The organism is Butyrivibrio sp. AE2032, assembly GCF_000702965.1.
The window spans coordinates 1-461373 of the sequence record NZ_JNLF01000005.1 but is presented as its reverse complement, the minus strand read 5'-3'; the positions used below and the strand labels follow the sequence as shown (position 1 = coordinate 461373).

380 protein-coding genes, 12 tRNA genes, 1 pseudogene and 1 riboswitch (1 of these 394 only partly in view) are annotated in these 461373 nt (G+C 47.0%); of the genes and pseudogenes, 334 read left to right on the top strand and 59 right to left on the bottom strand.

Annotation, left to right across the window (positions count from 1 at the left end; all coding sequences use genetic code 11):
* On the top strand, nt 1–1129 hold the final stretch of the coding sequence (locus BO18_RS19740; protein WP_034449080.1) for an ABC transporter permease. 2282 nt of this gene lie to the left of the window's left edge; only the last 1129 of its 3411 coding nucleotides appear in the window; its start codon lies off the left edge, out of view; it ends in the stop codon at nt 1127–1129.
* A gap of 57 nt (nt 1130–1186) precedes the next feature.
* Here the strand turns inward: BO18_RS19740 and BO18_RS19735 are convergent, their stop codons facing one another.
* The gene (locus BO18_RS19735; RefSeq protein ID WP_034449079.1) at nt 1187–1948 is read right to left on the bottom strand and encodes an AraC family transcriptional regulator; all 762 of its coding nucleotides are present in this window, start codon (nt 1946–1948) and stop codon (nt 1187–1189) included.
* Between the two features lie 234 nt (nt 1949–2182).
* On the opposite strand from BO18_RS19735, the gene BO18_RS33170 reads away from it, so the two are divergent.
* The 9 genes from BO18_RS33170 (at nt 2183) to BO18_RS19690 (ending at nt 13654) form a co-directional block, all read left to right on the top strand.
* The gene (locus tag BO18_RS33170; protein ID WP_051688983.1) at nt 2183–2839 is read left to right on the top strand and encodes a serine acetyltransferase; all 657 of its coding nucleotides are present in this window, start codon (nt 2183–2185) and stop codon (nt 2837–2839) included.
* 8 nt (nt 2840–2847) lie between these two features.
* Entirely contained in the window at nt 2848–4092 is a 1245-nt protein-coding gene (locus BO18_RS19725) for a M24 family metallopeptidase (RefSeq protein WP_081861158.1), read from the top strand.
* Nucleotides 4082–5095: an alpha/beta hydrolase gene (locus BO18_RS19720; protein ID WP_034449077.1), complete on the top strand. Its 1014-nt coding sequence runs from the start codon at nt 4082–4084 to the stop codon at nt 5093–5095. Before BO18_RS19725 ends, BO18_RS19720 begins: the two co-directional genes overlap by 11 nt.
* Before the next feature lie 125 nt (nt 5096–5220).
* Nucleotides 5221–6579: an MATE family efflux transporter gene (locus BO18_RS19715; RefSeq protein WP_051688982.1), complete on the top strand. Its 1359-nt coding sequence runs from the start codon at nt 5221–5223 to the stop codon at nt 6577–6579.
* 70 nt (nt 6580–6649) lie between these two features.
* Nucleotides 6650–8311, top strand: coding sequence for a hypothetical protein (locus BO18_RS19710; protein WP_034449076.1), 1662 nt, complete (start codon nt 6650–6652; stop codon nt 8309–8311).
* 79 nt (nt 8312–8390) lie between these two features.
* A riboswitch (TPP riboswitch) is annotated at nt 8391–8492 on the top strand.
* 71 nt (nt 8493–8563) lie between these two features.
* Nucleotides 8564–9940 carry an MIP family channel protein gene (locus tag BO18_RS36315; RefSeq protein WP_185752521.1) on the top strand — a complete coding sequence of 459 codons (1377 nt, stop codon included), beginning with the start codon at nt 8564–8566 and terminating at the stop codon, nt 9938–9940.
* A gap of 158 nt (nt 9941–10098) precedes the next feature.
* Nucleotides 10099–10974 carry a carbon-nitrogen hydrolase family protein gene (locus BO18_RS19700; protein WP_034449075.1) on the top strand — a complete coding sequence of 292 codons (876 nt, stop codon included), beginning with the start codon at nt 10099–10101 and terminating at the stop codon, nt 10972–10974.
* Nucleotides 10975–10993: 19 nt separating this feature from the next.
* Complete coding sequence (locus tag BO18_RS19695) at nt 10994–11740, top strand: class I SAM-dependent methyltransferase (protein ID WP_034449073.1); 747 nt, start codon at nt 10994–10996, stop codon at nt 11738–11740.
* 15 nt (nt 11741–11755) lie between these two features.
* The gene (locus BO18_RS19690; protein WP_034449072.1) at nt 11756–13654 is read left to right on the top strand and encodes a glycoside hydrolase family 127 protein; all 1899 of its coding nucleotides are present in this window, start codon (nt 11756–11758) and stop codon (nt 13652–13654) included.
* 27 nt (nt 13655–13681) lie between these two features.
* Here the strand turns inward: BO18_RS19690 and BO18_RS19685 are convergent, their stop codons facing one another.
* The 4 genes from BO18_RS19685 to metF all read right to left on the bottom strand — a co-directional run bounded on the left by BO18_RS19685 (nt 13682) and on the right by metF (nt 19127).
* Nucleotides 13682–15088 (bottom strand): GGDEF domain-containing protein, encoded by a 1407-nt coding sequence (locus BO18_RS19685; RefSeq protein WP_034449070.1) that lies wholly within the window; start codon nt 15086–15088, stop codon nt 13682–13684.
* Between the two features lie 92 nt (nt 15089–15180).
* A complete protein-coding gene (locus BO18_RS19680) occupies nt 15181–17583 on the bottom strand; it encodes a homocysteine S-methyltransferase family protein (protein WP_034449069.1) in 2403 nt (800 codons plus the stop codon).
* 3 nt (nt 17584–17586) lie between these two features.
* Nucleotides 17587–18264, bottom strand: a complete 678-nt coding sequence (locus tag BO18_RS19675) for a vitamin B12 dependent-methionine synthase activation domain-containing protein (protein ID WP_051688981.1) — start codon at nt 18262–18264, stop codon at nt 17587–17589.
* Nucleotides 18264–19127, bottom strand: coding sequence for a methylenetetrahydrofolate reductase [NAD(P)H] (metF, locus tag BO18_RS19670; RefSeq protein WP_034449068.1), 864 nt, complete (start codon nt 19125–19127; stop codon nt 18264–18266). The genes BO18_RS19675 and metF overlap by 1 nt, the downstream gene beginning before the upstream one ends.
* 169 nt (nt 19128–19296) lie before the next feature.
* Here metF and BO18_RS19665 point away from each other — a divergent pair, with 169 nt between their 5' ends.
* From BO18_RS19665 to BO18_RS19570, 20 genes are all read left to right on the top strand, one after another.
* Nucleotides 19297–20706: a sensor domain-containing diguanylate cyclase gene (locus BO18_RS19665; RefSeq protein ID WP_034449067.1), complete on the top strand. Its 1410-nt coding sequence runs from the start codon at nt 19297–19299 to the stop codon at nt 20704–20706.
* A 169-nt stretch (nt 20707–20875) separates the two neighbouring features.
* On the top strand, nt 20876–21154 hold the full coding sequence (locus BO18_RS19660) for an EAL domain-containing protein (RefSeq protein ID WP_034449066.1): 279 nt from the start codon (nt 20876–20878) through the stop codon (nt 21152–21154).
* 176 nt (nt 21155–21330) lie between these two features.
* Nucleotides 21331–22395, top strand: coding sequence for an ABC transporter substrate-binding protein (locus BO18_RS19655; RefSeq protein ID WP_185752520.1), 1065 nt, complete (start codon nt 21331–21333; stop codon nt 22393–22395).
* 22 nt (nt 22396–22417) lie between these two features.
* A complete protein-coding gene (locus tag BO18_RS19650) occupies nt 22418–23449 on the top strand; it encodes a FecCD family ABC transporter permease (protein ID WP_034449065.1) in 1032 nt (343 codons plus the stop codon).
* A complete protein-coding gene (locus BO18_RS19645) occupies nt 23449–24204 on the top strand; it encodes an ABC transporter ATP-binding protein (protein WP_034449064.1) in 756 nt (251 codons plus the stop codon). The genes BO18_RS19650 and BO18_RS19645 overlap by 1 nt, the downstream gene beginning before the upstream one ends.
* A gap of 47 nt (nt 24205–24251) precedes the next feature.
* Nucleotides 24252–25391, top strand: a complete 1140-nt coding sequence (locus BO18_RS19640; protein ID WP_034449063.1) for a PTS transporter subunit IIC — start codon at nt 24252–24254, stop codon at nt 25389–25391.
* A gap of 419 nt (nt 25392–25810) precedes the next feature.
* Nucleotides 25811–27718 carry an ABC transporter ATP-binding protein gene (locus BO18_RS19635; RefSeq protein ID WP_066738390.1) on the top strand — a complete coding sequence of 636 codons (1908 nt, stop codon included), beginning with the start codon at nt 25811–25813 and terminating at the stop codon, nt 27716–27718.
* A 201-nt stretch (nt 27719–27919) separates the two neighbouring features.
* Nucleotides 27920–30709, top strand: coding sequence for a cation-translocating P-type ATPase (locus tag BO18_RS19630; RefSeq protein ID WP_034449062.1), 2790 nt, complete (start codon nt 27920–27922; stop codon nt 30707–30709).
* Nucleotides 30710–30823: 114 nt separating this feature from the next.
* Nucleotides 30824–31075, top strand: a complete 252-nt coding sequence (secG, locus tag BO18_RS19625; protein ID WP_034449061.1) for a preprotein translocase subunit SecG — start codon at nt 30824–30826, stop codon at nt 31073–31075.
* Nucleotides 31076–31239: 164 nt separating this feature from the next.
* Nucleotides 31240–33480, top strand: coding sequence for an InlB B-repeat-containing protein (locus BO18_RS33165; RefSeq protein WP_051688979.1), 2241 nt, complete (start codon nt 31240–31242; stop codon nt 33478–33480).
* 166 nt (nt 33481–33646) lie between these two features.
* Nucleotides 33647–35746: a ribonuclease R gene (gene rnr / locus BO18_RS19615; protein ID WP_051688978.1), complete on the top strand. Its 2100-nt coding sequence runs from the start codon at nt 33647–33649 to the stop codon at nt 35744–35746.
* Nucleotides 35743–35976 (top strand): hypothetical protein, encoded by a 234-nt coding sequence (locus BO18_RS19610; protein ID WP_034449060.1) that lies wholly within the window; start codon nt 35743–35745, stop codon nt 35974–35976. Before rnr ends, BO18_RS19610 begins: the two co-directional genes overlap by 4 nt.
* 296 nt (nt 35977–36272) lie before the next feature.
* Nucleotides 36273–38021, top strand: a complete 1749-nt coding sequence (aspS, locus tag BO18_RS19605; RefSeq protein WP_034449059.1) for an aspartate--tRNA ligase — start codon at nt 36273–36275, stop codon at nt 38019–38021.
* The gene (gene mtaB / locus BO18_RS19600) at nt 38021–39349 is read left to right on the top strand and encodes a tRNA (N(6)-L-threonylcarbamoyladenosine(37)-C(2))-methylthiotransferase MtaB (RefSeq protein ID WP_034449058.1); all 1329 of its coding nucleotides are present in this window, start codon (nt 38021–38023) and stop codon (nt 39347–39349) included. Before aspS (BO18_RS19605) ends, mtaB begins: the two co-directional genes overlap by 1 nt.
* Nucleotides 39350–39508: 159 nt before the next feature.
* A complete protein-coding gene (locus BO18_RS19595) occupies nt 39509–39757 on the top strand; it encodes an IreB family regulatory phosphoprotein (RefSeq protein ID WP_034449057.1) in 249 nt (82 codons plus the stop codon).
* Between the two features lie 80 nt (nt 39758–39837).
* Complete coding sequence (gene ruvX / locus BO18_RS19590) at nt 39838–40266, top strand: Holliday junction resolvase RuvX (protein ID WP_034449056.1); 429 nt, start codon at nt 39838–39840, stop codon at nt 40264–40266.
* A 204-nt stretch (nt 40267–40470) separates the two neighbouring features.
* Nucleotides 40471–40833: a DUF1292 domain-containing protein gene (locus BO18_RS19585; protein WP_034449055.1), complete on the top strand. Its 363-nt coding sequence runs from the start codon at nt 40471–40473 to the stop codon at nt 40831–40833.
* Entirely contained in the window at nt 40811–41233 is a 423-nt protein-coding gene (locus BO18_RS19580; protein WP_034449054.1) for a DUF1292 domain-containing protein, read from the top strand. Before BO18_RS19585 ends, BO18_RS19580 begins: the two co-directional genes overlap by 23 nt.
* A gap of 2 nt (nt 41234–41235) precedes the next feature.
* The gene (locus tag BO18_RS19575) at nt 41236–42231 is read left to right on the top strand and encodes a CPBP family intramembrane glutamic endopeptidase (protein WP_034449053.1); all 996 of its coding nucleotides are present in this window, start codon (nt 41236–41238) and stop codon (nt 42229–42231) included.
* Entirely contained in the window at nt 42228–45341 is a 3114-nt protein-coding gene (locus BO18_RS19570; RefSeq protein ID WP_034449052.1) for a hypothetical protein, read from the top strand. Before BO18_RS19575 ends, BO18_RS19570 begins: the two co-directional genes overlap by 4 nt.
* A gap of 54 nt (nt 45342–45395) precedes the next feature.
* Here the strand turns inward: BO18_RS19570 and BO18_RS19565 are convergent, their stop codons facing one another.
* Complete coding sequence (locus BO18_RS19565) at nt 45396–45938, bottom strand: DUF4364 family protein (protein WP_034449051.1); 543 nt, start codon at nt 45936–45938, stop codon at nt 45396–45398.
* A 111-nt stretch (nt 45939–46049) separates the two neighbouring features.
* On the opposite strand from BO18_RS19565, the gene BO18_RS19560 reads away from it, so the two are divergent.
* The 4 genes from BO18_RS19560 to BO18_RS19550 all read left to right on the top strand — a co-directional run bounded on the left by BO18_RS19560 (nt 46050) and on the right by BO18_RS19550 (nt 49018).
* Entirely contained in the window at nt 46050–47399 is a 1350-nt protein-coding gene (locus BO18_RS19560) for a glucose-6-phosphate isomerase (protein ID WP_207643582.1), read from the top strand.
* A 186-nt stretch (nt 47400–47585) separates the two neighbouring features.
* The gene (locus tag BO18_RS34970) at nt 47586–47750 is read left to right on the top strand and encodes a hypothetical protein (protein WP_185752518.1); all 165 of its coding nucleotides are present in this window, start codon (nt 47586–47588) and stop codon (nt 47748–47750) included.
* Nucleotides 47751–47780: 30 nt separating this feature from the next.
* Nucleotides 47781–48224: a hypothetical protein gene (locus tag BO18_RS19555; RefSeq protein ID WP_034449049.1), complete on the top strand. Its 444-nt coding sequence runs from the start codon at nt 47781–47783 to the stop codon at nt 48222–48224.
* A 161-nt stretch (nt 48225–48385) separates the two neighbouring features.
* Nucleotides 48386–49018, top strand: a complete 633-nt coding sequence (locus BO18_RS19550; protein ID WP_034449048.1) for a hypothetical protein — start codon at nt 48386–48388, stop codon at nt 49016–49018.
* Between the two features lie 135 nt (nt 49019–49153).
* Here BO18_RS19550 and BO18_RS19545 read toward each other — a convergent pair whose 3' ends face one another.
* The 3 genes from BO18_RS19545 to BO18_RS34415 form a co-directional block, all read right to left on the bottom strand.
* A complete protein-coding gene (locus BO18_RS19545) occupies nt 49154–50482 on the bottom strand; it encodes an RNA-guided endonuclease InsQ/TnpB family protein (protein ID WP_051688977.1) in 1329 nt (442 codons plus the stop codon).
* 18 nt (nt 50483–50500) lie between these two features.
* On the bottom strand, nt 50501–50857 hold the full coding sequence (locus BO18_RS34420) for a hypothetical protein (RefSeq protein ID WP_051688976.1): 357 nt from the start codon (nt 50855–50857) through the stop codon (nt 50501–50503).
* A gap of 102 nt (nt 50858–50959) precedes the next feature.
* The gene (locus tag BO18_RS34415) at nt 50960–51376 is read right to left on the bottom strand and encodes an IS1/IS1595 family N-terminal zinc-binding domain-containing protein (protein ID WP_051688975.1); all 417 of its coding nucleotides are present in this window, start codon (nt 51374–51376) and stop codon (nt 50960–50962) included.
* A 439-nt stretch (nt 51377–51815) separates the two neighbouring features.
* Here BO18_RS34415 and BO18_RS19535 point away from each other — a divergent pair, with 439 nt between their 5' ends.
* The 5 genes from BO18_RS19535 (at nt 51816) to BO18_RS19515 (ending at nt 58903) form a co-directional block, all read left to right on the top strand.
* Entirely contained in the window at nt 51816–54113 is a 2298-nt protein-coding gene (locus BO18_RS19535; RefSeq protein WP_034449047.1) for a hydratase, read from the top strand.
* Between the two features lie 5 nt (nt 54114–54118).
* Nucleotides 54119–55048 carry a YitT family protein gene (locus BO18_RS19530; RefSeq protein WP_081778816.1) on the top strand — a complete coding sequence of 310 codons (930 nt, stop codon included), beginning with the start codon at nt 54119–54121 and terminating at the stop codon, nt 55046–55048.
* 161 nt (nt 55049–55209) lie between these two features.
* Nucleotides 55210–56865: a sensor histidine kinase gene (locus BO18_RS19525; RefSeq protein ID WP_185752517.1), complete on the top strand. Its 1656-nt coding sequence runs from the start codon at nt 55210–55212 to the stop codon at nt 56863–56865.
* Nucleotides 56866–56912: 47 nt separating this feature from the next.
* Nucleotides 56913–58202 (top strand): sensor histidine kinase, encoded by a 1290-nt coding sequence (locus tag BO18_RS19520; RefSeq protein ID WP_034449045.1) that lies wholly within the window; start codon nt 56913–56915, stop codon nt 58200–58202.
* A 23-nt stretch (nt 58203–58225) separates the two neighbouring features.
* Nucleotides 58226–58903: a response regulator transcription factor gene (locus tag BO18_RS19515; protein ID WP_034449044.1), complete on the top strand. Its 678-nt coding sequence runs from the start codon at nt 58226–58228 to the stop codon at nt 58901–58903.
* Between the two features lie 143 nt (nt 58904–59046).
* Here the strand turns inward: BO18_RS19515 and BO18_RS34965 are convergent, their stop codons facing one another.
* The gene (locus BO18_RS34965; protein ID WP_185752516.1) at nt 59047–59220 is read right to left on the bottom strand and encodes a hypothetical protein; all 174 of its coding nucleotides are present in this window, start codon (nt 59218–59220) and stop codon (nt 59047–59049) included.
* 220 nt (nt 59221–59440) lie between these two features.
* Here BO18_RS34965 and BO18_RS19510 point away from each other — a divergent pair, with 220 nt between their 5' ends.
* The 5 genes from BO18_RS19510 (at nt 59441) to BO18_RS19490 (ending at nt 63927) form a co-directional block, all read left to right on the top strand.
* Nucleotides 59441–60064, top strand: a complete 624-nt coding sequence (locus tag BO18_RS19510) for an NAD(P)H-hydrate epimerase (RefSeq protein WP_051688974.1) — start codon at nt 59441–59443, stop codon at nt 60062–60064.
* A 32-nt stretch (nt 60065–60096) separates the two neighbouring features.
* Nucleotides 60097–60834 carry a DUF6273 domain-containing protein gene (locus BO18_RS19505; protein ID WP_034449043.1) on the top strand — a complete coding sequence of 246 codons (738 nt, stop codon included), beginning with the start codon at nt 60097–60099 and terminating at the stop codon, nt 60832–60834.
* Between the two features lie 117 nt (nt 60835–60951).
* Complete coding sequence (locus tag BO18_RS33150) at nt 60952–62001, top strand: helix-turn-helix domain-containing protein (RefSeq protein ID WP_051688973.1); 1050 nt, start codon at nt 60952–60954, stop codon at nt 61999–62001.
* Between the two features lie 147 nt (nt 62002–62148).
* On the top strand, nt 62149–63660 hold the full coding sequence (locus BO18_RS19495; protein WP_034449042.1) for an alpha-N-arabinofuranosidase: 1512 nt from the start codon (nt 62149–62151) through the stop codon (nt 63658–63660).
* A gap of 18 nt (nt 63661–63678) precedes the next feature.
* Nucleotides 63679–63927 (top strand): DUF6171 family protein, encoded by a 249-nt coding sequence (locus tag BO18_RS19490; protein WP_034449041.1) that lies wholly within the window; start codon nt 63679–63681, stop codon nt 63925–63927.
* A 555-nt stretch (nt 63928–64482) separates the two neighbouring features.
* Here the strand turns inward: BO18_RS19490 and leuS are convergent.
* Entirely contained in the window at nt 64483–66966 is a 2484-nt protein-coding gene (gene leuS, locus BO18_RS19485; RefSeq protein ID WP_034449040.1) for a leucine--tRNA ligase, read from the bottom strand.
* A 286-nt stretch (nt 66967–67252) separates the two neighbouring features.
* Between leuS and BO18_RS19480 the strand changes: the two genes are divergently transcribed.
* The 8 genes from BO18_RS19480 to BO18_RS19445 all read left to right on the top strand — a co-directional run bounded on the left by BO18_RS19480 (nt 67253) and on the right by BO18_RS19445 (nt 75600).
* A complete protein-coding gene (locus BO18_RS19480; RefSeq protein WP_028506919.1) occupies nt 67253–68263 on the top strand; it encodes a rod shape-determining protein in 1011 nt (336 codons plus the stop codon).
* A gap of 222 nt (nt 68264–68485) precedes the next feature.
* The gene (rho, locus tag BO18_RS19475) at nt 68486–70546 is read left to right on the top strand and encodes a transcription termination factor Rho (RefSeq protein WP_034449039.1); all 2061 of its coding nucleotides are present in this window, start codon (nt 68486–68488) and stop codon (nt 70544–70546) included.
* A 110-nt stretch (nt 70547–70656) separates the two neighbouring features.
* A complete protein-coding gene (gene rpmE / locus BO18_RS19470; protein WP_034449038.1) occupies nt 70657–70857 on the top strand; it encodes a 50S ribosomal protein L31 in 201 nt (66 codons plus the stop codon).
* 161 nt (nt 70858–71018) lie between these two features.
* Nucleotides 71019–72134 carry a DUF1385 domain-containing protein gene (locus BO18_RS19465; protein ID WP_051688972.1) on the top strand — a complete coding sequence of 372 codons (1116 nt, stop codon included), beginning with the start codon at nt 71019–71021 and terminating at the stop codon, nt 72132–72134.
* Nucleotides 72121–72969, top strand: a complete 849-nt coding sequence (gene prmC, locus BO18_RS19460; RefSeq protein ID WP_051688971.1) for a peptide chain release factor N(5)-glutamine methyltransferase — start codon at nt 72121–72123, stop codon at nt 72967–72969. The genes BO18_RS19465 and prmC overlap by 14 nt, the downstream gene beginning before the upstream one ends.
* 132 nt (nt 72970–73101) lie before the next feature.
* Complete coding sequence (locus BO18_RS19455) at nt 73102–73596, top strand: RNA polymerase sigma factor (RefSeq protein ID WP_034449037.1); 495 nt, start codon at nt 73102–73104, stop codon at nt 73594–73596.
* Complete coding sequence (locus tag BO18_RS33145) at nt 73586–74536, top strand: zf-HC2 domain-containing protein (protein ID WP_242856596.1); 951 nt, start codon at nt 73586–73588, stop codon at nt 74534–74536. Before BO18_RS19455 ends, BO18_RS33145 begins: the two co-directional genes overlap by 11 nt.
* Nucleotides 74536–75600 carry a DUF4097 family beta strand repeat-containing protein gene (locus tag BO18_RS19445; RefSeq protein WP_034449036.1) on the top strand — a complete coding sequence of 355 codons (1065 nt, stop codon included), beginning with the start codon at nt 74536–74538 and terminating at the stop codon, nt 75598–75600. Before BO18_RS33145 ends, BO18_RS19445 begins: the two co-directional genes overlap by 1 nt.
* Nucleotides 75601–75898: 298 nt before the next feature.
* Here the strand turns inward: BO18_RS19445 and BO18_RS34410 are convergent, their stop codons facing one another.
* The gene (locus tag BO18_RS34410; protein WP_051688969.1) at nt 75899–76741 is read right to left on the bottom strand and encodes a hypothetical protein; all 843 of its coding nucleotides are present in this window, start codon (nt 76739–76741) and stop codon (nt 75899–75901) included.
* Between the two features lie 97 nt (nt 76742–76838).
* On the opposite strand from BO18_RS34410, the gene ybaK reads away from it, so the two are divergent.
* The 34 genes from ybaK to BO18_RS19270 all read left to right on the top strand — a co-directional run bounded on the left by ybaK (nt 76839) and on the right by BO18_RS19270 (nt 119834).
* A complete protein-coding gene (gene ybaK / locus BO18_RS19435) occupies nt 76839–77324 on the top strand; it encodes a Cys-tRNA(Pro) deacylase (protein WP_034449035.1) in 486 nt (161 codons plus the stop codon).
* A gap of 71 nt (nt 77325–77395) precedes the next feature.
* Nucleotides 77396–78826: a UDP-N-acetylmuramate--L-alanine ligase gene (gene murC, locus BO18_RS19430; RefSeq protein ID WP_034451413.1), complete on the top strand. Its 1431-nt coding sequence runs from the start codon at nt 77396–77398 to the stop codon at nt 78824–78826.
* Nucleotides 78826–80382 (top strand): hypothetical protein, encoded by a 1557-nt coding sequence (locus BO18_RS19425; protein ID WP_034449034.1) that lies wholly within the window; start codon nt 78826–78828, stop codon nt 80380–80382. The genes murC and BO18_RS19425 overlap by 1 nt, the downstream gene beginning before the upstream one ends.
* Before the next feature lie 147 nt (nt 80383–80529).
* Nucleotides 80530–80832: a 50S ribosomal protein L21 gene (gene rplU / locus BO18_RS19420; RefSeq protein WP_034449033.1), complete on the top strand. Its 303-nt coding sequence runs from the start codon at nt 80530–80532 to the stop codon at nt 80830–80832.
* A 6-nt stretch (nt 80833–80838) separates the two neighbouring features.
* Nucleotides 80839–81210, top strand: a complete 372-nt coding sequence (locus BO18_RS19415; RefSeq protein WP_034449032.1) for a ribosomal-processing cysteine protease Prp — start codon at nt 80839–80841, stop codon at nt 81208–81210.
* 1 nt (nt 81211) lies between these two features.
* On the top strand, nt 81212–81490 hold the full coding sequence (gene rpmA, locus BO18_RS19410) for a 50S ribosomal protein L27 (RefSeq protein ID WP_034449031.1): 279 nt from the start codon (nt 81212–81214) through the stop codon (nt 81488–81490).
* Between the two features lie 83 nt (nt 81491–81573).
* Nucleotides 81574–82851, top strand: coding sequence for a GTPase ObgE (gene obgE, locus BO18_RS19405; RefSeq protein WP_034449030.1), 1278 nt, complete (start codon nt 81574–81576; stop codon nt 82849–82851).
* An 85-nt stretch (nt 82852–82936) separates the two neighbouring features.
* A complete protein-coding gene (locus tag BO18_RS19400) occupies nt 82937–83611 on the top strand; it encodes a response regulator transcription factor (RefSeq protein ID WP_034449029.1) in 675 nt (224 codons plus the stop codon).
* The gene (locus BO18_RS19395) at nt 83592–84989 is read left to right on the top strand and encodes a HAMP domain-containing sensor histidine kinase (protein ID WP_051688967.1); all 1398 of its coding nucleotides are present in this window, start codon (nt 83592–83594) and stop codon (nt 84987–84989) included. Before BO18_RS19400 ends, BO18_RS19395 begins: the two co-directional genes overlap by 20 nt.
* A 76-nt stretch (nt 84990–85065) precedes the next feature.
* A complete protein-coding gene (locus BO18_RS19390; RefSeq protein ID WP_051688966.1) occupies nt 85066–86466 on the top strand; it encodes an alpha/beta hydrolase in 1401 nt (466 codons plus the stop codon).
* Between the two features lie 266 nt (nt 86467–86732).
* On the top strand, nt 86733–87194 hold the full coding sequence (locus BO18_RS19385) for a divergent PAP2 family protein (protein ID WP_034449028.1): 462 nt from the start codon (nt 86733–86735) through the stop codon (nt 87192–87194).
* A gap of 7 nt (nt 87195–87201) precedes the next feature.
* Complete coding sequence (locus tag BO18_RS19380; RefSeq protein ID WP_034449027.1) at nt 87202–87891, top strand: DNA alkylation repair protein; 690 nt, start codon at nt 87202–87204, stop codon at nt 87889–87891.
* A gap of 4 nt (nt 87892–87895) precedes the next feature.
* Complete coding sequence (locus BO18_RS19375) at nt 87896–88813, top strand: 1-phosphofructokinase family hexose kinase (RefSeq protein ID WP_034449026.1); 918 nt, start codon at nt 87896–87898, stop codon at nt 88811–88813.
* Between the two features lie 115 nt (nt 88814–88928).
* Nucleotides 88929–90944, top strand: coding sequence for an excinuclease ABC subunit UvrB (uvrB, locus tag BO18_RS19370; protein ID WP_034449025.1), 2016 nt, complete (start codon nt 88929–88931; stop codon nt 90942–90944).
* Nucleotides 90944–94585 carry a DNA polymerase III subunit alpha gene (locus BO18_RS19365; RefSeq protein ID WP_034449024.1) on the top strand — a complete coding sequence of 1214 codons (3642 nt, stop codon included), beginning with the start codon at nt 90944–90946 and terminating at the stop codon, nt 94583–94585. Before uvrB ends, BO18_RS19365 begins: the two co-directional genes overlap by 1 nt.
* 13 nt (nt 94586–94598) lie before the next feature.
* Nucleotides 94599–95348, top strand: a complete 750-nt coding sequence (locus BO18_RS19360; RefSeq protein WP_034449023.1) for an NAD-dependent protein deacylase — start codon at nt 94599–94601, stop codon at nt 95346–95348.
* A gap of 128 nt (nt 95349–95476) precedes the next feature.
* Complete coding sequence (locus BO18_RS33135; protein WP_051688965.1) at nt 95477–96940, top strand: GGDEF domain-containing protein; 1464 nt, start codon at nt 95477–95479, stop codon at nt 96938–96940.
* A 76-nt stretch (nt 96941–97016) separates the two neighbouring features.
* A complete protein-coding gene (locus BO18_RS19350; RefSeq protein ID WP_034449022.1) occupies nt 97017–98030 on the top strand; it encodes a hypothetical protein in 1014 nt (337 codons plus the stop codon).
* Between the two features lie 67 nt (nt 98031–98097).
* Nucleotides 98098–99153 (top strand): 6-phosphofructokinase, encoded by a 1056-nt coding sequence (gene pfkA / locus BO18_RS19345; RefSeq protein WP_081861153.1) that lies wholly within the window; start codon nt 98098–98100, stop codon nt 99151–99153.
* A gap of 41 nt (nt 99154–99194) precedes the next feature.
* The gene (locus BO18_RS19340) at nt 99195–101690 is read left to right on the top strand and encodes an endonuclease MutS2 (protein ID WP_051688964.1); all 2496 of its coding nucleotides are present in this window, start codon (nt 99195–99197) and stop codon (nt 101688–101690) included.
* A gap of 16 nt (nt 101691–101706) precedes the next feature.
* The gene (locus BO18_RS33130) at nt 101707–102666 is read left to right on the top strand and encodes a CPBP family intramembrane glutamic endopeptidase (RefSeq protein ID WP_051688963.1); all 960 of its coding nucleotides are present in this window, start codon (nt 101707–101709) and stop codon (nt 102664–102666) included.
* 74 nt (nt 102667–102740) lie between these two features.
* A complete protein-coding gene (locus tag BO18_RS19330) occupies nt 102741–103265 on the top strand; it encodes a MarR family winged helix-turn-helix transcriptional regulator (protein ID WP_051688962.1) in 525 nt (174 codons plus the stop codon).
* The gene (locus BO18_RS19325) at nt 103258–103518 is read left to right on the top strand and encodes an acyl carrier protein (protein ID WP_034449021.1); all 261 of its coding nucleotides are present in this window, start codon (nt 103258–103260) and stop codon (nt 103516–103518) included. The genes BO18_RS19330 and BO18_RS19325 overlap by 8 nt, the downstream gene beginning before the upstream one ends.
* A gap of 5 nt (nt 103519–103523) precedes the next feature.
* Complete coding sequence (locus tag BO18_RS19320) at nt 103524–104489, top strand: diacylglycerol/lipid kinase family protein (protein ID WP_034449020.1); 966 nt, start codon at nt 103524–103526, stop codon at nt 104487–104489.
* Nucleotides 104490–104627: 138 nt separating this feature from the next.
* The gene (locus tag BO18_RS19315) at nt 104628–105854 is read left to right on the top strand and encodes a methionine gamma-lyase family protein (protein ID WP_242856595.1); all 1227 of its coding nucleotides are present in this window, start codon (nt 104628–104630) and stop codon (nt 105852–105854) included.
* Nucleotides 105855–105863: 9 nt separating this feature from the next.
* Complete coding sequence (locus BO18_RS19310) at nt 105864–108245, top strand: HlyD family efflux transporter periplasmic adaptor subunit (RefSeq protein WP_034449018.1); 2382 nt, start codon at nt 105864–105866, stop codon at nt 108243–108245.
* A gap of 1 nt (nt 108246) precedes the next feature.
* Entirely contained in the window at nt 108247–108984 is a 738-nt protein-coding gene (locus BO18_RS19305; RefSeq protein WP_185752515.1) for a YggS family pyridoxal phosphate-dependent enzyme, read from the top strand.
* 175 nt (nt 108985–109159) lie between these two features.
* Nucleotides 109160–109654: a cell division protein SepF gene (gene sepF, locus BO18_RS19300; protein WP_034449017.1), complete on the top strand. Its 495-nt coding sequence runs from the start codon at nt 109160–109162 to the stop codon at nt 109652–109654.
* Between the two features lie 176 nt (nt 109655–109830).
* Nucleotides 109831–110484 (top strand): hypothetical protein, encoded by a 654-nt coding sequence (locus BO18_RS19295; protein ID WP_034449016.1) that lies wholly within the window; start codon nt 109831–109833, stop codon nt 110482–110484.
* Nucleotides 110485–110514: 30 nt separating this feature from the next.
* Complete coding sequence (locus BO18_RS19290) at nt 110515–113658, top strand: diguanylate cyclase (RefSeq protein WP_034449015.1); 3144 nt, start codon at nt 110515–110517, stop codon at nt 113656–113658.
* A gap of 74 nt (nt 113659–113732) precedes the next feature.
* Entirely contained in the window at nt 113733–116033 is a 2301-nt protein-coding gene (locus BO18_RS33125) for a GGDEF domain-containing protein (RefSeq protein ID WP_051688960.1), read from the top strand.
* Between the two features lie 37 nt (nt 116034–116070).
* On the top strand, nt 116071–117717 hold the full coding sequence (locus BO18_RS19280) for a hypothetical protein (RefSeq protein ID WP_034449014.1): 1647 nt from the start codon (nt 116071–116073) through the stop codon (nt 117715–117717).
* Nucleotides 117714–119018 (top strand): sensor histidine kinase, encoded by a 1305-nt coding sequence (locus BO18_RS19275; protein WP_034449013.1) that lies wholly within the window; start codon nt 117714–117716, stop codon nt 119016–119018. The genes BO18_RS19280 and BO18_RS19275 overlap by 4 nt, the downstream gene beginning before the upstream one ends.
* Before the next feature lie 150 nt (nt 119019–119168).
* A complete protein-coding gene (locus BO18_RS19270; protein WP_034449012.1) occupies nt 119169–119834 on the top strand; it encodes a response regulator transcription factor in 666 nt (221 codons plus the stop codon).
* A 56-nt stretch (nt 119835–119890) separates the two neighbouring features.
* Here BO18_RS19270 and BO18_RS19265 read toward each other — a convergent pair whose 3' ends face one another.
* A complete protein-coding gene (locus BO18_RS19265; RefSeq protein WP_051688959.1) occupies nt 119891–120511 on the bottom strand; it encodes a phosphatase PAP2 family protein in 621 nt (206 codons plus the stop codon).
* 76 nt (nt 120512–120587) lie between these two features.
* Nucleotides 120588–121841, bottom strand: a complete 1254-nt coding sequence (gene larA, locus BO18_RS19260; RefSeq protein WP_034449011.1) for a nickel-dependent lactate racemase — start codon at nt 121839–121841, stop codon at nt 120588–120590.
* Between the two features lie 441 nt (nt 121842–122282).
* On the opposite strand from larA, the gene glnA reads away from it, so the two are divergent.
* Together glnA and BO18_RS19250 are read left to right on the top strand one after the other, a co-directional pair.
* The gene (gene glnA, locus BO18_RS19255; protein ID WP_034449010.1) at nt 122283–123707 is read left to right on the top strand and encodes a type I glutamate--ammonia ligase; all 1425 of its coding nucleotides are present in this window, start codon (nt 122283–122285) and stop codon (nt 123705–123707) included.
* Between the two features lie 39 nt (nt 123708–123746).
* Nucleotides 123747–124154 carry a hypothetical protein gene (locus tag BO18_RS19250; RefSeq protein ID WP_034449009.1) on the top strand — a complete coding sequence of 136 codons (408 nt, stop codon included), beginning with the start codon at nt 123747–123749 and terminating at the stop codon, nt 124152–124154.
* A 68-nt stretch (nt 124155–124222) separates the two neighbouring features.
* Here the strand turns inward: BO18_RS19250 and BO18_RS33120 are convergent, their stop codons facing one another.
* Nucleotides 124223–124924 carry an HAD family hydrolase gene (locus BO18_RS33120; RefSeq protein WP_051688958.1) on the bottom strand — a complete coding sequence of 234 codons (702 nt, stop codon included), beginning with the start codon at nt 124922–124924 and terminating at the stop codon, nt 124223–124225.
* 268 nt (nt 124925–125192) lie between these two features.
* Between BO18_RS33120 and hrcA the strand changes: the two genes are divergently transcribed.
* From hrcA to prmA, 6 genes are all read left to right on the top strand, one after another.
* A complete protein-coding gene (gene hrcA, locus BO18_RS19240) occupies nt 125193–126239 on the top strand; it encodes a heat-inducible transcriptional repressor HrcA (protein ID WP_051688957.1) in 1047 nt (348 codons plus the stop codon).
* 41 nt (nt 126240–126280) lie between these two features.
* Nucleotides 126281–126910 carry a nucleotide exchange factor GrpE gene (locus tag BO18_RS19235; protein WP_034449008.1) on the top strand — a complete coding sequence of 210 codons (630 nt, stop codon included), beginning with the start codon at nt 126281–126283 and terminating at the stop codon, nt 126908–126910.
* Nucleotides 126911–126943: 33 nt separating this feature from the next.
* Complete coding sequence (locus tag BO18_RS19230; protein ID WP_034449007.1) at nt 126944–127546, top strand: ATP-dependent Clp protease proteolytic subunit; 603 nt, start codon at nt 126944–126946, stop codon at nt 127544–127546.
* Nucleotides 127547–127597: 51 nt separating this feature from the next.
* Nucleotides 127598–129466 (top strand): molecular chaperone DnaK, encoded by a 1869-nt coding sequence (gene dnaK, locus BO18_RS19225; RefSeq protein ID WP_051688956.1) that lies wholly within the window; start codon nt 127598–127600, stop codon nt 129464–129466.
* A gap of 142 nt (nt 129467–129608) precedes the next feature.
* Nucleotides 129609–130742: a molecular chaperone DnaJ gene (gene dnaJ / locus BO18_RS19220; RefSeq protein ID WP_034449006.1), complete on the top strand. Its 1134-nt coding sequence runs from the start codon at nt 129609–129611 to the stop codon at nt 130740–130742.
* Between the two features lie 64 nt (nt 130743–130806).
* Nucleotides 130807–131838, top strand: coding sequence for a 50S ribosomal protein L11 methyltransferase (prmA, locus tag BO18_RS19215; protein WP_034449005.1), 1032 nt, complete (start codon nt 130807–130809; stop codon nt 131836–131838).
* Between the two features lie 421 nt (nt 131839–132259).
* Here the strand turns inward: prmA and BO18_RS33115 are convergent, their stop codons facing one another.
* Complete coding sequence (locus BO18_RS33115) at nt 132260–133552, bottom strand: hypothetical protein (RefSeq protein ID WP_051688954.1); 1293 nt, start codon at nt 133550–133552, stop codon at nt 132260–132262.
* Between the two features lie 233 nt (nt 133553–133785).
* On the opposite strand from BO18_RS33115, the gene hisS reads away from it, so the two are divergent.
* From hisS to lepA, 4 genes are read left to right on the top strand one after another with little or no spacing between them, the layout of a single operon-like run.
* The gene (gene hisS, locus BO18_RS19205) at nt 133786–135042 is read left to right on the top strand and encodes a histidine--tRNA ligase (protein ID WP_034449004.1); all 1257 of its coding nucleotides are present in this window, start codon (nt 133786–133788) and stop codon (nt 135040–135042) included.
* Nucleotides 135043–135077: 35 nt separating this feature from the next.
* Entirely contained in the window at nt 135078–136868 is a 1791-nt protein-coding gene (aspS, locus tag BO18_RS19200) for an aspartate--tRNA ligase (RefSeq protein WP_081861152.1), read from the top strand.
* Entirely contained in the window at nt 136865–137539 is a 675-nt protein-coding gene (lepB, locus tag BO18_RS19195; RefSeq protein ID WP_051688953.1) for a signal peptidase I, read from the top strand. The genes aspS (BO18_RS19200) and lepB overlap by 4 nt, the downstream gene beginning before the upstream one ends.
* A 14-nt stretch (nt 137540–137553) precedes the next feature.
* On the top strand, nt 137554–139368 hold the full coding sequence (lepA, locus tag BO18_RS19190; RefSeq protein WP_034449002.1) for a translation elongation factor 4: 1815 nt from the start codon (nt 137554–137556) through the stop codon (nt 139366–139368).
* 9 nt (nt 139369–139377) lie between these two features.
* Here the strand turns inward: lepA and BO18_RS19185 are convergent, their stop codons facing one another.
* From BO18_RS19185 to BO18_RS19175, 3 genes are all read right to left on the bottom strand, one after another.
* A complete protein-coding gene (locus tag BO18_RS19185; protein ID WP_034449001.1) occupies nt 139378–140949 on the bottom strand; it encodes a Trm112 family protein in 1572 nt (523 codons plus the stop codon).
* Nucleotides 140950–141019: 70 nt separating this feature from the next.
* A complete protein-coding gene (locus tag BO18_RS19180) occupies nt 141020–141724 on the bottom strand; it encodes a prolipoprotein diacylglyceryl transferase family protein (protein WP_034449000.1) in 705 nt (234 codons plus the stop codon).
* Between the two features lie 6 nt (nt 141725–141730).
* Nucleotides 141731–142396, bottom strand: a complete 666-nt coding sequence (locus BO18_RS19175) for a hypothetical protein (RefSeq protein WP_034448999.1) — start codon at nt 142394–142396, stop codon at nt 141731–141733.
* 287 nt (nt 142397–142683) lie between these two features.
* Here BO18_RS19175 and BO18_RS19170 point away from each other — a divergent pair, with 287 nt between their 5' ends.
* Nucleotides 142684–144414, top strand: coding sequence for an ABC transporter ATP-binding protein (locus BO18_RS19170; RefSeq protein ID WP_034448998.1), 1731 nt, complete (start codon nt 142684–142686; stop codon nt 144412–144414).
* Between the two features lie 53 nt (nt 144415–144467).
* On the opposite strand, the gene BO18_RS19165 is transcribed toward BO18_RS19170, so the two are convergent.
* A complete protein-coding gene (locus BO18_RS19165) occupies nt 144468–145538 on the bottom strand; it encodes an acyltransferase (RefSeq protein WP_081861151.1) in 1071 nt (356 codons plus the stop codon).
* A 69-nt stretch (nt 145539–145607) separates the two neighbouring features.
* Nucleotides 145608–145690, bottom strand: a tRNA-Leu gene (locus BO18_RS19160).
* Between the two features lie 167 nt (nt 145691–145857).
* On the opposite strand from BO18_RS19160, the gene BO18_RS34960 reads away from it, so the two are divergent.
* The 26 genes from BO18_RS34960 to rsmI all read left to right on the top strand — a co-directional run bounded on the left by BO18_RS34960 (nt 145858) and on the right by rsmI (nt 169740).
* Nucleotides 145858–146868: a M15 family metallopeptidase gene (locus BO18_RS34960; protein ID WP_185752514.1), complete on the top strand. Its 1011-nt coding sequence runs from the start codon at nt 145858–145860 to the stop codon at nt 146866–146868.
* Between the two features lie 134 nt (nt 146869–147002).
* Entirely contained in the window at nt 147003–147779 is a 777-nt protein-coding gene (locus BO18_RS19150) for a DeoR/GlpR family DNA-binding transcription regulator (protein WP_034451383.1), read from the top strand.
* A 97-nt stretch (nt 147780–147876) separates the two neighbouring features.
* Complete coding sequence (locus tag BO18_RS19145) at nt 147877–150135, top strand: hypothetical protein (protein WP_034448995.1); 2259 nt, start codon at nt 147877–147879, stop codon at nt 150133–150135.
* A 15-nt stretch (nt 150136–150150) separates the two neighbouring features.
* Nucleotides 150151–151146, top strand: a complete 996-nt coding sequence (locus BO18_RS33110; RefSeq protein WP_051688951.1) for a helix-turn-helix domain-containing protein — start codon at nt 150151–150153, stop codon at nt 151144–151146.
* 17 nt (nt 151147–151163) lie between these two features.
* Entirely contained in the window at nt 151164–151787 is a 624-nt protein-coding gene (gene folE / locus BO18_RS19135) for a GTP cyclohydrolase I FolE (RefSeq protein WP_081861149.1), read from the top strand.
* Between the two features lie 18 nt (nt 151788–151805).
* Nucleotides 151806–152684 (top strand): dihydropteroate synthase, encoded by an 879-nt coding sequence (gene folP / locus BO18_RS19130; RefSeq protein WP_051688950.1) that lies wholly within the window; start codon nt 151806–151808, stop codon nt 152682–152684.
* Between the two features lie 25 nt (nt 152685–152709).
* Complete coding sequence (gene folK / locus BO18_RS19125) at nt 152710–153519, top strand: 2-amino-4-hydroxy-6-hydroxymethyldihydropteridine diphosphokinase (protein WP_051688949.1); 810 nt, start codon at nt 152710–152712, stop codon at nt 153517–153519.
* A 64-nt stretch (nt 153520–153583) separates the two neighbouring features.
* Entirely contained in the window at nt 153584–154123 is a 540-nt protein-coding gene (locus BO18_RS19120; RefSeq protein WP_034448994.1) for a hypothetical protein, read from the top strand.
* Nucleotides 154123–154746, top strand: a complete 624-nt coding sequence (gene tmk, locus BO18_RS19115; RefSeq protein WP_051688948.1) for a dTMP kinase — start codon at nt 154123–154125, stop codon at nt 154744–154746. The genes BO18_RS19120 and tmk overlap by 1 nt, the downstream gene beginning before the upstream one ends.
* Nucleotides 154746–155756: a DNA polymerase III subunit gene (locus BO18_RS33105; protein ID WP_051688947.1), complete on the top strand. Its 1011-nt coding sequence runs from the start codon at nt 154746–154748 to the stop codon at nt 155754–155756. The genes tmk and BO18_RS33105 overlap by 1 nt, the downstream gene beginning before the upstream one ends.
* Complete coding sequence (locus tag BO18_RS19105) at nt 155753–156646, top strand: PSP1 domain-containing protein (protein ID WP_051688946.1); 894 nt, start codon at nt 155753–155755, stop codon at nt 156644–156646. Before BO18_RS33105 ends, BO18_RS19105 begins: the two co-directional genes overlap by 4 nt.
* A gap of 139 nt (nt 156647–156785) precedes the next feature.
* Nucleotides 156786–156956, top strand: a complete 171-nt coding sequence (locus tag BO18_RS19100; RefSeq protein ID WP_028507277.1) for a DUF362 domain-containing protein — start codon at nt 156786–156788, stop codon at nt 156954–156956.
* Between the two features lie 126 nt (nt 156957–157082).
* Entirely contained in the window at nt 157083–157934 is an 852-nt protein-coding gene (locus tag BO18_RS19095) for a hypothetical protein (protein ID WP_034448993.1), read from the top strand.
* Between the two features lie 29 nt (nt 157935–157963).
* Complete coding sequence (locus BO18_RS34020; protein ID WP_066738388.1) at nt 157964–158941, top strand: GNAT family N-acetyltransferase; 978 nt, start codon at nt 157964–157966, stop codon at nt 158939–158941.
* A 64-nt stretch (nt 158942–159005) separates the two neighbouring features.
* Nucleotides 159006–160487, top strand: coding sequence for an alpha-L-fucosidase (locus BO18_RS19085; protein WP_034448992.1), 1482 nt, complete (start codon nt 159006–159008; stop codon nt 160485–160487).
* A gap of 42 nt (nt 160488–160529) precedes the next feature.
* Complete coding sequence (locus BO18_RS19080; RefSeq protein ID WP_185752513.1) at nt 160530–161156, top strand: hypothetical protein; 627 nt, start codon at nt 160530–160532, stop codon at nt 161154–161156.
* A 134-nt stretch (nt 161157–161290) separates the two neighbouring features.
* A complete protein-coding gene (locus BO18_RS19075; RefSeq protein ID WP_034448990.1) occupies nt 161291–161863 on the top strand; it encodes a TetR/AcrR family transcriptional regulator in 573 nt (190 codons plus the stop codon).
* A gap of 3 nt (nt 161864–161866) precedes the next feature.
* Nucleotides 161867–162613: an SDR family NAD(P)-dependent oxidoreductase gene (locus BO18_RS19070; protein WP_034448989.1), complete on the top strand. Its 747-nt coding sequence runs from the start codon at nt 161867–161869 to the stop codon at nt 162611–162613.
* The gene (locus BO18_RS19065) at nt 162610–163803 is read left to right on the top strand and encodes a hypothetical protein (protein WP_034448988.1); all 1194 of its coding nucleotides are present in this window, start codon (nt 162610–162612) and stop codon (nt 163801–163803) included. The genes BO18_RS19070 and BO18_RS19065 overlap by 4 nt, the downstream gene beginning before the upstream one ends.
* 160 nt (nt 163804–163963) lie before the next feature.
* On the top strand, nt 163964–164827 hold the full coding sequence (locus BO18_RS19060) for an ABC transporter ATP-binding protein (protein WP_034448987.1): 864 nt from the start codon (nt 163964–163966) through the stop codon (nt 164825–164827).
* Nucleotides 164820–165506 (top strand): ABC transporter permease, encoded by a 687-nt coding sequence (locus BO18_RS19055; protein ID WP_034448986.1) that lies wholly within the window; start codon nt 164820–164822, stop codon nt 165504–165506. Before BO18_RS19060 ends, BO18_RS19055 begins: the two co-directional genes overlap by 8 nt.
* Nucleotides 165506–165946, top strand: coding sequence for a LytTR family DNA-binding domain-containing protein (locus BO18_RS19050; protein ID WP_034448985.1), 441 nt, complete (start codon nt 165506–165508; stop codon nt 165944–165946). Before BO18_RS19055 ends, BO18_RS19050 begins: the two co-directional genes overlap by 1 nt.
* Nucleotides 165946–166410, top strand: coding sequence for a DUF3021 family protein (locus BO18_RS19045; RefSeq protein WP_034448984.1), 465 nt, complete (start codon nt 165946–165948; stop codon nt 166408–166410). Before BO18_RS19050 ends, BO18_RS19045 begins: the two co-directional genes overlap by 1 nt.
* Nucleotides 166411–166536: 126 nt before the next feature.
* Complete coding sequence (locus BO18_RS19040; RefSeq protein ID WP_034448983.1) at nt 166537–168072, top strand: hypothetical protein; 1536 nt, start codon at nt 166537–166539, stop codon at nt 168070–168072.
* 55 nt (nt 168073–168127) lie between these two features.
* Nucleotides 168128–168934, top strand: a complete 807-nt coding sequence (locus BO18_RS33100; RefSeq protein ID WP_051688945.1) for a tRNA1(Val) (adenine(37)-N6)-methyltransferase — start codon at nt 168128–168130, stop codon at nt 168932–168934.
* Entirely contained in the window at nt 168922–169740 is an 819-nt protein-coding gene (gene rsmI / locus BO18_RS19030; protein ID WP_034448982.1) for a 16S rRNA (cytidine(1402)-2'-O)-methyltransferase, read from the top strand. The genes BO18_RS33100 and rsmI overlap by 13 nt, the downstream gene beginning before the upstream one ends.
* A 3-nt stretch (nt 169741–169743) precedes the next feature.
* Here rsmI and BO18_RS19025 read toward each other — a convergent pair whose 3' ends face one another.
* Nucleotides 169744–170529: a hypothetical protein gene (locus tag BO18_RS19025; protein ID WP_034448981.1), complete on the bottom strand. Its 786-nt coding sequence runs from the start codon at nt 170527–170529 to the stop codon at nt 169744–169746.
* 681 nt (nt 170530–171210) lie between these two features.
* On the opposite strand from BO18_RS19025, the gene metG reads away from it, so the two are divergent.
* From metG to BO18_RS18950, 15 genes are all read left to right on the top strand, one after another.
* Complete coding sequence (metG, locus tag BO18_RS19020; RefSeq protein ID WP_034448980.1) at nt 171211–173154, top strand: methionine--tRNA ligase; 1944 nt, start codon at nt 171211–171213, stop codon at nt 173152–173154.
* 6 nt (nt 173155–173160) lie between these two features.
* A complete protein-coding gene (locus tag BO18_RS19015; protein WP_051688944.1) occupies nt 173161–174009 on the top strand; it encodes a TatD family hydrolase in 849 nt (282 codons plus the stop codon).
* A 2-nt stretch (nt 174010–174011) separates the two neighbouring features.
* Entirely contained in the window at nt 174012–174485 is a 474-nt protein-coding gene (locus BO18_RS19010; RefSeq protein ID WP_034448979.1) for a hypothetical protein, read from the top strand.
* 120 nt (nt 174486–174605) lie between these two features.
* Nucleotides 174606–174681 (top strand) — tRNA-Val (locus BO18_RS19005).
* Nucleotides 174682–174688: 7 nt separating this feature from the next.
* Nucleotides 174689–174766 (top strand) — tRNA-Asp (locus BO18_RS19000).
* Nucleotides 174767–174811: 45 nt separating this feature from the next.
* A tRNA-Phe gene (locus BO18_RS18995) sits at nt 174812–174887 on the top strand.
* A 72-nt stretch (nt 174888–174959) separates the two neighbouring features.
* On the top strand, nt 174960–175634 hold the full coding sequence (locus BO18_RS18990; protein ID WP_034448978.1) for a CPBP family intramembrane glutamic endopeptidase: 675 nt from the start codon (nt 174960–174962) through the stop codon (nt 175632–175634).
* A gap of 33 nt (nt 175635–175667) precedes the next feature.
* Nucleotides 175668–176258 carry a hypothetical protein gene (locus BO18_RS18985; RefSeq protein ID WP_034448977.1) on the top strand — a complete coding sequence of 197 codons (591 nt, stop codon included), beginning with the start codon at nt 175668–175670 and terminating at the stop codon, nt 176256–176258.
* Nucleotides 176259–176439: 181 nt separating this feature from the next.
* Entirely contained in the window at nt 176440–177993 is a 1554-nt protein-coding gene (locus BO18_RS33095; protein ID WP_051688943.1) for a phosphodiester glycosidase family protein, read from the top strand.
* The gene (locus BO18_RS18975; protein WP_034448976.1) at nt 177994–179142 is read left to right on the top strand and encodes a hypothetical protein; all 1149 of its coding nucleotides are present in this window, start codon (nt 177994–177996) and stop codon (nt 179140–179142) included.
* A 130-nt stretch (nt 179143–179272) separates the two neighbouring features.
* Nucleotides 179273–182659, top strand: a complete 3387-nt coding sequence (locus BO18_RS18970; protein ID WP_034448975.1) for a glycoside hydrolase family 2 TIM barrel-domain containing protein — start codon at nt 179273–179275, stop codon at nt 182657–182659.
* A gap of 76 nt (nt 182660–182735) precedes the next feature.
* Nucleotides 182736–183875, top strand: a complete 1140-nt coding sequence (locus BO18_RS18965; RefSeq protein ID WP_034448974.1) for an acyltransferase family protein — start codon at nt 182736–182738, stop codon at nt 183873–183875.
* A 24-nt stretch (nt 183876–183899) separates the two neighbouring features.
* A complete protein-coding gene (locus BO18_RS18960; RefSeq protein WP_034448973.1) occupies nt 183900–184514 on the top strand; it encodes a sugar O-acetyltransferase in 615 nt (204 codons plus the stop codon).
* Nucleotides 184515–184539: 25 nt separating this feature from the next.
* Entirely contained in the window at nt 184540–185232 is a 693-nt protein-coding gene (locus BO18_RS18955; RefSeq protein WP_034448972.1) for a DUF3267 domain-containing protein, read from the top strand.
* Nucleotides 185233–185236: 4 nt separating this feature from the next.
* A complete protein-coding gene (locus BO18_RS18950; protein WP_034448971.1) occupies nt 185237–186082 on the top strand; it encodes an HAD family hydrolase in 846 nt (281 codons plus the stop codon).
* A gap of 15 nt (nt 186083–186097) precedes the next feature.
* On the opposite strand, the gene BO18_RS18945 is transcribed toward BO18_RS18950, so the two are convergent.
* On the bottom strand, nt 186098–188434 hold the full coding sequence (locus tag BO18_RS18945) for a hypothetical protein (RefSeq protein WP_185752512.1): 2337 nt from the start codon (nt 188432–188434) through the stop codon (nt 186098–186100).
* A gap of 101 nt (nt 188435–188535) precedes the next feature.
* Between BO18_RS18945 and BO18_RS18940 the strand changes: the two genes are divergently transcribed.
* From BO18_RS18940 to BO18_RS18915, 6 genes are read left to right on the top strand one after another with little or no spacing between them, the layout of a single operon-like run.
* Nucleotides 188536–189204 carry a response regulator transcription factor gene (locus BO18_RS18940; protein WP_034448969.1) on the top strand — a complete coding sequence of 223 codons (669 nt, stop codon included), beginning with the start codon at nt 188536–188538 and terminating at the stop codon, nt 189202–189204.
* Nucleotides 189205–190122, top strand: coding sequence for an ABC transporter ATP-binding protein (locus tag BO18_RS18935; protein WP_034448968.1), 918 nt, complete (start codon nt 189205–189207; stop codon nt 190120–190122). It abuts the gene before it with no gap.
* The gene (locus BO18_RS18930; RefSeq protein ID WP_034448967.1) at nt 190119–190955 is read left to right on the top strand and encodes an ABC transporter permease; all 837 of its coding nucleotides are present in this window, start codon (nt 190119–190121) and stop codon (nt 190953–190955) included. The genes BO18_RS18935 and BO18_RS18930 overlap by 4 nt, the downstream gene beginning before the upstream one ends.
* Nucleotides 190956–190957: 2 nt before the next feature.
* Nucleotides 190958–192100 carry an ABC transporter permease subunit gene (locus tag BO18_RS18925; RefSeq protein ID WP_034448966.1) on the top strand — a complete coding sequence of 381 codons (1143 nt, stop codon included), beginning with the start codon at nt 190958–190960 and terminating at the stop codon, nt 192098–192100.
* 38 nt (nt 192101–192138) lie between these two features.
* Nucleotides 192139–193248, top strand: coding sequence for an ABC transporter permease (locus BO18_RS18920; protein WP_034448965.1), 1110 nt, complete (start codon nt 192139–192141; stop codon nt 193246–193248).
* Nucleotides 193249–193302: 54 nt separating this feature from the next.
* Nucleotides 193303–194220 carry a sensor histidine kinase gene (locus BO18_RS18915; protein WP_034448964.1) on the top strand — a complete coding sequence of 306 codons (918 nt, stop codon included), beginning with the start codon at nt 193303–193305 and terminating at the stop codon, nt 194218–194220.
* Nucleotides 194221–194228: 8 nt separating this feature from the next.
* On the opposite strand, the gene BO18_RS18910 is transcribed toward BO18_RS18915, so the two are convergent.
* The 3 genes from BO18_RS18910 to BO18_RS18900 all read right to left on the bottom strand — a co-directional run bounded on the left by BO18_RS18910 (nt 194229) and on the right by BO18_RS18900 (nt 196193).
* On the bottom strand, nt 194229–194807 hold the full coding sequence (locus BO18_RS18910) for an FCD domain-containing protein (RefSeq protein ID WP_034448963.1): 579 nt from the start codon (nt 194805–194807) through the stop codon (nt 194229–194231).
* On the bottom strand, nt 194800–195228 hold the full coding sequence (locus tag BO18_RS18905) for a hypothetical protein (protein WP_034448962.1): 429 nt from the start codon (nt 195226–195228) through the stop codon (nt 194800–194802). Before BO18_RS18905 ends, BO18_RS18910 begins: the two co-directional genes overlap by 8 nt.
* 122 nt (nt 195229–195350) lie before the next feature.
* On the bottom strand, nt 195351–196193 hold the full coding sequence (locus tag BO18_RS18900) for a hypothetical protein (protein WP_034448961.1): 843 nt from the start codon (nt 196191–196193) through the stop codon (nt 195351–195353).
* A 187-nt stretch (nt 196194–196380) separates the two neighbouring features.
* On the opposite strand from BO18_RS18900, the gene BO18_RS18895 reads away from it, so the two are divergent.
* The 5 genes from BO18_RS18895 (at nt 196381) to BO18_RS18875 (ending at nt 198782) form a co-directional block, all read left to right on the top strand.
* Nucleotides 196381–196824, top strand: a complete 444-nt coding sequence (locus BO18_RS18895) for a zinc ribbon domain-containing protein (protein ID WP_034448960.1) — start codon at nt 196381–196383, stop codon at nt 196822–196824.
* A gap of 346 nt (nt 196825–197170) precedes the next feature.
* A complete protein-coding gene (locus BO18_RS18890; RefSeq protein WP_034448959.1) occupies nt 197171–197359 on the top strand; it encodes a hypothetical protein in 189 nt (62 codons plus the stop codon).
* Between the two features lie 39 nt (nt 197360–197398).
* Nucleotides 197399–197836 carry a LytTR family DNA-binding domain-containing protein gene (locus BO18_RS18885; protein WP_034448958.1) on the top strand — a complete coding sequence of 146 codons (438 nt, stop codon included), beginning with the start codon at nt 197399–197401 and terminating at the stop codon, nt 197834–197836.
* Between the two features lie 13 nt (nt 197837–197849).
* Entirely contained in the window at nt 197850–198287 is a 438-nt protein-coding gene (locus tag BO18_RS18880; protein WP_034448957.1) for a DUF3021 domain-containing protein, read from the top strand.
* Between the two features lie 186 nt (nt 198288–198473).
* Entirely contained in the window at nt 198474–198782 is a 309-nt protein-coding gene (locus BO18_RS18875; protein ID WP_185752511.1) for a hypothetical protein, read from the top strand.
* A 17-nt stretch (nt 198783–198799) separates the two neighbouring features.
* Here the strand turns inward: BO18_RS18875 and BO18_RS33090 are convergent, their stop codons facing one another.
* Nucleotides 198800–199831 carry an HD domain-containing protein gene (locus BO18_RS33090; protein ID WP_051688942.1) on the bottom strand — a complete coding sequence of 344 codons (1032 nt, stop codon included), beginning with the start codon at nt 199829–199831 and terminating at the stop codon, nt 198800–198802.
* A 149-nt stretch (nt 199832–199980) separates the two neighbouring features.
* Between BO18_RS33090 and BO18_RS18865 the strand changes: the two genes are divergently transcribed.
* The 3 genes from BO18_RS18865 to BO18_RS18855 all read left to right on the top strand — a co-directional run bounded on the left by BO18_RS18865 (nt 199981) and on the right by BO18_RS18855 (nt 202600).
* The gene (locus BO18_RS18865) at nt 199981–200637 is read left to right on the top strand and encodes an HAD family hydrolase (RefSeq protein ID WP_034448955.1); all 657 of its coding nucleotides are present in this window, start codon (nt 199981–199983) and stop codon (nt 200635–200637) included.
* A gap of 5 nt (nt 200638–200642) precedes the next feature.
* Entirely contained in the window at nt 200643–201161 is a 519-nt protein-coding gene (locus tag BO18_RS18860; RefSeq protein WP_051688941.1) for an ECF transporter S component, read from the top strand.
* A 65-nt stretch (nt 201162–201226) separates the two neighbouring features.
* A complete protein-coding gene (locus BO18_RS18855; protein ID WP_034448954.1) occupies nt 201227–202600 on the top strand; it encodes an NAD(P)/FAD-dependent oxidoreductase in 1374 nt (457 codons plus the stop codon).
* 5 nt (nt 202601–202605) lie between these two features.
* Here the strand turns inward: BO18_RS18855 and BO18_RS33085 are convergent, their stop codons facing one another.
* The 3 genes from BO18_RS33085 to BO18_RS18840 are packed head-to-tail and all read right to left on the bottom strand — an operon-like array spanning nt 202606 to nt 206968.
* The gene (locus BO18_RS33085) at nt 202606–204963 is read right to left on the bottom strand and encodes an ABC transporter permease (RefSeq protein ID WP_051688940.1); all 2358 of its coding nucleotides are present in this window, start codon (nt 204961–204963) and stop codon (nt 202606–202608) included.
* 17 nt (nt 204964–204980) lie between these two features.
* The gene (locus BO18_RS18845; protein ID WP_034448953.1) at nt 204981–205712 is read right to left on the bottom strand and encodes an ABC transporter ATP-binding protein; all 732 of its coding nucleotides are present in this window, start codon (nt 205710–205712) and stop codon (nt 204981–204983) included.
* Nucleotides 205709–206968, bottom strand: a complete 1260-nt coding sequence (locus BO18_RS18840; RefSeq protein WP_034448952.1) for an ABC transporter permease subunit — start codon at nt 206966–206968, stop codon at nt 205709–205711. Before BO18_RS18840 ends, BO18_RS18845 begins: the two co-directional genes overlap by 4 nt.
* 238 nt (nt 206969–207206) lie before the next feature.
* On the opposite strand from BO18_RS18840, the gene BO18_RS18835 reads away from it, so the two are divergent.
* The 10 genes from BO18_RS18835 to BO18_RS18790 all read left to right on the top strand — a co-directional run bounded on the left by BO18_RS18835 (nt 207207) and on the right by BO18_RS18790 (nt 222111).
* Entirely contained in the window at nt 207207–207632 is a 426-nt protein-coding gene (locus BO18_RS18835) for a hypothetical protein (protein ID WP_185752510.1), read from the top strand.
* Between the two features lie 251 nt (nt 207633–207883).
* A complete protein-coding gene (locus BO18_RS18830) occupies nt 207884–209353 on the top strand; it encodes a hypothetical protein (RefSeq protein ID WP_034448951.1) in 1470 nt (489 codons plus the stop codon).
* A gap of 160 nt (nt 209354–209513) precedes the next feature.
* The gene (abc-f, locus tag BO18_RS18825; protein WP_034448950.1) at nt 209514–211421 is read left to right on the top strand and encodes a ribosomal protection-like ABC-F family protein; all 1908 of its coding nucleotides are present in this window, start codon (nt 209514–209516) and stop codon (nt 211419–211421) included.
* Between the two features lie 863 nt (nt 211422–212284).
* On the top strand, nt 212285–213565 hold the full coding sequence (gene leuC, locus BO18_RS18820) for a 3-isopropylmalate dehydratase large subunit (protein ID WP_034448949.1): 1281 nt from the start codon (nt 212285–212287) through the stop codon (nt 213563–213565).
* Nucleotides 213566–213581: 16 nt separating this feature from the next.
* On the top strand, nt 213582–214076 hold the full coding sequence (locus BO18_RS18815) for a 3-isopropylmalate dehydratase small subunit (RefSeq protein ID WP_034448948.1): 495 nt from the start codon (nt 213582–213584) through the stop codon (nt 214074–214076).
* 11 nt (nt 214077–214087) lie between these two features.
* Nucleotides 214088–215194: a 3-isopropylmalate dehydrogenase gene (gene leuB / locus BO18_RS18810; RefSeq protein ID WP_034448947.1), complete on the top strand. Its 1107-nt coding sequence runs from the start codon at nt 214088–214090 to the stop codon at nt 215192–215194.
* A 27-nt stretch (nt 215195–215221) separates the two neighbouring features.
* Nucleotides 215222–216760 carry a Ppx/GppA phosphatase family protein gene (locus BO18_RS18805; RefSeq protein WP_034448946.1) on the top strand — a complete coding sequence of 513 codons (1539 nt, stop codon included), beginning with the start codon at nt 215222–215224 and terminating at the stop codon, nt 216758–216760.
* A complete protein-coding gene (locus BO18_RS18800) occupies nt 216760–219288 on the top strand; it encodes an RNA degradosome polyphosphate kinase (RefSeq protein WP_207643581.1) in 2529 nt (842 codons plus the stop codon). Before BO18_RS18805 ends, BO18_RS18800 begins: the two co-directional genes overlap by 1 nt.
* A gap of 377 nt (nt 219289–219665) precedes the next feature.
* Nucleotides 219666–220379 carry an ABC transporter ATP-binding protein gene (locus BO18_RS18795; RefSeq protein ID WP_034448945.1) on the top strand — a complete coding sequence of 238 codons (714 nt, stop codon included), beginning with the start codon at nt 219666–219668 and terminating at the stop codon, nt 220377–220379.
* Entirely contained in the window at nt 220372–222111 is a 1740-nt protein-coding gene (locus BO18_RS18790; protein WP_034448944.1) for a hypothetical protein, read from the top strand. Before BO18_RS18795 ends, BO18_RS18790 begins: the two co-directional genes overlap by 8 nt.
* A 41-nt stretch (nt 222112–222152) precedes the next feature.
* On the opposite strand, the gene BO18_RS18785 is transcribed toward BO18_RS18790, so the two are convergent.
* The 3 genes from BO18_RS18785 to BO18_RS18775 all read right to left on the bottom strand — a co-directional run bounded on the left by BO18_RS18785 (nt 222153) and on the right by BO18_RS18775 (nt 226400).
* Nucleotides 222153–224504 (bottom strand): glycoside hydrolase family 2 protein, encoded by a 2352-nt coding sequence (locus BO18_RS18785; RefSeq protein ID WP_034448943.1) that lies wholly within the window; start codon nt 224502–224504, stop codon nt 222153–222155.
* 36 nt (nt 224505–224540) lie between these two features.
* On the bottom strand, nt 224541–225785 hold the full coding sequence (gene pepT / locus BO18_RS18780) for a peptidase T (protein WP_034448942.1): 1245 nt from the start codon (nt 225783–225785) through the stop codon (nt 224541–224543).
* A 105-nt stretch (nt 225786–225890) separates the two neighbouring features.
* Nucleotides 225891–226400, bottom strand: a complete 510-nt coding sequence (locus BO18_RS18775; protein WP_034448941.1) for a PH domain-containing protein — start codon at nt 226398–226400, stop codon at nt 225891–225893.
* A gap of 214 nt (nt 226401–226614) precedes the next feature.
* Between BO18_RS18775 and BO18_RS18770 the strand changes: the two genes are divergently transcribed.
* Entirely contained in the window at nt 226615–227016 is a 402-nt protein-coding gene (locus tag BO18_RS18770) for a hypothetical protein (protein ID WP_034448940.1), read from the top strand.
* Nucleotides 227017–227155: 139 nt separating this feature from the next.
* On the opposite strand, the gene BO18_RS18765 is transcribed toward BO18_RS18770, so the two are convergent.
* Nucleotides 227156–227230 (bottom strand) — tRNA-Ala (locus BO18_RS18765).
* 103 nt (nt 227231–227333) lie between these two features.
* On the opposite strand from BO18_RS18765, the gene BO18_RS33080 reads away from it, so the two are divergent.
* Nucleotides 227334–228446 (top strand): aldose epimerase family protein, encoded by a 1113-nt coding sequence (locus BO18_RS33080; protein WP_051688939.1) that lies wholly within the window; start codon nt 227334–227336, stop codon nt 228444–228446.
* Nucleotides 228447–228516: 70 nt separating this feature from the next.
* Nucleotides 228517–229560: pseudogene (locus BO18_RS18755) on the top strand (branched-chain amino acid aminotransferase); the annotation flags it as partial.
* 88 nt (nt 229561–229648) lie between these two features.
* On the opposite strand, the gene BO18_RS18750 reads toward BO18_RS18755, so the two are convergent.
* Both BO18_RS18750 and BO18_RS18745 read right to left on the bottom strand, forming a co-directional pair.
* Nucleotides 229649–230422 carry an SGNH/GDSL hydrolase family protein gene (locus tag BO18_RS18750; protein WP_081861145.1) on the bottom strand — a complete coding sequence of 258 codons (774 nt, stop codon included), beginning with the start codon at nt 230420–230422 and terminating at the stop codon, nt 229649–229651.
* A 135-nt stretch (nt 230423–230557) separates the two neighbouring features.
* Nucleotides 230558–231544 carry a diaminopimelate dehydrogenase gene (locus BO18_RS18745; protein WP_034448937.1) on the bottom strand — a complete coding sequence of 329 codons (987 nt, stop codon included), beginning with the start codon at nt 231542–231544 and terminating at the stop codon, nt 230558–230560.
* 134 nt (nt 231545–231678) lie between these two features.
* Between BO18_RS18745 and BO18_RS18740 the strand changes: the two genes are divergently transcribed.
* The 6 genes from BO18_RS18740 (at nt 231679) to BO18_RS18715 (ending at nt 238571) form a co-directional block, all read left to right on the top strand.
* Nucleotides 231679–232635, top strand: coding sequence for a sugar-transfer associated ATP-grasp domain-containing protein (locus tag BO18_RS18740; RefSeq protein ID WP_034448936.1), 957 nt, complete (start codon nt 231679–231681; stop codon nt 232633–232635).
* Between the two features lie 67 nt (nt 232636–232702).
* Nucleotides 232703–233329, top strand: a complete 627-nt coding sequence (locus tag BO18_RS18735; protein ID WP_081861143.1) for a biotin transporter BioY — start codon at nt 232703–232705, stop codon at nt 233327–233329.
* A gap of 96 nt (nt 233330–233425) precedes the next feature.
* Nucleotides 233426–234334, top strand: coding sequence for an ATP-binding cassette domain-containing protein (locus tag BO18_RS18730; protein ID WP_034448935.1), 909 nt, complete (start codon nt 233426–233428; stop codon nt 234332–234334).
* Nucleotides 234327–235391 (top strand): ABC transporter permease subunit, encoded by a 1065-nt coding sequence (locus tag BO18_RS18725; protein WP_034448934.1) that lies wholly within the window; start codon nt 234327–234329, stop codon nt 235389–235391. The genes BO18_RS18730 and BO18_RS18725 overlap by 8 nt, the downstream gene beginning before the upstream one ends.
* Nucleotides 235391–236068, top strand: coding sequence for a hypothetical protein (locus BO18_RS18720; RefSeq protein WP_051688938.1), 678 nt, complete (start codon nt 235391–235393; stop codon nt 236066–236068). The genes BO18_RS18725 and BO18_RS18720 overlap by 1 nt, the downstream gene beginning before the upstream one ends.
* 118 nt (nt 236069–236186) lie before the next feature.
* Nucleotides 236187–238571: a hypothetical protein gene (locus BO18_RS18715; protein ID WP_034448933.1), complete on the top strand. Its 2385-nt coding sequence runs from the start codon at nt 236187–236189 to the stop codon at nt 238569–238571.
* Nucleotides 238572–238764: 193 nt separating this feature from the next.
* Here BO18_RS18715 and BO18_RS18710 read toward each other — a convergent pair whose 3' ends face one another.
* Nucleotides 238765–239163, bottom strand: coding sequence for a hypothetical protein (locus BO18_RS18710; protein ID WP_034448932.1), 399 nt, complete (start codon nt 239161–239163; stop codon nt 238765–238767).
* A 118-nt stretch (nt 239164–239281) separates the two neighbouring features.
* Between BO18_RS18710 and BO18_RS18705 the strand changes: the two genes are divergently transcribed.
* The 30 genes from BO18_RS18705 to ltrA all read left to right on the top strand — a co-directional run bounded on the left by BO18_RS18705 (nt 239282) and on the right by ltrA (nt 277886).
* Nucleotides 239282–240352 carry a hypothetical protein gene (locus BO18_RS18705; RefSeq protein WP_034448931.1) on the top strand — a complete coding sequence of 357 codons (1071 nt, stop codon included), beginning with the start codon at nt 239282–239284 and terminating at the stop codon, nt 240350–240352.
* A gap of 438 nt (nt 240353–240790) precedes the next feature.
* Entirely contained in the window at nt 240791–242167 is a 1377-nt protein-coding gene (locus tag BO18_RS18700) for an SPFH domain-containing protein (RefSeq protein ID WP_034448930.1), read from the top strand.
* A gap of 161 nt (nt 242168–242328) precedes the next feature.
* Complete coding sequence (locus BO18_RS18695) at nt 242329–243279, top strand: hypothetical protein (protein WP_034448929.1); 951 nt, start codon at nt 242329–242331, stop codon at nt 243277–243279.
* Nucleotides 243280–243448: 169 nt separating this feature from the next.
* Entirely contained in the window at nt 243449–244804 is a 1356-nt protein-coding gene (gene glmM, locus BO18_RS18690; RefSeq protein WP_034448928.1) for a phosphoglucosamine mutase, read from the top strand.
* Between the two features lie 69 nt (nt 244805–244873).
* Nucleotides 244874–245623, top strand: coding sequence for a glucosamine-6-phosphate deaminase (gene nagB, locus BO18_RS18685; protein WP_034448927.1), 750 nt, complete (start codon nt 244874–244876; stop codon nt 245621–245623).
* Nucleotides 245624–245838: 215 nt separating this feature from the next.
* The gene (locus BO18_RS18680; RefSeq protein WP_034448926.1) at nt 245839–247320 is read left to right on the top strand and encodes a hypothetical protein; all 1482 of its coding nucleotides are present in this window, start codon (nt 245839–245841) and stop codon (nt 247318–247320) included.
* 272 nt (nt 247321–247592) lie between these two features.
* Entirely contained in the window at nt 247593–247808 is a 216-nt protein-coding gene (locus BO18_RS18675; protein ID WP_028507979.1) for a 4Fe-4S dicluster domain-containing protein, read from the top strand.
* A gap of 16 nt (nt 247809–247824) precedes the next feature.
* Nucleotides 247825–248919 carry a 3-methyl-2-oxobutanoate dehydrogenase subunit VorB gene (locus BO18_RS18670; protein ID WP_034448925.1) on the top strand — a complete coding sequence of 365 codons (1095 nt, stop codon included), beginning with the start codon at nt 247825–247827 and terminating at the stop codon, nt 248917–248919.
* Nucleotides 248919–249743: a thiamine pyrophosphate-dependent enzyme gene (locus BO18_RS18665; RefSeq protein ID WP_066738387.1), complete on the top strand. Its 825-nt coding sequence runs from the start codon at nt 248919–248921 to the stop codon at nt 249741–249743. The genes BO18_RS18670 and BO18_RS18665 overlap by 1 nt, the downstream gene beginning before the upstream one ends.
* Nucleotides 249740–250279: a 2-oxoacid:acceptor oxidoreductase family protein gene (locus BO18_RS18660; RefSeq protein WP_034448924.1), complete on the top strand. Its 540-nt coding sequence runs from the start codon at nt 249740–249742 to the stop codon at nt 250277–250279. Before BO18_RS18665 ends, BO18_RS18660 begins: the two co-directional genes overlap by 4 nt.
* 80 nt (nt 250280–250359) lie before the next feature.
* A complete protein-coding gene (locus tag BO18_RS18655; protein ID WP_034448923.1) occupies nt 250360–251310 on the top strand; it encodes an alpha/beta fold hydrolase in 951 nt (316 codons plus the stop codon).
* Nucleotides 251311–251438: 128 nt separating this feature from the next.
* A complete protein-coding gene (locus BO18_RS18650; RefSeq protein ID WP_051688937.1) occupies nt 251439–253379 on the top strand; it encodes a CotH kinase family protein in 1941 nt (646 codons plus the stop codon).
* A gap of 211 nt (nt 253380–253590) precedes the next feature.
* Nucleotides 253591–254652 carry an AAA family ATPase gene (locus tag BO18_RS18645; RefSeq protein ID WP_034448922.1) on the top strand — a complete coding sequence of 354 codons (1062 nt, stop codon included), beginning with the start codon at nt 253591–253593 and terminating at the stop codon, nt 254650–254652.
* 24 nt (nt 254653–254676) lie between these two features.
* Nucleotides 254677–255903: a CpaF family protein gene (locus tag BO18_RS18640; RefSeq protein WP_034451354.1), complete on the top strand. Its 1227-nt coding sequence runs from the start codon at nt 254677–254679 to the stop codon at nt 255901–255903.
* A gap of 1 nt (nt 255904) precedes the next feature.
* A complete protein-coding gene (locus BO18_RS18635) occupies nt 255905–256750 on the top strand; it encodes a type II secretion system F family protein (protein WP_034448921.1) in 846 nt (281 codons plus the stop codon).
* A 4-nt stretch (nt 256751–256754) separates the two neighbouring features.
* Nucleotides 256755–257621, top strand: a complete 867-nt coding sequence (locus BO18_RS18630; RefSeq protein ID WP_034448920.1) for a type II secretion system F family protein — start codon at nt 256755–256757, stop codon at nt 257619–257621.
* 22 nt (nt 257622–257643) lie between these two features.
* Nucleotides 257644–257829 carry a hypothetical protein gene (locus tag BO18_RS18625; RefSeq protein WP_034448919.1) on the top strand — a complete coding sequence of 62 codons (186 nt, stop codon included), beginning with the start codon at nt 257644–257646 and terminating at the stop codon, nt 257827–257829.
* Nucleotides 257830–258193: 364 nt separating this feature from the next.
* A complete protein-coding gene (locus BO18_RS34955; protein WP_185752509.1) occupies nt 258194–258370 on the top strand; it encodes a hypothetical protein in 177 nt (58 codons plus the stop codon).
* A 28-nt stretch (nt 258371–258398) separates the two neighbouring features.
* Nucleotides 258399–259109: a prepilin peptidase gene (locus BO18_RS18615; protein WP_034448917.1), complete on the top strand. Its 711-nt coding sequence runs from the start codon at nt 258399–258401 to the stop codon at nt 259107–259109.
* A gap of 31 nt (nt 259110–259140) precedes the next feature.
* Nucleotides 259141–260487 carry a WG repeat-containing protein gene (locus tag BO18_RS18610; RefSeq protein WP_185752508.1) on the top strand — a complete coding sequence of 449 codons (1347 nt, stop codon included), beginning with the start codon at nt 259141–259143 and terminating at the stop codon, nt 260485–260487.
* A gap of 23 nt (nt 260488–260510) precedes the next feature.
* Entirely contained in the window at nt 260511–261359 is an 849-nt protein-coding gene (locus BO18_RS18605; protein WP_034448915.1) for a leucine-rich repeat domain-containing protein, read from the top strand.
* 16 nt (nt 261360–261375) lie between these two features.
* Nucleotides 261376–262023: a TadE/TadG family type IV pilus assembly protein gene (locus BO18_RS18600; protein WP_034448914.1), complete on the top strand. Its 648-nt coding sequence runs from the start codon at nt 261376–261378 to the stop codon at nt 262021–262023.
* Nucleotides 262020–264533, top strand: a complete 2514-nt coding sequence (locus tag BO18_RS18595; RefSeq protein WP_034448913.1) for a YlbF family regulator — start codon at nt 262020–262022, stop codon at nt 264531–264533. Before BO18_RS18600 ends, BO18_RS18595 begins: the two co-directional genes overlap by 4 nt.
* A gap of 11 nt (nt 264534–264544) precedes the next feature.
* Nucleotides 264545–265375: a TadE/TadG family type IV pilus assembly protein gene (locus BO18_RS18590; protein WP_051688936.1), complete on the top strand. Its 831-nt coding sequence runs from the start codon at nt 264545–264547 to the stop codon at nt 265373–265375.
* Between the two features lie 42 nt (nt 265376–265417).
* Entirely contained in the window at nt 265418–266944 is a 1527-nt protein-coding gene (locus tag BO18_RS18585) for a DUF6382 domain-containing protein (protein ID WP_034448912.1), read from the top strand.
* An 11-nt stretch (nt 266945–266955) separates the two neighbouring features.
* Nucleotides 266956–267729 carry a PP2C family protein-serine/threonine phosphatase gene (locus BO18_RS18580; protein WP_034448911.1) on the top strand — a complete coding sequence of 258 codons (774 nt, stop codon included), beginning with the start codon at nt 266956–266958 and terminating at the stop codon, nt 267727–267729.
* Between the two features lie 9 nt (nt 267730–267738).
* Nucleotides 267739–269445 (top strand): serine/threonine protein kinase, encoded by a 1707-nt coding sequence (locus BO18_RS18575; protein ID WP_034448910.1) that lies wholly within the window; start codon nt 267739–267741, stop codon nt 269443–269445.
* A 2-nt stretch (nt 269446–269447) separates the two neighbouring features.
* Nucleotides 269448–269930 (top strand): hypothetical protein, encoded by a 483-nt coding sequence (locus BO18_RS18570; RefSeq protein ID WP_034448909.1) that lies wholly within the window; start codon nt 269448–269450, stop codon nt 269928–269930.
* A gap of 73 nt (nt 269931–270003) precedes the next feature.
* The gene (locus tag BO18_RS18565) at nt 270004–276066 is read left to right on the top strand and encodes an Ig-like domain-containing protein (protein ID WP_034448908.1); all 6063 of its coding nucleotides are present in this window, start codon (nt 270004–270006) and stop codon (nt 276064–276066) included.
* A gap of 536 nt (nt 276067–276602) precedes the next feature.
* Nucleotides 276603–277886 carry a group II intron reverse transcriptase/maturase gene (gene ltrA, locus BO18_RS18560; RefSeq protein WP_034448907.1) on the top strand — a complete coding sequence of 428 codons (1284 nt, stop codon included), beginning with the start codon at nt 276603–276605 and terminating at the stop codon, nt 277884–277886.
* 87 nt (nt 277887–277973) lie between these two features.
* Here ltrA and yfcE read toward each other — a convergent pair whose 3' ends face one another.
* The gene (yfcE, locus tag BO18_RS18555; protein WP_034448906.1) at nt 277974–278507 is read right to left on the bottom strand and encodes a phosphodiesterase; all 534 of its coding nucleotides are present in this window, start codon (nt 278505–278507) and stop codon (nt 277974–277976) included.
* Nucleotides 278508–278676: 169 nt separating this feature from the next.
* On the opposite strand from yfcE, the gene BO18_RS18550 reads away from it, so the two are divergent.
* The 7 genes from BO18_RS18550 to BO18_RS18520 all read left to right on the top strand — a co-directional run bounded on the left by BO18_RS18550 (nt 278677) and on the right by BO18_RS18520 (nt 290275).
* Nucleotides 278677–280596: a diguanylate cyclase gene (locus BO18_RS18550; protein ID WP_034448905.1), complete on the top strand. Its 1920-nt coding sequence runs from the start codon at nt 278677–278679 to the stop codon at nt 280594–280596.
* Nucleotides 280597–280804: 208 nt separating this feature from the next.
* Nucleotides 280805–282928, top strand: a complete 2124-nt coding sequence (gene glgB, locus BO18_RS18545) for a 1,4-alpha-glucan branching protein GlgB (RefSeq protein WP_066738384.1) — start codon at nt 280805–280807, stop codon at nt 282926–282928.
* Nucleotides 282929–282952: 24 nt separating this feature from the next.
* Nucleotides 282953–284212 (top strand): glucose-1-phosphate adenylyltransferase, encoded by a 1260-nt coding sequence (locus BO18_RS18540; protein ID WP_034448904.1) that lies wholly within the window; start codon nt 282953–282955, stop codon nt 284210–284212.
* Nucleotides 284213–284232: 20 nt separating this feature from the next.
* Nucleotides 284233–285342, top strand: a complete 1110-nt coding sequence (gene glgD / locus BO18_RS18535) for a glucose-1-phosphate adenylyltransferase subunit GlgD (protein WP_034448903.1) — start codon at nt 284233–284235, stop codon at nt 285340–285342.
* A gap of 2 nt (nt 285343–285344) precedes the next feature.
* Nucleotides 285345–287045: a glycogen synthase gene (locus BO18_RS18530; protein ID WP_051688935.1), complete on the top strand. Its 1701-nt coding sequence runs from the start codon at nt 285345–285347 to the stop codon at nt 287043–287045.
* Complete coding sequence (locus tag BO18_RS18525) at nt 287045–289168, top strand: glycoside hydrolase family 13 protein (protein ID WP_051688934.1); 2124 nt, start codon at nt 287045–287047, stop codon at nt 289166–289168. The genes BO18_RS18530 and BO18_RS18525 overlap by 1 nt, the downstream gene beginning before the upstream one ends.
* 63 nt (nt 289169–289231) lie before the next feature.
* A complete protein-coding gene (locus BO18_RS18520) occupies nt 289232–290275 on the top strand; it encodes a hypothetical protein (RefSeq protein WP_051688933.1) in 1044 nt (347 codons plus the stop codon).
* 28 nt (nt 290276–290303) lie between these two features.
* Here BO18_RS18520 and BO18_RS34950 read toward each other — a convergent pair whose 3' ends face one another.
* Nucleotides 290304–290567 (bottom strand): hypothetical protein, encoded by a 264-nt coding sequence (locus tag BO18_RS34950; RefSeq protein ID WP_185752507.1) that lies wholly within the window; start codon nt 290565–290567, stop codon nt 290304–290306.
* A 373-nt stretch (nt 290568–290940) separates the two neighbouring features.
* Here BO18_RS34950 and BO18_RS33075 point away from each other — a divergent pair, with 373 nt between their 5' ends.
* From BO18_RS33075 to BO18_RS18475, 8 genes are all read left to right on the top strand, one after another.
* Nucleotides 290941–292098, top strand: a complete 1158-nt coding sequence (locus BO18_RS33075; protein ID WP_051688932.1) for a CapA family protein — start codon at nt 290941–290943, stop codon at nt 292096–292098.
* A 31-nt stretch (nt 292099–292129) separates the two neighbouring features.
* On the top strand, nt 292130–292636 hold the full coding sequence (purE, locus tag BO18_RS18505) for a 5-(carboxyamino)imidazole ribonucleotide mutase (protein WP_034448901.1): 507 nt from the start codon (nt 292130–292132) through the stop codon (nt 292634–292636).
* A 62-nt stretch (nt 292637–292698) separates the two neighbouring features.
* Nucleotides 292699–294105, top strand: a complete 1407-nt coding sequence (gene purF / locus BO18_RS18500) for an amidophosphoribosyltransferase (RefSeq protein ID WP_051688931.1) — start codon at nt 292699–292701, stop codon at nt 294103–294105.
* 138 nt (nt 294106–294243) lie between these two features.
* On the top strand, nt 294244–294864 hold the full coding sequence (gene purN / locus BO18_RS18495; RefSeq protein WP_034448900.1) for a phosphoribosylglycinamide formyltransferase: 621 nt from the start codon (nt 294244–294246) through the stop codon (nt 294862–294864).
* A gap of 28 nt (nt 294865–294892) precedes the next feature.
* Nucleotides 294893–295609: an IMP cyclohydrolase gene (locus tag BO18_RS18490; RefSeq protein WP_034448899.1), complete on the top strand. Its 717-nt coding sequence runs from the start codon at nt 294893–294895 to the stop codon at nt 295607–295609.
* A gap of 31 nt (nt 295610–295640) precedes the next feature.
* The gene (locus BO18_RS18485) at nt 295641–296822 is read left to right on the top strand and encodes a phosphoribosylaminoimidazolecarboxamide formyltransferase (protein ID WP_034448898.1); all 1182 of its coding nucleotides are present in this window, start codon (nt 295641–295643) and stop codon (nt 296820–296822) included.
* A gap of 100 nt (nt 296823–296922) precedes the next feature.
* Complete coding sequence (locus tag BO18_RS18480; protein WP_034448897.1) at nt 296923–297486, top strand: DUF948 domain-containing protein; 564 nt, start codon at nt 296923–296925, stop codon at nt 297484–297486.
* Between the two features lie 5 nt (nt 297487–297491).
* Nucleotides 297492–299147: a hypothetical protein gene (locus tag BO18_RS18475; protein WP_034448896.1), complete on the top strand. Its 1656-nt coding sequence runs from the start codon at nt 297492–297494 to the stop codon at nt 299145–299147.
* Here BO18_RS18475 and BO18_RS18470 read toward each other — a convergent pair whose 3' ends face one another.
* Nucleotides 299148–300038: a decaprenyl-phosphate phosphoribosyltransferase gene (locus BO18_RS18470; protein WP_034448895.1), complete on the bottom strand. Its 891-nt coding sequence runs from the start codon at nt 300036–300038 to the stop codon at nt 299148–299150.
* A 152-nt stretch (nt 300039–300190) separates the two neighbouring features.
* Nucleotides 300191–300265: transfer RNA gene (locus BO18_RS18465), tRNA-Thr, on the bottom strand.
* 91 nt (nt 300266–300356) lie between these two features.
* On the opposite strand from BO18_RS18465, the gene BO18_RS18460 reads away from it, so the two are divergent.
* From BO18_RS18460 to BO18_RS18320, 29 genes are all read left to right on the top strand, one after another.
* Nucleotides 300357–301742 carry a hypothetical protein gene (locus BO18_RS18460; protein ID WP_034448894.1) on the top strand — a complete coding sequence of 462 codons (1386 nt, stop codon included), beginning with the start codon at nt 300357–300359 and terminating at the stop codon, nt 301740–301742.
* Nucleotides 301735–302817, top strand: coding sequence for a methylated-DNA--[protein]-cysteine S-methyltransferase (locus tag BO18_RS34015; RefSeq protein ID WP_051688930.1), 1083 nt, complete (start codon nt 301735–301737; stop codon nt 302815–302817). The genes BO18_RS18460 and BO18_RS34015 overlap by 8 nt, the downstream gene beginning before the upstream one ends.
* A 3-nt stretch (nt 302818–302820) precedes the next feature.
* Nucleotides 302821–303441 carry a flavin reductase family protein gene (locus BO18_RS18450; RefSeq protein ID WP_255350967.1) on the top strand — a complete coding sequence of 207 codons (621 nt, stop codon included), beginning with the start codon at nt 302821–302823 and terminating at the stop codon, nt 303439–303441.
* Nucleotides 303438–304001 carry an NUDIX hydrolase gene (locus BO18_RS18445; RefSeq protein WP_034448893.1) on the top strand — a complete coding sequence of 188 codons (564 nt, stop codon included), beginning with the start codon at nt 303438–303440 and terminating at the stop codon, nt 303999–304001. The genes BO18_RS18450 and BO18_RS18445 overlap by 4 nt, the downstream gene beginning before the upstream one ends.
* A gap of 128 nt (nt 304002–304129) precedes the next feature.
* On the top strand, nt 304130–304456 hold the full coding sequence (ylxM, locus tag BO18_RS18440; RefSeq protein ID WP_034448892.1) for a YlxM family DNA-binding protein: 327 nt from the start codon (nt 304130–304132) through the stop codon (nt 304454–304456).
* A gap of 4 nt (nt 304457–304460) precedes the next feature.
* Complete coding sequence (gene ffh, locus BO18_RS18435; RefSeq protein WP_066738381.1) at nt 304461–306002, top strand: signal recognition particle protein; 1542 nt, start codon at nt 304461–304463, stop codon at nt 306000–306002.
* Between the two features lie 70 nt (nt 306003–306072).
* Nucleotides 306073–306315, top strand: a complete 243-nt coding sequence (rpsP, locus tag BO18_RS18430; RefSeq protein WP_034448891.1) for a 30S ribosomal protein S16 — start codon at nt 306073–306075, stop codon at nt 306313–306315.
* Between the two features lie 45 nt (nt 306316–306360).
* Entirely contained in the window at nt 306361–306591 is a 231-nt protein-coding gene (locus BO18_RS18425) for a KH domain-containing protein (RefSeq protein ID WP_034448890.1), read from the top strand.
* A 5-nt stretch (nt 306592–306596) separates the two neighbouring features.
* Nucleotides 306597–307121, top strand: coding sequence for a ribosome maturation factor RimM (gene rimM / locus BO18_RS18420; RefSeq protein WP_051688929.1), 525 nt, complete (start codon nt 306597–306599; stop codon nt 307119–307121).
* A 23-nt stretch (nt 307122–307144) separates the two neighbouring features.
* Nucleotides 307145–308296, top strand: a complete 1152-nt coding sequence (locus BO18_RS18415; protein ID WP_034448888.1) for a nucleotide disphospho-sugar-binding domain-containing protein — start codon at nt 307145–307147, stop codon at nt 308294–308296.
* A complete protein-coding gene (locus tag BO18_RS18410) occupies nt 308296–309297 on the top strand; it encodes an NAD-dependent epimerase/dehydratase family protein (protein WP_034448887.1) in 1002 nt (333 codons plus the stop codon). The genes BO18_RS18415 and BO18_RS18410 overlap by 1 nt, the downstream gene beginning before the upstream one ends.
* On the top strand, nt 309269–310096 hold the full coding sequence (locus BO18_RS18405; protein WP_034448886.1) for an MBL fold metallo-hydrolase: 828 nt from the start codon (nt 309269–309271) through the stop codon (nt 310094–310096). The genes BO18_RS18410 and BO18_RS18405 overlap by 29 nt, the downstream gene beginning before the upstream one ends.
* A complete protein-coding gene (locus tag BO18_RS18400) occupies nt 310086–311351 on the top strand; it encodes a F390 synthetase-related protein (protein ID WP_051688928.1) in 1266 nt (421 codons plus the stop codon). Before BO18_RS18405 ends, BO18_RS18400 begins: the two co-directional genes overlap by 11 nt.
* Entirely contained in the window at nt 311351–312286 is a 936-nt protein-coding gene (locus BO18_RS18395) for a 3-oxoacyl-[acyl-carrier-protein] synthase III C-terminal domain-containing protein (RefSeq protein ID WP_034448885.1), read from the top strand. Before BO18_RS18400 ends, BO18_RS18395 begins: the two co-directional genes overlap by 1 nt.
* A gap of 25 nt (nt 312287–312311) precedes the next feature.
* The gene (locus BO18_RS34945) at nt 312312–313403 is read left to right on the top strand and encodes a hypothetical protein (protein WP_185752506.1); all 1092 of its coding nucleotides are present in this window, start codon (nt 312312–312314) and stop codon (nt 313401–313403) included.
* Between the two features lie 65 nt (nt 313404–313468).
* Nucleotides 313469–316480 carry a hypothetical protein gene (locus BO18_RS18385; protein WP_034448884.1) on the top strand — a complete coding sequence of 1004 codons (3012 nt, stop codon included), beginning with the start codon at nt 313469–313471 and terminating at the stop codon, nt 316478–316480.
* A 135-nt stretch (nt 316481–316615) separates the two neighbouring features.
* Complete coding sequence (locus tag BO18_RS18380; RefSeq protein WP_034448883.1) at nt 316616–317836, top strand: hypothetical protein; 1221 nt, start codon at nt 316616–316618, stop codon at nt 317834–317836.
* A complete protein-coding gene (gene trmD, locus BO18_RS18375) occupies nt 317833–318573 on the top strand; it encodes a tRNA (guanosine(37)-N1)-methyltransferase TrmD (protein ID WP_034448882.1) in 741 nt (246 codons plus the stop codon). Before BO18_RS18380 ends, trmD begins: the two co-directional genes overlap by 4 nt.
* Before the next feature lie 76 nt (nt 318574–318649).
* Nucleotides 318650–318991, top strand: coding sequence for a 50S ribosomal protein L19 (gene rplS / locus BO18_RS18370; RefSeq protein WP_028508333.1), 342 nt, complete (start codon nt 318650–318652; stop codon nt 318989–318991).
* Between the two features lie 89 nt (nt 318992–319080).
* Complete coding sequence (gene ylqF, locus BO18_RS18365) at nt 319081–319980, top strand: ribosome biogenesis GTPase YlqF (RefSeq protein WP_034448881.1); 900 nt, start codon at nt 319081–319083, stop codon at nt 319978–319980.
* A gap of 27 nt (nt 319981–320007) precedes the next feature.
* Entirely contained in the window at nt 320008–320652 is a 645-nt protein-coding gene (locus BO18_RS18360) for a ribonuclease HII (protein WP_034448880.1), read from the top strand.
* 311 nt (nt 320653–320963) lie between these two features.
* Nucleotides 320964–321527 (top strand): translation initiation factor IF-3, encoded by a 564-nt coding sequence (gene infC / locus BO18_RS18355; RefSeq protein ID WP_081861141.1) that lies wholly within the window; start codon nt 320964–320966, stop codon nt 321525–321527.
* A gap of 17 nt (nt 321528–321544) precedes the next feature.
* Nucleotides 321545–321742, top strand: coding sequence for a 50S ribosomal protein L35 (gene rpmI / locus BO18_RS18350; protein ID WP_028506770.1), 198 nt, complete (start codon nt 321545–321547; stop codon nt 321740–321742).
* Nucleotides 321743–321769: 27 nt separating this feature from the next.
* Nucleotides 321770–322123, top strand: a complete 354-nt coding sequence (rplT, locus tag BO18_RS18345) for a 50S ribosomal protein L20 (protein ID WP_028506771.1) — start codon at nt 321770–321772, stop codon at nt 322121–322123.
* 275 nt (nt 322124–322398) lie between these two features.
* On the top strand, nt 322399–323169 hold the full coding sequence (locus BO18_RS18340) for a TrmH family RNA methyltransferase (protein WP_034448877.1): 771 nt from the start codon (nt 322399–322401) through the stop codon (nt 323167–323169).
* A gap of 140 nt (nt 323170–323309) precedes the next feature.
* Complete coding sequence (locus BO18_RS18335; RefSeq protein ID WP_034448876.1) at nt 323310–324677, top strand: citrate/2-methylcitrate synthase; 1368 nt, start codon at nt 323310–323312, stop codon at nt 324675–324677.
* A 114-nt stretch (nt 324678–324791) separates the two neighbouring features.
* Nucleotides 324792–324866: transfer RNA gene (locus BO18_RS18330), tRNA-Glu, on the top strand.
* A 73-nt stretch (nt 324867–324939) separates the two neighbouring features.
* A complete protein-coding gene (gene uvrA / locus BO18_RS18325; RefSeq protein WP_081861292.1) occupies nt 324940–327954 on the top strand; it encodes an excinuclease ABC subunit UvrA in 3015 nt (1004 codons plus the stop codon).
* A 2-nt stretch (nt 327955–327956) separates the two neighbouring features.
* Nucleotides 327957–330404: an ATP-dependent Clp protease ATP-binding subunit gene (locus BO18_RS18320; protein ID WP_034448875.1), complete on the top strand. Its 2448-nt coding sequence runs from the start codon at nt 327957–327959 to the stop codon at nt 330402–330404.
* Nucleotides 330405–330793: 389 nt separating this feature from the next.
* Here BO18_RS18320 and BO18_RS34940 read toward each other — a convergent pair whose 3' ends face one another.
* Nucleotides 330794–333532, bottom strand: coding sequence for a hypothetical protein (locus BO18_RS34940; RefSeq protein ID WP_051688927.1), 2739 nt, complete (start codon nt 333530–333532; stop codon nt 330794–330796).
* Between the two features lie 168 nt (nt 333533–333700).
* On the opposite strand from BO18_RS34940, the gene BO18_RS18310 reads away from it, so the two are divergent.
* The 8 genes from BO18_RS18310 to BO18_RS18275 all read left to right on the top strand — a co-directional run bounded on the left by BO18_RS18310 (nt 333701) and on the right by BO18_RS18275 (nt 342137).
* Nucleotides 333701–333787 (top strand) — tRNA-Leu (locus tag BO18_RS18310).
* Nucleotides 333788–333816: 29 nt separating this feature from the next.
* Nucleotides 333817–333893, top strand: a tRNA-Met gene (locus BO18_RS18305).
* Between the two features lie 165 nt (nt 333894–334058).
* Nucleotides 334059–337106, top strand: coding sequence for an MFS transporter (locus BO18_RS18300; RefSeq protein WP_034448873.1), 3048 nt, complete (start codon nt 334059–334061; stop codon nt 337104–337106).
* Nucleotides 337099–337872 (top strand): hypothetical protein, encoded by a 774-nt coding sequence (locus BO18_RS18295; RefSeq protein WP_034448872.1) that lies wholly within the window; start codon nt 337099–337101, stop codon nt 337870–337872. The genes BO18_RS18300 and BO18_RS18295 overlap by 8 nt, the downstream gene beginning before the upstream one ends.
* Nucleotides 337873–338059: 187 nt before the next feature.
* The gene (locus BO18_RS18290) at nt 338060–339238 is read left to right on the top strand and encodes an iron-containing alcohol dehydrogenase (RefSeq protein ID WP_034448871.1); all 1179 of its coding nucleotides are present in this window, start codon (nt 338060–338062) and stop codon (nt 339236–339238) included.
* A 36-nt stretch (nt 339239–339274) separates the two neighbouring features.
* Nucleotides 339275–340246, top strand: a complete 972-nt coding sequence (locus tag BO18_RS18285) for a Gfo/Idh/MocA family protein (protein ID WP_034448869.1) — start codon at nt 339275–339277, stop codon at nt 340244–340246.
* A 204-nt stretch (nt 340247–340450) separates the two neighbouring features.
* Entirely contained in the window at nt 340451–341080 is a 630-nt protein-coding gene (locus tag BO18_RS18280) for a flavodoxin family protein (RefSeq protein WP_034448867.1), read from the top strand.
* Between the two features lie 133 nt (nt 341081–341213).
* On the top strand, nt 341214–342137 hold the full coding sequence (locus BO18_RS18275; protein ID WP_034448865.1) for a hypothetical protein: 924 nt from the start codon (nt 341214–341216) through the stop codon (nt 342135–342137).
* An 18-nt stretch (nt 342138–342155) separates the two neighbouring features.
* Here the strand turns inward: BO18_RS18275 and BO18_RS18270 are convergent, their stop codons facing one another.
* On the bottom strand, nt 342156–343148 hold the full coding sequence (locus BO18_RS18270; RefSeq protein WP_034448864.1) for a tyrosine recombinase XerC: 993 nt from the start codon (nt 343146–343148) through the stop codon (nt 342156–342158).
* 355 nt (nt 343149–343503) lie between these two features.
* Between BO18_RS18270 and asd the strand changes: the two genes are divergently transcribed.
* The 3 genes from asd (at nt 343504) to BO18_RS18255 (ending at nt 344891) form a co-directional block, all read left to right on the top strand.
* Nucleotides 343504–344589 (top strand): aspartate-semialdehyde dehydrogenase, encoded by a 1086-nt coding sequence (gene asd, locus BO18_RS18265; protein WP_034448862.1) that lies wholly within the window; start codon nt 343504–343506, stop codon nt 344587–344589.
* A 119-nt stretch (nt 344590–344708) separates the two neighbouring features.
* Nucleotides 344709–344785: transfer RNA gene (locus tag BO18_RS18260), tRNA-Ile, on the top strand.
* Between the two features lie 21 nt (nt 344786–344806).
* Nucleotides 344807–344891: transfer RNA gene (locus tag BO18_RS18255), tRNA-Tyr, on the top strand.
* Between the two features lie 175 nt (nt 344892–345066).
* On the opposite strand, the gene BO18_RS18250 is transcribed toward BO18_RS18255, so the two are convergent.
* Together BO18_RS18250 and BO18_RS18245 are read right to left on the bottom strand one after the other, a co-directional pair.
* A complete protein-coding gene (locus tag BO18_RS18250; RefSeq protein ID WP_034448861.1) occupies nt 345067–346299 on the bottom strand; it encodes a tyrosine-type recombinase/integrase in 1233 nt (410 codons plus the stop codon).
* Nucleotides 346300–346378: 79 nt separating this feature from the next.
* A complete protein-coding gene (locus tag BO18_RS18245) occupies nt 346379–346588 on the bottom strand; it encodes an excisionase (protein WP_034448860.1) in 210 nt (69 codons plus the stop codon).
* Nucleotides 346589–347342: 754 nt separating this feature from the next.
* On the opposite strand from BO18_RS18245, the gene BO18_RS18240 reads away from it, so the two are divergent.
* From BO18_RS18240 to BO18_RS18205, 7 genes are all read left to right on the top strand, one after another.
* Nucleotides 347343–347729 (top strand): VOC family protein, encoded by a 387-nt coding sequence (locus BO18_RS18240; RefSeq protein ID WP_034448859.1) that lies wholly within the window; start codon nt 347343–347345, stop codon nt 347727–347729.
* Between the two features lie 213 nt (nt 347730–347942).
* A complete protein-coding gene (locus tag BO18_RS18235; protein WP_034448857.1) occupies nt 347943–349655 on the top strand; it encodes a carcinine hydrolase/isopenicillin-N N-acyltransferase family protein in 1713 nt (570 codons plus the stop codon).
* A 417-nt stretch (nt 349656–350072) separates the two neighbouring features.
* Nucleotides 350073–350744 carry a TetR/AcrR family transcriptional regulator gene (locus tag BO18_RS33060; protein WP_051688926.1) on the top strand — a complete coding sequence of 224 codons (672 nt, stop codon included), beginning with the start codon at nt 350073–350075 and terminating at the stop codon, nt 350742–350744.
* Nucleotides 350734–351864, top strand: coding sequence for an alpha/beta hydrolase family protein (locus BO18_RS18220; RefSeq protein WP_034448855.1), 1131 nt, complete (start codon nt 350734–350736; stop codon nt 351862–351864). The genes BO18_RS33060 and BO18_RS18220 overlap by 11 nt, the downstream gene beginning before the upstream one ends.
* Nucleotides 351865–351977: 113 nt before the next feature.
* Nucleotides 351978–352751 carry a L,D-transpeptidase family protein gene (locus BO18_RS18215; protein ID WP_051688925.1) on the top strand — a complete coding sequence of 258 codons (774 nt, stop codon included), beginning with the start codon at nt 351978–351980 and terminating at the stop codon, nt 352749–352751.
* A 27-nt stretch (nt 352752–352778) separates the two neighbouring features.
* Nucleotides 352779–353321 carry a hypothetical protein gene (locus BO18_RS18210; RefSeq protein WP_034448854.1) on the top strand — a complete coding sequence of 181 codons (543 nt, stop codon included), beginning with the start codon at nt 352779–352781 and terminating at the stop codon, nt 353319–353321.
* A 78-nt stretch (nt 353322–353399) separates the two neighbouring features.
* Nucleotides 353400–354257: a hypothetical protein gene (locus tag BO18_RS18205; RefSeq protein ID WP_185752505.1), complete on the top strand. Its 858-nt coding sequence runs from the start codon at nt 353400–353402 to the stop codon at nt 354255–354257.
* Between the two features lie 61 nt (nt 354258–354318).
* Here BO18_RS18205 and BO18_RS18200 read toward each other — a convergent pair whose 3' ends face one another.
* Nucleotides 354319–356466, bottom strand: a complete 2148-nt coding sequence (locus tag BO18_RS18200) for a diguanylate cyclase domain-containing protein (RefSeq protein ID WP_034448850.1) — start codon at nt 356464–356466, stop codon at nt 354319–354321.
* Nucleotides 356467–356890: 424 nt separating this feature from the next.
* Between BO18_RS18200 and BO18_RS33055 the strand changes: the two genes are divergently transcribed.
* Nucleotides 356891–358438, top strand: a complete 1548-nt coding sequence (locus tag BO18_RS33055) for an HD-GYP domain-containing protein (protein ID WP_051688924.1) — start codon at nt 356891–356893, stop codon at nt 358436–358438.
* A gap of 194 nt (nt 358439–358632) precedes the next feature.
* On the opposite strand, the gene BO18_RS33050 is transcribed toward BO18_RS33055, so the two are convergent.
* Both BO18_RS33050 and BO18_RS33045 read right to left on the bottom strand, forming a co-directional pair.
* A complete protein-coding gene (locus BO18_RS33050) occupies nt 358633–360267 on the bottom strand; it encodes a leucine-rich repeat protein (protein ID WP_051688923.1) in 1635 nt (544 codons plus the stop codon).
* 217 nt (nt 360268–360484) lie between these two features.
* Complete coding sequence (locus BO18_RS33045) at nt 360485–362128, bottom strand: leucine-rich repeat protein (protein WP_051688922.1); 1644 nt, start codon at nt 362126–362128, stop codon at nt 360485–360487.
* Between the two features lie 250 nt (nt 362129–362378).
* On the opposite strand from BO18_RS33045, the gene BO18_RS18180 reads away from it, so the two are divergent.
* Together BO18_RS18180 and idi are read left to right on the top strand one after the other, a co-directional pair.
* Entirely contained in the window at nt 362379–363287 is a 909-nt protein-coding gene (locus BO18_RS18180; protein WP_034448848.1) for a hypothetical protein, read from the top strand.
* A gap of 17 nt (nt 363288–363304) precedes the next feature.
* Nucleotides 363305–363841 carry an isopentenyl-diphosphate Delta-isomerase gene (idi, locus tag BO18_RS18175; RefSeq protein WP_242856594.1) on the top strand — a complete coding sequence of 179 codons (537 nt, stop codon included), beginning with the start codon at nt 363305–363307 and terminating at the stop codon, nt 363839–363841.
* A 42-nt stretch (nt 363842–363883) separates the two neighbouring features.
* On the opposite strand, the gene BO18_RS18170 is transcribed toward idi, so the two are convergent.
* Both BO18_RS18170 and BO18_RS18165 read right to left on the bottom strand, forming a co-directional pair.
* Nucleotides 363884–364210 carry a hypothetical protein gene (locus BO18_RS18170; RefSeq protein ID WP_185752504.1) on the bottom strand — a complete coding sequence of 109 codons (327 nt, stop codon included), beginning with the start codon at nt 364208–364210 and terminating at the stop codon, nt 363884–363886.
* A 5-nt stretch (nt 364211–364215) separates the two neighbouring features.
* On the bottom strand, nt 364216–365370 hold the full coding sequence (locus BO18_RS18165; RefSeq protein WP_034448846.1) for a hypothetical protein: 1155 nt from the start codon (nt 365368–365370) through the stop codon (nt 364216–364218).
* A gap of 124 nt (nt 365371–365494) precedes the next feature.
* Between BO18_RS18165 and BO18_RS18160 the strand changes: the two genes are divergently transcribed.
* Together BO18_RS18160 and BO18_RS18155 are read left to right on the top strand one after the other, a co-directional pair.
* Complete coding sequence (locus BO18_RS18160) at nt 365495–365995, top strand: hypothetical protein (protein ID WP_034448845.1); 501 nt, start codon at nt 365495–365497, stop codon at nt 365993–365995.
* A 13-nt stretch (nt 365996–366008) separates the two neighbouring features.
* Complete coding sequence (locus BO18_RS18155) at nt 366009–366515, top strand: Fur family transcriptional regulator (RefSeq protein ID WP_066738376.1); 507 nt, start codon at nt 366009–366011, stop codon at nt 366513–366515.
* A 74-nt stretch (nt 366516–366589) separates the two neighbouring features.
* Here the strand turns inward: BO18_RS18155 and BO18_RS33040 are convergent, their stop codons facing one another.
* Nucleotides 366590–368047, bottom strand: coding sequence for a D-alanyl-D-alanine carboxypeptidase family protein (locus BO18_RS33040; RefSeq protein WP_051688921.1), 1458 nt, complete (start codon nt 368045–368047; stop codon nt 366590–366592).
* Nucleotides 368048–368187: 140 nt separating this feature from the next.
* Here BO18_RS33040 and miaB point away from each other — a divergent pair, with 140 nt between their 5' ends.
* From miaB to miaA, 4 genes are read left to right on the top strand one after another with little or no spacing between them, the layout of a single operon-like run.
* Nucleotides 368188–369651, top strand: coding sequence for a tRNA (N6-isopentenyl adenosine(37)-C2)-methylthiotransferase MiaB (miaB, locus tag BO18_RS18145; protein WP_034448844.1), 1464 nt, complete (start codon nt 368188–368190; stop codon nt 369649–369651).
* Between the two features lie 3 nt (nt 369652–369654).
* Entirely contained in the window at nt 369655–372384 is a 2730-nt protein-coding gene (gene mutS / locus BO18_RS18140) for a DNA mismatch repair protein MutS (protein ID WP_242856593.1), read from the top strand.
* On the top strand, nt 372371–374374 hold the full coding sequence (gene mutL / locus BO18_RS18135) for a DNA mismatch repair endonuclease MutL (protein WP_034448841.1): 2004 nt from the start codon (nt 372371–372373) through the stop codon (nt 374372–374374). Before mutS ends, mutL begins: the two co-directional genes overlap by 14 nt.
* Nucleotides 374371–375327 carry a tRNA (adenosine(37)-N6)-dimethylallyltransferase MiaA gene (miaA, locus tag BO18_RS18130; protein ID WP_081861137.1) on the top strand — a complete coding sequence of 319 codons (957 nt, stop codon included), beginning with the start codon at nt 374371–374373 and terminating at the stop codon, nt 375325–375327. Before mutL ends, miaA begins: the two co-directional genes overlap by 4 nt.
* Before the next feature lie 406 nt (nt 375328–375733).
* On the opposite strand, the gene lexA is transcribed toward miaA, so the two are convergent.
* Nucleotides 375734–376387, bottom strand: coding sequence for a transcriptional repressor LexA (lexA, locus tag BO18_RS18125; RefSeq protein ID WP_034448840.1), 654 nt, complete (start codon nt 376385–376387; stop codon nt 375734–375736).
* A 114-nt stretch (nt 376388–376501) separates the two neighbouring features.
* Between lexA and BO18_RS18120 the strand changes: the two genes are divergently transcribed.
* The 6 genes from BO18_RS18120 to BO18_RS18095 all read left to right on the top strand — a co-directional run bounded on the left by BO18_RS18120 (nt 376502) and on the right by BO18_RS18095 (nt 383526).
* Nucleotides 376502–377194 (top strand): hypothetical protein, encoded by a 693-nt coding sequence (locus BO18_RS18120; protein WP_034448839.1) that lies wholly within the window; start codon nt 376502–376504, stop codon nt 377192–377194.
* Between the two features lie 102 nt (nt 377195–377296).
* Nucleotides 377297–377776, top strand: a complete 480-nt coding sequence (locus BO18_RS18115) for a hypothetical protein (protein WP_034448838.1) — start codon at nt 377297–377299, stop codon at nt 377774–377776.
* Between the two features lie 229 nt (nt 377777–378005).
* Nucleotides 378006–379370, top strand: a complete 1365-nt coding sequence (gdhA, locus tag BO18_RS18110) for an NADP-specific glutamate dehydrogenase (RefSeq protein ID WP_034448837.1) — start codon at nt 378006–378008, stop codon at nt 379368–379370.
* A gap of 205 nt (nt 379371–379575) precedes the next feature.
* A complete protein-coding gene (locus tag BO18_RS18105; protein WP_034448836.1) occupies nt 379576–380676 on the top strand; it encodes an LCP family protein in 1101 nt (366 codons plus the stop codon).
* Nucleotides 380677–380678: 2 nt separating this feature from the next.
* Entirely contained in the window at nt 380679–382529 is a 1851-nt protein-coding gene (locus BO18_RS18100) for an SH3 domain-containing protein (protein WP_034448834.1), read from the top strand.
* 682 nt (nt 382530–383211) lie between these two features.
* Nucleotides 383212–383526: a hypothetical protein gene (locus BO18_RS18095; protein ID WP_034448832.1), complete on the top strand. Its 315-nt coding sequence runs from the start codon at nt 383212–383214 to the stop codon at nt 383524–383526.
* Nucleotides 383527–383624: 98 nt separating this feature from the next.
* On the opposite strand, the gene BO18_RS18090 is transcribed toward BO18_RS18095, so the two are convergent.
* Entirely contained in the window at nt 383625–384977 is a 1353-nt protein-coding gene (locus BO18_RS18090) for an aspartate kinase (RefSeq protein ID WP_034448830.1), read from the bottom strand.
* Between the two features lie 131 nt (nt 384978–385108).
* Here BO18_RS18090 and BO18_RS18085 point away from each other — a divergent pair, with 131 nt between their 5' ends.
* The 13 genes from BO18_RS18085 to recN all read left to right on the top strand — a co-directional run bounded on the left by BO18_RS18085 (nt 385109) and on the right by recN (nt 395308).
* Nucleotides 385109–385606 (top strand): YqeG family HAD IIIA-type phosphatase, encoded by a 498-nt coding sequence (locus tag BO18_RS18085; protein WP_034448828.1) that lies wholly within the window; start codon nt 385109–385111, stop codon nt 385604–385606.
* Between the two features lie 118 nt (nt 385607–385724).
* On the top strand, nt 385725–386282 hold the full coding sequence (gene efp, locus BO18_RS18080; RefSeq protein WP_034448826.1) for an elongation factor P: 558 nt from the start codon (nt 385725–385727) through the stop codon (nt 386280–386282).
* A 92-nt stretch (nt 386283–386374) separates the two neighbouring features.
* Nucleotides 386375–386743, top strand: a complete 369-nt coding sequence (locus BO18_RS18075; RefSeq protein WP_034448825.1) for an Asp23/Gls24 family envelope stress response protein — start codon at nt 386375–386377, stop codon at nt 386741–386743.
* Nucleotides 386740–387294: an alkaline shock response membrane anchor protein AmaP gene (amaP, locus tag BO18_RS18070; RefSeq protein ID WP_034448824.1), complete on the top strand. Its 555-nt coding sequence runs from the start codon at nt 386740–386742 to the stop codon at nt 387292–387294. The genes BO18_RS18075 and amaP overlap by 4 nt, the downstream gene beginning before the upstream one ends.
* A gap of 2 nt (nt 387295–387296) precedes the next feature.
* Entirely contained in the window at nt 387297–387533 is a 237-nt protein-coding gene (locus tag BO18_RS18065) for a DUF2273 domain-containing protein (protein ID WP_034448823.1), read from the top strand.
* On the top strand, nt 387530–387928 hold the full coding sequence (gene nusB, locus BO18_RS18060) for a transcription antitermination factor NusB (protein ID WP_034448822.1): 399 nt from the start codon (nt 387530–387532) through the stop codon (nt 387926–387928). The genes BO18_RS18065 and nusB overlap by 4 nt, the downstream gene beginning before the upstream one ends.
* A 4-nt stretch (nt 387929–387932) precedes the next feature.
* Complete coding sequence (xseA, locus tag BO18_RS18055; RefSeq protein WP_051688919.1) at nt 387933–389159, top strand: exodeoxyribonuclease VII large subunit; 1227 nt, start codon at nt 387933–387935, stop codon at nt 389157–389159.
* Nucleotides 389152–389394 (top strand): exodeoxyribonuclease VII small subunit, encoded by a 243-nt coding sequence (xseB, locus tag BO18_RS18050; protein ID WP_034448821.1) that lies wholly within the window; start codon nt 389152–389154, stop codon nt 389392–389394. Before xseA ends, xseB begins: the two co-directional genes overlap by 8 nt.
* 2 nt (nt 389395–389396) lie before the next feature.
* A complete protein-coding gene (locus tag BO18_RS18045) occupies nt 389397–390320 on the top strand; it encodes a polyprenyl synthetase family protein (protein WP_034448820.1) in 924 nt (307 codons plus the stop codon).
* A complete protein-coding gene (dxs, locus tag BO18_RS18040) occupies nt 390320–392206 on the top strand; it encodes a 1-deoxy-D-xylulose-5-phosphate synthase (protein WP_051688918.1) in 1887 nt (628 codons plus the stop codon). Before BO18_RS18045 ends, dxs begins: the two co-directional genes overlap by 1 nt.
* Before the next feature lie 73 nt (nt 392207–392279).
* Nucleotides 392280–393161 (top strand): NAD(+)/NADH kinase, encoded by an 882-nt coding sequence (locus tag BO18_RS18035; RefSeq protein WP_034448819.1) that lies wholly within the window; start codon nt 392280–392282, stop codon nt 393159–393161.
* Entirely contained in the window at nt 393148–393612 is a 465-nt protein-coding gene (locus tag BO18_RS18030) for an arginine repressor (RefSeq protein WP_034448817.1), read from the top strand. Before BO18_RS18035 ends, BO18_RS18030 begins: the two co-directional genes overlap by 14 nt.
* Before the next feature lie 4 nt (nt 393613–393616).
* Nucleotides 393617–395308 (top strand): DNA repair protein RecN, encoded by a 1692-nt coding sequence (gene recN, locus BO18_RS18025; RefSeq protein WP_034448815.1) that lies wholly within the window; start codon nt 393617–393619, stop codon nt 395306–395308.
* Between the two features lie 163 nt (nt 395309–395471).
* On the opposite strand, the gene BO18_RS18020 is transcribed toward recN, so the two are convergent.
* Nucleotides 395472–396371, bottom strand: coding sequence for an RluA family pseudouridine synthase (locus BO18_RS18020; RefSeq protein WP_034448814.1), 900 nt, complete (start codon nt 396369–396371; stop codon nt 395472–395474).
* Between the two features lie 120 nt (nt 396372–396491).
* Between BO18_RS18020 and rny the strand changes: the two genes are divergently transcribed.
* A complete protein-coding gene (gene rny, locus BO18_RS18015) occupies nt 396492–398063 on the top strand; it encodes a ribonuclease Y (protein ID WP_066738374.1) in 1572 nt (523 codons plus the stop codon).
* A 172-nt stretch (nt 398064–398235) separates the two neighbouring features.
* Here the strand turns inward: rny and BO18_RS18010 are convergent, their stop codons facing one another.
* The gene (locus BO18_RS18010) at nt 398236–399468 is read right to left on the bottom strand and encodes a hypothetical protein (RefSeq protein ID WP_034448813.1); all 1233 of its coding nucleotides are present in this window, start codon (nt 399466–399468) and stop codon (nt 398236–398238) included.
* A 165-nt stretch (nt 399469–399633) separates the two neighbouring features.
* On the opposite strand from BO18_RS18010, the gene BO18_RS18005 reads away from it, so the two are divergent.
* Genes BO18_RS18005 through BO18_RS17970 form a run of 8 tightly spaced genes read left to right on the top strand, consistent with a single transcriptional unit; the run spans nt 399634 to nt 408457 of the window.
* Nucleotides 399634–400416 carry a TIGR00282 family metallophosphoesterase gene (locus tag BO18_RS18005; protein ID WP_034448812.1) on the top strand — a complete coding sequence of 261 codons (783 nt, stop codon included), beginning with the start codon at nt 399634–399636 and terminating at the stop codon, nt 400414–400416.
* Nucleotides 400409–400972, top strand: coding sequence for a signal peptidase II (lspA, locus tag BO18_RS18000; RefSeq protein ID WP_051688917.1), 564 nt, complete (start codon nt 400409–400411; stop codon nt 400970–400972). The genes BO18_RS18005 and lspA overlap by 8 nt, the downstream gene beginning before the upstream one ends.
* Nucleotides 400962–401876 (top strand): RluA family pseudouridine synthase, encoded by a 915-nt coding sequence (locus BO18_RS17995; RefSeq protein ID WP_034448810.1) that lies wholly within the window; start codon nt 400962–400964, stop codon nt 401874–401876. The genes lspA and BO18_RS17995 overlap by 11 nt, the downstream gene beginning before the upstream one ends.
* 53 nt (nt 401877–401929) lie before the next feature.
* Nucleotides 401930–402862 (top strand): PhoH family protein, encoded by a 933-nt coding sequence (locus tag BO18_RS17990; protein ID WP_051688916.1) that lies wholly within the window; start codon nt 401930–401932, stop codon nt 402860–402862.
* Nucleotides 402863–402865: 3 nt separating this feature from the next.
* A complete protein-coding gene (locus BO18_RS17985; protein ID WP_034448809.1) occupies nt 402866–404938 on the top strand; it encodes an HD family phosphohydrolase in 2073 nt (690 codons plus the stop codon).
* On the top strand, nt 404935–406473 hold the full coding sequence (gene era / locus BO18_RS36310; RefSeq protein WP_185752503.1) for a GTPase Era: 1539 nt from the start codon (nt 404935–404937) through the stop codon (nt 406471–406473). The genes BO18_RS17985 and era overlap by 4 nt, the downstream gene beginning before the upstream one ends.
* Complete coding sequence (gene recO, locus BO18_RS17975) at nt 406473–407216, top strand: DNA repair protein RecO (protein ID WP_034448807.1); 744 nt, start codon at nt 406473–406475, stop codon at nt 407214–407216. Before era ends, recO begins: the two co-directional genes overlap by 1 nt.
* 35 nt (nt 407217–407251) lie before the next feature.
* A complete protein-coding gene (locus BO18_RS17970; RefSeq protein ID WP_051688915.1) occupies nt 407252–408457 on the top strand; it encodes an endo-1,4-beta-xylanase in 1206 nt (401 codons plus the stop codon).
* 2 nt (nt 408458–408459) lie between these two features.
* Here BO18_RS17970 and BO18_RS17965 read toward each other — a convergent pair whose 3' ends face one another.
* The gene (locus tag BO18_RS17965) at nt 408460–410829 is read right to left on the bottom strand and encodes an ATP-dependent DNA helicase (RefSeq protein WP_034448805.1); all 2370 of its coding nucleotides are present in this window, start codon (nt 410827–410829) and stop codon (nt 408460–408462) included.
* Between the two features lie 61 nt (nt 410830–410890).
* Between BO18_RS17965 and BO18_RS17960 the strand changes: the two genes are divergently transcribed.
* The 26 genes from BO18_RS17960 to BO18_RS17835 all read left to right on the top strand — a co-directional run bounded on the left by BO18_RS17960 (nt 410891) and on the right by BO18_RS17835 (nt 452186).
* Nucleotides 410891–410977, top strand: a tRNA-Leu gene (locus tag BO18_RS17960).
* A gap of 165 nt (nt 410978–411142) precedes the next feature.
* Nucleotides 411143–413023 (top strand): leucine-rich repeat protein, encoded by a 1881-nt coding sequence (locus BO18_RS33035; RefSeq protein ID WP_051688914.1) that lies wholly within the window; start codon nt 411143–411145, stop codon nt 413021–413023.
* A 43-nt stretch (nt 413024–413066) separates the two neighbouring features.
* Nucleotides 413067–414938: a leucine-rich repeat protein gene (locus BO18_RS33030; protein WP_051688913.1), complete on the top strand. Its 1872-nt coding sequence runs from the start codon at nt 413067–413069 to the stop codon at nt 414936–414938.
* A gap of 250 nt (nt 414939–415188) precedes the next feature.
* A complete protein-coding gene (locus BO18_RS33025) occupies nt 415189–416220 on the top strand; it encodes a leucine-rich repeat domain-containing protein (protein ID WP_051688912.1) in 1032 nt (343 codons plus the stop codon).
* Between the two features lie 163 nt (nt 416221–416383).
* Nucleotides 416384–422443, top strand: a complete 6060-nt coding sequence (locus tag BO18_RS35675) for an N-acetylmuramoyl-L-alanine amidase family protein (protein WP_034448804.1) — start codon at nt 416384–416386, stop codon at nt 422441–422443.
* A 200-nt stretch (nt 422444–422643) separates the two neighbouring features.
* The gene (locus tag BO18_RS17935; protein WP_034448802.1) at nt 422644–422982 is read left to right on the top strand and encodes a hypothetical protein; all 339 of its coding nucleotides are present in this window, start codon (nt 422644–422646) and stop codon (nt 422980–422982) included.
* 104 nt (nt 422983–423086) lie between these two features.
* Complete coding sequence (locus BO18_RS17930; protein WP_034448801.1) at nt 423087–424166, top strand: hypothetical protein; 1080 nt, start codon at nt 423087–423089, stop codon at nt 424164–424166.
* Nucleotides 424167–424260: 94 nt separating this feature from the next.
* Nucleotides 424261–425334, top strand: coding sequence for a hypothetical protein (locus BO18_RS17925; RefSeq protein ID WP_034448800.1), 1074 nt, complete (start codon nt 424261–424263; stop codon nt 425332–425334).
* A 125-nt stretch (nt 425335–425459) separates the two neighbouring features.
* Nucleotides 425460–426596 (top strand): hypothetical protein, encoded by a 1137-nt coding sequence (locus BO18_RS17920; RefSeq protein WP_034448799.1) that lies wholly within the window; start codon nt 425460–425462, stop codon nt 426594–426596.
* A 117-nt stretch (nt 426597–426713) separates the two neighbouring features.
* Nucleotides 426714–427565, top strand: coding sequence for a TIGR02452 family protein (locus BO18_RS17915; RefSeq protein WP_034448797.1), 852 nt, complete (start codon nt 426714–426716; stop codon nt 427563–427565).
* A gap of 14 nt (nt 427566–427579) precedes the next feature.
* A complete protein-coding gene (locus BO18_RS17910; RefSeq protein WP_242856592.1) occupies nt 427580–428014 on the top strand; it encodes a GNAT family N-acetyltransferase in 435 nt (144 codons plus the stop codon).
* 72 nt (nt 428015–428086) lie between these two features.
* The gene (locus tag BO18_RS17905; RefSeq protein WP_034448795.1) at nt 428087–429349 is read left to right on the top strand and encodes a hypothetical protein; all 1263 of its coding nucleotides are present in this window, start codon (nt 428087–428089) and stop codon (nt 429347–429349) included.
* A 299-nt stretch (nt 429350–429648) separates the two neighbouring features.
* Nucleotides 429649–436302 (top strand): N-acetylmuramoyl-L-alanine amidase family protein, encoded by a 6654-nt coding sequence (locus BO18_RS17900; protein ID WP_034448794.1) that lies wholly within the window; start codon nt 429649–429651, stop codon nt 436300–436302.
* Nucleotides 436303–436456: 154 nt separating this feature from the next.
* Nucleotides 436457–437878 carry a hypothetical protein gene (locus BO18_RS17895; RefSeq protein ID WP_034448792.1) on the top strand — a complete coding sequence of 474 codons (1422 nt, stop codon included), beginning with the start codon at nt 436457–436459 and terminating at the stop codon, nt 437876–437878.
* Between the two features lie 32 nt (nt 437879–437910).
* Nucleotides 437911–439005, top strand: a complete 1095-nt coding sequence (locus BO18_RS17890) for a GGDEF domain-containing protein (protein WP_034448791.1) — start codon at nt 437911–437913, stop codon at nt 439003–439005.
* 135 nt (nt 439006–439140) lie between these two features.
* Nucleotides 439141–440280, top strand: coding sequence for a cysteine desulfurase family protein (locus tag BO18_RS17885; RefSeq protein ID WP_051688911.1), 1140 nt, complete (start codon nt 439141–439143; stop codon nt 440278–440280).
* Nucleotides 440281–440291: 11 nt separating this feature from the next.
* Entirely contained in the window at nt 440292–441494 is a 1203-nt protein-coding gene (gene thiI, locus BO18_RS17880; protein WP_034448790.1) for a tRNA uracil 4-sulfurtransferase ThiI, read from the top strand.
* 30 nt (nt 441495–441524) lie between these two features.
* Nucleotides 441525–442553, top strand: a complete 1029-nt coding sequence (locus BO18_RS17875; protein WP_034448789.1) for an AIR synthase family protein — start codon at nt 441525–441527, stop codon at nt 442551–442553.
* Between the two features lie 136 nt (nt 442554–442689).
* Nucleotides 442690–443931 (top strand): serine hydroxymethyltransferase, encoded by a 1242-nt coding sequence (gene glyA, locus BO18_RS17870; RefSeq protein WP_034448787.1) that lies wholly within the window; start codon nt 442690–442692, stop codon nt 443929–443931.
* A gap of 34 nt (nt 443932–443965) precedes the next feature.
* Nucleotides 443966–445276: a replication-associated recombination protein A gene (locus BO18_RS17865; protein WP_034448785.1), complete on the top strand. Its 1311-nt coding sequence runs from the start codon at nt 443966–443968 to the stop codon at nt 445274–445276.
* Nucleotides 445269–445811, top strand: coding sequence for a hypothetical protein (locus tag BO18_RS17860; RefSeq protein ID WP_034448783.1), 543 nt, complete (start codon nt 445269–445271; stop codon nt 445809–445811). Before BO18_RS17865 ends, BO18_RS17860 begins: the two co-directional genes overlap by 8 nt.
* A gap of 2 nt (nt 445812–445813) precedes the next feature.
* Nucleotides 445814–446260, top strand: coding sequence for a D-aminoacyl-tRNA deacylase (gene dtd, locus BO18_RS17855; protein WP_034448781.1), 447 nt, complete (start codon nt 445814–445816; stop codon nt 446258–446260).
* 128 nt (nt 446261–446388) lie between these two features.
* Nucleotides 446389–447717 carry an ATP-dependent Clp protease ATP-binding subunit ClpX gene (gene clpX / locus BO18_RS17850; protein ID WP_034448779.1) on the top strand — a complete coding sequence of 443 codons (1329 nt, stop codon included), beginning with the start codon at nt 446389–446391 and terminating at the stop codon, nt 447715–447717.
* Nucleotides 447718–447745: 28 nt separating this feature from the next.
* Nucleotides 447746–448702, top strand: a complete 957-nt coding sequence (locus BO18_RS17845; RefSeq protein ID WP_034448778.1) for an ROK family protein — start codon at nt 447746–447748, stop codon at nt 448700–448702.
* A gap of 24 nt (nt 448703–448726) precedes the next feature.
* Nucleotides 448727–451381, top strand: coding sequence for a valine--tRNA ligase (locus tag BO18_RS17840; RefSeq protein ID WP_034448777.1), 2655 nt, complete (start codon nt 448727–448729; stop codon nt 451379–451381).
* A 16-nt stretch (nt 451382–451397) separates the two neighbouring features.
* A complete protein-coding gene (locus BO18_RS17835) occupies nt 451398–452186 on the top strand; it encodes a hypothetical protein (protein WP_034448776.1) in 789 nt (262 codons plus the stop codon).
* 134 nt (nt 452187–452320) lie between these two features.
* Here the strand turns inward: BO18_RS17835 and BO18_RS17830 are convergent, their stop codons facing one another.
* The 3 genes from BO18_RS17830 to BO18_RS17820 are packed head-to-tail and all read right to left on the bottom strand — an operon-like array spanning nt 452321 to nt 455573.
* The gene (locus BO18_RS17830) at nt 452321–453034 is read right to left on the bottom strand and encodes a pseudouridine synthase (RefSeq protein WP_034448774.1); all 714 of its coding nucleotides are present in this window, start codon (nt 453032–453034) and stop codon (nt 452321–452323) included.
* Nucleotides 453021–454886, bottom strand: a complete 1866-nt coding sequence (locus BO18_RS17825; protein WP_051688910.1) for a HAMP domain-containing sensor histidine kinase — start codon at nt 454884–454886, stop codon at nt 453021–453023. Before BO18_RS17825 ends, BO18_RS17830 begins: the two co-directional genes overlap by 14 nt.
* Nucleotides 454887–455573, bottom strand: a complete 687-nt coding sequence (locus BO18_RS17820) for a response regulator transcription factor (RefSeq protein ID WP_034448773.1) — start codon at nt 455571–455573, stop codon at nt 454887–454889. It lies immediately after the preceding gene.
* Between the two features lie 157 nt (nt 455574–455730).
* Here BO18_RS17820 and BO18_RS17815 point away from each other — a divergent pair, with 157 nt between their 5' ends.
* The 6 genes from BO18_RS17815 to BO18_RS17790 form a co-directional block, all read left to right on the top strand.
* Complete coding sequence (locus BO18_RS17815) at nt 455731–457104, top strand: hypothetical protein (protein ID WP_034448772.1); 1374 nt, start codon at nt 455731–455733, stop codon at nt 457102–457104.
* 103 nt (nt 457105–457207) lie between these two features.
* On the top strand, nt 457208–458569 hold the full coding sequence (locus BO18_RS17810) for a hypothetical protein (protein WP_034448770.1): 1362 nt from the start codon (nt 457208–457210) through the stop codon (nt 458567–458569).
* A 43-nt stretch (nt 458570–458612) separates the two neighbouring features.
* A complete protein-coding gene (locus BO18_RS17805) occupies nt 458613–459203 on the top strand; it encodes a hypothetical protein (protein ID WP_034448769.1) in 591 nt (196 codons plus the stop codon).
* A gap of 3 nt (nt 459204–459206) precedes the next feature.
* A complete protein-coding gene (locus tag BO18_RS17800) occupies nt 459207–460106 on the top strand; it encodes a class I SAM-dependent methyltransferase (protein WP_034448768.1) in 900 nt (299 codons plus the stop codon).
* Nucleotides 460091–460780 carry an RluA family pseudouridine synthase gene (locus BO18_RS17795; protein ID WP_034448766.1) on the top strand — a complete coding sequence of 230 codons (690 nt, stop codon included), beginning with the start codon at nt 460091–460093 and terminating at the stop codon, nt 460778–460780. Before BO18_RS17800 ends, BO18_RS17795 begins: the two co-directional genes overlap by 16 nt.
* A 64-nt stretch (nt 460781–460844) precedes the next feature.
* Nucleotides 460845–461373 (top strand): class I tRNA ligase family protein (locus BO18_RS17790; RefSeq protein ID WP_034448764.1); only part of this gene is annotated, 529 nt, incomplete at its 3' end.

Below are 461373 nucleotides of genomic sequence, written 5' to 3'. Positions count from 1 at the left end.
GCTGCGTAACGTCTTCCGCTTTAAGAAGAGAATGTGGATGATGATCGTCGGCATCGCGGGATGCACCGCGCTCCTGCTTACCGCATTCGGACTTTACGATTCTATATGCAATATCGTTGATACCCAGTTCGACAACATAATGAGATATGACATTGCCGCCACTTTCGACAGTAAGTACAGACAGTACGAGATAAGGGAAGCTGCCGATGCCGCGCGCGAAGCCACGTCCGTTAAGTGCGAATATGCCGTGGTAAAGAGCGATACAGCCAAGAACAACGGCTCCGGGTATGTGAGGGATCTCTCGGTATTCGTTACCGATGACGTTAATGCCTTAACTATTTTCGGACTTACAGACTACAAGACCGGTGAACAGTTGGCGTGGCCAGCTGACGGCGAGGTGGCCATCTCCCAAAAGCTCGCCGACAAGAATAATGTCAAGCCCGGCGGCAGTATAACATTGTTATACGGTGATGAAGAGCGTCCTGTAACGCTTAAGGTAAGTTCTGTCTTTACGAACTATACTTTCCATTATGTGATGATGACGCCATCCACTTACAGGGAGTATTTCGGCAAACCATATACTCCCGAAACGCTTCTGGTCGCCGTCGAGAGTAAGACGCACGATGATGCCTATGCAGTCGCTGAATATCTTTCAGACAATTATGAACTGGCGACCTGGTCATCTACTGCCGATTCCAGGGAAAGTTTTGCCAAGACGATGGAAAGGATGAATTACGTCATAATTCTCGTCATCGCATGTGCAGCTGCGCTTGCTTTCATCGTACTGTTCAACCTCAACAACATAAACATTACGGAACGCATAAGAGAGATCGCCACGCTGAAGGTCATGGGATTTAACCGCAGGGAGACAGGCGCTTATGTCACCCGCGAAAACATCATGCTGGTGCTTATGGGTTATATCGTGGGACTGCCTCTCGGCTTCCTGCTGCACAGGTACGTCATGGCGCAGATAGCCATGGACATGATCACTTATGACATCCGGATCGATCTGATAAGTTATCTCTATTCTCTTGCCTTTGTATTGGCATTCTCGACAGTCGTAAATCTGATAATGCGTGCGAAGATCGAAAAGATCAACATGGCTGAATCGCTGAAGAGTGCAGAATAATAATGCCGGCGCTGTGCGCAGGTACCTGAAAATGCCTTTTGTGAGAAAAACCTGATATCAGGTGCTCTGTTCGCCCTCGCCGTTCATCCAGCTCTGGTGATAGTTCTTGCGGCGGTACTCTTCGGGAGTCATGCCGGTCGACTTCTTGAAGACCTGGATAAAGTGAGACTGGGAAGAGAACCCAAGGTAGTTAGCGATCGTGAGTGAAGACTCGTCCAGATGCCTTAACATGTTGCAGGCGACGTTTATCTTCTGATCCCTTATGTAACGGCTTAATGTAATGCCCATTTCCTGCTTGAAGAGCTTGGAAAGATAGCTCGAGTTAAGTGAAAGTGAGTCAGCGATGGACTCGACCGTGAGGTTCTCCTGGATGTGGGACCTGATGTAGTCGATAGCGACCACGATGTGGCGCGATACGACGCGGTTCTTTGAAAGGTCGCTCATCTTGCGGCAGTATGTGCGGAGAAGGTCGTTCTGGATGCTGTAGACCTCTTCGACGGAACTTGCGGCATCGATCAGCTCGATGTAGATATCACTAAGGTTATATGCGACGGAGATCTCAAGACCTGCTTCGATGCAGAATCTGCTGACGAGGGCAGTGAGGATGACCGTGTGATATTTGAAGTTGCGGAGCTTGTCGGGACTCAAAACACCGAGAGTCTGGGTTTCTGCCATTGATTTAAGGCCTTCTTCCAATCTGTGGTAGTTGCCGCTGGCAACGATCTCATAGAAGCTGATCTCGGTATTGTATGCGACCTGGCGGTTGCCGGATTCGCCTTCATTCATAAGTCTTTTGGCTAATTCTTTCTCGATGTTCATAGACTATACCCCGGTTCCATTTAGGATTGATTATCAAAAAATGTTGAATCTATTGCTAAAATTGTATATTTCTTTCATTGTTATGTAAAGAATACCTGAAAACAGGAAAAACATTTTTCGCAAAGGTTGTCCAAAACTTAACCTGAACAGGCTTTTACGGCTTAAAATCTTATTGAGTTATTGACTGAAAAGTAATAGAATTTTAAGGTAGAAAAAATAGGGAGGCGTGCATTCATGACGGATGAACTTAAAGACATAATCTATGCCGATTTGTTCAGATATACAGGTAACGCGCGCCGCTATAAGAACATCTACGCCTGCTATCTCGAGGAGAGAAGGTCCAGCCCGGAGTTCAGCTATATAAGCGTTATGAGGCGTACCCGCTACTACTACGACCAGCTCAACAAGTACGACGGTATCAGGAAAAAACTCTATCAGATCAAGTTTGCGGTAAGCAACTTCAGACTCGACAGGCTGAGCCGTAAATATCATTTCCAGATCCCCTATGATACAGAGATCGGCAAGGGCTTCTATCTGGCGCATTTCGGACGCGTAATAATCCACCCGAAGAGCGTAATCGGCCATAACGTCAACGTTTCCACGGGCGTAGTCATCGGAACCCAGTTCAGAGGAAAGAGAAAGGGTTCACCCCATATCGGCAATTACGTTTGGATCGGCGCAAATGCCGTTATCGTAGGCAATATCAGGATCGGCAATAATGTTCTTATCGCCCCCGGTGCCTATGTTAACTTCGACGTTCCGGACGGTTCCATCGTAATCGGCAACCCCGGTCTCATCAGAAGGTCGCCGGGCGCTACGCTCAATTACATCAACAACACGATCCTCTTCGACGAATACAACGTCAGTTCGAGCGGAGTCAAGCAGTGGTAGGACGATAGATGACGGCAGATCCCTTGTTTTTCAGACATAACAGAGAGCGCTTAGCTGCCGCGTTGCCGGACCGCACCGCGGCGTTGTTTTTCTCGGGCGAAGAAAAGCACATGTCCCTTGATTCGGATTACCGCTTTTTCGTTGACCGCAATTTCTTTTATCTGACAGGACTTGGGTGTTCCGGCTTCGTGCTCGTCATCGAGAAGGAAGACGGCAGGGTAAAGACCGGTATCTATGCGCCTGCGAGAGACTCCATGAAGGAGCGCTGGCACGGCAAGAGGATGGACCTGTCCGATATTGCAGCCATTGCGGGACTTTCAGCTGAAGAGGTCTTTGATCTCGAGAAATATGAGGAAAAAGAGTTCGAACTCAAAAGAGACACGGATATCACCGTTTTTCTGGACAGTTCGTCTGTCATGACCAGGCCTGCCGAGCTTAAGGCTCAGATCGAAAAGGACGGCAGGAAGGTAAAGGATGTCTCGGAGATAACGACTTCTCTGCGTCTGATAAAGGAGCCTTTGGAATATGAATCCATCAGGGAAGCCGCAAGGATCACCGAGGAAGCGATAGAAGAGATGAAGACGCTTATAAGACCGGGTGTGTCCGAGTACGAACTTTATCTCAAACTCGAGTATGAGATGGCGAAAAGGAGTTCGATGGCATTTGCCTTCGAGACCATCGTCTCATGTGGGAAGAATGCTTTCTATCTTCACCATTCGGAGCCTGAAAAGGACGGCGACGGCATAGCAAAGGAAGGTTCGATCATACAGATCGACTGCGGTGCGAGAATTAACGGCTACTGCGCTGATATCTCGAGAGTCTTCTTTGTCGGGGAGCCTGAAGATGAGAGCGATAAGAGAATGAAGCTTTTGGGACTTATCCAAGACTTAAGAAAGGCTGCTTTCGGTTTTATCGCACCCGGGAAAACGTTCGCTTCCCTTAATTCACAAATGTATGACATCGCCGGCAAATGGCTTGCAGGACAGGGTCTGATACCTGATAATTTTACCGAAGAGGATGTTCGCCGCTACTACTGGCACAACACCTCTCATTTCATCGGACTGGACGTTCACGATGTCGGCCCGAGGGACAAGGAATTTGAAGCGGGTAATTGTCTTGCGGTTGAGCCCGGTGTATATATCCCCGAGTGGGACATCGGCTTCAGGATCGAGGACGACTGCCTGGTTACGGAAGACGGCTGCCTGCTCCTGAGCTCCGGGAAGGACAGCCCGGAGGGAATAATTGTCGGATAACAGTTCACCCATAACCGCCATTCTCGTTGCGGTACTGATAGTGCTTGTGCTCATCCTGGTCGCAGGAGGCCTTTTCGTGCTCTATAAATCCTATACCGACAACATCTTCAGACAGGTATTCAGCAGGCCGAAGCCCCTGCCTCAGGTCGACAGGTCACCCAAGCAGATCGACCGGAGCACTCTCATGGGGCGCGGAAAGAACTGGTTCTATACATTCCACAATGAATGGCTCGGTGTCAGGACGACATCCTTTGACGGATGCAAGCTGTCAGGATATTACAGGCCTTCATCGGATTCCACATGCAGGAGCATGGTTATCCTGGTTCACGGCTACGATGAAGCTCCTGCCGAGATGGCCGCATATGCAAGACTCATGATGCGCAAGGTCCAGTGCCACTGCATAATCACGCACATGAGGGCGCATGGCATGAGCGGCGGGAAGAACTTCACATGGGGTCTTATGGAGAGCGTCGATCTCGATGCCTGGTTTGCTTTTACAAAAAGACGTTTAGGACCTTATTGCAGAATATATCTGGTCGGAAGGGGAGCTGGCGCGACGGCATGCCTTCTTGCCGCACAGCAGAAAGAATTTGATCCTAATGTCTGCGGAATTATTGCCGATTCGCCGATGACTTCTCTTACGGGATATCTGAAGACCAGCCTGACACAGAGCACGAAGATGCCGGCCGACTGGATAATCGGCCATGTAAGAAAGGTTGCCCTGAAGAATTTCGGATTCGACATAAACAGATGCGATGCTGCTGCCCACGCAAGCTCGATCAAGGTGCCTGTCCTGATCTTCCAGGGAGGAGAGGATGAGATCACCACGCCCTCGCAGACAAGGGACATCTACGACAATCTCAGATGCCGAAAGAGGATGGCGATAGTCAATAATGCCAAGCATTTCGAAAGCTATGAGAAGTCACCTGCGATGTACGAGCGCGAGGTCCAGAAGTTTATCGAATCCTGCATTTCAAGACTCGTTAAGATGGGAAGACTGTAATTTACGGCATACCTGATCCCGCTGATTCAACAAATTGCCGATAGCAGCTTATATTGACTATTTTTCAATTGATGATATAACCTACTAGCCTGATACGGAATGGATATCAGGCTTTAAATTTTTATATGGATGCAGAAAAGACAGTAAGACGCTCGATGATAGAAGGCAGCCTGTGGAACAAGATTCTCGGGTTTGCTTTTCCTTTGGCTTTGACGGGCATCCTCCAGCAGCTCTTTAATGCTGCGGATATAGCGGTCGTCGGCAACTTCACGGGTGAGATGGGCCAAGCCTGCATGGCAGCCGTAGGTGCCAATACTCCGATGATCGCACTTATCGTTAACTCATTTCTCGGAATCTCACTCGGAACAAATGTCGTTATAGCCAATGCCATAGGAAGAAGGGATGAAGAGGCTGTTCATAAGGCAGTTCACACCTCTCTGATCGTAGCTGTCATTGGCGGCGTTATCGTATCGCTTTTATGCGAACTCCTTGCAGAGCCTATCTTAAGGACTCAGAACATATCAGAGGAAGCCGTCGATATGGCGATTCTTTATTTCCGTATCTATGTCGGCGGTCTGCCTGTGATCCTTCTTTATAATTTCGAGGCCGCCATATTCAGGGGAGTGGGCAACACGAAGACTCCTTTCCTTGCTCTCGTAATCTCGGGTGTGGTAAATGTCGGAATGAATCTTCTCTTTGTCGTCGTGCTTCACCGCACTGTTGACGGTGTAGCAACTGCAACTGTCATTTCCAACGCATTGAGCAGTCTGATCCTGCTGTTCTTCTTAAAGAGATCCAAGAGCGAAGTTAAGTTCGACTGGAAAAAACTCAAGCTTGATTGGCGCATACTGGGTAAGATATTGAAGATAGGACTTCCTGCAAGTGCGCAGGCTTGCGTTTTCTCAACCGCGAACATCATTATACAGGCAGCGATCAACAGTCTCGGAACTACGGTTGCGGCTGCGTCTTCTGCAGCGTTCAATATCGAGATATTCTCTTATTACGTGCTTAACAGCTTCGGTCAGGCCTGCACTACGATAACAGGCCAGAACTTCGGCGCACGCAAGATCGACAGATGCATGAAGACATTAAAACTCTGCCTTCTGGAAGGCATAATCATAGAAGGCCTGATGGTCTTCACGCTTATCTTCTGGGGCAAGAACCTCATTGCGATCTTTAATCCCGCGCCTGAACTCGTGGAGATCGGCTATACGCGCGTGGTCCTCATAACTACGGCGCATCTGTTCTCACTGTTCTACGATGTCATCAGCGGATATTTGAGAGGCTACGGAATATCCCTGTCTCCTGCGATCGTAACTATGGTATGCATCTGCGGAATAAGACTCGTGTGGATATACTCTGTGTTCACTCAGTTCCACACGTTTAAGTGCATCATGACTGTCTACCCGATAAGTCTCGGCACGACTGCTGTTGCGATGTTCATTCTGCTGCTGATCAAGCGCCCGTCGAAAAAGTACAGCTAGCGTTTCCTTCACATTTGATTTGCCCCTTGCCTGTGCTAATATCTAGACATAAAAGTCAGGACGGTGGAGCATGGAAGAATACTCGGTAAACCAATACAGATTGCGTTATGTTGTTCCTTTTGAATTCAAAGATGAAGACTTTGATTTTGAAAAAGAGATAAATGAAGCAAACAGTAAACTTGCCGGGATCGGTTGGGAGCCTGCGCCTGTCATTCCGAAATTTGATAAAAACGGTAAGAAGGTTGAGACCGATGTCTACTACCACATTATTCGTGAGTTTGATCCGGAGAAAGGATCTGCCTGGAATAAGGATATAGAAAAGCGGATGGGGCTATACTGGCAAAATACAAAACTGGCTTCTGACCCCAAAAGAATATTGATGATCGGTGCCAGTAAAGATACTGATATGCCGTATCCCAATATCCTGATTGATATAAACGATGCCGGTCTGTATATCTTCCGTACAGGAATAGGTCTTTTATGGTATGAGGTTTCTTTGCAAAAACTCGTTCATGAAGGTGAAGGCTATACGATAGATGATGATGAGAAATTCATGAGCAGGACGCTCTGCTATTTTCAGTATCTGTTCAAGGAATTCAACAGGTTCAAATTGCTGTATGAGATAGATGGTGAGCCTAAACGGACAGATGATGGAAAGCCTCTTTATATTGTGGGAGAAAAGGCACGTCTGCTCGGCAACTGGGTCTGTGATCTTTTGGATCCGCTTTATGATAAGATCAGTTTTATATCTCAGAGAAGAAATATATTTTGGGATGACGAACCGCGCCCGGAGGGATTGCGCAGAAATGTTCCCGACAAGGCGCATCTGTTCTCCTGCGTTGTATTTGATTATGATGAGGAGTATGAATACAGCGAGGATGCTCTGAGAACAGCATACTATCTTTCGAACGGCTACAAAGAATCGTATAAGATGAGTTCGCAGTATGAATCTTTGGCAAGACGTCCGTTTGATAATGTCATTTGGTCCGCCTCGCGTGAAGGCTGCGGTTATTATGCCTGGCCGACAGGAAAAGGGAATGAAACCGATGAACCGTTTTTCTGCGGGAAGAAACACAGTGATAAAGTGGTCAATGATTATTTCACCATGTATATCCGCGTTCTGTATATTTCCTGTTCTCTTTTCAGGTATGCCAGATTTGCATCTTCATATACGATTATTCCGTGCGATATAAAGCGTTATGCTGATGATGAAGAGACAGAGAAAATCAATGATAACATCAAAAAACTCAGTCTCAAGATCAATATTTTCCTGACAAAGAGCATCCTTACATCTGTCAGTCATATCCAGCATCAGAACGAGTTCTATTCATATCTGATGGAACGTCTCAATGTTGAGGAAGACATTAAGAGCGTAACCATGGGACTTGATGCCCTGAATGAAATGTCTGCACGTATGGTTGAAGATAAGAGAAGGAAAGTCCAGGAGGAAGATGACAGGGCCGAGCGAAAGAGCGAGAGCAGATTCCAGGCCGGATTGGGTCTTATGACATTCCTGGCATTCTTCTCTGCTGTGGCAGATTCATTGGGGATAATCGCATTCTTCACTCAGTCCGGAGAGTGGCCTGCTTATGCCTTAGGAGTCAAGATCATTGGAGCAGTGATGCTTGCACTGTGTGTTGTTACATGTTTTATCGCACTCCGGGTTTCAGTTCCGATGATCAGGGAAGTGCTTTCGTCACGTGATAAAGATAAGAAAGGCCAGACAAAATAAATTGATATTTTCAATATATCGAAATAGTGCGTTTTCAGACCTTGTAAATCTGAAAACGTTATAGTATATTTGTCGCGACAAACGGAAAACGGGGAGCCTTAAAACGGCTGAGAGGGATTTAAGATCCGACCCGCTGAACCTGACGGATAATGCCGGCGTAGGGAACCAAGTATAATTTTTCGATCCTCTTGTCATAGGCATGACCTGTCTGGTCAGCAGACTCCACCGAGTCACCGTGACGGAGGTGTTTTTATGTCAAAACAATCACTTAATTCCAACCGTGAGTATATCCTGAGGATATCCACGGGTGGCATCTGCCTGGCACTGGCTTTCGTGCTTTCGCAGCTGAAACTTTTCGAGATGCCGATGGGCGGAACAGTTACTCCCGCATCGACGCTGCCGATCATCGTATACGGCGTCGCTTTCGGACCGGTATGGGGCTTCATCATCTCGTTCATCTTCAGTCTCCTTCAGCTGATCGGAGGTTATCTCGTAACGCCTTTCCAGGTTATCCTCGACTATACAATCGGATACACTGCGCTTGGTATTGCGGGCTTTGCAGCTCTTAAGCCCGGATCCAGGATGAAGATGTCCAGTGCGCTCAACAGATTCAGGAACTCAGCGCTCATCAGGATCATCGCATTTACTGTTTTAGCTTATATTGTTAGATGGCTCGGATCGGTCGCTTCAGGCGTTATCTTCTTTTCCGAATATGCAGAAGGTTCAGGCTATGACAGCGCTCTTGTTTATTCAATGGTATATAACGGATCTTTCCTTCTTGCAGACCTTGCGATCCTCGCAGTCGTTCTCGTTATCTTCTACATGGTCATTCCTTCTTCGAACGTCGACAATACTGTCGTTACGGTCCAGAAGTATACAGCCGAGTTCATCGGTACTTTCGTGCTCGTATTCGTAGGATGCGGTACTGCGATGGCAGTTGGCTGTGATGCTGCAAACGGCGGCGGATATATCCTCACGGCACTTGCATTCGGTCTCGTTATCGTCGCGATGGCATACTCCATCGGCAACATCTCAGGCTGCCATATCAACCCTGCAGTCTCACTCGCTATGCTCATCACAGGTAAGCTCTCCATAAAGGACTTCTGGGGTTATGTCGTATTCCAGATCCTCGGTGCCGTTTCAGGTGCGGGACTTCTCCAGTATCTGTTCTCGCTCGCAGGCAAGATCGACATGACAGGTGTATACGATGAGGTCGAGGAAGAGATGGCTTCATGGGGATTGGGTGCCAATACTCTTGCAGGAGTAAATGACAGCATTCCTGCAGGCATCATCATTGAGCTCATCCTCACATTCATATTCGTTCTTGCAATCCTGGGCGTAACCGACAGCAGGTTCAAGCACGGTTCATTCGGAGGTCTTGTCATCGGCCTTGCACTTGTGCTCGTACATATCCTCGGTATCAGTTTCACGGGAACTTCGGTCAATCCCGCACGTTCCATCGGACCTGCGATCCTTGCAGGCGGTGCGGCTCTGACAGACCTCTGGGTATTCATCATCGGACCTCTTGCGGGCGGTGCTCTCGCAGCGCTCATCTACCTGGGTATCTCAAAGGTAAAAGAGGAAGCACAGGCTGTTTCTGAGGAGTCTTCGAAGAAGAGCAGCAAATAAGTTTTGTGTTCATTTCAGGTATCCCTTGATACCGCTTTCCACGTAAACCTTCCGGCCGGACATCATATGGTTCCGGCCGGTAAGTTTTTGAGGGGAAAATTGGTATAATTGAGAAGTGATTCCGGACAGTAATACTGTCCCGATATGGGGGGAATGAAATGGATATAAAGATAGCGTTTTTGCAGATCCTGCCGGGAAAAGACATCCGCGAAAATCTCGAAAACGGGAAGCGTGCATGTATCGAAGCAAAGGAAAAAGGTGCTGACGTAGCGCTGTTCCCGGAGATGTGGAGCGACGGTTATTACCTGCCTCAGGATGATGAAGAAATAAAGAGCCTTGCCGTCGAAAAAGACGGTGACTTCGTTAATGCTTTCCGCAGTCTTGCCGAAGAACTTCAGATGGCAATAGGCATAACGTTCCTTGAGGTGCACGATCCTAAGCCTTTGAATTCGGTTGTGTTCTTTGACAGAACGGGTAATGAGATAATGCATTATTCAAAGGTACATACCTGTGACTTCTCGTTCGAAAGGGTTTTGTCGGGCGGAGACGGGTTCCGTGTGGCAGAACTTGATTTCGGCAGGGGAAAAGTAAAGTTCGGCTCCATGATCTGCTTTGACAGGGAGTTTCCCGAAAGCGCGAGGATACTTATGCTGAAAGGCGCGGAACTGATCCTTGCTCCGAATGCTTGTCCGATGGAGATAAACCGACTGTCCGCGTTAAGGACGAGGGCGTACGAGAACATGGTCGCGGTGGCAACGTGCAACTATCCGGAAGGACAGCCTGACTGCAACGGACATTCTTCGCTCTTTGACGGTGTGCCGTGGAAGCACGACGAGCCGGGCGTCAGGGATATGTGCGTGTTTGAAGCGCCCGGCGAACCGGGAGTCTATGTTGCATCACTCGATCTGGATGCTTTAAGAAAGCACAGAGCTGAAGACATTATGGGTGACAAATACAGACATCCCGAAGCTTACGGCATCCTTTCCGATACTTCAGTGAAGGGCGTTATAGGCGGGGAATTCGTACCCTGGTGACGGGGCTAAGAGGTGATCTATGTCAAAGCAGAATATTTTCGACAACGAGACATTTTTCGAAGGATATAAGAAACTCAGGGAACGCGAGGTAAATGCGAACGTGCTGTTCGAGATCCCGGCGCTCTTCTCGCTCCTGCCTGATATGACGGGAAAGGAAGTGCTCGATCTCGGATGCGGATTCGGCGAGCACTGCATGGCATTTGTTGAAAAGGGTGCATCTAAAGTCGTCGGCATCGACATCTCTGAAAAGATGCTGGAGGTGGCCAGAGAAGAAAACAGCGACCCCGCGATCACTTATCTTAATATGCCGATGGAAGACCTGGGCGGCCTTGACGGAATGTTCGATGTCGTGATCAGTTCTCTGGCCTTCCATTATGTGGAGGATTTTAAGAGCCTCATCGAAAACATATATGCGAAGACAAAACCCGGCGGTGTTTTTGTTTTCTCGCAGGAGCATCCTATAAATACGACCTACGGTAGCTGTGATTTCGAGCGCTGGACGAGGGACGGGAACGGTGAAAAGATATATGTAAATCTCGCAAATTACTGCCGTGAAGGTCTCAGGGAATCAGGCTGGTTCGTTGAGGGAGTAAAGAAATATCACCGCACGTTCTCGACCATAGTAAACACATTGGCGGAAGCGGGATTCACGATAGAAAAGATGATAGAGCCCGTGCCTGATGAGGAGATCATGAGAAAGCATCCGGAACAGAATGACCTGTTCCACAAGCCTGATTTCCTTGTTGTGAGAGCATCCAAAAGATAAAGGACAGATACGTTTATGAAGATACAGCATCAGATCTCCGGAAAGTCTTATAAAGCATCCGGTTTTATCGGAAGATACCAGAAGCTCGTTACGGAAACGGTAATCCCGTGGCAGGAAAAGATCCTGATGGATGAGGCTCCGAATACCGAGAAAAGTCACGCAATAGCTAACTTCATCAACGCGGGGAAAGTCCTGCGCGGTGAGGATCCCGGAGACGGATTCTACGGGATGGTCTTCCAGGACAGTGATGTCGCGAAATGGATTGAATCGGCGTCATTCTCATTGATGAACACGCCTGATCCCGAACTCGAAAAAGAGCTGGATAAAGTAATAGGTTACATCGCCGCGGCACAGGATGAAGACGGGTATCTTAACACGTATTTCACGGTCAAGGACCGCGATAAGAGATGGACAAATCTTCACGAGGCTCATGAACTCTATGTTGCAGGCCACATGATAGAAGCCGCCTGCGCGCATTTCGAGGCAACGGGAAAAAGAACACTCCTTGATGTCATGATAAAAAATACGGAGCACATATACGACCACTTCATCGTTAAGGGCAATCCCGGCGTGCCCGGTCATCCCGAGATAGAACTTGCGCTCATGAAACTCTACAGGCTGACGGGGAATGCCCGCGCTTTGGAACTGTGCAGGCATTTTCTGAATGAACGGGGGACGGATCCGGAGCTTTTCATAAAAGAGGCTGATAATCGCAACTGGAGCGTCTGGGGTTCGAACCCCAGGGATGAGGGCGATCTCTTATACCGTCAGTGCGACAGACCGCTTCGCGAACTTGAGGCTGCGACAGGTCATGCCGTCAGAGCCGTTTATCTTTATGCAGGCATGGCGGACTATGCGTCGGAGGCAGGAGACGATGAACTGCTTTCCGCGTGCAGGCGTTTATGGGACAGCATCGTCAGACGAAGGATGTATGTTACCGGCGGCATCGGTTCGACGGTGCAGGGCGAAGCCTTTACGGTGGATTACGATCTTCCGCCGGATACCGCTTATGCCGAGACATGCGCTTCCGTTGGCCTCATTTTCTTTGCGTCGAGAATGCTCGAAAACGAGATAAAAGGCGTGTATGCCGACATCATGGAAAGGGCATTCTACAACACCGTTCTGGCAGGCATGGCGCTGGACGGAAAGAGATTCTTTTATGTAAATCCGCTCGAGGTCGACCCCGGGATATCCGGAGTTGCCGTCACTCATAAACACGACCTGCCCGTGAGACCAAAATGGTATCAGTGCGCATGCTGTCCTCCTAATGTCGCAAGACTCATAGAGTCGTTTGGCAGATATGCATACGGAGAGAATGAGGACACGGCTTACTGTCACCTGATCGCTCCGGGCGAGGTGCAGTTTGATAACGGACTTACGCTTACCTGTACCACTGATTATCCTCACGGAATGGACATCAGATATTCCGTAGAGGGAACGGGGAAGCTGGCTATACGCGTTCCGGGCTGGAGCAGTTCTTTCGGACTCGTAAAGGACGGCGTAAAGATCAGTCCCGAACTTGATAACGGTTATATCTGTATAGATGTGGAAGGTTCTTCAGAGATTGAACTGAAACTCGACGGAACGCCCCATTTCGTATATGCTTCGAGCCGCATTCCGAGAGCTGCGGGCATGGTATCGTTAAGGCGCGGACCGCTCGTTTACTGTTTTGAAGGTGTCGATAACGGAAGCGTTAAGGCGCTGTGCATAGACAGGAAATCCGGAATAGACATCACATCTGTTCCGGGGCTGCCTGATGTGGATGCACTGGCGGTAAAGGCGTGGCGTGAGGCTGAAAATGATGAACTCTATTCCGACGATGCGCCCGTAACTGAGCCTGTAGAGGCGGTCGCGATACCATACTATACGTGGGGCAACCGCGGTGAGACGGAGATGCGTGTCTGGATGAGGTGATAAGACCCGGTAGAGCTAAAGGTGAACTTATCTCTTGAGTTCGGGATGCTCTTTATAGAACTGATCCTTATCTTCGTACATCCTCTGATCCGCAAGCTTCAGCGCGGCGGTGATGTCGGTCGAATCGTTCTGATAGCAGTAGCCGAGTGAGAAGGATACATTGCCGTAGTGCCTTTGGAGTTTCTTTGTTTTCTCGCACTTCTCCTTGATCGTCTCTTCGGTGGTGAAGGACATGAAGATCATGAACTCGTCGCCGCCGGCTCTGTAGATCTCGTCACCGGTAAATACGTTCTGAAGGACTATCGCGGCATTCTTGAGCAGCAGGTCGCCTGCTTCATGACCTTCCTGATCGTTTACACGCTTCAGGCCGTTAAGGTCGGCAAAGACTATGCCGATGCCCTTGAGCTCATCGCTGTCGCTCTTTCTCAGGCTGTCGATCTTGTTGTTCATCTCGTTCCTGTTGAGGACGCCCGTGAGCAGATCCTTTGAGCTCAGGACTTTAAGCCTGTCTACGAGCCTCTGGTTTGCAATCTCAGAAGCTACGAAGTATGTAGTGAGTTCCAGTGTCTCTTTGATCTTTACGGAATTCTCGGTATCGAAATTACATGCCCAGATGTAGCCCAGGATCTCATCGTTGAACTTGAGAGGGAAGAGGACGATGCTGTTGACGTTTTTCTGTATGAGGGATTCATACCATTTCGGGTTCTTCTCCCTGATGTATTCCATGCCGTTCCTGTTCTTGGCGATGAGGCAGTTGCTTCCGCCGATCGTGTCCATCCATGAGGATGTGAGATCGTAGAACTGGTCGTTGAGGACTCCGCGCATGCTCGGGAGCATGGAGTATTCATTTCTGGATTCACAAAGGACGGAACACTTTCTGGTCTCGTGATCCGTGAGGAGGATTACGCAGGACTGTGCATCGCATATCTTTCTTATGTCGGAGATGACCTCGTCCATTGTATGAGCGAAATTGGTCGCACCGCTGAGTTTTATGCATGTCTTCAGGACATCGGTCGCGATGGAAGCGGAAGTGTTGCTCATCTCCTCGCTGTCCGCATTTTTAGTGACTATCTGTGAATATGTGCAGTAGTGGAGATTGCCTTCGCTTCCCAACGGCATCATGAAGAGGTTGAACCAGAAGTCGAATCTTTCCGGATGCACATAGGTGTGCATCGGCTGCTTCAGGACTGCGCATCTGTAGCAGAAGTCCTCGAAATTAAGATCCGTCGGGAAATATGTCTGATACTTGGAGTTCGGGATGAACTTGTTGGACATCATCTGGGGCGCATCTTCATTGAAGAATTCGATGGAGGCAATATAGGCGTCATTGCCTGTTACGATCCTGATATCGCCGTAGGAACCGTCTTCTTTTGTCTCGACCGAGATAATACATGTCATAACACCGATCATGTCGACAAAACTCTTATAGTCCATGGTACGCCTCCATTTATAAAGAATCCTTGACAGAATTGTACCACATCAGGGACGCGAATGGGATAACGGGGCAGTAAATTGAGATTTGATATTTATGCCTCGAAAACGGAGTCGCAGTATCTTACCGTCGCCATAGCATCCTTGGCATAGGCATCGGCGCCTATCTGCTCGGAATACTCAGGCGTCATGACGGCGCCTCCGACGACGACCTTTGTATCGGGCTTTCTTTCCCTGAGCTGCTTTATCGTTTCTTCCATGGATGCAACCGTGGTGGTCATGAGGGCTGAAAGCCCGACCACCTTAATGTTGTTCTCTATCGCGCAGTCAACGATGACTTCGGGCGGCACATCTTTGCCCAGATCTATTACGTCGTAGCCGTAGTTCTCGAGCATTACTTTTACGATGTTCTTTCCGATGTCGTGGATGTCGCCCTTGACGGTAGCGAGGATCACCTGTCCTTTTGTCGTTCTCGGCTTATCCGCCATGGCTTCCTTTACCACCGCGAATGCTGCCTTTGCGGCATCGGCACTCATGAGGAGCTGGGGAAGGAACACGGTTCCCGCTTCGAAGCCCTTGCCGACGCGGTCGAGTGCCGGGATCAGTTCGGCGTCGATTATCTCGAGCGATTCTTTTCCGGAAGCGAGTGCTTCTCTCATTGCTTCCGTGGCACGTCCGACGACGCCTCTCTCGATTGCTTCGCCGAGTGTCAGGGCTGCGCCTGAAGAAGCGGCGGATGAGCTTTTCGTGCCTGAGGAAGATGCGGAAGTGCCGGCGACATAATCTTTATAAGCATCGATGAATTCAGAAAGATTGGGATCCAGGTTCATCAGCGCATTATATGACCTGTATGAAGCCATCATGTGGCCGTTGCAGGGATTGATGATCGCGCATGAGAGGCCGTTCTGCATTGCCATCGTGAGGAAGTGTGAATTGACCAGCTCGCGGGCGGGGAGACCGAATGAGATATTGGATACGCCGAGTATGGAGTGTCCGGAGAATTCGTCTCTGACGCGCCTTACGGTATCAAGTGTCGCAATCGCGGAATTCGGGTCCGAGGAGACCGTCATGGCAAGACCGTCTATGACGATGTCTTTTCTCGGGATGCCGTAACGGTCTGCCGCTTCGTATATCTTCTTTGCGATGGCGATCCTGCCGTCTGATGTCTCGGGTATGCCGTCCTCATCCAAGGGAAGCGATACCAGGACGCCGCCGTATTTTGCGACAAGGGGCATTACCGCTTCGATGTTCTCTTCCTTGCCGTTGACGGAGTTGATCATGGGCTTGCCGTTATATATGCGCATGCCGCGCTCGAGAGCTTCGATATTCGTGGTATCTATCTGCAGAGGGAGATTCGTTACGGACTGGAGCTTTACGATGACGCTCTCCATCATGGACGGCTCGTCTATCTCGGGCAGTCCGACGTTTACGTCGAGAATGTGAGCTCCTGCTTCTTCCTGCTTCAAAGCTTCTGTGAGAATGTAGTCGATGTTGTTCTCACGGAGAGCCTGCTGGAGTTTTTTCTTGCCGGTGGGGTTGATCCTCTCGCCGATTATCACGGGCTTTTTGCCGATCTTTACGCAGTCTGCAAAACTCGTGACATATGTGTCGTTCTTTACGGTCGGCGGAGTGAAAGGCAGTACCTTTACTTTGTTTATCATCGTCCTGATATGGTCGGGAGTCGTGCCGCAGCAGCCGCCCATTACATGGACTCCGAGCTTGGCGATCTCCTCCATGACACAGGAGAATTCTTCGGGATCGACGTCGTAGACCGTTTCGCCGTTCTCAGTTCTCGGAAGTCCGGCATTGGGGTTAACGACGATGGGGAGTGAGCAGCATTTGACCAGACGCTCTGCGATCGGGAGCATCTGCTTCGGACCGAATCCGCAGTTGATGCCGATGGCATCGACCTTAAGTCCTTCGAGCATGGCTACGGTACCTTCGACGCTGCCGCCGGTGAGGAGCTTGCCTGATTCGTCGTAGACCATCGTGACGATGACGGGAAGGTCGCATACTTCGTGAGCTGCGACTACTGCAGCCTTAGCTTCATAGGAGTCGCTCATGGTCTCTATGAGCACCAGGTCGCCGCCTGCCTCATATCCCGCCTTTATTATCTCGGCGAAAACCCTGACTGCCTCATTGAAGGGGAGATCTCCCATGGGTTCCAGGAGCTTGCCTGTAGGACCGACGTCTATGGCAACGTAAGCATCGTCTTCACGTCCTGCCTCTTTTCTGGCTTCCTGGCAGAGCTTTACAGCCGCTGTCACTATCTCGGATACATTGCCGAACTTGAAGCCGTTGGCACCGAAAGTGTTGGTATTTACTATGTTCGAGCCTGCTTCGAAATAACTCCTGTTAAGAGCTCTTATGTCATCCGGTCTTGAGAGGTTCCATGTCTCGGGGAGCTCGCCGCCCTTAAGTCCGAGTTTTTGGAGGATCGAACCCGTGCCTCCGTCACAGAATAACCATTCAGAACCGAGTCTGTCTCTTAAGCTCATGTGTCAAGAACCTTCTTTCGAGTAATTGCAGGTGTCATGCCTGCTGCATCCGGCGCATCCGGAGCATTTTAATGCGCTCCTGTTTATCCCGATGCCGATAAGCGCAGTGACTGATTTGGTGGGGACCATAAGAAGGGAATCCGTAAGTTCGATCCCAATCTGCTTCGATATATCAAGGAGCCTGAACCAGTCCTTCTGATGTTCGAGGGCAAGGTCGCCGTATCCTGGCGAGAATCTCGGTCGGAGGAAGAGCCCCTGCGACTCGTAATCCTTTTCGAGATTTGCATTGAAGTCGTCAAGGAAAGCCTCTATTGCTGCAGCGCCTGCTGCCTGATAGATTGCAGCTTCAGCAGATGACGTGACGGATGCTCTTCTTACGAGCATGTCGCAAGCAGGACCGATCGTCGCCGCAAGGAGGACTGCTCCGCAGCAGCCTTCGAGATTTCTTGCAAGGGAGGATGACGTCAGAGTGACTTCCTCTGTCTGTGCATGAATGGTGATGTCATTCCCGTTTATGGTGACGGGGAATTCCTTTGTGACGCTCCTTGGGTGAGACTGAGCGCTTACCTGATCTATGGCCTTTGATATCTTAGCCTCCATGTCGGGTCCGATATCCGTAAGACCGCGGTATCCCATGTACCGCTGTACCTCTTTTACGGGTATGTCGACTCCGAGCGGCATCAGTTGATGATCCCCTTGAGGTTGTAGAGAATATCGGAAGCCACGTCAGGCTTGTTCATGGAGTAGACGTGGATATGTGTTATGCCGTTCGCGATAAGATCGATTATCTGTTCAGAAGCATATATAATGCCGGCCTGGCGCATGGATACGGGATCTTCTCCGAACCTGTCGACTATTGCCTTGAAGCGTTCCGGAACGCTGGTGCCTGAAAGCTGTACCGATCTTGAGAGCTGCTTTGCAGTGGTGATAGGCATGATGCCGGGGACGACGGGTACGTTTATGCCTGCGTCCTTGATCCTGTAGAGGAAGTTATAGAAGATGTTGTTGTCGAAAAACATCTGCGTCGTGAGGAAGTCGCATCCTGCGTCGACTTTCTCTTTGAGATAACGGATATCGTCAGCCTTGTGCGCACATTCGATGTGACCTTCGGGGTAGCACGCTCCGCCGATGCAGATATCGGCATCCTGTGACCTGATGTCCTTTATGAGGTCAGATGCGTGGATATAGTCGTTGCAGATGATGCCGTCCTTCGGCGGATCACCTCTTAATGCCATGACGTTGTCTATGTTGTTTTCCCTGATCTGGCGGATCATGTTTGCGACATGCTCTTTGGTCGATGCCACACATGTGAGGTGGGGCATTACCGGAACGCCGTGCAGATTCTTGATGCCTGAAGCGACTTCTATCGTGAGCTTGGAGGTTGATCCTGCCGCACCGTAAGTGACTGACATATAGGAAGGTCCTAAAGCCGCGATGGCTCCTGCCGCTGTTTTAACGTCTTCGAGACCCGTTTCAGCCTTCGGAGGGAATACCTCGAAAGATATCGTCGGAGTCTTGTCTTCAAGTATCTTGCTGATCTTCATTCTTTAGCCTCTTTATATATGGGATTTTGCTCAATTTTACCAAAAACTGACGCAAAATCACATTTATAGAAATATGAAAGGATATTTAAGATTCTTTTACATTTTTTAGTTAAAATTAATTGTATGGTTTTTCCGCACTGCTAATGACAGGTTTATGAGGAGGTAAGATATGGATTTTCAGGCTTTTGTTGACAACATAGAGACCATGACATGCGTGATCTCTGTTGAGATGAAAGAAGACGGCAATTATGGGGATATCCGCCTGGTTGCGGGAAACAAGGCTTATGTACAATCGATAGAGGCAGCTTGGGACGGCCCCCAGCTGATGTCGAACAAGTTCGTACCTAACAGCATATATCAGAATTATTTCCCTAAGGATCTGAATTTTGAGACGGTATGTTACCGTGCAGCGGTCGAAAAGCATCCGGTACATACTTACGTCCATCCGGAAAGATTCGATTTCTGGTTCGATCTTTATCTTATCCCCCTAAAGAGTGAAGGGAACATGCATTACTGCACATATACCCAGGTCGTAACGCAGAAGGCTGATACGAAGAAGATGGCAAATCTGTCACAGGATACTGCTTCAGCAGTCCTCAACACCTGCATCAAGCTTTCGAACACTTCTGATTTTGACCATACGATACAGGAAGTCGTAAAGGATATCCGCGAGATCTGCGGTGCGTTTATATGCTGTATACTGTCAGTCAACCCGATAGACCGGACCTGCCGCGTTCTTGCTGAAGCAAGTTCCGAAGAAGGTCAGGGTCTGACGATGCAGTCGATCCTCGACGAAGATCCGAACTTCTATGAAAATGTCGCTGAGCAGTGGGAAGATACGATCGGCGGCAGCAATTGCCTAATACTCAAGAACAGAAGTGACATGGAATATCTTAAGGAGAGGAATCCTGTCTGGTACGAGTCGATGACAACACACAGGGTCGAGAGCATCGTCCTTTTCCCGATGAAGTTCGGTGAGGAACTCCTGGGCTACATCTGGGCTACGAATTTCGACACGCAGAAAACGGATCAGATCAAAGAGACAATGGAACTTACAACTTTCTTCGTTGCTTCATCTGTGGCAAGCGTTCAGCTTATCAGAAGACTTAAGATCCTAAGCTCGGTCGATATGCTGACAGGCGTTCTGAACCGTAATGAGATGAACGAGAGGATCGAGCGCATTGTGTCCGGTGAGGATTACTTAAGGAATCTCGGAATAGTATTTGCCGATATCAACGGTCTCAAGCGCGTTAATGACGAGCAGGGCCATTTTGCAGGAGACAGGCTTCTCAAGCATGCAGCGGAATTGCTGAGAGACGTATTTAAGAGATGCGATGTCTACCGTGCCGGCGGTGATGAATTCATGATCATAATCCCGGATACGGGCGATAAGGAACTTGAACAGTTCTGCAGTGAGCTGAAGTCGAAAGAACTGGGATTCGGCCCTGTCGGGTTTGCGACGGGATACAGCTGCGTAAATGATTCCCAGGACATCCGTAAAGCAATGCATACCGCTGATGAGCGCATGTACCTGGATAAGGCGGCTTTCTATGAGAAGCATCCCGAACTAAAGAGATGACATGAGGATTTTAAGGCTACTGATCAACTGATGATAAGAAACTGTTAGACGTATGATAGACGGACAAAGTTTACAACTTGCTTTTCTGCTCTTTGAAGCGGTCCTTTGATTTATACTTACGCCTCTTTATGCCGTAAGCAGGGATCCTCTGCGGGTAAGAAAATCCGTGGTGCTTTCACTGAACATCATCTGCGGTTTCATGCTCTTGTGCGAATATCTTTTCTATGTTTACAAGGGTACCACCGGTGCAATGAACGTGCTCATCATGCTCGCAAAGGATATCGACATCGATACCGTAGCCGAGGGCGTTGAACAGAACAATCAGATCAATGTCCTGAAAGGACTCGGTGTTGACGTCATCCAGGGTTATTATTTCGATAAGCCGCTCCGTAAGGAAGACATGACGGAAAGACTCAGGTCTCCGTATTATAAGAACATGCAGAGCTGAAAGCCCGTTGATGTTTAGCAACTTCCATAATAATTTCCGTTAATGAGAATAGATTTTTGATATAGAACGGGTGCCGGAGACTATACCTCAAGCTTCAAATGATGGATTATAATTCAATCATTATAAGGAAACCGGTGTTTATATTACCGGTGTTCCCTGAGGAGGATGAAAAGAAAATGAAGAAGATAATTTCGGTTGTTTTGGCTGCAGTGACTGCACTGTCAATTGCAACAGGCTGCTCCAAGATCATGGAGATCAAAGAAGTCGCCGAGAATTCCGAAGTGGAATCTCTTGTCTCGGCCGGTTCGGAATTCATTGACGAGATCACCGTGGCAGTTCCCACAAAGGACCGTGCGGGAAATGATATCAAGGTTCCGGAGAATGTTGAAAAGATCGTTTCGATGGCTCCTTCAACCACTCAGGTGCTCGTTGAACTTGGTCTGGGTGATAAGATCGTCGGTATAGATACGAACTCTGCATCTTTTGCAGACAAGCTTCCTTCAGGTGTCGCCCAGTTCGACATGATGGCACCCGATAATGAGGCTATCGCGGCTCTCAGCCCCGACCTCGTTTTCACATCGGGCATGAGCTCTGTCGGCGGAACATCACCTTTCCAGTCACTCGTTGACAGCGGTGTGTGCGTAGCCGATATCCCTACGCCTTCTTCGATCGAAGGCATCTGCGATGACATCGAGTTCATCGGTGCTTGTGTCGGCAAGGGCTATGAGGCTCTGGCTTACTCCAAGGGACTTACGGTATTCATGCAGGGCATCGAAGAGCAGGGCAAAACTGTTCCCGAAGGTGAGCAGAAGACCGTTCTCGTAATGATGAACGTTCCTGATGCGGAGTATCCGACAATCTACACATTCGGTAAAGACACATACATGAACGAGATGATCGAAATGCTCGGTGCAAAGAATGCATTCGGTGAGAAGTCAGGCTGGCTCGCAGTATCCGTAGAGGAAGCGATAGCTGCAAATCCCGACGTTATCCTCATGGACTGCAATTGGCTGCCCGGTGCCGCAGATCAGGTAAAGGCTCTTGAGGGTTGGGAAGAAGTAAAGGCCATAAAGGACGGAGCCGTATACCAGATCGATGAGGATCTCTGCTCACGTCCCAATCACCATGTCGGAGAGGCAACTCTCGAATGGGGCAAGTACATTTATGCTGATAAGTTCGGCAATTATACCCAGTCATTCGATGAACTCAAGGATGAATTCATTGAGAAGGTCGTCGGCTGACATCCTTTGAACGGAAACGGATATGACTAAAAGGGGCACAGGACTAAAGATAGCGATATCGGCAGTCCTGTGCCTTTTTATACTTATCCTCGCCATCAGGTCGGGAAGTGTCTACATCTCGCTCAAAGACCTTTTCGGGATAATCGGAGGCCACATAACGGGGAAAGGTACTCCATCAGATATCGAACCAATGATGGATTCGATATTCTGGACCATCAGGATGCCGAGAGCGCTGATGGCTTTCATGGTCGGAGGCGCGCTCTCTGTCAGTGGTGCGTGCATGCAGGCTCTCTTGCAGAATCCGCTGGCGTCGTCTTACACATTGGGAGTCTCGTCCGGTGCTTCTCTGGGTGCCGCGATGGTGCTCATCCTTGAGATATCGATCCCCGCGCTTGCGGGATTCATGCTGCCTTTCGCAGGTTTTGTCTTCGGTCTTGCCACAGTCGTCGCAGCCATGCTGCTCGCATCAGCGATCGACAGGAGCATATCCAACACCACTGTAGTGCTGATAGGTATGGTCCTGTCGCTTTTCGTAAACGGCATGATGAACCTGCTGTCGACTTTATACTCGGATCACTCCAAACAGCTCATCCTCTGGATGATGGGGTCGTTTTCCGCCAGGGGATGGAAGCACTGCGCGATCATGTTCCCGGTCTGTGTTGCAGGATTCATTGTGCTCATGCTGATGTCACGGAAACTGGACATCATGAGTTTCGGTGACCTTCAGGCACGGGCCATGGGCGTTGATGCTAAAAAGACCAAGACAGCAGCCATACTTGTATGCTCTCTTCTGACAGGCGTGTCGGTTGCTTTTACGGGAGTCATCGGCTTTGTCGATCTTGCGGCTCCCCATATCGTAAGAAAGATATTCGGACCTTCACACAGGCTCGTTCTGCCATTGTCGTTCATCTACGGAGGCGCGTTCATGGCTGCCTGCGATCTTATATCGAGAACGCTCCTTTCTCCCCGCGAGATACCCGTCGGCGCCGTCACGGCACTCATCGGGGCGCCGTTCTTTGCTTATGTTTTCTTTGCATCAAGGAGGAAACGCTGATGGAGATCACGGCAAAGAATCTGAGAGTCTCATACGGAAAGACCGAGATCCTTCACGGGATCGATCTTAAGATCGGGTCCGGCGAAAAGGTGTTCATCGGAGGAAGCAACGGCTCGGGAAAGACGACACTCCTAAGGGCTCTTGCCGGCATCATCCCGCATGAAGGAGAAGTGCTGATAGACGGCATGGAAGTATCTTCGATGAAGCGGAAAGACGTAGCCCGTCTCATCGCGCTCATGCCTCAGACAACTGATATATATTTTCCATACACCGTAAATGAGACTGTGCTTCTCGGCACATATGCCTCTGCGGGAAATTCTCTTTTCGGCGTCAGTGCCGCTGATACCGCTTATGCCGGAAAGTGCATGGAAGAATGCGGCATCACAGATCTTAAGGACAGGCACCTGGATGAGCTGTCGGGCGGGCAGCTGCAAAGGGTCCTTCTGGCGAGGACTTTCGCGCAGAGATCCCCGTTCCTTTTCCTGGATGAACCGGGCAACAATCTCGACATCAAGTACAAGGCTGAACTTTGCGACAGACTTAACCTTTGGGCAGGTTCCGGCACGGACGGCATCGACAACACTCTGGTCGGAGTGTTCCACGATCTCGGGCAGGCGAGGAGGTGCTGCTCGAGGGCGGTGTTCCTCAAAGAGGGCCGGATCGTTTTCGATGGTGACATAATCGACGGAACGACGCCTGAAATGCTGCTAAAAGTCTATGATTTTGACGTAGCGTCTTACATTGATTACAAATAACCGCTGTGATAGTATCTTGGCGATTTATTTAATGGAGGGGTCGGACTATGGGTAAATCGAAGGCTAAAGCAAAGAAGAAGAGAACATTCAAGCAGTTCCTGAAGGACAAGGATATCAACGTATCCGCAAAGACATATTTCGTCGATGCAATGGGCGGAATGGCTCAGGGACTTTTCGCATCACTTCTCGTAGGAACCATACTTTCAACACTTGCCAAGTATCTCGGCATGATCAACGTTCCGTTCTTTGTCGGACTGGCTCACTATATCGGTAAGGCAGGTTCGCTTGCTTCCGCCATCACCGGTGCCGCAATAGGTGTCGGTATCGCCGCTGCTCTTAAAGCTCCTATGCTCGTTATGGCATGCGCTGCAGCAGTAGGTTACTTCGCAAACGGTTATCCGGGAGCCATCGGAAACGTCGGACTTTTCGTGCTCGACAAGCCTTATACGGCAGGCCCTCTGGGCGTATTCATCGCAGTTATCTTCGCAGTCGAGATCGGCAAGATGGTTTCCAAGGAGACAAAGGTAGATATCCTAGTTACGCCTCTCGTTACACTGGGTGTCGGATATTTCATCGCTTACATCACATGCCCTCCGATCGCGATCGCTATGAACTGGCTCGGTACTTTCATCAACTCCGCAACACAGCTCCATCCGTTCGCTATGGGTATCGTTATCTCTGTTGTCGTCGGAATAATCCTCACGCTCCCCATCTCTTCTGCTGCTATCTGCGCATCAATCGGAATCGCGGGCATCGCAGGCGGCGCTGCTCTTGCAGGGTGCTGTGCTCAGATGGTCGGCTTTGCTGTCGCATCCTACAGAGAGAACAAGTGGGGAGGCATCGTATCACAGGGCCTCGGCACATCGATGCTCCAGATGCCCAACATCATGACACATCCCCAGATCTGGATCCCTGCTACTCTTGCAGCAGCTATAACGGGACCCATATCAACACTGGTATTCAAGCTCGAGTGCAACGGCGTTGCCGCAGGTATGGGTACATGCGGTCTCGTAGGCCCTCTCGGATGCTTCTCGGCAATGACTGAGTCAGGCACACTGTCCCCAATGGCGTGGGTCGGAATGGCTGTCGTATGCATCATCGCACCGGCTCTTCTCTCACTCCTTTTCAGCGAGATAATGAGAAAGCTCGGATGGATCAAAGAAGGATATATGAAGCTCCAGGGCTGATAATGTCCTGATGTTAAGGCACTTTGTAAACTTTGCTTTGAGGCTCGAAGGAAAACGGCACTTCAAAAGGCTGTAACGTAATAAGACCAGTATTTACGGGGTTTTGACGGCTTGAATGCTTTGAGAATCGAATTGTTGTTTTTGCATATTTTCGCCCAAAGTTTACCGTAAAGATAAGGGCATTTTGACACAGTGGAATCGGGCTCAAATCTTATATAATCCAGATATGGGGTAGACGGCAGGTAGTCGAGATATCCTGCCCATCCTAATAAGTTTTTGTTTCTCACAGCGCGGCTTTCCTACGGGGGAGCCGCGTATGCATTTGTTTTGCAATTCTTTTCATCTATGATAAAAAAGTAGCATTAGAACGATTACTACCAACTGAATAGGTTTAAAGACAACGAACAGGAGAGAACAGTATGCCGCCCGGAGGAAGAGGTATGGGAGGCCCCATGGGAGGGCAGTTCCTGACAGAAGAAGAGAAGAAGAACCAGCCTAAGGTCACGCCCGAATTATTAAAGCGCGTATTCTCATATCTCAAACCGTATACCAAACAGCTGATACTCGTGATACTGTGCATAATCGTATCGTCTTTTTTCACACTCCTTCCGTCGATCCTGACAGGCAAGATCCTTGATGAGGGACTTCTCAAAAAAGATTTGAACGCGCTCATACTTTATATCTCGCTCTCACTCCTCGTAACGCTGTTTGCGAGCCTGATCGGAGTTGCCGAGACTTACATAAACACATGGATCGCCCAGCATATCACATTCGACATGCGCAACCAGATGTATTCGCATCTGCAGAAGATGAGCCAGCGTTTTTTCACGACCAATAACCAGGGCGACATAATAACGAGGATGACGAGCGACATCGACGGCGTTAAGTCCGTCATCACGAGCACGTTCAGCAGCATCCTTTCCAATTCCATCACCCTTGTAATAGCCCTCATCGCGATGTTCCAGAAGAATTGGATACTTGCGCTCGTGGGCATCATAATCGTTCCCGTCTTTACCATTCCGACGAGGAGCGCGGGCAAGAAGAGATGGTCACTGACCAATGAATCCCAGCAGGTAAATGATGAGGTGAACGGGATACTGAATGAGACGCTTTCCGTGAGCGGACAGCTCCTCGTGAAACTCTTCGGCAAAGAGAAATATGAGTATGCGAGGTATGAGAATGCCAACCGCAAGATGATCGCTCTCAACATAAAAGAGAGCATGGCCGGACGATGGTTCAGGGTGGTGCTCACGACGTTTACGACAGTCGGTCCTATGCTGATATATCTGGTCGGCGGAATACTTATGATGAAGTACGATCCGGATCTCACGATCGGCGACATTTCCGTGCTCGTATCCCTGCTCGGCAGGATGTACATGCCGGTCAACAGCCTGCTCAACATACAGGTCGAATGGATCAGGTCCATGGCGCTGTTCAAGCGTATATTCGACTATTTCGACATCCCGGTCGAGATAGAGAATGCGCCCGATGCGGTTACGCCTGATAATGTGACCGGAGACGTTGTTTTCGAGCACGTCGAATTCTCTTACGATGAATCGAAAAAGATACTCAAAGATATCAACTTCACTCTCAAGGCAGGCAAGAGCATAGCGATCGTCGGACCCTCGGGCTCCGGCAAGAGTACGATCGTAAACCTTATCCCGCGTCTTTATGACGTTGACTCCGGAAGCGTTACTTTCGACGGGATCGACGTAAGAAAACTCGACCTGAAATTCCTGAGAGACCAGGTCGGCGTAGTGTCCCAGGAGACTTATCTGTTCAACGGAACGATACGCGACAACCTGCTGTACGCGAAGCCTGATGCTACAGAAGATGACATGATCGAAGCATTGAAGAAGGCAAACATATGGGACTTCGTCGAGAAGCAGGAAAAGGGTATGGATACCGAAGTCGGCAACCGCGGCCTGAAACTCTCGGGCGGCGAGAAGCAGCGTATCTCAATAGCGAGGATAATCCTGAAGGATCCTACGATATTCATCTTTGATGAGGCTACGTCAGCATTGGATTCGATATCAGAAAAGAAGATCCAGGATGCTATCGATCCCATCATCAGGAGCAAGACGAGCATCCTTATAGCACACAGGCTTTCGACTATCCTTGCTGCTGACGAGATCCTCGTTGTAAAGGACGGAACGATAGCAGAGCGCGGCAGTCACAAAGAACTCCTCGGCAAGGAGGGAATCTACCGCGAACTCTACGAGACGCAGTTCTCCAAAGCGCTCATCGAAGAGGACGGAGTTTCCGAGCTCGAACAGTACATCTGGGGGACCCAGCCGGCGGATGAACCTGTTGATGAAAACGGTTAAGTGACCCTAAGTGAATAAAGCCGAAAATAAGGCGAAAGGGTGTTTGCGGACGTCTGCTTTCCGGAAAATATTGAAATTGCCATTACGGAGGGGCTTTTCGGCATTCCGATTCGTACATTCAACTAATCTATCCACTAATTATATTAACAAAAATATAGTATAATTAATTTTCAGGCCATAGTCCCAGGAGGATAGATAGAAATGACCAAACCATATTCAGCGACCGCTGAACAGATAGCTAAGGAAATAGATACAGACCTGGTCAAAGGTCTTACTTCGGATGAGGCATCTTTACGGTATGCCAAGAACGGTCCGAACTCATTAGGCGAAGAAAAGAAAGTCCCGCTCTGGAAGAGATTCTTACAGCAGTTTGCTGACGCAATGGTAATAATCCTCATCGCGGCAGCTGCACTTTCCGCATATATGGCGTTCAAGAGCGGCGGCGGATTCGAAGAGTGGATCGACGTCATAGTCATACTTGCGATCGTAATCCTCAATGCGTGCCTCGGCGTTTACCAGGAAGGTAAGGCTGACCAGGCGCTGGCAGCTCTCAAGAAGATGAGTTCTCCCCAGACAAAGGTCATCCGTGATGGCAAGCTCCATATGGTGGATTCAGAGAATGTCGTAGTAGGCGATGTCATCGCGATCGATGCAGGTGACTCTATCTCAGCCGACATGAGACTTATCGAATCAAGCTCGCTTAAAGCTGAAGAGGCATCCCTTACAGGTGAAGCCGTAGCAGTCGAGAAGGAAGCTTCTGTAGTCCTTCCTGAAGACTGCACGTTAGGTGACCGCAAGAACATGCTCTACATGGGTACGGCAGTCACTTACGGAAGAGCAAAGGGTGTTGTCGTTGCCACAGCAAGAGATACAGAGCTCGGTAAGATCGCAACGAAGCTTACGACAATGGAAGACGAGGAGACTCCTCTTCAGAGAAGCCTTAACAAGCTCGGCAAGATCCTTGCAGTCGTCTGCATCCTGGTCTGCATCATAGTTCTTCTCGTAGACATATTCGTTCAGAAGCAGCCTTGGGAAGATGCTCTCATGACTGCAGTATCTCTCGCAGTTGCAGCTATTCCTGAGGGTCTTGCGGCAGTCGTAACGATCGTTCTCTCGATCGGCATGACAAAGATGGCAGAGAGCAACGCCATCGTAAAGAGACTCCTTGCCGTAGAGACATTGGGCTGCGTAGACGTTATCTGCTCAGATAAGACAGGTACACTCACACAGAACCAGATGACTGTAAAAGTCATATATGACGGTGAGAAGAAATACAATGTCGAAGGCGGCGGATATGCCCCTGTCGGCAATGTTGTCGATGAGAGCGGCAAGCCCGTCAAGATCGAAGGCGACCTTAAGACACTTATCCTTTCAGCCGTTCTCTGTAATGATGCTTCTATCGTTAAGGAGAGCGAGAAGGATTATTCATGCATCGGCGATCCTACTGAGGGCGCTCTTACGACTCTCGGCATGAAGGTGAGAATGCTCCGCGAGGAGACGATGCACGCTTATCCCAGAGAGACGGAACTTCCTTTCGACTCTGACCGTAAGATGATGACCACTTACCACTCCGGCATCGAAGATGGCAAGTGGATAAGTTTCACGAAGGGTGCTCCGGATATCGTTATCTCACGCTGCTCTTCCATCCTTACACCTAACGGTGTTGAGAAGATGACAGACGAGAAGCGTGCTGAGATCCGCGAAGTAAATCACAACTACGCTATCCAGGCTATCCGTGTACTCGCATTCGCCATGAAGGAGCACGGTGACGGTTCCAAAGCAACTTTTGCTGACGAAGAGAACATGACATTCTTAGGCCTCATCGGTATGATCGATCCGGCTCGTGAGGAAGCAAAGGACGCTATCGCAGTCTGCAAGGAAGCAGGCATCCGTGCCGTCATGATCACGGGCGACTTCAAGGATTCCGCAGTTGCCATTTCAGATAATCTTGAGATGCGCGACGAGAAGCACATGGATGCATATTCAGGTGAAGAGCTCGACAAGATGAGTGACGACGACCTCCTCGAAGTAGTAGAGAAGACAAGCGTATATGCGCGTGTATCTCCTGAGCACAAGGTGCGTATCGTCTCAGCTCTCAAGAAAAATGATCACATCGCTTCAATGACGGGCGACGGCGTTAACGACGCCATGGCTCTGAAGTCTGCTGATATCGGTGTCGCAATGGGTATCACGGGAACGGACGTCTCCAAGAACTCCGCTGACATGATCCTCATGGACGATAATTTCGCAACCATCGTAAAGGCAGTTGAGCAGGGAAGGACGATCTACTCGAACATCAGAAAGTTCGTAGGATTCCTCCTCTCATGCAACGTAGGTGAGATCCTTGTAATCTTCCTGCTCTCGCTCGTACCGAAGACTCTGATCCCCGGCATCGCTGCTCCTTTGACTGCGATCCAGCTCCTCTGGCTCAATCTCATCACTGACTCGTTCCCGGCTCTCGCATTAGGCCGCGAAAAGGCTGAGCCCGGCATCATGAAAGTCCCTCCGAGATCAAAGAAGGAGCCTATCATCAACAAGAGCATGATGGGCCACATCGCAATGCAGTCAATCGGACTCTTCATCGCGGTAGCAACGGCATTCATCGCTGCTCTGATCAGCATGAACAGCGGAAATACATTCTTCTATTCAGGTGTTCTCGCAGATGCTGCAGCTAAGGGAGTTCACCCCATAGACATAGCACGTACGGTCGCTTTTGCAACGCTGATCTGCGCGGAGCTTTTCAGGGCATTTGCTGCAAGATCCGAGAGGATATCGGTCTTCAAGCTCGGTATCTTCTCCAATAAGATGATGAACATCGCAGTAGCACTCTCGCTCGTAATGCTCGTCGCAGTCATTTACATCCCGGGAGTAAACACTATCTTCAATAACGTAGCCATCAATCCGACGGCTTGGCTCGTCATCCTGCCTCTGGCAATCCTGCCTTTCGCAGTGAGCGAGATCAGCAAGCTCATAAAAGGCGCTAAGAAGTAAGTTCAGGGTATTTGCCGGTTCTTCGGCTGGAAACGGCACGAATTGCCGTTTGCATAAGTAAAAGCCATGTGTTATTATTCATAGGCTTAATTAGTAAAGGGAGGCACAGGACAGATGACAGTAATGAATATTGTGCTCAGTGTTATAGATATTATCTTGGCTCTTGCCATTATCGTTCTCTTCCTCGTTCAGGAAGGTAATGACAGAGGTATCGGTGTAGTTGCAGGCGGATCTTCTGATTCATACTACAGCAAGGCAAAGGGCAGGACATTGGAAGAGCAGCTCAAGACCTGGACGGTCATCTGCAGCGTTCTGTTCGCAATCGTATCAGTCGTTCTCTACCTTTCGATCGCAAGAGCCTGGTAATTGTAATATCAAAAAAGGTTTTCCGGGGGTTGTCACACTGACAACCCCTTTTTGTTGTTCAGGTTTTATGGCAGAGTTAAAATGGTACTATTGGGTGATAACCCCATTCTTTCTTTAGTGATAAAATTCATTTTATAGTTAAAAAGATTTAGGAGGAATGGGAAATGAAGAACAAGATCTGCAAGTTTTTATCTTTTCTTGTGACAATGGTCCTCTTGGCCGGACTGATTCCTGCGGGCAGGGCTGTCAATGCTGCGTCGACCTATAAGATGACGCTCCTGACCGACCAGCCGGAATGCAAGGTGGAGTTCCTTGGCACACAGTATTCCAGCGGTGCTGTGTTTTATGTTGAAGCCGGTACGACTGTCCGGCTCTATGCAAAGGCTGCAGGCGATTGCCAGTTCAAAAGTGCTGATTCTCCGGATGTGGAAGTTAACAGGAACGGATCTATCGGCTATGCCTTTGATATGCCGGAGAAGAATGTCACTGTCACATTCCATTTTGAGGGTCCCGGACCTTATGATATGGAGTTCTATTCCGTTGATCTGGGAACTGCGGAGATAGGGTATAACCCAAGTGATTTCAACAAATCAATGCAGGCTAAGAAAACGGGCAGTGCTACGGTTGTCGGGGATAATTTCTCCGTTAAGCTGACAAGCGGAAATACTGATGCTTTTAACGTGACAGATCCTTATGGCGGTTCAATGACTGAAAAAGGTGCAGAGTACCATATGGCATATGTTTACCCTGTTGCAGGACTTGCAGCAGGAACATATGATGCTGTTGTTACGCTGTATTATGACCCTGACGGAAACGGAACGGAGTATTCGCCTGAAGAGATCGACGCCGCACATGTACAGTTTACCGTAATCTCAAATGTTACTTATAAGTTGAACATAATCACGGATTATGCTGACGGCAAGGTGGAATATAACAAAACTAAATATACGAGCGGTCAGTCCGTTGATATCCATGAAGGAGAGTTAGTACAAATATATGGCCAAGCTCCTGAAGGATATACATTTGCTTATGCACAGTCTCCTGACATCGAGATCAACAGGAACGGAAGCATCGGTTATGTATTTAATATGCCCGCAAAGGACATAACCGTATATTTCTATTTTGATTCCAACACAAAACATACTGTTAAGTTTGATACCGGCGACGGGTCCGGAATAGCTGATCAGAGTGTCCCTGACGGCAAGACGGTAAAGATACCGGAAGACCCCACGCTTGAAGGATATGTTTTCTGGGGATGGTATACAAATCCCGAATGCACAAAGATGTATAATTTTGCAACTCCCGTAACGGAAGATCTGACTCTGTATGCTTACTGGACAAAGAACATCAGCGGCTTTGGATTTGATGCTATCGGAACGTTAAAGAGTTCTGACGGAAACACTGTATTGAATGTCAGATCAACGGATGTTGTTTTCGATCTTGAATCTGCGGATATCAATATGTTTGTAAGTCCCTTTTATGCAGATAAGTACTTCAATAATCTGGCAACAGGCGGAGTTGAAAAGGGCAAGGAATACTATTTCTATATTGAACTTGACGATGCCGATGGCATAGAAGGCAGACCTACTGTCTATTATTCCAACGATCTCTTATCCAACCTTGAGATCTATACCGACGGTTCGGACATCGTTGCCACCGAGATCTCGCGTTCCCCGGGCGGCAAGTTCTGCACCATTCTGTTCAAGTATGTCCTGGACGAGAGTTATAAGGGCGGCTGGATAATGATCAATGACGAGTGGTATTTCGTTGAAGACAGCGGTGAAACCGCAACAGGCTGGAAGAGTACAGGCGGCAAGTGGTATTACTTCGATGCGAACGGTATCATGCAGACCGGCTGGCTCGAGCTGGACGGAGCATGGTACTATCTCGAAGGCTCAGGCGCAATGGCAAAGAGCTGGAAGCAGATCGGCGGCGTCTGGTATTACTTCGGCAGTAACGGAAAGATGCTGACGAACTGGCAGCAGATCGGCGGAAAGTGGTATTACTTTAAGAATAACGGTGCGATGGTAACCGGCTGGCAGCAGATCGGCGGCAAGTGGTACTGCTTTGAGTCGTCTGGTGCGATGATAACAGGTTGGCTGTCCGTTGATGGCGTATGGTATTACTTCGATGCTTCCGGCGCGATGGTCACGGGCTGGAAAGAGATAGGCGGAGTTTACTATTTCTTTAAGACTAACGGCACGATGGCTGCAAACGAATACTGCGGCGGCTACCGCCTTGATGCAGACGGCAAATGGACATATACCTACAAGGCTTCCTGGAAGAAAGATTCCAAGGGCTGGTGGTATGGCGATTCGAACGGATGGTACGCAAAGAATGAGACCTGGAAGATCGATGGTAAGGATTACAATTTCGATAAGTCAGGTTACTGCACAAATCCTTGATCTGAATTAACTTAACCTGAGTATGAAGAGGCTGTTTCACGCATTGTGGGATGGCCTCTTTCAATGTGTGCACGAAAAGTGCCATCAAATATCAGATAATGGGGTAGAATGTGAGAAAAACATAAGCAAGTAGTAATATATAACAAAAACAATGAGGAATAACGAGATGGACGATAAAAAGAAAAGACCGGCATTTGCCGAGAATATGAGCGCAGCCCAGAGGCGCAGGAACCGTGTAATAAAGGCTAAGGAAGAGCAGTCTGCATTGCCGCCTACGCTGGCTGACATGGCACCGAGAGGACCTCTTCAGGTAAAGAATCAGGTCATCGGCATCCTGAGACAGACTCCGACAGGCGGAGTCGTAATTCCTGATCCCGCATTCAGGAGCACCGATTACGGCGCGATAGAGATCGATAAGAATCACCTGAACGGCGCACCGTTTAACATGGTCGTTGTATGTGAGGTGTTGAATCCCAACTGCGACAGGGGCGACTGCAGGGGAACCATTACCGAAGTGCTTGGTGACGCGGGAAACAACGATGTCAGGATGCTTACGGTGTTGAGGCAGTTCGGACTTTCGCAGGAGTTCCCGCAAAAGGTCATCAAGGAAGTCGAGCCGCTGCCCGTTAATCCCGATCCGTCGCAGATAGCAGATGAGATCGTTAAGGGAAGGAAAGACAAGAGAGAGCTTCTCACAATCACCATCGACGGCGAAGATGCCAAGGATCTGGACGATGCCATCTCGATAGAGAAAATGCGCAACGGCAATTTCAGATTGTATGTGCACATCGCGGATGTCTCAAACTATGTTAAGGAAGGGACGGCTCTTGATATGGAGGCGTTCTCCAGAGGCACTTCCGTCTATCTGGTTGACAGAGTAATCCCCATGCTCCCGCCGAAGCTTTCAAACGGATTGTGCAGCCTTAATCCCAACGTTGACAGGCTTGCCATGACCGCAGAGATGCTGGTAGACAGAGAGGGCGGCATCTATGGCGGTGAAGTGTATGAGAGCGTTATCAGATCCGACAGGAGAATGAGCTATAAAGAGTGCTACAGGATCCTTACCGATCCTCAGCCTGAGGACGATGAGGAATACGGTGAGATAATCCCGATGCTCATCCTCATGAAGGAGCTCGCGGAGATACTGAAGTCCATGAGGGACAGGCGCGGTGCTATCGGTTTTGAGATGCCCGAGACGAAGGTCATATTAAACGACGACGGCACCGTAAAGGACATCATGCCTTACCCGATCAACTTCACTAACGGGATAATCGAATCCTTCATGATCTGCGCGAACGAATTCATCGCAAAGAAGTTCTTTGACCTCAATTTCCCGTTCGTTTACCGTGTGCACGAAGATCCCGACCCGATCAAGATCGCGAGGTTCTCGAACATAGCAAGATTCTTCGGTGCTTCGGGAAGGCTTGTCGGCAGGATAAAGCCTATAGACGTTCAGAGGTTCATGGATACTATCGGCGACAAGACCGCTCTCCCTGCATTGGATGAACTCCTGCTCAGGTCTATGGCGAAGGCCAGATATTGCTCTGACTGTCTCGGACATTTCGGTCTGGCATCGAAATACTACTGCCACTTTACGTCGCCGATCAGACGTTATCCCGATCTTTATATTCACAGGATAATCAAGAGTTATCTGCACGGTGAGAATTCAAGGAGTCATTTCGCAGGACTGGTCGATAACGCTGCCGAGCATTCTTCCGACATGGAGCGAAATGCCGTTGATGCAGAGCGCGCATCCGACAACATCAAGATCTGCGAATATATGGCAGACAGGATCGGCGAACACTACGACGGCGTGATCTCGTCAATAATAGACGGCGGATGCTTTGTAAGGCTCGAAAACACGGTCGAAGGATTTGTGCCTTTCAGATCTTTGCATGACCACTATATCTTTGACGACAGGAGCTACAGGGCCATAGGTGCGCACGGCGGCAAGATCCTTTCGATCGGAATGCCAGTCACGATAGTCGTAGAGAAGGTCGACACTGAAGAAAACAAGATAGATTTCTCATTTGAGTACGGCTTTGAGGAAGAGCGCACATACCGCGAAACAAATGCCGGCAAGAAGGCAAAAGAGATCGTAAAGAAAGGCCGCAAGGGCGGAAAAGGATCTGCCGGGATAAGACCGGGCGGATACGGCAGAAAGTCCGGCGGAACAGGAGGCCGGAGCGGCTCTGGCGGATTTGCTGGCAGACCGAAATCCCATGGCGGAAGATCCGGCCGAGGCGGCGGAAGAGGAAGACGATGAAGAGTTTACTTATAAAAGACACTACAAGAGAAGAACGTGAAAAGATAGTTGCCGATTCCATAGGTTATATCGACGGTTCATGCGACGGATGCATGGCGGGACTTGCCGATATGTATCAGGATTACATCGAAGGCAGGCGCGAGATAAAGGACATCAACATGGAGTTCCGTGCACACTATGAATCGGGTGATGACGGTCCGACGAGAAATTCGTGCGGATACAAGAACTGACAGACGTTCATTTGTATTGACAATCGGCTTTTAAATGATGTAGTATTACGCATTATGCGATGACGGAGACCCCAGTAGTCGTGGTATGTCGCCTTCAGAGAGCTTTGCCCCCGGGCTGAAAGGCAGAGCGGAAAGAGGCCACTGACGAATAACAGCTCTAACAGCAATCCGGTTTAAAGAGATTCCGCTTTTGCGGAGTAAATCAGGTGGCACCGCGGACATGTTATGTTCGTCCTGAACTTAAAGGAATTTAAGTTCGGGGCGTTTTTTGTTTCCCCGAAAGAAAGGATTGGAATATGGCAAACCAATACAGAGACAGGATCATCAGCTCCCTGTCAGAGAAGGACGTAGGAACCGAACTCCGTGTATGCGGATGGATCGAAAACATCAGAGACCACGGCGGCGTATCTTTCATTGACTTGAGAGACATGTACGGCACACTTCAGGTCGTTATGCGCGACACTTCTCTCCTTGACGGACTCGTAAAGGAAGAGTGCATCTCGGTCCGGGGTAAGATCGAGCACAGGGATGAGGAAACATACAATCCCAAGATCGCCACAGGTACGATCGAGCTCGAGGCTCATTCTGTAGACGTTTTGGGTAAGGTCTACAGCCAGCTTCCTTTCGAGATCATGACATCTAAAGAGATCAGAGAGGATGTCAGACTTAAGTACAGATATCTTGACCTCAGAAACCAGAAGGTCAAGGACAACATCATCTTCAGATCAAATGTTATCGCATTCCTCAGACAGAAGATGACGGAGATGGGATTTTTGGAGATCCAGACTCCTATCCTTACTTCATCTTCACCTGAGGGTGCAAGAGACTACATCGTTCCTTCAAGAAAGTGGAAGGGCAAGTTCTATGCTCTGCCTCAGGCTCCTCAGCAGTTCAAGCAGCTCCTGATGGTATCGGGCTTCGATAAGTATTTCCAGATCGCACCCTGCTTCAGAGACGAGGATGCAAGAGCAGACAGATCACCGGGAGAGTTCTACCAGTTAGACTTCGAGATGTCTTTCGCTACACAGGAAGATGTATTCAGAGCAGGTGAGGAAGTCCTCACAGCAACATTCGAGAAGTTCGCACCCGAGGGTGCTCAGGTAACGGCTGCACCTTATCCCGTTATCTCATACAAGCAGGCTATGGAAGAGTTCGGTTCAGATAAGCCCGACCTCAGAAACCCCTTGAGAATAAAGGATGTTACCGAGTTCTTCTCCAGATGCACATTCAAAGCATTCCACGGCAAGACAGTACGTGCGATAAACGTTCACGCAAAGCTTTCAAAGGGCCAGCACGAGAAGATGCTCAAGTTCGCACAGGACGACCTCGGCATGGGCGGCTTAGGCTACCTCGAAGTTCTTGAGGACATGAGCTACAAGGGACCTATCGACAAGTTTATTCCTGATGACATGAAGGCTGAACTTAAAGATCTTGCAGGCCTCCAGGCAGGCGATACGATCTTCTTCATCGCTGACAACGAGGCACGCGCAAACGAGTGTGCAGGCAAGATCAGAAACGAACTGGGCGCAAGACTCGACCTCATCGAGAAGAACGCTTTCAGATTCTGCTTCGTCAACGATTTCCCGATGTATGAATGGGATACAGAGACAAAGAAGTACATCTTCACTCACAATCCTTTCTCTATGCCTCAGGGCGGCCTCGAAGCGCTCAATACAAAGAAACCTGAAGAGATCCTCGCTTACCAGTACGACATCGTCTGCAACGGTATCGAGCTCTCATCCGGCGCAGTAAGAAACCATGACCTCGAGATCATGAAGAAGGCCTTTGAGATCGCAGGTTATTCCGAAGACGAACTCAAGACAAAGTTTGGCGCGCTCTACAGCGCATTCCAGTTCGGCGCTCCGCCGCACGCCGGCATGGCTCCGGGCGTTGACCGTATGATCATGATCTTAAGAGGCGAGGAGAACATCAGAGAAGTCATCGCATTCCCGATGAACGGTAATGCCCAGGATCTCCTCTGCGGCGCTCCCGGCGAAGTAACAGAGCAGCAGCTCAGGGAAACACACATCAAGATCAGACAGTAATGAAAGTCTACTTTCTTACATTAGGATGCAGAGTTAACCAATATGAGACAGACGCCGCGAGGCGCCTGTTTCTTGATAATGGGCACGAGAATGTGTCGTCGCCGGAGGAGGCTGACGTATGCATCGTAAATACGTGTTCGGTTACAGGCGAAGCCGACAGAAAGTCGTCCCAGATGTTAAGGAGAATGGCAAAGAACAACCCCAATGCTGTTATCGTTGCGATGGGATGTGCATCGGAGTTAAAAAACGGTGATGTTGCAGCCGACATTGTCATAGGAACCAGGGACAAGAATACTGTCGTAGCAAAGGTCGAAGATTTCCTGGCAGCACGCGAAAACAAAGAGTTAACGCACGTTACGAGCCACACAAGGCCTGAAGTCAGCAAGACCGATACTTATCACGATTTCGGCACAGTCTTATCTCCTGAAGGAACCAGGGCGTTCATAAAGATAGAAGACGGCTGCAACAACTTCTGCACATACTGTGTTATCCCTTATGCAAGGGGCAGGGTCGTCTCTCGTTCTGAAGAGTCATGCATCAGTGAAGCAGAGTATCTTGTAGAGAACGGCTTTAAGGAGATAATCGTCTCCGGCATCCACCTTTGTTCTTACGGCATGGACCAGGGAAGAGACATAACTGCCCTTTTGGATCTTTTGAAGAAGATCGATGTCATAGAAGGTCTTGAGAGATTAAGACTCGGCTCACTGGAACCCAAGTCCATGACACCTGAATTCATCAGCGGTCTTAAGGAACTTAAACATCTTTGCCCGCACTTCCATCTCTCGCTCCAGTCAGGTTCAGACACTGTCTTAAAGCGTATGAACAGGAAGTATACGACGGCTGAATACGAAGAAAGGGTAAAGGCCTTAAGAGCCGAATTCCCTGACATGTCGCTTACTACTGATATCATCACAGGGTTCCCCGGAGAGACCGAAGAGGAATTTTCGGAGACAATGTCTTATGCCGAAAAACTCAGGTTTGCGAAGATACACGTTTTCCCGTATTCGGTGCGCGAAGGCACGAAGGCGGCTGACATGCCGCAGATCGATATGTCCGTGCGTAAAGAGCGTGCAAAGCGTTTGATCGAACTGTCCGACAGGCTTGCTTCTGAGTTTGCTGTCGGAATGACCGGCAAGCCTGCTGAAGTCCTTGCCGAGAAGATCGAAGAGAAAGACGGTGTGTTGATCGCGGAAGGCTACACGGCGAACTATATAAAGACTTACGTGACTTTGAATGGCGGTCCGGGCATTTGTGAGCGCGGCTCGATCCTGAAGGGCGTTATCAGCGGCGCGGAAGACGGAAACTGCATTATGCAGGTGAATACCTGAATGTGAGTCTGGTGTCATTTCGACGTTGATAAGTCCGTTTAATGTAGCAGAATCGCCAAAATAAGCAGTATTGTCCCCAAATTTATCAAATCTTAATTAAATTTAACAACCACTGTGATAAAATGAATACATCGAAAGATACTTCGTTTGGAGGTTTTTGTGGACAGCAATACATGCAAGTTTGATTTATCCGGTGATAGAACGGCTGATGTACATGCGCTGATGTCGTATGTTTTGAGCGCTCTGAAGGAGAAGGGTTATAACCCCATCAATCAGCTGGTCGGATATTTTATTTCCGGCGATCCGACTTATATCACCAACTATAAGGGAGCCAGAGGTCTCATCAAGCGTATTGACAGAGACGAGCTCCTTGAGGTTATCATCAACGATTATTGCTCCAGACTCTGAGATAGTTTAAGATACCGTTGATAAGCGGAACCGGCGGCTTATGCCGCCTTATTTTTTGGAAAGTGACGGAGACAAGATCCATGGGAAAAGAAAAGGGTAGAGTAATGGGTATAGATTTCGGTACCAGGCACATAGGCGTCGCGGTATCCGATGAACTGAGAGTCATAGCCAAGGGAATCGAGACTGTTAACTGGAACGGCACTGATCCCGAGTGGGCCTTGAACAGGATATGCGAGATCATAAAGGAAATGGGCGTTAACGCCATCGTCATCGGAAGGCCGGCAAGGACAGACGGCACCAGGTCCGAAACGCAGGAAAAGGCTGAGGAATTCGGAAAGGCTCTTGCCGGATTGTGCGGGATAGAGCCTGTATACAAGGATGAACGCTATACGACGGTCCTCGCTTCGAGATATCTTCACGAGAGCAACATAAAGGCCAAGAAACAGAAGGCGGTAATAGACCAGGTGGCGGCAGAGATAATCCTCCAGGATTACCTTAATATGCTATAGTTGCGTGCTGCGCCCGCAATATAACAAACAACTCGCAACCCTTGCAAGCAAGTTGCTCGATAGTTTGTTATATTAGTTTCGCTTCGCTCACTATATAACAAACAACTCGCAACCCTTGCAAGCAAGTTGCTCGATAGTTTGTTATAATAAAATATTATAATTTTAGCGATAATAGCAAAGTTTTTACATTCAAGGAGAATACTTATGGCTGACGATAACAATCTTAATCCCGAGATCGGACCCAAGGACGAGCTGATAGATGCGATCGCACAGTTGGACGATGAGGGTGACAGAGTTATAGAACTCAAGGATGAGGTTACAGGCGAGACAACAAATGCAGTTGTAGAGAGCACGTTCCTCTTCAACGGAAAGACCTATGTTGTACTTATCATCCAGTCTGAAGGTGATGAGGAAGAGGCTGAGTACGTCATAATGCGTTTTGTTGACAAGGGCGGCGAGGTCCTGCTCGAGAATATCGTCGACAAGGAAGCTGACGTTATCTACGATTATTATGACAAGCTCTGCGAAGAGCTTTACGGCGACGATGAAGAATCAGAAGACGAGTAACAAGCCCACCGGCTTTAAGAAAAAGATCGCTCTCGAGAAGGACCGCAAGGCCAAGCTCGCGGGCGAGCATCTTAAAGAGAGCCGGAGTGATGAGCTCATAGTCATGCGCGATCCTTACAGCAAGAAGGATTACTATATGTCGCGCATTGATTCTTTCACTCTCATGAAGACCGAGTATGTCGTCATGTACAACTATGTGCCTGATGACGGAAGCCACACGAAGCCCGAGCTCGTCATCATGCGCACGGCTATCGGAGATAACGGTGAGAGAGTCTATTATTCGATCAAAGACGGCGAAGAGCTTGAAAAGGCCTTTGTATTCTTCATGAGAAGATATTACGGGGCTCAGGCTCCGGAGACCAGGGCAAAGAACGGAGTTTCTTCCGGAGATCAGAAGTAAAGATGACTTTTTGGGGAAAGGCTTGGATCAGGGTCGAAGCAATACTTAAGGCCGCCTTAGGGCTGGTCCTTTTTCTTGCCGTCGATTATGTCGTGCTTTATGCGCTTATCTTCCTTAACATAGACCGGAGTGTTTACAAAGGAACGTCCAATTTCCTGGTTTCGATCGGCGTCATTATTGTCATGTTCATCGTGAACAAGCTGAGTTCGGCTAAGAAAGAGCCTCTCTTCAAGATGGCCAGGCTTACTGCAGACCAGGTTGCGGCGCTCATCATAGTGGCTCTCGGCATGCTGGGATTCGTTATGCTCTACATTATTGTTGCAGACAGGATCTCCGTATATCTTGAGTCGCTCAAGGAAGCGGTCGCGGATTACCGCGAGAGTACAAACAGGTTTGCTTCTGTTTCCCAGACAGTGGTACCCATCTGGGATAAACTGCTTTATGTCATTACGCTTTGTTTTATCGTTCCCGTATCCGAGGAGATGACTTTCAGAGGCGTTGTTTTCGGGAACCTCAGAAAAGGGTTCGGACCGTGGGTATCTGTCCTTCTGAGCGCTTTAGGATTCGGCATCATGCACGGTCTGTCGGTACACATTGGCTATGCTATCGTCTGCGGCATCATAATAGCCGCTTGCTATTATCTGACTGACAGCCTGATCGCGCCGGTAATACTTCACATGGTATTCAATATCTTCGGTTCCGGCATTGCTAATTTCATGATGATCGAGACGTTCAATGTTCCCGACAACATAAGGTCTGCCATTTCATCGGGTATCAATACTTCCTCAATGATCTTCATGCCTGTTGCCGTACTGGCTTTTGCATATCTGGTCAACGTGAAGAGAAAAAATGCGAAGAAGGCGGAAGAAGAAAAAGGGCAGAAGGCAGACGATGCTGAAACCGTTAATGAGATCAATGCTGAGAGCAAAACCGGAAATGAAGCCGGAAACGATATGCCGGCTATAACCGAAGCTGACGGAATAGAGGTGCAGAAATGAAGAAGCATGCCCGTCTGATGTTCGGTATCACCAGAAAGACAAGATTTGCGGCCGGAATGGTTGTGGTCGCCGTTGTAATGGTCATGGCCGTTATAGTGTTGAGTTATGTCGGAATATTCGGCTTAAGATCGGAGCTCTGCGAGATAACGATAACTTCAGACAAGGCGGGCGACACGTACGGCGGTGTCGGCATAAACTGCGATGTCATCCCGAATATCAACATCGTCAGGGACGCATCTTTCGAGAGTTCGACGGATTATACGAGCATGCTCCTGGCAGGCGCATCCGAGAACAGCGTCTTCCTGACGCCTGATGCCGTTGCGGCAGCCGGTTACGATACGGCATCCTGCAGCGGAGATACGGCCCGCATCATATCTATCGACAGTGAGCGTGTCATGAGCGAGAAGTTCACCGGAAAGGTCACGGGTTTTAAGCCTGCTAAACTCGGTGTCGTAAGCCCGATAATCGATGCAAAGGACCTCTGGGATGAGGACCGCATCAGTGAGATGGCTTTCTTCGGCAACACCGCAGTGGCCCTGACTGAGAACGGAAGACTCATCTACGATGTTACGAACAGTCAGTTGACAGGTGTCGTGGAGAGCGACGAGCGTTTTGCAAAGATCGCGTCAAACGATTCCGGCATCATCGCGGTAACGCTTTCAGGTTCGATCTATACTTCTCAGGACGGCAGGAATCTTGTTCTTGTCTATTCTCCTGTTTTTGACGATCCCGATACCGTTCTTTGCGGCATCGGCAGCACCGGACAGGCATTTGCCGTCTGCTACACTGACGGAACGGTGATATCGGTGATGAACGGCAGAGCAGCGTTTTCTTCGCTCCCGAACTCAAATGCGACGGCTTTTGTTTCTGACGGAAAGAGACTGATGGCGGCAGACATTGAGGGAAATATCTATTCATCAACGAACGGCATGGTCTTTGAAACTGTCGGTCAGGAAGAATGGCTTACGGAAGATGAAAGGCCTGTAGCCTGTGCTTCTGACGGAAGATACTGTTTCGTAGTAAACCGCTCAAGAGCCGTGATCGTCAGTTCCGGAGAACAGGGATTTATTCTTGAGAATAATGAGATAGCAAAGTCCACCGGTGCGGAAATCAGCAGCGCATATCTTACGGATACAGGACTCATAATCGTGGGAACTGCGGACAGGAAAGCATTTGCGGTAAATCTTCTTACAGGCAGCACTGCCACGATCACATCCGAAAACGTAGTAATAGAGAAGATAATCGGAGTTTCGGGAGACAAGGTCTATTACGATTCGGGCAAGGAGATCTACAGATCCCAGATCCTCTCGGAACTTGCACTCGAAGGAAATCTTGAAGGTGTCGATGTTATAGCCGACGATATCCTGATAATCGGCCACTCCCAGAAAGCCGCGAGCGGATCAGTGAGCGCAGCCGTCGACGAAGGCGATGACTGGTCGGTTTCTGATACTTCAGCATGGGATATATACGGCAGAGGCACCGCGGTAATAGTTTCAGACAGATCATACAGCGGAAAGAACGGCGCCAGATTGTCCGGAAGCGGTACCGGTGTTCATGCCATGACACAGAAACTTCAGGGAACCGCTGCGGATAACTTTATCCCGGGAACATTCTACCGCTTAAGCCTTTATGCGATGTCTGACAATGCGCCGGATAAGGTCTATTGCTGGGTTGAGGGAGAGGAGTTCGGAAGATACGGCTTCGAACTTGCCCAGGTCGGAGGAAATTATAAATATTTCAGTTATGTTTTCGCTGTAACCGATCAGATGACCGATGATTCCGAGATAAGCCTGAATATTGCCTTTGAAGGCTCCGGCTCGATCCTGATCGATGACATCTATCTGGGTCCTGACAATTATGATTCTGCCGGGATACCGCAGTATTATGCTGACACTCTGGCATCCGGAAATCCTTCCGCGGTAAGGCTCAACAACCTCAACATCGGATGCGACGGTTTTGCTGAGACATCGCTATATCTCATGAGCGAGGATTCCGTATCGAGGGCTCTTACAGGAACGACGAGCAGATCCGTAACAGGAGTTTCCGACGCCGAAGTCGTTCCTTCTTATGCAGGACAGTCTGTAACCGCTTCTTTGGAGGACTGTTTCAGACTCGTAAAAAAATGCAATTCGTCACCCTGGCTCGTTATAGGACCATATGTGAATCAGGGCGATGTAGACAAACTCCTTGAGTATATGTGCGGCTCCATGACGTCCGAATACGGCGGCCGCAGGATCGAGAACGGCACAGCTTTGCCCTGGAGCAGACAGTTTGCGAGATTCTACATTGAGATCAGCGACAGCAGCAAGGTCTTTAAGAGCGACCTGCAGAAATCTTCTTATGTGAATTACGTTATCTCGATGTTTACGCAGTCAGAGTATTTCAGTGACATCAAGGATAAGACCGTATTCCTTGACGGCATGGAATACAGCGGCGGTTCCATGATGTCTGATGCCGACAACCATACGATGGCAGTCAGGCTGACCGCGAACGACAGCACGGCAACCTATATCGAAAATATCAACACCAGTTATGTCATCGCACAGTATCAGACGCCCCATATCGTTTCCGGCAACAATGTCGGTGAGTATATCTACGTATTAGATACCGACGGCAGCAACTGCGGAAAGATAGTATCGGCGATAATGACCCAGGAAGCCGATTTTGCCGAGATGTTCCTTTTCGACGCCTCGGTCAACTTCGTACCTTCATCCTATACGGGGAGCGGCATTTTCGTTAAAGACAGGGAGTTCGTAAATATGATGACCGTTTCTTCGCTTACCACGGGGTTTGCGGGTTATGACGAGCTCTACATCGACATAAAGGAGCCGCTTGATAAGGATGTTCCGGTCAGCGTCGAACAGTTTATGTCCAACATCACTTCGGCTTGCTACAACAAGGGCGGCAAGTCATATCTTGTTATTTCCAACCCGACCACCACGCAGCAGAGCTTCCTTATCAACGACAACAAACTCGGACGTTCCGACAGTATAGTAAGACGTTACGATGAAGAAGGCAGGCTCATAAACGAGAGAAAGATCAGATATGAGCATATCCGTCACATACTCCAGCCCGGAGAATTCCTTATCATCGAGATAGACGCAAAGTAAAACCAGGGCTGAAAAGCCTTAAGAGATGAATTCAGTTGCTTGGGAATTATTGCATCAGCCTTCGCTGATGAGCCTGATCAGTTCTTCTGATGCTTTGGAGCAGGTGTTCTTCCACTTTTGGCAGAGCATTTTGGCTGTTTTCTCGTCTTCTACGGTAATGGTGGCCGTAAAAGGCTTTTCGTCGCCCGTATAGCTCAGGATCACGCGGAATCTGTTGTCTTCCGTAGGTTCCATGGATGCCGAACTTACGGAATTTTCTGCCATGGCACTCTTTATCTCGCCGGATGTCTCGTCAAGACGGGCGAGCAGGGGAGCGCTGAGGGATGAGATAAGGTCGTTTAATACGGCTTTCCCGCCGTCGGTTATAGTAAGGTTCTCGGTAGAGCCGATGGCTTCACCCGTGAAATCGCCTGACTTGCGCTTATCCATAAGATTTCCGGCGATCAGCTCATCATAAGCTCTGCTGAATGTAAAGAAATCTGAATAAAGAAGCTCCATGCACTTTTCCCTGAGGAGATGGTAGCTTACGCCCGGAGCTTTGTCGACCAGATAGAGTATTTGAATCTTGCTTTCAGCAATCGATATGTCAGACATCATTAAATCCTTGCCAAATATAATAAAATCCTGACTTAATTATACTCGAAAATCGAATTTTACGGGTGTATACTCTGTATGATTTTTGAATTAACCCTTAAGGAGAACAGTAAGATGATTACATTTGATTACCAGAACGCCCTCGATTTTATCGGCGGTGAAGAGGCAGTCGCAAGAATGGAACCTCAGGTCAAAGCCGCTTCTGATATGCTTCACAAGAAGAACGGTCCCGGAAATGATTTCCTCGGCTGGCTCGACCTCCCCACAAACTATGACAAAGACGAATTCAAGCGCATCACAAAGGCAGCTTCAAAGATCAGAAGAGATTCCGATGTCCTTATCGTTATCGGTATCGGAGGATCTTATCTCGGAGCACGTGCAGTTATCGAGCTTCTCGGTCACTCCTTTGCTTCTGCTGCTACGAAGAAGGTAAGAAAGAGCCCGCTCATCCTTTTCTGCGGCAACTCGATCAGCGCCACATATCTTGCTGACATGATGGACATTATCGAAGGCAAGGATATCTCCCTCAACATCATCTCCAAGTCAGGCACAACCACAGAGCCTGCCATCGCTTTCCGTATCCTCCGTGCTTACATGGAGAACAAGTACGGCAAGAAGGGTGCAAAGGAGAGGATATATGCCACAACAGATAAGGCAAAGGGTGCTCTGAAGGGCCTTGCTGACAAGGAAGGTTATGAGAGCTTCGTAGTACCTGACGACGTAGGCGGAAGATTCTCCGTTCTCACAGCCGTAGGTCTCCTTCCCATCGCCGTTGCTGGCATCGACATCAAGGAACTCATGAAGGGTGCTAGAGATGCTTCCAAGGCATACAAGAAGCTCCCTCTTTCCGAGAATCCCTGCTATCAGTATGCAGCAGTACGTAACTGCCTGCTCCGTTCCGGATATTCCACAGAGGTTATGGTCAACTACGAGCCCTCTTTCCACTTTATGACAGAGTGGTGGAAGCAGCTTTACGGTGAGTCCGAGGGTAAGGACAGAAGGGGTATCTTCCCGGCAGGCGTTGATAACACGACAGACCTTCACTCCATGGGTCAGTTCATCCAGGACGGTGCTCGTATCATGTATGAGACAGTCGTTCAGATCGACCAGCCCAGAAGAACATTCTTGATACCCAACGACAAGACAAATCTCGACGGTCTTAATTTCCTCTCCGGCATGGACATGAACGAAGTTAACGCGAAGGCAATGCAGGGCACTATCCTTGCACACGTTGACGGCAAGGTTCCGAACCTCCTGATCCACATGCCTGACCAGACAGCTTACTCTCTTGGTGAGCTCATCTACTTCTTCGAGAAAGCTTGCGGCATCTCAGGTTACCTCCTTGCCGTAAATCCTTTCAACCAGCCCGGTGTTGAGGCTTACAAGAAGAACATGTTCGCTCTTCTCGGCAAGCCCGGCTACGAGGACCAGAAGGCTGCTCTCGAGGCAAGACTCAAGAAATAAAAGGCAAGCAATTGCTTTGAACTTTGAACAACGCAGGGGCTCACGTGGTGGAGCCCCTGTGTCATTTTTGAGATTGTTTAATACATCAGCAGTGTATTGAATACCGTTATCTGAATTGCCTATAATATTGCAAAGGAAAAGGTGTTCCAGTGGGATTGGAATACGCATTGATTAACGGGGGTATATATGAAGAAAAAACTGTTTTCAGTTGTAATTGCTGTTGTTATGACTGTGGTATGTCTGGCCGGTTGTTCCGGTGATTTTACTAAGGAGTCTTTCATAAGCGCAGCAAAGAAGATTGGTATGAAAGAACTTGAGGATACTCAAGAACTCACCCGGATCAAGGCATAACCCGGTGAGACTAAAGCGTTTTATTACGACGTGGAGAATTTACAAATAGTCCAGTACCTGAAAAGCTCGTTTGATGAAAACCTTTCTGTTGAAGATGTGAAAGGATGCGTAATAGTCAATGAGAGCATAGGGGAAAACGCCGATCACGGTACCAGCTTAACCCGTATATATTATTTGACTCTCAAAGACAATAAGACAGCGGAGAATCTCTATAAGGAAGAAATTAAATCATTCAAACTCATGAAGCCGGAAGAAGGCAAGAAGAATGGCGTAACATATACTATCGGCTATCTCGGTCCCGATGATTCCCAGCATGACAACTCAACGGTTGAGCTTGCGTGCGGTGTTTATCTTAAGGACAACCAGCTCGTTTGGATCCGCAGTGATTACTATTCCACCATGAAAAACGACTGCGTTGAAGGCATATGCAAATCCCTCGGGGTAGTATCACCTTATAAGTTGAAAAAATCTTAAACCCGGTTGCTTTTGGCCACCTCTGTTGTGTTCGAAAACCGGATTGTATATTTTGTGTATACGATTCGTATAGAACGGGAAATCGGGGAAATCTATAATATCTTTCAGGAATAAGGTTATCCGGAGAGGTCCGGGTTATACCAAACAGGGAGGATTTGACTATGAAAAAGAAGTTGTTGTCACTGGCTGCGGCTGGTGTAATGACGGTTGTTTTTTTGACCGGATGCTCAGATGCATTTAATTCTGATTCGATCAGCAAAACGGCGAAGAAGTTTGGCATGACTGAAGCAAAATCATATTCAGAATATATTGCTGTGATCAGGCCGGATGAAGTAGATTATTCATCAGTTTACTATGATATCAAGGACAGCGAGGAGGCTAATAAATGGTATTGGGCAAGCTACCTCATAAATGAAAGCCCGTCACCTGAAAACATTGTCAAAGAATGTGTTCTTTGTATGGATTATCATAAGCGTGAGGGTGAGACCGAACCTGATTACATGACGGAGATCTATATGTTCATTGCTGTTGACGAAAAAACTGCGGATGAACTTTATGATGAATTTTGCCAGAGGATTAAATATGATCTCATTTCTTCCGGAGAAAAGAATGGCTATTCATATCTAATAAGCTATATTGGGACAGAAACCCGTAGAATGGCGATAGGTGTATATAAAAAGGGAGATACAGTTATCTACATTAACAACGGTGGTGGCATAGTCAAAGAAAACAATTGCGCTGAGTTTTTCTGCAAAGATCTGGGACTTGTATCACCAATGACGTTGAATAAATAATCCTTTGACGGGATTTAATTGAGTAAGTGATGATGGCTATTTACCAGCTTGTGACTGATATTTATAAATCTCCGAAATGAATATATCATATCGGCTCTTTAAGGGCACTAGCCTGATGCCTCTACCTGATCTAATTCAGGCTGCTTTTATCTTGATTATCTGTTCTCCTGTCTTGATGGGAATTGCTCTTGTGTCACCCAACTTCATCATCTGATATGCCGCATTTATGTCTGCGTTAATGAAGATCCCGCTGTTGCTCTTAAATAATCCTCGTTCTATTCTTCGTGTCTTGTCATAGTAAGTTCTGGTTGGCTTTTCTCCGTCAAGATAACTCGTTCCGCTCGTGTAACTCTCGCGTACAGTTTTTACCTCTATGCCTTCAAGTCTTGCTTTGTACACGATCATGTCCGTAAGTGTCCTATACGGTATGGATACAAAGTTCTGGTTTGTTATGTTTCCCATGTGTACTTTCTGTTTCCATCCGTGATTGGATCCTATCACTATTAGTCCGACACCTGAAGAGACGGCCAGGTTAACTATCTTCCTGCTTGCCTTGTGCATGTAGTCTTTTATCTTGCGGTTTCTTTTTGACGTAAGCTTATTCAGTCTTTTGGTCCTGTTCTTTCCGTTATATACCTTCGCCTCCTTCTGCATATGCGCTCTTGCCTTGTTGTAGTACTGGTTTATCGATTTCAGCGGTTTCCCGTTGATTATCACGGGCCTGTCTTCGGAATCCCATGCGGCTGCTATGAGATTGTTTACTCCCAGGTCTATCCCCATGACCTTTGTCCCTCGTGCAGCCTTTTCCTCTTTCTCATACATCAGACTGATAAGGACAGAATCCTTGAACGTCCTTATCCTTATCTGTCTGACTGTACTGTGTCTTGCACGTATGTGTATACCACTGAGGAATTTAGGCATGGTTACATTACCATTCTCATCCACCTTGAAGTTCTGACTGGTTATCACAAGAGAACCTCTTCCTGTTTTCGGGTCCAGATATCCCGGTACATGTGGATGCTCCTTGAACTTCTTCGGATCTTTCCCGTATTCTGCTGTCGCCCTGTAGAACGACTTCCACTCTCTGCATTTCTCCTGTATGCATATCTGACTGCATGTCGCATATGGAACGTCCTTATATACTTCCGTTCCTTTCAGATACCAGCTAAGGAAATATGCATCGGCTATATATCCGTTGTCGGCATCGATATAGCGTAATCTCTTATTCTCAGAGCGTGATGCATTGTATTCCGTTATGCCGCTGTTTATCGCTCTGATGAGTTCATCTTCCCAATCTTCAAGTGCTTTACCGTTCACGATCTTCTTATGTATGCGGTAACACTGCTTTATCAGGTAGTTGATGCTGTTGGAAAGGTTCTTCACTTTATAGCAGTAACCGTCTATCTCGTGAAGAAGCTTCTTATTGTTATGTCTTTTAATCCTGTGTTCTTCCGAGAGTATCATGTTACATGCCCCTTATCTCTATGTGACGAATGAAAGCGGCGGTCTTGCCGATATATCGCTGTTATGTACAGTCAGCCTTCTGCTCAGTATCTGTACGAACATCAGGCTTATGTTTTCCGTCTTGCTTCTTTTGGTGTTTGTTATCAGGTTATTCCAGATGATGTAATGCTCCAGATGTTTGGTCGATACTCCGTGAAACCTGTCGATAAAGCTTTTTAATGAACTGTGGTATGCATTGATGCGTTGGATACCAAGTTTAACCGGTTTTGCGAACGCGATCCCTTCAACGTCAACGGAACAGGGGACACACACCTTTTCTGATGACAGACCTTTCCTGTGCATGTCATTTCCTCTCTTATGTGCTTTCCTGGGCATTATGAACTGTCTGCTATTTTTATGGTTACCCTTGTAGGAAACGTTAAAGAATGTCTCATCAGCTTCAACTATGCCGTCGAAACAAACTCTGTCAGTTACTTCCTACAGAGCATCCAGTATCTTATGCCGCCAGTAAAAGGCTGTTGTTACCGATATGGAACATTCTTCAGCAGTTTCCTTAAGCGTCTTTTTATCCGACATACACTTCAGATATTGAGCCCAAACATTCAAATTCTTTCTAGTACCAGAAGTAACGGAGCAGGAACTCGGTATAAATGACTTCTTGCAATCACGGCAGAGGAAACGCTGAATACCGTCTTTACGCTTTCCGTTTTTAACAACATGAGAACCTTCACAATAGATGCATGTATTACCATCGGCAATACGTGTCTTGATAAGGAAATCCTGGAGGTTATCCTCGTGTACATTTACAGTATTGGAAAGAGTCGTATAGAACACGATACGGTCAGTGAAGGACAATTTCTTATATGCAGCAAAGACTTCCTTCAACTCTGACATCGTACGGGCTCCCTTCAAAAACAAACAAACGTTCTATACATATAATAGAACTAGAACGAATGTTTGTCAACTGCGAAATTTAAAAGAGCCAGTGATGATTATTCTTGCGGGCAAGTTGCTCGAATGTTTGTTATACTCCGCTTCGCTCCATGAAACAAACAAGTCGCAACCCTTATTTGAAGTCTGTTTGTTATCTGTCAGTTTTTGAGCAAGCTAAAAAACTGACAATAACTCACATCCTTGCGGGCAAGTTGCTCATAAGTTTGTTATATTCCGCTTCGCTCCGTGAAACACTTATCTCGCAACCCTTACTTTGCGTAAGTTCGCGATTTTTCAGTCCTGGAGCAAGCTCCGGACTGATATTGCTCACTTCCGCAAGCAAGTTGCTCGATCGCGTGTTATAATAATGCGCGAATTTATTAATAAAGAGGTAGATGCTATGATTTCAACACTCGAAAACGGCGCTTGGTTATTAAACGGCGTTGAACTCATCGAAGATTCCGGTAACGCAGCAGAAGCAGTAGCTGCTAAGAGCGGCAAGGCTGCAGACAAGATTGCTGCAAAGCAGGGCACCATTGCTTACGGTATCCTGAAAGATCACAACACATCAGACAACATGGAGCAGCTCAAGATCAAGTTCGATAAGCTGACTTCACACGATATTACTTATGTCGGTATCATCCAGACGGCAAGGGCTTCAGGCTTGGAGAAGTTCCCGATTCCTTATGTTCTTACAAACTGCCACAACTCACTTTGCGCAGTAGGCGGAACGATCAATGAGGATGACCACATGTTCGGTCTTACTGCTGCCAAGAAGTACGGCGGAATCTATGTACCTCCTCATCAGGCGGTTATCCACCAGTATGCAAGAGAGATGCTCGCTACATGCGGCGGCATGATCCTTGGCTCCGACTCACACACACGTTACGGTGCACTCGGTACCATGGCTATGGGTGAGGGCGGTCCTGAGCTCGTAAAGCAGCTCCTCTCACAGACATATGACATCAAGATGCCCGATGTAATTGCCATCTATCTTACAGGCGAGCCGATGAAGGGCGTAGGTCCTCAGGACGTTGCTCTTGCTATCATCGGAAAGGTATTCAACTCCGGATATGTTAAGAACAAGGTTATGGAGTTCGTAGGCCCCGGTGTTGCAAGCCTTTCAGCTGACTTCAGGATCGGCATCGACGTAATGACAACAGAGACGACATGCCTTTCTTCGATCTGGCAGACAGATGAGAAGACAGAGCAGTTTTTCGACATTCACGGCAGAAAGGGCGACTATAAGAAGCTCGCACCTGCTGACGTTACATATTACGATGGTGCTGTCATCGTTGACCTCTCAACGATCAAGCCTATGATCGCTATGCCTTTCCATCCTTCCATCGCTTACGAGATCGAGTATGTTAATGCAAATCTCGAGCAGATGATCGCTGAGACAGAGGAGAGGGCAAAGGTTTCTTTCGGCGACAAGATCCAGTATTCACTGAAGGACAAGATCCAGGGCGGCAAGCTCATGGTTGATCAGGGAATCATCGCAGGATGCGCAGGCGGCGGATTCGAGAATATCTGTGCTGCTGCTGACATCATGAAGGGTAAGTACATCGGTGCTGACAAGTTCACGATGTCCATCTATCCTGCATCCACACCTGTTTACATGGAGCTCGTAAGAAACGGCGTTGCAGCTACACTCCTTGAGACAGGCGCCATCCTTAAGACAGCATTCTGCGGACCTTGCTTCGGTGCGGGCGATACACCTGCTAACAATGCATTCTCAATCCGTCACTCCACAAGAAACTTCCCGAACAGAGAAGGCTCAAAGGTACAGAGCGGACAGATCTCTTCCGTTGCACTTATGGACGCAAGATCCATCGCTGCAACAGCTGCAAATAAGGGTGTTCTCACACCTGCTACAGAGTTCACAGGCGAGCTCAATAACTACGCTTACACATTCGATTCAAAGATCTACGCTAACAGAGTCTTCGATTCAAAGGGCGTTGCAGATCCTAATACAGAGATCCAGTTCGGACCTAACATCAAGGACTGGCCGAAGATGGAAGCTCTCCCTGAGAACCTCGTTCTCCAGGTAGTATCCGAGATCCACGATCCTGTTACCACAACAGACGAGCTTATTCCTTCAGGCGAGACATCTTCTTACAGATCCAATCCGTTGGGTCTTGCAGAGTTCACACTCTCACGTAAGGATCCTGACTACGTAGGACGCGCTAAGAACATCCAGAAGGCAGAGACAGCACTCGTAGCAGGCGAGAAGCCTTGCGAAGCAGTAGAGGGCCTCCACGATGTAATGCAGGTAGTTAAGAGCCTCATTTCTTTCGAGCACGGCAACGTAAAAGAAATCGGATTCGGTTCAGTAATCTTCGCAGTTAAGCCCGGTGACGGTTCTGCAAGAGAGCAGGCTGCTTCATGCCAGAAGGTACTTGGCGGATGGGCTAACATCGCTAACGAGTACGCTACAAAGAGATACAGATCCAACCTCATCAACTGGGGTATGCTGCCTTTCATCATCGAGAAGGGCGATCTCCCTTTTGCAAATCTCGACTACATTCTCTTCCCGGGAATCAGAACAGCAGTCGAGACAAAGGCTGATACGATCAAGGCAATCGCGATCAAGGGCGATGAGACAAAGGAGTTCACTCTGACATTGGGCGACCTCACAGACCGTGAGCGTCAGATCATTCTTGACGGCTGCCTCATTAACTTCAACCGTCAGAAATAAGATCGATGCCGCAAAAAGGAAAGAGACAGCATCAGCAGATTACGTTTGCTTATATCTTTAAGCAGTGGATAGCACCTCTGTTCTTCATAACAGTTGGTGCTGTCGTAGCTGCTTTTGCGCTTGAAGAATTCCTTGTTCCGTTTACGATCTTAGACGGCGGTGTCGTCGGTATCTCGATGATCATAAGCCAGCTGTCTGACGCTCCTCTCGGTATTCTTACGATTGCTTTGAATATTCCTTTCATGATCCTGGGATATAAGCGTCTCGGCATAAGATTCCTCATCAAGGCGATCTATGCAATGGCGGTTTTCTCAAGCTTCCTGGGCATTTTCGAGGATATGCCGGCCGTAACGGAGCAGGAGATACTTGTAGTCGTTTTCGGAGGCGTGCTCCTGGGCGTCGGCGTCGGACTCATCTTAAGGCATGGCGGATGCTTAGACGGCACAGAGATCGTGGCGATGTTCCTGTCGAAGAACACAGAGTTCTCGGTTGGACAGATCGTCTTATTCTTCAACATAATCATCTACTCGGTAGCAGGTTTTCTTTTCGGACCTGACAGAGCGCTCTATTCACTCCTTACGTATTTCATCACTTCGAAGATAATCGACATCGTCGAAAACGGAATGGAGCAGGGCAAGTCCGTCATGATCATCACAGACCATGGCCAGGAGATAGCAGATGCCATCTATACGCAGCTTGGAAGAACATGCACCAAGATGGAAGGCAGGGGCATGGTGAGCAGCGGCACGAAAACGGTGCTTTACTGTGTCATAACGAGAGTTGAAGTGCCTGCGATAAAGAAGATAATCAACGACGCAGATGTATCTGCTTTCATGACGATCTCGGATGTCTCGGAGATCGTAGGAAATCACATTAAGAAAAAGAAAGCGCCCGCGCATAAACAGGAAGTAATCAAAAAAGGACGTCCCGGCTGAGACGTCCTTTTTGATATAATCTTTTTATCGCTATTGGTTCAATACCGTACCCGTAATTTCATTAAGTCCGGTTTGTGGTTTTGTATGGTCATAAAGAGGTCACATCTTTTTCCTATACTCACGGTGAACAAAGACGGATGTCGTGGAAAGGAATGAAAAAGATGAAAAAGAAATATTTGGGATTCGGGTTAATTTACGGTGTTATTGCGCTGCTTATCTTCTCGGTATCGATCTCGATCTTTACTGAGAGCAAGATCGATCAATTAAACTACGGTTTTCGCAACTGTATGACTATTCCTGATTCAATACTGGGTGTGATCACCATAAAGGACCGTGATAAGGTGGTCAGCAGAGTCATCTACACATGGGAATTACTGTCTTATCTGGAAGATGATGTAGGCATATATTCTACTGTCGTTGACACAAGAAATGGCGGCAGGGTCATATTTGAATCACAGCCCTTTCTGGAAGCCCGCTATTATGGCGAGATAGAAACAGAGGTCATAGAGAACAGCGAGTTCAGATATGAAGAGAAATCGACCCAGCTGGTTCCCGGCGATATACGGTATATGTTTTTGGAAGACAAAGGAAAGTTTTCAAAGGACGAAGCTCTGGCGCTGATGCTTCCCCGTACACATGAGGTCTCAATAAAGGGTGCAAGATGTGATGAGACATTCTTATACGGAGGCACACTTACGTTTACTTGTGACGATACGGTCAGGACATTGAATATCTCTGAGCCTGAAGTGGTCAACGAAAGAGGAAGCGTTACTTACGAAGAGTGGCTCGTCAGGCTCGATGAGGTGAATTACTATGACTTGGGCGGGCGTGCCGGAATGAATAATAAGGCACATAAGTTAAGTGATAAATATGTAGATATGCTCCTGGACGGCAAGGCAACTGCAGGAACAAAAGTAAGGGAAGGCATCTTCACTTCAACAGCTTCGGCAGTCTATGATTTTGACAGCGGTAACTACCTTATTACTTACTACATGGTAATAAATCCTCTTCAGATCGTTTTAAGAGACAATTTGAAGATCTATATCCTGTCTGTCCTGGCACTCATTCTGGTTGAAGCGGCCATCGTTTTCGTAGTCAGAAAACTCTACATCAATCAGAAGAAGTTCGAGTTAAGGAGCGAAAAGCTTACGAAAGGAATCGCATACGATCTTCAGGGACCTTTGTCTGTTACCAGGAAGTATCTTGATAACTGGGAAAACATTGATGACGATAAGCGTTCCGAGTATTCGGAAAAGATCATATCCGAGGTGGACCACATGTCATCCATGGTAACAAGGCTGCTTGAACTGTCTAAATTGCAGGATGGCAAGGTTAAGCTTAACTGTGAGGATGTTGATCTCCTTCAGCTCACTCAGAATATTATCAAAAGAAACAGGCAGCTGATCTCGGATAAGAAGATCGATGTGACATTTGCTTACGATAAAAACGAGGAAGCTTATCCCGTATATGCAGATCTCGAGATGATATACATCGTTATAAATAACTTCGTGACGAACGCGATCAAGTATTGCGATGAAACCATCACGATCAGGCTGGAAAAGCATAGAAATACTGTAGAATTCAGCATCACGAATGACGGCGCACGGATCGAAAAAACAGATTTCGGTAAAGTGTGGGATATTCTTTATAAACCCAATAAAGGCATGGCTGAACCTGACGGGAACAGCGGAGTAGGTCTTTCTGTCGTAAAGGATATTCTTGATGCCCATAATGCAAGGTATGGTTGTTACAGCGGCTCTAAAGGAACTAATTTCTGGTTCTTCATTGATGCGTATGATGACAGATCTTTTTCATAGACTAAAGGCATGAATAAGAAACAACAGGTCATGGAAAGGAAAATAAGATGAAGAAACAATATATTAGATACGGAACTTTATTTTGCATATTTGTTTTACTGGCATTTGCAGTTGCAGTGGGAATTTATACTGGCAACAAGATCAAAGCATATAATGACGGGTTTCACATGGGGCTCAGCAGAGCAGGATTTATTGATTATCATGATGAGAACACCGATGGAGATTTGGAAGAGAAGTTGATCTCAGTGTGGGAGTACTACGATAAGAACCAGGCTGATTGCACAGTCTTTTGTTCCTGGATGAAAGATGTGAACAGCGGAGAGATTATCATTGATTACGAGACGTCTTCCGGAATTGACAGTGATGCTGAAATGGAAAGACTTAGTAATATGGCGCATGAGGTCTGTGATCAGTCTGAACAGGCTTATATAAATCACAAAGTTGACAATGATAAATCAGGCGTATTTACCTCGACATACGGATGGTTATGTCCGTCCGGAAACGGTACCATTTACATAGCTTTCGGCATAGTGGCAAAACCTCTGAAGAGCGTTCTCAGGACTAATGCAATAGCTTATGCTGTGATGCTCGCAGTATTTCTTTTCGTAGAGTCGTCAGTAGCTTTTTCGTTTGTTTTGCTCTACAAGAATCAGATGAACTATGAGATCAGGAACCAGAAGCTTACAAGGGGCATTGCACATGAATTAAAAACTCCTCTGGCTGTTACAAAAGCAACCGTTGAGAACTGGGATTATTTCGATGACGACCGCCGTAAAGATTATTCGAAAAGGATCGTAAACGAAGTCGATCACATGTCTGACATGGTGGGTAAGCTTCTCGATGTATCGAAGATAAAAGAAGGCAGCAATAAGATCAATAAAGAAGCCTTTGACCTGAAGAAACTGACTGAGGAAACTATCAGAAGGAATGCTGCGCTGATCCGTGAAAGGAATATCACGATCGCGTTTAATCATGATGAAAAGCCTTATATGGTATTTGCAGATCCTGAAATGATGGAAATGGTATTAAGCAACTTCATGTCGAATGCGATCAAATACTGTGATCATATCATTATGATCCGGCTTAACAGGAACGGCCGTAAAATAGAGTTCAGCATCACCAATGATGGTGCTAAGATAGAGAAAAAGGATCTGGACAAGATCTGGGATATCTTCTATACGACAGACAAGGCCAGAACTGACAGAATGAGCAGCAGCGGTGTCGGGCTCTCGGTCGTAAAGAGCATCCTGGATGTCCACAAGGCTGATTACAGTTGCGTAAGCGGTGACAAGGGAACTGAGTTTAAGTTTTCCATGCCTGCTCATGAAACGGACTGAAAGGTTAAAAAGGGAAGTAAAGAATGTATCGGATCTTGCTTGCAGAAGATGAGGTTACATTAAGAGAAGTCGTTGAAGTCTTCTTCCGCAAAAACGGATTTGAGATAGACGCGGTCGATAACGGAAATGATGCCTGTTCCTTAGCGGACAGGCAGAAGTATGATGTGGTCATCCTGGATATCATGATGCCCGGAAGAGACGGCAAGGAAGTGTGCCGCCACATAAGATCAAAGTATGATGTGCCTATCATATTTCTTACTGCTTTAGGTGATGAATGCGATATCATCTCCGGCTACGAGACCGGTGCTGATGAGTATGTTACCAAGCCCTTTTCCACAAAGGTCCTGCTCATGAAGGTTAATGCCCTGATCAGCAGATACCACGGGCTTCTTTCCAAGAACGGATGCCTTGTCATTGATGAGATCACTATAGACCCTGCAAGGCACCTCGTAAGCGTGAACGGAAAAGCAATAAATCTTGCGCCCAAGGAATATGATCTGCTCCTGATGTTTATCGATCACAAGGATATTGTCCTTACGCGTGACCAGATCCTTGATATTGCCTGGTGTTCTGATTTTGAAGGCTATGACAGGACTGTCGACTCACACATAAAGAAACTCAGAAAAGCTCTCGGGAAAGCAGGCTATCATATTGAGACGGTTATCAAGACAGGATATGTCTGGAAGAGCGGAAAGCAGTAATCATCTGCCTGATGCCTTAGCCCGGATTATTTATTTTCGTCCATCTGTGATGAAGTAATTGACGTTGTCCGTTTAAAAGAAAAGGACTGTCTCAAGTGCAATGCTTTGAGACAGTCCTCTTGTTTTCCGTGTTGTCAGGCGTTTTACTTCTTGCCGAACTGGCTGTTGAGTGCGTCAACGTCAGGGAGATCTACTCCGACCTTCTTTTCGACCTTGTCGATCGCGTCGTTGGCGATCTTCTTGGCATTCTCGTCCTTAGCTACGGCGCCCAATGCGTCCTGAGCAGCATCTTTTGCTTTGTTGATATCCAGATCCATAAAAGAAACCTCCGTTTTTTGTTGATAACTGCATTATAGCACCATAAGGAAAATTTGAGATGTCCTGTTCGGAGTCTGGAGAAGAAATGATTCCTTCAATGTATTTTAGCGGTAATAGAGTCAGAATATGTCCCTTGTTGCTTTTGTCTTTCACATGCTACTCTTAAATCATTAGCGGATAACAGGAAAATAAGCGGCAAAGATTGCCGCGGGAGTTAATATGGCGGTTTGTGTATCAACTGAAGTAATGCGAAACAGCGACAGATGGACGATCGAGAATCTCGTTCCTTCAAAAGAGCTGATGGCGAGGGCCGGAAAGGCGATCTTTGATCAGGTCAGCTGGAAGGGTCCCGTAGGAATAATATGCGGCAAAGGTAATAATGCAGGCGACGGTTTTGTCGTCGCATCGCTCCTGAAAGATCAGGGCATAGACTGCGAGATAGTCCTCCTTTACGAAGACTCGTTTTCGGAGGACGGAAGATACTTCTATGATAAGTGTATTGAAAAGGGCATCCCTACGGTTACTGGCGGCGATTACGGAAAGTACGGCACCATCCTCGACTGCATCTTTGGAACGGGTTTCAAAGGTGAAGTAAAAGAGCCTGCAAAGAGCGCAATAGAAAAGATAAATGCGTCAGGTGCTTACGTTGTAAGTGCTGATATAAACAGCGGTCTCAACGGCGATACGGGCTTGGGCGACCTGTATGTCATATCGGATCTTACGGTGTCGATCGGCACATTTAAGTACGGGCATTTTCTGGGCCACGCGAAGGAAGCAATGAAGGATAAAGTGAACTGCGATATCGGTATAAAGATAATCGGTGAGACAAAGGAACTGTCGTAAGATTTAGATGTGTTCATAATGGGGATTGTCTTATGGGAAACGCGGATTTTTATGATAATTTCGACAAGGAATCTGAGAAGACTCCGAAGAAGGAGAAGATAAAGGTTGCAATTGTCATATCGGTAATTGTCCTTGTCATTGCTATGATCCCGCTCTCGAAATATATTTTCATACCTGAAATCGGCAGGACGTCATCGTATATGAAGATAAGGAGCGGAGAGGTGGAAGTCGGCGACGTTCTGGCCATAGGCAATTCCAAAGCGAACAACACATGGAAAGTGATCGGCAAACAGGATTCGGAGATACTCGTCATTAATGAGAAGAGCGTGGCTACGATGACATATTGCGGAACGCTGTCACCTTTTACTTCACCTTACAACGGCAACACGGTGATCTTAAGAGCGGACAGCGGACATGACAAGAAACCCCAGCCGTCGGATCTCTGGTTTTCCTGCGGACTTAAGGACGTGTTAAATGACGACTATTACACTAATTTCTTCAATGACCGTGAGCGATCGAGGATGATCGACAAAGGATTCGGCAATATCTTTTTGTTGAGCGAAGAAGAAGTCTATCAGTATTTCCCGTACGGGGCGGACAGGATATCTTCAGGCAGCTCATACTTATGGTGGCTCAGATCTTCGGTCAAGATCGGTTATGAGAAATATCCGTTTTATGTCGACCGCGAAGGTGTGATCAACGGGGAAGGAAGATGTACGCAGGAATCAGCTCTGGGCGTCCGTCCCGTTATGTGGCTCGAGATAGGATGACATTTGCCCTTGTTGAGATGCACTCAACTGTTCGTTGTTTGTAATCGAATTTGCGCAATTATATTATGATGCCATCGGGTGCTCGAAAAGTTTATGCAATCCAAGGAGAATCAAAATATGGGTAATACGCTTGGCAAAAACATAAAGACATTCAGAAAGAATAAAGGTCTTACTCAGGAGGAACTTGCCGAACTGCTTAACATAACACCTCAGGCAGTGAGCAAATGGGAATCCGAAAACGGACTTCCCGACGTGTCGATGCTCATACCGCTCGCACAGGTCCTCGGAGTAACTACCGATACACTTCTGGGATACGATTCCTTATCCGAGAACGAGACGCTGATATCACGTGTCAGAGAGACTGTGTCAGGTCTGGAAAGAAGTGAGGAAGGAAGAGATCAAAAGGCGCTGAAGGTATGTGAATATCTTTCGACGGAAACGACGCTTAATCCCGGATGCTTCGAACTGATAAAGGACTATGCCGAAGAAACTGCAAACCTCAGCATGTATGCAGATCCCGTCCTCGAGAACTGTTTTCCTGATGACACGGAGCGTATCGAAAAGATATACAGGGATGCCATAAGAAAAGGCGCATATCTGATCAGTCACTGCAAGGACAAGGTGCTTGTGGATAAGACGCATTTCGCCCTTGCATGGATCTACATCCATGAGAAGGATTTTGAATATGCGAGAGAGCATATCAATGTCCTGCCTTGCATCTCGAACGGCCGCATCAGAGAAAAGATCAGCATGGAACTGACCTTTTTCGAGAGCGGATTCGAAAAGATGAAAGGCGATATCAAAGACAGTTCCGTATTCCTTTTCGACCTCGTCGCGAGCATGCTGAACACTATCGCACAGAATTACGGATGGTGGGAAAAAGATAAAGATGAGGCGATGGAGATTTGTGACTGGTGCGAAGGGATAGTCAAGGCATTTGCCGTGAGGAAGGATGCGGTCAACATTACGCATTACATCAGGGTAAGAAGGAGCATCGCTTTCTTCAAGCTTGTCGCTGCAAAGAGGGCCGGAGACACCGCTCTTGCGGAAGAAATCTATGCTGGATTTGCAAAGCAGATCGACGGGGAAGACCTGACCGATGAAGAAAAGAAGCAAGCCATGGAACTTCTCAACAACGATATCAGTCACTATTCGAAGTATTGCTGAGAATAGTATTGAACGTTTTGCCTTGAATTGACTCTGATAATAAAGGCCGCAATATGAGATAATAGCAAAAGTGGTTTTATTGTACCCCGCCGGAAAGGCGGGGCATTAATCTGCTTATATCCGACTATTTTTCGAGGAGAGAATCTTATGTACAACTTATTCATCAACACGGGTAAAGAATTGGGTCACATCAATCCTGAGATACAGGGCCATTTTTCAGAACATCTCGGAAGATGTATCTATGAAGGCATCTTTGTTGGTGAGGATTCTTCCATTCCCAATACAAAAGGCATGCGCAATGATGTCGTTGAAGCATTGAAGGAAATGAAGATACCTGTTCTCCGCTGGCCGGGCGGATGCTTTGCCGACGAGTATCACTGGAAAGACGGCATCGGACCCAAGGAATCACGCAAGAAGATGATCAACACAAACTGGGGCGGTGTCACCGAGGACAACAGCTTCGGTACGCACGAGTTCATGGAGCTTGCAGAGCAGCTCGGCTGCAAGACGTATATCAACGGCAACGTCGGAAGCGGTACGGTCCGTGAGATGAGCGAATGGGTTGAGTATATGACATTCGACGGAGTATCTCCCATGGCCGACTTAAGAAGAGCGAACGGCAGGGAGAAGCCCTGGACGGTAGATTATTTCGCGGTAGGCAACGAGACATGGGGCTGCGGCGGAAACATGGTTCCCGAATATTACGCAAACCTCTACAAGCACTATCAGACTTTTGTTAAGCAGTATAATCCCGACAAGAAGATCAAGAAGCTCGCGGTAGGTCCTACGGATAAGGACTATAACTGGACAGAGACAATGCTCCGTGAGTGCTTCAGACAGCAGGGAACATTCCCGCAGAACTTCGGATACATGGATGGCCTGACGCTCCATTACTACACGCTGCCTTACGACTGGGATCACAAGGGAAGCGCAACACAGTTCAACGACAAAGAGTGGTACATGACGCTCGCAAAGACCTTCGCAATGGAGGAATTCATCGAGAAGCATTCCGCAATCATGGACAGATACGATCCCGACTGCAGGATCGGTCTTATGGTCGACGAATGGGGCACATGGTATGACGTTGAGGAAGGAACAAATCCGGGATTCCTCTATCAGCAGAATACGATCAGGGATGCACTCATCGCGGCGATCAATCTCAACATCTTCAACAAGCACTGCAAGAGAGTAAAGATGGCGAATATCGCACAGCTCGTAAATGTCCTCCAGGCAGTCATCCTCACCGAAGGCGAGAAGATGGTCAAGACGCCCACATATTATGTATTCAAGATGTTCAGCGCACACCAGGACGGCGAGCTGCTCGAGAGCACGGTCAACACGGATAAGATCGGTCTTGAGGAACAGTATATGGTTCCGAACCTTCACGAGTCCGTTTCGAGAGGCAAGGACGGCAAGATCAATATCACTCTTGCAAATCTTTCCTGCACGGAAGCTTTTGATGTAAGCAGCACACTCATGGGTTCTGCGATTAAGTCCGTTAAGGCAACGATCGTCGGCGGCGAGATGCACGCTCACAATACTTTCGATGAGCCTTCCGTTGTTGAGGAGAAGGAGTTCACGGATATCTCGTTTGAAGGTGACAGGATATCGTTTAAGATCCCCGCTTCGAGCGTAATGCTGATCGAAGCTGAGATCTGATGAAGTCTCTGACCTGATATGCCGAAGATCTGCACGCGCTGCCTTTTGCGCGACTTCAGTAAGGAAGATTACGAACGCATCATTGTTGAAGGGATAAGGGCTCTTCCTGCAGAAGAGCTTGTTTCTGATGATGTTGCAGCCGGAAGACTAGAAGTCTGCAAAAAATGTGAGAAGATCAACCAGGGAACGTGCCTTGCGTGCGGCTGCTATGTCGAGATAAGGGCGGCCGTGAAAAAGGGAAGATGTCCATACGGAAAATGGGATTAAGCAATAGTCAAAACCAATATGCTTAACAGGCTGCCTCAGATGGAGAAAGATCCGCTGAGGCAGTTTTTATTATGCACTGTGGTAGTCTGACATACCCGGAAAAGACAGGTTCAAACTACCAAAAGCTCAAGATGGTAGTCTGACATACCCGGGAAAAGACAGGTTCAGACTACCAGATCAGAAACAACATGATATACATCATTTGGCCTTAATAGATGGGTGATCAAAAGCAATAAAGAATTCGGCAAAGATGCGGCTATGCCGAATCATTTGCCGTATTTTTTGAGCAAATGCTTTGAAAAATCTTGCAAAAATGCGGCTATGCCCGATTTCTGCCGAATTTTTTCTTCAGTTATAGTTCTTCTCGAAATAGTTACGGTTTTACTATAACTAAATCTGTAACTTTTCATTGATAGTTATAGTTTTTGCCGGTTTATTTGCGGTTTCACTGTAACTTTTTCCGCAACTGCCGGATAAATAAAAAGGGTGCCTCAGAAGTGAACTGTCACTTTTGAGGCACCCTCTGTGTTTTGTTTTATTTTTCGGACCGGTAACTTACTTTGCTACGATGTTGGCGATCCTGCCCTTTACATAGATGAACTTGACGATTGATCTGCCTGCGAGAGCGCCTGCAAGTCTTTCATCGGCATTTACGATCGCTTCGACAGCAGCCTGGTCAGCTTCAGCGGGGATGTTGACTTTGAACTGGACCTTGCCGTTGATCTGGACGGCGATCTCGATCTCGTCTTTTACGAGTGCGCTCTCGTCAACTTCAGGCCACTTCTGGTTGTAGATGGAATATCCGTTGCCGAGTGTCTCGCACCAGAGCTCTTCGGTGAAGTGGGGAGCGAAGGGTGCAAGGAGGAGAACGAGCTTTTCAGCGGCGTATCTCTTGAACTCAGGCTTTGCGTCTACGTTCTGGCTGTACTTTGTGATAGCGTTCAGAAGCTCCATCATACGCGCGATCGGAGTGTTGAACTGGAACTTCTCGATGTCAGCCGTTGAGCTCTTTATCGCGTAGTTGATAGCAAAATTGAGCTCCTTGTCGGCAGCATTCATATCAGCCTTTGCGGGAACGGAAGAAGTCTTGCAGGATGCGTTCTCGGCAACACATGTTTCGATCCTTCTGAAGAACTTGACGATAGCCTGAAGTCCTGAATCTGACCACGGACCGCCTTCGATATATGCGAAGCCGAATCCAAGGTATGTTCTGAAAACGTCTGAACCGTACTTGCTGATGTAATCGTCAGGTGCAACAGTGTTGCCTCTGGACTTACTCATCTTTTGGCCGTCAGGTCCGAGGATGGTTCCCTGGTGAACGAGACTCATGAAAGGCTCGTCGAAATCGAGCATGCCCATGTCGCGCATAGCCTTTGTGAAGAATCTTGCGTAGAGAAGGTGCATGCATGCGTGCTCGGCACCGCCAACATACTTGTCTACGGGGCAGAACTTGTTGATCTTATCCTTGGAGAACATCTCTTTGTCGTTCTTATTATCCGGATATCTGAACTGATACCAGGAAGAGTCAACGAATGTATCCATCGTATCGGGATCACGTCTTGCATCGCCGCCGCACTTGGGGCACTTGCAGTTCATGAATGATTCGCACTTGGCAAGCGGGCTCTCGCCGTCAGGTGTGAACTCAACGTCGTAGGGGAGAAGAACAGGAAGATCTTCTTCGGGTACTGGTACGACGCCGCATGAAGGGCAGTGAATCATCGGGATAGGTGTTCCCCAGTATCTTTGACGTGAGATGAGCCAGTCTCTTAATCTGTAGTTGATCTTCCATTCGCCCATGCCGATCTCGGCGAGTTTAGCTACGATGGCCTTCTGTGCATCGTGCATCTCCATTCCGTCGAATTCGCCGGAATTTGTGAGATAGCCCTTCTTTTCACAGTAAGGAAGTTCGGAGTCGACACCTTTTTCGGGCTGGATGACACGGATGATGTCGAGGCCGTACTTATGAGCGAAATCAAAGTCTCTCTCATCGTGTGAAGGAACGGCCATGACCACGCCCGTACCGTATCCTGCAACTACATAATCTGCAGCCCAGATCGGAACTCTTCTGCCGTTCAGAGGGTGGATGGCATATGCGCCGGTGAACACGCCCGTCTTTTCACGTGTGGTGGACATACGGTCGATCTCGTTAACCTTTGAAGTTGCAAGGCGGTATGCCTCGACAGCTTCTCTGCATTCGTCTGTCGTAAGCTTTGCGCAGAGCTCGGACTCGGGTGCGATAACAACATAAGTGATACCCATGAACGTATCGACTCTCGTGGTGAACACTTCGAGCTTCATGGGATTGCCGTTCTCGTCTGTAAGACGCTCGCCATTCTTCTCAACATAAAGAGCAACCTGCGCGCCTTCTGATCTGCCGATCCAGTTCTTCTGGAGTTTCTTTGTCTTTTCAGGCCAGTCGAGCTTCGGGAGGTCATCTAAAAGTTCCTGTGCATATTCGGTGATCTTGAAGAACCACTGTGTCATGTTCTTGCGGATGACATCAGAGTGGCATCTCTCGCAAGTGCCTTCGATTACCTGCTCGTTTGCAAGAACGGTCTTGCATGAAGGACACCAGTTGACCGGTGCGTTCTTACGGTATGCGAGGCCTTTCTTGTAAAGCTCGATGAAGAACCACTGGTTCCATTTGTAGTAGTCGGGCATGCATGTCTTGACCTCATAATCCCAGTCGACCGTAGTACCCATTGCCTGGAGCTGCTTTTCCATCGTATCGATGTTCTTCAGCGTGGAATCCTTGGGGTGGATGCCTGTCTTTATCGCATAGTTCTCGGCGGGAAGTCCGAATGAATCGAATCCCATGGGGTGGAAGAGGTTGAAGCCCTGCATGTGCTTGAACCTTGCCCAGGAGTCCGTAAGCGAATAGTTATACCAGTGACCCAGGTGTAGGTTGGCGCCGGAAGGATAGGAGAACATCTCCAGGCAGTAAAGCTTCTTGCCTTCTGCGTCCGGATCAAACTTGTAGAGCCCTGTTTCGGCCCATTTTGCCTGCCATTTTTTGTCGGTCTCGATTGAATAACTCATACTAAAGACTCCTTTTTATTATTAGAACAACTAATTATACTCCGATGTTTTCGAAAATTACAGTAAAAATGCAAGCTTTGTTGATGCGGAGGGCGTTCTTGAAGAGCGAAAATCACTTCGGGCCGGTCGCCGGAAATGCCGATAAATCGCCACAAATTGAAATAAGATTGTCACTTAAAATAGGGCGTGCCGTAATTGATTTTTATAAGGGCGAATGTAATAATAAATTGAATTTTTATGAGCAAATGCGTCACTGACGGCGCTTTCTTATATATGAGGTGAATTTATGGGCTTAGGCATGGAAATAGGTGTCGATCTCGGCACCAGCAGTGTTCTTGTTTATATCAGGGGAAAAGGAATCGTTCTCAAAGAGCCTTCCGTTGTTGCAGTAAACAGCAAAACGGGTAAGGTTCTGGCAGTCGGCGAATCTGCTTCGCTCATGCTCGGACGTACTCCCGGTATCGTTGAAGCCATCCGTCCTTTACGTGAAGGCGTTATTTCCGACTTCAGAGCTACAGAAGTCATGCTCAAGGCTTTTATCGGCCGTGTCTGCACAGGCCTCCGTGCCACATATTTCAAGCCTACCATCGTAGTATGCGTTCCTTCGGTCATCACACCTGTTGAGCAGCAGGCAGTTGAGAATGCATGCCGTCACGCAGGCGCAAAGGACGTATTCCTTATCAGAGAGCCCATCGCAGCAGCGATCGGTGCAGGTATTGATATCACAAAGGCTTGCGGTTCAATGGTCGTAGACATCGGCGGCGGTACGACGGATATCTCCGTTATCTCGCTTTGCGAGCCTGTTGTTGACGCATCTCTCAAGGTTGCAGGCGACAAGTTCGATGAAGCCATCATCAAGCACGTAAGAAAGAGACACAATATCCTCATCGGTGAGAAGACCGCAGAGAAGCTCAAGATCGAGATCGGCTGCGCTTATCCGAGAGACGAAGAGCTCACATTGGACGTTCAGGGAAGAAACATTATCACGGGTCTTCCTTCAACGGTTACGGTTTCTTCAACAGAAATGCTCGAAGCACTTGAAGAGCCTATCACACAGATCTTTGAAGCCGTTCACAACGTTCTCGAGAGAACACCTCCGGAACTCATGGCTGATATCTCCCAGAGAGGTATCGTAATGACAGGCGGCGGAGCCATGCTCTACGGACTTGACCACATGCTCTCGAACAGGATCGGCATCGATGTATATCTTGCACAGGATCCTATCTCCTGCGTTGTTATCGGAACAGGTAAGGCGCTCGACATGATGGATAAGTTCGCCGCATTGAGCGACAACTGATATCCGCGTCAGTCAAACGTACGTGATAAGTTTTCAATGCGATTGACTGAATGAAATACTAATGTTATATTATGCGCGTCGGGGAAATACCCGGCGCGCATTCTTTTAGTTCTAGATATTTCCTTTACAAGATTTAGTAATTAATCCCTTTGGCAGAATTACGCGATAATAGGACTTTTCGGGAAAACACTATCTATTACTGGTTACATTTGAAAGGCGTTTATGGACGATTTTGACAATCTAAATTCTAAGACGGATTCTGACTTGAGGCAGATAGCCGTTGCATTCGGGGATTTCACTCCGGAAGAAGCAGAATCGAAGACGAGAGATGAACTCATCATGGCTATCACGGGAGCAAAGAACATCGGTGACGTAACAGTCGTTGATCTTGCGGAAGACCCCATTCCCGTTAAGCCTGTATCTATTCCTGAGCCCATGAGGAGCAATGAGAATACAAAGAGTCTTGATGAGCTCATCGAGGATGTGGGAAGGACCGCAAGGTTTGAGACCAATGAATTAGCAGATGCCATGAAAAAGGCAGAGCGTGAAGAGGAGATAAAAGTGGAAGAAAATCAACAGGCAGTTGAAGAGAAGATCGAGACCGCTGCAGCTCCCGAAGCCGAGGTAAAGGCCAAGGAAGAGAAGAAGCCAGCAAAGCGTACGAGAAAGACGAAGGCTAAGGCTGAAGAGGCAGCTCCTGAGGCAAAAGCTTCAGAGGAAAAAACAGAAGAAGCTGCTCCTGCCAAGGCTGAGAAAGCGGCAAAGGAAGACGGCAAGTCATCCAAGAAGACGGAAACAAAGGCCAAGAGAACAAGAGGCGGAAAGAAGAAGGAAGCAAAGGCTGAAGAATCAGAGCCTGCAGAACCTACTCCCATCGAATCACTTGCTCTTGAGGAAAAAGCTTCCGAAGAAGTAAAGGCTGAAGAAACAAAGCCTGAGGAATCCAAGGCTGAAGAACCTAAGGCCGAGGGTGCAAAGCCGGCAGAGCCTGTACAGAATCAGGGCAAGCACGGCAGATCCAAGAGAAGAAAGATCTCTTTCGGTCCCGGACAGGATACAAAGACAGTGGAAACTACGGAGCAGGTTCCTGCCGAAGGCACAGAAGAAGAGAATCAGGAACCCGCGCTTCCTGTTGAGATCGAGATCGAAGGTGTTCTCGCCATCAATAACAACGAAGGCAACAAGAATGATTTCTGCGGATTCATTCACAGACATAACTATCTGCCGGGCGAAGACGATGCTTATGTTCCCGGTCAGTTCATAAAGAGAATGGGCCTCAGAAGAGGTGACTATATCAAAGGGTTCGCAATGCCCAAGCGCGGCAAGGACAGATATGCTCCGCTCAAGCGCATAACCGAAGTAAACGGCATTCCCGTTATCGAGGGCGATTACGACAACATCAGAAGACGTCCGAAGTTCGAGAGCCTTACGGCCATCTATCCTAACGAGAGACTGGATCTTGAGACGGAGAAGGAAGATATCTCCACGAGGATCATCGACCTGTTCTCGCCTATCGGTAAGGGCCAGAGAGGTATGATCGTTTCACCGCCGAAGGCAGGTAAGACGATCCTCCTGCAGAAGGTCGCAAATTCCATCACTGCAAACAACCCGAACTGCGTACTGATCGTTCTCCTCATTGACGAGCGTCCTGAGGAAGTTACGGACATGCAGAGGAACATACAGGGCGAGGTCGTCTATTCGACATTCGACAAGCGTCCCGAGAATCACGTAAGAGTAACGGAGCTCGTGCTCGAGAGGGCTATGAGGCTCGTAGAGCTCGGCAAGGATGTCGTTATCCTGCTGGATTCCATGACCAGACTTGCAAGAGCATACAACCTTACGATCAATCCTACGGGAAGGACTTTGTCAGGCGGTCTCGATCCGGGATCACTCTACGGACCTAAGAGATTCTTCGGTGCCGCAAGAAACATCGAGCACGGCGGAAGCCTTACGATCCTTGCCACTGCACTCATCGAGACGGGTTCCAGGATGGACGAAGTCATTTTCGAGGAGTTCAAGGGAACGGGCAACATGGAAGTCACGCTCGACAGAAAGCTCGCAGACAGAAGAGTCTTCCCGGCGATCGCGGTCGACAAGTCCGGTACGAGAAGAGAGGATCTCCTCCTCACGCAGGAAGAACTCGACGCGGTATGGCTCATAAGGAGAAGGATTGCCGAAGCGGATACCATTACGGCTACCAATGCGGTCATAAGTTTCATGGAAAAGACGACGAGCAACAAATCGTTTGTACTTTCCGTAAAGAAATCTTTTGCAACCGATTGACAACCGCAACCGATTCAAGTAATATAGCAAGGCTAACACGAAGAATCCGGTATGACATACGTGATATTCAGATTACGCGTCATATCTTTGATCGAGAGGTGAAAGGTAACATGAAAGAAGGAATTCATCCTAAGACGCAGCTCGTCACAGTTAAGTGCGCATGCGGCAACACATTCGAGACTCTTTCCACAAAGAGCGACCTGAGAGTAGATATCTGCTCCAACTGCCACCCGTTCTATACAGGCAAGCAGAAGCTCGTTGATACAGGCGGACGTGTTGATAAGTTCAAGAAGAGAATGGAAAAAGCTTAATTCTCGTATTTGACAAAGAATTAGAGACCGCTTCCGGATTCCGGGGGCGGTTTTTGATTGCCCATATTCCGTTATTTTGCCTTTTGTCTGTAACATCACGGAAAGTTTTAAATGATATAATCACCACAGAATGTACAATTATGCTCATTTGGGGGAACCACATGTCAGAGAACAGTGACAACATGAAGCTGATAACCGAAGATCAGATAAAAGAGATAACTCCTGAGGAGGCAGCACAGGAGCTGGCTCCTGCCGCAGAGGCAAAGGCACCGGCAAAGCCTGCCAAAGCTTCGAAGAAGAAAGCCTGCGACACGCCGGTCAAGAAGACGACCATCGGCGGTCAGGCACTTATCGAAGGCGTAATGATGGTCGGACCTACAAGAACTGCAATGGCGGTCAGGAAGGGCGACGGCACCATCTATGTCGAGGAGATCAAGCAGGGCGAGAAGACTTCCTACTTTGAAAAAGTACCGTTTATCAGAGGATGCATCAGGTTCTATAAGATGCTCGTTACCGGTACCGGCGCGCTCATGAAGGCTGCCGATATCTCAGAGGAGGGCAAGCCGGAAGATACCAAGGAACCCCAGAAGAAATCCCGTCTCGACGAGTTTACCGAGAGGCACTTCAATGTCATGATGTCGATCTCAGCCATCATAGGCATCCTTTTGTCCGTCGGTCTCTTCATCCTCGCACCGAGGCTCATAATCGAGATAGCCGCAAAGTTCATTCCCGAACAGTTCCTTGAACTCAAGTGGATGTCCATAGTGCTCAATGTTGCCGAAGGTCTTTTGAGACTCATCATTTTCCTTTTGTACCTGATCTTTGCTTCAAAGCTCAAGGACATCAAGAGGGTATGGCGTTATCACGGCGCTGAGCACAAGACGATCGCCTGCTATGAGGCGGGGCTCCCGCTCACAGTCGAAAACGTACTGAAGCAGACACGTTTCCATCCCCGCTGCGGAACATCATTCATGTTCAACGTTCTTGCGATCTCCATCATCATCTATACGGTCATCGGTATATTCACCGGTGCCCAGCCCATGTGGGTCAACCTCGTTATCAGGGTCGTAGCAATCCCGATCATCTGCTCCATCTCGTTTGAGATACTGAGATTTGTCGGACGTCATGACAGGAACTGGTTCTGCAGGCTTATGTCCAAGCCCGGACTCTGGCTCCAGAAGTTTACGACGGAAGAACCTGACGGCCCGATCGTGGAAGTAGCTATCGCTTCGATGCAGGCAGTAATCCCGGAGAACAAGGAAGATGACGTCTGGTAATGACAGACTGCTCGCGATACTTAAGGAAGCGGGTGACGATGAAGCTTCGTTAGACCTTGATATCTTAAGCGGAGAATTAGAAGGCAAAGCATTGGAAGATGCTGTGAAGAGGCGCGCTGAAGGCGAGCCTCTTGCTTATATTCTGGGATACCGGCATTTCTTTAAAGAATGCTATAAAGTGCGTCCCGGAGTTCTTATCCCCAGAGCAGATACTGAGACAGTTGTTGAGGCGGCTCTTAAGTTTTTTGGGATAAATGATCTGGCAACAGGCGATCTGCTGACAGTTCCTTCATACGGTAAGGATATAACAGATATAAGGTTCGCCGATCTCTGCACCGGTTCAGGATGCATCGGAATCTCCCTTGCAAATGAGATCGTCAGATCAGGCGGCAAAGCGGAAGGATGTCTCATCGACATAAGCGATAACGCGATTGAAACTTCAAAAGATAATGTTAAGACCCAGGCTCTGAAGCCTGAAGACATAAAGGTATTAAAGCATGATGTCCTAAAAAGTGTGCCTGAACTGGGGAAACTCGACATCATCGTATCCAATCCGCCTTATATCACGGATGCTGAAATGGAAGAATTAGACAGCGTCGTAAAAGACCACGAGCCGGACCTTGCACTCAGGGCCGGCGCTGACGGTCTCTTATTCTATCCGTACATCATCAGGTGCGCGAAAGAACTCCTCAGGGACGGAGGTGCCCTGATGGCCGAACACGGGTACGCACAGGGAGATGCCGTTAGGGAGCTTTTCGGGCAGGGCGGACTGAAAGATTGTCTTACGATAAGAGATTACGGGAACAATCCGAGGGTTACCATCGGGTTTAAATAAGTGCAAAAACCCCGAAAACAATGGGTTTTCGGGACTGCAAAAAAATTTTGAAAAATTTTCGATTTTTCTTGTAACGAATTTGCGATATCTCCGTCTAACAGGTGAGATCACAAAAGAAAGGTTGTTTGATACGTGGATAAGAAAACCGCAGAAAAGCTTTATGAAGCCTTTTATATGAAGGTTTTCTCCTACGTTATGACACTTGCCAAGGACCGTAATGATGCCGAGGAGATAACCCAGGAGACCTTTTTCAGGGCGATATCGACTGATAAGAGCTTCAGGGGAGACAGTGACAGTTACACGTGGCTGTGCGCTATCGCAAAGAATATCTTCATAGATACCAAAAGGCATTATGCGAACCAGGATGATGAACCCGGAGCCGAGCTTCCTGACACGGATAAAGGGATAGAGGATAAGCTCGCCGACAGGGACACATCCTTGAAGATACACACGATACTCCACCGGCTGGAGGAACCGTATAAAGAGGTCTTCCAGCTGAGAGTATTCGGCGAGCTGTCATTCGCGGAGATCGGTTCTATCTTCGGTAAGACAGAGACCTGGGCCCGGGTCACGTATCACAGAGCCAGATTAAAGATCAAGGAAAGGATGGATGAATATGAAATATAATTGTGATTTGATCTCAGATCTTCTGCCGTTATATAAAGACGATATATGCAGTGAAGCCTCAAAAAAGATCGTTGAAGAACATCTTGCAGAGTGTGCTGATTGCAAGAAGATGTTAAACAGTCTGAATGACTTTACCATAGATGAGAAGATCGTTAAGGAAAAGGATGAGGTAATAAACTCCCAGGCCAGGTTTTTTAAGAGAAAGAGCGCTCTGGCAGGAAGCATCATCGCAATGATATTCGCGATACCGATTCTCGTATGCCTCATTGTTAATCTCGCTACAGGCGCAGGACTTACATGGTTCTTCATAGTTCTCGCAGGAATCCTCGTTGCAGCATCTTTGATCGTTGTTCCGCTCATGGTACCCGAGAACAAGATGTTTACCACAATGGCATCATTTACCGGAAGCGTTTTACTTCTCCTCGGTGTTATCTGCATCTACTCAGGAGGCAACTGGTTCCTGGTTGCGGCATCTTCAACCCTCTTTGGACTTACGATGCTTTTCGCGCCTTTTATCGCGTACAGAAGACCTGTAAATGCTTATGTTAAGAATCACAAGGGTCTTGCGATAATGTGCGCTTGCACAGCTGCATTTGTTCTCATGATGTTCTCTATCGGCATGTTTGTGGGAATGAAGGAGTTCTTCCCGATGGCATTTGCAGTCTCAATGCCTTTGGTCGGATTATGCTGGGCGATCTTTGCTATCATCAGATATCTGCGCTTCAACGCTTGCGTTAAGACAGGTCTTTGCGTTGCATCAGCAGGTGTTATGTCATGCCTTATCTCGGTTCTCGGACCTGCTGCAGAAGCAAGTGTTTCAAGGACAGGCGTTACTTATTCTTCCGGTGTATCAGTGCCGCCTTTAACTTTCGTAGTTATAGGACTCGTAATTGCCGGAATCGGTTTCTTAGTTGGAAAAAATAAGGGAGGAAAGAAATAATGAACACAAAACATTTAGTAGCAGGAGCAATGGCTCTTATCGTGCCTTCAACACTTTGCTTAACAGGTTGCTCGTTCGGTCTGATCAACACAGTCAGTTACCGGTACGAGAACGGTGACAAATACACGGCTGGTGATCGTGAGATCGACGACAAGATCACAAAGATCAACATCGATTATCTCTCAGGCGAAGTAAAGGTTAGGGGTACAGACACTGACAACATTAAGGTAGATGAGACCGCCAACACAGATATCGATTCTGACCATCAGGTCCACACATGGGTAGACGGCGATACGCTCTATGTCAGATACTGCGTTTCAACCAAGTCGATCAACTTCAACAAGATCGAGAAGAGCCTTGAGATCACGATCCCCGAGGCTCAGGAACTTGATGACTTCATCATCGAAGTATCTTCCGGTGATATAGATCTGTACGGGTTTACAACAGATTCTCTGTATTCATATGCTTCATCAGGCAACATGAATATCGACTGCTCTGCAACTGCTGTCGAATTGAAGTCTTCTTCCGGCAATGTAGGTCTTGCTCAGAACGGCAACAGTGATTCATTAAAGGTTAAGGCCTCTTCAGGTAATGTCGTTATCATTCAGAACGGTGACTGCAAGTCTTTCGACATTGATTCGTCTTCCGGCAAGATCACTGTCGAACAGCAGGGAACAGTAGACCAGGCTAAGATCCATTCTTCTTCAGGCGGAGTTAACGCTGTAATGGGCACGGTAAATACACTTGACGTAGATGTAAGTTCAGGCGGCATTAAGCTTGAAGCAGACGAAGTAAAGAACCTCACCACAAAGGCTTCCAGCGGTCATTCCGATATCAGCCTGAATAAGGTCCCTGAAACTTCAAATATCAATTGCAGCTCCGGCGGAATCGATGTCAGAATCCCTGAAGACGCTGATGTTACGGTTCATCTTAATGTCTCGAGCGGTGAGTTCAACTATAACCTTCCTTTCGAGAAGAACGGCAAGGATTACATCAGCGGGAACGGCACGGCTGAAATGAAGATCCACTGCTCATCCGGAGATGTGACTCTTAATAAGATCTGAGATCTGTAAGTCTCACCATCAGGAGAACAGAGTAATATCCTCAGACAGTTTCATATAACCAAGACTCCCACGTCCTGAGCGGACATGGGAGTTTTTGTTGTAGTGAGTATGTCCATGAGATAAAATCATTTTGTTAAGAAACTTTGCGAAAATGCTTCTCGGCATGACGAATAAATGCAAATTGGTATTTATGTACACGAAATCGTCACGAAAAAGGCTTTCAGCATGACGTTTTCGAGCACATTGCATTGTCGGGGTTATTTAACGAAGAAGACCAAAACCCTTTTGAGATGCACCGTTAAGCTGTCTCAATAAACTGTGAGACGCAGATGTGCCTGCCGTCGACATCTTCGAAGACGAACTGGCGGTTTATGGTCTGGCTCTGCGCTGCTTTTGCTTCCGGAAGATCTTCGATTATCTTTATGCCGTTGCCTGCGATCTCGTTGTGGAGCAGGAAGGGCTCGGAGCAGTATATGTACATGTCATACTTGATGCCGAATTCTCTTGCGGGCTTGGTGATGGCGCCTTCGCCCCGGACGAGAACGATCGCAATATTATCCCTCGTGAGCTTGATGTGAGGCATTGCCTCATCGTCAAGGTGAGTCGCTCTGAAACCAAGCTTGTCTTCGTAAAAGATCGCTGTCTTATAGATGTCCTTGCAGGCGAATACCGATGCCTGGCTGTTCATGAGAAGGAGTCTGCCGCTGTCTTCATCTTCGCCTTCTTCAGCTTTTTTCGGTTCTTTGCTGCCCATGTTGAACTGATATCCGAGGAGCGGTGTGCCGAAAAGCTTTTCGTGCTCATCAAGAGAGTTCATCATTTCGCTTCTCTTGGATATTTCCTCGGATGTCATCGTAGCCGGGATCTCGGCGAGATACTCTATCTTTTCGAGGTATTCCAGAAGGTTCATGAGCCTTACATGGAGAGGGATTATATCAGATGAGGCAGGAATCTCACATGCTCTGCCGTGGATAAACATCATGCCATGTTCGACGGCTTCTGCAGGGAGACCTGCGTATAGATGCATGAGAAGGTTCATCTCTTCTTCTGCCTTGTCGTGCGTTCCGCCGTTCTTTATCGACTGTTCGATCATGTCGAAAACAAGGTTCATATCGTGCAACGGGTATTCTTTGTTAAGCATAAGCCTCTCCAATAATCGATAGTTAGTCTATTTTATCAATTTGAATCGTATTGGCAACAAGGATAGAATATGCAGAGCAACAGTAAGGAGGCGCTTCATGTCTCAGTTTAAGAAGACAAATGCCATGAGGATCCTTGATAAGGCGGGGATCGATTATACATATCAGGAATACGAGTACGACGAAAATGACCTGGACGGTCATCATGTAGCGGAATATCTGGGCGTTCCTTATGAGGAAGTGTTTAAGACGCTGACAGCAGTATCCGACAAGGGCGAATATCTTGTGTTCTGCATCTGCGTTGATGACGAGGTTGACCTGAAAAAAGCCGCAAAACTCGCAGGATGCAAGAGCGTCAACATGATACACGTAAAAGATCTCCTGAACGTTACCGGCTATATCAGGGGAGGCTGTTCTCCTATCGGAATGAAGAAACAGTACAGGACGTTCATAGATGAGATGATTGAACTTGTTGACGACGTCTGCGTAAGTGCTGGTCAGAGGGGCGTGCAGTTAAGGCTCAAGTCATCCGACCTTATATCATTCACAAATGCCGTAGTCGGAGATTTTGCCGTACGGTCCTGAAATGATAGAATTACTTGAAATCTTGAAGATAAAGGGAAGTGTTTACAGTGCTGGAACCTAAGAGTTTTACATTGAAAGATATAAAGCAGGGCGCAAGGATCTATTTTATCGGAATAGGCGGCATCTCCATGAACGGTCTTGCAAGACTTGCAAAGCATGCCGGATTTGTTGTCGGAGGATCGGATAATCATCCTTCGGAGAGGACAGCCATTCTTGAAGAACAGGGGATAAAGATATACTATCCTCAGGTCGCTTCAAACATCGATGATTTCAAGCCCGATTATCTTGTTAAGACGGCTGCCATACTGCCCGACAACAAAGAGGTAAGCAGGGCGAATGAGCTCGGACTTCAGATATTTGACAGAGCCGAGTTCCTCGGAGCTTTCACGAGAACATATAAGAACGTTATCAATGTCTCAGGCACGCACGGAAAGACCACTACCACATCCATGATATCTCTTATGCTGATAGATGAAGGACTTGATCCGACGGTACACCTCGGAGCTGATCTTGATATTTTCGGAGGTACGGTAAAGGCCGGTTCGGAAGATCTTCTGGTATCGGAAGCGTGCGAGTTCAACAGATCTTTCCTGAATTTCTCATCGACCACGGCCGTAATCACCAACATCGATCACGATCATGTCGACTGCTATCCGACGATCGAAGATGTAATAGATGTATTTGCACGTTTCATAAGACTTGTTGACGATAACGGTTATGTCGTTGTTTCCGGACACGATAAGAACATCGCCAAGGCTGTTGAAGAAGCGAAGGAATACTTTGCAAGTGCAGGAAGGTCATTCCCTCAGATAATAGCTTGCGCAACGGATGACGCTGTCTGTGAAGTGACAGGCGCGGTTGCCGGCTGCAGGGCGGAGAACATCACGTTTAATGACGGACTGCCTTCTTTCGATATCGTATTCGATCAGGAGACCAGGATAGATGTTCAGCTGAGGATACCCGGAAGCCACAACATCTCAAACGCACTCAATGCGGCAGCAGCTGCTTACGTTAACGGGGCAACACCTGACGCGATAAGAAACGCGTTAAACAGCTTTGCGGGTGCCGATGGAAGATATACCGTAAAGGGCAAGTACAAAGGCTGCGATGTCGTAGTCGACTATGCACATCACCCGACTGCGGCAAGGGCTACCATAGAAGCGGCTTCCAATATGCCGCACAACGATATCCTCGTTGTCTTCCAGCCTCTGACATTCAACCGTACAAAACTCCTTTTCGACGATTACGTATCAAGCCTTCTTCCCTGCAAAAAGGTATTGTTTGCAGAGATCTTCTCCGACAGGGAGAGCGATACGCTCGGAATGTCCAGCAAGATGATCTCGGATAAGATCAATGAACAGGGCGGCGATGCCGAGTTTTACGAAGACAGGGAAGAACTGAAAAAGAGGATAGACGAGCTTATCAGACCCGGTGACATCATCCTTATCCTCGGTCCGGAGGATATCAGGACTTTGGGCGATGAGCTCTGTCCGGAGAAATAATGAAGAAGACTTCCCAAAGAGATCCGCAGGAGAGACCGGCCGCGCCGCAATACGGATTCCGTAAACTGCGCCCGATCAAGATACCCAAAGCCGCGTGGTTTGCTTTGGGCATTTCCCTCTGTCTTGCGGTCACACTTTTTGTGCTCTATGGGATGTCCTTTAAGGACAGCCGGAATGCCGGCAACACGCTGTTGATATATTCCGACGGCAGGAATATTCCCGAAGTGTCTCTCAGGAATGCGCTGGCAGCGGCTGATTTTGATTATGAGATAGTTGAGTCCGATAATAAGAGCTCCAAACAGGGATATGTTTATGAGCTTCCTCACGGATACAACAAACAGAAGGTCGTGATCTGCGCTGTCGGAAGCGATGCGTTCAAGGTGATGGACGACCTTCTTGATTCCGGGGCAGGCAACATCGAAGGATATATCCTCATAGATCCCGAATATCCGGGAAATGCCTCGCTCGAAGGTTACACGAGCGAAAATCCTGCGGTTCCCTGTGCTGTTTTCGGATCTGATACCAAAGCAAAATCTTCGACAGAACTTAACGGCGCGCAGATGATATTCGAGAAGATATCGGGCGTCGATACGATGTACGGCCATCCGGCTCAAAGGGGAAAGCTCTTCCCGTCTAAGGTGTTCGTCTCGCAGAACCAGATGAGATATCTGTCGCTGTCATCGAAAAAGATCGGCGACGGACTCTTTTCTTCACCGATGTTCCTGAGCGAACTTTCACAGTATCTCGGAACGACATTCGGAAGAGGTTATTCGTCTTCGAGGATCACGCTCTGGACAGTTCTCCTGGTATTTTCCGTGCTGATGTCTGTCGCATCGCTCGCGCTCTTCCTGTTCATGGTGCCGGTCAGCGTTCCCGACAAGGGCGACAAAGTCCTGAAGGGAAGAGACAGCTTAGGCGCCATAATATTTCTCGGGATATCCGGTTGGATCGCTCTCTGTGGCGCGGTAATGACCTTTATTCCGCAGGTGAAGCAGTATGCGAAATATGTGGCGGTCTATTCGCCCGTGCTCATCATCGGCCTGATGGCGCTCGCACAGCTGAAGCTCATCGCTTCCAAAAAGATCACATATACCAGAAAAGACTATGGCTTTACGATATTTATCGCATCCGTCGTCACGGGTCTTACGGAGATAATGATCCTGGTCGGTACGTCGCTGAACCTGACGAATGCCGAGAGAATGGTAAAGGACAATAACAACTGGGTGACCGCGCTCATAGTATTTGTCGTAATGAGCCTGTCGGCCGTGGCATTGATCCTTGCCGACAAGAAGTCGAGGATCTCGGGGCAGGGACCGGCGGCCTATTTCGGGAGTCCGGCATACTTCCTTGAAGCATTGCTTCCTTCGGCAGTTCTCATAATACTCGGTGTGATAAACTGCGATCACGCGCTGATCGGGGCATCCCTTACAGGCCTTGCCACCGGCATCCTGCCGTTCGTGTGCGTTACCCCGATAAAGAGGATATCGGACTTTTACGAGATAACCGGGCTTATATTCGGCATCGTTGCGGCTCTCGTGATATTTGCCGCAGGGTGATCCATATATTAATTTATTGTTGACTTTGAGATGCCCGTGGTTTATTATACGCGGGTGACCGCATGCGACGGGCTTATTTAAATGCGCTTTTTTAGAGGCGCTGCCTTGGGTAGAGCAGCGAGACTGGAAGAACAGGAGGAATAAATAATGTACGCAGTTATCAAGACAGGCGGCAAGCAGTACAAGGTTTCCGTAGACGATGAGATCTTCGTTGAGAAGCTGGAAGGTGAGGCTGGCAGCCAGGTTACTTTCGAGGAAGTACTTGCAGTATCTGATGACAACGGTATCGTAGCTGGCGATGTTAAGGCTACAGTAACCGGTGAGATCGTTAAGCAGGGCAGAAACAAGAAGGTTATCGTCTCCAAGTACAAGGCTAAGAAGGGCTACAGAAGAAAGAATGGCCACAGACAGCCTTACACACGTGTACTTATCAAGGCTATCAACGCGTAATCTGTTATGATTTCCGTTATCGTCAACAGGGAAGGCAACAGGATCTGCGCCATATATGCCAACGAGCATGCAGGTTATGATGATCCCGGAAAAGACATCGTATGCGCCGGAGTATCGACACTCCTTTTCACGGCGGCAAGTGCTTTGGAAGACATCTGCGGTTATGACAGCGAATCGTTCTTCCGTATCAGCAATGAAGGCACTGAAGATGTCAACTTAAGGATAACGGTTCCCGAACAGGGAAGTGATGAGACAAGGGACAGGGCTCAGATAATAATGAGGACCTGCGAACTGGGTCTTATCGGGATAGCAAGAGACTATAACACCAAAAAGAAGAAGTACGTAGAGATTATTAATTCAAGAACACCGGAGGTGTAAGATGATTAAGTTTAATTTACAGCTCTTCGCACATAAGAAGGGAATGGGTTCCACCAAGAACGGCCGTGAATCCCAGTCCAAGAGATTAGGAGCGAAGAAAGGTGACGGACAGACAGTTCTGGCCGGCAATATTCTTGTCAGACAGCGTGGCACAAAGATCCATCCCGGCACAAATGTCGGAATCGGTTCTGACGATACGCTTTTCGCTTTGATCGACGGTAAGGTCAAGTATGAGCGTATGGGCAAGGATAAGAAGCAGGTTAGCGTTTATCCTGCCTGATAAGGCGATTTAAGGAAACCTAAGAGGAGCAGTCTGTCGCTGGTTTGGCGATCGGACTGCTCTTGTTTTTCGGGAGAATAAAGATGTTTATCGATCACTCTAAGATCTATGTTAAAGCAGGCGACGGCGGAAACGGCGCGCTCAGCTTCCATACGGAAAAGTATATTACCAACGGCGGTCCGGACGGCGGCGACGGCGGTGACGGCGGCAATGTCATCCTTCAGGCGGCACCTAATCTCACGAGCCTTCAGAACTTCAGGTTCAAGCATAAGTTCATTGCGCAGAACGGCGCAAAGGGCATGGGCAAGAAGATGTATGGCAAGCGCGGTGAAGACCTTATTATCGGCGTTCCGGTAGGTACTGTCGTAAAGGATGCCGTTACTGGTGATATCATTGCGGATCTTACTGAGCCCGGCCAGAAGGTGGTCGTTGCAAGAGGCGGCAAGGGCGGTCTCGGAAACATGCACTATGCGAATTCCATAAGACAGGCTCCGCAGTTTGCCACACCCGGCGCTCCCGGTGAGGAGAGGGAACTCGGCATAGAGCTGAAGCTGATCGCAGATGTAGGTCTCGTTGGATTCCCGAATGCGGGCAAGTCCACTCTCTTATCTGTCCTTACAAGAGCAAAGCCGAAGATCGCGGATTATCCGTTTACGACACTGGAACCCGTTTTGGGAGTGGTATCCCAGGATGATTTCTCTTATGTTATTGCAGACATTCCGGGCATTATCGAAAATGCCCACGAAGGAGCAGGCCTCGGTCACGACTTCTTAAGACATATAGAGAGAACGAGGCTCCTAGTACATGTAGTCGATCTCTCCGGAACAGACGGAAGAGACCCTATAGAGGATTTCAAGACGATCAATAACGAACTCGAGGAATTCAGCCTCGATCTGGCATCCAGACCGCAGATCGTTGTCGGCAATAAATGCGACGGCGTGACTGATGAAGAGGCTCAGGAATTCGTTAATGCCGTTACAGAGATGGGATATGAAGACGTATTCATTATTTCAGCCGCAGGACGTATCGGCTTAGAGGAATTGTCTGACAAGATCACTGAGACGGTATCAAAACTCCCGCCCACGATCCTTCATGACATCGCTGAAGGCGGCGAGAAGGTCTACACATTTGATGAAGGAAAGAAATTCGAGATCATCATCAATGAGGACGGAAACTTCGAAGTCACGGGAAAATGGATCAAGAAGATATTCAATTCGACCAACTTTGAAGATACCGAATCGACCAACTTCTTCCAGAGAACACTCGAGAACGAGGGAGTTTTCGAAGAACTCAAAAAGATGGGGTGTAAAGAGGGCGATACCGTCAAGGTGTGCGAACTCGAATTCGACTATTACGACTAAAAGGAAAGCCCGGAAGATCCCGGGCTTTTTCCTTGCGAGGGGATTTCTCCACATTCAATCCACATAATTGGATTAAAATAGCATTATGAAAAAGATCCTTGTAACAGAAGATGAGCCTCAGATCAGGGAATTGATCTTCAATTACCTGTCCCGCGAGGGATTTGAGGTGGATGTTGCGGAAGACGGCGTTCAGGCGCTGTCCATGTTTGCCGCGAACAGTTATGATCTTGTGCTCCTGGATATCATGATCCCGAAGATAGACGGTTTCGGTGTCTGTGAAGTCATTAAAAAGCAGTCAGATATACCGGTGGTTTTCCTGTCCGCATTGAATGACGACAGGTCGCAGATCAAAGGCTTTGACCTCATGGCAGACGATTATGTCACCAAGCCTTTTTCGATGCCTGTTCTGGTAAGGAAGATCAAAGCTCTTTTCAGGAGAAATGAAGGCAATCAGACTAATGCTGATCACATAATCAATTACGGTGATATCACGCTCGATAAGGACACCATGGAAGTCAGCGTATCGGGAAGAGCGGTCGAGCTTACCGCCAGAGAGTTTGATATCCTGCTGACCTTTATTAGGAATCCCGGAAAGATTTATTCAAGGGAATTGCTCCTGGATCTTTTGTGGGATTACAACTCCCTTGTTGACGAGAGGATCGTTGACTGCCACATCAAGAATTTAAGGCACAAATTAGGGGGAGACTATATCGAGACCGTAAGGGGCAAGGGGTACAGGATTGCAAAGACGGATAATTAACAGACTGGCAGTAAAGGTATTTCTCATATCTTTTATCGTTCAGGTATTATCAGGCCTGCTCATTTGCTTTGTCCTTTATTCGCAGACTCCCGAAATGCTCTATTCACCCAAAGATGAACTGGACGATCTCCTCACCGAACTCAAGGATGTTTCCAAAGAGGACGGTGAAATCCTTATCGATGATTTCATAAGAAGGACCGGAATGGACCTGGCTTTCTTCGAGCAGTCAAAATTCATTACCACACAGATAAACGATCCTCTTGATGACATAGGCAAACTTACGCTCAAGACTGTGTCCGAATACCGGAAGGCGATGGAAAGCTCATATGAGCCAGAACATGATATGGGATCATTCGCCGTGATATTTAATGACGATCCGACGGAATATATTGTCCAGTATTTTGACTATGGCGTGAAGACAAATCTGATACCCCGTGCTGTAAGTAAGAGTTACCCTCTGATGATCGCGGTGGTGGTATCGCTTTCGCTTGTGAGTTCGTTTATCTATACGATGCTCTTTGCGCGTCCCGTAAAGAAGCTGAGCGCGGTCTCGAAAAACATGGCCGAGATGGATTTCAGCGTTAAGTGCGATGACCGACGCGGGGATGAGATAGGAGATCTCGCCCGTGATCTTAATACGATGTCGGAAGCTCTGGATCAAAAGATAAAAGAACTCGAAGCGGAGATCAAAAGGGTAAAGGAACTTGAGAGTCAGAAAGAAGTCTTTTTCGCTGCCGCATCACATGAATTGAAGACACCCGTAACGGTTCTTGAAGGCAATATCAGAGGCATGATAGAAGGTGTCGGCCCTTATGAGGATCATGAGGAATACCTGTCCAGGTCACTACGTACCGTCAAGCGCATGGAGAGTCTTATAAATGAGATACTCACGGCTTCGAAGATGCAGTCGGCAAGTGATGTTGCGATGACAAAGACCGATATGGCCGAAGTGCTCAAGGATAAGATCCGCGAGTCGGATGAACTGTTTATGATTAGAGACATCTCGCTTGATGAAGACATAGACAGCGGACTGTATTTTAACGGGAACAGGGATCTGACGGGACTTGCCGTAAGTGCATTTATCAGCAATGCGGTTTTCTATTCGGATGAAGGAACAACTATAAAGGTTTCCGCTCATAATGAAGAAGGACAGATAGCCGTTCTAATAAAGAACAGAGGTGCGTCGATAGACGAAAAGGATTTAGAGCATTTATTCGAACCGTTCTACAGAACCGATTCATCAAGAAGTTCCAGAGACGGAGGAAGCGGTCTGGGACTCTATCTTGCAAAGCTCATCATTACGAAGCAGGGCGGAGACTGCAGCCTCTGTAATACCGGCAACGGCGTGGCTGCAAAGATTATCCTTCCCTCCATATAGGATCCATATTCAATCCCTTAGTGATCCATCTTAAGTTGATAGTATCAGGGTATCAATCTTAGGGAGGAATATCCGAATGAAAAGAATAAATATCAACAGTGTGATCGCGGCCGTTATGCCGGCCGCCATATTGCTTTTGTTTACTGCGTGCTCTGCCGGTGCAGGAAAAACGGATGGCAGTAACGGGCTCGTAAACCGAATGACCGAGAAGGAACTCTCGGAGGCGCAAGAAACGGAATTCATGCTTCTCGATCATCCGTGGGAAAAAGCAGAGGAGACTGAAGATGAGGCCGGATTCAACGAAGTAAAAGACAAGATCCTTTTTGCTCCGGGTCTCGGTTCGATAGTATACGGGAATCCGGTTTTCAACGCTTTGCCGCCGGATGGATATGACGGCGGGAGCGGACAGATAAGTTTTATGCATTTCGACAGCAAGACGGGAGAAACAGCATATACGGAGATCTCCTTTGACGATTATGAGGACTTAAAGACGAAGATCCGGAAGGAATTTGACAAGGATATCGCAGGCGGTTATCCCAAAGTGCCTGCGGATGAGGACTATCGGAGCCTTATAAGTCTGTACGATGCAGTTATCTCAGGTGATGCGGAACCGTTGGATAAGAAATTCCTGGAAGATTACATGGAGTATTACTATAACGGCGGAGTAAGTTCAGAAAGCGACAGTTACTACTGGCAGATGGATGATGAAAAGGTGCGGGCGATAAAAGACAGCATCAAGGAATATCACCTGTACGATGAAGAATTGGATACCGGGTTCACGGTGCATGTCACGACGCCTGCCGGATATGATGCCGGGAGATCTTACCCTGCGCTCGTCATGACGGATGCCGTGTGGAGATTTAATGATGTTACTGCACTTTATGACCTGATGGCTGATGGAAAGGCGGAACCGCAGATACTGGTGACCATTGGATTTGAATATGATACGGACGGCTGGGACAATGTGATCCGCGGAAATATCCTGTGCGATCACAAAAAAGAGTTCCTTGATTTCATCACGGACAACATGATGCCTTTTCTTGATGCGAAATATAAGCTGGATTACGACAGGTCGACCCTTTTCGGCCATTCGCAGGGAGGTGTCTTTACTCATTATGCCGCATTCAATTATGATCTTTACGAGAATAAGCCTTTCAAAAGGTACATTATCGGAAGCCCGACGTTCTGGACTCCGTATTTCACCTGTGTCGGCGATTATGAAAGCTACAGGACAGAATATGGTTATTTTGAAAGGAATAAGGCTTATGACAGGGAATTGTTCATTACGGCAGGGGATAAGGAAGACGAGGATTATGCTGATTATTACGGTGAAAATGATTCAACGACCGAAGGTGTCAGGCATCTGGAGGAACGCCTTGCCGGATACGGGGTCAGCACATACAAGGTAAAGTTCTATGACAGTCACCATTACCAGTATGTTCCGGATATGCTTGTCGAATATTGCGAAAACATGTGACAAAATGCACATTATGTCTATGACTTCAAAATTGGAGTTCTTTGTTAACGGATTGTTCACAAATGTTCCCTTATGATGCCTTAATGCTAAGGTATCATTCTCAATGTAAGACGAGTGCACACTTTATAAGTTTTGAGTTTGTTTGTAGAGATGCCGCAGGAAAGTCCTGCGGCATCTTTTTTGCCGTGTCTGAACCCGCCCAGTCTTTATTTTTTAAAATGATAGAGTAAAATAAATTAGAATTATTGGAATTAGAAAGGGATAGCATGGATTTCCTGCTTCAGATAATAACAAACAGGATTTTGGTTGTTGGTGTTGTATCCTGGTTTTTGGCTCAGGTGTTTAAGTGTATCAGCAACCTTATTTTGACGAAGAAATTCAGTATAGAGAGACTCTTTGGCGACGGAGGAATGCCGAGCGGACACTCCGCTACGGTCGTTTCCGTAGCAGTGGCCACGGGCCTTTATGAGGGATTTGATTCTGCCGTATTTGCCGTTGCCATGATCGTTGCAATCGTTGTAATGCACGATGCGATGAACGTAAGATATCAGGCCGGAAAACAGGCTGAGCTCCTTAATGTAATGGCTGATATGTTCGAGAAGGTGACGGGTGCGGATCTTCCCAATGAGGAAAAACTCAAGGAACTCCTCGGTCATACGCCTCTTCAGGTTGCCGCAGGCTGTCTTTTGGGTGTTGCGACCGCGATAATAATGTATCTCGTCTTCTGATTCTCCCATGATCAAAGACGATATCTTCAAGGAATTAGAAAGACTTCAGGATAAAGGTTACCGTGAAATGCAGATAACCATTATCCCGACTGTCGATGCCGGTTCGATAATCGGCGTAAGGACGCCGGCTCTCCGTGCACTCGCAAAAGAGATCACCAAAAGAGACGATGTTGCTTTGTTTCTTGATGATCTGCCGCATAAGTATTTCGAAGAAGACCAGCTGCACGCATTCATCCTGTCCGGCATGAAGGATGCGGAGAAGTGCATAGAACTTGTCGACAGGTTCCTGCCGTATGTCAACAACTGGGCCACTTGCGACCAGATGTCGCCCAAGGTATTCAGGAAGAATAAGGAACTTCTGCTCGGATATGTCGACAGGTGGATAAAGTCTGATCTGACATATGTGAAGAGATTTGCCATAGGCATGCTCATGGAGCATTTCCTTGATGAGGATTTCAAGACTTCTTTTCTCACAAAGGTCTCAAAGATCCGTTCGGAAGAATACTATGTGAACATGATGATCGCATGGTATTTCGCAACTGCGCTCGCAAAGCAGTATGATGCGGCACTTCCGTTTATCGAAGGAAATAAGCTGGATAAGTGGACACATAACAAATCCATTCAGAAAGCGGTAGAGAGCTACCGTATTACACCGGAACAGAAGGAATTCCTGAAGACGTTAAAAAGAAAGGCGTAAAGCCATGATCTATACGGTTACCATGAATCCCGCAGTCGACATAAGCCTTTGCGTCAGGGCCGGTCTTATGCCCGGGAGCATAAACAAGTCTTATGCCATGAGGACTGATCCGGGCGGAAAAGGTATCAATGTTTCGAAGGTCCTGAAGGCTCTGGGTACGGAATCCGTAATATGCACAGGCATCTGCGGTCCAGACGGTGACAGATTAAAGGAAATGCTCAGTCCTGATTTTGAAGTCCTTAGCGTAGATTACCCCGCAGGCAATACCAGAACGAACATCAAGATCGCGGGAGAGAACGGCGTAACGACCGACGTCAATGCTGACGGACCGCTTTATGACATGAGTTCATTCGAAAAACTCAAAGCAGATCTCCTTGAGAAACTTGGGGCAGGAGACATAGTCGTTATCTCGGGAAGCGCCCTTCCCGGTGCTCCTTCGGAGATCTATGCGGATCTTATACGGGCATTTAATTCTGTCGACGGTGTCAGGGTGATACTCGATGCTTCGGGAAGGTACCTGAAAAAAGGCATCGAAGCCTGTCCCTATGCTGTCAAGCCGAATTGTGATGAGCTCGGGATCGACAATGATCCTGAAACCGCAAAATCGGAAGCGGAGAGGATATTCAGTCAGTACGGAACGCGCTGTCTCATTTCGATGGGAAGTTCCGGAGCGGTATATGCGGGAGGAAACGGCGAAGCTTTCTTTGCTGATGCCCTCGATGTTAAGGTCCGTAATACTACGGGATGCGGGGATGCCATGACGGCAGGTCTCGCTTTTTCCCTCGAAAACAATATGACACCCGCGGATACATTCAGGCTGTGTATGGCTCTGGCAGCTGCGGAAGCAGAGACGGAAGGCACTGATCCGCCGTCGAAAGAACGCATTGAGGAACTTCTCGGAGCCCCGATATGCGGCCAATGAGGACTGGCGGTCTTGCAATCGCAGAACAAACGTTCTAGAATTGACTCATAAGGTTCAGATGCTGGATCAATAAGATCTGCAAAGTTGTTTAGAAGAATTAAGGAATGCTTGTTTTATGTTTAAGCTCGTATCTGATTATAAGCCGTCAGGCGACCAGCCGGAAGCCATAGATAACCTGGTCAGGGGGATAAAAGAGGGGATGAGAGCCCAGACGCTTTTGGGTGTCACGGGTTCGGGCAAGACTTTCACGATGGCAAACATTATCGAGCGGGTACAGAGACCCACGCTGGTCCTTGCCCACAATAAGACCCTGGCAGGTCAGCTTTATGCCGAGTTCAAGGAGCTGTTCCCCGAGAATGCCGTCGAATACTTTATCTCATACTACGATTACTATCAGCCTGAGGCATATATAGCCGCGACTGACACTTATATTGAGAAGGATTCATCCATCAACGACGAGATCGACCGTATGCGCCACGAGGCAACTAAGTCCCTGCTTACCAGGGATGATGTCATAATCGTTGCTTCCGTATCCTGCATATACGGCATTGGCGAGAAGGAGGATTATCTTGCCCTTGCCCTCATGCTGGAAGTCGGCCTTGAGATACCGATGGACAATGTCATGGCGCAGCTCATCAACATGCAGTACACGCGCAATGATTTCGATCTCCAGAGAGGTACGTTCAGGCGTAAGGGCGACATAATAGACATTTGGACACCGGATTCGGAACACACGCTCACCAGGATAAGTTTCTTCGGAGATGAGATAGACAAGATAAGTTATGTGGATGCGATAACAGGTAAGACGGAGTTTACCAGGGATTACATAGAACTGTTCCCGGCATCGCATTATGCGACAGGCAGGGCAAAGCTAAACAAGGCTATAGACAGGATCGAAGAAGAGCTTGAAGTAAGACTCAAGGAATTGAGGGAAGCAGGCGACATGATCGCTGCATACAGACTTGAGCAGCGTACCCGTTATGACATGGATATGCTGAGAGAGACGGGCTTTTGCAAAGGGATCGAGAACTACTCGAGACATATTGCGGGAAGGGAAGAGGGCGAACCTCCATGCACGCTGATGGATTTCTTCCCTGAAGATTTCCTTTTGTTCATTGACGAGTCACACCAGACCATACCTCAGGTCGGTGCCATGTATAACGGCGACAGATCGAGGAAAGAGATGCTCGTTCAGTACGGCTTCAGACTTCCTTCAGCGTTTGACAACAGACCTCTTAAGTTCGCCGAATTCGAGCAGAGGATGGGTCAGACAGTCTTCGTGAGTGCCACACCTGCCGACTACGAGAAAGATCACAGCGAACAGGTTGTCGAACAGGTCATAAGGCCTACGGGTCTTTTGGAACCTGAGATCTTTATCCGTCCTGTCGAAGGACAGATCGAGGATATCCTTTCAATGCTCAAGGAGCAGAAGAAGACCGGCGACAAGAGTCTCATAATGACACTTACCAAGAGGATGGCGGAAGACCTTACCGAGTTCCTCAAAAAGGAGAACGTGAGAGTCACATATCTTCACTCCGACATCAAGGCAGTCGAGCGAATGCAGATCCTGAATCAGCTGCGTAATGACGAGGTGGATGTAATTGTCGGAATCAACCTCCTGAGAGAAGGAATCGACCTTCCGGAAGTATCGCTCCTCATGATACTCGATGCCGATAAGGAAGGATTCCTAAGGTCGGAAAGGTCGCTGATCCAGATAATCGGAAGGTGCGCAAGAAACGATCACGGAAGAGTTGTCCTCTATGCTGATGAAGTGACGGATTCCATGATGAACGCTGTCGCTGAGACCAACCGCAGAAGAGACATTCAGAAGAGATATAACGAAGAACACGGGATTACTCCGAAGACTATCAGGAAAGCCGTTCGTGATGTATTTGACATTGTTTCGGACAGCAGCAAAGACGCTTCTGGCAAGGGGCGCGGCAAGTCGGGCAAGTCCGGCATCGATGCCGCAAGGCTCATCAACGAAGGCGTTTCGGGCGGCACTGAAGAAGAGAACAGGAAGCTTATCGAGAAGCTTACCGTAGAGATGACCAAGGCTGCAAAGGATCTCGATTTTGAGAAGGCGGCCGAGATAAGAGACATAATCATCGAACTTAAGGGGAAGAGATAATGGGCGGTTTTTGTCATTTGCATCTTCATACTGAATACAGTCTCCTCGACGGTGCGATCAAGATAAAGGATCTTGCCGTAAGGCTCAAGGAGATGGGCATGACGTCATGCGCCATAACCGACCACGGCGTTATGTATGGCGCCGTTTCCTTCTACAGGGAGATGAAGGCCAACGGTATCCATCCCGTTATCGGCTGTGAAGTCTATGTTGCGCCCGGTTCGAGGTTTGACAAGACTGCTGTTCCCGGCAGGGAAGACAAGTACTATAACCACCTGATATTGCTGGCCAAGGATAATCAGGGCCTTACGAATCTCAACAAACTCGTTTCCGCCGGTTTTACCGAAGGTTTTTACAGAAGGCCGAGGATCGACGAGGAGCTTCTTGAGAAGTGGCATGACGGGCTGATCTGCCTGTCTGCCTGCATAGCCGGAAAAGTTCCGTCACTTATACTTGCAGGCGATATGGAGAAGGCAGCCCAGACGGCCGTCTGGTATGACAAGCTCTTCGGCAGGGGCAACTACTATCTGGAGATACAGGCAAATACCACACCCGAGCAGGCAAAAGTAAATGCTGCACTGATAAAACTCTCAAACGAGACGGGAATCCCTTTGGTAGCCACAAATGACTGTCACTATCTTATGAAGGACGACTGCGAGGCACAGGATATCCTCCTCTGCATCTCCACGGCAGCAAGGATCGACGACGAGAACAGGATGCGCATGTCGTGCAATGAATTCTATGTCAAGTCAGAGACCGAAATGAGGCGCTTTTTCCCTGAACTTGCCGAGGCGATAGAGAATACCGGAAAGATCGCCGACATGTGTCATGCCGAATACGATTTCGATACCATCCATCTTCCTGTATATGAAGTGCCTGAAGGTTACGGCAGCCATGAGGAATACCTGGCTGATCTTACTTACAAAGGTCTTGAGAAGAGATTTGAGGTCACGCCTCCGACAGGCAGCGTTGAAGACTACATGAAGCGTGCCGAATATGAACTATCGGTCATTAACAGCATGGGGTATACCGATTACTACCTGATAGTATGGGACTTCATAAACTATGCCAAGACTCATGAGGTCACGGTCGGCCCCGGAAGAGGTTCCGGCGCAGGCTCGCTGGTCGCATATGCTGTCGGAATCACCGATATCGATCCAATAAGATACGGACTGGTCTTTGAGAGATTTCTCAATGCCGAGAGAGTGTCGATGCCGGACTTTGACGTGGACTTCAACGACGAGAGAAGACAGATCGCCATAGATTACGTAACGGAAAAATACGGGCAGACGAGAGTTGCTCACGTCATCACTTTCGGCACGCTTGCCGCAAAGCAGGCGGTAAAGGATGTTGCGCGTGTCCTCAATATGCCTATAGCCCAGAGCAATAAACTAACTAAGATGATACCGTTCTCGGTCGGCATGACTCTCAAGCAGGCGCTGGAGGTCAGCACGGAGTTCAAGGAAGCTTATGATACCGATCCCGAGGCGCACAAGGTTATAGACATGGCTATGCGTGTCGAGGGTCTGCCTCGTAACGCAGGTACGCATGCCGCGGGCATCATCATATCGGGAAAGGACATTACTGACATCGCGCCGCTTGCGGTAAACGACGATACGGTCGCAGTCCAGTTTGCAAAGGCTGACGTCGAGAGCATCGGACTTCTCAAGTTCGACTTTCTCGGATTAAGGACGCTTACGGTCCTTCAGGACTGCGTTGAACTGGTAAAGAATAATTACGGAAAAGTCATAGATCTCGACAGGATACCTTTGGATGATCCTGAGGTGTTCAGGATGATAGGCCGCGGAGATACGGTCGGCATATTCCAGCTTGAGAGCCGCGGAATGACATCGTTCATGAAGCAGCTTGAGCCGGAGAGCCTTGAGGATATCATCGCGGGTATCTCGCTCTACCGTCCGGGTCCTATGGATCAGATCCCCAAATATGTCGACTGCAAGAGACATCCGTCGCACATCAGGTACGATCATCCTCTTCTCGAGCCCATCCTCAACGTCACATACGGTTGTGCGATCTATCAGGAACAGGTAATGCAGATAGTAAGGGATCTTGCGGGTTTCTCTATGGGACAGTCCGACAACATCAGACGTGCGATGAGCAAAAAGAAGAAGTCGATGATGGAGAACTACAGGAATCTCTTCATGTACGGCGGAACTGATGACAAGGGACGTCAGATCGACGGATGCATCAAGCGCGGAGTTCCCGAGAAGACAGCTGCGAAGATATTCGATGATGTGTCGGGCTTTGCGGGATATGCGTTCAATAAATCGCACGCCGCCTGCTATGCGGTCGTCGGTTACTGGACGGCATACTTTAAGTATTACTATCCGACCGAGTTTATGGCAGCTACGCTCAACTCTTTCAGGGACGATCTCGGCAAGGCTTCTTATTACATCTCATGCTGTTCTGCGATGGGTATCGAAGTGCTTCCTCCCGACATCAACAGGAGCCGTGAACGTTTTACGACAGAGGGAGACCGCAGGATAAGGATCGGTCTTTCCGTAATAAAGAACGTAGGCGAGGGCGCGGTGCTCGACATCTTGAGTGACAGGGAAAAGAACGGCGATTACAAGTCGTTTGAAGACTTTGTCGTAAGAGCAGCCAAGACGGGCGTTAAGAAGACGGTCGCAGAAGCTTTGATACTCGCTTCGTGCATGGATTCCTTCGGTCTTACGAGGGCTCAGATGACGGCTTGCGTTCAGACTGAATTGGAGAAGCTCGCGCACGAAGACAGCCGCAATATAGAAGGACAGCTCTCGCTGTTCGATCTCGGAGGCGCGGAAGCAGCAGGACCGTCAGTTTTCATCCCGGACATTCCTGAGTATCCCGATGCACAGAAGCTCGGATATGAGAAAGAGATGGTTGGCATCTATCTTTCGGGAAATCCGCTTGCATCCTATACAAAGCTCATGTCTGAGATCGCCACTTTCGACATGTCCGAAGCGGCAGATATACTGGCACTCTCCGGAAGCGATGCGCTGGACGACAATAAGCAGGTCGCGATGTGCGGAATGGTTACCGACAAGAAGAACGGATATACGAAGAAAAAGACCATGATGAGCACAGTGAGCTGCGAAGATCTGAGCGGTACTTTCGAAGTGCTCCTTTTCGGCAAGAACTACGATAATTACAACAGGATGATCGAGAAGAACAAACCGTATCTGTTCATCGGCAGAAGGCAGATGAGGGAAGGCGGAGAACTCTCGATGTTTGTTGACAGCTGCTTTGAACTGACTGACGATCCGGGACTCTTTGAAACCATTAGAAACGACAGGGCATATCAGACGGCGTTAAGGGAAAGAGACGGCGGTCAAGCGGCAAAGCCTGCCGTAAATGCTGCTCCCGTATCTGCACTAAAACAGGTCGAAGCTCCGGCAACGCAGCCCGTTAATGACGGCGGAGAGCACATCCTCAGGATCCACTATACCGGAAAGCCCGATTCGAAGGGTTTCTCGAGACTTCTGAATTTTCTTGTGTATTTTCACGGAAATATGCAGGTGGAAGTACTTTTTGAGTCAGATAAGAGTATAACTAGATTAGATGACGTCTGCAGAGTGCAGCCTGACCGGGAGATAATAAAGAAACTGGCAGAACTTGTAGGTGAGGACAATATCGAGATCATCTAGAGGAGGTAAGACCATGGATGAGAAAAGCATTCAGGAACTGAACAGGATAATCAGAACGAGCAAGCATATCGTCTTCTTCGGCGGTGCGGGAGTATCGACCGAGAGTGGCATCCCTGATTTCAGGAGCAAGAACGGTCTTTACAACCAGCACGATGTCAAGTTCGACAGATACAGTCCCGAATATCTCCTGAGCATCGACTGTCTTATTGATCACCCTAACGTATTTTTCGAGTTCTACAGGCAGAAACTCAACACGGCGGGAATAGAACCTAACAGGGCGCATTATAAGCTTGCCGAGATGGAGAAGGCCGGAAAGCTCGACGGAATAATCACGCAGAATATCGACGGACTTCATCAGAGGGCGGGGAGCCGCAACGTGCAGGAAGTACACGGCTCCACATTGCGCAATTACTGTATGAAGTGTCATGAGAAATATCCTTATGACTTTATATTCAAGTCTGAAGGTCCTATCCCCAAGTGCCCCAAATGCGGCGGAATGGTCAGACCTGACGTTACGCTCTACGGAGAGGGACTTCCCCAAACCGCATGGATAGAATCCAAGAGACTCGTGTTCAGGGCTGACTGCCTTATCGTAGGAGGCACCTCTCTTGCTGTGCAGCCGGCGGCATCCCTTGCTTATGATTTCTCCGGTGAGAACCTGATAATAATTAACAGGGACAGGACATCTGCTGACAGGAATGCGGCGCTCGTATTCCATGAGAATATCTCTGAGGTACTGGACTCCATAGAACTGGAGGAGTGATCCGTAATACGGGATTTATTATCTTTGTGAATGCGTGATTTATTTAAACGCATTGTTTACAAAGGGTTTTTATTGAGCTGAAAAGTGCATGTTATACTTCTCTTATAGACCATTAGGAGGAGCGATGCATGCAGCGCGGCAAGAGATTCGTTTCCGTAAAGATGAAGATGTACATCTTCGTGGCAACTACCGTTTTGGTGGTTGCTCTCGGTACGATGATCATTGCATTCTCCATAAGTTCCAATCAGATCAATTCATACTACAGGCAGAATGCATCCGATAACGCCCGTAATGTGGCTTCCATGATGGACGGTGATTATCTTGCAAGGCTCAGGGAGGCGGCTGCGTCCGATGAATTCCAGGCGCTGAGGGAAAGAGCTGAAGAAGAGGATAACGAGGAGATCATCGAAGAATACTTAAGAGAGCATGATCTGTGGGATGAATACAGCGATATCAGGGAACTGCTCTCGAACTTCCTTGCAAATCTTGAAGGTATCGAATACCTCTATGTTGTTGCACACGGAGATCAGGATGCCGAATACGATATGTATCTCGTTGATGATGACGAGAACCCCATTTATGAGACCGGTTATTATGAAGAACGCGAGTTGGAACTGAGAGGCATCGACATATCGCAACTTCCCGAACCAACGATATCCCACGGGGACTGGGGATGGCTCTGTTCGGATTTCAAGCCCGTCTACGATTCAGAAGGAAACTGCGTCTGCATAGTCGGCTGCGACATCAACATGGATGAGGTAATGGCGGAGAGGGCATCCTTCCTGGTTAGCCTTTCCGTAGGTGCTGTCATATACACGGTCATCGTCGTTTTCGGAGCCATGTTCTTCATGAACAAGGTCGTAGTAAATCCCATCAGGGAGATGACCAGGGAGATGAAGAGGTTCAATCCTTCCGAGAACAAGGATTACGAGACCGCAGGCGTCATGGATCTCGACATACAGACAAATGATGAGATATCGGAGATTTATTATGGCATAAGGGCCATTCAGATTAACATCATTGATTATCTGAAGGAGAAGGCAAAGTCTGAGAACGAGATCAAGAACAAGGAACAGAAGATAGATAAGCTGAGCGATGAAAATAAAAAGGACGCGCTGACCGGTGCCGGAAGCAAGTCCGCCTACATCAAAAAGTCGGCTGACTTGAGCCGTAAGATAGCGAGGGAAGGAGGGCCTTTTGCCATCCTGATGGTCGACCTCAATAATCTCAAGAACGTTAATGACGAGTTCGGACATGAGGCCGGTGATATCTACATCAAGGGATGCTGCAGCATGATAAGCGAAGTCTTTACGAATTCGCAGGTGTATAGGATCGGCGGAGATGAGTTTGTCGCCATACTCCAGGGAGAAGATTATGAGAACCGCGAAGCTCTGGCGGATAAGCTCAGAAAAAACTTTGCCGAATCGTTCGCGCAGGAAGACAAGGAACCGTGGTTCAGGTTCTCGGCAGCTGTCGGTGTGGCAGATAATTCTTCAGCGGATGCGACTGTCGAATCGGTTTTCAAGGATGCGGATAAGGCAATGTACGAAGATAAGGCGGTATTCAAGCAGACTTACGGTGTCGGCCGCTGATATGTTTCCCGTTTGCAACTTTTTCATGTGTTTATCTGTATGTATGGTGTAGACCAGAGATACGGAGATATTTCATATGATGAAAAGAAATAAGATGACGGTGGCCTTTCTGGCCGTATCAGTATTATTAGGAACAGCCGCCTGTTCTGAAGGAGATGCTGTCCCGACAAACGGTAATGAAGCAAGCGGTGTCGAATCAACAGCAATTGAGACCTATGGCATTGAAACGTCATCAGTTGAAACTTCCGGTTCAGAGAGCGTGGAAGATATGATCCCTGTCCCTTCAACAGACGAATTGTTATTTATGTGCACTTACTACAACTGGGCAGAGGGTTATCAGTCCGAACTGCTGTTTATTACCTGCAGAGGGGATGTATATTCTTTTGAGAACAAGTCCGATTCCGGCTGTGAGATGACAGCCTGGAATTATATAAAGGCATATACGGAGCCGGTTGCCCATATTGATCCGGATGAAATGACAGAACTGTACAATGCCTGCCTGAAAATAAAGCCCGGTGTTAAAACATCAGAGGAATTTTTTGCTTTTGATGCAGGTGAGCGAAAGATAATATACATCGATCAGGAGACGTCGGAACAGACGGTCATCTGCTTGTGGGGTACAAGTATCATGACGACGGATGATGCTGCTCTGCAGAAGGCCGGCGATCTGGCATCAGATCTTATCAATCCTCTGCGGCTGGAGACACGCGGACGGTATATCCTGGATGCTTCGCCGGATCACATAGTCAATATCCCATATGGCGGAAGCGAACTTATCGGAAAGCAACTGGTTTTCGAAAACTATCAGCAGTTTAAGTCTTTCTGTCAGGATAACGGGATAGATACCGGAACATATATAGACGAAGAAATGAAAAACAGCCTGAAGTATTCACGTGGCATCCTGTTTGAGGTGTTTGACACAAATGCCAGAGCGGGCGGTGTCCTGAATGAGAATGAAAAGACTTTGGCGTTTCTCCAGTCTCTTGATGAGTTTGAATACGATCCGGCTTTCGACGGCAAGGTAACTGCGGCAGTATATCCGCTTGCCGTAAATACCTCCTGGACGATAGAGTCTTATTACGAAGGGTAATACCTCTTTCTTATTTAGTGTATAATTGTTTCCGAATAATCTTTTTGATGGTTCGGAGGAATTTTATATGGGCAGACTTCTTTATGATGAGAGTAACCTTCCTGAGATCAACAGCCTTAAGGCTTTAAACTACGATGAAGTTGATAAGAGTACGGTACAGCCTGTAAAGCGCGTAGGCGTTCTTACGAGCGGCGGCGATGCGCCCGGAATGAATGCTGCAATTAGAGCAGTCGTAAGGGCAGGCATCAATGCGGGCTTTGAGATGTACGGTGTCACAAGAGGATATCACGGACTCTGGAAGGGCGAGATCAAGCAGCTCGACGGTAGGAGTGTATCGGAGACATTGCAGCGCGGTGGAACTTTCCTCATGACGGCAAGGTCTCAGACATTCATGACTGACCAGGGCGTTCTCAAGGGCGCACGCATGATGGAAGCATATGAACTGGACGCTCTTATCGTCATAGGCGGTGACGGTTCCTACAAGGGAGCAAGGGCGCTCGCAAGGATCGGTATGCCGGTCATCGGTGTTCCCGGTACGATCGACAACGATATAGCATCGACAGAATATACCATCGGTTACGATACGGCGATGAATACCGCTATGCAGTGCATCGATAAGCTCAGAGACACGGCTTCATCACATGAGCGCTGCAGCGTTATCGAAGTAATGGGCAGACATGCAGGCTGGATCGCTCTGAACGTAGGTATTGCCACGGGCGCCGAGAGCATCCTCATTCCTGAAGTTCCTTACGACTTCAACAGGGATGTCCTGAGAGTCATACTCGACGGACGCAATACAGGCAAGAAGCACTATATCGTAATTGTTGCGGAGGGCGTCGGCCACGCTGAGGAAATCGCAAAGCAGATCGAGGAGGCGACAGGCATCGAAGCCCGTCCCACAATACTCGGACACCTGCAGAGAGGCGGGTCGCCCACATTAAGAGACAGAACGATGGCAAGCCTCATGGGCATCAAGGCTATCGACTGCCTCATGGAGAAGAGGTTTAACAGGCTCGTGGTAAGACAGCACGGCGAGATCACTGATGTCGATATCGAGGAAGGTCTTGCAATGACTAAGACCATCACGCCTGAGATCATTGAGAATGCCAAGAGGCTCGGCTGATCCGGGATCCGGCATTAAGACTATAGGGGTACTTTTAGACCATGTATGAATTTATAAGCTTCGAAGAGAGCCTCGAGCGGAAGAAGATCCGCGGGCGCGTATTGAAGACGCTTGAATTCAATAAGATAAGAGACAGCGTGACCGAAAAGGCGAGAACGTCCTACGGCCGCGAACTTTGCATGGATATGGCGCCCTGCTGTGACATGGATTATGTGACCAAAGAACTCTCATGCACGAGACAGGCAATGGATCACATCATGAGGTTCGGCATGATACCCTTGAGCGGCATGAGGGATCTGAGAGAAGCCCTCACATATGCAAAGGCAGAGGGCACTCTTACATGCGGACAGCTCCTGGAGGTGGCATCGTTCCTCAGGACTTCCGAAGAGATCAGTAAAGTCGTTACGAAGGCGAGATCGGCAGGATCTCCGTTCGTTGATGAGACCGAACCTGACATATGCGCCTATATAGACGGCATTGAGACATGCACGTCTCTTTTGGAAAAGATAGACGGCGCAATATTGGGTCAGGATGAGGTGTCCGACAAAGCCAGCAGGGAACTGTCATCCATCAGAAGAGAACGCAAGAATGTTGCGGGAAGCATAAGGACTTTGCTCGACCGCGTCATCTCAAACCACGCCGACATGCTCCAGGAGAGCATCGTAACACTGAGAGAGGGAAGATACTGCATTCCCGTCAAAGCTGATTTCAACGGCAGGATAGAGGGCATCGTGCATGGTGCATCGTCATCCGGACAGACGCTTTTTATCGAACCGATGAGCGTTGTTGATGCGAACAACAAGATCGCGGAACTTAACTTTGCCGAGCAGGCCGAGATACAGAGGATCCTCAAGAGTTTTACGAATGAGGTCGTATCTATAAGCGCTCTTCTCGAAAACAATATGCGGATAGCATCACGTCTCGATTACATATTTGCCAAAGCGGAATACGGCGTCGAGAATAAGTCGTTCTGTCCTGTTCTTAACCTCGACGGAAGGATCGATCTGAAGGGCGCGAGACACCCTCTGATACCCGGTGACAGCGTAGTGCCTGTCGATATCAGGATTGGTGACGAATACGATTCTTTAGTCGTAACAGGACCTAATACGGGCGGTAAGACGGTATCGCTGAAGACATGCGGACTTCTTGTCCTCATGACAATGGCGGGACTTCCGATACCGACTGACAGCGGATCCGAAGTCTGTGTTTTCGACAGGGTTCTGGCGGACATAGGCGACGAGCAGAGCATAGAAGAGAGCCTTTCCACTTTCTCCGCGCACATGTCGAACATCGTATTCATCCTGAAGAACATCAGGGGCAAATCCCTGGTGCTCCTTGACGAACTCGGTTCAGGCACAGATCCTGCCGAGGGCGCGGCACTCGCGATCTCGATAATTGAAGAACTCAGAAAGAAAAACTGCATCGTCATGGCGACGACGCATTACAGGGAACTCAAGGGCTTTGCGGAGACCACGGAAGGTGTAATGAACGCTTCATGTGAATTCGATACCGAGACACTGGCTCCCACATATAAGCTCATTACGGGAAGACCCGGATCTTCCAATGCCTTTGTCATATCGAGCAAACTCGGCCTTGCAAAGAATATCCTGGACAATGCTAAAGCCAGGATGTCCACGGATGAACTTCAGTATGAGGCGCTTCTCGCGAAAGCGGAAGAGGAAGCCAAGCGGGCTTCTTCGCTTGCCGAGGAAAATGACAGACTCAATATCGAACTGAGGAACGAGAAGGCACGTCTCGAAGAAGAGAATGCCAAACTCAAACAGTCCAAGACGAAGATCCTGAACGATATGAGAGCCGAGCAGAAGAGGATCCTCGAAGATCGCGAGGCAGAAGTCGCCGAAGAACTCCGTGAACTCAGACGCAGGTCAAAGGCCATGGACAGGGCGGAGCGCGAAAAGGAACTCGACAAGATAAGAAGGAAGCTCAGGGCAGGCATCAGCGATCTTGAGGAAGATGATGATGAGGCAGTGGCTTCGGTCGCTTTGAGCGGCGAACCCGTAAAGGAAGTAGTTAAGGGCGAGTGCTATTATGTGCCTTCGCTGGGACAGACCGGTATCGCGGAATCAGATCTTTCTAAGAGCGGCACGGTAAACATCGTCTGCGGCAGCATGAAGATCGCAGTCAAGAAGGACCAGCTCATGATGCCTACAAAGGCCCAGCGCGATGAGTTTATGAGGACGAAGAACGGCAGGGCCGCATCGAAGGCCAGGGGTGTTCAGAATAAGAATAAGTCCGAAGATATGGGCAAAGTCAGGTTCAGTGCCGCTTCCTCGACGAAGGCGGAGCTCATGCTCATCGGATTGACTACGGCCGAGGCCGAATCAAAGCTCTATAAGTATCTTGAGGACTGTGTTCTTGCAGGCATCAGAGAGGCGAGGATCGTTCACGGGAAAGGCACGGGTGCTCTGAGGGCATGCGTGCAGGATATACTTATTAAAGACGACAGGGTCGAATCGTTCCGGGCTGGAGCTCAGGGCGAAGGAGATGCCGGAGTTACTATAGTAAAGTTCAGATAAACCTGAGGAGGATAACATGGAAGAGGAAATGAATGGTCAGGGAATAAACGTTCAGGAACAGAGCGGTATGGCTGCCGCTGCACCTGTTCAGGCAGAAGTGGCGCAGGCTCCGGCAAAAAAGAGGATCAGGGTCGGATTCATATTCCTTTCAGTCGTTCCGGTCGCGATCCTCATAATGTTACAGACCGTATGCCAGATCCCATTTATCGGTCTGTCAGTGTATGACCTGATCAAAGACGGTACGGATATAAATGATGCCATGGCCATGACTGACAAAATGATGGAGGTCTTTACCGAGAAATATGCTGCGATCACATATATTCTTTATGCGGTAATCGGCCTTATCATTTTCTCTATCTGGTATTACAAGGGGTTTGTTAAGAAGAATCCGAGAGTAGATCTTAAACAGGTCATCGGAATCAAGTCCATACTGGCTTGTTTCGGTACTGTCGTAGGACTCTATTTCGCGATCAATGCCGGTTTTATCCTTGCCGAAAGGTTTTTCCCTAGCGTAATAGAACAGTATGTCCAGCTCATAGAATCATCGGGCATTACCGACAATTTCCTGATCCAGGTCGTATATGCTATTGCTCTTGGTCCTATCCTTGAAGAACTCTGTCTCAGAGGTGTCACTTTCGGACTACTCGAAAAGTCGGGAATCAAACCGTTCTTCGTCATACTCATCTCGGGTATCCTTTTCGGCGTGATGCATCTGAACCTCGTTCAGGGCATCTATGCGGCGTTCCTCGGATTCATGCTCGGATATATCAGATACAAGTACCGCTCGCTCTATTTCACGGTCTTTACGCACATACTGTTCAATTCCATAGGAACATACGGTGACGAGCTGATTGCTGATATCGGACTGAAGGACAGCGTGAAGCTCATACTCGGCGGACTCGCACTCTTTGTCATCGTTTTCGTCATCGTACTCATAAACGGGGATAAGAAAGCATTTAAGAGCACGGACAACTGAATTTGGGCTTGTGTAATCAGCACGATTATTTGATATAATTAATTTGTTAATCAAATAGAAAGGGAGAGATCATTTTGCTGGACGAAGAAGAACAGTTGTCTCAAGCCCTTGTAAGGATATTTGAGAATGTCGTTTTGACGGAAGAGAAATCTCTTCAGGCAGGATATTTTAATGACCTGTCGATTGCCGAGATGCATACACTTACGGCTATCGGCCCCTATGACGCACGCACAATGACTAAGACCGCTGAAGACCTTGGCATCACCACGGGCACTCTTACGGTTGCGATAGACAGGCTCGTCAAGAAGGGATATGTTCACAGAGAACGTGATAAGAAAGATAAGCGTATCGTGAGGATCAGCCTTACGCATAACGGAAAGCTTGCCTGCAGAATGAACAGCAAGTTCCACCGCGTACTGGCCAAGCACATCCTTGCCGGATACGATGAGAATGACAGAAAGCACATCCTTGATCTTGTTGATGAGGTCGATGAATACGTTGCTCAGCAGTTGAGACGTTATGACAGCAGTGAGAACGTAAGGGCAACCGCAAGACAGGTTGCAAAGGATACTACAAAGGAGAACAAGAAAGATGGCTGATTCAGATAACCTGAGAGAAAATGTCAAAAAAGAAGTTATCAGGATCATGTCCGAGACTTTGGAGATGCCTGCCGAAGAAATAACGTCCGATCTGAATTTTAATACCGATCTGCCCTTTGATTCTCTTCAGCTCTATGAATTCGTTATCGATGTTGAAGAGACATATAATATCCGTCTTCCGGACGAACTCCTTGATGAAGTCAAGACCGTCGACCAGATGGTGGATGTTGTAATGAAACTCACGGCAAAATAATCCTGATGAAGAAACTCTTTATCGTTAACAGCAGAGCTGATCAGAAAGCCCTGGCGAGGTTTAGGGCCGCATATGCCAGGTGTTCGGAGGAGAACCCTGATGCCGCTTCGGTAATTTATACGGAATTCGCGGGACATGCCGGCGAGGCCGCTTCGAAGGCCACAACGGAAAAAGACCTGCTCGTAGTCGCGTGCGGAGGCGACGGTACCATACACGAAGTCGCCAATTCCCTTGCAGAGTCAGATACTCCCATGGCCGTTATCCCTTTGGGTACCGGCAATGATTTCACGAGATCGGTCATGGATGAGAACCACAGGAGCAATCCCGATGTTTGTGTCGGCGATCTCTTCCGCGACGGCTATAAGATCAAGGATTCAGATCTCATAAAAGTAACATCCTACGACAGTGACGGCAACAGGATAGATGCGAGTTCGGCCTGGTGTCTTAATGTCGCTTCGATTGGTTTAGACACAGAAGTCCAGCTCAGAGCAAAAGGGAAGGTTCTCGCCCATCCCAATTCGGGTTTTGTCAGGAGCACTGCATACATCTCGTCGGCTCTGGGATGTATCTTCGGCAACAGGACATTTAATTTCAGGTTCACGACACTCAGAGGCGACGGCAAGCCGAATGAATCGGCAAATACGGAATATACTCTGATCGCCGTCTGCAACGCATCCTTTTACGGAGACGGTTTCTGTCCCGCGCCCAAGGCGAAGATCGACGACGGCCTTATCAATGTCTGCGCCATCGATGCGGTAAAGCTTCCGCGCGCCCTTTATCTCTTGACCAAGTACAAGAATGGCAAGCACGAAGGCTATAAGAATGTCGATACTTTCGTTACTACGAGGATCACCGTTGAAGCAACCGGAACCAAGGATCTTAACGGCAATTACGACGGCGAGGACTTCTCGGGTCATAAAGTGTCATTTGAATGCTATCCGGGAGCTTTAAAGCTGGCTGTTTACGGGTAAGTGTTATATTCCTCGCGTTGCCCGGATATATCCACTCTTCTCGCAACCCTTGCAAGCAAGTTGCTCGATAGAGTGTTATAATTACAAGTTATGAATGAGTTTATAAAAGACAATATCGGGAATTACGGAAGATACGGAGTGAGCGGAAAGGCCCTCGAGGCGGCTGTCAGGGCTGAGGAGGCGCTGGCTGACGTTTACGCGCGTATCGATGACATCGTAACATATAACGAGCTAAAGGTGCTCGATGCTTTCAGGAGTGAGAAGTTTTCGGACACGCATATGGGTTCCACATCTGGCTATGGCTATGACGATGTGGGCAGGGAGAAGATAGAGAATATATTCGCTAAGGTGTTCGGTGCTCCGAAGGCTTATGTCAGATGGCAGATCAGTTCCGGTACGCAGGCTATTTCGGCCATGCTCTACGGCGCATTAAGGCCCGGTGACATTATGCTCTCCGTTACGGGAAGGCCTTATGACACGCTCATGGCGACTATAGGTCTCTCGGCTGACAAGAACGATATGTCCCTTATGTCATACGGAATAGGCTATGAGGAAGTAAGCCTCAGGGAGGACGGTTCGCCCGATCTGGAAGCCATAAGAGCTGCGATCAAGCCTGAGACAAAGATGGTATTCATCCAGAAATCCAGGGGTTATACGGGCAGAAGAGCCCTCCTTTGCGATGACATAGAGAAGATCGCATCTCTTGCTCATTCGATAAGAGAAGACATTATCGTAGCCGTTGATAACTGCTACGGCGAATTTACCGAGAAGAGGGAACCGACAGAGGCCGGTGCGGATGTTATCGCGGGTTCGCTCATAAAGAATCCCGGCGGCGGGATCGCAAGGACCGGCGGATATATCGCAGGAAGGGAAGACCTGGTCGAGAATGCGGCAAGGCATCTTACCACTCCCGGTCTCGGAAGCGAAGTGGGTCCCACGCTTGGAGCGAATGCCATGATCGCCAGAGGACTTTTCACTGCTCCTGCCTGTGTAGGCGAATGTCTCAAGGGTGCGGTTTTTGCGGCTGAGATACTCAGCGGTGAAGGTTATAAGACGAGTCCTTCTTCCACAGAGGCAAGAGGAGACATCGTTCAGACAATAGAATTCGGAGATCCTGAGAAGATGAAGCAGTTCTGCGGTGCGATACAGTCGTGCTCGCCTGTGGATTCTTTCGTTACACCCGTGCCGTGGGATATGCCGGGTTATGAGGATCAGGTAATAATGGCAGCAGGCGCCTTTGTTCAGGGCGCAACTACGGAACTCTCATGTGACGGCCCGATCAAGCCGCCATATATTGCTTACATGCAGGGAAGCCTCGCCAAAGAGCAGGCTAAGCTCGCCTGTATGCTCGCGATCGGGAGGTAAGGGATAGTAATGGCCGACGGAAAACAGTGGTATAACAGCCCGGAAGGGCAGAACGATAAGAAACAGGGCGGAAAGCTCTTCGGCGGAAAGAAGCAGGGAAAACCTTCTTCTCCGCAGCAGAAGATGTCTTCCGGAAAGACGGGCGTTGCTCCTGCAGGAAAACAGGGCGGTAAGCCGTCTGCTGCTTCAGGTATGAAGTCTTCGGGAAGACCCGTGCAGAAAGCACCGGGCAAGCCTGTCAGCGGCAATTCCGGCAAGCCTGTCCAGAAAACTTCCGGCAGACCTATGCAGAACATGGGGAAGACTGCGGGTTCTGCTGGCAGACAACCTGTGAAGCAGGGAAAGGGCGCGCAGCCCGTAAAGGGAAGCGCAAAGCGTCAGGTCAACGGAAAACCTGCATCAGGGAACGGACAGCAGATGCCGTATGGTGTTCCTTACAAGGACCAGAACGGCAAAGACATCAATCTCGGGATCCGGGAAAAGAGCATTATCCCTCAGATGGATAAGTCCGGTGTTTCTTCGGATGTAAAGCAGCAGAACATTGGCACCAAGGCATCCGCAAAACAGCAGGGCCGTGACGCAAAGGCATCTTCCAATCAGCGTGCTGAGGACCTGAAGTATGCCAAGGCCAAGTCAAGAGCCGAGAAGCAGGAACGCGACAAGGTCCTTGAGAAACAAAAGCGTCTTGAACAGGCTAAGATCAAAGAGCAGCAGAAGATCGAGAAGAACGAGCATAAGCGCAAGAATCCCTCGCAGAAGAGTGCTGAGGGACGTGCTGTAAGGAACGGCTTCCTGGGAGCAGTGGTCGTTGCAGCGGCTCTTTTCGTTCTCGTATTCGTAATACACCACTTATATGACTTCCTTGCTGAGAAGCCAAACTTCTCATTCGTTACGACGGGTGCGGTCGAGCATACTATCGGTGCGAGGGCTCTCATCGTAAGAGATGAGGATGTTATCACCAGCACAAACGCAGGTGAACTTGTAACACAGATCACGGAGGGTTCCAGAGTCGCCAAAGGACAGGAACTCGCTATTGTTGTTCCCGAGGAGATGAAATCCGTCGTTCAGGACCTGAGAAACGTTCAGTCACAGATTTCCGATGTACAGCAGGAACTGATAATGCAGGGCGGTGTTGCTGAAGCTGACACCATTTACAGGAACTATAACAAGAATCTTTCCGCGATCCTCGATTCGGTAAGATTTGATGCGATGAGCGGAAATCTCACGAATATGTCTTCCTACGGATCTTCGGTAAACGTTATCCTGGATGAACGTGAGGACGAGATGAGCAGGATCGATTTCGAGGACGACAGGATTTCTGTTTTGAGAACTGACGAGAAGGTTTACGAGGCACAGGTCGAAAAGTATGCATCTGTTATCTCGGCGCACAGGCCCGGTATCGTATCGTTCAGACTCGACGGTAAGGAACAGCTCCTTAACTACAATATGTTCCTTGCTATGCCCGCATCTGAGATAAAGTCATATATAAACAATTCCGTCGGTGCGATCTCTTCAGACCTTAGCGTCGAAGCTGATACCGCGGTAGTTAGGATCGCTCAGAACGAGAGCCAGTATCTTACGGTTTATCTGTCGGCCAACGATGCTGCCGTATCGGATTTTGCCATTGGCACGCTTCATGACATTAACGTCCGTACCGAAGGTCTCTCGATCGACAACTGCAAGGTCGTACGCTGCGAGAGCGATGCGTCCGGCATGCTCATTACTTTCGAGACTTCAAGATACGTTGAAGACCTTCTGGATCTCAGGACCGTTGATATCGAGATCGTCATCACGGAGACAGACGGTATGAGAGTATCCGTACCGAGCCTTGTCAATGCCGATTATGTACAGAGGGGAAGCACTGCTTTCTGCGTTTACTTCTATCCTGATGAACTTGTCAGCGAAGATACATTTGCAGAAGGTTCGATGTTTAACGTTACGATAATGCCCAAGACTCAGAATGACAACGGTGAAGCTCTGTATGAGGATCCTGAGGACATTCCGCCGAATTCCTCTGTCGGTGGGTGCTCGGTAATACACACTGAATCTTTCGAAAACGGCGGCCTGCTTGTTGCATTCGCGACGCCGAACGATTATTCCAACCTCAAGAAGCTCGACAGGATATATTCCAAGGGTTACACGGCTAACTTTGTCGACACGGCAACGGGACTCGGAAAGTCTTCCAAGAAGATTATGGTATCCGATTATTCGGGAATCGCTTCCGTATATACGAACAACCAGGGATTCGTTGAAGAGGTGCGCGTAATCCTGCTCGATAATGACAGAGAGTTCGCGATCATTGACCAGGTCGGAAACGCATCAGTACCGAATCTCGATACTGTCATCATTACTAACCCCAAGACTGTAAAGCCGGGAGATAAGGTTGATTGATATGGAATATGATTACAATGAAGATCTGATTAAGATGATCTCCGATAATATCCTGAAGGTAAGAGAATCGATCGATGAAGCAACGGCTAAATCCGGTAGGGAAAAGGGAAGTGTTACGCTCATAGGCGTCACAAAAGTATTCCCTGTGGAATATGCCGAGGCGGCTGCCATGAGCGGACTTAAGGATCTCGGTGAGAACCGTGTCCAGGAACTCGTTCCGAAGGTCGAGCGTTTTTCCGCATTGGATATAGATGTCAACTGGCATCTTATAGGTACATTACAAAAGAATAAGGTTAAGTATATCATCGGAAAGACAAGCCTTATCCATTCTGTAAACAGCATTGAACTTGCCGAGGAGATATCTAAGAGATCGGTTAGTAACAATGTTACAACCTCTATTCTGTTACAGGCAAATGTTTCCGGTGAAGAGAGCAAGCACGGCTTTGCTCCGCATGAATTGAAGCCTGCTATAGATAAGATCATGGCTCTTCCTTCCATCAGCATAAGAGGCCTCATGACAATGGCTCCGATTGAGACATATGAAGGTCAGGCGAGAGAAGTCTTTGCAAAAACAAGAGTAATATTCGAAGACCTTAAGTCATATACCGGACTTGAAGGCTGGGATGTCTTGTCCATGGGTATGAGCCAGGATTACAAGAGCGCTATCTGCGAGGGTTCAACGCATATCAGGATCGGCACAGCAATATTCGGTGACAGATCTCAATATAAGCCGTTGTAACATTGTTCGATCAGAAAACGTTCATTTTTGTTACATCGTTGTAATATAACCCTTTTAAAATTACCGTCTTATGTCATATTGCCCAAATTTATTGAAGTAAAAGTCAAAGTTCGTTAATATCCGATTATGTTATATGAATGTCCTTGGTCGGGCGAATAATTAAGGAGGAAAACAAATGGGCAATTTTAGTTTTAAGGGTTTTATCGACAGCATGTTTACACCTGTAGGCGGCGGACAGCAGACAGAAGAGCAGGAATTCTACGGTGAAGATATGGGATATAACCTTGACGAAGAAGAATCTTTCATGCAGGAGCCTATCACTGAGGAAGTTTATGATGAAGAGCCCCGCACTTTCGTTCAGGAACCCGCTGTTACTACACCTGTAATGCAGCATAACGCAACAGTTATCATGCTTACACCTTTCGATATCAGAACAAGCCAGATCGTTTGCGATCACATCCGTGAAGGTCATATCGTAATCTGCAACCTCACTAACACAGAAAAGAACCAGCGTGTAGTTGACTACATCAGCGGCGGTGTTTATGCATTAGGCGGCAGAGTAGAGCCCACACCTGTTAAGACAACTTTCGTTTGCACACCTAAGTCTGTAAATCTCGTTGTTGAGAACCAGGATGCAGAAGCAATGGGTACAAAGGTTTCCGCTCTCTGATATAAAATAAATTTCGAAAAATATGACTGCCTCAAGTGTCCTTCACCTGAGGCAGTTTTATTTTGTATGGATAATGACATTCCCGAAAACAGCGTTCTTCTTGAATTAAATATCTTTGTTAATATATAATAGATTGAAAATTGTTTTTTAATCCGTCCTAAGAGGAGGCTTTACAGATGACAACAGAAGATCGCGAGTTTTTATTCGATCATGCTCAGCAGCTGTCTGAGATACTTAATGAAGAATGTGTCGAGCTCTTGGGTATGCTCGAGAAGATAGAAGACAGAGTTGCGATCTCACGTCGCATCAACAAGTTAGAAGATGACGGCGATCATGTATTCCACGAATTTGCGGACAGATTACATGCCGTTGAACCCGATCCCGAGAAGAGGATAACCGTCTTCCAGATGGCAAGACATATCGAAGAGTGTGTTGATATGCTCGACGAGCTCTCCATGACGATTGTACGTTACAACACGAGGACTGTAAATCCGGGTATCAAGGCAAGCGTTAATGCCATTGCCGGCTGTGTAAAGAAGGAAATGCATCTTCTGAACCTCATGCGCACATACGAACCTGAGAATAAGGAACTTTTCATCAGGGCGATCAATGAGTTCGATGCTTTCAAGGTCGATTTCTACAAGATGTATGACATGCTCATCTTCGGCCTTTTCTCACAGGCTCACGATACAGTCGATATCATCAGATGCAAGGCCATCTATGACGCGGTTAAGGATATCTTCAAGGCATTTGAAGTCAGTGCCGATGACTGCTACAAGTACATGATGGCCAGGAACAACGATTCCGATTGTTTTAAGGCTGACGAGTAATACATTTAATATTTTTCAGACCGTTCCTGAATGCGTACCAAGATCTCTTTACCGGACGGCTTTCATGTAGTCTGGTCCGACGAATTTAACAACAGTTCCATCAACGATGCCATATGGAGTGCGGAAACACGCGCCCCCGGCTGGATCAGCGGCGAACGTCAGGAATACTGCGGCGATCAGTGTCTTGATATCAAGGACAGTTGTCTTTGCATCAGGCCCAAGATCACTACAAACAATTCCGGCGAACTCAGATATCTTTCCGGAAGAGTCAGCACATACGGCAAGCGTGATTACACCTACGGCAAGATTGTAGCCAGGATCAAGGTTCCGAAGGCAAAAGGTCTTTTGAGCTATATACGTCTTATGCCGACGGAAGCCTACGATGAGGCCTCGTCAGATTACAGGGAATTTCCTCTGCACGGACAGATCGACATAGTCGAGATCGCGGGCGGAAGGACCGATGAAGCTGTTTCACGTGTAGCTTTCGGATATCCGTATACAGAACGATCCGGAAACTTCAGAAGGCTCAATACAGATTTTTCTTCAGAGTTCCATATCTTTTCCTGCGAATGGGATCAGGACGAGATCATCTTCTCCTGCGACGGCAAGGAATATTACAGAACGTCTTACTGGTTTGCCAGGACAGGTGAGACCGAAGAGCCTTATCCCGCGCCCTTCGACAAGCCTTTCCATGTGGTCATCGGAGTTTCCGTCAGCGATGACAAAAAGGGAAAAGGAAACGACGGCCAGGCGGAACTAAAGGATAATGATTCAGAGCTTCTGGTGGATTATGTCAGATACTATCAGAAGGCTGTTTATGACAGGGATGTCGTAAGGCCCGCACGCATACTTTCTCTCGATACCGGAGATGCAGATCCTTCAAAGCCGAAGCAGGTCGGTGATTACAATTCTTTCTATGTTGCCGAAGGCGATCTTAATACGAATGTCAGTTTCATGGAAGACGAGCTCATTATCACGCCGTCGTTCATTTCGGGCGTATCGGGTGAGACGAGGCTTCTTCAGAACGGATTCTGTTTTAAGCAGGGTGTCTCCTATGAGTTCTCTTTCGACGGAAGAGCAGATGAGGAACGCAACATAAAATGTCTTTTCGTTTCTGACGATGAGGAGCAGAAGCCCGTTACGGAAGCATATTCGATAAGACTCGACCGCAACTGGCAAAAGCACAGGATGCTCTTTGAGCCTTCCGGGGATTTTGACAGCGCTTCCATCATTTTCGCCATCAGTGCCATTTCAAAAGCGTCGATACATATCCGCAATATCTCGCTCAAGAAAAGAGAGGGAAATGACAACAGGCGTAAGATAATCGCCGTATGCGGAGTGTGGGACGACTCGGACAATTTCAGCCTTTTCCTCAACGCTCTCCAGACACCTGAAGTGACGAAGGATTATGTTATCGCAAGCTTTACTTTCAACGTTAATAATCCCGACACCACGCAGGCCGAACTCGAGAAAGAGTTTGCGGATCTGTTATCGAGGATGGAACTTGCTTCGATCATTGTTTTCGGTGAGATGATCAAGACGAGAGAGGTCATTGAGCGCCTTGCCGATATAGGCCACAGGATGGATGTCCCTGTCATCACTTTCCAGTATCCTCTGAACGGATGCGTAAATGCTGATTTCGATTACGGCACGGGATTTGAGTCCGTCGTGGAACACGTTGTCACGGAGCACGGCGCGAAGAAACTCGACATGTTTGCCGGTTTTAAGGATAATCCTTTCTCTGAAGAGAGGATCGCGATATTTAAGAAGGTTCTCGAAAAGCACGGCATCGATCCTGATTCCGCGAAGATCTTCTACGGTGACTTCTGGCAGGCGCGCGCCCTCACGGTAATGGATGAAGTTCTTGAGGACGGATATGAGCTTCCCGATGCCATCATATGCGCGAACGATTCGATGGCCTTAGGCGTATGCGATTCGCTCCGCAAAAGGCAGATCAGGATACCGGAAGACGTAATAGTTACGGGCTTTGACGGCATATGGCAGGGCAGATATAACGATCCGGTACTGACCACATGCGAACTTGAATACGAAAAGATCCTGAAGCAGATCCTTTTGAGGATACGCGATTGGGAAAAGATGAAGAGCATTAAAGACGATTCCTTCCTTATCCCTTACAGGTCAAGATTCATGCAGTCCTGCGGATGCAAGAAGCTCTCTGATTTCCCATGGTCGGAAATAGTTGACGAGCTTGCTGAAGAGAATCAGGATGCATTTAGGCATATGCTCGAGATGGGTCGCTTTGTCTCACGCATGACGGCTACCGACAATCTCGACGAAGCTGCGGACAACTTAAGAAATTCACTCTGGGTGTGGAAGAGCCAGTATTATTTTGTCGGCGTATTGGAAGAGGATAACTGCTGCCACAGCGTTTTCCACGGCAGATCTAACAAGTACACGAATGCGCAGAAATTCTACCGGATGAAATATCCCATTCCTGATTATGATCTGATCCTTGCGCCCGACAGCAACATCAATGTGCTTCTCTTCAGGCAGATAAGATCGAGCACGGAAACATTCGGTTACGTTGTCAACGGTTATGATGTCATCACGTTAAGATCCGAGCAGCGTTTTGAAGAGTTCAGTCTCTTTGTAAACGCTGCGGTCAATGCCGTAAACAACAACAGAAAACTCATATCAACGAACAAGACGAACGAACTTCTCTCAGAGCAGGATTTCCTCACGGGGCTTTATAACAGAAGAGGTTTCTTCGCAGTTATCAACAAGCTCCTTAATACGCCCGCAAATGCAGGCAGGATTCTTTCTTTGTTCTCCATAGACATGGATAAGCTCAAGGCCATAAACGATACGTACGGACACGAGAACGGCGATGTCGCGATACAGACGCTCGCGAGGGCGATAATGAAGTATGTTAAGGACAACGGAGTGGCTGCCAGATACGGCGGTGACGAGTTTGCTTTCGCGATAGTCAGCGACAGGAAACATGAAGAAGAAGTCAGGGATATCCGCAACGAGATCGAGCAGAACGCAGATGCGGATCCGGCCATGACCGACAAACCCTTCGAAGTCGGGGCGAGCCTCGGTATCTCGGAGCGTGTGATAGACAGGAATATCGACATCGAAGACATGATCCTGGAAGCTGATTCCAGGATGTATGCCGACAAGATGGCAAGGAAGAGACTGCACGGGATCTGATCTGCTGACTGCGTCAGATATAGGATCTGTTCTGTGATAAAATATCGTCAGATTTTTTTAAGGAGTGGCGGAATATGAAGCGAAGGATCAATATCGGATTTGTCATTGATGACATTGATAACTATTTCTCCAACCAGGCTGCCATCGGTGCCGAGCAGGCAGCAAAAGTACTGGGTGCGAACCTTTTCGTTTTCCCCGGCCACTACATCGGAAAGACAGACAGCAAGTATGCCGATAAGAGATATGAATACCAGTACAACACGGTGTTCAGTCTTCCCACAGAGCGCAATGTCGACATCATATACATCCTTCAGGGCATGATCTGTTCGAGAGCCGACATCGATACGCAGAAGCGCTTTTTGCAGGCTATGCCGAATGTCCCCATCGTATGCCTCTTCTCGGATTTTGAAGGTTATCATTCGGTAACTTTCGATAACGCATCGGGACTTCGCAGTCTTCTCGTTCATCTGATCAATAAGCATAAGGCTTCGGATATAGGTTTTGTATCCGGCCCTGTTACAAACCGTGACGCCAGGGAAAGACTCGACATTTACAGGAGCGTTCTCAAAGAGAACAACATTCCTTTTGATGCACACAAAATCGTATACGGTGATTTCTCGATGGCGAGCGAGGATGCGGTAAACGAACTCCTCGATCAGAACGATCATCTGGATGCCATTGTTTTCGCAAACGACTCGATGGCCGTCGGTGGTTATAACGCACTCGCGAAGAGAGGTCTGGTTCCCGGCAAGGATATCCTTATCGCGGGATTCGACGACGACGTTTTCTCTATCTCTTTAGAGCCGCCTCTTACGACGGTCGAAGCAAGTTCGGCATCGCTCGCATATAAGGCTGTGCTCAATGCCGAGAACTATATCAACGGTTCCGCGTTAAAGGACATGACGGTCGAGACGCACCTCGTGCAGAGGAGTTCCTGCGGATGCGATGATTTCGATATCGGCGTAATGTACGAGAGACTGAATATCGCTGACTGCGAGAATGACAGCACGGATTTTATCGCAGGAGTAAAGGATTATCTGTTTAATGATTTTGTCAAGACCGAAGCAATAAATGTAGCTCTCGAGGATTTTCTGAGGTCATATATCGAATTCCTGAAGGCTGACGAAAAGCAGGCCGTGATAGAGGAGATGGACGGGAAATTCGCAAAGCTCTTGAGAACTGATCTTTTCGTGCTCTCGACGAGAGAAAAGTGCTTTAATACCATCCAGGCAATGCAGAGCAAGGCACTCGAGGCATTCGGCAACGATCATGACCGTGTGCTTGTAAACGAGGTGTTTGCAAGATACTTCAGACGAATGACATTCTCGGGTATCCTTCCTGTCAATTCGGCAAGGAGAAGGAGCGAGAGAATGCGCGGAATGGTAAACCGCCAGATGGGTGAGGTCTTCCTGAATGAGAACGGATTCAACATTCCGTATGAGCATCTCCTCGGAGGATTCAGCGGACTCGGATTTACGAGGTCGTTCCTATATCTTTTCCAGGGTAATATCAAGAACCACGGTATGTTCAACTGGACTCCGCCGACATCCATCCTGTTAAAGGCCATAAGTGACGGCGGAGAACTGAAGACACTGACCGATGAACAGCAGCTCCTGCGTACGGAGAGCATCTTCGAAAATGAATTCATTACCGGAGATGAGCGCCGTACCATGATAGTTTCTCCGCTCTTCGTGGGCGAGGATGTATACGGACTGCTCGTAAACGAGCTTCAGATTTCTGATTCTTTCAGTGTGTCTTCTGTATCTTCACAGCTGTCTGTCACGCTCAGATCTCTCTTCATGATGGAAGAACAGAATAAGGTCAAGCAGGCTCTGCAGAATTCACTTGAGAGATTTATCAGGGATAATACGATGCTCGAGGAGATTGCCCAGAAGGACGAGCTTACCGGACTTTATAACAGAAGAGGCTTTATCTCCAATTCCGAGAAGGCTCTGGGAGATCCTGCCAACCAGGGCAAGATCGCGATCATATGCTATGCGGACATGGATAACCTCAAGATGGTAAACGACGAGTTCGGACATGATGACGGGGATTTTGCGTTAAGGACTATCGCTCAGGTCCTGCAGGAATCGTTCAGAGATTCCGACATCATCGGAAGGTTCGGCGGCGATGAGTTTATCGCTCTTGCCATTACCGGTGCCGACTGCGATACCGTAGCCATGAAGAGCAGGATAGAGAAGGTCACCAAGCGTTATAACAAGTTTGCGAACAAGCCCTATCCGATCGAGATGAGTACAGGCATATACAAGTTCAGAGTAACAGGCAATGTCGATATCTACGATGTCATCAATAATGCAGACGGACTTCTCTATCAGGAGAAGATAAGAAAGAAGACTGGCAGAGACATACGTTGAGCTCCTGACGGATAATGCGGAAAGGACCTGAACTGAAGTGAGACTGATCAAACAGCACAAGACTTCATCGCTGTTTTTGGCTTTCTTGCTCCTTGCGGGGATCTGTAATCTCCTGACCAGATCAGAGAATATGCTGCTGAGCAGCCTGATGTTCTGTCTGAATGCTTCGATACTGATAGCGCTGGTTGTCTTCTGGATGCAGACGGTAATGACGAGGATCCTTCCGTCCAGAGCAAGGAATTACATTATCACAGCCGGTTTTTCGATGATCCTGTATCTGCTCTTAAGGATATTTAAGTACAGGGTGATCGTGAATTCGGTGGTGATGAACAGGTTTGCGGGCTACGCTTATTATGTCCCGTTGCTTTTGCTGCCCACTTTGTTATTGGCAACATCCGTTGCTCTTGCTTACGGTGATTCCGTGACAGGAAGAAGGATGGAATGGGTGATCTTCATCTCGGCCGGATTAGTCACTGTTATCCCGCTTACAAATGATATTCATCTTCTTGTCTACAGTCCTACAGTGGAGCTTTCAGCGTTTGATCTGGAATCGGGATCGTATGTCTGGGGACCTTTCATGTATTTGATCTGCGGATGGATGTTCCTTGAGCTCCTGATCGGACTTATGATCCTCTTCAGGGCGATGAGAAAAAAAGAAGGCTGGCTTGTCGCAGCGATAGCCACTTCGCTCTTTGCCTGGCTTGCCACCACTTTGCTCTATTCTTTCGTGATCAACCGTCTGAGTCTTCCAAGGATGTTCAATTCAGCAGAGATCGACAGCTTTTTTATGCTCCTTATCTTCGAGTTCTGCATCAGAAGCCGTCTCATACCTCACAATGAAAAACACGCGGCCTTTTTCAGGAACCTGAAAGTTCCTGTTCTCATAACCGACATGGATATGCATGTTGTCCATGAAAGTGCCGCCCCGATCAAGGCAGACAAAGAGATTCTTATGTCGACCGGAACAGTGCCGGTCTATCTTGATGAGGACACGAGACTTTCGCGGATGAAGATACGTGCCGGATATGCGTTCTGGACAGAGGATGAACATGAGCTCCGTGAGGAGCGCAGACGCCTTGACGAAGCCAATGCGCTGATAAGCGAGGAGAACGGTCTTATCGAAATCGAGAATAAGCTAAAAGAACAGAAGGCCAGGATCGATGCGCAGAATCAGGTATACGGGAGAGTCGCCGCGGCAATATGGCCTAAGCAGAAGAGGATCGATGTGCTTCTCGATAACACTGATCCCGGATCTCCTGATTTTGGTAAGGCACTCGGCACAGTATGTGTGTTTAATGCATATTCAAAGAGAAAGACAAATCTTCTCCTCCTTTCGGAAAATACACTCCCGAAGAGCAACCGCGAGCTCTTTCTTGCTCTTTCCGAATCTGCAAGATTCCTTAAGTGCTGCGGTATAGATGCGGCTGCCATCGGAGACGAGTATTCGGAGATGTCTCTGTCAGACATAAACGATCTTTACGATACTTTTGAGACAGTATTGGAGACTTATCTTTCCGTATTAAGGAGAATGACTGTTTCACTTATGAAGGACGGCATACGTATCGCGATGGAAGCCTCTGAGGAAAAAAAACTTCCGCAAACTGTTCTTCCGGTAATCTTCAAGGAAAGCGACGGGCTGCTGTTCTTTACGATCAGAGCGGGGCAGAAGGGAGGCACTACATGATGGATGCACTCTGTACGATAACGGATTCCTGGATGTGGTACCTGATGTGCTCGGTATCACTGATCCAGCTGGTCGGAGCGATCACGATCCTTTTCCGTACTGTTTTTGATACCCATAAGATCAGACCTCTCATTTTTGCAGGAGCGAATGTCCTGCTCTCATTCCTTGTGTTCTTTGTGTTTATGGATTGCTCGAGAGTAGTGAGCGGCAGCGGAGAACACTGTTTTATGCCGTTCCAGCTCATGATGTCCGAACTTCCGTCTGTCTTTTGGGCAGGTGTTGAAGTGCTCTCCGGAATCCTCCTGCTCATCTGCAGCCGTGACAATATGAAGTACAGGACTACGAACCTGACATCAGATACCGTTATCGAGACTGTAAACCTCCTTCCGGAAGGTATTGCCGTAAGCAGCCCTGAAGGTACGGTACGGCTGTCCAATCTCAGGATGAATAAACTCAGCAAGAAGCTGACGGGGGAGATCCTTTTCGATGCAAATCTGTTCTGGTCTCATATTGAAGAAGCGGGCAAAGAGCAGGGCGGCAAATATCTTATCCGTACTCCCGATAAGGAAGTATGGTTCTTCGGCAAGGACAGTTTTGAGATCGGAGGAACTCAATACGAGCAGATCACGGCAACAGATGTTACCGAGCGATACAGGATCATTGATGAACTCGAGGCCAAGAATGAGCGTCTTCAGGATATCCATCGCCGTATGAAGGCGGTTACCGAGCTGTCCGGAGATATGTTTGTCGCCCAGGAGGAAGCAGATGCCAGGGCAGCTCTTCATAATCAGTTGGGTCAGGTACTCCTCATGGGGCGTCACTACATAAATCATAAGGATACGACTGATCCCGGCGTAGTTTACATGGCCACCAGGCAGATGAACATGTTCCTTCTCGGTGAAGCAGAGGAGCCATATCTTGGTGAAGATGATGCCCTTACAATGGCTGTCTCCATGGCAAACAGCATCGGTGTCCGTGTTGATATGACAGGAAACACTCCCAAGGAGCCTGAGATCCGTAAGATTCTTGCACGTGCGGTCACTGAGTGTGCGGCCAATACCGTTAAGCATGCGGAAGGCGATAAGCTCCAGGTGGATCTCAGTGCTGATGAAAAGAAAACTGTCATTACGGTTACCAATAACGGAAAACCGCCCAAGGGAGCAATTACCGAAAGCGGAGGACTTCTCTCACTGAGAAGAAATGTCGAGGAAGCGGGCGGCAGGATGACAGTAGAATTCTCTCCCGGGTTCCTGCTTACTATCGAAATGGATAACTTGACAGACAGTACAGAAGAAAGTTGATCTGCCATCCCGAAAATCATTTTTCCGATCAAAAATGGTACGAATGGGTGATTTCCAAATAATCAAATTTTCTATACGATATACGCGTGGTATCAGATAAGCTGTGGGGACTTGTCTGATCATCAATACTGAAAAGAAAGGCGGATCTGTATGTCTGACAGTACTTCCAAGACACGAGTCGTTGTTGTAGACGATCAGAACATTTCCCGCGGTTTCTTCGAGATGTATGTGCGTGCCGCATCGGATTATGTGCTTGTAGCCGGTCTCAGGACTGCACAGGAAGCAATAGATTTTGTTGAAGGCAGGAGCATCGATCTGCTGATAATGGACGTCATGATGCAGGACGGCGTCGACGGACTTACCGCAGCAACAAAGATCAAGCAGGAGCATCCTGATATCAAAGTGATCCTTACGACATCCACATCGGAAACCAGCTGGGAAGAGAAGGCAAAACAGGCCGGTATCGAGAGCTTCTGGTACAAGGAATATGATGAGCACGGACTTCTGGAGATCATGGAAAGGACCATGAAAGGCGAGTCTGTCTATCCTCTGGACCAGCCGAAGGTGCCTTTCGGGAAAATCACCAGGGCTGATCTCACAGAACGTGAACTTGAGATCTTAAGAGAACTCACGGCAAGCATGACAAATGAGGAGATCGCCGAGAAACTCCAGATATCAGTCAATACCGTTAAGAGACATATCCAGAACATCATGGAGAAGACTGGTTTCGAGAGCAGGCTCGATCTTGCGACAAACGCGAAATTGTTAGGACTTGTCGTCAGCGACAAGGACCGGATGAAAGACGGAACGGAATGATCCAGGGAAGAATTGTTGATGATCTTATCTTTGACAATGTCTTATAAGTGAACATTTCACTTATGAGACACCCCGTTTGTTTTCAGAGCATGGAATTTTCTTATGGCAAAGTGATAAGAAAAATAAGCTATTACACCGGAGCCGATGCCCAAAAGGATCCCTCCGATAACATCCGTCGGGTAGTGAACTCCGACATATAGTCTTGAGAATGCGATGATGACGGCATATAAGATGACGGGGATGATCGCAAGCTTATATGCCGTTGATGTTTTGGAACGTGAGATGCTGCCGTTCTCTCCGATCACGGGAAGACCTAACAGCGCAATGAGAAAAAGGGCTATGGCTACAGAGAAAGCCGCACCGGAATGACCGGAAGGGAAAGAAAAGTCCTTCTGTTTTCCTACCAGGCATACAAGGCCGTCTATGACCTCATAAGGTCTTGTCCTCGCGACTGCGTTCTTGATCACGAGATTCGTAAGGAGAGTTTCGATAATGATGCTGACTGCGGTAATGATACCGAATCTTCTTGTTTTCGGGATGAGGACAATTGCAACTACAAAGATTATCAGTGCAAGTCCGTAATCTCCCGTATGTGTTATAAAAGTCAGGAAGGGAGTAAGCACATCAGACCTGATGTGTTCCTGGATATAGAGTAAGAAGTCGGCTTCCCAGCCCATCGTTAAACCTCGCGAAAATTAGTACTACAGAACATATTGTAATACTTATTCTGTTACAAACCCGTGCCAATCAGATTTATTCTTCGGGCGGCATCGGCAGTGTTGCACCGCCGAACGGCATGCAGATGACAGAGCAGTCTTCGCCGTATCTTGCGTAAGCCTCGTCGAATGCTTCCTGTGCAGAGTGCATCGGTTCCAGGAATATCGATCTTACAAAGTCGTCGTCCATCTCGGAGATAAGAACGATCTTTGCATGCTTTAATACCATTGCGATAGCAGCTGCCTTGTGGCCGCCTAACTGGAAGTCTTTTCCGACTCTCTCGATAAGTTCATCCGGGGTGTTTGCAGTAGTGAGCCATTCTTCGAATTTTGCGCTTCCGAGACCTTCATTGCAGGCTCCGATAACGATTATCGTGCCGCCGTCTGCCACGGCATATTTTGAATTGTCCAAAGCCTTCTGTGTCTGATAAAGGTTGGCGTCCTTGGGCGCGCCTCCCTGTGAGACTATAACGATGTCAGCCCTTCTCTTTAAGGGCTTTCTGTACATCTTATCAAGATACTTGCAGCCTTCCCTGTGAGCCTTTGTAACGTCGCCTGCAACGCAGTAGACGATATGCTTGTGCTCGTCGAGGATGGGGTTGACGATGAAGCTTAAATGGCAGAATGTCTCCGATTCTTCGATGTCTGCTCTGATCGGGTTTCCGTTGAGGTTGCCCGCACATGCCTTTTCGTCTACCATCATGCGGTGGTTGGCCTGGATCGCGGAAGGCGTGGAGACGCCGGGCATAAGTGCCTTTGCGCCGCCTGAATATCCTGCGAAATAGTGGAATTCGATATTGCCAACGCCGATCCTGAAATCAGCTTCTGCAACGCTTCTTGTGATATCAACGGGCGTTCCTCTTGATGTGTCGCCCATGTGGATGCAGTCTGAAGGATCAGAGTCGATGCATCTTACTTCGCTGTAAACGCGCTCACCGACGAGTCTTTTCTTTTCTTCTTCGGTATGAGGTCTGTGTGATCCGAGCGCGAAAACAACATAGATATCTTCCTTTTTGCATCCTGCAAGATAGAGCTCGTCGAGGATGGAGGGGATTACGTCAAAGCTCGGAATAGGCCTTGAGATGTCGCTCGTTATGATGCAGATCTTCTGGCCAGGCTTTACAAGATCCTTGAGCCTGGGTGAACCGATTGGGTTTTCGAGCGCATAGACGACGGCATCAGGACCGCGCCTTTCGTGTTCTATGTCGTTTGCTACAAGTACCTGATCGAGATTCTTGTCAGGGATGTCTACCGTCTGTATGCCTTTGCCGTAGCCGAATTCAACTTTCATATAATGCTCCCGCACAATTTAATTTTTATTATTTTACATTGTCGGAGATCTTTCTCAATAACGAAGGAACACAAAAGCGAAAATCGTTAAGTTCTTGTATTTGGTGATGTTCATGCATCCGGTGTGATAGTATTAGAAAAAGAGATGGGGGAGACGGAACATGGCTGTGTTTGAATTGTTCACCGATGCTGATCTTATTCTCGAGATGGCCTTGCTTCCGTTTACGCTCTTTCTCCTTCTGTTTTTTATCATGTGGCGTAAAGACAAATAACGTTCTTGTGCAGATTGCTTTTTTTATCCTACAAAAAAGGGCGTTTTGCCCCAGTCTGAACAAGTTTTTTTGACATTCCCTATGCTATGATTTTACAAGATAAGCGTTGATCCGGATATGCAGCAACATTCCGGGTCAGTGTTTGTTGTACTTTAGCGGAGGTGGAATATATGCTAAGTAACTTTGAGGAAGCGAAGAACTTCATTCAGGAAAACGACATCAAGATGATCGATTTCAGAATGATCGACTTGAACGGCAGATGGCATCATCTGACGATCCCGGCAGACAGGTTCTCAGAATCTACAATGACAGCCGGAATAGGATTTGACGGCAGCAACTATGGTTTTGCACCGGTCGAGAAGAGCGATATGGTATTTATCCCTGATCTCTCGAGCGCAGCTATCGACGATTTCTGCGAGATCAAGACTCTTTCCATGATCGGCGATGTCAGGATCATCGGCAAAGATGCCAATATCCCTTTCAATCAGGAACCGAGAAACGTCAGCAAGCGTGCTGAGGAATACATGAAGGAATTAGGCGTTGCCGACACATTTCTTCTAGGACCTGAGTTTGAGTTCTATGTTTTCGACGAAGTCACATATGCAAATAAGCCCAACAGTTCCGGATTTACACTTGACGGTGCCGAAGCATTCTGGAATACGGGCGAATACGGCAGTCTTGGTTTCCAGACACCGCATCAGGGCGGCTATCATGCAGCTCCCCCGCAGGATATCGCTTATGACTACAGATCCCGCGTATCCATGCTCATGGAGAACCAGGGCATCAAGGTCAAGTATCACCATCACGAAGTAGGCTCTGCGCAAATGGAGATTGAAGTCGAGTTCGCTCCAATGACTGAGATGGCTGACAAGACAATGCTCACAAAGTATATCATCAGGAACGAGGCAGTTAAGGAAGGCAAGACAGCCACATTCATGCCTAAGCCGATCTACGGGGAGGCAGGTTCCGGAATGCATGTCCATATGCTGATGTTCAAGGACGGCAAGCCGGTCTTCTACGACGAGAACGGATATTCGGGTCTGTCACAGACCGCGCTCTACTTCATCGGTGGCGTCTTAAGACACGTTTCGGCTATCTGCGCATTCTCGAACCCTTCGACGAATTCTTACAAGAGACTTCTTCCTGGCTTCGAAGCGCCCGTAACCATCGGTTATGCGACCGCCAACAGAAGTGCCGTCATCCGTATCCCTGCGTATGCCAAGACACCTGACAAGAAGAGATTCGAGCTCAGGAATCCTGATGCCACCTGCAATCCTTACTATTGCTATGCAGCCATCCTCATGGCGGGTCTGGACGGCATCAAGAATAAGATCGATCCCGAAGCGGAAGGCTACGGTCCATATGACTTCAACCTCTTTAATCTTTCTGATGAAGACAAGAAAAAGATCAAGGGTCTGCCTAAGTCTTTGGGTTCAGCTTTGAAGGCTCTCGAAAAGGATCACGACTTCCTCACAGCAGGCGGCGTTTTCCCGATCGAGCTCATAAACATCTGGATCGCAAACAGAAGGAAGGATCTCGGACGTCACATCTCGATGCCTACTCCCATGGAGTATGAGATGTATTACGATCTCTGATATAATCTCAAAGCAAATCAAAATCATAGGAGATAAAAAATGTCACAGCTACTCAGGATCAAATGTCCTTCATGCGGGAATGTCGTAGATGTTGCCGGTAACGGTACATGTGCTAATTGCGGCAATCCGCTTGTCCTTCCGGAGGATGGTGTCATCCAGATTTACCGTATGGGTTCGCCTTTTGGTATTGCAGTCGGAATGGGAATCTATCTCAATGAGAATCCTTTGGGACATCTTGCAAATGCCGAATCCATCAGGATCCCCGTGCCCTACGGTCATTACAAACTTCACATGACTCACGGTGCAAGCAGAAAGTGTAAGGATATCGAGTTTGACGTTACACCGGAAGAGAGATTCATTTATGCTAAGGCTCATCTCAATATGGGCTTCATCTCAAACACGGTCGTCATCGAGAAGGTAACGGCTGACCAGATGCCAAATCTCTGATAAGGAGCTGTAATCTGAATTATGGCTGTCTCATAAGCGTTTAACTGCGCTTGTGAGACAGTTTTTATTTACAGATCAAGAAGTCCCTTCAAAGCTTTGATAAGTTCTTCGTCGGTGAGAACTTCGATATCCGGCATCTTCTCAGGAGAGGGAAGACCTCTTCTGTTTATCCAGAGGGAATGCCAGCCGGAATTGATGGCGCCCGTTATATCCTTGTCGTAATTATCGCCTATCATCCAGAGTTCGTCCGGAGATAATCCCAGGCGTTCTTCCATCAGGCGGAATAATCTGACATCGGGTTTGGGAAAGCCTGCTTCTCCTGTGACTATCACGTTCTCATCCGAAAACCATTTGTTAAGGCCGAGCATCGTGACCTTGTTGCGCTGGTGCTTCGATTCGCCGGCGGTGAGAATGGCCAGTACAGTTTCCTTATCGGCGGCAAAAGCGTCGAGCGCTTTCTTCATGTCTTCGCTTATGAACATGTGGCTTTGAAGTTCAAGATATGCGTCTGCTGCCAGTACACCGTCGCCATCATCGTAGGGAAGTCCCATAAGCCTGAACGTCTCGTTGTAGCGCCAGCCGTTTATTTCCCTGGTCGTGATCTCGCCTGATTCGAGAGCGGCCATGTTTATGTCGCTTTTCTCATAGAAGATCCTGATGAACTCGCGCCAGTCGCCGACTTTAACGCCGAGCACTTTCTCGGCGGCCTGTACCAGCATGTCCTGTCTGCAGTACAGGGTGTCATCAATGTCGAAAACGATGCCTTTCATGGATCCTCCGGTTTAAGGTTAAGTTAAGACAGCTTTGTTAAAGCCTGTACTATAATAAAGCAGTTTGAGAAAAATGGAATAAGGGATATTTTTCTTAACGGCACGGATCCTGACACCCTGCGGCCTCCCGGAAAGGCCGTTTTTCAAGGCAAATGGGCCGCCTCAGATTTCCCTCAAATAATCATTTGACTATTTTTGACTTTAAGAGTATATTGTTGTTGGCACTCGATGGGATAGAGTGCTAATCGGAGAAGGGAGAGACCAAAAGATGCCGTTGGACAACCGCAAAAAAGAAGTTTTGCATGCCATCGTCGATGACTATGTATCAACAAATGAACCTGTAGGTTCCAAGTCGCTCATCGAGCGCCACAATTTCCAGGTAAGCTCCGCTACGCTCCGTAATGACATGGCAGAATTGGAGCATATGGGCCTCATCGAGAAGCCTCATACATCTGCCGGAAGGATCCCTTCGGACAAGGGTTACCGCGAATATGTCAACTCGCTCATGACCATCGAGGAACTGTCTCCCAAAGAGCAGCTCGAGATCGAGAAGAGGATAGATTCCAGCGTAAATGAAGTCACCGATCTTATCAAAAATGCCACATATACGCTTTCCGAGGCAACAGGCTTCGTATCCCTCGCAATGAGCCCGAGACTTAAGAAGAGCTTTTTGAAGCAGCTCAAGATCCTCATGATCGAGCCCGGCAAAGCACTGGTCGTAATGGTCCTGTCTGCAGGCGTTGTAAAGGATAAGGTCGTAAGGATCCCTAATTTTCTTAGTGACGCTCAGATCATGAAGATATCCGGCGCGATCGAGAAGAACCTTACGGGCAAGCCTTTAGACGAGATCACTCTCGTAACGGTAGAGTCCGCAGGCAAGGGAACAGAGGTCCCCGAGCCGCTCTTAAAGCAGGTTCTTTACGAGGCTTATGCAGCGATAAAGCAGGCAGATGAGCTCAACATCTATCTCGAAGGCGAGCACAGGATGCTGGGTCTTCCTGACTTCAGTTCCATGGGAAGGGCAAGAGATCTTCTGGGTACTCTTTCCGATTCCGGAATGGTTGCAGGATACGTAAACGAGATGGAGAACAGCAAGCAGGGTGCAGACGATTCCTTCATGATAAGGATCGGACAGGAGATTACGCTCGAAGGTCTTGATGACTGCAGCTTCATTACGGCGACATACAATCTGACAGATTCCGTATCCGGAAACATCGGAGTAATAGGACCCAAGAGAATGCTGTATTCAAAGGTCATATCGCAGATAGATTTCGTTAAAAAGAAGCTCGACAAAGAGATGCGGAATTTTATCTGATACATTTAAGAACGATCAATAAACGAAAGGAAAAGACATAAATGGCAAGCAATGGAGAAGAGATCATTTTCGGCGCCGACGACGAGCCCGTAAAGGCTGAGGCCGACAATTCGGCTGTCGAGGATGCTGCAGCATCCGACAAGGCTTCTGCAGAAGGTTCCGCAAATGGTCAGGAAGATCAGGAGAACGCTGAACAGCAGACTGAGCAGCAGGCTCCGGAAGCAGCAAAGGCAGACGAGGCTTCAAGCGAGCTCGAAGCAAGATACATGAGCCTCTATGCAGAATACGACAACTACAGAAGACGCACACAGAAGGAAAAGGACAACCTCTATGCTGATGCTGTGGCAAGCGTAACAAAGGAATTCTTAACGCTCATCGATAATCTTGACAGAGCAACCGAAGGCGCTAAGAAGTCTGACGGGTCTTCTCTCGAGAAGATAATCCAGGGAATGGAACTCGTCGGAAGACAGGCACAGGACACGCTCACAAAGATAGGCGTTGAAGAGATCCCCGCAGAGCGCGGAATGAAGTTCGATCCCAACCTTCATGATGCGATGATGCATGTGGAAGATGAAGAACTCGGCGAACAGGAGATCGCGATGGTCTTTGCCAAGGGCTACAAGTACAGGGACAGAGTCATCAGACATGCTCAGGTCCAGGTCGCAAACTAAGTTTAAGAAAATTGAAAATAAAGGAGAGTAAACATGGATAGAATAACATCTAGCTTGGTTCCTACAGTAATCGAGACAACCGGCCGCGGCGAGCGCGCCTATGACATTTATTCAAGACTCCTCAAGGAGAGGATCGTAATCCTTTCAGAGGAAGTAAACTCAGTAACTGCAAGCCTTATCACGGCGCAGCTCCTCTTCCTTGAGGCAGAGGATCCCGATAAGGACATCCAGTTCTACATCAACAGCCCCGGAGGATCTGTATCTGACGGTCTCATGATCTACGACACCATGCGTCTGATCAAGCCTGACATCCAGACGATCTGCATGGGTATGGCAGCTTCGATGGGTTCCGTTCTTCTTTCGGCAGGCACAAAGGGCAAGAGATGCATCCTTCCTAACGCCGAAGTCATGATCCACCAGCCTTTGGGCGGTGCACAGGGCCAGGCAACTGAGATCCTTATCGCTGCTGACCACATCAAGGACACGAGAGTAAGACTCAACCAGATCCTCGCAGACAACTGCGGCAAGGACCTGGAGACTCTGATGAAGGATACGGACAGAGACCACTGGATGACAGCTAAGGAAGCACTTGAATACGGCATCGTAGACAAGATCCTTGAGAGCAAGAAAACTTAATTAAGTGATAGATAAATTGCAGGTCCGTAACGGACCAAGGAGGAAAATAATATGGCAAAAGTAATCGGTATCGACCTTGGTACTACAAATTCATGTGTTGCAGTTATGGAAGGTTCGGAGACAGTAGTCATCCCGAATCCCGAAGGCAACAGAACAACACCTTCAGTAGTAGGTTTCACAAAGACAGGCGAGCGTCTTATCGGACAGGTAGCCAAGAGACAGGCAGTTACAAATCCTGAACGTACGATCCAGTCTATCAAGAGAGAGATGGGTTCCAACTATAAGGTATCCATCGACGATAAGCAGTACACACCTCAGGAGATCTCCGCAATGATCCTCTCAAAGCTCAAGAGCGATGCTGAGGCTTATCTCGGAACAACTGTTACACAGGCTGTTATCACAGTTCCTGCTTACTTCACAGACTCTCAGCGTCAGGCTACAAAGGATGCAGGCCGTATCGCAGGTCTTGAGGTATTGAGGATCATCAACGAGCCTACGGCAGCTTCCCTTGCTTACGGTCTCGATAAGGAATCCGACCAGAAGATCCTCGTATTCGACTTGGGCGGCGGTACGTTCGATGTATCCGTTCTCGACATCGCAGACGGCGTTTTCGAGGTTCTTGCAACAGCAGGTAACAACAGACTCGGCGGCGACGACTTCGATAACAAGATCGTTGATTACCTTGTAGAGTCTTTCAAGACATCCGACGGCGTAGATTTAAGATCTGACCGTATGGCTATGCAGAGATTGAGAGAAGCAGCTGAGAAGGCTAAGATCGAGCTCTCCGGCGTTACATCTTCCAACATCAATCTCCCTTACATCACAGCTGATGCAACAGGTCCTAAGCACATGGACATCACTCTCACGAGAGCCAAGTTCGATGAGCTCACAGCTGACCTCGTACAGAAGACAATGGATCCTGTTAAGCGCGCAATGAGCGATGCTTCAGTATCTCCTTCCGATATCGACAAGATCCTCCTCGTAGGCGGTTCCACAAGAATCCCCGCAGTTCAGGATGCAGTTAAGAACTACTTCGGCAAAGAGCCTTTCAAGGGCATCAACCCTGACGAGTGCGTTGCTATTGGTGCAGCTATCCAGGCAGCAGTCCTCACAGGTGATGTTAAGGGACTCCTTCTCCTCGACGTTACACCTCTTTCACTCGGTATCGAGACAATGGGCGGTGTATGCACAAAGATGATCGAGCGTAACACGACGATCCCTACAAAGAAGAGCCAGGTATTCTCCACGGCAGCTGACGGCCAGACACAGGTTGAGGTCCACGTACTCCAGGGTGAGCGTGAGATGGCTGCATACAATAAGACACTCGGAAACTTCATCCTTGACGGTATCGCACCTGCACCCCGTGGTGTTCCGCAGATCGAAGTCACATTCGATATCGACGCTAACGGTATCGTTAACGTAAGCGCTAAGGATAAGGGCACAGGCCGTGAGCAGAAGATCACGATCCAGTCTTCTTCCAACATGAGTGAGGAAGATATCCAGAAGGCTGTTAAGGAAGCTGAGATGCACGCAGCTGAAGATAAGGCCATCAAGGAGAAGGTCGAGATCAAGAACCAGGCAGAGACAGCTTGCTTCCAGGCAGAAAAGACCATGAAGGATGCCGGCGACAAGATCTCTGACGCTGACAAGGCTCCGGTAAACGCATGCATTGAGAAGCTCAAGGGCGCTATCGCTCAGGACAATACAGAGGAGATGAAGAAGGGCACTGAAGAGCTCACACAGGCTCTCTATAAGCTTTCCGAGAAAATCTACCAGGCTGCAGGTCCTGCACAGGGTGCTCCGGGAGCAGGTCCTCAGGCTCAGCCCAATCCTGAAGATTTTGCAGGCTACGGCACTGAGTCCACAGGCGGCAATGCAGGTGAAGGCGACGGCTTCAAGAATGCAGGCGGCGACTTCTAATCTGAATAAAATCTGCTAAAATAATCCGGCACTTCCGTTCCTAAAGGATGTGCCGGATAAATGCATATAAGTAACTGCTATTTTTCTGCACGGGTTTTGATCTATGCAGGGAAAGCGAAAAAAAGAATGGAGGGATTCCTCTTTGCCTAGAGATTATTATGAAGTCTTGGGAGTAAGCAAAGGAGCTTCCGACGACGAGATAAAGAAGGCTTTCAGACAGCAGGCCAAGAAATATCACCCGGACCTTCATCCGGGCGACCAGGAGGCCGAGGCCAGGTTCAAGGAAGTAAACGAAGCATATTCGGTACTTTCAGATCCTGATAAGAAAGCCAAGTACGACAGGTTCGGTCACGCAGGCGTTGATCCCAACGGATTCGGCGGAGGCGGCGGCGGTGCCTACGGCAGCTACGATGTTGACTTGGGCGACATATTCAGCACGTTCTTCGGAGGCGGCTTCGGAGGAAGCTCGAGAAGACGTACGGGTCCCCAGAGAGGTGCTGATCTTAAGTATCACATGGCATTGGAGTTCATGGAGGCGGCATTCGGCGTTTCCAAGTCATTCCAGCTGACAAAGGAAGATATCTGCAAATCCTGCAACGGTTCAGGAGCACAGCCCGGAACGACTCCGGAGACATGTCCGACCTGCCGCGGTGCGGGAAGAGTACAGCAGCAGACGCAGACCCTCTTTGGCATGACCATGGTCACGAAGGGATGTCCCACCTGCGGAGGCAGAGGAACAGTTATCAAGACACCGTGCTCACAGTGCAGGGGCAAGGGAAGACTTAAGACGGTCAAGACCATCAACGTTAATATTCCTGCCGGTGTCGATACGGGCGACATGCTTCCAGTAAGAGGCGAGGGTGAACCCGGTACAAACGGCGGACCTTACGGTGATCTTTATATCGAGTTCAAGGTCAAGAAGCACGATGTTTTCGAGCGCAGCGGAAGCAACACTTCCTGCAACGTTCCTATAACATTCGCACAGGCCGCATTGGGCGGAGAGATCGAAGTCCCGACCATCTACGGCAAGGAGAAATATTCTCTCAAGGAAGGAACGCAGCCCGGTGATACCATCACTCTGAGGGGCAAGGGAATGCCGAACAAGAACAATCCGAACATGAAGGGTGACCATGTCGTCAAGTTCGTTCTTGAGGTTCCGACAGGTCTTTCGCGCGAGCAGAAGCAGCTCTTAAAGCAGTTCAATGACACGCTGACAGACCGCAACTATATGAGGAGCAGCCAGTTCTTCCAGAAGATAAAGAATCTTTTCAAGTAATTATTTCACGTCATCAAGCGGGGATCCTTTTGCGGTTCCCGCTTTATTTTGAGAGGGCAAGACTATGAGATGGGCAGAGATCACGATCAGGACCACAGAAGAAGCTTCCGACGCGATTTGCGAGATGCTGGCGCAGGTCGGCGCTGACGGCATCGCATCACAGGATCCGCAGGAGTTCAGGAATACGATAGACAACGATCCTTTGAGCTACTGCGATGACGGAACGATCGAAAGCTATGGTCAGGACGTGGTGATTAAAGCCTATTTCGCCGAGACTGACGACGGCATTATCCGCATGGGCGCAAAGAGCGAGGAATTTGCAAACCCTGACGGTGTCGGAACGATATACGGCTCCATCACGGACAAGGAGCTCCCTACCGCTGAGGCTATGGATTTCATTAAGAGCCGCCTTGCCGGGATAGGTGAATTCCTTGACATCGGTGCCGGCTTTGAAGGTTTCCGCTATGTTGCAGATGAAGATTGGGCGAACAACTGGAAGAAGTACTACGAGGAGTTTAAGCTCTCCGACAGGATCGTCATCTGTCCCTCATGGATAGAAGAGGGTGACGCCGAGCTCGAAAAGGATGCCTTCAAGGTAATCCTCGATCCGGGTTCGGCTTTCGGCACGGGTACGCATGAGACGACCGCGATGTGCGCGGAGATCCTTGACCGCGTGATCAAGCCCGATACGACTGTTCTGGATCTTGGTACGGGTTCTGGCATCCTCGCCATAATAGCGAGCAAGCTTGGCGCGAAGAGCGTTGACGCCGTGGATATAGATTCCCTGGCCGTAAAGGTCGCAGAAGAGAATTGCGCGATAAATGAATGCCCCAATATCACATGCTACACGGGTGAGCTAAAGAGCGTTAAGAATGCGCCTTACGACCTGATAGTCGCAAACATCATCGCCGATGTAATAGCCGCTATTGCGTGCGACATCCCCGCAGATCTTGCAGATGACGGCATCTTCGTATGTTCGGGCATTATCAATAACAAAAAAGAGCGTGTTGTTGAGGCTCTGAAAGCTGCTGGAATGGAGATCGTTGCCGAGCAGTCCAGAAATGACTGGATGGCATATATTGCAAAGAAAAGCTGATAATTGAAAACGATATCGTAGCTTTCCTTGCAGGCGATTTTATCCCAAACCGTGAATTATTGCCTCCGTGGGATATTTTTCAGAGGTGAATTTATCCCAAAAGCTTAAAAATGCTTCACTTGGGATAATTTGCGGTCCGATTTTTATCCCAAATCGCAAGAAACCCTCATCTTGGGATAATTTCGAGCACAAATTTTATCCCAAATCACAAGAAAACCTCATCTTGGGATAATTTCGATCTCACCTTTCAAAAGTCGAGGTATCGAAACGCAGATAATCACTTCGATTTCGATACCTGTCGAAAAGACAGGTCAGAATTCTGCAATCAACTGCAACTGCCACACTTGCTGAAACAATAAGGGCTGTCTCATTATGTTTTGAGACAGCCCTTAGCAGGTTTACTTTTGTTATGTATTCTTACTTACGGATTGGTGCAATAACCTGCGCTGTTGAAGTTATAACTCTTGCCGTTGATCGTAAGTGTCTGATTCTTTGCATACCATCCGGTTGCGTCGCCGAACCACCAGCCGGTTGAATCTTTCTTCCAGGATGCCCTTTGCTTATAGCTCCAGGCACCGCCTTTACTGAGCCAGTAACCGTCGCAGTATTCATTCTCGGCCATTGCGCCTGATGATTTGAAGTAATACCATGTGCCGTTTATCTGTTTCCAGCCGGTGACCATTTTGGCGGCTATGTAGTCACTGCCTCCGCTCTTATCTTCGAAATAGTACCATTTGCCGGAATCGTTTACCCAGCCTGTCTGCATAACGCCGCTCTTATTAAAGTAACGCCATTCGCCTTTGATGAGCTGCCAGCCCGTCTGCATTACACCGTCTTCGTTTACATAATAAACGGTTATATCGTGAGTACCTCTCGAAACATCCCAGTCGTAGATGGTTACATAGGTGCCTGTAAGCATATATTGACTTACACCGAAGAAGTACCATTTGCCGTTAATCTTATTCCATCCGTAACAACCTTCACCGCTGCCGTTGAATCTGTACCATTTACCATCGATCTCTTTCCATGTGTTGGTGATGATGTAACCGTCTTTGTCAAAGCAGTATAAGAAACCGCCAATATATTTCATGCAATCCTTCGGATAAGAACCGTCTGCGTTCTTGAACCACCAGCCTTTGGAATTACTCTTCCAGCCATAATCTTTATAGGAAGTGACCATGGTTGAATTGTCAACAAGGATCGAGCGGTAAGGATATACCCATGATTCGTTATAAACTGAATATTCTGTGGTGGTGTCGGTCCATTCTGTTTCCTCTCCCTTTTGATAAGCAAGCTGGAGTCCGGGATTTGCGGATATATCGATCGAGGACAGATCTGTTCCATAGGTATAAAGCTCGCAAAGATTGGTTAAGTATTCGATACCTTTAAGTGAAGAGACATCCATATCTACCACACTGAGCCTCTTTATGTATTCGATCTCTTCCTCCGACAGATAGCCGTTTTCATCCGAATCATATTTGGATGTCATGAGAAGCTCTCTGAATGTCTTATCCGGGAAGTTAGTTGAATTAATTGCAATTTCAGTAGATGCAGATCCGTACATTACTTCCCCGGATACCGTATCTTCTTCCACGTCAATGACATCTGATCCGCCGGATGACTGTTCATCAGCCAGGACACTGATACCGCCGCCAAGCAGAATGCTCGATGAGAGCAGAAGAGAGATCGCATTTTTCGTCAAATCATTTTTCATACCCTATTCCTCCTGTTTTATTTGGTAATTCGATTATATCCGCAAAACAGATAAAAAATAAGACTTTTTTGATAAAACCCGCGAAATTGTGATACGGATTTGCCAATGTCCCGAAATAATCAGCCTTAAGCAGTTTGTTTGATTTTTTGAGATGGGGATCTCTGATAATTGTTTATCAAGACGCCTGTTTTCTGTTATAATTACTTGTTATTTAAAAGATTTAGGAGAACAGCATGAGATACGCAGCACAGAAGGGTACGAGGGATATACTTCCTTCAGAGATACACAATTGGCAGATCGCAGAGAAGGTTTTTGCCGATGTATGCCATTCCTTCGGCTATGAAGAGATCAGGATCCCGACTTTCGAGCAGACAGATCTGTTCCAGAGAGGTGTCGGTGATACCACGGACGTTGTAACCAAAGAAATGTACACATTTGAGGATAAGGGCGGAAGGAGCATCACCTTAAGACCTGAAGGTACTGCCGGTGTTGTCAGGAGTTTTATCGAGAACGGTATGACGAGCCTTCCTTCTCCTGTCAGGATGTTCTATAACATCACGGCTTTCCGTTATGAGAAGATGCAGAAGGGCAGGATGCGTGAGTTCCACCAGTTCGGTCTGGAGTCTTTCGGTGCGGCAGGCCCGGATATCGATGCGGAGATCATCTCCGTAGTTGACGTCTTCTTCAAGAAGATGGGACTTAAGAATATCGCACTGCACATCAATTCCATTGGATGCCCCAACTGCCGCGGAGAATATAACAGGCTCCTGAAGGATTATTTCAGACCTCATGTTTCTGAGATGTGTGAGGACTGCCAGGCAAGATTCGAGAAGAATCCTTTGCGCATGATCGACTGCAAGGTCGATGGAGGCAAGGATCTGGTTAAGAATGCACCCAGGCTCATAGATCACCTCTGCGACGATTGCAGGGCACATTTCGAAGGCCTTAAGACAAGACTTGAAGCGATCGGCATTTCTTACACTATCGACCCTAATATCGTTAGAGGTTTGGATTACTATACAAGAACAGTCTTCGAGTTCGTATCGGAGAACGTCGGTACGCAGGGGACCATCTGCGGCGGCGGAAGATACGACGGACTTGTGGAAGACTGCGGGGGAGCTGCTACTCCCGGCATCGGATTTGCAATGGGTGTCGAAAGACTCCTTCTGGAGACCGAAGCTCAGAATGCGCTCAAGGAAAAGCCTTCTTATGTGAAGATCTATATTGCTTCAATGTCTGAAGCTGCAAAGATCGAAGCACTCAAGATCTGCTATTCATTAAGACTTGCAGGAATCGGCTGTGAGACAGACATGGCAGGCAGATCTTTTAAGGCTCAGATGAAGTATGCAGGCAAACAGGGAATACCGTTCCTCGCCGTTATCGGCGACGATGAGCTCGCTAACGGCGAAGTAAAGGTCAAGAATATGGCAGACGGTTCCGAGACAACCGTTAAACTTGACGGCATCGGTGATTTCCTTGCTGGAAAATAACATAGAAAAGTTAAGCATTTGCTGGAGGTAATATAATGCAGTCACGTACACATACATGCGGAGAATTAAGGCTTGCTGATGCCGGAAAGAAAGTACAGCTTTCAGGCTGGCTCGAGAATTTCCGTGAAGTAGGCGCAGAGCTCGGATTCGTTGTTATCCGTGATTTCTACGGAACAACTCAGATAGTCATCGAGACGGCTGAGATGATGAAGACTTTCAAGGCAATAACCAAGGAGTCAACTATCACCGTCGAGGGTACAGTCAGGGAAAGAAGCTCCAAGAATCCCAAGCTCGATACAGGCGATATCGAAGTCGTTCCCGAGAAGGTTACTGTGCTCGGACGCTGCCGTTACAACGAGCTTCCTTTCGAGATCAACCACAGCAGGGAAGCTGATGAAGCGGCAAGACTTAAGTACAGATATCTCGATATCCGTAATCCTGAGGTAAAGAAGAATCTCATCCTGAGAAGCAACGTTATCGCAGCTTTGAGAAATGCCATGATCGAGCACAACTTCATGGAGATCACGACACCTATCCTTACGGTATCTTCACCTGAGGGCGCAAGAGACTATCTCGTTCCCGCAAGAAAGCATCCCGGCAAGTTCTATGCATTGCCGCAGGCACCCCAGCAGTTCAAGCAGCTCCTGATGGTTTCAGGCATCGACAGATATTTCCAGATCGCACCCTGCTTCAGAGATGAGGACGCAAGAGGCGACAGGTGCCCGGGCGAGTTCTATCAGCTCGACATGGAGATGGCATTTGCTAGCCAGGAAGATGTCTTCGCGATCATCGAAGACGTATTGCCTCCTGTTTTCGCAAAGTACGGTAAGTACAACAGAGCTTCAGGCTCTCCTTTTATGCGCATTCCTTATCTTGAGGCTATGGAGAAGTACGGCACGGATAAGCCCGATCTCCGTATCGACCTCACGGTTACGGATGTTACGGATCTTTTGAGAACTGAAGAGTTCGCACCTTTTGCAGAAGGCGAGATCAAGGCGGTTGTTATCTCTGACTTCCACGAGAGCCGCAAGTTCATCGACAAGACTATGGGTGAGTGCGAGATCCAGTCAGGAAGCAAGGGCTACTGGTTCAGAGTAGATGAGAACGGCGAGATCGTCGGAGGCATTTCCAAGTTCGTAGCTCCCAAGAAGGATGAAGTGATCGCCAAGCTCGGCCTTAAGCCTGATACACTCGTTGTTCTTTCTGCAGGCAATAAGGGCCAGGCACAGAAGATGGCAGGTGTTCTCGTAAAGACATTCGGCGCTGCGGTTCCGGGCCACATGGACAAGGAACAGTACGCATTCTGCTGGATCGTTGATTTCCCGATGTATGAGATCGGTGAGGAGTCCGGCGAACTCGAGTTCTGCCACAATCCTTTCTCCATGCCTTCCGGCGGACTAGATGTCCTCCTTAAGGCTGAAAGAGGCGAGATCGATCCTCTGTCCATCATGGCAGACCAGTACGATCTCGTAGTTAACGGTATCGAGCTCTCATCAGGCGCCGTACGTAACCACGATCCTGAGATCATGATCAAGGCATTCGAGCTCGTCAGACTCGGCGAAGAAGACGTTAAGAAGAAGTTCCCTGCAATGTACAACGCATTCTGCTACGGCGCTCCGCCGCATGCGGGCATCGCTCCCGGCGTTGATCGTATGGTCATGCTCCTTTCGGGCGAAGAGACCATCCGCGAGGTAATCCCTTTCCCGATGAACAAGAACGCACAGGACGTCATGATGGATGCTCCCGGATATGTATCAGATAAGCAGCTTGACGAACTTAACATTGCCATCAAAGCTACAAATATTGAGAATGGGGATAATTTATGATCGAAGAAGAGAAGAAAGAGATGGAGAATGATATCTCCGCTGAAGAAAAGACGGATAACGGAGACGGAGCCTCTGCGAAAAAGAAGGGCTTTAAGATCGAAAAGGGCACTACCGCATATGAGATCCTGGACTGGCTCCGTACTATCTGCATCGGTGTCCTTGCCGGTATCTTCATTGTCGTATTCCTCGTGCAGAGAGACAATGTATACGGCGATTCCATGGTGCCGACACTGAGTTCCGGCGACGTTATCTTCGCACAGAAGATCGCGACATATTTCAAGTCATACAACAGAGGAGATATCGTCATCCTCGACGGCAAGAATATGGAAGGATACACGAGGAAGGAATACCTTGTTAAGAGGATCGTAGGTCTTCCCGGAGAGACCATAAGGATCGCTGACGGTGCTGTCTATATCAAGCCCGCTGATTCGGAGGAATTTTATCTCCTTCAGGAAAATTATCTGCCTGCAGGCACAACGACATATGTGATGGAAACAGGTATGAGGAAGGGCTACAACGAAATAACGCTCGCAGAAGATGAATATTTCTGCATGGGCGACAACAGGCCCGTAAGCAACGATTCACGCAACCTCGGACCGTTCACGGTAGACAGGATAAAAGGCATTGCCGTTATCAGAGTATATCCGTTCAGTGATTTCGGATTGATCTGACAAAGGAACACCAAATGAGTGAAAGCTACAGAGATTACATAAGAAACTTCTGCATCATCGCGCACATCGATCATGGCAAGTCCACTCTGGCAGACCGTCTGATCGAACATACGCATGTAAGGGAAAAGCGTGAGATGCAGGACCAGATACTGGACAACATGGATATCGAGCGCGAGCGCGGAATAACCATCAAGTCACAGGCCGTAAGACTTCCATACGTTGCATCGAACGGCAAGACGTATCTGCTCAATTTAATTGATACACCAGGCCACGTTGACTTCAACTATGAGGTCTCAAGATCACTTGCCGCATGCGACGGCGCAGTGCTCGTTGTCGACAGTTCACAGGGCGTTGAGGCGCAGACTCTCGCAAACGTTTATCTCGCAGTCGATGCCGATCTTGAAGTGCTTCCCGTTATCAACAAGATAGACCTTCCTTCGGCAAGACCCGAAGAGGTGTGCCAGGAGATCGAGGATGACATCGGTATCGATGCTTCATATGCACCCTTGATCTCGGCAAAAAGCGACATCAACATCGATGAGGTATTGGAGAAGATAGTCGAATATCTTCCGGCGCCGGACGGCGACGAGAATGAGCCTCTGGCAGCTCTCGTTTTCGATTCAAAGTACGATTCATACAAAGGCGTTATCGTCAGCGTAAGAGTCAAGAACGGCACCGTAAAGACAGGCGACCGCATCAGGATGATGCATTCCGGAAAAGAGTTTACCGTAACCGAGCTCGGCATGTTCCATCCGGGTGAACTGGTACCCACCGAGAGCCTTAAGGCAGGCGAGGTAGGATATATCTGCGCGTCGATCAAGAACGTCAGGGACACGGCTCCGGGCGATACCGTAACGCTTGCAGAGAATCCGGCAAGTGAGCCTCTCATCGGCTATAAGGGCATACAGCAGATGGTATTCTGCGGTATATATCCTGTGGACGGTGCAAGATACGGAGACCTTAAGGACGCTTTGGAAAAACTCAGGCTGAACGATGCGGCACTCTCTTTTGACGCAGAGACTTCCGCAGCTCTTGGCTTCGGTTTCAGATGCGGATTCCTGGGTCTTTTGCACTATGAGGTAATCCAGGAAAGACTCGAGAGAGAGTTCAATCTCGATCTTATCAGCACAGCTCCTTCGGTTATCTACAAGATACATCTGACAGACGGTTCCTGCGTTGACTGTTCAAACCCTACGAACATGCCAGATCCGGCATCGATCGATTACATGGAAGAGCCTGTTGTCAAAGCGACGATAATGCTGCCGAAGGAATATGTAGGAAACATCATGGAGCTCTGTCAGGAGCGCCGCGGCGAATATACTGACATGAAGTATCTCGACGAAAAGAGGGTAATGCTCCATTACCTTATGCCGTTAAACGAGATAATCTACGACTTTTTCGATGCGCTCAAATCGCGCACGAGAGGATATGCATCACTGGATTACGAGCCTGCAGGATATCAGAGATCCAAGCTGGTAAAACTCGACATCCTCTTGAACGGAGACCCCGTCGACGCACTGTCTTTCATCGTTCATTCCGACAAAGCATATGCAAGAGGCAGAAGGATGTGCGAGAAGCTCAAGGAGAATATCCCGAGGCAGCAGTTCGAGATCCCTGTACAGGCTGCGATAGGCGGCAAGATAATCGCACGCGAGACGATCAAGGCATATCGAAAAGACGTTACATCCAAGTGTTACGGCGGCGATATCTCACGTAAGAAGAAACTGCTCGAAAAGCAGAAGGAAGGCAAGAAGCGTATGAGACAGGTAGGTTCTGTCGAAGTGCCGCAGGAAGCCTTCATGAGCGTACTGAAGCTGGATGATGAGTAAGCTTTGGGCTTACTGCATCATGCGGTGGCTCTGTCCCTTTTTCTCAAAGACGGTCGCGTTCTCATTGACCGTTTCTTCCTCTGCCTTCGGTACTGAAGTCCTGTAATCATATTTTTCTTCGTAATGCCAGCCTGATTCAAGCGAGATGAAATCTTTTGTTGTCTCATAGGCAGTTATGGGGAAAGAAGAATCGTAATAAGCTTCGACGCCCTGTTCGGGAGCAAGATCGTGGCTGCTCGCCCTTGCGAGTATCTCAAGATCTTTCTTTTCTCTGCTGTGCATTATCTTAGGCAGGATCTCTGCGAGAAAATACATTACCGCACCGATCGTGACCGCTATGATGAGAAGTTCGATCGGGTGATTGTATACGAATCTCATGTACCCGAGGTCGTCCCTGAGGCTTGCGAGCAGACGCAGTAATGCAACTCCGAAAACGGGAAGGAGATATAAGAATGCGCGGATGCCCGTATTCCAGCTTATGGCTTCCATCCTCGCGCGTCTTCCGGTGCGGTTTATGGTCTCCCAACCCTTTGCATAAGGGAACTCTCCGGAAACCTTTCCGGTCTGTCCGTTTACAATGTACTGATAATCCCTTCCGTCAAAATTAATGCTCAGGAACCAGCATGGCAGCAGGGCATACTTGATGTCCTGGTTCTGATACTTTGTGAAGCTCGCGTCAGCTTCCGGAACGAAATCATCATATCCGAAATCTATTTCATCACAAACTTTGAGAGCGTACTTGTCGAGACGCTTGTAGATCCTGTCCGTCATGTCGAGAGGCTGCTCATCGTACTTCTCGGCAAAGAAACCCTGAAGATATTCCGGCCTGAATCTCTCGAGCTCGGAGTAGTCGAAAGGTTCGGCGGCTGCCATAAGGTTGTTTGCGATCTTTATCTCGCCGTCGAAAGGGACATTCTTAAGCCTGAACTTTACCTTGCCGTAAGTAAGCTGGGAGTAGTTTCTGTCTGTTGCCGCATGGTTCTCGTAATATGCCGAGTCGACATTCTTTCCCATGTGTCCTTTTCCGCAGACATTGACTTCGACTTCGGTGGAGATGATCCATGTGGGAACGTACAGACCGGTCATCTTGGCAAGGATCTTCTTTGATTTGAAGTCCTTGGGAAGGTGATCGACACCTGCGCAGTGCTCTTCGAATATGCTGATGGCTTTTTCCTTGTCGAACTTGAAGGGGATGATGTAGTCAGGCTTGAACTCGCGCGTAAGTCTTCTCGATACGAGAGCGGGCGAACCGCAGAAAGCGCAGAACGTGGAAGATGTATTCTTATCTGTCACTATCTCGGCGCCGCATGAATTGCAGACGATCTCGACGCGCTCTTCGTCTTCCTTGCTGACTTCGATCGTGCCGTCGTAATCCTTCTCGGGATTTACCAGGCCGAACGAACCTACCTTATCAAGAGTCGCAGGATCGAATAATCCGCCGCAATTTCTGCAGATCATCGCCCCGTGAGTAAGATCGTAGACGAGATTAGATGCGCAGTTCGGACATTTTAATGAATCTGCTGAGAAAGACTTTAACTTAGGCGTGCCGAATTTCTCCGACGGCTTATCCCAAATAGCCATAAAACACTACCCCTCTTATAAAATTGCTCTTATTCCTGAAAGTAAATATACAATAACGCTCAAATTGTTGTCAACGATAATTGATTTTGAGGATCTTCTTCCAGACGAGCACCAGTATGACGGCGATGGCGCCTGCAATGAGGACCGTGATCTGGCCTGAGGATACGGGCGATCCGTCATGGTAATACTTCAGGTATTCCAAAGCAAATCTGACGGGTATCAGAACCGCAAGGATAATGCAGATCGCACTGAACTTGTTCTTCATCTTTGTTATGAGGAAAACAGCGAGGATATGTATCAGTATGAATGCCGCCATGTCAACGAGCTGGACAGGGAAATAAGTGCCCGCGTGCTCGTTGTGATATGTGACTGCAAAAGGCCCGGAATAGGGTTTTCCGTGGCAGCATCCGGCAAGAAAGCACCCGAGCTTTGCAAGTCCGTACATGAGAGGCGCAGAAGCTATAAACGCTGCCATTACCTCATCAGGCTTGTCCCTTATGATCAGCGCGGCGATAAGGACTCCGCCGATCAGTCCGACTGCGGCACCGAGTCCCGAAAAACTCAATACTATGCCTCTTTCGGTTATCCTGAACGTGACCATCAGAGATGTGATAAATGTGCATACGATTGCCGTAAGGCAGGTGTAGAATATGGTCTGCTTTCCGACGCCGGATCTGCGCATGAGAAGGACAGCGGCAGCAAAGCCTGCAATTACAGACAGTACTACTATCAGGCCGTATGGAGACCACGAAAAAGCGGGTATGTCTATCTGCATCTCTTATCAGAAACCCTGGCAGTCTTTCGTAATGTACCAGCACATCGCGATGAAAAGTGCCACTGCGATAAGACCTGCTGCGAAAAATCCGATATATACCCACATGAGGACTTTGGCGAATTTGCTCTCTTTATACTTGACCCTGGCGATTATCATGAGTACCCATGCGCCGATAACGGATCCTCCCACGAGCGCAGAGAAGATGCTTACCACTGTCTCGGCCACTTCGCTGAAATTACTCATGTTTTCGATCGTAGACGAAAATGCTCCGGAAATTGTTGAAGGCACGAGCATAAGTGCCAGCGAGATAAAGCAGAGGATGTTTGCCTTCTTTCTTCTTGCAGATCTTTCCTCAGGAGTAAATCCGTCAGAAGGCTGTGCCGGTTGGGACGCAGGATATGCGGGAACACCATACTGGGGTGCCTGCTGATACGGCTGCTGGTATTGCTGCTGATAAACAGGCTGCTGATAAACAGGCTGCTGCACAGGAGCGGGGGCCGGTGCCGGGGCATAGACAGGTGCCTGAGCTGGAGCAGGGGCCGGTGCAGGTGCGGGTGCGGGTTGTGCCGCCATAGGCTGTGCCGTCTGAACAGGCTGAGCAACTGGCTGAGCCTGCACGGGTTGTACAGGAATCTGGGGTTGTGCGCTGTTTATGTTGTTATTGTTCTCCATGTTTGTTCCCTTTCGATGAAACATATTCCATGCGTATTCTATCACTCGGGTTGAGAATTATCACTTCATATAGTCTTTGGTGTGAATAGAAACGAGAATTGCATCTTTTCAACCCTTTTTGTCCTTTCAGAGGGTTGGATTTAAGCAATTTTGTCTTTGATTTGCTTCCGGTGTCAATATTTCGGAAAAAGTGACAGATGTATTGCCTGTTTTTGCAGTTCTGTCTGTAAGCCGTTACGGAAAAGTGCTATTCTTTTTGAACCTGGGGAAAGGAATGAGGAACTGTGATGAAAGATAATCTTAAGAGGATGATCAGTTACTATAGGCCTTATCTGGGAACATTCTTCCTGGATATGGTCTTTGCGATCGTGGCATCCGGTATTGCTCTTGCGATACCTCCGATCGTCGGTGATATCACGAGTGAGATACCAAACATGACTTCAGAGGAAGGTCTTAAGAAGATACTGACCGTCGGAGGCATCCTGATCGTTCTCGTGATCATCCAGTTCATTGCGAATTACTATATCTCTTACGTCGGACATGTCATGGGCGCCAAGATGGAATACGACATGAGGGCGGAGATATTTGCGCATTACCAGAAACTCTCTTTTTCGTTCTACGATGACCAGAAGGTGGGTCAGCTAATGAGCAGGATCACGAGCGATCTTTTCGAGATCACGGAGCTTTTGCACCACGGTCCCGAAAACATCGTGACATCGCTGATAAAGATAATCGGCTCGTTCATCATTCTGATCAACATAAGCGGATACCTTACTTTGGCGGCATTCATACTGCTGCCGTTCATGTTCGTTTTTGCGTATTTCCTCAACAAGAGGATGCGCAGGGCGTTTAAGGAAAACAGGGTTAAGATAGCGGAGATCAACACGCAGATAGAAGACAATCTCTCGGGGATCAGAGTCGTTAAATCTTTTGCCAACGAAGCCATCGAAAACGAGAAGTTCAAGGTCGGCAACGACGGATTTCTCAGGGCAAAGCGGGCAAGTTACCTGAACATGGGAATATTTCATTCGGGCATGACCGCTTTCACGTTCCTTATCAACATCCTGGTCATAATAGCGGGCGGTATCCTCATGACTAAGGGGCTTGTTCAGATCCCTGAGTTTGTTACGTTCCTTTTGTATATCAATGTCTTTACCGAACCTGTAAGAGTGCTTATTGATTTCACCGAGCAGTTCCAGAACGGATACACGGGATTTGAGCGTTTTGTCGAGATGATAAGCATCGTACCTGACATTCAGGACAAGGAAGACGCGGCCGAGCTTACGGACGTTAAGGGCGACATAAGTTTTGAGGATGTCTCGTTTAAATACAAGGACGGTGCGCACAGGGTTTTGAGGCACATAAACCTGGATGTGCCGGCCGGATCCTATGTAGCCCTGGTCGGATCCTCCGGAGGCGGAAAGACGACGCTCTGCAGCCTCATACCGCGTTTTTACGATGTTACGAACGGTTCCATAAAGATAGACGGAAAAGACATAAGAGACGTTACTCTGAAGAGTCTGAGAGACAATATCGGAATCGTTCAGCAGGATGTCTATATGTTTGCGGGAACCATATATGACAACATAAGCTACGGAAGACCCGGTGCTTCGAAAGAAGAGATAATCGAAGCGGCAAAACTTGCAAATGCGCATGACTTCATAATGGATCTGCCGCAGGGTTACGATACGGATATCGGCCAGAGAGGCGTTAAGCTCTCCGGAGGTCAGAAGCAGCGCATTTCCATCGCGAGAGTCTTTCTGAAGAACCCTCCGATACTGATCTTTGACGAAGCCACGAGCGCCCTGGACAATGAGAGTGAGAATATCGTAAAAGAATCCCTGGAACGTCTCGCAAAAGACCGTACAACGCTTGTTATCGCACACCGTCTCTCGACGATCAGAAATGCTGAGAGGATACTTGTCCTTACAGAGAAAGGCATCGAGGAGAGCGGGACTCACGATGAACTGATGAAGAACAACGGCGTATACGCTTCGCTCTACAGGTTCAACGCTTGAGAAAAGCATCGCGGTGTTGAAAAAGCCGGCGGACACTAATGGCGGATAAAACGTTACGGAACTGTCGCGCGTATTACGGGTATCTTCCTTAATACCCATACTATCAGCATTATAACGGCGTAGATGAACCAGGGCATAAGCAGGCGGTAAGAGATGGTCTGTGTGTTTAAGCCGATCAGATCATCGACCAGTTTGAAGATGAACCATTGGAGCAGATAGGCAGGAAGTGTGTATTGTCCCATGATCTCCACAGCTTTTTTGAGCCAGTTTACTCTGCTGATCAGCTTCGACAGGTCGCAGAGAAGAACGAAAACGGCAAAGGAATAGAGCACGCTGGGAACGTTGCAGTATCCTTTGAAATATGCGATGATCGCGCCATATTCCGTCGAAAGCTTATATGTGCCGATCAGATGCATGGCCAGGCCTGCGGCTCCGAGAACATAGATGAGGATCTTATACTGCAGAGCAGGAGGTCTTTTATAGATGTAGTAGCCTCCGAATGCAAAGAAAAGATATCCCGCTATCTTGGTCATCTCAAAGTCCCATTCAAGTCCGAGATCAAATCCCTGATTAATAAACGGAACAAGTATGTTCAGGAAGAAAAAGGCAAACAGGATATATCTGATCACGTCAAGCTTTCTGCTCTTATCGATCCACGCGAAAATGGGTATGCAGATATAGACAAATAACAGCGCACGGAAATACCAGAAATATTCAATGATGCCGGCGCCCGAAACTAGTCCGTTTATAAGCCACAGCGGAGTCAATTCTTCCTTTGTTATCCTTCCTGAAGCCAGAAGATAGATTACTCCGGCCATGCTCCAGAAAAGATAAGGGACGAAAACTTTCTTTGCACGTTTTTTGAAATATTCTTTCGTCGAATATCTTTCCGGATAATCCAGGAGTGTAATACCGGTTATCATGAAAAATATGGGAACGGCAAAATAGAATATGCTCTCGATCAGGTTGGCGATGAACCAGTTATTTTCTGTTCCCGAATAACTCCAAAAACTGGAATTGGCATGTAAAGTAATAACGGCCAGCGCAGAAAACACCTGACATAAGGTTAATGAAAAATCCTTATAGGTGTACTTTGCGCCGCCGTCTTGCATTGGTTTCTCCATCGTTCAATACTTCTCCCGTATAACGGAAATGAACCCGGGAGAGGAATGCCTACAGATGCCCAACAGTTATGGTGCGCCTGACAGGACTTGAACCTGCACGATCTCTCACCAGAACCTAAATCTGGCGTGTCTGCCAATTTCACCACAGGCGCAAACTACATAATTATATTACAACAACCTGATTATGCAATGAAACTATATAAACCCGGGTTTCATTCTTATGACAAGTGAAAATATACAGATAGTGAAAAATGAAAGCTGTGTTAAGATTGTCAGGTAAGTCCTTGAACTTGCGATAAAGAGCGACAGGAGTATGCCGGTGTCTGACAAAAGAAAGCGCAGAGAGAACTTCATAACAGCCCTGCTGATAGCCGGGATGTGCATGGTTATCGGCGGCACCATCATCTTTGTCGTCAAGTATACCGGAAGAGACAACGAGGTACTGGAACTGTCGGCCGGAATGACTGAATCTCCGGGAACAGGCATGACTGATGAGAGCGGTGACGTGACAGTTGCGGTCACTGAAGATACTTCGGCCGAGACGACTGTTGCCACGGCGACCCCCGTACCGACAGACACTCCCACACCTGAACCCACCGCAACCCCTGTGCCTACGGACACTCCCACGCCATCGCCTACTCCAAAGCCCGAGAAGCTCAAGAGCCTTTCAGGATACAGTGCCGGTGACGTCATCAGCTGGGACAAGATCGACAGGGAAAACCTCTCGGATTATTTTACTTCGTCTTCCATAGAAGAAGGCGACAGCGTCTATAACAGGATCTATGGTAAGTCTTATGTCAGCAACAGTAATATCGGGCTCAGCGATCTTCGCTACCTGAAGATGCTGCACATCAATTTCGACGGCAGCTATCAGGTGGGCGAGATGATCGTCAACAAGGATGTTGCGGGCGAAGTGCTCGAAGTGTTTGAGATATTGTGCGCGGAAGGCTATCAGATCCATTCGATGTACCTTATCGATGATTTCTGGGCAGGGGACGGCGAGTCTTCCGACTGGTATTCAATCGATGCGAACAACACGTCCGCATTCTGTTACCGTCCCGCAACGGGTTCGGGGAATCTTTCGAAGCATGCCCTGGGCAGGGCGATAGACATCAACCCCCAGCAGAATCCTTATGTAACTTATAATTCTGACGGAAGTCCGAAATATTCACATGACAATGCTTCGAACTATGTCAGCAACAGGTCTTCTGACACGGCTCACGTCATCACGACATCAGACAGGGCATACGAACTCCTTACCAACAGGGGATGGACATGGGGAGGCAGCTGGTCGAGTCCCAAGGATTACCAGCATTTCCAGAAGAGCTGACAGCAAATTTGCGTTTTCAACTGTTTTCGCGATGTTTGCAGGCGTGGACAGTTTTTGTTTCAGTGTTTTTCAGAAACTGCAACAAATGAAAAAAGGAATTGACTATCTGATTTTCACTTGATAATATCTTGGAGATGAATATTCCTGACAGAAGAAAACAGATACTGGATATTTTGGAAGAAGAGGGCGAGATAAATACGACCGTCCTCTCTGCCAGACTTGGCGTTACAGGAGCGACCATCAGGACCGATATCAGGGCTCTCGAGAGGGACGGTGCCATAATAAGATTCCACGGCGGCATCAGGCTTCCTCACAAGATGGCGTCTTACAGCGGCGAGAACTATATGGTCAGGGCCGTTACCCACGTTGATCTGAAGAATGCCATAGGCGCAAAAGCCGCGACTCTGGTAGGCAACGGGAATACCATTTTCATGGATGCAAGTTCAACCACTTTTCATATGATCCCTTACCTCAAGAAGGCCAAGGACGTGACCGTAATAACAAACGGGATCCATACGGCCATGGAGCTTCAGAGGAACAGCAACTTCAAATCGATCATCATTCTGGGCGGCATGCTCAGGCCCCATTCGGGTGCGATCGAGGGCCTTTCGTCGAAGGAAATGATAGGAAGGCTTTCAGCTGAGTTTTATTTCGTGTCGGGAAACGGTTTCTCTGCGGAGTCCGGACTTTCAGGTGATAATTTCTTTGAACTCGAGCTCAAGAGACTCTGTGCTGACCGCGCGAAGAAGATCGTTGCGCTCATAGACTCCACCAAGCTCGGCGCTGATTCCGCATCTTCGTTTATCCCTGCTGACAGGATCGACTATCTGGTCACCGATTCGGGCGCATCTCCCGAGAGCGTTTCGCTTTGCCGCGCTAAGGGTATCGAAGTCCTCATCGGAGAGGTATGATCCTGCGCACAGCGCGTTTTCTTAAAATTTCTATATTTTTTTCTTTTAATGTATAATACTCGGATGAAGTCATTTTCGCATAACTGAGGTTAGAAAGATGCAGATCAATCCGATAATTTTGCCCAGCTGGCTTACGAGCAAGTGTGTTTTCCAGCAGGGTGTAGAACTGAAGATCGAAGGAATCGCCGCTCCGAGCGCCACTGTTACGCTCGAGATCGTCAAGGATCCTACTGACGGCAGAAAGGTCAGTAAGCTCGATACCGATTACGGTGTCATCCTGAGCCGTGAAGCTACGACTTCCTCAAAGGGCAAGTTCAGCTTTACCATCCCGCCTTACAAGGCTTCGGGAGACGCTTACACTTTCACTTTCAAGTGCCTTACCGACCAGACCGTGCTGACTGATATCAGATGCGGTGACGTCTGGGTATTCCTGGGTTCTGATTTCCTCTCGATCCCCATGAAGGAAGCAAATGCCACGAAGGCACCTCTGAAGCGCAAGGTAATGAATTACCTGAGATTCTTCTCGCCCTCAAGATCGGGCCTCGAAGAAGGCGAGGAAGCATATCCCGCTGACGATAAGACGCATTTCAAGAATGCCGAGTGGATCAAGGTTACCGAGACAGCCCGTCTTGCCGAGGTATCCTCTTCGGCTTTTGCGTTTGCATACCGTTTGAGCGACCAGATCTCATATCCGGTCGGCATCGTTGATCTCTCATATAACGATTCCACGATCCTCAACTGGATCGCGCCTTTTGCCATGGACAGGGTTGAGGCTCTGAAGGATGTTGTTGACTCTATGGGTCTGTATCTCGACAGGGAAGCTTATGAGAAGCTCCTCTGGATCGATCAGAGAAAGAAGAAGGTCGTCGAACTCAAGGAAGAGTTCGAGAAGACCAAGGAGATAGGCGATATCGACATCGGAATGCAGGACGAGCTCAAGATGCTGCAGGGAAAAGACCCCGACGATATCAAGCCTCTGGACATAGACTTCCCGACATCCGGTGACAGTTCCCTCAACGAGACAAAGGGACATAAGGAAAACATCTCGTTCTCTTCTGCGAGCCAGCTTGATTTCAACATGATCCCTGAGAAGAAGGAGAATCCCGGAAAGCTCAGCGAAGAAGACGAGAAGAAATACATCAAGCTGAAGTTCAGGATGTCCATCCTCTACAGGACTAAGCTCGTTCCTTTGAAGAACCTTGCGGTAAGAGGATTCTGTTTCTCACCTGACAAGGGCGAGCTCCTTTTCGAGAGATACGATCTGTTCCTCATGGGACTTCTTACTACTCTTGCTGAAGTATTCGAACCCAAGGAAGTATTCGATGAGCAGGTAATGCCTTCGATACTGTTCGTTACGATGCATCCCGATGACGTAGACTTTGACAATCCGTACAGCGTCCTCGAATTTAATGAGAATTTCACGGCATTTACAAAGCTCCTCAGCATGCCTTCTGGTATCGTAAGCATGCACGACATGCTCCTGCCTGACAAGACGATAAGCTTCATTCTCGGCTTAAGACTCGCTACGATAGCTCTGGGCACGCACTTCTCGCCGAAGATGAGCAAGTCTTCACCTGAGCCGAACGACATCGAGATCGCAGGCAACAAGAGGATAATCAAGTTCAGCAATCTCGGTTCCGGACTCAACCTGCCTGACGCAGGCGTCGAGATAACGGGATTTGCCATTGCGGGCGAAGACCGCATATTCTATCCGGCACACGCAAAGAGCCTTTACGGGATGTGCGTAATGGTATGGAGAGACGACATCGAAGAACCGCAGTCCATCACTTACGGTTTCACGCCTTTCCCGCACGATGCGACACTCAAGAACGGTGAAGATCTCCCGATCCTGCCTTTCAGGTTCGACAGGGATCCCGCATATTTTGCACCCGACCTGAGCTTTACCAGATGCGACAGTCTGCAGTTCGTCGGAAAGAAGACCCCGGATTCGGAATTCGAGCTTCTGGAGATCTACAGGACTTTCAAGGGCAAGGGAATAATCTCACAGGACAACATCCACAAACTCACGGGCAGCGCTTCTCTGCGCATCCGTTATGAGACCGACAAGTCTCTCTACGGTTTTGAGCCTTGTCTTGAATATGCTTCGCTCTTCTCGCCAATCGAGATATACGGAAGGTCGAAGATCCAGCTTTCAGTCTTTAATCCCGACCAGAAGAAGAAGAAACTCATCGTTGAGGACTTCGGCGAGGCCGAGATCAAGCAGCAGCTTACATGGCAGACGATAACGCTCGATTATTCCGAGGACGGGCCGATCAGGCTCAACAGTTTGAGGATCTATATCGAGGATAAGGAACGCAACGGTGAAATCTATATTGACGCGATCAATTTCATCTGAAGAGAGGGCATATAAATGAGCAACAAGCTTCTTTCTGCAATCGAGGATAACATCTTCCTGTCCGAGGGTTCGGTGCCGATCGTAATCGAAGGCTTAGAGCACTCATACGACGAGAAAGATTATCTGCCTGATGAGAGCATGCACAATTCGCATGAACTCTTATACCTCAGGGAGGGCAAGATAGAACTTGTTCTGGGAAACGAATCCGTTGTCCTCACAAAGGGTTCGGTAGTGGTCATAAGACCTCTGGTAAGGCACAAGGTCGTTATCAAGAGCGGCAAGGTGGACATGCTAAATCTGTATTTCGGTTTTGTGCATGAATACTCTGATCTTGAGAAGACACGTGAATCCCTCAAATCAAACAAGAATACGCAGAAGCAGATAAACAGCGCCGGCCCGAGCGTATCGATCCCGGGCTCGCTCGCCAAGATATCCCTTGAGAGCTTTTTGAAGTTCGCGGATCTCGGTATCACTGAAGATACTGAGATAACGAGGCAGCCTTTCTTCGTCATAAAGGGAAGCGAGAAGAAGGAGATCAACCAACTCGCTGAGCGCATCGTGATCGAGGATTCAAAGAACTTCTATGCAAAGGAGATTATGGTCCAGACGCTTACGGTTGAACTCATGATAATCATTGCCAGAGCCATCATTAGCGAGTGGGAAGAGAGCCTCAGGGTAAAGAACGGCAAGGCCAAAGAGCTCGTCACCATAGCAAAGCAGTACATGGACGAGAATTTCGATCAGGGCATCACCGTATCGGAGGCTGCAGCTTACGTATTCCTGAGCCAGGGTTATTTCACGCGCGCCTTCAGGGATGAGATGGGAATAAGTCCGATGAACTATCTGATGAAGAAGAGGATAGAGAAGGCCTGCAAGCTGCTTCAGAACAATGAGATAAAGGTTTCCGCGATATCTTTGCAGTCGGGTTTCTCATCGCCGCAGAGATTCAATGTCGCATTCAGGAAACAGATGGGCATGACACCCATGGAATACAGAAAGAAATATCTGTGAGGATAAGGAGATAAAAGATGTACGATTACGCAAATGACAGTTCGATACCGGAGGAGAGCCGCAATAACATGGATCTCCCGAGGATCGAAAATGCCGTAAGGGAGATACTTGAGGCAATAGGCGAGGATACGGAAAGGGAAGGCCTTCAGGAGACGCCGCAGAGAGTCGCAAGAATGTATGCGGAAGTCTTTGCGGGACTTCACAGGGATATCAATAAAGACATCAAGGTCTTCCACGGTGAAGGCAACGACGAGATGATCCTCATAGGAGACATACCGTTCTATTCGATGTGCGAGCACCACCTTCTTCCGTTCCACGGCAAGGCACATGTCGTATACATCCCCAGAGACGGAAAGATCTTCGGCCTTTCAAAGGTCGCAAGGATCGTCGATACGCTTTCCAGAAGACCGCAGCTCCAGGAGCGTCTCACATCTGAGATCGCCGACGAGATCGAAAAGGCCGTCGATGCAAGAGCAGTCTGCGTTGTCCTTGAAGCCGAGCATCTCTGCATGACGATGCGAGGCATCAGGAAGCCGGGCTCAAAAACGGTTACTTCAGCCATGCGCGGCGGATGCAGGGCAGACGCAAGGACAAGGAACGAGGCCCTGGCGCTAATCAACAGACAGCGTTCGGGCATCTGATCTGAAGGAGGCTTTCTTATGAATGCTACAGACGGAAGGTTTTCGGGTACATACAGGTGCGGCGCAAGATCGCTCGACATGAGCAGGAAGACGCTGATAATGGGCATCCTCAATCTGACGCCGGATTCTTTTTCGGACGGCGGCAGATTCAACGATAAGGACGCTGCAATAGACAGATGCGCAGTCATGATCAGGGAAGGTGCGGACTGCATCGATATCGGAGGAGAGGCTACGGGTCCCAATTCCGTACCGGTCAGCGCTGAAGAGGAACTCGACCGCGTAATACCTGTCCTTGAGGTGATAAGGAGCCGTTTTGACGTGCCTATCTCCGTGGATACCATGAAGTCCGAAGTCGCGAAGCAGGCGATAACCGTCGGCTGCGACATTATCAATGACATCACGGGTTTCAAGGGCGATCCGGATATGGCCAAGACAGTCGCCGACAACGGCGTCGGATGCGTTTTGATGTTCAACAGAAGGACGAACGGCGAAGGGACTCTGTCCTACGATCCGATCAGCAGACGCGCAGTCAGAGAACTGACGGAGAGCGTTGAGATCGCCAATAAAGCAGGCATCGCCGATGACATGATCATGACCGATCCGGGTATCGGCTTCGGCACAACAAGGGCGATGGATGCAGAGCTCACGGCCGCGCTCCTCTCGCTCGGCCTGCAGGGAAAACACCCTGTTCTCTACGCAGCCTCAAGAAAGCGATTCACGAGGATATTCGCAGGCGGCGACCAGGCAAATGAGATGCAGCTGGATTATGCGACGGCAGGCCTTTCTTTCACGGCCGCATCGCTCGGCGCTTCGATGGTAAGGGTTCATAATGTTGCGGCAACAAGGATGGCTCTGGACAGTTTCGACAGCCAGTTCTATTGCTTTGCAAACATTTGATTTGTTTTAGACGAGGATAACGGGATTGGATAAGATAACACTTTCGAAAATGGAATTTGAGGGACATACGGGCTGTCTTGATTTTGAGAAAAAAGACGGACAGAAGTTCATCGTATCCCTTGATTTATTCATAGACAGGATCAAGGGCTGCTACACTGACGAACTCGGTGACACAGTCGACTATGCGAATATCTATGAGACCGTAAAAGAGATCGTGACAGGCGACAGCGGCAACCTCATAGAGTGCCTTGCACAGAAGATCTCAGACGGCGTTCTCAAGGCTGATGACCGCATCGAAAAGGTTAAGGTGACGGTATCAAAGCCCGAAGCTCCCGTTAAGGGGATTTTCGAGACGATGGAAGTATCCCTCGAGAGAAGACGCAAGGAGTTCGTTATCCTGTCACTGGGCAGCAACCTGGGAGACAGGGAGGCAAACATCCTCGCTGCAGAAGAAGCACTCAGGGCATTGGCAGGTACGGAAGGTTTTCAGTATGCGTCGATATATGAGACCGAGCCTGTCGGACTTGAGGACCAGCCTTATTTCCTGAATACATGCGTCGGTTTTTATACTGACATCGAACCTTTCGAGCTCCTGGACAGGATCCATGTTATCGAAAATGAGCTATTAAGGACGAGAGAGGTCCATTGGGGCCCCAGAACGATAGACATAGACATCATCTTCTACGGTGACAGGGTGATCATGAAGCCTGAACTTACGGTCCCTCACCCGAGATGGTATCTGAGATCATTTGTCACGGTACCTTTAAGAGAGATCCGGGATGTGGGACAGGATCACCCCGATGACAAAGAAGTGTCCCTATATAGGAAGCGCTGATAATTGAGTTATCACGTGGCAGAGTTTATAATTAAGCGTTACATAAGAACAGATGGAGGAATTTATGTCAGAAAACAATTCGGGCGCACCGGTTCAGCAGCAGGAGAACCGCAGCAACGAACAGAACAAGGAAAAGCGCCAGAGATTTGATCCGTCAAAGCAGGAAGCGGGAAGAAACAGGAATAGGGGTCAGAACCACAGAAGAAGGAATAACGGCCAGAGACAGGGTGGTTACGATAAAAAACGCGAGAACGGCGAGAACCAGGGACAGGGCGAAGGAAACAAGCCCCGCGAGCGCAATTTCAACCGTGACAAACAGGGCGGAAGAGATCAGAACAAGCCCAGGCGTGACCAGAACCGCGAGAACCGTGAGCAGGGACGCGATCAGAACCGCGAACAGAATCAGGGTAATGAGAAGCGTAACCAGCAGACAGGCTTTGCTCCCGGTCCGAAGAAGCCCAAGCGCCAGAGAGAACCTGTCGAGGAAGTGGCAAAGAACGTCAAGAAGGTTGAGACCATCGACGATATCAGAAGCGAGAACGCCAGAATAACCAAGGAAATATATCTTGAGATCGCTTCGCTCAAGAATATCAATCTCAACTGATGATGAAGGGCATATTCATTACTTTTGAGGGCATTGACGGGTGCGGCAAGAGCACCCAGTGCGAACTTCTGAAGGATTATCTTACCGATAACGGCAAAGACTTTATCTTCGTCAGGGAACCCGGCGGGACCGTGATAGGCGAGCGCATCAGAGAGATCCTTCTGGACAAGAAGAATACCCAGATGACCGCAAGGACTGAGCTCATGCTCTTTGAAGCCGCGAGAGCCCAGATAACCGATGAGGTAATAAGACCCGCATTGGAGGAGGGAAAGACCGTCATATGCGACAGGTTCTTTGATTCTTCTTCCGCATATCAGGGAAAAGCCAGAGGTATGGGCATGGAATTTGTTTCAGACCTCAACATGGCTGCAACGGGAGGCCTTAAGCCCGATATCACTTTCTTTTTCGATATCAGCGCCGAAGAAGCGCTCGAGAGACGGGGCAAGAGGGGTGAAGCTTCCGACAGGATAGAACTTGCGGGACTGAAGTTCCAGGAAGACGTAAGACAGGGATATCTTGAACTTGCCGATAATTCAGACGGACGCATCGTTACGATAGATGCAAGGCTCGGTATTGATGAGATATTCGAAGTGATAAAGAGCAACTTAGAGGGAAAGATCTGATGGCATTTTCTGCTGTTAAGGGACAGACACAGATAAAGATCAGACTGGCTGCCGAAGCGCAGAGGCGCGGCAGCGGCGCTTACATGCTCACAGGTCCCGAAGGCACGGGCAAAAGGATGCTCGCCGAGGAATTCGCCAAGGCCCTGATGTGTCCTGACGCAGGCTCTGACGGCGCATGCGGTGTCTGCCCGAACTGCAAGTATTTCGATAACTTCACGACGCCTGACGTTACGAGGGTCTATGAGCCTTCCGACACCAAGAACGTCAAGGTGGATTTCATCAAGGACAGGGTCGTTGCCGAATCCTATCTGAAACCCCAGTTCGCAAGAACGAAGACGTTCATAATAGATTTCGATTATCTCGGCGAGGAGAGCCAGAATGCGCTTTTAAAATCCCTCGAAGAACCGAGAAAAGACGTTGTGTTCATACTTACGAGTTCCAATACCGACGCTGTGCTCGACACCGTCATGTCGAGAGTTACCGAGATCAAGCTCGATACATACAGCGAGGATGAACTCGAAGAGATCGTAAGGCTCAACTTCCCTGATCTTGAAGAAGAAAAGGTGAAGTCGGCTGTATATAACAGCGGCAGGATCCCCGGCAAGGCCATCGAACTTGCAAGGGAGGATTCCGGCGTAAGCATAAGACACGAGATCAACAAGATAATGACAGCTATGCCCGGAAGCTCATACATAGATGTGCTCGAGGACTTCTGCGAAGTGCTTACGGGTTTTAAGGATGATTCGAAGATAATCGCATCTTCGATCCTGTTATTCCTCGATGATGCGGCAAGGCTCATCAATTATCCGGGCTGCCGCAGGATAAACAATGAATTGGACAGAGAGGCCATCGAGAATTTCGTGGCCGTTAATAAACATATAACCACACTTAAACTCGGAAGATGCACCGATGCGGTAAAGGCCTTTACGAGGGCTCTGGAAGTCAACGCCAATTTTGACGCTGCCGCTTCTGCGATGCTTCTCCGGATACATGAGGAGCTTAAGAAATGAAGATCGTAAACTTAAGGACAAGAGATGCCGGTGTCACGTTAAGATACCGCTGCGACGGGTTATCGCTGAGTCTCGGCGACGCCGTAATTATAGATATGGAAACGGGTGAGGAGATAGCTTTTGTAGCCCAGGAACCGTACGTCGAGGACAGCAAAGAGGATATTCCGGTTGTAAAGCGCATCGCGACAGAGAAAGAACTCGACAAGTACTATGACATATGCGCGAAAGAGAAGGAAGCCTTCTTCAAATGCAAGGAACTTATAGCCGCACGCTCGATCGAGATGAACCTCGTCGACTGCGAATACACTTTCGACATGAGAAAGCTGACTTTCTACTTCACCGCTGACGGAAGAGTAGACTTCAGAGAACTCGTAAAAGACCTGGCTTACACTTTCCGTACCAGGATCGAGTTAAGACAGATCGGTTCAAGAGACCAGGCCAAATTGGTCGGAGGCATCGGAATGTGCGGAAGAGAGCTCTGCTGCTGCTCTTTCCTCAACCGTTTCGCTCCGGTCAACTTAAAGCTCGCCAGATCCCAGGGACTGTCCCTTAATCCGGGCAAGCTCAACGGCGCGTGTGGAAGACTTATGTGCTGCCTCCAGTTCGAGAAGGAAGCCTACGACGATGCACACAGAAGGCTCCCTGAGCCCGGTGCCCGCGTCAGGACTCCTGTCGGCATGGGTGTAGTCACTGACGTCAACTATATAGAAGAGACCGTAAGCGTTAAGTTTGTCAGCGAGAATGACACGGAGATCGAGAAGTATTCCTGGGCCGATCTGGAAGAACTGAACCGTGACATGGCAAAGCGCGGCCGCGGAAACGGCGGCGGATTCAAGGATTATCCCGACATGAACGGTGCCTTTGACGAGACGGAAGGCGAGGACGAGTAAGTTTTCGACCGATGTCGCTTTGAAAGCGCAAATAAAGGCTCTCAAAGCCCATTTAAGTAAAAACAGTGTTTTTTTACTTGTTGACTTTTGAATTTTGTGGAATAATCAAATCACTATATGAATAGGAGGATAATTTAATATGGCATATGTAATTTCTGATGCTTGCGTATCTTGCGGTACATGCGCTGACGGTTGCCCTGTAGGAGCTATTTCCCAGGGTGATACACAGTACAACATCGATCCTGATGTTTGCGTATCCTGCGGTGCTTGCGAAGCTTCCTGCCCTACAGGCGCTATCGCTGAAGGCTGATAGATCGTAAGACTGTTATCAAGCAGACCTCAACGCGTTCCCTTGCGGAGCGCGTTGTTTTTTGCATTTATATTATTTTGGGAAATGTTAAAATACTTGTGACCAAAGAATAAGGGGAGAAGGATAATGCGTTCAAGACTGCTGCTGATACTGCAGATAGTTATACCGGTACTGTCGTTAAGCATTTTGGCCGTTTATGCCGGTTTTCAGTTCATCAGTGATTACTGTAATGACACCGTGCCGGATACGACATCGATCTATGTTTATGTTGTAGACCGTGTATTTGATGAGCTCAACAGAAATTATGCCGGTGCCAGAGGGATAGTTCCCGAAGATGAGACGGCGCTGATAACATATGATGACATACCGGAAATAAGCACCTGGGACGGCGTTGAGGATATATATGTGTTCAGCGATGCGGATTTCTCGAGATTTGAAGATCGTGTGATCGAAGACGGGACGGTAAAGGCCGGTATTCCTGCAGATGCTGTCAGGTACTACGGCGGCTGTTCCGGAATGGGTTCGGTATTCGGCTCTAATATCCCGGAGCAGATGCCCGAAAACAGTGACGGATATGTCGTTTATGAATATTACGCGGACCGCAAGAATAGTCCTCCGGTGATAGTTGCAGACGAGCCTGATATACTGCTGTATTACAAGTACGATCCGTCGACATGGGATATGATCCTTGAAGACCTTAATGACTATATAATCAGAGAAGATGCGATATCCGATGCAGAGATGCTCATCACCGTTGACGGAAACTCAAAAGAACTGCAGCAGCGTCTGATGAAGGAGTATCCCGCATCCAATTATTCTTCCGCGGAATTTACAAAGACTTGGAAGGATGAACACAACCGGCAGCTCTCGGTAAGGATACTTACAGCGGCAGTCTCGGTTGTTTTGATAACGGTTGCCGCCGAAGTGCTCTTCGGTATATTACGGAAGAAGGCCGCGCATTCAAAGAATGAAAGCTGATATTTGAGATTACTCGAAAGGATTATTTTATGATCAGATTTATTACTGATACAGAAGAGAAAAAGAAGATATCAAGGGAGATCCTTGAAGCCCTGACAGAATGGTTCGAGGTGGAAGAAAGCAGGGAGGCGTTTATCAGGGAGTCCGCAGATCAGCCTTTCTGGGCTGCATATTCGGAAGATGTTCCCGTCGGTTTCCTCTGCCTTAAGGAGACAGGTCCTGAGACTGTTGAACTTGCAGTTATGGGTGTCCTCAAAGACCATCACAGGGAAGGCTGGGGAAGAAGGCTTTTCGCTGCTGCAAAAGACCATGCTGCAAGGGAAGGTTACTCGTTCATACAGGTCAAGACAGTCCGTTCCGGCATGTATGAGGATTACGATAAGACTAATGAATTCTACAAGAGCCTGGGATTCAAGGAACTTGAAGTGATAGAGACAGTCTGGGATGAGGCAAATCCCTGCCAGATCTATGTCATGGGGCTTAAGAGTGCCGTTGAGACGATTGCGGTAAGGCACAGCTACAGGGGAAGATTTTCTGAAGAACCCGTTCCCGAAGAAGACCTGAAGACCATTGCTTCCGCTGGGATCGCTGCACCGTCGGGATGCAACAAGCAGACTACGGACATAATAGTGGTCAACGATCCTGATGTCCTTGGAAAGATAAAAGCATCGATAGATCCACCGGTCGCACAGACGGCGCCTGCCATGATCGTCGTTCTTTCAAGAAAGATCAATGCATACCGTGACAGATGTTTTGCCATACAGGACTATTCCGCAGCAATAGAGAACATGCTCCTGGCTATTGTAGAACTCGGCTATCAGAGCTGCTGGTATGAAGGTCATATCACCGATGAGGACCGTATTTGCGACAAGATCGCTTCTATCCTGAACGTTCCTGAAGGATATGACGTCGTATGCGTTCTCCCCGTCGGAAAAGCTCTTGAGGAGTTCCACGCTCCCAGCAAGAAGCCTTTCTCAGAGAGAGTAAAGTTCAACAGCTTCACATAAGATCCGGAAGACACATCCTGCATATAACCGGACTATCAAGAACTTCATTAACGTAGAGATTTTTATGGATAACAAAGAGTATCTTAAGCAGATAGAAGAAGTGATCTCAAACGGAAGATATAAGGCTGACTGGGCATCTCTTTCAGGTCACAAGACACCTGACTGGTATGTACAGGCAAAGCTCGGTATCTTCATCCACTGGGGCGTTTACAGCGTTCCCGCGTATGCATGCGAGTGGTATCCGAGATGGATGTACAATCCCGGTTCGCGCGAGTACGAATTCCATAAGAAGAACTTCGGTGATCCCAAGGATTTCGGGTATAAGGATTTTATCCCGATGTTCAAGGGTGAGAATTTCGATGCGGGCAAATGGGTCGAACTTTTTAAGCGTGCCGGCGCCAAATACATAATGCCCGTATGTGAGCACCACGACGGCTTTGCTATGTACGATTCTGAATTGAACCGCTGGAACGCAGCGAAAATGGGACCTTGCAGGGATGTCATCGCCGAGATAAGAAAAGCCTGCGAAGATAATGATCTCGTCTTCTGCGGCTCATCTCACAGGGCGGAGCATTACTTCTACATGAACCTCGGAAGGAAGATCGAAAGCGATGTAAACGATGAGGAATACAGGGATTTTTACGGCCCCGCATATCTATGTCCCGAGATGGATGACACTGAAGTGTTCAGTTATCTTCCCAACGCCTTATCGCCCGTGGGACCTGATGAGGAGTGGCTCGAAGACTGGCTCGTAAAGACGTGTGAACTGATAGACAGATGCAGGCCGCTGATACTATATTTCGACACCTGGATACATCATCAGGCTTTCAAGCCTTATCTGAAAAAAGTCTGTGCTTACTACTACAACAGGGCTGAAGAATGGGGAAAGGAAGTCACGATCAATTACAAGCATGAGGCATTCCCGCCGACTGTTGCGACCTTCGATGTCGAAAGAGGCGCGCTGACCGGCATCTCTCCGTTGCCTTGGCAGACTGATACGGCGATAGGAAAGATATCCTGGGGATACATTAGGGACAATGAGTTCAAGCCTTCAAGACAGGTTATCTGCGACCTTGTCGACATCGTAAGTAAGAACGGAATGCTGCTCATAAACGTCGGCCCGAAGCCCGACGGCACCATCACTGAAGAAGAGACCAAAGTCCTCGAGGAACTCGGTGAATGGATGGACATCAACGGTGAAGGTATTTACGGAACGGTGCCGTGGAGACAATTCGGTGAGGGCGATGTAAATAACTCTGAAGGCTCGTTCATGGATAACGATGAGAAACAGTTCACATCCAAAGACTACAGGTTTACTTACAAGAATGGATATCTCTATGCATTCTGCATGAGACCCGATTCTGATACGTTCCTCATCAGATCACTCAAGATCATGGGCGAGCGTGACTTCGTGACCGGATCTGTGGAGGTGCTCGGAGATTATTCTGTTATTGATACCAAGCGCAGCGCGGAGGGACTTAAGATCGTTTTGGACAGAAAGCCCGATTCCGATAAGCCGGTATGTTTTAAGGTGGAGATAACGTAAGGTTTGGTTTTGAGTTGTTTTATATCTGTATTCTACAAAAGAATGAGTAAGAAAAAAGTATTAGTAATACCAGTGGTGTTGATGTTTGTTTTGAGTATTCCTTTGGGAGTATTGAGTGCTAACACATACAGTAAGTTTGAGATATGCCAATATTATAGAAAGCAAGTAGTACTGAAAGAAGATGTGATATTGGATGATGTGTATACAACAGAAAAATTTGGCACTTCAGTAATATTACCCGCAGGGGTGACAGGTTATATAAGCGATAAAGTTGATTATTGGGGCGATGAATTGGGATATGAGTATATAGACACTTCATTTGTTCTTGATGATGGAAATTATATTGATATAGCTGTTTCAATTAAAGAAGACGCAGAGCCTTTTGATATTCCAACTATTGATATAAGCAGATTGGACAATGCTCAAACTATTCTATCTGAATATAAACAGTCGCGAGAAAAATATACCACCAGAGTAAATAGTGCAAAAGTAGTGGGTGCTGTGGTTGGAGTTGCTTTTTCTTTGCTATTATCTTTATTGTTTTTTATTATAAAAACCAAACAAGGAATAAAAGGCAAATCAAACATGATAATTTTTGGAGTTGCTAGTGTAATAGACGTAATCCTTATATTGGGATTATTGATATCATTCGTGTTTTTGAATGTCTGATTTGTATTAGTTTAATAGTTTTTATTGAGGGTGCTTGTGTCTGAGATATGATGTTGCATTTTTAACACCTTGACACTCTTTTGCCTGCGTGTTAATTTATGGATGAATAAAAATTCATTCATAAAGGAGCAGCCATGCCTAAGTCACAGGAACGTTGTCAGGAGATAAGGGAAGAGACAAAGAATCTCATAGTGAAGAAGTCGGTCCTGTATTTTGCCAGGAACGGTTTTGCGGGAACGAAGATAAGTGATCTGTCAAAACACATCGGTATCGCCCAGGGCACCATCTACATATATTTCAAGTCAAAAGAAGAGCTGTATTCGGAGATATTTGCGATATCGGATAAGATTGCCAAAAATGACAAGCTGACGATGCTCGCAAAGCTTCCTCTTCCTGCCGACCAGAAGATAAAGAAGATGTCGGAATACGTTATCAAGAGTCTGAAGGTAGATGAGATGTTCGCTGCCGGGATCGCACTCTTTACCCAGAGGATCCTTGAGGGTGAAGCAGATCAGACATTCTATAAGACTACGGAGAAGATAATCAGACAGGGACAGAAAGAGGGCACAGTCGTATCAGGCAGCGCACGCAAGCTTTCGGAGTTCTACTGGGGCGTCGTATACCTTTATGCCGTTAAGAGCCTTTATACTGCAGACTCTGTCATGATCAGCTCTTCTGACCTCGCCAGAGTGCTTTTGGAGGACTGATTTATGATAGCGATCATCACAGGCGCAACAGGAGACATCGGTGAGGAGTTCGTAAAAAGACTTCTGGATGAGACCGATCAGATATGGGCAGTAGGCAGGAGCGAAGCCAAGCTCGAGTCCTTGAAGGAAAGATACGGTGATAAGATCATTCCGTTTAAAGTGGATCTTTCAGATAAGGATGAGCTGTTCGGATTCTGCAGGATGATAATTAATGAGAAACCTTCCATTAAGTATCTAGTCAATAATGCAGGTGTCGCAAAGCTCGGCCCGGTATCGGAGTTCACGCTCGAAGAGATAAGCGATCTTCTGGATATCAACGACAAGGCAGCTACATTGATCAGCAGAGCTGCACTACCATTCATGGAAAAAGGCTCTTATATCCTGAACGTAGCATCGGCATCTGCTTTCCAGCCTAATCCTTATATTGCGCTTTATTCAGCGAGCAAGGCATATCTCCTGTCATTTACAAGAAGCCTCAATGCAGAGAATAAGGATATTAACTGTATGGCTATCTGCCCCGGATGGGTCGATACGAAAATGCTCCCGAAAACGAATAACGGGAAAGAGATAAAGTATCCCGGTATCGTTCCGCCTTCAAGAGTAGTCGACTGCGCGCTGAAGGACTGCCGCAGGGGAAAGGACGTTTCCGTTTGTTCGTTCTATTACAGCTACATGAGATTTCTTAGCAAGATAACCCCTCACAGGCTCGTAATGAAGATCTGGCTCGGGATGCTGAAGCCCTATATATGAGATATAGGATCGAAACGGAAAGGGAGAACCTTTTCGACGTGAGCATGGTGATAGCCATGCGCGTGCGCATCATAGGAGAAGTCTCTTTCCATCAGCTCGAAATGGCTTTCCGCAAGGCCGTCTCAACATATGAGATACTCAACTCCGGGATCGTGATCGAGGAAAACGGTGATGCTTATTATGTTGAGTGTCCTGATCCCCTGAGCAGTTTTACTGAGACAGGACTCGGCTTTGAAGACCTGATCTTCGAAAATGAGCGTGTCCGTTTCAGGATAGAGAACGGGGAATACATAAGGGGATTTCATTCGCCTGACGGGCTTGTATTCCTTATGCATCATCTTGGCGGTGACGGCAAGTCTCTGCTGTATTTCATTGAGACATTCATGAGCATACTTGCAGGTGAAGAAGTAAGAAAAGTTCCGTTCGATAATCTTCCTGTGTCAGCGCTTCCAGAAGCGGGCAGGCTGCCTTTTCTTTACAGACTTTTCATCAGGTCGTGGAACAGAAAATGGAAGAAGATGAGGCGTGTGTTTACATACGAAGATATGGACAGCGCATATGATGCTTTCTGGCATGAACATAAGACTAAGACTGTCATTGAGGAATACGGCAGTGAAGAACTCAATGCCATGCTCGACGAATGTAAGCGATGCGGATGTTCTCTGACGTCTTATCTGACAGCCGTTTGGCTCAAGGACATGCCTGGTTTGCGCGATGTGGGATTTGCTGTTGACGGCAGGCTCAAAGATGAGCGGACCATGGGTAATTTTGCGACTGGTATCCATGTGAAATACAGATACGATGACAGCTTGAGCATTGCGGAAAATGCAGTCAGGATAAACTCGCTCATGAAGAAGAATCTCGCTGATCCTGTAATGAGATACAGCGTTCTTCATTTTACAGGTGAATTCGATCCGGCGCTCATTGATAGTCTGAGCCTGGAAGCTTGCGGCGCTTTCCATACAAAGCTGACTTCAAGATTTGCGGACATCATGACATACGGGAAAAAGAAAAGGGATCTCAGCATCACTAATCTGATGAGAGCCTGCATAAAGACTGACTACGGTGCGGTCAGGATAGATGACATAACATTCGTTCCTCCCGTCGTATCCTACGGTAAGAATCTGATAGGGATAATAACCGTTAATGACAGGATGATCATTTCGCATCATACGATGGATAGTATATAAGATATATATCTTGAATAGACCTGAAGTTCGAAAGCCTCAGATCGATAAAGTGCTTATCTGTGCAACTTGATACACGCAAACGGCAACTCACGTAATGACATATTGAATGCACTTCCTGACTTTGTTAGTTTTGTGCCAGCATAGTTCAAAGGAGAGCATTATGATTAAAGCGAAAAACATTTGCAAGAGTTTTGCGGACAGGGAAGTTCTCTCCGGTATCGATCTTGATATCAGGCCGGGCATGATATTCGGTTTGCTCGGACCTTCGGGCGCCGGAAAGACTACGCTGATAAAGATAATCACCGGTCAGCTCGTATCCGATGAAGGTGAAGTAAATGTACTCGGAAAAAACGTCAAAGACCTGACGGGTGCCGATAAAAAACAGATTGGCATCATGATGGATGATCACGGTATCTATGAGCGCATGTCATGCAGTGATAACCTGAAGATCTTTGCTGATATTTATGGTGTTCCTTATTCTGAGATCGATAAGACTCTGAAAGCAGTGGGTCTTGCGGAAGCAGCAAAAAGACCTGCTATGAAGCTCTCCAAGGGTATGCGTGCAAGACTGAGGCTCGCAAGAGTCCTGATGATCTCTCCTAAGATCCTTTTCCTGGATGAGCCGACGAGCGGTCTTGATCCGATGACGATGAAATATATCCATAAGCTGATAATCGAACAGAAGGAGAGAGGATGCACTGTCTTCCTTACCACTCACAACATGGAAGAGGCAAGTGTTCTCTGCGGTGAAGTTGCCTTGCTCAATGAAGGCAGGATCATAGAACATGGTGCGCCTGATGAGATATGCAGAAGATATAACCATCAAAAAAAGATCAACATCCATTTGACATCAGGTGAAGATATCGGACTTGAACAGGAATCAGATTCAGCAGTTGTGATCAGCCGGTTGCTTGAGCAGGGGAAGATCGAGACGATACATTCTTCTGAACCGACGTTAGAGAGTGTATTTCTCGAACTTACGGGAAGAAAACTTGAAGCGGATGAGGAGGCTAAGTATGCGTAACATCGGTGTGATCATAAAAAAGCAACTGAAGGATACTTTCAAGAATAAGACTGTCCTTATCCAGTTTGTAATGTTTCCTGTGCTTGCACTTATTTTCGAAAAAACGATACATATTCCTGATATGCCGGAACTGTTCTTCACCAAACTGTTCTCAGTAATGTACATGGGAATGGCGCCTTTGACTTCTGTCGCTGCGATCATCTCGGAAGAGAAGGAAAAGAATACTCTCCGCGTTCTCATGATGGCTAATGTAAAGCCATGGGAATACCTTGCTGGTATCGGCGCATATGTCTGGATGATATGCATGGCAGGCGCAGGTGTGATGTCAACGTCTCTTCCTGCCAAAGACATTCCGTTCTTTCTTGGAGTAATGGCCGCAGGATTCATCATCTCGATCGCTGCCGGCGCATGCATAGGAATATTTTCCCCAAACCAGATGGTATCAACTTCTCTGGTTATGCCTGTCATGCTGATTTTTTCCTTCGCGCCCATGCTCGCAATGTTCAATGATAAAATAGAAAAAGTGGCAAGGATCTTCTACACGCAGCAGATAAGAGTCTTGCTGAACAACATGACATTTGACGGGATAAAGCCGGAGAGCCTTGTGATTATTGCCGTAAATGCAATGCTTGCACTGGTGCTCTTTTTCGCGGCATTCAAGAAAAAAGGACTTGAATAATGAAGATCAATCTCGACATTGACGGAAAATACGATGACATAGAAGTCATCATCAAAGCGCCTCATCTGAACAATGACATTGAGCGGATGGTCGCCATGATGCGCATGATCGACATGCAGATCGCGGTCAGGAAAGATAATGAGACGTATCTTCTCGATACGGATAAGATACTTTATATCGAAGCAGTTGACCGCAAGACATTTATATATACGAACAGCGAAAACTATGAGTCTGAGCTTAAGCTCTATGAACTCGAGCAGCAGCTGGTCGAACGTGATTTCCTTCGCATCAGTAAGCAGAGTATCGTAAATCTCAGAAAGATAAAGAGCCTGAAGACTGATGTAAACCGCAAGATCCGCATCACCCTGCAAAACGGTGAACAGATCGTTGTTTCGCGCATGTACTCTGATGAGTTGAGAAGAAAGCTGGGGTTAAGGTAATGGAAGACAAAAAGAGTGTATTTGATTATATTAAACAGTTACTGTCGATCTTCGGAACGGTAGTCCTCATAATTGCCGGAATAAGTTATTTCATCGGCGATGAAGCACAGAGTGTATCTTCGATTTTCTCTTTGGGCTCCGGCGGGATCTCGCTTGCAACATTGATGCAGTTCCTGCTGTTGTCAGTTGTTTGTGTGGCAGCTGATACCATTTTCAATACTGACCTGCTTATAAAGAACATGCCTCTTTTACTCCGCAATATCCTGTTCTTCACGACTGCGTCGATTGCCGTTGTCGTAATGGTCCTGGTTTTCGACTGGTTCCCTGTAGGGCAGATGTGGGCATGGATATCTTTCATTATCTGTTTTGTTGTATGTACCGTTGCAAGCACCATTATCACACGTGCCGAAGAACGCGCAGAGAATAAAAAGATGCAGGATGCTTTAAACAGATTAAAGAAATAATCTGATGAGGATCAGACCATTTCAGGCCCCTGATATATCACTCCTGACAAATTATTAGTATAATCAGTTTGGTGTCTGGTACAGCGGCGTTATAGCCGGGGCAAGGGGAACAAGGGCTGATCTGAAATGGCATTTTTAAAAAGTTATTCCTGCGTTAAGTGTGGAGGTGTCCTGAGCTTTGATGAGGATCAGGAGTTTTTTGACTGTCCTTTTTGCGGTACCAGGTTCCAAAGCGCAACTTTCCACCGTGATGAACTGTTCAGCCAGGCAAATGCAAGTCTGGAGCAAAAAGCTTTTGAACTCGCCAGGGAAAAGTACGAACTGGTATTGGCTGATGCCCCTCATGATCTCGATGCATTATTAGGCATCGTGCTTTGTGAGGCAGGCGTATCATCTTTTGATGAGCTTGAGGATCCGGCTGTCTTCAGGGATAAGGATATTGAAAAGATAAGAGAAGCAGTCAACATGGCGAAGGATAATTCCGCTTCCGGGGAAAAAGCATTTTTCGAAGGTCTTTTGGAACTGGCTGAACTGGGCGCGGAAATCAAAAAGTCAGGAGATGTAAAAAAAGAGGTAAGTTCGGGAGCAACAAGAAAAAGTTTTGATGAAGCCTCTGAAGTTGTCTCGGGTTATGACTCGTTAAAAGCGCTGGGCTTTACTATAGGCGCGATCCTGTTAGGCGGGGGTGTGATCTTATGGATATTGGGCTGTCTGACTGATTTTGCTCTTTTGAATTATATTGCCGGTTATATGATCGCCGGATTCATCTTTGTCGCCTTAATGCTGATGGGCCTGAAGCGTAAAGGCGATCCTGCTATAGATAAATACCGTCATGTTGCTAATGTCGGTATGTCAGCAAAGACGGTTGCATCAAGGAAAGAGGAAACAGGAATCGAAGAGTATAAAAAGAAGTTCTTGCTATTAAAGAACTCATTGCCTGAACTGAAAAATTCTTCAAAAACTGCCCGGGAATCCGTGGTGTCCGGAGATGTCAATACCGTTACTTCTGCCGTTCCGGAGAAAGATGTTGCCTGCGACAAGTGCGGCGCAAAACTGTCCCTCGATGATTCAGGGCGCGTATACCGCTGTGAACACTGCGGTGTGGCTTATGGTGTCTCATTGTTTTTCGGCCTTCCGCTCGAGAAAGCGCTGAACGCTCTGAACGCAGGATATTTCGCAGAAGCAGACAAAAGACTGTCGCATGTCCTGATGCAGGAGCCGTCTGATTTTGATGCCTGTCTCGGAAGGATCCTCTGCTGTGGCAGGTGGACCAAGATAAGCGATGTCGATTATTCAAAAGATCTCTCGATAGAATTGATCCGTAAGCTTGAAGGCCTTACGAAGGATGCCGAGGAACGCGTCAGTGCGCAAGACAAAGATTTCTTTGTAAAGGTGAGAGATCTCACAAACGCTCTGACTAAACTCATGCTCAATAAGAAAAAACAGAGCGGCCTTGGTGTCCGTCTGGATAAGCTCGATGCCGCCAAGACGGCATATTCCTATTCGTATGAATATGTCAATTCCGTTCCCGAAAAAGAGAGACGGGAGGCCGACTACGATCTCAGGACTCTTCAGATCGAAGAAGAGAAGATAAGAAGCCGCATTGGCGCGTTAAAGATCGAACTGATCGGGATGAGAAGTGACAGCGTATTCGCCAAATAAATGTATAATATCCTGTATCACATAAATATCACATTAAGAACGGCGGTAAAGGCGGTTGTCTGATTCTTTGGTTATCAATGTCGAAGGCGAAAATATCGTGCCTGAAGATCTCGGGCGCAGCGGGTTCATGCTGCTGCAGCACAAGGACTGCTATAAGCTCGATACCGCGAGCGTTCTTTTGGCCTGGTTTGCCGCTTCGTTTGTAAGGCAGGGAAAGCTTAGCGAAATGCTTGAGCTTGGGAGCGGTACCGGCGGAGTCTCTCTGCTCGCTTCTGCCCGCTGCCAAAATGCGCACATAGACGGCGTAGAGCTCGTCGGGCTTGCATATAAGGTCTTCTGCGAGAATATAAAACTCAATAACTTGTCAGACCGTATCACTGCTTATAACTGCGACATCCGCGACCTTCCCGCTGAGATCAAGAACAAGGTTTACGATGTGGTCTTCATGAATCCGCCGTTTTACGACGGGACCAAAGGCTCTGTCACGGATGCTTCTGTCAAGTCAGAGCACGAGAAGAGTGCGCGTTTTGCTGATCGCGGTGTCCTTGAGGATTTTATCCGCGTTCAGTCTCTCCGCACCCGCACCAGCGGAGGCTATGCAGTCATGTGCATAAGTCCTGACAGGGTGCCGGAAGTCTTTTCGCTCTATGCAAAATACAAGATCACGCCTGTGCGCCTGCTGACTGTTCATGCGAATGCTTCAAAGGATGCTTTCCTTGCTCTGATAGCAGGGAAGAAGGGCGCGCCAAATGCGGAGTTTAAAGTATTGCCGCCGCTGTTCATCAATGAAGAGGAAAGTTCATCCCTTACAGCAAGAGCGGCACATATATATGAGGAGGAACACTCAGATTGCTTTATCTAGTCGGAACACCTATCGGTAATATTGATGACATGTCGCCCCGCGCCTGCGAGGTCCTTTCAAGTGCGGATGTGATAGCCTGTGAGGATACGCGCGTCACGGGAATACTCTTATCGCAGCTCGGCATTACAGGAAAGCGCCTCATCGCATACCATGAGCACAACAAGGCTGCCAGCGGCAACGGCATACTTGATCTTTTAAAGCAGGGACTTAACGTCGCCCAGGTATCCGATGCGGGCATGCCGGCCATAAGCGATCCGGGTGCGGATCTCGCTTCGCTTGCTGCTGCAAACGGCATTGAAGTGTCCGTTATCCCCGGGCCGTCAGCGGTCACTGCAGCTTTGAGCATTTCCGGACTTGATACAAGATATTTCCACTTCGAAGGATTCCTTCCCTCGGAGGGCTCGAAAAGGCGTGAGCGTCTGAAGGCTCTGACGTTGATCGGCGAGACGATAGTCTTATACGAGGCTCCGCACCGCCTGAAGAAACTTCTGGATGAACTGCTTGATGCCGGCTTTGGGTCCTCGAAGATCTCTTTATGCCGCGAGCTTACCAAGAAATATGAGGAAGTGCTCAGGATGACTGTCTCGGAGGCTGTCTCATACTATGCCTCAAACGAGCCCCGAGGTGAATTCTGTATCTGCCTTGAGCCTCTCGAACAGAAGACCATGGCTCCCGCAGGGGACGGAACTGCTCTTATCGCTTTGCTGAAGGAAAAGGGCATGTCTTCAAAGGATATCGCTGCCATTGTATCCGAATATACTGGCATGAACAAGAAGGAAGCTTACAAGATCGCTTCTGAGAGCTGAACTTTAGCGGTAGTTCTTTTCGATAAAAGCGTCAAGGGCTTTTACATCCAGAGGGCAATCCGCTGACTCAAAAGTGTAGAACAGCCTGTCTCCCTGAAATATGCCGGCACGCATGTATTTTTTCGCGCGCTCCGGGATATCCTTTGTATATTCGGGGTCAGTCATTTTCCCGGAATGCTCATGGTAGAGCACTTTGCGGTCGCTCAGCCTCAGAATAGTGAAGTCCGGATGGATTATTTCTTTCCCGACCTTTAGAGGGCACTCATACTTGTAAGGGATTCCCTTGGCATAAAGCCTGTCCGCAATGATTATCTCCGACTTAGACCTGACCCGCTCGCCTCTGAGTGTGTAAAATTCCGGTGCATCTTCCTTGAACGGCTTGGGTTTGAAGGGTTCTGACTGCCACTTTGCCGCGTATTGGTTATCATCTTGAACGATCGGCTTGGCGTAAAGTTTGCGCTCAGGGGTAAGGCCGTCATATACATTCTCTGGAATTATATCAGGGTAGTGATCAATAGCTTTTTTTACCACCTCTGCCTCAGCCAGGGCTGCTTTTTGCGTCTTCAGCAAATAGCTCTTTTGTATTAACTGTTCAAGTAGCTCCTGTTCCTTGGAAGCCAGGTAGATCACGCCCTGACCGGTGCCTGCCAGGCAATAATGCGTTCCCTTGTGGTGGTGCTTGATTTCTATCCTTCCTTCAGGAAATGACTTCAGCTTTTTATCTAATTGCCTGATAGTCTTTTGAAGGATCTCATATCTGGTTTGTAATCTTTCGAGTGTGTCAGACACAAGCTGTCATCTCCTTTCTATAGATAATGATAAACGCCCGGAAGCGCGATTTTAAGGGCTTTTTGCAGTATCTGCAAAAGTTGAGACGAGTCTTGAAATTATCTTGATATTATCAATTGCGCTGCGCGTTCTCTCAGCCTGATCTGGTAGTCTGAGATGCTCGAAAAGCGGGATTTCAGATTTTCAACTGGTAGTCTGAGATGCTCTGGAACTGACAGGTTCAGACTACCCAAATCTCAACATGGTAGTCTGAACTTGCTTAAAAAGCGGTATTTCAGACTACCAAAAGTCCAAGATGGTAGTCTGACATGCCCGAAAAATGACAGGTTCAGACTACCCAAATCTCACATGGTAGTCTGAACTTGCTTAAAAAGCGGTACCTCAGACTACCAAAAGTCCAAGATGGTAGTCTGATATGCCCGAAAATCGACAGGTTCAGACTACCAAAATCTCACATGGTAGTCTGAACTTGCCCTAAAAGCGGTACCTCAGACTACCAAAAGTCCAAGATGGTAGTCTGATATGCCCGAAAATCGACAGGTTCAGACTACCAAAGCACAGCAAGGGCCTTTGCTTACGATGGGATATAGCTGCTCACTTCTTGAAAACTTCATCCCAAATCACTATAATCATTTAATTACGCGCTCTAATATTAATAATATATGCGCGAGGAGGAACATCATGGCAGAAAAGAAGACATTCTACATCACGACACCGATCTACTATCCGTCGGGCAATCCGCATATCGGACATTGCTATTCTACGCTCGCCTGCGACGCTATCGCAAGGATGAAGCGAATGCAGGGCTATGATGTAATGTTCTCCACAGGTACAGACGAGCATGGTCAGAAGATCGAGAAGAAGGCGCAGGAGATGGGCATCACTCCTAAGGCTTATGTAGACGAGATCGTCGCTAACTTCAAGAAGCTCTGGGCCACACTCGGCATCAAGTACGACAGATTCGTCAGAACAACAGACGATTATCATATCAAGACCGTTCAGAACATGTTCGAAAAGCTCTACAACGACGGTTACATCTACAAGGGCGCTTACACAGGCAAGTACTGCACACCCTGCGAGTCTTTCTGGACAGAGAGCCAGCTCGTTGACGGCAAGTGCCCTGACTGCGGAAGAGAAGTTACAGAAGCATCCGAGGAGGCTTATTTCTTCAAGCTTTCAGAGTTCGGCCCGAGGCTTAAGGAACTTCTCCTTGATCCCGAAAAGAATTTCCTGGAGCCTAAGTCCAGAGTCAACGAGATGATCAACAACTTCATCGAGCCCGGTCTGCAGGATCTCTGCGTATCCAGAACGAGCGTTAAGTGGGGCATCCCCGTTACTTTCGATGAGGGACACTATGTTTACGTCTGGATGGACGCTCTCACGAACTATATCTCGCTTCTTGGCTTCATGAACGACACATATGATGACTACGAGAAATACTGGCCGGCAGACATGCACGTAATGGCGAAGGAGATCGTAAGATTCCACTCGCTCATCTGGCCTGCATTCCTCATGGCATTGGGAGAACCCCTTCCCAAGAAGGTTTACGGCCACGGCTGGATCACTTTCGGCGAAGGCGGCGGAAAGATGAGCAAGTCAAAGGGCAATGTCGTCGATCCTTTCGTTCTCTGCGAGAGATACGGCGTTGACGCTTTGAGATATCACCTCTTAAGAGAGATGGTATTCGGTTCAGACTGCCCTTATTCAAATGAGCAGATGTTCGCAAGGATCAACTCTGACCTCGCTAATGATCTCGGAAACCTTGTTTCGAGGACAGTTGCGATGGCTATCAAGTATTTTGACGGAACGCTGCCTGTTGAGAAGGATTTCAACGATTCTGACAACGACCTGCTCGAGCAGCTCGACGCGCTTCCCGATTATGTTTCGGATACTTTTGAGACGATGCGTTTCTCCGACGGTCTTGCCAAGATCTTCAGCGTTATCGCGAGAGCAAACAAGTATATCGACGAGAACGAACCCTGGAAGCTTGCTAAGGATGAGACAGCCAAGCCCAGACTTGCCGCTGTTCTTTATAACCTGCTTGATGCCATCAGACGCGTTGCTATTCTCCTTGAACCCGTTATGCCTCATACATCCCCCAAGATCTATGAGCAGATCGGTGCTGATGCTTCCAATACCACGTGGGAGTCTACTAAGGTAAGACACGGACTTGCAGCTGACGTAACTGTCAAGAAGGGCGAAGTACTCTTCCCGAGGATCGACATCGAGAAGGAGATCGACGAGCTCAACAAGCTGTTCCCGGCAGAAGAGGAGAAGGGCAAGGATCTTGAGCCATTAAAGCCCCTTACAAAGTTCGATAACTTCGCTGCTTTGGATCTGAGAGCCGTTAAAGTCCTTTCCTGCGAGAAGGTCGAAAAGTCCGACAAGCTCCTGAAGTTTAAGGTCGACGACGGATTCGGCGAGAGACAGGTACTTTCCGGCATCGCCAAGTACTATAAGCCTGAAGAGCTTGTAGGCAAGACTCTTGCGATGATTGTAAACCTTGAACCCAGAAAGATGATGGGCCTTGAGAGCAACGGCATGATCCTCTCGGTCAAGTATGGTGACGGTTACAGGGTCGTCGAGTTCGATGATTCCGTTCTGCCCGGTTCTGACATTTCGTAAAGAACTGTGAAGGAAGCCGTATATTACAGCGGGAGCGCTGAGTTTTTTGATACTCACGCTCACATATACAGTAACAGGTATGAAAAAGAAGGTAACACTTCAGTAGAGGACGTCCTGCAAAGATGCAGGGCGTCCGGTGTTACTTCCGTGCTCATTCCTGCAGACAACGAATATACTTCGAAGGCTTCAGTGGATCTGGCAAACAGGCTTGACGGTTTCTCGGGGGTTACCCTGTACGCTTCTGTGGGAGTCCATCCGCACGAGGCGAAGGATTACACGGATGATACCGAGAAGTTCCTGAGGGACTGCCTGGAGCACCGCTCAGAGAAAAAGATTATGGCTCTGGGTGAGATCGGTCTTGATTATTACTACGATCATTCCGAGAGGAACATTCAGCGGGAAGTCTTCGAAAAGCAGCTCATACTTGCTTATGAGTACGATATTCCGTTTATCCTTCATGAGAGGGACGCTACGGGCGACTGCCTTGACATCCTGAGACGCTTTTATAAAGAGGGCAGGCTCAGGAGCCTTCCCGGAGTATGCCACTGCTGTTCCTGTTCTTTAGAGGCCTCGCAGGAGCTTGTTAAGATGGGTTTCTATCTGGGCTTTGACGGTCCCATAACGTTTAAAAACAATAAGAAGACGCCGGAAGTGGCGCTTAATACACCCTGGGACCGTATAGTAATAGAGACGGACAGTCCGTATCTTACGCCTGAACCGAACAGGGGCCTGTTAAATGAGCCGTGCCACGTTCCGTTTGTGTGCGAAAAGATCGCCGAGATAAAGGGTGTGACTATTGATGAAGCCGCCCGAATAACCTATGATAACGGCAAGAAGCTTTATGGAGTAGATTGATTATGAAGAAAAAGAGCGACATCATCCTGATCATCATCACCGTGATATTGGTAATAGTCCTTGCGGTAGGGTTCGTTTATGACAGGAACACCGCACTGATCGAGAGGACAAACCATGTGGCCATCGTCGGTGACGAGAATCTTGAGATCGTAAAGATGAACAAGGTCGGCTTCCTTTTTATGCGCGCAGCATACGAAGCAAGACTCAGGATCAAGGATGGTGAGGCCGATAACTATATCATCCGTATTGCACAGACATACGGCGGTGCAGGCGAGATGTTTGACTATACCCAGTATAAGCAGTATGAAGCTGATGCCTTAAACGGCGTAACAATCAAACCTAATCCAAGGGAAGATTCGTTTATCTGGGTGCTTGGCGTACGTCTCGAAGAGAATTCAAACAAGAATGTGGTTTATATCGTTACTCTTGAGGGCGAGGGAGAGGCATATCTTTACCTGTATTACTCGAGACGATAAGCTGAAAACGGCAGAAAATACGGAGTTTCAACCGATTTTGACTTTCTTGAAAAACTATATTGACAATGCTCCGGATTTTTTTTATAATTCATTCGCGCTTTGAATAAAGGTGTGGCTAACGGAAGCTTAGCTCAGCTGGGAGAGCATCTGCCTTACAAGCAGAGGGTCACAGGTTCGAGCCCTGTAGTTTCCACCAATGGTACGGCGCAGTAGTTCAGCCTGGTTAGAATGCCAGCCTGTCACGCTGGAGGTCGAGGGTTCGAGCCCCTTCTGCGTCGCCATTAACTTTAGGCCGAACACTTTATAAGGTGTTCGGCCTATCTCTTGCTCAGATAGCTCAGTCGGTAGAGCAGGGGACTGAAAATCCCCGTGTCGGCAGTTCGATTCTGTCTCTGAGCACCAAACGTCAGAAACTCTTTCTTTTGTTTAGATAATTGCAAAAGAAAGAGTTTTTTGCATAAAGGGGATATAAAGATGACACACAGAAAGAGATTGACTCCGGCACTTGCTACGCTGCTGTTCCTTTTGGTTGCGGTGGCATGCCAGGTTGTTGTGATTAAGATCTTTCCTTCTGTAGTGGGACAGTCCCTTGTTGAGGACAATGCTTATATCCTCACGAGGATAATGGAAGGATATCTCATTGTTCTTTCACTCATCTTTGCTTTCTTTACGAGATTCAAGATCCACTTTGAATGCCTTACTCCCAAAAAGGAGATGCTCAAGAAAGATCTCATCGCGGCGGGTATAATCAGCGTTTCACTTATCGTGATTCTTGTGATCATCCGCTTTGTTCAGAATTTCTTTTTCCCCGAGATCGCTGAAAGACCGTGGTTCGGACTTTATCTTACAACATACATGCGCTGGTTCTATCCCATCAGCGCAGTCCTGCAGGAGCTCTTCGTAAAGGGTATCGTAGAGGATAACATCACTGCTTCCTGCAAGAAATACAATATGCATTTCTCCGTATGGATGACGGGACTGTTCTTCTTTGTGCTCCACATGGGTTATGAACTTCCCATGATGTTCGGTGCTGCCGTACTCTGCATAGCGACAGGTTATCTCTATGAGAAGACCAAGTCCGTATGGGGCAGCATCCTTATCCATTTCGTTATCGGATTCGTGCCGAAGATAATCGGTGTTACAAGGTAAAGGGTATCTTCCGGTTCAACGAAAAACTGCAGAATGAAAAGAAATGTAATTATTTTTCTGATAATCAGTTTGCTTGTAGTTTCTGCCGGCGGTCTTTTGGGATATTTGATGAATAATCAATATGCTAAAGGATTTTCCGGACATTTTGATAAAGATATTATCATTTCTGAAACTTTGGTCTTTGACGAACCGGAGATTATTGAACAATATGGACATGCTGTTGTTATAGAAGCAGGTTCACATGGGAGTATATCTGATTTAATAACTTCAAGCGGAGATATTAATGGATATGATTATATCGGCACAAGCATTCTTCTTGAAAACGGAGATTATATAAAAGCGGTGATTTCTTTCGACGGTAAAACGGAAAAACAGGTAGTTAAAGCTACGGATATTTACCCACATTCAACAGATAAATATATTATTGTCTTTGATATCAGCAAAATCGAATCTTCTCAGACAGTTCTTGACGGGTATAAGGAATCGCGTGAACAGTACTATTCAAGTGTAAGAAAGGCCCGGATTGACGGAATGATTATCGGTGTGAGTTCTTCAGTGATAATAATGAGTTGTATCGGTTCTGTTATTTACTTTGGGAAAAAGAGAAAAGAGAGTGAAAATTGAGTTCTGAGCTGGAAGAAATGCTCTCGATTGTCCAGGCAGAACAGTAATCATATTAAGCAAGATAACAAACAGATTACATCTTGCTGACATCTTGTTTTCGTCCGGCTTTGTCAAAGAACCCTTATGCTATACTCCGAATTGACCGTTAAAAAAAGATAATAACGATTTTTTCGAGGTATATATGGAGTCGGATAATCTTGCAAAATTCCGGAAGATAGTAGCTGAACTTCCGGCTGAAAAGAGGGAAGAACTTCTCGGACGCATGAAGGGTATGTCGAGGGAAGAGGCCATGAAGGTCGTTGAGCGCATGGTTGAGATATCCGAACAGCGCAAGATTGAGATCACGGCAACGAAAAAGGTGCTCGCAGCGAGCGGCCGTGTTTCTGAAGAGTCCGGCAGAGTTGATTACGAAGTAAGAGAACCCCGCACCTGGACTGAGAACAGACCGCACGACGACAGGAAACTCGAGATCGTCAGGAATCCCCAGGTGAGAAAGAATGCTCCGCAGGCATCAAGACCTGCTCAGCGTCCCATAAAGAAGGCTGAACCTGCTGTGGCAAGAGCCGGCAGGGACCAGGTCGCACGACAGATTGAGCAGAGAGAACGTGAGCAGGCTGAGGCTCAGATACGCAGGGAAAAGAATATCGCGCTTGCAAAGAAGGCAGGTAAGTTCACCCTTAAATGCTTTGGAAGACTGCTCGGAACGGTTGTTGCCACTCTGGTTATCGTTCTTGCAGGTTTCTATACATTCCTGGGCATAATCATGAAAGGTCCTTCGGCACATCTGAGGGATCAGTTCGTTCCTTCAGTAATGGAGTCTTCGGCAGGCGGAATACTTGCAAAGATGATCCTTTCCGATGAAGAGATCGATTCCATAATGAACAGCAATACGACACATGAATTTGATGAGATCACAAACACAACTCTCGTCAATGCTATGGCGGCACAGCAGAATGCAAATGCGAATGCTGATACGGCAGTCGTAAACGAGCTTGATCCCGACGGAGACGGCATCGAAGTACACGATATCAGCGGCCCGATGTATCACGGAAAGATGCTCGTTATCTACGATCCTTCGAGGATCATGGTCGCAACGATCGACAACTATAATCACAACGGCGCAGGTCTTACGCTCAAGGAACTCATCGAGAAGTACGGCGGCGTCGGAGGTATCAACGGCGGACAGTACGAAGATACCAACGGAATGGGAATCGGCGGATGGCCTGAAGGCATTGTTATCTCTGAAGGCCAGCTCAGGATGGGTAACCCCGGCAGTACTTATGAAGTCTACGGCATGACCAATGACAACGTGCTCGTTGTAGGCAGGATGACTGCTCAGTATGCGCTCGATATCGGCGTTAGGGATGCGGTATCTTTCGGTCCCGAGCTTATCGTAAACGGCGTTGCTGCTAACTACAGCGGATGCGGCGGCGGACTTAACCCGAGATCCGCTATAGGCCAGAGAGAAGACGGTGCGATACTTCTACTCGTTATCGAAGGAAGAAAGACTTCATCCATGGGTGCGACGATGGCTGACCTTATCGACATAATGCTCGAATACGGTGCGGTCAATGCCGCAAATCTCGACGGCGGAATGTCTTCTGCTATGTGGCTCAACGATGAAGAGCTTGTATCGAGTTCTTCCATAAGGGTATCGCGTCAGATGCCGACTGCATTTATCATTCTGCCTCAGAAAGACGGCGGTGCTGCAGATCAGCAGGTGTCGGTGAATTAAATGAAAACCTCCGGAAACAAGAACGATAAAGCAAATTCCAACGGGAAAAAGGAGAAGGGAAAGATCAATTTCTTTCTCGTTTTCCTTATCTGCTGGCTTATCGTTGTCACCGGATTCATTGCATGGTTTCTATTAAGGTTTAATGATTTTGCGGCTAACTACGAAGCCCAGTACCAGGATTCATTGCCTTATCACACAGCTGAAGCCATTACAGCGCGTTTCAACGATCACGATGTCGATTACATCTGGAACAACATGTCATCCAAGCCCTCGGTAACCGAGTTTGAAGACGATTCCGTGGTCAAGGATTATATAGCTTCATTGCTCGAGGGAAAGAGTTTTATCTATACCGAGACGGATACATCAAGAGAAGATGAACCGGAGTACTATGTGAAGACAGAGGAAGGACTGCTTGTGGCAAGATTTGAGCTCGAAGAAGACAAGTCCGTAAACCTTCCGTTCGGCTTTAAGGCATGGAAGGGCGAGTCTTTGGAGTTTTATACCGCTGCTTCGTTCTCTGCCAATATCTCCGCTCCTGAGACGTATACGGTGTTCGTTAACGGCGTGGCACTCAATGATTCATATCTGAACGGCGAAGTTACCCCGTCTGAGCTTAATCAGTATGTCGACCCCTATGCGGTTATCCCCGGTACTGCCAATTACCTCGTAAAAGGCCTTTACAAAAAACCCGTCGTAACAGCGAAGGATTACCTTGGAAACAATTGCAGCTGTATCTACGATGAGAAGTCAGATACGTACACGGTAGGATTCATCAAGGACTTTGAGGGAAAAGATGAACTTTCCGAGTATGCGATCAATTTTACTTCGACTTTCGCAAATTACATCTCCCAGGATGCCGGAGCTAATGCTCTCGACAAGTATTTTCCGAGCGGAAGCCAGGCTTTGAGCTACATCAAGAGGAATTCTTCAAGAGAACTCTATACCAAGCACGGAAGCGTCTCGATCCACAACGAGGAGATCAGGGATTGTATCGTATTCTCAGACGACGTCGTTTACATGGAGATCTATGTGGAGCAGTGGATGCAGATGTACTGGGGTTCGAGCGAGCCTGAAGTAATACCCACTGATGCACATGTTTATTTCGTTAAGATCAACGATAAATGGGTCGTCGGAGGCATTCAGTACTGAGCCCCGATTGCCATAGGTTTACCACAGAATTACTCCGTTTTTGTAACGCTCCTGAAACTTTGTCCTTTATTTAAAATGATAGAATTATCGTAGCGTATTATCGGACAAGCTACTGAAGGGGGTACATGTCTTGGAATTCACATATTCGAACGACGGCTTTTTGCCTTACGATTCATTTGACTATATTTTCAACGAGCGACAGATGCCGGAGTTCGGCAAGGTTGCATCACCTTACTTAAAGAAACTTACGACCTGGAGATTCTATCTTGCAGGCGGGCAGTCTGAGATACCTTTCGGCGTTATGAACACGTCTTTTGACGACTCGGAATGGGCGCTCGTCAATTGTCCTTCAACCTGGCAGACGGAAGGCTTCGGCCTGCCCCAGAACCTTATCTACGATTATCCTTTGAGACTTGCGGAGAATGCCGCAAGGAGAGAAGAGACCATCAGTGACAAATATATCCTCAAGTCAACAGGCAACGAGGATGATGAAGTCGGCATCTACAGGACTACTGTCGTGTTTACTCCCGAAGATATCGACAGGGCACTCTATCTTGAGACATCCGGCATCTGCGGAAGCTTCAAGGTATTCATCAACGGAAAGCTCTTATGCAATTCTCATGCCATCTTCACGCGCAAGAGACTTCTTATCTCGGGCCTTGTCGAAGCTGGCGTCAACCAGATAACCATTATCGTAAACCGTTACGACAGGGACGACACGGGACATATCATTCTCGACATGATGAATTACGGTTTCTCCGGTATATTCAGACCGGTAATGATCGTTGAGGATTCCTTGCTCGAACTGTCAAACCTTCATATCAAGCTCGAGTATGTGCCTTCTGCTTATATCTCCGAAGTCGCGAAAATGGATTCTCTCGCAGTCCGCGAGTCGGTATCACGTGTGCCTCACGGAGATTTCATGATAAAAGTCGATTTCGCGATGCGCAATCATACGAATTACATGATCCCTTATTCGGTCAGGATCTCGCTTCTTGAGGCCAGGGCCGAATACGATCCCTATAAGCTGCCGTTCGTAAACATCAAGGGGCAGAGCGAGCCTGTAGTGGGCGTTGTTGATGCTCTCAAAGAAACACGCGCGAGCACAGACTTCGTGGCATTGGACGTCGCTCAGTGGTCTGACTGCACGCCCGTGCAGTACGACATCATTTTCGAGGTGATGGATTCGGAAGGAAAGGTCATCTGCGCAAAGAAGAAGAGATTCGGCTTCAGAACGACGGAGATCGTTCAGGACAAGCTCAACGTCAATGACCGCCGCGTTAACCTCATGCTCGTAAAATACTACGAATTCGATCCCCAGGGCGGTATAGCTGTCCCTCAGGACCGTATGCGTCAGGACATCATTCTCATGAAGCGTGCAGGCATAAACGGCGTCATAGCCGACGGCATGCCGCTGTCTGATGAGTTCTTAAACCTCTGCGACCAGTACGGCATGTATGTAATCGCCACATCTGCTGATTACTGCATGAGGGATTATGTTGAAGCATGCATGAATCACCCCTGCATCGTTATGTGGGGTGTACAGAAATATAACTACAATCCCGAGACGGCATTGAGATTTAAGCAGGAATGCACTCTCATAGATGATACGAGACCGTGGTACTGCGAAGTGGTAAAGCCCGTAACAGCCAACGGCAAGAAGGTAAGGACACAGGGCAAGGTCTCTGACATGAAGCCTATGCCGAGTGATGCCGGTGCTGTCTTCGGACCATGGGAAGATCTCTGCCTCGACAGGAAGAAGATCTTCGGACTCAACAGGACGGGAAGAAACCTTTTCGAGACCATACCGGGCAGAACAAGGTTCACCGATGACGATACTCTCTACAAGTGGATACACCATGCGGATCTCGTCGGCGGAAAGCAGAAGGAGAATTCATGCATCGGTCAGGGCATCGTTGATGCTGAACGTAATCCGCACCCTATATATCTGGATATCAAGAAGCAGTGCCAGACCATCGCTATCTTCTCGAATGCGGGTGATCCTGCAAATCTTACGATGCGCAACTCCAACCAGTTCGGCTATACCGAAGAACTCGATCTGGAGTGGAAGATACTTCTCGGCGGAAGAGCCATCATGTCGGGAAGAGGCATGATCCCCGAGATCGAACCGTTCGGTTCGAGAACGCTGAAGTTCCCGTTTGCCACGGAGATATTCACGACACCCGGCTGGGCTCAGGGCAAGGCTGAATTCATCGAGATGTACATGAATGCTCTTTCGAAAGAGCTCGTATTCGATATCACGCTCAAGCTCCATAAGGACACATACTATGCGCAGGCAGGCTATGAGGTCGCATTCTATCAGGACGTTCTTACGGATAAGATAGCAAGTCCTGTCGGCGATACATATGAAGCGGCTCAGGGCCTTGGAAGCGGCAATAAGAATCAGCAGAATGTCGCACAGTTGGGTTCGGGAAAGAAGGTTTCTTCAAATCCCGGTCTTGATACGGGAATCGACAGCGACCTCGCGGTCAATGACGACCAGGCGCTCCTTACAGAAGATGACAGCGGAAAGGTCGAGAGGATCGAGAACAGCGCCGAGCTGGCAAACAGCGTGGCATTTACTGACGGAGCAACTCCCGTAGAGGAGAAGATCGTCGATGTCATCACGCACAACACGGTAAGTACCGTACCTCACGGTCTCTATGTCGGAAAGGGCAGTCTCAGGATCGGTTTCTCGAGAGAACCGGGCAGCCTGGAGAGCCTTGAGATAGCGGGATTTAATTTCCTTAAGGGACCTCTCGCGCCGAGCTTCTACCGTTGTCCTTCGAACATCGACAGAACGGACAGGAGTTTTATCCTTGCAAGGACCGTATTCTCAAAGGAGAGCGATTACGAGCAGATCCAGAACTCCATCAGGTTCATCGGTTCCGAATACAGCACCAGGGACGGCGAATTCACGATGATATCGAGATACAAGTCGTTTGCCATGAGCGGTGAGGTAATCCTTTTCTATGAGGTCCCTCAGGCCGATATACTGAGAGTCACGCTTGATTTCAAGCCTAAGTATGACATGGTCAGATACGGTATAAGATTTCCGATCGTTAAGAACGACTGCGTATGTTCCTGGTACGGAAGAGGTCCCGGAGAATCTTACGTTGACCGTAAGAACGCAGCAAGGCTCGGCGTTTATTCTGCCGGAGCAGGGAAGATCTATCACCCCTACGCAAGACCTGCCGAGAACTCATCACACACCGATACGCAGATCGTAAAGATCACAAACGGTGACGGCGATTCCGTTGAGATCAGAAGACTCGGCGACAATCCAAAGTTCGACTTTACGGTACTTCCTTACACACCTGAACAGATGAACGAGTTCCTGCATGAGGAACAGCTCATGAATAATGATTTCTGTGAGTTCTTCTGCGATTTCGCGTCGAAAGAGATCGAGAGGACGAAGGATAACATCACGTCACAGCCGGTCAAGAAGGACATCAGATACAGAGAGACATTTGAGTTGAGACTTGTCCCAAGACAGGGTTTCATAGAAGAGACTTAATCTGATACAATTAATGATTGTGAATTATCTTAGCTGCAGGGTGCCGGGGGTGCCCTGTTAAGAGGGGGCTCATTTTATGATCTATATCTGGTATGTCGCACTGGCCGTACTGCTTGTTTACGGCGCGAAGTTCTGCGCGAAAAATGAATGGAATGACGAGATAATGTCTTTTGATCAGACGAAGTCATTTCTGGGATTCTGCGCAGTCATCATTGCGTTCCATCACATCTCGCAGGCTACATGCGCTCCGTGGCTCAATCCCAAATACATAAGACCGGGACTCGAGATCTTTGTGACCGCAGGCTACCCGATGGTGGCTATTTTCCTGTTCTGTTCCGGATTCGGTCTTTACAAGAGCGCAAAGGCAAAGCCTGATTTCTTCAAGCGCTTCATACCGGTAAGGATGCTCCCTGTGATAATCCCTGCTGTCCTTACCACACTCGTATATGTCTATTTCAGATACATGAGGAAGATGCCGATCAAGGTCGTCAATCCGTTCAAGGTCGGAGGCCACGACACGCTGAATCCTTATATCTGGTACATTCCGTGCATGCTTCTCATGTATCTCCTTTTCTACATCGGATTCGGTCTTTTAAAGAAGGACTGGCTGGGGATACTCGTTGTTGCATTGGGTACTGCGGGATGGATAATATTCTGCATCAGGTTCAGATACGGAACATGGTGGTTTAATACGGCTCACATGTTCCTCATCGGCATCCTTGTGGCTAAATATGAAAAGAAGTTTTTCGAAAGCTGCAAGAAGCTCTATCCGATAAGACTGACCATTACCATAATTCTTTGTCTGGTATTAAGGTATGTCGCCGATAATGCGGGCGGATACTATCTTCAGGTCAATAACATCCAATGGACCGAGGCAAGCGGATACAGGGCTGACCTCATCGGTTCGATATTCCAGGTCCTTTACACGCTTGCGTTCATGTCGCTTTATTATCTCCTGAGCATGAAGCTTAAGATCGGAAATCCCGTTCTGAGATTCCTCGGCAAGTTCACGCTCGAGCTTTACCTCGTTCACGGCATCTTTATCCACATGTTCGGATACTGCATGATCAAAGAAGGAATAAAGCCCATCTACTATATCAAGGATGTTCCGCTTTTCACGCTCGTGGTACTGGCACTTGCGATTCCTGTGTCATTCCTTTTGAGTCTGTTCGACAAGAAGGTAGGAAAGGCATTGAGGCCCAAGAAGGCAAAGTAAATATTTTGAAAAGGAGATGTTGCTATGAATCACAAAGAAAGAATGCTCGCAAATCTTCCGTACAGATCCTGGCTCGACGGTCTTAGCGAAGAGCGCATGGAATGCAAGAAAAAGGTCTTTGCATATAACAATCTCCCGCCGGATGCCGTAGAGGAGAGGGAAAAACTCCTCCGTGAGATCCTGGGAAAGACAAAGGAAGGTTATCTTAATATCGAGTCGCCTTTCCACTGTGATTACGGATACAACATCGAAGTCGGAACGGGCTTTTTTGCAAACTACAACTTCATCATTCTCGATGTAGGCAAGGTGCGCATAGGAGATAATTTCATGTGCGGTCCGAATGTCCAGATATGCACTGCGGGGCATCCTCTGCATCCGGAGACGCGCAATTCGGGATATGAATACGGTATTGACATAACCATCGGAGATAACGTGTGGATAGGCGGAAATGTTCTGGTATGTCCCGGTGTCACGATCGGCAATAACGTCGTTATAGGCGGCGGAAGTGTTGTTACAAAGGATATTCCCGACAATATGCTCGCTTACGGCAATCCCTGCCGTGTGGTAAGGGAGATCACAGAAGCAGACAGGGATTTTTATTTCCGCGACAGAAAATTCGACGTGGACGATTATAAGTAACAGAGGGTTGAAGGTAAGGAACTTTATGGGTTCGGAAAACAAAGAAAAGACAAATGAGACTGTTAAGCAGGAAAGAAATCTTTCCGAAGCCGAGAAGAAGAGGGTGGAGGCATTTGCCGTCACCGAAGAAAAACTGAAGCAGGAAGGTTATGTCAGAAAGGATCTGACCATCAGCATAGAGAAGGCAAATCTTGTAGGACCTCTTCTCGTTCTGCCCATAATGGTCGTTCTGATAGCAGTATTCCTTATCCTGTACGGTTTTGAACCCGTAAGGGAAGTGATAAAAGATCATTCTCTTTGGACAGGCGTATCCATTGTCCTTGCAGGATTATCCATAATTCCCCTTGCTATCGTACATGAATGGATTCACGGTTTGAGTTGGGGCATCAGCGCTGAGCATCACATGAAGGATATAGAGTACGGTTTCATTAAAGAAAAGCTCACGCCTTATTGTTACTGCCGTTCTCCGCTCTCAAAGGGCGCGTATGTCTTCGGCTCCATGATGCCCCTGACGATACTTGGTGTCGTGGTAAGCATTGTAGCGATAATAATTGCGAGCCCCGTGCTCCTTTTGGTAGGCCTTATGCAGGTGCTCGGAGGATGCGGAGACATCCTCATCACGGGAATGCTCCTTCGTTATAAGACGAACGGTAAGGATGTTGTCCTTTTAGATCACCCGACGGAATGCGGCCTGATCGTTTTCGAGAAGCAGAAATAAGATTATGTGTAAGATAAACGGGAAAGTCCTTTTCGTTACTGATCTTGACGGGACACTGATGCATAGTGACCTTACGGTCTCCAATAGTACTGTAAGGATAATCAATGAGCTTGTCGGGAATGGCTTGTCTTTTACATATGCGACTGCGCGTTCAATAGTAAGCGCCAGGACGATAACAGGAAATCTCGATCTGAAGCTTCCTGTAATAACACGCAACGGCTGCGTGCTTGCCGATAACGGAACGGGAAAGTGTCTTGAAAAGTCGGTGTTCACTGAAGCTGAGGTAGAACTTTTAAAAGAGATGCTTCCTGAGCTCCCGGCATGCGGTTTTGTCTCATGCTTTGACGGCGACATGATGTTCAAGATGTTTCTTCCTGCAGAACACACGCCTGAGTTTCAGGGTTATCTCGATTACTATAAGGACGATCCCGGTACCGTGCCCGCAACAGGTTTTGATGAAATGTTCACAGGTCATCCCGGCTATGTCACACTGATAGGAAGCAAGGACTATATCGCTCCCCTCTATGAAAAGGTCAGGAAATACAACGGCTGGGAGAGCGTGTTCTCGAAAGATATCTACAGGGACGAATACTGGCTCGAGATATGTCCCCAGAACTGTACTAAAGCAAAGTCCATCCTGAAGCTTAAAGAGAGATACGGTTTTGAAAAGATAATCGTATTCGGTGACTCTATAAACGATCTCCCGATGTTTAAGGCAGCCGATGAGGCTTATGCGGTCTCCAATGCCATAGATGAACTGAAGGAAGCTGCCACTGCTGTTATAGGAAGCAATGATGAAGATGCAGTAGCCGATTTCTTAAGAGAATGGGCTAAAGAGAATCAGCAGTAATGTCAGCTGACCATATTATTTATTTTCGTCAAGAACCGTCTGGATGCGCTTCTGCATAACGGGTATGACATCATCGAGTGAACGTCCGCCGCTGAAATATGAATAAGCTTCTTCTCTGATAATATCTTCTATTGCGCTTCCTGCGTTCATCCCGCCGTATGAGGAAGACAATATGTTGATATAGTTGTCGATTGCCTCTTCAGGAACCTCTCCGGAATAATGGTAATAGCTCAGGCCACCGTTAGAGAGCATCCTGTTGTATTCTGCGAGCACTTCCTCACAGTCTGTTCTTAATGCTTTTCGGTTGATCGGATTGCCGGTTCTGGTCTTCTGGATATCGTATGACAGAAGGAGCTTTACAAAATCCGCGCATGCTTCGGGATGGTTTGTGGCTGCGGAAACGCTTACGAAACAGTGAGATACGGTCATCGGGCCTCTTCCGTCGAATGAAGGGAGACCGTACATGCCTATTCCGTTTCCGTAAAGAAGATAGCAGTCAACATAAGTGTCGAATGAATAGAGATTGCCGTAGACAGCACCGCTCCGTCCTTCGAGCTGTGCATTTCTGTCGTCAATTGCCTCCATTACCTGTGCGACGGCGAGATTGTGTTCCTCTATGAGCGAATCGTAATATTCATCCTGTTCGATCTCCGCATCTTCCGTGCCGTACTTATCAACATACTCAGCGAGCGCACGGAAATCATCACCGTCTAAGTGAACCTTTCCGTCGTAGATAAACAACTCGCTCATGTTCGTGAATAGTCTTGTGAAGTATTCAGCCTTACCCATCTTATATCCGGCTGTCTTAGTCATGGGATCGGTGCCGTTGCATACCTCATCGACGAACTTAACATAGGAATCAAAAGTAAATCCCTTTTGTCCCTGTGGAACATTGGAAGAAGCGGTGAGGATCCCCTCAGCTGATATGTCGAGAGGTACACGGTATAAAGCATCACCGGCCTTTGCGGCATCTACCGCGTTCGTAAAATATTCTTCTTTGAAACTGTCGCTGTTCAGATCGATGTATTGTGCCAGATCGATATAACGGTTGCTGTCGGAAGGATCCATTGAGGGTTCATATGCAAGGAATATATCCGCGTCGACGTCTTTGTAGACGGGCATGTCATCGCTGATACCCTCGTATGGCATTATGTTTTTTATGAAGTATGAGCCGTTGCTTTTGTTGTACTGTCTGATCGCATGGAAATCAGATTCATCAGGGAAGTAGTAGTCTCCTGTAGTGGTAAGGATAAGTTCTGTCTTTCCCGCATTAGGATTGGAAGCTGCTTTGGAAAGATGCATTATCTTATATCCCCATTCAGTGGTGTAACGGCCTGTGTTGACCGCTGTTTCTATGCCGAGGATCAACTCATCGCCGTTCTCTGAAACGTAGAAACATTCGGCTTCCATTATGTCAGACAGAGATTCGTCCACATCGTTGTAATCGAACAGGAGTGTCAGTTCACCGGTTTCCTGATCCACGAGATTAAAACCGCTGAAGTCTCTGGCTATGGATTTTCCGGATGCGTATTCGACCCAAAAACCTGATGTGCCGTAAAGACCTTCCAATTCAGTGACTTCCTTTGTTACGGGATCTATCGAAATGAATACTTCTTCATAAGATGAAGTGTATACCGGCAGGATAACTGTCCCGTTTTCTCCCTGGATGAACCGGCCTGTTTGTTCCACTCCGCCGTTAACTGCTTCATAAAGGTAGATCTCGTCTACGGAACCGTCAGGATTGATTATGTTGAGCGAAGCACCGTGATATCCGGAAGTGTATAACGTATAACCGTTTATGGTGTATATGTCATCGATGAACAGGGATTGGTAATAGTAATCGTATTTGTTTTCCGAAACCGTAATTTCCTCGCCGTTAAGGAAATAGGTTATCTTTCCTGTGTCGGCGACATAGTTTTCCTCGAGAGTGTTGAGCCTGCCGTCAGATACCCAGGCTTTTTGGAGAACTTTGTATACCCCGTTGTCAGCGACGGAGTGATAGTCGGTCTTTTCCAGAAGTTCGCCGTCGAATGAGAACTTAAGGATCGAAGTCTCAAATGAATTGAGATATTCCTCTTCGGTCATGTTCTTGCTATCGCCTTCATAACTCTTCATGGCCTGCACTCTCATATAGATGCAGTCGTCTATCGTTCCTGCGGTCTCGAATTCCGAATAATCGTATTTATCTTTGGGATAGAGATTGGATATCTCGAAAGAATTACACTCGTACCATGTATCGCTTTCCTTAATGATCTTATTCTCATGCTTTTTGGATGAGCATGAAGCTGAAGATGCCGCGAAAAGCAATGCCATTGATAATGAAATAAACTTTCTGAAATGCTCTTTTCTCATGAGCATATTGTAAACCAATACCGGCGATAAAAGAGTTAAGATTCAGGTAACATTTAACTGCTCAAATTGATTTAGCAAAGGTTTAGGAATAAGATTTTTACATGAGCAGAATATTGATCGTAGAAGATGATGAAGATATCGGTGCAGTCCTTCAAAGAGAACTCTCAAAGGACGGCTATGAAGTCATCCGAGCCGTTACAGGCACGGAAGGACGTGTGATGCTGGCCCAAAATCCTGACCTCATCCTCATGGATCTGATGCTTCCGGGTCTAACGGGTGAAGAACTGCTTACGCATATCCCTAAAGAGACGCCTGTAATCGCAGTGAGTGCAAGATCTTCGATAGACGATAAGGTCTCTCTTTTAACCAGCGGATGCGTTGATTACATAACAAAACCTTTCGACATAAAAGAACTGAAGGCGAGGGTCGTGGCAGCGCTACGCACCGCGGAAGGTAAGAAGAAAAGCAATCTTATAAAGTGCGGCGAGATGCAGATCGATACCGATAAACATGAGGTAACCATAGAAGGAAAAGAATTAAAACTGACGAGGACCGAATACGCGATCCTGAAGATGCTCGCAACGGGAGGCGGACGCGTAATATCAAAGTCCGAACTGCTGGACCTCATAAAGACCGAGACTCCGGATTGTACCGAGAGTTCCGTAAAGGTACATGTAAGCAATCTCAGAAAGAAGATAAAAGAAGTAACCGATACCGAATATGTTGAAGCCGTATGGGGCATAGGTTTCAAGCTCAAAGGAGAATCATAAATGGAAAATGTACTTTCGACCAGGGATCTGTGTAAGAATTACGGTAAAGCACACGTCTTAAGGAACGTAACACTGGAGATACCGACAGGCTCGATCTTCGGACTCGTCGGAAGGAACGGCGCCGGAAAGACGACTCTGATGAGGATACTCACGGGCCTTGCCGAACCTACTTCGGGAACATACAGCCTGGGCGGAATAAAGAGCAGTGACCGCAAGATCCTTACGGTCAGAAGAAGGATGGGATCGATAATCGAGAGCCCTGCGATCTATAAGAACCTTTCAGCATACGACAATTTAAAACTCCAATATATCAACCTCGGAATGACGTCTTTCGATACCATAAATGATCTGCTGGATCTTGTCGAACTTAATGATACGGGTAAGAAAAAGGCCGGCAAGTTCTCTCTGGGTATGAGGCAGAGACTCGGCATAGCAGTAGCCCTTTGCGGCAATCCCGACATCCTCATCCTTGATGAGCCCATAAACGGACTTGATCCCCAGGGCATCATACAGATGAGAGAGATACTTTTAAGGATCAATCACGAGAAGCATACGACGATCCTCATCTCGAGCCATATCCTTGAGGAATTGTCGAAGCTTGCAACACACTACGCATTCATAGAGAAGGGCGAGATACTCCAGACTTTGAGCAGCAGCGAGCTTATGAGCAAGGTGCGCAAAGCGTCGAGGCTCAAAGTCTCGTCAACAGAACTTCTGTGTCCTGTATTCGACCGTGAAGGGATCGATTACAAGGTCGAAGATGATGCTGATATGGACATCTATTCCGACATCACCGCGAGCAGGATTATAAGCCTTGCAAATGAGGCGGGCGTTGAAGTCGTCAGCATCACAGAAAACAACGAGAGTCTTGAAGGATACTTCATGAATCTCGTGGCAAAGAAGGACGGGATCTCATGAGCAGGGCTCTAAAGTCAGCTTTTTTCAGATTCTTCCGCACGGGACTTTGGATCAAGATCATGATCTTTTCCGTAGTCCTGGGACTTTTTGTGATCTTCCAGACATGTTCGTCGGATCTCATGCTTTACATGTTCAAAAGACCGAGGTTTCTTTCCAATTCCTTTGTCATGACATGCATCCTGAAACTCGTCTACATCATGCCGTTTGCAACCGCGATCTTCTCGGCTATGTTTACCGGAAATGACATATCTTTCCGTACTATAAACAACAAGATATCGACGGGCATATCAAGAGTTTACATATATCTGGCAGACCTGATAGTTACTGTGCTCTCATCTTTGTTCTCGCTCTTTATCATGACAGGCATATTCTTCCTTTTTGCAAAGTTTGTACCTGTAAAATCTGACGTCAGGATCAGCAGTTTTCTTTTTGGCATCTTTTCACAGGTGCTGGTCATAAGTCTTGCTTTCGCATCTTTATACACGCTTTTGCAGTTTTTCCTGAGCACTAAGCTGCTCGCACTGATAGTCTCTCTGTTAATGATCCCTTGTCTTATGTTCGGAACGATATTTATCCAGTCTCAATTGGATGAGCCTTACAGATACAGCTATGTGGATGAAGAGACCGGAGAAGTAGCGTGGAAAGAGAATCCGGATTATGTTGGAGGGACCGCCAGGAAGATCTTTACCTTCATCAGTGAGACCAGTCCTTACAGTTATGAGTTTATCGTAAATGAGAACAGTTTCCCGCAGGAAGCCATTGCGGCAGGAACGATATTTGCATTGTCTTCTGCGGCAGGGCTTATAGCGATAGGGAAGAAGGAGTATCAGTAATCATGAAAAAGATCATCGCCGGAATGTTTTTCAGAATGATCAGAGGTTTTGAGATCTGGATCCTTCTTGCATTGACTGTAATATGCGCCCTCTTCTTCAATTATAAGGCGATGGATGATGAGATGTACCTTTACATGCTCCACAGCGATGAGACCGTACGTGAAGAACTAAATGGTGTGGAGCTGGATGTTAATGCCGGCAACGTTAAACAATTCCGTTTTGAGAATCTTGGCGTAAGCGTTGAAGATGCTTACAGGGCAAGGGTTGAGACCATAGATCAGGCAGTTTTTGACAGACTCGAAGGAACCTACAATTATTATGATCAGGAGATCCGCTTTCTGTTTGTCTCAATGGGTTCGATTCACCTGTTGCCGACTGTAATGATCATCCTTTTCATTCCGTTCTTTTTCGGAAGGATGTTCAGTGACGGAACGATCAAGAACCTTATAGCAGGCGGCCACACAAGGGGCAGCATACTTTTTTCATCCATGATCGTTACCATGGTGCTCGATCTTATAGCGCTCCTCATCAATATTGCCGCGTTTGCGGTATGGTGTGTTTATTATGAATGGAAACCGCCTGTTTATATGCCGGTCCTTGTTCCTATGCTCATCCTGGCAGTTCTCATGATGTTCATGGCTTCTTCTATCTGCCTTTCGGGACTTTTCATAAGTTCAAAGAAAACCGTATCGTTCGTGGTTGGTTTTCTTGTGGCTCTCTATCTTGCATTCCCGTCATCTTCGATGATAGCAATGGTAGTGCTCGAGAGTTCCTATCAGAATTATGGGATCAGCCAGGAGGCTATTGACGAGACCAAAGCCATTATTCAGGAAAAAGGCTGGAATTACATTGAACAGAAGTTCGATTATTCACAGTTTACGTACACATATTATTATGGAGATAAGGAGTTGCTCGGGATAAATCCCCCGTCCAATCCGCTCCTGAACAAAGTGATTCTTGGCATGCTCTATCTTGATCCGGCACTGGTATCACATTCCGTAGCTTCCAACCATTGGTACGCAGCGCCTTATCTGGTGTCTCGCGACGGTCTTTTGACGGTTAATACAATAACCGCGGTCTTATGGCTGACGGTATCCACGGCCTGCGGGCTCCTTATATTCCGAAAGAGGGAAATACACTGCTGAGTCTTTCCTTATAATGTTGCGTTTACAGGTGTCTTGACGTGAAAAAGATTATATCAGGGTTATTCTTCAGACTTTTTAAGAGTGTTGAGACATGGGCACTTTTATCTTTGCTGATTGTATCTTCGATATATATCTTTTATGTGATAACAGATGATGCTGTGGTCACATGCGCTTCCATTACAAGGGAATGGAACGGAAGCGTCGTGAATATAGACGGGGGCGACGTCCGGGATTATTGCTTCGAAAGCCTTGGTGTAAGTGCTGCCGATGCATACAGGTTATATGGGGAGCCTGTCCCGGATGAAGCTTACCGTAAGCTTCATGATGAGTTTAATCTCGTCTCGGAAGAACAGCAGGTCCTGGGTAAGATCATTATGGTACTTCACCTCTTTCCGTGCATGATCATTATCATATTCATCCCGTTGTTTTTCGGAAGGTTTTACAGTGACGGAACATTGAAGAATCTTCTTACCTGCGGGTACTCGAAAAGTAAGATCTATTTTTCGTCGCTCCTGTTTACATTTGTGATCGATATCGCGCTGATGCTGATTAACATCGTGATATTTGCGGTTTTCTGTTTGATCTATCATTGGAGTCCGCCCCTGTATATGCCGCTCATACTGATGTCTTTAGCCGTAAGGATATTTCTTTTGTTCGTTTTTTCATCATTGAGCCTGGCAGCACTTTTTGGCAGTTCCAGTAAAGTCATATCATTTATTGTGGGCTTTCTTCTTACCGCCACGTTATTCACATCGATGAATTCTTCAGCCGTTGAGAAACTGCATTCATCATATATATTGGAAGCTGACAAGGATGAGGCTTTTTTTGAGGAATACAGGAAGATACGGGCCGAGAAGGGAAACAACGTGTTTTACGAGAAGATCGATCTTGAGATGTATGACATCACTTTGTATTACGGTGACAGGGCGCTCTATCAGTATAACGAAAGCACACTTGATCCTTTCTATAAGGCAGTCCTGTACGCGCAGATATATCTGGATCCGGCTTTGACCATAAACACTGATATCCCGTACTATCTGCTTTTCCGTGACGGGGTAATGACGATCAACTTTGCTGCAGACCTCTTCTGGATCTTGCTCAGCACAACGGCCGGTATCCTGGTATTCAGGAAACGTGAGACTCACTGACATAAACCTTCCTTGTGGTATCATTATCTCAATAAAAATAAGGGGATAACGGCTTTGGAGATCCTGATAGTCATATGCATCATCCTGGCGATAGCGCTCGTGGCTGCGGTCATTAAGATCGTACTGCTGAAGCGCGGCTATGACGAGCTTACCGACAACATCGAAGATCAGGTGAAGGGGCAGACTCAGATACCGGTCACACTTACCACCACGGATCCTCATGCAAGGCGCACTGCCGAGACTCTCAACAGGGAACTCAAGAACCTTCAGGATGAGCGCAATGCATATCATGACGGCAACCGCAAAGTTGCTGAGGCTGTTACCAATATCTCACACGACATCAGGACTCCGCTTACCGCGATCAATTCGTATCTGGACCTTATGGAAGACGAGAAGGACGAGACGCTCAAAGCCCAGTATCTCGAGCGCATCAAGAGCCGCACGCTCTCATTGAGCGAACTTGCGGATGAACTTTTCAAATACAGCACATCCGCAGATCCGGCCAAATACCCTGTTCAGGATGCGGATGTCCCGTCAGTCTCCATAGATATCTGCCGCGTGCTCGAGGAGTGCATACTTTCGTTCTATGCAGCGTTCAAGGAAAAGGGGATAGAGCCTGAGATCGAGCTCCCCGATCATCCGGTATATGTGCTGTGTGAGAAGAAGAGTGCGAACCGTATTTTCGAAAACCTGATCAGCAACGCAATCAAATACGCGGACAACGCATTGGACGTAAAACTGGATGAGAACGCCTGTGCGGTCTTCAGCAATCCCGCTCCCAATCTTACACCGGTATCTGCGGCAAAGCTCTTTGACCGCTATTACACGGTCAATGAAGGCAACACTTCGACGGGCCTCGGATTCTCGATCGCAAAAGAGCTCATATCAAAGAACGGCGGCACGATCGAGTCAGATTTCAAGGACGGCGTGCTGTCGATCCGCGTGAGTTTCAGGAAAGACGAAACAAAATAAAAAAGTTATCAGTTCTTCCTTTGAGAGAACATTGTCCCCAGGAGTTGGAATAACAGGATGGAAAAATGTCTCTCCATCATTTCAACTGCCTTATCCTTGTTTTTCTCTTTAACCGCATTGAAGATCTCTTTGTGTATGATCAGCAATTCATGATAATAATCTGTGCCATATCCGATTGCCTTCCAAAATCCGGACAAAAAAGTTGACAGGTCTTTGGATTGCAGCCTGAACCAGTCAAAGAATTCTTCTCTGTCTGCAATATCAAACAGTTCCTGGTGGAATTGCGAATCATAAACAGCCAGTATCTCAGTGTTGGGAGCTGTTTCCATGTTATCTACAAGCATTTCCAATCGCGAAAGATTGATCTTGGTTTGCTTATCTATGACGATCTTAATGATCTCGCATTCAAATACAAAGCGTATATAAAAATTCTTCAATATCGGATCATCTTTAACGTAGGACATTAAAAATCCGGAGAATGCTTCCTCATAACGGCTGCCATTCTCATACACAAATTGCTCAACGGAGTCGCCGTAAGATTCGATGTCGCCTTTGATGCTGTCATTAATACTTGGGATTCTAGCCATTTGCATTCTCCTTTTCTATTGCGTTCAAGACAGTTTGTGAATTCTTTACTATAGATTCAAGTTCGTTCATTATTTCTTTGTCCCTCATGGAAAAGCGTTCTTCGTTAAAAATCTTGATCTCAGAATATACAGTCAGCAGATCATCATAATATGGTTTCTCTAACAGATCCAACACTCCGCCTGCAAATTGAAGGGAATCCCAAGTCGGTATGGCGATCCTGTGTTTCATGATTACTTTATTATCTATATATTCATTCAACGAATCATGAATGTCCTGCAATTCGTTTTTGATTCCGTTGATAATAAGTTTCAGCTTTTTCCTGGCTTCGTATTTTGCGTTGATTCCTGAGAATACAATAGCAAATAAAAACCCCAAAAAGGCAGCAACAAATTCAATAAGAAAATCATATAAGAAATTCATTGAATCAATCTCCTTTCTAGGGTTGGATATCGGAAGATGCTCATTTCTGTTTTTGAAATTATATCACTATGACATGTATTGACCTAATTAATGATTTATAATTCCTTGACAGATAAGGTTTCTTACAGCAAGGCGTTCAGCCTGTTTATTAAGTTCCCGCAATAAGCTCTTGTATAAACACCGAGCCTGTCCTTTTTCTCCTCGTAGCCGTCCATTGTCTTTATCAGGTTGAAGAAATACCCGTTGTTGTACATTTGAATATGCTGATAGAAGTAGAATGCGACATTGGCATCAGGTTTTTCCGCCTTTAAATGATCCGGATAATGTATCTGGTTTTGAATATGAGTTAAGTCATTTGGGGTAAATCCTTCCGTATACTGCTTAAGATCGATGATAACGTAGTTTTCGTTCTCTTTGTTGTCTCTGCGGTGAAGTATCACGTCGCATCTGAAAGGCTGTCCGTTTTTGCCGGTCGATAACGGATATTCCAGGAATATGTCCACTCCGGAATCAAGTTTAAGTTTTTGGGTGACATCATCTGTCTGGATTATCTCTTTCAGTCCGGGGACAGAGCCGTCGATCTTACTGTTAAAATCCGATTTTATCAGAGGCACGGTAGGCTCGCCCATGAATCCGACGGCATTAAAGCGCTCATCCGCAAGGTCTTTAATGCTGCTGACCAGATCATCGATAACCGCATCAAATCTCTTTTTGTCTTCTTCGACTGCCTTGTGATATTCGTTCGGACTATACAGGAGAAATGCGAAGTCGGGAAGAGATTTCATCCAGGATAAGTATTCGCTGCTGTTTTTGGCGGTTTCGGTTATTTCCTTTTTTGAAGGATGGACGCATCTGTATATGGCATCTGCGAGCTGTTCCATGTTATCTTCTCTTGTTGCTTCGTAGAATTCCTTTACTGAACCGAAATGAATACAGTAATGAGCGTTTGCCTTTATCTTTTCCATTTATGTTGATCCTTTCGAAAATTATTCTGTAATGATTTAAGCCCAACATAACGGCTTTTGCAATCTCTTCAGCTTTAAAGTATCCTGTTTGGATAAAGATCCATATGATGAGAGCAACAGCAAGTTGCTTGTTTTCGTTCCGGTTAAGTAACATACTTAAGCCATGAAACGGAAAGGAGATAGTTTTATGGAAACGAAAGACATACTCAAGAAACTTCGTGAAGACAACAACATGACACAGGATCAGATGGCCGAAAAGCTCATGGTCACAAGACAGGCGGTCAGCCGTTGGGAATTGGGCGAGACACAGCCTAATACGGAGACTCTCAAGATCTTATCCAGGGAGTTCGACATCTCGATCAACACTCTTTTGGGAAGTCCCAGAAAGCTCATCTGCCAGTGCTGCGGAATGCCCCTTTCGGAAGATTCAATGATCAGCAGAGAGCCTGACAGGAGCTTTAACGAGGATTACTGCACATGGTGCTACACAGACGGCGACTTCGTATATAAGTCAAAGGATATGCTCATCGAATTCCTGATCGGCCACATGCCGAATCCTGAGAATCTTCCTGATGACGAGCGCCGCGTTCAGTATGACGGGTTTCTTTCAGAACTCGATCACTGGAAGTGATATTACAGAATATTAAATTGTTTTAAAGCGAAAGGGTTGTCTCAAAATGAGATAGCCCTTCATTATTCATAATAGTGGCAGTTGCTGTAGATTGCTGAATTTCGTAGCTATATTTTTTCGGCAAAGATTCGGCTATGCCACAATTTTGCAAGTTTTTTCCTTCACAATGCACTTAAAATACGGCAAACTATTCGGCACTGCCTGATAATTGCCGATTTTTTATATCTCTTTTCACATGCTCATTTTGCATTTCACCTTCGAAATTCTGCCACTTACCTCATTTCGCAACACGGGTCTCTAAACCTTTGCTACTATGTGGCCACAAGCAAAAAAGGAGGTGATCAGGATGATCAGGAGATTCATGAAGAGCAAATGGTGGCACCTGACGGCGGCTATAACATCGCTTGCGACTGTAGGTTATGTTGCATATATGGCTTATGCCTTCCGCGTGCTCATGGTGTGGTTCCTGCTGGCTTCCGTTTTCATGACCGTCTATGAGTTCTGGAAGTTTGCATCGTTCAAAAAGGACGTTTGATGTAACATAGAGGCATATTTATCGGGAGGCTTTCAGCAGATGAAAGTGAATATAGACATTTCGGCGGAATACAGGGAACCGTTTGCTGTCATACACACGGATAAGGTGACAGATGAGATCCAGCGCATGATCGATGTTTTCAGCAACAGCGAGACTCCGGTCACGGCACTGCAGAACGAGGAGGATATCGTTGTTTTGCAGCCGAAGGATATCTACATGGTAAGGGTAGAGGACGGGGATACGGCCATATACGGTGCAAAGCAGAGATACCGCTCACGCAAAAGGCTCTATGAACTTGCTGACCAGCTTGGAAAGCAGTTCATGCAGATCTCGAAGACGACGCTTATCAACCTGTCATATATGGACAGTATAGAGCCCGGTTTCAGCGGTACGCTGCTGCTGAAACTCAAGAACGGCAGCAAGGATTACGTGTCGAGAAAGTATCTGCCGGAATTCAAGAAATATCTGGGATTATAAGGAGATGAATAAGATGAATAAGATAATCAAAGATCTGGTCAAGAGTACAGTGATCAGCATAGGTATGGCTCTGACGATATTCTGTCTGGCGGGGATCGTCTTTGACATAATTTACGGCGGGAACTTCAGTCTTGAAGGATACAGTTTTACAAAGATGGTGGCAGGCAGCGCAATAGTAGGACTCGGGTTCGGTGTGCCGACAGTGGTTTATAACAGTGATAAGCTCCCGCAGCCGATAAAAGTGGTCATCCACATGGGGATAGGATGCGTGATCTATACGGTAGTGGCTTATGCCGTAGGCTGGTTCGGAGGTTCGGCCACAATTGCCCAGGGGCTCATAGTCGCAGCAATACAGCTGGTAGTGGCATTCGTTATCTGGTTCTGCTTTATGCGCTATTACAAAAAAGAAGCGGAAAAGATGAATGAGAAGATTCAGGCAATGAAGCGGTAAATATTATAAAGACACCTGAGTGTAATAGAAAGAATGTATAATCTCATCAGAGTTGCCCGGCAATCAAGTCGGGCAATATTATGTCCATATTATCGGGGGATAATGGAAATGCATATGACTGGGCAACGGACCCCGTAACTTTCGCGGAATTGTTTCCTGCCGCCTGCATGAAGGTTACGTCAAAGAGTGAAGACGGGACTGCTCCTTTTGAGAACGGTGTGGGGAAGATATGGTACACGATGCCTGTCGAAGAATTTGAGCAGCGTCAGGCTGATGATGACCGACAAAAACAGGATAGACGACGGGTGTCCCGTGGACGATCTGACGGCGCCCCTGCTTCCGAAATACTGGGCAAAGTTTTCCAATGTCTCATTTGAGGCGCCGCAGCAGAATTACAATTTCTCGTACTCATCCATATACAGTTATCTTGATGAGGACGGAAAGATGCTCTACTACTATGACACAGAGGGACTGTACTGCGTAAGCTACGGGTGAATGCCTGGATTCAGAACTCAGGTGTAGTCGCTGAACGAATTCTTGTAGATAACGCTCTTTCCGTCGCCTGCGATGCCGAAGATCGGATCGCTTGATGATCCGGGCATCATGCTTCCGAACGCATCTTCGTACATGTACATGCGTGAATCGATCATGTCTATCTCGTGGAGCATCATGGCTTCAGGTGTCGAAGGGACCCTGATGGCGCCCCATTCCTGCTGTCCGTGATGTGAAGCTATCATGTGCTTGACCATGGCGACCTGTTCTCTGTTATAGGACTTGCCGCCGATGGCCTGATCCTGTCTCCAGACTTCATGGTCGATCATCTCGATGCCGAGCAGGGGATGGCCGAAGAGATTGCCCATGTCGGTATATGTGGCGATGCCCGTATCGGATGTCTTCATCTCGACGAGCTTTCCGATGTCGTGAAGAGCCGTGCCGCATACAAGGAGTTCGCGGTTGAGGAGCGTATATATGTCACAGACCGCGAATGCTGTCTTTACCATTCTGTATGTGTGATAAGCGAGTCCGCCGTATAAGTCATGGTGCATGGATTTGGCGGCAGAAGACTTTGTGAAAGCCTTGATGTTTCCGAGGATCAACCTTACGGCGAGAGCCGTGAGCGAGAAATCATCTGCAGGGACCTCTAAAACAGTCATGTCGTATTCTCTTCCCGATGACTTCTTGATGAGCATTATGGTGTCGTTAACGAGCTTTGCGGGCTCGATCGGAGGAAGCTTGATGAGTTCCCTCAGTTCATCCTCTGAAAGCTTTACGGGAGTGATGTTTGTTATCTTATAACTCTTGTTGCCCTTGTATTCAGTCACTTCGAGCGTGGCTGCCACGGTAGTGCCTTCGGTGATGCCGCCTGCTGTCAGGTCTTTCTTGGTCGTATCGAAGATCAGGGCGGTAACGTTATCCGTGCCGTCATTTAAAGTGACCTTCATCATGGGCTTGTTATTGGCGGTGGCTGCCTGTGTGACTCCCGCTACTACGGCAACGGTCTCGTGTGTGCCGAAAGTCATTGTATTAAACTTGATGATAGCCATGTATTACTCCTTAAGATAAGAATTCTTTTCGACACAATGTTAGCATTAGATGCCGTGCATTTCTATAATCGTGTGCTTGAATGAAAGCATATTCGTGCTAAAATGGGCGCGAGTTGTCCGGAAAGGGCAACCTTGGAAAGCGGAACACTATGAGATACAGGCTGGCATGTTTTGATCTTGACGGAACTCTCCTTAACACATTGGGAGGGCTTGCTCAGAGTCTCAATGCCGCGCGCCGTATGAACGGTCTTGCACCGCAGACAGAAGACCAGGTCAGTTCGTTCATCAACAACGGTGTCGTAAAACTCATAGAAAGGAGCCTTACGGCAGACCCCGGTGAATATACGGAAGAACTCAAGCAAAAACTGCTCAAGGATTACATCGCTTACTATAATTCGCACTATCTGGAAAAGACTTTCCCTTATAACGGGATAACGGAAGAACTTATCCGTCTTAAATCTGACGGCATGATGCTTGCATGTGTCACCAATAAGGACGACGAACCTTCACAAAAGCTCATAGAGCATTTCTTCCCCGGTCTTTTTGATTATGTGAGGGGATCGGTCGAGGGTGTGGAACGCAAACCCTCTTATGAACCTGTTGAAAAGTGCCTGTTTGCTTTAGGTGTCGAAAACGGCGACACTGTCTATATCGGAGATTCTGACATAGATATCAGAACTGCCGAAAACAGCGGTATGGATATCATCAGCTGCACCTGGGGATACAGGACGCGTGATTTCCTTATGGAAAACGGTGCGTCGAAGATATGCACGGCTCCCGTTGATATCCGAAGTTTCATGAGATAAACATTATGGCTGATAATACGAGGAAGAACAGATCAGGATCAAATCTCCGCATCATTGCAGAATGCGGTATCCTTGCCGCGCTCGTGTTTATCGGTACGGAGCTGCGTATCCCGACGGCACTCGGATTTATCAACCTGGGTGACGGCGTGATCCTCATAGCATCTTATTTCATCGGTCCTGCCGCGTTTTTCCCCGCAGCAATCGGTTCCGCGCTGGGTGACCTCATAGCAGGGTATCCCGTGTATATCGCGCCGACATTCATCATCAAGGGCCTCATGGGTCTCACGGCGGCACTGATAATGAAGCATGCAAAAGGGAAGAGCATAAGAGATATCCTCCTGAGGATCCTGGCGGGTATCGCCGCGGAACTCATCATGGCCGGCGGTTACTTTGCATTTGAGACCATGATGTACGGAATGGAAGCTGCGTTGGGGTCTGTGGTGTTCAATCTTATCCAAGGCGGTGTTGCGATCCTGCTGGCCATCCCCCTGACATGCATGATAAGGCTTAAAAAGAACAGATAAGTTTTGTTTTCGCGCGGTCATATAATATAATCTGATTGAATTCCTTTGAATGAAGGAGATTTTTTATGAGTAATTACGATGTAATCATTATAGGTGCGGGCCCGGGCGGAATATTCTCGGTATACGAACTGGTTAACTTAAGACCTGATCTGAAGGTCGCCGTTTTCGAGGCGGGGAAGCCTCTTGAGGAACGCAAATGTCCCATAGACGGAGATAAGATTAAGAGCTGCATCAACTGCAAGTCATGCGCCATCATGCGCGGTTTCGGCGGAGCAGGCGCATTCTCCGACGGCAAATACAACATCACAAATGATTTCGGCGGAACCTTGTATGAGCATATAGGCAAGGAAAAAGCACTTGAGCTCATGAAGTATGTCGACGGCATAAATCTTGCAAACGGCGGTGAAGGCACAAAACTCTATTCCACGGCAGGGTCTTCTTTCAAGAAGATATGTCTCGAGAATAAGCTTCATCTGCTCGATGCTTCGGTAAGACATCTCGGAACTGACAAGAACTATCAGGTCTTAGGCAATATCTTCAATATGCTCAAGGACAAGGTGGATTTCTTCTTTAATTCTCCCGTGGGTGATCTCATGGTGCTGGAAGACGGAACGTATGAGGTGGAATGTCTCGGAAAGACATACACATGCAATAAGTGCATCGTATCTGTCGGCCGTTCGGGCAGTAAGTGGATAGAGAAGATATGCAGTGAACTTAATATCGAGACATATTCGAACAGAGTCGATATCGGCGTAAGAGTCGAGCTCCCTGCAGTAGTGTTCTCCGATCTGACGTCAGAGCTTTATGAGAGCAAGATCGTTTACCGTACCGAGAAGTTCGAGGACAAGGTCAGGACGTTCTGCATGAACCCGAACGGTTACGTTGTTAATGAAAACACGAACGGGATCGTAACGGTAAACGGACACAGCTTCGATAATCCCGAGCTCCAGTCCGAGAATACGAATTTTGCGCTTCTCGTATCGAAACATTTCTCAGAGCCGTTCAAGGATTCGAACGGTTACGGTGAATCAATAGCAAGGCTTTCGAACATGCTCGGCGGCGGTGTCATCGTCCAGCGTTTCGGCGACCTTACGAGAGGCAGAAGATCAAACGCTTCAAGGATCGAGGAATCTACCGTAAGACCCACTCTGAAGGCTACTCCGGGCGATCTTTCGCTTGTACTTCCCAAAAGGATACTGGACGGCATAATAGAGATGATCTATGCATTGGATAAGATCGCTCCCGGTACTGCAAATGACGATACGCTCCTCTATGGTGTCGAAGTAAAGTTCTACAACATGGAAGTCGCAATCGATGACAGGCTTGAGACGCGTTATCCCGGACTGTTTGTTATCGGTGACGGAAGCGGTGTTACGCATTCTTTGTCGCATGCTTCAGCTTCTGGCGTGTTTGTCGCCAGGGAGATAGCAGAAGAGTAAGACTGTCAGGCAGCCTGTTTCTTAGATTTTTTGGCTTTTACGATAAGCAGTACTGTAACAATTATCAGACACAGCACTGTGACGGCTGTCGTTGCAAGGCCGCCCTCAGGTCCGAAGTTTCCGCCCGTGATAAGTGCAGTCGCATTCCTGTCGTAGAGTGCGGTAACGACTGAATTGGATGATTCGTTGCCCGATACCTGAAGTCCGTATATGTTGCCCTGTGACAGGTTCCATGCCGTGTGCATCGCAGAAGTCATCCAGATGTCGCCTGTGAGGAGATATATCAGTGCGAAAAGGACGGCAATGAGCACGAGATTGACCGAAGCAAGCGGAGTGAATCCCGCGTTGAGAGAGTGGAAAGCAGAGAACAGGAGAGAGGATACGATGATGCCGAATGCTGTTTTGTATCTCTTTGAGAATGCGGGAATCATGAAGCCTCTGAACATCACTTCCTCAGATGCGCCCTGCGGGAACCACATAAGAAGATTGAAGATGAATACGCCGATGCCTGACAAGTTCAGGTTAAATCCCGAGAATGTCAGCTGACCGGTAAAGTACATGATGCCGACTGTTGCTGTCATCATTAGGAATCCGAAAAGGAACCCGAGTCCGTAATGCGTTGCTATGTGTTTTCCGCTCTTTAACGGATATCCGCAGGCGCCTGCCATGCTCTTGAAGTTCTTTAACTTCCACACTCTTCCTGCATGCAGGAAGTATGTGATGATGATAGCGGCATAACCCAATGTCATCATGCCGAGGAAGAGCGGATCTTTGAAGAATATGCCGAAGATCTCGAATGTCTTGCTGATGATGTCAGATACCGAGCCGACGTTTGCCAGATCCTGGATGTAAGAAGAATACTCAGGTTTTCTCATGTATGATACGACGACGGGTATCATGGCAAGGAACTGGAAGAACGACAGAACGAGTAACGGGTAGAAGATCTGTGTAACGATATAGCTGAAATTGTCGGTGATCTTGTTGAATACATCGAGTATGGAAGACCTGCCGCCTTCTTTGTGGCGTCTGACTTCCTTTGCATCAACAGTATCAATGGATACAGTGTAACGTTCGATGTAAAGAAGTCTTACCGTGATAAGAACGATTATCGCCGACAGTATAAGTGTTGCTATAGAACTTACGATGAAGCCCGGTACGTCGATCGTTCCCGTAAGGACATCGCCCATGCCGTAGAATTGGCCGTATACCGGAAGATACATGTAGAAGTCTGCTCTCTCGGCGACGGACTGTATGCATGTGACACAGACAGCGACGAGTATGAGGAAGATAGGGAGGAATGCCGTTTGTGCTGAAACAACGGTGTCGTTGATGACTGATATGAGTATGGTGATGGAGGCAATGAATATCTCGAGCACAAGGATGAATGCTATCAGCGCGAAATAGTGTCCCGCGTTGTAATTTGCGGTAATAAACGCGATCGAGGCTATCGAACCCATCACAAAGGCGGGGATCATCGCTTTTATAACGACGCCTGCAAGATAACCTGATACGATCGCATATCTCGGCAGCGGAGTGAGCAGGATGCCTGTAAATGTTCCGCGCTCTTTCTGTCCCGCGATAACGTTTGTTCCTATGCTCATGGAAGCATAGAGGAGAGTAACGAATAAGAGGATAGGCACAAAGGTGCGGCCTAATGTGTTGGTAAACGCGCTCATGCCGTAAAGAGCTTTTTGCGTCTCGACGGGCTGGTCAACTATCTGTGAGTCCGCTACGGATGTGACCTTAAGGCCGTAGTCGGCTCTGATCATGCTCATGTATCCTTCAAGATATTCGTCGATGAAATCATTTTTCATGTCTGAATATTCCATCGAGTTGGTGCGGTAGTAGGTGAGGAGTTCGGGCTTTGCATCAGTAAGGCCGTTCTGACGGTCTGATACCATCTGATCGAAGCCTTTGGGGAAGACAACTGTAAGATATGCGTCGCCTTCTCTCATCCATTCACCGAACGTTACGAAATCATAAAGGGCATCAGTCTCTTTATATACGAACTGCGTCCAGCCGTATCCGTCGTAATTGTATTGGAATCTCGACATGTGTTCCCAGTTGGCAAAATAGTTGTATCGGTTACCGTATTCCCTTGATTTCTTATCACGGTCAGCCTGTGTCATTTCGTTATATCTGATGAATGACTCCGGAGCGTTTACCACGACAACGTTGTAGACTTCATCGCTGAACAGGTGATAAGGGAACCACCACATTATCCATGAAACCGCAACGCAGGAGAGCGCGACGATGAACATGACGGTTACGAGGAAGGTGGCAGGCGCCGCCTGGGCCCCCATCTGTCCTCTCTTGCGGAAGAAACTTCCGATTATCGTCTTTATTCCACGTTTCGCACTCATAATATTTATTTCATTTCTTATTCAACATGATTCTCGACATATATCTTGAAGAATGCTTTCTCGAAAGTGTCGACCTCTGCCTGTTCTTTCAGCTGCTCAACATTTCCCTGTGCGACGATCTTTCCGTCAACCAGTATCGCGATCTCATCGCAGAGTTCCTCGGCAACCGAGAAGATGTGTGTTGACAGTATGATCGCGTGTCCCTTTTCCTTCAGTTCCAGAAGATAATCCGTGACCTGTTTTGAAGTCAGGATATCGAGTCCGTTCGTAGGCTCGTCGAATATGATCACCGGCGGATTATGGATGAGGCTTATCGCGATCGATATCTTCTGTTTCATACCGGTCGAAAGCTCGGTTATCCTCTTTTCCGCAAAAGGCGATATGCCGAATCTCGCAAAGCTCTCATCGCGTCTGTCCCTCATCTCGTTTGCGGGAATGTCATACAGTTCTGCAAAGAAATTGAACAGGTTGTTCGGAGTGGACATCGGATCGAGCTTGATCTCATTGGTAAGGAAACCGATCTTTCTGTGGATCTCGAGAAGGTCCTTGTCTGATGACAGACCGTCTATCTCGATCTTGCCTGACGTCGGTCTCATGAGCGTGGAGATCATCTGCATCAAAGTAGTCTTGCCGGCTCCGTTAGGACCCAACAGACCGAATATCTGTCCCTCGCGGACTTCGAAGCTGACGCCCTTTATAGTCTCGCTGTCTTTTGTATAACTCTTGTGGACATCGGTTAACTTGATCATTTGAGTTCCTCTTTCCTGAATGTGTGTCTAAGGATCAGAAGTGCGAGGCCGAGATTGAGCAGCGTGACGACTATAACGTGCCATGCTTTGTTCTGGGCCAGATAAGTCTCTGCTATCAGTTCCATCGTATTGTGAAGCGGAACGAAATATTCCATGGTGATGGGTCTCGTGCCCCTGACCATTCTTACGAAGAAATCACCGAGAAAATATATGAGGGGCAGCTGAAGGTTTACGGTTATATCCTGAAGGCGTTCCAATGAAAAAACAATGCTGATGCATATTGCAGTCATGAGGAAGACTGCTACGGGAATGGAGACGAGAACGATCGAAAGTTCTGCCGGAGTGAGCATCATTCCGAACGGCAGGAGAGACATCGCATCATTGCTCCTGTTGATCCATGATGAGAAGAACATCAGGAGCATGGTTATGTAAGTTGCAATCGTGACGATGAAGTTTATCGCGATTATCTTTCCTGCATATATGTGTTTTCTTGATACGGGCGTCATGAGAAGTTTTGCCATGAATCCTCTGTCACGCTCCGAAGCGAACATGTCGCTTACAAGAGAATAAACACAGTAATACATCATTATCATAAGAACACCGGGAACAACTCTTGCCGCGGCAGTGTTAGCGACTGTCCTGTAATCTTCAAAATCTGTTATCGGATTGAATGTGTCGGTCTCGAAAACGGAACTTCCGACAACTGAATAATCACCGCCCAAAGTATCGATGAGACTGTCCTGATAATCTTTGAGGACTCCTTCTTTAAACTGCTCGGCTCTCGCTTCGGACGTAATGGAATTGCCGTCAAATCCGACGTATATTACCGCGCTGCTTTCTGCATCGGTATTGTCATTTGACAAGTCATAATAGTATGCGCGGACTTCATCGTCGAAATCCCTTGAAGGATTTCCCGTGGTGAAGTAGCAGATGAGCATACCCTGTCGCAGATGTTTATGAAAAAGTGTTTTGTCTTCCGTCTCTTTTTTGAATTCCGGCAACGTCTTGTAATCGTATTCGAATACTCTCGCGTTGACTGTCTCTTCGACATATTTTTTGAATGATTCGGGTGCGTCTATAACCGTTACCGGTTTTTTCGTGAGAGTGCCTGTGGACATGTAGTTTACGAGGAGAGGGAAGACATTTAATGCAGCCATTAAGAGTATCGCAGGCAACAGGAACAGTGTGACTGTTCTCTGCCAGCTGGAGAACAGTTTGCCGATCTCCCATTTAAAAACTGTAATGACTTTTCTCATAGCGATATTTTAGTTTAATATGCTTTTTAATGCTATGCGGTAAATACAAATTTTGTGAAAACAAAAACAGTTTTTGCGGCTGCAAACGTAGTGAATCATTGTGTGTAATTTGAACAAATAGAAACGCGCAAAGATAATAATCTCTGCAAATATTATAAAAAATGTTTGTTGACACAAATAGTAAAGAAATGTAGATTTATTATATCCAAACAAGGAAAAATACGGAGGTTCTTTTAGTATGGATACAGAAAAGAAAGAAATCAAAAGCGTAGCTGCACCTGTTGCTGCTGAGCCTGCAAAGGCTGCTGCTCCTAAGGCTGAGGCTAAGAAGCCCGCTGCAAAGAAGGCTGCACCTGCAAAGAAGGCTGAGGCTAAGAAGCCCGCTGCAAAGAAAGCTGCACCTGCAAAGAAGGCTGCTGCTAAGAAGCCCGCTGCAAAGAAGGCTGCTCCTGCAAAGAAGGCTGCTGCTAAGAAGCCCGCTGCAAAGAAGGCTGCTAAGAAGGCTGCTCCTGCAAAGGCTGCTGAGATCATCTTCCAGATCGACGGTCAGGAAATCTCTGCTACAGCTATCGCAAAGAAGCTTCCCAAGGCTGGCAAGATCTATGTTGTTGCTGCTGAGAAGAAAGCTTACGACGTTGATGGTAACGGTGTAGACCTCTTCTGATTTTCGAAACAGTCAGAAACTGATTAGGGACTGTCGCAAAACAAAATGCGACGGTCCTTTTTTTATTTGCAAAGAGTGGATTTTTCGATACCCGTCAGCAGCATTATTGCTGCTGTTTTTCCCTTTGTGAGACAACTCCTTTATGGTTTTGACCATTTGGACACTTTGCTTTGTATTTGCCTAAAAATCTGTAGAAAGTCCTTGAAAGTTCAAGTATAATTAAAAAATCAATTTTTTTTAGGAGGTGCTCCATGAAGATGATCAATACCAAGCATTTGATCTGTACGGCAGTCGCTGTTGCTACTGTGGTATCGTTCGGAAGTATTGCAATGGCCGACAATATCCAGACTGACGGCGATGACATCGATACACCTGTTGTTGAAGATGTTGGGGAAGAGGATATCGAAGATGTTATCGAGATAGCCGAAGTAGAGGAGACTGTAACTGATGAAGTCTCTGACGCAGTTCCCGATAACGGCTGGTATGAGGATAGTAGAGGTGATATCTATTACTACAAAAACGGAGAACGTCTTACTTTCTGGCAGCAGATCGGTGGTGAATATTACTGGTTTGATGATGCAGGAAGAATGTTTATAGGCGTATTATTTGATGATGATTACGGCTCCGCATTTGTATTTGACTATCAGGGTAAGATGGTCCACGATGCATGGCAAGAGGTCAATGGATCCTGGTATTATCTTAAGAGCAACGGAAAAGCGGTAACAGGCTGGCAGCAGATTGAAGGAAAATGGTATTACTTTGATCTGGAAGACCATTATATGTACAGCGATGATTTATATCTTATTGATGGTGCAATTTACTATTTTGGCTCTAACGGAGCAATGGTGACAGGCTGGCAAAAATCCGGAGAGGATTGGTACTATTTTGATAAGAAGACCGGCAAAGCTTATACAGACTGGCATCAGATAGACGGCGTTTGGTATTATTTCTCAGTTGATCCCGAAAACCCTTATGCATACACAAACGGAATTTTCACTATTAATGGCGCAAACTACGGATTTGATAAGAAGGGTGCCATGATCACAGGCCTTTATTGTTCGATGACCGTGGAATATCAGGGAGTTACGCTTAATGCAGGTGACTGGTTCTATTTCAATCCTAAGAACGGTAAAGCAGCAAGAGGCTGGACAAAGGTTGACGGAAACTGGTATTACTTTGATCCTGAAACAGGCCATAAGCCTTCTGCAATAAGAGGACTTCAGCGTATTGATGGCTTGTATTATTATTTTGATGAAGTAACCGCGGTAATGTTCAAAGACGGTTGGAAAAATATTCAACCTCCGTACTACTACTACTATTATTACGGTGAGATACCTGCAAGATGGTGCTATTTCGGAAAAGACGGAGCAGCTTACACTGATTGGCAGGAGATAAACGGCAAGACTTATTATTTCGGTAACGGAAATTCCGATCCATATATGTATACCGGTTATCAGAAGATCAATGGCAGTTATTACTATCTCGGCGATGATGGTGTAAAGCGCACCGGCTGGTTCAAGGTTGACGGCAAGTATTGGTATGCTGACAGTCTCGGAGTTGTTTTCCAGGGCGGCTGGAAAAACATCGGCGGCAAATGGTATTATTTCAGCAACCGTACGATGGTGACCGGAATGCGCAAGATCAATGACCATTGGTTTGATTTCGGAACAAACGGTATCTGCAGGAATTATGATGCTAAATATGCGGTTTCATATAATTAAGCATTTCTTTTAGCGTTTGATCCTGTATAAAAAAACACAACAGAGGTTGTCTCAACAATGAGGCAGCCTCTTATGTTTTACTGTTCTTCAATTAGTGAATGACTTTTTATTGCCGAAGTTATACAATGAGTGCCGTGAATTTATTTGAAAGGGTGAAGACATGCCGCTCCTGACGCTTAACAACATCACGATGAATTTCGGACCCCGCCGTATACTCGACGGTGTTTCTTTCCGTGTGAACAAAGGCGACAGGATAGCTTTCATCGGAGACAACGGAGCAGGCAAGTCGACGCTGTTCAAGATAATCAAAGGTTCCATTACACCTGATGACGGTGAGGTCATACTGCACGGAAATACCATCGCAGGTTATCTGTCTCAGAATATGGATGAACAGGACCTTTCAGGTGCTTCACTGAAACCTTCGAATATGCTCGAACTAGAGCTTAAGATCGAGACTGTATCTTCAAAGATCTCACATTCATCCGCCAATAATGAAGATGCATCTTCACTTGTGGAAGAACTGTCAAAACTGCAGGCGCAGTATGATGCTTGCGGCGGTTACGATTATGAATACAGATTGAAGGATGCGCTTGCGGGATTAGGTCTTGCGGACATACACGGAAGAGATGATTTTTCCGGGCTTTCAGGAGGAGAGAAGATGAGGGTATGCCTTGCAAGACTTATCGTCGACAGGCCTGACATCCTGCTCCTCGACGAACCTACCAACCATCTCGACATGGAAGCTGTAGAATGGCTCGAGAAGTTTCTTTCCTCTTATGGCGGCGCTGTTTTCGTTATCACGCACGACAGACATTTCATCGATCAGGTCGCTACAAGAGTAATAGAACTTGACGGCGGGCACATCACGGAATACAAAGGCGGTTACACCGATTATAAGGAACAGAAGGAACACTTCATAAAGTCGCAGTCACTGGTCACAAAAGCACTTGAAGAAGAGCTTGCGCACCAGCTCGACGTTAAGCAGACGATGCTTTCTCACCGCAACATCAGCGGTTATCACCAGAGAGAAAAGATGGTCGCGAAGCTCGAAGACAAACTCGAAGAGGCGAGAGCAAAACTTCCTTCGGGCTACGCAAAAATGAGTTTTACCGCGCAGCCTCTTGAGCGTACGGGAAGATCTGACAGGATAATACTTCAGGCAAAAGAACTGTCCATGAAATTCGAAGACAGCGATGATGCGCTGTTCAGTAATCTGTCATTTGAGGTAACGGCCGACGAGAAATTGTTCCTTGCGGGTCCGAACGGCTGCGGAAAGACGACACTTTTAAAACTTTTATCCGGTCATGCTGGCGAGAAACTCAGCGGATCTTCAGGCACTGTCCTGATCGGATCGGCGCAGTCAATGGGATATATGGAGCAGTTTGTTCCTTTTGATGATGAAGAACTCTCATGCTTTGATGAACTTGTATCGAGAAGTGATATAGGAACGACTGAAGCTAGAACGCTTCTTGCAAGATTCGGCTTTAAGGGCGACGACGCGTTCAAGAAGATATCGATGCTGTCGGGCGGCGAAAGATCAAGGCTTTATCTGTGCTGCCTGTTGAGAGAGAATCCTGATATCCTGTTTTTGGACGAGCCGACGAATCACCTGGATATCAACTCGAGAGAGATACTCGAGGATGCGATAAAAGAGTACAGCGGCGCCGTTATCTGCGTCAGCCATGACAGATTCTTCATCGATAAATGTGCGGATAAGATACTCGGATTTAAAGACAGCAATGCATCTTTGTACGATTCATATTATTTCTACAGGAAAGCCGTTCTTGCAGGCAATATTTCACCTGCTGTCCCTGAGGCAGAAACGAAAACTGAAAATGAAAACACTGTAAGAAATGCCAACCGCGCCCGGGAACGCAAAGAGTCGGCGAAACGCCGTCAGAGGATCGCCGAGATAGAGAAAGAGACATCCAGGCTCGAAGCCGAGCAGAAAGAACTCGAGGCGAAGTTCGGCGGTTCATGCAGCAGCGAAGACCTTAAGAGATACGAGGATAATGCGAATAAACTTGCGGCTTTATACGACGAGTATTTCGAATTGAACGAAGACTGACAGTGCTGTCTCAAAACATAATGAGACAGCCCCTTAGTTGTTTCAGCAAGTGTGGCAGTTGCAGTTGATTGCAGAATTCTGACCTGTCTTTTCGACAGGTATCGAAATCGAAGTGATTATCTGCGTTTCGATACCTCGACTTTTGAAAGGTGAGATCGAAATTATCCCAAGATGAGGTTTTCTTGTGATTTGGGATAAAATTTGTGCTCGAAATTATCCCAAGATGAGGGTTTCTTGCGATTTGGGATAAAATTCGGACCGCAAATTATCCCAAGTGAAGCATTTTTAAGCTTTTAGGATAAATTCACCTCTTAAAACTATCCCACGGAGGCAATAATTCACGGTTTGGGATAAAATCGCCTGCAAGGAAAGCTACGATATCGTTTTCAGGAAAAAGTCTTCAATAACGATATCTGCGGGAGATCAAAGATATCGTTTTTAGGAAAAAAACTTCTAAAACGATATCAGTGGAAGATCAAAGGTATCGTTTTCGGAAGAAAAGTCTCAATAACGATATCTGCGGTTCAGCCGAGGTATCGAAAACAAAGGATTTCCCCGGATTTCGATACGTTGAACTCTCGACAGGTATCGGAAACGGAAGATTTTTAACATTTCGATACTTTGGCCTTCCGGCAGACATGGCTGGTCATTAGCACATCCACTTCAAGGGGTCAGTTTTTCGCCGTTTTTACACGGCAGAAAAGCAGGCATTGGGCAAATGCCTGCAAAAAATCGAAAGTAAGGGGCTGTACCGGCATTTTGATACAACCCCTTTTTGTTTCCTCTACGGATAAACATATATACTTTCTAGTTTAATAAAATTATTGTAAAATATTTATTATTGTTTCCGGAGGTGCAGACATATGCCGATGACCATGACGCAGAAGATCCTTGCAGACCATGCGGGACTGGAAAGCGTTGCTCCGGGAGACCTTATCGAAGCAAAGCTCGATTATGTTTTGGGCAACGATGTTACGACTCCGCCCGCGATTAAGATATTTGAAAAACTCGGCGTAAAGGAAGTTTTCGATAAGGAAAGGGTCCTGATGATCCAGGATCATTTCACTCCGAATAAAGATATTAAATCCGCTGAACTTAATAAGACAATGCGGTGCTTTGCCCGTGAGCAGGGCATCACTCATTACTACGAGCTCGGCAGGAGAGAGATGGGAATAGAGCACGTTATCCTTCCCGATAACGGCATCGTTTTCCCCGGAGATCTGGTTATAGGCGCAGATTCCCACACATGCACATACGGGGCATTGGGGTCTTTCTCGACCGGCGTCGGCTCGACCGATCTGGCATGCGCAATGGCGAGGGGAGTTACCTGGTTTAAGGTCCCTGAGGCGATAAAGATCAACCTTACCGGAATGTTTAAAAAGTTCGTTACGGGAAAAGATCTGATACTCAGCATCATCGGCATGATCGGCGTTGACGGGGCTCTTTACAAGTCTCTTGAATTCGGCGGCGAGGGAATAAAAGCTCTTTCCATGGACGGACGTCTTACGGTTTGCAACATGGCCATTGAGTGCGGCGCGAAGAACGGCATTTTCCCCGTTGATAACTATACGCTCAAGTATATCTCCAGGACAAATCCCGAGAGATTCGTCAAGAGCGGTTACAAAGTCTATACCGCGGATGAAGATGCGGAATACAGTCAGGTGATAGATATCGATCTTAACGACATCGACTTGACCGTGGCGCTTCCTCATCTGCCTTCAAATACCAGAAAAGCGTCTGACTGCAGGGATATGAAGATCGACCAGGTCGTTATCGGTTCCTGCACAAACGGCAGGCTCGAGGATATCGGAGCGGCCGCCACGATACTTAAGGGACTCAAGGTACATGAGGACGTAAGATGCATCGTTATCCCGGGTTCACAGAAGGTATACAGACAGGCGCTCGAAAACGGCTGGCTTGAGATACTGGATGATGCAGGATGCGTCATATCCACACCGACTTGCGGTCCATGCTTAGGCGGTCATATGGGTGTTCTCGCAAAGGGCGAGAGATGCGTTTCCACCACTAACAGAAACTTTGTAGGACGCATGGGTGACGTGGGTTCCGAAGTAATACTGAGCGGAGTCCCCGTTGCGGTAAGTTCGGCTGTGTTGGGGCGTGTCGGAACGCCTGACGAGCTCTGATAAAAGGAGGTCCTTCATGAAGGTCAGCGGAAAGGTTTTCAAATACGGAGACAACATCGATACCGATGTCATCATCCCGGCAAGATATCTTACTTCTGCAGATCCGGTGCACCTTAAGGAACACTGCATGGAGGACATCGACGTGACATTCAGGGAAAGGGTAAGACCCGGTGACATCATGGTCGCGGGAAAGAATTTCGGATGCGGTTCTTCGAGAGAACATGCGCCTGTCGCCATAAAGGCAAGCGGCGTCTCTTTGATAATCGCTGCGGATTTCGCGAGGATATTCTACCGCAATGCGATCAATGTAGGCCTTCCGATACTGGAATGTCCGGAAGCGGCGGAAAAGATATCCGAGGGAGACGAGATAGAAGCAGACTTCGATACGGGAGTCATTACGGATAAGACTACGGGCGAGAGCTTTAGTGCTAAGGCTTTTCCTGAGTTTATAAAGAACATTATGGCAAGCGGCGGACTGGTTGGTTATACAGAGGCCGGGTTGAAAGACTAAGGGGTAAGAATATGCCAAAGAAGTATAATATTGCAGTTATTCCCGGAGACGGGATCGGTCCCGAGATCACTTCGGCAGCCATCGAAGTATTAGAGGCTGCAGTGGCAAAAAAGGAGATCGAGATCTTTACCAAAGAACTTAAGGCAGGCGGTGCCGCCATTGACCTTTACGGCATACCTTTGCCGCAGGAGACGATCGCGGCTGCAAAGGACAGTGACGCTGTCCTGTTAGGCGCCGTAGGCGGTCCGAAGTGGGATGACATGGAACCTGAAGTAAGACCGGAGAGAGCTCTTCTCGGATTGAGATCAGGTCTTGGCCTTTATGCAAATATAAGACCCGTAAAAGTCTATGACCAGCTCAAGGACGCGTCTCCTCTTAAGAATCCCGGAAATATCGATTTTATTATCGTCAGGGAACTTACCGGCGGCATCTATTTCGGAAAGAACGGAGTATATCAGAGCGGCGACCGCCTTCCTGACGGAACGGTAAAGGGGAAGATCGCTTTTGATACCGAGAGTTATTCTGAAGGTGAGATCAACAGGATCTTAAAGATCGCTTTCGAGCTCGCGATGAAGAGACGCAGGAAGGTTACTCTTGTCGACAAGGCAAATGTCCTCACGACCAGCAGGATGTGGAGAACACTTGCGAGCCAGATGAGCTTTGATTTCCCTGAAGTCGAATTGGAGTGCCTGTATATCGATAACGCTGCAATGCAGCTTATCAGCAGACCTTCGAGCTTTGACGTTATCGTTACGAGCAATCTCTTCGGAGATATTCTGTCGGATGAGGCAGGGCAGATCGCAGGTTCTATCGGCATGCTCCCGTCAGCATCGATCGGCACTCCGGGAACCCCGGGTCTTTTCGAACCCATTCACGGATCGGCTCCGGACATCGCAGGACAGAACAAGGCTAATCCTTTGGGCGCGATCCTTTCTGCTGCAATGATGATGAGGATCATGTTCAACGAGGAAGAGATAGCTTCAGATATCGAGGAAGCAGTCAGGAAGACGCTTGAGAGCGGGCTCCGCACGAGCGACATAACATTTATCGGTGAGAACAATAACGTAACTCTTGTCGGGACAACAGAGATAACGAAGGCCGTTATAGAAAATCTCTGACAGGAAACGGAAAAGAGGAAATAACAGATGGCTAAAAAGCTTGTCGCGGTGATCGATGTTGGATCGCTCACGGCGAGACTTAAGATATTCGAGATAGGATCAAAGGGAAAACCCAAGGAGATCGAGGCAGTCCGCAAATTTACAGGACTCGGAACAAGATCATACAGTTCAGGCGTTATCCAGCCGGCACAGGTGGAAGAACTCTGCAGGTGTCTTAAGATGTTCGACGAGAAGTGCAAGGAATACGGCGTTGCGCGTGTTTTCTGTGTTGCCACGTCGGCGTTCAGGGATGCTTCAAATGCCGAAGTCGTAATAGAGAAGGTCAGGACCAGAACGGGATTTAAGATCAAGGTCCTCGACAACTCGATGGAGCGTTACTACCAGACAATTGCCGTGCAGGCGATATATCCTGATTTCGCGAAGATCATATCAGACGGAACGATGATACTCGACATAGGTTCAGGCTCCATACAGGCTTCGGTTTACGACAAGTCCGAATTCTTATTCAGCCAGAATCTCCTGCTCGGATCTTTAAGGATCTCCGGAATGCTCTCGGATCTCCAGAGCAAGACCACGCACTATGACGAGGTTCTCCAGGAGTTCGTCGCGCAGGACCTGGACGACTATCACGCAATGGAGCCGAAGGGGATAATCTATAAAAATCTCATAGCTTTCTCGGGAGAGATGGGTTATATAAAGAAGCTTGCGGATAAGGATTCCATGAATTCGGTTACCCTTACCAAAGAGGAATTCCTTAAGGTTTATAACTACCTTCTGAAGATGAGACCTTCGGATCTCACGCTCAAGGATAATATCCCTTCAATGATCGCTCCGCTCCTTCTTCCCACGGCGCTCATCGTGAAGAACATGCTCGAATATACCGGCGTTGACATGATCTACATGCCTCATGCGTCTCTGTCTGACGGGATCATCTATTACTACTGTGTCAATTCACAGGGTTTGAAGACAGAGATCTCTCCGGACAGTTATCTCATCTCTGCCGCAAGGCACATCGCGAAAAGATACCGCTCGAGCAAGAAGCATATCGAATACGTCGAGAAGGCTGCACTGCTTTTCTTCGATGAGACAAAGAAGATAAGCGGACTCGGAAACCGTGACAGACTGCTCCTGCAGATCGCCGTAATACTTCACGAGATAGGCAAGTTCGTTCACTCGAGAAATCACAGCGACGCAGCATATTCGTTAATCAAGAATACAAATCTGATGGGCCTTGACCACGATGAGGTCAATATGCTCGCCATGATCGTAAGGCTCTATCCGAGGAACAAGCCTTACGACAGTTACTACTATTCGATCCTGCCGCCTGACCAGAAGGTCATCGTATCAAAGCTCGCGTCGATCTTAAAGATCGCCGATGCTCTCGATGCTTCTCATAAGGAAAAGGGAAAGAAGATCCAGTGCAGGATCAAGGATAACGAGTTCGTTATCACCTGTGACGCTTCGGAGGATATGTCTTTCGAGAAATGGGCATTCGAGAACAGGAGCGTCATGTTTGAAGATGTTATGGGAATCAAACCGGTTCTCAAGACCAGGAGGGAAGGCTAATGGCAGTCAGAAAGAGCGCTTCGCAGCGCAAGGCAGATACATCGACCGGAAAGACACAGTCAGCAAAGAAGACAGCTGCTAAGAAAACGGCTTCAAAAAAGACAACGGTAAAGAAAACGGCTGAAAAGAAGTCTGCTGTAAAGAAAACGGCTGAAAAAACTGAGACCAAAAAGACAGTTGCAAAGAAGGTTGCTGTAAAGACTGAGGCAAAAAAAGCAACCGCAAAGAAGGTTGCTGCAAAGAAGGTAACCGAAAAGAAGATCCCTGAAAAGAAGCCGAAATCTTTTGTCGCTTCGCCAGAGATCACCGGTGCTGATTATAGTGAATCGACCGCATCCTTCCTTAGCGGAAACGACTGTTTCTATAACCGTGAGCTTTCCTGGCTCGAGTTCGATGACAGGATCCTGCACGAGGCAAGAGACGTAAAGAATCCGCTGCTCGAAAGGCTCAACTTCCTTTCCATAACGGCATCAAATCTCGACGAGTTCTACATCGTAAGAGTCGCATCGTTGCGGGATATGCAGAGTATCGATTTTGCAGAACGCGATATCGCGGGATTCTCGATCGACGAACAGCTCGAGAGGATAGATCAGAAGACAAGAAGGACCATGGCTCTTATGTATTCGACATACACGAGATCTCTCGTGCCTTCTCTTGCCCAGGAAAAGATCTTCCTGAAAAATTATGATGAACTCAGCGACCAGCTCAAGGCCATAGCAGATTCGTATTTCAAAACGGTCCTTTATCCTATCCTTACGCCAATGGCCGTCGATTCTTCAAGGCCGTTCCCGCTGATCTACAACCGCATGCTCAACATGTGCGTAATGCTGGAGAACGAACCCAAGAAGGTCAAGCTCCAGGAAAGAGCAACATATGGTATCAGCAGTGCCAAGGATAAGAAGACTGTCAACGAAGACAAATACATGTATGCGACCGTCCAGATTCCTACTGTTGTAAAGAGACTCTATCAGATACCGACAGATGACGGTGATGTTTTCGTTCCTGTAGAACAGATAATCAGGGCAAACACCGACATGCTCTTTGACGGCCAGACCGTAGTGGCTACGGCTTTCTACCGCGTAATGCGAAATGCGGATCTTGATATCGATGAAGATGAGGCAGAAGACCTCTTAAAGGAGATCGAGGCTCAGGTAAGGAGAAGAAGATTCGGTGAGATCATAAGACTTGAAGTCCAGGATGACATCGATTCTGATCTGCTCAAGTACATCGTTGATGAACTTGAAGTTGATGAAGCCGACATATTCAGCGTCAACGGACCTATAGATCTCACATTCCTTTCGAAGCTTGCATCGGCTTGCAAGGTGAAGCATTCAGACCTGTGCTATAAAGCACACGATCCCGCGGAAGCTGCATCTTTTGACGGTCCTGTATCCGAGCTCGACATTTTCGAACAGATCAGGGCGAAGGACAGGATCGTACACCATCCTTATGAAACTTTCGAGCCGGTCCTTGAATTTGTAAAACAGGCTGCCAGAGATCCGAACGTTCTCGCTATAAAGCAGACACTCTACCGTGTATCCGACAGGTCGCCAATCATCGCGTCGCTTCTCGAAGCTGCACAGAACGGTAAACAGGTCATGGTGCTTGTTGAGCTCAAAGCGAGATTCGATGAGGAAAACAACATCAACTGGGCGAAGAAACTCGAGAACGCCGGATGCCACGTTATCTACGGACTCGTAGGCCTTAAGACTCACAGTAAGATCACTCTTGTCGTAAGAAAAGAAGAGGACGGTATCAGAAGATATCTGCATCTTGCGACCGGTAATTATAATGACGTTACGGCAAAGATCTATACGGATCTGGGTCTTTTCACTGCTAATGAATCATTCGGCGAGGATGCATCGGAGTTCTTCAATATGCTCTCAGGATTCTCCATCCCGCAGACATGGAGAAGACTTATCCCGGCACCTTTGTGGATGAAGGATTATTTCATAGCAAGGATCAGGAGAGAGGCTGACAACGCCAGGGCAGGCAAGCCGGCGCGAATAATCGCGAAGATCAATTCACTGGTTGATGAGACCATCATAAAGGCGCTTTATACCGCTTCTAATGCAGGAGTCAAGATCGATCTCATCGTAAGAGGCATATGCTGCTTAAGGGCAGGCATTCCCGGCATGAGCGAGAATATCACGGTGCGTTCGATCACCGGACGTTTCCTTGAACATTCGAGAATATTCTATTTCTACAACGAAGGCTATGAGGATATCTATCTCGCATCAGCTGACTGGATGCCGCGTAATCTCAACCGCCGTGTTGAACTCCTGTTCCCGATCGAGGATCCTGACTGCAGGGCAAGGGTAAAGGAAGTGCTCGATGTTGAACTGGCAGATACGATAAGGGCGCATTTCCTTTCACCTGACGGTTCTTATCACAAGCTCGACCTGAGAGGCAAGGAGAAAGTCGATTCCCAGCAGAAGCTCATCGACCTGGCTGATGCCGCAGTCGCAGAAAGACATAAGGCTATAGATAAGCACGAATTTATTCCTGAGGAAAGTCCGAAAGACTGAGAATAAGTAGATTAACTGCAAAAGGTGTCTTAAAGGTGATATGGTTCACTTTTGAGGCACCTTTATTATGCGCTGTTTATTGGTAGTCTGACATGCCCGAAAACTGCCCGGTTTAGACTACCAAATGCTCAAGATGGTAGTCTGACATACCCGAAAACTGGCTGGCTCAGACTACCAAATGTTCTAGATGGTAGTCTGACATGCCCGAAAACTGCCTGGTTCAGACTACCAAACATGGTAAATGGTAGTCTGAACCCCCTATAAATAATCAGTTTCAGACTACCAATTAAAGCCCTCTTCAGTTTTGACCTTATTAAGACACAGTTAAGATTAAGGAAAGGTTTTAATGATAGAATAGCGTGCGGAGGGATAATCTTATGGAATTTGTAATCAGTCATCTCGTAAAGAACTACGGCTCCAAGCAGGTGCTCAAGGATGTGGATTTTGTTTTTGAGGAAGGGAAGATCTACGGACTTCTCGGACGCAACGGCTCGGGTAAGACCACTTTCTTCAACTGCATAAACAGCGATATCGATATCAACTCGGGTTCATTCTATTTCAGGGACGGTAACGATCCGCAAAAGCAGATCCCCGTATTGCCTGAGGATATCGGTTATCTCGTATCGACGCCTACCGTGCCTGAGTTCATGACAGGCAGGGAGTTTTTGAAGTTTTTCATCGAAGTCCACGAGGAGATCGCTCCGGATAAGACCATCGATGAGTATTTTGATTACATGATGGTGCCTGAAGACGACAGGGACAGACTGCTGAAAGATTATTCGCACGGAACAAAGAACAAGATGCAGATGCTGCTCAACATAATCGCTTCTCCGCGACTCATGCTCCTTGACGAGCCTCTTACTTCACTCGACGTCATTATCGCCGAAGAGATGAAGAATGTCATAAGAAGCCAGAAGCAGGGAAGGATCACCATCTTCTCCACACACCTTCTTGATGTTGCCGTCGATCTCTGCGATGAGATCGTACTGCTTCACAACGGCAGGCTCGAACCGATCGATAAGAGCAATCTGGGTGACAGCGACTTTAAGGAAAAGATAATCGCAGCGCTGAAGGATCAGGACGATGCTTAACGATTTTAAGAGTACATTGACCAAGGTCATACACTTAAGGAGCATTATCGGCTATAACAGCCTTGTTTTCGCATTGAAGAAAACTCCTGTTATAGGAAAGATACTGCCTGATGCGCTTTACAGAACGAAATTCCTTAAGGTTATCTACTGGATATTCCATGTGATCCTTGAAGTACTGAAACTGTTTATCGGGAAGTTCGCCGGACTCGGGCTGATATATCTGGTAACAGCTTTCCTTACTAAAGAATATATAGAATTCGCTAAAGGCGAAGGAATGACTGAATCCACGCTTTTCGGATGCTTTGCGCTTTCTTTTTTCATCCTTTACGCATTATTCGGGATCCTGATCAACAGACCTGTTTTCAAATGCACCACTGAGAAGGAGTATCTGGTATTCATGCTCAGGATGAATGCCCGAAAACTAAACGACACGCTTTTCATCTATGAGCTGGGGAAATTGTTTATCGGATATCTTATCACGGGCCTTGTTGCCGCTTTATTCGGCGCGCCTTTACCTGTGTGCCTTGGAATACCTGTTCTTGCAGTACTGATTAAGATCTTCGGAACCGGTGCCCAGGCGGCAGTCTATAAGTTGAAGAATAAACACCACAAGCCTATGAAGACCAACGGTACATTTTATCTGATCACTGTTGTTCTTGTATTAATGATCATGCCCCCGGTACTGGTTTTCATAGCCAACGGACACTATGTTCCGCTGCCCATACTGCTGGCAGCCTCAATGTTGCTCGCTGCTCTCGGTGTATGGGGCTTTTTTGTCCTTAAAGGATTCGGCTCCGATCTTCACAGAAGAGCGCTCCGCGACAATATCGTCAGGACTGAAGTATCAAAGTATAAAGAGTCCGACACCACAAAGAGTTTCAAAAAGATAAAGGCCAACGGCACTGTTAAAGGCGACAAGAAAGGCTTTGAGTATCTGAATGCACTGTTTATAAAAAGGCACGGCAGGATGCTCATAGTAAAGCCGGTTATATTCACAGTCTGCCTTATGGTCATAATGGGACTTCTTATCTTTGAATTCGTGTACGGCTATTATACGAGATTCGGAGGTGATAACTGCCTTGCAATGGTCGGAAGCAATCTCATAAACCTTATTACATTCGGACACTATGAAGATGCGCTCCTGCCGTTTGAATCAGATTCTGCCGTATTGTTTTTCAGGTTCCTTGTCCAGTACCATCTGCTGGGTCTTCTGATACCCGTGTCGATTGCGGATAATTCATTCAAGAGCACGCAGGCCATGTTCATAAACTGTGACAACAGCCTCATGACGTTCAGCTTCTTCAAACAGCGCGATAAGATAATAAAGCTGTTTGACATCAGGCTTAAGCAGCTGATAAAGATAAATATCGCGCCCTCTGTTGCCATGGGTATTTTTGCCGATCTGATCCTTTTCTATACGGGCGGTCAGGATTATCCTTTCCAGTATCTGCTCACGATAGTCATCTGCATCCTGATGAGTGCCATCTATGCTGCTGTCTGGCTTACGCTTTACTATCTGTTCCAGCCGTTCACGACATCGGTCAATATAAAGGGCGGTGCATACAGGATCGCATGGATAATCCTGTCAATCGTATTCTGCATCGTATGCTGGATACCGGCACATTCTGCCATACTGGCAGCCGTATTGCTTGTGTTTACCGCAGTGTTCATATACTTTATGAGAAAACTGGTATATAAACACGCGCCCAAGACATGGAGAGTCAGGGTGTAACGTTTGCTAAGCGGTATCCTGAATTGCAACTGATGCGGATATCAGCCGTTCTTCGCGGAAGTGAATTCAAGTTCCATGCTGTCTTTTTCGAAGATGCCTTCATAGCCTTCGGGACAGGATATCTTTAACTTTATCTTTCCCTCGCCGCAGCTCCTGATGTAAGTGCCGCCCGCGCCGCCGCTGATGCGCGCACGCGCAGGTCCGATTATCTCGCCTGCGCCTTCGATCTCCATGGGGAGACTGTCATTGAAGAAGGGTTGGACATTGCCGTATTCATCGCAGACTGTGATCCTTAATGCGGCCACGTCGTATGTGTCCTTTTCGAAAAGTTTGTCTGAAGAACACTTAACTTCCATATGCAGTCTCTTGAATGCAGTCTTGCTGATGGTCTTAACGGGCTTGCCGTCCTTGTATCCCTCAAAAACAAACTTCAGTGTTGTGCCACCCCAGTTGCCGATATACTTTCCGAACAGCTGATATGCGTCTTCAAACTTCATGTGATATACGGCCATGGCCTCGACGAGACGCATCTTTATCTTGGCGGGGATGTCATTCATGCCGTAGATGCCGATATAGTTCATGGCTTCCTTGACTATCTTGTTCTGTCTGTCAGAAAAGCCCTCGTTTTCCTTCATCTGGTCGCCTATGAGGTCGTCGATCAGGATAGGGGCATTCCTAAGGTTTTTGTATACGGTATCCTTGTGCGTATACTCCTTGATGAACAGATCGTTCTTGTACATCTTTACGCTGTCACAGTTTGTGTAGATATAGGTTTTGCCGCGGTTTCCTGCAGGATGCTCGCCGATGTCGAAAGTGGAACTTACCTCAAGGAACGGTTCTTTCAGATCGCCGCACGCACTGTAGACATAAGATGCCTGCTTGGGATTCCTGAACATGTCCGTCACGCCGTGATAGCAGATGCGGTCTCCGGAACCGAAGTCCTGATGCGTGTTGTAGTCGAAGAAGCACCATCCGAATGAGCCTGCGATGTCATCGTAACCGGCTACCGCATCGAGAACGTTTGCGTGACGCAGTGCATGCTCGAGCCGGTGTTCTTCTGAGTCGAAAGGCTTGGTGGGGAACATGTGACCGTTATACTCGCTTATGAGATAAGGCGCATCCGGGTTTGTCGCAACCTTCTTCTTAGGATCGACGCCAGGAGTCTTTCCGTCGTGGCTGAAATCGTTATAAGTGTAAACGTCTTCCAGGAAACTGCTCTTCTTGAGATATCTGACGCCTCCCGTCGGTCTTGACGGGTCGAGTCTATGTGCTGTCTCATTGGTCTTTTTATAGAGTTCATCGTCGTCGACTGATTCATTGATGCGGACGCCCCAAAGTACGATGGAAGGGTGGTTCCTGTACTGGATGATCATCTCTTCGACATTCTTTACGGCCTGAGCCTTCCATTCGTCATTACCGATATGCTGCCAGCCCGGGATCTCAGTAAATACGAGAAGTCCCAATTCATCACATCTGTCTATGAAGTGCTGCGACTGAGGATAGTGGGAAGTCCTGACGGCGTTAAGTCCCAGCTCATTCTTCATGATATCCGCATCATATCTCTGCATGGACGCAGGCATGGCATATCCAACGTAAGGGTAGGACTGATGCCTGTTAAGGCCTCTGATCTTGAGCTTTCTGCCGTTGAGATAGTAACCGTCAGCCTTGAATTCGGAATCCCTGAATCCTATTGTTGTCATATATTCATCATCTGCTGAGGAAACAGTCAGTTCATAAAGGAACGGATCATCGGTGTCCCACAGTCTTATGCCGTCTATCTTTCCGCTTGCGAAGTGAGTGTCAGTAACATTTTCTGCTGTGTAAACCACATTGCCGCTTGCTTTTTCTTTCAGACAGATGCTGTAGGGGACATCCGTCTTTGAGAATGTGACGTCGATATCAAGAATACCGTCTGAACCTGCCCTGGCGAAAACATCGCTGATGTGGTTTTCGGGTCTAATCTCAAGCCTTACTTCTCTGTAGATGCCTCCGTAAGTCATGTAGTCGATGACATATCCGAAAGGAGGGATGTTCAGCGTCTCGTTGCTGTCAACACGGACCTTTACCGTGTTCGTTCCTGACAGTTTTACCGCATCGGTTATGTCTGCTTCGAAAGCGGTATAGCCGCAGTTGTGCGTAACGATCTCTTTTCCGTTTACATAGACGGTTGCCTTGTGTGCAACTCCGTCGAAAACCAGGAATATCTTTTTCCCGTATGCTCCGTCAGGCAGTTCGAAATCCTTCTGATATCCGCTTATCTTCTGATATATGGATTCATCGAAATAATCGTAGGGCGTGACGGCGACTGTGTGCGGGATCCGGACGCTTGCACCCTCAGGGAGAGCATTGAAATCATCGTTATATATCCAGTCATTGTTAAACGGTATCTTCATAAGACGGTTACCTTCCTTAGTATATTTTCGGGTTTCCTAATTGATGCTGCTGTGCGTTGCGATCTCTATGAGAAGTTCCGTGATCTTTTCGATCGATTCTTTGCAAACGAATTCATAAACACCGTGATAGTTGTGTCCTCCCGAACAGATGTTGGGGCAGGGAAGACCTTTGAAAGATAATGAAGCCCCGTCCGTTCCTCCGCGGATAGGCTCTGTAAAAGGTGTTATGCCTACTGTTTTCATCGCTTCGGTACACCTGTCGATTATGAAAGCATTGTCCGGCATTATCTTCGATATCATATTGTAGTACGTATCGGTGATCTCAGCATCGATCACAACACCAGGATTGTCAGCCGTGACCTTTTCGCAGATGGCTTTGAGTCTTGCTTTTTTCTCTTCAAAGCGTTCCATGCCGTGATCACGGATTATGTATCTCATGACAGTCTTCTCGCATGAGCCCGTTATCTCGATAAGATGGAAGAAACCCTCGTGATCACGTGTCGTCTCGGGACGCTCTGTATCAGGTATCTGCGAGTCGATTTGTTCTGCGATCCTTATCGAGTTGATCATCTTCCCATAAGCGTCGCCGGGGTGTACGCTGCGTCCCGTTATCGTGATCACCGCGCCTGCCGCATTGAAGTTCTCATATGAAATCTCGCCGATCCTGCCGCCGTCGACTGTATATGCATAGTCAGCATCGAAGCTTTCTAGATCGAAGTGCTTTGTGCCTTCACCGATCTCCTCGTCGGGAGTGAAGGCGATACGTATCTCTCCGTGCTTAGCTTCAGGATGTTTCATCAGGTATTCTGCCATGCTCATGATCTCTGCTATCCCGGCCTTGTCATCAGCTCCCAAAAGGGTAGAGCCGTCAGTCGTTATGAGCGTCTGACCGGTGTAGAGTTTCAGATCGGGAAAACTTTCGGGGGATAACACCTTCCCGTTGCCGAGAATGATATCGTTGCCATCGTAGTTTTCGATGATCTTCGGGTTGACGCATTTTCCCGGAGCTTCGGGCGAAGTGTCCATGTGTGAGATAAAGCCTATCTTCGGAATGTTCTCATCCGCGCCTTCCGAGGCCCTGATCCTGCAGTAGATATAGCAGTGCTCACTGTCGAAGATGATATCCTCATCAGGGATACCCATTTCTTTTAATTCGCCGATGAGGATCTGCGCCAGCTCAAACTGTTTTGCCGTGCTCGGTGAGGTGCCGGTGGTCTCGTCGGAAGCCGTATCAACGGTGATATATCTTAGAAATCTTGAGATTGCGTTTTCTGAAGGCATGGTTTTATGACTCCATTACGTTTTTATCCATTATAGCAAAGATACATAAACAGTCAGGAGCGGACTGAAAACTCACCGTTTTTAAAAGTTCATAAAACAGACGGATCAGGAACCGGTTACTTCCTCGATGTACTTGCCGGCCTGATAGAGCGGAATATCACTATAAGGAATCTCTTCGCGTTCGCAGGTAACAAATCCCAACAGCCCGTTGATCCTGGAAGCATTGTCTGTAAGCGTGATCTTCTTTCCGCCGCTACATATAATAGCCATCTTTATTCTGTATTCCTTATGGCGTTTTACGCGTCTGGAATAATCCTCGAAATCCAGTTCTTCGATATCCTCAAGAGCGATCTTTCTTTTCCCGAAAAGTTGTCTGATCACTACAGATTTATCATCTACGGTGATAACGGCCCCCATAGCTTTATCGATAAAGAACAGGATCAGCGATATTACTATCAGTGCGGCGAGGCCTATGCAGATGCCGATTGCGATCCCCCATAATTCCATGACCCCTTTGAACAGAGAAAGTGACATTACTGATATAAACCAAAGCACTGAAGCGACAGCCAGCACGACCTTTAAAGGAAAGAATTCATTCCTTATCCTGAAACTCATAGATTATTCTCCTTATTCCAAATCCCTGCAAAAAACGAAAAAACTAATCATCCCATCCGGTTTCCGGCCGGATGAGGTTATTATAACATATGTTGGTGTTCTTTCTCTATAATCTTCCGGTCCGGGTGTGATTGCAGTTCCGCATTTATTGTTGGTGCCGGATATATTGCTTATAATGTTCTTATCTCAAAAACTGCTTTAAGGAGAATTGTATATGAGAAATGCAAAAGAGATTTATCAGGAACTGGATATTCAAATTGGCAGAGAACAAACAGTAATTGAATTTTTTGTTGCTCCGACCAACCGCTCACTCCCGGGCAGTGATGAAACGGTCGAAACCTGTAGAAATAGAATTGCCGAATTGACGAAGATATGTAAGATCTTTCAAAATTATAAGCAACTTGATGAGAATGGCCTGTTCGGAGAATTTACCCTGGATATGCTTAAAGAAGCTGAAAGATTCTGCTCCAGTGAAAAAGAAAGATATTATAAGATCGTTACAGACAGTATTCACGGTTCAAACAATTATATTAATATCATCCCTAATACGGATATGGTGATCGTGTATATGGAAGCCGATATCTATTTGATGAGACTGATCGCATTGTGGAGCTGATGCCTATATGATACCGGCTATGTTTGCATGGGTAGGAGGGAGGTGATCCTTTACCTGTGCAAGGCTTGCATTTCCAGGGATTTTGCCCGAAGAAAAACTAAAACCGCCCAAACCATTGAGGTTCGAGCGGTTTTCCTTTTGGTGGAGCATACGGGATTTGAACCCGTGACCCCCACACTGCCAGTGTGATGCGCTCCCACTGCGCTAATGCCCCGTTTCCGAAGATGATTATACGTGGCAATTTGCGATTAGGCAACAAGGTTGATTAAATGTGTGCTAAAATCCATTGAAGTAAATCATTTTGGAGGTTACAGGATATGAGTATTACTACCCGTGACTATGTTTCGGCAAGCAATCCCGATAAGTTCAAGGCAAAGCAGTTCACGCTGACCATCGACGGCGGATATGAGGCTTCTGTCATTACATATGGTGCGGTCATTACAGATCTTATCGTTCCCGACAAGGACGGAAAGCCGACCGACATCATGCTCGGCTGTAAAGGTCTTGATGAATATATGGGCAACGGTGCCAATCACGGTGCCGTCATCGGACGTTCCGCAAACAGGATACTGAATGCCTCGTTTACGATCGGCGGTGTTGAATATCACATTCCCAAGAATGAAGGTGAGAATAACCTCCACTCAGGTAATCCCGGTTACCAGAATGTTTTCTGGGACGGCAAGATCCTTTCGGAAGAGGAAGCTGACGAGATAATCGTTGACTCACGCATTGCAGGCATCCCCGGCTGTGACGGCGGAGCAGTTCTTTTGAGCTACACCAGCCCTGACGGTGCTACAGGCTTCCCGGGCAACCTTGATACAAAGGTACTTTACTGCTGGCTTGAGGATAAGACATTCCTCATTCTTTACTGCGGAAAGTCCGATAAGGATACGATCTTTGCGCCCACCAACCACGCATATTTCAATCTCCGCGGCGAGGCGGCTGAAGGCACGGTAAATAACGACCTCATCATGATCAATTCCGACAAGATCACCATCAAGGACGACAACAATGTGCCCACAGGTGAGCTTTTGGATGTTGACGGAACTGTTTTCGACTGCAGGGAATACCGCTTCATCGGCGAGCTCAACGACAGCGATGATCACCAGATGGTCATTTCAAAGGGTATCGATCAGAACTTCTGCCTTAATACATTGGAAGGAACGTTCTCTTTCGCAGCAGCTGTTACGGCTCCCGAATCAGGGATCACGATGGAGTGCCTGACTGATCTGCCGGGCATTCAGATCTACGCCGGCAACAACCTGGGTGACCCGCTCGATATCAAGACAACAAAGGCTTACGGCCAGTACGATGCCATCTGCCTCGAGGCACAGCTCGTACCCAATGCCGTTAACCTTACGGGATTTGATTCACCGGTTATCAAGGCAGGCAAGAAGGTATATCACGCCTGCGGATACAGATTTGTGTAATTTAATAATGCTTTTAGGTTTACCTAGTGGTAAAATCCTTAGTTAATTAAAAACATCTTTAAGAAAGAAGGATAGTTTTATGGAAAAGAAGAATCTCGACTGGTCAAACCTGACCTTCTCTTATCAGAAGACAGATAAGAGATTCGTAGCTAACTACACGAACGGCGCTTGGGACGAAGGCGCGCTCATCGATGACGACATGATCGTCATGAGCGAAGACGCTGGCGTTCTCCAGTATGCGCAGACAGTATTTGAAGGCCTTAAGGCTTATGAGACAGTTGACGGCAGGATCGTTACTTTCCGTCCCGACCTCAACGCTGAAAGACTTCATGACTCTGCAGTCCGTCTTGAGATCCCTCCGATTTCCAAGGAAATGTTCATCAGATCAGTCCAGGAGACTGTTGCAGGCAACGCAGCATGGGTTCCTCCGTACGGTTCCGGCGCATCTCTCTATCTGAGACCTTATATCTTCGGTATCAATCCCGTTATCGGCGTTAAGCCCGCTGACGACTATCAGTACAGGATCTTTGCCACACCCGTAGGCCCTTACTTCAAGGGCGGCGCTAAGCCGATCGCAGTTAAGATCTCTGACTTTGACCGTGCTGCTCCGAGAGGAACAGGAAACATCAAGGCTGGTCTCAACTATGCTATGTCTCTCCACGCAATCGTTACTGCACACAAGGAAGGATTTGCCGAGAACATCTATCTCGATCCCGCTACACGTACAAAGATCGAGGAGACAGGCGGAGCTAACATCATCCTTACAGACGGCCAGGGCACACTCGTTGTACCTAAGTCCGATTCCATCCTGCCTTCCATCACGAGAAGGTCACTCGTTTATGTTGCAGAGCATTACTGCGGCATGAAGATCGAGGAGAGAGAAGTTTACCTCGAAGAGATCATGAGCGGTAAGTTTACAGAGGGCGGTCTCTGCGGTACAGCTGCAGTTATCTCGCCTCTCGGATCCATCAACGATCACGGCAAGGAATTCAAGTTCGCTTCCGGCATGGAGGAGATGGGCCCTGTCATGACAAAGCTCAGAGAGACTCTCACAGGCATCCAGATGGGTACTGTTGAAGCACCTGAGGGCTGGATCATGGAGATCAAGGTCTGATCTGATAACCAGATTGAATCATGAAGGCTGTCACTTGGGTGGCAGCCTTTTAATACGTTTTTGTTTTTCGGAAATGTGATGGAACCTGTCAGACACCCTGATCGTGTGCCGCTTTAAGGACGGCATAACTGAAAAGTCCGACACCTTCGGGTGAGTTGGGATGAAATTCATTAAACATGTATTTATGGGAATCTTCCGTCTCGAAAACAGACATTATTGCGGGATCGGGATTGATGAATATGCAGTCAGTTCCGTTGCACCATTCACCAAGAGCAGCGCGGTATCTGTTTCCCCGTTCAACATACCAGTCATCCACTTCGACAAACGTCCAGGGTGCAATAAAGTAGATCTTTGAGTCCGGTGAGATGTGTTTTAATACATCCGCAAGTTTGGCAGCCCTGTAGGTAAATTCGCTTTCTGTGGCTGAGGCCTGAACGCTGGCGGGGAAGAGGACATCGTTGATCCCGATGGCGACTACATAAATGTCAGCTTCAGGAATGTTTTCCTCCTGTTCTACGAGATCCTTTATAGTCCAGCCGCCGCAGCATACATCCGATGTTTTCCCTTTGATATAAGGTTTGAGCGGCAGATACCAGGCTATTCCGTTGGTCATGTTTCCGTTCGTGATGCTGTCACCTAAAAAACAGAATGATCTGCCGCTCTGCATATCCTCGTAAAGAACACTGTCTTTGAGTTCTTCCGTCATACCGCCGTAAACCTGATATCCGCGGAAAAACCGGTTCATCTCATATGTCGGAATGATCACGGAGACAGTAATAAATATCAGCAGCGACAAAGCAAATACTGCCAATAAAACGGCAGTGGTGCGGCTAATCTTCTTTTTGTTACCATTACTGTCCATAAAAGAATTTTAACAGAGGACAGAAGGGGAATAAAGATTTGTGAGAAAGCCCTGGGGATCTGTAAAAAGAACAGCCTCACAGGCAGTTTTGATGCCGGTGAGACTGTTCATGATGATCGTGTTTAGCGGACGTTATTACAGCAGGTGAGCTCTGAGTTCCTCGCCGGAGAGAGGTGAGAGGAGTGCGGGTGCAATATCGAAAACTGTCTTGCATCCGAAGTCACCCTTCTGTGAGAGACGGTAGATCGCTCTTGCGTAAGCAGTGAGGACGGAACCCGTGAACTCAGGGTTTGAGTCGAGCTTTAACGAATATTCGATAACGTGCCTGTTCTCGCCGTTGACTCCCGTCTTGCCGGTGCGGAATACGAAGCCGCCGTGGTTGATCCTGGAGTGGTCTCTTGCGAATTCCTCTTCGGAGATGAAATGTACTGTTGTATCGTAATCTGCGAAATAGTTGGGCATTTCCTTGATCGTCTTCTCGATGAGAGCGAGGTCTGCACCTTCCTCGGCAACGACAAAGCACTCTCTTGTGTGCTTCTGGCGTGTGGTGAGTTCGGGCTCGGAACCTGAACGTACTGCTTCGAGAGCCTCGTCAACAGGAATGGTGTACTGCTTGCCGTTCTTTACGCCGGGAACTCTTCTGATAGCGTCGGAGTGTCCCTGTGAAACACCCTTGCCCCAGAAAGTATAATCTTTTCCTTCGGGAAGGATGCAGCTGCCGTAGAGACGGTTGATGGAGAACATTCCGGGATCCCAGCCGCCTGAGATAAGTGCCGTATGACTGGAACCTGCAGCTGCCTTGTCAACATTGGCGAAGTGCTCGGGGATCTTTGCGTGAGTGTCGAAACTGTCGATGACATTGAACATTGAAGCATATTCGGGTGTCTGTGTGGGCAGATCCGTTGCCGAACCTCCGCAGATGACGAGGACATCGATCTTGTCCTTGTACTCGGGAGCTTCAAAGACCGGTGCGACATTCACGCCGGGAGTGAGGGTCTTTACCGTTGAAGGATCTCTTCTTGTAAAAACGGTAACGAGCTCCATGTCGGGATTCTGTCTTATGGCGAGTTCAACGCCTTTTGCGAGGTTGCCGTAGCCTAAGATACCTATTCTGATTGCCATATGTAAAACCTCCTAAAGTAACAAGTGTGTTACTTGTTTATTTCTGTTCGAACGACATTATAACAAATAATTCCGCGTTGTATTATAATCCTGCTATGTCAAAACTGAGTTATCTCATAAGGCGCGTTACGCGCATGGACTATAAGGCGATGAACGCCAAGATAAAGGATATCCACGAAAAGAGCGGTAAATCCCGCGTGTGGATATTTTTCGACATGGTCCATTGCGGAAGAAAGTTCGGAGCCGGTTATATGGATTACTGGCTCTACGAGATGTATAACCTCAACGATGCCGAGCGCGACACTTATATCACCAGAGGACGCAACTATGAACTCGTTAAGAGATACAACGATCCGAACTATACGGACCTTATCGATAACAAGATAGAGTTCAATAAGCGCTTCGGTGAGTTCCTCGGCCGCAGATGGATAGAGATCAGGAAAGACAACAAGCAGGAAGTGATCGACTTCATCAACGAACATGATTTCCTGATGGCAAAGGCGGACCTGGGATCTTGCGGCAAAACGGTTGAGAAGATCGACTGCAAGGCTGAGCCTGCTGAAGCTATCTATGAGAGACTCGTAAACATGGAGCGCCCTCATTTCTTCGAGGAGATGATAGTCCAGCACCCGGCTGTAAGCGCGATCTATCCGTATGCCATCAACACGGTAAGACTTGTTACGATCCAGAGAGACGGCAAGGTACATGTTGCAAGTGCCTGCTGCAGGTTCGGTAACTACGGCCACAGCGTCGATAATTTCAACAGCGGCGGCATGACTGCTCCTGTTGATGAAAAGACCGGCGAGATAACCGATTATCCGATAGATAAAACCAAAGTCCTTTACGAGAAGCACCCCATGACCGGTGCCGTGTTCAAGGGCTTTGTTTTCCCGATGTGGGATCAGGTTATAGAGATGTGCACAAAGGCCGCAATGGTCGTTCCCCAGGTCGGATTTATCGGCTGGGATGTTTGCTTTACGCCTGACGGCCCCGTGATTGTTGAAGGCAACGACTATCCCGGACACGATCTTTACCAGCTTCCCGAGCATACCCACGACAAGAAAGGCATCTGGCCAAAGTATCAGTTTTGAGTCTTGATTATCCCGGAAAGGAATAGTATTATCTCGATTGTAAATTAAAAACGCAAACAGGTTTACAATGTCAGAGACAAGTACAAAAACAACTTCGAAAACAACATCTTCCGGCTCACAAGCCGTAAAGAACAGGGCGTTCATCTACGATCTCGTCCTTATATCCATATCTGCGGCTTTAATAACCATATCCTCCTGGATAAGCATTCCGATCGGCCCCGTACCGTTTACTCTTCAAACTATGGGTATACTGGCAGTAATGCTGACCTGCGGCGGCAGGAGGGGAACTCTTGCGATATTGGTCTATCTGGCCATAGGTGCCGTCGGAGTTCCCGTTTTCGCCGGATTCAAGGGCGGGCTAAGCGCATTCGCGGGACCTACGGGCGGATTTCTTATAGGTTTTTTACTTGCCGCACTTGTCTATTGGCTGCTCGAGAAAGCTTTTTTCAAGCGTCTCATGACTTCAACCGTAAGAACATGGGTCCTCGGCGCCGTAATCTCCCTGATATTTGAGATCGTCATGTATGTATTCGGAGTCATCTGGTTCATGACGGTATATGCAGCTCAGACAGGTCCCGTCGGTCTTGCGACCGTTATGACATGGTGCGTGCTGCCGTTCATTATCCCTGATCTGGTGAAGATCGTTTTCGCCGTCGTTATAGGTGAACGCGCAGGCAGGCTCGTCAAGAATTAAGGCTGTATTAAGATAAAGCTCCTTATACTTTGGTATAATGTGGAAAGTCCGGGGAAAAGGGATCCCCGACAATACGGATAATAAGGAGATAAACTCGTGGCTGAGAATAAGGATTATGTTATTAAAGTCAGTGAAGTTTCCAAAGATTACGGAAAATTCCGTGCACTGGACTCCATGAGCTTTACTGTTCCGAAGGGTTCGATCTACGGTCTTGTCGGAAGGAACGGTGCGGGAAAGACCACGATCATGAGAGTCATCTCGGGCCTTCAGAAACCCACTTCAGGTACGGTCGAATATGGTTTCGACCATAAGAAACTCGGTAAGGTAGGAGCTCTGGTCGAGCTTCCTTCGATCTATTCAAATCAGACAGCCAGAGAAAATCTGGTATTCCAATACATCAATCTCGGTCTTAAGATAGACGGATCCATCGAGGAGAGCCTTAATTTCGTCGGCCTCGGAAATACCGGAAAGAAGAAGGCCGGAAAGTTCTCTCTCGGTATGAGACAGCGTCTCGGTATCGCCATGGCCATGAGCGGAAACCCGGAAGTCCTCATACTTGATGAGCCCATCAACGGTCTCGATCCCCAGGGCATCATCCAGATAAGAGACCTTCTTATAAGACTCAACAGAGAGAAGGGTGTAACGATAATCATCTCGAGCCATATCCTTTCGGAACTCTCAAAACTCGCGACCGATTTCGCATTCGTTGAAGGCGGAAAAGTGGTTAAGGAGATCAAGGCAGAAGATCTCGAAGATGCAGGCGGACTGGTAACAGAATTCTATACCGGCACTCCCGAGCGTCTCATCCCTGTCCTCAATGCCAAGGGACTTACGACTTCTTACGATCCTCAGAGCGGTATCGTTTACGCCAGAGGCTATTACAATCTGACTAATATCGTTCTGGCTGCAAATGATGCAGGTGCAAACATAGCCAGGGTCGTTACCAAAGAGACCGACCTTGAGACTTACTTCGTAAAGCTTGTAGGAGGTGAGTCAAATGCTTAAGTTATTGAGATTCGAATTCAGACGTATCATTAAGAGCGTTTTCTTCTGGATAGTTGCTGCATATTCGTTTGTATGGCCGGTGCTGACCGCGCTCTTCTATGCAGCGCTTATGTCACTTGATCTTGAGGATGGCATAAAGTTCAATCCGATCAATATTTCTCAGGACGAGGTCACATTCCTTACCTGGATGCTCTCCGTTGCGTTTATTACCGAACTGCCCAAGTTTGTGGCGCTGTTCACGTGTCTCCACCTCGGCAGGGATTATACGGACGGCATCGTAAGAAACAAGATAATCGCCGGACACTCGAGAGGCGAGATCTACGGATCTTACATGATCACGCAGATAGCAGCCAGTGTTTTCCTTTGTATCGTATACATCTTTTCGTCAATGTTCGGACTCTGGGTATCTGGTATCGGAGTCGGTGTTAACGGCGGCGAGATGTTCGCAAGATTCGGCGTCGCGATAGTCGTATTCCTGGTCATGACAGTTTCATTTGTCGTACTGTCCCTCATTTTCAGGAGACGTGCGCTGCCGGTCATCCTCTGCATCCTTATAGCCATCATGTCGAATGCTGCTGCCGCTGTTATTGGCAGTTTCAATACACCCGGCAAGGCAGTTGATGATTATATCAGGGTAAGACACGAGAATTACGAGGAGATGATCGAGGCCGGAATGCTCGATGAAGACGACGTTGAGGATCTGGAAGACGAATACGACAAGGACAGCTTCCTCGGTGTGGCATGGAAGATATTCCATCCCGTATATGTCGTATCGCCGATAGGTTTTGAAGGCGATTACCAGGCAGGCGGCGTTACCAGCCTTGTCAGCGGAAGCGCCGAGTATGCAGATGAGATCGATTTCTCGGTCAACTTCATCATGCAGTCGATGTATTCCGGTGACATGTCGAGTGTTACTCCGCATGACCTGAAGAAAGTTGATTCAATGCATCTTACTTATGCCGAGAACAACCTTATCTACATCGGCAAGTCCGTCGCATGGATGGCTGTCATCGGTGCCTGGGGCTTCGTAATCTTTAGAAGGAAGAATCTGTTCTGATGTTTTATCTTGATCACCGTTTATCTATCATCATCGGGGCTTACGGAAGTGGTAAGTCCGAGATCGCCGTCAATATGTCTCTTGCACAGCGGAAGGCGCTGCCTGATAAGAAACTGCTCATAGCGGATCTCGACATCGTAAATCCTTTCTACCGCTCGTCGGATTGCGCATCGGTCCTCAAAGATGCGGATATAAGGCTTGTAACCCCCATGTATGCGGGTTCCAATGTCGATGCACCCGTCCTGCCTCCGGATATGTTCGTTATCTTCGATGACGAGTCCTATCAGGGTATCTTTGATATCGGAGGAGAGGACATGGGTGCTCTGGTTTTGGGTTCGCTTAAAAAGAGGATCGAAAACGCCGACGCGGTGATCTACATGGCTGTAAACAGTTTAAGACCTTTCACTTCCGATGCTGAGCAGATCGCGGTAATGACCCGCGAACTTGAGGCAGCCGCAGGCTTTAAGATCGACGGCTACATCAATAACACCAATCTTCTTGAAGAGACGACGGCAGAGATGCTCGCAGAAGGCGAGAGCAAGATATTGGAAGCCTCAAAGATCACGGGTGTTCCTCTTGTCGTCAACTGCGCCATGGAAGGTGTCGAGATCCCTGAGGGGATCCAAAAGACACCTGAGCTTTTCAGGATGAGCAGGAAGATCCATTACGCTTACTGATACTTACGGCATATATTCGGCATAAGTTTCGTGACATATTTCGGAAAAGCCTGATAAAACAGCAAAAATAATCTATAGTGCAGGCAGGGGATAATGCTTTTGTTCGGAGGCTCCGCATATGAAGACGCTGAAACTGTCTGCTCTGGTAATGGCTGTTGTGTTTCTTATGCCGTTGCTTTTATCCTGCTCGAAAGGCAAGACCACTGATGATCTGGTCAAAGAAAACGATCCGTGGTACATATCTTACAGATTTGAATTGGATCCGGACGTGAGTGCTACCGAGATGGTTTCCGGCAACGCAGTTTGTTACAACAAGGGCAGTGTCTATCATCTGTACGTTCTGACTGATATTTCCGACTATGACGATTACCGCAGGGCGATGCTTGATACTTATGATCTGGAAGGCAATCTGGTAAACCGTATAAAACTTTCCAATCCGGGTGATTATCCGATCATCAGTATTGATGCGATACGGGCAGGACAGGACGCAAACACGGCAGAAGCCGCCGTTTCGCTCTATTCAGCTGACGGGTTCCGCAATGCGCTTGTGAATATCGATCTTACAAGCGGTGAAGTGAGCAATGTGAGGAGGCTCACAAATGAACCCGGAAAAGATCTTATGATTTCTGATGACGATATAACGGGCTATGGAGTAACTGATGTCTATTTTGCGGGAGAGTATGTTATTCCCATTATTTTAACTGAATCCGGGTCAAGTGAAGTCGAAGTCCATGCTTACGTATTTAAGGGGTCGAAGTTCATAAACGAACTGGATCTTTCGGGAATGAAAAGCGTATATGATGTTGACGGTTTTACCTGCGATCCGGTCAACAACGTTATTTACACTGTCGGCCACACCATGACGGAAGGTGCCATTGTGCTCGGGTTCGATGCCGGTACGGGAAAGCGGATAAAGACCGTGAAATACGGGGATGACAGCGGAGTGTCCCTCGCGGAATACAAAACAGTCGATTCAGGCGAACTCTGCAGGCTCGATAAATTCGGGAACATTACGGCATTTGACTTAGAGGATCAGGAGGTCAGGACGCTCATAGACAGCGACTGGTATACCCCTTATTTTTCTGATCTTTCAAAGACCGATGTTCAACTTGTCAGCTGTGACAGTAATACTGCTGTTATATGTTCGTCGGAGGCAACGGAATATTCGGTTTTCGATACCGATTATGACAGTACGGTAACCGTTCTGATGAAGGCTGCGAAGAATCCTAATGCCGGAAAGAAAGTAATCGAATTGGCAGCACCGGCCGGTAAGGCGATCAGCGAATATCTGTCAAATGCCATATATGAATTCAACAGGACTAATAATGAATATCTCGTAAGGATTTGGAGCAAATACAAGACGGGTATCAAGGCAGGAAAAAGCATCTCGATGACCGAAGCCGATGATGAGAAGCTGCTTGCGATGATCCAGGAGCTGAACGGGTCCGAAGCTCCGGATCTTGCGATCGGGATCCAGAAAAGATCTGCAATGAGAGATGACGTCTTTGATGATCTTACGGGTTATCTCGATAATGATGTGATGGACAAGCAGTTCCGGAACATCATAGAGGCTTCAAAGACTGGGGATAAGATGTACTTTCTGCCAGTCACTCTCGAGATAGAAGGGCTTGTTATCAACAGGGAACTTGTTAAGGACGGGGCATGTGGCATAACTTTCGAAGATTTTGATGATCTTATCGGGCAGAAACTGGGAGGATTCTCTCCTTACGATTATCCGTTCTCGAAATACTGCAGTAAAAACGGTTTTATCCTTTCGTGCATTGATATCAGGTCGGCGACCGAAGGCGGAAAGGCAGATTTCGGCACGGATCAGTTCAGGGCTGCATTTAAATACGCGGCTGAGCATTTTAACGAGAGCGGTTATGCGGACCCGGCATTTTTTGATTGGGATGAAGAGCAGAACAGGCCCCGCACTGAATGCCGCTATGACAGGATAAGCAGTTATTTGGACTTTGTGTATGCATGTAATTTTGACAAAGGCAGTTACACGATAATCGGAACACCGTCGCTTGACGCTTCTGGTCCGAGATTCAGGGCATTGGAGACGATATCCGTACCTGCTTCATCCGATATGAAGGACGGTGCCAGGCTGTTCATTAATTTCCTGTTTTCGGGCGCAGGCTTTGGCGGTTCATCAAATGAGTTTCAGGATATCGTAACAAATAAAGTGATAATGGAAAGGAATCTATCCATTATCTCCGAGAAAAACAACATAAGTGTGGATGCCGGCCAGACGATGTCTGTCTTTGCGCCGGGTCTGGATGATGTTTTCGAAGTGTACGGAAATAAATATTCCACAAAAGATATGGAAGAACAGCTTATGAAGAGTCTTTCAGCCATTTCGACGTATTATTATGACGATCCCGTCATTACCGCCATCCTTACCGAGGATCTTGAGCCCTGTTATGCGGGGGACCGTACGCTAGATGACGCAATAAAAATATTAAACGAACGTACGGACAAATATATCAATGAAATATAGGTCTTCAGATCCTTTCGGGATTTTTGACATTTTCGCCTAGGGTGAATGAAAAATCATTGTTGTTTTATTGAATAAATGATTTAATTTTTCGACATTTTACAATTCTGCTCAAAAATATGGTTAGAAAAAAGCGTAGTCGTTTATCTTACTAATATAACAAACTGTTATCTAACCTTGGAGCGATCCGACTTGATTAATACCATGGCGGCATAAGAATGCTCATGGCTATTACTGCCACTAAAACTATGCATACACATATAATGTCGATAACAGCCCATATGCTTTTACGATTGATGACTTTTGCAATGATCGCCGGAATAAGCATGAAACAAAAAAAGAAAAACATTGCGATGCTAAAATTAATTGCTTTATCCGGATCAACGCCCTCAGCATATAGAATGGCCCAGAAACAGCATGTTAAGACCACCCATGCGGTCGATACTCCGCAAAGTACCATCGAGCCTATCTGTTTAGGCTTGGAAACTTCGTTTTTTCCTTTTTCAGGGTCTTTTATATATTCCTGATAATATTGGTTATACGGATTGTCAGGGAAACTGTTTTTATCCGGAAATATATCTTTGTTCTGTTCCATTCTGTTTGTCCTCTTATGTACTCTGACGCTTTCATCATTATACAATGTTCTTGCAATCGTATGTCATTAAGCATGCAGAAATGATAAAATATCTTTTAGATTAGAAGGGGATAAGGAAATGTCTGAAAACAGAAGTGTCATTAGCAGTGTTAATGTTACGAGCACGGACATTAAGTGTCCGGGGTGCGGTAATTCCATCGGCATAGGTTTTGATCCTGTCACCGCAACTTTATCATGTCCATTCTGCGGGTTATCGACAAAGCTCTCGACTCCTCAAAACGGTGCTGTTGCCGAAGAACTCGATTTTAACACAGCTTTGCAGCGTGCGAGTGTGGATTGGGGCAGTTACAAGAAACTCATCGTGTGCTCTAACTGCGGCGGTCAGACGGTTTACGATTCCGAACAGGTTACAGGTGCCTGTCCTTTCTGCGGTTCAACAAGCGTTGCACCCGCTGCCGAGAATGACCAGATAATGGTACCCAATGCTGTTATCCCTTTTTCGATCAGCAAAGATCAGGTTCAGGATCTATTTATCGGCTATTTGAAGAATAAGAAGCTCCTTAAGAAGGGCGTGTTAGATTGCAAACTCGAAAATGTTGTCGGTATCTATCTTCCTTTCTGGACTTTTGATGCTTATACCGCTTCATCTTATACTGCATATCGCTACATAGTCGGGAAAGAGAATAATGAACAATTCACCGGAAGCTGGTATCAAGGCTTTGATGACATCCCGATCTTTGCTTCAGACAGAATTAGTAATCCGTTCATTTCAAAAGTTCAGGACTTTGACTTTACCAGAGCCGTTCCTTATTCATCAAAATACCTTGCCGGTATTCCTGCCGAGAGGTATACACTTGGACTCAATGAAGGTTGGGAACGCACAAAAAAGCTGATAACTGAAAAGATAAGACGCGGCATCCGTTCCAATCGTTGCTATGGCGAGAAAATCTACACTAACTATTACAACGTTAAATTCAGATGCCTTATGGCACCTATATATCTTGCAAAATACAATTACGGCAAAAAGACTTACCTTGTAGCCATCAACGGACAAACCGGCAAAACATGCTGCAAAGCACCTACTAAAATTGGCAGGATAATTGCACTCATATTAATTGCCGACGCATTACTCGGAGTCATTGGTTATTTGCTGTTTTTTTTGTTAGTCAGCTATATTAGTTCACTTTAGATTTATTTTGCTTTAGGGTTCATTTTAAAGATGAGATGTGGCGTGAGATAAAAGAGGTCGGCCACTTCTATGACAAACTTGAAATGATGTGGGCGCTCGTGAGATAATCGATCAGATCAACAGCAGATATACCGACTGCTGAGATATCCTGATCGGTATCCCGAAAGCACTAGACACAATATGTTTTTCATATAAAAACGACTGTAGTATCTCGAGCCGATTTTTATTGAGCTTTTTTTTATTTCAATATTGTCGTAAGTTTGAATTTTACCTGATATTTGCAGAATCGACCTGGAATCCGCAAGATGCTGGTTTCATTGTCTTTTTTCACATTATCGTTCCAAACGCTGTGTAAAATCATTGTTGTTTTATCAAATAAATGATATTATTTTTATCGGCGGAGTTATTTTCGACCAAGTTTCAGGAGGAATAATTAATATGGGATTGATTAGTTTAATCAAGAATGTGGCCGGAACCACTTTTGATTCTATTTCAAGCCAGATCCAGGATCAGTATCTTGAGTTCTTCACTCAGGATTCTTTGGGACAGGAGATCCTTGTTAAGAAGGGTGCAAACAAGATGGAGAAGGGAAGAAACAAGGGTAATTCCGAAGTTATCTCCAACGGCTCCGTTATCAACGTACCTGAGGGTTGTTTCTGTCTCCTCGTAAACAACGGAGAGATCGTCGATGTTGTTTCTGAGGCTGGCGCTTATAAGTGGGATACATCTACAGCACCTTCAGTTCTTGCAAACAAGAACTTCGGTGAGAACATCAAGCAGTCTATCGGTGACATCTGGAACCGTATGAAGATGGGCGGAGAGATCCAGCAGCAGCAGAGAGTTTACTTCGTAAACAAGCTCGAGATGATGAATCAGAACTTCGGTACACCTTCACCGGTACCTTATGCAGACCCTGAGTATCGTAACATCTACATCCGTCTGAACGGTACATTCTCGTTCAGAGTAGAGAACCCGGTAACTTTCTTCAGAAATATCGTCGGTAACGTTAAGGACGAGTACACAGTAGCTGAGTTCATGGGAACACCCGCTAAGCCTCAGCAGCCCCGTCTCGAGTTCCTCGACAATATCACAGAGACACTCAATAAGTGCGGCGGCCCTTACCCGAACGGTATCATGTTCTCAACACTGCCTTCAAAGCAGGGCGAGTTCAGAAGATACATGCAGGATTGCCTTGATGACGAGTGGCTCCAGAAGAGAGGTATCGTTGTAGAGACAGTTGCCATCGCTTCCGTTACACCTGACGACAAGTCCCGTGAGAGAATCGAGAAGGTCGACGAGGCAAAGCTTTATGGTGCAGATCCTGGTGCTCTCGGTGCAGCAGTTGCTTTGGGCCAGACAGAGGCTATGAAGGCTGCCGGTGCAAACGCAAACGGCGCAGTCAACGGCTTCATGGGCATGGGCATGATGGGTGCCGTAGGCGGCAACAATGCCACAGCAGCAGCTATGAATACAGTTCAGCAGCAGGGCGGCGCTCAGCCCGGCGGATTCTTCGCAGGTGCAGCTCAGGCTCCCGTTCAGCAGGCAGCTCCCGTTGCAGCAGGTTGGACATGTTCCTGCGGCCAGGGCGGCAACACAGGTAAGTTCTGCGGCAATTGCGGTAAGCCTCAGCCCGCTCCCGCAGCAGCAGGTTGGACATGCTCCTGCGGTCAGACAGGCAACACAGGTAAGTTCTGCGGTAACTGCGGACAGCCTCAGCCTGCAGCAGCTCCTTCGGCTTGCCCTAAGTGCGGCTACAAGCCCGCTGACGGCAATATGCCTAAGTTCTGCCCTGAGTGCGGATCAAAGATCGAATAAGATCCATCGGTTCTTAATTAAATCCATTATGGAGGCTGCCTTTTGGGGCAGCCTCTTTGCTGAGAAGAGATTTTTTATGTTGCGGAAAAAACTGTATAATATTCTGAAGGATAACAGGATACGTTATAGGATCCGCTATATTTGTTAAGGGGGAACGGATTATGAAGATGGTCGGAGTTCAGTGTCCGAATTGCGGCGGTAACATCTATAAAGAGAACGGTGTTTTTGTATGCAGTTCCTGCGGTACGGTCGTTACCATCGACTACGACGATTCAGATGTAGAGTACGAGAGACTTCAGGGCGAAGCAGAACGTGAGGAAAGAAGGCATGCCCATCAGAAGGAATTGCTCGAGAAGCAGTATGAGCTTCAGCGTCAGGCTCAGCTCGATGCCGAGAAGATACAGGCGAGCAGACAGCGCCAGGCTACGGTAAGACGTGTTGTAAGGACATGGCTGATAATTCTAATTGTTTTTAGCGCTGTAACCGGTTTTGGCATCTTTTCGTATTTTATGGCCAATTATCTCCAACCCAATTCAGGCGGATATTCCAGAAGATATGATGATGACGAAGATGAAGATGAAGACGATGAGGATGACGATGACGGTTATATTTTCGTCGCGACACCGACGCCTGCTCCGAACTATGATGTAACGCCTGAAGATGTTATGCCGCAGATGGATGATTTTGTATCGGCGGGACAGCTGAAACAGATGCAGATCGATCAGTGCGCTTATTGGGGCGAGGTAGGAGGTCTTCAGTATTATTCGAAGACGGATGCGGTTTTCTATGATGCTTACCTTGTAACAGATATTCCGGAAGTCAGAGAAAAAGAATCGAACCGGCTGGTTATTATATATGAAGTCTCGTGGCACAATGATGAGGAGGATGATGTTGACCAGATATGTTACGATGCTGTCTATTTTGAAGGACTGCGCGTAAATCCGAACGGCGGCGGCGTAATAACAGATTTCGATCCTGAGACTATCTTCAGAAGTGATGCCGCATGGGGATGGTCTATGGCTTACAGTTATGAAGAATACAAGCAGTGTTACAGGGAAAACATTACCGCTTTGGGCGGCAAGGTCACGAAGGTCGAGTATGAAGTTGAGTGAGATTCAATAAGTCAGGCGCTTTCAGGCTCCGTGTCCGGTATCCGGATACGGAGCTTTTTTCGTGCCTGAAAAATGATGTTACTGTTTTTAACATTTACCTCAAATATAGTTATTGTCCAAAGTATTTTTGTGATAAAATCTCTTATCATAAAATAAGGCGGTACTATTCATGGGCAAATACTTTGGTACTGATGGCTTCAGAGGCGAAGCCAACAAAGCACTCACCGCGCAGAAAGCTTTCCAGGTTGGTAGATATATCGGCTGGTATTATGGCCAGAAGCACGATGACAAGAGAGCCAGGATCATCATCGGCAAGGATACGAGAAGAAGTTCCTATATGCTCGAAGCAGCACTTACTGCAGGCATAACATCATCTGGATCAGATGCATATCTTCTCCACGTTACGACAACTCCTTCAGTCTCATATTGCTGCAGGACAGACGGTTTTGACTGCGGTATCATGATCTCTGCATCACACAATCCTTTCTATGACAACGGCATCAAGATCATGCGTGCCAATGGTCAGAAGATCGAGGCTGAGATCGAAGAGCAGATCGAGGCATACATCGACGGTGAGATCGAGGAGATCCCCCTCGCAGAGCGTGAGGCTATCGGCAACGTCGTAGACTACGCTTCCGGACGCAACCGCTATATCGGTTATCTCATGACAATCCCTACAAGAGCATTCAACGGAATGAAGGTCGGTCTGGACTGCGCTAACGGCGCATCCTGGAATATCGCAAGATCCGTTTTCGAGGCTCTGGGCGCAAAGGTCTATATCATCAACAACACACCTGACGGTCTCAACATCAACACAAACTGCGGCTCCACACACATCGAGAACCTCAAGAAGTATGTTTTGGACAACGGCCTTAACGTAGGCTTCGCTTATGACGGAGATGCTGACAGGTGTCTCTGCGTTGACGAGCTCGGAAATGAGGTCAACGGCGACCAGATCATGTATCTGTGCGGCAAATACCTAAAGGAAAGCGGCAAGCTCGACGGCAACACGATCGTTACCACCATCATGAGCAATATGGGTCTTTACAAGGCATGCGAGGCTATCGGCATCCGTACCGAGAAGACCGCGGTAGGTGATAAGTATGTTGCCGAGAACATGATGGCTAACGGTTTCGTTCTTGGCGGCGAACAGTCCGGACACATCATCTTCGCGAAATATGCGACTACAGGAGACGGAATCCTCACATCTCTCATGGTCCTCATGACCATGCTCGAGAAGAAGCTCCCTCTCTCGATGCTCGCAGGCGAGATGAAGATGTTCCCTCAGTGTCTTAAGAACGTTGTCGTTAAGGACAAGGAAGAAGCACAGAAGAATCCTGCAGTCCTTAAGGGCGTTGAAGAAGTAAACAAGGCATTGGGCGGCGACGGAAGAATGCTCCTCAGAGCATCAGGCACAGAACCCAAGATCCGTGTCATGGTCGAGGCCAAGACAGACGAGATCTGTGAGGAGTATGTCGACAAGCTTATCGCAATCATTAAGGAGCAGGGCCTTACGGCTGAATAACGGGTATTACGGCTTCGCCTGATGTACGGGCGGAGCCGTTTTATATACAAACTATTTCGGGAGGAAAATATGAGAGTTATCAGAAAGAGTACTTATGAAGAAGCTTCAATGGCTTGTGCAGAGCTTATCGCATCACAGATAAGGCTTAAGCCGGACTGCAAGATCGGACTTGCAACAGGATCCACACCTGTCGGCACATACAAAGCACTTGTTGATATGTATAAGGCCGGAAGCCTTGATTTTTCCAAGGTTACATCCGCAAACCTCGACGAATACAGGGGACTCGGCGGAGATCACGATCAGTCTTACAGATATTTCATGAACACAAACCTGTTCGACCACGTAAACATTGACAAGAACAAGACCTATGTACCCAACGGTCTTGAGGCTGATGCTGAGAAGGCTTGCACAGACTACGATAAGATCCTTGAGTCTTTGGGCCACCTCGACATCCAGCTCCTCGGCATCGGCGGTGACGGACATATCGGTTTCAATGAGCCTGCTGACGCATTCTGCGTAAACACACAGTGCATCGACCTCGAAGAGCAGACCATCAAGGACAACGCAAGACTTTTCTTCAACGGAGATATGTCTGCAGTTCCCACACAGGCTTATACAATGGGTATCGGCTACATTATGAAGTCTGAGACAGTTATCCTTATGGCTACAGGTGCAGGCAAGAAGGATATCGTAGAGAAGGCTTTCTGCGGCCCCGTTACACCTTATGTACCTGCTTCGATCCTTCAGCTTCACCCCAATGTCGTAGTTATCGGTGATGAGGCTGCTATTTCTGATGCGGTTGTTGCAGCAGCTAAGTAATTGAACCTATCCCGTTTTTGAGTCGCAGCCAGAGCTCGATTTGACTTGCGGGATAATTACAATTTGACCTGAAAGAGGGGTTGCTTCTAATAAATGAGCAACCCCTCTATTGTTATAAGGTCAGAAAATTATATGGTCAGGCCGTAAAATCAATAATAGCAAGTAAAAGATAATTAAGTTAAAATGGTTGAGTATATAAATATGGGAGGTAACTTATGAAAAGAAGAATTGAATCCAAGCACATTATTTCTGTCATAGCGGCAGTGGCTACGGTCCTCTCGCTGGGCTGTCTTGCTTTGGCTGATGAGACCGATGCTCAGGTCGCAGCCCCTGAACTGACTGAAGAAGTCGAAGAAGTGGTTCCCGAAGAAGACGGTACTGCCGATGACGAGGTTCAGGTTGTGATCTCATATTCTGTAGAAGAAACAGTTTCCGATGAGGTTTCCAATGCACCTTATAACGGCTGGGATGAATATTCTGCCGGAAAATGGAGATATTATGAGAACGGATCCTATGTTAAGGGCTGGAAGGAAATAGGCAGTAAATGGTACTGGTTCGGTTCGGACGGAGTCATGTTTACGGGACTGCGCTATGACAGCACTTATAAAGCAACATACATTTTCGGACTGAATGGCGCGATGCTTACCAACCGCTGGCAGCAATATGACGGAGACTGGTATTACCTGAACGGCAACGGAAAAGCAGCAAAGGGCTGGAAGCAGATCGATGGATCCTGGTATTACTTTGTCGATTCCCACATTCCAAGAATGTATAAGAACGGGGTCGAACAGATCGGTGAAGATTGGTACATGTTCGGCCGTAACGGCAAGATGCTGACGGGCTGGCAGCAGACCAAATACGGATGGATGTTCTTTAATGAGAAGACCGGTCGTGCTGCAGAAGGCTGGGCAAAAATTGAAGGTAAATGGTACTATTTTTCTCTTACCATGGGGATCGGTCCCCTATTGGTGAAAGATGACATAATCCTCATCGAAAACTCTGACGGCAGCAGCGCCTGGTACGGACTCGACGAAAACGGTGTTTTAATGAAGGCAGGCTGGTACAACGATCATTATGTTGAGGTAGATAAAAAGAAGGTTCCTAACGGCAACTGGTACTATTTTGATTCGAAGGGACGGGCTGCTACCGGATGGCAGACAATCGGCGGAGTGAAGTACTATTTTGGAGACGGAAAAACTGATCCTTATGCCGTTATCAATACGAATAAGATTGACGGAAAATATTACTTTTTTAATCCTGCTACGAGCGGATTGATAACAAATCAATGGATCGATACTTTTTCATTTTATTCCGACATATACGGATATCATAACTATGTATATGCGGGAAGTGACGGAGCTCTGTATTCAGGCTGGCAGACGATCAACGGCAAAACTTATTATTTTGGTGATGATAACAGCAGACCTTCGCTTAAGACCGGCTTTATATATGTAAATAATGAGCGATTCTTCCTTGGTGAAGACGGAGTATTACGTAACGGATGGTTTGTAGAAGACGGCGAACGTTTCTATGCCGGAAGCAAAGGGGTTCTCGTTGAAAACGAATGGAAGATCATCGGCGGAAAGACATACTTTTTCACTAATGGCGGAGCCGCGGCAACCGGACTCAGAAAGATAAGCGGAGTCTTGTATAATTTTGATGATAATGGTGTTTGCACCAATCCTCCTTCTCTCTAAAGAGACTGTATAGTTTAATCGGAGTTTAACGAACAGAAAAAGTACGGCTGAAAGACCGGCGTGTGCCGTGATTTCAGCCGTGTTTCTTGTCATCTTGATGCAAAAGCGCGGTGAAAAGAACGGCTGCAGCCGGGGTTTTGCCCCGGTTTTAGCCCCTGGGTGTTTGATAATTATAAAATAAATAAGATATTTGCTTAGCAAAACAATCAAGTTTATAATATGACGATAATTTTAGCGTATCTGATACGCGCGATGTTTTTAGGAGGTTTTTCGTGGCAAAAGGTAAAACGACTTTTAACGAGAATCTGTGCAAGGGTTGCGGACTTTGTGTTGCAGCCTGCCCTAAGAAAATCCTCGAACTTGACAAGACAAGGCTTAATGCCAAGGGTTATCATCCCGCAACCTGCGTAAATCCGGACGAGTGCATCGGATGTGCTTTTTGCGCTACGCAGTGCCCGGATGTAGTAATCACGGTTGAGCGTTTCTGATCGGGAGGGAAATCAAATGGCACAGAAAAGAGTATTGATGAAAGGCAATGAGGTCATTGCCGAGGCAGCTATAAGAGCAGGCTGCCGCAACTATTTCGGTTACCCGATCACACCTCAGACCGAAGTCATGCACTACATGGCTAAGAAGATGGTCCAGGTCGGCGGTAACTTCGTTCAGGCAGAGTCTGAGCTTGCAGCCATTAACATGGTATATGGTGCTGCAGCTGCAGGATTTAGAGTTATGACATCTTCATCCTCTCCGGGAATCTCCCTCAAGCAGGAAGGTATCTCCTACATCGCCGGCGCTGAGCTTCCCGCAGTTGTAGTCAATATCGTCAGAGCAGGCCCGGGCCTTGGCGGCATTCAGCCTGCACAGGGTGACTATTTCCAGGCTACAAAGGGCGGCGGACACGGTGACTACAGAAACATCGTTATCGCTCCTGCTTCCGTTCAGGAACTTTATGAACTCGTTGTTGAAGCATTCAACCTCGCTGATAAGTACAGAATGACCTGTATGATCGTAGGCGACGGTACTCTCGGACAGATGATGGAGCCTGTTGCTTTCCGTGACGAGGAGCCTGTTGAAAAGATCGAGAAGCCCTGGGCCGCTAACGGCAGAAAGGGCGAGGGTTTCCACCACACGGTAACTTCCATCTACATCGATCCCGATGTTCTTGAGAAGAAGAACCTTGAGCTCCAGGAAAAGTACAGGATCGTTGAAGCTAATGAAGTCCGTTATGAGTCCATCTGCATGGATGATGATCCGGAGATCGTTATCACGGCATTCTCCACATGTTCCAGAATTTCCAGAAACGTTATCCGTCAGGCCCGTGAGCTCGGTATCAAGGTCGGCATGATCAGACCTATCACGCTCTGGCCTTTCCCTTACAAGGCAATCGCTGAAGCTGCTGATATGCCCAGCGTAAAGGCATTCCTCGACGTTGAGCTCAATGCAGGCCAGATGATCGAAGACGTAAGACTTGGCGCTAACGGCAAGAAACCCGTATATTTCCACGGAAGACTCGGAGGAAATCTCCCGATGCAGAAGGAAATCCTCGACAAGATCGTTGCGATCCACGAGGGAAAGATCACAGAAGGAGGTAATTTCTGATGGCTGTAGTTTTCGAACCCACAAAAGGCCTTACAGATAAGCCTTTCCATTATTGCCCCGGATGCTGCCACGGCATCATCCACAGACTCGTTGCTGAGACTCTTGTTGCAAATGATGCTCTTGAGACGGCTGTAGGCGTTGCATCCGTAGGTTGTACTTACAACTCTTATGAATACATCGCATGCGACATGGTTCAGGCAGCTCACGGAAGAGCACCTGCCGTTGCTACCGGTATCAAGAGAAACCTCAAAGACAGCTTCGTCTTCACATATCAGGGAGACGGCGACCTCGCTTCCATCGGTACAGCTGAGATCGTTCACGCTGCTGCAAGAAGCGAGAATATCACGGTAATCTTCGTAAACAACGCAGTTTACGGCATGACATCAGGTCAGATGGCACCTACGACACTCGTAGGCCAGGTTACAACAACATCCCCTTGGGGCCGTGATCCTTCTTATCAGGGTTATCCTATCAACGTTTCTGAGTTCTTATCCAACCTCGCAGGCGCAGCTTACATCGAGCGTGTTTGCGTTACTGACTTCAAGAACATCCAGAACGCCAAGAGAGCAATCCAGAAGGCATTCAATGTTCAGAAGAACAAGCTCGGGTTCTCTCTCGTAGAAGTTCTTTCCACATGCCCTACAAACTGGGGTAAGGAGCCTCTCGTAGCCATGGAATGGCTTAAGGAGAACATGGAAAAGCAGTATCCTCTGGGATGCTACAAGGGCGCTGACATCACATTCGATGCAGACGGCAAGTATGTTTCAGGTGCGATCCCTGCAACTTCTAACAACTGCGTTAACGTTGGGGAGGTGAAGAAATGATTGATTTCTCTGTAATTTTTGCCGGTTTCGGCGGTCAGGGAATCCTCTCCGCCGGCAAGATGGCAGCTGAAGCTGCTCTTTATGAAGGTAAGGAAGTATCCTGGTTCCCGTCATACGGACCTGAGATGCGTGGCGGTACAGCTAACTGCTCCGTAGTATTCTCAGATGAACCCATCGGTTCTCCCGTTGTTAATGATGCAGACGTTGTAATCTGCCTGAACCAGCCTTCGATGGAGAAGTTCGAGAAGCAGTTGAAGCCCGGTGCTTTGATGATCCTCGATTCTTCACTCATCAAGACAAGACCTACAAGAACAGACATCAAGGTTATTGCCATGGAAGCTTCTGACATCGCTTCCGAATTAGGCAAGATGATGTTTGCTCCCATCACGATGCTCGGTTGTATGGCTACGGCTACTGGTTGCTTCACTAGAGATTCTTTTGAGAAGTCACTTTATGAGATCCTTCCCGAGAGAAAGCACAACCTGATCCCCATCAACATGGAAGCATTCGACAGAGGCGCTGCATTCGCTAAGTAATAGCGCTGTTCTAAAGAATCTGAGTGTTATAATGTTCCTGCCTGAGAATTCGGGCAGGAATTTTTATTTGGGATAAGATTATGAAAAAGGCTCTTAAAACTATTGGGGTAATAATCCTCGCTCTGCTGGTAGTGCTGGTCATTGCTGTGGTTGTTATTTTTATCTGGCACAGGATAATGCTGGAAAAGGAAGAAACTTTGCTCGAACACCCTCTGGGACAGCTGATCGAAGTTGACGGCCACAATATGTGCGTTTATACGGAAGGTGAAGGGGAGCATACATTGCTGTTCCTTTCAGGATCCGGAACGCCTGCGCCGATAATTGATTTCAAGCCTTTATACTCGCTTTTGAATGACGATTACAGGATCGTCGTGATCGAAAAATACGGCTATGGTTTCAGTGATGTGGTCGATACCGAGAGGTCATTTACCACGATCTTAAGACAGGACAGGGAAGCTTTGGCAAAGGCCGGCATTGAAGGCCCGTTTATTCTCTGTCCTCATTCGATGTCAGGACTCGAAGCAATCATGTGGGCACAGGATTATCCTGATGAGGTGGAAGCGATAATAGGGCTTGATAATGTCTTGCCCAGAACATATGACAATTACGATGTCGAAGGCGTTTTGAAATATGAGAAACTCGTAGTCGCCGCAAAAGAACTCGGTATTTTGAGATTCTACTATTCAGACAGCTACCTGCCTGATGATCTTACTGAGGAAGAAAAAGATCTCTACCGCGCCATAGCCTCAAGGAACACGGTGAATGTGGATGTCGTAAATGAGGGCAGGGCAATTTTCGATGCGGTTGAATTAATAGACAGCAAACCAAAGCCCGATGTCCCGATGCTAATGTTCATTTCTGACGGCGCAGAAACAAAAGGAAGCAATTGGGTAGGCAATCATTATGCTTATGCGGAAGAACTGTCAAACGCCAGAGTGATAGAACTCGGATGCGGACATTATGTACATTATTTTAAGCCGGATGAGATCGCTTGGGAGATGAGATCTTTTATCAATAACGAATTGGATTAAGCATTGAAAGGAACAATTATCCGGGACAAAGCCAATAAGATGCCGGCCTTTTTGAGTATAGTTTTAAGTTCATTTAAGGTTATACAGATAAAGTATATGGAATTGATCTGTATAAAGAGGTAATATCGTTGTTTCTTAGAAAGCATTCATCCAAGATAATAATCGCCCTTATGTCGATTGCTGTGGCAGCCTGCCTGTTGGCTGTCATATTTGCGCCTGATCTTACCGGTATTGCCGGTGGCATGAACGTAAAGATGGAGTATGAGACGGAACTGTTTGATACCGGTGATGTAATAGCTGTTAATATCGAGATTGATAGCGACTCCTGGAACAAGATGCTCGCAAATGCTCTGACTGAGGAATATTACGACTGTAACGTGATCATAAACGGTAACCGTGTGAATAATGTCGCGATCCGTCCGAAGGGAAATACCAGCCTTGCTGCGATTGCCTCTGATCCCGATACTGACCGTTTCAGTTTCAAGCTCGAATTTGACCATTTTGTTGACGGGCAGACATATTGCGGCCTTGATAAGCTTATCCTTAACAATAATTTCGCGGATGCCACCAATATGAAGGAAGCGATCGTATATGACATGTACCGATACCTTGATTCAGATGCATCCTTATATAACTATGCCAAAGTTTCTGTCAACGGTAAGTATTGGGGTGTCTATCTGGCTTTGGAAGGCATAGAAGACAGCTTCATGCTCAGGAATTACGGTACCCAGGACGGAGAGCTTTATAAGCCGGACCCGGCTGATGTGACCAGGGAGGAGCCTGCCGGCGGTCAGGGCATGATGGGAAATGCACCTGAAGATGCACAGCAGGGCGGAGGTCCGGGCGGATTCCAGCCTACAGAAAACGGCGGATTATTGCCACCTGGTCCGGGAGATGGCGGACCGGGTAATATGCCGGGATTGTTCGGCATGGGACCTGCGCCAAGAGATGATTCAAACATCAGTGACGGCGGAGGTGCCAGTCTCAATTACACCAATGACGATCTTGACAGTTATCCTGTCATCTGGGGGTGCGAGGTAACATCAACAAGCAAAGGCGATCACAGAAGAGTTGTTACGGCACTAAAGAATGTCAGTGAAGGCAAGGATATTGAGAAGTATCTCGATGTCGATAATGTCCTCAAGTATATGGCGGTTCATACATTCGCTGTTAATATGGACAGTCTCTCGAGCAACATGACGCACAATTACTACCTGTATGAATACGACGGCAGGCTGAACATATTCCCTTGGGACTACAATCTCTCGTTCGGAGGGGTTCCTATGGCGGGTATAAAAGACGGGACGGAAGTTATCAACTATCCAATCGACACCCCGTTCCAGGGCACGTCTTTTTTCGATGCTCTGCTCGAAAACGATGAGTGCTGTGCAAGATACCATGCTTACCTCAGGCAGCTTGCAGATGAATATGTTAACGGCGGCCGCTTCGATGAGACATACAGCCGCATAAGGAACATGATCGATCCGCTCGTCGAAGAAGATCCCACTTCATTCTACAGTTACGGCGAATATCAGACAGCTGCGGATATGCTCTATGAGACAGTCAAACTAAGAGCGGAGAGTATTGACGGACAGCTTAACGGCAGTGTTCCGTCTACCCGTGAAGGTCAGTCCTTAGAGCCGGGCGCTTTGGTCGACGGTTCTTCGATCGATGTCGTGGCTATGGGACAGTTCAGTAATTCCGGGAAAAACTCTGATGAAAGCAGAGAAAGGAGTGAACCTTCTGAGGGCGGCGGTAAGGAGCACAAAGAGTCAGCTGAGGACGGAGAGAAACACCATCACGGAGACAGGTCAGATGATTCAAATGCTGCAGGAGAACCTGAAAGTACAGATCCCGTCATGAATAACGGAGGAGCGGGCATGTTTTTCCCCGGTCCTCAGGGAGGCGCCCCGAATCAACCCGGTCAGGGTAATCCGCCGCCGTCATTGGCAGGATTGTTGCGTCAGTCTTTTACTCCGGATTCGATGAAGAACCTGCTCATATATGCGGGGTGTTTTTTGTTGATGTTCGTTGCGATCCTTTGTGTAAAGCGGCTCAAGCGCAGATAAACTTGAATATTCAAAGGCAATAGCATTTTTATAGATAACTTGCTCGGCAGTTTATCATATTTTGCTATTTTTTACGATATTTTACATCTCTTGCCAATTTGCTCAGATTTCCCGAAAATTATTTAAAAAGATTGATTAATTCTTCACAAATGTTACTATAAGAATGGATTTTTCTATAGCAAGAATAGAACAATCTCTTCGGAGGGGAAATATGAAAATAAGAGTAGCTATTTTGGACAGTGACAAAGTCTATCTTGACCGCTTTGTAACCGCTTTCAGTGCGAAGTTCGCAGATAAGATCGAGCTTTATTCATTTACAGATCTGCAGATGGCTTTGGATTCTCTTATTTCTAATAGGATCGAAGTTTTCCTGGCTGACGAGACGTTTGAGATAGATTTTGGAAAGATTCCTCCCAAATGCGTTTTTGCCTACTTTGTTGGGAATAATGGAATCGATTCCTACAAAAACCGCAGTGCTATCTGCAAATTCCAAAAAGCGGATCTTATATATAAGCAGATCTTAAGTTTATATGCAGAGAATGCTAATGGTATCTCAAGTTTAAAGCTTGATGATGACAGCACAAAGATAATTCTTTTTTCATCACCTTGCGGCGGAGTAGGTACCTCTACCGTTGCTGCAGCCTGTGCTAAATATTTCAGCAGTAAAGGTAATAATGTTTTATATCTTAATCTTGAGCCTTTTGGTTCAGCGGATATCTATTTTTCCGGTGAAGGCCAGTATGACTTGAGCGAAGTTATCTATGCTCTAAAGAGCAGAAAAACAAATCTCGGTATGAAACTTGAAAGCTGCGTTAAAAAAGATGCTTCAGGTGTTTCGTTTTATTCTGCCACGGCAGTTCCTTTGGATATGCTGGAACTGGCCGTCGATGATATTGTCAGACTTATAAATGAGTTAAAACTTACCGGTTCATATAATTATATAGTTATTGATATCGATTTTGATCTTGATGCGGATCATCTGAAGATATTCAACCTTGCTCATTATTTGGTTTGGGTTTCCGACGGCGAGGAAGGTTCAAACCAGAAAATATCCCGCGCTTATCAGTCTTTGGCCTTGCTTGAACAGAACAATAAAGCAGATCTGTTGAGAAGGCTTCACCTTATGTATAACAGATACAGCAGCAAGACAGGTAAGAATGTCGGAAATATCGATGCAAAACTTATAGGCGGCATACAGGTATTTTTACATGAAAACGCTGGCAAGGTTGTTGATCATATAGCTACCATGTCAATGTTTGACAACATAAATTGAGGAGGATGGTAAGTGGATTCTGAGATGGAACTCCAGATTGTTGCCAAGATCAAGAGTTTGGTAACTGAGAGCTTCTCACTTAAGGATATCAGTGATGATGACCTTGAGGAAAAAATAGAAGAATTGGTCTCCCTTCAGTTGGGAGGTCAGTATTGTTCTATTGAGCAGAGGGTTTCCATCGCCGAGCAGGTTTTCAGTTCTATCCGTGGTTTTGGATTACTTGATTCCATCATCAAGGATGAGTCTATAACCGAAGTAATGATCAACGGACCTGAAAATGTGTTTATTGAGCAGGATGGTCATTTATTTAAATTGGAGAAGCAGTTCGAGAGTGAAAGACGGCTTGAAGACATTATTCAGCGTATTGTCGGTCTTGCAGGTCGTGAAGTTAACCAGTCAAGTCCGATATGCGATACAAGACTTCCTGACGGTTCGCGTGTAAATGTAGTTCTGCCTCCCATTTCTCTTTGCGGTCCTATCGTTACCATCCGTAAGTTTTCAAAAGAACCGATGACAATCGAGAGATTGATCGAATATGGTTCCATAACGAAAGAAATCGCTGATAAATTAGAGATCCTTGTTCGTGCCAAATACAATATCTTTATTTCAGGCGGTACAGGTTCAGGAAAGACCACCTTCCTGAATGCCTTATCAAATTTTATCCCTAAGGATGAACGTGTTATTACGATCGAAGACTCTGCTGAGCTTCAGATCAAGGGAATAGATAATCTTGTAAGACTCGAGACTCGTAATGCGAATACAACGGGTGCCGGTGAGATAACCATAAGAGATCTCATAAAATCCTCTCTCCGAATGAGACCGGAAAGGATCGTTGTAGGTGAGGTCCGTGGTGGAGAAGCTCTTGATATGCTTCAGGCCATGAATACCGGACATGACGGCTCTCTTTCAACAGGTCATGCCAATTCAGTTCACGATATGCTGAGCCGTCTTGAGACAATGGTACTTCAGGGTTCGGCAGGACTTCCGCTGGAGGCTATAAGACAGCAGATCGCTTCCGCTGTTGATATCATCATCCATCTTTCGAGACTCAGGGATAAGTCCCGTAAGACAATGGAGATTTGTGAAGTCGTCGGATATAAGGATGGAGAAATCGTGCTTAATCCTTTGTATGTTTTCGAAGAAGATGAGAATTCAACACTTGAGAAGGTTTCAGGTTGTCTTGTCAGAACCGAGAATAAGCTGACGAACACCTTAAAACTTGCGCTTGCCGGTTATAAGGGGGAGATCTGATATGGCTAAAAAGGTAAGAGGTCCTCAGTTTATTCCGTCAGCGCTGAATACGCCGATGATAAATTATAACGAGTATTATATGAATGGAACCGAGAAGTTCCTAACATTCCTTGTATGCTTTGTTTGTGGCGGTTTGGTAGGACTTATTTTTTATGGTAACCAGTTTCTGGATGAGGATGGCAATGCTACTAATGCATCCATGATCGGTAATATTTTTATCTTTATTATTGCCGGTCTTATTGCTGTCAAGGTCCTTTTCCCAATGAGGACTGAGCAGTTAAGAGCAAAGCGAAGGAATGAATTAAGAGAACAGTTCAGGAGTTTTCTTGGAACGCTTGCAGTATCATTATCAAGCGGTATGAATATGATGGATTCTCTCTTATCTTCATATGATGATCTGAGACTTCAATATTCCGATAAGGCTTATATCGTTTCCGAAGTAAAAGAGATGATCGACGGTATGGAGAATAATGTTCCAATCGAACAGATGATGAGTTCTCTAGGTGAACGAAGCAGTATTGATGATATAAAGAATTTTGGTGTTGTGTTTGATCTTTGTTATCGTGCCGGCGGTAATATGAAGGACATTGTTCGTAGAACCAGTGACATTATCAGTGAAAAGATCGAGATCGAGGCTGAGATCGATACGGCTCTTACATCAAATAAATCACAGTTTATGATCATGATGATAATCCCTGTCGGTATGGTGTTGATGATCAGGACCATGATGAGTTCATTTGCCAGGAGTTTTGCAACTGTTCCCGGTGTTATTGCAGTTACAATTGCCATTGGTATCTTTATCGGAGCCTATAAGTTAGGCACAAAGATAATGGATGTAAAGGGGTGAGAAAATGCTGAGATTCATTTTGCTTTTAATTGGAACAGCTCTCACCGTCTTGTTTGTGGTACAGGATTTCCGCGGTGCGGAATCAGCATATCTTTATGAGAATCTTGAAAGCGGCAGATTCCCGCTCTCTGGTTTGTATACTATCGGATACGCATGGAGTACAAAAGGACCTCTTCGTTTAAGGGGAAAGATAGAAACTGATCTTAAGACTCAGGCTGCTATTTTGTATTCTCCTGTTTATTCAGAGTATTATGCCACGGTTGTCTGGTCACAGATAATATCGTTTGTGCATCTCATTCTGGCTTTTACATTTGTTCTTGCGGGACTTATGTATTCGATGTATGGATTTATTCTTCTTGTAGGATTGATATTTACTTTCATTACAGCTGGCTTTTTCTTAACCCAGTTTAAGACCATTATTGATGAGAGGACTACCAAATGTGATATGCAGCTTCCCGAAGTAGTATCTACTATGGCCATTTTGGTTAATTCCGGCATGGTCTTGAAGGATGCATGGAGTCTTGTTTCTGAGAATGGTGAAGGTGAGTTCTATGATCTAATGAAAACAGCCAGTGAAGATATGAAGAATGGTTGTTCAGATGCTGAAGCTATCTTCAGATTCGGTAAGGCATCAAATTCAAGTGAGATTAAGAAATTTGTGAGTGCATTACTTCAGAGTATGGAAAAAGGCGGTGCGGAATTAACCAGGTTCCTGGCAAATCAATCTACAGAACTATGGAGAATAAAGAGACAGCACCTGTTACAGGAAGGTGAAAAAGCATCAACAAAGTTGTTGATGCCGATCGTTTTGATATTCTTAGGTGTCATGGTAATCGTTTTTACTGCTGCTTTTGCAGGAGGGTTATTTTAAATATGGGGAGGTTGCATGTCAAATGAAGAAAGCATTTAAGGATTTTATTGTTTCAGAACGTGGTGATACGAAATTTATGGCAATTATCATCATTACGGTTATAGTTACGATGCTTGCTTTTATGTATTGGTATTTGGTTGAAAATGGGTGGGATGGTGTCCGCACTCAATTTCATTATTTTTTGAAGTATGTATTACATATCGGTTGATTAATGGGAGAAAAGGAAAAATGAAAAACGGGATCAAGAAATTGTTAGTCTCAGAAAGCGGAGAAACTAATATCGTAGCCATATTAATTATCTTAGCGTGTGTAATCGCGTTAGCTGCTTTATTTCGAGAGTTACTCTTTCAAGGGTTGCAACATATTCACGATGCCATTGAGAAGTTTTTCAATAGTATCGGAATATATTAATTTTTTAGATTTGATTAGTGAATTACTATTCCGAGGATTGAGATGTTTACTAAATTGCGGAGTTTTATAAACAAAGGTATAGATACTTTCTACGATAAAATTGAAGATATCTTCAATTTATTCGGTATTTTTTAATTTTTGAAGAAAGGAGGAGAAATCAAATGATGAGCAAAGTTAAGAACTTTTTAGCTTCTGAGAGAGGCGACACTAACTTTATTTCCATCATCATCATTGTAGCTATTGTTGTAGCATTAGCAGGTGCTTTCTGGGCATTAGCTAAGGGTGGTATGGATACAATTTCTAAGGCTTTCAAAACATTCCTTGGAAAAGTTAAGTAATTTTAGTGAATAGTCGGGGGCAAGAAGCATGTCATTTATTAGTGGATTGATTTGGTGTATTATTGCAGTGTCAATATGTTATTTGACAATGCGGTTTTATTTGCCATATTATCGAAAAACTAAGATGACTGCAGATGCCCCCGACGCTTCTAAAACGTCTGCTGAAACTAAAAAAGCAGTCAGTGTAATTCAAGGAAAAACATCCAGGATTTTGCTTTTGATCCTGATAGGGTTATTTGCTGCTGTATGTGGCTATTTTGCTCAAATTAATGCTTCAGATCTTTTGAGCTATTTAAAACTGTCGATGGGAATGTTGATTCTTTTTGCAGTTGTCATAACTGACATGGAATTGTTTGTTATTCCTAATCTGTTTGTTTTGATTCTTCTTGGAGGAAGAATTGTTTTCTTTATTGCAGAATTGTTCGTTATAGGACAATCTGCGTGGATGCTTATTTTGAATAATTTATTAGTTGGAATAATTGTTATGGTATTCCTGCTTATTATGTCAGCAATAACCAAGGGCGGACTAGGTGCCGGCGATATTAAACTTTATGCAGCGTTGGGTTTTTTGTGCGGTGCAAATATGGCCGTTTTTTCACTCTTTTTTGCTCTAATAGTATCTGCTCTGGTTTCTCTTATATTGTTGATCTCGAAGAAGAAAAAACTTCGTGATAGTTTTCCTTTGGGACCTTTTGTGTGTTTTGGTTTTGGGTTATCAATTATCTTATCTGTTGCGTAATGAGGTTTTTTAGGTGAAGTTCACTAGGGTAATGAGCATAGTTCTTATTTCGTTAAGTGTTATTGGGTGGGGAGTTTTTATTATTTCACCCAATGGCAATGCAGAACGATTGATCGAGCAGCACTGTGACCAGGCTGAAGATTATATTAATCGTGGTCTTTACCAGTTAGCCGTTGCTGAATATAACGATGCTTTGATGATAGATTCTAAAAATGAAAAAGTTTGGGCCGAAAAACTAGCTGCATATAATCTCTTATATGCAGATAATTCTGATAGCGATATTTTTAACGCATTTTTAGAAGAAGCTGATGCTAGCGTCGATTTGTTTCCGAAGAATGCGGATTTTGTTTTGATAGATGCCAATCTGCATATTGAAGATGATGATTACGAAAGTGCATATAAAGTGTTGACCAGAGCTGTCGAATCTGGAGTAAAAGATGACAGTGTATTGGCATTACAGTTTAAAACTAAATATGCTTTTGAATTGCAATATGGTGATTATTCAGATGTAAAGTGCATGATAAACAACTATTTTATTGTTTTTGATTATGATCATTGGGATTATCTTGATGGTGAAGGCAATAAAATAAATACCTCCCCAGTTTCCTTTGCCGGACCTGTCGGAGAAAGTAATATACGTTTTATATCTGATGCTGATAGTGGTAAAAACTTTCTTGTTGATGATGAGACGATCATACACGGATTCTTTAATGAGATCCCAGAAGATGTCGGTGTTTACTCTGAAGATCTTATAGCCATAAAAAATGATGGAAAATATTATTACTACAATAGTCTTGGTGATGTTCAATTTGATGGACAATCATTTGAATTTGCCGGAACATTTTATGATGATACAGCGGCAGTAAAGCAGGATGGTTCCTGGTGCATAATTGATAAAGAAGGCAACAAGGTATCGGATGAAGTTTATGATGATATAATCCTGAATTCAGATTATACATATAATAAGAACAGTATTCAGATCCTCAAATATAAAAACGCTTCATGTTATTCAGTATTATATAAAGATAAGGTAGTAGGAGAGTTTGATGATGTCGGCGTTTTGGCTGATGATCAACTGATTCCTGTATGTGTTAATGCAAAATGGGGATATATAGATAAAAAAGGGAATATTGTTATAGAACCTCAATTTATTCTTGCGCGCAGTTTCTCAAATGGTTTGGCGGCTGTTTATGATGGTAAAAAATGGGGATATATAGATACAAATGGAAATTTGGCGATTGATTATCAGTTTTATGATGCTGGGTACTTCAGTATAGAAGGATGCTGTTTAGTTATAACCGATATGGAATTTGATTCTGAGACAAGAGAAGATCAACCGGTTTGGCAATTATTGGAGTTATATAACAAAATAGATTAATTTGTTGGAGGATTAAAATAGGAATGAAAAAGAAAGTTATATCAGTTTTGCTAGCGTTAGCTATGGGAGTATCTCTTGTAGGTTGTTCGCAAGAAAACGGATCATCAAAGCATAATGATGGTGAACCTGACAGAGAAACAGAGGTAGTTGACCTGAAGGCAAATGAGGATTATTTCACTTTCAGAGATAGTAAATCAGGCCTTAAGTTGACTGGGCTCACTGATAAAGGAAAAAAGCAGGAATCTCTTGTTATTCCTTCAGGTGTGATCATTAGTTGTACTTTAAAGGAAGGTATAGTTAAAAATGTATATTTTGAAAGCGATGATGATATAGATCTTAAGTTGCTGCTTTCCGGTTCAGATACAATCGAAACTATAAAATTGCCTGCAAATCTGACTGAACTTACAGCAATTGATAGTTGTCACAGTTTAAAGGAGATAACGATTCCTAAAGGCGTGACAGAAATACCTAAGTTGTGTTTTTATTCTGATATATCTCTTGAGACTGTTGTTTTCCAAGGTGATATTACTGTAATTGATGATAATGCGTTTAAACAATGTGAGTCTTTGGAAAATATATGCATCCCGGATTCTGTTACAACTATTGGTAATATGGCTTTTTATGGTTGCAAATCATTGAAGACCATTACTTTGCCAAAGGGATTAAAGGTAATAGGCAATAGTGCATTCCAAAATGATGAAGATGGAATTAAAACAATTATTGTTCCGGAAGAATTGGAATTGGAAAAGTGGGATAAGGAGGCTTTTGATCAGTTCGAATCTGAATATACAGTAAAAGTAGTAAAAGGATCTTGGGCGGATAATCATTTTGATGAAGTTTTTAGTGGAAATGCAATTAAAAAATTCGCATAACCGAAAGGAGGTTTTTATGAGGAGCTTCTCTAAAGATGAAGATGGAACGATAATGCTCGAATCTGTTTTCTGTATTTTGGCAACGTTTATAGTTCTTATGATGGTTATGGTTATGGGTTTCCTTGTTTATCAACATGCGATGATGGGAATTGTCGCAAATCAGGTAGCAGAAGAGATTGCTGTTACTTATAAATTCCCAGATTTGAAAGATCCTTCTAATATAACTAAAAAAAGGGTGACTGAAATTGTGTATTACAAATCCGGATCTGAAAAAGCTGAAGAATATAGAGCTGCTAACGAGAAAACTTTGAGGAAGATTGCTCGGACCAGATTAACTAATTCTTCATTAGCTGAAGATTCCGGTGGATATACGGTTTCTTTGGAGCGCATACATGATGATGTTGGCAGATATCATTATAAAATTACTGTGAAAAACAAATATTCGTTTTTTTATGAGGATGTATTAAACATTTTAGGACTTGATAGGACCGAGCGTCTTCAGGCTACCTCATATGTCGCAGGAACAGATGCTTTAGAAATAACAGATATAACGGATACTTCTATATTTGTTACCGGAAAAGTTTTAAATAATAATATAGTTGATACAATGTATTCTTTTATTCACGAACTTTGGGAATTCCTTGTTGATAGAGGTGTATTATGAGAAGGATATATAATTTTAAACAGATTGTTTCTTCATTACTTTTAAAATCCAGAAAGGCAGTTAAAGGTTCTGTCAGTCTTTTATTAGCTTTTGTAGTCACACCATTATTAGGAATGACTCTTCTTATGGTTGAATCTATAAGATATCAAGATGTTATCGAGGAAATGATTGAGATCAACGATCTCAGTGCCTATGCAACTTTGGCCAATTATGATCCTTTCGTTAAGGAACGTTTTGGATTGCTCGCTGTTTCACAGGATGAAGATATTCAAAGCCTATTTAATAAGTATTTCAATGAGAATAAGCGGTTGGTAGATAATGATATGATTGTTAAGTCGTGCACTATTGACGGTGAGTATTCTCTTAAGGATCTGGCCGTAATGAAACAACAGATTATAGAATATTCAGAGTATAGTGCATTTTTTGATGCTGTTTTTGAAAGTGGTAATCTCACAGAGTTACTTGATGATTTAAATGAAGCTATAAATGTTGAGGCTTTGCAAAAAATGACGACTGAACTGAGTTGTGCCTCCACAGTTATGGATGGAGTAGTTCAAGCATATAATGCTATAGAAGCCGCGTCTAAATACATTGAAGAAGATTATGATCCTGCCTTGACAGCTTATGAAGATGCTTACGACGATTTTGAAGATGCTCTCAACGATTATATAAAAGCGTTGAACGGTTACACCGGTAACGGTAATATATATGAGGATGATGATGTAGTAGCGGCCTGGGAGGCTGTTACTAAAGATTCCGATTCGCCTTGTACAGTCTATAAAAAGGCTTGTGATGATTTAGCAAAAAAGATAGAAGGTTTAGAAGACAAGCTTGATGCTGTAGCCGAGGGTATTGAAGATGCGCTCGATGCTTATGATGAATTGAATGATTCACTTGCGAATGAAGATCAGGGTTATGCGGTGAGTACTGGTTTTAAATTTACGATGGACGTTGCCGGTACTCTTCTTCCACTTATTGAGGCAATAGCTGATGAAGATATCGAAGATTTCGTTTCAGACACAGTTAGTGATCTAGAGGATTTGAGTGAAGCGCTCAAAAAAATGGAAATGGAGGATTTTGACGCTGATTCATCTAAAGATGATACTAAAAAAGATTGGTATGTCGAAATTGATGATATTAATAGTATAACTGAACATATCTCAAGGTTCATGAAAAATTATGATGATATAGATACAGAAGCTGAAGTGGAAACAGCTCTGGATCTTATAGATATTATTTTGACGCTTTGTGATATACCTTGCATGATAGATCCTAATTGCAGAGCGATAATAAAATCTGAAAAAAACAAAGAGCCATGGGAATTCGAATCATTCCAAGATCTTGCTAACCTTGTCGCATATAAGGGCAATGATATTTCTAATGCTTGTGGTATTGTTGGTATTGCGGCATTTTGTGATTGTATAGAGCATATTAAATTTCCACCCAATACTCTTCAGTGCATTATTCTTACGGTAGAGCTCTTTGTATGTACCACTGCTCTTGCCACCGGCCTTTTGGTTTGGGTAATGAATATTCATATAGATACCGCTATTGGTATTGCAAATTATAAGGAGTGGTGGAATCACATTCTATTGTGCGGATACGCTGCTTATAATTTCCCTAACAGGACCAACTATATGCAAAGCCTTGATATTAGTGGTTACAATTACGGTATGGAAATCTATAGGGACGTATGCGGACAGGATATGGATAACCCTGGACTTTACGATTTCTATGATGCATATTGGAGCATTAGTGGTGCCAATATGATAGCGCATGCTATTACTGATGGAAGCATTTTACCTCAAACAACTGGCAAGACTTTTTACGGAGCTGAACAGGAATATCTTCTTTGCGGTTGGACGAATGAAGTATATAACCAGTGCGGTGCATTTTACAACATCTTGATGCTCAGATTGGTACTCGATCTTGTTCCGCTTTTTAAGGATGAAGGAGTTAGGAAAATTGCACAAAAAGCCGGTCCCTATGCTTGGCTTGTTTATATTGGGGTTTGGATCGGTGAAGCCTTCCTTGATACTTTTATCCTCGCTAACGGCGGTGACATGAGTCTTGTAAAAGGCGGCTGCTATCTGTCACCGGATGGCATTGGAGATTTGGCATCTTCTCTCGCAGGACTGAGTGATAGAACTGAAAAATATAGTGCAATGATTTCTTGGTCGTATACAATTTATAAAAAAGATTGGAAAGGAATTAATCCATTTTCAAGTGGTATATTACCACATACCTCGTATACTGATCATATGTTCATACTGTTTTTGACACGTACTCATGACCAGGCATTATTGAACCGGATGCAGAATATATTGATTAATGAATCAGAGGCATATTATGAATATCACACGGGTATGGAGTTCAAAATAAGTAAAACATATACTTATGTACATACTGATATAGCCTATGATATCAATCCAATGTTTGATTTCAGTTCGTTAACGGATAGCGGCGTATTTACTAAGACGGTTCATCAGGAAAGATACATAGGCTATTAAGAGGTGATACTATGAAGCAACACAAATTTGAAAAGGGTTCTATGACTCTGGAAACCGCTTTGGTTTTACCTATTTTCTTTTTCTTCTTTTTGGGCATTTTTGGTTTCTTTGGCTTTATAGCGGCAAGAAACCAGATTCACCATGCGCTTATTCAGTCTGCAAAGAGTTTGTCTACAGATTCTTATATGGTTGAAAAGGTCGACACTATTGGAAGTGCCGATTTCCATTGGTGGGAAAATTTAAGCGATATGGCCACCGATATTTACCGGGCACAATTTGATCAGAATTATACTAGTAGAACAAAGTGGTATGATAGTAATTCAAATACTGATGTTGTGAAGAAAAGATTTATTGCTTATCTTACCGGTAGCGGTAGTGACAAAGAAGCTCAAGAAAAACTAGAAACAATAGGAGTTAAAAACGGATTAAAAGGAATTGTTTTTGAATATCAAGTTGTTAATGGTGATCTGATAATTACTTTAAAATACGATCTTCACCTTTGGGTCGATCTTTTTGGAATAGTCAATATTCCAATGGAGGATACAGTCAGGGCCAAAATGTGGGGATTAGATAAAGGCGAAGATAACCAGGATAAAAATGCTGAGAATGGTAGTAGCGCAGATGAAAATATCGGCGAGACTGCTGATTCTGAAAGTGACGTTCTTAACGATTCTGGAAATGATTCTGATACTGGTTCTGATGCTGATACGGGTGCAGATAATTTAAATGATTCTGATACTATTGGAGACGGTATTGATGATGGTGATACTACCGGAAATGGTGATCAGGAAGAACCTAACCCGACAAGTGGCGGCGTTGACTCAATAAAAATACCGCGATAAGAATTGGTGATTATAAATAACGGAAGGCAGTGTTATTGATAGATGGATCAATTTACATACGAAAACAGTGGCGTCAATACATATCTTGTTTATGAGATAAAAAATGATGACAGTGTCGACAGCATGGCTCTGGGAATGATAACCAACAATAAGATTCCCGGATTGGCTCAGACTATTTTTCTGCAGAAAGATAGCAGCAGATTCATAAAATACAATGTTTCTGCGCGTGTTACACTTAAGGATTTCTTCACCGGTCAGGTTAACAGAAAGAGAATGGTCGGTGCTTTTAAGGGTATAGTTGATGCTTTTTTGGCTGCAGAAGAGTATATGCTCGATACCAGTTCCATACTCCTTGATGTGGATTGGATCTTTGTGGAAGTTTCTACATGCGAAGTAAGTATGATCATGCTGCCATTTGTAAGTGAACCGCGAACGAATGCAGATGTTTGTATTTTCTTCAGGAATCTTATGTATACCATTCAGTCTGATGTAACTGAAGACTGCAGTCATGTTGCTAAGATCCTTAATTATCTGAATTCTGCGTCTAATTTTTCATTAACTGAATTCGAGAAAATATTGTCGGATCTTAAAGATGGTAATTCTGCGGCTCAGGCTAGACCGATAACTCAGATTCCTACATCGAATCAGCCTTCAAACAGTCTGCTGGGAAGTGCTGTCGTTCCTCAACAGATAGCGATCAAGCAAGTTCCGCCTGTACAGACGTCTGTTGCTACTCCGGCAGCGGTTTCTCCTTCTGTTGCCGTACCTCCTGCAAATGCAGTTAATGTATCTCAGCCACAGACTAAAGGCAAGCAGCCGGTTGTTCCTCAGAAGGGACCGAACGGAATGGCAATCCCACCTAAGCCGGGATCTGCTAATCCTGCACCTGCAGTTACAACTGACGGTAAAGAGATATCGCTTTTCTATCTTTTGCAGCATTATAATTCTGACAATGCCGCGAAATATAAGGCACAGAAGGCTGCTAAAAAGGCTGCCAAAGTTGCAGCTAAGCCTGCTGCACCTGCACCTGAACAGAATAAAAAGGGTAAGAATAAAAAGGCTACCAATGCTCCTGCAGTTCCTGCGGTGCCGCCTGCTCCCGGAGTTCCGGTTGCTCCAATGCAGCAGCCTGTTCAACAACCCGTTCAGCAGCAAGCAATGAATTATCAGCCTGCACCCAGTGGTGCAAATTACGGTGAGACAACCGTTCTCGGCGGAGGTCCCGCAGGCGAGACAACTGTTTTGAATCCTGCAAACGCTGCTCAGAAAACCGTCACTCCGTTACTCATAAGGGTCAAAACTTCTGAAAGGATCCTGATAAGTAAATTCCCTTTCAGGATCGGCAAAGAGAAGAGTTATGTTGAATATTTTATCGGAGATAATACTGCCGTGAGCAGGAGCCATGCTGTGATCACTTCTCATGATGGTGCGATTTTTGTCAAAGATACGAATTCAACCAACCATACCTATGTTAACGGTACCATGATACAAAGTGGCGTTGAGGTTCCTCTTAATAATGGTGACAGGATCAAGTTTGCCAATGAGGAATTTGAGTTTAAGCTTAGTTAACGAGGTTTGTAATGAACTTCCTTATATCGGCCGTTACGGATATAGGACTCACGAAGAGTACAAATCAGGATTGTTATTTTGTCAGTCGTTTTAAAACAAAGCAGGGCAATGTTGTTTTGGCGGTTCTCTGTGACGGCATGGGCGGGCTTTCAAAAGGCGAGATAGCCAGCTCTTCAGTTATTAATGCTTTTAAAAAATGGTCTGAAACCAGATTGCCTCAACTGTTGGAGACGGGTTTTAATGAGGTTACATTACAAGCCGAGTGGAACGAGATCGCCGTTTCTTTCAACAGAAAGATAATGGATTATGCCCGTTCGTTCGGTACCAATATGGGGACAACCTTGGTTGCAATGCTTTTGACGGAGACTTATTTTTTCATAATCAATGTCGGTGATTCCAGGGTTTATGAGATTTCAAATCAGCTTCGTGTCCTTACCACAGATCAGACGGTCGTTGCCAGAGAGGTCGAACTTGGTAATCTTACGCCTGAAGAAGCGGAAAGAGATCCCAGAAGAAGTGTACTCCTACAATGTATCGGTGCATCTGATGAGGTTATACCTGATTTCTTTATGGGAAATGTGATGCAGGATGCTGTCTACATGCTCTGCAGTGACGGTTTCAGACATGAGATCACTCCTGATGAAATATATAGTTATATGAACGCGTCGGTTATGACAAGCGTTCCTCAAATGCAGGCAAATATGCAGGCTTTGGTCGAGACGAACAAGCAACGTCAGGAACGCGATAATATCACCGTTATCGGTATCAGAACCTATGCGGAATGAGGATAAGATATGCTTGAGGTAGGTTCTTTAGTTGACGGCAGATATAAGATACTGAACGAAATTGGCCACGGCGGAATGAGCGTCGTATATATGGCCATAAATGAAAAAGCAAACAAGACATGGGCAGTAAAAGAAGTCCGTAAGGACGGAAGCATGGATTTTACTCAGGTTCGTGCCGGTCTTATTGCCGAAATAGATACATTAAAGAAATTAAATCACCCTAATCTTCCGAGCATCGTTGACGTAATCGAAGATAATGAGAGTTTGATCATTGTCATGGACTATATCGAAGGTCGATCACTCGATGTAATCCTGGAGGAGACCGGTGCTCAATCAGAATCCAACGTTGTTGAGTGGGCTATGCAGTTGTGCGATGTTTTCGGATATCTCCATTCAAGAACTCCTCCAATTATTTATCGTGACATGAAGCCTGCTAATGTTATGCTTAAGCCTGACGGTAGCGTCATGGTCATAGATTTCGGAACGGCTAAAACATACGATGTAAATACAGGGGAGACTTCCTGTATCGGTACGAGGGGATATGCCGCGCCCGAACAGTACGGCGGTCTTGGAAGGACTGACGCCAGAACAGACATCTATTGCTTGGGTCTGACGATGTATCACATGCTGACAAATGTAAATCCCTGCGTTACGTTGGTTACCGATAAATCGATCAGGGCAGTCAATCCGTTGTTATCACGCGGTTTGGATCAGATAATCCTTAAATGCACACAGGACAATCCTGATGACAGATATCAGACCTGTGCGGAACTGATGTATGATCTCGAGAATTATCAGAATCTCGAACCGCTATATAAGCGCAAGCAGCGTGCCAAAGTTATTTGGTTCGGACTTACGCTTCTGTTATCTGTGCTTTTGCTCGTGGCAGGTATATTTATAACTCTTTCTGCGTCAAAAATAGCCACCGACAATTACGACAGTCTTATGTATGAAGCTTCGAAGAACGCTGATTACGATGCGAAAAGGCGACTATATGAAGAGTGTATCTCAGTACCGAATAAAGCAGGGAAACCTGATGCGTATCTTGCGCTTATCCAGTGTTATAAGGAAAACGATGCAGTATTTACCCAGGATGAAGCAAATCAGATAGAGGTTCTCATTAACACCAACAAAGATGCTCTGATGCAGGATATGAATGCCTATGTGGATATATGCTTTGAGGTTGGGAAACTGTATTGGTACTACTACGATTACGGAACCGGTGCAGATAACCAACTGACCAGGGGTAAGAGCTCTGTAAACTGGTTCCAGGATGTCGTTGACAACGCTCCGGACGGTTATGCCAATTACGGTATGGCTCTGGCTTATGCCAATATAGGCAAATTCTACCGTGATATTACTATCATAGTTACCGAGGCAAGTGACAAAGGCCGTTACAAACCTTTATTCGATGATCTGTCTCAATTGGTTGATCAATTGGCAGGAGATGAAAGCGAGAGTGAGATTATCAGACTCGAGATCATAGAGATGACAAGATCTGCGCTGCAGCAATACTCCACAAAGTTCAAACAGGATGGGGTAAAAGAAGAAGAACTGCTCGCTCTATATAATAAGATCGATACTATCGTTGTATCAGTAGAGACTACTACTGATAAGACGACCGCCAAAAAGAGTGAGATCGTTTCCAATATGCCTGCCACATTAACGGCTATCCAGGCGGCATACGGAACTGTTCAGGAAGAGAACGGGGGCTGATCATGACTGTTGAAATGCTAAATAACATAGCGATGGCAGTTTATATTGCTGCAGGTGTCGTGTTCCTTGTTGCCGTAGCCTTATTCTTCCTTTTGGATATTCCGAAGGTTGTCGGAGAATTGTCAGGAAGTACCGCAAAGAAATCCATTCAAAAGATACAGGAGCATAACAAGAACAACTCCGGAAATCTGGTACATTCGAACAATCCGAATTCTCATGTGACTAAGCCCAGCAAGACCGGCAGGGTAGGCGTTGGAACAGAGAAGTTCTCAACGTCTGCTCTTGAATCTTCGAGTAATGAGACTACGTTGCTTGTTAATACAGTACCAGAAAATCCTGTAGCAAATGAGACAACGTTACTTAAGCCGGATACGGCAAATACTCCTGTGGTTAGTCCGAGTGTTCAGTCTCAGCCGGTTACCCAGGAAGGATTCGAAGAAGTGGAATCATTGGCATCTTATATGGAAAATGAACTGATCGAATGAGTTTTATCTTTAATTAATTAAAGTAAGAAGGTATAATCAATATTTAGGAGAATGTTTTTGGAGGGTTGATAATATGGAAATTACTAGAAACGGTTTTGTCAGATTTTTGTCCGCATTAATGTCGGCTATTTTTGTTTTCACATTTTTGCCCTTCAATGCTGTCGGGGTCTATGCAGAGGGCGAGAAAGGTTTCAATCACGATAATGCCTTTACTGTAGTTGTATACGAAAAATTAGGGGAATCTCACAAAGAAGACAGATCATTTGGCACCTATGATAATTATGGCAACGCTGTAGTTAATACAATCGATGTTTATAATAACGTAGTCGAGGGGGCTTATGTTACATTAACTTGTCTTACAGATGAGGGTGTTAAATTTGATGGAACTACTGATAGTCAAGGAAAAGTAAAATTTGACTTGGCAAAATCTTATTTTGAGCCTAAGGGTTTTCCTGATCATCCTTTCCGTTTAGAAGTAACAAAAGCAGATACCGGTTATGTCAGCTTTTCTGAAATCATTCATCCGAACGGTACATTTGATGGGGCATATTTCTATTATCCTGTCGCTCTCGAACTTACGGATTTATCCCAGGGTAATGTTGAGAAATCAATTGTTTATGATGGAATTGATCATAAGGCATCAGAATTTTCAGATTTGAGTGGAAATGGATTAAATGTTGATTATTATGTTAATGGTGAAGTCGTAACAGAACCAAGTTTTAAAGATGTAGGCACATATGAGTTTACGGCTGTTTTCTCCGGTGAAGGATACTATGCTTTTGAAAATGATACAGACAGTTATGCTGTTGATTATAGTATTACAATAAAGCCTATAGAAAGAGATGATTTTGCTTTTGCAGATGATAACAGTGAAATAGAGTTAAATTATGTTAAGGACAATACAACCTTTACTAATGTTGCTTCATGCAGCAAAGATCCTAAACCAAGCAATATTATCTATTCTTCATCAGATCCTGATACTGCAACTGTAGATACTTCTGGTACTGTGACTTTCTTAAAAGCCGGAACCGTAATAATCGAAGCGACTGCTCCTGCAATTGGATTCTATGAAGAAAAAACAATCGAATATTCTATTTCTGCACTACAAGAATTTACAGCTGTGTTTGCTAATGCCACTGTTGAGGGTTATTACGGAAAGACATTAAATGATGAAACAGGAAAAGCATTGGCATTAAATAAATTGAGTTTCCTTTATTATCAGCCAGATAAGGTAACAATAAAATATAGTATTATAGAAAATGGTCATTTGGCTGAGATTAATAGGAATACAGGTGTTATTACTCCTAAGGGTATTGGTTCTGTCACTGTTCAGGCTACGATTTCAGCTCCTAATTGCAAAACTACAACGGCTTCTTATAAACTGAATATTAATAAGGGTAAGGTTCGTGATGATTTGCAATTGAACTCTTATTCAGAGTATGAATTTGATAAAGAGTACGCTATTTTTAAAGATAATTATTCAGACTTTTCATTTGTTCCTGTTTCTGGCGGTGATTTGTTTGATATAAAGGATGGCAAAATCAAAATTCTTGGTGTAAGTTCGGAACAATTTGAGGTTGATATAACTGTTCCAGAGAATGATTTATATGAAGAATACACATACCACATTAAAGGCAATACTGTAAAAGCTCAACATACGTTGGAGTTTGCGAATAAACCATTCACTGATTATGCAAATAAAAAAACTTATTATATTAAATTAACAGGTGACTGCTTTACTAGTACATCGGTAGAATGTACTGCACCTGGTGCTACTGTTGATTTTGGCTATTATGGTGGTAATCAATATTTGGTTTTGAGTTTTAAAGAATATGTCATATCAAGCATCTCATTTACAGTAACTATTACTTGTAATAAAGATGATACTTATGATGAAAAAGTAATAACCTGTAATGGATTAATTGGTTTTGACAGTAGTATTTCGACAGAGATCTATTATAACAATGAGACCAACGTGAAAAATTGGTATACGGAAGATGTAATCGTCAGACCAAAGAATCCCCAATTGTTTATTGAAACTCCAGAGGGAGAGAGAGTTCCATCCTATACTATTCCTGATAATGGTGTTCATCCGGCATATTCAACATATTTTTATCAAAGCAAGGTGGAAGGAGAGGGAAATATTAATTTAGGTTCAGTTCAAGAGATCAAGATCGACAAAGAGTTTCCTTCTGTTTCTATTGATATCAGCAGCAGTTCACCGGATTCAGCAAAGCCTGGTACATATAAAGATGGAGAAAAATGCATATTTGCGAATTCGGCGTTATTAGTAACTGTATCTGCTTTAGATAGTGTTTCCGGTTTTGGTCACATTGAGTATGATTATGGTGAAGGCACTAAAACTGAAGTCGATTATGGCGGAAGTGATGTATATGGCTTGACTGATGAAGTTGTTGGAACTTTTACTATTCCGGCAAATAATTTCGGAAAACTGAAGATTTGGGTCTATGATATAGCAGGCAATTGCACTGCGACATATGACGACAACGAAGAGCCACAAATGAGCAATTTGATCAGTCTGAACGGAGAGAGCCTTGGACTGTCCGCTGAGCAGGATTTGTTAATCATGACTGATGATGTTAAGCCTAGACTCTTTGTTGAATTTTATAATAATGACGATCAGCATGATTTGTATTTTTCAGCTGACAGATCTGCAACTATTTATATAGATGAGGCAAATTATAATTCTAAGGCAGTCGTGTTAACTGTAGAAAAGGATGGCGTGTCGATTCTTGACAATATCAATATAGTTTTTGACGATCAACACAAGCAGATTAAGATTCCATTTGAAGGAGATGGAGATTATTCGTTTGATGTAAAATACACTGATTATTGTGGAAATGAAGGAGAAGTTACCTATATTAAAGATCATTCTGCAGCTCATGATCATTTCATAATAGATACGACAAAACCGATTGTTTCTGTATCCTTTGATAATAATGAAGCTGCCAATGATAAATATTTCAATAATAATCGAACAGCTACCATTAATATAACGGAAAAGAATTATCTGTATGAGGATCTGACAATTGACGTTAGTATAGTTTCGGGAACAAGCAGCAGGTTCGCTGAACTCGATAAGGATATTAAAATTGAGCGTGATGATGAGAATGAAGAATCCAGAACGGTTACTGTGGAATTTCTTGTCGATGGCGAATATGTTTTTAATGTGTATTATCAAGACCGTGCACTAAATGACGCTAACGTTTTCTTTTTAGGGGCTTCGTGGAACAATTTTGTAATTGATACAAAAGCGCCGGTAGTAAATGTCAGTTATTCAAATAATACAGTTTACAACGAGAAGTTCTTCAACAATGAAAGAATAGCGACTTTTACGGTAGAAGAGCATAACTTTGACGAAAATAATGCTGTTCTTATCATAAACAATGTAGTTGTACCGCTTGAGTGGTCTCCTGATGCTGATGTGCATACAGCTGATTATACTTTTGGTCAGGTCAAGGATGAAGAATTCACGATATCATTTACTTGTACGGATATGGCATTAAATGATTGTGAATCAGTTAATTACGGGACCTCGGCTGCACCAACAAACTTTGTTGTTGATAAGACGCCGCCTGTTAACCTGACCATGACTATAGATGGTGAGTCTATTCAAGGTGATAATCTCATCCCTTCTGAAGATAAGTCAGCAGTTGTAACTAATTCGATTACCTTTGACAGATTCTATAATGAACCTGTAACTGTGTTCTTAGGCGCTGACTGCTCTATTAGCGGATTGTCTGCTTTACAGTATCAATTGGCAGATAAGAGTTCAGAATACGGAATTACGGATACTTGGCTTGATTACGATGAAACTACCGGCATTACAATTAACCCGGGCCATAAGTTTGTTCTGTATTTCAGAGCAACTGATATGGCATCTAACAGTACTACTATTAATTCCGCAGGTATTATCATTGACAGTACTGAACCTGAAGGTGAGAAGAATGCACCTGAGATAGACATCATCCCGGCTGCACCTAATTCTAACGGATTCTATAACGGTGACGTTTCTGTCAAATTGACTGCAACAGATCCGGCCTTTTTGGGAGATACCCGTGATGCTGACGGCAGTTATTCAGGTCTAAAGAGAATTACTTACAAGATCTATGCGACAGATACCGGTGCTGAAGAAAAAGGCACGTTACTGAATCTTAGTGTTGATGAAGACAATCCGAAGATTATCGGTAAAGAGGATGCTTCTGTTGATCGTTATGCTCTTGCGCATTCATGGACTAAAAACATTACAATCGATTCGGAGAAGTTTAACAGCAATAATGTAATAGTTGAAGTAATGGCAGAAGATAATGCCGGAAACATCAGGATTACCAAAACAAATCCCGGAGCAATAAAAATCGACATCACTAATCCTAGCATTGTTATCAGCTACAACAACAATAATGCTGATTCTGACAATTGTTTTAAGGATGATCGAGTAGCTACGATTACTATTACAGAGCGTAACTTTGATCCTAAGGATGTTAATGTTACTCTTACAAGTTCCACCGGCACGAAGCCTGAGGTCAACGGTTGGACTAAAACAGTTGGGTCCGGTAATGGTGACAATACTAAGTGGACTACTACTATTCCGTATACCAGGGATGCCGATTATACTTTTGACATTGCTTATACCGATCCGGCAAATAATGTGGCAAAGTCAATAGATTTTGGTAATAGTGTAGCGCCGAAAGCTTTTACGATCGATAAAACTGTACCTACAGTAAATGTAAGTTACGATAATAATGTTGTCGCAAATAACATTTACTATAATAAGAACAGAAATGCGACGATCACAATCGTTGAGCACAATTTTGATGCCGGCAGAGTCAACATTACTCTCAAAGCTACTGATGACGGTGCAATTATCAATGTACCCGCAGTAAGCAATTGGACTAATAATGGTGATACTCATACCGCAACTATCGCTTACGATAAGGATGGCAAATATGTATTTGATATCTCCGTAAAGGATAAAGCCGGAAATGACGCTGCTGATTTTGCTGAACAGACATTCTTTATTGATACAAAAGCACCTGAGCTTAAGATTACCGGAGTTAAGGATAAGTCAGCAAATAATGGAGATATTTCACTTGACTTTACATATTCAGATACTAACTATTCAGAACAGTTTGTTTATGTAAATTTCTCAGGTGCCAACAGAGGTAAGTTAGTTTTAGACGGAACTTATACTGATATTCACAACGGAAAATCGTTTAAGTTCAATGAATTTGCCAAGCAGAAAGATATTGATGACATCTATACGCTTGAGGTTACAATTATCGATCTTGCAGGTAATGAATCTTCTCAGCTTCTTACTTTCTCAATCAACAGATTTGGTTCTACCTATGAGCTGGGTGATGCAGCAAAAACGATAAACGGAACTTATGTACAAAAGCCGGTAGATATTGTTATCAGCGAGGTCAACCCTAATCAGTTGGTTGAAAGTGTTGTGACTATATTCAAGAACAATGAATCTATCACTTTGGTTGAAGGTGTTGATTATGATGTTCAGAGGACCGGCGGCAACGGCGAATGGTGCGGTTATCAGTACACGATCCATTCTGACAAATTCGCTGATGATGGTGTATATAAAGTATCTGTATACTCCAGAGATGAGGCCGGCAATATCTCTGAGAACACGCTTGATACAAAGAACACAAGTCTTCAGTTCGGTATTGATGCCACAAGCCCGAATATCGTGGCTGCAAATCTCAGCGGCAACACGACATATGCGGAAGAGTCACATAAAGTCAGTCTGATCGTTACAGACAACCTGCTGCTCAGCGGTGTTGATGTATATCTTGATGATTACAATACTCCTTATGTTTCATGGACAGCTGAGCAGGTTGCAGAGATCTTGACCGGCAACGGATCTTTCACCTTTGACATTACGGATTACTCCAACAGTGCTCATAAGGTCAAGATCGTCGGTACGGATGCTGCAGGCAATGTAAGTGAACTGGAGATCACAAACTTCTATGTAACCACAAACCTGTTCGTTCGTTACTACACCAATACACCTTTGGTGATTGGTTCTATCGTTGGTCTGTTCCTGATCGTAGCGCTGGCAGTTGTTATCGTTGTGGTCAAGAGACGTAAGTACAGCAAAAGATAATAACAAATAAAACCGATCCCCCGAACATAAATCGGGGGATCTTTTTTGGTATGACGGGCATGTCCCGAACCTCGGGTGGAAGTCCCGAGGGGCGTAGTTGCCGACGAACCTTAAAGCGACTTGCAAGGTTTGTATCGTGAGGTACAGGCGAGAAGAAGCAATAGCGAAACCGTGGCTCGACGGACAGAAACCTGATATTAAGGCGTATTGAACGGATAAGATGACCAAACGCATCAAAGTCCAAAAGGCAACCGTAACTTCAATGCGTAAATCAGGCGAGTAAACGGGGAAAGGTTCGGGGCTTATCCCGTGAGGTCTCATAGGCGGAGCACGATCCGTAGTAACAACGAACTGTGAGAAGTCAGCAGAAGCCATAGTACCGAGGAATCGGGAAGGGCGGAACAATTTAACCGTGCGACGCAAATGTATGTCCTGAGGATATGCCCGACAGTGGTAGGATGAAACGTATATGAAATCTGAACACACAACATAAGGCTGAGTCTGAGGGAGCGGAAAGGAGAAGAGCACACAAGGCAATGTCAGAACTGCTCGACAAAATCTTACATAAGGACAATATGAACGAAGCCTACAAAAGGGTCTGTGCCAATAAGGGTGCGGGCGGAGTTGACGGTGTCAGTACAGATGAACTTGGTGAGTATATCAAGGCAAATTGGCCTACGATAAAAGAGCAGATACTACGAAGGGAATACAAGCCTCAACCCGTCAGACGAGTAGAAATACCCAAACCTAATGGCGGAAAGAGAAAACTTGGAATCCCTACAGCAATGGACAGAGTAATCCAGCAGGCAATAGTACAAGTGATAGGACCGATATGCGACCCGCATTTCTCGGAGTTCAGTTATGGCTTTCGTCCGAACAGAAGCTGTGAGATGGCAATAAGAAAAGTCCTTGAATACTTAAATGAGGACTACACGTGGATTGTGGATATAGACTTGGAGAAATTCTTCGACAACGTACCACAAGACAGACTAATGAGCTACGTTCACATACTGATTAACGATGGAGACACGGAATCTCTGATACGCAAATATCTCAAGGCAGGTGTAATGACCCCGGAAGGATACGAGCAAACAGAAATGGGAACACCGCAGGGCGGCAACCTCTCACCATTACTTAGCAACATAATGCTGAATGAATTGGACAAAGAACTTGAAAACAGAGGACTGCACTTCGCAAGATATGCTGACGACTGCATAATTGCAGTAAAGAGCGAAGCAAGTGCAAAGCGTGTGATGTACTCCATCACGTCTTGGATAGAAAGGAAACTCGGTCTCAAGGTTAATGCGGAGAAGACTAAGATAGTCAGACCGACAAAAGTAAAATACCTCGGGTTCGGATTCTACAAAGACCCAAAGACACTTGAATGGAAAGCAAGACCACACCAAGACTCTGTCGCCAAGTTCAAACGCAGACTCAAAGCCTTGACGCAAAGAAAGAATTCAATGAGATTAGGATTGAGAATTGAGAAGATTAACCAAGTAACGAGAGGTTGGATAAACTACTTTGCATTAGGGGATATGAAGTCAACAATATCAGACATTGACGCACACTTAAGGACAAGGCTTAGAACCATTATATGGAAACAATGGAAGGTGCCAAGCAAGAGACAATGGGGACTCCAAAAACTCGGAGTCTCCAAAGACTTAGCAAGACTGACATCGTATTGTGGAGACAGATACCAATGGGTCGTGACAAAGACTTGCGTATCACGGGCGATCTCAAAAGAGGTGCTTGGCAGGGCAGGTCTTATCAGTTGCCTTGATTACTACAATGAGCGTCACGCTTTGAAGTTAAGTTGAACCGCCGTATGCCGAACGGCACGTACGGTGGTGTGAGAGGGGGATTAAATTCCCCCTACTCGATTGATGCGTTATTTATCATTTGGATTAATCGAACATTATCAGTTCCGCTTTTCCGTTCTCGATGATGATGTAGGAGGGAAGCGTATCTTCCTTGGGAATGGAAGGTGAACCGGGATTCAGATAACGGTATGTTCTCCCGTCAGGTGATGTGAGTTCTGTATCTTCCGCAACATGTGTGTGACCTGTCATGAGAATGGCACCGTCGGGCATCATCGGCGGAACATTGTAGATGTCGTACTTGTGTCCGTGGGTACAGAAGAATACCTGACATTCATCAGCCAGATAGATGTAATCAGCCATGATCGGGAACTTAAGCACCATCTGGTCAACCTCGGTATCGCAGTTGCCCCTTACGGCAAGGATCCTGTCAGCGATGCTGTTCAGTATTTCTATTACTTTCTTGGGCTCGTAGTGAGCGGGAAGGTCGTTCCTTGGGCCGTGGTAAAGGATGTCACCAAGTAATATCAGCTTGTCAGCGTTGCTTTCCTGAAAAGCGCTGACGACACGTTCAGCCCAGTATGAATCACCGTGGATGTCTGATGCGACAAAATATTTCATAACATGTCCTCTTTCATTTTTCTGCGAATAGGATAACACTTCGGGAGCATTTGGCGAGAGTTAAAAACATAAAACATAATTTACACACAGTTAACCAAAAGGGTTCTTAAAAGATTATAATTAAAACGGTTAGAATGGTAGACGGCCGGGTGGATCCGCTGGGAACTATATGAAAAAGATCGCTGTTTTTACATCTCATGTTTATGAACAGATGTCCGGAATGATGCAGAAGGGCCTGATTGATGCTGCAATGGAATATGGCGTCAAGCTCATATTTTTCGCGAGTTTCGGCGATTCCTACAGCAGCAGGAACTATGGCGAGTTCTCAAAATATGACGAGGGTGACAGGGTATCGTTTGATATTCCTGACCTTAACGATTTCGACGGCGTTATCAAGATAAACACGTATTTCAGCCAGATAATCAAAGACCATCTGAAAAAGATCCTCTCTGAATATGACATACCGGTTATCAATATCGGTGGCAGGGATGATGAGCATTTGAATGTCAGGTGCGACGATACCGGGACCTTTTCAAAGGTTGTCGAGCATGTGGTCGTAAAGCATGGCTGCAGGAACATCTACCATCTGGCTGGTGAGGAAAAACAGTACTTTACGCCTCTGCGTCTGAACGCGTTGAAGAAGGTCCTCGCCGAGCACGGCATTCCTTTCGATGACGATAAGATCTACTACGGCGATCTTTGGTTCACCTGCGGTGAACCGGCATTGGACTATATCCTGGAAGACTGCAAAAAACGCGGATGTGAATATCCGGATGCAGTTGTCTGTGCTAACGATTATTCTGCCATCGGCCTTATCAACGCTTGCAAGGAGAGAGGGATAAGGATCCCTGAAGACTTCATCATTACGGGTTTTGATGCGGTTGTCGAATCCATAAGCGGATTCCCGACTGTAACGACTGCGGACCAGCCTTTTTACAGGATCGGATATACTGCGATCAAGACTATGCTCGAGATATTGGACGGCGCGGAGATCAGGGAAGACGTTCTTCTTACGGGTGATCTCATCTGCAACCAGTCCTGCGGATGCAGACCGAAGACCATTGATAACATTGAGGATTTCAGAGTCGTTTACATTCAGAGACTGGACAATGCCACCGGCATAGCACAGTCCACGACCAATCTCATGCTGACAGTATCGGATGCCACATCTCTTGAGGAATGTTTCAAAGCCATAAGCGACAATGCTAAGACAGATACCGGATTTAAGGATATGCTCCTCTGTCTTGCACCCGGATGGGATAAACAGCGTATCGTAGATGATGATTTCCGCACATGTGATGAGGAGATGACTGTCGTTGCAGGGTACAGGGGCAGCGAGGATGTGCCTGTCCAGACTTTCAGGAAGAAGGATATCCTTCCAAAAGACATGCTCGAAGATCCTAATCCGTATTACATTTTTGCGCTGCATCATCTTCAGTACTATATGGGTTATCTCATCGCTACCCCGGAAGTCGGTTTCCGCGAGCAAAAGGCTATCCAGTCCTGGTTTGTTGATCTCGGTGTAATACTCGAGACAAGACGTATACAAAGAGATCTTGAACAGTCTGTTGCAAGACTCGGATTCCTTTCAAACAGGGATATGCTGACGGAACTTTATAACCGCCGCGGCCTTGAGGAATACTTCATTGATTATGTCGATGAATGCATCCGCAACGGAACGGGACTGGCGGTAATCATCTTCGACATGAATGACCTGAAGATGATCAACGACAATTACGGTCACAACGAAGGCGACTACAGCCTGAAGACGATTGCTTATGCCATGATGAGAGCCACGTGCGAGCATGAGCTGTGCGCGCGTGCGGGCGGCGATGAGTTCATCGTGATAGCCAAGAACTATACGGAAGAGAAGGCAAAGGAATTTGTAGAGAAGGTCAGGACGCTGATCCGTCAGAAGGTAGAACTCGATGATAAGGAATACGTTGTCGGCGTAAGTACCGGTGTACATATCGAGTATCCCAAGGATTCAGAAGAGGACGCACATAAGATCTTCGAAAAATGCCTGAAGGAAGCTGACGCTTCAATGTATTTAGATAAGAAGATGCATAAAGTCGGAAGGGATGAATAAAAGCTTTGTTCAGCCCGGAAAATGTACGGTATTGTGTAATTTTGCACAAAATGAACGACGAAAACAAACGCTTTTTTGTATTTTCGGTTGGTAAATCCTCTAAATTCGTTTATAATATCTGTTATTAAGGGCAAGTGCCCTTGAATATTGACGTGCTCATTTACAGAGCCGCCGACATAAAGAGAGGCAGGGAGGCAAGGCAACATCAATGGATGCCGCTTATTTATTTAACAAGGGCGAGAACTATATGAGCTATAAGTTCCTCGGTGCTCATCCTTACGAGGACGAGAATGGGAAAGGCTTTATATTCCGCGTATGGGCTCCTAATGCGAGAATGGTCAGCGTTATGGGCGATTTCAACGACTGGGATCCCAACGACTGCCAGATGTTCATGTTGGGAAAAACGGGTATATGGGAGCAGAAGGTTCCTGAAGCCCGTCAGTGGGACCGCTATAAATACAGGGTTATCGGTGCGGATAACAGGATCTACGAGAAGGGCGATCCTTACGCCAGACATTTCGAGACGAGACCTAATAATGCTTCAATAATATACGATCCCGATGATTATATCTGGAATGACGATGAGTTCGTTAAGAGCCGCACAGATGCTCTTGCACCGAAGCCGATAAATATCTATGAGATTCATCTCGGTTCATGGAGAAGACATCCGGACGGAAATTTCTTCACATACAGGGAACTGGCAATTGATCTTGCGGATTACTGCAAGAAGATGCATTACACGCATATCGAGCTGATGCCGATCTTAGAGCACCCTCTTGATGATTCGTGGGGCTATCAGGTAACAGGATACTATGCAGTTACTTCAAGATTCGGCACACCTGCCGATTTCAAGTTCATGGTCGATGTCCTTCACCAGAACGGCATCTCCGTTATCCTCGACTGGGTTCCCGCACACTTCCCGAAGAACATGGAAGGGCTTGTCAGATTCGACGGCACTCCGTGCTACGAGTATTCCGATCCCAGGATCGGCGAGCACAGGGAGTGGGGCACCTATGTTTTCGACTATTCCAAGAACGAAGTTATCTCGTTCCTGATCTCAAATGCAGTATTCTGGATCGATGAGTTCCATCTTGACGGTATCCGTGTTGATGCCGTTTCCTCGATGCTCTACAGGGATTACGGAAGACAGCAGTATATCCCGAACAAGTTTGGCGGTAACGAGAATCTCGAAGCCATCGATTTCTTCAAGAAACTCAATTCCACGATCCGCAAGAACTATCCTCATGCGATGCTCATAGCTGAGGAATCCACCGCGTGGCCCAAGGTATCTCACCCCGTTGAATACGGCGGACTGGGCTTTACACATAAGTGGAACATGGGCTGGATGCATGACACTCTGGATTATTTCTCAACGGATTCTTATGCAAGGGCATGGCATCACGACGAGTTCTGTTTCTCGATGATGTATGCGTTCTCTGAGAATTACATCCTGAGCCTCTCGCACGATGAAGTCGTTCACGGCAAGCATTCTCTCATAGACAAGATGCCGGGCGATATCTGGAGGAAGTTCGCTTCGCTCCGTACCATGATGATGTACCAGATCAGCCATCCGGGCGGAAAGCTCAACTTCATGGGTGCCGAGTTCGGTCAGTTCATCGAATGGCGTTTCTATGAACAGCTCGAGTGGTTCCTTTTAGACTACGAATCACACCGTCTGCTCCAGAACTTCAACAGCGAGCTCAATAAGTTCTATGTTGAGAATCCCCAGCTTTGGGAAGACGATCATACATGGTCAGGATTTGAATGGATCGCTGCTGACGATACTAAGAATAATGTATTTATCTACAAGAGATCCTGTCCCGATCCCAAGCGCAATGACATCTATGTTGCGCTCAACATGGTTCCACAGCCTCTTGAGGGATATGAGATGCCCGTCTATGAACTAGGCACATACAAGATCGTATTCAATACTGACGACATGTGTCACGGCGGTTCTGGTTATCCAACGGCGACAGATGCAGAAGGATGCTTTGAGGCGATAGACGAGCCTCTTAACGGCAAGCCTTACAAGGTAAAGATCAATCTTCCGCCGCTTGCAGGAATCTATTTCATGAAGGTTAAAGATCCTGTCAAGAAGAAGGCAAAGAAGACAGAATCCAAGCCCTCTGCCAAGAAGACAACAAAGGCATCTGCCAAAAAGCCTGCTGAGAAAAAGCCGGCAAAGAAGGCTGTAAAGACGGCTGAAAAGAAGGCCGCCAAGCCTGCAGCAAAACCCGCCGCGAAAGCTGCGGAAAAGCCCGTAAAGAAGACAACAGCTAAAAAGCCTGCTGCTTCTAAGAAGGCTGAAAACAAAGAAAAGAAAACAAAATAAGCTCATATACGGAGGTAGTTCATTATGGCAAGAACTGAAGTCGTTGCGATGATACTCGCAGGAGGACAGGGAAGCAGATTAGGCGTACTGACCAAGACGGTTGCAAAGCCAGCAGTACCCTTCGGAAGCCGTTACAGGATCATCGATTTCCCGCTCTCAAACTGTGTAAACTCGGGCATAGAGATCGTCGGCGTTCTTACACAGTATCAGCCTTTGGCTCTTAACACATACGTCGGTAACGGTCACCCTTGGGACCTCGACAGAAACAATGCGGGTGCTTATATCCTTCCGCCTTACCAGAGTAATGCGGGTTCTGACTGGTATAAGGGTACCGCTAATGCAATCTATCAGAATATGAGCTTTATTGATGACAACGATCCCGAATATGTAGTCATCCTTTCAGGCGACCACATCTACAAGATGGATTACGCTGCAATGCTCAAGTCTCACATCGAGAAGGGCGCTGATGCGACCATCGCCGTATATGAGGTACCGTGGGAGGAGGCTCCGAGATTCGGCATCCTCAATACGAAGGAAGACGATGTCATCGAGGAGTTCGAGGAAAAGCCCGCCAAGCCGAAGAGCAATCTTGCTTCGATGGGTGTTTATATCTTTACATGGAGCGTCCTGAGACAGGCTCTTATAGAAGATGAGGCAAATCCTGATTCAAATAACGATTTCGGTAAGAATATCGTCCCGAATCTCCTTGCACAGGGCAAGAAGCTCTGCGCTTACAGATTCTCCGGTTACTGGAAGGACGTAGGAACAATCTCTTCTCTCTGGGAGACCAATATGGATATCCTTGATAAGCCTGAAGAGATCAACCTCGTTGACAGATCCTGGAAGATCTTCTCGAGAAACCCTGTCAAGCCTTCACACTTCATAGGTTCAGGCGCTAAGGTAAAGAATTCGGCTCTTACGGACGGCTGCCGTATATTCGGCGACGTTGAGCATTCCGTTCTTTCCGAGTCAGTAATCGTTGAGAAGGGCGCGATAGTAAAGGACTGTGTCCTGATGCCGGGCGTCGTTGTCAAGGAAGGCGCACATATCGAGCGCTGCCTGATAGATGTCGGAACCATCATCGGTAAGGATGTTAAGGCCGGCAACTTTGTAGAAGGCGAAGGACCTTACACCAACCACAAGATCTGCTCCGAAGGCATCTGTGTTTTCGAGCGCGGCCTCAAGATCAAGGACGGCGCGGTCATTCCTGCAAACAGTATGGTAGATTCCGATCTGGAAGTACCCGATGACCAGAACATCATCGAGTCGACTTTCAGAACATGAGGTAAAGGAGATTAAGACATATGTTTAATAATGCGATGGGGCTTATCTTAGCCGACAACAAAAAGATATCTCTGGGCGAGCTCTCCAATCCTCGCGCGCTTTCCGCCATGCCTTTCGGCGGAAGATACAGGATCATTGACTTCATGCTCTCTAACATGGTCAACTCCGGTGTCAAGAACGTCGGACTTCTTACTTACAACAAGTATAAGTCACTGATGGACCATCTCGGAACAGGCGGTGCATGGTCTCTGGACAGAAAGAACGACGGTCTTCACATCCTGCCGCCTTACGTCAATTCAGAAGCCACGAGCATCAATTCAGATGAAGAGCTTACGGGCGTCATCGATTTCTTAAGGCAGTCCAGGACACCTTATGTAATCGTTGCAGGTGCCAACGTTATCCTCAATACGACATTCGATAATTTCATCAAGTCTCACGAGGAATCCGGCGCCGACATCTCCGTCATGTATAACCGCGACGGTACAAAGTACGGCAATCCTTCTTACATCCTCGACATCGATGAGGACGGTTTTGTAAGAGACATGCTCTACAATCCCGCAAAGGCAACATCTCCCAAGTGTTCACTTGGAATCCTGTGCCTTAGGAGAGATCTCCTGATCGACATCCTTGCACGTCAGATGGCACACGGACAGAGCCATTTCGGCATCCATTCCATCGTTAAGATGTTCGATGAGTTCAAAGTACACGGATTTGAGTATTCCGGCGTTGTATTAAGGATCAACAGCGTTCAGGCTTACTTCAATGCATCGATGTCGCTTCTTACAGATTCTGTCAGAAATGACCTTTTCTGGAGCGGAAAGTCCATCTACACAAAGGTCAAGGATGAGGCCCCGACACTGTATTTCGACAATGCCGAGATGAGCGATTCGATCGTATCAGACGGTTGCCGCATCTATGGTAAGGTCGAGGGTTCCGTTATATTCAGAAGTGTTACGATCGCCAAGAATACAACAGTCAAGAACTGCGTAATCATGCAGGACGTTCACATCTCCGAGAACTGCAATCTTGAGAACGTAATCCTTGACAAGAACGCGTTCGTAAGACCGGGCGTAAGACTTGTCGGACATCCCGACTATCCTATCGTTATAGGAAAAGGAGCAGGTATCTGATTATGGAAAAGACTATCAAAGTATTGTTCGCATCGTCTGAGTGCAGTCCGTTCGTTAAAGTCGGCGGTCTTGCCGACGTTGTAGGAAGTCTGCCTGTTGAGCTCAACAAGCAGGGAGTGGATGCGAGAGTCATCATTCCTCTCTACAAGAAGATCAAGATCAAGTACAGCGACAAACTTCATTTCCTCGGATGGAAGATGGTCCATATGGGATGGCGTTCGCTCTATGCAGGACTCTTCTCGCTCGAAGTGAACGGTGTCGTATTCTACTTCATCGATAACGAATACTATTTCAACTTCGACCAGATCTATGTCGATTATGTTTTCGATATCGAGCGTTACTGCTTCTATCAGAGAGCTGTTCTTGATTTCATGGGCGACTTCATGAACTTCGAGCCGAATGTCCTTCACTGCAACGACTGGCAGACGGGCATGATGCCGATGCTCCTTGACTGTCACTTCAAGAAGAACGGCTATCACACCAACGTGCAGACTGTTTACACGATCCACAATCTCAAGTATCAGGGCGTTCATTCGATCGACGTGGTAAGAGAGATGCTCGATCTCCCTGACGATTACCTGAGAGAGGATTTCTGCATCAAGGACAAGGCCATCAATTTCATGAAGGCCGGTATCGTTTTCTCGAATTCCGTTACGACGGTATCTCCGACTTATGCTTATGAGATCATGACCGATTACTACGGCGAAGGTCTGAACTATACGCTTCAGAAGTACGCTTACAAGGTATCGGGCATCATCAACGGCATGAACGATCTTGAATATGATCCTTCAAAGGACGATAAGATCCCGATGAAGTATTCGATCAAGAATTACAGGGAAGGAAAGGCTGCATGCAAGAAGTCTCTGCAGGAGCAGCTGGGTCTCGACGTCAATCCAGGTGCACCTCTCTGCGCAATGATCTCACGACTTGTTGATCAGAAGGGTCTGGATCTCCTGCTCTATGTTCTGGAAGAAATGCTCTACGACGGTATGCAGGTTGTTATCCTCGGTACGGGCGATCCTTACTATGAGAGAGCTCTCGTTGACATCGCCAACCGCAATCGCGGAAAGATGTGCGCCTGCATCGATTTCGACAGCGGACTTGCACATACTATCTATGCGGCATCCGATATCTTCCTTATGCCGAGTATCTTTGAACCCTGCGGATTGTCGCAGCTCTGCTCGATGGCATACGGTTCCGTCCCTGTCGTAAGAGAGACGGGCGGTCTTAAGGATACAGTAACGCCTTATAACGAATATACGGGCGAAGGAAACGGTTTCTCGTTTGCTAACATCAATGCACATGAGTTCCTCTTCGTTACGAAGTATGCGGCAGACATCTACCGTCATAAGCCGGAAGTATGGAATAAGCTCATCGAGACCGGCATGAAGGGCGACTATTCCTGGAAGAAGAGTGCAGGCGAGTATGCAGGACTGTATTCTCTGATCACGGGTATCCCGAGAGCAGAACCCGAGCCTGAGAAGGCTCCTGCCAAGGAAGCCAAGAAGGAAAGTGCCAAGAAGGCAGAAGAGCCTGCTGAGAAGAAGCCGGCTGAGAAGAAACCTGAGGCTAAGAAGGCGCCCGCCAAGAAGGCAGCGGCAAAGAAACCTGCTGCCAAGAAGCCGGCTGCTGCAAAGCCTGCAAAACCCGCTCCTGAAAAGACTGCGGAGAAGAAACCCGATGACAAGGAGAAGAAGGATTAATGCCTTCATCGGATAAAAAAGAACGGAACAACAAGGCGCGGTGCATTCATGCATCGCGCCTTCCTGAGTACAGGCAGCCGTTTGGCGCAAGACCGTGCACTTCGAATGTCGACATCTTTTTCGACTGCTTCAAGGAAGCTTCGAACGTAACGTTCTGCTATACATACGGCCTTTATAACTTTACATATCACGAAGAACCGATGTATTCGGTTTCGGGCCTTGGAAGATATCATGTTAACCTCATGCTTCCTTCAGAGCCTTCGATACTGTTCTACTGGTTCAGGTTTAATGTGCCCGGAGATCTTAAGGATCTTCCCGATTATTTCAGGGTCGCAAGCGACAATGATATCCCGGCTCCGGTTATCACGCTCTACTACGGGGCGGGCATGGACACAAAGGACGGTGAGGGGACTTTATACAACGAACCGCCCAGAGTCGGTGTTGATGAGGATAAGTATCCTTTTGCTTTCCAGATAACCGTTTACAACAAAGAATTCAAAACACCCGCTTTTTTGAAGGGTGCGATGATATACCAGATCTTCCCGGACAGGTTCGCCAGAGACACTTCTTTTGACTATGAGAAGATGATCCGGTTAGACGACAGGCAGGAGAGGATCTACCACAAAGACTGGAATGAGGATGTCGATACCAAGGGCAAGCCTGAGACAGGTTACCTTGCATGTGATTTCTACGGCGGGAGCCTTAAGGGAATCGAGGAAAAACTCGATTATCTGAAAGAACTCGGCATAACGGTTCTTTATCTGAACCCGATATTCGAAGCGAGATCTTCGCACAGGTATGACACCGCCGACTATCTTAATGTCGATCCAATTCTTGGCGGAACTTCTGCTTTCATGAGCCTTCAGAGCGCATGTAAGGAAAGAGGAATAAAGATCATATTGGACGGCGTTTTCAGCCATACGGGCGCTGACTCCAAGTATTTCAACAAGTTTGACAGATATGAGGGAACGGGCGCGTACAGAGCCTTCAGGGACGGCGAAGAGAGCCGTTACCGCTCCTGGTATAACTTCTACAGAAACGAGGACGGTTCTGTCGGTTACAGATCTTGGTGGGGATTTCCCGATCTGCCCGATATCAATGAGGACGACCTTTCTTACCGCAATTTCATCTTCGGCAAGGACGGCGTTGTAGATACCTGGACTTCCCGCGGAGCTTCGGGATTCAGGCTAGACGTGTCCGATGAGCTGCCTGACAGCTTTATCAGGCAGATGCGTTCCACCGTTAAGGAAAAGACGGGAGGAGAGGGAGCCGTCATAGGCGAAGTATGGGAAGATGCCTCAAACAAGTGCAGCTACGGTTCATACCGCGACTTCATGCTCGGAAATACACACGATTCTGTCATGGGATACACATTCAGGCATATAGTTTTGGATTACCTTTGCGGATATATCGATGCGGACATTGCAGATACAAGGCTTGAAGGATTCCGTGAGCGCTATCCCAAGGAAGCTTACTATTCCATGATGAACCTTGTTTCATCGCACGATGTTCCCCGCATCATGACCGCACTGTCCAGACCATGCGATACTGACGACAGGGAAGTCCAGCGCGGTTTTAAGGTTGAAGCGCAGCATTACGATGTAGTCTCGTCTCTTTCGAAGATGGCCTTTGCTCTTCAGACATGCTATATAGGTGCGTCATGCATCTACTACGGTGACGAGATCCTTATGGAAGGCTATAAGGATCCTTTCAACAGAAGGACATATCCCTGGAACAGGATCGATCAGAGACAGGCAGAAGCCCTTACTTATTTCAGACGCATCGCCAGGATCAGGACGGAGAACGATTGTCTCCGCACGGGATTTTATAAGACGCTAATGGCTGAGGGCGGTACGTTCGCATTTGTCAGATATCTCAAGGAAGGACGCGATGCATTCGGCAGGGAAGCTTCGGGCAGCAGGGCGATCGTACTTGTTGCAAACAGGTCAGACAAGCCCGTTTATGTTGATGTCAGTGAGCGCTACGGTGACTTCGGCTGCAAGGCTTCAGCTGATGACGGCGCGATCCATCCGTTGTCGGAACAGTTTATATTGGGCGGCATACTCGGAGGTACGAGAAAGATAGGCATCAAGCCTTTTGGGACAGCGTTTCTGATATACTAAGAGTTAAAGTTTTTCGTCAGATATAAGGATAGCTGATAAAGGATAGGGAGTAGGAGAGGTAATATGCCACATTCGTCAGGCGGAAGTTCTCACAGCGGCGGAAGCCATCACAGCAGTTCGAGCAGCAGTTCGAGCAGAAGTTCCGGCGGCAGCGGCGGAGGCAGTTCAAGAAGATCATCTTCGCAGCCGTTTGCGGGTTCGAAAAGATATCTCTACTACAAAGACAGCAAACCCTATTTTGTTTATTCCAACTACGACATCCGCAAAAAGAACTTGAGCATGATCGCAAGCTGGATCATTACTTTTGTCATGTTCTTCCTGCCGTTCCTTGCAGGTACCGCCTATTGTACTTTTGATGCGATAAACTTCCCGGAGAAGATACAGTATTTTAAGAACAAAAAAGTCGAGTACGTAATCGAAGACAATCTCGGGATCTTTGAAAATGAGAAGAATCTGAAGCGGTCAATGAAGGATTTCTATAAGGAAACAGGTATCGTTCCCGCGGTCATTACCGTCAGCAACGAGACCTGGAATAATGATTATTCAAATCTTGAAGCTTACGCATATGATGTCTCTGTCAACAGATTCCCTGATGAAGCTCATTGGCTTATCATCTACTCCGAATCCATTAAGGACAACGGATTTAATGACTGGTATTGTGAAGGCATGCAGGGTGACAGAACGGATCCTGTAATTACAGGACCGAGAGGTGATGAGTTTACAGATTCACTCTATAAACGTCTCTTGCAGCGTGATAAGTATTCGGTGGATGAAGCGATAGCTGAGACTTTTGATCAGTTAACTCCCAAGATGATGAAGGTCGGCCTTAAAAATACAGCACAGTTCTATGTTTTCCTGTTCATGACCGTATTATTATTAGCCGGTTCTGCACTTACATTGGGATGGTCGATCCATAAGACAAAAGTTCCTGAAATATATAAGAATGCACAGCCCTGTGATCTCACGGCTGTCTATCAGGAGCCGTGCAATTACTGCGGTGGAGTCTTTATCATCGGCATGCATACCGAGTGTCCTCACTGCGGAGCGGCTATCCCGGCACATCATTATATGAAGGATGCGAACGGGAACGTGGTTCAGATAATGTGAAAAGATCTTATCGTTGTTTTGGGTCAGATCAAAGCGGACGCATCTCCTCCGGAGTAGCTGGTTCCAGGATTACTGTATTGGTCATATATCCGGGAATAACGCGTGCAGCCTTTAGGTACACTATCCTGTTATATGGAGTGACATCGAATTCCAGACCAATACCTTTATATTTACTCATTTTATGATCCAAAAACTTCATCATGACAGTATAGTGACCATATGGCACGGGAATCCGGATAACCTCATCATACTTGAGGCATCCGAGTCGAATACCGTTAAGAAAGATTTCCATACTTCTTCCTAATCCCCCACAGGAAGCCATACGGTAGATTTGAATCACACCGTCCGGAGGAAGGGTAACTATGGTATGGCATTTCCAGCATGGTCCATCGCCCTTAATATCCTGGACCTTTCCGCATTGTGGACACTTAAATCTGAGCAACGTTGACATAATGACACCTTTTCCTTTATCCCTAAAATATAAACAAAAGTTTACTAACAAATATTATAATTTTTTACCTTTGGAACGCAAGAAATGACATCCTGTAAACCTAAAATACATTTGCGTTTGCTTCTTTGCTGTTTGGAATTTCCAAAAGATTGATATAATTATTCTGGCCGGCAGATTGTCGGCATTTCTACTTTATTTGAGAGGCAGACTATTTGTGAGACGTTCCGGTGACACAGACAGGTTAAAAAGGCTCCTGGCGATGGCCATGACGGCCGCACTGTCTGTTACCGCAATAGCATGCTCACCGGTCACCGAACCCGGTGGGACGGACGGATCTGACGGAACCACGGCCGATACCGAAGTCGTTCAGTCAGCAGCAACCACACTGATGCTCGAGACTGTTTCCACCGAGATAACGCCCACCAATACTCCGACGCCTTCGCCGAGTCCCACTCCGACGCTGTCGCCAGAAGAACGCGTAGTAACCGTAACATTTACGGGTGACTGCACGCTGACGCAGGATTACAGGTCGAGCAACCGTCAGTTCGATGCGGTCGTAAACGGTGATATGGAGTATTGTTTCAAGAACTGTGCCGATCTTTTCAGGAGCGACGACTTAACCCTCGTAAACCTCGAGAATGCCGTTACCACGCAGACCAAGCACAAGGATAATCAGTATATCTTCCAGATGAAGCCCGAAAACCTTGAGATGCTCACCATTTCGGGCATTGAGGCAGTAAATATCGCAAACAACCACATCAATGATTTTTGGCAGGACGGTCTCGATGAGACGAGGCAGAACCTGGACGATCACGGGATCCTTTGGAGTGATGACCACTACGGAGCGATCTACACGACATCCAAAGGCATCAAGATCGGAATGGTCGGTCTGTCGAATGACACGAACGTCGGGCAGGTGACAGGGATAATAGACGATCTCAGAAGCGAGGGAGCCGCCATTGTCATAGCTTCATGCCATTTTGGTCAGGAGGGCGTCTACGAGCCTACCGCAAGACAGAAGAAGATAGCTCATGAACTCATTGATTACGGCGTCGACATTGTCGTCGGAACCCATCCCCACAGGCTGCAGCCGATCGAAAAGTACAACGGTCATTACATCTTCTATTCGCTCTCGAACTTTTGTTTTGGTGGAAATTACTCATTATCAGACCCCGATTCCGTCATAATTCAATGCGAATTTCTTATGGACGCGGACGGCTCTGAATGCGTAGACTATAGACTGAGGATCTTTCCTTATTCTCAGACTTCAACAAGGCCCGGAAACGACTTCTGTCCGAAGCCGTATGAATGGGAATCTGAGGATTATTTCAGGGTCATGGCGCGCCTGGAATGGGCGCAGGGCGACGAATAAAGCTCGATCTTTTTGAAAGCAGGTAATTGATATGGCTGATGAAAAAGTACTGGTAGTAATGGGTTCCGATTCCGATTTCCCCGTAATGGAAGGATGCTTCAAGATGCTCAACAAGTTCGGAGTCGGGTTTAAGGCAACAGTCGCATCAGCTCACAGGACTCCCGATAAGGCAATGGCACTCGCAAGAGGCGCAGAAGCTGAAGGCTTCAAGGTTATCATCGCCGCAGCAGGTCTTGCTGCTCATTTGGGCGGAGTACTCGCGGCAAATACCGCGCTTCCCGTCATCGGCGTTCCTTGCAAGGGCGGAGCTCTTGCAGGTGTTGATGCTCTTTATGCGACGGTACAGATGCCCACGGGCATTCCCGTAGCCACAGTGGCAATAGACGGCGGTTCGAACGCTGCCATCCTCGCTTGCCAGATGCTCGCGATATCTGATCCCGGGCTTATGCAGAAGATAAAGGACTACAAGGCAGGACTTGCTGATTCCGTTGAGGAGAGGGATGCAAGACTTCAGCAGAAGATCGCTGAGATGAATTAAAAAGTTAACGGTCCATACCGTAAACATAGAAACAAACCAGAGCAAAGGACGGCAACAGGCACATGAGCGGAGTTTTCGGATGTTATGACATCAAGGGAAGCAAACAGGACGTAACGAGAGATACCTATTACGGGATCTTCTCATTACAGCACAGAGGTCAGGAATCTGCGGGTATCGCAGTCGACGATGAGGGGACTTTCCTGGTGCATAAGGCCAATGGTCTCGTAACTGATGTTTTCGATGAGGTCACATTATCAGCTCTTACAGGTTCATGTGCGATAGGTCATGCTAGAGGCGGTTCTCCCAGGGAGAGCGGCACTGATGCCATCCAGCCCATTTCGATAAAGTCCAGAGTCGGTTCCATAGCTCTTACTTCCGATTCCGTCATCATGAATGCGAACAAGATCAGGGACGAGCTCAAGGACCAGGGTGCCATCTTCCAGACGAATACAGATTCGGAGATCATCCTCTCACTGTTCTCCCGCAACAGGATCAGGACAGATGACTGCGAGCATGCCATCCTTGAGACAATGAAGGAGATCCACGGCGTTTACGCAATGATCTTCATGGCAGAGGACAAGCTCATCGGCGTCAGGGATCCTTACGGTCTTAGACCTTTGATCCTCGGCAAGCTCGGCGACAAGTACTATATCTCCTCCGAATCCTGCGCACTTGATGCCATCGGCTGCGAGACGATAAGGGATTTCGAGCCCGGCGAGATCATCTCGATCTCCAAGGAAGGCATGAGCTCCATCAAGTATGATCCGTCCAAGGAAAAGAAGGATGCCAAGGTCTGCGTTTTCGAGTATGTATACGTTGCAAGACCTGACTCCGTTATCGACAAGATGTCGATCTTCGATTCAAGATACAGAGTAGGCATGGCTCTTGCAAAGGAAAGCCCTGCCGATGTAGATCTCGTTATCGGCGCTCCCGACTCGGGAAATGCCGCTGCAGAAGGTTATGCTGCAGGACTTGGAGTTAAGTACGGTGCGGGACTTCTCAAGAACAGATATGTCGGCAGAACATTCATCAAGAGCACACAGCAGCAGAGAGAACTTGCCGTAAGGATGAAGTTCGCTGCGCTCAAGACTGCCATCAAAGATAAGAAGATCGCCATTGTCGATGACTCGCTCGTAAGAGGTACCACGACAAAGCACATCATCTCATTCCTCCGCGAAAACGGAGCCAAGGAAGTACACGTAAGGCTTGCTTCTCCGCCGGTTAAGTTCGGCTGCTGCTACGGAGTTAATGCTTCATCCGAGACAGAGCTCCCCGCAAGCACAAAGACGATCGAGGAGATCCGCGACATGATCGGTGCAGATTCTCTCGCATACATCAGTCTTGAAAGCTTAAGAGCTTCTCTCAATACGATCGACTGCGGCGTATGCTCCGCATGCTTCGACGGCGAGTTTATCGCAGGCAAGCCTGAGGACGACGAAGAGTCCGTACACAAAGTGAAGTATAACTAATAGCTTTGCTCACTGGGTCCTCCGCGCGGACTACGTCCGCTTGTGCGGAATCGTTCGCAAAGCAATTAGTTCTCTTCCGGAAACGGGAACACTTGTTGCACGGGAATAATAGAACTTTAGATACAGGAGACTTAACGGATGAAGATTGCAGTGTTCGTATCGGGCGGTGGTACCAACCTTCAGGCGATAATAGACAATACCAAGGATGGTATCCTTAAAGATGTTGAGATCGTTCTCGTTCTGTCTTCTTCAAAGGATGCATACGCTCTTGAAAGAGCTGCAAATAACGGCATACCGTCTGCCGTGGTATCGAGAAAGGACTTTGATTCCATCGAGGCGTGGGACGATGCAGTAGTGTCCGCGGTCAAGGCTTCAGGAGCCGAGCTCGTCGTTCTTGCAGGATATCTTTCCTTGCTCGGCCCCAAGATCGTTTCCGAGTATTCCAACAGGATAATCAATATACATCCGGCGCTCATCCCGTCATTCTGCGGTGCGGGCATGTACGGCATAAGACCTCACAAGGCTGCTCTGGCAAAGGGCGTCAAGGTGTCTGGCGCTACAGTGCATTTCGTAAACGAGAATTACGATGAGGGACCGATCCTTCTTCAGAAAGCTGTCGAAGTATTGCCGGATGATACGCCCGAATCACTTCAGAAGAGGATCATGAAGGAGTGCGAATGGAAGCTCCTTCCCGAAGCCATAAGACTTATCGCGGACGGCAGGGTGGTAATAGAAAACAACATCTGCCGTATCAGATAATATCGTATTAAATTTTTGGAGGTGCCATATGATCACACAGAACCTTAGCAAGATCCTTTCAGAGAACGCATATCCCGGAAGAGGAATCGTTATCGGTAAGTCAGACGACGGAAAGTATGCTGTTACGGCATATTTCATCATGGGAAGAAGCGTTAATTCCAGGAACCGTGTATTCACGGCTACTGAAGACGGTATCAAGACAGAGGCTTTCGATCCTTCTCTTCTTACTGATCCGCACCTCATCATCTATTCGCCCGTAAGAGTACTCGGCAACAAGACTATCGTTACCAACGGCGACCAGACTGATACGATCTATGAACTCATGGACAAGCAGATGACTTTCGAGCAGTCCTTGAGAGGCAGGGAGTTCGAGGACGACGCTCCTAACTTCACGCCCAGGATCTCCGGAATAATGCACGTTGAGAACGGCACATACAATTTCGCCATGTCCATCCTGAAGAGCGATGACGGTGATCCGGATTCATGCGAGCGACACACGTTCACATACACAAATCCCAAGGCCGGAATCGGCAGATTCATCCACACATACATGGGTGACGGCAGCCCGCTTCCGTCTTTTGACGGCGAGCCTGAGAAGGTTGAGCTCAAGGGTGACATCGATACTTTTACAAACGAAGTATGGACGAGCCTTAACGAAGACAACAAGGTATCACTCTTCGTACGCTACATTGACATCGCTACCGGCGCTGCCGAGACACGTATCGTAAACAAGAATGTTAAGTAATCTATTCACGAAAAGATAAAGGAGAATGACAATGTCTAACGAGATGCAACTCAAGTACGGATGCAATCCTAACCAGAAGCCTTCAAGGATCTTCATGAAAGACGGTTCTGAGCTTCCCATCGAAGTGTTGAACGGCAAGCCGGGTTATATCAACCTTTTGGACGCTTTCAACGGCTGGCAGCTTGTAAAAGAGCTCAAGGAAGCAACAGGACTTCCCGCAGCAACTTCTTTCAAGCACGTTTCACCTGCAGGCGCTGCAGTAGGAAAGCCCCTTTCAGAGACAGAAGCAAAGATCTATTTCGTAGATGATCTTGGTGAGCTTTCTCCCATCGCATGCGCGTATGCAAGAGCAAGAGGCGCTGACAGAATGTCTTCATACGGAGATTTCACGGCTCTTTCCGACACATGCGACGCCATCACGGCTACAATGCTCGCAAGAGAAGTATCCGACGGCATCATTGCTCCTGACTATACACCCGAAGCTCTTGAGATCCTTAAGACAAAGAGAAAGGGTACATATAACGTTATCAAGATCGACGCTTCCTATAAGCCCGCTCCGATCGAGACAAAGGAAGTTTACGGCGTTACTTTCGAGCAGGGAAGAAACGAGTTTGAGATCAACCACGCTCTTCTGGACAACATCGTTACTGACAACAAGGACATCCCTGAGGACAAGAAGATCGATCTTTTGATCTCCCTTATCACGCTCAAGTACACACAGTCCAACTCAGTCTGCTACGTTAAGGACGGTCAGGCAATCGGTATCGGCGCCGGACAGCAGTCCAGGATCCACTGCACAAGACTCGCAGGCAACAAGGCTGACAACTGGTGGCTCAGACAGAGCCCTCAGGTACTGGGTCTCCAGTTCGTTGACGACATCCGCCGTCCCGACAGAGACAACGCCATCGACGTTTACATCTCAGACGAGTATGAGGACGTTCTCGCTGAAGGTACATGGCAGAACATCTTCAAGGTTAAGCCTGAAGTGTTTACGAGAGAAGAGAAGAAGGCTTGGCTTGCTAAAAACGATAACGTTGCACTCGGTTCTGATGCATTCTTCCCCTTCGGTGACAACATCGAGCGTGCTCATAAGAGCGGCGTTAAGTACATCGCAGAACCCGGCGGATCCATCCGTGACGATCATGTCATCATGACATGCAACAAGTACGGCATCGCCATGGCATTCACGGGAATGAGATTGTTCCACCACTAATACAGTTCTTTTTTCGGCTGTCTCATAAGCGTCGAAATCTGCTTGTGAGACAGCTTTTCTATTTTTATTTGTAAAACGGTAACATCAGCAGGAGGATATTATGGAAAACGAGAATAAAGTCAATGAAGCATCCACGGTAAGCCCCGCAGCACCTGCGGCAGCTCCTGAGGCTGCTCCGGCTGCTCCCGCTGCAGCACCTGCAGCTCCGGCAGAGCCCGTGAAGAATAAGATAACGAAGGGAAAATTCGTCGATTATTCCGACCACGATCTTCAGAGCGAGATACTCAAGTATGAGAAGAAGTCCGCCAAGAGGACTTCAATAGTAGCTTTCGCCATGATGGCCATCGCGCTGATATTCCTGGTTTCCGCCATCCTTATCGTTCCCAAGGTCATGCAGACGTTAGATCAGATACAGATCACTCTTTCGGAGGCTACGGACCTTGTCGGCAAGGCTGAAGACACTCTCGAGAACCTCAATACTTCACTTGACGGCATGAATGACATGATGTCTGATGTTGATAAGGTACTTGCAGATAACACTGACGCCATGGAAGATGCGATCAATAAGATCGGAAACATCGACGTGGACGGCCTGAACGAATCGATAGACGGACTTCGTGACGCGGTCAATGCCATGGGTAAGCTCTTCGGAAGAGGAACCTGATCTTTATGACCCAATACCTTATCGGACGCATTAAGACTTTAAAGCTGCCGGAGATCATTTCAAATCTCGGTAAAAACTGGTTTATACCGTTTTCGGCGCTTTGCTTTTTCCTGAGTAATACCGGACTTCAGGTGGAATTCTATTATTCCGCTTTTACGGCATTTGTGCTTATCCTGCTGTTGTCCGCAGTGTGTCCGCCGTTTGGTTCTTTCTTTTCCGAAACATCTTTAAAACACAGGATCATTGCTCTTTTCAGTTCCCTTGGGATCTGCTTATGCACATGGGATATCCTGAAGTATAAGCCGCTGTTCAGTCTTGAAAACGCATTCCTGATCAGGTCAGTTCTGGTTATCCTTGCCTTGCCGTTTGTATTTGCTGTCAATCTTCTTTTCTGGAAGAAGATCGAAGGCGTTATCGGCACAATTATCGGCAAAGCTGAGATAAAAAAGGCGGAATGGATCGTTTATTTGATCCTGTTCCTGATCTACGGTATCTTTGTCGCGTTTTCTTTTATGAGGACAAATGCATTCTATGACACGGATCTGAAGCTGGATGTTATCTATACGAGCGATTCTTCGGCTCTGGTCGAGAACAATGCTTTTATTCTCATTGATAATGTCGAAAATGATGTCAGGCAGCCTCTGTTTGCGGTTTTATCGGCGCCTTTGCTGGGAATCCCGGGGCTTATCGGCTCTGTTCTTCACAAGATAATACCTTCAATTCCTTCAGTTCTTATCATTGATTACGGACAGATAATACTTCTTCTGGCTGCGGCACTGATACTTGCCGTTGAGCTCAAACTTAACTGGATCCAAAGGATATGTTTTGTTCTTGTCTTTTCGTCCACTTACACATTCCTGCTCTTCTCGCTGATGATGGAACAGTATGTCGTCGCATTTTTCTGGCTGGTCATGACGATCCATTTTATGATCAATGACAGTAAAGAAGCCTGGATATTTTCCTATGCTTCCACGGGAACGTTGCTTACCAGCGGAGTGCTGGTCCCGTTCTTCCTGCTGCGAGGAGAGAAGGGAATGGAAGCAGTTATCAAGTTTGTGGAGCGTCTGGTAATCTACGGAATTGAGTTTGTTGTTCTGATGCTGATCTCCGGAAGACTGAACCTGATAATGAATTTCTGGAATAACGTAGGTGTTTTGTCGCTCTTTACAGGCCGTTCGGTCGGATATGGTGCCAGGGTCCTTCAGTATTTCAGTTTTATAGCCGGTGTTTTCTATGCTCCGGGATCATTGGAAGTCCATTATGACGGATATTACGGCGATTACAACACATGGCAGCTCGCCGAAGTGTCTTCGCTTAATATCGCGGGTCTGATCATATTCGCATTGGCGCTGGCAGGCTTTATCATTTCGAGAAAAGAGAAGATATCCCAGATAGCTTTGGGCTGGATCGGTTTTTCCTTGATCCTGCTGATCCTGGTAGGGTGGGGCACGGCGGAAAACGGTCTTGTATTGTATTCGCTTTATTTTGGCTGGCCTTTCCTTGTGCTTATCTTCAGGCTGATAAAGGCTTTAGAGGATAAATGCAAGGTAAAGTGGATCATCCCGGCATTGTCTTTTGCCGTAATAGTATTCCTGCTGTTCCATAATATTCCTGCAACGGCAGAGATGTTGAGTTTTGCTGTAAGAGAGTTCCCGGTCTGATCAGACTCCGAATAATGTCCTTATCCTGTCGAAATACAGGAGGAACATCATGACTGCAGCATAGATAAAGCATAATGCCAGCAGCACTTTGTCATGGAACAGCACTTCCGTCGGATCGCCTTCGGATGTGTCCTTTTCGATGTTAAGACAGTATTTCAGTGTTATCAGCAGCACGATCGGAACGGTGAAGATGATCTTGTTGCTGTTGTAATGCTCGATGGTTGAGGTTCCCATGGTCCAAAGCGCATAGAAAGTGTTTGCCATGGCAAGGCACAGATACATGCTCTTATCAAGAAAACCCATCGTATAGCCCTTCAGAACTTCTCTGGTGTTGTCCCTGTTTTCCATCTTGAGCTCGTTCCTTCGTTTGCCGAATGCCATAAAGAATGACAGGGCGATAACCGTGAGATACAGCCAGCCCGATACTTCGATTCCGGTTATAACGGCACCGTAAACTGCCCTTATGAGAAATCCCGATACCAGTATTGCAACATCGACCAGAGGAATGTTCTTAAGGCCGAAACTGTACAGGAGGTTTAAGACAACATAGAGGCATAAGAGCAAAAGCGCGTTTATATTGAAGACGAACGAAAAACATACTCCGGCAAGTATCAGGCATACTGCAGCGACTGAACAGGCTGCTTTTACGGAGATCTTTCCGCTCGCGATGGGCCTGTTCTTTTTGGTCGGGTGGAGGGCATCTTTGTCCTTGTCCCTTATGTCGTTGACGATATAGATGGCAGATGAGACAAGGCAGAATGCCACAAAACCTATGGCACAGTCTCTTAACTTGTCGAGCGCGAAAAGCTGTCCGCTGAATAACAGTGCGGCAAAGATCAGGATGTTCTTTATGTAATGCTTGACTCTTAACAGCTTAAGATAGTTCTTCATCAGAAATTTCCTTTTGTCACGAAAGCGCTTTTTAATATTTTAAACAATGGAAGGGCAGAATTAAAGTTGCTCTTTGATATCCCGTGAGCCCGGTGCTGTCAGGAATACAGAAGGGCTGCCCCACCGCATTAGTGAAACAGCCCTTTAAAACCTGGAGCCAAAGGCGGGAATCGAACCCGCGACCTATTCATTACGAGTGAATTGCTCTACCCCTGAGCCACTTTGGCGTGCCATAAAAATATACCCATTTGGAAGTTAAGTGTCAAGTAAGTATTCAGTTTAAGAATGATATAATTAACCTATCGGAGGTTTTATCGGATGAAGGCCCTTGGCATCGGCAGGAAAGCTACAGCTGTTTTATTGTGTGCGTCTATGGCGGGCGCACTGTTTACGGGCTGCAAAAAGGGTGACGATCTGTTTCCTTCGATATCACCCAGAGAGACCATGACTGTTGAGACTGAGGAGACCGGCGAAGAGTCTGTTCCTTCTTTAGATGAAAGTATCCGCCAGCTCACCGTGGCGCTCCCTTATTCGAATGAGACCGTTCAGTGTCTCGTGTCGATGCTCTACTGCAAGAATAACGGCCTCTGGGACAGCGCAGAGAGCGGCCTTACCGTAGATACTGATTATCTTTATTCCGTTGCTACAGATTATGTGGTGACCAATATTGGATGTGCGAGCACCGGCGCCGGCATCGATACCGTAAGGGAATGGTCGTCAGGCGATGGAGCTCCCGATCTTTTCCTGGCCCAGGACTGTCAGGCTGTCAGAAACGGCGGATATGCCGAGGAACTGAACAGTTATCTTTCCGACAATCCGTATCTCAATGCCCAGCAGATATATGCCCGGGCTCTTACCAATGATTCGGAAGGCGGCGTTTTCTATGCTGTTCCGCATTTCTGTTCCGCCGAGATAATAATGGGCAACACGGAGTTTATCCCTTCAGGGACGGGAAAGCTCCAGACAAAGAATACCACTGAAGACCTTGAGGAATACCTTGAGGCTATCAGCAGCGAGCATGAATGTGTCCCGTTCGCTTCTGCGTATGAGCTCATCCCGTATCTGGGATCGGCTTTCAACGGTGATGTCCCGACTTCTTATATGGTCTCTGAAGAGTATGCCTCAGGCAGCGATAATGCGAAAACGATAATCGACAGATCCGCTTCTTTCGTAAGGGATCTTTATGAGGATTCTCTGGCGACGGACCTTGTTGACGGGTCTAATCCCGTATATTCGAGACAGGCTGCACTCTGGACTGATTCTTCGGCAAATGTTACCGACTGGGCAAAGTACTATCCGGGAACACTTTATCTTTTGCACATCCCATGCGATGACGCATCGAATGCCGGCATTCCTTACATAAGCACTTATTCTCTCTGCGTCACCAGAGGCTCGGAAAACGGCAGATTCGCGGCTGAATTTGCGGCATTCATCTCTTTCGATCCCGATGCTCAGCTCCTCATATACAGGCTCGAAAAAGAAAACATGACAGGACTCATGCCTCTTACAAGGAACGAAGCGGTATGGGATCTGATATCGGAAGACGAGCTTTTCGGACACATGGCGTCTGACTTCAGGCAGACGATGGACAATGCGGTCTACTGTCCTGCATCTTACAGCAGGATCGTAAAGAAGACCAAGGACTATACGGCAGAGTATGTAAAAGGAAACGATGAGTTTGATCCGGAGAAGTGCTATGGCTGACAAGATAGATCTTCGCAAGATTCATATTGGCGACAGCTCCGAACTTCGCAAGAGAGGCCTCATGGAAGGAACTCTGAAGTTCATCGAGGACGACATAAGGTCTTTCGGAACGGGAAGTCAGGGAGAAGCCCTGCTCGCGTCCAAGGAAGGCGTAATTTATGCTTTGATAAAGCTCTTCAGACCTGACAGGAAGAACTGCAGGGCGCATATCGAATTCGTTTTCACGAATGACGCCAACGCTGATACACAGAGCGGTGTTGTCGATGAAGTGCTGAGATACTGTTTCTTGAGCGAATACTATCACAAGGTTACGGTCATCTGCGATCACGGAAATGAGGGCCTTGAGCGTATCCTTATGGGCGCGGGATTTACACAGGAGGCTGTTCTTAAGGACGAGGTAAGACTGAAGAATGGTTTTGAGGACGCAGGGCTCTTTGCCATCCTTTCCTATGAATATAAAGCTTATAATATCTGCTTTGTTCCGTTCGCGCGGGGTGTAGCCATCGTGTCAGGCGGCAGGGATTATATCGACAGCGTCAAGCTCTTTCACTACGGTCAGGCCGTGGAGGATCCGTTTGTCAGGAATGTGGCTGCGGGTCTGGGGCTGCTCGACGATAACGGCGGTCTCGTAAGGAATGATAACGGCGATTATACGCTTGAGAAAGAGCAGCTGAAGTTCCTTCCTGAAGAACTCGCTAAGGCCTATGTTGAGCTCAGCGAATACTTCCGCAGCAACAGGGCGGGGTTTGACCTTAATGTGCGGTTCAATACCGGCACGGCATTCCAGAAGAAGGTCTGGGGAGCTCTGGTTACGATTCCGTTCGGAGGTACCGCGAGCTATGAGGATATCGCTCTCAAACTGACTGACGGCAATCTGTCAGAAGCGAGGAAGATCACCAGGGCTGTGGGCGCCGCATGTTCAGATAATCCCGTGGCGGTCATCGTGCCATGCCACCGCGTCATCGGTAAGGACGGCAGCATCGTCGGCTATTCCGCAGGCATCGATATCAAAGACTATCTGCTCTTGCACGAGAGCTTTACGGCGGTTACACCGCTCGTATCCAAGGAGGGATAAGAATTGGCAAAGCACGACAAGATAGCGGTGGGAGTATCGACGATACTCAATCCCGTTCCGGTCGTAATGATCTCATCAGCAGGGAAGGACGGACGTCCGAACATAATGACGGCGGCATGGGCCGGAACGGTAAATTCCGAACCTCCCATGATCTCTGTCAGCATCCGTAAGAACAGGTATTCGCATAAACTGATCTCGGAGACAGGTGAGTTCGTAGTAAACCTCGTTTCCAAATCACTCTGCAAGGCATGCGATTACTGCGGTGTCAGAGGCGGCGAAAAAGAGGACAAGTTCGCATCGTGCTCTCTAACACCCGTCAAGGCGGAAGGTCTTGAATATGCTTACGCGATAAAGGAAGCTCCCGTGTCGATCTCATGCACGGTAAAGAGTGTGACGGAACTCGGATCCCACGACATGTTCATAGGCGAGATAAAGAGCATTACTGCAGACTCATATCTTTTGGACGATAAGGGCAAACTCTGTCTCGAAAACGCAAAGCTTGTGGCATATAATCACGGAGAGTATTATCTCTTAGGCGAGAAACTCGGTTTCTTCGGCTATTCCGTAGCCAAAGAAGACGTAATAAAGAGAAGAATGGGAAAGGATTCAAAGGGAAAGAAATGAAGTTCATAGGCATTAAGAAAGTCCACGAGGGACGTTTTATCACTTCATACGAAGCAGAATACGAGACTGAATTAGGCAACCGCAAGATCTATGAGATGAGCTCGAGAGACAAGAATATAACGAGTCTCGAAGATCTTCAGCGTCAAAAATGCGATGCAGTCATTCTCATTGTCACGAGCGCTGACGGCAATAAGATCCTGCTGAATAAAGAGTACCGCATGGCGGTCGGTGATTTTGCTTATAACTTCCCGGCAGGCCTCATCGACGAGGGTGAGACCATTGAGGTCGCTGCCGCGAGGGAACTCTGGGAAGAGACAGGCTTAAAGCTCGTTAAGATCGATGAGATCCTTCCGATGAGCTATTCCGGTGTCGGTCTTACCAATGAAAAGAGTTCTGTCGTAATCGGCACGGCAGAAGGCGATTTTGCTCCGAGCACATCCGATGAGGAGGAGCTCGAAGCGCGCTGGTATACCAAAGAAGAGGTTAGAGAGCTTATAAAGACCTCCACGAACTTTGCGGCAAGGACCCAGTCTTACTGCTATATGTGGGCGAAAAGCTGATCCTAAGGCTGATGCGGCTTCCTTAGCAGTCTTAAAAAATGTGCCGGGGCTGACAAGTAAAAATACTTGACACACCATTTATCCTTTGTTATTATGTGCAGGCGTCAAACAGGGAGGCTTGCCTTAACATGCGTGAAAAGTCAGTAAGAACAGACCTTTTGCTCGATTTCTACGGCAATCTTCTCACGCCCAAGATGAGGCGCACCTGTGAGAGCTACTACAACGATGACCTGACTTTGGCAGAGATCGCCGAAGCGGAGGGCATATCGAGGCAGGGCGTTCACGATACCGTCAAAAGGGCGGAAAGGCAGCTTGAAGAGTATGAGGAGAAGCTAGGTCTCCTGAAGCTTTTCGAGATGCAGCAGGCAAGAGCAAAGAGGGCTCTGGAGCACATAAAGAGCGGTGATACCGCAATGGCTGCAAAAGAGCTTGAAGAACTGATAGAGGAAATGTAACAACGTGTTTGAGAGCTTATCGCAAAAGCTTCAGAATATAACTTCCAAGATGCGCGGCAAGGCCCGCGTAAGCGACAGCGACCTCAAGGAAATGATGCGCGAGATCCGCATGGCTCTTCTCGAGGCAGACGTAAACTACAGCGTAGTCAAGGAATTCGTCGCCGACATGACAGAGAAGTGCAAGGGCGCCGATGTCCAGGAGTCCTTTACGCCCGGCCAGCAGATCGTAAAGATCGTAAGAGACTCTCTTACAGAACTCCTTGGCGGTGAAGACGGCGAAGATAAGCTTAATGTTTCTTCATCAGGTTTTAATACGATAATCCTTTACGGTCTCCAGGGTGCAGGTAAGACCACAACGGCTGCAAAGCTTGCCAAGCTCTTAAAGGAGAACGGCAAGAAGCCGATGGTAGTATCAGTTGACGTTCACAGACCGGCAGCCGCTCAGCAGCTCAAGGTTTTGAGCGACGCTGTTGGCGTTGAATGCTATATCGATCCCGAAGAAAAGGATGCCGTTAAGATCGCCAGAGACGGTGAAGGCAAAGCAAGATACATGCTCTGCAATTACCTGATCATAGATACTGCAGGACGTACGGTTGCTGATGAAGAGCTCATGGAAGAGCTCAGAGATATCGCAGCAGCCGTTAATCCCACCGAGAAACTCCTCGTAGTCGACGCCATGATCGGTCAGGAGGCCGTCAACGTCGCACAGCTCTTCGAGCAGAACATCGGCATGGACGGATTCATAATGACGAAGCTCGACGGTGACGCCAGAGGCGGTGCTGCTTTATCCATCAGAAAACTTACAAACAAGCCTATTAAATACATCTGTACAGGTGAAAAGGTTGATGCCATCGAGAGATTCTACCCTCAGCGTATGGCTGACAGGATCCTCGGCATGGGAGACGTCGTAAGCCTCATCGAGAAGGCTCAGGCCAACATCGACGAGGAAGAAGCCCGCAAGACCATGGAACGCATGATGGGCAGCGGCTATAACCTCGATGACCTTTATGACCAGTTCGCACAGATGAAGAAGATGGGTTCTCTCAAAGACCTCGTAGGCATGATGCCCGGCGCAGCAGGCAAGGTAAACGAAGAGGACCTTGACGATAAGATCGTTGACAGACAGATGGCCATCATCTCCTCGATGACAAAGAAGGAGAGAAGAGCACCACAGATCCTCAATGCAAGCAGAAGAAAGAGGATCGCGGCAGGCGCAGGCGTTCAGGTCTCAGACGTAAACAAGCTCATCACACAGTATGAGCAGACCGCAAAGCTCATGAAGCAGTTCTCGAACGGCAAAGGCGGATTCAAGATGCCCAAGGGATTTGCCAGACAGGCAGCCAAGATGGGCCTTAAGGGCAACATGGGCGGCATGGGCGGTTTAGGCAATATGGGCGGTATGTCCGGCATGGGCGGAATGGGAACAGGCTTCCCTCAGGGTCTTGGCAGCCTTTCGGCTCCGGGAGATGACGACGGCGGAGATTATTCCGCAGCAGCTCCCACCGGCAGACGCGACCGCAAGAAGAAGCGCAAGGGCAGAAGATAAAGTCGATCCCGTCATTTTTATGGCGATGATTATAAAAAACAAAAATATATTTTTTTGGAGGAAAAACAAAATGGCAGTAAAGATTCGTTTAAGAAGAATGGGTAAGAAAAAGGCACCTTTCTATCGTGTAGTAGTTGCTGATTCCAGATATCCCAGAGACGGACGTTTCATCGAGGAGATCGGTTACTATGATCCCATGACTGAGACAGACGGCGTTAAGATCGATGCTGATGCAGCAAAGAAGTGGATCGCTAACGGAGCACAGCCCACAGATACAGTAAAGTCTCTTCTTAAGAAGCAGGGCATCATCTGATATTATTCAGATGGGGTTCAAAATAATTAGGAAGGAGAGCTTTATATGGACGAGTTATTGGTTTATATCGCAAGGGAACTTGTAAGTAATCCCGATGAGGTAAACGTAAAGAAGACAGAGCGCGGAAACACCGTTGTTTTCGAGCTGTCCGTTGCTCCCGAAGATACAGGAAAGATCATCGGCAAGAACGGTAAGAGGGCTCAGGCCATCCGTTCGATAATGAAGGCTAAGTACCTCAAGGAAGGTAAGCGCGTTATAGTCGATATAGTAGGCTGATTCTTTTGGAAAAACTCATCATCATAGGAAAGATTACCGGCGCGCACGGCGTCCGCGGGGAACTCAAAGTATTCCCCTTAACGGACGACCCGCGCCGTTTCCTTAAACTTAAGGAATGTTTTACATGCGGGCAGGATATGGAAAAGCCCGAAGCTAAAGTATGCGCCAATGCAAGGATGGACAGAGGGAACGTTCTTGTAAGGTTTGAAGGGATAGAGGACAGGGATAAGGCTGAGCTCCTCAGGGGAAGGTTTATAGCCGTTGAGAGAGCCAATGCCGTTAAACTCAAGAAAGACAGTTATTTCATCACCGACCTTAAGGGACTTACGGTGATAGACGATACAAGGGGCGACATCGGAAAGGTAGTTGACTGTTTCCAGACAGGACCCCAGTACACTTTGGAGATCAAGCGCAGTGCGAAGAAGAATCTCTTGCTCCCGTTCGTGAAGGTATACTGCTACGAAGTCAGCATCGAAGAGGGATTCATCAAGTGCAGATTACCTGAAGGTCTATACGAACTGTACGACTGATCATCCGGGGAACGCAATAGCTTATGAAGATAGTCTACTTTATGACACCTGCATACGGACATGTATTGCCGGTCCTGCCTGTCGTAAGGGAGCTCGCCGCAAAAGGTCATAAGATCTCGTGTTTTGCCACTCCCGCTTTCAGGGACTATATTGAAAAGTGCAGTGCTGAGTACCGTGAATACGGCAGGGAATTCCAGACATTAAGACTTGATGAGGTGACGAGCGATCTTTATGTGCTCATGGATAACCTCATTAATCTCAACGAGAAGCTGTACGATATATATCTTGAAGAAGTGAAGGCGGAAATGCCTGATCTTCTCATATACGATTCCATGCTCTCGTTCGCAAAGAATATCGCGTATAAACTCAAGTGCAGGAGCATCTGCACCGTATGTACCATCGGCTTTAATCTGCCGGTCTGCCTTTTCTCGAACATCGCGACATCGAGCGTTCCGCTGGTATTAAAGCACGGCGGCGGTATGAGAAGGCTCATAAAACAGGATAAAAGGTTCAGGAAAGTAAGAGGCCTTAAGGGCTTTAAGCTCATCGACCTTTACATGAATACCGCGGATGTTACCCTCGTAATGACTCCGTACAGACTTCAGCCTCTTTCGTGGACTTTCCCGAAGTCCGTGCATTTTGTCGGAACGACGATAAAAGAACAGATAGAGATGCTTCACGGAGCGGAGTATGAGGATTACGACTGCTATATTTCCATGGGAACCGTTTTCGGGCAGAACGTAAATGAGATGAAGGAATTCCTCGAATTGCCGGGAATGCGCGAAAAGAAGATTATAATATCGGTGCCTTCCGCTCCTGACTGGATGACGGCGATGCCCAACGTGCGTGCGGAAAAGTGGGTCTACAATGTCGACCTTATCCCGCATTGCGGATTGTTCATCAATGTCGGCGGTGTCAGTTCCGTCTATACCGCGATGTACTACGGAGTCAGACAGATATCCATCCCTGCGCAGGAAGAGGAACGGTACAACGCGAGGATAATGAAAAAGCACAAAGCCGGATTTTATCTTAAGAAGTACGATACGGAAAAACTGTATAATGCAGTAAAGAATATCGACAGACTCGAGCCTGACAGATGCCGGACAATAATAAGAGAGGCTGACGGAACGGCTGAGGCTGTGCGGCTGATAGAAAGACATGGTTTGGAGACGTAATGGGTAACAAGGTTCTGCTTACTGGCGCTACAGGTTTTCTGGGCGGTTATGTGATCAAAGAGATCCTGGAGCATCCGGGATATGAAATCATTGCCGTCGGCCGTAATGAGAAGCGCGGTGCGGAACTTGTATCTGAAAGGGTGAGGTTTGCAAAGGCCGACATCACCGACAGGAAGCAGCTCGAAGAACTGTTTGCGAAGGAAAAGCCTGATTATGTCATCCATACCGGAGCCTTAAGTTCCGCGTGGGGCAGATATGAGGATTTCCACAAGGCAAATGTAGAAGCGACCGTATATATCGCGGAGCTCTGCATTGAGCATGACGTGAAACGCATGGTCTATATCTCTTCGCCCAGTATCTATACTGCGAAAAGAGACAGACTGAACATAAAAGAAGAGAACTTCGATCCTGCCAATAAACTGAATTTCTACATTAAGACGAAGCTCCTCTCGGAAAAAGAACTCCATGCTTTGGAGGAAAATGGACTGAACCTTACGATCCTGAGACCCAGGGGTCTTATCGGTCCGGGTGATCCAAGCCTCATGCCGCGCCTTATGCGCGCCAACGGGAAGATAGGCATACCGCTTATCCGTAAAGGAAAGATCACCGTGGACATAACCTGCGTGCAGAATGTTGCTTATGCGTGTTATCTTGCCATGAGCACGCCGGAGGCAAAAGGCATGACGTTCAACATCACGAACGGAGAGCCTTCCGAGTTCGGAAAACTCCTGGAATTATTCTGTGAGGAAGCCGGAGAGACCGCAAAGTTTTTGAACCTTCCCTTCGGACTTTTATATGCTGCCGCTGCTGTCATGGAGTTTTTCTATACCATATTGCCGACAAATAAAGAACCGATGCTTACCAGATATACCGTCTGCACATTGTCTTTCTCGCAGTCACTTGATATCAGCAAGGCAAAGAGTATCCTTGGATATTCTCCGAAGATCACACTAAAAGAAGGGATCCGTGAGTATGGAAAATGGTGGCAGACTAATAAGTAACGTTACGCTCTATGCCTGCGGAACCTGTAAGAATAATGTGGCTTCGGTTTTTAAAGGCGAGAAGAAAAGAGAAGTTGTATTTCCCGCGCTCGTTGCAAAGTTCGAGCATATAGATTACGGTACTGTTCTTTTTGATACGGGATATTCCAAAAGGATATTCGAAAACGGAATAGTATCGAAGCTTTATAATCTCTTAAATCCCACTTCCGTAACAGAAGAAGAGACGATCAGTTACAGGATGAAGGCTGAAGGACTTAATGTCAGCAACATAATCTTAAGCCATCCTCATCCTGATCACATCGGGTGTCTGAAAGACTTTAATGACTATACGCTGCTTGCCACAGGAGACTGTATAGATGCATTGAAAAGAGCGAAAAACCTTGAACTCGTTTTCCGCAATCAGGTTCCTGATGAGTCTGCCAATGTGAAGTATAAGAGGCTTGAACCCGTTAAGAACAGCGGGGATGCCGTTGTTAAGATGCTTTCCGTTCATTTCACGGAAGTATATGACGTGCTGGGTGACGGAAGCATATACGGGATAAGACTTGACGGCCACATGAAAGGACAGATGGGAGTTTATGTTCCGGAGTACAGACTGCTTTTGGCGGCAGACTGTTCGTGGGGACATTTTTTCGCTGACAGGGTAGATAAGATGAAGGCGATCCCCAAAAAGATCCAGGATGACTACGGGCAGTATAAAGATTCGATCTCACGCATAAAAGCATTTGAATCGGAGCATCCTGACATCAAAGTTATCTATTCACACGAGGAATTCAGGGAGGGTGTTTATGAGCAATAAACTGAATATCCTCATGACATATCTTAAGTATAAGAATAAGCATTTCAAAGACCGTGATGCTCTGGAGAGTTATCAGAAAAAGCAGATCGGAAAACAGCTTGATTTCGTTACTTCGCATTCGAAATTTTATGAGTCTTACAAGGGCAGGCCTTTATCTGATTATCCGCTGATGGACAAGAAGCAGATGATGGCAAATTTCGATGAACTAAATACGGTCGGCACCAACAGGGAAGAGGCAATGAAGCTTGCGATAGATTCCGAGCGTAGCCGCGATTTTTCGGAAAAGCTTAACCACATAACGGTGGGACTGAGCTCAGGCACAAGTGATACTAGAGGAATATTCCTCGTGTCAGACAAAGAGAAAGACATGTGGGCCGGATATATCCTGTCAAAGGTCTTATACGGATCCATTCTTGATAAATACGAAGTCGCTTTCTTTATGAGAGCAAATTCGAATCTTTACGAATCCGTAAGTTCATCCAATATTCACTTTGTTTTCTATGACATCTATCAGTCAGTGGAGGATAATATCAGAAAGCTGATAGCCCAGAAACCGGACATCGTCGTAGGCCAGCCTTCGATACTCCTGGATCTTTGCAGATATGCAAAAGACATCCGTCCGAAAAAGGTTATATCTATCGCTGAAGTATTGGAAGACAGGGACAGAGAGGTGATCTGCAAAGCATTTGGCACGGACGTCATCCATCAGGTATACCAGTGTACCGAAGGGTGTCTTGCGACAACCTGCGAATACGGGACGATCCATCTTAATGAGGACATCGTTTATGTTGAAAAGGAATATCTGGATGACAAAAGGTTTATACCGGTGATCACGGATTTTACGAGAACATCGCAGCCCATCATCCGTTACCGTTTAAACGATATCCTTGTCGAAAGGAAAGAACCGTGCCCCTGCGGAAGCTGCTTTACGGCACTCGAGAGAATAGAGGGAAGAGAAGATGACGTGTTCGTTTTCGACGGCAGAAATGACGGCAAGGTTACGGTATTCCCGGATTTTATGAGAAGACTCGTCCTGTTCTCAGGCGATGTCAGCGATTACAGGATCGTCCAGACTGAGCAGGGAGATCTGGAAGTATACTGGAACGAAGATGATGCCATGAAAGATAAGTTTATGACCGAACTTAAAAAGATGGCTGATGACAGAGATTTTATAATACCGAGTGTAAGTTTCCACGGTTATTCATTTGACCGGAGTAAGAAACTGAAGCGCGTGGAATCAAGGAGAAAAAGATAATGAGAAATATCGAGATAACCGGATACGGTTACTACATACCTGAGAGCACTGTCGAATTCAGGGGACAGATAAGACACAGGATACCTCAGGGAAGTTCCGAGAACCAGCTTTCGATGGCTGTAAAAGCCGCACAGCGCGCTCTCGAAAACGCTTCTCTCTCCATTAACGATATCGACTGCATCGTATCGACATCCGCTGTCGGCATCCAGCCCATTCCGTGTACTGCTGCGCTTATCCATGAGCAGATAGCTAAAGGCACGTCGATCCCTGCGATGGATATAAATACGACATGCACGAGCTTTGTGTCGGCCCTGGATGTCATGAGCTATCTCATTGAGGCAGGGCGATACAACAGGGTTCTCATGGTAGCGAGCGAGATGGCGTCGGGCGGTCTTAATCCCAATCAGAAAGAAAGCTATGAACTCTTCGGTGATGGTGCTGCCGCAGTGGTCATCAGCAAGAGCAGTGACGGTGTATCCGGCGTTATATACGGAATGCAGAAGACCTGGTCCGAGGGAGCTCACGATACCGAGATCAGAGGCGGCCTTACAGGATACCTTCCGAAGAATTACGTTGAAGGCTCTGAAGAATATTATTTCGACATGAAGGGCCTCAGGATATTAAAACTTGTCGGAAGGAAAGTTCCTAAGATGTTCGATGAGTTCAAGGAAAAGAGCGGTTATTCCGTAACCGATGTCGATGTCATCGTTCCGCATCAGGCGAGCAAGGCTCTGGGAATGATAATGCATCACCTGGGTATTCCCGAAGGAAAATACATCAACATCGTTCCGCAATACGGAAACATGGTATCCGTTGCGATCCCTCACGCGCTTATCTGGGGTATCGAGAACGGTAAGATCAGGAAAGGTGACCTGGTGCTCCTCATGGGTACCGCTGCGGGACTTACCGCCAATATGCTGCTTTTGAGATATTGATAATCATCTTTTGTGAGGTGATCTTATGAAAGACAGGAAGGTCAGAAACCGTGTGATCGTCTTTACGTTGATCGAGGCTTTGATTGTGGTTGCAACCAACCTCGTGCTCAGTATTGCAACAAGTCAGGTTGACCGTTGCAATTATTATGTTTATGACGGAACGGCCATATTGGATGTCCCGTATACTGATAACGAAGGCAATGAGCATCCTGCGGGTACGGAGTTCCCGATCTCGGTAATATCCGAGAACGGAACGGTTTGGGTTGCCGGAAGCCACGAAACCATAAAGATCTCCGACACCAGGAACAGCGAAGAACTGACAGCTGCCCTGGCAGAACGCAAGCAAAATGCTTTGTTTGAAGATATAAAGTCAAATGTTGTTGTTGCATTGATAAGCTTTGTCGCCGCTGCGGCGGTTTTTATCTGGATCAACATAGGTTTCAGAAAACTGTTGGGCGCACAGATCATCGCTTTGGTCGTTATCACGCTGCTCTGTGCCGTATTTGGCAGTTTCATGACGTCTTACCTTTCCCGCGCAAAGGCTCCGGTCATCTATCTTTACCCGGAGGAGGAAACAGAGATAAATGTCAGATTGGAACTCGATGGCGGGCTCAAGACGACATATCCCAAGTATGACGAAGTCAGCGGCTGGACGGTAACAGCGCTGCCTGACGGTACGTTGACAGACAAGTCCGGCAGAGAATATTCATTCCTTTTCTGGGAAGGGAATATTGCCATTAAGCCCGATCTGAATGAGGGGTTCTGCGTCAGGGGTGAAGACACGGCTGATTTCCTTGAAATATCATTAAGGCAATTAGGACTGAATGAAAAAGAATCTGATGCTTTCATTATGTATTGGCTGCCTCTTATGGAGGGCAATGCATATAACGTTATCTCTTTTCAGACTGATGCTTACGAAAAGGTGGTCAAGATGGATATAACACCTGAACCGGATACGGTATTAAGGGTCAATATGCTTTGGTATCCGTCTGATTCATATGTTGATATCTGTCCTCAGGATCTTACCAGGATAAACCCCTCGATAAGAGAAGGGTTCACTGTTGTCGAATGGGGCGGCGAAAAGTATGAGCGCGGGATAATGACGGTGTTCAAATGAGATTCCGTGGATGATTTTATTTTGTGCTAGAATTACGAAGGAATCAGTGATTTGGGAGGATCTGTATGAAGAGCAAAAAAATCGTTTCAATGTTATTGTCACTTTCTTTGACTGCCTGGTGTCTGTCGCTGCCTGTATTTGCAGATGTTAAGACCGGTGAAACTGATGTTGAATATGTCATAACTGACGAAGCTTCTTTGGCTCAAGTGCAAACAGCATATCTTGATGAAAACGGAGCTGGGAAAACGGTTGATGCTATCAGCGTTGTCAGTTCAGAAAACTATTATGGCGGAAACGGTGAGTCCTGGTACGTTGTTTCCGGGAATGTTGATCTTAACGGTCATATGATCCTGACGGGTGATGTAAATCTCATTTTGGCTGACGGAGCCGAGTTAACATGCAATCTGTACTTTAATGATCATGCATCTCTTTCTGTTTACAGTCAGAGCCTTGGGAATAATATGGGAAAACTGACTCTTCCATACGTAGTAAATGTCAGCGGTGATAACAGTTTGAACATTAACGGCGGTCAGGTAACTGTATCACCGGATATTGACACCTTAGGAATACAGATGACCGGTGAAGCTTCCGTGACAATTAATGCCGGAAAAGTTTCCATAGAGGGTGAGACCGGCATCGGAGCTTTTGACAACAGCAGAGTCATCATTAACGGCGGAAATGTTACGGTAACAGGCAAAGTCTCTGGTGGTGTTAAGGATACTGGAAGCAGTAATCTGATGGTAAACGGAGGAACCGTTTCCATATCGGGAAATGAATATGGAATCTATGGCGGAATTACCGTAAACGGCGGCTCTGTTACCATAGAAGGAATAAACGAAAACGCGTTTTCTAATGATGAGCTGTATGTCTGTAACGGCGGTTCTGTTGTTATAAAGAATAAGGGCGAGATCTTGCAGACATATTCTTATATTGACAGTGACGGCATTCTTAAGAGTCATTCAGCCGATCCCGTGAAAGCTTCCGATACCAGACTCGGCTCATCCGGCAAGACAACATGGTATATAGTTAATGACGACTTTGTTATATCTGATACGGTAGTGATCAGCGGCAACGTTAATCTGATCCTGGCTGACGGTAAAAAACTGACTGTCGATCCCGGTACAAATGACTATTACGGAATATATGTTAATCCCAAGGCTTCCTTGAATGTTTACAGCCAGAGTACGGGTGCAACAGCGGGTGAACTGACTGTAATTTCGAGTCTTTATTATTCGATATACACATTTGGTGCTATGACGGTCAACGGAGGAAATGTCACCTTAACGGGAATCGATTATTGTATCTATATAACAGACAGCGGATCTTTTACTGTCAATAACGGCACGGTATCCGTAACGGGTATTGCAGGTCTCAATAACAAAGGTGCTTTTACTGTCAATGACGGTGTTGTTGATATTACGGGAACAGGTGATGATGCCGTAATCTACTATTCGAATTATTTTGTAAACGGCGGTAACGTGACGGTTCATACCGGCAGCGAGATCCCTTCAGAAGTATCTTATATTGACGAAAACGGTGATAGTTCGAAAGCATATGCTAAAACTGTTACCGGTTCGACCACCACTTTGGGAGCCGATTACAGAACAACCTGGTATGTGGTTGATGATGATGTGGTTATCAATTCAGATGTCAATACACGTGGTGTTGTTAATCTTATCCTGGCAGACGGCAAATCGCTCAGCATTAACGGCAAATTGGATTTGGAAGGAAACGGATTTGCTGTTTACGGTCAAAGCTGTGATGCCGATAAGGGAAAGATGACCATTGAAGCTGCTAATGTAGGTATAAGTATCAATAATACGTGCAAAATGGCAATAAACGGCGGAGATGTCAGCATAAAGGGAAATAATACAGGTATCAATATAATGTCCGGAGGCAGTCTGACGATCAACAGCGGCAATGTGGAGATCAGAGCCGCTGAAAGCCGGCAGGCGCATGGTATCGTCATCCGTGAAGGTGAGGCCGTCACTCTGGGTTACAGAACCGCCTCAGACAGCATTCTGATAAGCGGCATTACCGTTGATGATCAGTCTTCTGGTGCAATTGCCGTCAAGTCAGTCAACAGCTTTGTTGCATATGACGGTGATTCCGCGACGGGTATTATCAACAGCGGAGCGGTAAGTGATCTGAACACTGTCAGCGGAGTCACTCTCCGTCCGTTTTTCGGAAGCACGGTCACCGGTGCAAATGTATCTCTGGGTGATGAACTCGGTCTCAATTTCTATCTCCTGGTACCGGATGATGTTGTTTCTTCGGGTGCAAAAGTCATAATGAACGGACCCAAAGGCGAGCAGTCTGCAGTGCTTAGCGAACAAACCAAAAACGGTATTGAGTATAAACTGATATACAGGGTCAATGCCGTGCAGGCTGACGAAGTTATCTCTCTGAAACTCGTAAGTGCCGGTGATGAGGTTCTCGAGCTTTACAACTCTGACGGAACTTTGTGTGAAGGAAATACCAAGTCGTTGAGTGTTAACGGATATCTGACAGCCGCTATGGCATATGACGGTCTTTCAGACGCGGATAAAGCCAGGGTAAGGGCAACATATACTTATTGTGCTTATTCCGCAAAATGGAAGTATTGTACGGATATTCCTTCAAACGGCTATGTCAACGCGCTTTCGGAACCTTCTTTGGATGATCTGAACGACTATAAAGTTGTTAAGACCGGTGAGAGCAGCACCGTTAAAGTGACGGGATATGCACTTGTTCTTGATTCCAAGACTGCAATAAGGCTGTACTTTACTTTGTCTGATGATGCAGCAGATCATGTCATCAAGTGCGGAGATGAAGTGCTTACGGCTGTTTTATCGGGTGATACCGTCAACGGACTTCCGGAATATTATGTGGATATCAAAGGCATAGGCGCCGGGGATCTCGAAAAGACGTACAATGTTGTTTTCGATGAGTCGGGCGAACGTTATCAGGTTGCACTCAGTGCGATCAGTTATGTCCGAAATGTCTTAAGACTAAAGAATACATATACCGATATCTGCACGCCTGAATTGTGCGATCTTGTAACAGCTGTCTATGCTTATGCCGAGATGTTTAAATGATCGGGAGGGATAATATGAAAGAGACTTATACATCAGTTGATATAGAGATAATCAGATTTGAACGCGGTGATGTGATCACATACAGTGATCCTGTAACCGGTAAGATACCGGACGTGGAAGAGGGAGGTTAAAGTCATGGGAAGAGGCGGCGGAAGCGGTGGATCACACCACAGCTCGCATCATTCAAGCAGTCATTCACATTCAGGCGGCTCCAGATCTTCTTACAGATCTTCAGGCAGCTCAAGATCTTCAAGCGGATCTTCCTACAGATCTTCAAGTTCGTCTTCGCATCACTCCCGAAGCAGCTCTTATAAGGGCGGCAGCGGTGGTTATAGCGGCGGACGCAGCAATGAGAGCTGTCTCGGCGGCTGCATGAGAGTATTCTTAGGACCGCTGTTTATCATTGCGATGTGTACCGTAATGGCATTTTTGATCATGAAAGAAAGGGGTATGGAGCCCCGTATCCCATTTGAGCTTACAGTCGAGCGTTCAACCACGCAAAGAGAACGTCTGCCTGATTCCAAGTGCAGTCCTATAGACGAATGGTATCAGGATGACTGGGGTGACTGGATCGATGACGCAGAGGAAGACGAGGAATTCTCTCTTTTAGTCGGTCTTAAGAGCTTTTATCAGGACACGGGTGTTCAGCCGTATCTCTGGATAATGGGCGAAGAGGGCGAAAAATATAAGTCTGAAGGTTCAATGGAAGAACTTGCGGATGCAAAATACAAGGAGATGTTCGGTAATGATGAAGGACACCTTCTGGTCATCTTCAGGGAATATCCCAATGCTTCCGGAAACTATATCTGTACCATAACTGCCGGTTATGATGCCGAGACTCAGGTCATTGATGATCAGGCAAAAGAGATATTGCTCGATTACATCGATTATTATTATTCGGATGAAGAGTACAACGAAGGCGAGTTCTTCGAAATGGCTTTCATCCGTGCCGGCGAGAGGATCATGACCAAACAGCTGTCATGGAGGCAGATAGGCGTCATTGTTGCTGTAGCGGCTGTTGTAATGCTCGGTATCGTTATTACGTCTGACATAGTCAAGAGGCGTAAGGTAGCAGTTGCAAAGCAGAAGACCTTACAGGCCCAGGAACAGGCTAAGGAGGCTCAGGCTGTCGCACAGCAGAAGCAGACTGATTTTGACCGCAAGCAGTATCAGGATGCTCTCGAGAAAGAGTATGTATCCGTTACATGCCCCAACTGCGGCGCGACGGCAAACAAGATACGTAAGGGAACGGTCGATTACTGCCAGTATTGCGGAACAGCTATCAGCGTTGATGCGATGGGGCAGGCATTTGTCGGCGACATTTACAATAATCAGCAGACACCGCCTCAATCATGAAATTTTATGTAGCGACATTATTTCCCGAGCAGGTAACGACATATCTTGATACCAGCATAACGGGCAGGGGAATGGCGAAGGGAGCCTTCTCTCTGGAATGCATCCAGATGAGGGATTTCGCACCCAATAACTACGGCCGCATCGATGATACGATCTATGGCGGCGGTACGGGCATGATGATTCGTCCCGAGCCTGTTTACGGGGCATATGAGAAGGCGGTCGAACTCTGCGGAGGTAAGAAGCCCCATACGGTCTACATGTCACCGAAGGGACAGGTTTTCAATCAGGCGAAGGCTCACGAACTCGCCAAATACGATAATCTTCTCATCATCTGCGGACACTATGAGGGAATCGATGCGCGAGTAATAAACGAGATCTGCGACGAGGAGATCTCCATCGGAGATTATGTGTTAACGGGCGGCGAGACGGCGGCAATCGTGGTCATCGACGCTGTCGCAAGACTGATCCCGGGTGTTCTTCCCAACGAAGAGGCATACACCAACGAGTCACACACTGACGGAATGCTCGAAGCTCCGCAGTATACAAAGCCTCCGGTATGGCATGACAAAGAGGTCCCGGAAGTCTTAAAGAACGGCAATGATGCCGTGATCGCAGACTATAACCGCATCGCGGCATTGGTCGATACATGGCACAACAGGCCCGACATGCTTGACAAACTGAATATTTCGGAGAGTGATTGGGCAAAAATGCTTGCCTTTGAAAGAGGCATGTGCTAAAATTCTCCAGTTATCAGGGTGGTCCTCTGCCACATCCAGGCAAGAACATCTGCAGGAAAGAGAGGAAACAAACAATATGGATTTAGTAAAAGTAGTCGAGAGCGAGAATATTCGCAATCAGTATCCTGAAGTTGAAGTCGGTGACTTCGTAAAGGCTCACCTCCTTATCAAGGAAGGCGCAAAGGAGCGTATTCAGGTTTTCGAAGGCTATGTCATCGCAAGAAAAGGCCAGGGCCTTTCAGAGACAATTACAATTCGTCGTGTATCTTATGGTATCGGCGTAGAGAGAATTCTTCCTGTAAACTCACCCAAGATCGATCACATCGATGTTATTCGTAAGGGTAAGATCAGAAGAGCAAAGCTCTATTATCTCCGCGATCGTCAGGGCAAGGCTGCAAAGATCACCCAGAAGATCTGATAGCAATCTTAATCGAACATTTGAGACCGTCTCGGACCGAGGCGGTCTTTTTTGTGTTAAAATCTAGCAGTTAATATTAAGGAGTTCATATGGCAGAGAAAAAGAATGACATCAACTGGTTTCCGGGGCATATGAGAAAAGCCCTGAACGAGACGGGCGAGAGGATGAAACTCGTCGATGTCGTCTATGAGACGGCTGACGCGAGGATCCCTTTCTCGAGCAGGAATCCGGAACTCGATAAGATAATCGGAAATAAGCCCAGGATCGTCATCCTGAATAAAGCAGACCTTGCAGATCCTGCCAAGACGCCCCTGTGGATAAAGAGTCTCGAGTCCGAGAATATACGTGCGTGTGCCCTCGAGAGCACTCACAAGAAAGGTTTTGACAAGCTTAATGCCATTACCATGGAACTTATGAAGGAAAAGCTCGAGAAGGCCGCTGAGAAGGGCAGGACAGGACGTCCTGTAAGAGTAATGGTGGTCGGCGCTCCGAACACAGGAAAGTCAACGATCATAAATGCTCTGGCAGGAAGAAAAGCTGCCGTCACCGGCGACAAGCCCGGTGTTACCAAAGATTTCAAATGGATCATGACAGGCGGAAGGCTCGAACTCATGGATATGGCGGGAGTCCTCTGGCCCAGGATCGCAAATGCCAAGAGCGGCATCTGCCTTACGGCGCTCGGTTCGGTCAAGGAAGAGATCACCGATGTCGTTAAAGTCGCATATGAGACACTGAAGATAATGGCAGGTATTTATCCGGATCTTCTGAAGGAACGTTATGGTGTCGATATCGATGTCACGCTCGAGGAAGAGGAAGGTTTTTACCAGGATCCGTTCTACGATATCTTCCTTGCGATGGCGAAAAAAAGAGGCTGCATAATGAGCGGCGGAAGGATCGACGAGGAACGCTTTGCAAGGCTTTTCCTTAACGATCTGAGAGAAGGGAGAACGGGCAGGATAACGCTCGAGATGCCTGAGGATTATAAGTGATATTTTCAGATAAAAGAGGATGCTCAAATGGCTAAGCTAACTGTAGAACAGCTGAACGAAAAATATGATGCGATGTATGAATACGAACGCGATTGTCTTGCCAAAGGTTATAAGATGATCGGCGGTATCGACGAGGCGGGAAGAGGACCTCTCGCGGGACCTGTTGTCGCAGCATGCTGCATCCTTGATCCTGATGTTAAGATACTTGGTCTTGATGACTCAAAGAAGCTCTCTGAAAAGAAAAGGGAAGAGCTTTTCGTTGAGATAAAAGAGAAAGCCAGAGCATATGCGATCTGCGCGGTAAGTCCTGAGGAGATAGATGCGATAAACATTCTCGAAGCGACTAAAAAAGCGATGAGGACATGTGTTTCTGATCTTGCGTCAAAAGGCACATCACCTGACATACTTCTCATAGATGCAGTCAACCTTTCGGGTACAGGACTTGACGTTATACCGATAATAAAAGGCGATGCGAAATCCGATTCCATAGCGGCTGCTTCGATACTTGCGAAAGTAACGCGTGACCACATGATGGTCGAGTACGACGAGATTTATCCGGGCTACGGATTCGCAAAACACAAGGGTTACGGCACCAAGGACCACTATGCCGCGATCCGCGAAAAAGGAATGACTCCGATCCACAGACGCTCATTCCTGAAGGTGATACATTAAGGTCATAAGCAAACGCGGAGAATGATATTATTGAGTAAACGCCTCCGCACAAGCGAAGCGCGGAGGACCCAGCGAACGAAATGATATTGCGAAGCTGGAGGACCCAGCGAACGAAATAATATTACGAAAAGTCTTGACTTTGTGGCAAAGTTTAAGTATTATATCGCTCGTGAAAGAAGAACGTCCGTTTCTCACCTCAAGCGGCTCAGGCTTGTAAAGAGGTAATAACTAGATAATTAACCTAACATTTTGAGGGGTTGCCATTAAGGCAGGGTAGTTATGAGAGAACGGATTTTATCCGTTCTTTTTTTATGCAGGTAAAAGAAGTCTTAACTAAGGAGGTGGCTACCATCGCAAAGACCAATGATACTCAGATGATTAACGGAGCTATCAAGTTCCCTCAGGTTCGTCTCATCGACGCAGAAGGACAGATGGTTGGCGTTGTTTCAATCGAAGAAGCTCTTAAGAGCGCTGAAGATGCTGAATTAGATCTCGTCTGCATATCACCCAATCCTGATAACCCTGTTTGCAGAGTAATGGATTACAACAAGTTCCTTTTCGAGAAGAGCAAGAGAGAGAAGGAAGCTAAGAAGAAGCAGAAGGAGACAGAACTTAAGGAAGTCGGCTTAAAGCTTACAACAGATGTTCACGATGTCGAAGTTAAGCGCAAGATGGTAATTAAGTTCCTCTCAGCCGGAGACAGAGTCAAGGTTAACATCAGATTCAGAGGCCGCGAGATGGCTTTCCAGAATAAAGGTTTCGAGGTCATGAACAATTTCGCTGACAGCGTAACCGAATACGGTTCAGTTGACAGACCGCCGAAGATCGAAGGCAGGAACATGGTAATGTACCTGTCGCCGTTAAAGAAAAAATAAATTAGGAGGATAGTAATATGCCCAAGCAGAAAACACACACTTCTTCAAAGAAGAGATTCAAGGTTACAGGTACCGGTAAGGTTCTCCACAAGCAGGCATTCAGAAGCCACATTCTGAGCAAGAGACCTACTAAGAGAATGAGACACCTGAGACACAACCAGGTATGCTCGGATCAGAATGCAAGAATCATCAAGAAGATGATCCCTTACGCTTAATTGCTTAGAATTTAGGAGGACAAGACAATGTCAAGAGTTAAAAGAGGAATCCGCACAAGAGCGCGTCATCATAAGATCTTAAAGGCAGCAAAGGGTTACTGGGGTCATAAGAGCAAGCTTTTCAAGGTTGCTAACCAGCAGGTTCTTAAGTCCGGTAACTATGCTTACAGAGACAGAAGAAACAAGAAGAGAGAGTTCAGAAGACTCTGGATCGTTCGTATCAACGCAGCATGCCGTCTTAACGACATGAGCTACTCCAGATTCATGAATGGCCTCAAGAAGGCTGGTATCGAGCTTGACCGTAAGGTTCTTTCCGATATCGCAGTTACAGATGCAGCAGGTTTCACTTCTCTCGTTGAGAAGGCTAAGGCAGCTCTCTGATAACAACATCGTATTTGAAAACTACAGCTGCGCGGGTTGATCCCCGCGCAGTTTTTTTGCAGTTTTTTAGGTGTGTTCATTTGAGTACGGATATTGCTTCGAAAACGTATCCTAAAGTGCATTTAATGGTATGATTGCATTTTTGAGTACGGAAACAGGCTTGAAAAACGTACTCTGACGTGCACAGGCAGTCTTCGGCAAAATAGTCCTTTGGAGATGTCTTTTTGCCGTATGTATTTTATAATGTCTTAAGCTGAAAGAAGGAGATACCGGACGTGCAGGTTATCACGAGCAAAGACAATCCGAACGTTAAGCGCATAGTAAAGCTCACGAGGAGGGATCAGGCCAAGAAAGAAGGTCTGATCTATCTTGAAGGAACGCGTCTTTGTGAAGAAGCTTTATCGAGCGGACTGACTCCCGTTGAAGTGATCGTTTCTGAAAGCAGGACGGGCTGGGCAGCTACGTTTACACCCGGTATCGAGCCCCTTGTCTTAAGCGAAAACGTTTTCACGAAAATATCGCAGACCGTTAATCCGCAAGGCGTTGCGATAGTCATAAAAGAGCCGGAATCTGCAGATGACTTTCCTTCTAAAGGCGACGGAAAAGACGTTTATGTAGTGCTCGAGAATACTCAGGATCCTGGCAACCTCGGAACGATCATCAGGATGGCGGATGCGTTCGGACTGACTGCGGTAATAGTAAGTCCCACTACATGTGATCCATATAACGACAAAGTCATAAGGGCAACGATGGGTTCGATCTGGCATATTCCCGTTGTGAGAAAGACCATGGATGAATGTTTTGCTTTCTTTAACGGAAACGGAATAGAAACTGTCGCCACACATCTTAAGGGTAATGATCTTGGTTCAGGTGACCTTAAGCTTCCGTGCGCATATTTTATCGGTAACGAGGGTGACGGACTGACAGATGCGACAACCGGAAAGTGCGGGAAGCTCATCAGGATACCGATGAAGGGCAGGGCGGAGTCTCTCAACGCTGCGGTCGCGGCTTCCGTCATCGGATATGAGCTGTCGAAGCTCATCTGAGTCCTGTTTTCGGGCGGTCTTAACAATGAAATGCCGCCCTTAGATACTATTCTTCGTATAACAGTGAGCAATCTACTTTGCGCGGTTAAGTATTATAATGTATCGCGTAATATCAGATAGAAGCAGGAAGCGGACTGAAAATGGAACTTGAACAGAGAGAACAGCTGATAAACAAGCTTGCGGAAGTGGCGAAAGTCAAGTCGCACATCAACACCGATCTATACTCCAAATACAACGTTAAGCGCGGTCTCCGCAACAACGACGGCACAGGCGTTCTTGTAGGCCTTACCGAAGTCGGCGAAGTAATGAGCTATATCGTTGACGATGCGGACAGGATCCCGGTTGAAGGCAAGCTCTTCTATCAGGGGTATGAGGTAAAAGATCTCGTAAACGGTTTCTTCTCTGAAGGCAGATATGGTTATGAAGAGACGGCTTTCCTGCTCCTTACGGGTGAGCTTCCCACGGCATCCGAGCTTGCTGAATTCACTCAGCTCCTTTCGAATGTCAGACCGCTTCCCGAAGGCTTTACGGAAGACATGATAATGAAGGCTCCGTCTCCTGATGTCATGAACAAGCTCGCAAGGTCTGTTCTGGCTCTCTATTCGTATGACGATAATCCAGATTCGACTGAGATATCTAATGTCGTAAGACAGTGCACTGAGCTCATCGCAAGATTCCCGGTGCTTATCTCTTACGGTTATATGGCCAGGAGACATTACATCGAGCACAGGGATCTCTATATCCATGCACCCGTTGACGAATTCAACACCGCACAGAATATCCTTCACATGATAAGACCTGACGGTAAGTTCACCGAACTCGAAGCAAGGATCCTTGATCTCATGCTCGTACTCCATGCCGAGCACGGCGGCGGAAACAATTCGACATTCGTTACACACGCGGTATCTTCCACGGGTTCTGATACATATGCTGTAATCGCATCCGCAGTTGGTTCTTTGAAGGGACCTCAGCACGGCGGCGCTTCAAACAAGGCTTACGCCATGATGAAGGATCTCAGGGAGCATGTATCCGACTGGACCGACGAGGCCCAGATCAGACAGTATCTTGCAGACATCATCAACAAGAAGGCTTTCGACAAGTCGGGACTTATCTACGGTATCGGTCACGCTGTCTATACGCTCTCCGATCCGAGAACGGTCGTTATCAGAAAATATGCTGAGCTTCTTGCAAAAGAGAAGGGGCAGATGGATCTTTACAATCTCTATCTCCTTGTCGAGAAACTCGCACCCGATGTTTTCCATGAGGTAAAGAAGTCCGATAAGCTCGTCTGCGCAAACGTTGATTTCTTCGCAGGACTTGTATATTCGATGCTCGGCATCCCGTCAGAGCTCTACACGCCTCTGTTCGCATGCGGAAGGATCGCAGGATGGAGCGCGCACAGGATCGAGGAGCTTGTATCAGGCGGACGCATTATGAGACCTGCTTTCAAGTGCGTTAATAAGAGAAGACCTTACGTTCCGGCAAGCGAAAGGAAGGATATCATCTGATATTGGGACATTTACCCTGATATCAGGACAGATTTCATCAGATAAGCAAATCGGTGCCCGGTTACACTTGCACAGTAATAAATCCTGTGGTAATATACTCGGGCAACGTAACAAGGCCCCATGGTCAAGTGGTTAAGACGGCGCCCTCTCACGGCGCAATCAGCGGTTCGAATCCGCTTGGGGTCACCAGATTTTGAAGGAAGGACGAACATCTTAAACAGATGTCCGTCTTTTTGTTCTAGGACGGAACTTGGCTGAATATATGGATGAGAATAAGTACATAATGATAAGAGGCGCGAGGGAGCACAACCTCAAGAATATCAATATAGATATTCCGAGAAGACAGATGGTCGTGCTGACAGGACTTTCTGGATCCGGAAAATCCTCTCTTGCTTTCGATACCATCTACGCCGAAGGACAGAGACGTTATGTCGAGTCCCTGTCTTCTTATGCCAGGATGTTTTTGGGGCAGCTTGACAAGCCGGATCTGGACAGCATCGAGGGACTTTCTCCGGCCATTTCGATCGATCAGAAGTCCACGGTAAGCAATCCCAGATCCACGGTCGGTACGGTTACCGAGATATACGATTATTTCAGACTTCTCTATGCGAGAGTCGGCGAGCCTTTCTGTCCCAACTGCGGCAAGCCCATCAAGTCACAGGGCATCGATCAGATAATAGACAAGCTCAAGGTCTACGAGGAAGGCACGAGAGCCATCATCTACGCACCGGTAGTAAGAGGCAAGAAGGGTGAGTTCAGCAAGCTCTTCGAAGGCTTCAGAAAGTCCGGATACGCGAGAGTTAAGGTGGACGGCATCACTTACGAACTTGATGAGGAGATACCGCTCAATAAGAATAACAAACACGATATTTCCGTTGTAGTCGACAGACTCGTCATCAAGGAAGCCAACACCACGAGACTTTACGATTCGTGCGAGACGGCATTAAAGCTCTCCGACGGACTGCTCCTGGTCGAACTGCAGACAGCTTCGACTGACAGCAACGGTGAAAAGACATATGAGACGAGCGAGGAATTCTTCTCGCAGAACCTGGCTTGCCCTGACTGCGGCATCTCATTCGGCGAGATCAACACCAGGAGCTTTTCTTTCAACAGCCCAGAGGGCGCTTGTCCCAACTGCTCCGGTATAGGTACGCTTACCGCGGTCGATCCGGAACTCTGCATCACCAACCCCAAGCTCTCGATAAACGAGGGCGCGGTAAGGACCGCGGGCTGGAATTTTGATGACCCTAAGAGCTGGGGAAGATGCTTTATAGAGGCTCTTGCCAGGAAATACAAGTTTTCGCTCGATACGCCTTATTACAAGCTGCCCGACAACATCAAGGAGATAATTCTCTACGGTAACGGCGGAGAAATGCTGAAGGTCGACACGAGGAATTCCATCTATCCAAGGAGCGGTGATTACTATTCCGACTGGGAAGGCATCGTGCCGAGCGTCATGAGGCGCTGGAGGGAATCCGGCAGTGAAGATGCGAAAGCCGCATACGAGAGATACATGAGCATCGACATCTGCCCCGTATGCAACGGCGCCAGACTTAACAAGAACAGCCTTTCCGTCAAGGTGGGCGGGCTTAATATCAGCGAGCTTACAAACATGTCCGTAAAGAGCATGAGGGAGTTCTTCTCCGATCTTAAGCTTAAGGGCAAGAATTCCGAGATCGCGGCTCCTATCCTTAGGGAAGTCAGATCAAGGCTCGAGTTCTTATACGATGTCGGACTTGACTATATGACGCTATCCAGATCGTCTGCAACGCTCTCCGGCGGTGAGGCTCAGAGGATCAGGCTTGCGACCCAGATCGGTGCGGGACTTCAGGGCGTATTGTATGTTCTCGACGAGCCTTCTATAGGACTTCACCAGAGAGACAACGATAAGCTCATCAAGACACTCTTTAAGCTGAGGGATCTCGGCAATTCCATCCTCGTCGTCGAGCACGATGAGGATACCATGCGCTCTGCCGATCACATCATAGACATCGGACCCGGTGCAGGTTCGTTCGGAGGGAAGATAGTCGCCCAGGGAAGCGTGGATGACATTATTGCCGTCCCGGAGTCTGTAACGGGCCAGTATCTGTCGGGAAAGAAGTTTATCCCCGTGCCGGTCAACCGCAGGAAGATTGATGAGAAGAGACTCCTGAAGATCACGGGAGCACATGTAAATAATCTCAAGAACATCGACGTATCGATACCTTTGGGTCTTTTCACGGTAATTACGGGTGTCTCGGGTTCGGGCAAGTCGTCCCTTATCAATTCGACACTGGTGCCTTATCTTTCACATGAGCTCAACGGCTCCAGGAAGGTGAAGGTAAAGTGTGAGAGGATCACGGGTTATTCCAATCTCGATAAGATCATCTGCATCGACCAGAGCCCGATAGGAAGAACGCCGAGGAGCAATCCGGCTACGTATATCGGTCTTTTCGACCTGATACGCAAACTCTATGCTGAGACGCCTGACGCGAAGCAGAGAGGTTATAAGGCGGGAAGGTTCTCGTTCAATACCAAGGGCGGAAGATGCGAAGCCTGCTCGGGCGACGGCGTAAATAAGATCGAGATGCATTTCCTCCCGGATATCTACGTCACATGCGACGTGTGCAAGGGAAAACGATACAACAGGGAGACGCTCGAGGTCAGATATAACGGAAAGAACATTTCTGATGTTCTGGACATGTCCGTAGATGAGGCCTGTGAGTTCTTTAAGAACCATCCGGCGATCTATAAGAAGGTAAGGACCCTTCAGGATGTGGGCCTGGGTTATATCAAGCTCGGCCAGCCTTCGACGACGCTCTCGGGCGGTGAGGCGCAGAGGATAAAACTTGCCTCGGAATTATCGAGAAGATCGACCGGAAAAACGATATATGTATTAGACGAGCCTACGACAGGCCTGCACGTTGCGGACGTTCATAAATTGGTTGACATTTTAGAACGCCTAACAGAAAATAAGAACACTGTGGTCGTAATCGAGCACAATCTCGATGTCATAAAGACAGCGGATTACATAATTGACTTGGGTCCCGAGAGCGGAGACGGCGGCGGAGAGATCGTTGCCTGCGGTACTCCGGAGCAGATCGCGAAATGCGCGAAGTCATACACGGGACAGTTCTTGAAGCCTATTTTGAGCAAGGCCAAAAAGAACGGTCAGTATAAGGATATTTCCGCCTTTATCGACACCGCAAGGCTCGAGGAAGAACAATACGACATCCTTACCGGACCGAAGGTAAGACGCAGGATAAGGGAAGAGGAAGAGGATAACGGAGAGAGTTAATAATGGCACTTTGCAGTATTTGTAAGAAAAGACATGCTATTGTCTTTACGAGCCGTTATGAGAACGGCAACAGGATAGATGAGGGTTTTTGCCTCAAATGCGCATATGAATCAGGAATATCGGGCGTTACCGATATGTTCAAGGCCACAGGCATTACAGCCGACAATATCGATGAGATGAGTGACAGGTTGGAAGAACTCGTATCTCAGAACGGTTTCTCGGCTGATCCTGCGGATTTCCTGAGATCGCTTGCATCCGGAGACGAGTTCCCCGGCGGAGGCCCCTTTTCTGATGAAGATGATGATTTCTATGAATTCGATGAGGATTCCACACCGGTAAATATCGCCGATCCAGAATCTGATGATTCTCAGGATGACAAGCCGGATGAACCCAGAAGACCCGGTTCATTCTTTGATTCGCTTTTGGGACGCGGTCCTGACGGCAAGAAAAAGGATGGAGCAGATGCTCCCGGTACGGACAAGGATCCCAGAAAGGCAAGAGGCAAACAGCGCTTCAAGTATCTCAATGAGTTCGGCACAAACCTTACAGAGCGTGCGGCTCAGGGCAAGATCGACCGTATTATCGGCCGTGATAAGGAGATCGAACGCTGCATACAGATCCTCAACAGAAGATCCAAGAACAATCCTGTTCTTATCGGCGCCCCCGGTGTAGGTAAGACAGCGGTCGCACAGGGTCTTGCTGTCAAGATCGTCGAGGGTACGGTACCCGAGAAGCTCCTTGATATGCAGGTATGGCAGCTCGATCTTCCCGCCATGGTCGCAGGAACTCAGTTCAGAGGTCAGTTCGAGAGCCGTATCAAGGGTGTTATCAACGAAGCCATAAAGGCCGAGAACATCATCCTGGTCATAGATGAGCTCCACACGATAATCGGTGCAGGTGACGCAGAAGGATCCACCAACGCTGCTAATATCCTTAAGCCTGCATTGGCCAGAGGAGAACTCAGGATCCTCGGATCCACCACTACGGCTGAGTACAAGAGGATCGAGAAGGATTCGGCTCTTGAGAGACGTTTCCAGAAGGTCATGCTCGACGAGCCGTCCGTTGATATGTCCATTGAGATCCTTAAGGGTATAAGGGACTATTACGAAAAGCATCACAACGTCACATATTCTGATGAGGTAATAGATTTTGCCGTTAAGGCTTCAAAGAGATACATAACCGACAGATATCTCCCTGATAAGGCTATAGACCTTATCGACGAGGCCGGTTCTGCCGCAAATCTCAAGAACGTAAAGCTCGTTAAGATCAAAAACACGCGTAAGGCTCTCGAGAGGGCAAAGTTCGAGCATCAGCTGCAGATCGACAGCATGGAGAATTCATCTCCCGAAGAGCGTGAAGCCGATTACGAGAAGGTTGCAGAGCTCAAAGCCAAGGCTGACAAGCTCCAGAATGAACTCGATCAGCTCGAGAGCGAGAATATGCCCGATCCTATCCAGGTCGAGGATATTGCACGCGTCGTTGAGATGTGGACAGGAATCCCTCTTAAGTCCATCTCCGAGACAGAGACAGAGAAACTCAAGAATCTCGAGGAAAGACTCCACAAGCGCGTAATAGGCCAGGAGGAAGCGGTGCATGCCGTTGCTTCCGCAGTAAGGCGTACAAGAGCCGGCTTTACAAAGAAACACAAGCCGACTTCATTCATATTCGTCGGACCTACCGGCGTAGGTAAGACCGAACTCGTAAAGGCATTGGCTGAAGTCATGTTCGATACGGAAGAAGCCCTTATCAGGATCGACATGTCCGAGTATATGGAACCGCACTCGGTCTCCAAACTCATCGGTTCTCCTCCGGGCTATGTCGGATTCGACGATGCAGGCCAACTCACGGAGCAGGTAAGAAGGAAGCCTTATTCGGTAATTCTCTTCGACGAGATCGAGAAGGCACATCCTGATGTGTTCAATCTCCTTCTCCAGATGCTCGACGACGGTGTTCTTACTGACAGCCACGGTCTGCACGTTAATTTCGAGAACTGCATAATCATAATGACTTCCAATGCGGGAAGCTCCGCAAAGGCAGCCACGATCGGATTCTTCTCGGGTTCGCAGGAAGCTATGGACCAGCATGTTCAGAGCGCTCTCAAGGAAACATTCCGTCCCGAGTTCCTGAACCGTGTCGATGAGACCATCATCTTCAAGTCGCTGACCAAGGATGAGATCCGCAAGATCGTTAATATCATGATCGTTGATGTTTTCTCTTCGCTGGAAGAAAAGCACATCAAGGGTTCAATCACCAAGGCTGCAGGCGACAGGCTCGCCGAGATCGGCTACGATGAGAAGTACGGAGCAAGACCTTTGCGTAAGGCAATAAGGAGCAACATTGAAGACCCTCTGTCTGATATGTTCCTTACGGGTGCTCTTGATAAAGTCATCAGCCTCAAGATAGATTTCAGAAGAGGCAAGTTCGTCTTCGACACGATAAAGGGCGAGTGAACTGAATAACGAAACGTCTGGCGGGCTGCAGAGATGCGGCCCGCTTTTTGTTCAATCATGTGTTTGATGTCTGTTGTATAATTTCGCACGGAAAAACGGGGGCATAATTGCATAAAAATCGATATTTGTGCAATTATGGAAATATTCAATAAAGTACGTGATCTGGTACCAAAAGTGCCGTGAAACGGTACTGTTTTGCGTAAATATTTGATAAAGTACGTGATCTGGTACCAAAACTACCTTGAAACGGTACTGTTTTACGTACTACTGAACTCTTTCGCATTTTGATGACTTTGCAGATCGATCGTTAACAATAAAAAAGCTGTCTCACAGTCGAAATCTATCGAATATGAGACAGCTTTTAAGTTACTGAAGATCAGATGCTCTTATCAGCACCAGTCGAAGTAAGCGTAGTTGTAACCATAGGAGCTTACGCTCGAGCTCGTTGAAACATATACGGTGAATGTGTATGTCTCGCCGGCCTTGATGGAAATCTCGTTCGGAGTGCCTCTGTAGGACTTTCCGTCGCCTGTGAATGTCATCGAATCAGATGTTACTTCAGTGATGGTCGAATCGCTGTAGAGCTTGATATCGAGACCCTTGAGCGACTTGGCGAGATTTGCCGTGCAGTTGCTCTTGTTCTTCAGGTGGATGTCGAACTTGTATCCGCCTGCTGTGGGAGCGAAATTGTTGAGCTTCATGTCAAAGTCGTTGATGGCATAACCTTCAACGCCACCCTTAGGCGAAGTCGTAGACTTGGTAGTAGCTTCAGTCGTTGTGGTGGTTGCTTCGGTAGTAGTCGTTGTAGCTTCCGTAGTCTCTTCGGTGGTAGTTGTTGTTGTAGCTTCCGTGGTCTCCTCTGTGGTAGTTGTAGTCGTAGCCTCAGTGGTTTCCTCGGTAGTTGTCGTTGTAGGTTCTTCTGTTGTTGTAGTAGTCGGTTCCTCTGTTGTGGCTGAAGTCTCAGGCTCTGCAGTTGTTTCGATCGGGTTCTCTGATGTAACCGTAGTGATCGTCTCGATGGGCTTTCCGCCAAAGAGTTTCTTTAAGCCTGAAGAGCTGTCCAATGCCCAAAGTACGCCGATCGCGATGAAGATTATCGCAAGGAATGTGATAAGTCCTGCAAGACCCGGATCTTTCGGAGACTTGGCAGCCTTCTTCTTTTTCTTCTTAGGCTTATCCACTGTCGTAACAGGGGAGATGGTCTTATTGTCGTGATGAGTTGTCGTGGTGCTTGCGGCATTGGAATTGATAACGCCTCTTGTTGCCGCTACAGGCTGTTTGCCCTTGGGCTCGAAAGGTGAATCCGGATATGCCGGCGCCATCGGAGGTTTGTTGTTTACAGGTGAACCCGGTCTCTGTGCCTGAACGTTAGCTGCAGGCGCGGGAGCCGGCTGTGCGGGCTTGAAAGCCTGTGCAGCAGGAGCAGAAGCAGCAGAAGCCGCAGGTGCCGGCTTTGCAGAAGCAGCCGGTCTTTGAGGCTTTTCTGTTTCAGCGGGTGCTTTGACTGTAGTGACAGGCTGCTTGGGAGCACCAGTAACAGGCTTCGCCTGAGCTGCGGATGCTGTTGCGGCTGAAGCGGCGGTTACTGCAGCTGCTGTGGCTGCGACCTTTGCCGTATTGGATTTCTGGGTCTGTTCGGCAGGTTTAACTGATGCTGCAGGAGCTGCGGGTGTAACGGGTTTATTTGCTGCAGGTGCGGTATGTGCAACAGCAGGAGGAACAGGTCTCGAAGGAGCCTGTTCTGCAGGCTTAACAGGTTCAGCGGGTTTAGCTGATGCAGCAGGCTGAGCTGCAGGTGCCTGTTGTGCGGGCTGTGCTGCGGGTGCCGTGTGTGCCGGCTGAGCTGCGGGTGCCGTGTGTGCAGGTTGTGCTGCGGGTGCCGTGTGTGCAGGTTGTGCTGAAGGAGTCGTTTGTGCTGCGGGTGCAGGCTGTGATGCCGGAGCCTTTGCTGTTGTGGCAGCTGTAGCCACGGTAGCTGCTGCGACGGTTGCAGCGGCGGTTGCGGCTGCTGCCGGTGCTGCGTTCTTTGCAGGTTCTGCAGATGCAGGCTTAACCGGCTCTGCAGGCTTTGAGGGAGCGGGTTCAGCGGGCTTTACCGGTGTGCCGGGTCTTGCTGCAGCCTGTGCCTTTGATACGAACGGATTAACGGGATGAACATTCTTTACTTCTGCAAAGAGTTCATCGATATCCTTTTCCTCTTTATCAGCTCTTGAGATCCTGTCAGCTTCCTGAGCTGCCTGTGCAGCCTGAGTGGGCGTGGTGAACATTGCATTCTTGGCAGCCGAAGGATAAGGTCTGTATCCGCCTGCCGACTGCTGGTTGGCAGGTGATATGGGTTTCTGCTTCTCGACAGGTTTTGCAGGCTGTGCGGGTTGTGCTGCACCAGCAAAAGGTGATTTGGCTGCCTGTGCAGCGGGCGCTGCGGCAGGGGCGGAGAGAGGCTTATCCGCTCTCGGAATGTCAACTCCGTCCGGCTTCGGGATATCTGGCTTAGGAGCATTGGCAAAAGGACTTGTCTTTTTGTCATGCTCGGATGTTGCGAAATCAAGACCATTTCCTGATGTGAATACCTTGTCATTACCTGGCTTCGGCTCGAAGGACTTTATCTCATCTTCAAGATCGTCGAATTTGGGAATATCTTCCTTGGGGATCTCGGGAGCCTTGGGTGTTGCCGCAGGCTTATCGAAAGTGCCGCCGTCCTTGGGGAATACAGGGTCGGAATTATTTACTGCAGGAGCAGCCTCAACGGGCTTTGCTTCAACAGGCTTTGCTTCAACAGGCTTTGTCTCAACGGGCTTTGTCTCAACGGGCTTGGGTTCTTCCGGCTTTGCCGGTGCAGGCACGGGTTCGGGTGCCTTGAAAGGCTTGAACGCGGAGATGGAAGCGTCAAACTCGAAGTCATCGAATTCGTCTCTGAATCCGTTGTCGGGTGCGCTGTATTGTAAGCCGCCGGAAGTGTTATCGTTTTTCTTTTCGAGATTCTCTTTGCTTTCCTTAAGTTTGTCAGAAACGGATCCGGTTTTGTCACCGGGCTTGAACTGTACGGCAAATGAAGAACCGACAAAATCATCCTGATCGGGATTATTCATTCCGTTCTGATTCTTGAAATCTTCAGGATCGTTAGGCATGAGTCTAATCTCCTTTATAAAAATTAATAATCTAATTTTAGCGATATTGCATTTTCAATCAAGGCTTTTTTAATACTCTTTGGAATCTTTTCGATATGATAAAGGACTGAAGTTTGCCTTGACTTTGATCCGTCGGGATGATATTATCTTCATCGCACTTACGGATAGGCTCGTGTGGCGGAATTGGCAGACGCAACGGACTTAAAATCCGTCGGAGTAAAATCCGTACCGGTTCAAGTCCGGTCACGAGCACCATTTATTCCTTTAAGTGCAGCGACAGATATCGCGGAGTGGAGCAGTTGGTAGCTTGCCGGGCTCATAACCCGGAGGTCGTGTGGTTCGAGTCCCGCCTCCGCAACCAGTAAAGAAGACCGATGACCGGTGATCCGGTTGTCGGTTTTTTCGTTTATTCGAAAACCCAATTCCTGCCTATACTTATTATTTCTTGTTTTTAAGTTATTTGTGTATAATGTATGCGGTTTATCAGCGCATGCTGTTATCAGATAAAAGGGAGGCTGCATTTATAATGGCTAATCTTCAGAGTGAACAAGCGGCGGAACGTAATGACGTTGCCGGCAGAATAGTTCGTATCTGTATCTTGATAATCGTTTCTTTTTTTGTTGCTATCGCGGCAGTGTCTTTTGCTGTGCATCATATGAGACTTCAGTTCGAGGATGAATTCAAAAAGATCTCCGACACTAAGATGCATCAGGTGACAGATATTGTAAGGATGAGCATAGACGGTGACGATCTGGTATCGAATACGGTCAATGCTCCTGCAAAGTACAGCAGTATCCTTGACCTGATGCTTGCCGATACTTCGAGTGAGAATCTTTCAGCTGAAGGATATGGTCTCTTCGGTTATAACCAGGGCCAGTTATCGCTCCTTTTGAGCCGCGGTGTCAACGATCCTTCGGAGTTTGCCGTAGCAGGCAGGGACATTTCTGAATGGCTTGCAGGGACATCTGAACAGACGGTTCTTTACGGTGAGAATTTTGAGAGCATAATAGTTCCGATCACTGACAGCACAGGTCTGTGCGTAGGCGTTTTCGAGTATAAATGCACATTCGGCGAGCTCTACGCTCTCGGTGACAAGCTGGAGGGCAGGATCCTTACGGCCGTTGTTATCGCGGTCCTTTCAGGTGTTTTCTTATTTGCAGTTCAGGAGATCCTGATCCGCATAATCAGGAGCAGACAGAGCGGTTCCGGCAAGAAGAATACCGAGACTCCACAGAACCGTGACAGACGTCTCATCTCATCCACTATCGGATACTGCTTCACAATAATCCTGGTAGTGCTTCTCGTCATGGCTACCCAGCTGTCGAAAACATATATCAAGGCACTTGAGAGCGAGCGTGCGGACATGATGCAAAAGTGCGCAGTATCTTCTGCTGCGGCACTGACATATACGGACGTAAGGGAGAATATGACTTACATACTCCCGATCTATAAGTACGCTAAAGACAAGCCTTATCAGGTCAATATCTACACGATGGCGGGAGACTCTTTCCTGAGGCTCTATTCATCGACTGCTACAGGCAATGTCCAGCAGACTTATCTTACGGGCGCCGGCAATCAGTACATCGACTGCTTCGGCTTGCAGCAGGTTGCATTCACGAAACGTAATGACAGCGGTGTGTCCTACGTATGTGCCATCGCTCCGATCATCTCTTCTGAGAATACCGTTGCCGGTGTTCTTGAGATCATGATGCCGGTTTCCGATTTCGAGAGTTCGGTAAACGGAATGAGCCTTTCATGGATTTTCACGATCATCTCGATCGCCCTTTCGATGGGTATCATGATATTCGAATTGAACCTGCTCATCTCCACGATATCGAAGGGTATTTCCGGAAATGCACCGGTTCTAGTTATGTACGGAGAGAATGCGAACCGATTCCTTTCGTTCTTCACAGCATTCGGTTCCATAATGATACCGGTCACTTTTGCGGATTATTTTAAGGAACAACTGTCGGATCTGCCCATGCCTGCGGTGCAGGGGTTCATCTGCGGTGCGCTGTTGCTTTTTATCTGGGGTTTCCTCGGTTTTTCAGGCATCAGGAACAGCATAAAGATGAAGTTCACGAGCAGGATCGCCCTTATCGCGATCACCTGTGCGGGATACTTCTTCGCGCTTATCGCCGGAGTAATCAATATCCCTTATCTCACGGCAGGTCTCGCGCTCCCGATCGGTTTCTGCTTCGGCATGACTTTCGATTACTTAAGAGACTACCGTATCAATGCGGGAAGACTCGGCTATAAGGATTATAACGACAGGGTCATCCATAACGTACAGGCGTCTTCATACTTCCTCGGAGTATCTGTCGGTGCCGTCATAGCCGGCATCTGCTATGAGCGTTACGGACTTTTCGTTGTCACTATCATCAGCGGTGCCGCACTCGTTCTTACAGCTATCGGCATGATCTACTTCATGCAGAACAATACGCAGGTAAGGGAAGCGCCCCTGTCGATCAGCGGATGGCTTTCCACCTTTGCTGATTCAAGGACCGCGAGATTCCTGAATTCGTCATTCCTGATGCTTGGTGTTGCTCTTGCCTTCGTTCTCATGTTCATTCCGAACTATCTCGAAAACGTAGGCATCTCGCTTCCGACTACATCGTTCTATTTCCTGGTATGCGGTTTCATGGCATGCTTTGTATGCGGCTTTGTAAAGAACAGATATGCGCATCTGCTCACATCCCGTACCAGAGTGCTCATCCAGGCCGCTTCCACGGTATTGGGACTTTTCATTTTCGCGCTGATGCCGTCAGCTAAGATGCTCGTCGTTACCTGCGCATTGCTCGGTATCGCACTCGGCATCCACGATTACTATTACATCTACGTTCTCTATCTTATCTGCAACGGTAAGGTTAAGGCCAACCTGAGAAAACTTGCCGAATATACCGTCTATCTCGGTGTCGGCATCATGCTCCCGATAATCATGACGGCTTTCATGGTAAAGAACTTCAGGATCACATTCCTTATCGTGACATTCCTGGTGGCTTTACTTGCATTCATCTATCCGTTGTCATCTTTCTCCGGAAAGATCGACGAGCGCGATATTTCGCTGAAGCCGCAGAAGAAGCAGCGCGAAAAGCCCGCTCCGAGGCAGCAGGCTCCCAGACAGCCCCAGGCGCCTGCAGGACAGCAGGTACCTTCAGGTGAAGTAATGCCTGACGGAACGGTTGCACCAGTTCCGTCTGCTCCTGTCCAGCAGAGCGGTGTTGTCGAGGAGGCTTATTACGTACCTTCTCAGGCGCAGCAGCCTGTTCAGCAGTATCAGCAGCCTGCACCTCAGTATCAGCCTGCACAGCAGTATCAGCCCGATCCCGGACAGTATGCCCAGACAGGGTATGCCCAGCCAGCCGATCCCTATGGCACCGGCTATGCACAGCAGCCGCAGCAGGCTCCTGCCGATCCTTACGGTACTGCATATGCCCAGCCTCAGCAGGCACCTGCCGATCTGTATGCGGGCGGTGCTCCGGCACCTTATCAGGGACAGCCGCAGCAGGGCTCTTATGACCCTATGTCATTCCTGAACGATGATGGAACCGAAGGAGGAAATCAAAATGTCTGATGAACTCTGGAATCAGAAACTGACGCGAGAGAATATCCGCGAATTCTATATGTCTACCGTTGTCATGGTATATTCTTCCTGCTACGGTATCACGAAGGAAGCAACAAGATGCGAGAATGCGATAGTAAAGTCATATCTCGATATCTATTACAAGCGCAACAATGTTCCGGCTGACAGGGTTATCTATGAATTCGGAGACATCCTGCTCGAGAACGCAAAGGCCGTTGTTGCCCAGTATCCTCTTCCTGCAGACATGAAGTTCGAGGACAGGCTCCTTGATGAATATACCCGCAATTCGATGCTGGAGAAGATTCTTTCGAAGATCGATTCAAAGAGTTTTAAGGTCAAAGAATTCATCAATACCGACGTCAAGAAATCCGGCCGTCCCAAGCAGATGAGAAAGTTCAACGATCTGTTCCAGGTAACTCCTCTGCTGATCCTCGAGATAATCGTTCTCGCGATCGTTATATGGGCTGTCAGTTTCCTTGCGGTAACATTGCCTTACAGGAATTCAGAACTTATAAACGAAAAAGGAATAATCGAGACTGCATCGATCCAGGAGCAGTTTATTGCGGCGCTTCCTTTCTATCCTTTGCGCATCCAGACCGACAAGTCCACAGAGGAAGGATTCATGCCCAAGCCTGTAGTTGAGGGCGATTATTCTGAACCTTCTGCGGAAAGTCAGACGGAATCTACTGATGACGGCACTCCCAAGCCTGTGCTTGCAGATTCTACCGAGCCTGAGGTATCGGCTACCAGCGGCTGATATTCTTCTGAATCTTTGTTTATACGGGCTGTCTCAAAGCATTGCTTCTGAGGCAGCCTTTTAAATTGCAAAATATAAAATGTATTTGCGATAAATTTGCTCCAAAATGTAGTATTTTCGCCTATCCTGTTTTTGTATGATATTTACGTATCAGATTAATATGCAAAACCGGAAAGGAGCAGGATCTATGTTTGATTTTAAGTACTACACCCCCACGAAAGTTGTCTTCGGAAAGAACACCGAAAGCAAGGTCGCCGAGCTCATCAAGGAGTTTGGAGGGACGAAGATCCTGATCCATTACGGCGGCGGAAGCGTTGTGCGCTCAGGACTTTTGAAGCGCGTGACGGATACGCTCGATGAGGCCGGAATAAGTTATGTTACATTGGGCGGCGCTGTTCCGAATCCGCATCTCGGACTCGTTTATGAAGGTATCGAACTTTGCAAAAAAGAAGGCGTGGATTTCCTCCTTGCTGTCGGTGGCGGAAGCGCAATCGATTCTGCGAAAGCCATAGGTTACGGCGTTGCCAATGAAGGCGATGTTTGGGATTTCTACGATTACAAGCGTCAGGCCGAAGGATGCCTTCCTCTGGGTGTTATCCTTACCATTGCCGCAACGGGAAGCGAGATGAGCGATTCATCCGTCATCACTAAGGAAGAGGGACTCGTAAAGCGCGGATACAGCAGTGATTTCAGCCGTGCGAGATTTGCGATAATGAACCCCGAACTTACGATGACTCTGCCTGATTATCAGACTGCATGCGGATGCACGGACATCATGATGCACACGATGGAAAGATATTTTACGAACGGCGGAAACATGGAGCTTACGGATGCGCTTGCCGAAGGTCTGCTCAGAACCGTGAAGAAGAATGCGGTCATACTTCGCGACGATCCGATGAATTACGATGCACGTGCAGAAGTAATGTGGGCAGGAAGTCTTGCGCATAACGGTCTTACAGGCTGCGGCAACGACGGCGGAGACTGGATGACGCATAAGCTCGAGCATGAACTCGGCGGTCTTTATGACGTGGCTCACGGTGCAGGTCTCGCAGCCATCTGGGGCAGCTGGGCGAGATATGTCTATAAGGATTGCCTGCCGAGATTCAAACGCTTTGCTATTAATGTAATGGACGTTGCCGATGAAGGCACTGATGAGGAGATCGCTCTCAAGGGCATCGAAGCAATGGAGGATTTCTACAGGTCCATCAACATGCCCACGAATCTCCGCGAACTTGGTGTTACCGCTACTGAAGAAGATCTCGTCACCATGGCTCACAAGTGCGCCGTAGGCGTTGGCGGTGAGATGGGTTCGGCGAAGGTCCTGAATGAAGAAGCAATGCTCGCCATCTACAGAGCGAGCATGTGATCAATCACGAATAATTAAAACAGGGAGGAGCCGGATATGTCAGTAAAATGGGGTGTTTTGGGCACCGCGAATATTGCTAAGGGATGTACGATACCGGGCATGCAGTTTGCGGGCAACTGTGAGCTTTATGCCATTGCCGGAAGAGATGAGTCCAAGGTTGAACGGTATAAGAATGATTTCGGTTTTTCCAAAGGATATGTCGGATATGATAAGCTCCTTGAAGATCCCGAAGTTCAGGCGGTATATATCCCCCTCCCGAATAATCTTCACAAGGAGTGGGTCATAAAAGCTCTTAAGGCAGGCAAGCATGTCCTCTGCGAAAAGCCTCTGGCTCTTAATGCCGCTGATGCGAAGGAGATGTTTGATACTGCGAAAGAAAACAACGTCATCCTTATGGAAGCGTATGCGTATCTCCACGGCCAGTATATGGATTCGCTCAGATCCGACATCAGGAGCGGTGTCATAGGTGACGTTGATCTTATCGAGACTGCTTTTTATACACAGGGTTATGTCGAGGACATAAGGATCCACAAGTCCATGGGCGGAGGAGCTGTCTACGATCTCGGCTGTTACTGTACGACTATGATCCTTTCACTGATAGATTCTGATATCGGGTATGTAAAGGCATCTGCCGAGTTCAATGATGACGGCGCTGATGTTTTCGCTTCCGCGATAATGAAGTTTAAGAACGGCGCGAGAGCAGCTTTCAACGTCGGAATGGTATTCGATCCTGAAGTAAACGGCAGGAGAGACAGGCTCTACATCCACGGCTCAAGAGGCACTATCGTTTCCGATATTGAATATAATCAGGAAGGAAGACTCTCATATACGGTGGTTTCCGGAAATAGGGAGTTCCATCCGTCGATCAATGTCAGCCACAACTATATGCTTGAGGTAGAGCAGCTCGGAAGATGCATCGAAAATGGGGAAGCTCCGCACATAACTCCGGAATTCTCCATTAAGAATGCCGAAGTAATGGATATGGTACTTTCTCAGATTGGTTATTGAGGTAATGATCATGAATGACACAATAAAAGTTTTGGAGACAAGAAGAAGCTGCAGGAATTTCAAGCCTGATATGGTAAATGAGGACGATCTTAAGGCCATTATCAGGGCATAGGACACTGCGCTCTCGGATATGCCGCAGAACCTGCAAACGAACCCGCTCCGAGAAAAGAAGATTACGTTTACTTCATCTGATAGAGGTTATATATGGACAAGCGCTTTAAGGTCCTGATCCTTAACGGAAGCCCGAGAGAAAACGGAAATATCGTTCTCGCGCTCCACGAGATGGAACAGGTTTTTGACGAATGCAATGTTGAGTATGAGAACATCCTTCTCGGCAGGAAGGCGATAAGAGGATGCATAGCCTGCGAGAAATGCCGTGAGACAGGCAAGTGCGTATTCGACGACATCGTGAACGAGATAGCTGTCAAGTTTGAGCAGGCGGACGGTCTCGTCATCGCTTCGCCTGTATACTACGGTTCTGCGAACGGTACACTGATGTCGGCACTTCAGCGTTTGTTTTACAGTTCGCATTTCGATAAGAGCCTCAAGGTCGGTGCAAGCGTTGTTAGCGCAAGACGTTCAGGCTGCACGGCGACTTTTGATGAACTGAATAAATTCTTCACGCTTTCGAACATGCCTGTTGCCACAAGCCAGTACTGGAACAATATCTACGGTTGGGAACCCGGTGAGGGCAGTGTGGACGATGAGGGAAGACAGGTCATGCGTGTTCTTGCGAGAAACATGGTATTCCTCATGCAGAGCATAGCGCTCGGAAAGGAACAGTGCGGCCTTCCCAAGACAGAAGACCGCGTATGGACTAACTTCACGAGATAATTCCAGCCATTATCGGATCATGCCGGAGAAGCTCCCTGGAATTTGCAGATTTCCATGATGCAAAATATCATGGTAAGATAATACGCATGTTGCGCGAAGTGATGGTGAAGATCACTTCATTAGGGGAGAAATAGTGGACGTATACGGATTCTTTGTTGAACTGAATAATTATCTCGGTTTTAAGTTTGTATCTTCAAATGTTGTCGCTGGCGAGTGCGGAGGTTTGTACTATGAACTCTGTTTTATTTCATACGGCAGCCTTAAAGTGCATACTGAACCACGTCTTTTCGGAGATGATCCTTACAGGCCTCATATCGAGGACGCATTCGGAAAACTCAGATTCTTTAAGTCTTATACACTGGTGAATGGCAACGTTGACCTTTTTGTTGACGTTACGGACGTAACTGAGGATACAGCTTTCTCGATAATGGAAGATCTTACTTCCTTTTCGGAAACTCTTTCAGCCCTGGGCTATAAATGCACAGTGCCGCAGAGCCCGGTTTTCGAGCCTCAGAAGAGCGAGCCGGTAACTCAATATGATCAGATGTCTTATCAGCAGACTGATGACAGCGGGGAGGATTCACGTGCGCTCCCGCGCCGTATTCCGCTCGGAATATTAGGTGCACTCCTGGGTATGGCCGGCGGACTGCTGATATGGGTGACCCTTTCATTGACGAATTATATGGTCGCGTTCGTGTTGGGTATCGTCATCGCGGTAATGCTCCCGATCATTCTTTATGAGGTGTTCAGCCGCGAGAAAACATCAGCGGTAGAGATAGGCATATGTCTGTTTGTAACGCTCTTGCTGATCTTCCTTGGTGACAGACTGATCTGGACGTTCGATCTGCTCAGATGGTATGAGGACATCACTTTCTCTCAGGCATACTATGAGGTGCCTTACATGGTGGAGGATGAGATCGTTGAAGCATTCAGTTACTATGAAGATTACATTATCGCTTTAGCCGCGCTCATACTCTTCTATTTCATCGTTATCAGGAATTATCTGAAAGGGCTACCGAGTGTGCTTGCAACAGTAAAAGCCATGAACAGGCGGTAGTGGGGAAGATAAGGTTCCTCAATCGTCTTTCTTTTTCTTCTTTTCAGGATCGAAATTAGCCAGAGGATTGCTCTCTATGGCGCGCTGCAGTGCCTCGTCGTCCACGTGCGTGTAGATCTGCGTGGTGGATACGCTTTGGTGTCCCAGGATTATCTGGAGGTTTCTGATGTCGACCTTGCCGTACTTGTACATCAGTGTTGCCGCCGTGTGCCTGAGCTTATGGACGGAATAGATCCTCGTGTCGATCCCGGCTTCTTCCAAAAGACGCTTGATGGTTATCTGTATCATGTCGCACGAGATCCTCGTGCCGCGTTTTGAAACGAAAAGGGCTTTTCCTGCTTCCGGCTTTATCTTAAGTGTGGCTCTCTTGTTCATCCAGTCGTCCAGAGCCTCAAGACAGGCATCGTTGAGATATATCGTCCGCTCCTTGTTGCCTTTACCGATAACTGTCAGTGTGGTTCCGTGAATATCGTTGGTGTTTATGCCGCGGAGTTCAGAGAGACGGAGACCGCAGTTGAGAAATAACGTGAGCATGCAGTAATCGCGTTCATTCGAATCCTTGGGCGATTCGTATGCTGTCTTAAGAAGTTCCTGGCTTTGTTCAAGCGTGAGGTACTTAGGCAGCCGCTTGCCGATCTTGGGCGTCTCTATGTCGTAAGCGGGATTGCTGTCGATAACCCTTCTTTTAGAATGAAGGTATTTGAAAAAACTCTTTAGAGAGGCGATGTGTCTGGCTCTGGCGGCGTTTGACTGTTTTCTTGAACGCGAAAGCCAGATGATAAATGCCAGAAGGTCATCTGTCGTAACCTTATTCAGCATCTTTACATCGATATCCGAAATATCGATCTCTTCAAGCGGTGTGCCTTCGGGTATCAGTCCGCGGTCGAGCTTTAGAAAGCGGGCGAAAAGAATAAGGTCATAACGGTATTCCTTGATTGTGTTTTCCGAACGTCCGAGAGCAGCTTCCATATAACTCAGATAATTCTCGAGAAGCGGGAAAGTCGGTGTCATCTGTTAAGACCTCTGTTTCTTTTTTTTCATTCTAACACAACAAAGCATTGCCTTAATTCAATTAATAGGACACAATTCCCGGATTCGGGTCACGACCGTATAGACTGTGAGATGGTCTGATGGGGTGCATTTTTAATTTTTGTCTGATTGGTACAAAACAAACATAGCTCAAAGGCTTAATTAACTTACATTTGTAGACTTTTACCAATTCGCGGAAATATCATTTTTCGCACTTGTTATATAGAAGTCGTTGTGCTAATATGTGTTTGCTCGAAAGACAAATGTACGCGGTACGCGGACAGCAGAGCGAAAAATAACAACGGCAAAAGCCGTGAAGAGATGGAGTATTTTAGAAATGGAACAGAAATTAAGAGTCGGCATCATCGGAGCAACAGGTTATGTCGGACAGAGATTCATCACACTTCTCGCAGACCACCCCTGGTTTGAGATCGCTGCTTTATGCGCATCTCCCAGATCTGCAGGCAAGACTTACGAGGAAGCAGTCGAGGGAAGATGGAAGCTGGATATACCCTGTCCTGAATTTGTTAAGAAGATGGTTGTCTACGGTACTGACAATATCGAAGAGTACTGTGAGCAGATCGACTTTACTTTCTGCGCTGTAGATATGAAGAAGGACGAGATCAGGGCTCTTGAAGAGAAGATCGCAAAGCTCGAGTGCCCCGTCGTTTCCAACAATTCCGCAAACAGATGGACAGAGGACGTTCCGATGGTAATCCCTGAGATCAACGCTGATCACGTTCAGCTCATCGAAGCTCAGAGAAAGAGACTCGGCACAAAGAGAGGATTTATCGCCGTTAAGCCCAACTGCTCTATCCAGAGCTACGTTCCCGCGCTTACGCCTTTCCTCAAGAACGGCATCAAGTCTATCTCGGTATGCACATATCAGGCTATTTCCGGCGCCGGCAAGACGTTCAAGGACTGGCCCGAGATGGTAGGCAACGTAATTCCTTACATCGGCGGTGAAGAGGAGAAGTCCGAGAAGGAACCTCTCAAGGTCTGGGGTGAATTTGCAGGCGATCATATCGAGCTTGCTAAGAACCCTGTCATCTCCGCACAGTGCTACCGTGTAGCTGTCCAGGAAGGACATACTGCAGCAGTAAGCGTTTCCTTTGAGAACAAGCCTTCAAAGGAAGAGATGATCGAAGTTTGGAAGAACTATGAGAGCGAAGCAGTCAAACTCGGTCTTCCTTCAGCTCCCAAGCACTTCCTGCAGTACATCGAGGAGGATAACCGTCCCCAGCCCAAGCTCGATGCAGATTTCGAGGGCGGCATGGGCGTATCCGTGGCAAGGCTCAGAGAAGACAACCTCTTTGACTATAAGTTCTGCTGCCTCTCACACAATACGTTAAGAGGCGCTGCAGGCGGCGGAGTCCTTACTGCAGAACTCCTCGTAGCAAAGGGCTTCATTACGGCAAAATAAGCTTATTTTTCCGGCTGTGGCAAAAAAATGCCGCAGCCGGTATTTTTGCTCTTGACTTAATTACTCGAAATTACTATACTAATCAAGCGCTTTGAGAAAAGCACGTGTAGTGTGGAAGTGGGCCTTTAGCTCAGTTGGTCAGAGCTCCCGGCTCATAACCGGTTGGTCCTGGGTTCGAGTCCCCGAAGGCCCACCATTACACAACAACTTAATAAATGGGAAGGTTCCCGAGCGGCCAAAGGGAACAGACTGTAAATCTGTCGTCAGTGACTTCGGTGGTTCGAATCCACCCCTTCCCACCATAGAGGAGTTATCGGTTTCGGTAACTCCTTTGTTTTTCTAGGAAAAAGCCCGTGGTTGAGCGGTTTCTTAAAAACAAAATCAAAATTCCGTGTCTTTGTAACTCTACGTAAAACTGAATAAACCTATGCCTAATTGTCGTAAATTCGTCGTAAATTTGTCGTAAGGTAAAGGGGATTATACGACTTCGATTTTGTCCCGAAGATCCAGCAGAGATATTTCCTGTTTCTTGAAATCCGCTGAAGCATCGGTGTAAGTGTTCAGAGTAATATCTACTTCATTATGTCCCATAATGTCGGCTGTAGCCTTGATATCGGCTCCGGCTTCTCTCATTCTCGTAGCAAATGTGTGTCTTAACATATGACTATGAACGTGAGGGAAGGCAGTTAAGCCGTTTATCATGCCCTGGTTCTTGATTTCTGCGTCTATTGCAGCTGACAGCCTGTCTAAACGATGATTAAGCTTCTTGTAGTGGAATAATCCGCCTTTATCATCAAGGAATACAAAGTCTGAGTATTCGTTAATGGTGATTTTGCATTTTATTCCGTTTTCTTCCTGACGCTTTTTCTCATTTAGCAGAGCCTCTTTGACTCTGGGACTAATGGGTATACAACGTTTACTTGACTTGGTTTTGGGCGGGTTTAGCCCATATTCGCTTGTTTTATTGGTAGAACTGCCGTCAAATACGAGAGTGTGCGTGATATGAATCTCTTCTTTCTCAAAGTCAATATCCGCCCATCTCAGGCCACCGACCTCTCCGACTCTCATGCCTGTATACAACATAACTGTAATTATGGGTTCAAGGCAGTGAAAAATACCGGGTTTGCTTATAAAATCCTCGAAAAGAGCTTGCTCAGTACTTGTTAACGCTTTTACTTCTTTAACGGTATCAGCGTATTTCCGTTGCAATTCCTTCATAGCTCCGGTGCAGGGGTTAGTCCTTAACGCACCGTCTTTTATAGCAAGATCGAGAATCATGCCAAGTACAACGTTTACATTGCTTGCGCTTGAAACACTTAACCCGCGTTTTTCAATAAGGTCTTTATAAAACATTACAACCTTACTATAGCTTAGGTCTTTGAGTACTGTGTTACCGAATTGAGGCTCTATATAACGCTGATAAAGGCGAAGGTAGGTGATAAAAGTAGATTCCCTTATACCGCTCTTAATCTTTTTCCATACTGCAAAGTAAGAATTGATAGTCTGATTGCGATCTACGTAACCGATTCCATCAAGTGTGTCTCTCAGGATTTTTTCTTCTTTAGCTCGCAAAGCGGGTATGGTCTTAGCGTATACAGAATGTCTCTTCCCGAATCGGTCGGTCCACTTATACTCAAATGTTCCGTTTGGTCTTTGATACTCTCCTTCCTTAAGTTTTACTCTTCCTTTTGCAAATCTTTTATTGAGCATTTTTTCCTCCTAAAGATAAGAAAAGGAGCTCAAGCACATTATAACTTGAGCTCCTTGGCTGAACAATTCGATTAATGGGTCAGATTGAGTATGACCTGTAAAGGTATTCTTCGAACGGTTTTCGCTTTATAAGACGCTTACTGCCGTTCCATACCACATAAGGACAGTTTTCCTCATTTGTCATGATCCTCAACTTGTTGATGCCAATATTGAAATACTTGGCTGCTTCTTCCAGTGTCAGCAACGCCTTATCGGCTATTGCCACGTCTTTAATGTTTTTGTTTTCCATAATAGGACTCCTTTGTTAATAGATTTTGCCGTTTGAGGGCAATGTAATGAGAGTCGCTACTTAGTGGCGATAGAATTTAAGTGTGTACACAAAACGTTGAGTTCCATGTTCTAACAAGCAACGTATGTGTGTACACACAAATACAAAGTGGCTTGTCAGGGGTGCCCTGAGACCCGTATATCAGATCGAAGAATCTTCGATGTAATTGACTTGCTTTACTAAAAGCAAAAAGAGGGTTTTAGGGAAGCATTCCCTAACAAGTATATGTGTCTGAACGTTCAGACGCGTTGCTTGTTACAACATGGAACAGTCTAATTTGAGCGTTCAGACATAATTAAGTATGTCCTCACTATTAAGTTCTGGGAAAGGCAAAACTGGACATTTTTTTCTGAAAGAAGTCTGATATCTGATACAGAAAGTCTTAAAGTCGACAGGGTACAGTATAGACTAATTTATATGTTCCCCTATATATAAGTAGGGAACTCAGCCAAAACGATGGCCCATTTTCGAAAGTTGTCTGAAAGCTGACATAAGTTCCAAAGAATCTAACAAAAAAGTGCAAAAAAACTACGTCCTACTATTAAGGAATGGGAGAGGGTAAAAGAGGGTAGCTGTACTAAAAGATGTCTTAAAATTGATATGAAAAAGCAATGGATATGATGCGATTTGATATAATGAAGTCGTTAGTTAGGAAAATTTTAATTTTTCTTGCGGAATAATGTAGAACGACAAATCGGAATCTGTGGAGGTTGTGATGAAGAATTATACACAGGTATATGTAAAAAATAGTTTTGAAGCAGCAGAAACATACTGCAAAGCTTTTGGAGCAGAAATAACTCGTGAGTTTAAAAACGAAGATAACACTGCTTATGAGCACTGTGAGCTATCTGTAAACGGGGAAGGTTTTTTGGCATTGGCAGAAGCGAAAAATCCCTGTGATATAGATGTAGTACACAAAAACAAGTGGGAAACTATGACTTTTAACGTTTTTGAAATGGGAACAGAAGAAGCTGTTTATAATGCTTTTCAGGTTTTGAGCGATGGGGGTGTAATTATCGAACCTATCGGAGAACTTCCATGGAGTAAATGTTGCGCCACCATTATTGATAAATATGGTGTGTGCTGGTGGATATCAATTTAACAAATTCCAGTTTAGCGGTGAATAATTAAATGCAATAATCTGGCTGCGTAGAGTAAGCAACATAATCAGACATTCATTAACTCAGATAAGTCCGGGAGCGATCCCGGACTTAATTTTTTTCTGCTGAAAAATAAACAATCCATAAAGATAGGTTTTAGATGGTATAATGCTGAAGATGTAATTTATTTTTTATATTAATTTGAGGGTATGGGTATGGAAAAAAGGAAACGGACAAAGGCTAAAATTGTCGTTGCGGTTATTGCTGCAGTTATAGCGGTTGCCGGTTTTGCCATGTGCTTTATATTCGGTAAGGACGGCAAAGCTGCATCGAATACAAATGTTGTACTGGATGTTTTCGAAGAGGACAGTTTCAAGGCCGGAGCTCACGGCACTATTCTTGTTAACTATGACGGTTTAGGAAAAATCGATGATGAGATCAGTATCGGAAGCGTATACCGTGGAGAAGAAGATTCCGCGGTAGTAATTCTCGAGAACATGAATCTCGACTACTATAACATCTCAAGGTTTCTTTTGACTCCTGATGAGAACGGAAATGTTGAACTGACAGTATCTGTGGAAGAGTGTCCCGAAGAAAAGCGTCAGATGGTGGTTCAATACCTGAATGATAAAAACCTCAGCGTGTATGAGTTTTTGAAAGAGGAAGGAACTGCTGATGCTGAGGTTATGGAATACTTTGAATTTTTATGCTCTGATGAAGGTAAGGCAATGACCGATCAGATGGTATCCCGTTATCAGTGCAGAGTTGAAAATACCAATAACGCAAAGTTCAAGATCATCGGTGAAGTAATGGCTATTGTCGGAAGTGTCGTTGCTCTTGTTTCACTTCTTCTTATAAAGCTCTCTCCTAAGGTAATTATCCTTGGAACACTTGTCCTTATCGTTGCAGGAGTTGTAACTCTGGCAGTCATATACAGAAACCGTATAAGCACATTTGCATCACTTAAGGAAAATGAAACCGGTGTCTATTCCATGAACTGTAAGGAAGATTATAAACTTCAGGCTATGCTCGATGCAGGAATCTCGAGTGAAGGCGAGTTATTCTCGTTTATATCTGATGAAATGTTCTGGGGAATGCCGATCAATATGAATGGTATGTCTTTCGGATGCAGTTCCTTTGCTGTCACGACTCCTGACGGACACCACCTGATGGGCAGAAACTACGATTATCCTGAGACGGATATGCTCATGATTTATTCGGATCCGGCAGATGGTTATGCTTCTATCGGTATGGCTGATATCGGTCTGCTGGGCCTTGGAACAGATGAGGGTGAGACCGATCCTCTGTCAGCGGGCTCAAGATTTATGTCTGTAGTGTTCCCTTATATGACTGTTGATGGAATTAATGAAGCAGGTGTCGGTATATCCATACTGCAGCTGGAACATGAAGAAATCCATCAGGATACCGGTAAGCCGGATATCCTTATGAATGTCGCTATCAGAGCGATCCTTGATACCTGCGGCAGTACTGATGAAGCACTGGTATTTCTTAATTCATATGACATGCATTCGATGATTGACAGAAGCTTCCATCTGTTTATCACTGACAGATCCGGAAAATCAGTAATAGTAGAGTGGATCGACAATGAAATGGTCGTTACTGAAGATTGTAAGGTTACTAACCATATTCTCTTCAGCGGCTATGTTGAACCTGATCCGGATATTGATTCAGAGACTAGATACAAGATCCTGACAGATGACATCTCGGCATGCAGCGGAACGGCAGATGCAGTTACAGCGATGACATTCCTTTCAGATGCTGCATTAAGGAGTGATGATCCCAAACGTATGCAGACGGAGTGGTCATGTGTTTATGATCTTGATGATTTTAAGGTTACGGTCTGCACGGATACGGTTTATGATCACAGCTTTACCGTAACACCTGAGACTTTTGGTGCGGTTAAGTAGATTTAATAACGTCATGGAATTAGACAATTAGGCAAATATGATTGATAAGAAATTAAACGAATTTAATGAAAAATCGGCTGGGTAATCCAGCCGATTTTATGTTGAGCTCCTTTTCATGTAAATAACTGTCGTAAATTTGTCGTAAGCTATCAGTTTTATATATAGAAATAAAGCTGGAAACCTTGATTTTATTGGGTTTCAGAGATTGAAAGTTCTCTGAAGGTTTGTTCCCACCTCTTCCCACCATAGAGGGTTTACCAGGTTCGGTAAACCCTTTTGTTTTGCCTTGAAACGCCCGTGAAACAAGCGATTCCTTTAGCAGAGACATACTGTTGACAAAATGAATTCTCAACGATAAAATGAAACCGCTTTCATTAAATGAAACTAATTTCATTTTATTGCAGGAGATATAAACATATGCCTAAGGTTACCGAAGAATATTTAGAGAGCAAGCGTCAGATGATCGTCGATGCCTGCTATCAGGTGTGCCTCAGAAAACCCGTCGGGATGGTCACGATATCAGACGTTATAGCAGAAACCGGCATGAGCCAGGGCGCCATCTACCGTTACTACAAAGACCTTGACGAGATACTGGCCGACATGTCATCAAAGATACGCACCGAATATAACATCATTGAGTCATTTGAAAAGATCCTCTCTAACAAAGATGCATCTTTAGAAGAGATAACCTATCAGGTTTGTGACTGTCTTGGCGAGACAATGGAAAAACATCTCACGGACATCCAGAAGATTAACTTCGATTTCGGCGTTCTTGCGATCAACGAACCTGAGCGCGCAGCAAAGATAATGGCCGGCATAAAAGCTACCGGCAACCTGGATTACCTTGGTAAAAAGGCAATCCCTATGCTCATCGAGGGAGCATACAAAACAGGTCATCAGCCTGCTGCAAAACCTGAAGACATCGGCCTTTTTATTTCAGCTTCTTATTCAGGCATAGAGAAATACTGCATCCTTGCCAACTGCTACGGTACGGGTGATGTGAAGGTCAAGGTTGAACCCAGGAAGCTTTTCAGAACGCTTGCAGACTCGATAATTCTTTTACTCGGAGGAAAGACAAATGACCAATAAACCCATGCCCACAGGCGAATATGCAGTGGGAACATTCACACATACGATCTGCACAGACAGGGAAGAATTGCTTGCTCCCGGAACCAAAAGAAACATTCCGGTAAGAGTCTACTATCCTGTATTAAAAGAATCAGTTGAAAGCTTAAGCAAAGCAAGATACATGTCCAGGGAAATGGCAAAGGCACTTAAAAAGTCCATGCATGCTCCGATCAACATAGACAAGGCTGAAGCTCAGGGAGATAACTTCAGCGAATGCTACGAAAATGCACCGAAGATCGAAGGGGCGAAGTTCCCGCTCATCACTTTCAGCCACGGCTTCGGCTCGTACAGAGAGGCAAATTCATTTCTGTGCCTGGAGCTTGCATCACACGGATATGTCGTTATCTCAGTGGGACATCCCTACGATGCCGCATTATGCGAATTTGATGACGGAACAAATATCCCGCTTTACAAAGAAGCAATGAAGAGGCAGTATGAACCGATGCTGCCCGGCATGTTCGCAATGATGAAAATGCTTAAGACCAAGGGTACAGACAAGGAACTCGCAGATAAACTGGAAGCAGTGCAGAACAAGTACTGCACTTTCATTGTGTCAAGGCTTGAAGAATGGGAAAAGGATACATTGAATGTCGTGGATTTTGCCAAAGCAGAGCTTTCCGGCATAATCGATTTCTCAAAAGGCATAGGTGCAACGGGTCATTCGCTCGGTGGAATAATCTCATATCTGTTGTGCCTCGATAACGATGAATTCGTATGCGGCGCAAACCTTGATGGCGCAAGTTTCGGCAACCACAAAGGCAAGATCTTAAGAAAGCCGTTTGCCCAGTTAAGCTGCAAGGCAAATCTCGGTGTCGAGAGCAGGGTTCGTATAGACCATACAGAACCTGTGTTCCAGGCAGTTTTCGAGAAGATGCAGCACATAGCATTTTCAGATATGAAACACCTTATCCCTTCAAAAATGATCGTCGGCGGCCTTGATCCTGACCTTGCGCACGAGTATGTATGTAAGATCCATTTGGGACTTTTTGATTCCTATCTGAAGAAAACAAAAGACCATCCTGAGCTTAAGAGCTGTGAGATGATCTCGATCAAAGAATATCAGCCTGATATACAGGACTGAGTTTTACGGGATCTCAGGCATAATTGCGTTGTTTTGTATAGCCTTGCGCTTTTTTCAATTTTGCAAACGGATGTATAATAAAAACAATCCGATAACGTACTGAGGTGATTGCTATGAAAACAATGACAAAACTGCTTACTGTTGTTTTAACATTCGCGATTTCGGTCTCTATGTTCTGCTCATGCAAAGCAGAAGCACCCAAAACACCAGATACCGGGAATACAAAACTCTATCAGACACCAATGGAAGCGTTGGGCCTCAGTCCCGAGGACTCGCCTGAATGGGTCGTTCAGCTTGCCGAATCAAAAGGTGCAACTAAGCAGATCTTTGTCATAGCTGCTCATGAGAAGACAACAGCCTGGGTGTCCCTGCATGAGAAAGATGCAAGCGGAAAATGGAAGATGATAATGACGACTCCGGGTTACATCGGTCTGAACGGACTCGGCAAAACAAAAGAAGGCGACGGTATGACGCCTGTCGGAACATTTACATTCAACCGTGCTTTCGGTATCGCAGATGATCCCGGATGTGCTATCCCGTATGTCAAAGCAGATGATGATACATATTGGTCCGGCGATACAGCAGACGGCATGCATTACAATGAACTCGTAAGCCTGAAGGATCTTCCTAATCTGAACAAGGATGACAGCGAGCATATTACTGACTACGTTTACGAGTACCAGTACTGCCTTAACATCAGCTACAACGACTCCGGCACGCCCGGTGCGGGTTCAGCCATCTTCCTGCATTGTCTCGGCAACAGAAAGCCGCGTACGGGCGGTTGTGTCGCTATTCCGATGGAGCAGATGTATTTCGTTATGCAGCATGTATCACCTGACTGCATGGTCGTGATCGACTCAATGGATAATCTGGGAGCATCATTCTAAGCCTTTCTGATGTCTGCGGAGATAATTTTGGAATATTTAAAATCACAGAATAAGGAAAAATACAGAGAGGAGATGGCAGATCTTTTCTTTAAGAATGCTCAGCTTATTAAGGATCCTAAAGGTGAGCTCAAATCCTTTTATGGTGCAACAATAGCAGGAACAATCCTGGCCGGAGCAGGTCTTTTCCTGCTGACATTCGGATTGATAAGCACTTTGATCAAGAAGCAGGTTAATGTATCTGCTGCTGTATTTTTTATTGTTGCATATTTATTCTTCATAATTATCGGTCTTCTTTCTGTTTTGGTGCTAAGTTCAAGAAAGAGGATTAAAAACCGTCCGGATAATGATGACCGTCTTGACTGTGATAAGGAAGGTCTTAAACTGATTACATCCAAGGGTGAGCGAAAGATATACTGGGACAATTTTCAGGCCATAAGAGCATTTAAATTTACAATGGTATTCATCCCCAAAGATCGTAAAGGGATGTGTATTCTTGTTCCTGTAGAGAATCTCGAAAATGTTACGGCTTTTCTTGAAGAGAATGGTATAAATATCGATGTGATCCGATAGTGCAGCCTTGTTGGGACTGATGACCTGTCGGTGTAATAATGCTATGTATCTATGGAAAAAGATAATCTTGGGAATTTGATGCGAAAAACGCGGATATTTACATCAATAGTTGCGGTAAGCCTTTGCCTTGTGCTTCTCTCCGGTTGTTCCGGAATAATGAATATCTTTCCGGGAAATCACATCAAGACTTATACATATACGGAAGATTATCCTGTGTTGTACGCGGATGAACTTAGGCAGATATTCGGCGATTATTCCATAAGTGAAAGAAAGGATTGCTATATCCCCGGGGAAACTTGTTCTTGCGGTTATCATCAGGATGAGATCAACTATTATGAGTGGACTATTACGTACACTGATTGTTGTGGTCAGACGATGAAATGCATCTTGAAGAATACAGGATCTTTATTTGTTCAGCAGATCGGCTGGCTTGAAGACCAGCTTGAAACTCATTTCTATACACAATATGTGGACAGATATTATGGTGATGAAATAAGGGAGAACGCCAGTTATTGCTTTTGTTTTCTTGGAAGTTTTTGTAACTGTATTTCCAGTACAGATGGTCGAGACCAGTATAGGTTTGATACCACAAGAGCATATCGTGAGTCGATTGAAAGTGAAAAAGTCACCATACCATTGTATTCTATGTCGTATCCTGAATTAGTTTCCCGTTATCCGATGGTATTTAGCATTCATCTTGTTATGAATCCTGATACGACCATGAGTGAGGATGAGTTTAATGCTATCTCGTATGATATGGCGGCTGTTCTTGCTGAGGACATCGGAAATGATCTTAATATGAGTATGATGACATGTGATCGTGAACGCCGCTCTATGAATGGGTTCAGCATCTTACGCGGAGAGATCGTTGAAGATATTGGTTCGGACGGTTTGAACCGCAAAGTATTTGAGAGTTATGTAGGTAAATACTGGTGAAACACCTTTATAAACCAGAAGACGGAACTGTTTTGCGTTGTTTGTGCAGACGGCGATAAACTTACTGCTTCCGGGATTCTTTCCAAATCCTCTTGTTTTCGTACATTATCTCATCAGCTCTCTTGATGGTGTCATTGAGAGACTTGTCCAAATCAGGCGAGTAGACCGCCATTCCCATCGCTATATGAAGCTGATTCCACGGATCTGACGCTGAGGCGCTTATGGCTTCCTGCTCATTCGTGAATATGTCGATAAGATTATCCCTGTTGGCAAAATCATCATTCATGAGAACAGCTGCGAATTCATCGCCGCCGATGCGGAATACGGCACTGCGGCGGAAGGTCGTGCAGATAAAGTGGCATGTATTCTTTATGTACTCGTCACCCTTATCGTGTCCGTACTTGTCATTGATCTTTTTGAGGTCATTACAGTCGAAGATGCTTACGGCTACACCGAAAGATTCTCCGTTGCTGATCCTGGCCTGTACATTATTGATATATTCGGTAAAGGCGCCCTTGTTACGGACGGATGTGAGGGCATCGTAATTGACTCTCTGGTTGAGGTCATTGAGCTGTTTTTTGCCCTTCTGGTTCTTCCTTACGAGTCTTACGTTACGGATAGACAGAATAAGGAGGAGCAGCAGGACAGCAGATACCACGGACATTATTATGCCGAGATTGTCACGTATCATCTCACCGAGAGTTACTTTCGAGTCTTCCGTGGCATAGAAGTTCAGTGCCGAATGAGTAACGGATTCCGGAACGATGCTTGTTGCCTTTGTCATTATTGCATAGAGGGTGGTGTTGCCATCCTTTATTGCAAAGCAGTAATCCATGTCAACGCCGGTGGATACCTCTGTAAGTTTGAGTTTGTCGCAGATCTCCGAAATGTTGTTATACCGGTAGTTGCTGACGATAACGCAATCTGCCTTTCCGTCGGCAACGGCCTTAAGACAGGTCGGAGTATCGGTAAAGTGAGCGGAATCCCAGTCGGGGAACTGTTCCTTGAGGAAAAGGTCATAGTTGGGGTTGCCTTCATTTACTGCTACGGTGATATTTTTTTGCTGGAAAAACGAGTGTTGGTCTGACGCACGGACGATCGCGAGCATTTCCGTACTCATCATGGAATGGCTCATGACAACGCCCATCTGTTCACCGTCGTAAATGGTGAGATTCGCAGGGAACATGCAGTCGATCTCGCCGTTCTTGAGAGCCGTCATGGCTGCTTCGGCAGTGGGATAGGCTATTGTCTCGAATTCGAGCTCCGCGTTGTTGATTCCTTTCGATGCGTAATCGAGATAATCTTTTAATGCTCCGGTCAGTTCGCCTGTAGAGGGATCACATGCACAGAACGCAAGATAGTTATCCTGGTAACCCACACGGATCTTGCCGTGATCTGTGAGCCACGCGAGTTCTTCTGTGCTCAGGTATCTCTCGGCACCTGAATTATCAAGATATTTGTCGTAAAGATGTTCGGAATAGTAATGATCCTCTGACTGAATGGCCAGGAGCGCAGGCTCCAGTTCATTAAGAAGATCGACCCTTGACTTGCTGATGGCAAAATAGAAATCCGATGAACCGATCGTTGCAACCGGAGTCATGCGTTCAACGTCGCCGTAACTGTCAAGGCTGACAAAAGCATCGAGCTTGCCGTTTAACAGCATCTTGATGGAATCATTGTCCGAGATGTCCAGTTCGATCAGTTCAGTGGTAATGCCGCGTTTTTCTGCCCAATCGCGGTAAATGCCGGTCTGAATGCTGTTCTTGGTAACACCGATACGCTTGCCGTTCAATGTGGACAGATCCTCAGCACTGATATCGGGATTGGTGGAATCCTTATAGATATAATAGTTTTCCTGCCCCATCGGGATCGACGGATAAAGGAACTTTTCGGCACGTTCTTTGGTGTATGAGACGTCGCTTAACATGTCGATCTCGCCCTTTTCGAGCATCCCGAAAAGATCGGTCCATGTGCCTTCGACATATTCATAAGACCAGCCGGTATAGGCGGCTATCTTGCGCTGGTATTCATAAGCATAGCCCGAGCGCCTGCCGGATTCATCGATGATGTTAAACGGTGACTCGTACCATCCGACACGGACAGTCTTTGCGGTTGTGTCCGCATACAAAACGGAGGACCCCAAAAAGACCATTACAAGGACGGTGCTGAGAACTACAGCTGCAAACTTTCTTATACTAAAACTGCGCATAATATATCTCTAATACTATCATCCCACATACGAAAAACAACGAAAATTGACAAGTTAATCAAATGTTTTCAGGCATGAAACAGATCAGTCTGATTGTTGTTTTCTTTTGCGTAATATACGGATAAGTAAAAATGGTACAAAAGGAATATGATTTTGATAAGTACGGTTATTGGATCTCATGATTCCTCCCGAATAGAGAAATGATATAATCTGACTGCCTGAGGGTTTATTCCGACTCTCAGGCAGTTTTTTCGTGAGCGCCGCATTCTATTAAAAACTGAACAATCTGTTATTGTTCTGTTAATTCGGATATTTAAGGGTGTTGCTGTGGTATTATCCGTATATGAGAACTGTGTATGATCACAAAAAGGGTCCTGCGCAGTTACTCATACTGATTATTTAGAACACTGAAGGTGACACCGCATTGAGCAAGAAACACCATAAAGGTCTGAGTATAAAGATCGTAACCGCGATATATTCTGTTGCGGTTATTGTTGTTTTGACGATCATTACGGTTATCGTCGGATACAGACTCTATGAGAAGCATGTCATGGAGCACTACAGCAAATATACGACGACTGTTCTCGAATACGCTTACAGTGTTACCAAGGAATACTCTTTCGGAGATATGATCGCCGCCCGTGAGATGCCTGATGCTTATGAGCAGATGAGAGCAGGCTTAAATCATGTTAAGGAGAGCTCCGAGATCGATTATCTCTATGCGGTGTATTTCGATGATGTCAACGATATCAACAGCCTGACATATGCGATCAACACCAAGACCGCCAAAGAACTCGAAAACGGCGGAACCTATACTTATTTGGGAACACCTTGTGAAGAGGGAAGTTTTCAGGAAGATACATTGCTCACTCTTCATGAAGCGGTTCTGACAAAAAGGCAGGAAAGCGGTGTTCTCCAAGGGTATTCCGAAGGCTACGGGTATATGTTTAACGGCTATAAGGTCATCTTTGACAGTAATGATGAGCCGGCCGGTCTCTTGTGTGTTGAGATCAATGTCAGCAATATAAAAAGCGAGCTCAACCGCTACATCCGCAATATAGCCCTTTTTGTCGCTGCGTTCACGATCATCATCACCATAATATTCGTGGCTCTGTCGGAGTATTACATTATCTATCCGATCACAAAACTTACGGATTCAGCCAAAGATTTCATCAGGAATATCGGCAATCAGGAATCGATCGACAGAAGCGTAAGGGAACTGAAATCGATCGATATCCGCTCGGAAAACGAGATCGGAGAACTGTATAAGACGGTAAGTAAGATGGAATCTGATATGGCTGATCAGTATCGAGACATTCGTCAGTATTCGGAGAATGTCATGAAGATGCAGGACGGTCTCATCATTCTCATGGCAGACATGGTGGAAAAACGCGATTCTGATACGGGTGACCATATCCAGAAGACAGCCGCTTATGTCCGCATAATCCTGAGAGGCTTGAAGCGTAAGGGCTATTATCTCGAAAAGCTTACCCCGCAGTATATGGAATACGTGGAAAAATCCGCACCTCTGCATGATGTCGGTAAGATCAGGATCCCTGATGCGGTGCTTAACAAACCCGGAAAACTGACGCCTGAGGAATACGAGATCATGAAGACGCATGCCTCGGCAGGCAAGGAGATAATCAATAAGGCCATCACTACTGTTGAGGGAGAGACTTATCTCAGGGAAGCATGCAACATGGCTGCATACCATCATGAACGCTGGGACGGCACAGGCTATCCTGAAGGACTTAAAGGGGAGGAGATCCCGCTGTCTGCAAGGGTTATGGCCGTTGCTGATGTTTTCGATGCCTTATGCTCACGCCGAATATATAAACCGGCGTTTCCTATTGAAGATGCTCTGAAGATAATAGAAGAAGGCAAGGGGACACAGTTTGATCCCAAGTGTGTTGAGGTCTTTTTGGAGGCTCTGCCCGATATAAAGGCCGTACTGAGGAAATATCATCATTAAATTATTTGTCTCTCTCATAAACATTCTATGATGAATAAAATTTGATTCTTTTCTTCAGATTCTGTAAGTAAAAATCAAATAATGGCCGTTTTTTGATTTTTTACCGGTTTAATAAGGCAAATAAAGCAAAAGAATGGGGTGTCCCGGTATTTTGAGACACCCCAAAATTATTTCAGTTTATTGGAACTGCAGGATCAGGGATTCTGGCATACGCCGTTCGAATCGAAGTTGTATGTCTTGCCGCCGATCGTCTTGGAGCCTGTGACCATGACGCCGTTTGTTCCGAAATAGTACCACTTGCCGGAGATCTGGAGCCAGTTTGTAGCCATTGAACCGTCGGCTTTAAGGTAATACCAGGAGTTGCCGTCCTTGAGCCAGCCTGTCTTCATTGCGCCGGAGCTCTGGAAGTAGTACCACTTGCCGTCGATCTGCTGCCAGCCGGTTACCATGGATCCGTCTGATTTGTTGAGATAGTACCAGGTTGAACCGGACTTCTGCCAGCCTGTGAGCAATGCACCAGATGAGCTGAACAGATACCACTTGCCGTCGATTCCTTTCCAGCCTGTTGCCATCTTGCCGCTGCTCTTATCGAGGTAATATTTTGCGCCGTCAATTGTTCTCCAGCCTGTCTGCATATAGTAGTAATTCATGTAGTACCATGCGCCGCCTGCATTTAACCAGCCCTTTTCCATAAGAGCGCCGGACTTGTTGGCATAGTACCAAATTGATCCGTTTCCTAAAGCATCGATCCAGCCAGTCTGCATAACTCCGTCTTTGTTAAAGAAATACCAGACGTTGTCAATATAGGTGGAAGATTTTGCCAAAGTACCGCTTTCCGTATAGTAATACCAGTTGCCGTTTTGTTTGACCCAGCCGAAAACGTTCTGATAATAATCATAGGTATCGGCATTCTTGTGGATCTTAACTTCTCCGTCAGAGCAGTGAACTGTTACGCCGTCAAGGTGAAGTGTATCTCCGACCAGATTACCGTCATTGTTGTATTCCTTAACAAGACCAAACCACTTTTCGACTGTGCCGCCGTATGTGATCTCCTTAAGTCCGGAGTACTTGAATGCGTTCATTCCGATGGAAGTAACAGAAGAAGGGATGGTGATCTTTTCCAATTTCTCGCAATTTCTGAATGCATCGTATTCGATCTTGGTAACACCGTCAGGAATGTGTACGTCAAAAAGGATCACGTTGTCGGTGAATGCATCCTCGGGAATGGTTTTCGTTCCCTCTTCGAAATATATTCTGGTTATGCGGGCCCTGTCGAAATTATAAGTGATCTTCGGATCATTGCCGTAACTTGCCGGAATGTGAACGGTTACAGGACCGTTGTAGCTGCTGAAATCGAGGTCGATATTAGTAGCATTTATACCGCTGTATACGATTTCCGGGAAATTTGCTACCTCTCTGTTTGAAAAATCAACAGTGATGTATTTCTGTGTATTATTGCTGAAAGAAATCGCGTGAAGCTTAGGCGCATAATTATTGATATTAAGTCTAGTGCAGTCGTCGTGTACATTGATATTCAAAAGATTGTACATTCCTGTCTGGAAATCCGAATATGAATATGTCAGGCCTTCCTCACCAAAGATATTCATTGTATGTATGTCTGCATAATAAGAAGCCCAGTCACTTGCAGAACTCGGATAAGTCTTTTGCAGCTTTTGGACTGCTAATATGCCACTGCCGTTATAGTACCATTTGAAAACGCCGTCTTTTGTGCTTTTTTCTCCTCCGGTGGTTTCAGCAAAGGCTGCACCGTATGAGGAAACAACCATGCCCAAAGCTACCAGTGAAGTAAGTAAAACTTTTCCTTTCATGATAAACCCCCTTGATTTTTTGTTGAAAGACAAGAATATTTTAGCATCGCACTAAAATTATAAAATCACCCAAAAGCACCATTTTTGTTATGAATAGGAGAACTATATCGGGACTGTTTTATAACCACAGATAAAATAGCGTCTGCTTTGTATTCTGCATAAATAAGGCCTCACGAAGGAGGCCTTAAGTATTTGTCAGTTTATTGGAACTGCAGGATCAGGGATTCTGGCATACGCCGTTCGAATCAAAGTTGTATGTCTTGCCGCCGATCGTCTTTGTTCCTGTGACCATGACGCCGTTTGTTCCGAAATAGTACCATTTGCCGGAGATTTGGAGCCAGTTTGTAGCCATTGAACCGTCGGCTTTAAGGTAATACCAGGAGTTGCCGTCCTTGAGCCAGCCTGTCTTCATTGCGCCGGAGCTCTGGAAGTAGTACCACTTGCCGTCGATCTGCTGCCAGCCGGTTACCATGGATCCGTCTGATTTGTTGAGATAGTACCAGGTTGAACCGGACTTCTGCCAGCCTGTGAGCAATGCACCAGATGAGCTGAACAGATACCACTTGCCGTCGATTCCTTTCCAGCCTGTTGCCATCTTGCCGCTGCTCTTATCGAGGTAATATTTTGCGCCGTCAATTGTTCTCCAGCCTGTCTGCATATAGTAGTAATTCATGTAGTACCATGCGCCGCCTGCATTTAACCAGCCCTTTTCCATAAGAGCGCCGGACTTGTTGGCATAGTACCAAATTGATCCGTTTCCTAAAGCATCGATCCAGCCAGTCTGCATAACTCCGTCTTTGTTAAAGAAATACCAGACGTTATCAATATAGGTGGAAGATTTTGCCAAAGTACCGCTTTCCGTATAGTAATACCAGTTGCCGTTTTGTTTGACCCAGCCGAAAACGTTCTGATAATAATCATAGGTATCGGCATTCTTGTGGATCTTAACTTCTCCGTCAGAGCAGTGAACTGTTACGCCGTCAAGGTGAAGTGTATCTCCGACCAGATTACCGTCATTGTTGTATTCCTTAACAAGACCAAACCACTTTTCGACTGTGCCGCCGTATGTGATCTCCTTAAGTCCGGAGTACTTGAATGCGTTCATTCCGATGGAAGTAACAGAAGAAGGGATGGTGATCTTTTCCAATTTCTCGCAATTTCTGAATGCATCGTATTCAATCTTGGTAACACCGTCAGGGATGTGTACGTCAGAAAGGATCACGTTGTCGGTGAATGCATCCTCGGGAATGGTTTTTGTTCCCTCTTCAAAATATATTCTGGTTATGCGGGCCATGTCGAAATTATAAGTGATCTTCGGATCGTTGCCGTAACTTGCAGGAATGTGAACGGTTACAGGACCGTTGTAGCCGCTGAAATCGAGGTCGATATTAGTAGCTCCCACATAGCTGTAATTGATTTCCGGGAAATTTGCTACCGCTCTGTTTGAAAAATCAACAGTGATATATTTCTGTGAATTATTGCTGAAATTAATCGTTTCAAGTTTAGGACCGTAATTATTTATCTTAAGTGTACGGCAGTTGTCGTATACATAGATATTTTTAAGATTGTACATTCCGGTCTCAAAATCCGAATAATTGTATGTTGGTCTTGCATCGGAATCCACACCATAGATATACATGTTCTTTATGTCAGAATAATAAGAAGACCATGTGCCGGATTGAGTCGGATAGGTTTTTGACTGCTTGCGGACTGATAATGTGCCGCTGCCGTTATAAGTCCAACTGAATATTCCGTCTGAAGTGCTTTTTTCTCCGCTTGTAGTATCTGCCATGGCTGCACCATATGAGGAAACAACCATGCCCAAAGCTACCAGTGAAGTAAGTAAAACTTTTCCTTTCATGATAAACCCCCTTTGATTTTTTGTTGAAAGACAAGAATATTTTAGCATCGCACTAAAATTATAAAATCACCCAATAGTACCATTTTTTAGACGTATTGTTTCGAAAAAAGAACAGTGAAAAACCGCTGATAAAGTCTGCTTACATGTTGTAAACCCTGAAGAAGGCTCTTTTCGTTATGGTATAATCTACCGCATATGGTTTTCGGTCTTTCAGACCGATACCTGTTATTTGCGGAATGGGAATACGGTAATGAGCAACATAAAAAAACATCAGTGTCCTTCATGCGGCGGAAATCTCAGCATCGATAACGATAAACAGTTGTATCACTGTACTTTCTGCGGTTCGACTTATGATTACGAATACTTCAGGGAAGAGCAGATGCATGAGATGGGCGCGACATACCTTTTGAGGAAAGAGTTTCAGGCAGCAGCAGACGCTTACAAGTTTATTTTGAGTAAGGATCCGCATGATTTCCTCGCGCTCAGAGGCTTAATGCTCGCTGCGGCACGGCTTAAGAATATGGATGAACTCGTCCGAAGAAATAAGAATAAAGACTTTTCTTATAATCGTCAATTTGTCAGTGATGCTGTCGAAGGTGCTTCGGAAGAAGACAAAGAGTATTTTGAAGATCTGGGTAAGTTATATTCTGATCTGAAGAGACTGTCCGACTGTACCGGCGAGATTGAAACTCTCGGAAAAGCGAGAAGGAAAACGGAAGAAGCGATCCATAATAATGAAAAGACACGTAACGAATACTACTTTAAAGACCGTTACAGTATTGAGTATGCGCCTCATTCAGTTTTTATGATCGTAGGTTTGGCAAATATCATTTTTATCCTGCTTACATTTATATGTGCAGTTATCCTTTGTACCAAGGGCGATGGTCATCTGGCATTTGTTGTGGCTCTGTTCTGCGTTCTCGCGAATATTGCAATTGCGGTGCTGAATTTCAAACTGGTTTATCCGAGAGTGAAAAAGATAAATGAGATAGATGCAGCTAACGGTGAGCTTTATTCCGAATCGGAAAAGACCGCCGGGAAGATAAAAGAACTTAAAGAAGAGAGCGACAGGCTTGCAACTGAGTTGAATGTTTCCGTATCAGAGTTTGTAAAGAAGGATAAGCTGATAATGAGAGACTTGGAGCAGGCAGGATCCTGACCGGAAGGATGGATGTTATGGATATCGAAAACTGTCTGATCATTGTGGATCTTGACGATAAAGAGACCGGAACGGGCGAAAAACTCGAAGTGCACAGGAAAGGCCTGCTTCACCGTGCTTTTTCAGTATTTCTGTTTAACGGTGACAGTCTGCTGATCCAGAAACGCGCTGCAGGGAAGTACCACAGCGCCGGGCTTTGGGCAAATACATGCTGCTCGCATCCTCATGCGGGAGAGACGCTCGCGGAAGCCGTATCCAGGCGGCTGTTTGCTGAGTGCGGGATCAGAGATGCAGAAGTGACTGAGGCAGGCTGTTTTGTATACCGTGCCGTTTTCGCAGACGGGCTTTCCGAATATGAATACGATCATGTTTTTGTCGGAGAATACGACGGATCTTTCGTGCCCGATCCCGGGGAGATCGCCGAACTCAGATATGTGAAACTGGAAGATCTGAAGAGGGAGATGCTGGATCACCCCGAACGGTTTACTGCCTGGTTTTTCACGGCGCTTGGCATTGCGGAAAGATACAGGAATCTGCATGCGAAGGATGAATGAGGCTGTTGTGCGATCAAAGTGACCGCGGCCCTTTAAAGGTCGTCAGATGAACGGGTCCTCCTGAGTTTTCTTTTCGCCGTTCTTTATTAGCTGTTCGGGTATTTCGCGTTCGATGCCCTCATAAGGATCAGAACCGTGCAGAAAAAAGAATTCGTTCTTTTCATCGAGCAGAACGTTGTCGGTGTTGACCTTGTAACGGATACTGTCTGTCGAATACTGGTGGATGCTGCATTCGGTTTCGCCGAAGTTTATGAACTTGTTGAGCACCAGATACGTGATGAATGTTGAGATAGCTACACATGCGAACAGGAATATCAGGGCAGATATGACGAATGCTATGAAAAACTCATTTGATTCAATAGGTACCATGGTTGTCATGCCTGCCTTTTCTTTACAAACTTGAAGATATCTTCAGATTTCGTGATCCGGTTATTCTTAATGATCTTTTTCAGTCCGACGAGTCCGGTGGTAAAGACTGTCGTCGAGAACAAGATTATCGCGATTATCAGCATGTTATATAGGTTGGACAGGCCTCCGAGATTGAATGTTATGCCCAAAAAACACAGAGTCATGACAGTCAGGACCAGGAAGAATATGCTCCAGAATATGGAATATATCCTCTTTTGCTCCCAGGGCATCGTGCCGACTACTTTGCCGGTCTGACCGTTGATGAGTATGGTATGGGGCTCGCCTTTGTATTTGAAAGTAAAGAACCATACAGGGAGCATAAGATATAGCGGATTGTCCTGAATATCGATCCAGTAAACAGAGTCTTCAAGCATCTTGTTGTCTGCCGCGACTGAGTTGAACGATTCTTTCGAGAACAGTTCATGACATCTCTCAGCGGCAGAGCCGCGAAGATCCTCATATGTCATGTCCGATGTGTTGGAGTAGAATCCGTTAAGATAATCCTCGTCAAATTCCTTGGCATCCTCGAAATAGAACGGCTCGAGCTTCATACTTACTTTATCGTTAAGGATGTTTGAACCGTCGATCGGCATATTCTTGAAGTTGCAGCTGCCTGCTCTCTGGAAATGCTTTCTTTCCGTGTACTTGCCGAAGTGGATATCGCCGCTTATGTATTCAGCCTGAGTAAAACGGGCATTTACGATCCAGTAGGGAACATAGATCCCGCGGATGTTCTCGGGGACGGCTTTGTTCTTGACCTCTTTTGGAATGATCGGATTCTTGAGGAATTTCTCTTTGACTCTTTTCAGTGCCTCTGTTTTGGTTATCTTGAAAGGGATAAGTCCGTCAGGTCTGTATTCCTTCGATATCCTTGTGAAATTGATCGCCGGATTACCGCAGTAGATACAGAACGTTGAGACTTCAGTATCACTCGTAACAACTTCCGCTCCGCAGTGAGCACATGTATAGACTCTGGTGTCATAGTACTTGGAATGGATATCTGCGTTGAAATCGCTGACATCCTCAGGAGAAAACATGCTGCCGCATGCGGCGCATTCCAGTTTTTGCGACGCCGGATTAAAAATGAGCTTTCCTGAACAATTTGAACAAAGAACTGCCATTCGAATATCTCCCTTAACCAGATATAAATATTACTATTTCTGTTGCAGGCGTGCAAATGATGACTGCAAATTGACATTTCACACCGCTCCTTTTAAGATTAGTTCATTGAAAAGGGGAGAGGCTATGAGCGAGATCGCAGAGACAATCGAAGAGCGCGAAAGAGGCGAAAACATCGGATTAGGAATACTCGGTGCGCTGTTGTTCGCGCTGATAGGCGGCGGATTGTGGGTGTTGTTCTTTCGCTGGAACCTTTTCCACGAGATATGTGCCGTGGCATGCGTGACAGGTGCCGTAATAGGGTATAGGCTCTTCACTAAGTCCAGAAGTTTAAAGGGCGTGCTCATCTCTATGGCGGCAGCAATAATCGTGATGCTTATCGCGAGTTATACCAATCTTTCCATAGATGTCTTCTTTGCTTACAGGACCTGGTTTGAAAACGGTCAGGTCGATCATCGATTGAGTTTTTTTCAGGCAGTTGCCGGGGCATATCAGTTCCTTGTCGAACCTGAAGTTATGACATACTGTCTCAAGGAGTTAGGCTATGGAATGCTTTTCTGGGCAGTGGGCTCGGTTGTCTTCATTGCTGACGGGATAAAGTATTACAGAGAACAGAAAGAATACTGATCGGAGATAACAGATGGCCAGGACCAAGAGCGGATCTTACAATACAAAGCAGTCATGTGAGATATTGAATTTCCTGAAAGAGCATGCGGGCTCTCATTTCACGAGCCAGGAGATATCCGATCATTTCAGGGCTTTGGGGATAAACATCGGCCAGGCGACGATCTACAGGAGACTTGACCGTCTGACCACAGAAGGTCTTGTAAACAAGTATATTATCGACGAAAAATCACCCGCATGTTACGAATACATAGGCACGGATAATTGCAGCTGCGGCACGTGCTATCACATGAAGTGCGAGAAGTGCGGAAAGCTCATCCATTTGAGCTGTGATGAGATAAACGAGTTTTTCGACCATGTATCAAAAGAACACGGATTCCTTTTAGATCCCAAGCGGACCGTATTTTACGGACTCTGCAACGAATGCAATGACAGCGAAAACCATTGCGGTGAGGATGCTTGCAGCTGCGGCGGTCATGACTCAGGCTGCGGTTGCCACGACGGCGAAAAACACGATAATTGACGCGTTGCCTGAGAAGCACGGCGTCGCGGAAAACTCCTGAATAAACGATTGCGATTGATTAGTCTGATCAAGCCTCAGAGCATATTTGCGCGCTTGGTTACTTCGTCTCTTCTGCGCTTGATAATGCGTGCGCGGAAGATAAGGAGTACGATCACGAGCAGCAGGATGAGTCCCGACAGAACGGCAAAAGTGATGAGAACGCTCCTTACATTTGTAAGGTTGGTCTTTTTCTCGGGATTGATCTCAACGACTCCGGCCTTTTTCTCTATTACGACCACCATCGTTCCGATCAGATAAGTCTTGTCGGAATAGGCTTTGCAGAGCGGTATCTCCAGCGTCTGCTGCTCGGCGGAAGTGTCTATGACAGCCTCGGACAGGTCGATCCTGTTGGTGCTTCCGAGCTGTGCTCTTGAAGACGTGGTGGTGATATAGGGATCGAGCACGATCCTTTGCTCTGAAACATAGAGGTTTGTGTCTGAGAGGAGGTCGTCCATCTGGACGCGCGCTTCTTCGATGAGGGGAGCAAACTCGCTCTCCGTGATCTCGACCGTTGCAAATGTGGAGAAACCGTATTCGAAGAGCTTGATAAGATCCGAATATCTGATGTTTGCATCAGCAGCGTTGAAAACGCAGCCTACGAGCGTTCTGTTATTCTTCTTTGCTGCGGCGCAGAGCGTGTAGCCGGCAGTGTTGGTGAAGCCTGTCTTGCCGCCGATGTAGTATTCGTAGCCGTATTGTGTCGTGTTGACGAATTTGTTGGCGTTGGAGATCTCTCTGACGCTGCTGTATTTGTTGGTGGCGTTGATCGTGTAATTCAGAGTCTTGGCTATCTCTGTATAGTTTGTGTTCGTTATTGCCTCGTTGAGGATAAGCGCCATGTCGTAAGGCGTCGTTACATTATCCGGTTTGGAAAAGCCGAATGAGGAGGAGAAGTGTGTGTTGAGGCAACCGATCTCAGATGCTTTCGCGTTCATGATATCGCAGAAAGCCTCCTCTGTGCCGCCCATGTACATGCCGAGGGCAAGGCTGCAGTCATTGGCGGACTTCAAAACCGCACAGTAGACGAGATCCTTTACGGTAATCTCTTCGCCTTCCTGGAGTGAGAGCTTTACGTAATCCCCGGGTATCTCTTTGATCTTGGCGGCCATCTCGGGAGTGATAGTGACGACAGTATCGGGTTCCAGACGCTCCAGCGCGAGGAGTACTGTCATGACCTTGGTCATCGAAGCCGGTTCTTTTTGAACGTCGTACTCGTTGCCCAAAAGGATGGAACCACTGTTTGCATCGTAGAGCACATAGGAAGCGGCTGAGATCTGCGGAGCGTCCTCGTGGACCTCGTTTAAAAGATCGGTCTTGCGCTCTGCCGCTGTGACGATGCCGTCGTCTTCGACAGTTGTGACAGCAGGTTCTGTGGACTCTGTAGTCTCTTCAGGATCGGCGAAAACAGCAAACCCGGCAAAGCCCCAGAGGGCCGTAAGGGTAAGCAAAAGAGATGCCAAAGCTGCCGATATCTTCTTCCCGAATACTGTCATAGAGACTCCGTTCTTATGTTTAGTCTGTATATTTTAAAGCAAAACCCCGAAAAAACAAAATTGAAGGTCTTGTAATAAATTTAATAAAAATGCGAAATGTTTTACTGTATAATTAGCAAGGTTGTAGGAAGGGGTCATAAATGGCGATTATCAGGACTACAGATACAGACAGGCAGGACTTTGATTCTGCCGTAAATGAACTTAAAGAATATTTCTCGTCGCTGGGAGCCCGTAAAGGCAGGACATTGACATACAATGTCCTTACATACGGATGTCAGCTCAACGAATCAGATTCCGAGAAGCTCTCGGGAATGCTGTCGGCAATGGGGCTCGAGGCTTCTTCGGGCGGCGAGCTTGATGATGCGGATGTCATCGTATTCAATACGTGTTCCATCAGGGAAAACGCCGACAGGCACCTTTTCGGAAATCTCGGCGTGTTCAAAACGCTGAAGAAGAATGACCGCGATGTCATCATCGCAATCTGCGGCTGCATGATGAAGGTGCCCGAGAACGTCGCAAGGATAAAGAAATCCTATCCCTACGTAGATCTGGTCTTTGATCCGCAGCAGCTTCACAGGTTTCCTGTTCTCTTAAGGGATTCCATCAGGGACAGGAAGCAGCTGGTCAATATCTCCGCCGATGACTATATCGCCGAAGACAGCTTTTTCCCGATCGACAGAAAAAGAAAGTTCAGAGCGCTCGTTCCCATCATGTACGGGTGCAACAATTTCTGTTCTTACTGCATCGTTCCGTATGCGAGAGGCAGGGAGCGGTCGAGGGATTTCGAAGAGATCGTCAGGGAACTCGCTGATCTTGCATCCAAAGGCTACAAGGAAGTAATGCTCCTCGGACAGAATGTCAATTCATACAAGGGTGAAGGCGGAAAGACCTTTGCCGACATATTGAGAGCCGCATCGGACTTCAAGGAATTCTCAAGAGTAAGGTTCATGTCTTCACATCCCAAGGATCTGTCCGATGAAGTAATAGACATAATGGCCGAAAGACCCAATGTCGAAAAGCACCTGCATCTGGCTATGCAGTCCGGATCAGACCGTGTCCTCAGAGAAATGAACCGCCCTTACACTATAGAAAAGTTCCTGAAGATCGCGGAGCAGTTCCGTACCAAAGTGGAGGGCGGATCGCTTACCACTGACATAATCGTGGGCTTCCCGGGTGAGACCGAGGAGGACTTTGAAGAGACGCTGAAGGCTATTGAGACCGCGAAGTTTGATGCTGCATTTACTTTCCAGTATTCTGCAAGACCGGGCACGAAGGCTGCTTCTTTCGAGAACCAGATACCCGCAGATATTGTCACCGAACGATTCGGGAGACTGACTGAATATACGAACAGATATGCCGAAGAATCCAACTTGAGGCTTGTCGGAAAGACTATGGAAGTCCTTATTGAAGGCATAAGCAAGGCAGGAGACATGACATTCTCCGGCAGGACGATAACCAATCATCTGGTAAACTTCACCATTCCCGGAGAACTCGGGATAGATATAGGCCCCGACATGCTCGAAGGAAGGCTCTGCGAGGTCAGGATCGACCATGCGAGACCTTATTCGGTTGACGGAGTACTCGTCAGCATTAAGGGGGAATAAACATTGTCTGATAACGGTTTTGATGAGAATAACGTTAAGGCGGCAGGCCAGTTCCCGATGAGCCTTTCGGACCTGAAGCCCGGTGAACTCTCGCCCATGATGCAGCACTATGCCGAGATGAAGGCCAAGTGTCAGGATTCTTTCCTTTTCTACCGTTTGGGCGACTTCTATGAGATGTTTTTCGACGATGCTGTCAGGGGAGCCAAGATCCTGGAACTCGCGCTCACCAGAAGAGACTGCGGTTCAGGCTACAGGGCGCCCATGTGCGGCATCCCTTTCCATGCTTATTCGACTTACGCCAACAGGCTCGTACAGGCAGGATACAAGGTTGCGATCTGCGAGCAGCTCGAAGATCCTTCAGTAGCCACAGGGCTTGTAAAGAGAGGCATCATTAAGATACTTACGCCCGGCACCATTACAGAATCGGGCGGCCTCGAAGACCGTAAGAACAACTTCCTCATGAGCATCTGCTGCGTCGGCACCCAGTTCGGCGTGGCATGCGCTGATATCTCGACGGGAGACTTTGAGGCGACACAGCTCACTCTTACAGACAACGGCGAGCATCTGATAAACCTCATAGGCAAATATTCTCCTTCGGAGATTATCTATAACTCGAATTTTGAAGACACACCCGAGATCACGGCTATCAGGAATGGTACCGGAATCGCGCTCACGAGAAGGAACGACAGGGACTTTTCAGAGAGCCTTTTCAAAAACAGCGGAACTGCCGTACAGGATGCGAAGCTGTTTACGAATCCCGAGCTGATGTTCTGCGCGTGTGCCGCGCTCCTGCTCTATGCGGAAGAAACGCAGACAGAACAGGTAAAGCACCTTGACGTGGTCAGATGCTATAAGATCTCGGATACGATGGAACTCGACATCGCGACCAGAACAGGTCTCGAACTCACGTCGACTATAAGGACAAAGCAGAAGAGAGGCTCGCTCCTCTGGGCGCTCGACAGGACAAAGACTTCGATGGGCGCAAGACTTCTGCGCAAATGGGTGGAAGAACCGCTTATCTCCGTAAGAGCCATCAACAGAAGGCTCGATGCTGTCGGTGAAGCGAAAGAAAGATACATGGCCCGTCAGCAGATAATTGAAGGACTCACCGGGCTTTACGACATAGAGCGTCTTGCGGGAAAGGTCTCGCTTGGGACCTGCAATGCCAGAGATCTTTTGTCGCTTCGTAATTCTCTCCGCAAGATTCCGTTCGTAAGAGAAGGCCTTGAGGAGTTTTCCAAGGGCATGTTCAAAGAGATAAAGACGGCAATGGATCCGTTGCCGGATATCCTGACGCTCCTCGAGAATGCTATCAGTGAAGATGCGCCCGTTACGGTCAAGGACGGCGACATCATTAAGAGAGGTTATTCCGCGGAATGTGACGAGCTTTATGATCTTGCCAAGAATGCCAAAGAATACATCATGCAGCTCGAAAACAACGAGCGCGAGAGGACCGGCATCAAGACACTCAAGATCGGCTACAACAAGGTCTTCGGATATTTTATCGATATCCCGAGAAGCCAGTCGGACAAGGTTCCCGAGGAATATGTCAGAAAGCAGACCCTGGTCAATAACGAACGTTACATAACGCCGCAGATCAAGGAACTTGAGGATAAGATAGTAACTGCATCATCACGCCGAATCGCTCTGGAATATGAGCTGTTCACCCAGGTCCGTGATGCGGTGCAGGCAGTATCGCAGAAGCTTTTCGACACTGCGAGAGCGATAGCCCAGACCGATGTCATCACTTCGCTCGCGGAACTTGCCGAGAACGAGAATTATGTAAAGCCCGTAATCGACGATTCCGAGATCATAGAGATAAAGAACGGCAGGCACCCTGTTGTCGAGCAGATGATGAGATCGTCGCATGAGGTTTTCGTACCGAACGACATTTCGATGAACGAAGACAAGAGACTCATGGTCCTGACAGGACCCAACATGTCCGGTAAATCGACATTCATGAGACAAACGGCCCTTATCGTCCTGATGGCCCAGATTGGTTCTTTTGTTCCTGCCGACAGCGCGAGGATAGGTCTTGTGGACCACATCTTTACGAGGATCGGCGCTTCTGACGACATCTCAACAGGTCAGTCAACATTCATGGTCGAGATGAAGGAAGTCTCATACATCCTGAAGAATGCGACCAGAAGGAGCCTTCTGCTCCTCGATGAGGTCGGAAGAGGAACGAGCACATACGACGGACTTTCGATCGCGTGGGCCGTCATTGAATATATCGTGGATCCGAACATCCTCTACTCGAGGACGATCTTCGCCACACACTATCACGAATTGAACCAGCTCGAGAGGCTGAACAGAGGCGTTTACAATAATCACGTTGAAGTAAGGGAAGAAGGCGACAGCGTGGCTTTCCTGCATAAGATAGCTCCCGGCGGAACATCCGACAGTTACGGTATTGAGGTTGCAAGACTTGCCGGGCTCCCCGCGGACGTTCTCAAGCGTTCGGGTTCGATCCTTTCGGAACTCGAGAGGATAGGAAAGTTCAAGGTCAAGGGAAACAGGGAGACGATGGGCAACGATGAGGAGCTTTCATCAGAAGTCATGCCCGGTCAGGAATCCTTCTTCAATCCTGACAATGTCGTTTACAGGAAAGAGGACAAGATCCGCCAGACCTTAAGGGAACTTGATCCGACGAGATTAACTCCCATCGAGGCGATGAATATCCTTTATGAATTGAAGCAGAAGTGCTCGGAGGAAGACGTTGGGACGGATTAATGTATTAGATACGAAGACCGCAAATGCCATCAAGGCCGGCGAGGTCATTGAGCGCCCCGTTTCCGTTGTTAAGGAGCTTTTTGACAATGCCTTGGACAGCGGTGCCACGAGAGTCACAGTTGAATTTGCAGGCGGCGGTATCTCTCTGATCCGTGTAACAGACGACGGATGCGGAATGGACAGAGAAGACGCGGAAAAGGCGTTTCTCATTCATGCGACATCAAAACTTCAGTCGATAGAGGACATATATACGCTCTCCACGATGGGATTCAGGGGCGAAGCTCTTGCTTCCATCGCGGCATGTTCAGATGTCACGCTTACAACTAGCCTGAAGGGTGAAGATAAAGGTACAAGAGTCGTCTATGAAGACGGTTCTCTCAAAGATATCAGCGAATGTCCTTCGTGTTCCGGAACGACCGTCGAGGTCAGGAATCTTTTCAAGAATCTGCCGGCAAGATATAAGTTCCTGAAAAAGGACTCTACCGAGGGTATGTATATCACGGGCCTTATCGAAAAGCTCGCGATAATTGCTCCTGAGATATCGATCAAGCTTATAAAGGACGGTACGGTCCTTTTCACCACGCCCGGAAACGGTTCTGCTACTGATGCGGTTTATGCCGTTTACGGCAAAGAAACGGCGAAAGCGCTCGTTCCCGTCAGCTATAAACAGGAAGGCGGAAGGATAGAGGGTTTTACGGGCCTAACCTCTTTTGTCAGAGGCAACAGGGGACTTCAGGTCGTGTTTGTCAACGGAAGGCTCATACACAGCAAGACCGTGTCTGCGGCCATCGATGAGGCATATAAGAACGCCGTCATGAAGAATAAGTTCCCAATATGCTTTCTCATGATATATTGCGAACCCGGAACCGTTGATGTCAATGTTCACCCGCAGAAGAGCGAAGTAAAGTTCAGCAGCGACAATGATATCTTCAGACTCGTATACCACGGGATAAAAGATGCGCTTAACAAGAGCGGTGAAGCCGGAATGACATTCGGAGGCATCGCTTCCAAGGTGGAGGAAGAGGCTGAATCCGGAACACAGCTCAGATATGATTTCTCTGCTTCCCAGTCTGCTTCGGGACCGTCATCCCAGACCTCATCCCGGACGTCATCACCTTCCGTCAGTTCTCATAAGCTCGGACAGCAGGGCGGCGATCCCGCTGCGGCAAACAGACTCCTAAAGATATTGTCTGAATTCAAGCCGGATATAGAAGCGCTCAAAGAGGATACGGCAGGACCCCGGAACGGAACGCTTACAGAAACGCAGCCTGAATCACAGACACAACTTCAGGATTCGGATGCTCCCGGTGTTCCTGATGTGTTTATTCCGCCTGTAACGGAAAATACGCAGCCTAAGGCACCCGCCATCATTGATGATGTTACGGAGAACCGCACTATTACCGATATCGACAGGCTCGCTGCCGCAAGTTTTGTCGGCATAATATTCTCGACCTACATCATCCTCCAGAATGAGGATATCTGCTTTATCGTGGACCAGCATGCCGCGCACGAAAGAGTGCTTTACGAGGAGTTCATGGTGAAGAAGAAACCCGGTGCGCCGGTCGCGGTCGAACAGGTGCTGACTCCTCAGATACTGACGCTTTCCTGGGAAGATTACAGCTTCGTGGAAGACAATCTTTCCCGCTTTGAGGAAAACGGTTTTGAACTGGAACTTTTGGGTGACAGACAGATCGCCGTAAGGACAGTCCCTTTGGGAAAAGCCGGCAGGCAGTCTGCGGTTTTCGGTGAGATCCTTACCGATCTTAAACGTGAAGTGCCTTCGAAGTCTGATATCTGGTATCAGCTTATACAGACGACTGCATGCAAAGCAGCGGTCAGAGCAGGTGACAGACTTACCGAACAGGAAGCCATGAGTCTTATCGAAAAGCTCTCAAAGCTTGAAGATCCTTATCACTGCGCACACGGAAGACCGACATTCTTTACCGTATCAAAGAAGGATTACGAGAAAAATTTTAAGAGAATAGTATGATGGAAAAGTCATTTCCCGTTTTCGAGAAGTATTCATATATACCGGTGATCGCGGGACCGACCGCGAGCGGAAAGAGTGCGCTTGCGTTAGCGATATGCAGGGAAGCGGACGGCGAACTGGTATGCGCTGATTCCATGCAGATATACAAAGGTCTAGATATCGGGACAGCCAAGGACAGTAAAGAAGAGATTGGAGACATCCCGCATTATCTTACCGATATCGTTGATCCCGGTACTGATTTCTCCGTCTACGATTATGTGAGCACGGCGATCCCGGTTATCAGGGATATCCTCGAAAGGGGAAAGCTTCCGGTGGTATGCGGCGGCACCGGCCAGTATATATCTTCGCTGCTTTACGGTCTTGATTACGGTACGGGTGATGAACAGGCCGAACTCGAAGCGACAAAGGAACTTGAAGAAGAGTTCAGCCGTACGGGAATAGAGCCTTTGTATGCGCGTTTGAAGGAAGAAGATCCCGAAGCGGCAGCTCTCATTCATCCGAATAACACCAGGCGCGTGATAAGGGCTTTGGCAGTCCATAAGGCATTGGGCATTACATTCAGCGAGAAGAACAGAAGATCCAAAACAGGCGGTCCCGTATTTCCTTTCAAGGTCTTTATGATCGACTGGGACAGGGAAGAACTCTATGACAGGATCAACAGGAGAGTCGGCATAATGGTCGAGAACGGACTTGTTGACGAAGCAAAGATGCTGATGTCTTTGAATGTTGACAGGTCATCCACGTGCTGGCAGGCGATAGGTTACAAGGAGATGCTTAATTACCTTGAAGGTGTTGAGACTTTAGAGCAGGCCTGCGACAGGATCAGGATCGGCACGAGGCATTATGCCAAGAGACAGCTGACCTGGTTAAGGAGTATGGGAGAAGACGTTACGAAGATCGCTCCGGATGATCCCGAAATCAATTCAAAGCTGGTGCTCGGGCTCTGCAGATAAGCGTAAATGACCGGCCTTTTTTCCCGGGTTTGCGTCAAATCCCGGAAAAACCCCTGAAAAAGGCGCTTTGTTTTTCTACAACTTTTAACCTGATTGTATGATAGACGGATTTTCCGCAGCAATAATCCTCAAAAAATACGAAAAAGTTGAGACTGGACTTTGTTTTTGCGCTTCGGAAAGACTTTTCCAGTGAGGTATAAAACAGTCCGCAAAAGCAATAAAATAGCGTTGTGACGGCTATCACAACGCTATCAGGAAAACTTGGTCGGTTTGATTTTATCAATAAAAATTTAATACTAGTCTCACATTATGGGAGGCTTCCCATTTTTGCTTGCAAATCCGCACGGAGCATAAATAATTAGAATACACACCTAATAGGGCCCTCTAAGAAGTATGTAGGAGGTATTTAATCAATTGTGTAACGATGCAGTCCTACAACCTTGCCTAGGATCCTGCAGCCTTCAGTATTGAAAGGAATGGGAGAGTAGGCATCGTTCTCAGGAAACAGATAGGGAATGCCGTTTTTCTTGCCAAAACGCTTTACCGTGGCTTCTTCATCGATCAGGGCAGCGATAATATCGCCTTCATCGCATGTATTCTGTTTGCGTACGATGATGAGATCGCCGTCCAGGATGTGAGCGTTGATCATACTGTTGCCGCGGACCTTGAGCATAAAGGCTTCGGAATCGCCGATTATCGATTTGCTGACCAGGAATGAGTCACTGTAATCCTCATGCGCCAAGATCGGAACACCCGCTGTGATCTTACCGATCACGGGTACCCTGGTGTAGTTGCTCAGACCGGTTACGTTGGAAGTGACGGATTCCGGTTCAGCTTCATCCGAACTTTGACGGATAACGATCGCTCTCCTGAGACCGGGTCTGTACTCGATGCGCCCTTGACTGTCAAGTTGCTTGAGATAAGTATGAACAGAAGATGTGGATTTGAGTCCTACGCCTGCACATATATCACGGACAGAAGGTGAGATCTGTTTCTGGTTGATATAGTCGCAGATGTATTTGTATACACGTTCGATGGTCTTATTGTCTCCGGTTTGCATACTATGCCTCCAAACATATTTTCTTTTAATGATAACATTAAATTCCGTCGTGTCAAACAATTGTTCATTACGGAGAAGGATACTTGTATTTTTGATTGATAAGGAGTTTTGATTATGAAAAAAAATATAAAAATCAAGCATAAGAAGATTGAAGTAAATGACATTGATGACGAAATGAAGGATATTTCTTCTTTTGATGAGGCCAGGGCAATAATCGAGACCAGACTTAATCATCTCCACTCGGATCTGTTTATACGTACAAAGGCCGAGGAGGCGCTTCTTAACAACATCCTTAAGTCGGAAGATGAGATCAAGACTGCATTGATGGATGTGTATGCCGGTTATTATTCGCCCTGCAAGGTTACGGATACGGTATTTGTTCCGAAAGGCGACGGAGACATGAATGACATGATGATAGATTTTTCGGAAGGTTACGATGATTTTGTCCGTGACATGCAGGTGGCATATGCTGAGAAGCTTGACAGAAAAAGAAAGGCTGCGCAGCTCGTGAAGAATATCCTTTCTCTGAAGTATCCGTACTCCAGGGTTCTTTATCTTTCATACTATCAGCTGAAGGATCCAGATGATGTTGCCGATATGCTGTACTTCAGCAGAGCTACTTTTTACAGATCAAAATCATTGGGAATAAACATGCTCACGAAGATCTATTACCCGCATTTGGGCAACGGAGATGATGGCGATGACGGAACCTGTAAAAAGGCAGCAGGGAAAGGTGACAAGCCTATAAAGCCCAAAAAGAAGAGAGGACACAAACTGAAAGGGGCAGCTATGGCTGCAGCAAGGTGAGCTTCACTGAAGAAGGTATAACCGGACGAATGGCGGGAACGGAAGAACAAGACTTCTTACTTTTCCGAAACAATGCTATAATCGCCGCAGTAGGTATTATCTATGGGAATGAATCAGGAAGACAGGAATACATCGTCCGCACAGTCAAATTATGGCAGATCAAGTGTCATGATCGACTTTTTGGGCTGTTCTTACCGCGCAACGGTAAGGCTTATTAAGGGACTTCCGTCGCGTTTTGTTAATTTCGTAAAGCGTAAGATCAAGGAATACCGCAACAGACCAAAGAGAAAGGACATCAGCCGTGTCTATGTCGTAGTAGGGTATACGACAAAGAAACGTGTTGACGAAAAGTTCAATGCGGAGAGACGTATGATGATCATCAGAAGAGGACTCCTTGTGCTGATCTTCCTTCTTATCCTGTTCATTGCCGTAGACAGGTTTACCGGTCTCATCAACTACGGCGAACTGTCTCAGATATTCGGTATAGAGTCCTGGGAGGAGGTTATGGAGAACGATCCTTTTGCCGACAAGACCACCGAAAGCACGAGCTTCATAGTTACAGAGGTAAGCGACCCCGGCTAAAAGACTGCCAGGTTATATGACAGACAATTTATAACGTTAACAAAATGAAAGTTTGCATCTGCGAACTTTCATTTTTTAATTGCCTATTGAAATTGCGAAATTGTTGTAATACTATACATAACGATTGGTTTGAACTAGGTTGTTTTACCTAAGCTTTCAGTCTACAAAATGAATTTTTAGCTTCGCGAACTTGCAAAATGGTTCGGAGCAAAAGAAAGGTGGAAATCTTATGGATTACAAGATTGAGAATGAGTATCTTAACGATCTCATGCAGAAGGTTATGGCAAGGAATGCTAATGAGCCTGAATTTCACCAGGCAGTATATGAATTCCTTAACTCTATCGCACCGGCACTTCCGGTACACCCTGAGCTTATCGAGAAGCAGGTTCTTGAGAGAATCGTAGAGCCTGAGCGTCAGATCATGTTCAGAGTTGCCTGGATCGACGATAACGGCAGAATTCAGGTTAACCGCGGTTACAGAATCCAGTTCAACAGCGCTATCGGACCTTACAAGGGCGGTATCAGACTCCATCCTTCAGTAAATCTCAGCATCCTTAAGTTCCTCGGCTTCGAGCAGATCTTCAAGAATTCCCTCACAGGTCTCCCTATGGGCGGCGCTAAGGGTGGTTCCGACTTCGACCCTAAGGGTAAGTCTGACAACGAAGTAATGGCTTTCTGCCAGAGCTTCATGCGTGAGCTTTACAGACATATCGGACCTGACTGCGATGTACCTGCAGGCGACATCGGAACAGGCGCAAGAGAGATCGGCTTCATGTTCGGTCAGTACAAGAAGATCGTTAACGAGTTCTCCGGCGTTCTTACAGGTAAGAAGCTCAGCTTCGGCGGTTCACTTGCAAGAACAGAGGCTACAGGTTATGGTCTTTGCTATTTCGTAAATGCTCTTCTCCGTGAGAAGATGGATACTTCTTTCGAGGGCAAGACAGTTGTTATCTCCGGTTCAGGTAACGTTGCTATCTATGCTACAGAGAAGGCTCAGCAGCTTGGCGCTAAGGTCGTTGCTCTTTCTGACTCCAACGGTTATGTATATGATCCTGAGGGCATCAAGCTCGACATCGTTAAGGACATCAAGGAAGTTAAGAGAGGCAGGATCAGCGAGTATGCTGACAGAGTACCTTCCGCTAAGTACACAGCAGATGCTAACGGCTCCAAGGGTATCTGGACAATTCCTTGTGACATCGCTCTTCCTTGCGCTACACAGAACGAGCTCAACCTCGATTCTGCTAAGACACTCGTTGCTAACGGCGTAAAGGTAGTCGGTGAGGGCGCTAACATGCCTACAACACTCGATGCTACAAAGTTCTTCCAGGACAACGGCGTATTCTTCACACCCGGTAAGGCTTCCAATGCCGGCGGTGTTGCTACATCCGGTCTTGAAATGTGCCAGAACAGCGCACGTCTTTCCTGGACATTCGAGGAAGTTGACGCAAGACTTAAGGGCATCATGGAGAACATCTTCCACACAGTTGATGCTACAGCTAAGGAAGTCGGCTGCGAGAATAACTACGTTGTCGGCGCTAACATTGCAGGTCTCCTCAAGGTTTCCGATGCAATGATCGCTCAGGGCTGCATCTGATAATCAGATTCCAAAAGATCTTATTAAGGGGTTGCGACGGTATGCCGCAACCCTTTTTCATGCCTGAGCGCGATTATGACATTTATACACAAACTCGGTGTTTTGCCACAGTTTTCTTTTAATATCTGTTAATTGGCAATAGCATTGGTGATGATATAATTGAGTGGCTTTTCGAAAAGTATTTATATGGAGAATTATATTAAAAATGAGTAATAACGACCGCGGCTCTGCGGGGAATAAAACCCGTAAGAAGTCTAAGGCCTTAAGTTATATCGTCAGGTTTATTGCAGCAGTCCTGGGACTTGCTGTAGGTTTTTTCCTATATTGGGTCTATCTTTTCGGCGAGACATTCGTAGATGTTCCTGTTATGAACCAGGAAGATTACTCAACCATAGCTATTGAAGACAGCGGAAGCACCACGGGAGGAGACGTTTCCTCATCATGGTTTGACGGCGGACACACAAGACTTTACTATGATCCTTCGCATCCCATCCTTGAAGTTAAGCAGAAGGATCCCGATATCGAGAATATCCTGGTTTTCGGCATTGATGCCAGAGATTCCAGCGACTATACATGCCGTTCTGACGCAATGATGGTCGTATCGATCAACAGACGCGACAAATGCGTTAAGATAATCTCACTCATGAGAGATACAGGCGTATACCTCGGCGATACGGAGGAGACTCTCGGTTCCAGGCTCAACAAGCTTAACTCTGCCTATCACTACGGCGGCGTCGGCATGATGATCAACACGATCAACGTTACTTTCGGACTTGATATCCAGCGCTTTGTCATGTTCGACTTCGGCAGCGCTTCGAGCATAATCGACCTCTGCGGCGGTGTTGAACTCGACATTAAGCCTGAAGAACTCTCATATGCGAACCGTTACCTTGACCAGATGTATCTGCTCGACGGTAACGATTCACCTCACCTTGAGAGGGGCGGTGTCCAGACTCTTGACGGACATCAGGCCGTTGCATGGTCGAGGATCAGATATCTCGATTCCGACTTCGTAAGAGCTTCGAGACAGAGAAGAGTCGCCACGGCACTCATGGCAAAGGTAAAAGATATGAGCTATGCGCGCAAGCTCCAGCTCCTTAATGATTCTGCGGGAGTTTTCGAGACAAATATGCGTTCTGTTGATATAATGCGTGTGGCACTTAACTGTTTCGATTGTATGGACAATCTGGAAGAACACAGGATCCCTGATGACGGCCTTTACACCGTCCAGAACGATCCCTGGATGATGAAGATAGATTTTGCAGCTCAGAAGAAGAGCCTTAACGAATATATTTGGGGTGAATAAAAATGAGTAAGACAGTAGCAACTTGTATTGCAGAGACCAACCTGGTCCAGGGAGAACCGCAGGAGAATGTATTCTTTCTTACACTCTCACGTAAGATCGAAGATTTCCCGAACGAATTCCTGAGGACAGCCAGATCGACGTCTCCTATTCAGATCTGCGCTATTTTCTCAACGATCGGACCTGATAACCTCTCCGCAGTACTCAACCTTGAACTGAACGCAGAGCTCGAGAAGATCGCTGCGGCATGTTCAAACCAGGCTGTCCTTGATTTCGAAGGATTTGCAAATCAGGTTATAAACAACCTTAACGTAAAGGTATGCAACTTTGCTGCCAACAAGGGTACACAGTTCAAGACTTCAATGTCCATGTTCGTTATCGAAGGCGACATCCTCCGCGTTATCCATGTAGGTATCACGAAGGCTGTTCTCTTCAGGAACAACCGCATCATGCTCCTCACTGAAGAGCAGACGGTAGCACACAGATATGTCCAGATGGGCGCCATCCAGCCCGGTGAGGAACTCACTCACCCCGAGAACATGAACCTCACACAGTATCTCGGCAAGATGCCTCAGGAAGGCCCTGTCAACGCAGACAAGAAGGTTCACTTAAAGCTTCAGGACAACGACGAGCTCTTCCTCATGGGTGTCGGTCTTTCAAGAAAGCTTCCTTCACAGATGCGCAACTCCATCATCGCCAAGCCTCTGACCACTGAAGTCAAGGCAAAGGAGATCATCAATGCGGCTGTAAGCTACGGCCTCAAGTCCGGACTTACCCTTATCGATATCAAGGTTGAATCAACATTCCTGCTTCCCGGCGATGCCGTCATCAACAGCAATCTGAAGACTGAGGCACCGGTTGCTCAAAGACCCGGAAACGCTGCCAAGACGCAGAATGCAAGTGATTTCACCAATTTGGAAAAAGAAGAGAGTGCAGATGACACGATAAACTATGTTCCCGGTTCGGCTACCGCAGCAGTTGCCGGTATGTCTGACCCGGAAGAAGAGGAGCCTATCGTAAACGAGAAGAAAGAGAAGATCAAAACGATTATCATCCCCATCGTTATCTTCATAGTCTGCGTATTGCTGGGCTTCGGCGTTACGTTTATGGTATTCAACATGAAGGATCTCATCAGTTTTACTGAAGCTACGACGTTCCTTCCCACATCCGCAGGCTCGGTTCTCTATGCGGCAAGTGACGGAGTGCCTGTATATTCTCAGGCATCTCTTGACTCAACAGTCATCGGAAACCTCAACCGCGGTGATGTTGTAACGCTTCAGGAGATAACCGACAGCACATTCTCCAAGGTCATCACGGCAAATAACGTAACGGGATATGTCCTGAGCGCACAGCTTCTGGAAGAAGATCCCACATATTTCGACGAGACAACCGAGATGACAGGTGATCCCACACCTATACCGACAACAGAGACTGCTGAGTCAACCACTCAGATGACTACAACTGCAGTCCAGACTGACCAGATCTGGAGCACGACAAAGGCTACGACAACGAGCAGTGAGTCCAGTGACAGCAGCGCGACTGTTGAGCCGCCGGATGATGTCACACCTACACCTAACCCTGACGGCGGCAACGGCGGCGGAGACAATGGCGGCGGAGACAACGGCGGCGGAGACAACGGCGGCGGAGACAACGGTGGCGGTGATAACGGCGGCGGTGACAACGGTGGCGGTGATAACGGCGGTGGAGACAACGGCGGCGGTGATAACGGCGGTGGAGACAACGGCGGCGGAGACAACGGCGGTGGTGATAACGGCGGCGGTGACAATGGCGGCAGCAACGGTGGAGACGCAGGCGGCGGAGATGCCGGTGGCGGAGACGCAGGTGCAGGCGAGTAATCTCTGATACTATATAAACAAAAATATCAAGACCGGACGGCATAGTGCTTGTCCGGTCTTTTTGTTGATAAGAAGATTGATATGTCGGATAAAACTTTATTTTAGCTCAACCGCCAATTCGTTGGATTTTGTTAGTTTGGCGGTAGGGAAAGTTCTATGATTTCGAAGGAAGACCGCCAATCCGTTTGTTTTTAATTTATTGGCGGTTGGTTTTCTTAAATCTTCTCGTATATCTGACCGCCATTATTAAAGAATTAACCGGAATGACGGTTTATAGCATGCAAGGTATCCTTAATAGATACCGTCAGTTCCTGGAAATATAACAGAATGGCGGTTACCTGAAGAAAACTTATTAAGAATATACCGCCAATTTATTGATATCCGGCAGAGTGGCGGTTATTTGCATCATGTTTTTTGAAAGTTTAACGCCAGTTTTCCCCAAACGATCAAATTGGCGGTCCTTTGATATAGCGTGCAGGCCTGACCAAGGATAGATCATAACAATACGCTTTGAAATGCTAGTCCCTTTTCAGGAGAATAAGCACTTTGGCAACACATTGAAAGGCCTGTGTTGCTTAACCGACAAAACTAAGAAACATTACTGATTGTTTGGGATTGCTCTTGTTGTGATAATGAAGCCATCAAGAAAACAACAACACAAAAGAAAACGGAGGACAGAAAAATGAAAAACACAGATATCAGAGAACTTAACGTAGAACAGCTCGACATGATCAACGGAGGATATCTCTACTTTACCACTATAAACTATGTAGACCTCTATCAGGTGCTGGATGATGACGGTGATGTCAGGAAAGAATTCATTGAGAAGGAAGATGCGATCGCATACGCTGAGGCTCACGGATATTCCACAGAAGTTCTCTTCTTCTGGGAAGACGTGCAGAAGCTGAGGATCAGAGGACCCAAGATCGCAATGCCGGGTTTTAAGTACCTTACGGTCGAAGAGATGGTAGAACAGTTATTACCTTATATTCAATGATTTGATTACGAATTATCACCATCAGATATAAAATAAAAACGAACCCCGGAAACTAACAACGGCTTCCGGGGTTCGTTCTTTATCAGTTTATGATCTTATCAATATCTGAAGAGTTCCTTGTAGAGTACTCTTACGGCGTAAGAGCAATAGGATTCTGAGACACCGAACATCATGGAGATCTCGGATGCGCCCTGGTTAACGATCCTCAGGTTGATGCCTGCGTTGGAGAGGGCGGATGCGGCACGTGCCATGATACCGACGGAATTTGCCATGGCTTCACCGACGATCATGACGATGGCGAGGTCTCTGTCTACGCTTACATCTGCTTCGAGTTCTTCCTTGATTCTCTTGACGATGATGGCTTCCTTTTCTTCAGTGAAGTATTTCTTGCGGAGAACGATCGTTACCGTGTCGATCCCGGAAGGAATGTGGTCGATGGAGATAGCCTCATCAGAGAAGATCTTGAGGAGTGCAGCAAGGAAGCCGACCTGACGGTTCATCATGTACTTGCTTACAGTGACAGTGCAGAAGCCCTTGTCGCCGGCAATTCCTGTTACGAGTGAATCGTAATGAGTACGCTTGGATACGATCAGCGTGCCCTTTGCCGTAGGATTATTGGTGTTCTTGATATTGAGAGGTATGCCTCTTGCAAATACGGGATAGATAGCTTCCTCATGAAGAACGGTGAAGCCTGCATAAGAGAGCTCTCTCATCTCGTCGTATGTTATCTCTGTGATAGGGAAGGGGTTCTTAACGAGATTGGGGTTAACAGCGAAAACGTTGTCAACGTCAGTCCAGTTCTCATAAACGTCAGCTCCGACTGAAGCTGCGAGGATGGAACCCGTGATGTCAGAACCGCCTCTTGAGAATGTGATGATCTTGCCTGTCTTGGATACACCGTAGAAACCGGGGAATACAAGGATGACATCTGTCTCGTCCTTGAGCTTTGCAAGGTTGTCGTATGTCTCGGGAAGGATGACTGCTTTGCCTGCTTCGTCATGCTCCAGGTAAAGGCCGCACTCTTCAGGATTGCAGTATTTTGCAGGGTGTCCCGTAGATGTGAGATAGTAAGCTACAAGTCTTGCGCAGCAGTCTTCACCCATGGCTTTGACTGAATCAAGGTATGCAATGTCTTCCGTGTAATCTGCCTTTACGATATTAAGGAGTCTTTCCTCTATGTCGGGAAGGACTCTCTCGATATTGAGCTCGTCGGCGATCTCCTCGTAACGTGCGAGAACCGCACCGACTTCCTTGTCATAGGATTCTCCGGCAAGTCTTGCTTTTGCAACCGCAATGAGAAGATCCGTTACCTTTGTGTCGTCCTTGGTGCGCTTACCGGGCGCGGAAACGACCATGATCTTTCTGTCTTCATCTGCGAGAAGAATGTTGCAGACTTTCTGTATCTGAAAAGCGTTGGCAAGAGATGATCCGCCGAATTTTGTTACTTTCATGGCAATAGTGCTCCTTGACTCGTCATTTTGCTTTACTATAATATCACAAGCGCAAAAGTATATATTTATAATTATTTTGACGCGAAATATTAGTCAGTATGTAATACTGCACAATAATACAGGAGAATACTTTGAACATATTCAAAGCGATGAAGCCGGAGAAAGTTTACGAGAGCCTTGTCCTTGTCCCGTGGGGCGAACTTGCCGCAGACGGAATCAGGACCGCTCTTTTGGATTTCGACAACACGCTGGGACCTGACCACGCGACTGAGCCTGAGGATTACAGCTACAGGTGCGTTAAGATGATCCAGGAACAGGGGATAAGATGCTGTCTCGTATCGAATGCCAAATCCGAGAGATCTGCGAAGATCGCGGAGATGCTGGGTATTCCCGTTGTTACCTACGCCAACAAACCCGGTACGTCGGGCGTGATGAAGGCGATAGCGCTCATGGAGTCTACGCCTGCAGAATCGGTAATGATCGGTGATCAGGTCTTTACGGATGTCATTGCCGGCAACAGGGCAGGCGTGAGAACGATAATGGTCGAGAAGCTCCACAGACCCGAAATATGGTATGTTATGCTTAAGCGGCCCTTCGAGAAGATCGTAAGGTTTTTTGGCAGATTCTGATCTTAAGATGCCCTGTATCCGCTTGCGGGAACAAATGAAATGGATACTTGCATAGAAATACTCTTTCAAGTAAAATTAGTCAGTTAAACGCTTATTTATTAAAAAGGAGAAGATATTTATGATTAGCGCAGGTGATTTTAGAAACGGTCTGTGTTTCGAGATGGATGATCAGGTTTATCAGGTCGTTGAATTCCAGCACGTTAAGCCCGGTAAGGGAGCAGCTTTCGTAAGAACAAAGTACAAGAATGTTAAGACAGGTTCCGTAGTTGAGAGATCCTTCAACCCTAACGAGAAGTTTGAGCAGGCTCAGCTTACGAGACAGGATATGCAGTTCATCTATGCTGATGGTGATCTTTACTACTTCATGGATCAGGAGACTTATGAGCAGACTCCCATCCACCAGGACAAGATCGGCGACGGCATCAAGTTCCTCAAGGAAGAGATGGTCTGCAAGGTCGTATCTTATAAGGGCGACATCTTCCAGGTTGAGCTTCCCATCACTGTTATCCTCGAGATCACAGAGTGCGAGCCCGGCGTAAAGGGTGATACGGCTAACAACGCTTCCAAGTACGCTACACTTGAGACAGGCGCTGTAGTTAAGGTACCTCTCTTCGTTAACCAGGGCGAGAAGATCAAGGTTGACACAAGAACAGGCGAATATCTCGAAAGAGCTTAATTTTCAGATCAGTTGCCGTAAGCGGGTGAACTATCCGCTTACGGCAGTTATTTATCCGCACCTTTATAGTTTAGAAGATCCAAGGAACCGATATGGAAGACAATACTAACATCGAATCCATAAAAGGCGATCGTTCAATGACACAGGGCTTTGTGGCTCAGTATGCGTCTGAAGCAGCGCTCCAGATAGACGGTGTCTTGTCTTTGGTTCCGTCATTCGCGGTTGCTCTCAAGGAGAAGGCCGGAGTGGTACATGAAGGAAAAGGTGTGAGAGTAGTTTTCGGGGACACTGTAGAAGGATCAGTATCGATCACTGTCTATCCTGTTGTTAAATACGGGATGATCATCCCCGAGATCGCTTGGATGATCCAGGAAAAGGTTAAAAAAGACGTCGAACGATTTACCGGACTTACGGTAGAGAGTGTCGACGTTTATGTTTGCGGGGTTGAGGAGGTGTCATGAATTCCTTTATCAGAGCTTTGATGTTCTTATATTCCGTTGTAATAGCCGTCATTTCGGTCGTGCTGTTATATGCGCTTTTTGATGACGGTATCTTTGCCGATATCCTGAAGCCTCTGTCAAGGATAGTAACCGGACCTGTCAGCAGGTATATCTATCTGGGCGTTCTGATGCTCCTGTTCATCACGTCAATTGTTTCGATCACAAACATCATTACATCGGGAAGACTTAACCGTACAAGACTCAGAAAGAATGATATCGGTACGGTCGACATCAGCCCTGATGCCATCGAGAGCATCGCGCTCAATGCAGCAAAATCCGCACAGGTCGGTATTAAGAGCGCGAGATGTCATGCCACACCTGCCAAGAATCAGGCACTTAAGGTTACAGTGTCATGCGAGCTCTATTCAAATGTCGAGATTCCTTCATCCATGGCAAAGGTCCAGGAGAAGGTAAAGAAAGATATCGAGAGATATACGGGAATAGCTGTAGAGCAGGTTGTTGTCAGAGTCTCCAAGGTTGAGCAGGCTCAGACGAGAGTTGAGAGCAGATAAGGATGGAAAGGTTTTTATCAAAGCTTTTCGAGAAACTCCGTAACACCAAGGCTGGTGTTATATTTGCTGTCCTGTTTTTTATAATCGGACTTTTACTTTGCATATTCGGGTTCTTTAAGACCCTTTTCATATTATTAATGACGGCGGTAGGCTTCTTTGTCGGTTCGTTCCTCTTTTCCGATACGAGCAAGTTCAAGAAATTCCTTGACAGGATATTGCCTCCGGGGAGGTTCAGATGAGTAGGATCGAGACACGTGAAAAAGCTATGGAATTTCTGTTTCAGACCGGTTTCAGGTCTGATCCGGTAAGCGAACAGATCAATCTGTTCAGGGAAGCATATCCGGAGATAATCGAAGATGAGCCCTATTTCCTTGATATCGTCTACGGCGTTATCAACAGCAGGGACGAGCTCGATGCAAAGTTTGTTCCTTTCCTTAAGAGATGGAAGCTCGAGCGTCTTCCCGTGACTGACCGCATCATCTTAGAGATCGCCGTATATGAGATACTTACTGTTGAAGATATCCCGACTTCCGTATCCATCAATGAAGCGGTAAAGCTCGCAAAGAAATACGGTACGGACAGTTCATCTTCTTATATCAACGGCGTATTGAGCAACTTCGTTAAGAGCCTTTGAAATCATGTATGATTTTGAAAGTGTAAGCCGGCTTAACGGCTATATAAAGCAATCACTCCAGGATAATCCTTATCTTGCCGATATCAGTGTCGTGGGCGAGATATCACAGTATACCGTGGTCGGCGGAAAGCATGCATATTTCTCGCTCAAGGACGATCAGGCGGTAATAAGTTGCGCGATCTTCCAGGGATACAGGAACCAGCTGAAGTTCACGCCTGAGCAGGGCATGAAGGTAAAGGTATTCGGAAGCATCGACATATATTCTCCGAGAGGCCTGCTCCAGCTTATCGCGACAAGGATCGAGGAGATAGGAAGCGGAGATCTGCACGAGCAGTTCAACAAGCTTTTCGAAAAACTCCAGAAAGAGGGCCTTTTCGATCCCGCGCACAAAAAGCCCATTCCGATACTCCCCAGGAGGATCGGAGTCATTGCATCCGGCTCGGGAAAGGTCATCGCCGATATCGTAAATACCGTAAGGAAGAGAAATCCCCATCACGACATACTTTTGTATCCGGCAAGCGTTCAGGGCGCGGAATGTCCTCCTGACGTTATCCGCGGACTGGATTATTTCAACAGCGAAAAGAACGTCGATGTCATCATAGTCGCAAGGGGCGGAGGGTCTTTTGAGGACCTTTTCTGCTTTAACGACGAGGCCATGGCAAGAGCTGTTTACGCAAGTGAGATACCTGTCATCTCTGCGATCGGACATGAGCCCGATTACACGATAATCGATTATGCAGCTGATGTCAGGGCGGCAACTCCGACGGCAGCCGGAGAGATGGTTATCGCATCTTACGAAGACCAGAAGAAAGAGATAGACAATCTGGCCCTCAATCTTGATATCGCGATCAACAGTTTCGTAGATTCTAGACGCAAGGCGCTCGAGGTCTATAAGAATCACAAAGCCCTTCATTCACCCGCATATTACGCGATGGAGCAGTTGGCGGTCGTGAGGGAACTCAGGACAAGGCTCGATGCCGCATCGGTCAGGATCACCGGACAGAAATCTTCAGAACTCAACGAATTAAAGGTAAGGCTCGAGGCGCTGAATCCTGAAAACGTCCTGAAGAGAGGTTATTCATACGTATGCGATAAGGACGGAAACGCCGTCGAATCGGTAAAGGGAGTAAATACGGGCGACAGCGTGAACATCATGTTGTCTGACGGTAAGCTCGTAACCGAGATAAAGAAGATAGAGAATAAAGATGACGGAGGAGATAAAGATGCCTGAATCTAAAGATAATGAGATGACATATGAGGCCTCGATGGCCGAACTTCGCCAGACAGTCGCCAAGCTTTCCGAAGGCAAAGCGACATTGGATGAATCATTAAAACTCTATGAGAGAGGCGTCGAATTGGTCGCCATCTGCGAGAAGAGACTTAATGAGGTCACGGCAAGGATCGAGGCTGTCAACAAGGCTAACGGCACGACAGATCCTCTCAACATCAGCGAGAGCGGGGTATGACGATGGAAAACGCCGATATCATGGCTCTGATGGAGAGGACCGAAGAGTGGATCCTGCCCGAACTCTGGAATGTCTTTGGTAAGGATGTAAGCGAGGACATTACGGTCAAGGCAGCGATGTACAGCCTTTTTGCCGGAGGCAAGAGGCTGCGTCCTATGATGATGATGCTCACATCCGACATGCTGGGACTCGATGAGAGTGCTGATGCGGATGTTAAGTATTTCGCCGCGACGCTGGAGATGATACATACATATTCTCTTATCCACGATGATCTTCCTGCCATGGATAATGACGACTTAAGACGCGGAAAACCGACCTGTCACAAGGTGTTCGGTGAAGGCATAGCCACGCTTGCCGGTGACCTGCTGCTCAACAGCGCCATGGAAAGGCTTTTCCGCATCTCCGAAAAAGATAACGGTTACATATATGCCGCTTCCGCATTGGCTAAAAATGCAGGCATCTACGGCATGATCGGCGGCCAGAGCATCGACATCTCATCTACGGACAAAAAGATATCATTAGACCTTCTCATCGAACTTCAGGAGAAGAAGACAGGTGCGCTCATAGAAGCTGCTGTCGTAACTCCTTATTATGTTTCGAAGAAGCTGACATCTGAAGAGAGCATGACTGACGGGACGGCAATAGAACTCAGGAAGCTCGCTTCGCACATCGGACTTGCGTTCCAGATAAGAGACGACATCCTCGACGTTATCTCGGACAGTGCCGTGCTCGGAAAGAGTACCGGCAAGGACGAGCGTGATTCGAAGGCGACATTCGTAACTCTCCTGGGTCTTAAAGGCGCCGAGATGAGGATGGAAGAAGAGATAAACAGCATCAGGGATATCCTCTCGTGCTTCAGGCAGAAGGGCTTTGATACTGCAAACTATGAGACATTGACTGATTATCTTGCAGACAGGGACAGGTAATGGAATACAAGTATCTCGGAAAGGAAATCACGCATGAGAAACTGCAGTCAATGAAGACTGCGGAGCGTGAACAGCTCTGCTCCGAGTTGAGGGACAAGATACTCAATACCGTATCCCAAAACGGCGGACACCTTGCGAGTAATCTCGGCACGGTGGAACTGACCGTGGCACTGCTTTCGGTCTTCGATTACAAGAAAGACAAGATCGTTTTCGATGTCGGCCATCAGTCTTATTCGTATAAGCTCATGACGGGAAGATTCGACCGTTTCAATACGCTCAGGAAGAGGGACGGTATATCCGGATTCCCGAGGGTCTCCGAATCTCCTTACGACGCATTCGACACGGGTCACAGCTCGACTTCGATCTCCGCCGCGATGGGTATAGCCAGAGCCAGAGACCTCGAAGGCAAGAAATTCAATGTTGTCGCCGTGATAGGCGACGGTGCGCTTACGGGCGGACTTGCATATGAGGCTATAAACGACTTAGGTCACAGCAAGACCAGGATGATAATCATACTGAACGACAACGAGATGAGCATCGACAAGAATGTCGGAGGTCTTTCCAAGCATTTGTCAAAGCTCAGAATCTCGAGCGGATATATCTCGGCAAAGCAGACGACCGAGTCGTTCCTGCAGAAGCTGGGATTTGTCGGACGAGGACTCATCAAACTGATCCTTGCGATAAAGGATTTCTTCAGGTTTCTCCTGTACCGCAAGACGCCTTCGATGTTCGATGACCTCGGTCTTAACTACTACGGCCCGATCGACGGTCATAACATGGATGATCTCATCAAGGCACTGGACGCAGCGAAGGACATCAGAGGTCCCGTGCTCATCCACGTAATAACCAAGAAGGGGAAAGGTTACGCTCCTGCTGAGTCGAATCCTTCCGACTACCACGGCGTCGGTCCGTTCGATCTGGAGACGGGCGTCGCTTCTTCCGGCAATCACAGTTATACGTCGGTCTTTGCAAACACGCTGACCGAACTTGCCGCGAATAACCCTAAGATCGTTGGCATTTCCGCCGCCATGACGATAGGAACGGGCCTGGATAACTTCCAGATGAAATATCCCGCCAGGTTCTTTGACTGCGGCATCGCCGAAGAACATTGCGTAACCATGGCAGGAGGTCTGGCTGTGTCGGGCTTCATACCTGTAGTGGCCATCTATTCGTCATTCCTTCAGAGAGCTTACGATGAGATGATCACGGACTGCTGCTTCATGAACAACCATGTTGTATTCGCGATAGACAGGGCAGGCTTTGTCGGCAATGACGGACACACGCATCACGGACTTTTAGACATCTCGTATCTTAATTCGATGGTCAACATGACGGTCTTTTCTCCCAGGGATTATAAGGATCTTTCGAGGTGCCTTACATATGCGGTCGAGAATGTTAAAGGTCCTGTAGCCGTACGGTATCCGAGAGGAACGTCTCCTTTCGAATCAGGCGCTCCTTTGTATCAGGATATATCAGACTGCGTCAGGCCTCACATTTCGAGAGATTACGGTAAAGACTTTGTTATCGTATCGACCGGAAAGATAAGCGAGGAAGCTGATAAGGCCGCAGACATCCTTAACGGACTTGGCATCAGTGGCAAGCATATCAATGTTTCCATGATAAAGCCTGTTCCGGCAAAAGAGATACTCGAACTCATGGACGGCGCGGAAAAGGTATACAGCCTTGAAGAGGGCATAATCAGCGGCGGATTCGGTGAAGCGCTCGAAAGAGAGTTCGAAGGGCTGGGTTTCTTTGGCGGCGTTACCGTCTTCGGCGTAAAGAACCCCATAGTCAGAGCGATGAGTCAGAAAGAACAGATCGCATACTGCGGTCTGGACGGCGATTCGCTCGCTGCATCGATCAAGGAATCACTCCCTAAAACATAAGGATATTTTGCTTCTGTATTTTTATACAAGAAAATGTTTAAATATATAGAGTTTTGAACGGGAGGATCACTTCATGAATTACGGAATATGTTCCAATGGTTCAAGAGATACCGGTTATGAGACGGCAGTAAACACCGCCGAGATAATCAGCAGTTTTGGTCATACGCCTGTTTTCGAGCCTGACATGGAGGAAAAATGCCCTCAGCTCAAGGCAATACCGAGAGTAACTTTCGGTGAGTTCGCCAAGATGGATCTGAAGACGATCATCTCCATCGGAGGCGACGGGACTTTCTTATATGTAGTCGCAAAATACAGAGAGCTCGATGCCGAGTTTGTCGGTATCAATAAAGGTTCGATCGGATTTCTGACCGAGATATCACAGGAAGATCTCGAGAAAGATCTCGAGCTCCTTGCAACGGGGCAATACAGTACCATCGAAAGGACGCAGCTCAAGTGCGAAGTCTTCGATAAGGACGATAAGCTCAAAGGATCATGCATCTGCCTCAATGACATAATAATCGTAAGGGGAGCAAGGCCTCACATTACGAAGCTCAAGCTCGCGATAGACGGGCAGACCATAGAGAATTTTTACGGGGACGGTCTGGTAATAGCCACTGCCACGGGTTCTTCCGCTTATTCGCTTTCCGCGGGCGGTCCCATCCTGATGCCCGGAATGAAGGACATAATCGTAACCCCGATCTGCTCGCATACACTGAACGGATATACATATGTCGCGACTCCCGAGAGCGAGATCAGGATCAGTCTTGACCAAGTCGAGAGCGTGCCTTTGATCTGCCCTGACGGAAGGGATTTTGTTGATCTCGAGAGCTTTGATCACATCGTGATAAGAAGATATGACAAAGTCTTAAGGACTGCCACGGTAAAGAAGGATAACTTCTTCAGCGACGTAAGAAAGAAGATCGTACAGAGAGGATATTTCTATGAAAACCGCTAAGAACTCCAGACAGGAGAAGATCCTGGCTCTTATAAGGGATAACGATATCTCCACTCAGGAAGACCTCACCGCAAAGGTAAACATGGCGGGATTTGAGGCGACACAGGCAACCATTTCGCGCGATATAAAAGAACTCGGTATAATCAAGATCACGCTGCCGAACAGGGGAACGAAGTACTGTGTTCTCGACAGAACGGGTGATACCGCACCGGGAAGGCTTCTTGCCGTTTTCTCTAACAGCATCGTATCAGTCAGCCAGGCGATGAACATAATCGTTATAAAGACGCTCCCCGGCATGGCACAGGCGGCAGCATCCGCACTTGATTCGATGCATCTTGAAGAGTGTACGGGCACGATCGCAGGCGATGACACGATCTTCGCCGCATGTCCCGGAATAGAAGAAGCGAAGGCACTTGCCATTACTATCTCCGACATGATGGACAAAGGCTGATCAGATGCTCGTAAGACTTGAGATAAGAGATTTTGCGGTCATAAGCAATGTCGTATTCGAACCCGGTAAAGGTCTCAACGTGATAAGCGGTGAGACGGGTGCCGGAAAGAGCCTCATAGTTGACGCCATCAATCTGATACTCGGCGCTAAAGCTTCCAAGACTCTTATAAGGACGGGGAGTTCATCCTGCTATGCGGAGGCGGTCTTCGACTGCTCGGAAATAACTGACAGTGACTTCAGACAGATGCTCTCTGATAACGGAATAGAAGATGATGACGGCATGCTCATCGTGAGCAGGACCGTCTACGACAGCGGAAAATCTGTTGCCAGGATAAACGGGACTGGCGTTACGAATACCATCTTAAGAGAGATATCCTCAAGGCTCGTCGACATTCACGGCCAGCACGATACGCAGGCCATCTTCGACGAAGGATCGCACGTTAAGTTCCTGGACAGGTTCGCGGGGGAGAAGTGCGTCAGCCTGAGCCGTGACTATACAGCAAAGCTTAAAGAATATGTGGACATGGTCTCCCGCATCAAGGAGATATCGTCGACTCCCGATTATCTCGAACGCCGCAGGGAATATCTGGAATATGCGGTAAACGAGATAGAAGCAGCGGGATTTAAGGAAGGAGAAGAGGAAGAACTCCACGAGACCAAAAAGAAGGTCTCGCAGGATGAGGCGACGCTCGTGAGTCTTTCCAATGCGCAGTCGCTCTTATCTTCCGACGGTTCTTATGAAAGTCCCGTACAGGCTGCCGGTCAGGCCGCCAGAGAGCTCCTTAAGGCTTCACAGTCTGACGAGGCTTTTAAGGATATAGCTGAACGTGCAAGAACTCTTGCTCTTGAGCTTGAGGCTCTCTCATCGGATGTTGACAAGGAACTCTCTGACAGAAATTACGACGAGGGCCTGAAAGACCGCATCGAACAGCGTATAGGCCTTCTCTACGATCTTAAGGCCAAGTACGGTCAGACTATTTCTGAGATAAATAAGTTCGCTGATGAAGCGAAAAAGGAACTCGATGCTATCGAGCATAACAAAGACCTTTTGCAGGAGCTGAAAAAGAAGCGTGCTGAGATTCTGCAGGAACTGTTAAAACTCGCTGAAGATCTTTCGGCGGAACGCAAGAAAGCCGCTTTGAAACTTGAGAAAGCCATCACAAAAGAACTTTCCGACCTTGAGATGCCGAATGCTGTTTTCGAGGTTAACTTTACAAGACGCGAGAATGCAAAATTCTTCTCGAAGTCGGGCATAGATGACATAGCATTCAGGTTCAGCGCCAACCCCGGACAGGAGGCAAGGGCATTGTCGGCTATCGTATCCGGAGGCGAGGCTTCCAGGATCATGCTCGCCATTAAGAATGTTCTGAGCAGCGTTGACCTTATCCCGACACTGATATTCGACGAGATCGACACTGGTGTTTCCGGAAAAGCCTCACTTGCCATCGCAAACAAGCTCAAGGCGATAGCTTCATCCCATCAGGTGCTCTGTGTTACACATACCGCGCAGATCGCCGCGGCGTCCGACAGAGGCTTTGTCCTTACCAAGAAAGTAACGGACGGAAATACGGAAACTATGTGCGATGTTCTCGATGCTAACGGGAAGATCGTAGAAGTGTCCAGGCTCCTTTCCGGCGGAAACGCGGAATCTTCGGTCCGTCTGGCGGAGGAACTCATAGCTTCGTTCATCTGTTAAAGAAGTGTGAAATCAGGCTTATCAACCTAGTCCTTAATACCTGTATCAAGCTCCGCGGAACTGATGATTTCAAGTCTGCGATAAATGACGTCATCAAGGAGATGTATAAGGACAAGGAAAGATACTATAAAGAGCATCCTGAAAGAAAATACAGGTAAGTCCTTTATCTTATGCCGTCAATGACTCTCTGCATGTCTTCCGGGAGGGCGGCCTCGAAAACCTTGTCTTCCTTATCGAAAGGATCTTTATACTCGATCTTGTATGCGTGAAGAGCGACTCTTCCCATCTGTTCATCGAAGATCACGGCCGTATCCTTAAGCGCCGGGTTGGGGTTGTCGTCTGAAAGCGGTCCGTAGAGTCCGTCTCCGAGGAGAGGGTGGCCTACATGACAGCAGTGAGTCCTTATCTGATGGCATCTTCCTGTCTCGAGTTTGAACTCGACAAGTGATATCCCCGCATTCCCGAAATGTTCCACAGTCTTATAGTGTGTGACCGACGGCTTTCCGTTTTCGACGCAGTCCCTGATCATGACCGAGTTCTCGCGTCTGGCGATAGGGAAGGACATCGTTCCTTCGGAGGGTTCGAACTTTCCGTAACAGAGTGCGAGATAGCTCTTTTTGATATCCGCTTCAGTAACCAGCATGTTGTGGGCGTATCCGTCCTTGGCGACTATGAGGAGACCTGAGGTTTCTCTGTCCAGGCGCATTACAGGGTGCAGCGTCTCATCAGAGAGGCTTGTGAGAAGGGAATCCTCAAGATGACCGTGTGAAGGGTGGGTGACCATGCCGGCGGGCTTATTGACCACCGCGTACGAGCCGGTTTCGTAGAGAATGGAGACATTTTCAGGGCAGTTCAGTTTCCCTGAATTGTCCTCATACTCGAAATACAGTCTGTCGCCGGTGCTGACACGGTCCTTTACACGGGCATGAACGCCGTTCTGCTCAACGGTACCGTAGAGCTTGACGCGCTTGACCCATGTGGTGCTCATCTTGAATTTCCGGCGCATTACCTGCTGGATCTCGCACCCGTTATATTCATTTTCAACAAAATATTCGAATTTCATTGTTACATTCTAACAAATTATTGACAGAAAGTTGATTTATTTCTACAATATTCAATGGCTTGTCAGAGCCATTTAAAACGTTCTTTGACAACTAAATAAATTTTGGAGGTGAGTACCAACGTGCCACAGGTATCATTATTGTATGTGATAATCGCGGGCGTTGTTGGTCTTATTCTGGGTATTGTATTTGCAGCAGTATATTTTCTGTCAGGAATTTCCGGCAGACAAAAGAGGCTGGAGGAGGATATTGCTAAATCCAAGGAGGATAGCAATGTGCTTCTCGCTAATGCGCAGAAGGAAGCAGAAAACAACAAACGCGATTTGCTTTTGCAGGCGAAGGAGGAAGTCTCTCGTGTACGTTCAGAATTAGAGCGTGAAGCAAGAGATAAGAAACAGGAACTTGCAAAAGAGCGCAATAGGCTCGAGCAGAAAGAAGAAAATATCAATCGTATTGAAGCTAATTGTGAGCGCAAGCAGGAGGAGATCGAGAAGCGTCAGCAGAATGTGGCTGAACTCGAGGCCAGAGCGAAGGACTACGAGCAGCGTAAGAAAGCTGAGCTTGAAAGAGTGTCAGGACTTACGATCGCAGACGCCAGAAGCTTAGTGCTTGACGAAGCAAAGCGTGAATACACACATGATATGGCTATTATGCTCAAGCAGATGGAAGAGAAGACCAAGCAGGATGCCGATAAAGTCGCAAAAGACATTATCGTCAACGCAATTCAGCGTTATGCATCCGATTATGTCTCTGAAGTCACTGTATCGGTCGTAAATCTCCCGAACGACGAGATGAAGGGTAGGATCATCGGTCGTGAAGGACGTAACATCAGAGCGATCGAGACTATCACGGGAGTCGATCTTATTATCGACGATACTCCGGAAGCAATCGTTCTTTCATCTTTCGATCCGATCAGAAGAGAGATCGCGAGAATGACTATTGAAAGACTCGTTGCAGACGGAAGGATCCACCCGGCCAGGATCGAAGAGATGGCCGGCAAGGCAAGGAAGGAACTCAATCAGACTATCAAGACCGAGGGCGAGAAGGCTGCCTTTGATACGGGTGTAATGAATCTGCATCCCGAACTCATCAAACTCTTAGGCCGTCTCCGTTACCGCACATCGTACGGACAGAACGTGCTGCAGCACTCCATTGAAGTTTCATGGATCGCTGCAATGATGGCGGACGAACTCGGATTAGACAGTAATCTTGCAAGGCGCGGAGGCCTTTTGCATGATATCGGTAAGGCTGTTGATTTCGAGCAGGAAGGAACACATATCCAGCTCGGTGTCGAGATCGCCAAGAAGTATCATGAGAGCCCCGCAGTCATCAACTGCATAGAGGCGCACCATGGTGATGTCGAGCCTCTGTCTGCAGAGGCTGTATTAGTTGCTGCCGCTGATGCCATTTCAGCAGCAAGGCCCGGAGCAAGAAGAGAGAATCTCGAGACATACATCAAGAGGATCGAGAAGCTCGAGGAGATCGCCACGAGCTTCGAAGGCGTAGAGAAGAGCTTCGCCATTCAGGCAGGCAGAGAGATCCGCGTCATCGTTTCACCTGATAAGGTTTCAGATGACGAGATGACTCTCAAGGCTCGTGATATCTGCAAGAAGATTGAGGATGAACTGGATTATCCCGGACAGATCAAGGTTAATGTGATCAGAGAGACTAGGGCAACTGACGTTGCTAAATAATTTTATTAATGCATTTTACATATATTTTTATTTAACACGTTAGTATCATCTATCAAAACAAATCAAGGACCTTGGGTCAGTGTCATTAAGACACGAGACCTGAGGTCCTTTTTGTTTGCGTTTGGATAGTGTTCTCCGGCTTTACGCGATATGGTTTAGAGCAGATTTAAGATCATTCTTTGACCACCGGTCTGCCGCTGTAAGGGTTCAGGCATACGCCGTGTGAATCAAAATCATAGAGCTTGCCGTTGATCTCGTAGTCCGTCATGGAGTTGATCATGGCGCAGCCGTATTTCTTTCCCGAGAAATAATACCATTTGCCGTTTTCTTCGAGCCACTGATCGCTGTAAACCTTTCCGTTGGTTCCGCAGTAGAACCAGTAGTCATTACCCCAGTAATTCTTCATCGTAGGGACTTTAAACCAGCCGATATGCATCTTGCCGTCATCATCAAACTGATAGTAATCACTGCCGATGATCCTGGGTCCCGTGCACATGTATCCGTCTTCAGGATCGAAATAATACCATTTGCCGCCGATCTTATGCCATTCCTTGTAAGGTTTGCCTTCGGAATCGAAATAGTACCACTTATCCGAATCCTCCACCCAGCCTGTAAGCTTCCTGCCGCTGTAAGGATTGGAGCAGACGCCGCTCTTGTCGAAATCATAAAGGTATCCGGAGATGTAATAGTTAGACTTTGAGCAGACCATAAGACAGTCATCGTTGAAGTAATACCATTTGCCGTTCTGATTGAGCCATTTGGAAGAGTATATGATCCCGTTCGATCCGAAATAGAACCATCCGTCTTCTTCGGTATCGGCACTGACCCATTTGTTCTTTATATAACTGCCGTTCTTGTCAAAACAGTAAATGCCGCCGTCTTTGTCCTTCGCGATCCCGTATGCCATGCGGCACTGGCGGGAAGCGTTCTGACTGTTCGAGCCGTCCTCGAAGAAATACCATTTTCCGTTTACAGTCTTCCAGCCTTTAAAAGCGGCTCCATCGGCTCCGACATAGCGCCAGTCCTTAAGATCAAGGAACTGGGACCAGAAACCGTCGGGATCTCCGTTCAGGTCACAGATGTATTCGGCAAAACCTTCGAAATAGGATTCGCCGCAGTCTATCCACTTGTTGGTTTCCATGGCGCAGCTGCTGTCGAAATGATAGAGCTTGCCGTTTATCGTCTCCCAGCAGTCCGCATAAGCGATGCCGTCAGCGTCGAAGTAATACCACTTGCTGCCGATCTGTTTCCAGCTGTTCTGAACGTAAGTGGTGCTGTCGGTGTAATAGGACCATCCGGCTTCGGTCTGATGCCATCCGGCTCCGTCAGCCATTACGGCTGCAGGCAGGAATGACATGATCATCCCGGCGGAAAGGACTGAAGCCAGCAATTTCTTTATTTCCATATACTTATCCTCCCATGTATTCATAGATAGTATTCTAGCAGAACGGGTAAGGAATAAAAGACGGCAGGAACCTGTGCCGCCTTTTATTTCAAAACCTCCTGCTTAAAATACGCTAAGATTTTTGCTATACTTTTAAAGAATAAAAAGATTTGGAGGGCTTATACCGTGAAAGTGTGCTTTGTTGGCGATATCGTCGGCTATGCCGGACGCCGTGCTTTTAAGACGGTAATGCCCGGTTTCCTTAAGAGCAATTCGATCGACTGCTGTATAGTAAACGCTGAGAACAGCGTTCACGGTCTCGGAGCTTCGATCAATATCTTAAGAGAACTCGAGACCTATGGTGCCGATCTTTTTACTCTGGGAAACCACACATTTTCAAACAGGGAATTCATAAGCCAGATTGCCAAGGTGAAGAACCTGGCAAGACCTGCCAATTTCAGCCCTTCTTGGCCCGGCAACGATTACTGCGTTTTTGAGAAGAACGGCGAGAAGATCGGCGTTTTTAATCTCCTGGGCCAGGTATATGCAAACGTTCTGCCGGATAACCCGTTTACTTATGCGGACGGGATAGTGGAGAGGCTTAAGCGCGTGGAGGGGTGTACGACTGTCCTGCTGGATTTCCATTGCGATGCCACCTCCGAGAAATGCGCGATGGGTTATTATCTCGACGGCAAAGTGTCTGTCGTTGCGGGAACACATACGCACGTTCAGACTGCAGACGAGACGATCCTGCCGAACGGCACCGGATACATTACCGACTGCGGCATGTGCGGTGCGAAGGAGTCGATCCTCGGCATGGACATAGAGGCTTCCATAAGGAGGCTCGCTTATAAGCTTCCTGCCAAATATGAGCCTGCCGACGGCGAAGGATTCGTGTGTGGTATCATTTTCGAGACTGATAAAAACGGAAGGTGTACCGCGATCAGACGGTTCTGTGAATATGAGTAACAGTGTAAGTGCGAAGAAGAAAACTAATGTAAAGCTCATCGATATCTTTTCGGTTCTTTTTGCCATACTCGTGGCGGCCGACCAATACTTCAAGGATCTGGTCGTAAAACAGATCAAACCCGTCGGAACAAAGGTCATAATCAAGGATTTCTTTTCGTTGTTTTATTGCGAGAATACCGGAAGCGCATTCTCGTTATTTGCTGATAAGGCTTGGGGAATATATTTCCTTATAGCTGTCTCGACCATACTCGGATGCGGCATATTCGCTCTCATGATCGTGTCTTCAAAGAACAGCATGCCGCTCTTATCCGTTGCTTTCTGTCTCCTGTCGTCAGGCGCCATCGGAAACCTCATCGACAGAGCGCGCCTCAAGTATGTCATCGACTTTCTGAGGTTCGACTTCGGCAGTTATACATTCCCGATATTCAATTTCGCTGATATATGTGCCGTGCTGGGCACATTCCTTTTGATCTACATAATCGTGTTCCGTTCCAAGGAGTTTGAGGCTTTCTGGAATATCCTCTTTAAGAAAAAGGAGACCGAAGATGCCGAATGAATCCAAGGTTTGCGGTACAGACGGAGTAAGGCTCGACAGCTTTGTCACGGATTCTTTTGATTCCACATATTCCAGGTCGTTTTATAAAAGGCTGATAGACGACGGAAAAGTAAGCGTCAACGGAAAGGTGATCACAAAGGCAGGCACGAAGCTCTCTGCCGGTGATGTGGTCGAGGCGGAGATACCGGCACCCAAGGAGGACGATTCCTTCATAGCTCAGGATATCCCGCTCAATATCGTATATGAGGATTCCGATCTTCTCGTAATAAACAAACCGCAGGGCATGGTCGTGCATCCTGCGGCAGGACACAGCGAGGGAACTTTGGTCAATGCTCTGCTAGCGCACTGCAAGGATGAGCTGTCCGACATCAACGGAGTCTTAAGGCCCGGCATCGTTCACCGTATCGATAAAGATACTTCCGGATTGATGCTTGCCTGCAAGAATAATTTCACGCATTTAAGACTTGCCGACATGCTCTCAAGACACGAGATAGTAAGAGAATACAGGGCGCTCGTATACGGTGTCATAAAAGAAGACAAGGGAACGGTCGACGCTCCCATCGGAAGGTCTGCTACCGACAGGCGCAAGATGGCTGTCGTAAAAGACGGAAAACCCGCAGTAACTCATTTCGAGGTCATCGAGAGACTGGGCGAGATATCTGATATCAGACTCATCCTTGAGACCGGAAGGACGCATCAGATCAGAGTTCACATGGCCTATACGGGTCATCCCGTCGTAGGTGATCCCGTGTATGCTTCGAGACGCAAGAACTACGGCCTTGAAGGCCAGGCGCTTCACAGCAAGGCGATAACTTTCGTCCATCCGAGGACGGGCAAGACTATGCATTTCGAGACGGAACTTCCGGAGTACTATACTGCGGTGCTCAGGCAATTTAAGGGCTGAAATGTTGACTCGAAAATTGATTAGCATAATAATTCTTTTATAGGAGATCTCATTTGGAAGAAAGAATCGAACAGCTCAGGAATTCAACGCAGACGGCAGGTCTTTATGCATCAAGGATCGCCGGCTTTTTTGATGTCAGCATAGAGCACGACGGAAACGGTTTTGTCATCACGGGTGACACCAAGGAAGTGTTGATCGCAAAGGATGCTTTCCTGGCTTTGGATAAGCTTTCGGCCGATTCGGAAATAGATGAGACAGATATCCAGTACCTCATGAACCTGGCCAGGGACGGCAGGCTCGAGGAATTCCTTAAGACTTCGGACGAGGTCTTTTACATGACACCTTCGGGAAGAGCCGTTAAGCCCAGAACTCTGGGACAGAGGCTCTATGTGGATTCCCTGAAAAGATCGGAACTTGTGATCTGTGCGGGTCCTGCCGGAACAGGCAAGACTTTCCTCGGCGTCGCCATGGCCGTTAAGGCTCTGAAGAGCAGGGAAGTGTCGAGGATCATCCTCACGAGACCCGCAATAGAAGCCGGCGAGAGACTCGGTTTTCTGCCCGGTGACATCGAAGAAAAGGTAAATCCTTACATGCGCCCGATATACGACGCACTGTCCGCTCTTTTGGGACAGGAGATGTTCGAGCGTTATTACGACAAGGGCGTCATAGAAGTTTCTCCTCTTGCTTTCATGAGAGGGCGCAATCTCGATGACTGCTTCGTGCTGCTGGACGAAGCTCAGAATACGACTCCCGAACAGATGAAGATGTTCCTTACGAGACTCGGCGTTAACTGCAGGGCATGCGTATGCGGCGATTTCACGCAGATCGACCTGCCCAAGGGGATCGAGAGCGGCCTTAAGGATGCCATCACGGTCCTCAAGGATGTCGACGGCATAAAGATCGTAAGTCTCAATGATTCGGATATAGTCAGGAACAGCCTTGTTGCAAGGATCGTAAAAGCTTATGAGGATGCTAGGCAAAGGTGATCTATGAGCAGTAACAAATCCGCAAAACCGAAATTCCATCAGATCATATCGTTGGCGCTCGCTTCGCTCACGATAATCTTCCTCGTTTTCTACGGTTCGCTTCCCGTAAGTTACGATTATGAAGTTGGTTCCATCGCTACTCAGGATATATACGCTCCGAGAACTTTTGCCGATACTTACGCGACCGAGAGGGAGGCTGTAAGGGCAAGGGATACCGTTGCAGATATCTTTGTGAGATCCGACAAGCAGGCCCAGGTGAGCATCGACAGGGTTGATGATTTCTTCGATCTCGCAGAGCAGGCAAGAACGAACATGACTCAGGCGAGGGGAACGACATCTCCGATGTCTCCCGCGGAAGCCGCTTCACAGGTGACTCTTAACGTCGAACAGACGATGAACGTTAAGATAAAGTCTGAGGATATCCTCGTTTTTTTCGAGATGAGCAATCCGACATTCACATATATCAGGGAGAAGACCACGACTCTTGCAGAGCTTATCATGTTAGGCGACGTAAACGAGCATCTTCTCGAATCCAAGATCGACGAACAGATCAGCAGTTTCTGCGAGTCGAGCCCTTCTTACGAAAAGTTTGCCGATGCGATGAGGATAGTTCTCTCATCAATACTCGAACCCAATACCATCTACGATGAAAAGGCTACGGAAGATTCCGCGAACAATGCTTATATGACGGCTTTAAACGATCCGATCATGATCGATAAAGGTACGAAACTCGTGGAATCCGGTGCCATTATCGATGAGCATGTATACAGCAATCTCGTTGAACTCGAACTCATCAGAGACTCTTCGTTCAACGTTGTCATCTTCCTCAGAGTCACCGTTTATGTACTGATAATCTCGGCATCTGCAGCCGTATATCTCAATATCGAGCGTAAGAAACTCCAGGTTGAGATGCCTGTATTCTACATGCTCCTTATCACGTTCCTTATCACGGTTGCCGCATCGGTTTATCTCTCGAGCCTTTCGACGCTCCTTTGCATCGTCATATTCTTTGCATCTGTCTGTGCCACTTATATCGGCACCCAGAACAGCATAATCCTTTCGGTCGTAAACCTTTTGCTTATCTGGCCGATGTACGGATTCGATCCTGAAATGTTCTTTATCAATCTCATCGGCATCATACTGTGCTCCATATTCGCGGGCAGGTCTGACAGGATCATCAATAACGCCGCTCTTATTTTCTTCCCGACTATCGCCACTATCGCGACGAGTATTGCTTTTAATTTCCTTCACGGCAATACGAGGACCGAATACCTCAATTCGCTTATCTACACATTTGTAAGCTGCATCGCTTCGCTCGTTGCTGCTGTCGGACTTTCGCCTATCTACGAGCTCGTGAGCAACGCAGCTTCACCTGTCAAGCTCATCACTTTGAGCCAGCCGGGCCAGCACCTCATGAAGCGTCTTTTCCTGGAAGCTTCCGGTACATATCACCATTCCATGATGGTTGCGACACTTGCTGACTCCGCAGCTGAAGCCATCGGCGCCGATACGCTCCTTTGCAAGGTTGCGGCTTATTATCACGATATAGGAAAGCTAGAGCACCCGGAATTCTTTACTGAGAACCAGCACGGCGGCGAGAATCCGCACGACAAGCTTACCGTAATGGAGAGTGTCGGAATAATCACAAAGCATCCTGAAGACGGCGTTAAGCTCGCCAAGAGGGAGAGGCTTCCCAATGCCATAATCAAGATAATCGACGAGCATCACGGCACGACTTATCCTTCTTATTTCTACCGCAAGGCAGTTGAGGATGCGAAGGCGAGAGGCCTTGAACCGCCGGATGTCAACAACTTCAGATACAGAGGACACATCCCGTCTTCAAGGGAGTCTGCTATCGTCATGATCGCCGATACCTGTGAGGCAGCGGTCAGGTCCATGAAGACGACAGACGTTCAGAGCGCAGAGCAGCTCATACGTGTACTCATTAAGGATAAGATCGATCAGGACCAGCTGATCAATTCCGGTCTTAACTTCGATGATATCGAGAAGATAGTTATAGCATTCAGGCAGGTTTATGCCGGTGTTTTCCACGAAAGGATCAAGTACCCTGAATGAGGATCGATTTAGTAAATAATGCGGAAGGTTTTTCCGCGGAAAAGCTCGCTCTTTTGGGCGGATATATTGAGAAGTTAAGCGGAGTCATTGCTGACGGCGAGTACTGTTCACCGCAGGTGGAGAGGTCTTTGAAGAGCGCTTATGCCACTCTTACTTTTGTGACTCCGGATGAGATCCGTGAGATCAACCGTGAGCAGCGCGGCATCGATAACGAGACAGACTGTCTTTCTTTCCCGATGTTGGATCTTAAGGAAGGCGAATTCACATATATACCTGACAGCGGGGATTTTGAGATCGATGACAACGGTGATCAGGTACTCTGCTTCGGAGACATACTGATCAATCCTTTCGCGTGTGAAAAGCAGGCTGAGAGCTACGGTCATTCATTCGAGCGCGAGACTGTTTTCCTCATCGCGCATTCGCTCCTGCATCTCCTTGGTTACGACCATATCGATTCCACTGATGAGAAGATAATGACTGATAAGCAGAAGAGGATCATGAAAGCTCTGGACCTTGCTTTCGAAGATGAGCTCGAAGACGTATACGAGATTGATAACCACAGGGATAATACACCCGCCGAAGGTCTGATCCCGGCCGGAGCGCCCTGCAAACACTGCGGTACTGTCGCTCTTTTGGGACGCCCCAATGTCGGAAAATCCACGCTCCTTAACTACATAACGGGCATGAAGATCGCGATAGTATCGCACAAGCCCCAGACGACCAGGACCAACATTAAGACCATCTATAATACCGAGGATACGCAGATAATCTTTACCGATACTCCGGGTATCCACAAGCCGACTTCAAAGATGGGCGAATTCATGGTCGACAGATCCTATAAGGCTGCTCTCGGCGCCGACTGCGTAGTGCTTATCGCAGACGGCAGATTCCCCGAACCCGGCGCTGTCGAGAAGAAACTCTTATCGCTTCTTAAAGAGAGCAACAAGCAGGTTATCCTTGCAATAAACAAATACGATGAGGCAGGTCAGGAAAAACTCCTGCCGCTGACGCAGAAGTATTCCGAACTTTACGATTTCGCAGACGTTGTTCCCGTAAGCGCAAAGACCGGAAGGAACGTCGACCTGCTCCTTACAGTGATCGCGAAAATGCTGCCCGCGGGTCCCAGGCTCTACGACAGCGAATATATGACAGACCAGACCGAGCGCGTTATCGCTGCCGAACTCATCCGTGAGCAGGTGCTGCACTATACGGATCAGGAGATACCGCACGGAACAGCGGTCATCATCAACGAATTCAAAGAGAAGAATGACGACGGAGAGATAACGGACGGAGATGACCGTACCATTGTCGTCATCAAAGCCGACATAATCTGCAGCAGGGATTCGCATAAGGCGATCATCATCGGAAAAGACGGCCAGATGATCAAGCGCATCGGTACCGCTGCGAGAAGGAACATCGAGAGGCTGCTGGACTGCAAAGTCTACCTTGACCTTTACGTAAAGGTAAGGAATGACTGGCAGAACAACGACGCACTGCTCTCGGAGACTGGTCTTAACAAAGACTCCGACGAATAATGGATCCCTTTAACTGCCGCGGTCTCATAATCCGTTCGAGTGATTATAAGGAAAAGGACAGACTCTTATCTGTCCTTACTGCAGACAGGGGACTTATAACCATATGCGCCAAGGGCGTTGCCAAGCCGGGCGCCACGCTTGCTTTTGTTTCAATGCCGTACATGCTCTGTGACTTCGTGGTATCGGTATCACACGGTTACTATTACCTCAAGGATGCTTCGATCATAGAGAGCAATTCGAAGATAATGGAGAGCTTGGAGCAGATGACCGTTGCGGCTCATATCTCGTCATGTCTCATAGACTGCACACTGCAGAGCGAGAATGCCAAAGAGGCTTATGAACTTGCCGTTTACGCATATTACTATCTTGCAAATAACAAAGATAAATATCTGCTCATCTATTCGGCCTTTAACTGGAGACTGCTTTCAATAGCAGGTTTTACTGTCCTCTATGACTTATCCAGTCCGAGCTATGTCGCATCGGGAGATAAGCCGAACCGGTACCTGATAAACATCGCGGGCGGAATAAACAGCGATAAGAATCTTTCGAGGACTTTTGACAGGCTTCTCGATGAATCCGCTGTAAGGGCGCTGAACTATTTCGCGACGTGCGATCTGAAGAAGCTTTTTACTTCGACTGCTGACAAGAAGACCGAAAGAGATCTGAAAGACCTTACAACAGACTATCTTTCTGTACATTTTGATAAAAAATATGACAGCCTTAGCGTTTTGAATAATATATAATTCCCTTATGAAACAGAAAAGAGAGGAAAATGCCAATGAACATTTCATCCGTCCCTTCGCACCGCTTAGGTGAATCCCTTGTAAGAGTATTAGATAAGAATGGCAACCCTGTTGCTGATAAAGAACTGGTCTTAAACCAGAAGTCACATGAATTCCTGTTCGGTTCCGGAGCTTTTGCTTTTCTTGAGTTTGAAGGCATGAAAGCCGATCCTGACAGGTTGGAGAAGTGGCTTGCAATGTTCAATTACGGAACGCTTCCTTTTTACTGGGGACGTTATGAACCCGAAGAAGGACATCCGCATTACGACCAGCTCATGACTGCCGCAAAGAAATTGAGAGCCAATAACGTAACGCCGAAGGGCCATCCGCTCTGCTGGCATACGGTTTGTGCCGACTGGCTCATGAAGTATCCTGATGAAATAATAATGGATAAGCAGCTCGAGCGTATCAACAGGGAAGTAACGGCTTTCAAGGGCGTTATCGATTTCTGGGATGTAATCAATGAAGTTGTCATCATGCCCATCTTTGATAAGTACGATAATGCCGTCACGAGACTGTGCAAAAGGTACGGACAGGTTGGGCTCGTAAAAGAGGTCTTTGCCGCAGCAAGAGCCGCAAATCCCGAAGGTACTTTCCTTATTAATGATTTTAACGTATCACCCAAATACGAGAAGCTGATCGAAGATTGTCTCGAGGCAGGCGTTGAGTTCTCAGCAATCGGCATCCAGTCGCATCAGCACCAGGGATACTGGGGAACTGAAAAGCTCTACGATGTTCTCAAGAGATTCGGAAGGTTCGGTCTTCCTATTCATTTTACTGAGAATACTCTTGTATCCGGAAGCCTTATCCCTGAATATATCGAAGACCTTAACGACTGGCAGGTCGAAGAGTGGCCTACTACACCTGAAGGTGAGGAAAGACAGGCAAGGGAATGGGAAGAGATGTATAAGATCCTCTTTGCCGATCCCAATGTGAAGGCCGTAACCGGATGGGATTTTGCCGACGGCGCATGGCTTGGCGCTCCGAGCGGTCTTGTTACAAAGGATAACAGGATCAAGCCTGCTTATACAAAACTTCATAACCTTATTAAGGGTGAGTGGTGGACAGAAGGCGAAGTCATCCGCACCAATTCAGACGGTATCGTAAACATCAAAGGCGCTAAGGGAACATATGAGATCGAAGGCTGTCAGGGTGTTATCACTTTAGGAGATAAGCCTTCGGAGGTTACCGTCACACTGTAAGATCAGATCTTCCAGTGATCGGGGAATAACATCGTATACTCGGGATTTGCAAGTCTTGAATCTATCAGGAGTGCAAATCCCGTATCAGTTTCAGTCCTTATGACGCGGCCGACTGCCTGAAGAACTTTCTGCCAGCCGGGGAATCTGTATGCAAAAGCGAACCCGTCGCCGAACCTCTCGGAGTAGTAGTTGCTCAAGATCTGACGTTCGGGAGTGATCTTCGGAAGCCCCACGCCGACAATTACGACGCCCGTGAGCTTGTCGCCGACAAGGTCTATTCCTTCGCCGAAATGACCGCCCAGCACGGCGGCGCCTATGAGCAGTCCCTTATAAGGTTCGCTGAAGCTCTTTAAGAAATTTTCTTTCTCTATGCTCGTCATGTCCGTTATCTGGGATATGATCTTGAAGTCTGAAACGCCCTTTGAAGTAAGCTCATTGCTGAGCCTCGGCATTATCTGCTGAAGGTATTCGAAGGAAGGGAAGAAGATCATGTGGTTTCCCGTCCTGTCCTTAAGGCATTCCGCGATCCTCGATGCCAGTTCATCCTGAGTCAGCGACCTGTTCTTATATGCGGTCGAGATGTCTGAATCTATCATGATCTCAAGATTTTCGGGCGGGAAAGGCGAGGGGAGCCTTAGAAATGACGAGTAATCGCAGTCAGGTCCCACAAGGCAGTTGCGGTAATACTCATACGGGGTAAAGGTTGCGGAGAAGAATATGACCGACATCCTGTCCCTGATTATGTAGTCGAGTTTGGACGCGCAGTCCAGGCAGTTCAGCGTTATGGTGATCTCTTTTCCTTCTCTGGATGCGGTCGTTATGTATGCGTTGTCGAAATAGTGTTCGAGCACAGTAAGGAAATACCTTGCTTCAAAGAAGAACTTCATAGAAGTCCTTCTGCACTGACCCTGTTCGAGCCTGTCCAGTACAGGCGAAAGGCGGCTTATCGTATACCAGAGCTTGGCATAGAGCTGCCTCGGAGGCTGCCTCATCGCTTCCCAGTTCTCAGTCATCAGGACTTTGTGCTCATCTGCTTCTTCCATAAGCTTGAAGCAGGAACTCGATGAATCAAAGCATGTTCCTATATTCACGAAATAATTCCTGAGCTGATGTATCATCGTCTCGATCTTCGTGTCCCTGCCCTTGAAATCCTGGAGCATCTCATCGATGAGGCTAAGTGAGAAGGAAGCAGAGAACATGTCGCGTCCCCTGTCTATCATGTTGTGCGCCTCGTCGACAAGTACGGCGATGCGCTGATTGCCGGGCTCTTTGGATATCATGGATACTCTCGGGCTGAATATGTGGTTATAGTCACCTATTACGACTGTGCAGTAGTTCATGGTGTCGAGCATGAACTCGTGAGGGCATATCCCGTGCCTGAGTGCGATCTCGGTTATCTTTTCGGGCGTTATCTCATCCAATACGAGTGATTCCGCCAAAGCGGCCTTCAGCTTGCCGTAGTAATCTTTGGCGAGCGGACAGAATTTCGCATCGCATTCAGTGCCGAACGGGCACATCTTTTCCTTGGAACGTAGCGTGATGGACCTTATTATCAGTCCGGACCTTCTCATCTGGTTGACGGTCGATTCCGCAACGCCTCTCGTGGCTTCTTTTGCGGTCAGATAGAAGATCTTGTCGTATCTGTTCTTGACGAGACCTTTAATGGCAGGGTAGAGGACGGACACGGTCTTTCCTATGCCCGTTGGCGCCTCCACGAAGAATGCTTCCTGTGAGTTCAGCGCCAGAAGCGCCTTTTTCATGAATTCTTTCTGTCCGGGCCTTATTGTGTCGAAAGGAAACCTTATCTGCGATACTGTATCGAGCAGGCTGTTCTGATAGTCGAGCAGGGTCTGCGCGAAAATGCAGTATTCCGAACAGATATCCTCCCACAGCTTATTTGCCGTTTCGAAAGACATCTCATACGTGTTTTCAAAGCTCTCGAGCGTAGTTATGGAGACATATCTCAACGTGAGCCTGACATCGAGAACATCTGAATTCGTAAGCAGATACATTGCTCCGTATAGCTTTAACTGGGTGACGTGCTCGGGACGTACCAGCGCTTCAAAACTGTCCTTGGTCGAATTAAATGACTTGATCTCGAATATCATAGGCGGTTTGCCCGTGTTGAGCATCATGGCGTCGATCCTGCCGCTGACGGAAAGTATCATGCCCGTCTCGGAGATATAGTCGTAATTCAGGGACTCTTCAGTAGTTATGACGTCTCCGTAGGCTTTCTTCAGATCGGAAAAGACCCTCTGGTGGAGCCTCGTACCTTCAACGCCTGACACGGACCCGTAAGACCCGCCGGCAAGATTGCCGCGGCGTGAGATATAGGAAGCCAGATCTGTAACGGAGACATTTACCTTATTCATATTGTGATTATAACCTTCTTATTGAAAAATAATGCATCATGTTATAAAATCTATCCCGCACGCAGATGTGGTGGAATTGGCAGACGCGCTAGCTTCAGGTGCTAGTGGGAGCAATCTCGTGCGGGTTCAAGTCCCGCCATCTGCACCAATTTTCAAGGCTCTTCATGGTTTTCCGTGGAGAGCTTTTTTCTTTGGCAAATCATCGTTCGATGACGGCCTCCAAAACCGCATGCTGATCTCAAAGTAATAGTAATGATTCCGTATTGATTGTGATAAAATATATTTGTTATTTTTTCATTGGGGAGGTAGGTATATGCGAAGATACTGTAAGGCTCTTGGAGTGTTAATGACGGTTGTTATGATAGTGACGATGTTCTCGTCAACCATCCTTGCAGCGCCGTCTAAGGTTTCCGACGGTACGAATAAGTATTATGATTGGGTTTTGTATAACGATGGCCATCTGGATGTTAAACTAAAAAGTACAACTGTCAGACTATCTGAAATCGATCCTGAACTCCTTGATACTGTTACGTCTGTAACCTTTGATTTTTCAGACTATTGTTATAATGCAACTTATTATTTTTATGATGCAGGAAGCAAAGCCGAGTCGGTCACATTTACCGGGTGCGATGGCTGTTCGATCGATAAGATAGAATTACACGATTTCGCAAAGATCGAAAACAGTGCTGTTAAGCTTTCGTCGGGAGCAGACTTTAAGACGCTGTTTTTCGATAATTGCAGTATCAATAAAATTGACTTTTTGGGGAATAATGTTGTCAAAACACTGAGAGTAAATAAGTGCAATTTATTAACCTCCATTGATCTGAAGAATAATGTTGAGAACCTTCGCGTTGATAATTGTGAAAAATTTTCAAGCATTTCCAATACCGGTGCACTTAAGACTTTGCAGATCAATTCGGCTCCCGCTTTTAAGAAACTGAGTATTCCTAAAAACTTACAATCATTGACAATGTATGGTTGCGGTTTGGAAGAGATCTCAATACCGAGCACATGCATCGCTCATATTTCCGGTGGTAGTCTTAAGAAGGCAATAATAGAATCCGGCAGACAAAAGACTGATATGTGGATGTTCGAAGGATCAAAAGCACTTGAAGAGGTCAGCCTTCCTGAGGGATTAACCGTAGTCCAGTATGATACATTCAACGATTGTAAAAGCCTTAAAAATGTAAGCCTTCCTTCCACTGTGGTGACTATCGGACAGGGTGCTTTTAACAGTTCGGGACTGACATCGGTAACACTGCCTGAAGGGCTGAAGGCGATACGTTCAAGGGCATTTGCTTATTGTGATGATCTGAAGACCGTTTACATGCCTTTAAGTGTTAAGGAAATCACGGTTACGGCATTTGATCATGACAAGATATCTGATGTTTATTATGCAGGTTCGGAAGAGCAGTGGAATAAGATAACAGTTCTTGATGCTGATTACAGTAATCATAAAGAACTGACACTGAAAGAGACTTTCGGCAATGCGAAGATCCATTTCAATTATGTCGCAAAAACCGGATGGGTCGAGGATAACGGTAAATGGTATTACTACAATGCCAACGGAGTTAAGGCAACAGGGTGGAAGTCAGTTGGCGGAAAGTGGTTTTATTTCGATGCTTCCGGCGTAATGGCTACCCGCTGGGTTCAGGACGGCGGTAAGTGGTATTACATGGATCCGGCACACGGCTCCATGGTAACCGGTTGGAACCAGATCGGCGGCAAATGGTATTATTTTGATTCAACCGGTGTTATGAAGACCGGATGGGTAAAAGACGGCGGCGATTGGTATTACCTTAAATCATCAGGCGAAATGTCTACCGGATGGGTGTCGACAGGCGGCTATTGGTATTATTTCGATAACCGCGGCAAGATGAAGACCGGCTGGCAGGAGATTGACGGTAAATGGTATTGCTTCGACTCTTCCGGAGCCATGCTCACAGGCTGGCAGGAATCGGGCGGAAATTGGTTCTACCTGAATTCTTCTGGAGTAATGCTGAAAGGCTGGCAAAAGATCAGCGGCAAGTGGTATTTCTTCAAGAACAACGGTCAGATGGCTACTAAGTGGCTTCAGATCTCTGGCAAGTGGTACTGGTTCGGAACAAACGGAGACATGGCTTATTCCACCAGCATCAAGATTGACGGTAAGGTATATAACTTCGATTCGGACGGAGTATGCACGAATCCGTAAATTTAATGTAGTAATTCAAAATAAAATATGAGGAGGAAAGGATATGCGTAAAACAAGCAAGATTCTCGGAGCCGTAATGGCAGCCATCATGATCATGTCATCTTTCTCGATGATGGTCACGGCAGCTGAGATAGTGGATTCGGGATCATTATACCCTTATGATTGGGCTTTTTATTCCGATAACGAATTAAAGATCACCTGTACCAAAGGCAACCCGGATCTCGGGCTCATTTCAAAGGAGTACAGAGACAAGGTTGAGAAAGTTAGCATTGAGTATTCAGGAACCGGTTGGGAGTGGTTTAGTATTAACGGTTTTGATTGCAATGCCAAATCGTTGAGCATTTCATTCAGCAAGCTTGAGAACATAGAGGTTTTAATGATATCTGATTTCCCGAATGTTACCGATATCGATATGAATGTAGCTGCCGGAGCAAAGATTACTTCTTTTAATCTGTCTTCAGTCGGAATACAGACTGTGGATTTTTTGGGAGATTCAAATGCCAAAAGTTTTACAGTTGACTATTGTTCAAATCTTAAAAAAGTAGTGCTTACAAAGAACATTGAGAGTTTTGTTGTTTATACTTGTCCAATACTAAGTAATGTGACAACAACCAACTCTCTTAAGGAATTCAAAGTTTATGGTACAAATTCAATTAAGAACGTCAGTTTCCCTTCAGGTATGGATACCTTGGTCTGGCATAATTATGCCGGTTCCGAAATAACGATTCCTAAGGATCCGTATACTCAAGTGTCAGGCGAGAAACTTGAGAAGGCTGTCCTTGAATCAGGTAGAACAAAGATCAACCGCCTGATGTTCTATGAATGTAGTTCTCTTAAATCGGTCAACATCCCGAATACAGTCACGTCCATAGAATATAAAGCTTTTTGTGATTGCTATAATCTTAGAACGCTGGATATTCCGTCTTCCGTAAATAAGATCGGAGATAGAGCGTTTTATAATTCGGGATTACAGAAAGTCTCTATTCCCAAGAGTGTAACCAGTTTAAATGACTCTGCTTTTAGCGGCTGCAGATCTCTTACAGATGTCTATATCGAAGGCAGTGAGACTGATTTTAAACAGCTTATCGGACAGTATAGAGATCCGACGGATTATTTCGGAAATGCGATGATCCATTATAATTCATCAATGCCCGGCTGGAAGGATGATAACGGCACCTGGCGTTATTACGATGACGAGGGAAAAAAGGTAACCGGCTGGAAGGAAATAGGCGAACGCTGGTACTTCTTTGAAGATGATGGCGCGATGGCTACCGGCTGGAAAGAGGACGGTAATAAATGGTACTACCTGAATCCTTCAAACGGCGCTAGGGTGACAGGCTGGAAGCAGATAAGCGGGAAGTGGTACTATTTCGACGCATTTGGAGAAATGTGCAGCAACCAGGCATGTCTTATCGATAACAAAGTATATGTCTTTAAGACCAACGGTGAGATGGTAAGTTCCGGCTGGTATAAACTCTATGATTCGTCCAACGGCAATACCGCATGGTTCTATTGCGGTTCAAACGGCGTTGCGGCTACGGGCTGGAAGCAGATCGACGGCAAATGGTACTATTTCTATGAGACCGGATCCATGGCTGAATCCGTATGGCTCAAGGATAACGGCAAGTGGTATTACATTAATTCCGACGGCACAATGTACAAGGGCTGGAAGAAATCCGGCGATTACTGGTATTTCCTTAAGTCTGACGGCACCATGGCTGCAAATGAATATTGCGACGGCTACTGGCTAGATGCTGACGGAAAATGGACTTACCAGTACAGGGCATCCTGGAAGAAAGATTCAAAGGGTTGGTGGTACGGCGATTCCACCGGCTGGTATGCAAAGAACCGGACGCTGAAGATCGACGGCAAGGATTATAAGTTCGATGCATCTGGTTACTGTACAAATCCTTGATGCAGATTATGTTGATCGTTCGATCGATCTAAATAAGACAGGGTTGCCTCATTGATACTGAGGTGACCCTGATTTAATTTAGCGAAAAAGCCGGTTAAGGATTATAAGTGCAAAAATCCAACCCTCTGTGGGGACAAAAAGGGTTGAAAAAAAGCAAAAGCCATAATAACGACAGGTCTCAACATGGTAGCTTTTCGAATTGCCCCGGTTTTTGTTGTAGAATAGTAAAAACGAGTTTTTGTGAGGTTATATGCCGGTTATTCCGTTAGAATGTCCTTCCTGTGGTGCTGATCTGAGGATAGACTCGGATGAGAGCGCAACCATATGCATTCACTGCGGAAAGCCGTTTGTCGTTAAGGATGCCATAGTCGAGAATTACATTAAGCTGGTTACCGAGATAAAAGGTGATATCAGCACGTTAGAGGACTTTGAGACAGAGGACGGCATTTTAAAAAGATATAACGGGGCATCGGCCTGTGCAGTTATCCCTGATGATGTAACAGCCATCGGCATTAAGGCTTTCGAGGACTGCCGGTGGATCAGAGAGGTGCGCTTTCCCGATTCGGTGACTGAGATAGGCGAAAATGCTTTTTCCGGATGTGTCAATCTGCAAAGCATGATCTTCAATTCTTCGCTCAGGAAGATCGGAAGCTATGCATTCTCTGAATGTACCGCACTGAAAAGCGTAGAACTGCCTGTTAATCTCGAAGATGTCGGTCAGTACGCGTTCAGCGGATGCTTTATGCTCGAATCGGTAAAGATGCCGTCTTCCAAGACAAAGGTCCATGAGACCGTTTTCATGGGTGACAGGGACCTGGTATTCGACTGGCCGGCCGACTGGAAGAATAAGCAATGGGATAAACTGAGGATCGCTGCTCCGGCGTTGGGCGGACTGGCCTGTCTGTGCGATCAGGAGACAGCACCTGACAGCATTACCAAACCGCTGTTGTTTCTGGGCATATCCGAACCTGATATGAAGTATAACTTTTACACTTACCATGGGTTTATGAATCTTTTCTCGATAGGTAAGAACAACGACGATCCGTATCTTTTGAGACTCAGCGTGGAATATGCCCAGCAGAGGTATGATGCCATCTCAGACATCCAAAAGAGTTATTCCGAACTTATCAGCCTTTTAGACCTCGCGGACATCAGCAGAGACATAATTCAGCCTATAAACATTCCGCATTTTATCTGGAAACAGGGGAAGAGGATCAAGGATTACAAGCTTACGGATATCGGTCCTGTGTCCGTTTTGCAGTTCAGTCTCAGACAGGAATAAGCATTCTTTTGCGGGTTTATCAGGCCCGTTTTTGTGCATTTTATTTCGAAATGTTCAATATTCTTATTTATTACGTTCACTCATTATTCATAAAATTAATTTAACAACTTGCTATAATTACAATGAGATGACATTTCTCGACTCTAAAAAGGAGGAATCCCATATGAGAACATTGAAACGTTTGACGGCAATGCTTGTGGCGATCTGCCTGGGCTTTTCCGTTCTGCCGAGTCTCGTGCAGACGGTAAGTGCCGATGAGATCATTCTTGAGAATGGTCAGCTGATGGTAAGTTTTGATGATTATTCGTTCCCGGACGGAGAAGAAAATGAGGATATGCCCCATACTTTTGTCCAGGTGAACGGTGAGTATGTCGAAGACGGTTCTGTCATTAATTTTGTACCTAATGAGGAACTTGTTTTCAGATTGGAACAATACCGCGATTATTACCTCGATGAGTGCAAAGTCGTGCTTCGTCAGGGTAATCCCGGTGATGACGGAGAGGAGTATTATTCCACTGATTCAGAGGATCCCGATCATCTGATCGTCCTGAATGAAACCGGTGAATTTTCTTTTACTCCGGTAAAAAACACTCCGATCTATGTAAATGTATATTGGAGCGATGTCGACACGCTAGAGGCCGAGAAAGGTCAGATCAGGTTCGATATCTACCGCTGGGGCTGGGGAGATGTTGATTTCTCTGCAGGCGTTGAGCCTCTTTATACGGCTGAGGCATCCAACGGTACTATAAGGGCAATATTTGACAGATCTGATGTTGATGAGGAAAATCCTGTTGTAGTTACTATCACACCATACTACGGCTGCACGTTGTGGAGTCTGTCGTATGCGCTCGATGATTTTGTAAGTGATGAGTATCACTCCGGATTTGATCAGGGAGCTCCGGGACCTTATTTGTCTGATCTCGAGTATCTCACGATGAATGAAGACGGTACTTTCACTTTCACGATCGGTTCATTTGAACCGTATTCAGATGATATCACCAAATTCAGTATCAACATGGGCTGCGAGAATCCCATAGGAGCCCCCGGCTTCTCGGTCAATGACAACGGAACTGATGTGTACTACACTGCAGACGGCGAGAATTATTATCCCGTCGAATGGCAGCACTTCGTTGATGAGGAATCAGGCTTTGAGTGGGATGAACATCTGCTTCCTGAAGAAGAGATCCGCGATTACGATGAGATAACCTTCAAATTCGTAGTTAAAGAGGATGACCGTGCGTGGAAATTCCTGAACGGTATAAAGATGGAGTATTTCGATACCGAATATGTTTATTCCTGCCAGCCTTTGGAAACTGAAAATGACTATGAGTATTATTACACGTTCGAAAGGCCGTTAGAGGGATGGCATTCTTACAGGATCGAGGTATTCGACTGGGTTATGCCGTACGATAACACGTACATGATATATCTCCAGGGCGATAACTCATGGAATCTTAAGGTCGATCCTGAAGTCTCTGACAGTCCTGTTCCTTTTAAAGTCGGAGAACCCATCGAGTTCTCCATCGACGGCGAGGTCTACGGTGTTTATGTAAGCATCGGCGGTAATCCCAATGATTGGGAGATCTTCCCTGAAGACGGCGTATATTCCTTCATGCCGGAAAATTCACGTCCAATTGAATTCCATGTTTATACAACAGAGGAAGAGTTTGAGGTCATGCACCTTGAAACCGAGAATGAGAACCAGTGTATTGTCGAATTCCGTGTCCGCAATGACGGTTTCCCTGAAGATGTAGAATGGGGTTCAGTCGAGATCCTTGAGAATGAGCATATCAAGAGAGTCGCTGAGAGTCTGGGTTACTACAGGGTCATTGTTGAATATGACAGAGAAGAACCTGACTATGAAGCAGCAAAGCTCGAGATCAAGGTCAATGTTCCCGAAAATGCTGCATTCAGCGTATGGATGAATGACGAGGATTACACTACTGAAGTCATCGAGAACGATAATGTTTTCGTCTATGATATCGCAGGAATAGTCTTCGACAATCAGTGGTACAGCCCTGATTTTAATTTCGAATACAGGGAATTCGGTGATCAGAACATTGTCATCCGCTATGACGAATGCTGGTGGAATGACGGTGAAGGTGAGGGTTACCAGCAAGCAAAAGTCCTTATCAACGATGAACTTGTCGGTGATGGTGAACCGTTCGGATATGATCTGGAAACTCCTCTGACGTTTAAGCTCATACCTCCTGAAGGTTATAGTTATAATGATCCCATCATCGAGTTCCGTCAGTACAGCTACGACGGTGAAGCGGAACTGTTCTACTCAACATATGCGGAAGATCCTGAGTACCGCATAATTCTTGACGATAACTTTGAAGTCCCGTTCATTCCTTCCAGATACGGCATGATCGAGATCAATATCTGGTGGTCCGCTTTTGACGCTCTCCATCCTGAGAACGGTCAGGTTCAGGTCGAACTCAACCATTGGGGAGACGGTAATGTTGAGTTTGCAAAAGGCATTAAGCCAAACGCTATGGAATCATGTCCTAACGGCGACGGCAGAGTCCGTGCGATCTTCGATAAGAGCGTTTTGAAGAGCGGCGGAATCCCCGTTATCCTGACACCTGGTGCAGGCAACATGCTGCGCAGCATCTCTTTTGATGACAGTGGAGATTGGATCGAGTATGTTGACCGTAAGGATGATGAGAATGATAAGAGACCTGTTCTCTCCGAACTTGAAGGTCTTGTCGCAAACAGCGACGGAACATATACGTACACGATCACTTCAGTCGGCGAAAACGAGTGGGGAGATTCATTCTATAACATCAATGCAGGATTTGAGAATCCCATCGGATGCAATGGAATATCCGTTGATTCCCACGGTGCAAGAGTTTACTACAGCATTGACGGCGGCGATTTCGTACAGCTCACGGAAAGACATTTCGATAACGAATTCGGCGGATGGGACGAGATGCTCATAACTCCTGAGGAGTATAAGGATGCTGATAAGATCGTCTTCCGTTTTGAATATGACGATGAGTTCCATCTCGCGTTCGGAGTAGGCTTTGAGTACTTTGACGGCGTAAGACACAGATCCCAGCTGCCGTTTGATGACGCTGAAGGTTACTACTTTACGCTCGAAAAGCCTGCTTCAGGCTGGGGCAATTACCGTCTCGACGTTTTCGACTGGAATGCACCTTATGACGGCAATTATATTATCTTTGTCAACGGAGAAGGTTCCTGGGAACTTGAAGAGAAGTTAATGGATGCCGGTGTCACTGTTAACGCAAACACTCCTTTGACTGTCGGAACTCCGATCGAATTCACGATCGATGAAGAAGTATACGCAGTTTATGCTAATATCGTCGATTCAGGTGAAGAACGCCTTCTCGTTCCGAACAACGGTAAGTATTCATATACTCCTGACTCACCGAGTGCCGTAGAGATCAAGATCTATATGACTGCTGATGAGTACAAGGTACAGCATCTTTGGAGTGAAGGCGAAAACCAGCGTATGGTCGAGTTCTGGGTTAATAACTATGATTTCCCGGAAGACGCAGAGCAGGGTTATGTCGAAATCCTTGAGTCTCCTTACATAAAGGAATGGGCATGCAGCTGCGGCTGGTACAGGATCATTGTTGAACGTGATCCTGAAGATCCTGATCCTGAGGTTAAGATCGGACTCAAAGTTAATGTTCCCGAGAATGCTGATTTTGATGTATGGATCGCTGATGAAGACATAACTGATCTTGTCATCGATAATGATTATGTCTATGACTGGGATGTTACAAGTTTCTTCACTGAGAATTGGGTTTGGAATCCCAGCTTCAATTTCCACTATCAGAGACAGGAAGGAATCCATCTTAACGGAATGCCGGTTTCAGGTCTTGATGCCGAGTACAGCACTGACGGCGGCAATACATATCAGGCAGTACAGGATAATTTCATCCCTCTCGACAATGAGTTTGAGAGACTGACGCTCAGATACCTCTATACTGATCCCGATATGAAGATCTACGGCGTTGACGTCAGGTTCGGCGATCAGGTCATCATGGAAAGACTTGGTAACGAGCTCGTTTATGAGTTCGAGAGAGGCGATCATTGGATCACATACGACGTTGCACCTATTTATCAGGACGGCATCTTCGATTGTGAATGGACTGTCGAATTCGCAATGGGCGAAGACAGTAGCGATGTAACGATCGTTAACAGCGAGATAATGGAGGGCACCAACCGCTTCGGCAGAGGTGATGAACCCACTATCGAGGTTGAAGGCGACGTTTACTGCATCGAATTGGAATTCTCTGATGGTTCGAGAATGTGGATGGATCGTGACGGCAATACATTCTCATTTGTTGCCAATGAACTTACGGGTTTCGTTGCAAGGATCTACACATCCGAAGAACAGTACGAATACTGTAATCTGTGGCCGGATCCCGAGACCGAAGGTCAGTATGTCGTTCAGTACTATTCCGAGACAGAGGGAGATCTTACAGGTACTATCGCAGTTGAAGGAGAGGTCGAAAGAAAGTCCTATAACGGATGGACAAAGGTTATCTTCAATTCCGACTTCCCTCTGGCAGTCTTCACGGTAACTCCGGCTGACGACTATGGCTATCAGGCTTTTGTCGGCATGAATGAATTCAATCTTATTCTCGATGTAAGTGACTGGCTCGATGAATGGCCGTTTATCGAGTTCTTCGAGAGAACAAATATCGCTGATGCGGTAATCACTCTCGATCCTTCAGGAGATCTGGATTACACGGGTTCTGCTATTGAACCTTCAGTAAAGGTTGTTCTTGACGGTGAAGAGCTCACTGAGGGCAGTGACTATGAAGTCAACTTCCTCGATAATGTCGGTCCGGGCGAAGCAAAGATCCGTGTTGACGGTATAGGCAGCTACTGTGGTTCCGCAATGAGTTCCTTCAAGATCGTTAAGGACATTGCAAGCGCTACGATCGATTCTGTTGCAGATCAGATCTATACAGGTAATGCCATTACTCCTGCAGTAACGGTAAAGGACGGCGATAAGACTCTCGTTCTCGGAACTGACTACACGGTTCAGTATTCTGATAACACCGCTGTCGGTGAAGCTAAGATCACCGTTACAGGAACCGGTTTCTATAAGGGTACTGCGGAAGTCAAGTTCAAGATCTATGAACAGACTTATGCGATCACCGTATCCGAGACTACGGGCGGTACAGCAGGCGTGTCCAAGACAACTGCAGTCAAGGGTGACGTTATCACTGTCACAGTAACACCTGCAGAAGGCTATGAACTTGATACGATCAAGGTTAACGATGTAGCTATCGAAGGCACTTCGTTTACCGTAGGTGAAGCAGATGCAGTCGTAACTGTTACGTTCAAGAAGAGCGAATATAAGATCACCGTTGTATGCAGCGATAACGGTACGGCCAGTGTTGAGGGAAAAGCTAACTTGGGTGAAACGATCGTTGTTAAAGTCACACCTGCAGAAGGCTTTGAACTCGATACGATCAAGGTTGACGGCACTGCTATTGAAGGTAACTCGTTCACGATGCCTGCAAAGGATGTTACTGTTGAGGTTGCTTTCAAGGAAGCTCCTGCTCCGGTTGAAGGTTGGGAATCAGAGAACGGTAATTACTATTACTTTATTAACGGCGTAATGCAGACCGGCTGGATAAAGGACGGCAAGTGGTATTATCTGGATCCTGAGACAGGCATCATGGCCAAAGGCTGGAGACAGATCGAAAACAAGTGGTATTACTTCGAAAGATCCGGTTCTATGGTTACAAGCTGGAAGCAGGTCAGCGGAAAGTGGTATTACTTCGAGATTTCCGGCGCTATGGTAACTAGCTGGAAGAAGATAGGCGGAACGTGGTATTACTTCGAGAGTTCCGGCGCTATGGTAACAGGCTGGAATAAGATCGGAGGAAAGTGGTATTACTTCGAGAACTCAGGCGCAATGGTAACAGGCTGGAATGAGATTTCTAAAAAGTGGTATTACTTTGATGGTAACGGCGCTATGAAGACCTTCTGGTTCCAGGATGGAAGCACGTGGTATTACTTAGGTAGTGACGGCGCCATGAAGACCGGATGGCAGCAGATCGGCGGCAAGTGGTATTACTTCAAGAATAGCGGCGTAATGCAGACCGGATGGCTCTCGTATGGCGGAAAGTGGTATTACTTAGGTAGTGACGGCGCCATGGTTACGGGAAATGAGACTATCAGAAGTGTAACATATGACTTCGGTACGGACGGTATTTGCAAAAATCCGTGATCAGATTCCGTTAACTAAATGATTAACTGGGGCCTCCTTCGGGAGGCCTCTTCTTTGAATCATGTCCGTTTATTTCATTCTGTTTACATCGGTCCGCGAAATGTTGAATTCAGTATTGCCGCGCTCTATCCTAAATAAACAATTTCCGTTAGACATTTAAAAATCCGATACGAGTGCAATCGAGAAAAGAGGTGCAGCATATGATCATACCTAAAGTTCTTATCTATTCGAAAAACGAAGATGACATTGAGAATGATCTGATCGGGGATGATATTGATCTTGATTATGATCCGGAACTGGATTATGAATCTGATCGATTTACCAATTTACAAGGCTGCATAATCTGCCCCGATAATCGTCGTTGCTCTCTTGCCGAGAGGATCAACTCTCTTGGAGAGGAATTCTTTAATAGATTCAGATATGTTACCAGCGGAAGCTGGTTCCGCGATATTTCCGGGTTGGGCTGTGAGATCGGCCTCGGTTGGAAAGAAGATATTGAAGATTTTTTCGACTATTATGATGATGATATGGCTTCCTGAAGCCTGATCTGCGCATTTACCTGCCACAAAAATAACTATATCTTTCCTCAAATATAATTAATCTTTGATATAATACTCTCATTCACTTTAAGGGAGGATTAGATATGGTTATCAGGAAGATCATCGCTGCGGCAATGACCGCAGGCATGATGATGACGTTCATTCCTGCGACTGCGATGGCGGCCGGAACAGGCTGGCAGGGCAGTAATGCGGCAGGATGGCGTTACTACACCAGTGACACGGAGTATGTAAAGAACAGCTGGAAAAAGATCGGCGGCAAGTGGTATCACTTCGACAAGTCCGGCTTTATGCAGACCGGTTGGATCGAAGACGGCGGAATTTGGTATTACCTTGATAAAACCGGAGCCATGCTGGTCGACAGCTGGGAGACGATAAACGGCAAGATGTATCATTTTGGCACGAGCGGAGCCATGGATACAAATAAGTGGATCTCCTACAGCGATATAGAACTGATCGATATCTCCGGTGTTGATGTCGTTTTCCACAAGGATTTTAAGAACAGCAAGATGTGGCGTTATGTCGGATCGAACGGTGCTGCTTATGTCGGATGGAAAGTCGTTGACGGCAGGTGGTATTACTTTGATGAGGAGATCGATACCGATAATAATACAGGAGATATCTTAAACGGTATCCTTCTTTATGAGAATGAGGACCGCTATGGTGCCATGCGTTACGGCTGGCTGACCGATAATAAGGGTTCTGTGTATTTCTTTGACGGCAGAGGAAGATATAAGAACGACGGATGGTTTAATCTTGTTTTGTCTGAGGGTTCGGATGCCTGGTTCTATTTCCAGCCGGACGGACGCGCGTATATCGGATGGCATCAGATCGACGGCAGCTGGTATTATTTTGTTCCCGGTGTCGGAAGTATGTATCAGAACGGTTCCTACAGGATCGACAATAAGTATTATTACTTCAAAGAAAACGGTCAGATGATCACCGGATGGTATAAGGATAAGAGCGGCCGCTGGTATCTGGCCAGGGATAACGGTGCTCTTTATGCCTATGAATGGTACGAAGAGGACGGCAAGTGGTATTACTTCGGCAGTATCGGCGCGATGACATGCAACAAGAATAATTACTACATCAACGGCAAGTATTATGACTTTGACAGTCATGGCGTATGTAAGAATCCTTACAGCGGAAGGACCACTTTAACATAAGGATCTTTACTGAGTTATAAAATTCCGGGAGCTGCCTTTTGCGGTTCCAGGATTCCATAGAAGAATATTTGAATGAGAATAAGGAGAATTGAGTATGCGTATTAAAAATATTCTGGCAGTTGCGATGACTGCAGGCATGATGATGACATTTATCCCGACAACTTCTTTGGCTGCAACAACCGGCTGGCAGGGAAGTAATACTGACGGCTGGCGTTACTACACCAGTGATACCGAATATGTAAAGAACAGCTGGAAGAAGATTGGCGGCAAGTGGTACTATTTCGATGCTTCGGGATACATGAAGACGGGCTGGCTCGAGGAGAATAAGAACTGGTATTACCTGGATGAGAGCGGCGCGATGGTAGTCAACAGCTGGGAAAAGATAGGCGGAAAGCTATATCATTTCGCAGGAAACGGTGCCATGGATACAAACAAGTGGATCGCATATGATGACGTAAATCTTGTTAAGGTCGAAGATGTCGATGTTATCTTTCATCGGGACTATAAAGGCAAGAAGATGTGGAGATATGTCGGTGCGAACGGCGCGGCATATACAGGCTGGAAGATTGTTGACGGACAGTGGTATTTCTTTGATGAGTTCGTCGACAAAAACAAGAACAACGGTGATGCTCTAAATGATCTGATCCTCTATAACAACGAGGACCGTTACGGAGCCATGCGTTACGGATGGATGACCGACAATAATGATAATATCTACTTCTTTGACGGAAACGGAAAATATAAGAGGAACGGCTGGTACGAACTGAAGCTTACCGATAGCGTAACCGCATGGTTCTATTTTGCATCTGACGGCCGCGCGTATACCAAATGGCATCAGATCGACGGCAGCTGGTATTATTTCGATGAAGATGTCGGAGATATGTACGAAAACGGATTCACTTACATCGACGGAGATTATTACTATTTCAAGCCTAACGGACAGATGGTAACCGGCTGGTATAAGGATTATAGAGGTTACTGGTATTGTGCAAGGGCCAACGGCAAATTGTACTACAGGGAATGGCTTAACGAGAACGGCAAATGGTATTATTTCAACGGCGCCGGCATGGTATGCAACAGGACCAATATGAAGATCAACGGCAAGTATTATGACTTTGACAGTCACGGGGTCTGCACGAATCCGAGCGGAAGAGCAAATCCGGCTTAAGGATAAAGAATCTATCTAATATTTACAGGGACTATCTCAAAACAAAACGAGATAGTCCTTTTATATGTTGTTTTGCCAATACTCTGTTATAATCAAAGAACTTTTACAAAAAGAGGAGGTCAAATATGGGTTTAAAGAAGATCCTGGCGGTAGTTATGACTGCTGGCATGATAATGAGCTTTATGCCTGCCACGGCTATGGCTGACGGCGGCGGTTGGCGCGGTAACGATAAAGACGGATGGAGTTATTACACGTCTGATACCGAATACGTAAAGAGTGACTGGAAGAAGATCAGCGGCAAGTGGTATTACTTCGATGAATCCGGGATAATGCAGACCGGTTGGGTTTTGATCAAAGGCAAATGGTACTTCTTCGGTAAAGACGGTGCCATGAAGACCGGATGGCTTCAGGACGGCGGTAAGTGGTACTACTTACTCAGCAACGGCGCTGCAGTTACGAATGATTGGAAGATCATCGGCGGCAAGCACTATCATTTCAATAAGAGCGGCGCTATGGAAACCGGAAAGTGGATCGACTGCGGCGAATCGTTTTATTCCCAAATGTCAGGAGCGTCCTATGATGCCGGAGATGTTTTCAGCGAGAATTTCGTAAAGCTGATGAAGGAGTTCAGAGGCGTGCGTAACTGGCGTTATGTCGGTGATGACGGCGCGGCTTATACAGGCTGGCATAAGGTGGACGGTTCCTGGTATTTCTTTGAATACGGAGATTCAAATTCTTCTTTCATCACAATGGGGAATATGGCCTACTATTTCACGTTTGACAGTGATGGCGAACTGTATTATTTCGGAAAAGACGGCAAATATCTGAAGAATGCATGGCGTCAGGGCATCTTTGAAGATGCAAGCGTAGCCTGGTGGTACATGGGTGCTGACGGACGCGTATGCAAGGGCTGGAAGGCCATTGGCGGTAAATGGTATTACTTCGATGAATATGACGGCTCGATGGTAACAGGAGAGCTCCTGTTAGGTGATGTCTGGTACTACTTTAAAGATTCGGGCGAGATGTTGACAGGCTGGTATTCTGTCATGGTCGACGGTGAGAAACGCTGGATCTATGCAAATTCCGACGGTTCGCTTGTCTATGACGACTGGCTCCAGAAGGGGGACAAGTTCTACTACTTTGATGGCCCGTTCATGGTAAGCAACGTGGTAGGTTTCGTGATAGAGGATCTGGAATACGATTTCTATCCCAGCGGAGAATGCGCAAATCCCAATGCGGGCAGACCTATCGCAGTTGGTTAAGATCCTGCAAGATTTGTTTTGACAGAATCGAAATAATTAAGAGACCGAGGCAAAGACTTCGGTCTCTTATTATTTGCTATAATTAAAAATCATATCAGATGTATAGGAGAACCGCATATGGGTTGGAGTGACAGAGACGCAAGGGCGAAAGTCTTTGAAGATACGCGTTTGCATTATATGAATGATGCATCTCTTAAGGACGTTGTGGAAGATTCCGTCCGCGGACAGAAGCTGATACTCGAAAAAGATGCGACCGGATTTGATCATTCGGTTCTTAACGAAAACGATACGAAGATCGTTGTATCTCGTAAAAGATCCTTTGAGGCGGCTTCGGAATACTCAAAGGCGGGACTCAAGACTGCAGTTCATAATTTTGCGTCATCCACGAATCCCGGCGGCGGAGTTGTAACAGGTGCGGGGGCGCAGGAAGAGTGTCTTTGCAGATGCTCGACTCTGTATCCTTGTCTTGATGTTAAGGAAATGTGGGACGGATTCTACAAGCCGCACAGGAAAACGGGTGATCCGCTGCATAACGGGGATATCATTTACACGCCCGGAGTTGTAGTCTTCAAGACGGATACGGCTCTGCCTGAGATGATGCCTGAAAAGGAATGGTACAGCGTTGATGTGATCACATGTGCAGCACCGAATCTGCGATCGGATCCCTCTAACAGGTTCAACCCTTCAGACGGGGCTAAGAGAGCTGAGATTGGCAATGAAGCTCTTAAAGAAATACATGTCCAAAGGCTTAGCAGGATGTTGGAAGTTGCGGTTGTAAAAGGATGTGAGGCGGTTATCCTCGGAGCTTTCGGATGCGGCGCGTTCCGCAATCCTCCTGAAGTTGCTGCGGAAGCCGCTAGGATTGCCGTCGATCAGTACGGAAAGTATTTCAAGGTTATAGAGTTCGCAGTTTACTGCAGTCCGAATGATCTGAGCAACTACAGTGTCTTTAATTCTGTATTCGGGTAAGCCTGGAGGTGTTTGTGGTAGAAGTAATGCGGGGTGAGGCCGAGTGGCAGAGAGCGGGAGCTTATTCGGTCCGTATTCAGGGAATGAACCGTCAGCATCACATTCCGCTCAGGGACGAGTTCGATGAACATGACTGCGACGGAACGAGATACATCATTCTTTTAGATGACGGATATCCCGTGGCGACATGCCGCTTCTATGAAACAGGTGCTGACAGTGTGATACTTGGGCGTCTTGTAGTGCTGCCTGAATACCGCGGTCAGAAGTTAGGGCAGAAGACAGTATTGGAAGCTGAACAGTGGATAAGAGAACTCGGTTACGGAAAGATCATAATTGACAGCCGTTTGAAGGCTATAGGGTTTTATGAAAAACTTGGGTTTGTCCACGGAGACGACAGTGTTATCAAGAGCGGAGATTTCGATTGCGTAAGGATGTATAAACTGCTGTGATCATTGGCGGAGAATACCGTTTTTCGCACTTTGGTATAATGATATAACTCTAGATGCAAGGAGATTTACAGTATGGGGATCAGAAAGTTCTTGGCAACAGGCTTTTCGGCAGCAATGGTGCTCTCGATCGTATCTTCATCCGCAGTTGCGGATACGACCGGCTGGCAGGGAAACTATAAAGACGGATGGCGTTACTACACTTCTGATACCGAATACGTAAAGAAGTCCTGGAAGCTCATCGATAACGAATGGTATTACTTTGACGGAGACGGCTATACTCTCATGGATACATGGGAAGTGATAAACGGCAAGCTCTATCATTTCGGAAAGAACGGCGTTATGGAAACCCACAAATGGATTTCCTGCGGCGATTATCAGTTAGACGAATACTATGATGAATATGTTGAATTAAATCCCGATTACGAAGAGGTAATGGCCGAATATAAGGACAAGAAGATCTGGCGTTTCGTCGGCGATGACGGTGCGGCTTATACGGGCTGGCGGAAAGTCGGTGGCGAATGGTATCACTTCAATGATGAGGACATAACTCTTGTTGATACCGAAGAAGAGTTCCAGGATGCCTATGCCGTTATGACTTACGGGTTCTATTTCGACGAGTCGGAAGAAGCCTGGTACAACTTTGACGGTGACGGTCATTACAGGACGGATGGATGGTATTACGGTCCCGGCGAATACGAATATACCAACTGGTATTATTTCGATGCGGACGGACATGCGCTGTCTGACTGGCAGAAGATAAGGAACAAGTGGTATTTCTTTGAGTCGGACTGTATCGACTTCGCTAAGGGCATCAACGGTCCGGGCTATGCCTGCACGGATGAGATGTATTTTTTCTACGATACATACGATGAGGACGGGTATTCCGTTGACTGGGATATCTATCTTTTCAAAGAAAGCGGCGAGATGGTTACGGGATGGTACAGGTATCACAAAAAGTGGTATTATTCCGCATCCGACGGATCACTTTATAAGGACCGCTGGTTCAAGTACAACAATAACTGGTACTATTTCAACAGGCTCGGTGAGATGGTCGCGTCTGCCGATAATTATGAGATCGGATGCAAAGGCTATGACTTCGATTCGAACGGTGTATGCAAGAATCCTTATGACGGCAGGAAGATCACAGGCTGGTACGAGCGAAAATATGACACCGAACCTTATTTCTGGTATGAGGACGGATATGCCTGGAGCTATATCGACCGTAACGGCAAGAAGGTATGCGGTGTCGAAGACTACGTGATCGGCGGCAAGGCTTACGATTTTGACACTCTCGGCATCTGCAAGAATCCTTTCAGCGGAAGAGTACCGGAATAAGCGTTTTGCCTCCATTTAGTGTCGCAGATTATTTTCTCCCTATAATGCACGCTCTTAACAACTGGATTCTTAGTGGTTTGTGAGAGATTAATGTTAGCTGTGAATAGTTTCGAGCGGACAACTTACTTTTTGTTCAATATCGTTCTTAAGCCTGTCTGACAAATAGGATTATTATTGAAATAAAGTGTTACAAAAATCAAAATTTTCTTCTTTCTTGTAATGATAATGACATATTGCTGATAAAATCATCTGTATATATTCCTTAAACAATCTATCGCACGAATGCAAAGGAGGTCTCTATGAGTTACAAATTCAAGCATTCATTTGCAGCGGCCTTAGCGGTCGTTCTTGTCGTCGGCTTTTTGCCGATCAACGCGTTGGTGGTCAGAGCTGACGAAAACGATGTTTATTACATTTATACAGACGAAACCACCTATGAGACTGGCATCGCAAAAGAGATACCGGATAATGCTTATAAAACCGGAGTGTTTGTAAACGGCGGTTCATATGATCTTCAGGATGATGATTATACTGTTTGGGTTAATAAAGGTACCGTTTATACAACTACCGACGATATTTTATTCGGTAGTCATAATTTCCGTATTTCTGATAGCGGTAAAGTAGCATCTGACGAATTGGAAGTAACCAGTCGTGAAGGTTATTGCCCGGAGTATACCGGAGATATTGATTATGAAACTATAGATGATTATTTTTATAATCAGAGCAGGAGCAACATCTATACTTTTATCTCCGATTATCGCTATTCGACATATTATCGTTTTACTTATGATGAAATCGTGATTCCAGAGGATGTTACGTTAACCATCGGATCTTACGAGGAAGATGGACGAATTGAAGGTACATATCTTTGTGTTCTTTTCATGCACGTCTATGGAACCCTTGAGATCGAAGGCGTTACCGATGGAATGGGAAGTTTAAATATTGTTGATATAGGCGATCATGCCGGCGGAGAAATTGGTCCTAACGGCAAGATCATCGGCGGAGACGGAGCTTGTATCGATCTTTCTTTGAATTCAAATAACTTTGCGGGGCTCACTGTATATTATTCTGATTATAATGATGATCTCGTTGAGATCCCTACCGAGGAAGTCGAGCGGCCTGTAATCTATGATTCCATCCGCGATAAGTGGATCGTTTCTAATATGTATGATGCTTCAGGATTTTTTAAAGCGCAATATAAGTTCTTTGAAGGTGGCGCATTCCTGAATGCTAATGGCAAAGATATCTATGATTCAACATATTATTCATATGATGCGGAGGAAGAAATCGATTTTGTTGTTACGGTTCCTGAGCAAAGAGCGGGAGAGACTCCTGAAGTTAAGATTATCAGTAATAATGGTCGTACGAGTGAGTATCCTGAACTTACAGGAAACGGTTCGGAATATACTTTCAGTTATACTCCAGATTATCCATACGGATTTACTGTCCGCATCAATTGGTGTGAGTTTGATACTTTAAGTTCCGATGATAACAGTTTTTGTTTAGATATAGAGGGTAAAGGTTCAATAAATTATGACGTTGCTCCGTCAGGAGAGGTCTATGTTGAACCCCACAACGATGATCATACAAGATACAGGATCGACAAGGCTTGTCTTGAAGACGGCGTTGTTATCACCGTTACTCCTGATGAAGGTCATGAAATTGCTGAAATTATGTTTGATTTCAACCATTATGACTTGGATGAAGCTTTTGAATATATTGACGGTATCGATGAAGTCGACGGCGGAATTGCGATTACTCTGAATAATGATAATTACTATGGCAGCTGGCTCTATATGTCGTTCACGGCTGACGATGGTATGCCGGATGATCCGGGTTATGGACCGGGAGCCTGCGAGTATTCAGTTGAATATAATACTATGTATGTTAATGATGAGGAGCAGGGTTCTGTTGAAGTCAACGGCGTGACAGTTGACAGTTTTGATTATGGTGGTTGCTGTCAAAGTTTTACGGTTGGAGAACCATTGGTTTTCTCTCTTCATGCACCTGAAACACGGCAGGGTGTTGATAGAGTAGTAAGGATCTTCGACAATCATGGCACTTATTTGTCAACTGATGCTGAAGGCAGCGATAAGCTCATTATTGAGAATGACGAGTTCGTTTTTACACCAACTTCAAATTACGGGTTCAGGGTTCAGATAGAATGGAGTGCTTATGATGCTGTCTGGCCCAACGACAAACAGATCTGGTTTGGCACAAAAGTAATAGGCAATGGATCTGTCACGGTCGAGAAGAGTACCGTTGTAGAAACGGATCCATATTATGAAAACCGGCAAAGGATACTGGTTCCGAGTTCGGTTATCAGTGAAGATGGTGCGGTTTATGTTTCTTTCATTCCCGAAAAGAATTGTGAGCTCAAATCAGTTACTGTTGAAGGAAATGTGCTCGTTCCTAGGGGATCTGATGCTGATTATTTTCATTGTTATTTGGAAGATGATCAGCGTTTTGAGTACGTCGATGGTATTTGGACATTCAAGGTGACTGAATTCGATGAGTTTGATAATTTGTATCACATTACGGCTGAATTCGGAAGAGACGGCAATCCTTTAGACGGAGAATTCAGATTGGTCTATCCCCAGCCGTGGAATGGTGAGGATGCTCCTCATGTTGTGGTTAATGGCACGAGATATAACAACGATTCATATGTAAATTTTAACGCCGGAGATAAATTGGAGTTTGTTATCAATGCGACTGAGGATCTGAACGGTGTTGAGCGTGTGGTAAACATTGTTTCCGGTGGTGAGACTGTTTATTCGACTTCAGGAGAAGGCGATAAGAAACTTGTTGTTTCAAATGACAGATTCTCGTTCACTCCCGAAAACGATGACGGTTTTATCGTTTATGTCTATTGGTGTGAATATTATGTTCTGACTCCTCAGGCTGACAGTGTCAATATCATCACAGATTACAGCGGCAAAGGTAATGTCAATATCTCCGAAAACGGATCGGAGATGATATATCCTTCAAGTCGCAGCCTCCGTAAGATAGTGGTTCCTGCATCTGTTCTTGACGATGACGGATATATTGATGTTTCGTTTGAGCCGGCAGAAACTTATGTCTTGCAATATGTTTTTATTAACGACAAAGAGTATATTCCGGAAAATTCAGATGATAACAGTTATGCCACATTGATGTCAGAGACTCCCGGATTCATATTGGCTGACGGAATTTGGTCATACAGGATCACGGAAGATATCGATAACGACAAGTGGATCGAAATATATGCATCATTCGGCAAGCCGGATCATCCGGAAGACGGTCAGTTCCAGATTCATTATCCTCAGCGTTGGGATGACGGTTCTGCTGTTGATCCTTATGTTGAAGTGAATTCCATTGTTGTTGAAGACGGTGATGTCCTTGATATCGTTCCCGGACAGGAATATGTATTTAAGCTGTATGCACCCGAGTCAAGAAAAGGTCTTGACCGGGTTGTTAAGATCTTCTCTGACGAAGGCGTTATCTGCTCTACAGACGGAGTCGGTGATAAAAATCTTACAGTTACAAATGATCAGTTCTGCTACACGCCTGACTCAGTTAAACCGTTTACAGTCATGATCGACTGGTGCGAGTTTGATGTGGCTGAGCCCGGTGATGATCAGTTTATGTTATCAACATATGTTGAAGGCGGTCACGGAAGCATCGGTGTCTCGTCCTATGATATAGACCTGCCCGAACCTGCAGGCGGACATTCTCATAAGTATTATGTTAAGTCTTCAGAATTAGATGGAGACGGTGAAGTTATAGTCTCGTTTATTCCTGATAAAGGATATGAACTTGCTGCAGTTTACATTACTTATAAGTATCAGTATTGGGGTCAAACAGATGTTTATGCTGTAGAAGATTCTGACGAATACCATTATGCTGATGGCCTTATTGCTGATAATCCTGATTTCGAGTTTACAGACGGCATATGGGTATTTAAGTTCTCGGAATTCCCGGATGGAGCTGTAAATAAATATATCAGTTTCAGTGCGTATTATAAGAAATCCAATGCTCAGTCAACGGAACCGCAGTTTGATTTGAGTGCTGACACTTTTGGTCCGGATGGTTCACCCGAGTGTTCTATCATCATAAACAGCAGTTGCTATGATGGTTACCGGATCACAGATAATAATACCGTTTTGGACTATAGTGCCGGTGATGAGATATCCTTTATTCTTGTTCCGCCAACAGATAGACAGATAGATGGTCTTGTGCCGATCGTTAATATCTATAAGGGTAATTCCTGCCTGTCTTCAGCGAACGGCGACATAGAGATAGTGAAAGCAGCCGGTGAGGATTACAAATTTACTTTCAGTTACACTCCTGAAGATGAAGACGGATTCCGTATGGAGATCTTCTGGAGCGAATACGATATTCTGACAAAGAATCAAGACGGATTCCTGCTTCAGATAAGTGCAAATTACACCAGAGCTGACTATTACGTTATGACTCCTCCGGAAAAGTCAGCTCTTAATCCTGACCGTTTGCACGAGTTAGCTTGTTTATATAACAAGGATAATATTTCCGGAGACGGAATAAAGATCGAGCTGAATTCGGATTACCGACCTGTTGAAAGTGTTGTGATAACTACAGGTAAAGACCGTAAGACTTATTTTAATGACAGCTATTCCACTTCCGGCAGTCTCTGTTTCTCGGATCTCGATTGGTTTGATGTAGACGGTGACGGCATCGTTACTCTTACCATACCTAAAGATGCTTGTGGATCTTCACTTTCTGTCAGGATCAATTACATCATGAGCGGTCCGGGCGATTATGACAGGCCGAGGAGAGGTGAGTATATCGTTGATTGTTATCAATTGGAAGAAGCTTGTTTGGAGGTCAACGGTGTTCGTATTACTGAACATAAATATCTGAATTTTACTGCAGGTGAAGCATTGAGCTTCAAGTTCAACGTGCCTGAAGGCAGACAGGATTATAAGCAGTATGTAAGGATAATCGACGGCAAAGGTGATACGGTAAAGCTCTATGTTCTTGATAGCGGGGAATTCACTTACACACCTGAATCTGAACGCGGATTTAAAGTTCAGATTAGATGGAGTGAATTTGAAGACTTGAATTGGCCGGGTGACGGACAGTTCCTGGTATGGGCCGAATCAGACGGATCAGGTTCTGTTGCTATATCTGATGATGCGCGCAGCCTGGTAAATCCCACTAATGAGAACTCGATCAAATATCTTGTTCCTGTTACGGCTGTTGACAATGAGCCTGTAGTAATCTCGTTTGTTCCGGATACCGGTTATAAGCTGAAAGCCGTTACATTCACCAGATGTGATGACGATTTTACTCCTGTAGTTTATGTGCCAGAGGTAACTTCTGATTACAATTACTATAAACTCATGTCAGATAATGCTGCTTTTGAGTTTGTTGACGGAATCTGGACGTATAAGATTTCCAAAGACACAAACGGCTTGGACGGAGCGAGATTTGATTTCTATGCAGAATTCACCGAGGCTGAATACTCAGTCACGTTGAGTACTGATATCGAGCATTGTGAAGCAACGCTCTCGACTGACAGCGCCGGTTATTGTGATGAGATTACCGTAAATGTCATTGCTGACACCGGTTATGAGTTCGATTACATTACGGTTAACGGAGAAGTCATCAAGGATACGAAGTTCACGATGCCCGATTCTGATGTCGTCGTAAATGTTTTCTGCAAGAAGATCGGCTACACGGTTACTGTTGAGGATTCCACCGGCGGTTCGGCAACGGTTTCGTCCGCTACTGCTGCAGCAGGTGAAAAGGTAACCGTCACTGCAACACCTGATGAAGGATATGCATTCGATTACATCACGATCAACGGAGAAAAGGCTGATGGTCTTGAGTTTACGATGCCGACAGGCAATGTAACTGTAGGCGTATTCTTTAAGAAAGCAGTATACACGATCACTATGAGCGATGACCTTAAGAACTGTGATGCCACAGCTTCTGTGAACAGTGCCAACATGGGTGACAAGATCACCATTACGGTCGATCCTGTCGAAGGTTACGAGTTCCAGTACATTACTGTAAACGGTGCGGCTATCCGTGATACTGAATTTACGATGCCTGCAGAAGATGTTGTCGTAAACGTTTACTGCATAAAGATCGATTACAAGATCACGGCAGCTGAAACTGTTAACGGTACCGTAAGTGTCACCGCAACGGCTAATGCCGGTGATGTTGTTACGATCACTGCGACACCTGCTGAAGGTTATGAGATCGACAGCATTACGGTCAAGGGCGCAGGCGATACCGTTATCACTGTTAATGGAAATGAGTTCGAGATGCCTGCTTCAGACGTAACTGTTACTGTTACATTCAAGAAGGTTGTTGTTGCCAAGAACGGATGGGTACTTGAAGACGGTAATTACTACTATTACGAGAATGGTAATATGAAGACCGGCTGGATAAAGGACGGCAAGTGGTATTATCTCGATCCTGCTACCGGCATCATGGCTAAGAGATGGGTACAGGTAGGCAGCAAGTGGTATTACTTCGAGAATTCCGGCGCTATGGTAACAGGCTGGAAGTCAATAGGCGGCAAGTGGTATTACTTCGACAGCAACGGTGCTATGGTAACCGGTTGGAAGACCATCGGCGGAACATGGTATCTGTTCGACAGCAACGGCGGTATGGTAACCGGCTGGAAGGCTTCTGGCGGCAAGTGGTATTACTTCGAAGGTTCCGGTGCGATGGTAACAGGCTGGAAGTCCATTGGCGGCAAGTGGTACTATTTCGAAGGCTCCGGCGCTATGAAGACAGGCTGGCTCAAGTCGGGCAATTACTGGTATTACCTTGATACCAGCGGTGCCATGGTAACGGGTTGGAAACTGCTTTCAGGCAAGTGGTACTATATGGAGTCTTCTGGTGTAATGGTCACCGGATCCAAGAAGATAGGCGGTAAGACATACGAATTCGATTCGAGCGGAGTCTGCCTTAATCCGTAACCGAAGGTATTATCGTGTAGAAGTTTAAACACGGGGGCTGTCTCAAAATGAGGCAGCCCATCGTTCTTTCTAAAACAATCTTTACACGCAATTAATGATTTATGGCTCTTCGAGTAATACAATTAAAGAATACAGGACTGCCGGAGGTGCATTTATGTTTTTCAGGAAGATGCTTGCAACAGTCATGACAGCCGGTTTGATGTTGTCATTTGTTCCTTCAACGGCTTTGGCTGCCACAACGGGCTGGCAGGGCGACAGTGCATCCGGCTGGCGTTATTACACATCCGAAAGCGAGTATATCAAGAACGACTGGAAGTCCGTAGGCGGCAAGTGGTATTACTTTGATGCTTCGGGCTACATGGTAACCGGCTGGGTCAAGGTTGGCAGCCAGTGGTATTACATGGACAAGAACGGTGCCATGAAGACCGGCTGGCTCAAAGACGGGAATGCATGGTATTACTTAAAATCCAACGGAGCGGCTCTGCAGAACGCATGGGAATTCATCGGCGGAAAGCTCTATCACTTTAACAGTTCTGGAGCCATGGAGACAAATAAGTGGATCGACTGCGGTGAATCCAGGTGGTCGACTGATGCAAAGAACTATACCGCAAAAGACGGCGGATCCAAATCTTATAATGAGACTGTTGCAAAGATACTGTCCGAATATAAGGATTCCAGAAACTGGCGTTATGTAGGCGCAGACGGGGCTGCGTATACCGGCTGGAAAAAAGTAGGCGGGCAATGGTATTACTTCCGCCGGGATAATGACGGTACGTCACTTAATGCCGAAACGCCTGCCGATTATTTCGGCGTTATGTGTTACGGCTGGCTTTACGAGGATTTTGATCCTGATAAATATTACTCCATGAGTGCATATAACTTTGATGCTAACGGAAAATACAGGACTAACTGCTGGTATCAGGGTACGCTTTTCGGCATGCCGAGATGGTACTATTTCGGCTCCGACGGTAAAGCTTATATGGGCTGGAAGAAGATCAACAATAAGTGGTACTACTTTTCCGAAATGGATAAATATATGTGGACCGGTCTGATCACGTTCTCAAAAGGCGAAAAAGATAAAGACGGTTATCAGGATTATGATGCATATTATTTTAAAGAAAGCGGCGAAATGGCGACATCAGGCTGGGTCGGGGGAGACGCTTTGTCGGGTTATAACACCTGGTATTACGCAAGATCCGACGGAAGACTTTATGCAAATGAGTGGTTCCGAGCCGGCGGTGTCTGGTACTTTGCAGGAGGCGAGAACGGCATCCTCATGAACGTTACAGATTATCTTATCGGCAACAGGTTCTATGATTTTGATGAGAACGGCGCATGTCTCAATCCATACGACGGAAAGACCGTAACGGGATGGTATAAGGATGCGTACCATAAGTCAGGCCGTTATGATGAGAAGGGCGGCAACTGGTATTATTTCGATGCCGACGGGAACAAGATCTGTGATGTGAGTGATTACATCATCGACGGCAAGGGCTATGATTTCGATACGCACGGCATATGCAAGAATTACAGAAAACCGTATATTCACGATAATGAACTGGACATAGACAACTGAACCACCTCTGACGGAAACGGGAGAAGCAGCTGATGACGACGAGTGAGTTTTTGAGCGATAACTTTGTAATGATCTACGAGATAGGCGGGCTCGTGATCCTGCTTCTCGTGGGCGCTCATATCTCGCTTTATATGAAGAGGAAAACCCTTGTTGCCATAGGGCTGCTCGTGACTGAAACAATATGTTATCTGACTGAGAGATGGACGCAGACCTATAGCGAGCTCAGCATTTTAAGACCGATGCTCACGGCCACGCTCTACTCGATCTATCCGCTGATAATTATAGTGATGATGCTCGTCACCACCACCGAGATGGACAGGAAACGTTTCTGGCTGCTGATGATACCGGAACTTGTCTGCATTCCTGTTTTTTATACATCACAATGGACGCATATAGTCTTCTATTTCATCAATCCGAACAATTATCAGGGCGGACCGCTCAGCTATCTGCCTTATGCGCTGTTTACCTTGTATGTAGTCATATTCCTCATCCATAATTTTATCTATCTGAGGCACACATCGAGGATCAACAGGACTATCGTCGCGTATATCACGATCGGTCCGCTTGTTGGGGCTTTTGCCATCATGATCTTGGGCATAGATAAGGATTACTGTGCGCTTTTCACTTCGGGATTCCTGCTTTACTTCGCATATCTTTACATCCACATGGCCAAGGTCGATCCGCTGACGAGCCTGTACAACAGACAGAGCTACTATCAGGATATCGAAGTCAACGCGCGTTACATTACGTGTGTCGTCTCCGTGGATATGAACGACCTTAAGTATCTCAATGACAATTTCGGTCATCAGGCCGGTGACGTGGCATTAAAGACGGTTGCTCAGATATTAAGGGGCAACTGCGGACGCAATGCGACTGTCTACCGTGTAGGCGGTGATGAGTTCATGATCTTCTACACGGGGAGCACTGAAGAGACCGTCAAAAAGGACCTGGCTGCGATGAAGGCCGCGATGGACAAGACGGAATATGTCTGCGCCTACGGATATGCCATGGTCGACAAGGGCAGGGCGATACCTGATGCCATCAGGATTTCCGATCAGCGCATGTACGACAACAAGGCTGAGCTCAAGAAGATCAGGAATCTGAATGCCACGGGATTAAGGGGATAATACTTCAGTTCAGGCAGATCCTTTAGTGATATTTTAGTGGTTTTGTTTTTATTTCTCGGTTGCGTTAAAGTCCCGATAATATATAATACTGTCGTCAATTTGTGCTATTCATGCCGAAAAAGCGAAAGGCTGCTCATGATCTATTTCGATAACAGTGCCACAACATTTGTCTCTGATGCCGTAAAGGCAAAGATCAGTGAACTCATGGAGGATCAATTGTCCGCCAATCCAGGTGCGCTTCATAAGCTCGGGAACAGGGCGTTCGAACTTTACGAGGGCATCAGAAAAGAGACTGCAGGACTCCTTGGTGCCAAACCCGAGGAGATATTCTTCACGTCATGCGCTACTGAAAGCGCCAACACTGCCATCAAGGGATATATGAGCCGCAACAAACGTGCGGGGAATGCCGTAATATCCACAAGAACCGAGCATAAGGCGACTTTAGAGTGCCTGGAGTATCTGGCTAAGCTCGGATACGAGATAAGATATGTTAAGGTCGGTCTCGACGGGAAACCGGTTATGGCAAGCCTTGAAGAGGAACTCGGAAAGGGAGACGTCGCACTCGCGTGCTTTACACTGGTCAATAACGAGACTGGAGCAGTGCTTCCTTTCGCAGACATAGCAAAGAAGATAAAGATTATGTCTCCTTCGACTGCGATCTATCTCGACTGCGTTCAGGCATTGGGTAAGATGCAGATAGATCTTGCATCCATGGGGGCTGACATGTGTTCTTTCTCCGGACACAAGATACATTCCGTAAAGGGTAACGGTGTTCTCTACGTCCGCAAGGGCGTAAGGATAGATCCGCTTATCGTTGGCGGAGGACAGCAGGACGGCATGCGTTCGGGAACCCAGAGTCCCGTGCTCGCCGGAGCTTTCCTTGAGGCATTAAAGGAAGTTTCTTCGGAGATAGACGAAGCCCGCGAAGAAGTAGCCTTGATAAACAATTATCTGAGGAAGGAACTGGCAGCAAGAGGTGCACAGATCCTTTCTCCCGATGATGCGCTGCCTTATGTGCTCAATGTGTCTTTCAGAGGTTTTGAATCCGAGACTATGCTGCATTGCCTTGAGATCTACGATATATATGTATCCACGGTCTCTGCGTGCTCGGCTAAGCAGAAGAAGGTTTCCTACGTGCTTCTCGAGATGGGCATTGACCGCAAGACGGCGGCAAACGCGGTAAGGTTAAGCTTTTCCAGACATAACACGATGGATGAGGCTTATGAATTCATCAGGCACGTTGATGAGATCTACGAGCAATTTCTGATCAAGTGAGGGAATAAGATATGGCAAATGTTCTTCTTGCAAGAATGGGTGAGGTAACGCTTAAGGGTCTTAACAGGGGTTCTTTTGAGATACAGCTCAAGATGAATCTCAAGTACAGGCTCAAGAGATTCGGCAATCTGAAGATCTATCAGAGCCAGAGCAGAATCTGGATCGAGCCCAAGGAAGAGGATAATCCGAACTTCAGGAGCATGGCGGATGCAGAGGATATCATGAAAGCTGTCTGCCAGGTTTTCGGCATCGTCTCCGTAAGTCTCGCAAGGAAATTTGAAGGTGACTTTGAATCGATAAAGGAGAATGCCGTTTCCTGCGTAAAAGAACTCCTGGAGCAGAATCCGGGATATCAGACTTTCAAGGTTGAGAGCAAGCGCGGAAACAAGACGTTCCCGATGACTTCGCCCGAGATCTGCGACGAGCTCGGCGGATATCTGCTCGATACATTCCCGGAACTCAAAGTAAAAGTAAAGAATCCTGATTTCATTGTCAACGTTGAGATCAGAGAGTCCAACTATATCTATTCAGGCAAGATGATGGCTCACAGAGGCCTTCCGGTCGGTACATGCGCAAAGGGAATGCTCCTTTTGTCAGGCGGCATCGACAGCCCTGTTGCAGGCTTTATGATGGCTTCCCGCGGTATGCCTTTGGACGCCGTTTATTTCCATTCATATCCTTACACGAGCGACCTTGCCAAGCAGAAGGTAATAGATCTCGCGAAGATCGTTTCTGGATATTCGGGACGCATGACGCTTCATGTCGTAAACTTCACGCAGATCCAGCTCGATCTTTATAAGCAATCGCCGCAGGACATGCTCACGGTCACGATGAGGCGTGTAATGCTCCAGATTGCTGAGCGCCTTGCCCTTAAATATGACTGCAAGTGCCTCATAACCGGCGAGAGTCTGGGTCAGGTGGCATCACAGACCATGGAAGCCATTGCGGCCACAAATGAGGTCGTCAAGATGCCGATCCTGCGTCCCCTCATCGGCATGGACAAGCAGGCAACCTGTGATATCTCGAGAGATATCGGCGCTTTTGAGACATCTATACTGCCGTATGAGGATTGCTGCACTGTTTTTGTTGCAAAACATCCAAAGACACACCCTCATCCCGAGGATATAATCGAAGCAGAAAAAGACCTTGATATCGAAGATCTTGTCGAGAGAGGCGTTTTAGGCACCGAAGACATCGTCATCGATCCGTTCTGATATTGCAGCATCTTGCAGGGGGGATAAGTCTTGAGGATAGGAAAACTTACAGATGAGCAGCTTGAAGCTCTTGTTTTATCGAGATTGCCCGGATTATCGAGCAATACGCTCTCGGGTGCCGGAATCGGTGCTGACTGCGCATGGCTCAAAACAGGCGAGAACCTCCTCGTAACATCGTCAGATCCCATAACTGCCGGAGGAAGCGAGTCCGGTACTCTTGCGATCCACGTATCCTGCAATGACATTTCCGCATGCGGAGTTAAGCCCACGGGCATACTGATAGTTATAATCGCTCCTCCTGATTCAACTGAAGAAGACATAAGTTCGATCGTGGACCAGGCCAGCCGCGAGGCTAAAAAACTCGGAGTTGACATAGTAGGCGGTCACACAGAGGTGTCTGACTGCGTGAACAGGTTTGTGGTTATCTCGACGGCTTTTGGAGTAGTCGAGAAGGGAAGCGCCGTTCCTTTGGGACATGCTCTGCCCGGTGACAAACTGATCATAACCAAGACCGGAGCAATCGAAGGCAGCTTCATAGCCGCAAATGAGCACCGCGCCAAACTCGAAGGCAAAGTGCCTGAGGAGTATATCGAGGAAGCGAAGACTTACAGCAAGCTGATCTCAGTCGTCAGGGAAGGAACCATCCTGGGACCTCTGCCTTCTTCGACCGGGGCATTGAGAGAGGACGGTTTTCCGAGATCCTGCGTAAACCTCATGCACGACGTAACCGAGGGCGGTGTTGAGGGAGCGGCTTTTGAGATGGCCGACTTTTCGAAGACCGGCGTTACGCTTGATGAGCGCCTCGTTCCTTTTACGGATTGTTCGAAGGCTATCTGCGGTGCGTTGGGACTTGATCCGTTCAGGCTCATATCGTCCGGAGCGCTCATGATCGCATCGTCCGAACCCGAAAAAGTTATATCGGCACTTGAGGCCGAAGGTATAAAAGCCACCGTGATAGGCGAGTTCACAGAGCTCTCTGAGGGCGCTAAAACAATCGGTCCTGACGGCGTGACCAGACCTATGCCTGCTCCTTCGGCAGATGAGATCTATAAGATCTGAGCTTCCGGTACTCGTCTTTTATAGCCTATTTGCACACGAAAACGCGGTATTTTACTAAAGTTTTTTTGCTTGATTGAAAAGGGTCCTTATACTAAAATATTACGCGTTGATTACAACCCGAGGAGGAATTTTATATATGTACGACCACATCAAGGCTGAGGATTCTGAAGTCTATTCCGCAATAATGCAGGAGATCGGACGTCAGAGAAACAAGATCGAGCTTATCGCATCAGAGAACATGGTTTCCGAGGCTGTCCTCGAAGCAGCAGGTTCTCCGCTCACAAACAAATACGCAGAGGGTTACCCGGGAAAGCGTTATTACGGCGGATGCGAGTATGTGGATATCGTAGAGCAGCTTGCAATAGACAGAGCTAAGCAGCTCTTCGGTGCTGAGCACGTTAACGTACAGCCCCACTCCGGTGCACAGGCTAACACGGCAGTTTATTTCGCCATCCTCGAACCCGGTGACACCATCCTCGGACTCGACCTCTCACACGGCGGTCACCTCACTCACGGTATGAAGATCAACGTTTCCGGAAGAACATATCATTCCGAGTTCTATCAGGTAGACGAGAAGACACAGATGCTCGACTACGAGGCAATCAGAGCAAAGGCTCTCGAGTGCAAGCCTAAGGTAATCGTTGCAGGCGCTTCTGCTTATCCGAGGATCATCGACTTTAAGAAATTCAGAGAGATCGCTGACGAAGTTGGCGCGTATCTCTTCGTTGATATGGCACACATTGCCGGTCTTGTAGCAGCAGGACTTCACCCGAATCCGGTTCCGTACGCTGATTTCGTAACGACAACTACACACAAGACATTGAGAGGACCCCGTGGCGGTATCATCATGTGCAAAGAGGAATATGCGAAGAAGATCAATTCCGCAGTATTCCCCGGACAGCAGGGCGGCCCCCTCATGCACATCATCGCTGCAAAGGCTGTTGCTTTCAAGGAAGCTCTCTCTCCTGAGTTCAGAGCTTATGCCGAGCAGATCATAAAGAACGCAAAGGCAATGAGCGAAGCACTCCTCGCAAGAGGCGTTAACCTCGTTTCAGGCGGAACTGACAACCACCTCATGCTCATCGACCTGAGAGGCACAGGCGTTACAGGCGCTATGCTCCAGGAGCGTTTGGATGATGTAAACATCACGGCTAACAAGAATACAATTCCTTTCGATCCCGAAAAGCCTACAGTAACATCCGGCGTACGTGTTGGTACACCTGCAGCTACTGCAAGAGGCTTCAAGGAAGAGGATTTCGTTGAAGTTGCAAACATCATTGCCGATTGCATCTTCGACTACGATAACAAGAAGGAAGAATCCATCAAGAGAGTCAAGGCTCTTACTGATAAGTATCCCGTATATCCTGATATCGTTTGATCCCGCTTTGAGCTGATACTCAAAGCTAAGGCTTATGGAAGATAACAAACCGCTGGCTTACAGAATGTCTCCGTTGACTCTGGATGAGTATGCGGGGCAGGAGCATATTATCGGCAAAGGTAAGATGCTCCGACGGATGATCGAGGCAGACAGACTGTCTTCGATCATTTTGTTCGGGCCGCCTGGAGTCGGCAAGACTGCTCTTGCACGTGTTATCGCCAATACCACCAAATCCAGGTTTGAACAGCTGAATGCCGTCACGGCAGGCGTTTCGGACATCAAGAAGATAGTTTCCGACGCCTCGAATCCGTTGCTTTCGGAAGGCCGCAAGACTGTCCTGTTCATCGACGAGATCCACAGATTCAACAAGCTCCAGCAGGATGCGCTTCTCCCGTTCGTAGAGGACGGGACTGTCGTGCTGATCGGAGCCACGACGGAAAATCCGTTCTTTGAAGTGAACAAGGCTCTTGTCTCGAGATCAACCGTATGTCAGCTGAAGCCTCTCGAGGCAAAGGACATAGTTAAGGTTCTAAAGAATGCCCTGACAGACAAGGAACGCGGCTTAGGCTCGATGGATGTCGAGATCTCCGATGAGACACTGATCAAGATAGCCGAGACTTCGAACGGAGACGCGAGATCTTCACTGAACAGTCTTGAACTTGCCGTTATTACAACACCTCCTTCGGCTGACGGTACCATCGTTATTACGGACGAGGTAATGAAGGAATGTATCCAGACCAGGACTGTTCTTTTCGATAAGGACGGGGAAAACCACTATGACAATATAAGCGCCATGATCAAGTCCATGAGGGGCTCTGATCCTGACGCAGTTATACTATATCTGGCCCGTGCGCTCGCTGCGGGCGAGGACATCGAGTTCCTGGCAAGGCGGATCATGATCTGCGCGGCCGAAGATGTCGGAATGGCCAATCCCAACGCGCTGCTTGTGGCAGTTGCCGCTTATGAATGCGCCAGGGCCGTCGGCATGCCGGAGGCGAGGATACCGCTGGCCGAAGCTGCGATCACGGTCGCGACTTCGCCAAAGTCCAACGCGGCTTATCTGGCCATTGACAAGGCGCTGGGAGATGTCAGGTCAAAAGATACGGGAGTCGTTCCCATGCACCTCAGGAATGCGCCTGCTAAGGGCATGGAGGATCTTGGATATTCCGTCGGGTACAAGTATCCGCACGATTTCCCCGGACACATAACAAAGCAACAGTATATGACCGATAAGATGCTCGGAACGAAGTATTACGAGCCGACGGATATCGGATATGAGCGCAAGGTCAATGAGTATCTCGAATACGTAAAGAAGATGACCGGGCAGGGGGGACAGGATGCGTAAGGCAGCAGTGTTATTGATTACCTTTATGGTGTTGGTTTTTGGCATTTCGGGCTGTAATGAGATAAAGGAACAGCCTTTTAAGATCGAAGATCCCGTGACCATTGAACAGGTAAACACGGGCGGAAAATATGTTGCGAGGGCTTTCCTGGAGTCGATCTTCACCGATGACCGGGAACTGTTCAATAAATGCTATCCCGACGGTTATCTCGAAAGACTCGGCAAGGCTGCCGGCGCTGATGTTTTCGAGCAGTATAAGAGCGTAATGAAAGTCAGCTCGGCTGTTATGGGTACCGCATCGGTGGACTACAGGGATTACACGATAGAGAACGGTTATGACCAGGCGAGCATGAAGGCTCACATATGCCTTAACACGGAAGCCGAATACTCGGAGATTAGCCAGATACAGCTTCAAAAGATCGGAGTCCGATTCAGCGGTTCCGGAGATACCATGGATACGTATTTCTATTTTGTTGTATACGAGAGAAACGGTAACTGGTATATGCTCGAGACTTTCAAGGGCGAAATGGAGTTCTGATCATGAGATTCTGCATACAGGTCGTAAAACAGGCATCAGTTGATATCGATGGTGAGACGGTGTCTTCGATAGGCCCCGGCATGCTCGTCCTCTGCGGCGTCGGCAAGGACGATGATGAGGCTGTTGCTGACAAGATGATCGCCAAGCTCCTGAAGCTCAGGATATTTTCAGACGAGAACGGCAAGACGAACCTCAGTCTGACAGATATCGGCGGGGAAATGCTCCTAGTGTCCCAGTTTACGCTCTATGCTGACTGCAAGCACGGAAACAGACCTTCATTTACGGACAGCATGGGTCCTCAGAGAGCAGAAGAGCTCTATAACTATATCGCTGACACCATAAGACCTCAGGTCAAAAAGCTCGGAACCGGCGTTTTCGGGGCAGACATGCAGGTGAGTCTGATCAATGACGGCCCGTTCACCGTCATCCTCGATTCTGCGGCCATTTAACCGCCGTTTGTGTCATTGACTGATAATTTTTCACGCGTTTGAAATATTATATATATATTATTTTGTTAAAATAGCGTCGTAGTGATAGAATATCATGACTACGAATTTTGTTTTTCAGGAGTTATTTAATGGCTAATTCTAAGAACGGCAACTACGGCGGCGACTCCAGAGAAGTCTTAAGCTGCTCTTTTTGCGGCAAATCCGAGTATGAGGTACCGAGACTTTTCTCAGGCGTAAACTGTTATATCTGCATCGACTGCATCAGGACGGCTTACGGCATCGTAGCTGAGGAGGAGAAAGTCAACAAGAAGCGCAAGATGCGCAGCATCAAGCCCAAAAAGCTTGTTACACCCCATGAGATAAAAGAAAAGCTCGACAGTTACGTCATAGGACAGGAAGAAGCAAAGGTCGCTCTTTCGGTTGCGGTTTATAACCATTACAAGAGAGTATATGCTGACCTTCCTCAGGACGATACTGAGATCTCCAAGAGCAATATCCTGTTGCTCGGACCTACAGGTTCAGGTAAGACGCTCCTGGCACAGACCCTTGCAAGGATACTCAATGTTCCTTTTGCGGTTGCTGACGCAACGAGCCTTACACAGGCAGGTTACGTCGGAGAAGACGTCGAGAACATTCTCTTAAAGCTCATTATCGCTGCTGATTATGATATAGACAGGGCCCAGACGGGTATCGTTTATATCGACGAGATCGACAAGATCACGAAGAAGTCCGAGAACGTTTCCATTACGCGTGACGTAAGCGGCGAAGGCGTTCAGCAGGCATTGCTCAAGATATTGGAGAGCACGGTCGCAAACGTACCTCCGAAGGGCGGCAGAAAGCATCCCAACGAAGAGTGCATCAAGATCGATACGACAAACATACTCTTTATCGTAGGCGGCGCTTTCGACGGCCTTGATGAGATAATCGCTGAGAGAGTCGAGCAGAAGCAGTACGGTTTCGGAGCCGAGGTCCAGTCAAAGAAGGACCGCAACAGCGGCTTCTATTTCCACGATGTTAAGCCTGACGACCTCATGAAGTTCGGTCTGATTCCCGAGTTTATCGGCCGTCTGCCGGTAACAGTATCTTTGGACAAGCTCGACAGGGATGCTCTCGTAAGAGTACTCACCGAACCCAGGAATGCGATCATCAAGCAGTATCAGAAGATGCTCAAGATGGACGATGTTGATCTCATTTTCGAAGAGGATGCCATCAAGGCAATTGCCGATAAGGCGATCGAGCAGAATATCGGCGCCAGAGGTCTCCGTTCGATCATAGAGGGAACCATGAGAGATGTAATGTTCGATATCCCTTCCGAGAAGGATGTAAAGGAATGCATCATCAAGAAAGAAACCATCGTTGAAGGAAAGCAGCCTGTTCTTATCTACAAGAACGGCACACAGGAAAAGAAGAACTTCAGCGATGCCGGCACGGCTGGAACCGCGCTTGGCGTCAGCTGAGAAAATAAATTAGAGGAGGAATTAAGCAATGGCAGAATCTTATAATCTTTGTCTTGATATCGGCGGTACCAAGGTTCTCGGTGTTATCTTCAACTCCAAGAAAGAAGTGGTGTACAGGCTTAAGAAGAAGACCAAGGCCGGCGGTGATTCTTCCGAGAACGTTGAACAGGTCATCATCAACGTGGTAAAGGAACTCATCAGCACATCAGGTATCAAGAAGAGCGACATACATGCCATTGCAGCAGGCGCTCCCGGCGTCATCGACCAGGATAAGGGCGTTGTCCTTTTCTCACCCAATCTCCCATGGAGAAATTACAACATCAGAAAACCGATCGAAGAGGAGTTCGGATGCCCGTTCTATATCGGCAACGACGTTAATGTCGGCGTGCTGGGTGAATACAAGTTCGGTGCCGCTAAAGGCTACAAGAACGTTGTTGGTCTCTTCGTCGGAACCGGAATGGGCGGCGGACTGATCCTTAACGGTGAACTGTTTACAGGCAACAAGTTCAAGGCTGCCGAATATGGCCACATGATCCTCGATCCTGAGGGTCCTTTGTGCAACTGCGGCCAGAGAGGCTGTCTTGAGGCATTCTCCAGTAAGCAGGGTATGTCATCCTATATCAGACAGCAGGTCTCCAGAGGCAGAAAGTCTTCCATGGCCGAGACAGTTACGGACGGTGTATTCAAGTCCAAGGCATTGAAGAATGCTCTCGCCGAAGGTGATGCCGTGGCAAGGGAAGCCGTCAACCGCGCATGCCATTATCTGGCCATCGCATCCGGCAATCTCGTCAATACGTTCAGCCCTGACGTGGTCGTTTATGGCGGCGGCGTCATCGAAGCAGTAGGTGACATCTTCATGGAAAAGATCCTTGCGGAAGTTGACAGATACTGCATGCCTTCCATCAGGGAGACAGTTGAGTTTAAGAAAGCGGCTCTGGGAGATGATTCCATTCTCTATGGCGCGCTCTCGATGATAAAGAAGTAAATTAGAGAGGATATCAGATCATTTATGGCAAGAATCGACAACATCAGTAAAGCATTTGATCCGAATGAGGCGGAGAGCAGACTTTACAGCAAGTGGATGAACAGCAACTATTTTAAGCCCAAGGCAGGCAAGACGGGGAAGAAGTTCTCTATCGTTATGCCCCCGCCGAATATCACGGGTCAGCTCCACATGGGTCACGCTCTGGACAACACGCTTCAGGATACCCTCACAAGATATAAGAGAATGGCAGGCTATGAGACCCTTTGGGTTCCGGGTACCGACCACGCATCGATCGCCACAGAGGCCAGGATCGTTGAGACCATGCGTAAGGAAGGCCTTACAAAGGACGACTTGGGCCGTGACAAGTTCCTCGAAAGAGCCTGGGCCTGGAAAGAGCAGTACGGCGGCAGGATCGTCGAGCAGCTTAAGAAGATCGGTTCTTCATGCGACTGGTCACACGAGCGTTTTACAATGGATGAAGGCTGCTCTGACGCAGTTAAGGAAGTTTTCGTTAAGTACTATAACCAGGGATTTATCTACAGAGGCGAGAGGATCATCAATTGGTGTCCTCATTGCCTTACATCCATCTCCAATGCGGAAGTTGATTATGCCGATCAGGCAGGCCACTTCTGGCATCTGAGATATCCTTTCGAGGACGGTTCCGGATATATCGATCTTGCAACCACAAGACCTGAGACTCTCCTCGGAGATACTGCGGTAGCAGTTAACCCCAAGGACGAGCGTTATAAGGATGTTATCGGCAAGATGCTCATCCTGCCTCTCGTAGGTCGCAGGATTCCCGTTATCGCCGATGATTACGTAGACATCGAATTCGGTACAGGTGCAGTTAAGATCACTCCTGCGCACGATCCCAACGACTTTGAGGTCGGTCAGCGTCACGGACTTGAGGTTATCACCGTTCTTACAGCTGATGCAAAGATCACGGAAGATTATCCCAAGTACGCCGGAATGGACAGATACGAAGCGCGTGAGGCTATCGTTAAGGATCTCGAAGAGGGCGGATATTTAACAGAGATCGAAGATTATTCGCACAATGTAGGTACATGCTACAGATGCGGTACCACGATTGAGCCCAGAGTTTCACTCCAGTGGTTCGTAAAGATGGAAGAACTCGCTAAGCCTGCTATCGAAGCAGTCAGAAACGGTTCCATCAGGTTCGTACCTGAGAGATTCTCAAAGAATTACTTCAACTGGATGGAAGACATCAGAGACTGGTGCATCTCACGTCAGCTCTGGTGGGGTCACAGGATCCCCGCTTTCTACTGCGACGACTGCGGTGAGTTGGTTGTCACAAAGGAATCTTCTTGCACATGTCCCAAGTGCGGCAAGGAGATGAGACAGGATCCCGACACTCTTGATACATGGTTCTCATCGGCACTGTGGCCTTTCTCCACGCTCGGATGGCCTGAAGAGACTGAAGACCTTGCAAAGTTCTATCCTACGGATACGCTCGTTACAGGTTATGACATCATTACGTTCTGGGTTTCCAGGATGATCGTTGCCGGTCTCGCGCATAAGAATGACGTTCCTTTCCGCGATGTTCTCATCCACGGTCTCGTAAGAGACTCTCAGGGACGTAAGATGAGTAAGTCTTTGGGCAACGGCATCGATCCTCTCGAGATCATCGAGCAGAACGGCTGTGACGCATTGAGATTTGCTCTTGTTACGGGTAACGCTCCGGGCAATGACCAGAGATTCCAGGAAGACAAGATCCTGATGGGCAGAAATCTTTCCAATAAGATCTGGAATGCCATGAGATTCGTTGTCATGAACACGGATGACGATTTCACACCTGACATGGTTGACGAGTCCATCTTCACAACTGAAGACAAGTGGATCTTAACTGAGCTCCATGATCTTATTTCTGAAGCGACTGTTAACATCGATAACTATGAGTTCGGCGTTGCCCTGAGCAAGATCGTAGACTTCCTCTGGGACAACTTCTGCGACTGGTATATCGAGATCACAAAGAGCAGACTTTACGATAAGGAATGCAAGACAAGGAACAATGCCATCTATCTCCTCAACTATGTATTGAGCGAAGCCATGAAGCTCCTGCATCCTTTTATGCCTTTCATCACTGAAGAGGTATATCAGAATCTCGTTATCGCCGATAAGGCAGAGTCCATCATGATCTCCGAGTGGCCTGAGGCAGACAAGGTCCTTTCAAGTGCTGAAGACGCAGAGATGATGAATACCATGATCGACGCTATCAGAGGCATCCGTGCAGTACGTAAGAATATGGACGTTGCTCCTTCACGTAAGGCTCACATCATCGTAGTTACAACATCTGATAAGATCGCAGATATGTTCACTCAGGGTGAGGGATTCCTTGAGAGACTTGCTTCCGTAAGCAGCCTTGAGACAAGAACTAATAAAGAAGGCATCCCGTCAACTGCAGTACAGGCAGTATTCGGCGGCGGAGAGATCTATATTCCTCTGGAAGACCTTATCGATATTGCCAAAGAGCTTGAGAGACTTGATAAGGAGAAGACACGTCTTGAAGGCGAGATCAAGCGTCTCAAGGGCAAGCTCTCCAATGAGTCTTTCGTAAGCAAGGCTCCTGCTGCAGTTGTTGATCAGGAGAGGGCAAAGCTTGCGAAGTATGAAGAGATGTATGCTAATCTTTCTGACAGAATAGAGGTTTTGAGTAAATAATTAAGGAGGGGTTTTTATGTCAAATGAACTCGAAAACAAAGAACTGATCGAGAAGCTGCCTAAAGAGGGGGTACATTGTTATCCGGCAAATCCTTCGAAGATCACACGCAACAGGATCTTATCCGTTGTCTTCTGCCTTTTGGGAGCATTCCTCGTAGCAGTTGGAATCGTCAAGGTCAGCGACAACATCATCAAGATCGGATTGCTCGTAGTAGGCGGTCTCAGTGCTTTGATAAGTATCCTTGTATTTGCTCAGTCATTCCTCATTGCAAAGTACCGTGTCGCAGTTGACTATAACGAGAAGAATGTCGTACTCAGATACCGTTACAGCAAGATTGCCATTCCTTTCGAGAACTTCGACGGCAGAGACGGAACACCTGACCAGGCTGAAGCTCTCATCGACAAGAACTTCAAGAAGGATAAGACATATTATCTTGTACTCGACGATGTTTTCGAGGACGCATGCTATCAGACATCGTCGACCGACCTCGAGTCAGTAGACGATTTCAAGCAGCTCCGTGACGAGTGCTTCGCCATCGCTGAAGCTTACGGTGCCCGCAACAGCAAGGATAAGGTCAAGTTCTACTATGAGAAGGATGATGACAAGGATGCAGGTTCCACCGATCTTGATGCTCTCATCGAAGAGACCAGAGCCGAGAAGAAGGCTGACGAGGAAGCCGAAGCTGCAAGAAGAGCAGAAGAGTATGCAGCAAGAGAAGCTGAGGAAGCTGCTGCAAGAGAGGCTGAGGAAACTGCTGAATCTGAAGTCGCTGAGTCTTCTGAAGAAAAGACTGAAGAAGAATAAGTCTTATATAATAATTTGAAATTTGAGACTGTCTCAAAATGCGGTACATGCATTTTGGGACAGTTTTTTATTTTAGTCCAACGCTGCAGGTATATGGTTGACTGATATTATGTTGGATGGAAAAAGTGATCTTATTACTCTATCCCGCTGAGCAGCTCTTTCTTTTCCCCGGCTGTCAGGTATCTCCATTTGCCGGTCTCGAGATCGCCTAAAAGGATATTCATGAAGCGGATGCGTTTGAGTTTTGTGACTCTGTAGCCAAGGTACTCACACATGCGGCGGATCTGACGGTTTAAGCCCTGATGAAGGATTATCTTGAATGTCCTGTCGCCGGCGGGAGTGATCTTGCAGGGAAGAGTCAGCTGTCCCAGAACGGGAACGCCGGATTCCATGGATTTAATGAAAGCTTTGTCATACGGGCGGTTTACGGTAACGAGATATTCTTTCTCGTGACCGTTCTCGGCACGCAGAAGCTTATTAACGATCGAGCCGTCGTTTGTAAGGAGGATAAGGCCTGATGAGTTCTTATCAAGACGTCCGACGGGGAAGATGCGCTCGCTAAAACCGATGTAGTCTATTATGTTTGAAGGGTCGCGGTTATCCGTGGTGCAGGTGACACCGAGAGGCTTGTTGAATGCGATATAGACCATTGAGTCCTCGGGTTTTATCCTGCGGCCGGACACTTCGACGACATCGCCGTCCATGACCTTGCTGCCCTGAACGGCAACTGTGCCGTTTATCGTGACCTTGCCTTTTTCGATTAGGGTATCGGCTTCACGCCTTGAGCAAATACCTGATGAGGCTATGTATTTGTTAAGCCTTATGCCTTCGTTATCAGTCCCAGACATCCGGAACCTCTGCCTTTGTCAGCGTGAAGGTGAAAGTGGAGCCTTCCTCATACTTGCTGTTGACGGTGATCGTCTCGCCCATGTAAGTAAGGAGTTCCTTTGCGATGGAAAGACCGAGGCCTGAGCCTTTCTTTCCGCGCGCACGATCTGCCTTGAAGAACCTGTCAAAGATATGACCGATGTCATACTCGTGTATGCCTTGTCCTGTGTCGGCAACCGATATGTAAACCTTTTTCTCCGTCTCGATGTAATCGGTAAGGATCGTGATGCTCTTGCCGGCCGGAGTGTATTTCTTGGCATTGTCGAGGAGGATGACCAGGATCTGCTCGACGCGGTCCGGGTTACCCATAACGGTAGGGAGCACGCCGTAATTGTTCTGTACGGAGAACCTGATGCCGGCTTCCTTCATGATGGGTTTGAACCTGATCTCGATGCTGTTTATGAGGTCGTTCGGATTGAAAGGGAACATCTTGAACGCAAGAGTCCTTGACTGGAGTTTGGAGAGCTCCAACATGTCGTCGATGAGTCTGGAAAGTCTCATCGTCTCGTTCAGGATGATCTGATAGTAACGCTGACGGTCTGACTCTTTCTTGACCATGCCGTCCGAGAGAGGTTCGATGAGACCTCTTAAAGTCTGGAGCGGGGTACGCAGCTCGTGTGAGATGTTCGCTACGTAATCCTGGCGGAAACGCTCGTTCTTCTGTTCCTCAAAGATATCACGGAAGAAGCCCGTAGCGCCTATTATTGTGCTGTTGTCGCTGGAATCGTATTTAGGGATGATGGTACACTGGTAAGCATAGTCCCTGTTGTCGATCTGTCTGGTCTTTGTCTCGCCGGTAGCGATACAGTCCTCAAAGTCTTTCCATACGTCATCGAAAGGAATGAGCTGGAGTCTCTCGGTAAACAGGTTGTTCTTATCAGCACGCTCGAAGAGCTTATGAATGGCTTTGTTTGTCGTAACGGGAACAGCATTCTTGTCTACAACGACGATACCGTCTGAGATCACGTCAAAGATATCCTGCAGCTGGTTACGTTCTGCCGTGAGGTCATTGATGGATTTGGACAGACGGTCTGCGAGGAAGTTGAAAGACTGACCGAGCTCACCGATCTCGCCTTTGTGGGATTCATCGGCACGTGCACTGAAGTCTCCCTTACCGTACTGCATCGCGATCTCATTGATCTCCTGCAAAGGAAGCACCATTCGGCTGACGAAAGCGTAAGCGGGTACGAGCATCGCTGCTGCTGCCATGAGCGTCGATAAAAGAAGAATGTTGAGGTATTTTCCGACAAGATCGCTGTAACCCTCAAGATAGGAGAGGGAATAAAGATCGTACGGATTGCCGTCGATAGTTACCGTGAAACGGTCTACTATTATCATGCTGTTGATCTTCATGTTGTCGACGACGACATAACCCATGTCCTCGCGGTCGATAACCGCATTTCCCATGCCGTCACGGTCGATTATGGAATAGCCGAGACCGTCTTTGTCACGGTAATTGAGGGATCTTAATACGGAACTTATGTTGGACGTGTCCTGCGCGGAAAGGTTGCGCTTCTCGATGCGTGTGTAATTGACCGCTTTTCCGTCAGCATTTAGAAGGTAATAGTCGTGCCCGGTGGCATAACTCGTCTCGAAAAAGAAAAGCCTGGTGTCGACGCTCCCGAAATAATCGGGGTTTTCCTCAAGGATATTCTTAAATTCCTCATCCTGCTTTATCGCGCTGTCGACTTCGAGCTCAAGTGTTGCGGTTCTTCCCGCAACAATGAATGCGATCGTCGCAAGTATGGCGGAAGCCAGAAGGGAAAGTACGACGAGCGTCATCGTTCGCTTAAGAAGCGTACTTTGGAACATTTACGATACCTCGAATTTGTAACCGATACCGTATATGGTCTGGATCGACCAGGGCGCATTATCGTAAGTTATCTTCTGTCTGATCCTCTTGATGTGGGTATCGACGGTCCTTGAATCGCCGTTATAGTCGACACCCCATACGGATTCCAGTATCTGTTCGCGTCCGAACACCTGACCCGGGTGGGAAGCCAGGAGATAGAGGATCTCAACTTCCTTCGGAGTGCAGGGAACGCCTTCGCCGTTAGACTTGACGGCGTAGTTGTTAAGGTTGATCTCGAGTCCGTCAAAAGTGAGGACGGAAGAGGGCTTGGGAGCATCACCGAAACGGCGCAGAACGGCCTTGACCCTTGCGATAACCTCGCGGGGTGAGAAAGGCTTTACGATATAGTCGTCCGCACCGAGCTCAAGACCTACGATCTTGTCAATCTCTTCTCCTTTGGCCGTAAGCATGATTATAGGGGTAGCCATAGTCTTTCTGAGTTCACGGCATACATCAAGGCCGCTCATCTCAGGCATCATGACGTCGAGGAGTATAAGGTCGGGCTTTGAAGCCTGGGCCATCTCAAGAGATTCTCTGCCGTCGTATGCATCTATGTGCGTGAAATTATCGTTATCAAGATATAAGCCTAATGATTCGTGTACGACCGGATCGTCGTCGCAGATTAAGATGTTAGGTGCTACTGACATTTTCAATACCCCCAATTTTATAGAGAATATTATATTATTCTTTAGGACAAAAGTGCAAACCGTTTCTGAAAATCAAATAATATTATGCTTTTTCATTGAGTTTTGTCGTAAATAAATATAGAATTTATTAATTGCTTCAATAAGGGAGGATGATTTTGTGAATAGAAATATCATTAAGAAGGCTGTATCTGCTGTTCTGACAGGTGCGGTCCTGTTGGGCTTTACCGGATGTCTTAATAACGGCGGAGCCAAAAAGGCTGTATTGGAAGTTGCCGATTCTCTGGCAACCGATATGTTGACCTGCAATGCAGGAAAGATCATCAAGAATACCGGTCTTGATAAGAAGAGCAAGGAGGCACAGTCTCTGACCGAACTCCTTTCCGATGATGAGAAAACCGATGACGAGAAGGCTTTCTTCAAGGCCGTCGAGTCCACCATCGAATATGAGATCGATGAGGAGTCTTGCACGGTAAACAAGGACAGCGCTTCCGTTGACATCGTTTTCACTATCGTCGATTATTCTTCTGTTCTTGCTGAGGATTTCAATGATATCGATGAGCTGACAAAGGCAATAAAGAAAGGTGACACCAACGAGATCACCTTTACTGCCGAGTTCGTCAAGGAAGACAAGGAATGGGTGCCCGACAATGTCGGAAGCAAGAAATTCCTCAAGCTCTACGATTACAGGAAAGTTGAGTTAGATCTCTCGCTTTCAGCCGAGAAGATCGCCGGCCTGATCGATAAGAACGTCAGTGATTTCTGGCTTACAACCGACGGCAAGTATGTTGATACCAACTTTATCCAGTACGATTATTTCTTCGCTTCCGAAGCTCTTGAATATGCAGACAAAGAGTTTTATCTGTATTTCAAGCTCTATAAGGACGGTCAGGTTGCTTATGTCAGCGACAACATGCTCTTTGGAAAGTCCACAAACATTTCCTGCCGTGTCGAGCTCGGAGATGTCGGCCTTACCGGAAGCATCTTTGAAGACGGTACTTACACCATCGAACTGCTTACCGCAGACGGTGAGGTAGTAGATACCGAGATCGTTACCGTTGAGCATACCGAGATCACCGTTCCTTCCGGCAATGGCGGCGGAAACGGCGGCGGCGGAAATACGACAACAGGCGGTGAGGGCGTTTATTTCGATTATTACGATAAGTCCTTCAAGCAGTATGTCATCGAGGCAGACTGGTTCGAGTATGACGTTGATGCCGGATGCCTTTCCGACGGCTGCTTCTATGACAAGTCGGTCCAGTATATCGCTTTCTCCATCCAGGTAACTCCCGAGTGCGACAAGGAACTCACATACTATTATTACTATGCCGCAAACGAGAATGAGCTCGCGGATGCACTCTCAGGTTCACCGATCTTTACTGACACAATCTCCGTAACCCAGTATGACAACGGATACTATTACGATATCGATTATGCGACAAACGGTGAGGCACAGTCAGGCTTCTATCTCCTGTTCGTAATGGATGCCGAGACGAACTCCAACATACTCTACGGATTCTGCAAGGTTTCATGAGAATCTGCCTGATTGTATAAAGAACAAGTTTGATATAATAAGTCGAAATAATGGTGGCGCCTTCAAAAGAGGCGCCACTTAAATGTGAGGAAATGGAATATTGATGCGTTATACAAAAAAGATATTCACTGTGTTCCTGGCTGTCTGCTGTGTCATGTCCGTGCTTTGCGGATGCAGCTCAGGTGACAGGAGCCCGGAAGCAAAGAGCCTCTGTGAGACTTTCTGTACCGACGTAAATGCCGGAGAGATCTCAAAGCTCGCTTCTTATTTTGACTACGGAACCATAACGGAAGAGGAACTGTCCGAACTTATCGCGCCTTCTGACTTTAACAAAGAAGAAGCCGCTTTCGCCGCTGCCATAAAAGAATCCACGGATTTCTCCGTTCAGGATCCCGTCTATGACAAGAACACTAAGACCGCAACCGTTTATGTCGTCTGGAAACAGGGCGACTTCAGTTCGGATGCGGCTCTTTCCGCAACCTCCGTTGAAGAGTTCAAGACGGCTCTTTCTTCGTCATCTTCGAAAAACATAACAGTAAATGTCACGGTCGACCTGAGCGGTGAGTTTGCCAGGATCAAGAATCCAAAAGATACAGTGGATGCCGTTTACGCTTACAACACCATAAACCACGGTATAATGCCTGGGCTCCTTTCGGATTTTTATACTGACTCAAATTGGGCTTTGGCTCCAAAAGGCGTTTATACGAACGTAAAAGAGATCGGACTGCGCGTAAACTTCAACAACGAGCTTTCCAGATACAGGTTCATTCCCGGGGTGTACTACACGGTATCGAGGGGCGGCGAGGTCATATACACATCTGACATCATGGATATCGAAGACAACAGCATCAGGCTGGATTATTCGATTGACATGGCAGGCGCAGGAGACCTCAACGAGGACGGTTTCATCACTGACGGCAAGTATTCGGTAATGGTCTTTGACGCGCACTCAAAGCAGATCTGCACATCCGACTGTGAAGTCGTTAATGAGATCCTCGAGAAAGAAGAGATAGTTTTCGAGGAATACAAGAAGGAGCACTACCTGACCGATCTCGTCTATGACATAAAGGACAGCGACCTTATGGCAAATTCGTTTGTCTTTAACACAGGCTGGTGGGACTACGACGGCACATCAGTCGGCAAGAGTGCTTTTGCTTCAAACACTAAAACACTCGGATTCTCTCTTGCTGTCAGCAGCACAAATGACAACGAGCTCTACTACGATTACTATTACAGCGAGAAATCCGATTTCAAGGATGTGAACGAGACCGAACCCGTTTTCAGCGCTTCCTGCAAGCCTACTGTCTATGACGATCAGTCCTGCTACGACATCGACTATACTCCTGCGGAGATGAAGCCGGGATTCTACGGTCTCGTGGTCTATGGAGATGCCGGCAGGAAACATATTGTGTTCACTGCTGCATGCATCGTTGTCGAAGAGACGAGCGGAGATGTAATAGACTGACGATCCCTGATATAATCTAAGGATCTTTCAGATAAGAGGTTCTATGGCGGATCGGATATCACATCAGATGATAAAAAAGATAACTGCGGCGCTGCTGACTCTGCCGTTGGTTATAAGTATCGCTTCGTGTTCGGCCATTGATATCCTCGGCAGTGAGGAGACGCACGGAGGAAGGATCCGTTCTTCCGAGCCGAGCAAGCCCGAGCACGGTTCCCGTGGTACCGAACCTACCTATGAAACGATGGAACCGACCGGAACTTACACCTCCGAAACATATGTGATGACTGATCCTGACTTTGACTATATTAGCAGCGTATATGTCTACAGCATCTGGTATGATCCGACCGAGGATAATCCCGTGTATTACCAGGTCTTCGATACTGAAGACATGTTTGCCATGAAGGGTGTATTCTATTTCTCGGTTCCTCTTAATGCAATTTTTGAAGCAAGATTATATAAAGACGGCGAGGTTCTTCTTACGAGAGACGTCGTCTTGAAGGATAATGTAACCGCTGAAGCCGATTTCAGCGCCGGAATGGAGGGCTGGGGCACGTTTGCTCCCGGAGACTATTATGTCGAGCTCCTTTTCGAAGGACGGCGCGTGGCGGTAACTAACAGTATCGGGGTGGTCTGAGATATGTTTATATCGGATAACTGGAAAGATTATGAACTCCTTTATTGCGGAGCAGGCGAAAAGTATGAACGCTGGGGCGATGTAACCTTAAGGCGTCCCGATCCTCAGGCTGTCTGGCCCGTGATAAGGAACGGCAAAGAGATACCGATGGACGAACTCGAGAAGCCGTCGGCGCTCTACAACAGGAGCAATACGGGCGGAGGTGCCTGGACGAAGCTTAAGAATTTCCCCTCAACATGGAAGATAAGTTACGATTCCCTTGGAAAGAAACTGACGTTCATAATAGAACCTACGGCTTTCAAACATACGGGGCTTTTCCCCGAGCAGGCTTCAAACTGGGATTTCTGCGGAAATCTCATAGAAAATGCGAAAAAAGCGGGGAAGAAGGATATCAAAGTCCTTAATCTATTCGCTTATACGGGTGCCCAGACCCTGGCCTGCGCCGCGCACGGTGCCGATGAGGTCGTCCATGTCGACGCTTCAAAGGGCATGATCGCAAGAGCGAAGGAGAACATCAAAGAAAGCGGGCTCGAAGACCGTTATGTCAGGTTTATCGCTGAGGACTGCAAAAAGTTCGTCGAGCGCGAGATAAGAAGAGGACGCAGATACGACGGAATAATCATGGATCCGCCCTCATACGGCAGAGGCCCTTCGGGAGAACTGTGGAAGCTCGAGGACTCTTTCTACGATCTGGTCAAGCTCTGTTCCGAACTGATCTCGGATGATCCGCTTTTCTTTATCGCAAGTTCCTATGCCACAGGCATTACTGCCCAGGCATCGGGTCAGATCTTAAAGCTCGCGATCCCGGGCGGCAGGGTGGAAGCGGATGAACTGATGCTTCCCGTATCGAAGATGGATGCATATCTTCCTTGTGGTCAGACGGCAAGATGGACGGCAAAGTAGAACTCCCGTACGGCGTAAATGTCCTTTACGAGGATAATCATATAATCGTGGCCTTAAAGCCGGCAGGCGTGCTGTCCCAGTCGGATGGCACCGGAGCTCCGGACATGCTCACGGTCTTAAAGGCGTATATCAAAGAGAAATATTCCAAACCGGGTGAAGTTTATCTGGGACTCGTTCACAGGCTCGACAGGCCCGTGTCCGGAGTCATGGTCTTTGCAAGGACCAGCAAAGCGGCATCAAGGCTTTCGGAGCAGATAAGGTCCAGAAAGGTCGAAAAGATCTACAGATGTGTGGTGGACGGTGTTCTCGAAGGCTCGGGAAGGCTCGAAAACTATATCTGCAAGGATGAAAAGACCAATACGGTAACCGTATCCGATACAGAGAAGCCGGGTTTTAAGCGTTCATACCTTAATTATAAGGCGATCTGCTCAAAAGACGGGCTCACGCTGGCCGAAGTAAAGCTCGGGACGGGAAGATCCCACCAGATAAGGGCCCAGATGGCACATGCCGGATACCCTCTGATCGGTGATCAGAAGTACGGACATGCGGACAAAAGATGCAAAGATATTGCCCTCGATGCTTACAGATTATCTTTCGAACACCCCGTAAAGCGCGAAAACATTGCGTTTGAGGCGCCTGTCCCGTCAGTTTTTCCGTGGAGCCTGTTTGCTTGACTTTGAAGCCCCATAATATATATAATTTTAACTTGCAAAATTATATATAAAGGTGAAGCGGTTTATGTACAACAAAGTTTCAAAAGACCTTAATTTCGTGGACAGAGAGAAACAGGTTCTCGAATTCTGGAAGCAGAACGACATCTACAAGAAGAGCATTGCGCCCAAGGCTGACGGTGCTCCGACTTTTACTCTTTATGACGGCCCTCCGACGGCTAACGGAAAGCCTCATATCGGACATATCAAGACGAGAGTCATTAAGGACGTTATCCCGAGATATCACGCAATGAAGGGCGAGACGATCGTCTTCAAGGCAGGCTGGGATACTCACGGACTTCCGGTCGAGCTCGAAGTCGAGAAGGCTCTGGGCATCAACGGCAAGCCCCAGATCGAAGGTTACGGCGTAGAACCCTTCATCAAGAAGTGTAAGGAATCCGTCTGGACATACAAGGACCAGTGGGAGCACATGAGCGACCGCGTAGGTTTCTGGGCTGATATGGAACATCCTTATGTTACATACGACAACAACTACATCGAGTCCGAGTGGTGGGCATTAAAGCAGATGTGGGATCAGGGCCTTATCTACAAGGGCC

Bases quoted from the DNA above. Each gene is read 5' to 3' on its own strand.
- BO18_RS19735 (WP_034449079.1), bottom strand. From the start codon at position 1,948: ATGAACATCGAGAAAGAATTAGCCAAAAGACTTATGAATGAAGGCGAA.
- BO18_RS33170 (WP_051688983.1), top strand. From the start codon at position 2,183: ATGACGGATGAACTTAAAGACATAATCTATGCCGATTTGTTCAGATAT.
- BO18_RS19725 (WP_081861158.1), top strand. From the start codon at position 2,848: ATGACGGCAGATCCCTTGTTTTTCAGACATAACAGAGAGCGCTTAGCT.
- BO18_RS19715 (WP_051688982.1), top strand. From the start codon at position 5,221: ATGGATGCAGAAAAGACAGTAAGACGCTCGATGATAGAAGGCAGCCTG.
- BO18_RS19710 (WP_034449076.1), top strand. From the start codon at position 6,650: ATGGAAGAATACTCGGTAAACCAATACAGATTGCGTTATGTTGTTCCT.
- BO18_RS36315 (WP_185752521.1), top strand. From the start codon at position 8,564: ATGTCAAAACAATCACTTAATTCCAACCGTGAGTATATCCTGAGGATA.
- BO18_RS19700 (WP_034449075.1), top strand. From the start codon at position 10,099: ATGGATATAAAGATAGCGTTTTTGCAGATCCTGCCGGGAAAAGACATC.
- BO18_RS19695 (WP_034449073.1), top strand. From the start codon at position 10,994: ATGTCAAAGCAGAATATTTTCGACAACGAGACATTTTTCGAAGGATAT.
- BO18_RS19690 (WP_034449072.1), top strand. From the start codon at position 11,756: ATGAAGATACAGCATCAGATCTCCGGAAAGTCTTATAAAGCATCCGGT.
- BO18_RS19685 (WP_034449070.1), bottom strand. From the start codon at position 15,088: ATGGACTATAAGAGTTTTGTCGACATGATCGGTGTTATGACATGTATT.
- BO18_RS19680 (WP_034449069.1), bottom strand. From the start codon at position 17,583: ATGAGCTTAAGAGACAGACTCGGTTCTGAATGGTTATTCTGTGACGGA.
- BO18_RS19675 (WP_051688981.1), bottom strand. From the start codon at position 18,264: ATGCCGCTCGGAGTCGACATACCCGTAAAAGAGGTACAGCGGTACATG.
- metF (WP_034449068.1), bottom strand. From the start codon at position 19,127: ATGAAGATCAGCAAGATACTTGAAGACAAGACTCCGACGATATCTTTC.
- BO18_RS19665 (WP_034449067.1), top strand. From the start codon at position 19,297: ATGGATTTTCAGGCTTTTGTTGACAACATAGAGACCATGACATGCGTG.
- BO18_RS19655 (WP_185752520.1), top strand. From the start codon at position 21,331: ATGAAGAAGATAATTTCGGTTGTTTTGGCTGCAGTGACTGCACTGTCA.
- BO18_RS19650 (WP_034449065.1), top strand. From the start codon at position 22,418: ATGACTAAAAGGGGCACAGGACTAAAGATAGCGATATCGGCAGTCCTG.
- BO18_RS19645 (WP_034449064.1), top strand. From the start codon at position 23,449: ATGGAGATCACGGCAAAGAATCTGAGAGTCTCATACGGAAAGACCGAG.
- BO18_RS19640 (WP_034449063.1), top strand. From the start codon at position 24,252: ATGGGTAAATCGAAGGCTAAAGCAAAGAAGAAGAGAACATTCAAGCAG.
- BO18_RS19635 (WP_066738390.1), top strand. From the start codon at position 25,811: ATGCCGCCCGGAGGAAGAGGTATGGGAGGCCCCATGGGAGGGCAGTTC.
- BO18_RS19630 (WP_034449062.1), top strand. From the start codon at position 27,920: ATGACCAAACCATATTCAGCGACCGCTGAACAGATAGCTAAGGAAATA.
- secG (WP_034449061.1), top strand. From the start codon at position 30,824: ATGACAGTAATGAATATTGTGCTCAGTGTTATAGATATTATCTTGGCT.
- BO18_RS33165 (WP_051688979.1), top strand. From the start codon at position 31,240: ATGAAGAACAAGATCTGCAAGTTTTTATCTTTTCTTGTGACAATGGTC.
- rnr (WP_051688978.1), top strand. From the start codon at position 33,647: ATGGACGATAAAAAGAAAAGACCGGCATTTGCCGAGAATATGAGCGCA.
- BO18_RS19610 (WP_034449060.1), top strand. From the start codon at position 35,743: ATGAAGAGTTTACTTATAAAAGACACTACAAGAGAAGAACGTGAAAAG.
- aspS (WP_034449059.1), top strand. From the start codon at position 36,273: ATGGCAAACCAATACAGAGACAGGATCATCAGCTCCCTGTCAGAGAAG.
- mtaB (WP_034449058.1), top strand. From the start codon at position 38,021: ATGAAAGTCTACTTTCTTACATTAGGATGCAGAGTTAACCAATATGAG.
- ruvX (WP_034449056.1), top strand. From the start codon at position 39,838: ATGGGAAAAGAAAAGGGTAGAGTAATGGGTATAGATTTCGGTACCAGG.
- BO18_RS19585 (WP_034449055.1), top strand. From the start codon at position 40,471: ATGGCTGACGATAACAATCTTAATCCCGAGATCGGACCCAAGGACGAG.
- BO18_RS19580 (WP_034449054.1), top strand. From the start codon at position 40,811: ATGAAGAATCAGAAGACGAGTAACAAGCCCACCGGCTTTAAGAAAAAG.
- BO18_RS19575 (WP_034449053.1), top strand. From the start codon at position 41,236: ATGACTTTTTGGGGAAAGGCTTGGATCAGGGTCGAAGCAATACTTAAG.
- BO18_RS19570 (WP_034449052.1), top strand. From the start codon at position 42,228: ATGAAGAAGCATGCCCGTCTGATGTTCGGTATCACCAGAAAGACAAGA.
- BO18_RS19565 (WP_034449051.1), bottom strand. From the start codon at position 45,938: ATGATGTCTGACATATCGATTGCTGAAAGCAAGATTCAAATACTCTAT.
- BO18_RS19560 (WP_207643582.1), top strand. From the start codon at position 46,050: ATGATTACATTTGATTACCAGAACGCCCTCGATTTTATCGGCGGTGAA.
- BO18_RS34970 (WP_185752518.1), top strand. From the start codon at position 47,586: ATGAAGAAAAAACTGTTTTCAGTTGTAATTGCTGTTGTTATGACTGTG.
- BO18_RS19550 (WP_034449048.1), top strand. From the start codon at position 48,386: ATGAAAAAGAAGTTGTTGTCACTGGCTGCGGCTGGTGTAATGACGGTT.
- BO18_RS19545 (WP_051688977.1), bottom strand. From the start codon at position 50,482: ATGATACTCTCGGAAGAACACAGGATTAAAAGACATAACAATAAGAAG.
- BO18_RS34420 (WP_051688976.1), bottom strand. From the start codon at position 50,857: ATGCCCAGGAAAGCACATAAGAGAGGAAATGACATGCACAGGAAAGGT.
- BO18_RS34415 (WP_051688975.1), bottom strand. From the start codon at position 51,376: ATGTCAGAGTTGAAGGAAGTCTTTGCTGCATATAAGAAATTGTCCTTC.
- BO18_RS19535 (WP_034449047.1), top strand. From the start codon at position 51,816: ATGATTTCAACACTCGAAAACGGCGCTTGGTTATTAAACGGCGTTGAA.
- BO18_RS19530 (WP_081778816.1), top strand. From the start codon at position 54,119: ATGCCGCAAAAAGGAAAGAGACAGCATCAGCAGATTACGTTTGCTTAT.
- BO18_RS19525 (WP_185752517.1), top strand. From the start codon at position 55,210: ATGAAAAAGAAATATTTGGGATTCGGGTTAATTTACGGTGTTATTGCG.
- BO18_RS19520 (WP_034449045.1), top strand. From the start codon at position 56,913: ATGAAGAAACAATATATTAGATACGGAACTTTATTTTGCATATTTGTT.
- BO18_RS19515 (WP_034449044.1), top strand. From the start codon at position 58,226: ATGTATCGGATCTTGCTTGCAGAAGATGAGGTTACATTAAGAGAAGTC.
- BO18_RS34965 (WP_185752516.1), bottom strand. From the start codon at position 59,220: ATGGATCTGGATATCAACAAAGCAAAAGATGCTGCTCAGGACGCATTG.
- BO18_RS19510 (WP_051688974.1), top strand. From the start codon at position 59,441: ATGGCGGTTTGTGTATCAACTGAAGTAATGCGAAACAGCGACAGATGG.
- BO18_RS19505 (WP_034449043.1), top strand. From the start codon at position 60,097: ATGGGAAACGCGGATTTTTATGATAATTTCGACAAGGAATCTGAGAAG.
- BO18_RS33150 (WP_051688973.1), top strand. From the start codon at position 60,952: ATGGGTAATACGCTTGGCAAAAACATAAAGACATTCAGAAAGAATAAA.
- BO18_RS19495 (WP_034449042.1), top strand. From the start codon at position 62,149: ATGTACAACTTATTCATCAACACGGGTAAAGAATTGGGTCACATCAAT.
- BO18_RS19490 (WP_034449041.1), top strand. From the start codon at position 63,679: ATGCCGAAGATCTGCACGCGCTGCCTTTTGCGCGACTTCAGTAAGGAA.
- leuS (WP_034449040.1), bottom strand. From the start codon at position 66,966: ATGAGTTATTCAATCGAGACCGACAAAAAATGGCAGGCAAAATGGGCC.
- BO18_RS19480 (WP_028506919.1), top strand. From the start codon at position 67,253: ATGGGCTTAGGCATGGAAATAGGTGTCGATCTCGGCACCAGCAGTGTT.
- rho (WP_034449039.1), top strand. From the start codon at position 68,486: ATGGACGATTTTGACAATCTAAATTCTAAGACGGATTCTGACTTGAGG.
- rpmE (WP_034449038.1), top strand. From the start codon at position 70,657: ATGAAAGAAGGAATTCATCCTAAGACGCAGCTCGTCACAGTTAAGTGC.
- BO18_RS19465 (WP_051688972.1), top strand. From the start codon at position 71,019: ATGTCAGAGAACAGTGACAACATGAAGCTGATAACCGAAGATCAGATA.
- prmC (WP_051688971.1), top strand. From the start codon at position 72,121: ATGACGTCTGGTAATGACAGACTGCTCGCGATACTTAAGGAAGCGGGT.
- BO18_RS33145 (WP_242856596.1), top strand. From the start codon at position 73,586: ATGAAATATAATTGTGATTTGATCTCAGATCTTCTGCCGTTATATAAA.
- BO18_RS19445 (WP_034449036.1), top strand. From the start codon at position 74,536: ATGAACACAAAACATTTAGTAGCAGGAGCAATGGCTCTTATCGTGCCT.
- BO18_RS34410 (WP_051688969.1), bottom strand. From the start codon at position 76,741: ATGCTTAACAAAGAATACCCGTTGCACGATATGAACCTTGTTTTCGAC.
- ybaK (WP_034449035.1), top strand. From the start codon at position 76,839: ATGTCTCAGTTTAAGAAGACAAATGCCATGAGGATCCTTGATAAGGCG.
- BO18_RS19425 (WP_034449034.1), top strand. From the start codon at position 78,826: ATGAAGAAGACTTCCCAAAGAGATCCGCAGGAGAGACCGGCCGCGCCG.
- rplU (WP_034449033.1), top strand. From the start codon at position 80,530: ATGTACGCAGTTATCAAGACAGGCGGCAAGCAGTACAAGGTTTCCGTA.
- BO18_RS19415 (WP_034449032.1), top strand. From the start codon at position 80,839: ATGATTTCCGTTATCGTCAACAGGGAAGGCAACAGGATCTGCGCCATA.
- rpmA (WP_034449031.1), top strand. From the start codon at position 81,212: ATGATTAAGTTTAATTTACAGCTCTTCGCACATAAGAAGGGAATGGGT.
- obgE (WP_034449030.1), top strand. From the start codon at position 81,574: ATGTTTATCGATCACTCTAAGATCTATGTTAAAGCAGGCGACGGCGGA.
- BO18_RS19400 (WP_034449029.1), top strand. From the start codon at position 82,937: ATGAAAAAGATCCTTGTAACAGAAGATGAGCCTCAGATCAGGGAATTG.
- BO18_RS19390 (WP_051688966.1), top strand. From the start codon at position 85,066: ATGAAAAGAATAAATATCAACAGTGTGATCGCGGCCGTTATGCCGGCC.
- BO18_RS19385 (WP_034449028.1), top strand. From the start codon at position 86,733: ATGGATTTCCTGCTTCAGATAATAACAAACAGGATTTTGGTTGTTGGT.
- BO18_RS19380 (WP_034449027.1), top strand. From the start codon at position 87,202: ATGATCAAAGACGATATCTTCAAGGAATTAGAAAGACTTCAGGATAAA.
- BO18_RS19375 (WP_034449026.1), top strand. From the start codon at position 87,896: ATGATCTATACGGTTACCATGAATCCCGCAGTCGACATAAGCCTTTGC.
- uvrB (WP_034449025.1), top strand. From the start codon at position 88,929: ATGTTTAAGCTCGTATCTGATTATAAGCCGTCAGGCGACCAGCCGGAA.
- BO18_RS19365 (WP_034449024.1), top strand. From the start codon at position 90,944: ATGGGCGGTTTTTGTCATTTGCATCTTCATACTGAATACAGTCTCCTC.
- BO18_RS19360 (WP_034449023.1), top strand. From the start codon at position 94,599: ATGGATGAGAAAAGCATTCAGGAACTGAACAGGATAATCAGAACGAGC.
- BO18_RS33135 (WP_051688965.1), top strand. From the start codon at position 95,477: ATGCAGCGCGGCAAGAGATTCGTTTCCGTAAAGATGAAGATGTACATC.
- BO18_RS19350 (WP_034449022.1), top strand. From the start codon at position 97,017: ATGATGAAAAGAAATAAGATGACGGTGGCCTTTCTGGCCGTATCAGTA.
- pfkA (WP_081861153.1), top strand. From the start codon at position 98,098: ATGGGCAGACTTCTTTATGATGAGAGTAACCTTCCTGAGATCAACAGC.
- BO18_RS19340 (WP_051688964.1), top strand. From the start codon at position 99,195: ATGTATGAATTTATAAGCTTCGAAGAGAGCCTCGAGCGGAAGAAGATC.
- BO18_RS33130 (WP_051688963.1), top strand. From the start codon at position 101,707: ATGGAAGAGGAAATGAATGGTCAGGGAATAAACGTTCAGGAACAGAGC.
- BO18_RS19325 (WP_034449021.1), top strand. From the start codon at position 103,258: ATGGCTGATTCAGATAACCTGAGAGAAAATGTCAAAAAAGAAGTTATC.
- BO18_RS19320 (WP_034449020.1), top strand. From the start codon at position 103,524: ATGAAGAAACTCTTTATCGTTAACAGCAGAGCTGATCAGAAAGCCCTG.
- BO18_RS19310 (WP_034449018.1), top strand. From the start codon at position 105,864: ATGGCCGACGGAAAACAGTGGTATAACAGCCCGGAAGGGCAGAACGAT.
- BO18_RS19305 (WP_185752515.1), top strand. From the start codon at position 108,247: ATGGAATATGATTACAATGAAGATCTGATTAAGATGATCTCCGATAAT.
- sepF (WP_034449017.1), top strand. From the start codon at position 109,160: ATGGGCAATTTTAGTTTTAAGGGTTTTATCGACAGCATGTTTACACCT.
- BO18_RS19295 (WP_034449016.1), top strand. From the start codon at position 109,831: ATGACAACAGAAGATCGCGAGTTTTTATTCGATCATGCTCAGCAGCTG.
- BO18_RS19290 (WP_034449015.1), top strand. From the start codon at position 110,515: ATGCGTACCAAGATCTCTTTACCGGACGGCTTTCATGTAGTCTGGTCC.
- BO18_RS33125 (WP_051688960.1), top strand. From the start codon at position 113,733: ATGAAGCGAAGGATCAATATCGGATTTGTCATTGATGACATTGATAAC.
- BO18_RS19275 (WP_034449013.1), top strand. From the start codon at position 117,714: ATGATGGATGCACTCTGTACGATAACGGATTCCTGGATGTGGTACCTG.
- BO18_RS19270 (WP_034449012.1), top strand. From the start codon at position 119,169: ATGTCTGACAGTACTTCCAAGACACGAGTCGTTGTTGTAGACGATCAG.
- BO18_RS19265 (WP_051688959.1), bottom strand. From the start codon at position 120,511: ATGGGCTGGGAAGCCGACTTCTTACTCTATATCCAGGAACACATCAGG.
- larA (WP_034449011.1), bottom strand. From the start codon at position 121,841: ATGAAAGTTGAATTCGGCTACGGCAAAGGCATACAGACGGTAGACATC.
- glnA (WP_034449010.1), top strand. From the start codon at position 122,283: ATGCTAAGTAACTTTGAGGAAGCGAAGAACTTCATTCAGGAAAACGAC.
- BO18_RS19250 (WP_034449009.1), top strand. From the start codon at position 123,747: ATGTCACAGCTACTCAGGATCAAATGTCCTTCATGCGGGAATGTCGTA.
- BO18_RS33120 (WP_051688958.1), bottom strand. From the start codon at position 124,924: ATGAAAGGCATCGTTTTCGACATTGATGACACCCTGTACTGCAGACAG.
- hrcA (WP_051688957.1), top strand. From the start codon at position 125,193: ATGCCGTTGGACAACCGCAAAAAAGAAGTTTTGCATGCCATCGTCGAT.
- BO18_RS19235 (WP_034449008.1), top strand. From the start codon at position 126,281: ATGGCAAGCAATGGAGAAGAGATCATTTTCGGCGCCGACGACGAGCCC.
- BO18_RS19230 (WP_034449007.1), top strand. From the start codon at position 126,944: ATGGATAGAATAACATCTAGCTTGGTTCCTACAGTAATCGAGACAACC.
- dnaK (WP_051688956.1), top strand. From the start codon at position 127,598: ATGGCAAAAGTAATCGGTATCGACCTTGGTACTACAAATTCATGTGTT.
- prmA (WP_034449005.1), top strand. From the start codon at position 130,807: ATGAGATGGGCAGAGATCACGATCAGGACCACAGAAGAAGCTTCCGAC.
- BO18_RS33115 (WP_051688954.1), bottom strand. From the start codon at position 133,552: ATGAAAAATGATTTGACGAAAAATGCGATCTCTCTTCTGCTCTCATCG.
- hisS (WP_034449004.1), top strand. From the start codon at position 133,786: ATGAGATACGCAGCACAGAAGGGTACGAGGGATATACTTCCTTCAGAG.
- aspS (WP_081861152.1), top strand. From the start codon at position 135,078: ATGCAGTCACGTACACATACATGCGGAGAATTAAGGCTTGCTGATGCC.
- lepB (WP_051688953.1), top strand. From the start codon at position 136,865: ATGATCGAAGAAGAGAAGAAAGAGATGGAGAATGATATCTCCGCTGAA.
- lepA (WP_034449002.1), top strand. From the start codon at position 137,554: ATGAGTGAAAGCTACAGAGATTACATAAGAAACTTCTGCATCATCGCG.
- BO18_RS19185 (WP_034449001.1), bottom strand. From the start codon at position 140,949: ATGGCTATTTGGGATAAGCCGTCGGAGAAATTCGGCACGCCTAAGTTA.
- BO18_RS19180 (WP_034449000.1), bottom strand. From the start codon at position 141,724: ATGCAGATAGACATACCCGCTTTTTCGTGGTCTCCATACGGCCTGATA.
- BO18_RS19175 (WP_034448999.1), bottom strand. From the start codon at position 142,396: ATGGAGAACAATAACAACATAAACAGCGCACAACCCCAGATTCCTGTA.
- BO18_RS19170 (WP_034448998.1), top strand. From the start codon at position 142,684: ATGAAAGATAATCTTAAGAGGATGATCAGTTACTATAGGCCTTATCTG.
- BO18_RS19165 (WP_081861151.1), bottom strand. From the start codon at position 145,538: ATGGAGAAACCAATGCAAGACGGCGGCGCAAAGTACACCTATAAGGAT.
- BO18_RS19150 (WP_034451383.1), top strand. From the start codon at position 147,003: ATGAATATTCCTGACAGAAGAAAACAGATACTGGATATTTTGGAAGAA.
- BO18_RS19145 (WP_034448995.1), top strand. From the start codon at position 147,877: ATGCAGATCAATCCGATAATTTTGCCCAGCTGGCTTACGAGCAAGTGT.
- BO18_RS33110 (WP_051688951.1), top strand. From the start codon at position 150,151: ATGAGCAACAAGCTTCTTTCTGCAATCGAGGATAACATCTTCCTGTCC.
- folE (WP_081861149.1), top strand. From the start codon at position 151,164: ATGTACGATTACGCAAATGACAGTTCGATACCGGAGGAGAGCCGCAAT.
- folP (WP_051688950.1), top strand. From the start codon at position 151,806: ATGAATGCTACAGACGGAAGGTTTTCGGGTACATACAGGTGCGGCGCA.
- BO18_RS19120 (WP_034448994.1), top strand. From the start codon at position 153,584: ATGTCAGAAAACAATTCGGGCGCACCGGTTCAGCAGCAGGAGAACCGC.
- tmk (WP_051688948.1), top strand. From the start codon at position 154,123: ATGATGAAGGGCATATTCATTACTTTTGAGGGCATTGACGGGTGCGGC.
- BO18_RS33105 (WP_051688947.1), top strand. From the start codon at position 154,746: ATGGCATTTTCTGCTGTTAAGGGACAGACACAGATAAAGATCAGACTG.
- BO18_RS19105 (WP_051688946.1), top strand. From the start codon at position 155,753: ATGAAGATCGTAAACTTAAGGACAAGAGATGCCGGTGTCACGTTAAGA.
- BO18_RS19100 (WP_028507277.1), top strand. From the start codon at position 156,786: ATGGCATATGTAATTTCTGATGCTTGCGTATCTTGCGGTACATGCGCT.
- BO18_RS19095 (WP_034448993.1), top strand. From the start codon at position 157,083: ATGCGTTCAAGACTGCTGCTGATACTGCAGATAGTTATACCGGTACTG.
- BO18_RS34020 (WP_066738388.1), top strand. From the start codon at position 157,964: ATGATCAGATTTATTACTGATACAGAAGAGAAAAAGAAGATATCAAGG.
- BO18_RS19085 (WP_034448992.1), top strand. From the start codon at position 159,006: ATGGATAACAAAGAGTATCTTAAGCAGATAGAAGAAGTGATCTCAAAC.
- BO18_RS19080 (WP_185752513.1), top strand. From the start codon at position 160,530: ATGAGTAAGAAAAAAGTATTAGTAATACCAGTGGTGTTGATGTTTGTT.
- BO18_RS19075 (WP_034448990.1), top strand. From the start codon at position 161,291: ATGCCTAAGTCACAGGAACGTTGTCAGGAGATAAGGGAAGAGACAAAG.
- BO18_RS19070 (WP_034448989.1), top strand. From the start codon at position 161,867: ATGATAGCGATCATCACAGGCGCAACAGGAGACATCGGTGAGGAGTTC.
- BO18_RS19065 (WP_034448988.1), top strand. From the start codon at position 162,610: ATGAGATATAGGATCGAAACGGAAAGGGAGAACCTTTTCGACGTGAGC.
- BO18_RS19060 (WP_034448987.1), top strand. From the start codon at position 163,964: ATGATTAAAGCGAAAAACATTTGCAAGAGTTTTGCGGACAGGGAAGTT.
- BO18_RS19055 (WP_034448986.1), top strand. From the start codon at position 164,820: ATGCGTAACATCGGTGTGATCATAAAAAAGCAACTGAAGGATACTTTC.
- BO18_RS19050 (WP_034448985.1), top strand. From the start codon at position 165,506: ATGAAGATCAATCTCGACATTGACGGAAAATACGATGACATAGAAGTC.
- BO18_RS19045 (WP_034448984.1), top strand. From the start codon at position 165,946: ATGGAAGACAAAAAGAGTGTATTTGATTATATTAAACAGTTACTGTCG.
- BO18_RS19040 (WP_034448983.1), top strand. From the start codon at position 166,537: ATGGCATTTTTAAAAAGTTATTCCTGCGTTAAGTGTGGAGGTGTCCTG.
- metG (WP_034448980.1), top strand. From the start codon at position 171,211: ATGGCAGAAAAGAAGACATTCTACATCACGACACCGATCTACTATCCG.
- BO18_RS19010 (WP_034448979.1), top strand. From the start codon at position 174,012: ATGAAGAAAAAGAGCGACATCATCCTGATCATCATCACCGTGATATTG.
- BO18_RS18990 (WP_034448978.1), top strand. From the start codon at position 174,960: ATGACACACAGAAAGAGATTGACTCCGGCACTTGCTACGCTGCTGTTC.
- BO18_RS18985 (WP_034448977.1), top strand. From the start codon at position 175,668: ATGAAAAGAAATGTAATTATTTTTCTGATAATCAGTTTGCTTGTAGTT.
- BO18_RS33095 (WP_051688943.1), top strand. From the start codon at position 176,440: ATGGAGTCGGATAATCTTGCAAAATTCCGGAAGATAGTAGCTGAACTT.
- BO18_RS18975 (WP_034448976.1), top strand. From the start codon at position 177,994: ATGAAAACCTCCGGAAACAAGAACGATAAAGCAAATTCCAACGGGAAA.
- BO18_RS18965 (WP_034448974.1), top strand. From the start codon at position 182,736: ATGATCTATATCTGGTATGTCGCACTGGCCGTACTGCTTGTTTACGGC.
- BO18_RS18960 (WP_034448973.1), top strand. From the start codon at position 183,900: ATGAATCACAAAGAAAGAATGCTCGCAAATCTTCCGTACAGATCCTGG.
- BO18_RS18955 (WP_034448972.1), top strand. From the start codon at position 184,540: ATGGGTTCGGAAAACAAAGAAAAGACAAATGAGACTGTTAAGCAGGAA.
- BO18_RS18950 (WP_034448971.1), top strand. From the start codon at position 185,237: ATGTGTAAGATAAACGGGAAAGTCCTTTTCGTTACTGATCTTGACGGG.
- BO18_RS18945 (WP_185752512.1), bottom strand. From the start codon at position 188,434: ATGAGAAAAGAGCATTTCAGAAAGTTTATTTCATTATCAATGGCATTG.
- BO18_RS18940 (WP_034448969.1), top strand. From the start codon at position 188,536: ATGAGCAGAATATTGATCGTAGAAGATGATGAAGATATCGGTGCAGTC.
- BO18_RS18935 (WP_034448968.1), top strand. From the start codon at position 189,205: ATGGAAAATGTACTTTCGACCAGGGATCTGTGTAAGAATTACGGTAAA.
- BO18_RS18930 (WP_034448967.1), top strand. From the start codon at position 190,119: ATGAGCAGGGCTCTAAAGTCAGCTTTTTTCAGATTCTTCCGCACGGGA.
- BO18_RS18925 (WP_034448966.1), top strand. From the start codon at position 190,958: ATGAAAAAGATCATCGCCGGAATGTTTTTCAGAATGATCAGAGGTTTT.
- BO18_RS18910 (WP_034448963.1), bottom strand. From the start codon at position 194,807: ATGGCTAGAATCCCAAGTATTAATGACAGCATCAAAGGCGACATCGAA.
- BO18_RS18905 (WP_034448962.1), bottom strand. From the start codon at position 195,228: ATGAATTTCTTATATGATTTTCTTATTGAATTTGTTGCTGCCTTTTTG.
- BO18_RS18900 (WP_034448961.1), bottom strand. From the start codon at position 196,193: ATGGAAAAGATAAAGGCAAACGCTCATTACTGTATTCATTTCGGTTCA.
- BO18_RS18895 (WP_034448960.1), top strand. From the start codon at position 196,381: ATGGAAACGAAAGACATACTCAAGAAACTTCGTGAAGACAACAACATG.
- BO18_RS18890 (WP_034448959.1), top strand. From the start codon at position 197,171: ATGATCAGGAGATTCATGAAGAGCAAATGGTGGCACCTGACGGCGGCT.
- BO18_RS18885 (WP_034448958.1), top strand. From the start codon at position 197,399: ATGAAAGTGAATATAGACATTTCGGCGGAATACAGGGAACCGTTTGCT.
- BO18_RS18880 (WP_034448957.1), top strand. From the start codon at position 197,850: ATGAATAAGATAATCAAAGATCTGGTCAAGAGTACAGTGATCAGCATA.
- BO18_RS33090 (WP_051688942.1), bottom strand. From the start codon at position 199,831: ATGGCTATCATCAAGTTTAATACAATGACTTTCGGCACACACGAGACC.
- BO18_RS18865 (WP_034448955.1), top strand. From the start codon at position 199,981: ATGAGATACAGGCTGGCATGTTTTGATCTTGACGGAACTCTCCTTAAC.
- BO18_RS18860 (WP_051688941.1), top strand. From the start codon at position 200,643: ATGGCTGATAATACGAGGAAGAACAGATCAGGATCAAATCTCCGCATC.
- BO18_RS18855 (WP_034448954.1), top strand. From the start codon at position 201,227: ATGAGTAATTACGATGTAATCATTATAGGTGCGGGCCCGGGCGGAATA.
- BO18_RS33085 (WP_051688940.1), bottom strand. From the start codon at position 204,963: ATGAGTGCGAAACGTGGAATAAAGACGATAATCGGAAGTTTCTTCCGC.
- BO18_RS18845 (WP_034448953.1), bottom strand. From the start codon at position 205,712: ATGATCAAGTTAACCGATGTCCACAAGAGTTATACAAAAGACAGCGAG.
- BO18_RS18840 (WP_034448952.1), bottom strand. From the start codon at position 206,968: ATGAGAAAAGTCATTACAGTTTTTAAATGGGAGATCGGCAAACTGTTC.
- BO18_RS18835 (WP_185752510.1), top strand. From the start codon at position 207,207: ATGGATACAGAAAAGAAAGAAATCAAAAGCGTAGCTGCACCTGTTGCT.
- BO18_RS18830 (WP_034448951.1), top strand. From the start codon at position 207,884: ATGAAGATGATCAATACCAAGCATTTGATCTGTACGGCAGTCGCTGTT.
- abc-f (WP_034448950.1), top strand. From the start codon at position 209,514: ATGCCGCTCCTGACGCTTAACAACATCACGATGAATTTCGGACCCCGC.
- leuC (WP_034448949.1), top strand. From the start codon at position 212,285: ATGCCGATGACCATGACGCAGAAGATCCTTGCAGACCATGCGGGACTG.
- BO18_RS18815 (WP_034448948.1), top strand. From the start codon at position 213,582: ATGAAGGTCAGCGGAAAGGTTTTCAAATACGGAGACAACATCGATACC.
- leuB (WP_034448947.1), top strand. From the start codon at position 214,088: ATGCCAAAGAAGTATAATATTGCAGTTATTCCCGGAGACGGGATCGGT.
- BO18_RS18805 (WP_034448946.1), top strand. From the start codon at position 215,222: ATGGCTAAAAAGCTTGTCGCGGTGATCGATGTTGGATCGCTCACGGCG.
- BO18_RS18800 (WP_207643581.1), top strand. From the start codon at position 216,760: ATGGCAGTCAGAAAGAGCGCTTCGCAGCGCAAGGCAGATACATCGACC.
- BO18_RS18795 (WP_034448945.1), top strand. From the start codon at position 219,666: ATGGAATTTGTAATCAGTCATCTCGTAAAGAACTACGGCTCCAAGCAG.
- BO18_RS18790 (WP_034448944.1), top strand. From the start codon at position 220,372: ATGCTTAACGATTTTAAGAGTACATTGACCAAGGTCATACACTTAAGG.
- BO18_RS18785 (WP_034448943.1), bottom strand. From the start codon at position 224,504: ATGAAGATACCGTTTAACAATGACTGGATATATAACGATGATTTCAAT.
- pepT (WP_034448942.1), bottom strand. From the start codon at position 225,785: ATGCCTTCAGAAAACGCAATCTCAAGATTTCTAAGATATATCACCGTT.
- BO18_RS18775 (WP_034448941.1), bottom strand. From the start codon at position 226,400: ATGAGTTTCAGGATAAGGAATGAATTCTTTCCTTTAAAGGTCGTGCTG.
- BO18_RS18770 (WP_034448940.1), top strand. From the start codon at position 226,615: ATGAGAAATGCAAAAGAGATTTATCAGGAACTGGATATTCAAATTGGC.
- BO18_RS33080 (WP_051688939.1), top strand. From the start codon at position 227,334: ATGAGTATTACTACCCGTGACTATGTTTCGGCAAGCAATCCCGATAAG.
- BO18_RS18750 (WP_081861145.1), bottom strand. From the start codon at position 230,422: ATGGACAGTAATGGTAACAAAAAGAAGATTAGCCGCACCACTGCCGTT.
- BO18_RS18745 (WP_034448937.1), bottom strand. From the start codon at position 231,544: ATGGCAATCAGAATAGGTATCTTAGGCTACGGCAACCTCGCAAAAGGC.
- BO18_RS18740 (WP_034448936.1), top strand. From the start codon at position 231,679: ATGGACTATAAGGCGATGAACGCCAAGATAAAGGATATCCACGAAAAG.
- BO18_RS18735 (WP_081861143.1), top strand. From the start codon at position 232,703: ATGTCAGAGACAAGTACAAAAACAACTTCGAAAACAACATCTTCCGGC.
- BO18_RS18725 (WP_034448934.1), top strand. From the start codon at position 234,327: ATGCTTAAGTTATTGAGATTCGAATTCAGACGTATCATTAAGAGCGTT.
- BO18_RS18720 (WP_051688938.1), top strand. From the start codon at position 235,391: ATGTTTTATCTTGATCACCGTTTATCTATCATCATCGGGGCTTACGGA.
- BO18_RS18715 (WP_034448933.1), top strand. From the start codon at position 236,187: ATGAAGACGCTGAAACTGTCTGCTCTGGTAATGGCTGTTGTGTTTCTT.
- BO18_RS18710 (WP_034448932.1), bottom strand. From the start codon at position 239,163: ATGGAACAGAACAAAGATATATTTCCGGATAAAAACAGTTTCCCTGAC.
- BO18_RS18705 (WP_034448931.1), top strand. From the start codon at position 239,282: ATGTCTGAAAACAGAAGTGTCATTAGCAGTGTTAATGTTACGAGCACG.
- BO18_RS18700 (WP_034448930.1), top strand. From the start codon at position 240,791: ATGGGATTGATTAGTTTAATCAAGAATGTGGCCGGAACCACTTTTGAT.
- BO18_RS18695 (WP_034448929.1), top strand. From the start codon at position 242,329: ATGAAGATGGTCGGAGTTCAGTGTCCGAATTGCGGCGGTAACATCTAT.
- glmM (WP_034448928.1), top strand. From the start codon at position 243,449: ATGGGCAAATACTTTGGTACTGATGGCTTCAGAGGCGAAGCCAACAAA.
- nagB (WP_034448927.1), top strand. From the start codon at position 244,874: ATGAGAGTTATCAGAAAGAGTACTTATGAAGAAGCTTCAATGGCTTGT.
- BO18_RS18680 (WP_034448926.1), top strand. From the start codon at position 245,839: ATGAAAAGAAGAATTGAATCCAAGCACATTATTTCTGTCATAGCGGCA.
- BO18_RS18670 (WP_034448925.1), top strand. From the start codon at position 247,825: ATGGCACAGAAAAGAGTATTGATGAAAGGCAATGAGGTCATTGCCGAG.
- BO18_RS18665 (WP_066738387.1), top strand. From the start codon at position 248,919: ATGGCTGTAGTTTTCGAACCCACAAAAGGCCTTACAGATAAGCCTTTC.
- BO18_RS18660 (WP_034448924.1), top strand. From the start codon at position 249,740: ATGATTGATTTCTCTGTAATTTTTGCCGGTTTCGGCGGTCAGGGAATC.
- BO18_RS18655 (WP_034448923.1), top strand. From the start codon at position 250,360: ATGAAAAAGGCTCTTAAAACTATTGGGGTAATAATCCTCGCTCTGCTG.
- BO18_RS18645 (WP_034448922.1), top strand. From the start codon at position 253,591: ATGAAAATAAGAGTAGCTATTTTGGACAGTGACAAAGTCTATCTTGAC.
- BO18_RS18640 (WP_034451354.1), top strand. From the start codon at position 254,677: ATGGAACTCCAGATTGTTGCCAAGATCAAGAGTTTGGTAACTGAGAGC.
- BO18_RS18635 (WP_034448921.1), top strand. From the start codon at position 255,905: ATGGCTAAAAAGGTAAGAGGTCCTCAGTTTATTCCGTCAGCGCTGAAT.
- BO18_RS18630 (WP_034448920.1), top strand. From the start codon at position 256,755: ATGCTGAGATTCATTTTGCTTTTAATTGGAACAGCTCTCACCGTCTTG.
- BO18_RS18625 (WP_034448919.1), top strand. From the start codon at position 257,644: ATGAAGAAAGCATTTAAGGATTTTATTGTTTCAGAACGTGGTGATACG.
- BO18_RS34955 (WP_185752509.1), top strand. From the start codon at position 258,194: ATGATGAGCAAAGTTAAGAACTTTTTAGCTTCTGAGAGAGGCGACACT.
- BO18_RS18615 (WP_034448917.1), top strand. From the start codon at position 258,399: ATGTCATTTATTAGTGGATTGATTTGGTGTATTATTGCAGTGTCAATA.
- BO18_RS18610 (WP_185752508.1), top strand. From the start codon at position 259,141: ATGAGCATAGTTCTTATTTCGTTAAGTGTTATTGGGTGGGGAGTTTTT.
- BO18_RS18605 (WP_034448915.1), top strand. From the start codon at position 260,511: ATGAAAAAGAAAGTTATATCAGTTTTGCTAGCGTTAGCTATGGGAGTA.
- BO18_RS18600 (WP_034448914.1), top strand. From the start codon at position 261,376: ATGAGGAGCTTCTCTAAAGATGAAGATGGAACGATAATGCTCGAATCT.
- BO18_RS18595 (WP_034448913.1), top strand. From the start codon at position 262,020: ATGAGAAGGATATATAATTTTAAACAGATTGTTTCTTCATTACTTTTA.
- BO18_RS18590 (WP_051688936.1), top strand. From the start codon at position 264,545: ATGAAGCAACACAAATTTGAAAAGGGTTCTATGACTCTGGAAACCGCT.
- BO18_RS18585 (WP_034448912.1), top strand. From the start codon at position 265,418: ATGGATCAATTTACATACGAAAACAGTGGCGTCAATACATATCTTGTT.
- BO18_RS18580 (WP_034448911.1), top strand. From the start codon at position 266,956: ATGAACTTCCTTATATCGGCCGTTACGGATATAGGACTCACGAAGAGT.
- BO18_RS18575 (WP_034448910.1), top strand. From the start codon at position 267,739: ATGCTTGAGGTAGGTTCTTTAGTTGACGGCAGATATAAGATACTGAAC.
- BO18_RS18570 (WP_034448909.1), top strand. From the start codon at position 269,448: ATGACTGTTGAAATGCTAAATAACATAGCGATGGCAGTTTATATTGCT.
- BO18_RS18565 (WP_034448908.1), top strand. From the start codon at position 270,004: ATGGAAATTACTAGAAACGGTTTTGTCAGATTTTTGTCCGCATTAATG.
- ltrA (WP_034448907.1), top strand. From the start codon at position 276,603: ATGTCAGAACTGCTCGACAAAATCTTACATAAGGACAATATGAACGAA.
- yfcE (WP_034448906.1), bottom strand. From the start codon at position 278,507: ATGAAATATTTTGTCGCATCAGACATCCACGGTGATTCATACTGGGCT.
- BO18_RS18550 (WP_034448905.1), top strand. From the start codon at position 278,677: ATGAAAAAGATCGCTGTTTTTACATCTCATGTTTATGAACAGATGTCC.
- glgB (WP_066738384.1), top strand. From the start codon at position 280,805: ATGGATGCCGCTTATTTATTTAACAAGGGCGAGAACTATATGAGCTAT.
- BO18_RS18540 (WP_034448904.1), top strand. From the start codon at position 282,953: ATGGCAAGAACTGAAGTCGTTGCGATGATACTCGCAGGAGGACAGGGA.
- glgD (WP_034448903.1), top strand. From the start codon at position 284,233: ATGTTTAATAATGCGATGGGGCTTATCTTAGCCGACAACAAAAAGATA.
- BO18_RS18530 (WP_051688935.1), top strand. From the start codon at position 285,345: ATGGAAAAGACTATCAAAGTATTGTTCGCATCGTCTGAGTGCAGTCCG.
- BO18_RS18525 (WP_051688934.1), top strand. From the start codon at position 287,045: ATGCCTTCATCGGATAAAAAAGAACGGAACAACAAGGCGCGGTGCATT.
- BO18_RS18520 (WP_051688933.1), top strand. From the start codon at position 289,232: ATGCCACATTCGTCAGGCGGAAGTTCTCACAGCGGCGGAAGCCATCAC.
- BO18_RS34950 (WP_185752507.1), bottom strand. From the start codon at position 290,567: ATGGAAATCTTTCTTAACGGTATTCGACTCGGATGCCTCAAGTATGAT.
- purE (WP_034448901.1), top strand. From the start codon at position 292,130: ATGGCTGATGAAAAAGTACTGGTAGTAATGGGTTCCGATTCCGATTTC.
- purF (WP_051688931.1), top strand. From the start codon at position 292,699: ATGAGCGGAGTTTTCGGATGTTATGACATCAAGGGAAGCAAACAGGAC.
- purN (WP_034448900.1), top strand. From the start codon at position 294,244: ATGAAGATTGCAGTGTTCGTATCGGGCGGTGGTACCAACCTTCAGGCG.
- BO18_RS18490 (WP_034448899.1), top strand. From the start codon at position 294,893: ATGATCACACAGAACCTTAGCAAGATCCTTTCAGAGAACGCATATCCC.
- BO18_RS18485 (WP_034448898.1), top strand. From the start codon at position 295,641: ATGTCTAACGAGATGCAACTCAAGTACGGATGCAATCCTAACCAGAAG.
- BO18_RS18480 (WP_034448897.1), top strand. From the start codon at position 296,923: ATGGAAAACGAGAATAAAGTCAATGAAGCATCCACGGTAAGCCCCGCA.
- BO18_RS18475 (WP_034448896.1), top strand. From the start codon at position 297,492: ATGACCCAATACCTTATCGGACGCATTAAGACTTTAAAGCTGCCGGAG.
- BO18_RS18470 (WP_034448895.1), bottom strand. From the start codon at position 300,038: ATGAAGAACTATCTTAAGCTGTTAAGAGTCAAGCATTACATAAAGAAC.
- BO18_RS18460 (WP_034448894.1), top strand. From the start codon at position 300,357: ATGAAGGCCCTTGGCATCGGCAGGAAAGCTACAGCTGTTTTATTGTGT.
- BO18_RS34015 (WP_051688930.1), top strand. From the start codon at position 301,735: ATGGCTGACAAGATAGATCTTCGCAAGATTCATATTGGCGACAGCTCC.
- BO18_RS18445 (WP_034448893.1), top strand. From the start codon at position 303,438: ATGAAGTTCATAGGCATTAAGAAAGTCCACGAGGGACGTTTTATCACT.
- ylxM (WP_034448892.1), top strand. From the start codon at position 304,130: ATGCGTGAAAAGTCAGTAAGAACAGACCTTTTGCTCGATTTCTACGGC.
- rpsP (WP_034448891.1), top strand. From the start codon at position 306,073: ATGGCAGTAAAGATTCGTTTAAGAAGAATGGGTAAGAAAAAGGCACCT.
- BO18_RS18425 (WP_034448890.1), top strand. From the start codon at position 306,361: ATGGACGAGTTATTGGTTTATATCGCAAGGGAACTTGTAAGTAATCCC.
- BO18_RS18415 (WP_034448888.1), top strand. From the start codon at position 307,145: ATGAAGATAGTCTACTTTATGACACCTGCATACGGACATGTATTGCCG.
- BO18_RS18410 (WP_034448887.1), top strand. From the start codon at position 308,296: ATGGGTAACAAGGTTCTGCTTACTGGCGCTACAGGTTTTCTGGGCGGT.
- BO18_RS18405 (WP_034448886.1), top strand. From the start codon at position 309,269: ATGGAAAATGGTGGCAGACTAATAAGTAACGTTACGCTCTATGCCTGC.
- BO18_RS18400 (WP_051688928.1), top strand. From the start codon at position 310,086: ATGAGCAATAAACTGAATATCCTCATGACATATCTTAAGTATAAGAAT.
- BO18_RS18395 (WP_034448885.1), top strand. From the start codon at position 311,351: ATGAGAAATATCGAGATAACCGGATACGGTTACTACATACCTGAGAGC.
- BO18_RS34945 (WP_185752506.1), top strand. From the start codon at position 312,312: ATGAAAGACAGGAAGGTCAGAAACCGTGTGATCGTCTTTACGTTGATC.
- BO18_RS18385 (WP_034448884.1), top strand. From the start codon at position 313,469: ATGAAGAGCAAAAAAATCGTTTCAATGTTATTGTCACTTTCTTTGACT.
- BO18_RS18380 (WP_034448883.1), top strand. From the start codon at position 316,616: ATGGGAAGAGGCGGCGGAAGCGGTGGATCACACCACAGCTCGCATCAT.
- trmD (WP_034448882.1), top strand. From the start codon at position 317,833: ATGAAATTTTATGTAGCGACATTATTTCCCGAGCAGGTAACGACATAT.
- rplS (WP_028508333.1), top strand. From the start codon at position 318,650: ATGGATTTAGTAAAAGTAGTCGAGAGCGAGAATATTCGCAATCAGTAT.
- ylqF (WP_034448881.1), top strand. From the start codon at position 319,081: ATGGCAGAGAAAAAGAATGACATCAACTGGTTTCCGGGGCATATGAGA.
- BO18_RS18360 (WP_034448880.1), top strand. From the start codon at position 320,008: ATGGCTAAGCTAACTGTAGAACAGCTGAACGAAAAATATGATGCGATG.
- infC (WP_081861141.1), top strand. From the start codon at position 320,964: ATGCAGGTAAAAGAAGTCTTAACTAAGGAGGTGGCTACCATCGCAAAG.
- rpmI (WP_028506770.1), top strand. From the start codon at position 321,545: ATGCCCAAGCAGAAAACACACACTTCTTCAAAGAAGAGATTCAAGGTT.
- rplT (WP_028506771.1), top strand. From the start codon at position 321,770: ATGTCAAGAGTTAAAAGAGGAATCCGCACAAGAGCGCGTCATCATAAG.
- BO18_RS18335 (WP_034448876.1), top strand. From the start codon at position 323,310: ATGGAACTTGAACAGAGAGAACAGCTGATAAACAAGCTTGCGGAAGTG.
- uvrA (WP_081861292.1), top strand. From the start codon at position 324,940: ATGGATGAGAATAAGTACATAATGATAAGAGGCGCGAGGGAGCACAAC.
- BO18_RS18320 (WP_034448875.1), top strand. From the start codon at position 327,957: ATGGCACTTTGCAGTATTTGTAAGAAAAGACATGCTATTGTCTTTACG.
- BO18_RS34940 (WP_051688927.1), bottom strand. From the start codon at position 333,532: ATGCCTAACGATCCTGAAGATTTCAAGAATCAGAACGGAATGAATAAT.
- BO18_RS18300 (WP_034448873.1), top strand. From the start codon at position 334,059: ATGGCTAATCTTCAGAGTGAACAAGCGGCGGAACGTAATGACGTTGCC.
- BO18_RS18295 (WP_034448872.1), top strand. From the start codon at position 337,099: ATGTCTGATGAACTCTGGAATCAGAAACTGACGCGAGAGAATATCCGC.
- BO18_RS18290 (WP_034448871.1), top strand. From the start codon at position 338,060: ATGTTTGATTTTAAGTACTACACCCCCACGAAAGTTGTCTTCGGAAAG.
- BO18_RS18285 (WP_034448869.1), top strand. From the start codon at position 339,275: ATGTCAGTAAAATGGGGTGTTTTGGGCACCGCGAATATTGCTAAGGGA.
- BO18_RS18280 (WP_034448867.1), top strand. From the start codon at position 340,451: ATGGACAAGCGCTTTAAGGTCCTGATCCTTAACGGAAGCCCGAGAGAA.
- BO18_RS18270 (WP_034448864.1), bottom strand. From the start codon at position 343,148: ATGACACCGACTTTCCCGCTTCTCGAGAATTATCTGAGTTATATGGAA.
- asd (WP_034448862.1), top strand. From the start codon at position 343,504: ATGGAACAGAAATTAAGAGTCGGCATCATCGGAGCAACAGGTTATGTC.
- BO18_RS18250 (WP_034448861.1), bottom strand. From the start codon at position 346,299: ATGCTCAATAAAAGATTTGCAAAAGGAAGAGTAAAACTTAAGGAAGGA.
- BO18_RS18245 (WP_034448860.1), bottom strand. From the start codon at position 346,588: ATGGAAAACAAAAACATTAAAGACGTGGCAATAGCCGATAAGGCGTTG.
- BO18_RS18240 (WP_034448859.1), top strand. From the start codon at position 347,343: ATGAAGAATTATACACAGGTATATGTAAAAAATAGTTTTGAAGCAGCA.
- BO18_RS18235 (WP_034448857.1), top strand. From the start codon at position 347,943: ATGGAAAAAAGGAAACGGACAAAGGCTAAAATTGTCGTTGCGGTTATT.
- BO18_RS33060 (WP_051688926.1), top strand. From the start codon at position 350,073: ATGCCTAAGGTTACCGAAGAATATTTAGAGAGCAAGCGTCAGATGATC.
- BO18_RS18220 (WP_034448855.1), top strand. From the start codon at position 350,734: ATGACCAATAAACCCATGCCCACAGGCGAATATGCAGTGGGAACATTC.
- BO18_RS18215 (WP_051688925.1), top strand. From the start codon at position 351,978: ATGAAAACAATGACAAAACTGCTTACTGTTGTTTTAACATTCGCGATT.
- BO18_RS18205 (WP_185752505.1), top strand. From the start codon at position 353,400: ATGCGAAAAACGCGGATATTTACATCAATAGTTGCGGTAAGCCTTTGC.
- BO18_RS18200 (WP_034448850.1), bottom strand. From the start codon at position 356,466: ATGCGCAGTTTTAGTATAAGAAAGTTTGCAGCTGTAGTTCTCAGCACC.
- BO18_RS33050 (WP_051688923.1), bottom strand. From the start codon at position 360,267: ATGAAAGGAAAAGTTTTACTTACTTCACTGGTAGCTTTGGGCATGGTT.
- BO18_RS33045 (WP_051688922.1), bottom strand. From the start codon at position 362,128: ATGAAAGGAAAAGTTTTACTTACTTCACTGGTAGCTTTGGGCATGGTT.
- BO18_RS18180 (WP_034448848.1), top strand. From the start codon at position 362,379: ATGAGCAACATAAAAAAACATCAGTGTCCTTCATGCGGCGGAAATCTC.
- idi (WP_242856594.1), top strand. From the start codon at position 363,305: ATGGATATCGAAAACTGTCTGATCATTGTGGATCTTGACGATAAAGAG.
- BO18_RS18170 (WP_185752504.1), bottom strand. From the start codon at position 364,210: ATGGTACCTATTGAATCAAATGAGTTTTTCATAGCATTCGTCATATCT.
- BO18_RS18165 (WP_034448846.1), bottom strand. From the start codon at position 365,370: ATGGCAGTTCTTTGTTCAAATTGTTCAGGAAAGCTCATTTTTAATCCG.
- BO18_RS18160 (WP_034448845.1), top strand. From the start codon at position 365,495: ATGAGCGAGATCGCAGAGACAATCGAAGAGCGCGAAAGAGGCGAAAAC.
- BO18_RS18155 (WP_066738376.1), top strand. From the start codon at position 366,009: ATGGCCAGGACCAAGAGCGGATCTTACAATACAAAGCAGTCATGTGAG.
- BO18_RS33040 (WP_051688921.1), bottom strand. From the start codon at position 368,047: ATGACAGTATTCGGGAAGAAGATATCGGCAGCTTTGGCATCTCTTTTG.
- miaB (WP_034448844.1), top strand. From the start codon at position 368,188: ATGGCGATTATCAGGACTACAGATACAGACAGGCAGGACTTTGATTCT.
- miaA (WP_081861137.1), top strand. From the start codon at position 374,371: ATGATGGAAAAGTCATTTCCCGTTTTCGAGAAGTATTCATATATACCG.
- lexA (WP_034448840.1), bottom strand. From the start codon at position 376,387: ATGCAAACCGGAGACAATAAGACCATCGAACGTGTATACAAATACATC.
- BO18_RS18120 (WP_034448839.1), top strand. From the start codon at position 376,502: ATGAAAAAAAATATAAAAATCAAGCATAAGAAGATTGAAGTAAATGAC.
- BO18_RS18115 (WP_034448838.1), top strand. From the start codon at position 377,297: ATGGGAATGAATCAGGAAGACAGGAATACATCGTCCGCACAGTCAAAT.
- gdhA (WP_034448837.1), top strand. From the start codon at position 378,006: ATGGATTACAAGATTGAGAATGAGTATCTTAACGATCTCATGCAGAAG.
- BO18_RS18105 (WP_034448836.1), top strand. From the start codon at position 379,576: ATGAGTAATAACGACCGCGGCTCTGCGGGGAATAAAACCCGTAAGAAG.
- BO18_RS18100 (WP_034448834.1), top strand. From the start codon at position 380,679: ATGAGTAAGACAGTAGCAACTTGTATTGCAGAGACCAACCTGGTCCAG.
- BO18_RS18095 (WP_034448832.1), top strand. From the start codon at position 383,212: ATGAAAAACACAGATATCAGAGAACTTAACGTAGAACAGCTCGACATG.
- BO18_RS18090 (WP_034448830.1), bottom strand. From the start codon at position 384,977: ATGAAAGTAACAAAATTCGGCGGATCATCTCTTGCCAACGCTTTTCAG.
- efp (WP_034448826.1), top strand. From the start codon at position 385,725: ATGATTAGCGCAGGTGATTTTAGAAACGGTCTGTGTTTCGAGATGGAT.
- BO18_RS18075 (WP_034448825.1), top strand. From the start codon at position 386,375: ATGGAAGACAATACTAACATCGAATCCATAAAAGGCGATCGTTCAATG.
- amaP (WP_034448824.1), top strand. From the start codon at position 386,740: ATGAATTCCTTTATCAGAGCTTTGATGTTCTTATATTCCGTTGTAATA.
- BO18_RS18065 (WP_034448823.1), top strand. From the start codon at position 387,297: ATGGAAAGGTTTTTATCAAAGCTTTTCGAGAAACTCCGTAACACCAAG.
- nusB (WP_034448822.1), top strand. From the start codon at position 387,530: ATGAGTAGGATCGAGACACGTGAAAAAGCTATGGAATTTCTGTTTCAG.
- xseA (WP_051688919.1), top strand. From the start codon at position 387,933: ATGTATGATTTTGAAAGTGTAAGCCGGCTTAACGGCTATATAAAGCAA.
- xseB (WP_034448821.1), top strand. From the start codon at position 389,152: ATGCCTGAATCTAAAGATAATGAGATGACATATGAGGCCTCGATGGCC.
- BO18_RS18045 (WP_034448820.1), top strand. From the start codon at position 389,397: ATGGAAAACGCCGATATCATGGCTCTGATGGAGAGGACCGAAGAGTGG.
- dxs (WP_051688918.1), top strand. From the start codon at position 390,320: ATGGAATACAAGTATCTCGGAAAGGAAATCACGCATGAGAAACTGCAG.
- BO18_RS18035 (WP_034448819.1), top strand. From the start codon at position 392,280: ATGAATTACGGAATATGTTCCAATGGTTCAAGAGATACCGGTTATGAG.
- BO18_RS18030 (WP_034448817.1), top strand. From the start codon at position 393,148: ATGAAAACCGCTAAGAACTCCAGACAGGAGAAGATCCTGGCTCTTATA.
- recN (WP_034448815.1), top strand. From the start codon at position 393,617: ATGCTCGTAAGACTTGAGATAAGAGATTTTGCGGTCATAAGCAATGTC.
- BO18_RS18020 (WP_034448814.1), bottom strand. From the start codon at position 396,371: ATGAAATTCGAATATTTTGTTGAAAATGAATATAACGGGTGCGAGATC.
- BO18_RS18010 (WP_034448813.1), bottom strand. From the start codon at position 399,468: ATGGAAATAAAGAAATTGCTGGCTTCAGTCCTTTCCGCCGGGATGATC.
- lspA (WP_051688917.1), top strand. From the start codon at position 400,409: ATGAGTAACAGTGTAAGTGCGAAGAAGAAAACTAATGTAAAGCTCATC.
- BO18_RS17995 (WP_034448810.1), top strand. From the start codon at position 400,962: ATGCCGAATGAATCCAAGGTTTGCGGTACAGACGGAGTAAGGCTCGAC.
- BO18_RS17985 (WP_034448809.1), top strand. From the start codon at position 402,866: ATGAGCAGTAACAAATCCGCAAAACCGAAATTCCATCAGATCATATCG.
- era (WP_185752503.1), top strand. From the start codon at position 404,935: ATGAGGATCGATTTAGTAAATAATGCGGAAGGTTTTTCCGCGGAAAAG.
- recO (WP_034448807.1), top strand. From the start codon at position 406,473: ATGGATCCCTTTAACTGCCGCGGTCTCATAATCCGTTCGAGTGATTAT.
- BO18_RS17970 (WP_051688915.1), top strand. From the start codon at position 407,252: ATGAACATTTCATCCGTCCCTTCGCACCGCTTAGGTGAATCCCTTGTA.
- BO18_RS17965 (WP_034448805.1), bottom strand. From the start codon at position 410,829: ATGAATAAGGTAAATGTCTCCGTTACAGATCTGGCTTCCTATATCTCA.
- BO18_RS33035 (WP_051688914.1), top strand. From the start codon at position 411,143: ATGCGAAGATACTGTAAGGCTCTTGGAGTGTTAATGACGGTTGTTATG.
- BO18_RS33030 (WP_051688913.1), top strand. From the start codon at position 413,067: ATGCGTAAAACAAGCAAGATTCTCGGAGCCGTAATGGCAGCCATCATG.
- BO18_RS33025 (WP_051688912.1), top strand. From the start codon at position 415,189: ATGCCGGTTATTCCGTTAGAATGTCCTTCCTGTGGTGCTGATCTGAGG.
- BO18_RS35675 (WP_034448804.1), top strand. From the start codon at position 416,384: ATGAGAACATTGAAACGTTTGACGGCAATGCTTGTGGCGATCTGCCTG.
- BO18_RS17935 (WP_034448802.1), top strand. From the start codon at position 422,644: ATGATCATACCTAAAGTTCTTATCTATTCGAAAAACGAAGATGACATT.
- BO18_RS17930 (WP_034448801.1), top strand. From the start codon at position 423,087: ATGGTTATCAGGAAGATCATCGCTGCGGCAATGACCGCAGGCATGATG.
- BO18_RS17925 (WP_034448800.1), top strand. From the start codon at position 424,261: ATGCGTATTAAAAATATTCTGGCAGTTGCGATGACTGCAGGCATGATG.
- BO18_RS17920 (WP_034448799.1), top strand. From the start codon at position 425,460: ATGGGTTTAAAGAAGATCCTGGCGGTAGTTATGACTGCTGGCATGATA.
- BO18_RS17915 (WP_034448797.1), top strand. From the start codon at position 426,714: ATGGGTTGGAGTGACAGAGACGCAAGGGCGAAAGTCTTTGAAGATACG.
- BO18_RS17905 (WP_034448795.1), top strand. From the start codon at position 428,087: ATGGGGATCAGAAAGTTCTTGGCAACAGGCTTTTCGGCAGCAATGGTG.
- BO18_RS17900 (WP_034448794.1), top strand. From the start codon at position 429,649: ATGAGTTACAAATTCAAGCATTCATTTGCAGCGGCCTTAGCGGTCGTT.
- BO18_RS17895 (WP_034448792.1), top strand. From the start codon at position 436,457: ATGTTTTTCAGGAAGATGCTTGCAACAGTCATGACAGCCGGTTTGATG.
- BO18_RS17890 (WP_034448791.1), top strand. From the start codon at position 437,911: ATGACGACGAGTGAGTTTTTGAGCGATAACTTTGTAATGATCTACGAG.
- BO18_RS17885 (WP_051688911.1), top strand. From the start codon at position 439,141: ATGATCTATTTCGATAACAGTGCCACAACATTTGTCTCTGATGCCGTA.
- thiI (WP_034448790.1), top strand. From the start codon at position 440,292: ATGGCAAATGTTCTTCTTGCAAGAATGGGTGAGGTAACGCTTAAGGGT.
- glyA (WP_034448787.1), top strand. From the start codon at position 442,690: ATGTACGACCACATCAAGGCTGAGGATTCTGAAGTCTATTCCGCAATA.
- BO18_RS17865 (WP_034448785.1), top strand. From the start codon at position 443,966: ATGGAAGATAACAAACCGCTGGCTTACAGAATGTCTCCGTTGACTCTG.
- BO18_RS17860 (WP_034448783.1), top strand. From the start codon at position 445,269: ATGCGTAAGGCAGCAGTGTTATTGATTACCTTTATGGTGTTGGTTTTT.
- dtd (WP_034448781.1), top strand. From the start codon at position 445,814: ATGAGATTCTGCATACAGGTCGTAAAACAGGCATCAGTTGATATCGAT.
- clpX (WP_034448779.1), top strand. From the start codon at position 446,389: ATGGCTAATTCTAAGAACGGCAACTACGGCGGCGACTCCAGAGAAGTC.
- BO18_RS17845 (WP_034448778.1), top strand. From the start codon at position 447,746: ATGGCAGAATCTTATAATCTTTGTCTTGATATCGGCGGTACCAAGGTT.
- BO18_RS17840 (WP_034448777.1), top strand. From the start codon at position 448,727: ATGGCAAGAATCGACAACATCAGTAAAGCATTTGATCCGAATGAGGCG.
- BO18_RS17835 (WP_034448776.1), top strand. From the start codon at position 451,398: ATGTCAAATGAACTCGAAAACAAAGAACTGATCGAGAAGCTGCCTAAA.
- BO18_RS17830 (WP_034448774.1), bottom strand. From the start codon at position 453,034: ATGTCTGGGACTGATAACGAAGGCATAAGGCTTAACAAATACATAGCC.
- BO18_RS17825 (WP_051688910.1), bottom strand. From the start codon at position 454,886: ATGTTCCAAAGTACGCTTCTTAAGCGAACGATGACGCTCGTCGTACTT.
- BO18_RS17820 (WP_034448773.1), bottom strand. From the start codon at position 455,573: ATGTCAGTAGCACCTAACATCTTAATCTGCGACGACGATCCGGTCGTA.
- BO18_RS17810 (WP_034448770.1), top strand. From the start codon at position 457,208: ATGCGTTATACAAAAAAGATATTCACTGTGTTCCTGGCTGTCTGCTGT.
- BO18_RS17805 (WP_034448769.1), top strand. From the start codon at position 458,613: ATGGCGGATCGGATATCACATCAGATGATAAAAAAGATAACTGCGGCG.
- BO18_RS17800 (WP_034448768.1), top strand. From the start codon at position 459,207: ATGTTTATATCGGATAACTGGAAAGATTATGAACTCCTTTATTGCGGA.
- BO18_RS17795 (WP_034448766.1), top strand. From the start codon at position 460,091: ATGGACGGCAAAGTAGAACTCCCGTACGGCGTAAATGTCCTTTACGAG.